Source organism: Citrobacter sp. Cpo090 (assembly GCF_030332665.1).
Taxonomy (GTDB): Bacteria; Pseudomonadota; Gammaproteobacteria; order Enterobacterales; family Enterobacteriaceae; genus Citrobacter; species Citrobacter portucalensis.
On sequence record NZ_JAOWHK010000025.1, the window covers coordinates 1,488,986 to 1,814,645 of the forward strand.

283 protein-coding genes, 1 tRNA gene, 1 other RNA gene, 2 pseudogenes and 1 other annotated feature are annotated in these 325,660 nt (G+C 52.2%); of the genes and pseudogenes, 131 read left to right on the forward strand and 156 right to left on the reverse strand.

Going from position 1 to position 325,660, the window contains the following annotated elements:
- Nucleotides 1–120: 120 nt before the first annotated feature.
- The 4 genes from dsbG (at nucleotide 121) to OGY83_RS09955 (ending at nucleotide 3,963) form a co-directional block, all read left to right on the forward strand.
- A complete protein-coding gene (gene dsbG, locus OGY83_RS09940; protein WP_123268376.1) occupies nucleotides 121–867 on the forward strand; it encodes a thiol:disulfide interchange protein DsbG in 747 nt (248 codons plus the stop codon).
- Between the two features lie 204 nt (nucleotides 868–1,071).
- On the forward strand, nucleotides 1,072–1,998 hold the full coding sequence (gene citR, locus OGY83_RS09945) for a DNA-binding transcriptional repressor CitR (RefSeq protein ID WP_286635779.1): 927 nt from the start codon (nucleotides 1,072–1,074) through the stop codon (nucleotides 1,996–1,998).
- A 139-nt stretch (nucleotides 1,999–2,137) separates the two neighbouring features.
- A complete protein-coding gene (locus OGY83_RS09950; RefSeq protein ID WP_286635780.1) occupies nucleotides 2,138–3,361 on the forward strand; it encodes a phosphoadenosine phosphosulfate reductase in 1,224 nt (407 codons plus the stop codon).
- Nucleotides 3,346–3,963, forward strand: a complete 618-nt coding sequence (locus tag OGY83_RS09955; RefSeq protein WP_286635781.1) for an IbrB-like domain-containing protein — start codon at nucleotides 3,346–3,348, stop codon at nucleotides 3,961–3,963. Before OGY83_RS09950 ends, OGY83_RS09955 begins: the two co-directional genes overlap by 16 nt.
- Here OGY83_RS09955 and OGY83_RS09960 read toward each other — a convergent pair whose 3' ends face one another.
- Nucleotides 3,964–5,124 (reverse strand): pyridoxal phosphate-dependent aminotransferase, encoded by a 1,161-nt coding sequence (locus OGY83_RS09960; RefSeq protein WP_286635782.1) that lies wholly within the window; start codon nucleotides 5,122–5,124, stop codon nucleotides 3,964–3,966.
- 132 nt (nucleotides 5,125–5,256) lie between these two features.
- Here OGY83_RS09960 and OGY83_RS09965 point away from each other — a divergent pair, with 132 nt between their 5' ends.
- Complete coding sequence (locus tag OGY83_RS09965) at nucleotides 5,257–6,345, forward strand: oxidoreductase (RefSeq protein WP_286635783.1); 1,089 nt, start codon at nucleotides 5,257–5,259, stop codon at nucleotides 6,343–6,345.
- 98 nt (nucleotides 6,346–6,443) lie between these two features.
- Here the strand turns inward: OGY83_RS09965 and OGY83_RS09970 are convergent, their stop codons facing one another.
- Both OGY83_RS09970 and cstA read right to left on the reverse strand, forming a co-directional pair.
- On the reverse strand, nucleotides 6,444–6,641 hold the full coding sequence (locus tag OGY83_RS09970) for a YbdD/YjiX family protein (protein ID WP_003022064.1): 198 nt from the start codon (nucleotides 6,639–6,641) through the stop codon (nucleotides 6,444–6,446).
- A gap of 63 nt (nucleotides 6,642–6,704) precedes the next feature.
- On the reverse strand, nucleotides 6,705–8,810 hold the full coding sequence (gene cstA, locus OGY83_RS09975; RefSeq protein ID WP_016152202.1) for a pyruvate/proton symporter CstA: 2,106 nt from the start codon (nucleotides 8,808–8,810) through the stop codon (nucleotides 6,705–6,707).
- A gap of 593 nt (nucleotides 8,811–9,403) precedes the next feature.
- On the opposite strand from cstA, the gene OGY83_RS09980 reads away from it, so the two are divergent.
- The gene (locus tag OGY83_RS09980) at nucleotides 9,404–13,780 is read left to right on the forward strand and encodes an autotransporter outer membrane beta-barrel domain-containing protein (RefSeq protein ID WP_286635784.1); all 4,377 of its coding nucleotides are present in this window, start codon (nucleotides 9,404–9,406) and stop codon (nucleotides 13,778–13,780) included.
- Nucleotides 13,781–13,824: 44 nt separating this feature from the next.
- Here OGY83_RS09980 and entH read toward each other — a convergent pair whose 3' ends face one another.
- Genes entH through entC form a run of 5 tightly spaced genes read right to left on the reverse strand, consistent with a single transcriptional unit; the run spans nucleotide 13,825 to nucleotide 18,684 of the window.
- A complete protein-coding gene (gene entH, locus OGY83_RS09985; RefSeq protein WP_003022055.1) occupies nucleotides 13,825–14,238 on the reverse strand; it encodes a proofreading thioesterase EntH in 414 nt (137 codons plus the stop codon).
- Nucleotides 14,239–14,240: 2 nt separating this feature from the next.
- Entirely contained in the window at nucleotides 14,241–14,996 is a 756-nt protein-coding gene (gene entA / locus OGY83_RS09990; RefSeq protein WP_286635785.1) for a 2,3-dihydro-2,3-dihydroxybenzoate dehydrogenase EntA, read from the reverse strand.
- Nucleotides 14,996–15,853 (reverse strand): isochorismatase, encoded by an 858-nt coding sequence (locus OGY83_RS09995; protein ID WP_044712739.1) that lies wholly within the window; start codon nucleotides 15,851–15,853, stop codon nucleotides 14,996–14,998. Before OGY83_RS09995 ends, entA begins: the two co-directional genes overlap by 1 nt.
- Nucleotides 15,854–15,866: 13 nt before the next feature.
- Nucleotides 15,867–17,477: a (2,3-dihydroxybenzoyl)adenylate synthase EntE gene (gene entE / locus OGY83_RS10000; protein WP_286635786.1), complete on the reverse strand. Its 1,611-nt coding sequence runs from the start codon at nucleotides 17,475–17,477 to the stop codon at nucleotides 15,867–15,869.
- A gap of 31 nt (nucleotides 17,478–17,508) precedes the next feature.
- Complete coding sequence (gene entC / locus OGY83_RS10005) at nucleotides 17,509–18,684, reverse strand: isochorismate synthase EntC (protein ID WP_048235908.1); 1,176 nt, start codon at nucleotides 18,682–18,684, stop codon at nucleotides 17,509–17,511.
- A gap of 187 nt (nucleotides 18,685–18,871) precedes the next feature.
- Between entC and fepB the strand changes: the two genes are divergently transcribed.
- A complete protein-coding gene (gene fepB, locus OGY83_RS10010; RefSeq protein ID WP_044699495.1) occupies nucleotides 18,872–19,828 on the forward strand; it encodes a Fe2+-enterobactin ABC transporter substrate-binding protein in 957 nt (318 codons plus the stop codon).
- A 61-nt stretch (nucleotides 19,829–19,889) separates the two neighbouring features.
- Here fepB and entS read toward each other — a convergent pair whose 3' ends face one another.
- On the reverse strand, nucleotides 19,890–21,125 hold the full coding sequence (gene entS, locus OGY83_RS10015) for an enterobactin transporter EntS (RefSeq protein ID WP_194211084.1): 1,236 nt from the start codon (nucleotides 21,123–21,125) through the stop codon (nucleotides 19,890–19,892).
- A gap of 109 nt (nucleotides 21,126–21,234) precedes the next feature.
- On the opposite strand from entS, the gene fepD reads away from it, so the two are divergent.
- Genes fepD through fepC form a run of 3 tightly spaced genes read left to right on the forward strand, consistent with a single transcriptional unit; the run spans nucleotide 21,235 to nucleotide 24,025 of the window.
- Nucleotides 21,235–22,242 (forward strand): Fe(3+)-siderophore ABC transporter permease, encoded by a 1,008-nt coding sequence (gene fepD, locus OGY83_RS10020; protein ID WP_220709020.1) that lies wholly within the window; start codon nucleotides 21,235–21,237, stop codon nucleotides 22,240–22,242.
- Entirely contained in the window at nucleotides 22,239–23,231 is a 993-nt protein-coding gene (fepG, locus tag OGY83_RS10025) for an iron-enterobactin ABC transporter permease (protein ID WP_191227615.1), read from the forward strand. Before fepD ends, fepG begins: the two co-directional genes overlap by 4 nt.
- Nucleotides 23,228–24,025, forward strand: a complete 798-nt coding sequence (fepC, locus tag OGY83_RS10030) for an iron-enterobactin ABC transporter ATP-binding protein (RefSeq protein WP_032941813.1) — start codon at nucleotides 23,228–23,230, stop codon at nucleotides 24,023–24,025. Before fepG ends, fepC begins: the two co-directional genes overlap by 4 nt.
- 46 nt (nucleotides 24,026–24,071) lie before the next feature.
- Here the strand turns inward: fepC and wzz(fepE) are convergent, their stop codons facing one another.
- From wzz(fepE) to fes, 4 genes are all read right to left on the reverse strand, one after another.
- Nucleotides 24,072–25,205, reverse strand: a complete 1,134-nt coding sequence (gene wzz(fepE), locus OGY83_RS10035; protein ID WP_286635787.1) for an LPS O-antigen length regulator Wzz(fepE) — start codon at nucleotides 25,203–25,205, stop codon at nucleotides 24,072–24,074.
- A 229-nt stretch (nucleotides 25,206–25,434) separates the two neighbouring features.
- Nucleotides 25,435–29,325, reverse strand: a complete 3,891-nt coding sequence (gene entF, locus OGY83_RS10040; protein WP_286635788.1) for an enterobactin non-ribosomal peptide synthetase EntF — start codon at nucleotides 29,323–29,325, stop codon at nucleotides 25,435–25,437.
- The gene (locus tag OGY83_RS10045) at nucleotides 29,322–29,540 is read right to left on the reverse strand and encodes an MbtH family protein (RefSeq protein ID WP_286635789.1); all 219 of its coding nucleotides are present in this window, start codon (nucleotides 29,538–29,540) and stop codon (nucleotides 29,322–29,324) included. Before OGY83_RS10045 ends, entF begins: the two co-directional genes overlap by 4 nt.
- Nucleotides 29,541–29,570: 30 nt before the next feature.
- Complete coding sequence (fes, locus tag OGY83_RS10050; RefSeq protein ID WP_286635790.1) at nucleotides 29,571–30,788, reverse strand: enterochelin esterase; 1,218 nt, start codon at nucleotides 30,786–30,788, stop codon at nucleotides 29,571–29,573.
- Between the two features lie 253 nt (nucleotides 30,789–31,041).
- Between fes and OGY83_RS10055 the strand changes: the two genes are divergently transcribed.
- Nucleotides 31,042–33,336, forward strand: a complete 2,295-nt coding sequence (locus OGY83_RS10055) for a TonB-dependent siderophore receptor (protein ID WP_003022009.1) — start codon at nucleotides 31,042–31,044, stop codon at nucleotides 33,334–33,336.
- Between the two features lie 48 nt (nucleotides 33,337–33,384).
- Nucleotides 33,385–34,038, forward strand: a complete 654-nt coding sequence (gene entD / locus OGY83_RS10060; RefSeq protein ID WP_286635917.1) for an enterobactin synthase subunit EntD — start codon at nucleotides 33,385–33,387, stop codon at nucleotides 34,036–34,038.
- Here the strand turns inward: entD and OGY83_RS10065 are convergent.
- Nucleotides 34,028–35,044, reverse strand: coding sequence for an alpha/beta hydrolase (locus tag OGY83_RS10065; RefSeq protein ID WP_353622045.1), 1,017 nt, complete (start codon nucleotides 35,042–35,044; stop codon nucleotides 34,028–34,030). The two genes, entD and OGY83_RS10065, sit on opposite strands and share 11 nt — an antisense overlap.
- A pseudogene (locus OGY83_RS10070) lies at nucleotides 35,036–35,725 on the reverse strand (GNAT family N-acetyltransferase); the annotation flags it as partial. The gene OGY83_RS10065 and the pseudogene OGY83_RS10070, both read right to left, overlap by 9 nt.
- A gap of 142 nt (nucleotides 35,726–35,867) precedes the next feature.
- Between OGY83_RS10070 and OGY83_RS10075 the strand changes: the two are divergent.
- Nucleotides 35,868–36,983: a YbdK family carboxylate-amine ligase gene (locus OGY83_RS10075; RefSeq protein ID WP_286635791.1), complete on the forward strand. Its 1,116-nt coding sequence runs from the start codon at nucleotides 35,868–35,870 to the stop codon at nucleotides 36,981–36,983.
- A gap of 69 nt (nucleotides 36,984–37,052) precedes the next feature.
- Nucleotides 37,053–37,301, forward strand: coding sequence for a DUF1158 domain-containing protein (locus OGY83_RS10080; protein WP_008784044.1), 249 nt, complete (start codon nucleotides 37,053–37,055; stop codon nucleotides 37,299–37,301).
- A 21-nt stretch (nucleotides 37,302–37,322) separates the two neighbouring features.
- Here OGY83_RS10080 and OGY83_RS10085 read toward each other — a convergent pair whose 3' ends face one another.
- Both OGY83_RS10085 and OGY83_RS10090 read right to left on the reverse strand, forming a co-directional pair.
- A complete protein-coding gene (locus OGY83_RS10085; protein ID WP_003021996.1) occupies nucleotides 37,323–37,664 on the reverse strand; it encodes a RamA family antibiotic efflux transcriptional regulator in 342 nt (113 codons plus the stop codon).
- Between the two features lie 17 nt (nucleotides 37,665–37,681).
- The gene (locus OGY83_RS10090) at nucleotides 37,682–38,794 is read right to left on the reverse strand and encodes an MBL fold metallo-hydrolase (protein ID WP_286635792.1); all 1,113 of its coding nucleotides are present in this window, start codon (nucleotides 38,792–38,794) and stop codon (nucleotides 37,682–37,684) included.
- A gap of 190 nt (nucleotides 38,795–38,984) precedes the next feature.
- Here OGY83_RS10090 and OGY83_RS10095 point away from each other — a divergent pair, with 190 nt between their 5' ends.
- The 4 genes from OGY83_RS10095 to OGY83_RS10110 all read left to right on the forward strand — a co-directional run bounded on the left by OGY83_RS10095 (nucleotide 38,985) and on the right by OGY83_RS10110 (nucleotide 42,017).
- A complete protein-coding gene (locus OGY83_RS10095; RefSeq protein WP_079936980.1) occupies nucleotides 38,985–39,566 on the forward strand; it encodes a TetR/AcrR family transcriptional regulator in 582 nt (193 codons plus the stop codon).
- Complete coding sequence (locus OGY83_RS10100; RefSeq protein WP_079936981.1) at nucleotides 39,566–39,934, forward strand: MmcQ/YjbR family DNA-binding protein; 369 nt, start codon at nucleotides 39,566–39,568, stop codon at nucleotides 39,932–39,934. The genes OGY83_RS10095 and OGY83_RS10100 overlap by 1 nt, the downstream gene beginning before the upstream one ends.
- 119 nt (nucleotides 39,935–40,053) lie before the next feature.
- The gene (gene nfsB, locus OGY83_RS10105; protein WP_286635793.1) at nucleotides 40,054–40,707 is read left to right on the forward strand and encodes an oxygen-insensitive NAD(P)H nitroreductase; all 654 of its coding nucleotides are present in this window, start codon (nucleotides 40,054–40,056) and stop codon (nucleotides 40,705–40,707) included.
- A 65-nt stretch (nucleotides 40,708–40,772) separates the two neighbouring features.
- Entirely contained in the window at nucleotides 40,773–42,017 is a 1,245-nt protein-coding gene (locus OGY83_RS10110; protein WP_079936982.1) for a mechanosensitive ion channel family protein, read from the forward strand.
- A 54-nt stretch (nucleotides 42,018–42,071) separates the two neighbouring features.
- Here OGY83_RS10110 and pheP read toward each other — a convergent pair whose 3' ends face one another.
- The 3 genes from pheP to OGY83_RS10125 form a co-directional block, all read right to left on the reverse strand.
- On the reverse strand, nucleotides 42,072–43,466 hold the full coding sequence (gene pheP, locus OGY83_RS10115) for a phenylalanine transporter (RefSeq protein ID WP_008784036.1): 1,395 nt from the start codon (nucleotides 43,464–43,466) through the stop codon (nucleotides 42,072–42,074).
- Nucleotides 43,467–43,591: 125 nt separating this feature from the next.
- On the reverse strand, nucleotides 43,592–45,760 hold the full coding sequence (locus tag OGY83_RS10120) for a TonB-dependent receptor (protein WP_502873088.1): 2,169 nt from the start codon (nucleotides 45,758–45,760) through the stop codon (nucleotides 43,592–43,594).
- Nucleotides 45,761–45,848: 88 nt separating this feature from the next.
- Entirely contained in the window at nucleotides 45,849–46,931 is a 1,083-nt protein-coding gene (locus OGY83_RS10125) for a YncE family protein (RefSeq protein WP_286635795.1), read from the reverse strand.
- A 299-nt stretch (nucleotides 46,932–47,230) separates the two neighbouring features.
- On the opposite strand from OGY83_RS10125, the gene OGY83_RS10130 reads away from it, so the two are divergent.
- The 3 genes from OGY83_RS10130 (at nucleotide 47,231) to OGY83_RS10140 (ending at nucleotide 59,138) form a co-directional block, all read left to right on the forward strand.
- The gene (locus tag OGY83_RS10130; RefSeq protein WP_286635796.1) at nucleotides 47,231–48,406 is read left to right on the forward strand and encodes a coiled-coil domain-containing protein; all 1,176 of its coding nucleotides are present in this window, start codon (nucleotides 47,231–47,233) and stop codon (nucleotides 48,404–48,406) included.
- Nucleotides 48,407–49,024: 618 nt separating this feature from the next.
- The gene (locus OGY83_RS10135; RefSeq protein WP_079936991.1) at nucleotides 49,025–49,603 is read left to right on the forward strand and encodes a helix-turn-helix transcriptional regulator; all 579 of its coding nucleotides are present in this window, start codon (nucleotides 49,025–49,027) and stop codon (nucleotides 49,601–49,603) included.
- Between the two features lie 196 nt (nucleotides 49,604–49,799).
- Entirely contained in the window at nucleotides 49,800–59,138 is a 9,339-nt protein-coding gene (locus tag OGY83_RS10140; protein ID WP_286635797.1) for an autotransporter outer membrane beta-barrel domain-containing protein, read from the forward strand.
- Nucleotides 59,139–59,283: 145 nt separating this feature from the next.
- Here the strand turns inward: OGY83_RS10140 and OGY83_RS10145 are convergent, their stop codons facing one another.
- The 6 genes from OGY83_RS10145 to rclA form a co-directional block, all read right to left on the reverse strand.
- Entirely contained in the window at nucleotides 59,284–60,051 is a 768-nt protein-coding gene (locus OGY83_RS10145; RefSeq protein WP_286635798.1) for a putative bifunctional diguanylate cyclase/phosphodiesterase, read from the reverse strand.
- A 100-nt stretch (nucleotides 60,052–60,151) separates the two neighbouring features.
- Nucleotides 60,152–60,733: a helix-turn-helix transcriptional regulator gene (locus tag OGY83_RS10150; RefSeq protein WP_172313039.1), complete on the reverse strand. Its 582-nt coding sequence runs from the start codon at nucleotides 60,731–60,733 to the stop codon at nucleotides 60,152–60,154.
- A 21-nt stretch (nucleotides 60,734–60,754) separates the two neighbouring features.
- On the reverse strand, nucleotides 60,755–61,450 hold the full coding sequence (locus OGY83_RS10155) for a flagellar brake protein (RefSeq protein WP_079936995.1): 696 nt from the start codon (nucleotides 61,448–61,450) through the stop codon (nucleotides 60,755–60,757).
- A 559-nt stretch (nucleotides 61,451–62,009) separates the two neighbouring features.
- Entirely contained in the window at nucleotides 62,010–62,570 is a 561-nt protein-coding gene (rclC, locus tag OGY83_RS10160) for a reactive chlorine resistance membrane protein RclC (RefSeq protein ID WP_286635799.1), read from the reverse strand.
- Nucleotides 62,571–62,581: 11 nt separating this feature from the next.
- Complete coding sequence (rclB, locus tag OGY83_RS10165) at nucleotides 62,582–62,812, reverse strand: reactive chlorine resistance periplasmic protein RclB (RefSeq protein ID WP_286635919.1); 231 nt, start codon at nucleotides 62,810–62,812, stop codon at nucleotides 62,582–62,584.
- A 173-nt stretch (nucleotides 62,813–62,985) separates the two neighbouring features.
- On the reverse strand, nucleotides 62,986–64,311 hold the full coding sequence (gene rclA, locus OGY83_RS10170; protein WP_286635800.1) for a reactive chlorine resistance oxidoreductase RclA: 1,326 nt from the start codon (nucleotides 64,309–64,311) through the stop codon (nucleotides 62,986–62,988).
- Between the two features lie 237 nt (nucleotides 64,312–64,548).
- Here rclA and rclR point away from each other — a divergent pair, with 237 nt between their 5' ends.
- Nucleotides 64,549–65,403 carry a reactive chlorine-specific transcriptional regulator RclR gene (rclR, locus tag OGY83_RS10175; protein WP_079936998.1) on the forward strand — a complete coding sequence of 285 codons (855 nt, stop codon included), beginning with the start codon at nucleotides 64,549–64,551 and terminating at the stop codon, nucleotides 65,401–65,403.
- A 51-nt stretch (nucleotides 65,404–65,454) separates the two neighbouring features.
- Here rclR and OGY83_RS10180 read toward each other — a convergent pair whose 3' ends face one another.
- The 4 genes from OGY83_RS10180 to OGY83_RS10195 all read right to left on the reverse strand — a co-directional run bounded on the left by OGY83_RS10180 (nucleotide 65,455) and on the right by OGY83_RS10195 (nucleotide 71,741).
- A complete protein-coding gene (locus tag OGY83_RS10180; protein WP_286635801.1) occupies nucleotides 65,455–68,598 on the reverse strand; it encodes a CusA/CzcA family heavy metal efflux RND transporter in 3,144 nt (1,047 codons plus the stop codon).
- Nucleotides 68,599–68,609: 11 nt separating this feature from the next.
- Nucleotides 68,610–69,902, reverse strand: a complete 1,293-nt coding sequence (locus OGY83_RS10185; RefSeq protein WP_286635802.1) for an efflux RND transporter periplasmic adaptor subunit — start codon at nucleotides 69,900–69,902, stop codon at nucleotides 68,610–68,612.
- A 76-nt stretch (nucleotides 69,903–69,978) separates the two neighbouring features.
- Nucleotides 69,979–70,326, reverse strand: coding sequence for a cation efflux system protein CusF (cusF, locus tag OGY83_RS10190; protein ID WP_079937001.1), 348 nt, complete (start codon nucleotides 70,324–70,326; stop codon nucleotides 69,979–69,981).
- Between the two features lie 32 nt (nucleotides 70,327–70,358).
- Nucleotides 70,359–71,741 carry an efflux transporter outer membrane subunit gene (locus OGY83_RS10195; protein WP_286635803.1) on the reverse strand — a complete coding sequence of 461 codons (1,383 nt, stop codon included), beginning with the start codon at nucleotides 71,739–71,741 and terminating at the stop codon, nucleotides 70,359–70,361.
- 195 nt (nucleotides 71,742–71,936) lie between these two features.
- Between OGY83_RS10195 and cusR the strand changes: the two genes are divergently transcribed.
- From cusR to OGY83_RS10220, 5 genes are all read left to right on the forward strand, one after another.
- Entirely contained in the window at nucleotides 71,937–72,620 is a 684-nt protein-coding gene (cusR, locus tag OGY83_RS10200; protein ID WP_048226190.1) for a copper response regulator transcription factor CusR, read from the forward strand.
- Complete coding sequence (locus OGY83_RS10205; protein WP_286635804.1) at nucleotides 72,610–74,061, forward strand: Cu(+)/Ag(+) sensor histidine kinase; 1,452 nt, start codon at nucleotides 72,610–72,612, stop codon at nucleotides 74,059–74,061. Before cusR ends, OGY83_RS10205 begins: the two co-directional genes overlap by 11 nt.
- A 125-nt stretch (nucleotides 74,062–74,186) precedes the next feature.
- The gene (locus OGY83_RS10210; RefSeq protein WP_286635920.1) at nucleotides 74,187–74,513 is read left to right on the forward strand and encodes a PcoE/SilE family metal-binding protein; all 327 of its coding nucleotides are present in this window, start codon (nucleotides 74,187–74,189) and stop codon (nucleotides 74,511–74,513) included.
- Between the two features lie 372 nt (nucleotides 74,514–74,885).
- Nucleotides 74,886–75,392, forward strand: coding sequence for a hypothetical protein (locus OGY83_RS10215; protein WP_286635805.1), 507 nt, complete (start codon nucleotides 74,886–74,888; stop codon nucleotides 75,390–75,392).
- Nucleotides 75,393–75,475: 83 nt separating this feature from the next.
- A complete protein-coding gene (locus tag OGY83_RS10220) occupies nucleotides 75,476–76,279 on the forward strand; it encodes an MBL fold metallo-hydrolase (RefSeq protein ID WP_286635806.1) in 804 nt (267 codons plus the stop codon).
- A gap of 68 nt (nucleotides 76,280–76,347) precedes the next feature.
- On the opposite strand, the gene OGY83_RS10225 is transcribed toward OGY83_RS10220, so the two are convergent.
- Entirely contained in the window at nucleotides 76,348–78,792 is a 2,445-nt protein-coding gene (locus tag OGY83_RS10225) for a trimethylamine-N-oxide reductase 2 (protein WP_286635807.1), read from the reverse strand.
- 20 nt (nucleotides 78,793–78,812) lie between these two features.
- On the reverse strand, nucleotides 78,813–79,907 hold the full coding sequence (locus OGY83_RS10230) for a NapC/NirT family cytochrome c (RefSeq protein ID WP_194211104.1): 1,095 nt from the start codon (nucleotides 79,905–79,907) through the stop codon (nucleotides 78,813–78,815).
- Nucleotides 79,908–80,435: 528 nt separating this feature from the next.
- On the opposite strand from OGY83_RS10230, the gene uspF reads away from it, so the two are divergent.
- The gene (gene uspF / locus OGY83_RS10235) at nucleotides 80,436–80,864 is read left to right on the forward strand and encodes a universal stress protein UspF (protein ID WP_079938314.1); all 429 of its coding nucleotides are present in this window, start codon (nucleotides 80,436–80,438) and stop codon (nucleotides 80,862–80,864) included.
- A gap of 43 nt (nucleotides 80,865–80,907) precedes the next feature.
- Here uspF and torD read toward each other — a convergent pair whose 3' ends face one another.
- The 3 genes from torD to torC are packed head-to-tail and all read right to left on the reverse strand — an operon-like array spanning nucleotide 80,908 to nucleotide 85,239.
- Nucleotides 80,908–81,534: a molecular chaperone TorD gene (gene torD, locus OGY83_RS10240; protein ID WP_286635808.1), complete on the reverse strand. Its 627-nt coding sequence runs from the start codon at nucleotides 81,532–81,534 to the stop codon at nucleotides 80,908–80,910.
- Nucleotides 81,531–84,071 carry a trimethylamine-N-oxide reductase TorA gene (gene torA / locus OGY83_RS10245; protein ID WP_286635809.1) on the reverse strand — a complete coding sequence of 847 codons (2,541 nt, stop codon included), beginning with the start codon at nucleotides 84,069–84,071 and terminating at the stop codon, nucleotides 81,531–81,533. Before torA ends, torD begins: the two co-directional genes overlap by 4 nt.
- Complete coding sequence (gene torC / locus OGY83_RS10250; protein WP_286635810.1) at nucleotides 84,061–85,239, reverse strand: pentaheme c-type cytochrome TorC; 1,179 nt, start codon at nucleotides 85,237–85,239, stop codon at nucleotides 84,061–84,063. Before torC ends, torA begins: the two co-directional genes overlap by 11 nt.
- Before the next feature lie 131 nt (nucleotides 85,240–85,370).
- Here torC and torR point away from each other — a divergent pair, with 131 nt between their 5' ends.
- Nucleotides 85,371–86,063 (forward strand): two-component system response regulator TorR, encoded by a 693-nt coding sequence (gene torR / locus OGY83_RS10255; protein WP_003021912.1) that lies wholly within the window; start codon nucleotides 85,371–85,373, stop codon nucleotides 86,061–86,063.
- On the opposite strand, the gene torT is transcribed toward torR, so the two are convergent.
- Nucleotides 86,036–87,067, reverse strand: a complete 1,032-nt coding sequence (torT, locus tag OGY83_RS10260; RefSeq protein WP_286635812.1) for a TMAO reductase system periplasmic protein TorT — start codon at nucleotides 87,065–87,067, stop codon at nucleotides 86,036–86,038. The genes torR and torT overlap by 28 nt on opposite strands.
- A gap of 82 nt (nucleotides 87,068–87,149) precedes the next feature.
- On the opposite strand from torT, the gene torS reads away from it, so the two are divergent.
- Complete coding sequence (torS, locus tag OGY83_RS10265) at nucleotides 87,150–89,915, forward strand: TMAO reductase system sensor histidine kinase/response regulator TorS (RefSeq protein WP_286635813.1); 2,766 nt, start codon at nucleotides 87,150–87,152, stop codon at nucleotides 89,913–89,915.
- 37 nt (nucleotides 89,916–89,952) lie between these two features.
- Here torS and OGY83_RS10270 read toward each other — a convergent pair.
- Together OGY83_RS10270 and OGY83_RS10275 are read right to left on the reverse strand one after the other, a co-directional pair.
- Nucleotides 89,953–90,029, reverse strand: a tRNA-Arg gene (locus OGY83_RS10270).
- 39 nt (nucleotides 90,030–90,068) lie between these two features.
- Nucleotides 90,069–90,248, reverse strand: a complete 180-nt coding sequence (locus OGY83_RS10275; RefSeq protein WP_123268416.1) for a hypothetical protein — start codon at nucleotides 90,246–90,248, stop codon at nucleotides 90,069–90,071.
- 34 nt (nucleotides 90,249–90,282) lie between these two features.
- Here OGY83_RS10275 and fimW point away from each other — a divergent pair, with 34 nt between their 5' ends.
- The 4 genes from fimW (at nucleotide 90,283) to fimZ (ending at nucleotide 93,204) form a co-directional block, all read left to right on the forward strand.
- Entirely contained in the window at nucleotides 90,283–90,876 is a 594-nt protein-coding gene (fimW, locus tag OGY83_RS10280; RefSeq protein WP_123268417.1) for a fimbria biosynthesis transcriptional regulator FimW, read from the forward strand.
- A 232-nt stretch (nucleotides 90,877–91,108) separates the two neighbouring features.
- Nucleotides 91,109–91,312: a hypothetical protein gene (locus tag OGY83_RS10285; protein ID WP_286635814.1), complete on the forward strand. Its 204-nt coding sequence runs from the start codon at nucleotides 91,109–91,111 to the stop codon at nucleotides 91,310–91,312.
- The gene (gene fimY / locus OGY83_RS10290) at nucleotides 91,263–91,985 is read left to right on the forward strand and encodes a fimbria biosynthesis regulator FimY (protein ID WP_286635815.1); all 723 of its coding nucleotides are present in this window, start codon (nucleotides 91,263–91,265) and stop codon (nucleotides 91,983–91,985) included. Before OGY83_RS10285 ends, fimY begins: the two co-directional genes overlap by 50 nt.
- A 586-nt stretch (nucleotides 91,986–92,571) precedes the next feature.
- Nucleotides 92,572–93,204, forward strand: coding sequence for a fimbria biosynthesis transcriptional regulator FimZ (gene fimZ / locus OGY83_RS10295; RefSeq protein WP_123268419.1), 633 nt, complete (start codon nucleotides 92,572–92,574; stop codon nucleotides 93,202–93,204).
- Between the two features lie 49 nt (nucleotides 93,205–93,253).
- Here fimZ and sfmF read toward each other — a convergent pair whose 3' ends face one another.
- The 6 genes from sfmF to fimA all read right to left on the reverse strand — a co-directional run bounded on the left by sfmF (nucleotide 93,254) and on the right by fimA (nucleotide 99,323).
- Nucleotides 93,254–93,748 (reverse strand): fimbria assembly protein, encoded by a 495-nt coding sequence (sfmF, locus tag OGY83_RS10300; protein WP_191235429.1) that lies wholly within the window; start codon nucleotides 93,746–93,748, stop codon nucleotides 93,254–93,256.
- A gap of 34 nt (nucleotides 93,749–93,782) precedes the next feature.
- Entirely contained in the window at nucleotides 93,783–94,790 is a 1,008-nt protein-coding gene (fimH, locus tag OGY83_RS10305) for a type 1 fimbria D-mannose specific adhesin FimH (protein WP_502873089.1), read from the reverse strand.
- Nucleotides 94,791–94,794: 4 nt separating this feature from the next.
- Nucleotides 94,795–97,416, reverse strand: coding sequence for a fimbrial biogenesis usher protein (locus OGY83_RS10310; RefSeq protein ID WP_286635816.1), 2,622 nt, complete (start codon nucleotides 97,414–97,416; stop codon nucleotides 94,795–94,797).
- A 7-nt stretch (nucleotides 97,417–97,423) separates the two neighbouring features.
- Nucleotides 97,424–98,116 (reverse strand): type 1 fimbria chaperone FimC, encoded by a 693-nt coding sequence (gene fimC, locus OGY83_RS10315; RefSeq protein ID WP_286635817.1) that lies wholly within the window; start codon nucleotides 98,114–98,116, stop codon nucleotides 97,424–97,426.
- A gap of 41 nt (nucleotides 98,117–98,157) precedes the next feature.
- A complete protein-coding gene (gene fimI, locus OGY83_RS10320; RefSeq protein ID WP_032942585.1) occupies nucleotides 98,158–98,691 on the reverse strand; it encodes a type 1 fimbrial protein subunit FimI in 534 nt (177 codons plus the stop codon).
- A 77-nt stretch (nucleotides 98,692–98,768) separates the two neighbouring features.
- Nucleotides 98,769–99,323: a type 1 fimbrial major subunit FimA gene (fimA, locus tag OGY83_RS10325; RefSeq protein WP_032934356.1), complete on the reverse strand. Its 555-nt coding sequence runs from the start codon at nucleotides 99,321–99,323 to the stop codon at nucleotides 98,769–98,771.
- 576 nt (nucleotides 99,324–99,899) lie between these two features.
- On the opposite strand from fimA, the gene folD reads away from it, so the two are divergent.
- The 3 genes from folD to OGY83_RS10340 all read left to right on the forward strand — a co-directional run bounded on the left by folD (nucleotide 99,900) and on the right by OGY83_RS10340 (nucleotide 101,630).
- Nucleotides 99,900–100,766: a bifunctional methylenetetrahydrofolate dehydrogenase/methenyltetrahydrofolate cyclohydrolase FolD gene (gene folD, locus OGY83_RS10330; protein WP_123268422.1), complete on the forward strand. Its 867-nt coding sequence runs from the start codon at nucleotides 99,900–99,902 to the stop codon at nucleotides 100,764–100,766.
- Nucleotide 100,767: 1 nt separating this feature from the next.
- On the forward strand, nucleotides 100,768–100,980 hold the full coding sequence (gene ybcJ / locus OGY83_RS10335) for a ribosome-associated protein YbcJ (RefSeq protein WP_003831111.1): 213 nt from the start codon (nucleotides 100,768–100,770) through the stop codon (nucleotides 100,978–100,980).
- A 125-nt stretch (nucleotides 100,981–101,105) separates the two neighbouring features.
- Nucleotides 101,106–101,630: a metal-dependent hydrolase gene (locus OGY83_RS10340; RefSeq protein ID WP_079938328.1), complete on the forward strand. Its 525-nt coding sequence runs from the start codon at nucleotides 101,106–101,108 to the stop codon at nucleotides 101,628–101,630.
- A 90-nt stretch (nucleotides 101,631–101,720) separates the two neighbouring features.
- On the opposite strand, the gene cysS is transcribed toward OGY83_RS10340, so the two are convergent.
- Entirely contained in the window at nucleotides 101,721–103,106 is a 1,386-nt protein-coding gene (gene cysS, locus OGY83_RS10345; protein ID WP_286635818.1) for a cysteine--tRNA ligase, read from the reverse strand.
- 173 nt (nucleotides 103,107–103,279) lie between these two features.
- On the opposite strand from cysS, the gene ppiB reads away from it, so the two are divergent.
- From ppiB to mnmH, 5 genes are all read left to right on the forward strand, one after another.
- On the forward strand, nucleotides 103,280–103,774 hold the full coding sequence (gene ppiB, locus OGY83_RS10350; RefSeq protein WP_003021875.1) for a peptidylprolyl isomerase B: 495 nt from the start codon (nucleotides 103,280–103,282) through the stop codon (nucleotides 103,772–103,774).
- A gap of 2 nt (nucleotides 103,775–103,776) precedes the next feature.
- Nucleotides 103,777–104,499, forward strand: a complete 723-nt coding sequence (gene lpxH, locus OGY83_RS10355) for a UDP-2,3-diacylglucosamine diphosphatase (protein WP_123268425.1) — start codon at nucleotides 103,777–103,779, stop codon at nucleotides 104,497–104,499.
- Between the two features lie 238 nt (nucleotides 104,500–104,737).
- On the forward strand, nucleotides 104,738–105,247 hold the full coding sequence (gene purE / locus OGY83_RS10360; RefSeq protein WP_198801679.1) for a 5-(carboxyamino)imidazole ribonucleotide mutase: 510 nt from the start codon (nucleotides 104,738–104,740) through the stop codon (nucleotides 105,245–105,247).
- Complete coding sequence (gene purK, locus OGY83_RS10365; protein ID WP_286635819.1) at nucleotides 105,244–106,311, forward strand: 5-(carboxyamino)imidazole ribonucleotide synthase; 1,068 nt, start codon at nucleotides 105,244–105,246, stop codon at nucleotides 106,309–106,311. The genes purE and purK overlap by 4 nt, the downstream gene beginning before the upstream one ends.
- Before the next feature lie 96 nt (nucleotides 106,312–106,407).
- Nucleotides 106,408–107,493, forward strand: coding sequence for a tRNA 2-selenouridine(34) synthase MnmH (mnmH, locus tag OGY83_RS10370; RefSeq protein WP_286635820.1), 1,086 nt, complete (start codon nucleotides 106,408–106,410; stop codon nucleotides 107,491–107,493).
- Here the strand turns inward: mnmH and OGY83_RS10375 are convergent, their stop codons facing one another.
- The 6 genes from OGY83_RS10375 to ybbA form a co-directional block, all read right to left on the reverse strand.
- Complete coding sequence (locus tag OGY83_RS10375; protein WP_003831085.1) at nucleotides 107,494–108,153, reverse strand: methionine ABC transporter permease; 660 nt, start codon at nucleotides 108,151–108,153, stop codon at nucleotides 107,494–107,496. It lies immediately after the preceding gene.
- Nucleotides 108,146–109,162, reverse strand: a complete 1,017-nt coding sequence (sfbB, locus tag OGY83_RS10380) for a virulence-associated ABC transporter ATP-binding protein SfbB (protein ID WP_043015452.1) — start codon at nucleotides 109,160–109,162, stop codon at nucleotides 108,146–108,148. Before sfbB ends, OGY83_RS10375 begins: the two co-directional genes overlap by 8 nt.
- A gap of 63 nt (nucleotides 109,163–109,225) precedes the next feature.
- Complete coding sequence (locus OGY83_RS10385) at nucleotides 109,226–110,056, reverse strand: MetQ/NlpA family ABC transporter substrate-binding protein (RefSeq protein ID WP_063941337.1); 831 nt, start codon at nucleotides 110,054–110,056, stop codon at nucleotides 109,226–109,228.
- A 261-nt stretch (nucleotides 110,057–110,317) separates the two neighbouring features.
- A complete protein-coding gene (locus OGY83_RS10390) occupies nucleotides 110,318–111,451 on the reverse strand; it encodes a porin (protein WP_194211115.1) in 1,134 nt (377 codons plus the stop codon).
- Nucleotides 111,452–111,638: 187 nt separating this feature from the next.
- Complete coding sequence (ybbP, locus tag OGY83_RS10395; protein WP_286635821.1) at nucleotides 111,639–114,053, reverse strand: putative ABC transporter permease subunit YbbP; 2,415 nt, start codon at nucleotides 114,051–114,053, stop codon at nucleotides 111,639–111,641.
- Nucleotides 114,050–114,736 carry a putative ABC transporter ATP-binding protein YbbA gene (gene ybbA, locus OGY83_RS10400; protein WP_079938336.1) on the reverse strand — a complete coding sequence of 229 codons (687 nt, stop codon included), beginning with the start codon at nucleotides 114,734–114,736 and terminating at the stop codon, nucleotides 114,050–114,052. Before ybbA ends, ybbP begins: the two co-directional genes overlap by 4 nt.
- Between ybbA and tesA the strand changes: the two genes are divergently transcribed.
- The 3 genes from tesA to OGY83_RS10415 all read left to right on the forward strand — a co-directional run bounded on the left by tesA (nucleotide 114,707) and on the right by OGY83_RS10415 (nucleotide 117,168).
- Complete coding sequence (gene tesA / locus OGY83_RS10405; protein ID WP_043015448.1) at nucleotides 114,707–115,321, forward strand: multifunctional acyl-CoA thioesterase I/protease I/lysophospholipase L1; 615 nt, start codon at nucleotides 114,707–114,709, stop codon at nucleotides 115,319–115,321. The genes ybbA and tesA overlap by 30 nt on opposite strands.
- A gap of 163 nt (nucleotides 115,322–115,484) precedes the next feature.
- Nucleotides 115,485–116,255 (forward strand): SDR family oxidoreductase, encoded by a 771-nt coding sequence (locus OGY83_RS10410; protein ID WP_286635822.1) that lies wholly within the window; start codon nucleotides 115,485–115,487, stop codon nucleotides 116,253–116,255.
- 58 nt (nucleotides 116,256–116,313) lie between these two features.
- Complete coding sequence (locus tag OGY83_RS10415) at nucleotides 116,314–117,168, forward strand: co-chaperone YbbN (protein ID WP_048226259.1); 855 nt, start codon at nucleotides 116,314–116,316, stop codon at nucleotides 117,166–117,168.
- A gap of 80 nt (nucleotides 117,169–117,248) precedes the next feature.
- Here the strand turns inward: OGY83_RS10415 and fetB are convergent, their stop codons facing one another.
- Together fetB and fetA are read right to left on the reverse strand one after the other, a co-directional pair.
- Nucleotides 117,249–118,028, reverse strand: a complete 780-nt coding sequence (gene fetB / locus OGY83_RS10420) for an iron efflux ABC transporter permease subunit FetB (protein WP_079938337.1) — start codon at nucleotides 118,026–118,028, stop codon at nucleotides 117,249–117,251.
- A complete protein-coding gene (gene fetA / locus OGY83_RS10425; RefSeq protein WP_123268432.1) occupies nucleotides 118,015–118,692 on the reverse strand; it encodes an iron efflux ABC transporter ATP-binding subunit FetA in 678 nt (225 codons plus the stop codon). Before fetA ends, fetB begins: the two co-directional genes overlap by 14 nt.
- Before the next feature lie 134 nt (nucleotides 118,693–118,826).
- Between fetA and OGY83_RS10430 the strand changes: the two genes are divergently transcribed.
- From OGY83_RS10430 to OGY83_RS10445, 4 genes are read left to right on the forward strand one after another with little or no spacing between them, the layout of a single operon-like run.
- Nucleotides 118,827–119,744: an SPFH domain-containing protein gene (locus OGY83_RS10430; RefSeq protein WP_003831073.1), complete on the forward strand. Its 918-nt coding sequence runs from the start codon at nucleotides 118,827–118,829 to the stop codon at nucleotides 119,742–119,744.
- Nucleotides 119,741–120,199 carry an NfeD family protein gene (locus OGY83_RS10435; RefSeq protein ID WP_286635823.1) on the forward strand — a complete coding sequence of 153 codons (459 nt, stop codon included), beginning with the start codon at nucleotides 119,741–119,743 and terminating at the stop codon, nucleotides 120,197–120,199. The genes OGY83_RS10430 and OGY83_RS10435 overlap by 4 nt, the downstream gene beginning before the upstream one ends.
- A gap of 19 nt (nucleotides 120,200–120,218) precedes the next feature.
- A complete protein-coding gene (locus OGY83_RS10440; RefSeq protein WP_286635824.1) occupies nucleotides 120,219–122,363 on the forward strand; it encodes a PA5441 family protein in 2,145 nt (714 codons plus the stop codon).
- On the forward strand, nucleotides 122,333–123,049 hold the full coding sequence (locus OGY83_RS10445; RefSeq protein WP_286635825.1) for a DUF3142 domain-containing protein: 717 nt from the start codon (nucleotides 122,333–122,335) through the stop codon (nucleotides 123,047–123,049). Before OGY83_RS10440 ends, OGY83_RS10445 begins: the two co-directional genes overlap by 31 nt.
- Here the strand turns inward: OGY83_RS10445 and cueR are convergent.
- The gene (cueR, locus tag OGY83_RS10450; RefSeq protein WP_079938421.1) at nucleotides 123,046–123,456 is read right to left on the reverse strand and encodes a Cu(I)-responsive transcriptional regulator; all 411 of its coding nucleotides are present in this window, start codon (nucleotides 123,454–123,456) and stop codon (nucleotides 123,046–123,048) included. The genes OGY83_RS10445 and cueR overlap by 4 nt on opposite strands.
- Before the next feature lie 290 nt (nucleotides 123,457–123,746).
- On the opposite strand from cueR, the gene OGY83_RS10455 reads away from it, so the two are divergent.
- The 10 genes from OGY83_RS10455 to ybaK all read left to right on the forward strand — a co-directional run bounded on the left by OGY83_RS10455 (nucleotide 123,747) and on the right by ybaK (nucleotide 135,507).
- The gene (locus tag OGY83_RS10455; RefSeq protein ID WP_286635826.1) at nucleotides 123,747–125,891 is read left to right on the forward strand and encodes a TonB-dependent receptor plug domain-containing protein; all 2,145 of its coding nucleotides are present in this window, start codon (nucleotides 123,747–123,749) and stop codon (nucleotides 125,889–125,891) included.
- Nucleotides 125,892–125,893: 2 nt separating this feature from the next.
- Nucleotides 125,894–126,718 (forward strand): heme/hemin ABC transporter substrate-binding protein, encoded by an 825-nt coding sequence (locus tag OGY83_RS10460; protein WP_079938342.1) that lies wholly within the window; start codon nucleotides 125,894–125,896, stop codon nucleotides 126,716–126,718.
- Between the two features lie 18 nt (nucleotides 126,719–126,736).
- Entirely contained in the window at nucleotides 126,737–128,074 is a 1,338-nt protein-coding gene (gene hutW / locus OGY83_RS10465; protein ID WP_286635827.1) for a heme anaerobic degradation radical SAM methyltransferase ChuW/HutW, read from the forward strand.
- 12 nt (nucleotides 128,075–128,086) lie between these two features.
- A complete protein-coding gene (hutX, locus tag OGY83_RS10470; RefSeq protein ID WP_286635828.1) occupies nucleotides 128,087–128,581 on the forward strand; it encodes a heme utilization cystosolic carrier protein HutX in 495 nt (164 codons plus the stop codon).
- Nucleotides 128,581–129,204, forward strand: a complete 624-nt coding sequence (gene chuY, locus OGY83_RS10475) for an anaerobilin reductase (RefSeq protein WP_286635829.1) — start codon at nucleotides 128,581–128,583, stop codon at nucleotides 129,202–129,204. The genes hutX and chuY overlap by 1 nt, the downstream gene beginning before the upstream one ends.
- Before the next feature lie 51 nt (nucleotides 129,205–129,255).
- Nucleotides 129,256–130,248 carry a FecCD family ABC transporter permease gene (locus OGY83_RS10480; RefSeq protein ID WP_286635830.1) on the forward strand — a complete coding sequence of 331 codons (993 nt, stop codon included), beginning with the start codon at nucleotides 129,256–129,258 and terminating at the stop codon, nucleotides 130,246–130,248.
- Complete coding sequence (locus OGY83_RS10485; RefSeq protein WP_286635831.1) at nucleotides 130,245–131,015, forward strand: heme ABC transporter ATP-binding protein; 771 nt, start codon at nucleotides 130,245–130,247, stop codon at nucleotides 131,013–131,015. The genes OGY83_RS10480 and OGY83_RS10485 overlap by 4 nt, the downstream gene beginning before the upstream one ends.
- A 361-nt stretch (nucleotides 131,016–131,376) precedes the next feature.
- Nucleotides 131,377–133,878, forward strand: a complete 2,502-nt coding sequence (gene copA / locus OGY83_RS10490) for a copper-exporting P-type ATPase CopA (RefSeq protein ID WP_032942557.1) — start codon at nucleotides 131,377–131,379, stop codon at nucleotides 133,876–133,878.
- A gap of 153 nt (nucleotides 133,879–134,031) precedes the next feature.
- Nucleotides 134,032–134,826, forward strand: coding sequence for a TraB/GumN family protein (locus tag OGY83_RS10495; protein WP_286635832.1), 795 nt, complete (start codon nucleotides 134,032–134,034; stop codon nucleotides 134,824–134,826).
- Between the two features lie 201 nt (nucleotides 134,827–135,027).
- Nucleotides 135,028–135,507 carry a Cys-tRNA(Pro)/Cys-tRNA(Cys) deacylase YbaK gene (ybaK, locus tag OGY83_RS10500; RefSeq protein WP_003831056.1) on the forward strand — a complete coding sequence of 160 codons (480 nt, stop codon included), beginning with the start codon at nucleotides 135,028–135,030 and terminating at the stop codon, nucleotides 135,505–135,507.
- Between the two features lie 241 nt (nucleotides 135,508–135,748).
- Here ybaK and ushA read toward each other — a convergent pair whose 3' ends face one another.
- Entirely contained in the window at nucleotides 135,749–137,401 is a 1,653-nt protein-coding gene (ushA, locus tag OGY83_RS10505; protein ID WP_286635833.1) for a bifunctional UDP-sugar hydrolase/5'-nucleotidase UshA, read from the reverse strand.
- Nucleotides 137,402–137,575: 174 nt separating this feature from the next.
- Between ushA and OGY83_RS10510 the strand changes: the two genes are divergently transcribed.
- Together OGY83_RS10510 and ybaL are read left to right on the forward strand one after the other, a co-directional pair.
- A complete protein-coding gene (locus tag OGY83_RS10510; RefSeq protein ID WP_286635834.1) occupies nucleotides 137,576–138,796 on the forward strand; it encodes an MFS transporter in 1,221 nt (406 codons plus the stop codon).
- A 225-nt stretch (nucleotides 138,797–139,021) separates the two neighbouring features.
- A complete protein-coding gene (gene ybaL, locus OGY83_RS10515; RefSeq protein WP_003021783.1) occupies nucleotides 139,022–140,701 on the forward strand; it encodes a YbaL family putative K(+) efflux transporter in 1,680 nt (559 codons plus the stop codon).
- A 45-nt stretch (nucleotides 140,702–140,746) separates the two neighbouring features.
- On the opposite strand, the gene gsk is transcribed toward ybaL, so the two are convergent.
- Nucleotides 140,747–142,051 carry an inosine/guanosine kinase gene (gene gsk / locus OGY83_RS10520; RefSeq protein ID WP_003021781.1) on the reverse strand — a complete coding sequence of 435 codons (1,305 nt, stop codon included), beginning with the start codon at nucleotides 142,049–142,051 and terminating at the stop codon, nucleotides 140,747–140,749.
- Nucleotides 142,052–142,203: 152 nt separating this feature from the next.
- On the opposite strand from gsk, the gene aes reads away from it, so the two are divergent.
- The gene (aes, locus tag OGY83_RS10525) at nucleotides 142,204–143,163 is read left to right on the forward strand and encodes an acetyl esterase (RefSeq protein ID WP_079938351.1); all 960 of its coding nucleotides are present in this window, start codon (nucleotides 142,204–142,206) and stop codon (nucleotides 143,161–143,163) included.
- Here the strand turns inward: aes and hemH are convergent.
- The 8 genes from hemH to OGY83_RS10565 all read right to left on the reverse strand — a co-directional run bounded on the left by hemH (nucleotide 143,160) and on the right by OGY83_RS10565 (nucleotide 151,399).
- Nucleotides 143,160–144,122, reverse strand: a complete 963-nt coding sequence (hemH, locus tag OGY83_RS10530) for a ferrochelatase (RefSeq protein ID WP_079938352.1) — start codon at nucleotides 144,120–144,122, stop codon at nucleotides 143,160–143,162. The genes aes and hemH overlap by 4 nt on opposite strands.
- Nucleotides 144,123–144,285: 163 nt before the next feature.
- On the reverse strand, nucleotides 144,286–144,930 hold the full coding sequence (gene adk, locus OGY83_RS10535) for an adenylate kinase (RefSeq protein ID WP_003021773.1): 645 nt from the start codon (nucleotides 144,928–144,930) through the stop codon (nucleotides 144,286–144,288).
- Nucleotides 144,931–145,160: 230 nt separating this feature from the next.
- Complete coding sequence (htpG, locus tag OGY83_RS10540; RefSeq protein ID WP_032942554.1) at nucleotides 145,161–147,035, reverse strand: molecular chaperone HtpG; 1,875 nt, start codon at nucleotides 147,033–147,035, stop codon at nucleotides 145,161–145,163.
- Nucleotides 147,036–147,145: 110 nt separating this feature from the next.
- Complete coding sequence (recR, locus tag OGY83_RS10545; RefSeq protein WP_032942553.1) at nucleotides 147,146–147,751, reverse strand: recombination mediator RecR; 606 nt, start codon at nucleotides 147,749–147,751, stop codon at nucleotides 147,146–147,148.
- Nucleotides 147,751–148,080 carry a YbaB/EbfC family nucleoid-associated protein gene (locus OGY83_RS10550; protein ID WP_003021764.1) on the reverse strand — a complete coding sequence of 110 codons (330 nt, stop codon included), beginning with the start codon at nucleotides 148,078–148,080 and terminating at the stop codon, nucleotides 147,751–147,753. Before OGY83_RS10550 ends, recR begins: the two co-directional genes overlap by 1 nt.
- A 57-nt stretch (nucleotides 148,081–148,137) precedes the next feature.
- Nucleotides 148,138–150,066, reverse strand: coding sequence for a DNA polymerase III subunit gamma/tau (gene dnaX, locus OGY83_RS10555; protein WP_286635835.1), 1,929 nt, complete (start codon nucleotides 150,064–150,066; stop codon nucleotides 148,138–148,140).
- Nucleotides 148,741–148,805 (reverse strand) — a sequence feature (DnaX frameshifting element). Its footprint overlaps the gene before it by 65 nt.
- Before the next feature lie 210 nt (nucleotides 150,067–150,276).
- The gene (gene apt, locus OGY83_RS10560) at nucleotides 150,277–150,828 is read right to left on the reverse strand and encodes an adenine phosphoribosyltransferase (RefSeq protein ID WP_286635836.1); all 552 of its coding nucleotides are present in this window, start codon (nucleotides 150,826–150,828) and stop codon (nucleotides 150,277–150,279) included.
- Between the two features lie 193 nt (nucleotides 150,829–151,021).
- A complete protein-coding gene (locus OGY83_RS10565; protein ID WP_008783969.1) occupies nucleotides 151,022–151,399 on the reverse strand; it encodes a DUF454 family protein in 378 nt (125 codons plus the stop codon).
- 69 nt (nucleotides 151,400–151,468) lie between these two features.
- On the opposite strand from OGY83_RS10565, the gene priC reads away from it, so the two are divergent.
- Nucleotides 151,469–151,996, forward strand: coding sequence for a primosomal replication protein N'' (gene priC / locus OGY83_RS10570; protein WP_286635837.1), 528 nt, complete (start codon nucleotides 151,469–151,471; stop codon nucleotides 151,994–151,996).
- Between the two features lie 14 nt (nucleotides 151,997–152,010).
- Nucleotides 152,011–152,172 carry a pleiotropic regulatory protein RsmS gene (gene rsmS / locus OGY83_RS10575; protein WP_003021750.1) on the forward strand — a complete coding sequence of 54 codons (162 nt, stop codon included), beginning with the start codon at nucleotides 152,011–152,013 and terminating at the stop codon, nucleotides 152,170–152,172.
- 75 nt (nucleotides 152,173–152,247) lie between these two features.
- Here rsmS and mscK read toward each other — a convergent pair whose 3' ends face one another.
- Both mscK and acrR read right to left on the reverse strand, forming a co-directional pair.
- Nucleotides 152,248–155,613: a mechanosensitive channel MscK gene (gene mscK / locus OGY83_RS10580; protein ID WP_286635838.1), complete on the reverse strand. Its 3,366-nt coding sequence runs from the start codon at nucleotides 155,611–155,613 to the stop codon at nucleotides 152,248–152,250.
- A 127-nt stretch (nucleotides 155,614–155,740) separates the two neighbouring features.
- Nucleotides 155,741–156,391 carry a multidrug efflux transporter transcriptional repressor AcrR gene (gene acrR, locus OGY83_RS10585; RefSeq protein ID WP_079938358.1) on the reverse strand — a complete coding sequence of 217 codons (651 nt, stop codon included), beginning with the start codon at nucleotides 156,389–156,391 and terminating at the stop codon, nucleotides 155,741–155,743.
- A gap of 141 nt (nucleotides 156,392–156,532) precedes the next feature.
- Between acrR and acrA the strand changes: the two genes are divergently transcribed.
- The 6 genes from acrA (at nucleotide 156,533) to OGY83_RS10615 (ending at nucleotide 163,326) form a co-directional block, all read left to right on the forward strand.
- Nucleotides 156,533–157,726: a multidrug efflux RND transporter periplasmic adaptor subunit AcrA gene (gene acrA / locus OGY83_RS10590; protein ID WP_048226274.1), complete on the forward strand. Its 1,194-nt coding sequence runs from the start codon at nucleotides 156,533–156,535 to the stop codon at nucleotides 157,724–157,726.
- A 22-nt stretch (nucleotides 157,727–157,748) separates the two neighbouring features.
- A complete protein-coding gene (gene acrB, locus OGY83_RS10595) occupies nucleotides 157,749–160,898 on the forward strand; it encodes an efflux RND transporter permease AcrB (RefSeq protein ID WP_063941319.1) in 3,150 nt (1,049 codons plus the stop codon).
- Between the two features lie 487 nt (nucleotides 160,899–161,385).
- Nucleotides 161,386–161,760, forward strand: coding sequence for an Hha toxicity modulator TomB (gene tomB, locus OGY83_RS10600; RefSeq protein WP_003021733.1), 375 nt, complete (start codon nucleotides 161,386–161,388; stop codon nucleotides 161,758–161,760).
- A gap of 27 nt (nucleotides 161,761–161,787) precedes the next feature.
- A complete protein-coding gene (gene hha, locus OGY83_RS10605; protein WP_002892050.1) occupies nucleotides 161,788–162,006 on the forward strand; it encodes a hemolysin expression-modulating protein Hha in 219 nt (72 codons plus the stop codon).
- Nucleotides 162,007–162,187: 181 nt separating this feature from the next.
- On the forward strand, nucleotides 162,188–162,739 hold the full coding sequence (gene maa / locus OGY83_RS10610) for a maltose O-acetyltransferase (protein ID WP_286635839.1): 552 nt from the start codon (nucleotides 162,188–162,190) through the stop codon (nucleotides 162,737–162,739).
- A 116-nt stretch (nucleotides 162,740–162,855) separates the two neighbouring features.
- Nucleotides 162,856–163,326, forward strand: a complete 471-nt coding sequence (locus OGY83_RS10615; protein ID WP_020996574.1) for a YlaC family protein — start codon at nucleotides 162,856–162,858, stop codon at nucleotides 163,324–163,326.
- Between the two features lie 78 nt (nucleotides 163,327–163,404).
- Here OGY83_RS10615 and ykgO read toward each other — a convergent pair whose 3' ends face one another.
- The gene (gene ykgO / locus OGY83_RS10620; RefSeq protein WP_005125190.1) at nucleotides 163,405–163,545 is read right to left on the reverse strand and encodes a type B 50S ribosomal protein L36; all 141 of its coding nucleotides are present in this window, start codon (nucleotides 163,543–163,545) and stop codon (nucleotides 163,405–163,407) included.
- 1 nt (nucleotide 163,546) lies between these two features.
- On the reverse strand, nucleotides 163,547–163,807 hold the full coding sequence (locus OGY83_RS10625) for a type B 50S ribosomal protein L31 (protein ID WP_079938360.1): 261 nt from the start codon (nucleotides 163,805–163,807) through the stop codon (nucleotides 163,547–163,549).
- Between the two features lie 188 nt (nucleotides 163,808–163,995).
- Here OGY83_RS10625 and pdeB point away from each other — a divergent pair, with 188 nt between their 5' ends.
- Nucleotides 163,996–165,549 carry a cyclic di-3',5'-guanosine monophosphate phosphodiesterase PdeB gene (gene pdeB / locus OGY83_RS10630; protein WP_079938361.1) on the forward strand — a complete coding sequence of 518 codons (1,554 nt, stop codon included), beginning with the start codon at nucleotides 163,996–163,998 and terminating at the stop codon, nucleotides 165,547–165,549.
- 51 nt (nucleotides 165,550–165,600) lie between these two features.
- On the opposite strand, the gene OGY83_RS10635 is transcribed toward pdeB, so the two are convergent.
- Nucleotides 165,601–165,954: a DUF1428 domain-containing protein gene (locus OGY83_RS10635; RefSeq protein WP_003831033.1), complete on the reverse strand. Its 354-nt coding sequence runs from the start codon at nucleotides 165,952–165,954 to the stop codon at nucleotides 165,601–165,603.
- Between the two features lie 64 nt (nucleotides 165,955–166,018).
- Nucleotides 166,019–166,648 (reverse strand): membrane protein YczE, encoded by a 630-nt coding sequence (gene yczE / locus OGY83_RS10640; RefSeq protein WP_286635840.1) that lies wholly within the window; start codon nucleotides 166,646–166,648, stop codon nucleotides 166,019–166,021.
- Between the two features lie 87 nt (nucleotides 166,649–166,735).
- Here yczE and yczR point away from each other — a divergent pair, with 87 nt between their 5' ends.
- Complete coding sequence (yczR, locus tag OGY83_RS10645; RefSeq protein ID WP_286635841.1) at nucleotides 166,736–168,163, forward strand: MocR-like transcription factor YczR; 1,428 nt, start codon at nucleotides 166,736–166,738, stop codon at nucleotides 168,161–168,163.
- 59 nt (nucleotides 168,164–168,222) lie between these two features.
- Here the strand turns inward: yczR and OGY83_RS10650 are convergent, their stop codons facing one another.
- The 3 genes from OGY83_RS10650 to ffs all read right to left on the reverse strand — a co-directional run bounded on the left by OGY83_RS10650 (nucleotide 168,223) and on the right by ffs (nucleotide 168,984).
- Complete coding sequence (locus OGY83_RS10650) at nucleotides 168,223–168,441, reverse strand: hypothetical protein (RefSeq protein ID WP_079938364.1); 219 nt, start codon at nucleotides 168,439–168,441, stop codon at nucleotides 168,223–168,225.
- On the reverse strand, nucleotides 168,438–168,689 hold the full coding sequence (locus OGY83_RS10655; protein WP_286635842.1) for a hypothetical protein: 252 nt from the start codon (nucleotides 168,687–168,689) through the stop codon (nucleotides 168,438–168,440). Before OGY83_RS10655 ends, OGY83_RS10650 begins: the two co-directional genes overlap by 4 nt.
- Before the next feature lie 198 nt (nucleotides 168,690–168,887).
- Nucleotides 168,888–168,984, reverse strand: an RNA gene (gene ffs, locus OGY83_RS10660) — signal recognition particle sRNA small type.
- 84 nt (nucleotides 168,985–169,068) lie between these two features.
- On the opposite strand from ffs, the pseudogene OGY83_RS10665 reads away from it, so the two are divergent.
- A pseudogene (locus tag OGY83_RS10665) lies at nucleotides 169,069–169,458 on the forward strand (MGMT family protein).
- A gap of 31 nt (nucleotides 169,459–169,489) precedes the next feature.
- Here the strand turns inward: OGY83_RS10665 and OGY83_RS10670 are convergent.
- Nucleotides 169,490–170,059, reverse strand: a complete 570-nt coding sequence (locus OGY83_RS10670; RefSeq protein ID WP_008783955.1) for a YbaY family lipoprotein — start codon at nucleotides 170,057–170,059, stop codon at nucleotides 169,490–169,492.
- A gap of 212 nt (nucleotides 170,060–170,271) precedes the next feature.
- On the opposite strand from OGY83_RS10670, the gene tesB reads away from it, so the two are divergent.
- Nucleotides 170,272–171,132, forward strand: a complete 861-nt coding sequence (gene tesB / locus OGY83_RS10675) for an acyl-CoA thioesterase II (RefSeq protein WP_079938367.1) — start codon at nucleotides 170,272–170,274, stop codon at nucleotides 171,130–171,132.
- Between the two features lie 50 nt (nucleotides 171,133–171,182).
- On the opposite strand, the gene amtB is transcribed toward tesB, so the two are convergent.
- From amtB to OGY83_RS10700, 5 genes are all read right to left on the reverse strand, one after another.
- Nucleotides 171,183–172,469 carry an ammonium transporter AmtB gene (amtB, locus tag OGY83_RS10680; RefSeq protein WP_286635843.1) on the reverse strand — a complete coding sequence of 429 codons (1,287 nt, stop codon included), beginning with the start codon at nucleotides 172,467–172,469 and terminating at the stop codon, nucleotides 171,183–171,185.
- Nucleotides 172,470–172,500: 31 nt separating this feature from the next.
- Nucleotides 172,501–172,839, reverse strand: a complete 339-nt coding sequence (glnK, locus tag OGY83_RS10685; RefSeq protein ID WP_003021657.1) for a P-II family nitrogen regulator — start codon at nucleotides 172,837–172,839, stop codon at nucleotides 172,501–172,503.
- 248 nt (nucleotides 172,840–173,087) lie between these two features.
- Nucleotides 173,088–174,866 carry a SmdB family multidrug efflux ABC transporter permease/ATP-binding protein gene (locus OGY83_RS10690; protein ID WP_286635844.1) on the reverse strand — a complete coding sequence of 593 codons (1,779 nt, stop codon included), beginning with the start codon at nucleotides 174,864–174,866 and terminating at the stop codon, nucleotides 173,088–173,090.
- A complete protein-coding gene (locus OGY83_RS10695; protein WP_286635845.1) occupies nucleotides 174,859–176,631 on the reverse strand; it encodes a SmdA family multidrug ABC transporter permease/ATP-binding protein in 1,773 nt (590 codons plus the stop codon). Before OGY83_RS10695 ends, OGY83_RS10690 begins: the two co-directional genes overlap by 8 nt.
- A gap of 44 nt (nucleotides 176,632–176,675) precedes the next feature.
- A complete protein-coding gene (locus tag OGY83_RS10700; protein ID WP_003021649.1) occupies nucleotides 176,676–177,134 on the reverse strand; it encodes an Lrp/AsnC family transcriptional regulator in 459 nt (152 codons plus the stop codon).
- Between the two features lie 116 nt (nucleotides 177,135–177,250).
- Between OGY83_RS10700 and OGY83_RS10705 the strand changes: the two genes are divergently transcribed.
- Nucleotides 177,251–178,306 (forward strand): PLP-dependent cysteine synthase family protein, encoded by a 1,056-nt coding sequence (locus tag OGY83_RS10705; protein ID WP_286635846.1) that lies wholly within the window; start codon nucleotides 177,251–177,253, stop codon nucleotides 178,304–178,306.
- Nucleotides 178,307–178,356: 50 nt separating this feature from the next.
- Here OGY83_RS10705 and cof read toward each other — a convergent pair whose 3' ends face one another.
- Nucleotides 178,357–179,175 (reverse strand): HMP-PP phosphatase, encoded by an 819-nt coding sequence (gene cof / locus OGY83_RS10710; RefSeq protein WP_079938372.1) that lies wholly within the window; start codon nucleotides 179,173–179,175, stop codon nucleotides 178,357–178,359.
- A 100-nt stretch (nucleotides 179,176–179,275) separates the two neighbouring features.
- Between cof and OGY83_RS10715 the strand changes: the two genes are divergently transcribed.
- Nucleotides 179,276–180,976 (forward strand): SgrR family transcriptional regulator, encoded by a 1,701-nt coding sequence (locus tag OGY83_RS10715; RefSeq protein WP_286635847.1) that lies wholly within the window; start codon nucleotides 179,276–179,278, stop codon nucleotides 180,974–180,976.
- Nucleotides 180,977–181,041: 65 nt separating this feature from the next.
- Nucleotides 181,042–181,737 carry a 7-cyano-7-deazaguanine synthase QueC gene (queC, locus tag OGY83_RS10720; protein ID WP_003021638.1) on the forward strand — a complete coding sequence of 232 codons (696 nt, stop codon included), beginning with the start codon at nucleotides 181,042–181,044 and terminating at the stop codon, nucleotides 181,735–181,737.
- A 105-nt stretch (nucleotides 181,738–181,842) separates the two neighbouring features.
- On the opposite strand, the gene fadM is transcribed toward queC, so the two are convergent.
- The 9 genes from fadM to bolA form a co-directional block, all read right to left on the reverse strand.
- The gene (gene fadM, locus OGY83_RS10725; RefSeq protein WP_003021636.1) at nucleotides 181,843–182,241 is read right to left on the reverse strand and encodes a long-chain acyl-CoA thioesterase FadM; all 399 of its coding nucleotides are present in this window, start codon (nucleotides 182,239–182,241) and stop codon (nucleotides 181,843–181,845) included.
- Nucleotides 182,242–182,347: 106 nt separating this feature from the next.
- Nucleotides 182,348–182,722, reverse strand: coding sequence for a helix-hairpin-helix domain-containing protein (locus OGY83_RS10730; RefSeq protein ID WP_286635848.1), 375 nt, complete (start codon nucleotides 182,720–182,722; stop codon nucleotides 182,348–182,350).
- Between the two features lie 146 nt (nucleotides 182,723–182,868).
- Nucleotides 182,869–184,743, reverse strand: a complete 1,875-nt coding sequence (gene ppiD, locus OGY83_RS10735) for a peptidylprolyl isomerase (protein WP_286635849.1) — start codon at nucleotides 184,741–184,743, stop codon at nucleotides 182,869–182,871.
- A gap of 268 nt (nucleotides 184,744–185,011) precedes the next feature.
- A complete protein-coding gene (hupB, locus tag OGY83_RS10740) occupies nucleotides 185,012–185,302 on the reverse strand; it encodes a nucleoid-associated protein HU-beta (RefSeq protein ID WP_219352570.1) in 291 nt (96 codons plus the stop codon).
- Between the two features lie 190 nt (nucleotides 185,303–185,492).
- A complete protein-coding gene (lon, locus tag OGY83_RS10745) occupies nucleotides 185,493–187,847 on the reverse strand; it encodes an endopeptidase La (RefSeq protein ID WP_003831014.1) in 2,355 nt (784 codons plus the stop codon).
- Nucleotides 187,848–188,031: 184 nt separating this feature from the next.
- Nucleotides 188,032–189,306: an ATP-dependent protease ATP-binding subunit ClpX gene (clpX, locus tag OGY83_RS10750; RefSeq protein WP_003831013.1), complete on the reverse strand. Its 1,275-nt coding sequence runs from the start codon at nucleotides 189,304–189,306 to the stop codon at nucleotides 188,032–188,034.
- Nucleotides 189,307–189,432: 126 nt separating this feature from the next.
- Complete coding sequence (gene clpP, locus OGY83_RS10755) at nucleotides 189,433–190,056, reverse strand: ATP-dependent Clp endopeptidase proteolytic subunit ClpP (protein WP_003021624.1); 624 nt, start codon at nucleotides 190,054–190,056, stop codon at nucleotides 189,433–189,435.
- A 247-nt stretch (nucleotides 190,057–190,303) separates the two neighbouring features.
- Nucleotides 190,304–191,602 carry a trigger factor gene (gene tig / locus OGY83_RS10760; protein ID WP_003021622.1) on the reverse strand — a complete coding sequence of 433 codons (1,299 nt, stop codon included), beginning with the start codon at nucleotides 191,600–191,602 and terminating at the stop codon, nucleotides 190,304–190,306.
- Between the two features lie 343 nt (nucleotides 191,603–191,945).
- Nucleotides 191,946–192,263 carry a transcriptional regulator BolA gene (gene bolA / locus OGY83_RS10765; RefSeq protein ID WP_003021619.1) on the reverse strand — a complete coding sequence of 106 codons (318 nt, stop codon included), beginning with the start codon at nucleotides 192,261–192,263 and terminating at the stop codon, nucleotides 191,946–191,948.
- A gap of 306 nt (nucleotides 192,264–192,569) precedes the next feature.
- On the opposite strand from bolA, the gene OGY83_RS10770 reads away from it, so the two are divergent.
- From OGY83_RS10770 to cyoE, 7 genes are all read left to right on the forward strand, one after another.
- Complete coding sequence (locus tag OGY83_RS10770; RefSeq protein ID WP_286635850.1) at nucleotides 192,570–193,148, forward strand: lipoprotein; 579 nt, start codon at nucleotides 192,570–192,572, stop codon at nucleotides 193,146–193,148.
- Nucleotides 193,149–193,192: 44 nt separating this feature from the next.
- The gene (ampG, locus tag OGY83_RS10775; RefSeq protein WP_063941308.1) at nucleotides 193,193–194,668 is read left to right on the forward strand and encodes a muropeptide MFS transporter AmpG; all 1,476 of its coding nucleotides are present in this window, start codon (nucleotides 193,193–193,195) and stop codon (nucleotides 194,666–194,668) included.
- A gap of 657 nt (nucleotides 194,669–195,325) precedes the next feature.
- Nucleotides 195,326–196,273 (forward strand): cytochrome o ubiquinol oxidase subunit II, encoded by a 948-nt coding sequence (gene cyoA, locus OGY83_RS10780; protein ID WP_286635851.1) that lies wholly within the window; start codon nucleotides 195,326–195,328, stop codon nucleotides 196,271–196,273.
- Nucleotides 196,274–196,292: 19 nt separating this feature from the next.
- Nucleotides 196,293–198,284 carry a cytochrome o ubiquinol oxidase subunit I gene (gene cyoB, locus OGY83_RS10785; protein WP_003831008.1) on the forward strand — a complete coding sequence of 664 codons (1,992 nt, stop codon included), beginning with the start codon at nucleotides 196,293–196,295 and terminating at the stop codon, nucleotides 198,282–198,284.
- Nucleotides 198,274–198,888, forward strand: a complete 615-nt coding sequence (locus OGY83_RS10790; RefSeq protein WP_003831007.1) for a cytochrome o ubiquinol oxidase subunit III — start codon at nucleotides 198,274–198,276, stop codon at nucleotides 198,886–198,888. Before cyoB ends, OGY83_RS10790 begins: the two co-directional genes overlap by 11 nt.
- Entirely contained in the window at nucleotides 198,888–199,217 is a 330-nt protein-coding gene (locus OGY83_RS10795) for a cytochrome o ubiquinol oxidase subunit IV (RefSeq protein WP_079938377.1), read from the forward strand. Before OGY83_RS10790 ends, OGY83_RS10795 begins: the two co-directional genes overlap by 1 nt.
- Nucleotides 199,218–199,228: 11 nt before the next feature.
- Nucleotides 199,229–200,119 carry a heme o synthase gene (gene cyoE, locus OGY83_RS10800; RefSeq protein ID WP_100194043.1) on the forward strand — a complete coding sequence of 297 codons (891 nt, stop codon included), beginning with the start codon at nucleotides 199,229–199,231 and terminating at the stop codon, nucleotides 200,117–200,119.
- Between the two features lie 57 nt (nucleotides 200,120–200,176).
- Here the strand turns inward: cyoE and OGY83_RS10805 are convergent, their stop codons facing one another.
- Nucleotides 200,177–200,500 carry a DUF1493 family protein gene (locus tag OGY83_RS10805; protein WP_071696878.1) on the reverse strand — a complete coding sequence of 108 codons (324 nt, stop codon included), beginning with the start codon at nucleotides 200,498–200,500 and terminating at the stop codon, nucleotides 200,177–200,179.
- A gap of 168 nt (nucleotides 200,501–200,668) precedes the next feature.
- Nucleotides 200,669–201,043 (reverse strand): DUF1493 family protein, encoded by a 375-nt coding sequence (locus tag OGY83_RS10810; protein ID WP_079938378.1) that lies wholly within the window; start codon nucleotides 201,041–201,043, stop codon nucleotides 200,669–200,671.
- 235 nt (nucleotides 201,044–201,278) lie between these two features.
- Here OGY83_RS10810 and OGY83_RS10815 point away from each other — a divergent pair, with 235 nt between their 5' ends.
- Nucleotides 201,279–202,643: an MFS transporter gene (locus tag OGY83_RS10815; RefSeq protein ID WP_079938379.1), complete on the forward strand. Its 1,365-nt coding sequence runs from the start codon at nucleotides 201,279–201,281 to the stop codon at nucleotides 202,641–202,643.
- A gap of 46 nt (nucleotides 202,644–202,689) precedes the next feature.
- On the opposite strand, the gene OGY83_RS10820 is transcribed toward OGY83_RS10815, so the two are convergent.
- Complete coding sequence (locus OGY83_RS10820) at nucleotides 202,690–203,181, reverse strand: YajQ family cyclic di-GMP-binding protein (RefSeq protein ID WP_003831002.1); 492 nt, start codon at nucleotides 203,179–203,181, stop codon at nucleotides 202,690–202,692.
- A gap of 174 nt (nucleotides 203,182–203,355) precedes the next feature.
- Between OGY83_RS10820 and panE the strand changes: the two genes are divergently transcribed.
- A complete protein-coding gene (gene panE, locus OGY83_RS10825; protein ID WP_286635852.1) occupies nucleotides 203,356–204,267 on the forward strand; it encodes a 2-dehydropantoate 2-reductase in 912 nt (303 codons plus the stop codon).
- The gene (gene yajL / locus OGY83_RS10830) at nucleotides 204,230–204,820 is read left to right on the forward strand and encodes a protein deglycase YajL (RefSeq protein ID WP_079938381.1); all 591 of its coding nucleotides are present in this window, start codon (nucleotides 204,230–204,232) and stop codon (nucleotides 204,818–204,820) included. The genes panE and yajL overlap by 38 nt, the downstream gene beginning before the upstream one ends.
- Nucleotides 204,821–204,859: 39 nt before the next feature.
- On the opposite strand, the gene OGY83_RS10835 is transcribed toward yajL, so the two are convergent.
- Genes OGY83_RS10835 through OGY83_RS10845 form a run of 3 tightly spaced genes read right to left on the reverse strand, consistent with a single transcriptional unit; the run spans nucleotide 204,860 to nucleotide 208,543 of the window.
- The gene (locus OGY83_RS10835; protein WP_286635853.1) at nucleotides 204,860–205,648 is read right to left on the reverse strand and encodes a dimethyl sulfoxide reductase anchor subunit family protein; all 789 of its coding nucleotides are present in this window, start codon (nucleotides 205,646–205,648) and stop codon (nucleotides 204,860–204,862) included.
- Between the two features lie 10 nt (nucleotides 205,649–205,658).
- The gene (locus tag OGY83_RS10840) at nucleotides 205,659–206,207 is read right to left on the reverse strand and encodes a 4Fe-4S dicluster domain-containing protein (RefSeq protein WP_286635854.1); all 549 of its coding nucleotides are present in this window, start codon (nucleotides 206,205–206,207) and stop codon (nucleotides 205,659–205,661) included.
- A gap of 2 nt (nucleotides 206,208–206,209) precedes the next feature.
- Nucleotides 206,210–208,543 carry a molybdopterin-containing oxidoreductase family protein gene (locus OGY83_RS10845; protein ID WP_286635855.1) on the reverse strand — a complete coding sequence of 778 codons (2,334 nt, stop codon included), beginning with the start codon at nucleotides 208,541–208,543 and terminating at the stop codon, nucleotides 206,210–206,212.
- Nucleotides 208,544–208,711: 168 nt separating this feature from the next.
- On the opposite strand from OGY83_RS10845, the gene OGY83_RS10850 reads away from it, so the two are divergent.
- Nucleotides 208,712–209,407, forward strand: coding sequence for an IclR family transcriptional regulator (locus OGY83_RS10850; protein WP_286635856.1), 696 nt, complete (start codon nucleotides 208,712–208,714; stop codon nucleotides 209,405–209,407).
- A 36-nt stretch (nucleotides 209,408–209,443) separates the two neighbouring features.
- On the opposite strand, the gene thiI is transcribed toward OGY83_RS10850, so the two are convergent.
- Entirely contained in the window at nucleotides 209,444–210,892 is a 1,449-nt protein-coding gene (gene thiI, locus OGY83_RS10855; protein WP_045440518.1) for a tRNA uracil 4-sulfurtransferase ThiI, read from the reverse strand.
- 196 nt (nucleotides 210,893–211,088) lie between these two features.
- Here thiI and xseB point away from each other — a divergent pair, with 196 nt between their 5' ends.
- From xseB to yajO, 4 genes are read left to right on the forward strand one after another with little or no spacing between them, the layout of a single operon-like run.
- Nucleotides 211,089–211,331 carry an exodeoxyribonuclease VII small subunit gene (gene xseB / locus OGY83_RS10860; RefSeq protein ID WP_003021586.1) on the forward strand — a complete coding sequence of 81 codons (243 nt, stop codon included), beginning with the start codon at nucleotides 211,089–211,091 and terminating at the stop codon, nucleotides 211,329–211,331.
- A complete protein-coding gene (ispA, locus tag OGY83_RS10865; RefSeq protein ID WP_286635857.1) occupies nucleotides 211,332–212,231 on the forward strand; it encodes a (2E,6E)-farnesyl diphosphate synthase in 900 nt (299 codons plus the stop codon).
- A gap of 24 nt (nucleotides 212,232–212,255) precedes the next feature.
- Nucleotides 212,256–214,118 (forward strand): 1-deoxy-D-xylulose-5-phosphate synthase, encoded by a 1,863-nt coding sequence (dxs, locus tag OGY83_RS10870; protein ID WP_193135105.1) that lies wholly within the window; start codon nucleotides 212,256–212,258, stop codon nucleotides 214,116–214,118.
- A gap of 56 nt (nucleotides 214,119–214,174) precedes the next feature.
- Nucleotides 214,175–215,149 (forward strand): 1-deoxyxylulose-5-phosphate synthase YajO, encoded by a 975-nt coding sequence (gene yajO / locus OGY83_RS10875; RefSeq protein WP_063941303.1) that lies wholly within the window; start codon nucleotides 214,175–214,177, stop codon nucleotides 215,147–215,149.
- Nucleotides 215,150–215,226: 77 nt separating this feature from the next.
- On the opposite strand, the gene pgpA is transcribed toward yajO, so the two are convergent.
- From pgpA to nrdR, 6 genes are all read right to left on the reverse strand, one after another.
- The gene (gene pgpA / locus OGY83_RS10880; RefSeq protein WP_003021578.1) at nucleotides 215,227–215,745 is read right to left on the reverse strand and encodes a phosphatidylglycerophosphatase A; all 519 of its coding nucleotides are present in this window, start codon (nucleotides 215,743–215,745) and stop codon (nucleotides 215,227–215,229) included.
- Nucleotides 215,723–216,700, reverse strand: coding sequence for a thiamine-phosphate kinase (thiL, locus tag OGY83_RS10885; RefSeq protein ID WP_191227656.1), 978 nt, complete (start codon nucleotides 216,698–216,700; stop codon nucleotides 215,723–215,725). Before thiL ends, pgpA begins: the two co-directional genes overlap by 23 nt.
- A gap of 77 nt (nucleotides 216,701–216,777) precedes the next feature.
- Complete coding sequence (gene nusB / locus OGY83_RS10890) at nucleotides 216,778–217,197, reverse strand: transcription antitermination factor NusB (protein ID WP_000801129.1); 420 nt, start codon at nucleotides 217,195–217,197, stop codon at nucleotides 216,778–216,780.
- Nucleotides 217,198–217,216: 19 nt separating this feature from the next.
- Entirely contained in the window at nucleotides 217,217–217,687 is a 471-nt protein-coding gene (ribH, locus tag OGY83_RS10895; RefSeq protein WP_003021575.1) for a 6,7-dimethyl-8-ribityllumazine synthase, read from the reverse strand.
- 90 nt (nucleotides 217,688–217,777) lie between these two features.
- The gene (gene ribD, locus OGY83_RS10900; protein WP_106901964.1) at nucleotides 217,778–218,881 is read right to left on the reverse strand and encodes a bifunctional diaminohydroxyphosphoribosylaminopyrimidine deaminase/5-amino-6-(5-phosphoribosylamino)uracil reductase RibD; all 1,104 of its coding nucleotides are present in this window, start codon (nucleotides 218,879–218,881) and stop codon (nucleotides 217,778–217,780) included.
- 3 nt (nucleotides 218,882–218,884) lie between these two features.
- A complete protein-coding gene (gene nrdR / locus OGY83_RS10905) occupies nucleotides 218,885–219,334 on the reverse strand; it encodes a transcriptional regulator NrdR (RefSeq protein ID WP_003021571.1) in 450 nt (149 codons plus the stop codon).
- Between the two features lie 153 nt (nucleotides 219,335–219,487).
- Between nrdR and OGY83_RS10910 the strand changes: the two genes are divergently transcribed.
- Both OGY83_RS10910 and OGY83_RS10915 read left to right on the forward strand, forming a co-directional pair.
- On the forward strand, nucleotides 219,488–220,027 hold the full coding sequence (locus OGY83_RS10910) for a SadB/YajI family lipoprotein (protein ID WP_079938425.1): 540 nt from the start codon (nucleotides 219,488–219,490) through the stop codon (nucleotides 220,025–220,027).
- Nucleotides 220,028–220,325: 298 nt separating this feature from the next.
- On the forward strand, nucleotides 220,326–221,189 hold the full coding sequence (locus OGY83_RS10915; protein WP_003021561.1) for a nucleoside-specific channel-forming protein Tsx: 864 nt from the start codon (nucleotides 220,326–220,328) through the stop codon (nucleotides 221,187–221,189).
- A 45-nt stretch (nucleotides 221,190–221,234) separates the two neighbouring features.
- On the opposite strand, the gene OGY83_RS10920 is transcribed toward OGY83_RS10915, so the two are convergent.
- The 7 genes from OGY83_RS10920 to queA all read right to left on the reverse strand — a co-directional run bounded on the left by OGY83_RS10920 (nucleotide 221,235) and on the right by queA (nucleotide 227,952).
- Nucleotides 221,235–221,927, reverse strand: coding sequence for a helix-turn-helix transcriptional regulator (locus OGY83_RS10920; RefSeq protein WP_286635858.1), 693 nt, complete (start codon nucleotides 221,925–221,927; stop codon nucleotides 221,235–221,237).
- Between the two features lie 23 nt (nucleotides 221,928–221,950).
- Nucleotides 221,951–222,316 carry a VOC family protein gene (locus tag OGY83_RS10925; RefSeq protein ID WP_003021554.1) on the reverse strand — a complete coding sequence of 122 codons (366 nt, stop codon included), beginning with the start codon at nucleotides 222,314–222,316 and terminating at the stop codon, nucleotides 221,951–221,953.
- Between the two features lie 170 nt (nucleotides 222,317–222,486).
- Nucleotides 222,487–223,458 (reverse strand): protein translocase subunit SecF, encoded by a 972-nt coding sequence (gene secF / locus OGY83_RS10930; protein ID WP_003021550.1) that lies wholly within the window; start codon nucleotides 223,456–223,458, stop codon nucleotides 222,487–222,489.
- 10 nt (nucleotides 223,459–223,468) lie between these two features.
- A complete protein-coding gene (gene secD / locus OGY83_RS10935; protein WP_003021547.1) occupies nucleotides 223,469–225,316 on the reverse strand; it encodes a protein translocase subunit SecD in 1,848 nt (615 codons plus the stop codon).
- Nucleotides 225,317–225,343: 27 nt separating this feature from the next.
- Nucleotides 225,344–225,676 (reverse strand): preprotein translocase subunit YajC, encoded by a 333-nt coding sequence (gene yajC / locus OGY83_RS10940; protein WP_043015381.1) that lies wholly within the window; start codon nucleotides 225,674–225,676, stop codon nucleotides 225,344–225,346.
- Between the two features lie 22 nt (nucleotides 225,677–225,698).
- Entirely contained in the window at nucleotides 225,699–226,826 is a 1,128-nt protein-coding gene (gene tgt, locus OGY83_RS10945; protein WP_003021535.1) for a tRNA guanosine(34) transglycosylase Tgt, read from the reverse strand.
- A gap of 55 nt (nucleotides 226,827–226,881) precedes the next feature.
- Complete coding sequence (gene queA / locus OGY83_RS10950) at nucleotides 226,882–227,952, reverse strand: tRNA preQ1(34) S-adenosylmethionine ribosyltransferase-isomerase QueA (protein ID WP_003021529.1); 1,071 nt, start codon at nucleotides 227,950–227,952, stop codon at nucleotides 226,882–226,884.
- A gap of 90 nt (nucleotides 227,953–228,042) precedes the next feature.
- Here queA and acpH point away from each other — a divergent pair, with 90 nt between their 5' ends.
- The 4 genes from acpH to OGY83_RS10970 all read left to right on the forward strand — a co-directional run bounded on the left by acpH (nucleotide 228,043) and on the right by OGY83_RS10970 (nucleotide 234,706).
- On the forward strand, nucleotides 228,043–228,624 hold the full coding sequence (gene acpH / locus OGY83_RS10955; RefSeq protein ID WP_123268473.1) for an ACP phosphodiesterase: 582 nt from the start codon (nucleotides 228,043–228,045) through the stop codon (nucleotides 228,622–228,624).
- Between the two features lie 168 nt (nucleotides 228,625–228,792).
- Nucleotides 228,793–229,395, forward strand: a complete 603-nt coding sequence (locus OGY83_RS10960) for a peroxiredoxin (RefSeq protein ID WP_003021524.1) — start codon at nucleotides 228,793–228,795, stop codon at nucleotides 229,393–229,395.
- Nucleotides 229,396–230,015: 620 nt separating this feature from the next.
- Nucleotides 230,016–230,741, forward strand: coding sequence for a helix-turn-helix domain-containing protein (locus OGY83_RS10965; RefSeq protein ID WP_286635859.1), 726 nt, complete (start codon nucleotides 230,016–230,018; stop codon nucleotides 230,739–230,741).
- 131 nt (nucleotides 230,742–230,872) lie between these two features.
- Nucleotides 230,873–234,706 (forward strand): autotransporter outer membrane beta-barrel domain-containing protein, encoded by a 3,834-nt coding sequence (locus tag OGY83_RS10970; RefSeq protein ID WP_286635860.1) that lies wholly within the window; start codon nucleotides 230,873–230,875, stop codon nucleotides 234,704–234,706.
- A 406-nt stretch (nucleotides 234,707–235,112) separates the two neighbouring features.
- On the opposite strand, the gene OGY83_RS10975 is transcribed toward OGY83_RS10970, so the two are convergent.
- From OGY83_RS10975 to OGY83_RS10985, 3 genes are all read right to left on the reverse strand, one after another.
- Complete coding sequence (locus OGY83_RS10975; protein WP_286635861.1) at nucleotides 235,113–236,981, reverse strand: amidohydrolase; 1,869 nt, start codon at nucleotides 236,979–236,981, stop codon at nucleotides 235,113–235,115.
- Nucleotides 236,982–237,002: 21 nt separating this feature from the next.
- Nucleotides 237,003–237,548, reverse strand: coding sequence for an antibiotic biosynthesis monooxygenase (locus tag OGY83_RS10980; protein ID WP_191234050.1), 546 nt, complete (start codon nucleotides 237,546–237,548; stop codon nucleotides 237,003–237,005).
- A 173-nt stretch (nucleotides 237,549–237,721) separates the two neighbouring features.
- A complete protein-coding gene (locus tag OGY83_RS10985) occupies nucleotides 237,722–238,363 on the reverse strand; it encodes a hydrolase (protein ID WP_003021513.1) in 642 nt (213 codons plus the stop codon).
- A gap of 273 nt (nucleotides 238,364–238,636) precedes the next feature.
- Here OGY83_RS10985 and OGY83_RS10990 point away from each other — a divergent pair, with 273 nt between their 5' ends.
- On the forward strand, nucleotides 238,637–239,539 hold the full coding sequence (locus tag OGY83_RS10990) for a LysR family transcriptional regulator (protein ID WP_286635862.1): 903 nt from the start codon (nucleotides 238,637–238,639) through the stop codon (nucleotides 239,537–239,539).
- Here the strand turns inward: OGY83_RS10990 and malZ are convergent.
- From malZ to phoB, 5 genes are all read right to left on the reverse strand, one after another.
- A complete protein-coding gene (gene malZ / locus OGY83_RS10995; protein ID WP_286635863.1) occupies nucleotides 239,533–241,350 on the reverse strand; it encodes a maltodextrin glucosidase in 1,818 nt (605 codons plus the stop codon). The genes OGY83_RS10990 and malZ overlap by 7 nt on opposite strands.
- 138 nt (nucleotides 241,351–241,488) lie before the next feature.
- The gene (gene proY, locus OGY83_RS11000; RefSeq protein ID WP_003021504.1) at nucleotides 241,489–242,862 is read right to left on the reverse strand and encodes a proline-specific permease ProY; all 1,374 of its coding nucleotides are present in this window, start codon (nucleotides 242,860–242,862) and stop codon (nucleotides 241,489–241,491) included.
- Nucleotides 242,863–242,943: 81 nt separating this feature from the next.
- Entirely contained in the window at nucleotides 242,944–244,263 is a 1,320-nt protein-coding gene (gene brnQ / locus OGY83_RS11005) for a branched-chain amino acid transporter carrier protein BrnQ (protein WP_003021501.1), read from the reverse strand.
- 405 nt (nucleotides 244,264–244,668) lie between these two features.
- Complete coding sequence (phoR, locus tag OGY83_RS11010) at nucleotides 244,669–245,964, reverse strand: phosphate regulon sensor histidine kinase PhoR (protein ID WP_194211153.1); 1,296 nt, start codon at nucleotides 245,962–245,964, stop codon at nucleotides 244,669–244,671.
- 50 nt (nucleotides 245,965–246,014) lie between these two features.
- Nucleotides 246,015–246,704: a phosphate response regulator transcription factor PhoB gene (gene phoB / locus OGY83_RS11015; protein WP_003830970.1), complete on the reverse strand. Its 690-nt coding sequence runs from the start codon at nucleotides 246,702–246,704 to the stop codon at nucleotides 246,015–246,017.
- A gap of 190 nt (nucleotides 246,705–246,894) precedes the next feature.
- On the opposite strand from phoB, the gene sbcD reads away from it, so the two are divergent.
- The 3 genes from sbcD to araJ all read left to right on the forward strand — a co-directional run bounded on the left by sbcD (nucleotide 246,895) and on the right by araJ (nucleotide 252,602).
- On the forward strand, nucleotides 246,895–248,097 hold the full coding sequence (gene sbcD / locus OGY83_RS11020) for an exonuclease subunit SbcD (protein WP_286635864.1): 1,203 nt from the start codon (nucleotides 246,895–246,897) through the stop codon (nucleotides 248,095–248,097).
- Nucleotides 248,094–251,237, forward strand: coding sequence for an exonuclease subunit SbcC (sbcC, locus tag OGY83_RS11025; RefSeq protein WP_286635865.1), 3,144 nt, complete (start codon nucleotides 248,094–248,096; stop codon nucleotides 251,235–251,237). Before sbcD ends, sbcC begins: the two co-directional genes overlap by 4 nt.
- 192 nt (nucleotides 251,238–251,429) lie before the next feature.
- Nucleotides 251,430–252,602, forward strand: coding sequence for an MFS transporter AraJ (gene araJ / locus OGY83_RS11030; protein WP_079938427.1), 1,173 nt, complete (start codon nucleotides 251,430–251,432; stop codon nucleotides 252,600–252,602).
- Between the two features lie 27 nt (nucleotides 252,603–252,629).
- Here araJ and mak read toward each other — a convergent pair whose 3' ends face one another.
- On the reverse strand, nucleotides 252,630–253,538 hold the full coding sequence (mak, locus tag OGY83_RS11035) for a fructokinase (protein WP_191227661.1): 909 nt from the start codon (nucleotides 253,536–253,538) through the stop codon (nucleotides 252,630–252,632).
- A gap of 91 nt (nucleotides 253,539–253,629) precedes the next feature.
- Between mak and rdgC the strand changes: the two genes are divergently transcribed.
- Nucleotides 253,630–254,541, forward strand: coding sequence for a recombination-associated protein RdgC (gene rdgC, locus OGY83_RS11040; protein ID WP_003021479.1), 912 nt, complete (start codon nucleotides 253,630–253,632; stop codon nucleotides 254,539–254,541).
- A gap of 49 nt (nucleotides 254,542–254,590) precedes the next feature.
- Here rdgC and ppnP read toward each other — a convergent pair whose 3' ends face one another.
- From ppnP to OGY83_RS11065, 5 genes are all read right to left on the reverse strand, one after another.
- A complete protein-coding gene (gene ppnP / locus OGY83_RS11045; protein ID WP_003021477.1) occupies nucleotides 254,591–254,875 on the reverse strand; it encodes a pyrimidine/purine nucleoside phosphorylase in 285 nt (94 codons plus the stop codon).
- A 71-nt stretch (nucleotides 254,876–254,946) separates the two neighbouring features.
- Complete coding sequence (locus OGY83_RS11050) at nucleotides 254,947–255,624, reverse strand: AroM family protein (RefSeq protein ID WP_191227662.1); 678 nt, start codon at nucleotides 255,622–255,624, stop codon at nucleotides 254,947–254,949.
- Nucleotides 255,625–255,870: 246 nt separating this feature from the next.
- Nucleotides 255,871–256,062, reverse strand: a complete 192-nt coding sequence (yaiA, locus tag OGY83_RS11055; RefSeq protein WP_003021472.1) for a protein YaiA — start codon at nucleotides 256,060–256,062, stop codon at nucleotides 255,871–255,873.
- A 26-nt stretch (nucleotides 256,063–256,088) separates the two neighbouring features.
- A complete protein-coding gene (aroL, locus tag OGY83_RS11060; RefSeq protein ID WP_079938401.1) occupies nucleotides 256,089–256,634 on the reverse strand; it encodes a shikimate kinase AroL in 546 nt (181 codons plus the stop codon).
- 186 nt (nucleotides 256,635–256,820) lie between these two features.
- Nucleotides 256,821–257,276 carry a YaiI/YqxD family protein gene (locus tag OGY83_RS11065; RefSeq protein ID WP_008783909.1) on the reverse strand — a complete coding sequence of 152 codons (456 nt, stop codon included), beginning with the start codon at nucleotides 257,274–257,276 and terminating at the stop codon, nucleotides 256,821–256,823.
- Between the two features lie 189 nt (nucleotides 257,277–257,465).
- On the opposite strand from OGY83_RS11065, the gene proC reads away from it, so the two are divergent.
- On the forward strand, nucleotides 257,466–258,275 hold the full coding sequence (gene proC / locus OGY83_RS11070) for a pyrroline-5-carboxylate reductase (RefSeq protein ID WP_079938403.1): 810 nt from the start codon (nucleotides 257,466–257,468) through the stop codon (nucleotides 258,273–258,275).
- A 17-nt stretch (nucleotides 258,276–258,292) separates the two neighbouring features.
- Here proC and adrA read toward each other — a convergent pair whose 3' ends face one another.
- The 5 genes from adrA to OGY83_RS11095 form a co-directional block, all read right to left on the reverse strand.
- Nucleotides 258,293–259,408 (reverse strand): diguanylate cyclase AdrA, encoded by a 1,116-nt coding sequence (adrA, locus tag OGY83_RS11075; RefSeq protein ID WP_139762607.1) that lies wholly within the window; start codon nucleotides 259,406–259,408, stop codon nucleotides 258,293–258,295.
- A gap of 91 nt (nucleotides 259,409–259,499) precedes the next feature.
- Nucleotides 259,500–259,820, reverse strand: a complete 321-nt coding sequence (gene psiF / locus OGY83_RS11080; protein WP_003830956.1) for a phosphate starvation-inducible protein PsiF — start codon at nucleotides 259,818–259,820, stop codon at nucleotides 259,500–259,502.
- Nucleotides 259,821–259,917: 97 nt separating this feature from the next.
- Nucleotides 259,918–261,333: an alkaline phosphatase gene (phoA, locus tag OGY83_RS11085; protein ID WP_286635866.1), complete on the reverse strand. Its 1,416-nt coding sequence runs from the start codon at nucleotides 261,331–261,333 to the stop codon at nucleotides 259,918–259,920.
- A 104-nt stretch (nucleotides 261,334–261,437) separates the two neighbouring features.
- Nucleotides 261,438–261,680: a sigma-S stabilization anti-adapter protein IraP gene (locus OGY83_RS11090; protein ID WP_079938406.1), complete on the reverse strand. Its 243-nt coding sequence runs from the start codon at nucleotides 261,678–261,680 to the stop codon at nucleotides 261,438–261,440.
- Between the two features lie 248 nt (nucleotides 261,681–261,928).
- Nucleotides 261,929–263,125, reverse strand: coding sequence for a multidrug efflux MFS transporter (locus OGY83_RS11095; RefSeq protein WP_286635867.1), 1,197 nt, complete (start codon nucleotides 263,123–263,125; stop codon nucleotides 261,929–261,931).
- A 301-nt stretch (nucleotides 263,126–263,426) separates the two neighbouring features.
- On the opposite strand from OGY83_RS11095, the gene ddlA reads away from it, so the two are divergent.
- Nucleotides 263,427–264,521: a D-alanine--D-alanine ligase gene (gene ddlA, locus OGY83_RS11100; RefSeq protein WP_079938428.1), complete on the forward strand. Its 1,095-nt coding sequence runs from the start codon at nucleotides 263,427–263,429 to the stop codon at nucleotides 264,519–264,521.
- A gap of 23 nt (nucleotides 264,522–264,544) precedes the next feature.
- Here the strand turns inward: ddlA and OGY83_RS11105 are convergent, their stop codons facing one another.
- Nucleotides 264,545–264,763, reverse strand: a complete 219-nt coding sequence (locus OGY83_RS11105; protein ID WP_003830949.1) for a DUF2754 domain-containing protein — start codon at nucleotides 264,761–264,763, stop codon at nucleotides 264,545–264,547.
- 264 nt (nucleotides 264,764–265,027) lie between these two features.
- Here OGY83_RS11105 and OGY83_RS11110 point away from each other — a divergent pair, with 264 nt between their 5' ends.
- Nucleotides 265,028–265,351: a DUF2755 family protein gene (locus OGY83_RS11110; RefSeq protein WP_123268487.1), complete on the forward strand. Its 324-nt coding sequence runs from the start codon at nucleotides 265,028–265,030 to the stop codon at nucleotides 265,349–265,351.
- Here the strand turns inward: OGY83_RS11110 and OGY83_RS11115 are convergent.
- Nucleotides 265,336–266,439, reverse strand: coding sequence for a DUF1615 domain-containing protein (locus OGY83_RS11115; protein WP_286635868.1), 1,104 nt, complete (start codon nucleotides 266,437–266,439; stop codon nucleotides 265,336–265,338). The two genes, OGY83_RS11110 and OGY83_RS11115, sit on opposite strands and share 16 nt — an antisense overlap.
- A gap of 15 nt (nucleotides 266,440–266,454) precedes the next feature.
- Complete coding sequence (gene sbmA / locus OGY83_RS11120) at nucleotides 266,455–267,675, reverse strand: peptide antibiotic transporter SbmA (protein ID WP_191227667.1); 1,221 nt, start codon at nucleotides 267,673–267,675, stop codon at nucleotides 266,455–266,457.
- Nucleotides 267,676–268,059: 384 nt separating this feature from the next.
- On the opposite strand from sbmA, the gene ampH reads away from it, so the two are divergent.
- Entirely contained in the window at nucleotides 268,060–269,217 is a 1,158-nt protein-coding gene (gene ampH, locus OGY83_RS11125; protein WP_286635869.1) for a D-alanyl-D-alanine-carboxypeptidase/endopeptidase AmpH, read from the forward strand.
- Between the two features lies 1 nt (nucleotide 269,218).
- Here ampH and iprA read toward each other — a convergent pair whose 3' ends face one another.
- On the reverse strand, nucleotides 269,219–269,842 hold the full coding sequence (gene iprA, locus OGY83_RS11130; protein WP_123268490.1) for a hydrogen peroxide resistance inhibitor IprA: 624 nt from the start codon (nucleotides 269,840–269,842) through the stop codon (nucleotides 269,219–269,221).
- 90 nt (nucleotides 269,843–269,932) lie between these two features.
- Nucleotides 269,933–272,857: an autotransporter adhesin EhaB gene (gene ehaB / locus OGY83_RS11135; RefSeq protein WP_286635870.1), complete on the reverse strand. Its 2,925-nt coding sequence runs from the start codon at nucleotides 272,855–272,857 to the stop codon at nucleotides 269,933–269,935.
- Nucleotides 272,858–273,358: 501 nt separating this feature from the next.
- On the opposite strand from ehaB, the gene hemB reads away from it, so the two are divergent.
- On the forward strand, nucleotides 273,359–274,333 hold the full coding sequence (gene hemB, locus OGY83_RS11140; protein ID WP_042310217.1) for a porphobilinogen synthase: 975 nt from the start codon (nucleotides 273,359–273,361) through the stop codon (nucleotides 274,331–274,333).
- Between the two features lie 77 nt (nucleotides 274,334–274,410).
- Here the strand turns inward: hemB and tauD are convergent, their stop codons facing one another.
- Genes tauD through tauA form a run of 4 tightly spaced genes read right to left on the reverse strand, consistent with a single transcriptional unit; the run spans nucleotide 274,411 to nucleotide 277,830 of the window.
- On the reverse strand, nucleotides 274,411–275,262 hold the full coding sequence (gene tauD, locus OGY83_RS11145; protein WP_079938413.1) for a taurine dioxygenase: 852 nt from the start codon (nucleotides 275,260–275,262) through the stop codon (nucleotides 274,411–274,413).
- Entirely contained in the window at nucleotides 275,259–276,089 is an 831-nt protein-coding gene (tauC, locus tag OGY83_RS11150; protein WP_286635871.1) for a taurine ABC transporter permease TauC, read from the reverse strand. The genes tauD and tauC overlap by 4 nt, the downstream gene beginning before the upstream one ends.
- Entirely contained in the window at nucleotides 276,086–276,853 is a 768-nt protein-coding gene (gene tauB, locus OGY83_RS11155; RefSeq protein WP_079938415.1) for a taurine ABC transporter ATP-binding subunit, read from the reverse strand. The genes tauC and tauB overlap by 4 nt, the downstream gene beginning before the upstream one ends.
- Nucleotides 276,854–276,867: 14 nt before the next feature.
- Entirely contained in the window at nucleotides 276,868–277,830 is a 963-nt protein-coding gene (tauA, locus tag OGY83_RS11160; protein ID WP_079938416.1) for a taurine ABC transporter substrate-binding protein, read from the reverse strand.
- A gap of 339 nt (nucleotides 277,831–278,169) precedes the next feature.
- On the opposite strand from tauA, the gene OGY83_RS11165 reads away from it, so the two are divergent.
- The 9 genes from OGY83_RS11165 (at nucleotide 278,170) to OGY83_RS11205 (ending at nucleotide 288,741) form a co-directional block, all read left to right on the forward strand.
- Nucleotides 278,170–278,799: a response regulator transcription factor gene (locus tag OGY83_RS11165; protein WP_008783889.1), complete on the forward strand. Its 630-nt coding sequence runs from the start codon at nucleotides 278,170–278,172 to the stop codon at nucleotides 278,797–278,799.
- On the forward strand, nucleotides 278,799–280,340 hold the full coding sequence (locus tag OGY83_RS11170) for an MASE1 domain-containing sensor histidine kinase (RefSeq protein WP_286635872.1): 1,542 nt from the start codon (nucleotides 278,799–278,801) through the stop codon (nucleotides 280,338–280,340). The genes OGY83_RS11165 and OGY83_RS11170 overlap by 1 nt, the downstream gene beginning before the upstream one ends.
- A gap of 85 nt (nucleotides 280,341–280,425) precedes the next feature.
- Nucleotides 280,426–281,730, forward strand: coding sequence for an MFS transporter family glucose-6-phosphate receptor UhpC (uhpC, locus tag OGY83_RS11175; RefSeq protein ID WP_286635873.1), 1,305 nt, complete (start codon nucleotides 280,426–280,428; stop codon nucleotides 281,728–281,730).
- Nucleotides 281,727–282,758 (forward strand): ABC transporter substrate-binding protein, encoded by a 1,032-nt coding sequence (locus tag OGY83_RS11180; protein ID WP_003830932.1) that lies wholly within the window; start codon nucleotides 281,727–281,729, stop codon nucleotides 282,756–282,758. Before uhpC ends, OGY83_RS11180 begins: the two co-directional genes overlap by 4 nt.
- Before the next feature lie 68 nt (nucleotides 282,759–282,826).
- Nucleotides 282,827–284,905, forward strand: a complete 2,079-nt coding sequence (locus OGY83_RS11185) for an ABC transporter permease (protein WP_286635874.1) — start codon at nucleotides 282,827–282,829, stop codon at nucleotides 284,903–284,905.
- An 11-nt stretch (nucleotides 284,906–284,916) separates the two neighbouring features.
- Complete coding sequence (gene fbpC, locus OGY83_RS11190; protein ID WP_003830930.1) at nucleotides 284,917–285,963, forward strand: ferric ABC transporter ATP-binding protein; 1,047 nt, start codon at nucleotides 284,917–284,919, stop codon at nucleotides 285,961–285,963.
- 232 nt (nucleotides 285,964–286,195) lie between these two features.
- Entirely contained in the window at nucleotides 286,196–286,798 is a 603-nt protein-coding gene (locus OGY83_RS11195) for a hypothetical protein (protein ID WP_286635875.1), read from the forward strand.
- A gap of 97 nt (nucleotides 286,799–286,895) precedes the next feature.
- A complete protein-coding gene (locus tag OGY83_RS11200; RefSeq protein ID WP_286635876.1) occupies nucleotides 286,896–288,362 on the forward strand; it encodes a PAAR domain-containing protein in 1,467 nt (488 codons plus the stop codon).
- Nucleotides 288,337–288,741 (forward strand): hypothetical protein, encoded by a 405-nt coding sequence (locus OGY83_RS11205; RefSeq protein ID WP_194211164.1) that lies wholly within the window; start codon nucleotides 288,337–288,339, stop codon nucleotides 288,739–288,741. Before OGY83_RS11200 ends, OGY83_RS11205 begins: the two co-directional genes overlap by 26 nt.
- 110 nt (nucleotides 288,742–288,851) lie before the next feature.
- Here the strand turns inward: OGY83_RS11205 and mmuM are convergent, their stop codons facing one another.
- From mmuM to OGY83_RS11250, 9 genes are all read right to left on the reverse strand, one after another.
- Nucleotides 288,852–289,784: a homocysteine S-methyltransferase gene (mmuM, locus tag OGY83_RS11210; RefSeq protein ID WP_286635877.1), complete on the reverse strand. Its 933-nt coding sequence runs from the start codon at nucleotides 289,782–289,784 to the stop codon at nucleotides 288,852–288,854.
- Nucleotides 289,771–291,174 (reverse strand): S-methylmethionine permease, encoded by a 1,404-nt coding sequence (gene mmuP / locus OGY83_RS11215; RefSeq protein WP_123268530.1) that lies wholly within the window; start codon nucleotides 291,172–291,174, stop codon nucleotides 289,771–289,773. Before mmuP ends, mmuM begins: the two co-directional genes overlap by 14 nt.
- Nucleotides 291,175–291,448: 274 nt before the next feature.
- Nucleotides 291,449–292,660 (reverse strand): 3-(3-hydroxy-phenyl)propionate transporter MhpT, encoded by a 1,212-nt coding sequence (mhpT, locus tag OGY83_RS11220; protein ID WP_286635878.1) that lies wholly within the window; start codon nucleotides 292,658–292,660, stop codon nucleotides 291,449–291,451.
- Nucleotides 292,661–292,729: 69 nt separating this feature from the next.
- Nucleotides 292,730–293,743: a 4-hydroxy-2-oxovalerate aldolase gene (gene mhpE / locus OGY83_RS11225; protein WP_079940050.1), complete on the reverse strand. Its 1,014-nt coding sequence runs from the start codon at nucleotides 293,741–293,743 to the stop codon at nucleotides 292,730–292,732.
- Nucleotides 293,740–294,690, reverse strand: coding sequence for an acetaldehyde dehydrogenase (gene mhpF, locus OGY83_RS11230; protein ID WP_286635879.1), 951 nt, complete (start codon nucleotides 294,688–294,690; stop codon nucleotides 293,740–293,742). The genes mhpE and mhpF overlap by 4 nt, the downstream gene beginning before the upstream one ends.
- Nucleotides 294,687–295,496: a 2-keto-4-pentenoate hydratase gene (gene mhpD, locus OGY83_RS11235; protein WP_286635880.1), complete on the reverse strand. Its 810-nt coding sequence runs from the start codon at nucleotides 295,494–295,496 to the stop codon at nucleotides 294,687–294,689. The genes mhpF and mhpD overlap by 4 nt, the downstream gene beginning before the upstream one ends.
- Before the next feature lie 9 nt (nucleotides 295,497–295,505).
- On the reverse strand, nucleotides 295,506–296,372 hold the full coding sequence (gene mhpC / locus OGY83_RS11240) for a 2-hydroxy-6-oxonona-2,4-dienedioate hydrolase (RefSeq protein ID WP_123268506.1): 867 nt from the start codon (nucleotides 296,370–296,372) through the stop codon (nucleotides 295,506–295,508).
- A 32-nt stretch (nucleotides 296,373–296,404) separates the two neighbouring features.
- Nucleotides 296,405–297,349, reverse strand: coding sequence for a 2,3-dihydroxyphenylpropionate/2,3-dihydroxicinnamic acid 1,2-dioxygenase (mhpB, locus tag OGY83_RS11245; protein ID WP_079940046.1), 945 nt, complete (start codon nucleotides 297,347–297,349; stop codon nucleotides 296,405–296,407).
- Between the two features lies 1 nt (nucleotide 297,350).
- Entirely contained in the window at nucleotides 297,351–299,015 is a 1,665-nt protein-coding gene (locus OGY83_RS11250) for a bifunctional 3-(3-hydroxy-phenyl)propionate/3-hydroxycinnamic acid hydroxylase (protein ID WP_286635881.1), read from the reverse strand.
- A 191-nt stretch (nucleotides 299,016–299,206) separates the two neighbouring features.
- Here OGY83_RS11250 and OGY83_RS11255 point away from each other — a divergent pair, with 191 nt between their 5' ends.
- Both OGY83_RS11255 and OGY83_RS11260 read left to right on the forward strand, forming a co-directional pair.
- Entirely contained in the window at nucleotides 299,207–300,019 is an 813-nt protein-coding gene (locus OGY83_RS11255; protein WP_003838640.1) for a DNA-binding transcriptional regulator, read from the forward strand.
- A gap of 135 nt (nucleotides 300,020–300,154) precedes the next feature.
- Nucleotides 300,155–300,457 (forward strand): putative quinol monooxygenase, encoded by a 303-nt coding sequence (locus OGY83_RS11260; protein ID WP_286635882.1) that lies wholly within the window; start codon nucleotides 300,155–300,157, stop codon nucleotides 300,455–300,457.
- Nucleotides 300,458–300,794: 337 nt separating this feature from the next.
- Here the strand turns inward: OGY83_RS11260 and OGY83_RS11265 are convergent, their stop codons facing one another.
- Both OGY83_RS11265 and OGY83_RS11270 read right to left on the reverse strand, forming a co-directional pair.
- Nucleotides 300,795–301,877, reverse strand: a complete 1,083-nt coding sequence (locus OGY83_RS11265) for a hypothetical protein (protein ID WP_286635883.1) — start codon at nucleotides 301,875–301,877, stop codon at nucleotides 300,795–300,797.
- 140 nt (nucleotides 301,878–302,017) lie between these two features.
- Complete coding sequence (locus OGY83_RS11270) at nucleotides 302,018–302,401, reverse strand: hypothetical protein (protein ID WP_286635884.1); 384 nt, start codon at nucleotides 302,399–302,401, stop codon at nucleotides 302,018–302,020.
- A gap of 619 nt (nucleotides 302,402–303,020) precedes the next feature.
- On the opposite strand from OGY83_RS11270, the gene OGY83_RS11275 reads away from it, so the two are divergent.
- Entirely contained in the window at nucleotides 303,021–303,362 is a 342-nt protein-coding gene (locus OGY83_RS11275) for a hypothetical protein (protein ID WP_286635885.1), read from the forward strand.
- 220 nt (nucleotides 303,363–303,582) lie between these two features.
- Here the strand turns inward: OGY83_RS11275 and OGY83_RS11280 are convergent, their stop codons facing one another.
- Both OGY83_RS11280 and OGY83_RS11285 read right to left on the reverse strand, forming a co-directional pair.
- The gene (locus OGY83_RS11280) at nucleotides 303,583–304,059 is read right to left on the reverse strand and encodes a cold-shock protein (protein WP_286635886.1); all 477 of its coding nucleotides are present in this window, start codon (nucleotides 304,057–304,059) and stop codon (nucleotides 303,583–303,585) included.
- Nucleotides 304,060–304,144: 85 nt separating this feature from the next.
- Nucleotides 304,145–304,390, reverse strand: a complete 246-nt coding sequence (locus tag OGY83_RS11285; RefSeq protein WP_003021350.1) for a YmjA family protein — start codon at nucleotides 304,388–304,390, stop codon at nucleotides 304,145–304,147.
- A gap of 376 nt (nucleotides 304,391–304,766) precedes the next feature.
- On the opposite strand from OGY83_RS11285, the gene OGY83_RS11290 reads away from it, so the two are divergent.
- Nucleotides 304,767–305,543, forward strand: a complete 777-nt coding sequence (locus OGY83_RS11290) for an MBL fold metallo-hydrolase (protein WP_079940041.1) — start codon at nucleotides 304,767–304,769, stop codon at nucleotides 305,541–305,543.
- Nucleotides 305,544–305,561: 18 nt separating this feature from the next.
- Nucleotides 305,562–306,512 (forward strand): GlxA family transcriptional regulator, encoded by a 951-nt coding sequence (locus OGY83_RS11295; protein WP_286635887.1) that lies wholly within the window; start codon nucleotides 305,562–305,564, stop codon nucleotides 306,510–306,512.
- On the opposite strand, the gene OGY83_RS11300 is transcribed toward OGY83_RS11295, so the two are convergent.
- Nucleotides 306,509–307,117: a class I SAM-dependent DNA methyltransferase gene (locus OGY83_RS11300; protein WP_286635888.1), complete on the reverse strand. Its 609-nt coding sequence runs from the start codon at nucleotides 307,115–307,117 to the stop codon at nucleotides 306,509–306,511. The genes OGY83_RS11295 and OGY83_RS11300 overlap by 4 nt on opposite strands.
- 158 nt (nucleotides 307,118–307,275) lie before the next feature.
- On the opposite strand from OGY83_RS11300, the gene OGY83_RS11305 reads away from it, so the two are divergent.
- From OGY83_RS11305 to OGY83_RS11320, 4 genes are all read left to right on the forward strand, one after another.
- Nucleotides 307,276–308,367: a LacI family DNA-binding transcriptional regulator gene (locus OGY83_RS11305; protein WP_286635922.1), complete on the forward strand. Its 1,092-nt coding sequence runs from the start codon at nucleotides 307,276–307,278 to the stop codon at nucleotides 308,365–308,367.
- 121 nt (nucleotides 308,368–308,488) lie between these two features.
- Nucleotides 308,489–311,566, forward strand: a complete 3,078-nt coding sequence (locus OGY83_RS11310) for a beta-galactosidase (protein ID WP_286635889.1) — start codon at nucleotides 308,489–308,491, stop codon at nucleotides 311,564–311,566.
- Between the two features lie 57 nt (nucleotides 311,567–311,623).
- The gene (locus OGY83_RS11315) at nucleotides 311,624–312,877 is read left to right on the forward strand and encodes an MFS transporter (RefSeq protein WP_048226366.1); all 1,254 of its coding nucleotides are present in this window, start codon (nucleotides 311,624–311,626) and stop codon (nucleotides 312,875–312,877) included.
- A 154-nt stretch (nucleotides 312,878–313,031) separates the two neighbouring features.
- Entirely contained in the window at nucleotides 313,032–313,304 is a 273-nt protein-coding gene (locus OGY83_RS11320; protein WP_123268907.1) for a YceK/YidQ family lipoprotein, read from the forward strand.
- Nucleotides 313,305–313,348: 44 nt separating this feature from the next.
- Here the strand turns inward: OGY83_RS11320 and prpE are convergent, their stop codons facing one another.
- The 4 genes from prpE to prpB all read right to left on the reverse strand — a co-directional run bounded on the left by prpE (nucleotide 313,349) and on the right by prpB (nucleotide 319,022).
- Nucleotides 313,349–315,235 carry a propionate--CoA ligase gene (gene prpE / locus OGY83_RS11325; RefSeq protein ID WP_286635890.1) on the reverse strand — a complete coding sequence of 629 codons (1,887 nt, stop codon included), beginning with the start codon at nucleotides 315,233–315,235 and terminating at the stop codon, nucleotides 313,349–313,351.
- A gap of 40 nt (nucleotides 315,236–315,275) precedes the next feature.
- Nucleotides 315,276–316,727, reverse strand: coding sequence for a bifunctional 2-methylcitrate dehydratase/aconitate hydratase (locus tag OGY83_RS11330; protein WP_286635891.1), 1,452 nt, complete (start codon nucleotides 316,725–316,727; stop codon nucleotides 315,276–315,278).
- Between the two features lie 163 nt (nucleotides 316,728–316,890).
- On the reverse strand, nucleotides 316,891–318,060 hold the full coding sequence (gene prpC, locus OGY83_RS11335) for a bifunctional 2-methylcitrate synthase/citrate synthase (protein ID WP_032942476.1): 1,170 nt from the start codon (nucleotides 318,058–318,060) through the stop codon (nucleotides 316,891–316,893).
- Nucleotides 318,061–318,140: 80 nt separating this feature from the next.
- Complete coding sequence (gene prpB, locus OGY83_RS11340; protein ID WP_003830903.1) at nucleotides 318,141–319,022, reverse strand: methylisocitrate lyase; 882 nt, start codon at nucleotides 319,020–319,022, stop codon at nucleotides 318,141–318,143.
- Nucleotides 319,023–319,275: 253 nt separating this feature from the next.
- On the opposite strand from prpB, the gene prpR reads away from it, so the two are divergent.
- A complete protein-coding gene (prpR, locus tag OGY83_RS11345) occupies nucleotides 319,276–320,886 on the forward strand; it encodes a propionate catabolism operon regulatory protein PrpR (protein ID WP_286635892.1) in 1,611 nt (536 codons plus the stop codon).
- Between the two features lie 32 nt (nucleotides 320,887–320,918).
- Here prpR and yahO read toward each other — a convergent pair whose 3' ends face one another.
- The gene (gene yahO / locus OGY83_RS11350; RefSeq protein WP_032942474.1) at nucleotides 320,919–321,194 is read right to left on the reverse strand and encodes a DUF1471 family periplasmic protein YahO; all 276 of its coding nucleotides are present in this window, start codon (nucleotides 321,192–321,194) and stop codon (nucleotides 320,919–320,921) included.
- A gap of 264 nt (nucleotides 321,195–321,458) precedes the next feature.
- On the opposite strand from yahO, the gene OGY83_RS11355 reads away from it, so the two are divergent.
- The 4 genes from OGY83_RS11355 to OGY83_RS11370 all read left to right on the forward strand — a co-directional run bounded on the left by OGY83_RS11355 (nucleotide 321,459) and on the right by OGY83_RS11370 (nucleotide 325,568).
- A complete protein-coding gene (locus tag OGY83_RS11355) occupies nucleotides 321,459–322,091 on the forward strand; it encodes a LysE family transporter (RefSeq protein ID WP_079940031.1) in 633 nt (210 codons plus the stop codon).
- Nucleotides 322,092–322,170: 79 nt separating this feature from the next.
- On the forward strand, nucleotides 322,171–323,559 hold the full coding sequence (locus tag OGY83_RS11360) for a diguanylate cyclase (RefSeq protein WP_286635893.1): 1,389 nt from the start codon (nucleotides 322,171–322,173) through the stop codon (nucleotides 323,557–323,559).
- 219 nt (nucleotides 323,560–323,778) lie between these two features.
- Nucleotides 323,779–324,876: a 4Fe-4S binding protein gene (locus OGY83_RS11365; protein ID WP_286635894.1), complete on the forward strand. Its 1,098-nt coding sequence runs from the start codon at nucleotides 323,779–323,781 to the stop codon at nucleotides 324,874–324,876.
- Nucleotides 324,877–325,058: 182 nt separating this feature from the next.
- The gene (locus OGY83_RS11370; protein ID WP_228100409.1) at nucleotides 325,059–325,568 is read left to right on the forward strand and encodes a hypothetical protein; all 510 of its coding nucleotides are present in this window, start codon (nucleotides 325,059–325,061) and stop codon (nucleotides 325,566–325,568) included.
- The last annotated feature ends 92 nt before the right edge of the window (nucleotides 325,569–325,660 follow it).

Below are 325,660 nucleotides of genomic sequence, written 5' to 3' on the forward strand. Positions count from 1 at the left end.
CGATTGGGATTACATCACCCAACTCAAGAAAGGGCAATCGACAGACCGTCGATCTTACCTATGGCTGCGATAGGTTTTGCAACTAAGTCCCCTTTCCTGCTGATTTTATAAGGAAAATCAATGTTTAAACGCACCTTACTCTTAACTCTTCTCCCCGCTATCGTGCACGCAGAGGAGCTCCCTGCCCCGGTTAAAGCCATTGAGAAACAGGGCATTACCATCCTGAAGCCCTTCGATGCACCGGGTGGAATGAAAGGCTATCTGGGGAAATACCAGGACATGGGGGTCACTATCTATGTCACGCCTGACGGTAAACATGCCATCTCCGGCTACATGTACAACGAGAAAGGCGAAAACCTCAGTAATGCGCTCATAGAAAAAGAGATCTATGCCCCTGCCGGACGTGAGATGTGGCAGCGAATGGAAAAAGCGTCGTGGATTCTGGACGGAAATAAAGAGGCCCCGGTCATCGTCTACGTGTTTGCCGATCCCTTCTGTCCCTATTGCAAACAGTTCTGGCAGCAGGCGCGTCCGTGGGTCGAAGCCGGTAAAGTTCAGTTGCGTACATTACTGGTTGGCGTCATAAAACCCGAAAGCCCGGCCACCGCCGCGGCAATTCTGGCAGCCAAAGATCCGGCCAAAACCTGGCATGACTATGAGGCGTCCGGCGGCAAAATAAAGCTGGAAATCCCGACGTCGGTCCATCCTGAACAGATGAAGGTACTGAATATCAATCAAAAATTGATGGATGATTTAGGGGCCAACGTAACGCCGGCTATCTATTACATGAGTAAAGACGATACGTTACAACAGGAAGTGGGATTACCAGATAAGGAGAAATTAAACATTATCATGGGAAATAAATAGAGGTAACAAAATGAGTGATTGTTATCGTTCTCATTTCAATCACTCATTTAAATTAACTTTTCTGGTGAAAATTACGCAATCTGTGCTATTTTAGCTAAAGTTAATTATTCATTAAGCACATAAACATAAATTCCAAGAATAACTAGCATTTAAACTATTCCGAAATTCAATTTTTCATTACATTACCATCACAGGAAGGTAGGCATGGCTAACCTCTATGATCTCAAAAAATTCGATCTCAACTTGTTAGTGATATTTGAATGCATATATCAACATTTGAGCATCAGTAAAGCTGCGACAACACTGTATATCACCCCTTCAGCCGTCAGCCAGTCATTACAGCGACTGCGTACACAGTTTAACGACCCCCTGTTTATTCGCTCCGGTAAAGGTATTACGCCAACCGTAACCGGAGTTAATCTTCATCACCACCTTGAGCAAAATCTTAATAATCTGGAACAAACCATTAATATTATGCATGGTTCCAGCCTGAAAAAGAAATTTATTATTTATAGCCCACAAATTACGACTAACTTAGGGGTGATTGAGTTAATCAATACGTTAAGAAAAAACTCAGATGTCGAAGTTGAACATCACGACATAATAATGACTGCCGATACTGCAGAGAACATCCTGGCCTACAGGAAAGCGGATTTAATCATCACCACCGCTCCTGTATATAACAGATCTATTGTATGTACGCTGTTTAAAACTATTGAATGTGTTTTAACATGTAGCCGTAATCACCCCAGAATGAATGAATCTGCGACTCTTGCACAAATATTGGAAGAACAATTTACTTTATATCTTACAGAGGAAGCGGGTATTAAAGAGTATCAATCACAAGCTAATGCCCTGCTAATCAATCGTAAAATTGGATTTAGTAGCGACTCTCTGATGTCAATTACTAATGTGATTGCTGGTACAGATATTATTGGTATAATCCCCAAGCTTAATTATGAATATCATGCTGACCGACTTAATTTAAAAGAAATCAATATAGATTTCAAGCTCCCATCAATCAAATTATACTTAATGTACAATCGCGCCTCACTTAGCAATAAAAATTTCGCAGAACATATCAATATAATAACCGCTGAAAACCAGCAACTCACATCATCAAAAGTATAAAAAATCAATTTCTGGAATGTAAAATAAAAATGCATTCATGTTGCGAATATTTCTTTAAGCGTTGCATATTTTAAAGATTGGCATATTTTATTATGGGTATTTATTTTAGTATAAAATAAAATCTTGATATGGACGTGATATGTCTGTTTATAAAATACCGTTAAGCCAGAATGTTCTTGAAGCCACTCAGGAACGCATTACCTGGACTCTTGAGACTCTGCCGCGTGTCTGCGTTTCTTTCTCTGGGGGTAAAGATTCAGGTCTGATGTTACATCTGACAGCCGCCATTGCTCGCAATTTACAGAAAAAAATAGACATTTTGTTTATCGATTGGGAGGCTCAATTTTCCTGCACCATCGACTATGTACAAGCACTACGGGAACTTTACTCTGATGTCATCGAAAATTTCTATTGGGTGGCATTACCGCTAACGACGCAGAATTCACTGTCACAATTTCAACCCGAATGGCAGTGTTGGGAGCCGGGTACGCAATGGGTTCGCCAGCCGCCCGCAGATGCCATAACCGATCCTGAATATTTCTCTTTCTACCAACCCGGCATGACTTTTGAACAATTTGTTCGCGAGTTCGCTGACTGGTTTTCGCAGAAACGGCCAGCCGCCATGATGGTCGGGATCCGCGCCGATGAGTCATATAATCGTTTCGTCGCCATTGCGAACTCGAAAAAACAGCGTTTTGCCGATGATAAACCCTGGACCACCAGCGCCCCCGGCGGGCATACCTGGTATATTTATCCGATTTATGACTGGAAAACTGCCGACATCTGGACGTGGTTTGCCAAGTCAACGCTCCCGTGTAATCCCCTGTACAACCTAATGTATCAGGCGGGGGTTCCTACACGATACATGCGTATATGCGAACCCTTTGGGCCAGAACAACGCCAGGGACTGTGGCTTTACCATGTTATTGAGCCTGAACGCTGGGCGGAGATGTGTGCGCGTGTCAGCGGCGTAAAAAGTGGCGGAATTTATGCGGGTCAGGACAACCATTTTTACGGTCACCGCAAAATATTAAAACCCGAACATTTAAGCTGGCAGGAATACGCCATGCTGTTATTGAAGAGTATGCCGGAAACGACCGCCGAACATTACCGCAATAAAATCGCCGTCTATTTACAGTGGTATAAGAAAAAGGGCATGGACAATATCCCACAAACCCAGGAAAGAGATATTGGTTCAGTGGATATTCCGTCGTGGCGGCGTATCTGCAAGGTTCTGCTGAATAACGACTACTGGTGTCGGGCGCTGTCATTCAGCCCAACAAAACCGAAAAACTACCAACGTTATAACGAACGCATGAAAACCAAACGCCAGGAATGGGGGATCTTATGCAACAACGATTAACTCAGGAACTCCTCGGCTTTCTTTCTGGTTTATCAGAACCAGAGAAAATTGAAGCCATCAATCAATTCAGACAGGCAATACATAGCGTCAGTCCCTTTCGCGAAGAACCCGTAGATTGTGTGCTGTGGGTTAAAAATGATCATATCTCACCCAACGACTACAATCCCAATAACGTCGCGCCGCCGGAGAAGAAGTTGCTGCTGAAGTCCATCGAAGCTGACGGATTCACGCAGCCCATTGTGGTCGTTCACTCAACGGCTGAAAAATACGAAATTGTCGATGGTTTCCACCGTCATGAATTAGGGAAAAGCAAAGCCTCGCTTCGTACAAGGCTGAAAGGATATTTGCCGGTTGCTTGTTTAGAGCGTGAACGCCATGAACGCATGGCAGCGACCATTCGCCACAACCGCGCTCGCGGGCGTCACCAAATCCACGCCATGTCCGAAATTGTCCGTGAATTATCAATGCTAGGCTGGAGTGAAGAAAAAATTGGCAAAGATCTCGGCATGGACAGCGACGAAGTATTGCGTCTGAAGCAAATCAACGGCCTGCAAGAGTTGTTTGCAGACCGTCGATTCTCTAAAGCCTGGACGGTGAAATAGCTACAGCAATGCCAGACGTTCGGCTGCCGCTAACAGCGTCGATTCCTGCTTGGCAAAACAGAGGCGAATCAGCTTATGTGGGAAAGGATCGGCGCAGAACACCGACAGCGGAATTGCCGCCACACCCACTTCAGTGGTCAGCCACTGACAAAACTCAACGTCGTTAAGTGTGGAAACGGCGCTGTAATCGACCAGCAGAAAGTACGTGCCTTCACACGGCAGAATTTCCAGTCGGCTGTCACGCAGTGCATTCACCAATACATCGCGTTTTTTCTGATAAAACGCGGGCAGCTCGCGATAGTGTGCGGGATCTTCTCGTAGCATATCCGCCAGCGCCAACTGTGCTGGCGTGTTGACGGAGAACGTCAGATACTGGTGTACCTTACGCAATTCAGCGCTAATAGCGGCAGGTGCGACACAGTAGCCGACTTTCCAACCAGTCATATGGTAGGTCTTACCAAACGATGAAACGGCAACGGCGCGTTCACGTAGCTCTGAATGTGCCAGCACGCTGGCGTGTCCCTGTTCGGTGAAGCAGATATGTTCATAAACTTCATCGCTGATGACAAAGATCTCGCGTTCTTTAATTGCCTGCCACAGCGCATCAAAATCAGCGTGATGCCACACGGTGGCAGAAGGATTATGTGGCGTGTTCAGGATAACTAATCGGGTGCGGTCGCTGAGCAAGGCACTAAACGCCTGCCAGTCGACGCGAAAAGACGGCGGTTGCAGCGCGATACGTTTAACTACGCCCCCGGATAATTCAACCGCAGGCGCATAGCTGTCGTAGCTTGGGTCGAAACAAATCACCTCATCACCAGGACGAACCAGCGCAGTGATCGCGGCATACAATGCTTCCGTTGCCCCCGCCGTGATGGTCACTTCACTACTCGCATCGGGTTTATAGCCGTACAGGTCTGCCGTTTTATCCGCGATGGCTTCGCGCAGCGGCTGCACGCCCGTCATCGGCGCATACTGGTTTGCGCCATGCGCGACGTGATACGCCAGACGCTCCTGCAAAAAGAGTGGACCGTCAAAATCAGGAAACCCCTGCGAGAGGTTAATGGCCTGATGCTGCTGCGCCAGCGCACTCATTTGCGTGAAGATAGTGGTGCCCAGATTAGGCAGTTTGCTTTGCGGAATCAGCGGGTTATTACTCATTATTGTTATCCCAGCGTGTGATGTTGTGGTTGAAGCCACTATAGCACGATGCTAGTATTTGGCAATCAAGACGTTCAGACGTCTATATAAAAATAACCTGCCTGGACAGGACAGCCAAAAGGACAACACAACATGAGTACTACCGAGATTCGCGTCGTCACCGGCCCAGCCAACTATTTTTCCCATCCCGGCAGCCTGTCGAGACTCAACGATTTTTTCACTACCGACCAACTTTCGCACGCCGTATGGGTTTATGGTGAGCGCGCCATCGATGCAGCCCGCCCTTACCTGCCAGAGGCTTTTCATCTTGCCGAGGCTAAACGGCTGCTGTTTACGGGACATTGCAGCGAAACCGATGTTGCTCAACTGGCAAAAGAGTCGGGAGAGGATCGCAGCGTGGTGATTGGCGTGGGTGGCGGAACATTGCTCGACACCGCTAAAGCGTTGGCCCGCCGTCTGGATCTGCCTTTTGTCGGTATTCCTACTATCGCGGCGACCTGCGCTGCCTGGACGCCGCTCTCCGTCTGGTATAACGATGCGGGCCAGGCGCTGCATTTCGAAATTTTCGCTGACGCGAACTTCCTCGTGCTGGTCGAACCCGAGATCGTTCTCAATGCACCAGAAGAATACTTACTGGCGGGGATCGGCGACACGCTGGCGAAGTGGTATGAAGCCGTCGTGCTCGCACCTCAGCCGGAAACTCTACCTTTGACAGTACGTCTGGGTATTCAAGCCGCCCAGACTATCCGCGACGTCCTGCTGGAAAGCAGCGAGCAGGCGCTGGCAGACAAACAACAAGGCACGCTAAGCCGCACGTTTTGCGATGTGGTTGATGCGATCATTGCCGGAGGCGGCATGGTTGGTGGTCTGGGCGAGCGCTACACCCGCGTGGCGGCGGCGCATTCTGTTCACAATGGCCTGACCGTCCTCCCACAAACCGAGAAGTTTTTACATGGCACCAAAGTGGCGTACGGCATCCTGGTACAAAGTGCGTTGTTGGGACAAGATGACGTGCTGGCGCAGTTAATTACCGCTTATCAGCGCTTCAACCTGCCAACCCGATTAGCTCAACTGGAAGTGGACATCAATAACCGCGCCGAAATCGACAAAGTAATTGCGCACACTCTGCGCCCGGTGGAGTCCATTCACGCCCTGCCGGTAACGTTAACGCCAGAGACCCTGCGCGCAGCATTCGAAAAGGTAGAGTCGTTTACGGTGTGATTAGGGTGCGGGTTGCCTGATGGCTGCTTCGCCTTATCAGGCCTACGGTCAAAGCATTGTTGTAGGCCGGATAAGCGTCAGCGCCATCCGGCAAAAAATCAACAGCACTTCGCGCCGCCTTTCCCCCCATAGCGCGCATCCTGGCGCTCGCGGAAAAATTCTTCGTAGGTCATTGGCGTTTGGTCCGGATGCGTGACGCGCATATGTTCAACATAGTTGTCGTAATCCGGCACACCTATCATTAATCGGGCGGTTTGACCTAAATACTTCCCGGCTTTGGCGAGTGTTTCAAACATAGTGTTTCCCTGTCGTACAAACGCCCTCCCCATTCAGGAGAGGGCTCGTTGGTTAAGAGAATATTAGTGCGCGCCTTTCGCCTGCGCCACGATCTCTTCGACATTCTCAGGCATCGGCTCGTACGGTGTCTCTTTCGAAGTTGGTTTGTCCTCTTTCAATGCTGCCAGCGCAGTTTTGATGGAGAACAGACCCAGCACCACAACGACGACCATGAAGAAGATAGTGAGACCCGCATCCAGACGGTTGTTAAACACCAGCTGCGTCAGCTGCGACTGGGTGTACTGCGCCGGAATGTTACCGCTGTCGATCATCGCCTGGAACTTGTTGGCGATAGCCAGGAAGCCGATTTTCGCATCCGGGCTAAACGCTTTCTGCCAGCCAGCGGTCAGGGTACAAATCAGCAGCCAGGCCGTTGGCACCAGCGCCACCCATGCGTAGCGCTGACGTTTCATCTTGAACAGCACCACCGCACAGAGCATCAACGCCATACCCGCCAGCATCTGGTTAGCGATACCAAACAGCGGCCACAGGGTATTGATACCGCCCAGAGGATCCACTACGCCCTGGTGCAAGAAGTAACCCCAGGCCAGCACGCACAGCGCTGTTGCCAGCAGGTTTGCAGGCAGGGAATCGGTACGTTTCAGACCCGGTGACACCACACCCAGCAGATCCTGCAGCATAAAGCGCGCGGCGCGTGTACCAGCATCGACCGCCGTCAGAATAAACAGCGCTTCAAACAGGATGGCGAAGTGATACCAGAACGCCACATCCATCATACCGCCCAGCGCGCCGTGCAGAATATACGCCATGCCTACCGCCAGCGTCGGCGCCCCGCCTGCGCGGGAGATAATAGATTGTTCGCCGACATCATTCGCGATCTGATGCAGCGTATCAGGCGTGATCACAAAGCCCCAACTGCTCACTACCTGTGCCGCTGATGCAACCACATCGGTAGTTCCTGCCGGTGCCAGTACTGCCATTGGGCTGTTCATCGCAAAGTACACGCCCGGGTCGATAACACAGGCAGCCACCAGTGCCATAATGGCGACAAAGGATTCCATCAGCATCCCGCCGTAGCCGATAAAGCAGGCCTGGCCTTCATTCGCCAGCATCTTCGGCGTGGTACCGGAGGCAATCAGCGCGTGGAAACCAGAGACTGCACCGCAGGCAATGGTAATAAACAGGAACGGGAACAGGTTGCCGCTCCAGACCGGACCCGTACCGTCAACAAACTTGGTCAGCGCTGGCATGGTCAGCGTCGGACGCATGATCAGGATCCCTACCGCCAGACCCACAATGGTGCCGATTTTCAGGAAGGTAGAGAGATAATCACGCGGCGCCAGCAGCAGCCAAACCGGCAACACGGCAGCGACAAAACCGTAGCCCACTAGCATCCACGTCAGCTGTACACCGGTAAAGTCAAAGTACGGTGCCCAGGTCGGGCTTTCCGCTACCCAACCACCGGAAATAATGGCAAACACCAGGAACACCAGACCGATGACCGACACTTCACCAATGCGGCCCGGGCGCAAATAGCGCAGGTAAATCCCCATGAAGATCGCCAGCGGGATGGTGAACGCCACGGTGTAGGTTCCCCACGGGCTGTGGGTCAGCGCTTTCACGACGATCATCGCCAGTACCGCGAGAATAATCACCATGATCATAAAACAGGCCACCAGCGCAATAACGCCCGCCGTTGGGCCCATCTCTTCTTTCACCAGTTCGCCAAGGGAACGACCATCGCGACGGGTAGAAACAAACAGCACCATGAAGTCCTGCACCGCCCCTGCCAGCACTACCCCGGCGAGCAGCCAGATCATCCCTGGCAGATAGCCCATTTGTGCCGCCAGCACCGGTCCAACTAACGGACCCGCGCCGGCAATCGCCGCAAAATGGTGACCAAACAGCACTTTTTTATCGGTGGGAACATAATCCAGACCATCGTTATGACGCACGGCTGGCGTCATACGCGTCGGGTCCAGCGCCAGTACATTTTTCGCGATGTACAGGCCGTAGAAACGGTAAGCGATAAGGTAGACACAGACCGACGCCACGACTATCCACAACGCGTTGATCTGTTCACCACGATTTAATGCGATATAGCCGAGGGCAAATGCTCCCATAACGGAGAGCACTGTCCAGACGAGGTACTTCCCTGATTTGTTCATAGTTGTTATCCGTTGTCCGATCCAGAGAGATGTTACATTTTGTTTCTATAACATCTTTTCTGAATTTAACAACCTGACAACTATACAAACCCGAAGTATCACTGAGTATTTACATTGCATTGTTAACTGGATCACCTTTGCTACAACTATAGCTGAAACAATTACGTTACTTATGCGGCTGGGCCAGCGTTTTGCTTGCCCAGGAGGCCAATTACAGAATCCATCATCAACATAGATACATTTATAGTAAATTATAATTATTTAGCCTTTCATCACTCTGCCGATGTGCCCTTATTTTAAAATCATAAGTAGCAACATCCTTAATTATAAAAACCATTAATAACCTTAGGATATTCTCATTTTTTATACATTGAGTGCCTTTATTAATCCTGATGAAAAATCAGACATTAAAAGCTACCTTTAGCGATAACGCCTACCTATAATCCAAAGCAATATTGATTAAGCAAAATTACATAAAATTATCACCACCACCTTCTGATATATATTTCAAAAGCACACATAGAAACATCCAAAATCATTTTACGCAGAATGTTGTTCATTAATAGCGGCATAATTTTATAAGGATATAAATAATGAATAAATGCTATCGCATTGTCTGGAATATCGCGCGAAACATGTTCATCGTCGTGTCAGAACGCTCTCGTGGCGATAACCGGGTACGAACCACCGTTGCCGGGGTACTTTTATCAACCGTCGGCATCATGACCAGCGGCGCCCTTGCCGCAGATAAAGGGCCACTGAGCGGAGAAACCATCATCCTGAACAATGGTGACACTATAACGTCATTATCAGGAGAGACGGGTATCGATAGCACCGTGACCGGTGGTCAAGGAGTGCAAATTGAGGGTAAGGCATCAATTAACGTTACGGGGGATAGCGGTTCAATCGGCGTTAAACTCGATAACGGTGTGATAAATGATTTAGGAAACGATACACAGATTAACGTAACCGATACTGGTTCAACCACCACAAGCTCAACAAATGGTGTTTACATTAGTAATGTAAATCCGGGTACTCGCATCGATACCAACAACCTATTAATTAACGTTGCTAGTAACAACACCGCCTATGGTGTTTATATTCACGGTAAGGATTCATCTCTCGACTTCGGGCAAGGAAGCAAAATCAACGTTGAATCCCATAACGGAAATAGTACCGGGGTCTTTTTCTATGATGGCGGTAATACATTCACCATGGATGGCGGCTCCATTCATGTCACCTCCAACTCCGCCGGTAAAGCGACGGGTATCGATACCTCCAGGGCAGAGAAAACCACGCTCAATCTGGGAGACAACACCCACATAGAAATCAACAGTGGTACCGAGAGAGGCAGTGGTCTCTATTTCGGCAAAGATACAACACTCAATGCGAACGGCCTGGTTATCGATGTCACAACGGTAGACTCGGCAAATACAGTGATGATTTATGGAATTCAGACAGGGTCAAACAACCATATTAATCTGGGTGAAGGCAGTAAGATAACGCTCTCCACTCCAGGTGGAACGGCCTATGGATTGACGTCAGGAATGGGAAGTCAGATCGCTGCTAATAACCTGACGATCGATGTATCCACTACCTCTACAGGACACACAAGTGGCCGCGGCGCAGACATCTCAGGCAACATCGACTTTGGCCACGACTCGACCATAACCGTGGCAGGCTTTTCCGAAGGATATGGTCTGTTTGTCGGAGATTATTCGGCGACAAAAAAAGAAGACGTCACTGCCGTAGCACATGCCGAAAACCTGACAATTGAAGTGACCGGCGGCAAAACCGAAGGTATCCGTATAGAGGGAGGTCTGGTAGATCTCGGTTCCGGCAGTTCCATCAGCGCCACCGGAACGGCGTCAACTATTTACCTCACTGGCCGAGGATACGGGGAACTTGACGCGGATAACCTGACGGTAAAAACAGCGCAAGGAACAGCGATAACAGCTCAAAGCAGCATGTATGCCACCGTCGTTAATATTGGTGAAGGCAGTACGATCGACGGACGAAGCGACACCGCCAAAACGTACGGGCTGGTAGCCAACACATCTTTTTCTGACCCATCAACGATCAATTTCAACGGTTCTCAAGATAATCGAAACACAATTTATGCCTCGGGAGGCTATGGCGCATCAGCACAATTTAGTGGTTCAACTATTAATATATCCAATACCGACATCATTATGAACGGAGGCAATTCCTACGGGCTTTCGGCTATAGGCGATAACAGTTTTACCCGCGCTGGCATTATTAATGCCAGCGACATGAACATCGACATGACAGGAGCCAGCAACGCTTCTGGCGTTATGGTTCAACAGGGCGGCATCGTCAATCTGAGTGGTGACACAACGATTAAAACCAACGACGATGGAATCGCTATCTGGGTACCTAAAGTGTCGTCCGGCAGCAATATATTGCCCGGTGGCACCATCAACGGTACGGGAAAAATGACGATTATCGGCGACATCGTTAACAGCGGCTGGGGATATATCAATCTGACAATGGATGCGGGATCTTATTTTGAGGGCGCAACATCCATCAATCACGACTTTAACACCCAGGGTCTGGACTCTGAGCTTAGCCTTACGCTCGCCGATCAAGGTAAATGGGTCGTTACTGACAGTTCAACCCTGACATCACTGGACAATGCGGGTACCGTAGAACTGGCAGCCGACAGCACATTACATGCTAATAGCCTGACGTTGCAGGAAAGTAGCATCCTGAATGTTGATCTTAGCGCAGCAGCCCTGGCCAGCGCCAATAGCGCACCATTGATTACCGGGGGTGAAATTGCGTTAGATGGTGATTTACATATCAGTAATAGCGGCAACGCACTGGATATCGGCACACTCACCTCCGACGCTCAATTACAAGACATTGAAACCATTACGTTGATTGATACAGACTCTGCAATCACCGGAGATTTTGCCAGCTTATCAACGGATACTGACTCAATGCCGGATTACCTGTCAGTATTCGGGCAAATCAGCGCCACAGATAACACCCAATACCAATTGGGTGTTGGCCTGAGCTGGTATGCCGGACACTCTGGCTCCGTCGCCACCCCTGCGCACGGCACATTCACCCTCGATGGCGGCAAACAGTTTACTGTCAATAGCCAACTGGAAGACGTCGCATCAGATACGCGCAGCGGTTGGGACGGTAAGAGCCTGACCAAAAAAGGAGAAGGCACACTCACTCTGACGTCGAATAACACTTATAGCGGTACCACCGCCGTGCAGGAGGGAACGTTATGGCTAATAGAGACAGGCATTATTGGTGCCGCAGGCAGTCAGCAGTATGTCACCGTCGGGCAAGGTTCAACCTTAGGTGGCAATGGCGTCGTTAACGGCAACGTGGACAACGCTGGAACATTACGCTTTGCCGACAATACTGCCGCCCAAAGCGGTTTTATCATAAACGGTAATGTCACCAACAAGGGCAGTATCGCAAGCTCCGGGACGACGCCGGGCAATACATTGACCATTAACGGCAACTATACCGGTATTAGCGACGACTACACCGGCACTGACGGTAGCCTGACACTCAATACCTATTTAGGGGATGATAGCTCCCCAACCGATCAGCTAATTGTAACGGGTGACGTGGACGGTAAAACCACGCTGTACATCAACCAGGCTGGAGGAGAAGGCGCATTCACCGACCAGGGTATTGAAATTGTGAATGTTGGCGGTACATCAACAGATGATGCTTTCTCGCTGGGCAATCGGGTCCTGATTGGGCCGTATGAATATCGCTTATACGAAGATAATGAAAATTGGTATTTGCGTTCACAGGCGGAGACACCCGATGACGGGGGAGATATTACTCCTGTCGATCCTGACGACGACGGCAGCGACGTAAGCCCTGTCGACCCCGATGACGGCGGCAGCGACGTAACCCCTGTCGACCCCGATGACGGCGGCAGCGACGTAACCCCTGTCGACCCCGACGACGGCGGCAGCGACGTAACCCCTGTCGACCCCGACGGCGGCGGCAGCGACGGGAAACCATCAAATCCACAATACCGTGCCGATATCGGTGCTTATCTGGGGAATCAGTGGCTGGCCCGCGAGCTACAAATGCAAACGCTGTTCGACCGTGAAGATAGCCAGTATCGTTCACATGAAGGCGACTTATGGCTACGTGTAAAAGGCGGAAACACGGACTCTACTGCTGCGGATGGAAATGTCGACATGGACAGCGATTACGTCCAGTTCCAACTTGGCGGGGATATCGCCACTTGGAACAACGGTCAGCAAAGTCTGACGCTGGGACTCATGGGAAGCTATATCAATGGCAGTACAGATAGCACAGGAAACCGCGGCGCAGATGGCAGCCAGTTTTCAGCCACTGGAGATATCGACGGCTACAATTTGGGCGTTTACGCAACCTGGTATGCTGATGCTATGCGTCATCGTGGCTGGTATGTCGACAGTTGGTATCAATATGGTTTCTACGATAATAGCGTTGAAAACGGTGATGCAGGAACAACACATTACGACTCAACCGCCAACGCTCTCTCTCTGGAAAGCGGCTATCGATATACGATGGACTTCGCCAGTAACCAATCGTTAAGTCTGATACCGCAATTACAGGTTGTCTGGCAAAGCTACAAAGCAGACAGCGTGCAAGCACACAATACGCGTATTGACGGTCAAAATAGCGAAAACTGGACCACTCGCCTCGGTCTTCGTGTCGAGGGTTCGTCACCGACAACCAATGCGGTTCTTCAGCCATTCGCCGAAGTCAACTGGCTACATATGACCGATGATATGGCGGTATCCTTTGATAACTCAACGGTAAACCTGGATCTTCCCGCCGATCGCGCTGAAATAAAACTCGGGATCCAGGCCGCTATCAACAATCAGTGGAGCATTAGCGCGCAGGCAACAGGGCAGAAAGGAAACAACGATTTCAGCGATCTCAGTGGCAGCGTTAACCTGCACTATAACTGGTAATCTACACAAAAACGCGTCTGGTATGCTCAGACGCGTTTTATCTTTTACCCCATCACCGCAGTGCCTAAACGGCAGGTGCAGCAGCGTCGTCCCTGCTCATCAAAGATGACGATTTCCCAGCTTTGATTTTGACGCCCAAGGTGCAACGGCTGACAAACACCGCGCACTTTCCCCTGCGATACCGCCCGATGATGCGTGGCGTTGAGTTCCGTCCCCACCACGCATTGCCCGTCGCGGGTCATCAGATAACCCGCCATCGAACCCAGCGTTTCCGCCAGAGCCGCCGACGCGCCACCGTGCAGCAGGCCAAACGGCTGATGCGTGCGGCTATCCACCGGCATTTCGGCTTCCAGCACATCATCCCCCAGCCGGGTGTAGACCATGCCTAAATGCGCCACCATCGTGTTCTGACTGGTGGCATTGAGTTCATCCAGCGTTAAATGACGTTTCCAGATCATCGTCATGCCCCCAGCGTGGAACCGCCGTCCACCACGATATCCTGTAACGTAATGTGGCTGGCCAGATCGGAGGCGAGGAATAAAATAGTGTTGCTAATCTCTTGTGGCCGGGCGATTTTCCCCAGCGGAATCCCGAGCTTAAACTGCTCGCCAAATCCACGAATGCGCTGTTGTTCCGCGTCATCGCTGACCCACAGCGTACGCTGCATGTCGGTATCGGTCGAGCCTGGCGACACCACATTACAACGCACACCGCTGCCCGCCAGTTCCAGTCCAACGGTCAACGCCAGGCTTTTCAGCGCGGCCTTTGACGCACCGTAAGCACTCATGCCGAGACGCGGCGTGTGTGCTGCATCCGACGCGACGGTCACGATCGCCCCGCCCTGCTGGCGACGAAACTGCGCCATCGTCTGCTGAAACAGATTGAACGCCCCGCCAACGTTAACCGCAAACGTCTGCTGCCACTCCTCAGTACTCAGCGCATCGGTGGCCCCCATACGCAAAATACCTGCGGCATTGACCAAAATATCCAAACGCTCGCACGCTTTGAGGACGCGCTGGCACACTTCAGCTACCTGTCCGACATTCGCCACATCCAGCACTTCAGTCGCAAACGGGTAGTTATCCTGAGGAAATTCGCGATCGAATCCTGTCACCTCAGCGCCTGCATTCGCAAATGCCAGCGCCGTGGTGTAGCCAATCCCTTTTCCCGCCCCGGTTACCCAGACGGTTTTCCCGGCAAAATCAAATCCAGCCATTACTTCACCTCGCGGGAGAGCAGCGCCCACCATGCGTCAATGGTCGGTTTTTTCGCCAGCATCACGAAATCAATGTCACCATGAACCTTACGCCAGCGCGCCGCCAGCGCCATCATGCGCACGGAATCCAGCCCGTAGTCGATCAGGTTTTCGTCATCCATCGGCTCTTCGGACTCATCCAGCAGCGGCAGAATAATGCTGCGCAACGCATCTTTACTGGCCGGGACCGGCGTCGGCAATAACTCCTGGGTCATTACCACTCGCCCGGAACGTCCCGCCACGTATTTCAGCGACATCAGGTGTTCGTCACGGCTAAAGTCCGCCAGCGCATCGGCAACCATAAACGGCTTGATATCACGCATAAATGCGTCCGTTGCGGTGGTCATACAACCAATATGCGCATACACGCCGGTAATGATCAGTTGATTACGCCCGGTTTCCTTGAGCATCTGTTCCAGCGGGGAGCGATGAAATGCGCTATAACGCCATTTCACCAGAATGGTATCCGCTTCATCCGGAGCCAGCGCCTCAACGATCTTTTGTTGTTCCGGCGAACGCGTCAGGCCCGGTCCCCACATATCATTGAGCAGAGCGCGGTCTTCATCACTTTGTTCTTTCGGCTGAGCGGTGTAATACACCGGAATGTTATGCTCTTTGCAGTACTGGCGCAGCGCGGCGATGTTCGCGACGACCTGCTCCATCATCGGGCAGTTATCACCCCAAAAGCCGATAAAATAATCCTGCATGTCGTGGATCAGCAGCGCGGCGCGTTCAGGGTCAAATGCCCAGTCGACTTTGTTCACCGGAACATCGAGCGCCGTTGGTAGCGCATAAGCCTGCAGTTTAGGAATTGCCATTTCTATTTCTCCTTCAGGCCAGTGAACGTGATGCCAGCCACTGACGTAATTGTTTTTTATCTACCTTCCCAACTGGAGTCAGCGGTAATGACTCAACGCACTCAACACGATCGGGTAATTTAAATTCCGCTATGCCCTGTTCGCGTAGAAAACGGCGCACCTGCACCGCGCGCAGCGGTTCTTTCACCACCAGCCAGGCACAGCTTTTCTCGCCCATCAGTTCGTCATCCATACTGACCAGCGCGGCATGGATAACCATTGGATGGCGCAGCAGCAGGTTTTCAATCTCTTCAGCGGCGATCTTCTCTCCGCCGCGGTTGATCTGATCCTTTTCACGCCCCTGAACGGTGATGTAACCATCCGGATCGATAGCGATCAGATCGCCGGAACAGTAAAAACCGTTGGCGTCAAAGGCGCTGGCATTATGCTCAGGGCTTTTGAAATAACCGCGGAAGGTGTACGGACCACGCGTCATCAGACGTCCGGTCTCTCCCTGGGCTAAGGGGTTGCCGTCAGCGTCTGCTACCCAGACTTCATCATCGGGACACATCGGGCGACCCTGGGTATTGATGATGCGCTCAGGACTGTCGTCCAGACGGGTGTAGTTCACCAGCCCTTCAGCCATGCCGAAGACCTGCTGCAACTGGCAGCCAATCTCGGCCGGAATACGCGCCGCAAGCGTGGCGGAAAGCCTCGCTCCACCAACCTGGAGCAGTTTCAGCGAAGCCAGTTGCGCATTGCTGCCCCACTCCGCAATCGCCTGCAACCACAGGCTCACCGCAGGTGGCACCAGCGCCGTGACGTTAACCTGATGCTGTTCAATCAGCGGGAAACACAGGGTTGCGCTCGGGTCAGCCGCCAGCACCACGGTACCACCGGCCAGGAATACACCCAGCGCGCCTGGCGAACTCATGGCGTAGTTATGCGCCGCCGGGATCGCGCATAAATAACGCGTTTCCCCGGTGAAGCGGCAAATCTCATTGCTGCGACGTACGCTGTAGTAGTAATCGTTATGAGTGCGAGGAATCAGCTTTGGCGTCCCGGTCGTCCCGCCAGAAAGCTGGAAGTACGCCACCTCATCAGCAGGCGATGGCGTGGCGCTAAAATCAGTCGCAGGCTGGTTTATCGCCGTTTGCAGATTGTGTTCACCTTCATCATTACGCAGTTGCACCACGCGCACTGAATTGTGTTCGGCCACAAAAGCGTTAAGAAAATCGTCCCCGCTAAACAGCGTATGCTGGCGATCGGCAATCAGCAGCGCCGGTTCAATCTGTTTGGCATAGGCGTTGAGCTCGTTACGCTGATGGCTGAACAGGGCCAACACCGGAGCTACGCCCAGCTTGAGTAACGCAAAGAAGGTGATATACAGCTCAGCCACATTGCCCAGTTGTACCAGCGCGGTTTCGCCGGGTTTGATCCCCTGGCGACGCAAGCTGCAGGCAAGATTGTCAGCGGCCTGATTCAGTTGGCGATAGCTCAGATGGCGTTCACCATCAATTACCGCCGTATGCTCGCTGTCGGCGTGACGGGTCAGAATGTCGGTCAGCGGCAAATCCTGCCAGTAACCTTTTTCACGATAGCGGCGGGCAAACTCATCCGGCCAGCGGGTGAAAGGAATACTCATTATTGCTCCTTAAAACCAGTCCACAAGGCTCTTAGTGCAGTCCAAAAACATTCAACATCGTGGAGAGCTTAGCCCCCGTTTCGCGCCATTCCGCAACCGGGGAAGAGGCTGGAACAATTCCTGCTCCGGCAAAGAAACGTACCTGATTGCGCAGCAGCTTCGCACAGCGGATCGTCACCACCCACTCGCCGTTACCTTCGGCATCACACCAGCCGACAATGCCGCCGAACAGTTCGCGATCGAACGGCTCCAGCTCGGCGATAAGCTTGCGCGCAACCTGGTGTGGGAAGCCGCTCAGCGCAGGCGTCGGATGCAGCAAGCACGCCAGCGTCAGGGCGTTTTCCTGCGGGTTGGCTTTACCTTCAAACGGCGTGCCGAGGTGCCAGAGCGTCGGCGTGGTAACCAGCTGCGGAGAAGAAGGCAGTTGCAGTTCACGGCTGCGATCGCGCAATACCGTTTTCATCGCTTGCGTCACCAGTTCGTGCTCATGGCGGTCCTTCTCAGATGCCAGCAGGCGGATCCCTGCTTCGCGATCCAGCACATCATCAGGCTGACGACGTGCAGAGCCCGCCAGCGGCAGAGAACTGAAACGATCGCCTTCTTTGCGCAGTAACAGTTCCGGGCTGGCACCAATCAATACGCCGCCGTCTTCAATCGGTACATGGAAGTTGTAGCTCGCCGGGTTTTGCGCCACCAGACGCTCCAGCAGCGCACCGCTGTCAATGTTGGCATCGGCGGTGATATCGATCAGGCGTGACAACACCACTTTGTCGACTTCCGGAGTGGACGTCAGCGCAGCCGCCCGGGCGACCATATCTTCAAAAAAGTCCTGTTCCGGGATCGATTTACGTTCAACGACGTTCAGCGACTGATGCGCGGTAAAGTAACGTGATGATTGCTGCTTCGCCGTACGAGAAAAGCTCTGCCACGATTGGGGAATAAACAGCGATGATGGCTGGCGGGTATCAAAGGGAATCGCCCCGACCATGACAGGGTTCGCGATGCCCTGCGATTTGGCATCAGCAAACAGTGCGTTCATTTTTTGTTGGAAAGGGCTGTCTGGCGAATCGCCATCAATTGCCGGTTCCGCATAGCGGGCGAAGCATCCTGACGTCGTAAAACTACGGTACGGCGACATAAAGAAAAAACTGTCGGGAGCGAGCGTCGGCATAGTCTGCGTTTTTTCCTCGGCCAGTGACGTATCCATATCATCCTCCAAAAATGATAAAGGCTCTAATAATGATTATCATTTATATTTTCGGTCGCTAACCTAAAAGTAAAGCGGCGGTATGTCAACTCTTGTGGTAGCACAATGTGCGACTTTGGCTTGCATCCTTGCTCGCTAACAATGAAAATGAGAAGCATTACTTATACTGATAACAGGAAGCTGATTCGTGAGTCTCCCCTCTTTTTGCCGCACCGTGCTCTTACTGGCAGGTTTATCTCTTTCAGGAATTTCTTCAGGTCACGCCGCCGACTGGCCGCGTCAGGTTACTGACAGCCGCGGCACGCATACGCTGGAACATAAACCGCAGCGAATTGTCTCCACCAGCGTGACCCTCACCGGCTCGCTGCTGGCGATTGATGCCCCGGTCATTGCCAGCGGCGCTACTACGCCGAACAATCGCATCGGCGATGCGCAGGGCTTTTTACGCCAATGGAGCGAAGTGGCAAAAGAACGCAAACTGAGCCGCCTGTATATCGGCGAACCGAGCGCCGAGGCTGTCGCAGCTCAAATGCCGGATCTGATTCTGGTCAGCGCCACCGGGGGAGATTCTGCCCTCGCGCTATACGATCAGCTGTCCACCATTGCGCCAACGCTCATCATTAATTACGACGATAAAAGCTGGCAGTCGCTGCTGACCCAGTTAGGTGAAATTACCGGTCAGGAGCAACAGGCAGCTGCGCGTATTGCCGAGTTTGATAAGCAACTGCAGGCGGTTAAGCAACGTATTACCCTGCCACCACAACCGGTCAGCGCGCTGGTATATACCGCCGCGGCGCACAGCGCCAACCTGTGGACGCCTGAGTCAGCGCAAGGCAAGCTGATGGAGCAGTTAGGTTTCACGCTGGCAACGCTGCCTGCCAACTTGCACACCAGTCAGAGTCAGGGCAAACGCCACGATATCATCCAGCTTGGCGGTGAGAACCTGGCGGCAGGCCTGAACGGCGAAGCGCTGTTCCTGTTTGCTGGCGACAGCAAAGATGCCGACGCTATTTACGCCAATCCGCTTCTGGCGCATCTGCCAGCCGTGCAAAACAAACGAGTTTACGCCCTGGGTACGGAAACCTTCCGTCTCGACTACTACAGCGCAACGCTGCTGCTGCAACGTCTGTCGGCTCTGTTTTAATGGCCAGCGCCGGATGCGGCTAACGCCTTATCCGGCCTACAAAACGTAGGGCACAACGCGATCAGACATTCACGGGGATTTGCCGGAATCGGCGTACCTCTCCCAACAACAGCAGCAGTAACAGACCGACAATCACCAGTCCAAACCCACTCACGCTTGCCGAAGCAACCGGCGTCATCATCGCGCCCAGACCACCTAACAGCGCCGCGCCAATCGCATCACCGGTGACGTTTTGCGCCGTCCACAAACCGTTAATTCGCCCGAGCATCGCTTCCGGCGTCTGCGTCTGTAACAGGGTGTACTGCAACAAAGAGCTGACCGCACTCAACCAACCGAACAGCGCCAGACAAACCACACCCAGCTGCCAGACGGGCATCAAGCCAAACAGACCGATAGCCAGGAACGAAGCCACGGTCGATACCAGCATAATCAGTCCCGGACGCACGCTGTGCGCCAGTTGGCCACTGGTCAATGCCCCCACCGCAGCGCCAAGAGGAATGGCTGCATACAGCAGGCCAATTTGCGCACTCGACATCTGCCAGTTAATCGCCAATGCCGGATACAGCACGCGCACGGCGCTCGCCATGGTCAACAGACCACCAAGCAACGCAATGCCGCCAATCAGGGGACTGGCAAGCAGAAAGCGAAATGCTGCCAGCAGCGATTTCAGCGGATGCTCGCGCGGCTGCGGCGGAGGTGGCAGTGCGGGAAGGCTCAGCAGAGGTAACAAAGTAATAAATGTGCCAGCCGCCGCCAGTCCGTAGTTCCAGGCCACGCCGCCGGTCGCGAGCAGCACCCCGCCAAGCATCGGTGAAATTACCGAGCCCAGGCGTACCGTCAACATGGTAATCGCCCCGGCCTGCATCAGATTCTCCCGCCCAACCAGCGCCGGCGTTGCCGCCAACAAAGCGGTTACACCCAGCGAGGCAAAGAAACCATCCCATAAGCCAAGCAGATAAATTGCCAGTAACGACGGTTCGGGCAGCAGCGCATTCAGACACAGACCAATAAAGCCAATACCGCAGGTTCCACGTGCCAGCAGGATCACTTTTTTACGCTCATAGCGGTCGGCCAGCACACCGCCCACCATCAGGCCAATAAACATTGCGCTACCGGTCAACGTCACCGACAAACCCACCTGCCAGGTCGACTGGGTCATCATCTGGATCTGTACCGGAACCGCCACGCCGAGTAGCCCCAGAGAGACAATGGAAATAAAACGGGCGAGGAAGACAGCGCGAAATGCAGGGTGGGTCTTTAACAGGCTGAGATTGAGCAGCCAGGATTGTCGATTCATTACAGAGCCTTACCAGGTACTTTTTCAATATCCATTCGATGGCTGCACATGCTAACATATCCAAATAAGATCGATAACGATAATTACTATCATTATCAGGGAAGTTGATATGTCATGCTCTGTTTCCGCGACACGCGCCTTCGCTGTGCCCGGACTATTGTTATTACTTGTTCTCACCACGGTATTAAGTCTGGTTATTGGCGCCAAGTCGCTACCTGCCTCCGTGGTGCTGGATGCGCTCACCGGCAGTTGTCAAAGTGCTGATTGCACCATCGTGCTGGACGCGCGCCTGCCGCGCACGCTGGCGGGGCTGCTCGCCGGTGGTGCGCTGGGCCTGGCTGGTGCACTAATGCAAACGCTCACGCGTAACCCTCTCGCCGATCCCGGCATTCTGGGTGTCAACTCCGGCGCCAGCTTCGCTATTGTGCTGGGGGCCGCGCTGTTCGGCTTTTCCTCTGCGCAAGAGCAGCTGCTGATGGCCTTTTGCGGTGCGCTGGCTGCGTCGCTGATCGTAGCTTTTACCGGCAGTCAGGGCGGCGGGCAGTTAAGTCCGGTACGTCTGACGCTGGCGGGCGTTGCGCTGGGCGCGGTGCTGGAAGGATTATCCACCGGCATCGCCCTGCTCAACCCGGACGTTTACGATCAGCTGCGTTTCTGGCAGGCCGGCTCACTGGATATCCGCAGCCTGCAAACGCTGAAGGTTGTGCTGGTACCGGTACTGATTGCCGCGGCTGTCGCCCTGTTCCTCAGTCGCGCCCTGAATAGCCTGAGCCTCGGCAGCGACACCGCTACCGCGCTTGGCAGTAAAGTCGCTCGAACGCAGTTTATTGGCCTGCTGGTTATTACCGTACTGTGCGGCAGTGCGACCGCGATTGTCGGTCCTATCGCCTTTATCGGCCTGATGATGCCGCACATAGCGCGCTGGCTGGTGGGGGCAGACCACCGCTGGTCACTGCCCGTAACCCTGTTGGCAACCCCTTCTCTGTTACTAATTGCCGATATCATCGGTCGCCTGATCGTTCCCGGCGAGCTGCGCGTGTCAGTGGTCAGCGCCTTCATCGGCGCACCGGTGCTTATCTTTCTGGTACGCCGTAAATCGCGCGGAGGTGGCGCATGATGCACCTCTCCCGCCGCCTGATAATCAGCAGCCTGCTGCTGGTTGCAGGTTGTCTCGTCATTGGTTTGTGGAGCCTGCGTAGCGGCGTTGTCACGCTGGAAACCGAGCAAATTATTGCCGCCCTGCTCGGTGATGCGCCGCGCAGTATTACGCTGGTGGTGACCGAATGGCGTTTGCCACGCGTGCTGATGGCGCTATTGATTGGCGCAGCGCTCGGCGTGAGCGGCGCAATATTTCAGTCGCTGATGCGTAACCCGTTGGGCAGCCCGGATGTGATGGGTTTCAATACTGGCGCCTGGAGCGGCGTGCTGGTGGCTATGGTGTTGTTCGGACAGCATCTCACCGCTATCGCGCTGGCGGCCATGCTGGGTGGGATCCTAACCTCTCTGGTGGTCTGGGCGCTCGCCTGGCGCAATGGTATCGACACCTTCCGGCTGATTATTATCGGTATCGGCATTCGCGCCATGCTGGTGGCGTTCAACACCTGGCTACTGCTGAAAGCATCATTAGAAACCGCGCTGACGGCCGGGCTGTGGAACGCCGGATCGCTCAATGGCCTGACCTGGGCCAAAACCTGGCCGTCTGCCCCGCTGATTATCATCATGCTGGTGTGCGCCACGCTGCTGGTGCGCCGGATGCGCTTACTGGAAATGGGTGATGACAGTGCTTGTGCGCTTGGCGTCAGCGTAGAGCGTTCACGCCTGATGATGATGCTAGTTGCGGTAGTACTGACCGCTGCCGCCACCGCGCTGGCAGGCCCTATCTCGTTTATTGCCCTTGTCGCGCCGCATATCGCGCGACGTATAAGCGGCACATCGCGCTGGGGATTAACCCTGTCAGCGCTGTGCGGCGCCTTGCTGCTGCTGATGGCGGATTTATGCGCCCAGCAGCTGTTTATGCCTTATCAGCTTCCGGTGGGCGTTGTCACCGTAAGCCTCGGCGGTATTTATCTTATCGTCTTGTTAATTCAGGAGTCCCGCAAAAAATGATCGAATCAGTAGCCCGTTTGCGTGGCGACCAGTTAACGCTGGGTTATGGCAAGTTTACCGTAGCGGAAAACCTCAATGTGTCGATTCCCGACGGCCATTTCACCGCGATTATCGGGCCAAACGGCTGCGGGAAATCAACGCTGCTGCGCACGCTGAGTCGTCTGATGACGCCCGCGCACGGCAAGGTCTGGCTCGACGGCGAGCATATTCAGCACTATGCCAGCAAAGAAGTCGCCCGCAGAATAGGTTTGCTGGCGCAAAACGCCACCACGCCGGGAGATATTACGGTACAGGAGCTGGTTGCTCGTGGGCGCTACCCGCACCAGCCGCTGTTTACCCGCTGGCGGCAAGAGGATGAAATTGCGGTTTCAAACGCCATGCAGGCGACGGGGATTACCCACCTGGCATCACAAAGCGTGGATACCCTTTCCGGCGGACAACGTCAGCGTGCATGGATTGCGATGGTGCTGGCGCAGGAAACGTCGATTATGCTGCTCGATGAACCCACCACCTGGCTGGATATCAGTCATCAGATCGATCTGCTGGAACTGCTGAGTGAGTTAAACCGGGAGAAAGGCTACACGCTGGCCGCCGTTTTGCACGACCTCAATCAGGCCTGTCGCTATGCGACGCATCTGATTGCGCTGCGGGACGGAAAAATTATTGCCGAGGGTGCGCCGAAGGAAATAGTCACCGCACAGCTTATTGAAAAAATCTATGGGTTGCGCTGTATGATTATCGACGATCCGGTTGCCGGAACGCCGTTAGTGGTACCGCTCGGACGTAACAAATAGCAAGTAATACCGTATGGCGGCCAACTTGCCGCCATACGACAATTCATCACACCAGTTGCTGATCAATAAACGTCATTTTTTGCTTACGCGATACCATAGCGTAGTTCAGCAGAACACCACCGCACGCCACCATTCCACCCAATAATGCGGCCAGAATAACGATCATTGATTTAGCCGGACCATCTTTTTTCACCGGCAGCGACGGCGTAAGTTGATATTTAAACGGTGTGAATTTTACGTCGCTCACATTCATCGCTAACAGCTGCTCAACGTGATACTGGCGATTACGTAATTCACCGTTAATTTCGGCAACATCCGTTACTGATTTTTCTATTTCTAATTTACGTTCGATGCCATCAGCACCCAGTGAAATAGAGAAATCAGGGTCATCTTTCACCGCCTGGCCATTACTGTAGACCGGTTTTTTAATCCCGGCGGCATTGGCGATCTCCAGCGAGTAGTTCAGTCGCTGGATATTTGCGTCCAGCTGATTCTTGAGCCTGACGCGATCCATCTCCAGTCTTTCTTTCTCATAGCTGGTTTTGATGGACAGTTTATTGCGAATATCTTCCAGCGTTTCTTTCACCACAATATCAGAAATATACTGGATATACCCCTTCAGCACAGTCTGGGCTTCTTCAGCCTGAGGTGCGGTAAAGCTCAACGTCCACGCGGTATACAGCGAGGTTTCGTTCTTCTTACCCTGGTTAGTATCAACCGCTTTCATTTTCTCACTGAGTCTGACAATTGCCCGATGCAGATCCATTTCGTCGATATCTGCACCTTTCAATTGCTCCATCACGTAAGGCGAAGAGCGTAGATACTCTTCTAACAATGAAGGTGACTGGAATTTTTTGATAAACAGATTAAACACATCACCACGACTCACGCTGATATCCATATCCAGCACGCGCAATTTGGTCAACGTATTCTCAAGATCCTGCCATTGAACCGGTTCTGCCGGTGTCACGATAGCCTCGCTGGTCCATTTTTGCGGCAGCAGGAAAGAGACCAGAATACCCACACAAGCAAAGGCGAAAACGGTCGCTATAATTTTTGTTCTGGCGCGCCATAAAATTTCGATGAGGTTAACTAAATCGATTTCATTTGCGTTTGCCGTTGTCTGAGGATACCCAGTAAATTCCGAAACGTTATCTTGCTTTATATTTAATGATGACATGTTGCGTGACCTGAAAACTTTCCTAAAAGAAAAACATTCCTGTGGGAGAAGTCTACCAGCTAGTCAGAATTATCCGAAACACTCTTTGTGCTTGTCGCCCTACCAAAAATTATATTCGGAATTTATCCACCCCTTTCATCACTTTGCATTACATGAAAAATAACAGCCTCATAACATATTATTTACATTATGAAGCTGTTCGATCACCGCGATAGCATTATTCGTCTTGTTACACAGATTTATTAATCAGTGTATTTATTACAGGCCCTATCGACTCAAACGCGGTAGGGGAAATAATATCAACATGCGCGCAGTCATGGCGGTATACATCCAGGCTGGATATCCATGGCGACCAACTGCTCTCAGGGCTCACACCCGGTACTAACGTGCGCTCAGCAACGAACAGCGTGGCGTGGCCTGCAAACGGCACGCTGTGCGCCGTGGTGAGCAGGCGAACCGCATCGGCGTAGTTGCCTTCGATAGCGTTAAATAAAGCCTCTGACGCATTCCCCTGCTGCGCCGCCAGAAACGCTTCGCGTTCACGCTCGATCTCCGCCAGTACCGCTGGATCCAAGCCATTAGCCTCTTTTTCTTGCCAGTTTTGCGTTTCTGGCGGCCAGGTATCCAACAGTCCGAGGAATGCAACCGTCTCCCCTCTGGCATGTAAGCGCGCGGCGATCCCCTGTGCCAGCGTGCCGCCCAGCGAATAACCTAATAAATAGTAAGGCCCGTGAGGTTGTTGACTGAGCAACGTTGCCAGGTGATGTTCGCATACTGCGTCGAGGTTTTCCGCCGTCTGCATAGGCCCATCCGGTCGTGGCGACTGAATACCTATAATCGACCACTGCGGGCTGAGATATCGTGACAGCACGCTAAACTGCCAGGCAAAACCCGACGCCGGATGGAAACAGAACAGCGTGGGGCCGTGACTTTCACGCAGTGGCAGCAGCGTCTCAAATCCCAGATGCTGCGACTGCTCATCATCAGTGCTCTCCAGCAGAGCGCTCAGTTGCTCAACGGTAGAGGCCACCATAATCTGCCCCGGCGTCACCTGACGCTCAAAAACCCGGCTCAACTGCGCTGCCAACTTCATCGCCAGCAGCGAATGCCCACCAAGCGCAAAGAAGTCTGCCGCCGCGTCATTCACCTCGCAATTCAGCAAAGCCGCAAAAGACTGTGCGATGGTGGTTTCAGTCCCTGCTCGCGGTGCGCGCCCGGAAACACACGACGTCAACTGCGGCATCGGCAGCGCTTTACGATCCAGTTTACCGTTCGCGCTAAGCGGCAGCTCCGCCAACTGCAACAACACCGTCGGCACCATATGCGCAGGCAATTTTTCACGCAGCTTTTCCCGCAACGCTGACGTATCCAGCGGTAAACCCGATTGCGACACCAGATACCCCACCAGTTGACGCGCATCGCCACCTGTCGCCGCCGCCTGGTTGAATACGCAAGCGTGGGCAACGGCATGCTCGACATCAGGCAACTGCTGCATCACCCGGTCAATCTCGCCGAGCTCAATGCGCTGTCCGCGAATTTTAAGCTGGTCATCGCTGCGCCCAAGGTATTCCACCGCGCCATTTTCCAGCCAGCGCGCCACATCTCCGGTACGGTACATACGTTCACCAGCGTTAAACGGATCGGCGATAAAGCGGCTTGCGGTCAGATCCGGACGGCCCAGATAACCTTGCGCCAGTTGGATCCCAGTCAGATATAAGTCACCAGCCACGCCGAAAGGCACCGGGCGCATCATGGCATCCAGGATACGTAAACCGGTATTCCATACCGGATAGCCAATCGGTACGCTGTTGCCGGTTATGGCTGCGAGATCTTCTCCCCAGGCCGGATACCAGCTCACATCAACCGCCGCTTCCGTTGGTCCATACAAATTGTGCAGTGGCGCATGAGTTAACTGTTCCCACTCTCGGCATAAATCTGCTGGCAAGGCTTCACCGCTGCAAAATACCCGTTTCAGCGAGGCACAACTCTCCCGCGCGGTTTCCGGAGTTAGTGAAGCGACAAAAGCGGCCAACATAGAGGGGACAAAGTGCGTGGTCGTCACCCCATAACGAGCAAAGAACTGCTGCATCGCCAGCGGATCGCGGTGCGCCTCAGGTTCTGCCATTACCAGTTTTGCCCCAGCAATAAACGGCCAGAAAAACTCCCATACCGAGACGTCAAAACTGCACGGTGTTTTTTGCGCCACCACATCATCCGCGGTCAGCGGATAGTGATTTTGCATCCACAGCAGACGGTTAACGATGGCGGTTTGCCCAACCATCACCCCTTTTGGTCTACCAGTAGAGCCGGAAGTAAAAATGATATAGGCCGTATGATTGGGTTGAGATAGCGCCAACGGAGCAGCATCTTCTGCTGGCAGCGGCGAGTCATAACACAGACTTTCCAGCCCTGGGATATCGCTAAAGCGCGCCAGTTGCTCATCGGTCGCGATCAACAATTTTGGCTTCGCGTCTTCGAGCATCATCCGCAGGCGATCGTCCGGATATCCGGTATCCAACGGCAGCCAGGCAGCTCCGGCCTCCACAATACCGTGCAGCGCCAGCGTCAGGAACACAGAACGTGGTAATGCCACAGCTACGCTATCGCCAGGGCGGACGCCGCGTGCGCGCAAAAGGCTCGCCAGCGCCACAACCTGCTGGCGCATTTCGCGATAGCTAAACTGATAACGGGCATCGGCCAGCGCCGGAGCATCCGGCGTTTTATCGGCCTGCTGCGCCACCAGCGCGCTCAGCGTAGTGGACGGGATCTCCACGGTGGTTTCATTAATCTTCGCCAGCCGCTCATGTTCTGTTGGCAACAGCATCCCGACGTCGCCGCAGCATAGCGCCGGATTGTCGGCAAACTGCTCGATAAGCCCGATTAAACGCGAGGCATGCTGCGCCAGCGTTTCTGCATCGTAGCGCTGTTTATTGGCCAGGATTTCAATACTCAGCCCACCGTTTTCATCCGGGAATAACGCCAGTTCAAGATCGTTCACCGGCCCTGTCGCCAGCGTGTGGGTTTGCGCCTGAACGCCGGGAATATTCAGCTGATAGTCGAATATTTTCACGTTCAGCACCGGGCCAAACAGCGGCTCAGCACCGGCTGCACGCCCGCTGTCACGAACGATTTGTTCGGCATCATAACGTTGATGCCGACGCATTTTCTTCAACTGTCCGGCCAGTCGTTGTGCTAACGCAGGCAAGCTTTCTGCCGCATCCAACCTCACACCAAATGGCAGTACGTTTAAAACCGGTCCAGTGGACGTCAACGCCGCCGACCCCATGCGCCGCATAAAGATAAACCCGGCGGCATAATCCATTCGGCTGCATAAACGTCCCAGCCACAATGCCACCAGCGCGAGGGCCAGATCCGCACGCTGAACGTCAGGCATACGTGCCGCAAGCCGGCGAAACGCCCCTTCAGGCGCGGTTAACTTCATACGAATAATATCCGCACTGGCCGACCGACCCGGCAACGGATTGTTCGACAGCGAAGCAGGAGGCGGAAGTTGCTTTCGCTGCTCGCTCCAGAAGGCACCGTCGCGTTGCCAGGCATCGCTTTGACGGTACTGTTGATACTCTTCCACCACCTCGGCGAACGGCGTAAAAGGCGAGTCTGGCGTAGGCTCGCCGTGTAGCCATGCGCGATAAATTGCGGCTATCTGGCGGGTAATGGCCGGAAAACTGAAGCCATCGACCAGCAAATGATGGTAACGCTGATACCAATACCAACGTTTTTCTCCCACCTGTATAAGCAGGTGAAAAACCAGCGGCTTATTGCCGTCAGCACGTATGTCCTGCTGCAGGTCTGCCTGCATCAACGCACGCGCCGCCTCATGTGGGTCGGATTTATCGCGCAGGTCGATAATTTCAGGTTGTGCAAAGGCGAGCGCAGAATCCACCCATTGCCAGACCTCACCGTTATCTTCGCTAAACCGCATCCGCAGGGTATCGGCCTGCTCCAGACCCGCCACAACCGCTTTCGCCAGCAACGACGCATCCAGTTCGCCGGTTAATTCTACGTAGTGCGCTACGCTCCACGCCGAGGGCAATGTGGAGAGTTTTTCCGCCATCCAGATCCCCGGCTGAGCCGCCACTAACGGTAAACGCTGAGTCATGGAGCCTCCTGTACATCAACGTAGTTCGCTGGCGTCAGCGTGGTCCAGTTTGCTTCCAGCCATTGCTGGCAGGCTTCCTGGGATTGAGGTTCGCAAGCAATTTGCCAGCCAGCAGGAAGTGAACACTGCTGCGGCCACAGGCTAAACTGATGTTGGGGATTTTGCAGAATGTAAAACTGGCCCTGCGGATTATCGAAGGGGTTACTGAATTCCATACTCAACTCCTGTCGTGGAACATCGTCCGGTTAAATCGTGTCGGTAAGCGGTTGCCAGAGCGTCATTAGCCCTTCCATCAGACCGCCGCGCCAGCAAAGCGCATCGTGTCCGCCATCAACCTGACGCCAGAAAATAGACTGTGGTGCAGAAGGTAACTGGGCATATAACGCCTGATTAGCGCGATAAATAATGGGCTCGCGGATCCCCGCTTCCAGGACAATACGCAACCCCTGAGCGCTGATGCTCCCGGTCTTCAGTTGCTCGACGATCGCCCCGTCCTGATGACCACCACGATGCGGCCACCAGTAAGAACCCGACTGGCTAAGTACACAGCCAAAGCGCGCGGGCCAGTTCAGCCCGGCATACAGCGATGACAACCCGCCAAAACTTTGCCCGGCGACGACGGTGCGCTGCGGATCGTCACTAAACGCGGTCGTCGTCTTCACCAGTGGTAATAGCTCCTCCTGCACCGCCAACCAAAAATCCGCATTACACGGTAGCTCATGGCTACGATGAGACGTATCAATGGCATCAATCAGGAGATAAACGGCAGGAGGAAGGTGTCCGCGATGGGTGAGCGAAGTCAGTGCAGGCCAGACCGGCATACTCTGTGCCCAAAACTGCCCGTCCAGCAGGATAGCCAACGGGCGCGTTTCGGGTTGAGCATCACCGGTGGTAAACACCCATACGCGACGCGTATTGCCGAGTCTGGCGCTACGCCATTGCAGGCAAACAGCGGGCGAGTCGGGATTTTCAGGGCGATCCCATCCAGGCTGTGCGGGCGCCTCCGGCATTTCCAGCGCAGACACCGCATGACCGCGACCGCCCTGCCAGCTCTGTGGATTGAGGGGATCGGCAATGGCCTGCGGCAGCAATTGCCGCCAGCCTTCACGCAGCACGCTTCGGTCAGGCGCTGCGCCCACCGCCAGCGAGGAAAAGATATCGTTTCGTGCTGTTGGGATAAAACAGTAGCTGCCGCGCCAGTTGGCGCTGAGAGAAACACTCCAGCACCAAACATTTGTTCCATCAATGCGTCGCATCGACTGAGGGGTGGCATTTTGATGGTGGTCGGTGACGCCGGTGATATAAACCCAAACGCGATGAATGGCTGACTCTTTTTCCGTTCCCTGTGGGTCACGCCACCAGAAGGTTACCCGATAATTTCCGTTGTCTTCACGCTCCCACTCCGGGCATTTTTTCGACTGCCACCACGCCTCGCTTCCCATCTTTAACGTCGTCACAGCCATAACCCCATGTTTATTGTGAAATTTTATGATCTAGCGTGAAATATATTGATAATATTATTGATAACTATTTGCATTTGCAATAGCGTATTGTCGCGCTGTGGGAAGCGCGTACAGTTTTTCACCACTTATAAACCGACCTGGCGCTGCGTACTTTTTCTGGAATGGATAGTTTACGCAGATGCGGGCGACATCAGACCAAATGCCGCACCACGGCACATTGGTACTCGTGGCTAAAAGAACAGCAGGACATACAATGAACAACAAGATTCATTCACTGGCCTTATTGGTCAATTTAGGGATTTACGGGGTAGCCCTGCCAGCAATGGCAGAAGATCAAACCGATAGCGTCGCTGTCTCTCATGAAGACACCATCGTCGTTACCGCCGCCCAGCAGAACCTGCAGGCGCCGGGCGTTTCAACCATTACCGCTGATGAAATTCGTAAGAACCCTCCCGCTCGCGACGTGTCGGAAATCATCCGTACCATGCCTGGCGTTAACCTGACCGGTAACTCAACCAGCGGTCAGCGCGGCAACAACCGCCAGATCGATATTCGCGGCATGGGGCCAGAAAACACCCTGATTTTGATCGACGGTAAACCGGTTACCAGCCGTAACTCCGTGCGCCAGGGCTGGCGTGGCGAGCGCGATACCCGCGGCGATACCGCATGGGTTGCTCCGGAAATGATTGAACGTATTGAAGTGCTGCGCGGTCCTGCCGCAGCACGCTATGGCAATGGCGCAGCTGGCGGTGTGGTGAATATCATCACCAAGAAAGGCGGCGATGAGTGGCATGGTTCCTGGAATACCTATTTCAACGCCCCAGAACACAAAGAAGAAGGTTCAACCAAGCGTACCAACTTTAGTCTGAATGGCCCGCTGGGCGGAGATTTCAGCTTCCGCCTGAACGGTAACCTCGACAAAACCCAGGCCGATGCCTGGGACATCAACGACGGTCACCAGTCAGCACGTACAGGGTCATATGCCGATACGATGCCTGCGGGTCGTGAAGGGGTAAAAAACAAAGATATCAACGGTCTGCTGCGTTGGGATTTTGCCCCAATGCAATCGCTGGAGTTTGAAGCCGGCTACAGCCGTCAGGGCAACCTGTATGCGGGTGACACTCAAAACACCAACAACGATAACAAAACTAACGGGCTGGTAAAAAAATACTACGGTAAAGAAACTAACCGTATGTACCGCCAGAACTATGCGCTGACGTGGAACGGCGGCTGGGACAACGGCATTACCACCAGCAACTGGGCGCAATACGAACACACCCGTAACTCCCGTTTGGGTGAAGGTCTGGCAGGTGGCCTTGAAGGGTTATTTAACAGTAATCAATTTACCGACACTGACCTGGCGGATGTCACCCTGCACAGCGAAATTAGCATTCCATTCGACCTGTTGGTTAACCAGAACCTGACGCTCGGTACCGAATGGAACCAGCAGCGTATGAAAGACATGAGTTCCAATACCCAGACCTTTATGGGCGGGAACATACCTGGTGCCAGCAGCACCGATCGTAGCCCGTATTCACAGGCTGAAATTTTCTCCCTGTTTGCAGAAAATAACATGGAGCTGACCGACAGCACCATGTTGACGCCGGGTCTGCGCTTCGACCACCACAGCGTCGTTGGTGACAACTGGAGCCCGTCCCTGAACCTGTCCCAAGGTCTGGGCGACGACTTTACGCTGAAAATGGGTATAGCACGGGCCTATAAAGCACCTAGCCTGTACCAGACTAACCCGAACTATATTCTGTACAGCAAAGGCCAGGGCTGCTATGCCACCGGTTCTGCGACGGGCATTGGTTGCTACATGATGGGCAATGATGACCTGAAGGCCGAAACCAGTATCAACAAAGAGATTGGTCTGGAGTTCAAACGTGACGGTTGGCTGGCCGGCGTAACCTGGTTCCGCAACGATTACCGTAACAAGATCGAAGCGGGGACTGTACCGCTAAGCAGAACGTCAATTACCCAGAAAAACCCGACTACGGGTAAAGAAACAACAACCTACACCGATATCTATCAGTGGGAAAACGTACCTAAAGCGGTGGTGGAAGGCTTGGAAGGGACGTTGAACGTACCGGTTAGCGAAACCGTTACCTGGACCAACAACATCACTTACATGCTGCAAAGTAAGAATAAAGAGACCGGCGAACGCTTGTCGATTATTCCTGAATACACTCTGAACTCAACGCTGAGCTGGCAGGCGCGTGAAGATTTGTCACTGCAATCCACCTTTACCTGGTACGGCAAACAACAGCCGAAGAAATATGATTACCAGGGTAAACCGGTGACCGGCAGTTCAGCCCAGGAAGTGAGCCCGTACAGCATCGTTGGCCTGAGCGCGACCTGGGATGTGACGAAAAACGTCAGCCTGACCGGCGGCGTGGATAACGTCTTCGACAAACGTCTGTGGCGTGAAGGTAATGCCCAAACAACCAGTGATATCAAAACTGGCGACTATATGGCGGGCGCTGGCGCGTACACCTATAACGAACCGGGCCGGACGTGGTTCATGAGCGTTAACACACACTTCTGATAACGCTTTCCCTCTCCTCGCTGCGGGGAGAGGGAAATCATAACTATGATGCACACAACGCACACACCACTCACTCTCGCAGAGCACACGCTGCACATTGTCGAGTTCGATCCCGACAGCTTCCATGAGCACGACCTGCTCTGGCTCCCCCACCACTCTCAGCTTCTGTCCAATGGACGTAAGCGTAAAGCTGAGCACTTAGCAGGGCGTATTGCCGCAGTACATGCATTACGTGAATACGGTATCAAAACCGTACCCGGCATCGGCGCGCAACGCCAACCGCTGTGGCCACAAAAGTTGTTTGGCAGCATCAGCCACAGTGCATCAACTGCGCTGGCGGTGGTATCGACGCATCCCGTCGGGCTGGATATAGAAGCTATTTTTACGCCACAAACCGCTGTTGAGCTGACTGACGGTATTATCGATAACCACGAACGACCAATTTTGCATCATTCTGAACTGCCCTTTCCGCTCGCCTTAACTCTGGCATTCAGCGCCAAGGAGAGCCTGTATAAGGCGTTTTCCACTCAGGCATCCGGATTACCAGGTTTCACCAGCGCAAAAATCACCGCACTCACGACTCAGCAATTAACATTGCAAATCATGCCATCATTTTCGCCTAACCTCGCCGGGCGAGAAGTCAACGTTCATTGGCGGCAACGCGACCGCCAGGTCATTACGCTGTGCGACGTTAATTTTTAACGAACTCACCAATCGCCAGATAGGTGGCTTTTGCTTCCTGCAGGACTTTGTCCTCCAGCATTAGATAAGCATGCGTCATCCCAGGAAAGTGAACATGCTGTACGGGTATCCCCTCAGCTTGCAGTCTGGCGACAAAAGCAAAATCTTCATCCCGCAACGGATCCAGCCCACCACTGAAGACCAGAGTGGATGGAAAATCCTGGTTCAGCGGCAGATAAAGCGGAGACGTCTGTTTGCGATCTTCTCCATTACGGAAATACTGCTGAAAATACCAACGTATTTTGCTTTCATCCAGTAGCTTTCCTGTGCCGTTCTCCTGCACCGACGGCCAGTTCAGCGTGTAGTCCAGGCTCGGATAAATCAGCACCAGGCGATGAATAAATCCTGGTTGTTCGCGGGAAAAGTAGGCCGCCAGCGTCGCGCTAAATGCACCGCCACCGCTGTCGCCAATAAGCGTGAGCTGGCGAGCGTAAGGAATATGCTGACTATCGAGCAGCGACCAGATGTTTTCTATTACGGCTTTAGCATCGGAAAGACCAGCCGGATACGGGTTTTCTGGTGCACGTCGATAATCAACCGAAACTACGATATTTCCTGTCGCCATCGCCAGATGGCGGGCAACCGGGTCGTACACCTCCACTGAACCACTCAGATGCCCACCGCCATGGATAAACACCACCACCTTCGGCTCTCCGGTCAGTGCCGGGCGATAAATCCGTACCGGGATGCGACGCTCTCCGGTATCCACGTCAGCATTAATAATCGCCGCCATCGGTTCTGAGGTGGACACATTTGCTTTTGTCAGCGCGGCTAACCCTGCTCTTGAGCTGAGCGTGTCGTAGCAGGGGTTGGGATTGCGAGATTGTGCAGCGAGAAAATCAGCCAGAAGCGCGGGCGGAGTTTGCGTCAGCGAGCCGTTTTCCTGTTGCCAGCGCTGTTGATAACCTTGCTGTTGCATCTGTACAGTCTCAGCGTTGGCAGTCTCACAGGAAAAGCACTCTGCCATCGACTGGCGTTGCCGCCCGTGTTCATCAAAGTTCTCCGCGGCCAGCCAGCGCTGTAAAACGGCGTCACACTGGGGCCATTCACTATCAATCATTGATAACCAGTCGCTGTCACGATTACGCCCCTTGCGCACAATCTTCTGGCGAAAGCGTCCTTCGAAGATAAACCCAAGGCGTTCCGCTGCCCGACGGGAAGCGGTGTTCAGGGAATCGCATTTCCACTCCACGCGACGATAGCCCAACGCAAACGCCTGGCGCAGCAGCAGCCAGATGCATTCGGTGCCGAGAACCGTATTTTTCATACGCGGTGACCAGGTCACATGACCAATTTCGACCGAACCGTGCTCCCGTTCAATCGCCATAAAGCACACCAGTCCGACGGCTCGGCCTGAACGCTGTTCAATGACGGCATAGGGAACCAGAGATGCATCCGTGGATTTTCCCTGTACCCAACAAGCTGCGGCCTCAACGCTTGTGGGGCGAGAGCTTGCAAGCCAGGTCCAGTCGCGATCGTCTGGCGCCTGCGCGTAGGCATCAAACAGATCGGCGGCATGGCTGTCGGCATCCAGGGGAACCAGTCGACAATATTGCCCTATAAGCGTTTCCCGTGGCAGTACGGCAGCGCCATTCCAGTCCGGCACAACATCGCCGACGGTCTGCCCATAAAGATTTATTTCCGGCACGATTCAACCCCAGTTGCGAAGTAAAAAATAGTTATAACACCGGCCATTACACCTTCAAAGCGTCGCCTGGGTGATTTTGACGACGAACAGAAAATCAACAGCCCTTCTATACTGATTAAAAATCAATGCTGAAGAGAACCCTATGCCACTACCCGATTTTCATGTTTCCGACCCTTTCACGTTAGGTATTGAACTGGAAATGCAGGTGGTCAATCCTCCGGGTTACGACCTGAGCCAGGATTCTTCCCGGCTGATTGACGCCGTAAAACCGCTGCTTACCGCCGGGGAAGTGAAGCACGATATCACGGAAAGTATGCTGGAGATGGCGACCGGGGTTTGTCGCAATATCGACCAGGCGAGTGCTGAATTATCCGCCATGCAGCAGATAATTACGCGAGTTGCTACAGAGCACCACCTCGCCATTTGTGGCGGAGGGACTCACCCGTTTCAAAAATGGCAACGTCAGGAAGTCTGCGATGACGAACGCTATCGACGCAACCTGGAAAATTTTGGCTATCTTATCCAGCAGGCGACGGTGTTTGGCCAGCATGTGCATATCGGCTGCGCAAACGGCGATGATGCCATTTACCTGCTACACGGCCTTTCGCGATTTGTTCCCCATTTTATTGCGCTCTCTGCCGCTTCACCTTATATGCAGACGTCCGACACGCGGTTTGCCTGCGCGCGGCTGAATATTTTCTCCGGATTTCCCGATAATGGCCCGATGCCATGGGTGAATAACTGGCAGGAATTCGAGGGGTTATTTCGTCGACTGGCTTACACCAGCATGATTGATAGTATTAAAGATTTACACTGGGATATCCGCCCCAGCCCACACTTTGGCACGGTAGAGGTTCGGGTAATGGATACGCCGCTGACCCTTGATCATGCGGTCAATATGGCAGGGCTTATTCAGGCTACCGCCCACTGGTTACTCACCAAACGTCCGTTCAAACACCAGGAGCGTGATTACCTGTTATATAAATTCAATCGCTTTCAGGCCTGTCGCTTTGGTATGGCGGGAATCGTCACCGACGTCAATACCGGTGACGGCTGCCGCCTGTCAGAAGACACATTGCGACTACTGGAGAATATCGCTACCTCAGCAGATAAAGTAGGCGCAATCAGCGCGATTGAAGCTATACATCTGCAGGTTAAAAATGGTCATGATGAAGCACAAAACATGCGTGACTTTGTCGCCGAAGGTGGGTCACTGAGTGGTCTGGTGAAAAAACATTGTGAGATTTGGGCGTGGTAGTAAGCGGGGAATTTGCGTTGCCCGCAGAGATCCCGGACAATGGCTTTTTAACTCAAGTTTAACAATGTCATGAAACACCCGCTTGAATCACTGATGACCGTCGCAGGGATCCTGCTACTGGCTTTTTTGTCTTGCCTGCTGCTGCCCGCCCCCTCGCTTGGCCTGGTGCTGGCGCAAAAACTCGTCGCCATTTTTCATCTGATGGATCTCAATCAGTTTTATACTTTGCTGTTTTGCCTGTGGTTTTTACTGCTGGGCGTGATTGAATATTTGGTGCTGCGCTTCATCTGGCGGCGCTGGTTCTCGCTGGCGGATTAGGCCCGCGAGAACCCTCTGCTGCTAATGCGTTCGGCTATGATTTTCTTTACGATAAGCGCCCGGCGGCTGGCTGAACGTACGGGTGAAAATACGCGTAAAGGTCTGCTGCGAATCGAATCCGTATTTTAAACAGATGTCGTACACTTTCTGGTCGGTATCGCGTAGATCGCGCGCCGCCAGCAGCAGCTTACGTTCGCGGATGTAACGCCCGAGACTTTCGCCTTTGTACTGCATAAAAAGACGCTGCAGGTGCCATTTTGAATATCCCGCATGGCGTGCAATATCATCAATGCGCAATGGTTGATTCAAATTATCATCAATCCATTCAACAATCGTATCAATTACCTGAGCAGAAATCGTCATCATGCTCTCCCCTGTATTCATTGAGTCACCTGTTGCCACCAGGCCGTAAACGGTTGGTCCGGTTCGGACAGTATTACCGGTTCGCCCAGCATTGGCGTCAGCAGTCGGTATTCCTGATGACGGCTGGCAAGCGCCAGTCGTTTGTAAGGATCATCCCAGGTATGTTTAGCCAGAACGAAACGGCCGGCATGCCCTGGCAACACGGCTTTCGCATGCAGATCTGCCGCAGCCTGTGCCGTCTCTTCCGGCATCATGTGAATAAACTTCCAGTCCTGGTCATACTGACCGTTCTCCATAATCGCCAGATCAACCGAGCCAAACTGCTCACCGATGGCTTTAAAATGCGGTCCATAGCCGGAATCGCCGCTGTAATAAACGTTCTGCTCCGGCGTTTCGAACATGAAGCTCGCCCATAGCGTTTGGTTGCGCTTGATACCGCGTCCAGAGAAATGACGGGCGGGCAGCACATGAACGATCAGCGAATCCGTCACTCTGACGGACTGATTCCAGTCCCGCTCTTCGATTATCTCGCTGCGCATTCCCCAGTAACGCAGATGTGACCCGACGCCAAGCGGCGTAATCACGCGCTTAATTTTTGGCATTAGCGCCTTGATAGTGGCGAGATCCAGATGGTCATAGTGATCATGCGAGATGATGAGCAGATCAATCTCCGGCATCGTCTGCGCAGTCCATGGATAATCACCGGCAAAGGCCTTGTTCAGGAACGAGAACGGTGCGGCATAATTGCTGAACACCGGATCAATCAGGATACGTTGACCCGCCAGCTGTAAATACCACGAAGAATGGCCCAGCCAGACCAGGGTATCCTGCTGCGACGAAAGCCCGGCGAGATCGGTCGCCACCATAGGTAGCGGTTGTGCTGGTCGTGCATTTTCACGCTTTGCGACCAAAAACTCCCACCAGGCCGCCAGCATACCTTTGTTGCCGGTATAGCCCGGTGTCGGCACCTGGTTATGAAACTGTCCATCACGATAGTGCGGTGACTGTTCAACCTGACTCAGTTGTGCCCCTTGCGGTGCCTGACCAAACCCGGCATTAAATACAAACGGTAAACTTGCAGCTGCGGCAATAAGCATAATAACAACCACACAAACTGTGAGACGCTTCATATCCTGACCTTAAACGCGCCCCCTTTCCGTTGGTTTGCGCGACTGACTCTTGATTATGAGTGAGTAAGCACTCATTATAGAAATCGAAAGTTCTCCGTCAAGATGATTTTCAATCTTTGACATTCGCCGTTGCGGCGCAGCAGAGGCCGTGATTCAATCATGTTTTTTACAGACTTAAGGGTAAAGTGTAGTGGCTCGTCCGAAGAGTGAAGACAAAAAACTGGCATTACTGGAAGCTGCAACCACAGCATTTGCACAGTCAGGAATTGCGGCGTCTACCGCCGTGATAGCCCGCAATGCAGGGGTTGCGGAGGGAACGTTGTTTCGCTATTTCGCAACCAAAGATGATTTGATCAACGAGCTTTACCTCTTTTTGAAGCAAGACCTTTGTCAGTCGATGATGGCAAATCTGGATCGCTCAGTGACCGATGCCAAAACTATGACTCACTACATCTGGAACAGCTACATTAGCTGGGGCCTGAACCATACCTGCGGGCATCGCACGATTCGTCAGTTGGCGGTCAGCGAGAAAATAAGCAAAGAAACCGAACAACAGGCTGACGATATGTTCCCGGAACTACGCGATCTTTGTCATCGTTCCGTACGACCCGAGTTTATGTCTGACGAATATCGCGCCTTTGGTGACGCGCTGTTTCTTTCTCTGGCAGAGACCACCATGGAGTTCGCCGCCCGCGACGTTGCCCGCGCAAATGACTATATTTCGATGGGGTTTGAAGCCATGTGGCGCGCACTGACCCGCGAGGAACAATAATGGACGGCCAGACTCTACCTGCCTGTGCGAAACGTCTTGCGCTTGAACTGCCTTTTACCGAACACTGCTGGCCATTCGGCCCGGAATACGATGTCTTCAAGGTTGGCGGTAAAATTTTTATGCTGGTCACGGAGCTTCGCGGATGTCCGCTTATTAACCTGAAATCCGATCCGCAAAAATCACTGTTAAACCAGCAGATCTACCCCAGCATTAAGCCCGGCTATCACATGAATAAAAAGCACTGGATTTCGGTCTATCCAGGCGACGACATTACCGAGTCATTACTGGCAGAGCTGGTGAATGATTCCTGGCACCGCGTCGTCGACGGCTTGCCGAAGCGGGATCAAAAACGCCTGCGTCCAGGTTGATTTATCGCTAACCCCGATAAGTGTTTTTGCATTTTCCTGTCTTATCTTTTTCCTGCTAACCCTGTACCCTGCTGAAACAAAACGCACCCGCAGGGTATGGAAAATCACCAGGAGTAGTTATGGATATTGTTTCTGTCGCCTTAAAACGTTACTCCACTAAGGCATTCGATCCGAATAAAAAACTGACCGCTGAACAGGCCGAAAAATTAAAAACGCTGCTGCAGTTTAGTCCGTCCAGCACCAACTCTCAGCCGTGGCACTTTATTGTCGCCAGCACTGACGAAGGTAAGGCGCGTGTGGCCAAATCCGCAGCCGGCGGTTTTGTATTCAACGAACGTAAAATGCTGGATGCTTCCCACGTCGTGGTGTTCTGCGCCAAAATGGCGATGGACGATGCGTGGCTGGAACGCGTGGTGGATCAAGAAGAGAGCGATGGTCGTTTCGCCACGCCTGAAGCTAAAGCCGCAAACCATAAAGGCCGCACCTTCTTTGCCGACATGCATCGCAAAGAACTGAAAGATGACAACCACTGGATGGCAAAACAGGTATACCTGAACGTCGGTAACTTCCTGCTGGGCGTTGCGGCGATGGGCCTGGATGCTGTGCCGATCGAAGGCTTTGATTCAGCGGTCATGGATGCAGAATTTGGCCTGAAAGAAAAAGGTTTCACCAGCGTAGTGGTGGTTCCGGTGGGTCATCATAGCGTAGAAGATTTCAACGCCGCGCTGCCGAAATCTCGTCTGCCGCTGGAAACGACGCTGACAGAAGTCTAATCCTCCGCATTTGCATAAGCTCCGCACAGCGGTCATCATAGACCGCTGTTTATTAAGGAGACGTTATGCAGGAATTGATATCTCAGGTAGAAGAACTCGGCATTGAAATAAATCACACCACCTCGCTGGTGATGATTTTTGGCATTATTTTTATCACCGCCATTATTGTTCACGTTATTTTGCACTGGGTGGTACTACGCGCATTTGAAAAGCGCGCCAACGCCAGCTCCCGCCTGTGGCTACAAATCATCACGCAGAACAAGTTATTTCACCGGCTGGCATTCACCCTGCAGGGTATCATTGTCAATATACAGGCCGCACTCTGGCTACAGAAAGGCAGCGAAGCCGCAGAAATATTAGTGACCTGCGCACAGCTGTGGATCATGATGTACGCCCTGCTGTCCCTGTTTTCCCTGCTGGATGTTATTCTCAATCTGTCGCAAAAACTCCCTGCTGCATCGCAACTGCCGCTAAAAGGCATATTCCAGGGCATCAAGCTAATCAGCGCAATTCTCGTCGGAATATTGATGATTTCCCTGCTGATTGGCCAGTCACCAGCAATACTGATAAGCGGCTTAGGTGCAATGGCCGCCGTGCTAATGCTGGTATTTAAAGACCCGATTCTCGGTCTGGTGGCCGGAATACAGCTCTCCGCCAACGATATGTTAAAGCTTGGCGACTGGCTGGAGATGCCGAAATACGGCGCAGATGGTGCTGTTATCGATATTGGCTTAACCACCGTCAAAGTGCGCAACTGGGATAACACCATCACCACGATCCCCACCTGGTCACTGGTATCAGACTCTTTTAAAAACTGGAGCGGAATGTCGGCTTCAGGCGGTCGGAGAATTAAACGCAGCATCAGCATTGATGCCACCAGCATCCATTTTCTTGATGAGGATGAGCGTCAGCGACTGCATAAAGCTCACCTGCTGAAACCGTATTTAACCACACGTCACCAGGAAATAGACGAGTGGAATCAGCAGTTAGATGCGCCTGAATCGGTATTGAATCACCGCCAGATGACCAATATTGGCACCTTCCGCGCTTATCTGAACGAATATTTGCGTCATCATCCGCGTATTCGCAAAGATATGACATTAATGGTGCGTCAGCTTGCGCCAGACGATCATGGTTTACCGATCGAAATTTATGCCTTTACCAATACGGTGGTCTGGCTGGAATATGAAAGTATTCAGGCTGATATCTTCGACCATATATTTGCCGTGATCGAAGAGTTTGGCTTGCGCATTCATCAGTCGCCAACCGGAAATGATATTCGCGCGCTGTCAGGCGCGTTTCAGCGTTAATCGGTAATATGAAGAAAGAACCGATCTCATCACCCGGATGAGATCGGTTAGGTATTAGCGGGACTTACGACGCAGCAGTTTGAAGGCCACAAACAGGAACAGGATCCACACTGGCAGCAGGATAGCTGACAGGCGCATCTCATCCATCGTACACATCAGCACCAGAATCATGCCAAGGAAAGCAATACACAGGTAGTTCCCTGCCGGATATAGCAGTGCTTTAAACTGCGTGTCACGTCCCTTACGACGCATCGCCGCCCGGAATCGCAGATGTGCCAGGCAGATCATAATCCAGTTCAGCAGCAGCGTCGCCACCACCAGCGCCATCAGCAGGCTAAAGGCCTTTTGCGGCAGTACATAGTTGATGAGTACCACCAGCGACGTAATAGCACCGGAAAGGATCAGTGAGTTCACCGGTACGCCGCGACGGCTAACGCGGGTTAAGAACTTCGGCGCGTTACCCTGAACCGAGAGACCAAATAGCATACGGCTGTTAGAGTAGACACCACTGTTATACACCGACAGCGAAGCCACCAGGATGACAAAGTTCAGCGCAGAAGCCACCACGTTACTGTCAAGATTATGGAAAATCATCACGAACGGACTGCTGTTGGATTTCACTTCCACCCACGGGTACAGCGCCAACAGCACCACCAGAGAACCGATGTAAAACAGCAGAATACGGTACACCACCTGGTTTACCGCCTTTGGAATACTTTTCTGCGGATCCTGCGCTTCTGCGGCAGTAATTCCGATAAGCTCCAGCCCGCCAAAGGAGAACATAATCACCGCCAGCGACAGGATTAATCCGTTCCAGCCGGTAGCAAAAAAGCCGTTGTAACGCCACAGGTTATCGATGCTTGCATGTTCCCCGCCGTTACCGGAAAACAGCATCCACACACCAAAACCAATCATGCCGATAATAGCCAGCACTTTAATCAGCGCGAACCAGAATTCCGTTTCGCCATACAGGCGTACGTTGACCAGATTGACGGCGTTGATGATCACAAAGAATGCCGCGGCCCAAATCCAGGTCGGGACATCAGGCAACCAGTACTGCATGTAGATCCCGGCAGCTGTCAGTTCCGCCATGCCGACCAGCACAAACATCACCCAGTAGTTCCAGCCGGAGAGAAAACCCGCGAACGGTCCCCAGTATTTATAGGCAAAATGGGCAAAGGATCCGGAAACGGGTTCTTCCACTACCATTTCGCCCAGTTGACGCATAATCAAAAAAGCGATGATCCCGGCAACGCCGTAACCCAGTAACACCGCAGGTCCCGCCATCTGAATAGCCGGGCCAATGCCCAAAAACAGGCCGGTACCAATTGCGCCGCCCAGCGCAATTAACTGAATATGGCGGTTTTGCAACCCTCGTTGAAGCGTCGGCTCGTTCGTCGACGCGGCATCAGACACGCTGGTGTCAGATGCAGTTGACGCGTTTTTCACGCCCTTCCCCTGTGTGGTTTTTATTGAAGGGGCTTCTTTTAACATTTCAACCTGGTTGTCGCAAGGCGCAATCGATTGGATGCGCCGGGCTTCCTTGCCCAACGCACCGAGGCTCGGGAGAAAAATCAGAAGTCGTAACTGACGGAAACCTTCAGCGTGCGTGGCTCACCCTGGAACAGATAAGTCCCGGTATCATCAATACCTGACCAATAATTCTCGTTGGTGACATTATCCACCCCTGCACGCAAAATCATCTGATTCTGGTTTTGATTGAGTGACATACGGTAACGCACACCTAAATCCAGTGTGGTAAAACTGTCGAGTTTCTTGGTATTTGCCGCGTTGGCATATTGAGCACCAGAATGGTTCAGCCGCGCCGTCGCGGTGAGTCCTTCAACAGGTTTAATATCATATTCAGCACCCAGCACGGCATAGAAGTCCGGTACGCCGATTGCCGTCTTACCGTCGTTGACACCGTTTTGATTTTTACTGAGCGTCGCATCCAGCCACGTTGCACTGGCGTTCAGCCGCAGTCCTAACATCGGCTCACCAAAAACATTCAGCTCTACGCCACGATTACGCTGCTCGCCGTTGATTGCGTAATAGCGGGTCTGGCTATCCAACTGTGCGACCGGCATTTTGATTTCAAACAGCGCCAGTGAACCGCCTACACGTCCAAAGTCTGTTTTAACCCCAATCTCATTCTGTTTTGCATGGATGATTCCGGTGCTTTGACCGTAGTTCACCGCACTGCTTGGCGCGGTGCTGCCTGGCTGTAGCGATTCGGTATGGTTCGCGTAAAGAGAAAGTTCCTGCCACGGCTTATATACAACTCCGTACGTCGGCATCCAGCGGCTGTCGTCAAAACTGTTCTTAACGTTTTCAGCGCCAGTTTCTTTGTTGTAATCACGCACCACGACCTTTTGGTGGCGCGCGCCGACGGTAAACAGAAGCTGATCATCAAGCACACCCAACGTATCGCTGAGCAACCACCCCTGACTACGCGTACGCCCACTGGTTAGCGGATCGCTATAGTTGCCCCCCGTCGCCGTCACCGCCGGTTTTGGTACACTCTGTGTATCGTAGATATTGACGTCCGGGCGCGCGGCTCGTGACCCCATGCGCCAGGCGATTTTGTCTTCTTTAGTGACGGCGGAATAACCTACGTTAACCTTATGCGACACAAAACCCGTATCAAAATTCCCGCGCAGTCCTGCCATCCCGCTGAACGCATCAATAATACGATTGGTATCAAGGCGTCCGGCTTTCGCATCACCGGCCTGGTTGTATATTTCCGGGGCACTGTACAAGCCAATCTCATGCGCGTGTTGCGCACCTAAACCGGCATAAGCGGTCCAGTTATCGGTCAGATCATATTCCGTACGCGCCATACCGAACTCATTCTCAATATCGCTATAACCCCATCTCTGGCTATAGTTGTGCGTATTTTTCGGTAGATCGGGGACAAATGGCACATAGTAAATATTGATCCCCATGTTGCCACCGTGAAACGTCTTTTTCTGATAACCAACGTCTAATGAACTGCGGAAACGGTCGCCACGGTAATCCAGTCCCAGCGATGCCAGCGTGGTACGACGTTTATCGTCGTCAACCGCCCCCTCCCCTTCACGATGCAACAGATTCACACGGGCACCGAACTGGTTATTGTCACCAAAACGGCGTCCGGCATCGAGCGACGTTCCCACCTGTGAGTCACTGGTGTAATCCATACCGAGGCGTGTGATCGGCGTATCGTCTGCATGCTTGGGTTCAAGATTAATCATTCCGCCAACGCCGCTACCGGCAGCGCCATTGAGTAATCCATTCGCGCCTTTAAAGATTTCAACGCGATCGATCATCTGCGTATCCACCACCTGACGCGGCAGCACACCGGATAGTCCACCAAAGGTCATATCATCGCCGTCAAGTTTCAGACCGCGAATCCGGTATGTCTCTGCATAGTTACCGTAGCCTTGTACCGCCTGCACGCTCGCGTCATTGGCGACAACATCGGCAACGGTCTTAGCTTGCTGATCTTCGACCAGTTTTGAGGTGTAGCTTATAACGTTAAATGGTACATCCATGGCATTTTGCTGACCAAGTATCCCCAGCCTGCCGCCATTAGCAACCTGGCCGTCGAGAAAAGCAGGCAGTAACGTATCGCCACCGGGTTTAAAATCACTTCTCTCGGCAGCCTGGACCACAATGGTCTCTTCCGCTTCTGTGGGAGTCTCAGCAGCATTCACGGTGCCGGAAAGCGCGCCAATAGTAGCGGCCAGCACAGTTTTTCTCATTAAGTGTGCGTATGTTTTAGTGTTGTCCATAGCCATGCCATTAAAAGTCTGACGACGTTGCCGGAGAGCCCCCGGCAACATGTTGTTATTATTTATTCAGATCGATACGCACCACGTTATCTGGCGCAGAGGTGGAGTGGTCTTTATTAAATTTTTGTTTCACGGTGACAAACAGGGTTTGCCCATCCGCCGAGAGCAGCAGGCTGTTAGGGTTAGGCGGTAAATCCCAGCTTTTCTTCACGCTGTAATCGGTCGCATTCAAGCTGAGCAATTTCCCTGAATCACGCTGGGTAATATAGATTTCGTTGCGTTTTGCGTTAAATTTCACCGCCAGCGAATCACCCACATCCAATTTTTTCAGCAGCTTACCGGTATGGATATCCAGCACCAGGGTGGTTTTCGCTTTTGAGTTGTCGGTGACAAACAAGCGACCCGTTTGTGCGTCCTCCGCCATATTCAGCAGCAGCGCAGGTTGTTCCCCCAGCGGTTTCCAGCGTTTTTCTACGCGCTGATTACGCGGGTTGATGACGAGGATTTCACCGCCGCCGTTAGCTGCATAAATTCGCTGCGTCAGGTCTGAATAATGCAGTCCGGTCATCCATTTACCCGTATTCTTAATGCGGGTTTTTAGCTTCAGGGTTTCAGCGTCAACTACCCAAATCACCGCCGGATCCGCCACGGCGCCAATATAGAGCAAGCCGTTATGCAGCAGCACCTGGCGCGCGCCATACGGGAAACCTTCTGGGTTACGTTCCGGGAACAGTACGCGATTTTTCACTTTGCCGTCAGCGGTATTCAGCGCGCTCAGGCCACCATCCAGTGAGTTGGTGACATACACCGTTTTACCGTCCGGCGAGATAGCCATACCAAAGTTTTTCATATCGGTATGACTCAAGCCGAGCGTTTTAAGCGTCTTCGGATCCAGCTTATAAACCACGCCGCCCTGCACATCTTTAAATCCTTCGGCGCTGGCAACGTACAACGCATCCCCTGCCGGGCTAAGCGCCATTTCATATAATCCATCCGCCAGCGCGCGTTGCTGCACATCACTGACGGCAGGTTGCGCTGTTTTTTCCGTAATGCTGGCGTTGCTGGCTGGCGTGGTATGCGCCGCACAACCGCTTAACGCCGCAGCAATCAGCAATGCCAGCGCGGATGTTGTTTTTTTCATTGTCGGGATCCTTACCAGAAGTAATACAGGGAGTTAATAACAAAAGAGAATGAGAACTATACGCATTATCTTTATTGAATCAAGAATAATTACCCGATAGTAAAAAACATGAAACAGAGGTTTAAAGATGCAGACAGGTGCGCGCGACTTCCGGTTTTTCATAATTACAGTGAATTATTCTGGACGAAAAGGCATCGCAGGCCACAGAATGCGCTTTACTGTTTTTCTAACATTTTCAAACGGGTGAACCTGTTGTACTTCAGCCACTCGTTTTTTAGCCAGGCCAGGCAACGACCGTCATGAATAAGATCATCAAACGACTGGAAATCGTCAAAAGCGCTATTGAACTGGAAGATGAGGAGATTATTTTCCAGCAGGTGGCACATCTTAAAAATGAGCCTTTGTCAGTCGTACCGGTCACCATTGTGCAGGCGATCGAAGAACGACGCTTTAGTGATGCCCTGCGTGAAATCTCGGCCTGGCTGCAATCTCAACGAGCAGTCTCTACGTGGCAGGATCCAGCCATTGCCGCCAGTAAGCTGGAACTCAAAGCGCTCGAAACACAGCTGCGTGACCTGATCGATAAGCGCAACACGCGCATTCAAATCCTCGATGATTTCAACGATCTGTATCACCTTCGTCTTGGACCGCTGATGAGCCGCATTCTCGAACTGCGTAAACAGCTCGCCGCAAGCGCCCAGCGCAAACAGGAAGCGGAGCGAAAACGCCGGGAAAAAGACTATCAATCCTGTCAGCACTATATTTCCCAGGCAGTTGATCAACTGGCCAGGCTCAAGCAGCACTGGATGAACCAGAATTCAGATTCGCGCGAATCGGTGGAAACACGCCAACGTATTCAGCAGCAAACGGAACTGATTACCGCCCTGCTGGCGGAGATTCGTGAGCTGGAAAACGACTTCTCTCGCCAGGACGACAGCGCAACCCGCCAGGCACAGGAAGAGGCCAGCCATGAATATGATGAATATCAGGAGCAGCAGCAGGATGCACGGCATCGTTTTAGCCGTGACCAGCGACTTTCCTCTGATGAACGTAATGAGTTAAAACGCCTGTGGCGTCAGGCCAGCCGTCTTTGCCACCCGGACGTGGTAGCCGATGATCTGAAAGAGAAAGCGCATCAGATGATGGTGCAGCTTAACCAGGCACGCCAAAATGCCGATCTTGCCGCCGTCCGGGCGCTACTGACTCAATTGCAAAGCGGCCTCGAACCGATGATGGCGAGCGATCGATTGAACGATTTGCAGCATTTACGTAGCAAAATACAACAGCTCAGAGAACAAATTAACGCGCTGCTCAAAGAGATTACCGAACTGGAAGCTGAGAACGCCTGGCGGCTTGCCACCTCCGTGACAGATAAAGAAGCCTACTTCTCCGATCAACAACGGGCGCTTACGGAAATCCGCAATACACTGGAACAGCAGGTTCATCAGGTTGAACAGGAACTGTTGGCGGGCTAAGTGCTATCAGCAATAGCAATCAGAAAAAATAACCTCTTCAAGTGAGTTTTTGAAATTAAGCACAAAAAGCTAAAAATAGGGTAATTCCCTAAAAATTCAACAATACTAAGAATTATCAACTTGAATACTCGAGTTTCAGGTCGATAACTGCAAATCTAGCGATATTTCTCTCTTCCCCCTGACACCCCTTCTCTTTGTCCTGGTCTTGATTAAGAATTCTCCTGGTCACCAGTCATCCCATTAAGAAAAACGGTTATCCTTCTGAAATATAAGAATTTCCATATAAACCCCCTCCCAACTGGATAGGAATATCCTGTCTTTATAGAAATCACTCAATCATTATTCACGTGATCCATAAGCGAAATCTATCAATCATTTACACAGAGCTGAAATAAACGATTTATCTTAAATTTTAACAAAGTGTAATATCTACTTTAAGAATAGTTAATGATTCTAATAAATACAGAGAATATCTGTTTAATCTGGAATTAATAAGGATACGTTCACAGCACAGAACGTTATACGAGATTTAATTAACATTTCACGTGTCGCAAGAAACTCTTTTTTGACCTAAAAAAAAGAGGCGGCCGCTTGCATCAAAATTTCAAGGAGATCGTTATGTCAAAGGCTATTTTTTTGGGTGACTCAATTTACCCTTGGCTAGGCATGCGAGAAATCCTACGTGGCTCATCATTATATATTGATATCTCGTATTACTCCTCCCAGACGCTTTCTGCTGTCAAAATGCTCCCTTGTGAAACGGATTGCATCATCATTAATCCTGACAAATCAGATTTTTTAAAATATGCCAGGATTATCCGCAACATGGCTTTACGACCTGTCACCAAAATTATTGTTTTGGCAGATGAAGCTACTTTTACTCTTTTTCAAACCGTTTGCGGGAAGAACATGTTGTTTCTTGATCAAGATGCCAGTCTTGATCGGCTACACCATGCCGTCACACGTATCATAAAGAACACAAAACAACAAAATATCAAAGAATTACACAACAAGATCACAGCGAACGAATTCAACGTAATGATGATGCTGGCCCGAGGATGGTCACTGACACAAATCGCCGGGGCATCACAAAAAAGTGAAAAAACCATCGGGGCGTACAAAAGCAATATTGCCAGAAAACTCGGCAAAAATAACACCCGGCTCAAGTACACCATTTCTCACTATAGCCAGCCGTAACTGACTTATTTAAGGACAATTATCACGGTTATTATTTAAAAAGGTTCTCTTTCGACTCGCTTTTTTAATTCCGCATCGCACGGAAGGGAACCCTATTTCCAAAATCTATTACCGGGTAGCACATCCGCGTGCCAACCATAGCCAACAACTCAACGTATTAACACATACATAACAGGAATGTAGACGAGGGTTATATATGAACAAAGTTTACAGCATTATTTGGAACGCGGCGCTCGGTATCTGGGTGGTCGTTTCTGAATTAACCAAAGGAAAGAAAAAAAGCAGCTCGCGTAAAACGGTTGCAGTATTGGCAGCAGGTGCATTAAGCGCTGCGTCAATGCAGGTTTCCGCTGATCCGATTATCGATATCGGTGATCACAATATTTTCACCGACTACCAGGCAGGTATTTTCGCTGGAGTTGATCCGGATGTGCATAATTACGGCTTCTTATATGAAGATAACACAGCGGGTCAGGCGCTCAATATAAGCGGGGCGATCCCAACGATCAGTCCGGGTCAAAGTGGTGTTGTCGATTCGACCACCATCAGAGAACTGCTGCAAAACGGTAAAATCACGCTTAAGGCCACCAGCCCTGACCAGAGCGTAAAAACGATTACTACCGCTGAAGAACTCGCGGAATACCTGACATACAACCGGTCGTTGACGCCTTCTCAGAGCACAGATTTTTCTATTAACGACCCGGCGTTTCCTGGTGAAGCAGCATCAATTAAAGTCTTTGATACCCAAGAGTTAAGTAGCTTTCTTACCGAATCACAGATCGGCGATTCGGTATTAAATACCTACGATGCAACGCGCACTGAAATCTATAAGCAATTTGGCATCGCGCTAGCGACGAATGGGGCCACGGCCAACCTGGATATTGGCAACGACGCGCTCAATGTACGAAACAAAGCCAATACCATTGAGTTACTGGCCAAAGACTCCTCGTTGTTGGAAGCGCAAGGCACTGACAGCCAGGTGAACTGGCAATCCGATAACTATATAAAATTTAACGCCGCTCCCGTTATCCCTGAAAAAACGTTTGCTGGTTCAGCGCAAACCTCCGTGTTTGGCGATGAATTTTCGCTCATGTCCTACGGCTATGATGCAGACGGCAATGTCGTCGAAAAGGGTGAGCGCACATTTACCATTACCAGTACGCAGGATCTGGCCGATTTTAACGACTGGCTGTTGGGTAAAAGCAGCGACGCAGCGGAAACCCCTGAAGGGCAAAAGGTCAGCCAACTGCAGCTATGGCTGGATGTTAAGAACGGTGATATCACAACCGTCGCCGCCGCGCAGGCAAAATACGCGGAGCTGATTGATGGCTTGATCAACTCTAGCAAATATTCAGACGTGCTCACCTGGGATTACGACGTCTGGACCGACGGCTTGTCACATAGCAATAACGCAACCGCTGGCCGCGGTGAGCTGCATGCTATTTACGCCAACGGTGCAGGCACCTCCGGCACCCTGAACAAAGATGCGATTATTGCCGTTGACGGCAGTATCAATGGCGTCATGAAAGCCCTTGATGGCGGGGTTATCACCAACCTCGGCGAACTGAACGCATTACGCACATCTACCGGACAGAGTCTGGCGATTGGCATGCTGGCAAAAGACGCGACGGCAACCAACAACGGGATCATCAACTCCGGGCTGTTTATCGACAAAGACGGCAACCAAAACGTCAACAGCTATGGCGCATTTGGCATGCAGGGGCAAGGCACCAGCCAGATGACTAACGATGGCACGATTAACCAGGCCATCACCACCGATAACTTCGGTACCGCGTCGGCAGCCGATCCCTGGAGCAAAGACGTACCCGACTCTTCGCTGACGCTGGCTATTGGGATGCAGCTGTCTGACGATTCGCAAGGCATCAACAACGGCGATATCAACATCGTAGATGGGCGCAAAAACGGTGCATCCTTTGCCAAAGGCACCGCTTATGGCGTAGAAGTCGCTGGGAATGCCACCTTTACCAACGCTCAGGATGCCTCAATTTATCTTGGTCGCGACGCAAGCGATCCGTCTAAAGATATCACCATGGCTGGCGGCTCTAGTCTGAGCGCCGGGATCATGACCAAGAGTGCCAAAGAGGTGATTAACAACGGTCTGATCACACTGGGAACTGGCATACGCAACGCCGCGGGGATTCTGGTCGGGAATGCCACGGGCAACGTACTCAATACCGGCAATATCGTGATCAATGGAGGTTCTGACGGGGGCAACAGTAAGAACTACGGCATTTCCGTACGCGACAGCGGCGCGGAAAATAATCAGGAAATCCGCAACGACGGCAAGATTAGCGTTAATGGCATCAATAATGTGGGGATCCACGTCAGCGCCAATAACAAAAATGCCGAAGTCACCACCAGCGCTGCAGGCTCTATCGTGGTGGACGGTGAAGGTGGCGTTGGTAGCCGTAACTACGCCATCTGGGCTGAAGGTGGCAACAACGGTAAGGCTGTGGTCAACGTCTACTCCAACATTGCGCTGGATAAGGCCGGTAACATCGGTGTGCACGTACGTGATAACGCCATCGCTAACGTTGACAGCCTGAGTAGCCCGTCATTTAACAGTACCGATCAAATTGGTTATTACCTGTATGGTAAAGGCGCTACCGCCAATATTGGTCAGGCGGTGATGAATGACAATGGTCAGGATCGCACCACTATTTTCCGTATTGCTAATGGCGCATTGCTGGCCGGTAACACGACTAACCCGAAAGATCAGTCCAGTTCCAACCTGAATCTGACTCTCAGCGGTAACAATTCTGTTGGCGTTCTCGCCACAGGTGCTGGCAGTAGCGTAGATACCGGTGAAGCAACGTTTACCGTTAAGGGTACCGACTCCGCGGCACTGGTTATCGAAGGCGGCGCGAAAGGGACTATCAGTGATAAAACCACTATCAATTTAACCGGCGAAAGAACCATTGCCGGGGTTGTGGATGGTCAGGCGCATCAGTTAAATGGTGACACGGAAGGTAATGCCACGAGCACTACCCTCACCTCGAACGCGAATATCACCTCTGAAACCAGCGGCAAAAAGGTTATCGCCTATGTGGCGAGGAATCTGGGTAACCTGATCCTCGATACCAAATCGATTATTGATCTGGCCAGTGTCGACAGCATCGGCGTTGATGTGCAAAAAGGCGGGAGCTTAACCAATAACTCTTCCAGCGCCCTGCATGTCAGCAACGGCATCGGTGTACGGGCTTCAGGCGCCAGCGCTCAGATTAAAAAACTGGGCCAGGTAGCCGTTGATGATGGAACCGCAGGTGTTCTGCTGACCAATGGTGCAAGCCTGAGTATTACCGGTAATACCGGCGATGCCATCACGACCAATGGTACGGCCGATGGTATTCGTCTCGATACGGGAGCCGGTAAGCTGTCTGCAAAAGGTGTGACTATCAGCGCGAAAGGGACTGGTGCTGGCATTCAAAACGATGCCAACAACACCGATATCACGCTCAACGACGTGACCATCAATGCCAACGATGGCCCAGGGATCCGCACCAGCGTGGCGCTGAATATGAAAGATGGGCTGAACAATATCCTCAACGTCAACGGGAAAGGTACCGGATTCGCTTTTGAGCAACGCGATGGCGGTTCGGTGACGGGCGATCTGACCATCGGCAAAGGCTATACCATTGAGGTACTAAACAGCGAAGGCAGCGGTATCCGCGCAAATACCAGCGGTCGTATCACCACCAATGCCGACATCAACGTGCATAGCAGCGCAGGCGGTTCGGCGATCATCGCGAAGAACGTCAGCGCGGTCACCAACACCGGCAAGATTATCTCTGCCAGCACCACCTCGCCGGTGATTGACGCCAGCGGCGACCGCAGTAAAACCGTTACCAACAGGGGAACCCTGCAGGCTACCAACGACACGGCCGTAGCCATTCAGTCCGGTAAAGGCAATGACACCATTGATATTAGCGGCGGTGTGACCAGCGGCGTAATCAATACCGGCGAAGGCCGGGACACCTTTATCTGGAGTAGCGGCACCTATGCTGGCGAAGTGAATTTCGCCGGTACTGGCGGTAACAATAAAGCTAACATCGGCAATGTGACGCTGGATAAAACACGCCACATCACTACTGAAGCAGGTAGCGGCAACGCCCTCACCTTCACAGATACGAATGGTGCGAAGATTGGTACGTTGGCTAGCGACAATCTGACCACTGGCACCAACATCGGCACCGGCTGGGATTCGCTGACCATCAGCGGCTCAAACGCAAATGTCCGCGTCGTAGAAAACCTGACGCTGTCAAGCAAAACCATCGCCGTGAACAATGGCGCAACCCTGAGCACCGGCGACCACGTCGAGCCGACCAGTACTGCGGCAAGCATTGGCGATTACGATGTCACCACCCAGGGCGTAGAAAGCAAGGTTATCTTCGATACCCAGGGTGATGCTTCAGCGGCGCAAATTTATCGCGGTATCATCAGCGGTGACGGGAAGTTCGAACGTGCGGCGGGCGGTACCACGGTCTTTACCGCCAACAATACCTACACAGGTTCTACCACTATCGCTCCAACCGGTACGCTGCAGTTGGGTGACGGTGGAAATACAGGCGAAGTCAGCGCCGTGTCTGACATTATCGACAACGGCATATTGACGATTAATCGCGCCAACACCGTGCTGCTCAACGGCGTGATCTCCGGTATCGGCGCGCTACAGCAAATCGGTGGCGGCATTACCCGTCTGAACGGCAACAACACCTATGCCGGCGACACCACCGTTACCAACGGCACGCTGCTGGTGAATGGCGATCAAAGCGCAGCGCGAGGTGCCACCACCGTTAGCGGCACGTCCACACTTGGCGGTAATGGCACTATCGGCGGCAACGTACTGATGAACGATGCCACGACCCTCAGCGCCGGTGACGGCGGTGCGGGTACGTTATCCATTAACGGTAATCTGCAGCTTGGCAGCAAAACGACCTCCGCTTTCGAACTGGGTCAGGCCTATACGCCAGGCGGCGCGCTAAACGATCTGATTAACGTCGCAGGCGATCTGCAACTGGACGGGACTCTGGATGTCACCACTTCACAGGGTGGTAACTTCGGACCGGGCGTGTACCGTATCTATAACTACGGCGGCACGCTGGATAACCAGACGCTGGAGTTAGGCGCGATACCGGATAGCCAGGATAAGAGCAATATTTTTGTCCAGACCTCCATCGACAAACAGGTCAACCTGGTGAACGCCAACGGCGTTACCCTGCAGTTCTGGGACGGCGCAACCGTCAATAAGAGCCACGGCGCGTCGGGCATTGAAGGCGACAGCAAAATTGACGGTGGCGATGGCAAATGGATGGCGATCGGCAGCCAGGGTGATAACAACTGGACCACCGCAACCGGTGAAGGTAACGCCCCTTGGGCACAGAAGTCCTTCGCCGTCTTCACCACCAAAGGCGGTACCGTTACCGTGGATAACGCCGCGGGAGAAGTTAACTTCTCCGGGGCACAGTTTGATGCCGATGGCTATGTCGTTAAAGGCGATGCGCTTAACGCGTATGCCACCACGGAAAACGCGACCCATGCAGGCCAGACGCCGGGAACCGGTGAACTGCTGCTGCGCGTTGGCGCCGGCGGCGCGGGGCAAAACTATACCGCGACCATTGAGTCCGTTATCCGCGAAGCCAGTACTGCTGACAAGTTGACGCTGGTAAAAACCGACCTTGGCCGTCTGATCCTCAGCGGTGACAACGAGTATCGCGGCGGTACGCGCATTGATGGCGGCACGTTGCAGATCTCCTCCGACAGCAATCTCGGCCAGAGCGGAACTGACCTGGCAATCAATAACGGTTCAACGCTGCAACTGGGCGCGGACCTGACCAGTAATCGCACCATTGAGCTGGGAGCGAATGAGAACGCAGCGGTGTTCGATCTCAATTCGCACCACTTCACGCCAACCGGCGAGATTACCGGCGACGGTAAACTGAAAGTCACCAGCAGCTCTAGCGATGCGGGCAGCACCTTGTCGCTCGACCGCGCCAACAGCTACAAAGGCGACACAGAAATTGCCGGTACCGGAAACGCCAACAATGTGACGGTCAACGTCAGCAAAACCGGAGCCTTTGGCAGTAATGAAAGCAGCACCGTGAATGTCAATAAGGGCGCGACGCTCAACGTCAGCGGGACAGATACCAGCCTGAAATCCCTGACCATGAACATTGCCGACAGCCTGTTAACGCTGGCAGATAACGTCACCGCAGCGAGCGCAATGCTGAACCTGACGGGCACGGCGAAAGCGGTGCTAACCAACAAAGCCACCGCGGGCAACGCGACGGTTAACGTGTCAAAAGACAGTACTCTGGCGCTGGAAGAAGACTCCAGCGGCGGCAATGCCACTGTGAACAACAGCGGATTGATGACCTTCGCTGACCAGGCGATGGCAGAAAATACCGTCGTTAAAAACCTGGCGGGCGGTAAGGTCGATATCAGCGCAGTCGACAGCGCAACGTCTATCGGCTCGTTGTCCGGTGCGGGTAATGTCGAACTGGGCAATAAAGAACTGTCGCTGGGTAATCTGCATCTTGATGACACCATCAGCGGCATTATCAGCGGCAACGACGGTAGCCTGGTGAAAATCGGTGACGGCACGTTAACGCTGACCGGCGACAACACGTACACCGGTACCACTGACGTCAATGAAGGTGTGCTGCTGGTCAACGGTAATCAGTCTGCGGCTACCGGCCAGGTGACGGTGAAAACCGGGGCAACGCTCGGCGGTAACGGTATTATTGGCGGCGCGGTTGATGTGCTGGACGACGCTCATATTACCGCAGGTGCGGCCATCAACAGCGTGGGTAAACTGACTACCGGTTCGTTGACGCTCAGTGATAACGCACAGCTGGATTATCAGTTTGGTCAGGCTTATACCCCGGGCGGCGCCTTCAACGACTTGATTGACGTAAACGGCGATCTGACGCTCGACGGTAAGCTCAACATTGAAACCTCACCGGGCGGAAGCTTTGATGTGGGCGTCTATCGTGTCATCAACTACACCGGCACATTGACCAACAATGTGATGGATATTGCTAACGCGCCTGAAGCGGCAGACAGCCTGTACGTGCAGACATCGGTGAAAAATCAGGTCAACCTGGTCAACCACGCCGGACTGACGCTGCGCTTCTGGGACGGCACCGGCGGTGAGAATGGCGAGCTGAAAAATAACGGGGTCATCAACGGCGGCGACGGTATCTGGCAATCCAGCCAGGGTAACGACAACTGGACAACCGATGAATCAACGCCGGAAGGCGCGCTGAACGCACCGTTTACTGATGCCGCGTTTGCCGTGTTCCAGGGTGAAGCAGGCAACGTGACCGTCGATAACAGCAAAGGCGACGTCATTATCAGCGGCGCGCAGTTCGCTACCGATGGTTATCGTGTGGGCGGCGAAGCCATTACCACCGATACGGCCAACACCCTGATTCGCGTTGGCGATGGCACAGTAGACGGCGCCAACTACACCGCGACTATCGACAGCGTTATCCGCGGTACAGGCGGCCTGAATAAAGGCGATCTCGGTACCCTGATCCTCACGGGCGACAACACCTACAGCGGTGGAACAACCATCACCTCCGGGACGCTGCAGGTAGCGGGCGATACCAACCTGGGTGCGGCAGATACGGGAATTACCTTTAATGGCGGTACGCTGAAGTATGGCGAAGCGTTTGATACTGCCCGTCAGGTGACGCTGGAATCCGGAGGCGGGACATTCGACACCAACGGGCATGACGTTTCTCTGCTGACGGAAGTCGAAGGTAACGGTCAACTGACCAAAACCGGTAAAGGCTCCCTCACCCTGACGCTGGATAACACCTACACCGGTGGCACCACCATCGAACAAGGCGTTTTACAGCTGGGTAACGGCGGTGATATTGGCAGCATTCAGGGGGATGTCGTTGATAACGGCGTACTCAACGTCAATCGTAGCGATACCCTGGCGCTAACCGGAAATATCAGTGGTAAAGGCCAGCTGCATCAGACCGGTAGCGGCATTACCGAGCTGCAAGGTGAAAACAGCTACAGCGGCGCGACGCTGATCGCCAACGGCGTGCTGCAAGCGGGTAATGCCAATACCCTGAGTGCCGCATCACACCACTATGTGGTTGCAGACACCACCTTGAACACTCAGGGTTACAACCAAACGGTAGCGGGCCTGAGCAACGGCGGTGATGTTTCACTCATCGGTCAGCAGACTGGCACAACCTTAACCGTCAAAGGGGATTACACCGGCGAAAAAGGGACTATCAACATGGCGGCTATCCAGAATGGTAGCGGCGCAGGCATTGCCGACCGTCTGATTATCGATGGCGGTAAAGCCAGCGGTAGCACGCTGCTGGATGTCGATGGTTCTGGTCTCGGCGCGCCGACCATTGGGGATGGTATCGAAGTGGTGACAGCGCTCAATGGCGCAACCACCACCGCGCAAACGTCGCGGGATGCCTTCCACCTTGCCGCCGATCGTATGGCTGCAGGTGCATTTGAGTACCAACTGCATGCGGGTAATGCTCAAGGCCAGGGTGAAAACTGGTATCTGAGAAGTGAATACCGTCCGGAAACCATGCTGTATTCTGGCCTCGCCAGCGTCGTACGCCAGGGTGATATTAGCCTGTTGGGTAACATGCACCAACGTATGGGTGACGAGGTTAAACCGGGCATTGATGAAGACAATCGCGCCTGGGCAAGAATGATTGGCTACTCCGGTAAAACCAAACTGGATGATGCGGCCGGTACGCAAACCAGCTCCCATACCATGGGCATTCAGGTCGGCGTTGATATGTATGCTAACGAAAGCTGGAAAGCCGGGATGTATACCAGCATTCTTGATATCGACAGCAACGTGAAAGGCACGAAGACAGGCAGCGATGGCAAAGGCGGTAACATCGATGACAACGCATTTTACGTTGGCGGTTATGCGACCTGGTTCTCGGGGGACGGTATGTATGTTGATAACGTCCTGCAGTACGGTAACCATAAATCCCGCCTGGAGGCGACCGGTAACAACGGCTCGTATACCGTCAGAGGCAACACGCTGACGGCGTCGACAGAGGTAGGTAAATCGTTCCGTTTAGGTGCCAGCGCATGGAGTCTGGAACCTCAGGCTCAGTTGATCTACCAGTACAGCGACTTTGATAACAGCACGCTGGATGGTGTGACCCCAACGAAAGTGAAAATGGATACCGCGGATTCCTTTACCGCGCGTCTGGGCGTGCGTCTGGTCGCTGACTATGACACCAACCATGGCAAATTCCAGCCGTACGGCAGGGTTAACGTCTGGCAGGGTCTGGGTTCAAAAGACAAAACGCACTTTAGCAATGCGGTAGCCACCACTACGCTGGAATCTTCACAGCAGTACTCCAGCACTGAAGTTGCTGCCGGCCTGTCATGGTCTATCGACAGAAACCTGCAGGTCTACGGTGAGCTGGGTACGCAATTCAGCAACGGCGGCAGTAAGTCGCAGGTAGAAGCGCCGGTCAATGCCTCTATCGGCTTTAAGAAATCGTTCTAAGCTGACATAAACTCGCCAGCCCCCTGTTCAGCAGGGGGCTTTTTTTTGCCGTTCAGGGCCGCCTGATGCGCTACGCTTATCAAGCCTACAGACTTAGCAGCAACGCGGAACAATCAAGGATTTGGGAAACGTAAATAAGGAGGGATTAACGATTATATTGTGCTAAGAGTGAAGGGATCTCTTCTGCCTGCACCGGGGGAGAAATGAAAAAGCCTTGAATTTTGTCACAACCAATCTGCATCAACCGCTCCAGTTGGGACTGGGTTTCCACCCCTTCGGCAAGAACTTCAATACCAAAATTATGCGCCAGGGAAATAATACCCTCAACAATCTTTGTCGATCGAGTGTCGGGCTCAATACCGGTGACAAATTCCTTATCAATTTTTAAGGTATCAAAAGGATATTTCAACAGGTAATTAAGATTAGCATGGCCGGTGCCAAAATCATCAAGCGCAAGCTTGACCCCTATCGCCTTTAATTCCGTCATATTTTTAGCCGCAATCTGACTGTCGCACAGAGGTGACGTTTCCGTCACCTCTATTTGGCATCGATGGACCGGCAATCCGGAAGAGGCAAGGTTTTGTCTGACACGTTGGGGTAACAGAGGATCGCAGAATTCAAGCGCGGAAATATTGACGGATAATACAATGGGGTCAGGCCAGGAAGCTGCAACATCCCACGGAGAGTGAGTAACCATATCTTCAATAGAAATAATATTGCCGCTATCTTCCAGTAAGGTAATAAAAACATCGGGAGAGATCATACCCATCTGAGGACTATTCCAACGCATTAATGCTTCAAATCCGCTTATACGCTGGACATGCAAATTGAAAATAGGCTGATAAACCATATAAAGTTGACTGGTATTCAAAGCTTTTTCAAGCGCAGTTAGCACCTCGTTGGAATTAAACATTCCCCTCTCCCTCTACAAATCATAAAATTAAAAACCAGTCAAAATCACTCCCGAATTGTATCTACTATTAGGTGTATTACATCAGAAAAGAATGGTCAGGTTAGGGTAAAAAAGACATACGATGGGTAAATCTGACAATTAACTTATTTAAATCAGAGGTATTGGTCAGGCCAAGTTTGGCAACGACTCTCATCTTATGTGCCTGAATCGTTTTATAGTTCAGGCTAACTAACTCAGAAATTTCTTTGGCTGTATAACCACTTACCAGTAAGTTCAGGATCTGCTGTTCTCTTTCGGTTAATCTCTTCTGCGAACGATACAGTCGGGGGTTCCATTTCCCGACTGATAATGTCGCCAATTGACCAAAATCACGCAGTGAAGATTTTTCAGTCAAAACTATTGTTTTCTCTACATATAATAACTCTACGCATAATTTCGCCACCAAACTATCAGCAACAATCACCACGATGTTATTATAAAATTTGAATCGGTTTTTATTCAAAAACTGAACAATGTCCGAACACGCTTGTTCATTATCAATGATATTAAAAACCATGGTTTGATGCTGGCATAATGATGACTGATGCAACATATCCTCAAACTGGAATGTTTTTATCGGCACATGTTTGCTGGTCAGGTAGGCAAACATACCATTGCCCACAAAATTATCACTGCCACACATCAACATCCTGTTCACCGTTCCTTATAAGCTTCTAATCTTGTTACTCATTAAAAATTTAATAATAATTTTCTCGACTTCAGTCTCTTCACGACGATTTTTAAAATCGAACTCACATGAGATCTGATGACAGGAATACAACTGGTTATCCTCATCAAACTCATTGATCGGGACAACATCGATCACTTTTAAATCCAGTTGTAAACTGCCAAATGTATCGAAATCCAGAGATGCATTTTTAATCACCGCATCTTTATAAAGAAAACGGGCGTTTACATCTTTAACAATTAACGCACAACCACCCTGCGAGATATTTTTAATCTTAAGAGAGTAGTTTTCTCCATTTTTGTAACGACCAAAACAGAAAAAGTCATAGCCCTTCAGGAATGAAAAACGCTGATTTTGTCTCTGCTGGGCAAAGAAAATCATATCCGGGATGAAGTAGGATAATCCTGCCTCCGCACCTGCTGCTGGGGTTTGTTCGAACCTGGCACTAAATTTTACAATCCCGCTTTCGCTGTGCAGGATAAAGTATTGGACCTTTTCAGGAACAATGTCTCCGTGTCCGGAGATAACAAACCGTTCGAAATCAACCTTCTCTAACTGCGTGATAACGCTACTGTCTCCACATAAGATTTCCAGTTTCGTTTTCTTATGCAGCTCTTCACGAAGGATAGCGATGATTTCAAACTTGTCTTCCTTTGCTAAGCCAAAGCTCATTCTAAAACCCTTATTTCCATATTTAAGATATGCCTCGCCTTTGGTTACTCACAAAACGCGAGATCAGCATCCACCCCTGGTGCTTAATTACCATAGTGGATTCCATGTCAAACAGTTGGTTAAAAGTTAAGTTTTTAACTATCTTTAGTCATTTATTGATACGTAAAAACATTTAATCAGGATTAATTCTAGCTTAAGACATGCCTAAAACCACGCGAACTTGTTGATTAACTATAACAAAAATGAATAACAAACTTTTTTGAGATAACAAATAGCAAGAATTGCACAGAAAAAAATAGAGAAAAATGGAGCTTTCGTGGCCGGAAGACTACGCAGTATGCGGGGTGATGCGCTTTCACAGGAAGGAGGAAAAATGCTTACAGCACTATATCATTAACCAGGAAGATAGCTCTGATTAGTTATTCTTATAAAGTGAATAATTGTATATTTATGATAAATTTACCTTAAGACAGAAAAAAGCCAGCATCCTGCTGGCCCGGTAAGTACCGAATCGAACTATAGTGGCTTACTATCTTACAGAGGGCACAACGTTAAAAATTCAATACTGCTGCTTAATTATTGATCGGGATGAATCTGCGATAATCATCACTGCTCCCGCCAACATTAACGTATCTTTTAACACCAACCGCCCGGCACCTGATAAGTACGGAAATCCGTGGTGTAAATCACCCAGCGGCATTACCCATGCCTCTGGCGTGGTTATTAAAAATGATAAGGTTACAATTGGTGTGGCAAAGGCCAGAACACCGCCAATTAATCCCAACCAACGGCTAACAGGATTAGCCAGCACCAGCAAAGCGATAAGAATTTCGACTACACCCAGACCATTTGAGAATGTATACGTGTTATTCGCCGTCTGCCATTCACGAGCCTGCGGTTTGAATTCACCTTCGTGGGTTAAATGTTGTTTGTATTCTTCTGGATGCTCATAAAAAAATGACATTACCGGACTATTGGCGACAAACGGTGTAATGCTGTCGGCTTCGTAAGGTACAAATTTTAATAAGCCAATCCAGATAAAAACAATCGCGATACTCAGGCGAATCAAGGTTAATCCAACCCTGTCACCGTTGCCCAATATACGAAGATATTTTTCCATTCCGGCGCTCCTCACTTGTACAAAATTGCCGTTGCGTGAGTGCTGCTATCAATGCGCATTGAGGTAATTTTCCAGGAAGTCGCATTCTTTTCCTGCGCCAGTTTCGCAATGGCATCTTCCACCATGGAAGGAGAACCAGACACGGCTGATACGCTAACGTGGGCAACCTCGGTTTGCGCTAACGCGGAAAATGTCACCGGAGCAGTCAGTAACGTAGTCATTAGTAACATAGTTTTAAGCATGTTCATTTCTATTTCCATTAACGAGTCATTTCAGTTGGAATATAATAAAACATGTCACTTCATTTTATTTCATCCGTAACGCCAAAATAACTGTCAATTAGTATCAGGAACATAAAAATACAAATAAAAAAAAGCCCCACACGGGTGGGGCAAATATGCAGACTACACTATTATCATTTAATGAGAGAAAAGAGATCGTTTAGTGATTCGCTCATGCTTGGATGGGTAAATATTTGGTCACGCAATATGGTATAAGGTAACCCTGCATCCATAACCGTCTTGATGATATTAATCATTTCATGAGAATCCACGCACAGCAGCGACACGCCTAATATTTGTTTCGTTTCGCTATCCACTACTGCTTTAAGAACACCACGCGTATCATTCATCACTCGCGCACGGGGGATAGCCGCTACCGGCAACGTCACGACTTGCACCGCCGCACCGCTGGCGCGAGCCTGTTCTTCAGTCATTCCGACGCGGGAAAGCGGCGGCGTCATAAAGACGGAATACGGTACGTTTTGGCGATCGCCCGTGTTACGTAATCCCTCTCCTAGCAGGTTGTCGCGCACAATACGGAAGTCATCCAGCGAGATATAGGTAAATTGCAATCCACCAGTGACATCGCCCATTGCCCAAATATTGTCTGCCGATGTACGCAAATATTTATTCACAACAATGGCACCACGATCGTTTACATCCACACCCGCTTTCTGCAATTGCAGGTTTTCTGTCGCCGGTTTGCGACCTGATGCTACCAACAGCGCATCCACTGTCTGGGCACCTTCCGGCATGTGCAGCTGTACTGCTCCATCATGAGAGGAGACCGACTGCACGTTGGCATTGAGGATCAGCTCAACACCTTTATCGCGTAAAATGTTGGCGATAGCGTCAGCAATATCCCGGTCTTCACGAGGCAAAAACTGTGGAGCTGCTTCATAAATGGTGACTTTGCTACCAAAGTTGGCAAACATCGATGCGAATTCAACGCCGATATACCCACCACCCAAAATGCCCAGACGCTCTGGACGTTGCGTCAAATTCAACAGCCCGGTGCTGTCAAACACGCCAGGTGTCGTGGTTAATCCCTCAACGTTTGGAATCGTTGACTGGGCGCCAGTATTAATAAAGATTTTCTCGCCACTCAGTTCAACCTCACCTGTTGACTGCACGACTCGCACAATATGGTTATCAACGAATTCAGCACGACCTTCAATCACATCCACGTTTTCCAGATCGGCAAGATTATGGAAATTTTTATCGCGCAGAAAACTGACAACGGAGGCCTTGCGTTGCATTGCCTCGGCAAAGTCATGCTGAAGTTCAGCATCATGTACCAGCGTTTTAGTTGGGATACAGCCGATGTTGATGCATGTCCCGCCATACATGGTGTTTGACTGTTCAATAATCGCTACCCGCCAACCCGTTTTGGCCAGCGTTGCCGCCAGCGTTTTACCCGCTTTGCCAAATCCAATAACGATCGCCTGATACTGATTCATGCTGTCTCTCCGCCAAGTCACTGTTCGTTTGATGAACTGAAGTATAGGTTGAACTCTGCGAGAACAATGTATCCACAACTCGCCAATAACTGTCAAATCGTCTAAATTAGCCTTAAAGATGATTAACATCTCGAGAACGAATGATCACCATAACACTTTGAAGGTATTAATATAATAATAAATTAAAGAGATAATACCGTTTCAATAAACGACATCAAAAAATGTTCAGGAGTCTCTATGGATGCCCTTAGCCGATTGCTTATGCTTAACGACCCACAAGGCTCGATCGATCAAAATTGCCTGCTGAGCAAAGACTGGCAACTACCGCATGCTGCGGGTGAGTTGTCCGTCATCCGCTGGCATACGGTCACACAAGGGGCAGCCCAACTGGACATGCCCGATGGGTCCTCTTTTACCCTGCGGGCCGGTACTATCGTGATCTTGCCGCAAAACTCTGCACATCGGCTGTGCCAGACTGGCGATGAACAAACGCACATTGTTTGCGGTAGCCTACGATTGCACGCTTCCTCGCGCTATTTTTTAACTGCGTTACCAGAAGTATTAGTTCTGGCACCTGATGAAAATAGCCCTGTCGGCCACTGGATTAAGGCTATGATTGCGTTGATGCAGCAGGAGTCCATGAGTACGCTGCCGGGCTCCAGTGTAGTCTGCAGTCAACAATGCGCCACACTGTTCACCTTGGCCGTTCGCGAGTGGCTAACCAAAGCGACGCCCGCAGAGAACGTGTTGAATCTACTGCTGCATCCCAAACTAGGGGCCGTCGTCTTCATGATGCTGGAGTCACCGGCGTTTGCCTGGACCGTCGAAGAACTGGCGAAACGTGCGCATATGTCGCGAGCCAGCTTCGCGCAGCTATTTCGTGAAGTCTCAAACTCCACGCCGCTCGCTGTATTAACCACTTTGCGCCTGCAATTCGCTGCCCAGATGCTGTCACGCGGGTCGCAGCCATTGGTTGTGGTGGCCGAGTCAGTGGGCTATGCCAGCGAATCGTCATTCCACAAAGTCTTTTTACGGGAATTTGGCTGCACGCCGGGCGAGTACCGCAAACGCGTAAAATCTTTAGCGGCATAACGCAACGCCTGCTTCGGCGACCAAACCGACGCAGGCGAGCGTTTCAAGGCATTACTTTTGGCTACGGTGCCTGTGAAGCCACATCAGCTTATAGGCTGCCGGGATAATGAACAGTGAGAGCAATGGTGCGGTGATCATGCCGCCAATCATCGGCGCGGCTATGCGGCTCATGACTTCTGAGCCTGCCCCCGTTCCCCACAAGATAGGTAGCAGACCCGCGATAATTACCGCCACGGTCATCGCTTTTGGCCGCACGCGCAGCACGGCACCGTGATACAACGCGTCATCCAGCTTATCCGCCGTAAAGGTTTGCGGATTTTCCAGCGCGGGTTCGGCTTCAATAGCGTGGCGCAAGTACATCAGCATCACCACGCCAAACTCCGCAGCAACACCTGCCAGGGCGATAAATCCGGTTCCGGTTGCAACCGACATATGGAACCCCATCCAGTAAAGGAACCAGATGCCTCCCACCAGCGCAAAAGGCACACTGGTGATAATCAGCAGCGCTTCGCCAAAGCGACGGAAAGCCAGATAAAGCAGAACGAAGATAATCATCAGCGTCATCGGCACCATCAACTTGAGCTTATGGCTGGCGCGCTCAAGCAGCTCGAACTGTCCGGAAAACGCCACGCTGGTACCCGGCTTTAACTGGACCTTTTCAGCAATAGCCTTTTTCAGATCGTTCACCACGGAGACCATGTCACGATCGCGGGCGTCGATGTAAATCCAACTGGTTGGTCGCGCATCTTCGGTTTTCAGCATTGAAGGACCCGAAACCACCGTCACATCGGCGACATCCGCCAGCGTGATTTGCTGTTTCATGGGCGTCAGAATAGGCAGATTACGCAATGCTTCCGGGCTATCACGATAGCTCTGCGCATAGCGCAGATTGATAGGGTAGCGTGCAATCCCTTCCACCGTTTCGCCCACCATTGCCCCTCCTACCGCAGAAGTGACAAACAGCTGCACAGCACCTACGGTCATGCCGTACCGGGCCGCTTTTTCACGATTAATATCTACGTTGAGATAGCGTCCACCCACCAGACGCTCAGCCAGCGCCGAAGAGACTCCCGGCACGGTTCTGGCCACCTCTTCAATTTGCTCCGCCGTGGCGTCGATATCTGCCAGAACGTTACCTGACACCTTAATGCCAATTGGACTTTTGATCCCCGTAGAGAGCATGTCGATACGGTTACGAATCGGCGGAACCCACAGATTCGCCAGCCCCGGCAAGCGTACGGTTTTGTCCAGCTCGGCAATGATTTTGTCCATCGTCATTCCCGGACGCCACTGGTCCTGTGGCTTCAGTTGGATCGTCGTTTCAACCATTTCCAGCGGCGCGGAGTCTGTTGCGGTTTCTGCCTTACCGGTTTTACCAAACACGCGCGCCACTTCCGGAACGGTCATGATCAGCTTGTCGGTTTTCTGCAGCATGTCCGCTGCCTGCGCCGCTGAGATCCCCGGCAATGTCGAAGGCATATACAGCAGATCGCCTTCGTTAATCTGCGGCAGGAATTCACCACCGACTTTATTCAGCGGGTAGATAACCGTCAGTATTGAAAGCACCGCCACCAGAATAGTGGTCTTGGGCCAGTGCAACACCTTCAGCAACAGCGGATGATAAATACGGATCAGGAAGCGGTTAAGCGGGTTGCTGCTTTCGGCCGGTATCTTGCCACGGATCCAGAATCCCATCAGGATCGGAATGACCACAATCGCCAGAAACGCCGCGCCTGCCATGGCATATGTTTTGGTGAACGCCAGCGGCCCAAACAGTCGCCCTTCTTGCCCCTCAAGTGTGAAAATGGGGATAAACGACAACGTGATGATCAACAGGCTGATGAACAATGCCGGGCCGACTTCTACCGAGGCATCAGTAATAACCTTCCAGCGCGTTGCGTTATCGAGCTTTTCATTCGGATGCTGATGCCCCCACTCTTCCAGCCGCTTATGGGCGTTTTCAATCATCACGATTGCGGCATCAACCATCGCCCCGACGGCAATGGCAATTCCCCCTAACGACATGATATTGGCGTTCAGCCCCTGGAAATGCATCACGATAAACGCGATACACAGCCCCAGCGGCAGGGAAATAATCGCCACCAGCGCCGAACGCAGATGCCACAGGAACAGCGCACACACCAGCGCCACGACGATAAACTCTTCCAGCAGCTTGTAGCTGAGGTTATCAATGGCGCGATCGATGAGCTGACTGCGATCGTATGTTGTAACTACCTCTACGCCTTCCGGCAGGCTGCTTTTCAGCGTGTCGAGTTTGGCTTTAACGGCGGAAATCACCTCACGCGCATTTTTACCGGAACGCAGGATAACCACCCCGCCCGCGACTTCGCCTTCGCCATTCAGTTCGGCGATCCCACGGCGCATTTCCGGCCCAATCTGTACGCGCGCCACATCGCGCAGGTAAACAGGGACACCGTCGGTCCCCGTTTTCAGGACGATGTTATTGAAATCATCAAGCGTTTGCAGATATCCACTGGCGCGGACCATATATTCCGCTTCAGCCATCTCAACAGATGAGCCGCCCGCTTCCTGATTTGATGTATCCAGCGCCGATTTCACATCCGCCAGGCTGATGCCATATTGCGTCAGCTTCATTGGATCGATAACGACCTGATACTGTTTAACCACGCCGCCTACCGAGGCGACTTCCGCCACGTTAGGAATCGTTTTTAACTCATACTTTAAAAACCAATCCTGAAGAGAACGTAATTCCGCCAGATCATGTTTCCCGCTGCGATCCACCAGCGCGTACTCAAATATCCAGCCGACGCCCGTGGCGTCCGGTCCCATTTCCGCGCTAACGCCAGCCGGCAATTTTCCCTGAACCTGGTTGAGGTACTCCAGTACGCGCGAGCGCGCCCAGTAAGGATCGGTGCCATCTTCGAAAATGACGTACACGTAGGAATCGCCAAACTGCGAGAAACCGCGCACGGTTTTTGCGCCCGGTACCGACAGCATGGTGGTGGTCAACGGGTAGGTCACCTGATTTTCAACAATTTGCGGCGCCTGACCCGGATAGCTGGTTTTGACGATCACCTGAACATCAGAGAGATCGGGTAGCGCATCAACCGGCGTATTGATGATGGTCCAGGTTCCCCAGACGCTGAGAAACAGCGCCCCCATCATCACCAGAAAACGGTTTGCCACCGAACGACGGATAATCCATTCAATCATTTATTATGTCCTCAGTGTGAATGGGTCGCCTGGGCTGGCATGGCGGCTGCGTCTTGCGTCTTACTGTTCTGGGCGCGCATACGGTCCAGTGCGCCAGAGATATTCGCTTCGGAATCAATCAGGAACAGGCCACTGGACACCACTTTTTCGCCTTCGGTCAGGCCGGAGCGGATAGCCGTCAGCCCCTGAGATTCATGGAATACCGCAACCTGTTTCGGTACAAATCGGCCTTCGTTATCAACGGTGATTACCCGCTGCTCGGTACCCGTATCAATCAGCGCTTTAGACGGGATCAGCAGCATTGGCTCGCTTTGTGTTTTCAGTTGCAGGTAAGCATTCATCCCAGGCTTGAGCGCCTCATCGGGATTATCAACCTGCAAACGGATTTGCAACGTCCGCGTAGTCGCATCAACGCTTGGTAAGATACTCCACTTGCTGATGGTGAAAGGCTTATCCGGCCAGGCGGGCACGGTGATGGTAAATTGTGAGGCGTCTTTAATCAGCCAGGCGATAGATTCCGGGACCGACGCGCTGACCCATACCGGGTCCATACCCTGAATTTTCGCGACCACATTGTCTTTAGAAATGTTCATACCGGTACGCAAATCGAATGCGGTGATCACCCCATCGATAGGCGCTTTCAGGGTAAAGCGAGTCTGAATTTTACGCGTCGATTTTAAGCGCTGAATATCCGCTTCAGGCATTCCAGCCAGACGTAATCTCTCCAGAATCCCTTCCACCTGCGTGGCGCTGCCGCCAGTTTCCCGCAGCAATAAATATTCGCTCTGCGCCTCAACCCAATCAGGAATAGTCAGATCGATCAGCGGCGAACCCTTCTTAATTTTGTCCCCCACGGTCAGCGGATAAACCTTCTCGATAAAGCCTGCAGAGCGTGCCTGGACAATAACAAACTGGTATTCGTTATAACTAACATTGGCCGGGAAAGTTTGCGCATAATGCAGCGGTCCACGACGAACTGGCTCTGTTTTCAACCCCAGGTTCTGGGTCTGGGTGGGATCGATGCGCACGCCTGGTGATGACGCGTTCGCGGTCTCTTCATCGGCATATTTCGGGATCAGATCCATATCCATAAACGGCGATTTACCCGGTTTATCAAAGCGCGTGTTCGGATACATGGGGTCATACCAGAACAACACTTTCCTGGCTTCTTTTGGCGAAGCCTGCCCGGTTTCAGCCGTTGCTTTTGCCGATGAATAATAAGTATAAATACCGACAGAAATAACCCCTCCGGCAATCATGCCAGCGAGAATAAGCGCGGTATTTTTAATATTTAAAGACGCCATAGTGATTTCCATTGCGCGATAGTCTCACCCGCGTTTACAAAAAACCGGGCAAGAATAAAAGAGACCTGCGAGAACGTTATTTACTGATGTGAATATCGCGTAACACAGAGAGATTTCCCTGCTGAACAAACGTAAACGCGACCTTATCGCCTGGCTTAATATCATCAGCCTTCGTATCAGCAACCAGCGTAAAACGCATTGTCATGGCCGGCCAGTTCACCGCAGGAATAGGGTCATGTTTGATCGTGATTTTTTTACTTTCCATATCAACAGCTTCAACCACCCCGGTAGCGCTAATGAGTTGTTCCTGTTGAGCCGCTGGCTGCATATTCATCATCTCGCCATGCTGATGCTCACTGGCCTGAGCGTTAAACATGACCACAGAGAAAAGGCTAAACAGCACGGCTTTGGCGGTAGTATTCATACATCATGCTCCTGAAAAGTTAATATTAAGGATTACTCCACCCAACCGCCGCCTAAGGCAGCAAACAGCTTAATTTCATTAACCTGTTGGGCGTAATTAAGATCGAGCAGCGATTGCCGCGTAGCGAATAAAGAACGTTCTGCGTCTAATACTTCGATATAGCTAACTGCACCATTCTGATAAAGCGCTCTGGCGCGTTGTAGTGTGATTTGCAACGAATCCAGGTAACGCTGTTGCCCGCTAATTTGATCGGCAATGCTTTGGCGCAACACCAGTGCATCCGCCACTTCTTTAAATGCGTTCTGAATTTTCTGTTCGTAATTCACTACCGACTGTTGTTGGCGAATTTCTGCCAGGTCGAGATTGGACTGATTACGTCCGGCGTTGAAGATTGGAATATCTATTTTGGGGACAAAATTCCACATGCCGCTGGCGGCATTAAATAAACTGGAAAGATCGCTGCTGCTACTGGACACGGAACTGGTCAACGTTATAGACGGAAAAAATGCCGCCCGCGCAGCACCGATATTGGCATTTGCCGCCAATAACCCGTGCTCAGCTTCCATAATATCCGGGCGCTGCAACAATATTTGCGATGAGAGCGATGGCGGTAGCGTTACCGGTTTAATATCCCCACGGCTGCGCGCCTGGTCATTGGGTAATTTCCCGTATGTACCCAGCAACAGTTGCAGCGCGTTATTGGCCTGTGCCAACTCACCTTTACGCTTGGCAATTTCGCTACGTGTACTTTCAATCACACCGCGCGCTTGTTCCAACGCCAGTACGTTGGTGCTACCGGTTACCAGTTGCTTCTCTACAAAAGCGTAAGAGCGCTGGTAGTTTTGCAGCGTTTCTTCGGCAACTTGCAGCTGCGCGTAAGCCAGACGCTGGTTAAAATAACTTTGCGACACGTTGGAAATTAATAAGATATGCACCGCCCGACGCGCCTCTTCGCTGGCAAAGAAGTTCTGCCGTTCGGCTTCACTCATATTTTTAAGCCGCCCAAAGAAATCCAGGTCGAAACTGAGAGTGAGTCCAGCTTCGAATTCACGATCGGTGCTGCTGTCACCTTTTAATTTACCGCTGTAGGTACCGCTGGAGCCTGCCGTGATTTGCGGATAACGGTCAGCGTCCGTGACACCATACTGCGCTCGCGCTTCCTGAACCTTCAGCGTCGCCATGCGTAAATCGCGGTTATTGATCAGCGCCTCGCCAATCAACGCCTTCACCTGGTCGTCAACAAAAAAGGTTCGCCACCCCGTGTCCTGATATTCACCAGAAGCTGGCACCAGGGAATTCTGGCTTAAAGAAAAATGCTGTGGCACCGGCAAGGCCGGGCGCTGATAGTCCGGTGCCAATGAACAACCAGCGAGCACGAATATAGCGCTGAGAGTAAGAAGCTTAAATTTGCTCATAGTTCTTCTCGTCCTGACCGGACTGATGTCCCTAAAATAAGTAGGAATTTATAGTCTTGTACTTTAACGAAGTGACTCTGTTTAACCGGTGACAGGAAAATGACAAAACTGTCATTTTCCCAATAACCGATTGCTATCCGATCCCGCTTCCCTAGAATTGAAAGTCCGCACAACCAGTGCGAGAAGGAGAATGCGATGAAGGTTTTGATAGTCGAAGATGAGAAAAAAACCGGTGAATACCTGACGAAAGGCCTGACGGAAGCGGGTTTTGTCGTGGATTTAGCGGATAACGGCCTGAACGGGTATCACCTGGCGATGACCGGCGATTACGACCTGCTCATACTCGACATCATGCTGCCGGATGTAAACGGCTGGGATATCGTGCGCATGCTGCGTTCCGCCAACAAAGGAATGCCCATTCTTCTCCTCACCGCACTGGGTACCATTGAACATCGGGTTAAAGGTCTGGAATTGGGTGCTGATGATTACCTGGTTAAACCGTTTGCCTTCGCCGAACTGCTGGCACGGGTCAGAACGTTGCTACGTCGAGGCGCTGCGGTGATTGTCGAAAGCCAGTTTCAGGTCGCCGATTTAATGGTCGATCTGGTCAGCAGAAAAGTCACCCGCAGCGGTACGCGCATCACCCTGACCAGCAAAGAATTTACGCTGCTTGAGTTTTTTCTGCGCCATCAGGGGGAAGTTTTACCCCGCTCGCTGATCGCCTCCCAGGTCTGGGATATGAATTTTGACAGCGATACAAATGCCATCGACGTCGCAGTTAAGCGTCTGCGCGCCAAAATTGATAACGACTTTGAGCCGAAACTGATTCAGACCGTACGCGGCGTGGGATATATGCTTGAGGTTCCTGATGGTCAGTAAACGATGGCGGCGCCCTTTTTCGCTGGCGACACGACTGACCTTTTTTATCAGCCTGGCGACAATTGCCTCATTTTTCGCCTTTGCATGGATAATGATCCACTCCGTAAAAGTCCATTTTGCCGAGCAGGACATCAATGATTTACAAGAGATTAGCGCCACGCTGGAGCGGATTATAAACCAACCCAACGAGCCAGAATCACGCCGCCTGGAAACGCTAAAAAATGTGGTGGCGGGTTACTCGAACGTCATTATTTCTCTGGAAGATAGCAACCAGAAGGCCATTTTTCATTCGCCCAATGCGCCGGATCTCCGGCAATTTATCGCCAGCGCAAGGCCGGATAAAAATGCCCATGCCAGTGACGTTTTTATTATCTCAGGCCCAACACTGCAAACCTCCAAACATATCCACGGACAGAAAACATCGTCTAACTGGCGAATGATTCGCCTGCCGGTAGGACAGCTTGCCGATGGAAAACCAGCGTATACCTTGTATCTGGCATTATCGATCGACTTTCATCTGCACTATATTAACGATCTGAAAAACAAGCTGATTATGACGGCATCGCTGATTAGCATGATGATTGTTTTTATCGTGCTTTTCGCCGTATACAAAGGCCATGAACCGATCCGTAATGTCAGTCGTCGCATCCAAAATATCACCTCGAAAGATCTCGATGTACGCCTCGATCCGCAAGCGGTTCCTATTGAACTGGAACAGCTGGTGAGTTCGTTTAATCACATGATCGAACGCATCGAGGACGTATTTAAACGCCAGTCGAACTTCTCGGCGGATATTGCTCATGAGATCCGCACGCCAATAACTAATCTCGTCACCCAAACGGAAATTGCGCTCAGCCAGACCCGCAGCCAAAAAGAACTCGAAGACGTACTGTATTCCAATCTCGAAGAGTTTGGCCGTATGTCGAAGATGGTGAGTGATATGCTGTTTCTGGCACAGGCGGACAACAATCAGCTGATTCCAGAAAAAAAAGCGCTCAATCTGGCTGATGAGGTCGGTAAAGTGTTCGACTTTTTCGAAGCCTGGGCAGAAGAGCGTGAGGTTGGTTTACGGTTTGAAGGACGCGCATGCTGGGTTTCAGGCGACCCATTAATGTTACGCCGGGCAATGAGTAACCTGCTGTCAAATGCCATGCGCTATACGCCAAAAGGCGAGTCGGTAACCGTGCGGGTGAAAGAGGCGGATGGCCAGGTCCAGATAGTCGTTGAGAACCCCGGAAACCCCATTCCCCCGCAACATCTTCCGCGACTCTTTGACCGATTTTATCGGGTAGACCCTTCACGACAGCGTAAAGGCGAAGGCAGCGGCATTGGTCTGGCGATTGTGAAATCGATTGTGATTGCTCATCAAGGAAAAGTCTCGGTGACTTCCGACCATCATGCCACTCGCTTTATTCTGACGCTGCCCAAGCACGCGATGTAATTTATGGTGATGACGCTTATATCTGTCATCACCTGTTGTCTGACACAACCGTCATAATCCTGTCACGCCACTGACAGCCCCTATTAATTATACTTTCTTCCGTAAACCCAAACAGGAGAAATATGATGAATAAGATGTCCTCTTTTTTAGCTATCGCGTTTTTTATTTCAGCAGGCGTTAATGCGGCAGAAACACCCAAAATGCATCAACAGGCCGCAATGGCTCATGAAATGATGAATAACAGTGATGCCCCTGCACATCAACAAATGGCACAAGCACACGCCGCGCAGGCAAATAATTCATCGTCAGCACCAGCCAATGCGCAATCATTTTCACAAATGAATGAACATGAAAAAGCGATGGTCGTTCACCAATCAGTCAACAACGGCCATTCGTTTGCCCATGAGGTACAGGTCGAGCAGCACCGCGCACAGATCTCCACTCAAGGGTAAAGACCAACTGTATTGACGACGATATCCATTAATACGCTAAGTTTGAATATTGTGGACTACTCTCCCCACGCGGGTCTGTTTATAGACAAGCCCGCGTCCTTGATCACTGTTAATGTCAATATTAATAATTCATTAAATCCTTCATATAAAAGTAATCACCTCTTAGTTCTCTATCTAAATTGTACAAAACAAGTAAATAAACTGCTTATTATGTTGCGTATTACAACATTCATCACCTAATACTAATTATAAATTAGGATTCCCCCTGGTATGCGTCGTTAATATTTAATGGGAGACTGCCGTCGTCGTAAACATGACAGCCAAAAAGTTCGTATTCCTATAAATAAACTTAATGATGATAGTGAGTGAAAAATGAATAAACGTCTGCTGACCCTCCTGGTCCTTGGCCTGACAACGGCCACAACGGCATGTGCAATTACCCCGGCAATGCAGAAAAAGTATGAACGTTCAGGTTGTACGCAAATGAGTGAACTCAATGGCTGTGATGTGAATAAATCCTATCAGTGGAACCGCGATCATGGCTTTATCGGGAACGATAACAGCCAGCAGAATCGTCATCATCGCCATGGTGAAGAGCAGCAAAATACCGCAGACCGGGATAACCACGATAATGCCGGTATTGATGGCAAATTCAGCGGAAATTACGTAGCCAAATTTGCCAATGGTCAACGCAGCGTTGATATTCACGTCGAAGATTCCGGCGTTTACGTCAATGGTAATGAAGTGCGTGACGTAAATACCTATAAGGATACGATGACCTTCCGCGTCGGCTATGCCACTTACACGATTAAAACAAATGGTCGCGGTAGCTGGAATGACAGCGATGCAGGAAACGCTGGCAAAATTGTGCGTGAATAACAGATACCGCTAAAGAGCGCTGCGATCACAGCACCCTCAACAGCCATGCATTACAGTATGCCGTTTTAATACTGGAGTCAGACATGGCTTTGACCCTCACGGTGCTGCTTGAAAACCGACATGCTGCAGGCGCTGGAAAAACATTACTGGCAAAGCCTGGATTAAGTCTGTTAGTTCAGGATGAGACAACCACAATATTGTTTGATACCGGTCCGGATGACAGCTTCATGCATAACGCTGCGCAAATGGGCGTGGACCTGACGCACTTAACCGCCGTAGTGCTGTCGCACGGCCATTACGATCACTGCGGCGGCGTGCCGTGGCTTGCGGATAACAGCCGTATCATTTGCCATCCCCAAATAGCCTGCGAACGATATGCCTCAGTTACGGTTGCGGGAACACCACGAAAAATTAAAAAACTCTCGCGTGATAACAACTACTCTCGATTCATCATGGAATACACCCGTGAGCCGCTGGCTATCAGCGATCGCTTTTTGTGGTCCGGGGAAATTAGCGTCCCCACGCCACGGTCCTATGGTGTAATTAGCGAGAAAACTCTGCAACCAGATTACATCAGTGACGAAGGCGTATTGATCTATAAATCTGAACGCGGGTTAGTCATCATTACCGGTTGCGGGCATCGGGGAATAGAGAACATCGTACGCCATTGCCAGAAAATCACCGGGGTTAACCAAATTTATGCCCTCGTCGGTGGGTTTCATTTACGTGCAGCCTCCCCCACTAAGCTATGGCGGACCCGACAATTTATTAAGCAACAACAACCCGAAAAACTGCTCGGCTGTCATTGTACCGGTTCGTGGGGGCGATTGTGGCTACCGGGAACTGACGCCCCGGCAACGGGAGATGTAATTGTGCTGGCAGAGTAACGACAGTCAACGTTGCCAATACAACAATAAAAAACGGGAACCTTGCGGCTCCCGTTTATCAGCCTTTATTACATAGTGACAATTGCTGGCTCATCAAAGACGGTGAGTTTTGGCGCTTCACCGGTGTATTTTTCTGCGTATACCAGGCTGGTATTCCCCGCACAACCATTCGCCAGCCGTGAAGTCGGGATATCCGCCGTCAGTACGTTCGCGCCGCCATTTTTACAGATACCGTTTTCAATATCCGGCCAGGCGCCTTCATGAATACAGATAATGCCCGGTTTGATGCCGTCGCTGACGTGCGCCCCCACCAGAACCTGTCCGCGAGCATTCCATACGCGGACCAGATCGCCCTCGACAATCCCTCTGGCTTTCGCGTCATCCGGATGAATCGTCACCGGTTCACGATTGGCAATCGCGTACTCTTTACGCAGAGACGCGTAGTTCAGCTGGCTGTGCAGACGATGTGCCGGGTGCGCCGTCAGTAGCTGCAGCTGATCTTTATCCGCCGTTCCTTTCCATTCATCCGGTTCAATCCAGGACGCATGCGGCGGACAGTCTTTATACTGATAGCCTTCAATCGTTTTCGAATAGATTTCTATCTTGCCGCTCGGCGTTCCGAGTGCGTTCATCACAGGATCGCTGCGGAAATCCGCGTAGCGCACGTATTTGTTATTCTTTTCATTCTCACGCATTTCGATCAGTTTATTCTGCTGCCAGAATGCGTTGAATTGCGGCATGGCGACACGCTGGGCACGGGCGGCTTTTTGCGCGGCATCGTAGAACTGCTTCAGCCACGCCATTTCGTCTTTGCCTTCGGTGTAGACCGCTTTCCCGCCCGGCTTGAGCATTTCAGCCAGATCGGCAAATACGTCAAAGTCACTACGCGCTTCAAACTGCGGCTCAATGACCTGCTTCATCGGCACCAGATGCTGGTTACTGTAATCACCGGTCATGGTCAGATCGTTACGCTCAAACGAGGTGGTGATTGGCAGAACGATATCGGCGTGTTTGGCCGCGGCGGTCCAGTAACACTCAGAGATGACAACCAGTTCAGGCTTCTGCCAGGCTTTGATTAAGCGGTTGGTATCCTGATGATGGGTAAAGTTAGCGCCGCCCGCCCACCAGATCATTTTGATATCCGGGAAGGTTTGCTCTTTACCGTTATGCTGATATTTGCCGCCTGGGTTTTCCAGCGCTTCGACAATTCGCGCTACCGGCAGGCTGGTCACCGCATCGGAAACCGCCCAGTCGTTACCTGCCGATGACCCACCCTCAATTTTGGCGGAGATCGCCGGTAAGACCCCACCAGTGCGCGTTGGGTTACCGCCGTTGGAATAGTGATAAGAGAACCCGAAACCGCCGCCTTCGGTACCTATTTGCCCCAGCATCGCCGCCAGAGTCACCAGCATCCAGTGTTTTTGCTCACCGTATTGCTGGCGCTGAATCCCCCAACCTGCCATGAGCATGGTTTTGTTGCCGGAGAAAATTTCCGCCAGCTTTTCCAGTTGCTCAGCAGGCACGCCACACACGCCAGATGCCCACTCGGCAGTTTTCTCTACTTTATCGCTCTTGCCAAGCAGGTACTCTTCAAACTGCGGATATCCGGTGGTGTATTTTTCCAGGAAGGCTTTGTCGTGAAGATTTTTCTTCACCAGCGTGTGGGCGATCCCTAACATCATTGCCACATCGGTCCCCATATGTGGCGCAATCCAGGTCGCATTATCACCAAAGAACTCGATGGTTTCAGAACGCATCGGATCGATGGCGATGACGCTTTTCCCTGATTTCTTCAGCAGATTAAAGTATTCGATCCCTTGTTCATCCGTGCTGCTCCAGGCAATCTTAAGGGTGTTGAGCGGGTTCATCCCCCACAGCACCACAACCTGACTGTGCTCAAGCACCATCGGCCAGGTGGTTTGCTGCTCGTAGACCTCAACCGATCCCACAACGTATGGCATGATCACCTGCGCGGCACCGGTTGAATAATCTCCGGTATGCCCGGCGTAGCCACCGGCCATGCTCATGTAGCGTTGCAGTAAGGTTTGCGCCTTATGCAGAACGCCGCTGGATCGCCAGCCATAAGAACCGGCAAATATCGAAGCCGGGCCATAGCTGCTGCGGATCCGGCTATGCTGTTCATGAATGAGCTTCAGCGCCTGTTCCCAGCTAACCCGCACGAAAGGATCGTTACCACGTTTACCATCCGCTTTACCCGGGTTTTCCAGATAGCTTTTACGCACCATCGGATACTTAACGCGGATATTGGTATGAACCTGATCCGGCGCGGTTTGCTGTAATGAGTTCGGCACCGTTTTCGGCAACGCACCTTTTGAGGAAACCACTTTGCCGTCTTTTACTTCCACATATACCGCGCCCCAACGTGCAGCCGTCAGAATCGCTCCGCCATTCTGGCCTTCGGCCCAGGCTGGCATTGGGATCACCGAAGAAATCGCCATTGTCCCGGTTGCCGCGCCAGCCGTCTTGATAAAGTCACGTCTTGTGAGTTTCATGATTTCTCCTGATTTATCGCTTATTTGTTCATGTCTTTAGCGTTGTACTGGAAGTAACGGCTCAGGATATCCAGTTCGGTTTCACTGATATTGGTGCGAGCGCCCATCCCTTTCGCTACTGAAGGCCAGGCGTTAAGCGTGAAATGATTCGCCGGAATTGGCGCATGACAGCCCGCGCAGTACACATTGTCGAGTTGGCGTGCGTAATCCCACATCGGCTCGCGACTGGCGAGAGCGGAACCGCTCCATTCGCCCTGCAGCACGACATCTCGCCACGCATTGCCGTAATCATCTTTTTTCCAGTCGGAAAGAATCTTCAGCGACTGTTGACCTTTTTCACTCAGACTGGCAAGAATCAAACGCTGCCCTGCTGCGTAGTAAATAACCTGTTCACTTCCTTGCATCTGGCTACCGCGGATCTCGACCAGTCGCGCGTTGTCCGTTGTTTTCAGAACCTGCATTTTTGTTGCCGGGTAAACGGTTCCCAGATCGCCAAGTGCGGTATTACTTACGGCATAAAGTTCAGTTGCCGAGGCCGGAGTGGAGGCTGACTGCGCTTCAAGCCCTTTAAGCGCGCTGTCATCCATTTTTATTTCAGGTGGGAAATGGGCGACGCCTTTATGGCAATCAATGCAGGTTTGCTTTTCCGCGATGCCCATTTTGTGCATCTTCTGGGCATCTGCGCTTTGTGCGGCAAGATCCATCGCGTCCATGCTGTGGCAGCTCCGGCAGGTCGCAGAATCATTAGCCTTGAGCTGCGCCCAGACGGTTTGCGCCATCTCCAGACGGTGTTCTTCAAATTTTTCCGGGGTATCGATTTTTTTGGTTATGAACTGATGGTAAACATCTTTTGAGGCCCGCAGCTTAGCCACCAGATAATCCAGGCCGCCCTCGGGGATATGACAGTCAGCGCACTCTGCGCGAATGCCTTTCTGATTCTGAAAGTGAACCGATCCGGTATATTCCTCGTAGGGCGCCTGCATCGTATGGCACGACAAACAAAATTCGGTGCTCGAGGTTTTGTGTAATGTCCATTGTCCTGCCAACACAATAATGGCCCCAAGCGCAATGCATAGCAGCATCGACCAGAGGATGGTTTTATTTATTTTTCTCATCTTTTATTCCCACAAGACGAATACCCTTTTAGAGGTAGACAATAAATATACTAAAGCAGCTACTTATTGATATTCATCAAGCGAAGATAGAAATTAGAATCAACCAACGGGTAAGTTTGAAGGGGCTCGCATAATTAGTGAGAACGAAATGCAAATATCAAATTTCGTTTAAAATTAGAGTTTTATCCCGCATATAAAGTTTGATTATCCATCAATAATAAAAACTTCAGAATAAAAATTTAATAAACGCTAAAAGCCGCTGAAATTAATCCCGTGGCAGCACTCGTTATATAATAAAATATACAATGAAAACATATGAAAAAGAACCTTTTTCTATTTTGTGATTACACGTATTAATGAAGATACCTGTCTTACAGTTTTCCACACATATACATATACGGCCAGACATGCGACACACACATTTCATTGACGCGCATTTATGCACGTAACCTTGATCTGGTCACTTATTATACAAAGACAACTTTCGCTACACTCAGGGTAGAGGTAAACAAACAGGAGGTAGTGAATATGTATCGCTCAATTCTGGTGCCCATTGATATCTCTGAAACCGATTTAACCCGTCATGTTGTTCCGCAGGTCCAGGCGCATGCCAAAACCGCGAAGGTTCACTTTTTAGCCGTTATTCCTACCGTTCCGTTCTATGCCTCGCTGGGGCTGGCCTACTCTACCGAATTCCCGGACAGAAGTGGTCTGCAGGCCAAAGCCAGCGAAAAACTCGAAGAGATTATTAAACAGTTCAATATTCCTGCCGGCAGGAGTCAGACCCACGTCGTTTACGGCCCACCAAAAGATCAGATCCTCAAGGTGGCGGAGGCGGTTGACGCCGAGCTTATTGTCATTGCCTCACATAAGCCGGGGTTTAGCACTTATCTACTGGGTTCAACGGCGGCAGCCGTAGTCCGCCACGCGAAATGCCCGGTGCTGGTTGTGCGGTGATAGGGTTAAAACGGGGGCGAATGTGCTCCCGTTTTTTTGTGGCTCAGGCCATCCCTTCGTTCTGAGTATCCAGTCTTACCAACGCCAGCAACAGCTGGCTCAATGCACCGTAAAAACCAAAGTCATCATACCGGCGGCATTGGGTGGTAAACTCCGGTAACCAGCGTAACAGCCCAGCCAGCGTTTCTCTGCGCAACGCATCAATACGCTGACGGCTAACCTCTGGCTCTCCAAGAGAAAAATGCAGATGGCTCAGCAGTTCGATAAAAATCGCCAGATGATCGGCTGACTCGCTAAACGTATCGCTTACCTGCATGCCCGCATCAGATAACAGTTGTTTAATGACCCCGTAGTTTGGTCCTTCTTCAAGATGAGCCGATGCGTAGGGTAACGCTGCGTGTTTATCCGACATCAGGAACAGGCTGCAAAAATCAGCAGCCAGTTCCAGGGTGGCATCCTCACGCACCTTAAGCGCGGCAATTTTCGCTTCCAACTGAAGGACCTGCGCCTCAAGCAGCGGCTCGCCTTTGAGTACGGTGAACCACTCAGCCATTTCGCTGGACTGCAATTGCGCTAATCCCTCACCGTCACGCTCCCGGGAAAACATTTGCGCCAACCATGCATAAACACAGGCCATCTGTTCTGTCGTCAGGGAGATGTGTTTCATCATGACTTCACCTGCTCAGCCGGGACATATTCACACTGCGCCACCATTTTTATCGGGCCACTGAACGCCGTCACGTTATCCACCTTACTGGTATATTTCTCAATTTCCACCAGCGTAGTATGGGCGCTGGTCGCCTGCGCCAGCTGAGACGTGCCGATATCTATGGTTAACACGTTCGGATTGCCGTATTTACACAGCGCTCCGATTTCTCCACCGTTATCAGGATCGTACCAGGCACCTTCATGGATACGCGCCACGCCCGGCGAGTAGAGATCGGAAACAACCGCTCCGGCCAGCACTTGTCCACGGGCGTTAAATACACGAACTATATCGCCGTTGCGGATCCCCCTGGCGCTGGCATCCTGCGGGTTAATAAACACCGGCTCTTTGCCACCAACCGCGTAATGCTTACGCAGCGCTTCGGACTCGCAGAGCTGTGAATGCAGACGGAAATCCGGGTGGACGGATTGCAGATGCAGCGGCCAACGTTGCGACCCAGGCCCACCGTGTGAACGTTCGATTTTCTCAAACCACATCGGATGCCCCTGGCAATCGTCATATTGCATATCGGCAATAGTTTTCGAATATATCTCGATCAAACCGCTCGGCGTCCCCAGCGGTTCAAGGTCGGGATCTTCGCGGAAGGCCTGATGGCGTACAAACATCTGCGGATGATCAAATTCAACGTACTCTTGCTGATCCCAGAAAACGTCGAAGGCCGGAAGATGAACACCGCGTCCCTTCCCTTGCTGACTTCCTTCCTGCCAGATGCGCTTCAACCAGCCCATCTCATCCAGCCCTTCAGTGAACGCTTCTTCACGGTTAAAGCGGCGGCAAAGGTCACGGAAAATATCGAAATCATTACGCGCTTCAAACTGCGGCTGCACCAACTGCTTCATGGCGATAATTCCGCGGTTGGAGTGGTTGCCATATTGGTCGAGATCGTTACGTTCAAACTGGGTCGTCGCCGGCAATACGATATCAGCGAACCGACAGGTCGATGTCCACTGATTGTCGATGGCGATAACGGTTTCCAGCTTACGCCAGCCCTCAATAATACGGTTGATCTGCTGGTGACGATGGAACGGATTGGTCCCGGCAAAAACGCACATCTTCAACGGCGGCAGCTTGACGGTTTTACCGTTCCAGTTAATGCTCTTGCCCGGCTCCAGAATCGCATCGATAAAACGCGCGATCGGGATGGTACTGCTGTAGCCCTTATAATCGGAGCTGTCATGTACCGGTGGAACGGTGGTGGAACCAGAAAATCCGCTCAGGATAACGCCTTTACGCCCCGGGGTGCCCGCGCCGTTGTAGTGCCAGCCAAAACCAAATCCCCCGCCGGGTAAGCCAATTTGCCCGAGCATTGAGGCCAGCACTACGATCATCCACGCCCACTGTTCCCCATGCTGCATACGCTGCACGCACCAGCCGGCAATAATTTGCGTTCTGCCGCCCGCCATCTGCCGCGCCAGTTCACGAATCGTATCCGCATCAATTCCGCAGATTTTTTCCGCCCACTGGGCATCTTTAGGCTGTCCGTCACTTTCTCCCAGCAGATAAGGCAGAAATTGCTCAAACCCAACGCAGTAGTTATCGAGGAAATGCTTATCGTAGAGCTTCTCTGTATACAGCGTGTGCGCCAGCGCCAGCTGTAGCGGCACATCCGCCTGCGGGTTCACGGCGATATGCTTAACCTTGTCGCGGCCCAGGTAGTCGTGAGTCGAGGTGATGACCGGGTCAACGCTGATGACCGAAATCTCGCCCCGCGCCACTTTATCCTTCAGTTGCTCGTAGTATTCGTAGACATCATGATCCGGGCACCACCAGTTCGCCTGCTGGTTTTTGATGAGGTCAGAACCCCACAACACAATGGTTTTGCTGTTTTCGAGTACCAGTGGCCAGGAGGTCTGCTGTTCATACACCTCCATTGACCCTACCACGCGCGGCAGAATGACCTGAGCGGCACCGGTGGAATAGTCGCCCCCCGTGCTCACGCTGTTGCCATGCAGCGCAATGGCGCGCGCCAGCATCCCGGAAGCATTGTGGAACATCCCGGTCGATTGCCAGCCGCTGGCCGTCAGCAGCGCGCTCGGACCATAGGTCTTCTGAATGCGCTCCAGCTCCTGATAGAAGAAATCCAGCGCTTCATCCCACGAAACGCGCACAAAGCGGTTATCTCCACGTTGCGAGGTATCGCTCTGATGGCGCTTACGCAACCAGTCCACGCGAACCATCGGGTAGCGAATACGCGCTCCACCGTGTACGTGATCCGGAAGTCCGGCGATCATTTTTGACGGGTATTTATCGCGCTCGAACGGCTTGGCCTCAATGAAACGACCGTCAACCACGGTGGCACGAATTGCCCCCCAGTGAGATCCGGTCAGAATTCCCTCTTTGACGCCAATGCCCTGGACTTCTGCAGCGTTGGCGCTACGGGGCGTGAGCAAAGAAGGTCCCAACATACCGGCTACGGTCAAGCCGCCCAACTGCAGTAGAAAACGTCGGCGAGATGCCTGAAAGAGATCGTTATTTTTCATTGCTTTCTCCCTTATCGCCATGCGGCTTATCCGTAGTGTCAGAGGCATTCATCTGCAAATATTTCAGCAAGGTACGTTCTTCACGCTTATCCAGACTGGTAAATCCAATCATGCCGTTCAACGTGCCAATCCAACCGTTAGCATCAAAGTGTTCTTTCTCTGGCGCGCCGTGGCATTGGTTACAGGTTCCGTTATAGAGCGAGTCGGCATAGGCCCAGATAGGTTTGATGTCGTTGACCATATCGCCCTTCTGCATCCAGGCAGTGGCCTGCAATTTACTCCATGGCGTATTCGTTTCCGCAACGGTGGTTTGCTCCAGCGTCTTCACGTGCTGCTGGATGTCGCCACGAATGGAGGCCACAAAAATGCGCTTGCCCGGCAGTTGCGCCAACACGCGCTGACGCCCATTGCTCTCAGTCCAACCCACAATTTCAATTTGCAGCCAGTCACCGTCACGCTTTAACACTTTCACTTCAGAGGCGGGCAGCAGTGAGCCTGCAGGTTCTTTATCACCTTTGGCGGCATAAATAGGTTTGATGTCCAGAGAGTAGAGCGTCTCGCCATCGTCATTCGCCCTGGCGCGTAACTCATCAAACTGCTTGCGGAAACCGCTGCTCATATCGGGAAGCTGGTGCGCAATACCTTTATGGCAGTCGATACAGGATTGGTTGTCCTTGGCTGCAATCTTCATCTGGCGCGCAGCTTCAGGATGTTGTTTAGCGTGATCCATCGCATCATAGTCATGACAAGAACGACAGGTCGCGGAGTTGTTCTCCTTCATTCGCGCCCATTCTCGTTCCGCCAGCTCAGCGCGTTTGGCTTCGAATTTCTCTGGAGTATCAATAGAGTGGGCAACAAAGGTTTGGTAAATATCGTTGCTGGCCTCCAGCTTACGTTTCACCATGCCTGGAATATCGGATGGAATGTGGCAGTCATGACATTCTGCGCGCACCCCGGAGGCATTCTGAAAATGCGCAGACTGTTTATATTCTTCGTAAACTGGCTGCATACTGTGGCAGCTCACGCAAAACTCGGTTGAGCTGGTTAATTTAATACCAACGTGCGGCAAGACGATCAGCGCAATACCGATCACAATCCCGATAACGACCAGCGCCAACACTGACCAACGTGCGCTCGGTCTGAGCAGCGCCCTCCATAGTTTCCGCATAATAGCCCCTGTATTCTTATGGTTTAGTTACAGAGGATCTTATTTCGCAAATGTGAACAGCAACACTGGTCAGGATGAATGGCTTACTGCACAATGTGAACAGATATGAACAGAAAGAGAACGCCATCAGGATGTCGCATCACATTGTCATTGTTGAAGATGAACCCGTCACCCAGGCGAGGTTGCAGGCATACTTTGAACAGGAGGGTTACCACGTCTCGGTCACCGCCAGCGCTACAGGCCTACGTGAGATCATGTCACAACATCCTGTCGATCTTATTCTGTTGGATATCAACCTCCCGGACGAAAATGGCTTAATGCTGACCCGCGCCCTGCGTGAACGCTCAACGGTGGGGATCATTCTGGTGACAGGCCGTAGCGATCAAATTGACCGGATCGTTGGCCTGGAAATGGGCGCTGATGATTATGTCACCAAGCCGCTGGAGCTACGTGAACTGGTGGTTCGGGTTAAAAATTTGCTCTGGCGTATCGATCTTGCCCGCCAGGCACAGCCGGAGACCAAAGATAACTGCTATCAGTTTGCCGGATACTGTCTGAATGTCTCCCGGCATACCCTGGAGCTGGGCGATGAGACGATCAAACTCACCCGCGCCGAGTATGAAATGCTGGTCGCCTTTGTCACCAATCCGGGGGAAATTCTCAGCCGCGAACGTTTACTGCGTATGCTTTCGGCACGACGGGTAGACAATCCAGACTTACGCACCGTGGATGTATTGATCCGCCGTTTGCGCCACAAGCTGCGGGCCGATTTGCTGGTTACACAGCACGGCGAAGGTTATTTCTTAGCGGCCGACGTGTACTGATACAAATAAACCGGACGGAACCCACCAGGAGACAGCGAGCGCTGAACATGCTGGCTGTCGACATTTTTCGGGGTGAGCACCAGAATCGGCGGACTGATATTTTCCGGAACCGGTTGCCCTTGTAACACCCTGATCGCCTGTTGAATCGCCAGTTCACCTTGCCAGACCATCTGATCGCTGGCAGCCATAATGATTCTTTCGCGTTTAAGTCCGCGATATACCTGATGCGACAGGTAAAATGAGACCACGGTGAGCGGCGTCCCCTGATTCCGCGTCTCTCCCATCGCCGCTTCCGCAGCAATTGCCGTACCGGCAACCACATCGACATCCGGGTGACGCTCAAGCATCTCCTGCAACAGGTTGCGCTGAACTTCAATATCATTATCCCCCAACGCCACATCCACGATGTGCACCTGGCTACCGGCAATCGCCTGACGGAATCCTGCCACCATTTCGCGACTGCCTCCGGCGTCATCAGGTCCTGGCAATAGCAGAACCTTTAACGGTTTGCCGCCGCTCCACTTGACCAGATAGCGTCCTGGCTGATACCCCATCTGGAACCACGGAACGCCGACCCGTGCTTTCACCGTCGGATCGTGTATCGCATTCACTACCTCAATGACCGGCAACGCGCCCACCTGCACGGAAAGATCCGGGAAGGTCGTCGTGCTGCTTCCCAGCAATATGGCATCCGCTCCCCATTGCTGACACTGGGCGATTTGTGTTTTTTGCGTGGAGAACTGACGATACCCTCCCGCCTCTAACACCTTCAGGCTTACTCCATATTTCCTCGCCGCCTCAAGCATGCCGTAATTAACGGAAAGCCAATAGGAGTCTTTCAGGCTGGGATACAGCGCGCACAGTTTCCAGACTTTGTTTGCAGTAACGTCCGTTTGCCGTTCCGGGACTGCCTGCTGCGTATCCTGCCAGCGCAGCAATGCGGACCCGGTCGCGTGACCCAGGCCGGGAATAAGCGTTATAAGCAGGAAAAGCAATACGCGCATGATAGCCTCAACATTGATAAGGCTTTATCCTAGTTGCTTTCCTCTTTTGGACTCAACCTTTTTAATCTGTGGCGACCAGACAGTGAATTTATCTCTGACCAAACGACTGTGGATAGGCTTTGCCCTGATGGCGGCACTGACTCTTATCAGTACGCTGACAGGCTGGTATAACCTGCGTTTTGTCAGCCAGGTTGAGCAGGCCAATACCCAGGCGCTAATTCCAACTATGGATATGGCGCGCCAGCTCAGCGAGGCCAGTGCCTGGGAACTGTTTTCCGCACAAAATCTGACCACCGCAGACAATGAAAACATGTGGCTGGCTCAGGGGAGAATGCTAACCGCCCAGAGCCTGAAAATAACCACATTACTCAAAACCCTTCGTGAACAGGGCTTTGATACTTCTGCCATTGAACAGCAGGAGAAAGAAATCGCCCGGTCGTTAAGCCATCAGGGGGAGATGGTTGGCGAACGCCTGAAATTACGCATTCAACAGCAACAACTCAGCCAGCAAATTATTGAGGCCACCGCTGACGTTGCCGAAATGGCACGCGGTCAGGCCAGTAATGCCGCCACGTCGGCGGGTGCGACACAGGCCAGCATTTACGATTTGATTGAGAGCCATCAGGGGCAGGCCGCTGAACGCGCGCTGGACAGGCTCATCGATATCGATCTGGAATATTATAACCAGATGAATGAACTGCGCCTGAGTGCGCTACGCGTGCAGCAAATGGTCATGAACCTGGGGAATAACCAGGCGCAGAATAACCTCGCGGCGCTGGAAAGCCAGCTAAATGCCGCCGTCAGAGTACTTCACCGCCGACAAATACGTATCGAAGATCCGGTGGTGTGCACTCAGGTTGCCGACGCCGTGAGTACGATTAGCCGTTATGTTGATCTGCTGGCCCTGTATCGCCAGGATAATGACATCACCACCCAATTGCAGATCTTATCGCAGAATAATATCGAGCAATTTACCCGTTTCAGTAGCGAAGTCAGCCAGTTGGTAGAAATCATCGGCCAACGCAATCAAAGCGGACTGGCGTATCTCAAACAGGCCAGCCAGCGCGGGCAACACTTGCTGCTGCTGTTAGGTGGCGTGTCCTTATGTTTGCTGATTCTTATACTTTGGCGTGTGGTTTATCGCTCAGTCACACGCCCACTGGCACAGCAAACCCAGGCGTTACAGCGTCTGCTTGAGGGAGATATTGACTCCCCATTCCCGGAAACCGCAGGCGTTCGTGAACTGGATACCATCGGGCGATTGATGGATGCCTTTCGCGGCAGCGTTCACGCCCTCAATAGCCATCGAGAACATCTGGCCGCCCAGGTTAAAGCTCGCACCGCCGAGCTGCGCTCTATGGTATCTGAACACCGACAGGCCCGTGCAGAAGCCGAAAAAGCTAACCAGGCAAAATCGGCTTTTCTTGCCGCCATGAGCCATGAAATACGCACCCCGCTGTATGGTATCCTCGGCACTGCGCAGTTGCTCTCAGACAATCCCGCCCTGGCACAGCATCAGGAAAATCTACGCGCCATCACCGACTCGGGTGAGTCTTTGCTGACCATCCTCAACGATATCCTCGACTATTCCGCTATCGAAGCCGGTGGAAAAAATGTGGCGATAGGCGATGAGCCTTTTGAACCCAAACCCTTGCTGGAAAGTACGCTTCAACTCATGAACAGCCGCGTTGCCGGTCGCCCGGTTGTGCTGGTTGCGGATTTTGCTGATGACGTTCCCGCTTCCCTACGTGGCGATCCGCGCCGCATCCGGCAAATCATTACTAATTTATTAAACAACGCACTACGCTTTACCGATCGGGGACACATCATCCTGCGTAGCCGATGTGAGGGCAAAAACTGGTACATCGAAGTTGAAGATACGGGATGTGGAATTGACCCTGCCCGCCAGCACGATATTTTTCAGCCGTTTGTTCAGGTAAGCGGTAAACGAGGTGGAACCGGACTCGGACTAACCATCAGTGCCAGTCTCGCCCAGGCAATGCAGGGAGAGCTGAGCGTCACCAGCACACCTGGCGTCGGGAGTTGTTTCCAGCTGCGTCTGCCATTGCGGGCAACCACGATGCCCATCATTAAACCCGCACAACGTTCCATATCGTTACAGGGCTTACGCTTATTGCTTATCGAGGATAATCCTCTTACACAACGTATCAGTGCTGAAATGCTCACCCTCAATGGCGCACAGGTTACCGCTGCCGGCAGTGCCGCTGAGGCGTTACGCCTGCTGCGGGAAGATGCCAGCTTTCATGCTGCTCTGGTTGATTTCGATCTTCCTGATATCGACGGGATCACGCTGGCGCAGCAGTTAGCCCACGACTATCCGGCACTTAGCCTGATCGGCTTTAGCGCACACGTCATCGATGAAACGCTAAGCCAAAGAACCAGCACCCTGTTCCTCGGCATTATTCAAAAACCGGTTCCTCAGGACGAACTCAGTCGACTTATTACGCATTATCTACACGGTAGTGCGCCTCTCCCGCTTGCATCAGAAAATGACAACAAACGGTTAGATTTTCAGCAATTGACTGGAGATATCCAGGTCATGGGATGGCAAAAGGTGTACGAATGGTTAGCGCTCTTTAAGCAACACGCCCTTCCTTTATTAGATGAAATTGAGGCAGCGCGCGATTTAAATGAGCACGAGCAGATAAAACGTCTGGCACATCAGCTCAAAAGCAGCTGCGCCAGCATGGGTATGCGCTCAGCCAGCACGATGTGTGCAGCACTTGAACAGCAGCCGTTGGCTGATTTTTCACTCAGAGAGGAAGTCCAACAAAGTCTTTATGAGGTAGAACGTTGGCTGGAAGCAGAAAAACCGTCCCGCGCGTAACGGTACGTTGAAGCTGAACATAGAGACTGACTTTGAATGGTACGCCCTGTAGGATTCGAACCTACGACCTACGGCTTAGAAGGCCGTTGCTCTATCCAACTGAGCTAAGGGCGCATTGCGAAGTGATTACTTCATGCAGATGAAACGCGTGAATTATACGGTCAGCGTCTGCTGAGTCAATGCCTTTTGTTTCAGTTGCTGGCGAAGTGAACGAATGTTGATTTTTTCTGCTTGTTCAAAGGTATCCAGGAAATCGCCTGGTAACAACTCAGCCCACGAAACGCCAGATTTAGGGATACATGTATTTAGAATATTTATGATTTTGCTTAACATTCCCTTACCCCTCCAGCGGTTCAGGAACTCTTTAATGTTAAGTATCGCCATCAAGGAAGAAAACAGTCACTTCGAACATGGACTGAAAATTATCATCTCCCATTTGGCAAATCAGTGGCATCAGGAGATTTGCTTTTTGCCAGTCGAGGATATCGATCGCGCTGACATCGCATTTATTTCCCTGGATGAAGATTGGCTCAGCGCCGATTGCTATCAGATTCCGGTCCATACCCGCCGCCAACACCGGGTTGTCATCTGCAACAGAAACGATAAAGATAAGCTGATGTTCCGGCCCTGCCTGTACATGTTACCGCTGATCTATCGGGAAGATGACGTTGAGGAAATGACTAAAAAATTAGTCCTCATCCTGCAAAAACGTGCGCTGCGCAACAACGTGCCCGCAACTATCTGCCATTACTGTACCACCCGCAATTTTTCCATCGCAGAACGCCAGTTCTTAATGTTTCTCGCCAGCGGCTATACCTTAGCCGAAACGGCTCACTTGCTCTCGGTAAGCGAAATTCAGGCCAAAGCCACCCGCCGCAGCATTATGAAAAAGCTGCATGTGAAAAACGATCAGCAATTCTTAAGATACATCCGGGCACATCTGAACTTTCTACAAAATTAGGTGGCATCTCTCTGCCTGATTTTTTATTGCGAAAAATCTCATCACCAATTAAGTATCGGCACCTACTGTACCTATCTTCATGCTGCCAGAATAATCCTGGCTTATTATTTCCGGGGTAACAAAAAGACACACCCGGTAATATTTTATCTAATCCCATAGAGAGGTTGAACTGGATAAAACGACTTTTTTGGCATTGAGTAAGACATCAGAAAACTTCCGGCAGATTATTCTGATGGGATACGCAATTGCCAGTCTGATGATTGCTGAAGCATTGAAACCCAACGGCACAAGGAAACTCGCCTTTACGCTGGAGAAAATTTGGGTCAGGGATGTTTATAGCCAGCAATTTATCCAGACCTGCCGCAACAGAAATGGAATGGAAAAGGATGCACAGCGCAAAACGCCGGGACCGACATCGCCGTATACGAAACACTAACTGTACCTGGCAATATCCTCACTATACATCACAGGTATTTGACCAACTTGAGTATCTGACGCAAAAACTCGAATACACATTACCGAGTGACACTATATCTCAGGCGATTATTACGACAGATAACTATCTTGCCTATGCGCTGGGTCGACATTTATTTTCAGGTGCACATACCGCGATCTTCCAGACCATTGAATCGGTCAAAGTCAGCCTGCGAGAGTCGGTAATTAGTCAGTTAGTGGTTGATATGGAAGGTTTAACAATCTCTTATTTTGATGTTCTGGAGTATTTGCGTCAACTAATTAAACCGCGGAATAACATCCAAATCTTCATATTACTTTCCCGCCATGATGAAGACCTAATCCCTTTTATTTCTTTGTCCGGTCCATTTTATATCTTGTCACGTAGCCTGCACCTTCCGGAGATGCGCCGCGCTTTATTATCGCCAGTCCTTAACTATATTCACACCAGGCACATAAACCAGCTCGATTGGGAGATGGTGGAATTACTTTTACAAGGTAACTCCTTAAAAGAGATTGCTTCGTTACAAGCTCGACCCTACCACCGTATCATCTATCGCCTGAACCAGCTGATTGCCCGTCTGGGGTTAGCAAAACGGCAGCATTTTTTGCATCTGATACATCGCCTCAGTGTTACCACTGCTCATTTAATTTAACACCCTAACCCTATGTGTCATAAGATTTTTTAGGAAATTACTTATTTTCACATGAGACAAAAGATCCAAATTTCACAACTATTTAATATTTACAACTATTCCTGGTATTATGTCAACTTCCACCATCCCAGTAAACCATACTGATTCTGCGCATATCAACACAAATAGCCTCATTCCCACCTTAACAAATCCTAAACAATTAGTTTATTGTATTGTTTTTACCATTTAAAAATTTTTTTCAGTCTGCCATAATTCAAACAGCAGTAAAATAATGCCAATAGTCATTAACACATCTGGATCTTTTAGAACATCCTAACTGACATTAACAACCTGAATGTTGTAAGCCTTTTCCGAAAGAACAGAGCAGGTATAATCCCCATAGTTTTCTGATTAATTGTTAGTTTTCCCAGTGTGAAATGGATTTTCCACAAATTCATTGTTCTGTAGAAGAGCAACCGAATAAACAAGGATGAAATAATATTTATTCGACTCTCCCTCAGAACAACCCTTGGCTATTTGACAATATTATAACGCCTGATGTTTTATAAAATTATCAAGATACGCATACAGTTTGAGGCATACAACAATGAAACCAGCATCCGTTATCATTATGGACGAACACCCTATTGTCAGAATGTCGATAGAAGTACTACTTGAAAAGAACAGTAATATCCAGGTTGTGTTGAAGACCGATGACAGCCGCACGGCAATAGAGCACCTGCGCACTTACCCTGTCGACCTTGTCATTCTGGATATTGAACTACCTGGTTCAGATGGATTTACATTACTCAAGAGAATAAAGTCCCTGCAGGAGAAAACTCGGGTACTGTTTCTCTCCTCCAAATCGGAGTCTTTTTATGCCGGGCGTGCTATCCGGGCCGGTGCAAATGGTTTTGTCAGTAAACGAAAGGATTTGAATGATATCTACAATGCGGTAAAAATGATTTTATCGGGCTATTCTTTTTTCCCTTCAGACACCCTTAACTTCATTAACAATATAAATATGAAAAAAGGTGTATTGAATGACATGCCGCTCTCTAACCGCGAAGTTACGGTTTTGCGTTATCTGGCAAATGGGCTCTCTAATAAGGAAATTGCTGAGCAGCTGTTACTCAGCAATAAAACGATTAGTGCTCACAAGGCTAATATCTACGCCAAACTCGGCTTGCACACTATCGTTGAGCTGATCGATTACGCAAAAATGCATGAATTAATGTAATAGCACTCCCGACGAGGTTTCGTTCGGGAGCGTTTTATCCGCGCATTGATTAGTTATAGTTAATCATAAATGTGGCATCGGCCCTGGCGAGGCCAGGCTGAACCCCGTCTGCTAACGCGATATAGTTGGCGAAAAAGGTCAGCGTGGCATTGCCGCTTTCATCAATCCCTACGGTTTGGCTGGCCTGCTCGAGCGGTAATCGCGTACGGTCGCTGTCATGCAGTTCGATCGCCACCTTTTGCGCCATCACCACATCGTCGAGCGCCAGCAACGTCGTGCCGGGGGCCGGAGTACCAGAAAACGTTATCGATGCGGAGCCCGGCGGGCAGCCTTCCAGCTTCAGCGTAAACGCGACTGGTTGGGTAGTATCCCCGCTGGTCTGTAACTGTTTTGTCGGCCAGGTGCCCAATTCAACCGACTTATTGCTGTCACTGGCAATCACCGCACAGGTAAAGTCCACCACGTTTCCGCGCAGTTCAATATTGATTTCACCCAGCGACGAGGACGCATGGCACAACGAGCTGAATGTCAGTATGGGCAGCATCACCAGAAGTGCCCATACAGTTGGCGTTTGCTTGTTAGTCATAATCTACTCGCAGATAGCCACGGGCAGTAAAAGGCCCTTCGGTAGGTTTATTCCCCGTCACGCTGACCGGCCATGACCGAATACCCACGCTTGCAGCGGCGTTATCATCCAATTGAAACGGGATAGTGCTGGACAGATTATTGGGCGTCAGCGGTCTACCGGTTTTGTCGGCGACAATAAATCCTAAGTCAGGATTGTCCGATACCATCATTTGCCCGCTGGCTTTCTCGGCCTCTACGCGCATGGTTAAGTAAGCCTGTGCGGCGACGTTGGTGCATTTTATCGCCACCGTTTTGGTCTGCGGATTAATGCCTTCGGGCCGGTTTCCTGCCCCCGCCTTGCTAAATAACGATGCGCCAATATCGCCAAAATCAAACTCGACAATCTGCCCGGCATTCACCTCGCAGTTTTGTGGAACCTCCACCTTGCCGCTGTAACTGATGGTGTAAACCGGTGTGCTTAACGCATCTCCGGTACTGGTGGTAACGTAGACTCTGAACATCGTCTGCCGAGGGATCGGCACCATGTTAATAAACGAGCGGATCACTTTGAGTTTAAACACCAGGTTTGAATCCTGTACGCCAAAAGGCTTCTGCTGCGAAACGTTCGAGTCAACGCCCATACGGATATAATTGCGCGGAGGATAAAACAACCCGGCGTAGCTGTCGGTGATGCTCATGGCTCCCAGCAGGTAGTCATTGAGTTTCAGGTACTGAAAACCATTTTCTGTACTTTGCACAGGGAGTTCCGTAACGTAGCTTCGATAGGTGTAATTCACCGTCGTCCCGGCCGGACAGGTAGCATTAACGCCAATCCATCCCGATTTTTCCGGTAACGTCACCACCTGTCCTGGCCGGTTGTTGCTGCTGTTAAAGACGTTAGACAGATCGTAAAAAACATCCGTTGGTGTACCATTCGAGTTTTGGCAGACCGTCGCCCAGGACGAATGGGCCATCAGCAGTAAAGCGCATCCCAGTAACAAACCCGTTTGTCGTTTCATCGTATTATTCCTGTCGTGCCGTTGGAGATTCGCACGTCACATTCGTGAGCGTCACCGCCTGTTTCAGACTCTCCTCAGGCAAGGCATAGTGCGCCACGCAGCGAGCGTTAGCGCTTTCCCCCCATTGGATCAGTAATTCGCCTTTTAGCGGCAAGCCGCTCAGGTAGATTTGCCCGTCTTCGCCCACCATACTGGTCACGCCGCTGTTGTTTTCACGCACAACGGAGCCAAATGGCACAGGTTTACCTGCATATTTCGCGGTTATCAGCGCCCGCACACCGATACGCGTATCAAACGCCGCTCGCACCAATGCCCCTTGCGTTGGCACGACGCTGCTAACGTTATTTTCCACATCGGTATTGTTGTTCATTGAATTGGTATCTAACGCGACGCGGTTATAGCGATAAACGGTGGCATACGGCATCACCGCATATCCACGCCAGTCGGTTTGCACGCCGGTCTGGTTTTCTATCCGCACGCCCTGCGCGCCAGGCGCTTTAACCAGCACGTTGGTGTCCCCCAGCGGCTGACTGAGCGTAATACCGTCCGCATGCCCCACCACGCCGCCGGAGAGCTGCCAGTTGTAGTCATGCTGATCGCGATCGTAGTTGTATCCCACGCCCAGCGTGCCATAAGCCGCCTGCCAGTTGGCGCTGGCGTTTCCGCTGTAGCCGTTGGTGCTGCTGTGGCCCTGATTCACGCTGTAGCTCAGGTTGCGCCCATCCAGTAACGTGCCGCCGATCCCGCTCTGCCAGCTGTTTTGTCCGTTGCTGTTGCGGTTGGCATTAAAGGTGGCATAGGTGCGATCGAGCGCGTTATCACGCGAGTAGCGCCGTCCGCTCAGCAGGCTGAACGGCACTGACATATTGAATGCCAGAATACGGTCGGTGTCGGAGATGCCTACCGATTCATTCCACGACCAGGAGAGTGAATAGCTAATCCCCTGCCAGCCGCTGGCATAGCCCACCTGATACCAGGTATTGGTGTCTGAGGTGTTCCAGTACGTTTGCTGACTGCCCGAGACATACAGCGATCCGTAGTCTCCCAGATTCTGCGAAATGTTAATCTGGAAGCGGCCCTTTTTGCTGTAACTCAGATTGTGATAACTCTTCACATCGGGCACGTCGTGGCGATTGCCTTCACTGTCGTATTCATACTCATAGCCTTCCATGCTGCGATACGCGACATCGTCGAGGGTATAGAAGCCGCGCGTTGAGTAGCGATATCCCAACAGCTGGAAGTTAGTGCCAAAGTTGTTCAGCGATTTTGCATACAGAAAACGCAGAGACTGCCCCTGATGCGTACTGTCATCCGCCAGTTGGCTGCGCGCATGGGTTAAATCCACAGAAACCGCCCCCCAGTCCCCCAGGTTTCGGCCTGTGCCTAAAACTACCGCGGTGTAACGCGAGGCCAGCTGCGTACCACCGTATGCGGTGTAGCCCTCAGGTAACCCGGCAATTAATGTTCCCTGGAAAAAGAACGGTGAAGATTGCTGGCTATTGCCGCTGCGAAAATCCCCGGCAACCACGTCGTATTTGAAACGCCCTTCTCGTTGTAACAGGGGAACCGTGGAGTACGGCACCTTATAACGCTGTTGGCTGCCGTCCTTTTCGTCCACCGTCACCTCAAGGTCACCGCTGGATGACGTCGGGTTGAGATCGGTTATCGAGAAAGCGCCCGGTGAAACATAGCTTTGATAAATCACATAGCCATTCTGACGGATGGTGAGTTTCGCTGCGGTGCGCGCAATACCGCGAACGGTAGGCGCGTAGCCCTGTAAGCTGTCGGGATACATACTGTCTGAGGAATAGAGCCGCGCCCCGCGAAATCCGACGCTGTCAAAAACGTCGTTGCCGGTGTTGCTGTCGCCCATCACCAGTTCACCCTTCAGCGGGATAATCGCGCGCTGAAGCCATGTGCCGATGTTTTTCCAGCTTTGTGAGTGGTATCCGTCACCTTTGGAATAGCTCCATGCGCCGTTATTTCTCAAGCGCCAGGGGCCATAGTTCAGGCCACTGAGCATACTTAAGAAATAGCTGTCAGTGTCACTGCCGCGGCTGCCGGTAAAGCTGTAGTTGACCAGCGCAGCCGGGATCCCTTCATCCCACTCCTCTGGCGGAATATAGCCACGCGCGCTGTTTAACATTGACGCCTGCGGCAGGCTGACGTTTAAGCGCAGGGTAGAAAAATCAAATGCAATCTCGCTGCCTGGAATCGCCTCAGGTAGATTGATACAGGTATCGTTCGGCTCCTTACTGAGTGCCGGAAACGCGGCAATATTAACGCCAAGGCGCTTCACCCAGTCGAGTCCAAAACACGGCATCAGCCCACCGGACTTCTCCCCGGCTTTTCCCGCGCTGGTCGTAAAACGTATATCCTGAGTGGCAACAAACTCATCGTTGCGCCAGATATCCACACGATAAACGCCTTCAGGCTGATGATTACCTTTTTCAAAACGTGATAAATCTGCCACGGTTGCCGTATCCGCAGATAAAAAGGCCGGATTAAAATAGCTTTCCCCATGGCTTAAAGAGGGAAAGAGCGCCGCCAGCGTGGACAACGCCACCCCCGCCAGCGGTGGCGTAACCCCCGGTAACAGGCCAAGAAAATACGTTGTCTTATTCATCGTTATCTCAACGCACGCTAACCGTTTTGGCCGGGGTCACGGCACCATAATCATTGACCGTCTGGAACGTGACGTTGCCCTGAACGCCCGTTGGTAGCAGGACCTGCGCATCACTTTTCGGTGCAACCATCGCGTTGTCGATCTTCGAGTCCCCCACGTTGAGATTGACCAGGGTGACGTAATACGCTGACGGATTATTGATTTTCAGGTGGTTGCCGGTTCGGGAGAATTTCAGCATCCCAGGCGCATCTTCCGGAATTTGCGGCAGATTATTCGGACGGACAAAAAGCTTGATGCGGGACAGAATCGCCAGTTGCAGAACGTTTTTACCCTCGAGGCTGTTTTTATTGACTGACGGAATGGCTTTCACGTTCATCCAGAACAGCGACTCACGATCTTTGGGCAGCGGTTCGCCGGCATAGATGATACGCAGCGTGTTTTCGCTTTTGGGTTCGCTGACAAACAACGGAGGCGTAACCACAAACGATTTTTCTTTAACGCCTGCGCTATTCTCAATCCATGAATTGACCAGGTAACGTTCTTTGGTATCACTATTGCTAATAGACAGTGATGTTTGTTTGGCATCCGCTGGATAAATAACGCGGGTAGCGCCTAATGCAATGCCTCCGGCAGCCTGAACACTGGCAACAGGAAATAAGACCAGTAAAAGGATAAAACCTGATTTTAGATAATTAAACATAGCTACAAATACCTTTGGTGTGATTATCGTTGGGAAATAAATCAGGGATAAACCAACGTAAACCACACGTCTGAACGAAGCGTTCCCGGCGTTATATTTTCCGAGACAGCCCGATAACGAGCAGTGAAATGAAACGTCATCTCTTGCGTTATAATCGGCGCATAATGAAGCGGCAGTGCATTCGGAATAATTTGCCGTTGGCGCTCATCAAATAACGCCAGACCGATCCCCGAAGCCGCAGACGCATCGCCACTGGCAAGAAAAACCTGCGGATCTTCCGCTGGCGTCACACCTGCAAACGCAATCCCAACGTGGTCATAAACATCGGAGCTGCATGAGGTTAAGCGCAGTGAAAACGGCACGCTGGTAGAGGCAAAGCTTCCCGTCCCGGAGAAAGCATTGGTGCGATACTGCCCCATTTGCACCCGCAAATTTTGGCTGTCGGTAGCGACCGTACAGGCACCATTGACGAGCTGCCCCCGTAAGTGAAGGCGGCCACTTTCCAGTATTACCGTATGTGCAAACACAGGCAGTACGCACAGCATTCCCGCCAGCGCCACGCCTTTCCCTATCATCTGCCGCATCCTTCATCATCCCCGGAAATTGCCTCATCCAGTGAGGCGTACTGCATCCTTGCGCAAATCAAAACGGCTTATTCGTACTTCATGATGAACGTTGCGTCGGCATTTGCCTGACCCGGCGTAGCGCTGGTGGCTGTGGCTTTATAACGCGCAGAGAAACGCAGGGTGTTGGTCCCTTCTACCAGTGCCTGAGCGGTAGAGAAGGTGGCTCCATCCGGCTTCAGCGCGGTGGACGTATTGTCCAGAATTTCAATCCCGACACCGCTGGCAGTGGTACCGTTGTCTGCAGAAGTGACAGCCAGCAGGTTGTTGTTGGTAATATCGGATTGACCAGAGAAAGCCACGGCTGCGGTTGCGGCAACTTTCGGATCACAGTCGTTCAGCACGATTGAGAACGGAATTTGCGCCGTTGTATCGCCAACTGCGGTAAAACTGGCGGTACGATACTGGCCTAAGGTGACAACCTGATCGGATGACTGAGTACTGACTGCACAGGCTGCATTGACCAGTTCACCTTCAAAATGCACAGTACCGCCGCTAACGCTTACCGGATCGGCTGCAACCGCTGCACCTGCAACTAACATCAGGCTGGCAATAACAGAAGAGGTCATTAATTTACGTTTCATGGATTTCCCTTGAATTACACACATCCGGCTCCGGCATCCTGCGGGATCCGTTTGAATCATTATCGACATTAAATGTCAGGCTAATTATCTCTGCATCCTGTAAAGATATATATCGCAAGAGAATTAGCTAATCTTTTACCCCAACTCTCCTGAGTATTTGATTCACTAATTAATCTTCGCGAATATGACTATTCGTCACAGGGTTAAATTAAACATTTCAATTAATTAAAAATACCTGCAAATCCTTTTATTGGCCCTGGCTAATTCTTATTGGGACCTAGGAAAAATCTGGGTGAATATTACTTAAATCCTTCCATAAAGGTACGTAACAGACTGGTTTATGGCGCATTACCCCTGAAAACATCAGGGTGATGAATTGTTTCATTCACGTTAATTTTAATTCGCATGCTCATTAATTATCCGGGGGGACTTCAGCCCCTGTGCTGATCCCATTCTCTGACCATGACGCCCGTTATCGCACGTAAAAACGCAAACGAAAACTGACAGCGCGCCCCGCTTCTGACAAAATAGTGGCATCCCCTTCGGTTTAACGTAACAGACGGAATTCTCTCTCTGATGGCAGCAAAGATTATTGACGGTAAAACGATTGCGCAGCAGGTGCGCTCTGAGGTTGCTCAAAAAGTTCAGGCGCGTTTAGCGGCTGGATTACGCGCCCCAGGCCTGGCTGTTGTGCTGGTAGGTAGCAACCCGGCTTCGCAGATTTATGTTGCGAGTAAACGCAAAGCCTGTGACGAAGTGGGGTTTGTCTCCCGCTCCTATGACCTGCCTGAAACCACCAGCGAGGCGGAGCTTCTTGAGCTGATCGATACGCTCAATGCAGATACCACCATCGACGGTATCCTGGTACAGCTGCCGTTGCCGGCGGGTATCGACAACGTGAAAGTCCTGGAACGTATTGCGCCAGATAAAGACGTTGACGGTTTCCACCCGTATAACGTCGGTCGTCTGTGCCAGCGCGCGCCGCGCCTGCGCCCATGTACTCCGCGCGGTATTGTTACCCTGCTTGAGCGTTACAACATCGATACCTACGGTCTGAATGCCGTGGTCATTGGCGCCTCGAATATTGTCGGTCGCCCAATGAGTATGGAGCTACTGCTGGCTGGCTGCACCACCACCGTCACCCACCGATTCACCAAAGATCTGCGCCGCCACGTAGAACATGCTGACCTGCTGATTGTTGCCGTCGGTAAACCAGGCTTTATTCCTGGTGAGTGGATCAAAGAAGGCGCGATTGTGATTGATGTCGGCATCAACCGTCTGGAGAATGGTAAGGTTGTTGGCGATGTGGTCTTTGACGATGCAGCCGCACGTGCGTCATATATCACGCCGGTCCCCGGCGGCGTAGGCCCAATGACGGTCGCCACACTTATCGAAAACACGCTGCAGGCGTGTGTTGAATATCATGATGTAAAGGACGTTTAAGATGGCCACATTTTCACTGGGTAAACACCCACACGTTGAACTCTGCGATTTGCTGAAGCTGGAAGGCTGGAGCGAAAGCGGCGCCCAGGCAAAAATTGCTATTGGCGAAGGGTTAGTGAAGGTCGATGGCGTTGTTGAAACGCGTAAACGCTGCAAAATCGTTGCCGGACAGACCGTCAGCTTTGAAGGCCACAGCATTAACGTCGTAGCGTGACCCTAAGTGCCGGATGAGGTTAACACCGTATCCGGCCACTTTCCCCTCTCGTTTTCAGATAATGACTTCATCCCCGCTTCACAGTGAACTGTTAGCATGTTGTTTTTCCACACGAAGCGATCATCATGCCCACTATCGTTACGCACGCGGCCGTTCCGCTCTGTTTAGGCTTAGGTCTCGGACTTAAAGTCATCCCCCCACGATTACTGTTTGCTGGCGTCGTTCTGGCCATGCTGCCAGATGCCGACGTGTTGTCATTTAAACTCGGTGTCGCCTACGGCAACGTGTTTGGTCACCGGGGATTTACCCACTCCCTGCTGTTCGCCTTCGTGGTACCGCTGCTCTGCGTGTTGATTGGCCGACGATGGTTTAAGGCGGGATTGATTCGCTGCTGGCTATTCCTGACGGTTTCACTGCTGTCACACAGTCTGCTGGATTCCGTTACGACCGGCGGTAAAGGCGTCGGCTGGCTGTGGCCGTGGTCGGATGAGCGCTTCTTCGCGCCATGGCAGGTGATTAAAGTCGCCCCGTTTGCGTTATCACGCTACGCCACGCCGTACGGGCACCAGGTGATCATGTCGGAGTTGATGTGGGTATGGCTGCCGGGAATCGTAATGATGGGTGTGCTGTGGTGGTATCGGAAATATTAATCTGCCGGATGCGACGCGCTGCGTCTTATCCGGCCTACACTCACTCTTTTGTAGGCCCGGTAAGCGTAGGTGCCACCGGGCATTACAGAGTTACTTACGACGCCAGGTGGTACCCTGCGGGCCGTCTTCCAGCACGATGCCCATCTCGTTGAGACGGTCACGCGCGGCGTCAGCTGCCGCCCAGTCTTTCGCCTTACGTGCATCCAGACGTTGTTGGATTAACGCTTCAATTTCAGCAACTTCACCGTCATCCGCCTGCGCACCGCTTTGCAGGAACGCTTCTGGATCCTGTTCCAGCAGGCCCAGTACGCTGGAAAGCTTACGCAGATGCGCAGCCATGCCGTTAGCCGCCGCCATATCTTCACCCTTCAGACGGTTAACTTCACGCGCCATATCAAACAGCACCGAGTAGGCTTCCGGGGTGTTGAAGTCATCGTCCATCGCTTCAATAAAGCGCGCTTCAAAGGCTTCGCCACCCGCTGGAGCAACGGATTTGTCAGTGCCGCGCAGCGCGGTATACAGACGCTCCAGCGCAGAACGCGCCTGCTTGAGGTTCTCTTCGCTGTAGTTTAACTGGCTACGGTAATGACCAGACATCAGGAAGTAGCGAATGGTTTCGGCGTCGTAGTATTTCAGCACGTCGCGAACGGTAAAGAAGTTGCCCAGCGATTTGGACATTTTCTCGCGGTCAACCATCACCATCCCGGAGTGCATCCAGTAATTAACGTACTCACCGTCATGCGCACAGGTGGACTGAGCGATTTCGTTTTCATGGTGCGGGAACATCAGGTCCGAACCGCCGCCGTGAATATCGAAATGGTTGCCCAACTGTTTGCAGTTCATCGCAGAACATTCGATGTGCCAGCCCGGACGGCCCGCGCCCCACGGAGACGGCCAGCTCGGCTCGCCTTCTTTGGACATTTTCCACAGCACGAAGTCCATCGGGTTGCGCTTCACATCAACCACGTCAACGCGCGCGCCTGCCTGCAGCTGATCCAGTTCCTGGCGCGACAGCTGGCCGTAGTTCGGGTCAGTCGGCACGTCGAACATCACGTCGCCGTTATCAGCAACGTAAGCGTGACCTTTGGCAATCAGCTGTTCAGTGATTTCGATAATTTCAGCGATATGATGCGTAGCACGCGGCTCCAGGTCCGGGCGCAGAATATTCAGCGCATCGAAATCGCTGTGCATTTCCGCGATCATTCTGTCGACCAACGCCACAAAGCTTTCGCCGTTTTCATTCGCGCGCTTGATGATTTTGTCATCGATATCGGTAATGTTGCGCACATACTTCAGCTTATAGCCGAGGAAGCGCAGATAACGCGCGACGACGTCGAAAGAAACAAAGGTACGTCCGTGGCCAATATGACAGAGATCGTAAACGGTAATACCACACACGTACATGCCGACTTCCCCGGCATGAATAGGTTTGAATTCCTCTTTTTGGCGCGTCAGTGTATTAAAGATTTTTAACATCGAAGATTCCGTGTAGACGTGTGTGGATAGTAAAGTCTGTATAATACCCATAATTTAGACCGGAAGCAGCACACTTTGCGAGGTGATCGCAGCTTGCGGTTATGCTATAACACACCCCTAACTCTGACCCTTGACGGGGTCGAAGCACCAATCTATCGGAACAGGATGCAAAAATGGTTACTTTCCACACTAATCACGGCGATATCGTAATCAAAACGTTTGATGATAAAGCGCCTGAAACAGTTAAAAACTTCCTGGACTACTGCCGCGAAGGTTTTTACAACAACACCATTTTCCACCGTGTTATTAACGGTTTCATGATCCAGGGCGGCGGTTTCGAGCCAGGCATGAAGCAAAAAGCCACGAAAGAAGCGATCAAAAACGAAGCGAACAACGGTCTGAAAAACACCCGTGGTACGCTGGCGATGGCGCGTACTCAGGCTCCGCACTCCGCAACCGCACAGTTCTTCATCAACGTTGCAGACAACGACTTCCTGAACTTCTCCGGCGAAAGCATGCAGGGTTGGGGTTACTGCGTGTTTGCTGAAGTTGTTGAAGGCATGGACGTGGTTGATAAAATCAAAGGCGTTTCCACTGGTCGCAGCGGTATGCATCAGGACGTGCCAAAAGAAGACGTTATCATCGAAAACGTGACCGTCAGCGAGTAATCGTGGCGACACTGTTTATTGCAGATCTTCACCTCTGCACAGAAGAACCGGCGATCACCGCCGGTTTTCTGCGTTTTTTAGCCGGTGATGCGCGAAAGGCCGATGCGCTATACATTCTTGGCGACCTGTTTGAAGCCTGGATTGGCGACGACGATCCTAATCCGCTGCATCGTGAAATGGCCGCGGCGATAAAATCACTGGCTGACTCCGGCGTTCCCTGCTTTTTTATTCACGGCAACCGTGATTTTCTGATCGGCAAACGTTTTGCCCGTGACAGCGGCATGACCTTGCTTCCCGAAGAAAAAGTGCTCGACCTGTATGGCCGTAAAGTACTGATCATGCATGGCGACACCTTATGCACCGACGACGCAGGCTATCAGGCGTTTCGCGCCAAAGTGCATCAACCCTGGTTACAGAAGCTGTTCCTCGCCCTGCCGCTGTTCGTTCGCCAGCGAATCGCTGCAAAAATGCGCGCCAACAGCAAAGCGGCTAACAGTAGCAAGTCACTGGAGATCATGGATGTGAATCCGCAGGCCGTGATTAGCGAGATGGAAAAACATCAGGTTCAGTGGTTAATTCACGGCCATACCCACCGCCCGGCCGTCCACGAGCTTACGGCCAATGAGCAACCCGCTTTCCGCGTGGTATTAGGCGCATGGCACACCGAAGGTTCGATGATCAAAGTCACACCAGACGACGTTGAACTGATCGCATTTCCGTTTTAATTCTGCAGATACCCAGTTCCTCTTTACACAAAACTATTCGAGTTGCATCGAGACGGCAAATCTGTGAGTCCCCTGGAGCTTACAAAAGTAAGTGACTGGGGTGAGCAGATGCAGCCAACAAAGAGGCAGCTTGAAGAGTGACGTGCAAAGCGCGCAATCGTTTTCCTTGGCGGTGAATTATGCTATTCTCTGTGGCCTCAAAAGTCGAGTGTAGTGCACCACAGGAGTTTTCAGACGCATGTCTTCCCGCAATAATCCGGCGCGTGTCGCCATCGTGATGGGGTCCAAAAGCGACTGGGCTACCATGCAGTTCGCCGCCGAAATCTTCGAAATCCTGGACGTTCCACATCATGTTGAAGTCGTCTCCGCCCACCGCACCCCAGACAAACTGTTTAGCTTCGCCGAAAGCGCTGAAGAGAACGGTTATCAGGTGATTATTGCCGGGGCCGGTGGCGCAGCGCATTTGCCTGGCATGATTGCGGCGAAAACGCTGGTGCCTGTTCTCGGTGTTCCGGTGCAAAGCGCAGCGCTGAGCGGCGTAGATAGCCTCTACTCCATCGTTCAAATGCCACGCGGTATTCCGGTCGGCACGCTGGCGATCGGCAAAGCGGGCGCGGCAAATGCGGCCCTGCTGGCAGCACAAATTCTGGCTACACACGATAAAGAATTGCATCAGCGTCTGAACGACTGGCGCAAAGCGCAAACCGATGAGGTGCTGGAGAACCCGGACCCACGAGGTGTCGCATGAAGCAGGTCTGCGTACTTGGCAACGGACAGCTAGGGCGCATGCTGCGCCAGGCCGGTGAGCCACTGGGCATAGCAGTCTGGCCCGTCGGGCTGGACGCTGAACCGGCTGCGGTCCCTTTTCAGCAAAGCGTGATCACCGCTGAGATTGAGCGTTGGCCGGAAACGGCACTCACCCGCGAACTGGCGTGCCACCCGGCGTTTGTTAACCGCGACGTCTTCCCGATTATTGCCGACCGTCTGACGCAAAAGCAGCTTTTTGACAAGCTCGGTCTGGCGACTGCACCGTGGCAGTTGCTGGCAGATAAAAGCGAATGGTCTGCGGTATTCGACAAACTCGGTGAGCTGGCGATTGTGAAACGTCGTGTCGGCGGCTACGACGGACGTGGACAGTGGCGCTTGCGCGCAAATGAAACCGAGCAACTGCCGGACGACTGTTACGGCGAGTGTATCGTCGAACGGGGAATCAACTTCTCCGGTGAAGTCTCCCTGGTTGGCGCTCGTGCGCACGACGGCAGCACCGTTTTCTATCCGCTGACCCATAACCTGCATCAGGACGGTATTCTGCGCACCAGCGTGGTATTCCCGCAGGCTAACGCCAGACAGCAGGAACAGGCTGAAGCAATGCTCTCTGCCATCATGCAGGAGCTGGGCTATGTCGGCGTGATGGCGATGGAGTGTTTCATCACCCCGGAAGGTTTGCTGATTAACGAACTGGCTCCACGCGTGCACAACAGCGGGCACTGGACGCAAAACGGCGCCAGCATCAGCCAGTTTGAGCTGCACCTGCGCGCCATTACCAACCTGCCATTACCGACGCCGGTGGTGAACCATCCTTCGGTGATGGTAAACCTGATTGGTAGCGACCTGAACTACGACTGGCTGAAGCTGCCGCTGGTGCATCTGCACTGGTATGACAAAGAGGTGCGTGAAGGGCGTAAGGTGGGCCACCTGAACCTGAGCGACAGCGATACCGCACGCCTTAGCGCGACGCTGGAAGCGCTTATCCCCCTGCTGCCGCCGGAATATGCCAGCGGTATTATCTGGGCGCAGTCAAAGCTGAAATAAGCCATTAATGCCGGGGAGTTGATTTTATCCTTCCCCGGTCCCTCCTCTGGCGCGTAAAATCCCCTCCATTGCTGTTTTGTATTTTCAGGATCAAACATGAACGATGGAACGGACTACCGCGCAATTTTGCTCGCCGGTACGCCTATAATCGATGTACGCGCCCCCGTCGAATTTCAACAGGGCGCAATGCCGGGCGCAATCAACCTTCCCTTAATGAACGATGACGAACGTGCCGCCGTGGGTAGCTGTTACAAGCGCCAGGGACCTGAAGCTGCCCTCGCGCTTGGTCATCAACTGGTTTCGGGTGAAACCCGTCAACAGCGCATGAGCGCCTGGCTGGATGCCTGCCGTCAAAATCCTGCGGGTTATTTATGCTGCGCGCGCGGCGGTCAGCGTTCGCATATTGTGCAGCAGTGGCTGCATGAGTCCGGCATTGACTATCCGCTGATACAAGGCGGTTACAAAGCCCTGCGCCAGGCAGTTATACAGTTGACTGAAGAATTAGTGCAAAAGCCGATCGTCTTAATTGGCGGCTGTACCGGGAACGGTAAAACCCAGTTGGTGCAACAGCAGCCAAACGGTGTGGATCTCGAAGGTCTGGCGCACCATCGCGGCTCCTCGTTTGGTCGTACCGTTGAACCTCAATTGAGTCAGGCAAGTTTTGAAAACCTGCTGGCGGTTGAAATGCTCAAAACCGATAGCCATCAGGATTTACGTCTGTGGGTACTGGAAGATGAAGGCCGCATGATCGGGGCTAATCATCTGCCCGAATGCCTGCGCGAGCGCATGGCCCATGCATCAATTGCGGTGGTGGACGATCCTTTTGAGCGTCGTCTGGAGCGACTGCGCGAAGAGTATTTCGTGAAGATGCACCACGATTTTACCCACGCTTATGGCGAGAGCCAGGGCTGGCAGGAGTACAGCGAGTATCTGCACCACGGACTGTTTGCTATCCGCCGTCGTCTGGGTTTACAACGTTTTGCCGAGCTGACCACCCTGCTCGACGTGGCTCTGCGCGAACAGCAGGCAACGGGCAGCACCGACGCCCATATGGGCTGGCTGGTGCCGTTGCTCAACGAGTATTACGACCCGATGTATCGCTATCAGCTGGAAAAGAAAGCCGCGAAAATCGTCTTTCGCGGCACATGGCAGGACGTTGCCGACTGGCTTAACGCACGGTGATCAGTGTCTGTCGCGCTTATCTGCGCGTTTTGCCAGCCAGTCACCCAGCACCTGAACGACCTGCACCAGAATAATCAGCGCCACCACGGTGACAATCATGACCTGGGTTTCGTAGCGGTAATAACCAAAGCGAATCGCCAGGTCGCCGACTCCACCGCCGCCAACGATCCCGGCCATAGCGGAGTAACCGATCAGACTCACCAGCGTAATCGTCAACCCACGCAGCAGACCCGCGCTCGCCTCTGGTAACAGGACGGTGCAGATGATGCGCATCGGGCTGGCGCCAAACGCTTCCGCCGCTTCAATAATGCCTTTATCAACTTCACGTAGCGCACTGTCGACCAGACGGGCATAGAAGGCGATTGCCGCCACTGAGAGCGGGACCGACGCCGCAATAGGGCCAATGGTATTCCCGAGCAAAAACTGGGTTAGCGGCAGCAGCAGAACCAGCAGGATCACAAACGGCACCGAACGAATGATATTCACCAGCACGGAGCTGAGCAGATACACAAAACGGTTTTGCCAGAATAAATGCCGGTCGGTGACGAAAATCAGAAAACCAAGCGGCAGACCGCCAATAATCGCCAGCACCGTAGAGATGCTCAGCATCTGGAAAGTTTCATTAAACGCCAGCGTTAAATCAGGCAATAAATCATCCACGAATCACCTCCACCTGTGCAGTACGTTGACGAATATGTTCCACGGCGACTTCCACCGCTGAAGGGTTGTGCGGCGCGGTCAGTTGCACCACCAGAATCCCCAGCGCACGTTCGCCAATATATTCAATTTTGCCGTGCAGAATGTTCACCGCCACGCCAAATTTAACCGCCACTTCTGACAACACCGGCTGTTCCGCCGAATCGCCGATGAACAGAATTTTTAGCAGCTGGCCAGGCAGATGCTGGCGCAGACGCTCGGGTAGCGTCAGATTGAGGGTATGCGACACCAGCTGCTGCGTGAACGCGTGCTGCGGGTGAGCAAAAACGTCAAACACCTCACCGGATTCCACCACCTTGCCGCCGGACATCACCGCCACGCGATCGCAAATCGATTTGATCACGTTCATCTCGTGAGTGATCAGCACGATCGTGATCCCCAACTGTTGGTTGATCTGCTTAAGCAACGCCAGAATCGTGGCTGAGGTTTCGAGGTCCAGCGCCGAAGTAGGTTCATCACACAGCAGCACATCCGGGTGATTGGCAATCGCGCGGGCAATACCCACACGCTGCTTTTGTCCGCCGCTGAGCTGAACCGGAAAGCGGTTCGCCTTGTCTGACAGCCCCACCAGCGCCAGGATTTCGCTCACGCGCGGGCCAATTTTACTGCGCTCCCATCCGGCAGCCTTCAGGCTAAAGGCGACATTTTGCGCCACGGTACGGGTATGCATCAGGTTAAAATGTTGAAAAATCATCCCGATACGCTGACGGGCTTTACGGAGATGCGCGCCTTCCAGCGCAGAGATTTCTACGCCATTCACCTTCACGCTTCCCTGGCTCGGACGCGTTAAGGCGTTCAGGGTGCGCAGCAGCGTACTTTTCCCTGCGCCGCTGGTCCCGACAATGCCAAATATCTCACCTGCGCCGATGCGCAAGCTGACGTCATCAACCGCCCGGGTTGATGGTCCACGGCCTGCGCTAAAATCCACGCAAACTTTCTCTATCTCAATCATAGCCACCTCAGAAATGCGAAAAGGGCAGTCGTCGCTGCCCCTGTTAACCCTTGTGCGCAGCGATTATTGGGCTGCCGACATCCATTCCGGTTTCTGGAAGGCGCTGTAGATATTTTGCGGATCGTCGATCACCGCGCGATATGCCGGAGATTTCACCGCCTCAACAATATCTTTGGCGAACGGTTTATCTGCATCTTCAGTGCGTACCGCGATGATATTTTTCAGATTTTCGTCCAGGTGTTCCTGCTTAATGGCGCTGGCGAGATCCATTTTTGCCGCCACGGCAAAGTTACCGTTGACCAGCGCACCGGTCACACCGTCCAGCGTACGTGGCAGCTGTGCCGCTTCCAGCGGTTTAAACACCAGCCCTTTCGGGTTGCTGGCGATATCGCGCTCGGAGGCTTTAGTTGGATCAATATTGTCTTTGATGGTGATAAGGCCAATAGACTGCAGAAAACGCAGACCGCGAGCCAGGTTGGTGGGATCGTTGGAGAGCGTGATCACATCCCCTTTTTTCAACTCATCCAGGCTTTTGATTTTATGTGAGTAAAACCCCATTCCGGCCGTCGGGACCACAATCAGCTTACTCAGCTTAAGTCCTTTATCGGCGGTGAATTTGTCAAAGTAGAGCGAATGCTGGAACAGGTTGGCATCAATGCTACCGTTGGAGAGCGCCATGTTCGGCTGCACGTAGTCGCTGAATTCGCGCACCACTACCTTATAGCCTTTCTCTTTCAGCGTCGGAGCAATGGCCTGTTTCACCATATCTCCGTATGGCCCAGGCGCGACGCCAAACACGATTGTATGCGGGTCACTGTTCGCATGAGCAAACTGTAATCCACAGGCCAGTAACAGCGCCCCGGTCGCGACGCGTAAACTCTGACGCAATCCCATATTCTCTCCATTTTAACGTTGTGGTGTCATGTCTCACGCCGTTCTTGCGGCGTTGTTCTTGTTGGCCCGTTAACAGGCTGATTGTTAACATGACACAGATCACAACCTGCTGTCCTTGAAATTATTTCATGATGTTGCAGAGTATGTTTTTAAATGTGAGAAGGCATGAAAAAGCCGGATGTCGGCACAAGTGCCTTATCCGGCCTACAACAACTATCTTAGGCCCGATAAACGCAAGCGTATCGGGCGGCAGGCGTTCGATTAGAAGTCGTAACGCAGACGAACCAGGTTCATATCACCCAGATTGTCGGTGCTGGAAGTGAATACGTGTTCGTAATCAACACGGAAACCGTAATCCAGCTGGAAGCTGATACCCACGCCGTTGTCGGTACGCAGGTAGTTACGGCCATTCACGTACTCAATACGGTCGCCCATAAAGTAAGGCTGAACGGATTGCAGCGCATACTGACCCACCGGGAAGGTGTAACCCGCGAAGTATTCCAGACCCCACGCATCACCGGCAAAGTAATCGTTAACAGACACTTTTTTGGTGGTCATGAAGTTTTGATACCAACCGCCGCCCAGCGAGAAGGTCCAGTTGTCCGGTTTCCAGCTCAGCGCAGTACCGACGATGTTTTGATCGTAGGTTTTGCTGGTGTTACCACGCATTTCCGCGCGGGTGTAGTTCCACGCCGTACCCCAGGTCAGATCATCGGTGATGTGATAATCCACACCCAGCGAGCCGCCGCCTTTACGTTTGTAGCGCAGACCGTTGTTCGGGTTGTAATCATCGCTAAACAGGTAAGACGCGTAGAGATCAACATCACCAACGGTATTCTTATACTTCAGAGATTTGCGCGTACGATAGGAACCGTCATAGTCGCCATTGATACCGTTACCCGGAGCCTGACCGATCATGTCATAGTCCCAGATATCCGTTTTCGCACCGACTACATCATAGTAAATGCTGTTCTGTTGACCGAAGGTCAGCGTACCCCAGGTCGCACTCTTCAGACCGGTGTACAACATACGACGCGTGGTATCGTTGGCACCGTCAGCGTAGTGGTTATCCCAGTTGAACATCGCCGGGAAGTTAACGCCCAACTCGTAGTAGCTCACCCAACTGATATCATCAAACAGATAGTAGTCAGCGGCGAAGCGGAAACGTGTACCGCCATCGAAGCCATTACGTTTGTAGCCATTCTTACCATCGTCACCGGCCATATTCTGGAACTGCGGACGAATACTCCCGCCGACGGTGAAGTTAAGACGGCTCAGCGGGTTGCCCGCCTGCGGATCTTGTTTCAGGACCGTGATTTCCGCCTGAGAAGCGAAAGTCGTTAATGCCACTGCTGCGCCGATCGATACCGCCAGCGCCGTTTTTTTTATAGTCATTATTTGTACCTTGATAGATAGCCTGCCAATTATTCAGCGTACAAATATTAACGTTTATTAATACACTCGTGTTGTCGGGTTTTTATTGTTCTGTGCTGTTAAATATCAACGAGTTATCAATTTGTGCTGCATAGATAAAAAAACGCACCGATTTAAAAAACCGGTGCGTAATTATCACTAATATGAATTAACTACTGAACTGACGGAACAGCGCTTTGCCTTTTAGCAGACGTGAACCGAGCCATCCGCCGCATAAAGAGAGCAGCAATGCTCCGCAAACCGGCAACACGACCCACAGTCGCCAGTCTGGCTCCCACGGGAAATCAAACACTTTGGTTTGCAGCACCGCCAATGCGGTTTCCGCGCCGATGGCCGCTACCAGTCCGGCGACCATCCCGAGCATGGCGAACTCGCACCACAGCGTGGTACGCAGTAGTTTCTTGCCCGCGCCCAGCGTGCGCCAGACTACCAACTCCTGGTGACGCTGGCGCATACCGACCTGAACCTGCGCCAATAGCAGCAACATACCGCAGGCGGTGACCAGTACCACCATCACCTCCAACGCCCGGCTCACCTGCTCCAGCACCTGGCTCACCTGTTTGAGGATGGCGCCAATATCCAGCAGGCTGATGGTCGGGAATTCGCGGTTAAGCTGCGTCAGCATGCCGTTGCCGTTCTCCCAACGAAAGCTGGTTAACCAGCTTTGCGGCTGAGCGTCCAGTGCGCCGGATGGGAAGATAAAGAAGAAGTTGGGCCGCAGGCTTTCCCAGTCCACTTTGCGCAGACTGCTGACCGTGGCGCTGAAATCCTGGGTATCGCCCATGAAGGTCACCCGATCGCCAAGTCTGACGTTCAGCCGTTTCGCCAGCCCCTCTTCCATCGACACTTCGCCCGCTTTTGGTGGCCAGCTTCCGGCGGTTATCGGGTTATGATCCGGTCGGGTATCCTGCCAGGTCAGATTAAGCTCGCGGTTCAACGCCTCATCCTGATTGCCTTCGGTCGGCTTATCATTGATTGCCGTCAGACGCGCCCGCACAATCGGATAGAACGATTCCGGGATCACCTGATGCTCAGACAGGAAAGTCTTCAGCGGAACCACCTGTTCGGTGGCAATGTTGATCAGAAAATAGTTCGGACTTTCCGGCGGCATTTGCTGCTGCCAGCGGTCGAGCAAATCGCCGCGCAACACCAGTAACAACGCCAGCAGCATAAAGGAAAGCGAAAATGCCGATAGCTGGCTGAGCGTTGACCACGGCTGGCGTAACAGTCGACTGACCGCCAAACGCAGCGGCAGTGAGGAGAGCGTCAGACCACGCAGCACGTTGAGCAGCATCCAGCCGAGCACCCCGCACAACAGCGCCAGTACCACCGCGCCAGCCAGTACCGCCCACAGCAGCGGACTTCCGCCCATCAGTCCGGCGAGCAGTGCAATCACGACTATCACTACCACCGGCAAATAAAACTTCAGCGGCCAGACGTTTGCCACCACGTCACGGCGCAGCACCCGCAGCGGCTGCGTTGCCAGCAGCAGGCGATAAGGACGTAACCCCACCAAGAGCGAAATCACCGTCATGGTGCCTAATGCCCATAGCCACGGCCAGGGGCTGGCAGGCGGCAGTTCGCCGGGCAGAACCGGCTTGAGCAGCAGCACCAGCACGCGCTCAAATAACAGCCCGAACAGTCCGCCGGTCACGCCAGACAGCGCCAGCACCATCAGCCATTGACCAACAATCAGCCTGCGCAGTTGCGCCCTGCCCGCGCCGAGGGTTTTCAGAATAGCTACCAGATCGTAACGGCTGCGGCAATAATGGCTCATCGCCACGGCAACCGCGGCGACCGCTAACAGCAGCGTTAACAGCGCCGACAGCAGCAGGAACTGTTGCGAACGTTCCAGTGATTTCCCTAGCGCCCCTTCATCCTGCTCCAGCCCATACCAGCGCTGTTCAGGTTTTAACTGCGGTAGCAGCCACTTTTCATAGGCTTCCAGTTGCGACGGCGTGCCGCCAAATTTATAGCGCCAGGTCACGCGGCTTCCCGGCTGGACCGCCGCCGTTTTTTCGACATCCGCCATGTTCATCATCAGGCGCGGTGCTATCTGGAACGGATTAAAACCAGAGTCCGGTTCCTGCACCACCTCCCCGGCAATGTGCAGCGTGGCATCGCCAACGTCGATGGAATCACCGACTTTTAAGTTGAGCAGCGCCATCAGTCGCGGGGCCAGCAGCACCGAGCCAGGCTGTGGTTTCAGCCCCGGCGGATTGGTCTGCAGCGTGCCGTACATTGGATACACATCATCCACCGCTTTGACGTTCGCCAGCTGCGGCGTATCGCGGGCAAAAGTCATGGTGGCAAAGGTGAGCTGTTCCCCCACCTTCAGGCCACGCTGTCGCGCCTCGTCAATCCACGCTTTCGGCACGGTACGCGAACTTTGTAGCGACCGATCGCCCGCCATAAACTCACGGCTTTGCTGGCTCAGCCCTTTTTCCATACGATCGCTGATATTGCCCAGCGCCAGCACACAAGCTACCGCCAGGCTCAGCGCCAGCCAGACAATCAGTAATGAAGGCGAGCGCCATTCGCGCCAGAACCAGCGCGCAATCATGCCTCCTCCTGCAACTGTCCGTTCACCAGGCGTAAACGCCGATCGCAACGCGCCGCCAGCTGCGGGTCATGGGTTACCAGAATCAGGGTAGTACCGTGTTCCCGGTTCAGAGAAAACAGCAGGTCGGCGATTTTGTCTCCGGTCTGGCGGTCCAGATTGCCCGTTGGTTCATCGGCAAACAGCACGTCAGGGCGACCGTTAAAGGCCCGCGCCAACGCCACGCGCTGCTGCTCCCCGCCGGAAAGCTGGGCCGGAAGATGATCAAGACGTTTTCCCAACCCCAGTTGCTCCAGCAGCGTTTTTGCCCCGTCACGACTTTTTCCGCTGTTTTCGCCGCGCAACAACGCGGGTAGTTCGACGTTTTCCAGCGCGTTGAGGGTCGGAATTAACATGAATGACTGGAAGACAAAACCCACGTGCCGCGCTCGCAGCTGCGCCCGTGCTTCTTCGTCCATGGTGTGCAGCGCCTGCCCCACCAGGCTGACTTCACCGCTGGAGCCATCGTCCAGCCCAGCAAGGATCGCCAGCAGCGTGGATTTCCCCGATCCCGACTCGCCAATCAACGCAATGGTCTCGGCGCGTTTGACAACCAGTTCAACTCCGGTAAGGATGGATAGCTCATGATCACCCTGACCGACGGATTTCTTAAGATGATGAACTTCAACAATGTTTTCCGCTGGCATTGGCCTTTCCTGTTCCTGGTCCTGTTAACTTTCCGCGCCGCCGCTGCGGACACGTTATTAATTCTGGGTGACAGCCTGAGCGCCGGATACCGTATGTCCGCCAGCGCTGCGTGGCCTGCGCTACTTAATGATAAATGGCAAACCAAAACACCGGTGGTGAATGCCAGCATTAGCGGCGACACCTCGCAACAAGGTCTGGCCCGTCTGCCTGCACTACTCAAGCAGCACCAGCCGCGTTGGGTACTGGTCGAACTTGGCGGCAACGACGGCCTGCGCGGCTTTGCGCCTGCGCAAACCGAACAAACTCTGCGAACAATTTTGCAGGACGTGAAAGCGGCAAATGCCGAACCGCTGCTAATGCAAATTCGTCTGCCGGCAAACTACGGTCGCCGTTATAATGAAACCTTTAGCGCGATTTATCCAAAGCTCGCCAAAGAGTTTGATATTCCTCTGCTGCCATTTTTCATGGAAGAGGTTTATCTAAAACCCCAGTGGATGCAGGATGATGGTATTCATCCTAACCGTGACGCCCAGCCGTTTATCGCCGACTGGATGGCGCAACATCTCACCCCTTTTCTATCCTAAATAATTCGAGTTGTATGAAGGCGGCAAGTGAGAGAGTTCCCAGGAGCATAGATAACTATGTGACTGGGGTGAGCGAGCGTAGCCAACGCACAGACAACTTGAAGTATGACGGATATAGTAAATCACGACTCGTAATTCAACGGAGATCCTGACAGGTAAAGTTATGCAAAAATCGGTCTTAATAACAGGATGTTCCAGCGGAATCGGCCTGGAAAGTGCGCTTGAGCTAAAGCGCCAGGGTTTTCAAATTCTGGCAGGCTGTCGCAAACCTGACGATGTCGCGCGTATGAACAGCATGGGATTCACCGGCGTATTGCTGGATCTGGACTCACCCGAAAGTGTGGATCGCGCCGCCGACGAGGTGAACGCCCTGACCGATAATCGTTTATATGGGATCTTTAACAACGCCGGATACGGCGTTTATGGCCCCCTGCCCACCATCAGCCGCGAACAGATGGAGCAGCAGTTTTCCGCCAACTTCTTTGGCGCACATCAGCTTACCATGCGCCTGTTGCCCGCCATGTTACCCCACGGTGAAGGGCGCATTGTGATGACCTCATCGGTGATGGGATTGATCTCAACGCCGGGACGTGGGGCCTATGCCGCCAGCAAATATGCGCTGGAAGCCTGGTCCGACGCGCTGCGTATGGAACTGCGCCACAGCGGGATTAAGGTCAGCCTGATTGAACCCGGCCCCATTCGCACCCGCTTTACCGAAAACGTCAACCAGACCCAGAGCGATGCTCCTGTGGAAAACCCCGGCATTGCCGCGCGTTTTACGCTGGGACCAGAAGCGGTTGTCGCCAAAGTGCGTCATGCGTTTGAGAGCGATAAACCGAAGCTACGTTATCCGGTTACGTTGGTGACCTGGGCAGTGATGCTGCTTAAACGCCTGTTGCCAGGCCGCATAATGGACAAAATTTTACAGGGTTGAGTTGAAGCTCGCGCGTCAGCCCCCATGTAACAAGAAATCGACAAAAGAGAGTAACTCCATGTCCACACAGAATATTGTTAACATTAACGAATCGAACCTACAGCAGACCCTTGAACAGTCGATGACCACGCCGGTCCTGTTCTATTTTTGGTCTGAGCGCAGCCAGCATTGTCTGCAATTAACGCCAGTACTGGAGAGCCTTGCCGCCCAGTATAACGGTCAGTTTATTCTCGCTAAGCTGGACTGCGACGCCGAGCAGATGATCGCCTCCCAGTTTGGTCTGCGCGCGATCCCTACAGTTTATCTGTTCCAGAACGGCCAGCCGGTCGATGGATTCCAGGGCCCGCAACCGGAAGAAGTTATTCGCGCGCTGCTGGAGAAAGTGCTGCCGAGCGAAGAAGAGCTGAAAGCACGCCAGGCTATCGAATTCATCGAAGCCGGTAATCACGCGGATGCACTGCCGTTGCTGAAAGAAGCCTGGCAGATCTCCAACCAGAGCAGCGAAATTGGTCTGCTGCTGGCGGAAACACAAATCGCCCTGAACCGTTCTGATGAAGCCGAAGCGGTACTGAAAACCATTCCGTTGCAGGATCAGGACACCCGCTATCAGGGGCTGATCGCACAGATTGAACTGCTGAAGCAGGCAGCTGATACGCCGGAAATCCAACAGTTGCAGCAGCAGGTCGCCAGCAATCCGCAGGATGCGGCACTGGCAACACAGTTGGCTATTCAGTTACACCAGGTCGGACGTAATGAAGAATCACTGGAATTACTGTTCAGCCACCTGAAGAAAGATCTTACGGCTGCCGATGGTCAGGCACGTAAGACCTTCCAGGAGATCCTCGCCGCACTGGGTACGGGCGATGCGCTGGCCTCGAAGTACCGCCGCCAGCTGTACGCGCTGCTGTACTAATCCATTTGATTTTGCCCGATGGCGCCTGCGCGCTTATCGGGCCTGTAAATTCGACAAATACCGATCAATCCGGCATCACATCACGTCTTTTTCAAATGCGTTACAACTAATTGGTGGCGCGAATTATAGAATTTTCGATAAGTTAAGTAGCAGGCAATAATGGTCGACAGGCTGGCGGTTGATAGCAGCATAAACGTCACCATAATCTGATACTTAATCGCTTTTACCGGGTCAATACCTGCAAAGATCAATCCTGACATCATCCCCGGTAAACTCACCAGCCCCACGGTCTTCGCTGAATCAATCGTCGGGATCAGCGAGGCGCGAATGCTGTCGCGAATAAGCGGCGCAGAGGCCACTTTCGGCGTTGCGCCGAGGCTGAGTTTTTCCTGAATTTGCTGCTGTTCGCTGTTAAATCGCTGGCCCAAATTGTTGTAACACAGCCCCACCGCAACCATCGCATTACCTGCAATCATGCCGGAGATCGGGATGACCTGCATCGGTGTGAACTCGATAGAGCCAGAAAGAACCAACACCGAAAGCGTTAACCCCGCCCCCGCCGTGATGGCAATAAACGACGAGAGAAAAGCGTTATCAATATATTTACTGCGTTTTTGCGCGTTATAGGCCGCGTTAAAGCAGATAAACAGCACCATCAATAAGGTCAGAATGCTATGGTTGACGCCGAAAATATATTTCAGCACGTAGCCTACGATAATAAGCTGAACCACTGCCCGGCAAACGCTCCAGAGAATATCTTTTTCCAGCGCCAGCTTTTCTTTGTTGCTGATCAGTATCGCGACCACCACCAGCATCATCGCTAATGCCAGGGATTCATTGGTAATATTATGCTCGTTCATTGCTTACTTCCTGCATTTCACCTGCGTGCGGTTGAAGGGTTATGACGTTATCTGCATGATCAATTTCATCTTTGTCATGCGTCACCCACAGCACAGCAATATTCTTATCGCGAACATAGTGGTGAATTAATTCGTTCACATTACGCTTGTTGGCTTCATCCAGCGCGCTGGTGATTTCATCAAGCAGCAGAATTTTAGGCAGAAACTGCAAATTACGAATTAACGAGACGCGCTGCTTTTCGCCGCCGGACAGTTCATTGATGTTTTTTTTGAGGATCGTCTCGGGTAACTCAAAGCGGGCCAGATCGGTCAGAAACACATCTGGATCCGGACTTTTATTGCGGATTTGCCAGGGGAAAATGAGATTGTCGTAAACGGTGTCACCAAACAAAGCGGGCGTTTGCGCGCAATAAGAGACCTGCTGGCGATACGTTTCCGGCTTGAGGGTATTTATCTCTTTGCCCTCAAAGAGAATCTCACCACCAGTCGGACTTATTAACGACGCCACAATCTTGAGTAACGTACTTTTACCGCAGCCGGACTGACCGGTAATCAGCTTAAATTCTCCGGCGCGGAGATCAAAACAGATGTTATTAAGAACCTGCGTCGCCCCTGCCTGCCATGCGACATTTTTTAACTGAAGCAGAATGCTGCTTTCTTCCATTACCAATCCCTTTTTTACCTCTTTCGTGCTGACAGTGTATCCCTGTAATTTATTATAGGGGAGCTCACCTTGATAAATCGGGTATAATTTGACTAATGAGGCAGTAAAGGACAGCACAACAGGAGGTTTCATCAATGCTCATTTTTATTCCTATTCTTATTTTTGTCGCGCTGGTGATCGTCGGCGCAGGCGTCAAAATCGTCCCGCAGGGATATCAGTGGACGGTAGAACGTTTTGGCCGTTACACCAAAACCCTGCAACCGGGTTTAAGCCTTGTTGTACCGTTCATGGACCGCATTGGTCGTAAGATCAACATGATGGAACAGGTGCTTGATATCCCCTCTCAGGAAGTCATCTCCAAAGATAACGCCAACGTCTCGATTGATGCTGTGTGCTTTATTCAGGTGATCGACGCGCCGAAAGCCGCGTATGAAGTCAGCAACCTGGAACTGGCGATCATCAACCTGACCATGACCAACATTCGTACGGTTCTCGGCTCGATGGAGCTCGATGAAATGCTCTCCCAGCGCGACAACATCAACACGCGCCTGCTGCATATCGTTGATGAGGCCACGAATCCCTGGGGCATCAAAATCACCCGTATTGAGATCCGTGACGTGCGTCCTCCTGCGGAACTTATCGACGCCATGAACGCGCAAATGAAAGCCGAACGAACCAAGCGCGCCTACATTCTTGAAGCAGAAGGGATCCGTCAGGCAGAAATCGTCAAAGCCGAAGGTGAGAAGCAGTCGAAAATCCTCATCGCGGAAGGTGAACGCCAGTCCGCGTTTTTACAGGCTGAAGCGCGTGAACGTTCCGCAGAAGCAGAGGCCCGCGCAACGCAGATGGTGTCTGAGGCCATTGCCGCCGGAGATATTCAGGCCGTGAACTACTTCGTGGCGCAGAAATACACCGAAGCGCTGCAGCATATCGGTTCGTCGAATAACAGCAAAGTGGTGATGATGCCGCTGGATGCCAGTAGCCTGATGGGCTCCATTGCCGGGATCGCCGAACTGGTTAAGGACAGCGCCAGCGAGCGGAAAAAATCATGATAGCGATGATTCTGGTGCACCCGCACATCTTCTGGCTCAGCCTCGGCGGTTTGCTACTCGCCGCCGAGATGCTGGGCGGCAACGGCTATCTGCTGTGGAGCGGCGTGGCTGCGGTGATTACCGGTCTTGTCGTCTGGCTCGTTCCGCTGGACTGGGCGTGGCAGGGGGCAATGTTCGCTGCCCTCACTCTGCTGGCGGCCTGGCTGTGGTGGAAGTGGCTGGCAAAGCGCGTTCAGGAACAGAAACCCGCCGACAGCCATCTGAACCAGCGCGGACAACAGCTGGTTGGCCGTCGATTTATTCTGGAAACCGCCCTGGTCAATGGCCGGGGACATATGCGCGTCGGCGACAGCTCCTGGCCCGTTAGCGCCCGCGATGATTTGAGCGCCGGAATGCAGGTTGAAGTCATTGCCGTTGAGGGAATCACCCTGATTATAAAAGCGGTATCACACTAAAGAGACAGGAAATAAGACTATGGTCAGGAAGACACCCCTTGCCTTTGCCCTTTGCACATTACTGACCGCCGCTCCGCAGGCATTCGCTTCGTTCGATATGGAAGACTGCAAATGGAGCGACGACAGCTGTCTACTAAAGGGAACGCCGACCTTTAACCCTGAAAACGACAGCCGTGACAACCTGCTGCGGCTGCTGAGCCAGGAAAAATCATTTGCTCTGCCGGTGCAATCAATGCCCGCAGACATCACCCGCTCCCGTGATTTCTATTTTGCCTATCACCCGCAGTGGGATGAGGCCGCCCCGCAGCCAGCCGCTGCTCCGGCATCCGCCGCAGACAGCCCTCTCTCCCGACAGATGGCCGAGCTGAACATTAGCGCCGACGAAATAAACATCAACGACGCTGAGCTTGAGAACCGCCATGTTTCGAATAACACCGAGAGCGTCAGCGCGTTTTTTGCCGCGCTGTTGGCCGATTCCACGTTAACGGCGGAGCAGCGTCAGGCCTTAGCCCAGGCGCGTACAGGATTGCTTTCCGGAGCAACCCGCGAGCAAATTGAGTCTGCTCTTGCCACTTTCCCGGCAGATTCTCCTGCTCTGCCCTATAAAAGCTATCTGGCAGCAGCCGCCAGTTTCTATGCCGGTGATTATGCCAGCGCCGAACGGGATTTCACTCAGCTTGCCAAAAGCGATCGTCCGTGGCTGGCAGAGACCGCGCAATACATGCTGATGCGCACGGCGTTGAACAAGAGCAGTCAGAACAGCGTAGGCGAGTACGGCGATTTTGATATCGCGAAAATTAACCGCGAGGACGCTACTCAGGCTCAGACGCTGGCGCAGGCCTATTTGCAGCGTTTTCCTCAAGGACTCTACGCCGACTCAGCGCGCAGCATGTTGCGCCGGATTAACTGGTATTTACAGTCATGGCCGCAGTTAGCCGGGTTGTATGAGCAGACGCTTCAGCAGTCGGCTGACGCACATCAACTGCGCGAAAATGTCATCGAATACGATAATGTCTATGGCATGGCGTTCTACGACCAGTCCGTCGTTGAGGCCTTCCCCGACGCGCCGCGAGTCAGCTATATCGAACTGCTACGCGCGTTGCGCCTGGATAACAACAGCAAACCGACGCTGACGCAGGCACAGCTCGATGCCAGCAAACCGGTGTTTGAACAGAGCCAAAAACTGGCGCTGTGGCGCGATCTGCAACTGAATCTGTGGCTGGCGACGAGCAACTACGCCGCGATTATTCAGGCAGTTACGCCAGCGCAGAAGCTTGCCGCTCACGATACTCTCGCCTTCAGCGAACAGGTACTTTACGGCGAAGCACTAATGGGTCAGAAGAAATGGGCCGAGGCGCGCGATTTCTGGCAGCAGTTGTTAAAACTCAGCCAGGATAACGAACAGCAGCAATATGTACAGGCCAAACTGGCCGCCACGCTGGTGTATAGCGGCGACGTGGCAGCAATCTTCGCACCGAATAGCGCTGTGACCAACCTGCGCTTTCGCTCGCAGGTGCTGAAAACACAGGCCACACCAGAACTGCTGCGCCAGCAGACCGTCCACGGTCCTAATAACGAAGAGCGTACCATTGCGCTGCATACGCTGCTGGTGCGGGATCTTACTGAAAACCGCTTTAGCGACTGGCTGAATGACAGAAAACTGGCCAGCGCAATTACGCCTCCGGTCATTGGCGAAGCGTTTGCTGACGTTAACCTGAGCATATTCGACTGGAATGGCGACACGGCGCAGGCGGGCTATACGTGTCGCAGCCTCAATGAAACGGTAACGGTATTGAGCAAAAAAGCGGATGATGCTCACGCGCTGAACTGCCTGGGCGAATTCTTCCGCACCACGCAAACACATGTTGATCTGTGGAAAAACAGCGCTGGCAACGACGTGCTTGAATCAGCTATCTCGCGCAAGAAACCGTTGGGCCAGTTCGACAGACAGAGTTACTACCAGCAGGTAATCACCTCGCCCACCGCGGAAGTCGAAGATAAGAGCTTCGCGCTGTATCGCGCCATCATGTGTTATGCGCCGTCAGGCGCTAACGAATGTGGCGGTGAGGAAGTGGATAAACTGCAGCGTAAGGGCTGGTTCACCCAACTGAAAACGCAGTATCCGGGAAGCCCGTGGGCGCAAAAACTCAAATACTACTGGTAACCGCACTGCTGCTGGGCCAGGCACAGGCGGCGGATATCGTCGCCGCCCGTGAGCATCCAGCCTTCTGGCTGTGGTCCGGAGTGAAGGCCAGTGACGAGCTGAAAAACGCGCAAACGGTCTATCTACATCAGGGCGAAGTTCTGATTCGCTCCGGTAACGTGGTTTTCCAGCGTCTCGGTTTGCCGGTCAGTCGTCTGTCTTTTCCCTCAATCTGGCTGACCGTACGCTTTACCACCCTCGACGTACCGGAAGAGATCCCGGCGCGTATCATACGGTTGATGCAGCGCTGGCAGACCGCCGGGAATCACGTCGTCGGCCTGCAGGTTGATTTTGACGCAGCGACCCATCAGCTTGCCGACTACGCGCACTTTCTACAACAGTTGCGCCAACGGCTACCAACCGAATTTGCACTTGGCGTAACCGGACTACTGGATTGGGCAAAAACGGGCGACGTCGCCACGCTGAACGAGCTGGCGGTCGATGAACTGGTGGTGCAAAGCTATCAGGGGCGTCACACGGTGACGAATTATCAGGCGTATTTGCCCGCGCTCAGCCACCTGCGCATTCCATTCAAGCTGGGACTGGTGCAAAACGGTAACCGTGATCCACAGGCTGAAGCGCAGCTTGAGAAATCCCCGTGGTATCGCGGCACGGTGGTGTTTATGCTCAATCCCTCTCGCCGTTAAGCCTTGGCTTTGTGATGGCAGCAGCCTGAGAGATTATCAATGATTGGGCATTCGGCGCTATCGTCGCCGGGGCAACTGTCTGCCAGCGCCAGCAAATGCAAGCGCATGGCCTGCAATTCTCTGATATGCCGCTCAATGTCCGCCACTTTTTCTAACGTGCGCTTTTTCACATCCGCGCTGTGACGCGCCGGATCGTTAAACAGGTTTACCAGCTCGCCGCACTCTTCCAGGTTAAAACCAACCTGGCGCGCCTGGCGCAGCAGAGTCAGTTCATTCAGATGCTGTTGGTTGTAAGTGCGATAGCCATTGTCACTACGCAGCGGCGGCGTCACCAGTCCTTTCTCTTCATAAAAGCGAATGGCTTTGCTGGTTAAACCGGTTTTTTTCGCAACATCACTAATATTCACATTTCCCCCGCGGTGCTTGTTGGTGCTGAGCCACATTATAGCCCAGATTGCCGTAATCGTTTACCCGAGAACCCGGCACATTTCCCACCAACACCGCAATGCACAAGTCCTTTTAATTCACATTGTTATATCCGGTTCAGATCACATTTCTGCATTTATTGACCGCACAAAATTGACTCAAATCAAAAGGTGTATTGGTTCTGCACCTTTCGTCTTGAACAAAAGGAAACAATTTTATATATAAACGCGAATGATAATGATGATCATTTACATTCAATAAAGGTTCTCTTATGTTGCCACGGATTAACCAAAGGCCATTTATTCTTTCAGCCCTGACATTATGCATGTCCGGCGCTGCTTCTGCAGCTACCTCTACAACACACGCTTCAACGCCCGACGATGATACGGTGATCGTCACGGCTAACCGCTCTGAAAGTAGTCTCTGGGATAGCCCGGCAACTATTCAGGTTATCGATCGCCAGACGCTGCAAAACTCCACCAGCGTTTCTATTGCTGATGATTTACAAGATATTCCCGGCGTCGAAGTCACCGATAACGCCCTTGCTGGTCGGAAACAAATTCGTATCCGTGGCGAAGCCTCTTCGCGGGTGCTGATTTTGATAGACGGTCAGGTCGTCAGCTACCAGCGCGCCGGACAAAACTACGGAGCCGGTTTGCTGATTGACGAATCCGCACTGGAACGAATTGAAGTGGTCAAAGGCCCCTACTCTGTCCTCTACGGTTCGCAGGCGATTGGCGGCGTCGTGAACTTTATTACCAAAAAAGGCGGCGATAAGCCTCTCGGCGGCAGCGTTAAGGCCGTTTATAACTCCGCAACGGCAGGATGGGAAGAATCAGCAGCGGCCTGGGGCAGCATCGGAAACTTTGACTACCGCATCAATGGCAGCTATTCCGACCAGGGGGACCGCGATACGCCTGACGGAAGATTGCCCGACACCAACTTCCGTAATAACGGCCAGGGCGTATGGCTTGGCTACAACTTCGATCGCCATAAAATCGGACTCTCCCTCGATCGGTACAAACTGTCTACTCAAACCTGGTTTGACGATCCAGAGGGCCAGTTCGACGACTTTAGCGTCAAAATACCTAAGCTGGAACGCGAGAAAATCGGTCTTTTCTACGACTATGCGGCCGACGGAGATTACCTGAAGAAAATCCATGTTGACGCATACACCCAGACAATAGAGCGCAAATTTGAAAACCGGGTCAAAACGACCCAGGTAATCCCCAGCCCGGCGATTAAAGCGCTGACGATAAACAATCAAACCAATACCAACGACAAACAGTATACCCAGGGAGTAACGCTGCAGGGCAATTTCTCCCTTCCCGCTAACAACGAACTGGTGATTGGCACTCAATATCAGCATGACAAAATCAAACAGGACACGGACGGCAGTACGCGCCAGACCGCAGCTACTGGCTTCTTCGATACGCAAACCCGTACCCTGTCATACAACGAAGCGGAGCAAAGCAACACCTCATTGTTCGCGCAAAACGACTGGCGCTTTGCCGATAACTGGACGTGGACCGTTGGCGCACGTCAGTACTGGCTGTCTTCGAAGCTCAATCGCAACGATACGCAAACCCTGCAAAGCAGCGGCAGCACCTGGCAATCCACCGGGGGAAATTCAGTACACGATGATGAACTGGTGACCTCAACCAACCTACGCTATTCCGGTTTTAAAGATCTTGAACTCCGGGCAGCATATGCCCAAGGCTACGTCTTCCCCACGCTGACTCAGCTGTTTATGCAGACGTCCGCAGGCGGAAGCGTGACCTACGGCAACCCAAACCTGAAGGCGGAACACTCGAATAACTATGAGCTGGGCGCACGGTATAAAGGGAATATGTGGCTGATTGACGGCGCCATTTATTACTCCGAAGCCAAAGACTATATCGCCAGCCTGGCCTGTTCAGGCCAACCCGTTTGCAGCGGTAATACCACCTCTTCACGGGGCGGCTATTACTACTACGAAAACATCGATCGGGCCAAAACCTGGGGCATGGAACTCACCGCAGAATACAACGGCTGGGCGGTTTCACCCTACCTGAGCGGTAATCTCATTCGCCGTCAGTACGAAGGCAATACCCTAAAAACCTGGGATACCGGCGAACCCACGCTGACCGGGCGCGTCGGCCTGAAACATACCTGGTTGATGAATGTCGCTAACGTGACGTCCGATGCCTTTATCCGCGCGGCGTCCAGCGCTAAAGATAATACCGGCGCCACGGAAATTAACTACCCAGGCTGGGCCACACTTAACCTCGCATTCAACACCGAGTTCGGTCCGCAGGACCAGTATCAGGTCAACCTCGCGCTCAACAACCTGACCGACAAGCGTTACAGAACCGCACATGAATCTATCCCAGACGCTGGTTTCAATGCCGCCGTTGGCTTTGCGTGGAATTTCTGACGATGAAAAAACTCATGATTGGCTTACTGAGCCTCGCCTGCGTTTTCAGTGCCCAGTCCGCCGACCGCCTGGTGGTGGCGGGCGGCTCGCTTAGCGAACTGATATACGCCATGGGCGTCGGCAACCGGGTGGTCGGCGTTGATGAAACCACCTCGTATCCGCCCGAAACTGCCGCACTCCCGCATATCGGCTACTGGAAGCAGTTAAGCAGCGAGGGCATTTTATCGCTGCATCCGGACAGCTTTATCACCTGGCAGGATGCAGGTCCCCAAATCGTGTTGGATCAGCTGCGGGCGCAAAAGGTTAACGTCGTGACGTTGCCGCGCGTACCGGCCACCGTCGAACAGATGTACGCCAACATTCGGGAACTGGCTACAACACTGCACATTTCTGACCAAGGCGAGGCGTTAGTCAATCGCCTGCAGCAACGTCTGGAGCGTGTTCAGCACAGCGTGGCGGCGAAAAACGCGCCGGTAAAAGCGATGTTCATTCTCTCTGCTGGCGGCAGTGCGCCGCAGGTCGCCGGAAAAGGCAGCGTTGCCGATGCCATTATGACCCTCGCAGGCGCACAAAATGTCGCCACCCACGCGCAGTATAAAAGCTACAGCGCGGAGTCACTGATCGCTGCCAACCCGGAAGTGATCGTGGTGACGTCGCAAATGGTGGATGGCGATCTGGCTCGTCTGAGCGCAATTGCCGGTATTACCCATACTGCGGCCTGGAAAAACCAGCGCATTGTGGCGGTAGACCAGGCGCTGATTCTGGGGATGGGACCTCGCGTCGCCGATGCGGTTGAAGCCCTACACCAGCAATTCTGGCCTCACTAACTGGATTTATTAAGAAGAATGAAAACTGAACACTCGCTGGATCTCACCGCGCATTTTGCGCTCGAGGGAAGTCAGCCATTTAAGGATCGCCGCGCCACGATGCCCTGGCGTGGGGCGATCCCGGTTGCCAAAGAGCTATTGTCACAAACCTGGCAGGAGGTCATCAGCCAGCCAACCCCGCCGCGTAAACGGCTGGTGTACTTGCATATCCCTTTTTGTGCAACACATTGTACTTTCTGCGGTTTTTATCAAAACCGGTTTGAAGAAGACAACTGCGCCCGCTACACCAAAGCGCTGTTGCGCGAAATAGAGATGGAAGCTGATAGCGCATTACATCAGTCGGCCCCCATTCACGCCGTCTATTTTGGCGGCGGTACGCCTTCTGCGCTGTCTGCACAGGACCTGGCCAGAATCATCACCGCGCTGCGTGACAAGCTACCGCTGGCGCCGGACTGCGAAATCACCATTGAGGGGCGAGTGCTCAATTTTGACGATGCGCGAATCGATGCCTGCCTTGACGCTGGCGCCAATCGATTTTCAATCGGTATTCAGTCTTTTAACAGCCGAATTCGCAAGAAAATGGCGCGTACTTCGGACGGCCCGACTGCGACGGCCTTTATGCAGGGACTGGTAAAACGGGATCGTGCCGCCGTGGTGTGCGATCTGCTGTTTGGTCTGCCAGGACAAGACGCAAAACTGTGGGGCGAGGATCTGGCGATTGCTCGCGACATCGGCCTCGATGGCGTAGATCTTTATGCGCTGAATCTGATCCCTAATACACCGCTTGGCAAAGCGGTTGAAACCGGGCGCACAACCGTTCCCTCTCCCGCCGAACGCCGCGATCTCTATCTTCAGGGCTGCGATTTCATGGACAGCGCGGGCTGGCGCTGCATCAGCAACAGCCACTGGGCGCGTACCACACGGGAACGCAATCTGTATAACCTGCTGATTAAACAGGGTGCAGACTGTCTGGCATTCGGCTCTGGCGCAGGAGGGTCAGTCAATGGCTATTCCTGGATGGTCGAGCGCAACCTGAATACATGGCATGAATCTATCGCCGCCGGAAAAAAACCGCTAATGATGATGATGCGCACCGCCGAGCGTGGTTTCCAGTGGCGACACACTCTCCAGGCCGGTATTGAGACGGCCCGCGTTCCGCTGGATGAACTGACGCCTCATGCACAAAAACTGGCCCCGCTACTGACCCAATGGCATCACGCAGGACTGACGCGAGATGCCAGCACCTGTGTACGCCTGACTAATGAAGGGCGTTTTTGGGCGAGCAATATTTTGCAGTCTCTTGATGAACTGATTCAGGCACTTAACGCGCCGCGCATTGCGGTAGAGCAACCATAAAAGGAGTGAATTATGAGCCATGTCTCTTTACAGGATTTTTTGAAAACTGAGCCGGACGGTACGCTGGAAGCTATCGCAGCCCAGTACAACACTACATTGCTGGAGGTGGTGAAAAACCTCCCTTCCCCGACGCTGGTTTCCGGCAGTCAATTTGATACCGTCTGGGAAACCGTCTGCGAATGGGGCAAAGTCACCACCCTGGTCCATACTGCTGATGTCATTCTGGAATTCACCGGTGAATTACCTTCCGGATTCCACCGCCACGGTTACTTCAACCTGCGCGGAAAAAAAGGCATGACCGGGCATATCAAGGCAGAAAACTGCACGCATATTGCTCTGATTGAACGCAAATTTATGGGAATGGACACCGCGTCCATTCTCTTCTTCAACCAGGCGGGTAGCACTATGTTCAAAATCTTCCTCGGTCGCGATGAGCATCGACAGCTACTGGCCGAACAGGTCAGCGCCTTTCACGCGTTGTCTTCATCTTTAAAGGAACATGCCTGATGGCTCCATGGCTCATTTTTGGTGCAGGTGGTAGCGGCGTCGGCGCGAAAACGCTGGAACTCGCGTTGGCGGAGCATCGTCCAGTGATTGCCGTCGTTCGCAATCCCCAGGTCGCTGCCGGGCTGCAGGAAAAAGGTGTGCAGGTCTTTATTGGCGATGCTTGCGACAGCCAGGTCACCGCCTGTGCCTGTCGCGCAGCGGGTCAGCATGCCACGGTGATCTCCTCCATGGGTGGTGCCCAGGATTATCTGGCGCACAGAACCGTCATTGATGAAGCAGAAAAAGCTGAGATCAAACGCATGATTCTGGTCACCTCCCTGGGCTGTGGCGACAGTTGGCCCTTTTTGTCCCCGCGCGCCAGGGCCGCATTTGGCCAGGCCGTACGGGAAAAATCGTTGGCTGAAAGCTGGCTACAAACCAGTCAACTGGACTACGCCATTCTCCGCCCCGGCGGTTTGCTGAACGGTGAAGCCACAGGCCTGGCGCAACGAATACAGGCCGAGGAGTGTCATGGCTTTGTGATGCGCGCAGATGTTGCCAGGCACATTCACGAACTGGCCACGGCGCCGGCACTCAATAACCAGATTTACAGTTTAGTTGAGCCGGGACTGAAACCCGCGTAAACCCCTCGCGGCGCGGAAATTTCGCGCCGCAAAGACGTTATGGAGCGTTGCGTGCTTAAGGACTCGCTTTCTTCCGTCAGCATTCTGACGGGCCTTTCTCTCTTGCTGGTCGCTCTGATGCTGTTCGGTGCCAGCCAGGGGGCGTTGAACATTAGCTTCAACGCCCTGTTCAACGACGAATACCGTGATATCTGGTTGAACATCCGCCTGCCCCGCGTGCTGCTGGCCGTTTTGGTCGGTGCTGCGCTGGCTACGGCAGGGGTCATTATGCAGGGGCTTTTTCGCAATCCAATGGCCGATCCTGGCCTGCTTGGCGTCAGCAGCGGCTCCGCGCTGATGGTCGGCATCGCGATAATTATCCCCTTTTCATTCCCCGTAGTGCTGGTGTTGTATGAGCAGATGATTTTTGCCGTCGCGGGCAGCATGGTGGTCTGCACGATTATTTTCCTGATAAGCCAGCGTCATAACCACGGCGGAATGATGCAACTGCTGTTAGCCGGTATCGCTATCAATGCTCTGTGCGGTTCGGCTATTGGTGTGCTGAGCTATGTGGGCGACGAACAGCAGCTACGTCAACTTACGCTGTGGATGATGGGGAGTCTCGGCCAGGCCCAGTGGCCAACGCTGCTGGTTGCCAGCACGTTTATTCTTCCAGCCATTGCTGTCACTGTCTGTCTGGCGGGAACGCTTAATTTGCTGCAATTGGGTGATGAAGAGGCGCATTACCTCGGCGTAAACGTCAAACGTAAGCGCCAGCAGCTACTGTTGCTCAGCTCGCTCCTTGTCGGTGCTGCCGTTTCCGTCAGCGGCGTGATTGGCTTTATTGGCCTAGTGATCCCGCATCTGATCAGAATGACTACCGGCGCCGATCATCGCTGGTTGATTCCCTGCTCTACGCTGGCCGGCGCCTGTTTACTGCTGATTGCCGACACGCTGGCCCGCACACTTGTTCAGCCTGCCGAAATGCCCGTTGGCCTGTTAACCAGCCTGATCGGCGGACCGTATTTCCTGTGGTTAATACTGCGTAGCCGGAGGATGTCATGATCGTCGCTGAAAATCTGGTCTACCACATTCAGGGCAGACGACTGACCGATGACGTTTCTCTGACGCTACCTGATGGAGAAATCATCGCGATTCTTGGTCCGAATGGGGCCGGAAAATCGACGCTGCTTCGCCAGCTTACGGGCTATCTGCAGCCCCACAGCGGGCGTTGTAGCTTGTTTGGCAAGCCGCTGAACGAGTGGTCAATCACCGAGCTGGCAAAAACCCGCGCCGTGATGCGCCAGAACAGTCATATGGCCTTCCCGTTTAGCGTGCAGGAGGTCATCCGCATGGGCAGGCATCCGTATCGTACGCGCAACACGGGAGATGAAACGGAGCACATCATGACATTGTGTGACTGTCAGGCGCTGGCCACGCGCGATTACCGACATCTGTCGGGAGGAGAACAACAGCGGGTACAGCTGGCGCGCCTGCTGGTTCAGCTTTGGGAGCCCGAACCCAGGCCAAAATGGCTGTTTCTCGATGAACCCACCTCCGCCCTGGATATTCACCACCAACAGCATCTTTTTCGTCTGCTGCGTCATCTGGTAGGTGAACGACAGTTCAGCGTCTGCTGCGTCCTGCACGATCTCAACCTTGCGGCGCGCTATGCTGACCGCGTGGTATTGATGGAACGCGGCAGGATAGTTGATAACGGTCGTCCGCAGGATGTTCTGCAGCAATCGTCGCTAAATGCACTGTACGGTGCCGATCTCACGGTGATGAATGAACCGGAGCATCAAACGCCGCTTATTGTTCTCAATCAATAACAGTACGTGTACTCCCCTCAGCAAGGCTGAGGGGGAACACAAGAGCGATAATGCACGTTGCTGTTAGTAAAAGTATTGCTTCATATTTCCACCCTTTATTTTTATATTTTTATCCTATATTTTCATATAGTTATAAAACAAACATTTATAATTCCTTTATCTAAAATTAGTCAACTGATGCAACAAAAAAAGCCCTGCAGATTTCGCAAGGCTTTATCTTTGTTTTGTGGACACTTTTTCGAAGTGTGAACGCTGATTTAAAAATCGATTCTCAATCAGCGATCTAAATGCTTGACCTTCCCCTAGATGGAAGGTTTAACCTTTATCACAGTCAGTTAATCCTGCAATAAAGGAGTTGGTTATGTCTCAAACAATCGATCTAACCCTGGACGGCTTGTCCTGTGGTCACTGCGTAAAACGCGTTAAAGAGAGTCTGGAACAACGTCCGGACGTTGAGCAAGCGGATGTCACTGTGACTGAAGCGCACATCACCGGGAGCGCCAGTGCTGAAGCGCTGATTGAAACCATCAAACAAGCCGGTTACGGCGCGGAGTTAAGCCACCCAAAGGCTAAACCGCTGACGGAGTCATCAATCCCGTCGGAAGCACTGGCAGCGGTCCCTTCCGAGCTTCCGGCAGCTACGGCTGATGATGACAGCCAACAGTTGCTGTTAAACGGCATGAGCTGCGCCAGCTGTGTTATCCGCGTACAAGATGCTCTGCAAAGCGTACCGGGTGTCACGCAGGCACGGGTAAACCTGGCGGAACGAACTGCGCTGGTAATGGGCAGTGCGTCCGCCGACCAATTAGTGAAAGCGGTGGAGAAAGCGGGCTACGGCGCAGAAGCTATTGAAGATGATGTTAAGCGCCGCGAGCGTCAGCAAGAAACCGCCGTGGCAACCATGAAACGTTTTCGCTGGCAGGCGGCCGTCGCGCTGCTGTTGGGTATCCCTGTCATGGTATGGGGAATGATTGGTGAAAACATGATGGTCACTGCCGACAACCGCAGCCTGTGGCTGACGATTGGTCTGGCAACGCTTGCCGTGATGGTTTTCGCGGGCGGTCATTTTTACCGCAATGCGTGGAAAAGCCTGATGAACGGCACCGCGACCATGGATACACTGGTGGCGCTGGGTACGGGGGTGGCATGGCTTTATTCCATGAGCGTCAACCTCTGGCCGCAATGGTTCCCGATGGAAGCAAGACACCTCTATTATGAAGCCAGTGCGATGATTATCGGTCTGATTAACCTCGGGCACATGCTGGAAGCGCGGGCTCGTCAGCGCTCGTCCAAAGCACTGGAAAAATTACTCGATCTGACACCACCGACCGCGCGTGTTGTTACCGACGAAGGTGAAAAGAACGTGCCGCTGGCAGACGTTCAGGCGGGAATGTTGCTGCGCCTGACCACCGGTGACCGCGTTCCGGTAGATGGCGAAATCACTCAGGGCGAAGCCTGGCTGGATGAAGCCATGCTGACCGGAGAGCCTATTCCGCAACAAAAAGGCGAAGGCGATAGCGTCCACGCCGGTACGGTCGTACAGGACGGCAGCGTGCTGTTCCGCGCCAGTGCCGTTGGCAGCCACACCACACTGTCACGCATTATTCGTATGGTGCGCCAGGCGCAAAGCAGTAAACCGGAGATTGGTAAACTGGCTGACCGTATCTCCTCAGTGTTCGTTCCGGTCGTCGTCGTCATTGCGCTGGTGAGTGCGGCAATCTGGTATTTCTTCGGGCCGGCACCACAAATTGTTTATACGCTGGTGATAGCCACCACCGTACTGATTATTGCTTGCCCTTGTGCGCTGGGCCTGGCAACGCCAATGTCGATTATTTCCGGTGTGGGTCGTGCCGCTGAGTTTGGGGTTCTGGTACGTGATGCCGATGCGCTGCAGCGCGCCAGCACGCTCGATACCGTCGTGTTTGATAAGACCGGGACATTGACAGAAGGTAAACCGCAGGTTGTCGCCATCAAAACGTTTGGCAACACCGATGAAGCGCTGGCAATTCGTCTGGCAGCAGCCCTTGAACAGGGCTCCAGCCACCCGCTGGCCAGAGCGATACTGGACAAAGCCGGTGATGTTACGCTGCCACAGGTCAATGGTTTCCGTACGCTGCGTGGTTTAGGCGTCAGTGGCGAAACAGAGGGTCATACGCTGCTGCTGGGTAACCAGGCGCTGCTTAATGAACAGCAGGTAGATACCACTGAAATGGAAGCTGAAATCACCGCTCAGGCATCCCAGGGGTCAACCCCGGTCCTGTTGGCGATTGATGGCAAAGCGGCGGCGCTGTTAGCGGTGCGTGATCCACTGCGTAGCGACAGCGTGGCAGCACTTCAGCGCCTGCACCGCAACGGGTATCGTCTGGTGATGCTTACCGGTGACAACCCAACCACGGCTAACGCTATTGCCAAAGAAGCCGGTATTGATGAGGTGATTGCCGGTGTTCTGCCGGATGGTAAAGCCGAGGCGATTAAACGTCTGCAAAGCCAGGGGCGTCAGGTTGCCATGGTGGGTGACGGTATCAACGATGCACCTGCGCTGGCTCAGGCCGATGTCGGAATTGCCATGGGTGGCGGCAGCGATGTGGCGATTGAAACCGCCGCGATTACGCTGATGCGTCATAGCCTGATGGGCGTTGCGGATGCGCTGTCTATCTCCCGGGCAACGCTGCGTAATATGAAGCAGAACCTGGTCGGCGCGTTTATTTATAACAGCATCGGTATCCCCGTTGCCGCTGGGATCCTGTGGCCGTTCACCGGAACACTGCTGAATCCGGTCGTTGCAGGGGCGGCGATGGCGCTCTCCTCCATTACTGTGGTGAGCAACGCTAACCGACTGCTGCGCTTCAAACCGAAAGAGTAACCCTCTGCCGCATGGCGCTCACGCTTATCCGGCCTACAAAGTGCAGGTAACATTGTAGGCCGGATAAGACGATTTCGCGTCGCCATCCGGCGATTCTCGCATTGCACCTTCCTGGACCACGCGCTAGCATGAAAGTCTACTTAGGGAGGTCGTATGGATCTGTTATACCGGGTAAAAACATTTTTCACCGCGCTACGCGGCAACCACTATACCTGGCCTGCCATCGACATTTCATTGCCCGGCAACCGCCATTTTCATCTGATTGGCAGTATTCACATGGGCAGTCGCGATATGGCACCTCTGCCTGCCAAATTACTCAAAAAACTCAACCATGCCGACGCGCTGATTGTCGAAGCAGATGTTTCCGGTGACGACGCGCCGTTTGCTAACCTTCCTACATTTGCCGCACTCGAAGAACGTATCAGCCCGGAGCAGTTAGAAAACCTGCGTAAAGTCACCAGCGAACTGGGGATTTCCCCTTCTCTGCTGTCTACCCAGCCGTTGTGGCAAATCGCCATGATATTACAGGCGACACAGGCACAGCAGTTGGGGCTACGGGCGGAATACGGAATTGATTACCAATTGCTGAAAGCGGCAAAACAAGCGCATAAACCCGTCATCGAACTGGAAGGCGCATCCAGCCAAATCGAGCTGTTATGTCAGTTACCTGATAACGGGCTGGCCCTGTTGGACGATACTCTGACGCACTGGCATACCAATGCCAGATTGTTGCAACAGATGATGGGTTGGTGGCTTAAAACACCACCACGCAATAGCGAACTGACGCTTCCCAATACCTTTAGCCAGTCGTTGTATGACGTATTGATGCATCAACGCAACACCGCCTGGCGCGATCGGCTCAGAGCGATGCCTGCTGGTCATTACGTCGTGGCCGTTGGCGCGTTGCATCTGTACGGAGAAGGAAATTTGCCGGAGATGTTACGGTAAAAAAAATGGCCAATATTTCTATTGGCCCGTCAAAGAGGAATTTCATCATTATTATGATCCCAATGCTTAAAGCATCGGTGTAGTTCGATTGTCGCTCAAAGTCATCATCCTGCCAATACTATTGCGCAAGATGGTACTATTTTTTAGACAGACATCAGGCGTATGCTTGAGTCGTATTTTGTCTGGTCCAGGAAAATTGCTATGACACCCGCCGTTAAATTACTCGAAAAAAACAAAATCTCTTTCCAGATCCACACCTACGATCACGATCCGTCCGAGACGAACTTTGGTGATGAAGTGGTGCGCAAGTTAGGTCTGAATGCGGACCAGGTCTACAAAACGCTGCTGGTTGCCGTGAATGGCGATATGAAGCATCTGGCGGTTGCGGTCACGCCTGTAGCCGGTCAATTGGATCTCAAAAAGGTCGCTAAGGCGTTGGGGGCTAAAAAGGTCGATATGGCCGATCCAATGGTTGCGCAACGAACCACCGGTTATCTGGTGGGGGGGATCAGCCCATTAGGACAGAAAAAGAGATTGCCAACGCTCATTGATGCTCCTGCCCAGACGTTTGACACCATTTATGTTTCCGGCGGCAAACGCGGGCTGGATATCGAACTGGCAGCGGGCGATCTGGCGAAAATTCTGGATGCGAAATTCGCCGACATCGCCCGCCGTGATTAAGCGATTTTAGAATGATTGCCTGATGGCGCCCAGCTTTAAGGCCTACAAATCGAATACTCAACAGGGCGTTATTGGTGAAGGCAGTTTGGACGCGGCCAGCGCGCAGGAACCGGAGCGTACATGTAGTACGTGAGGATTATTCGCTACGCTCCCCCTCCGGGCCGCCCTGATGGGCGTTCAAAACTCTGTGAGTTTTGTCCGAGCACTGCCCGCGTTCAAAATGGCGAACAAAATAGCCCTGTTACTGCCAGGTAACTTCACCCTTCGGCTCATACATACTGGCATCCAGCGGTGAGTTCTTCTGCACGTACTCTTTCAGCACTTCCGCATCAATAAACCCGGTATTCACATAGCCTGGTTTGTTATCAATTCGCGGATAGCCATCGCCGCCGGTCGCGTTGAAGCTCAGGGTCGCCATACGATAGGTTTTGGCTGGGTCAACGGGTTCGCCTTTGATTTTCAAATCGTTAAGCTTGCCATCTTTCGCCACAAAGCTGACGTTAGCAAACTGCGGATAGGCCCCGGAGTCCGGCTTCATTTGCGCCACCGCGGCCAGATAGTCAATCACCTCTTTCCCACTCATGTCTGCATACACCACGATGTTTCCGAACGGCTGTACTTTCAGCACGCTCTTATAAGTGATATCGCCACCTTCGATGGAATCACGGATACCGCCGCCGCTCATCACGCCAAAATCAGCGCTGGTTCGCGCCATTTGCGCAGCCAGCAGCAAATGTCCCATGTTGGTCTGCACGAAACGGACTTTGCTTCGGTCGCCTTCGAGGCGCGCATTAACACTACCGATTTTCACGTCGAGCTGCGCTTTACCTTTATTCTGGAACGGCGTCAGCAACGAAAGCATTTGCTGATTTTCAGCTATTTCCGGGGTGTAGAGTACGCGCTCACTTTTACCGTTGTCCCAGGTCACTTTTTTCTTCAGGTTGACGGGAATGAGCTGGTAGTTAACCATTTTCATTTCGCCGTTACGGAACTCAAAGTCCGCCCGGCCCACGTATTTCCCCCACTCATGCGCCTGCACAATCCAGATCCCATTTTGCTTGTCTGGCGCACACGGCGTACCCGGTACGTAATCAACCTGCTTCTTGTTCTCTGAAGCCATACACACCGGATCCTGCGAGTGACCACCGACAATCATCGCCAGCGATCCCGCCGGCAGGCTACGCGCCATTTCGACATCGCCGGGGGCGTTCGAACCGTGGTTGCCGTTGTCATAATGTCCCATATGGGTGGTCGCGATAATGATGTCTGGCTTTTCACCCATATTCAGTTCCTGGATAACCAGTTTGGCTTCATCAGCAGGTTTACGGAACTCAATATCGGTAAAGAACTCGGGGTTGCCTATTTTAGCGGTATCGTCAGTGGTTAAACCGAGTACGGCAATTTTTAAATCCTGGCGCTTGAAGATGGCCCACGGCTTAAATAAACGCTCGCCGGTGCTTTTCTGATAGATATTGGCCGAGAGAAAAGGGAATTTGGACCATTTTTCCTGCTGGCGCAATACGGTCATAGGATTATCAAACTCGTGGTTTCCGACTGCCATTGCGTCATAGCCAATCAGGTTCATCCCACGAAAATCAGGTTCCGCATCCTGCAGATCGGACTCCGGTACGCCGGTATTAATGTCGCCACCGGAAAGCAACAGTACGCTGCCCCCTTCCTCTGCCACCTCTTTACGAATACCGTCCACCAGCGTTTTTTGCGCCGCCAGCCCGTACTCTCCGTATTCGCTGCGCCAGAAGTGACCGTGATGATCGTTGGTATGCAGAATGGTAATTTTGTAGGTTTTATCTTTTTCGTACGCCTGTGCAGGCTGACCTGCCAGCGTAAATGCGGCGAATAACGCCAGCGCCACGCCCCGTTTTAAAAACTTCATATTTCTCTCCCTGAGCCAAAATCAACAACTGAAATTACAATGATATGAAATAATAGTCGAAAATGTTTTCAGAAATGAGACTTCCTTCAAACACCTTCCGCAGGTATGTTAGTCAGGTAATAATAACAAAATAGATTACCCTCATAATCGCAACCCAAACAGAAGTGACTTTCTATGGCAATAAGTGAACCAACCCCGCCTGTGGCTGGCGCGTCAGCGTCGGTTGCTAAAGCACGCACCTCATTTGGCATTTTAGGAGCGATCAGCCTCTCCCATTTGCTAAACGATATGATTCAGTCGCTGATCCTGGCGATTTATCCGCTATTGCAGTCAGAGTTCTCGCTGACGTTTATGCAGATCGGGATGATCACCCTAACCTTCCAGCTTGCTTCTTCGCTGCTGCAACCGGTGGTGGGTTACTGGACGGACAAATACCCGATGCCGTGGTCGCTGCCCATTGGGATGTGCTTCACGCTGAGCGGGCTTGTTTTGCTGGCCATGGCCGGCAGTTTCCATATGGTGCTGCTCGCCGCGGCGCTGGTTGGCACCGGCTCTTCGGTATTTCATCCTGAATCGTCCCGCGTGGCACGCATGGCCTCCGGCGGTCGTCATGGCCTGGCACAGTCAATTTTCCAGGTTGGCGGTAACTTCGGTAGCTCTTTGGGACCCTTGCTGGCAGCTGTCATCATCGCGCCATATGGTAAGGGTAATGTGGCCTGGTTTGTTCTGGCTGCGTTATTAGCGATTGTCGTCCTGGCACAAATCAGCCGTTGGTACGCTGCGCAGCATCGGATGAGTAAAGGAAAACCGAAAGTCGCCATCGTAAATCCGTTACCGCGCAATAAAGTGGTGCTGGCAGTAAGCATCCTGCTGGTACTGATTTTCTCCAAATACTTCTATATGGCGAGCATCAGCAGCTATTACACCTTTTATCTGATGCAAAAATTCGGATTATCGGTACAAAACGCCCAGTTTCACCTGTTTGCTTTCCTGTTTGCCGTCGCGGCCGGGACGGTGATTGGCGGACCATTAGGCGATAAAATTGGCAGAAAATATGTTATTTGGGGCTCTATCCTCGGCGTTGCGCCATTTACCCTCGTTTTATCCTACGCAACGCTGGAATGGACCGGGATTTTAACCGTGATCATTGGTTTTATCCTCGCATCGGCGTTTTCTGCCATTTTGGTCTACGCGCAGGAGCTGCTTCCTGGGCGTATCGGCATGGTTTCTGGGCTATTTTTCGGTTTTGCCTTCGGCATGGGCGGCTTGGGAGCCGCGGTGCTAGGGCTGATAGCCGACCATACCAGCATCGATTTGGTCTACAAAATATGTGCTTTCCTGCCACTTCTGGGGATACTGACCATATTCTTACCTGATAACCGACACAAAGCCTGATTTTCTGACGGCCAAAAGTAAACTTTGGCCGTCATTACTTACAGTAGCCATCAGCCTTTACCTCTCATATATCGCTGTACTTTTCCGATCCGTGCTTTTTTGCGCGTAAAATCCCGTTTTCTTCAAAATTCAATAATTATTCATAAACATAAACATTAAAATTGTCATAAACTATTACTCGTAGTTTGGGTTTTTAGGATCATCACAGCAACCAAAGGAGACGGAATGCATCACGCCACCCCGCTTATCACCACCATTGTCGGCGGCCTTGTGCTCGCTTTTATATTAGGCATGATTGCCAATAAACTACGTATTTCTCCTCTGGTGGGATATCTGTTAGCGGGCGTTCTGGCCGGTCCATTTACACCTGGTTTTGTTGCTGATACTAAGCTCGCGCCTGAGCTGGCCGAGCTTGGCGTTATTCTGCTGATGTTCGGCGTGGGACTGCACTTTTCGTTGAAGGATTTGATGGCGGTAAAGTCTATCGCCATTCCCGGTGCGATTGCCCAGATAGCAGTGGCAACGCTGCTGGGTATGGCGCTTTCAGCCGTATTAGGCTGGTCGCTGATGGTAGGGATCGTGTTTGGTCTGTGTCTTTCAACCGCCAGTACCGTGGTGCTACTGCGTGCGCTTGAGGAACGACAGCTCATTGACAGCCAGCGCGGGCAAATTGCCATTGGCTGGCTGATTGTCGAAGATCTGATGATGGTACTGACGCTGGTTCTCCTGCCAGCCGTCGCCGGGATGCTGGAAAAAGAAGATGTTGGCTTCGCCTCGTTGGCCGTCGATATGGGCATTACCATCGGTAAGGTGGTGGCGTTTATCGCGATTATGATGCTGGTGGGTCGTCGCCTGGTACCGTGGATTATGGCCCGCAGCGCCGCAACCGGTTCGCGCGAACTGTTTACCCTCTCAGTCCTCGCTCTCGCCTTAGGTATCGCCTTTGGCGCAGTAGAGCTGTTCGATGTCTCCTTTGCGCTGGGCGCGTTCTTCGCCGGTATGGTGCTGAATGAATCTGAACTGAGCCACCGTGCGGCCCATGATACCCTGCCGTTGCGCGATGCGTTCGCCGTGCTGTTCTTTGTTTCCGTCGGGATGCTGTTCGATCCGTTAGTTCTGATCCAGCAGCCGTTGGCGGTACTGGGCACGCTGGCGATTATTATCTTTGGTAAATCCCTTGCCGCCTATTTCCTGGTGCGTCTGTTTGGTCACTCCCAACGTACGGCGCTCACCATTGCCACCAGCCTGGCGCAGATTGGTGAATTTGCCTTTATCCTGGCGGGTCTGGGAATGGCGCTAAACCTGCTGCCGCAGGCCGGACAGAATCTGGTGCTGGCTGGGGCAATCCTGTCCATCATGCTCAACCCGGTGCTGTTCGCGGTGTTAGAAAAATACCTCGCCAAAACAGAAACGTTGGAAGAGCAGACGCTGGAAGAGGCTATCGAAGAAGAGAAGCAAATTCCGGTGGATATCTGCAATCACGCCTTGCTGGTTGGCTTTGGCCGCGTCGGCAGCCTGCTGGGTGAGAAATTGATGGCTGCGGGGATCCCGCTGGTGGTTATTGAAACCTCACGTACCCGGGTGGATGAACTGCGCGAGCGTGGGATCCGCGCTGTGCTGGGAAATGCCGCCAACGAAGAGATTATGAATCTGGCGCATCTGGACTGCGCGCGCTGGCTGCTGCTGACCATTCCCAATGGTTATGAAGCGGGTGAAATTGTCGCTTCTGCACGTGAGAAATGCCCGTCGATTGAGATTATCGCCCGTGCGCATTATGACGATGAGGTGGAATATATTACCGAACGCGGCGCCAACCAGGTCGTCATGGGTGAGCGTGAAATCGCCCGCACCATGCTGGAGCTAATTGAAACGCCGCCTGCAGGTGAAGTTGCTACGGCCAGTTAATGTCCGTGCCGGATAGCGCTATTGCTTATCCGGCCTATGCAAGATTTAACGGTCCCAGTACGACTCTTCGAGACTGTCTTCACGTTCCGGCAAACCGCGCGTCAGGCGCGGTGAATGCTGGTTCAGCACCTGATAACTCACGCGATTAGCATACTTACACACCTGGGCTAACGACGAATAGGTCAGCCAGGTGAACTTGTGCTTGCTGGAGTTAGGCACGTTGCTGCGGTGATAGCTGTTGGCGGTAATATCATGCAGCAATGCCGCCAGCGCGCCATCACCCGCGCCGTTGGTATTCATTATCTTTTCAGGCCCGCCCATATACGGTGCGATGTGCGAATACACGCGCAGCGGATTGGTACAGTCTTTATGGCGCATGGCGCGGCTGAATTCGTACTGGTTAAATTCGGCAATAGCACCGGGCAGCAGCGGATGCTGGGTTTTACGTTTGACTTCTTCTTCCGTAAAGCCCGCCATATACAGACCCGCCGGCCCCGCAGTGCACAGCACCAGATCCACCCAATCCAGCGCCTTGTCAGACGCCAGCAGCGGATCGTTTTCGCCGGTCAGCGCTTCGGCCTCTTCTTCATTCATCGCCAGAATAGAGACATGCTCTTTCAGGAATGCCTGCCACCACTGTGGGTTATCGGCAATGACGAATTTGGTGCCCAGGGTCAGAACCACCGGCACATTGTGTTTTTTGGCATATTCAATCGCCTTCATGGTCGCTTCCGGCATCGGCTCACCCGGTTCGCAGCGCACCAGATAGGACGTCAGCACCAGCGCGGACGCGCCGGCAATCACCGATTCAGGGATGCTATCCGCCCGTAGTTTATTCATATGCCCAGGGCTGATTGCGAAGGTACGCTCACCTGACTCGCCAATCAGCGTAAAGCAGCGGCCAATCGGTCCGTTAACGCCTTGCAGGTAGTTCAGGTCGGTACGGCTGGAGGTATTGCATAAATAGCGGTACGCATAGCTGCCAATCTCGATATTGCTGCACATCACGCCCAGCAGCACCGAGCGGTCATCCGCCAGTACGGAGTAGTTGTGCATCGTGTTACCGATAGTACCGCCCGCAAACTGATGGGTGATCAAATTTTCACGCACCAGTTCCTGGTAGAGCGCTTCAGCAACATCATCGGCAATCACCAGAGAGTGCCCGGCGCTTAATCCATAACGTTTTACAAAATCATCATCCACTTTGGCTTCAATATCCACCAGCGTCTGGTCGATGCCCACCACCCAGGCTGCGCTGGTTTCATTTTCTGGCTGAATTTGTTGCAGCAACGGATCGCGCGCGCTGACGGGAAAATAGTGTTTGGATTTGCGTTTACCGGGAAATTTCATGGTCGATTTTACGGGTGGTTAACTGAGCGATGCATGGTAGCACATTCCCTGCCACGCATGCGATGCAGCGCTAAGTTTCAATATCAGACGGTGAGATCGCAGTTTATACGGGAGTAATTTCTACAATAACTCACCTTCACAAGGAGCGTTTTATGAAGCCGGAAAACAAGATCCCCGTACTCGACAGAATTTCGGATGAAATGAAAAGCGTGGTGAATTTTCATCGCGACGATCTGCCGCCGTGGCCCGCTGCCGATGACTTCGTGGCCCAGCGCCAACACTACATTCATGAACGGCAGTTGTGGAATGCCGATGCCCCAGAAATGGATACCCGCGAATGCGTTATTTCTACCGCATGCGGCCCCGTGGCCACACGCATCTACGCTCCGCAACCCCATAGCCAGGCAACGCTATATTACCTGCACGGCGGCGGTTTTATTCTCGGTAATCTGGATACCCACGACCGTATTATGCGCTTGCTGGCGCGCTATACGCAGTGCACTGTAATTGGTATCGACTATTCGCTTGCGCCGGAAGCCCGTTTCCCGCAAGCCATCGAAGAGATTGCCGCCGTCTGCCAGTATTTTCATCAGCACGCTGGCGACTATTCTCTTAATGTGAATCATATTGGTTTTGCGGGTGATTCCGCCGGGGCCATGCTGGCGCTTGCCAGCGCGCTGTGGCTGCGGGATAAACGCATTGTCTGCGGCAAGGTGGCTGGAGTGCTGTTGTGGTATGGGCTTTACGGCCTGCAGGATTCACTGAGCCGACGGCTGATGGGCGGAGCGTGGGATGGGTTAACCCGCGAGGACTTGCAGATGTACGAAAACGCGTACCTGCGTAGCGCTGACGATCGCGAGTCACCGTATTATTGCCTGTTTAATAACGACCTGACGCGTGACGTGCCGCCGTGTTTTATCGCCGGCGCTGAATTTGATCCGCTGATTGACGATAGCCGCTTACTATTCCAGACGTTGCAGGCGCATCAGCAGCCCTGTCAGTACAAAATGTACCCCGGCACGCTGCACGCCTTCCTGCACTATTCGCGAATGATGAAAACCGCCGACGATGCGTTGCGGGAAGGCGCTCGTTACTTCAGAGCCCAGCTTTAACGGTAAGCGTCGGTCAGTTTAACCATCATTTCAATATGTTCCGGTGCGGCATTAAGCGCCGGAATATACTCATATTGCTTACCGCCCGCCTCGAGGAAAATTTCCCGGTTTTGTACCGCTATCTCTTCCAGCGTTTCGAGGCAATCTGCCGAGAAGCCCGGACACATAACCTGGATATGTTGTGTCCCTTTCTCCGCCAGCATTTTTAACGTTTCGTCGGTATACGGCGTCAGCCACGGTTCGCGGCCAAAGCGAGACTGGAAGGTCATCATTACTTTTTCTGGCGGCAGACCAAGCGCTGAAACCAGCTCACGGGTGGTATCGCGACAGCGCTGCGGGTAGTCATCGCCTTCATCGGCGTAACGCTGCGGAATGCCGTGGTAAGAGAGCAGCAGCAAATCAGGTTCACCGTGTTGAGCAAATGAATCCCGGGCACTCTTCGCCAGCGCATCGATGTAGCTGCTGTCATCGGCGTAATCACGAATAAATGAAACGCCAGGAATACCGCGTTTACGCGCTAAGATACGCGCCAGTTCATCCCAGACGGCTGCAACAGTTGAACAGGAATATTGCGGATACAGCGGTAACACCACCATGTGTTCAACCCCGCTTGCCAACAGTTCATCGACCGCGCTTTCGAGCGATGGCGAACCGTAGCTCATTCCCAGCGCGACAGGGGTATTTGGTAGGCGTTCTGCCAGCGCCTGCTGTTGTGCCTTGCTGTAGACCATCAGCGGGGAACCGTCTTCCATCCAGATTGACTGGTATAGCTTGGCTACGCGTGGCGCACGCAACGGTAAAATCACCCCGCGCAGCAGCGGCCACCACAGTGCAGGTGACGTATCAACTACGCGTGGATCGCTTAAAAACTGGCGCAGGTAGCGCTTAACGGCTTCGGGGGTTGGGGCATCGGGAGTGCCGAGGTTTGCCAGCAGGATACCGGTTTTCGTCTGACGCATTACCGCCTCTTATCGATTCAAATTGTTGATAATTGTAGCGGAAAAGCGATCAAGAATAACTAATTGCTGTGAGAGGTAAGACGAGAATTTGCCTGATGGCGCTGCGCTTATCAGGCCTACGAGATAATGGCAGGCCTGATAAGAGGTTTATTACGCGAAAAAATTAGCCGAGGATTTTTTCCAGGGCTGCGCGCACGTCAGCCACGGCCTGAGTACCGTCAACTTTCGCGTATTTGGTGTTACCCGCCTGCGCTTCTTTAGAGTAGTAGCCGATCAGCGGAGCGGTCATCTGATGGTATTCCACCAGGCGCTTACGTACGGTCTCTTCCTGATCGTCTTTACGGGTGGTCAGCTCTTCGCCGGTCACGTCGTCTTTACCTTCAACCTTAGGCGGGTTGAATTTGATGTGGTAAACGCGGCCAGAAGCAGCGTGTACGCGACGACCCACGATACGGTCAACGATCAGTTCGTCAGGTACGTCAAACTCCAGAACGTAGTCCACGTTGATGCCCGCTTCTTTCATGGCGTCTGCCTGCGGAATAGTACGCGGGAAGCCATCAAGCAGGAAACCATTACGGCAGTCTTCCTGAGCAATACGCTCTTTTACCAGCGCGATCACCAGTTCATCAGTCACCAGCTTACCGGCGTCCATGATGTCTTTCGCTTGTTTGCCCAGCTCGGAGCCAGATTTCACGGCGGCACGCAGCATATCACCGGTGGAGATTTGCGGAATACCATACTTCTCCATGATGAACTGAGCCTGAGTTCCTTTACCCGCGCCCGGAGCGCCAAGCAGAATGATACGCATTACGAAAATCCCCTTAAAGGTTGTCGATATTTTTTAAAAAGCGCTAAACGATACCACCATCACGCAATTGGCTCAAGAAAGACGCCCGGCGCTGAAACGGTTAACGGTGGGAAAATTAAAAATAAGGCGAGAAAATGCCGGATCGCGGTGTAAACCGCGTATCCGGCATGAGATTGACGAGAGTGTAGGCCGGATAAGCGTTAGCGCCATCCGGCATCACATTACGGGTATCAGGACACCAGCAACTGGTTCATACGACGGATGAACTGGTTCGGATCTTCCAGCGTGCCGCGCTCAGCAAACAGCGCCTGATCCAGCAGCAGTTCGACCCACTCTTTAAACTGCGCTTCATCCTGGGTATCCGCCGTGCGTTTTACCAGCACGTGGTCCGGGTTCAGTTCAAAGATATATTTCACTTCCGGTACGGCCTGGCCCGCAGCGGCAAACAGTTTCGCCATCTGGGTGCTCATTTCGTCTGCATCGGTGGTGACGATGGCTGGCGTGTCGGTCAGACGGTGTGTCAGACGCACTTCTTTTACGCGGTCGCCCAGCAGGGTCTTCACGCGCTCAACGAACGGCGTCAGCGCTTTTTCCGCTTCTTTTGCCGATTCGTCAACTTCATCCGCCAGCTTGTCGATGGACTCGTCAGCTTTGGCAACGGACTGGAATGCCTTACCGTCGAACTCGGTCAGGTAGTTCATCATCCACTCATCGATGCGGTCAGAAAGCAGCAGCACTTCGATGCCTTTCTTACGCAGCAGTTCCAAGTGCGGGCTGCTCTTCGCCGCCGCATAGCTGTCTGCGGTGATGTAGTAGATTTTCTCCTGCCCTTCTTTCATACGCGACACGTAGTCTTCCAGCGACACGGTCTGTGCGGAGGAGTCAGTATGCGTAGACGCGAAGCGCATCAGCTTAGCGATAGTTTCCTGGTTGGCGTGATCTTCAGCCGGGCCTTCTTTCAGCACCAGGCCGAACTGCTTCCAGAAGGTCTGGTATTTTTCCGCATCGTCTTTCGCCAGTTTTTCCAGCATCTGCAGTACGCGTTTGGTCAGCGCGCTGCGCAGGTTACGGGTGACGGTGCTGTCCTGCAGGATCTCACGAGAAACGTTCAGCGGCAGATCGTTGGAATCTATCAGACCGCGGACAAAGCGCAGATAGTTCGGCATGAACTGCTCGGCGTCGTCCATGATGAACACACGCTGGACGTACAGTTTCAGACCATGCTTGTGATCGCGGTTCCACATATCCCACGGAGCCTGGGACGGGATGTACAGCAGGCTGGTGTACTCCTGCTTACCTTCCACACGGTTGTGGCTCCAGGTCAGCGGGTCAGTGAAGTCGTGGGCGATGTGCTTGTAGAATTCGTTGTACTCGTCGTCTTTGATTTCCGACTTGTTACGGGTCCACAGCGCCTGCGCCTTGTTGATCTTTTCCCAGGAAACCACGGTCTCGCCGTCTTTCTCTTCGGATTTTTCGATCTCTACCGGCAGAGCGATATGGTCGGAATATTTGCTGATGATGGAACGTACGCGCCAGTCATCAAGGAACTCATCTTCGCCTTCGCGCAGGTGCAGAGTGATTTCGGTGCCGCGATCGTCTTTGGTGATGTCGGCAACTGTGTACTCGCCTTCGCCCGCAGATTCCCAGAAAACGCCGTTTTCCGGTTTATCGCCCGCAGCGCGGGTACGCACGGTGACTTTGTCCGCCACGATGAACGCAGAGTAGAAACCTACCCCGAACTGGCCGATCAACTGGCTGTCTTTCGCCTGATCGGAACCCATGGATTCGAGGAAAGATTTAGTACCGGATTTCGCAATAGTCCCCAGATGATCGATAACGTCATCACGGTTCATCCCCACGCCATTATCGGCAATGGTCAACGTACGCTTATCTTTATCGAAGGAAACACGTACACGCAGCTCACCGTCCCCTTCATACAGGTCCGGGTTAGACAGGGCGCGGAAACGCAGCTTGTCTGCCGCATCCGAGGCGTTAGAGATAAGCTCACGCAGGAAGATTTCTTTATTGGAATACAGAGAATGGATCATCAGGTGCAGAAGCTGTTTTACTTCTGACTGAAAACCACGAGTTTCTTGTCCTTTCATGTAGATCTACCTCAACAATGCCATTTTCAATGGTAAAAACACGTTGAGGGTGAAATGGGGACAAGCGGGAAGGATTTCAAGCGGAAGCCGCCGTCGCGGCCTCCGTTTGTTCAGAATTTAATCTTGTGTCGTCCTGCCAGAGAGTGCGACAGCGTAGTGCCATCGACCATTTCCAGCTCGCCGCCTACCGGAACGCCATGGGCGATACGGCTGGCTTCAACGCCATATTGCATACAAAGCTCAGCAATATAGTTGGCGGTCGCCTCTCCTTCGACCGTGGGATTGGTCGCCAGGATCAGTTCGTTGATGTGCTCAGACTCCAGTCGCTGTTCGAGACGATCCAGCCCGATATCATCAGGGCCAATACCGTCCAGCGGCGACAGGTGTCCCATCAGCACGAAGTAACGTCCAGAAAATTGCCCGGTTTGCTCAATGGCGTAGATGTCCGCCGGACTTTCCACCACGCAAATCTGACCGTTTTCCTGGCGACGCGGGTTCGAGCAGATGTTGCAGACGTCTTGCTCAGTGAAGGTGCGGCAATCGGCACAGTGGCCGATTTCCGACATTGCCTTCGTTAACGCCTGCGCCAGACGCATCCCGCCGCTGCGATCGCGCTGAAGTAGCGTGAACGCCATGCGCTGCGCCGACTTCGGGCCAACGCCCGGCAGACAGCGCAGTGCTTCCATAAGCTGAGTTAACAGCGGGCTGGTTTGCATCAGAACGGCATCTTAAAGCCAGGCGGCAGCTGCATTCCGGAGGAAACAGAGGCCATCTTCTCTTTCTGCGTCTCTTCAATGCGACGTGCAGCGTCGTTGAATGCCGCAGCAACCAGGTCTTCCAGCATCTCTTTGTCGTCTTCCAGCAGGCTTGGATCGATCTCCACACGACGGCAGTTGTGCGCGCCGTTGATGGTCACTTTTACCAGACCCGCGCCAGATTCGCCGGTCACTTCCAGCTTGGCGACTTCTTCCTGCATCTGCTGCATTTTTTCTTGCATCTGCTGGGCCTGTTTCATCAGGTTACCCAGACCGCCTTTACCAAACATAGGCTTCTCTCTCAATCACGTTAAGGGATGACGACCGCCAAACCATTAGGTTCACGATCAAATGGGGCGAATACTCTCTTCGTCCAGCTCCGCATCGAAAAAACGACGCAGCGTCTGGATGTTATTATCCGCAATAATCGACTCACGCGCCTGCGCGAGCTTCTCTTCATAAATGGCCTGACGCCACTCCAGCGGCGTACGCACCGCTGGATTATCATCTTCAACGATGGTCAATTCAACCGTTGACCCCGTTAAGGAACTCAGTGCTTCAGCCAGTTTTTGCTGCGCGCCGCTGGAATTAAGGTGTCGCTGCGTGGAACGCAGGTGCAGGCAAACCACGTTGCCATTCTCTTCTTTCCAGGCATTAAGCGCCACCTGCTCCACCAGTTTAGGCAGCGAGAGCTGGCTCACCTGGGCGGCCCACGGGTCGCGTTCAATAGCTTCAGCCGCAAGCTTTGCCGCCAGTTCCGGCGTTTTTTCATGCTCAAGCGCTTTTTTCAGCGCTTTCGGCGTGGCGACGACTTCTTTGACTTCTGCAACAGGATTGGTCGCTTTCCAGCGATACGCTTCTTTCTTCGCCGGTGCTTTTTCCAGCGCAGAGACTGCCGGACGCGCCTGAACACGTTCCGACACCGAAGCCAGTCTTTCCAGCGCAGCATTATTCACCGGCCGCGCGCGGGAAGCGGCTGCCGGTTCACTCTTTTTTGCTTTGGTTGCTCCCTGAGCGCGTTGCAGCTGACTGCGCGCCGCCAGCACCTGGCTGGTGGCATCGGAGAGAGGCACATTCTGTTGCTGCTGAGCAGGCGCAGGCTGCTGCTGCACCTGAGTCGGAGTCATCACCGCAGTGGGTGCGACCGGGGCAAACGACTGTCGCGGGACTTCAGGTTCCGGGAGCGGCATGCGCGGATGAAAAGCCAGCGCACGCAGCAGCGTCATTTCGACGCCCATTCGCCTGTCCGGCGCATACGGCAGTTCTTTGCGCCCGATTAACAAAGTCTGGTAGTAAAGCTGCACATCGGTTGGCGGAACAATTCGCGCCAGTTCACGCATACGCTGTTCAATGGCGGCCATATCGCTGCCGAGCGCGGCAGGCGAAAGCTGAACCATGGCAATACGATGCAGCAAAGCCGACATCTCAACCAACAGCGCTTCCCATTCGATACCGCGCGCGGCGGCGTCGTTCACCAGCGCCATAACGCGTTCGCCGTCCGCAGCCACAACCGCTTCAATGAGCGAGAGCGCCTGGTCGTCGTCCAGCGTGCCGAGCATGGTGCTCACCGCGTCGGTCGAGACCTGACCATCGCCGCTGGCGATCGCCTGATCGGTCAGGCTCAGCGCATCACGCAGGCTGCCGTCCGCGGCGCGAGCCAGCAGTTGCAGTGCACGTGGTTCATGGGCGATATGCTCTTCTTTGAGGATATGCTCAAGCTGATGGCGAATCTGTTCGACATCCAACGCTTTAAGATGGAATTGCAGACAGCGCGACAGGATAGTCACCGGCAGCTTCTGCGGATCGGTAGTCGCCAGCAGGAACTTAACGTGCGCGGGCGGCTCTTCGAGCGTTTTCAGCAAGGCGTTAAAACTGTGGCGCGACAGCATGTGCACTTCATCGATCAAGTAGACCTTAAAGCGACCACGCGCAGGCGCATACTGGACGTTATCCAGCAGGTCACGGGTGTCTTCGACTTTGGTGCGTGAGGCGGCGTCGATTTCAATCAGATCGACAAAACGCCCCTGCTCGATTTCCCGGCAATTATCGCACACGCCGCACGGCGTGGCGGTGATGCCGGTTTCACAGTTTAATCCCTTCGCCAGCAAACGGGCGATAGAGGTTTTCCCGACGCCACGGGTGCCGGAAAACAAATAAGCATGATGAATACGCCCTAGCGACAAGCCGTTCGCCAGTGCCGTCAGCACATGTTCCTGGCCGACGACGTCAGCAAAGGTTTGTGGGCGCCATTTTCGGGCTAAGACCTGATAACTCATTGGCAGGCTCTGAAAGGCTGGAGGGTGGATTCACAGGGGGATAATGCTAACACAACCTCGCAGCGACGGCGAGGTTGACACGTTATATTCGGGCGTTATCGTTGCAGTCAGTTTGGTTTCGGGCAGCGCACAGAAACCGGAGCGTACACGCAGTACGTGAGGATTTCGAGCACTGACCGGGGCCAAAATGGCAAAAAAGATAGCCCTAAATTAGTGGCCCGGGAATGGAACCAGGCTATAACAGGTCAGCCCCTGTTTTTCCAGACGCTGTTCGCCGCCCAGATCATACAGGTTAATGATAAAAGCGGCATCGGTCACTTCACCACCCAGACGGCGGATCAGCTTCACGGTCGCTTCAATCGTGCCGCCGGTTGCCAGCAGATCGTCCACAACCAGCACTTTATCGCCCGGTTTGATGGCATCAACGTGGATTTCCAGCTGATCGGTGCCGTATTCCAGCTCATAGGTCTCAGCAATAACTTCACGCGGAAGCTTACGGGGTTTGCGTACCGGAACAAAGCCGACGCCCAGACCCAACGCTACCGGCGCGCCAAACAGGAAGCCACGCGCTTCGGTGCCAACCACTTTAGTGATACCCGCATTTTTGTAGCGCTCAACCAGCAATTCAATGCTGAGAGCGTAGGCTTTCGGGTCTTCCAGTAAACTGGTGACATCACGAAAGAGAATGCCCGGTTTTGGGTAGTCGTGGATGCTTTTGATGCTATTTTTGAGAAACTCAAGCTGCTGTGCTGTCGCGGTCATAAGTTTGTGCCTGATTAATACAGTATTACTTCACGGCGCACTATACACTTCATCCTCGACGTATCTTGAATGATTTTGTGTCTATATAAGAGTCAAGGTTACACTTGCTTAACCTTTGACCACCTGCGCCTGTGCTCGAAAACGGTCGAATTTACTGGCTGTGAGAGACAATTGCAACAGCGATTATTGCGCTTTACTGCTTTTGTTGTTTTTCATCAATCACCGGGATCCGCCACATAAAAATCAGTAAACAGGCGAGAATAACCAGCAGCAGGCCGCGCACCCACATCATATTAACCAGCCAGAGCGAAATGCCAAACGTCACCAGGATCAACAAAATAGCGCGCGGTTTTGCCCCCGGCGGCATCGCACGGTGTTTTTGCCAGTGGCGCAAATACCCGCCGAACCACGAACGGTATAGCAACCAGTCGTGAAAACGCGGCGATGAGCGGGCAAAACACCAGGCGGCCAGCAGGATGAATGGCGTAGTAGGCAACAGAGGCAATACAACGCCCAGCGTTCCTAACACTACCGCTATCCAGCCAATGATGATTAGAATAATACGTTGCATAATATGAGTACTTAACACAGAGAATCGCTACTTTAGCATAACGGTTCTCATTTTCATCGGAGTGTTGTTGTGAAAACCGCCATGCTGTTACAGACGCTCGAAAGCCAGCTTAACCGCCTGCGACAGTGTTGTGCTCCGCTGGCGCATCACACAACGCTTAGCGCCCGCTTTGACAGGCATCTGTTCCACACGCGCAGCACGTTGCTACAGGCCTGCCTGGATGAAGCTGACGATAATCTTACTGCCCTACGTCGCGCCGTTGAGCAGCAACAACTCCCACAAATCACATGGCTTGCGGAACACCTTGCCTCACAGTTAGAGGCGATTTCACGTGAAACTACCAGTTGGCCTCTTCGAGAGTGGGACAGCGCTTCTCCAGGTCTGGCGCGCTGGCAGCGCAAGCGGGTCCAACATCAGGAATTTGAACGCCGTCTGGTTGAAATGACGCGTGTACGCAAAGAACGGCTGGCTCAGGCTACCGGCTTTGAAGAACAGCAAAAACTGCATCGTGAAGTAGAAGCATTCGAGGCGCGACTGGCGCGCTGTCGCCATGCCCTGGCAAGAATAGAAAACGTGCTGGCGCGTTTAACCCGTTAATCCCCGGAGAATTTATGTCATTAGAGAACGCCCCGGACGAGGTCAAACTGGCCGTCGATTTGATTGTTTTACTTGAGGAAAATCAGGTTGCGCCTGAAACCGTACTGAAGGCGCTGGAGATTGTTAAACGGGATTACGAAAAGAAACAGCTCTCTTCTTCAAAAAACGCGCTATAGCTGAAATGCCTGAAAGCGTTACACTCATCAGGCCTACGAATGAATCGAAGCTCGCAGGCCTGATGAGTTTTTCTATTAGCCTACCGAAGGCGTCGGATCATCACCTTTAATGATGTCACGCTTAACCTCGGTTACGGTATCACCTTTCGCGTTATGCAGGTGCACTTCGAGCTGGTTAAAGGCGATATCAATGTCGTTTTCACGGCACAAACGATCGACCGCACGGTTCAGTTCATCAACCGTGTGGCTACGATCGCGCAGTTCACGCACGTATAATCGCAGTTCATGATCCAGCGTGCTGGCGCCGAAGGCGGTAAAGAACACCGCAGGCTCCGGATCGTGCATCACTTTCGGATGTTCCATCGCCGCCTGCAACAGCACTTTCTTCACTTTATCAAGATCCGAACCGTAGGCCACGCCGATGCGGATCACCAGACGCGTGGTGGTATCGGAAAGCGACCAGTTGATCAAGCGCTCCGTCACAAATGCTTTGTTCGGGATGATCACCTCTTTGCGATCGAAGTCGGTAATGGTGGTGGCACGGATACGGATCTTGCTGACCGTTCCTGAGAACGTACCGATAGTCACGGTATCGCCGATGCGGACCGGGCGTTCAAACAGGATAATCAGACCGGAAACAAAGTTACCGAAGATTTCCTGCAAGCCAAAACCAAGACCAACCGACAGGGCTGCTGCCAGCCACTGTAGCTTATCCCACGAAACACCGAGCGATCCAAAGACCGTCATCGCGCCGATGGCGATGATCGCATAGTTAAGGATCGTGGTGATCGCATACGAAGCGCCCTGACGCATCTTCAGTCGCGACAGCACCAGCACTTCCAGCAGGCCGGGTAAGTTGCGGATCAACGCCCACGCGACCATTGAGGCAATAATCGCAAATAGCAGGCTGCCCATGGTGACGTCTTTCACCACCGCAGCCCCCGCTTCGGTGCCGTTGTAATGCCAGAGCGTAATGCTATCGAGGTAGCTGAATACGGTTATCAAATCAGACCAAATAGCCCAGAACAGAACACCAAACAGGGCAACCATTACCAGCATGGTAATGCGCAGCGTTTGCTGGTTAACCTGCTCAAGCGCGATGGTCGGTTCTTCCTGCGGCTCGGCACCTTCCGCCCCTTCTTTCACCAGGTTCTGACGACGCGCCAGAGCACGACGCCAGGCAATACGGCGTGCCGCCACGCTCAATCCACGCAGTACCGTCTGATACAGCAGGTTCCAGAGGATAACCAGATAGACCGTTTCAATCCAACGACCGGCCAGACGCAGCGTGGTGTAGAAATACCCTGTCGCCGTCAGCACCATTAGTGCAATTGGAATAATAGACAGCACGGTAATAGTGACTAAACGCAAGCCATGCGACTCTTTGTCGCGCCAGCTTTCGCGGCACATTGGCCATACCAGGAAGGCGATCAGCAACAGGTTGAGGAAAATAACCACCTGACCCAGCACATCGTCCATCAAATTAAGTGGCGACAGCTCAGCAATAACTGACCAGAAGTTAAGCGGCAACAGCGCCAGGCTAATACGCACGATCTGGCGGCGCCAGTGGCTGGTCTGTTTCGCTGGCATACCAAAATGACGAATTGCCACGCCATCTTTTTCCAGCACCTTCCAGCACAGACCAAACACCAACCAGAAGACCGTCATCTTCTTACTGAACGCCCACAGCAGGTCGCTGATATTCAACTGCATGGTAAGCAGAATCAGGCCCACGGCGAGGATAATCAGACACGCCGGCAACGCTCTGATCAGATCGATCAGTATCGCTTTTGGCGTATTAAGCTGACTGTCGTTACGCAAGTTCCCCACTGCGGCGGCTAATTTCTCCTGATACTCTTTCAGCCATTTCAAACGCCAGCGGATTAACCCGGCAATAAGCAGCAGCGGTAGCCCCGCAAGGAATGCAATAAAGACGGCGGGCCAGGCTTTTTCCCAGTTCACCGTGATTTTCATCGACTTAAACTGGTCTTTTAGCGTTTGTGGGAAGGCTTTGATCCAGTCCCAGTCCATCGGACGGTTACTATTAACCCAGAAGATTTGCTGCGTGAGGATCCCTTTCAGGTTCTTCGACACGCTCATTAGCTGCTGTTGATTGATTTGCAGGTTAATCGCCATCATCAACTGGTTGCCCAACTGCTTGTTCAACTGATCCAACAGTTCACGGCGCATATCCACAACCTGCAGCAGGGCATCATGGACTTCACCATTCACTTCGTTGCTGTGCCCTTCTTCCAGTTTGGCGACAAACGCATCGTTCTGGAATAGCGCATCGCGCTGCTGGTTAATCTCAAACTGTTCCAGACGCAAATCGGCGATTCGGTTAGTCATATCGGCAAGTTCATCCGCCGACGGCAGAGTTTGTTGTTGCTGATACAGAATACGCGACAGCAGCAGACTGCCTTTCAGGACGGCGATCTGTTCTTTAATATTGCGTTCGGATTGCAGCGCGCGGTCAAGCCAGTTTTTGACTTTGATATTCTGCTGCATCAGGTTGTTGCCGTTTTCGGTCGCGGCAATCAGACGCTGACTTAGCTGATGGTTAACGTCCAGTTCCTGCTTCACTAACGGATTTGACTGAATACGCTCGGCTTCATCCGGTGTTACCGCTTCCTGAGCCGTCTTTTCGGTTAGCGTCAATCGTTTGCTGTTCACCGCTTCTTGCAGGAGCTGGAGCTGATGTTCAAGCCGGTTACTGTTAGCTGTTACGTAATCACGTTGTTTTTGCAAGGTATCCTGCAAAACAGTATTGCCTTCCAGGCTCTTACGCTGTTGGTCGATCTGCGCATTCAGCAGCGCCTGCTGCGCCTGCAGCAACACCTGCTGACTGGGGCGTAACGCCGCCTCTCCCACATTGGTACCATCAAGTCGATTGCGGATTTGCTGCATTTGCTGCGACGCGGTGTACATCGCATTCTGCACACGCTCTGGCTGCGTCTGGAGCGACACCAGTTGGCTGTTGTAGGCAGCAAGATCGTTTTGCGAGCTTTGCAGGTCATCCAAAACTTGTGCCACGCGCGACTCAAGCTGTCGCAAGGAGAGTGTACTCAGCGTTTTTCGCGTTTCATCGTCGTTATCGACATCGCTGAGCGAATTTAACGCATCCGTCGCCTGACGCATTTTCTCCGGTGCCTGGGCAACTTTCTGGCGAAGCTGTACGGTCTCATCTTTCACGCGTTCGATTTTATCCAGCGTGGCGATGGTATCGATGAGATCCTGTTGAACCAGCTTATCCTGCGCGGAGAGATCTTTTTGTTTACTCAGTGCATCCAGTTGGCTCTGAATATCCGCTTTCGTCGGCAGTTCACCACTCTGTTGCGCCCGCGCAAAAGCAGACGACTGGCAAGAAAGCAAGAGAATGAAGAAAAAAATGGTAATAGCAATAAGATGCTGTGAACGTTTATAGAGCTGCAACATAGTCATGAGAGTGAACGTTTCTGAACCGGAAAAGTGACCGAAAATAGTCAAGCGGCAAGAATATCACGGCTGTGACCGGCAGAATAGCAGCAGGCAAAACGACCAGGAGAATTCCTGGTACAGGCCAAAACGTTTAGTGGATTTCCGCCACGCCAACCCGCAGAGTTGGGCACATAAGGCACATCTCCAGCAGCACAGCGACGTATTCCCGAGCTTCTTTTTTCAGATCAAACGATTCGGGGGCAAATAACCAGTTTTCTATGATTCCGGTAATATAGCTACGCAACAGGACCGCCACGCGACGGGTGTTCAGGTTTTCCGGCAGCATATTGGCATCCATACAGTGCCGCAATGTTTGTTCGATACGATCGTAATTTTCAATACAAAGATGGCGTTGAGCTAACTGAACAGAGGCCATTTCCCCGACAAATTCGCATTTGTGGAATATAATTTCCAGCAACAAACGTCGGCGTTCTTCTGTCACGGTAGCTTCAAGAACGTAAATTAAAATTTCTCTTAATACTGATAGTGGATCGTCGGGGAATTTTGCCTGATACTCAGTCTCTAACTCATCAATGTTAGGTTTTGCTAGCTCCCAGATTTCACTGAATAAATCCGACTTGTTTTTGAAATGCCAATAGATTGCGCCGCGCGTGACACCAGCGGCTTTTGCGATCTCCGCAAGCGAGGTGGATGATACCCCTTGTTGCGAAAACAAATGCAGAGCAACATCGAGAATATGCTGTCGTGTTTCCTGTGCTTGTTGTTTGGTTTTTCGTGCCATATGTCAGTGAATTTACAGGCGTTAGATTTACATACATTTGTGAATGTATGTACCATAGCACGACGATAATATAAACGCAGCAATGGGTTTATGGGCTTTAAGCCATTGATCAATTTGAAATCGGACACTCGAGGTTTACATATGAACAAAAACAGAGGGTTAACGCCTCTGGCAGTCGTTCTGATGCTCTCAGGCAGCTTAGCGCTAACAGGATGTGACGACAAACAGGCCCAACAAGGGGGCCAGCAGATGCCAGAGGTTGGAGTTGTTACACTCAAAACTGAACCTCTACAGATAACAACCGAGCTTCCGGGTCGCACCAGTGCGTTTCGCATTGCAGAAGTTCGCCCTCAGGTTAGCGGTATTATCCTGAAGCGTAATTTCACTGAAGGTGGTGACATCGAAGCAGGTGTATCTCTCTATCAGATTGATCCTGCGACTTACCAGGCCGCTTATGAAAGCGCAAAAGGCGATCTGGCCAAAGCACAAGCCGCAGCAAATATCGCTCAACTGACAGTTAAACGTTATCAGAAACTGTTGGGTACTAAGTACATCAGTCAACAGGATTACGATAGCGCGCTGGCAGACGCACAGCAGGCAAATGCCGCCGTTGTCGCCGCGAAAGCCGCAGTAGAAACTGCACGCATCAATCTGGCCTATACCAAAGTGACGTCGCCTATCAGCGGCCGCATTGGTAAATCATCCGTTACGGAAGGTGCTCTGGTGCAAAACGGTCAAGCGACCGCACTGGCGACCGTTCAGCAGCTGGACCCGATCTACGTGGACGTGACGCAGTCAAGCAACGACTTCCTGCGCCTGAAACAAGAGCTGGCCAACGGCACGCTGAAGCAAGAGAACGGCAAAGCGAAAGTCGAACTGGTAACCAATGACGGCATTAAATTCCCGCAGTCCGGTACGCTGGAGTTTTCTGATGTGACGGTTGATCAAACCACCGGGTCGATTACGTTACGCGCGATCTTCCCTAACCCGGATCACACCTTACTGCCGGGTATGTTCGTCCGTGCACGTCTGGAAGAAGGGATTAACCCAACTGCATTACTGGTCCCGCAGCAAGGCGTTACCCGTACACCGCGTGGCGATGCCAGTGCATTGGTTATCGGCGCAGACAACAAAGTTGAAACTCGTCAAATTGTCGCCGCACAAGCGATTGGTGACAAATGGTTAGTCACCGATGGACTTAAGCCGGGCGACCGCGTGATTGTTACTGGGCTGCAGAAAGTACGTCCTGGCGCGCAGGTAAAAGCGCAGGAAATCACCGCTGATAACAACCAGCAAGGCGAAAGCGGTAGCCAGCCTGAACAGTCCAAGTCTTAACTTAAACAGGAGCCGTTAAGACATGCCTAATTTCTTTATCGATCGCCCAATATTTGCGTGGGTGATCGCCATTATCATCATGTTGGCAGGGGGGCTCGCGATCCTCAAATTGCCGGTAGCGCAATATCCGACTATTGCACCGCCAGCAGTGACGATCTCCGCGACCTACCCTGGCGCTGATGCCAAAACAGTACAGGATACTGTTACGCAGGTTATCGAACAGAATATGAACGGTATCGATAACCTGATGTACATGTCCTCTAACAGTGACTCCACGGGTACCGTGCAGATCACTCTAACCTTCCAGTCTGGTACTGATGCGGATATCGCGCAGGTACAGGTGCAGAACAAACTGCAGCTGGCCATGCCGTTGCTGCCTCAGGAAGTACAGCAGCAAGGGGTTAGCGTTGAGAAGTCATCCAGCAGCTTCCTGATGGTTGTAGGTGTTATCAACACCAACGGCACCATGACGCAGGAGGATATTTCCGACTACGTTGGCGCCAACATGAAGGATGCCATTAGCCGTACTTCAGGTGTGGGTGATGTTCAGCTGTTCGGTTCTCAGTACGCGATGCGTATCTGGATGGATCCGAACAAACTGAACAACTTCCAGCTGACGCCGGTTGATGTAATCAGCGCCATCAAAGCGCAGAACGCCCAGGTTGCAGCCGGTCAGTTAGGTGGTACGCCGCCGGTGAAAGGCCAGCAGCTTAACGCGTCAATCATCGCGCAAACCCGTCTGACCTCCGCTGATGAATTCAGTAAAATTCTGCTGAAAGTGAATCAGGATGGTTCCCAGGTTCGTCTGCGTGACGTGGCGAAAGTGGAACTGGGCGGTGAGAACTACGACATCATTGCGAAGTTCAACGGTAAACCGGCATCCGGTCTGGGTATCAAGCTGGCGACAGGTGCTAACGCCCTGGATACAGCAAACGCTATCCGCGAAGAACTGAAGAAGATGGAGCCGTTCTTCCCGTCAGGTCTGAAGATCGTTTACCCGTATGACACCACGCCGTTCGTGAAAATCTCTATTCACGAAGTAGTGAAAACGCTGGCGGAAGCAATCATCCTCGTGTTCCTGGTAATGTATCTGTTCCTGCAGAACTTCCGCGCGACGCTGATTCCGACTATCGCCGTGCCGGTGGTGCTCTTGGGTACGTTTGCCGTCCTGGCGATTTTCGGCTTCTCGATAAACACGCTGACGATGTTCGGGATGGTGCTCGCCATCGGCCTGTTGGTGGATGACGCCATCGTTGTGGTCGAGAACGTTGAACGTGTAATGGCTGAGGAAGGGCTACCGCCGAAGGAAGCAACGCGTAAATCGATGGGCCAGATTCAGGGCGCACTGGTGGGTATCGCGATGGTACTGTCAGCGGTATTTATCCCAATGGCGTTCTTCGGGGGTTCTACCGGTGCAATTTACCGTCAGTTCTCCATCACCATTGTTTCCGCGATGGCACTGTCTGTACTGGTGGCATTGATTCTGACCCCGGCCCTGTGTGCGACCATGCTCAAACCGATTGCTAAAGGCGATCACGGAGAAGGCAAAAAAGGCTTCTTCGGCTGGTTTAACCGCATGTTCGATAAGAGCACGCACCATTACACCGATAGCGTGGGCGGTATTCTGCGCAGCACCGGTCGTTATCTGGCGCTGTATCTGATCATCGTCGTGGGCATGGCCTATCTGTTCGTTCGTCTGCCAAGTTCGTTCCTGCCAGATGAAGACCAGGGGGTATTCCTGTCTATGGCTCAGTTGCCAGCGGGTGCAACGCAAGAGCGTACCCAGAAGGTGCTGGATGAAATGACGGATTACTACCTGACCAAGGAAAAAGCGAACGTTGAATCGGTGTTTGCCGTTAACGGTTTCGGTTTTGCAGGTCGTGGTCAGAACACCGGTATCGCGTTCGTTTCTCTGAAAGACTGGAGTGAACGTCCAGGCGAAGAGAACAAGGTTGAGGCGATTACTCAACGTGCGATGGGCGCATTCTCGCAGATTAAAGACGCGATGGTCTTTGCCTTTAACCTGCCAGCTATTGTGGAGTTAGGGACCGCGACCGGTTTCGACTTCCAGTTGATTGACCAGGCAGGTTTGGGTCATGAGAAGTTGACTCAGGCGCGTAACCAGCTGTTTGGTGAAGTTGCGAAGCATCCTGATCTGTTGGTCGGCGTACGTCCTAACGGTCTGGAAGATACCCCGCAGTTCAAGATCGATATCGATCAGGAAAAAGCGCAGGCTCTGGGTGTTTCCATTAGTGACATTAATACAACGCTGGGTGCAGCATGGGGCGGAAGCTACGTGAATGACTTCATCGACCGTGGTCGTGTGAAGAAAGTTTACGTCATGTCTGAAGCGAAATACCGTATGTTGCCGGAAGATATTGGAAACTGGTACGTCCGCGGTAGCGATGGACAGATGGTACCGTTCTCCGCCTTCTCTACTTCGCGTTGGGAATACGGCTCACCGCGTCTGGAACGCTATAACGGTCTGCCTTCCATGGAAATCTTAGGCCAGGCCGCTCCGGGTAAAAGTACCGGTGAAGCCATGGCAATGATGGAGCAACTGGCCAGCAAACTGCCTTCCGGTATCGGTTATGACTGGACCGGTATGTCCTACCAGGAACGACTGTCCGGCAACCAGGCCCCTGCCCTGTATGCCATTTCACTGATCGTCGTGTTCTTGTGTCTGGCAGCGTTGTACGAGAGTTGGTCAATTCCGTTCTCCGTAATGCTGGTTGTACCGCTGGGTGTTATCGGTGCATTGCTGGCAGCAACGTTCCGCGGCCTGACCAACGACGTTTACTTCCAGGTAGGCCTGCTCACAACCATTGGGTTGTCGGCGAAGAACGCGATACTTATCGTCGAATTCGCCAAAGACTTGATGGATAAAGAGGGTAAAGGTCTGATAGAGGCGACGCTGGACGCAGTACGCATGCGTTTACGTCCAATCCTGATGACGTCACTGGCCTTTATTCTGGGCGTAATGCCGCTGGTCATCAGCTCCGGCGCAGGTTCCGGTGCGCAGAACGCCGTTGGTACTGGCGTAATGGGTGGGATGGTGACGGCAACCGTGTTGGCGATCTTCTTTGTTCCGGTGTTCTTTGTGGTGGTACGCCGCCGCTTTAGCCGCAAAAATGAAGATATTGAGCATAGCCACTCAGTAGAGCATCATTGATACATCTCTAAAGATAAGGCCGCGCAAGCGGCCTTTTTTCTGGAAAAATCATAAAAATCACTTATTGCCATTCCGTTTATTTTCTCTCGGGTAAATAAGCGATATAATCCTTGTAGCCTTAAAGGCTATTCTTAAAAAAACAGCGAGAGTTCTTATTTACTTTAATAAATATTAAGATTAATCCTATCCACTGGTTCACATTGTCGGTTGTTGCCTTTCGTTGCTAAACCTAAACAAGATAACCCGATGATTGCCCGAAGAATAAAGAATTTGTCCCATTTCGAATAGCGGCATTTATCTGTTAAAATGTAAAAATGACGTAGCATCATAATTTTACATAATTGTAATTTTTCGTGATATGACGATGAAATCTTTTTTAGAGTAGATTATAGTTAAATCATCAGGAGTCGCGGGCAAGTTCCAGGTAGTTGTTGTATCCATCCCGAAGGTGTTCGGTTAGTTTAAGCCACTAAGAAGGGGATGCGTTATGGATGAATACTCACCCAAAAGACATGATATCGCGCAGCTTAAATTTCTCTGCGAAACTCTGTATCATGACTGTCTTGCAAACCTTGAACAAAGTAACCATGGCTGGGTTAATGACCCTACCTCTGCAACCAGCTTGCAGCTCAATGAACTGATAGAGCATATTGCAACCTTCGCACTTAATTATAAAATTAAGTACAATGAGGACAATAAGCTGATCGCGCAGATAGATGAATACCTGGATGACACTTTTATGTTGTTCAGCAGTTATGGTATTAATACGCAGGATCTGCAGAAATGGCGGAAGTCAGGTAATCGACTGTTTCGCTGTTTTGTCAATGCCACCAGGGCTAATCCTGTTAGTTTGTCTTGTTAAAAATTATTACAATCATAGGTAAGAGTTATGTCCGATAAACCATTAACTAAAACAGATTATTTGATGCGCCTGCGACGTTGCCAGACAATTGATACGTTAGAGCGCGTTATTGAAAAAAATAAATATGAATTGTCCGACAACGAACTGGCTGTATTTTACTCAGCAGCAGATCATCGCCTTGCTGAATTGACCATGAATAAGCTTTACGACAAGATTCCAACTTCTGTTTGGAAATTCATTCGCTAATTGCACTCAAGGGTAAGTCAGGTATAGCGGTACAGTTGTCTGGCTAACCATTTTCGTATTTACAATGGTTATTTAATTCAAATCGCGTGACTATGATCACAGCAAAGAAGCGGGAACGTTCCCCTTTTTTGCATTACGTTTTACTGTGCTGAAATAACCATCAGTACACAGGGAATTCGTAATGCGTAATGAAAAGCAAAAAATGATCGCCGGCGAATACTATCGCCCGGCAGATGAAACGCTGCGCAGTGAACGGCTACGCGCTCGTCAGTTGATCCATCGCTACAATCTCACCGCTCCCGATGAAAAAAATGAGCGTCAGGCAATCCTGCGTGATCTGTTAGGTCAGAGTGAGGGGGCCTATATTGAACCTTCTTTCCGTTGTGATTACGGTTATAACATCTATCTTGGTAAAGATTTTTACGCTAATTTCGACTGCGTTATGCTAGACGTCTGTCCAATTCATATTGGCGACAACTGCATGCTGGCACCTGGCGTTCATATCTATACCGCGACCCATCCGCTGGATGCTACCGAGCGCAACAGTGGCCTGGAGTTCGGAAAGCCCGTGACTATCGGCAACAATGTCTGGATAGGTGGCCGTGCAGTGATCAATCCCGGCGTCACGCTGGGCGATAACGTGGTTGTGGCATCAGGCGCAGTAGTCACTAAAAGCGTTCTGGCCAACACCGTGGTTGGGGGCAATCCCGCAAGGATCATCAAAACGCTGTGATCTTAAATGTAACTGTTATGCTAAATTGCGGTTAATCTGTTACTTTCTTCAAAGGGTATCCCCTTTTAAAATAGGGCGATCCCTCCTGAATTTTGCAGATATCACGAAGGCAAGAGATGACAGAAATACAGCGCCTGCTTACTGAAACAATCGACGATTTAAATATTCGCGAGAAGCGCGACAACAAACCGCGCTTTAGCATCAGCTTTATTCGCAAACACCCAGGGCTGTTTATCGGCATGTATGTTGCGTGGTTTGCCACGCTGGCGGTGATGCTACAATCAGAAACGTTAGTCGATTCAGTATGGCTGCTGGTGGTACTGTTCGTTGTACTCAACGGCTTTTTCTTTTTCGACGTTGCGCCACGATACCGCTTTGAAGACATCGACGTTCTGGATTTTAGAGTTTGCTATAACGGAGAATGGTACAACACGCGCTTTGTCCCCTCCTCACTCATCGATACTATCCTGCACTCACCGTCCGTGGATAGCGAACATAAAGCGCAACTGCAAAAGATGATATCGCGCAAAGGCGAACTCTCGTTTTACGATGTCTTTACGCTTACCCGCGCCCAGACCAGCCAGTAACGACATCTCAGCATAAATAAAAAAAGTGCGTTCCTGCGAAGGCAACGCACTTTAATCCCTGAAATGCTGGCAAAGAAACTAACGTCTTTTTTTACGCCCCTGTACTGCTTTAAAGCGCGGATTCGTTTTGCAGATAACGTACAAACGCCCTTTGCGTTTTACTATCTGGCAGTCAGGATGGCGCTGTTTTGCGCTGCGAAGTGAATTGAGTACCTGCATTTTAACCCCGCTTAGCGCCAATAAAATGACCAAAACGTTTTTGGAAACGTGCTGCACTACCTTCATTATCAAAGGTTTTTTGTTTCCCGGTATAGTACGGATGCGATTTAGAAGAGATATCGAGGGTCACGTACGGGTACATTTCCCCCTCAAACTCAATTTCACGCTCAGTCTTGATGGTCGAACCGACCTTAAAGAATTCATTGGCACTGGTATCGTGAAACACCACGGTACGGTAAAAAGGATGAATATCCGGTTTCATGACAACCTCAATTTGTTACGTTATAACATAACCAATAAAATACACCACTCTTGTACAAACCACAACCTGATTTACGCTACTGGGAGTTAAACGGGATGATAAGTGGCCGTAAATATATGATGCCAATCGAATAGCTTTTTGGGGTTTCGGATATACTTTCCCTACGCTGTGTAAATAAGGATATCACTGTGACAACACGACATCTGATAAGCCTGGTGACTGGGGTACTGTTCCTTTCTATCCTCGCGCCTGTAGGTTTAAGCCTGTGGCTGGCGCATCGTCAGGTCGAAACGAAATTTATCGATGAACTCGATATGTTCTCAACGCGAGTCGCATTACGTACGGAACGCGTAGGCGAGCAGGCGAAAAAAGCATTGCGCCATATTGAAGCATTTCAGGGGGTGCCTTGTAGTGAAGAGCATCTACTGGAAATGCGTCGTTTGTCATATAGCTACCGCTATATTCAGGAAGTGCTGTACCTCAAGGATAACGTTCCGCAATGCTCATCTCTGGAAAAAAGAAGCCAGGCTGACGCATTTCCACCCGCAATGAAAGTCACGCCTGATGGATATCGCGCATGGCTTACCACGCAAAATGATTTGGGCATCAAGCGCTTTATGGCAGCATTAGGGAGCGAACATTATATTGTGATGGTCGATCCGGGTTCTTTTATTGACGTCATCCCGTTTGGCTCATGGCCGATTGAAGTGACTATCATTGGCACCGTGCGCAACGTCGTGGTTGCCAGTAGCGCCGATCTGCCATCGGACGTTTTGCAGCATGTACAGCAAGAACGATCGATTACTCATTTTAAAAAAGATGGCAGCATTTATAACGCCCGCCCCTTTCCTGAGTTAGGCATCACGATCGTAACCTGGGCTTCCACCCTGCCATTGCAAAAAACCTGGCACCGGCAGGCACTGATCTGGCTCCCGGCAGGCATTCTTATCGGCTTGCTCACCGCCGCCTTTGTTTTGCGTATTTTGCGCCGCTTGCAGTCGCCCCATCACCAGTTGCAGGATGCTATCCAGCATCGGGACATCAAAGTCCACTACCAACCAATTATCTCGCTCAAAACGGGGAAAGTTGTTGGGGCAGAGGCACTGGCTCGCTGGCAGCAGGCCGACGGAAGCTATCTGTCGCCGGAAATCTTTGTCGCGCTGGCGCATGAAACCGGGATGACAGAGTCCCTCACCCGGTTGATCATTGAAAGCGTATTTGAAGATTTAGGCAAATGGCTGCGTCAGCACCCGGAGCAGCATATATCCATCAACCTTGAGTCAGCCGATCTGTCCTCCGAAACGCTTCCTGCCCTGTTAAGCCAGAAGGTGAACCACTGGCAACTTAAGCCTGCGCAAATCGCGCTGGAGCTCACTGAACGCGAATTTGCCGACCCGAAAAACAGCGCGCCGTTTATTGCCAAATACCGTCAGGCTGGTCATTCAATCTATATTGATGACTTTGGTACCGGCTATTCCAGCCTGAGTTATTTGCAGGATCTGGATGTAGACATCCTGAAGATAGACAAATCGTTCGTCGATGCGCTGGAGTACAATAACGTCACGCCGCATATCATCGAGATAGCGAAAACGCTGAAACTTGAAATGGTGGCGGAAGGTATCGAAACCGAGAATCAGGAAGCCTGGTTACGCAAGCACGGCGTGCAGTACGGTCAGGGCTGGCTTTACAGCAAAGCGCTGCCGAAAGCGGAATTTATTCTGTGGGCAGAAAAACGGCTTTAACATGGCTGTTGATGTTGAGATGGCTGGCGGCACGCCGCACAGCCAGTCACATCACTCTTCCATAATGGGCGCAAATCCACCGTAGATCATTCGCTTGCCATCAAATGGCATAGATTCACCGAATTCCTTCATACGGGGATCGGACATCATCTTCTGATTCGCCGCGTCGCGGACCTCTTTGGAAGGGTATTCAATCCAGCTGAATACCACTTCTTCATGATCCTGCGCTTTCACCGCCATGCGAAAATCGGTCAATTTGCCGTCAGGGACATCATCTGCCCAGCACTCCACCACGCGCAATGCACCGAACTCCTTGAACAGCGGAGCTGCTTTTGCCGCCATCGCAATGTACGCCTCCTTGTTTTCAGCGGGTACGGCAACCACAAAGCCATCAACATACTTCATGAGAAAAACCTCCGAAGTGTACTGCGCGGCAAGCCGATTCCGGCCGCGTCAGTCGAGGTTAAGTTTAGTCTCCAGCAGTCGATCGCGCCCCAGGCGTATTCTTGATGCGAATACGAGCCTGCGGCTGATGCCGAAACCACGGCAGGCAAAGCTGAATGAGCGGCCCGATAGCCAGGGCATACAGCACCGTACCAACCCCCACGGTTCCTCCCAGCAACCAACCGATAAGCAGTACCGACACTTCGATTGCGGTTCGAATCCGCCGTACCGGCCAGCCGGTACGTGCGTGGATACCAGTCATCAGACCGTCACGCGGACCGGCGCCAAAACCGGCGCCAATGTACAGGCTGGTTGCTAACGCATTCAGGATCACCGCTGACACCAACAGCCCGCTGCGCGCCAGCAGGGATTCAAATCCCGGAATCACCAGCAGCGCGACATCTGCCGCTAGCCCGATCATAATCACATTGCTAAACGTGCCAAACCCTGGACGCTGGCGCAGCGGTATCCACGCCAGCAGCACCAACACACCCACGGCAATAATCACCACGCCGATATTCATCGACAATAAATTGGCTACACCCAGGTGAAACACGTTCCACGGATCGGCCCCTAAATCGGCACGGACAAACATCGCCGTCGACACACCGTACAGCGTCAGCCCGATAAACAGCTGAAGTAAACGACGCAGCATGCTTTTCCCCTCTCACTCTCAGATAACTTTCATCTTCACCGCAATTGGCACTATGATTAATGTCCAGTTTTCAAAAAGTGGACTGCTATGTCATCTCGCCGTTACGGAAGCCAGTCTTTGCAGCGCCTGCTCGGACACTGGCAGGAAAGCCCCTCGCGAACGCCCATCTGGCGACAGCTGGCAGAAGGGTTACGTCTGCTTATCCTCGATGGTCGGCTGGCGCTGGATAGCCGCTTACCGGGTGAACGCGAGCTCGCCGTCGTCCTGCAAGTAAGTCGAACTACCGTCGCCAGCGCTATGGCGCAACTGCGTGAAGAGGGATATCTGGAAAGCCGTCATGGTAGCGGCTCACGGGTGATCCTGCCGGAACATATTCGCCATGTGCCAACCCGGACCAGCACCGGCACAGCGCTTGATTTGTCCACGGCAGCGCTAAGTGCCGGACCCGAAATTCATCAGGCTTACCAGCAGGCGCTGTTCGCGATGCCGCAGCATTTGCTGAGCTCCGGGTATTTGCCACAGGGACTGTCGGTTTTGCGTGAATCTATCGCCCGGCATTATTGTGAACGCGGACTCCCGACGCAGCCCGATGAAATCATGGTTGTAAACGGCGCTGTCAGCGGTCTGGCGTTGATCCTGCGTTTACTCACCGGCCCCGGCGATCGCGTAGTGGTCGATCACCCCACTTATCCGCTGGCGATTGCCGCGATTCAAGGCGCATCCTGTCGCCCCGTCGGCGTGTCACTGCCCGAACACGGTTGGGATACTGCAGGTCTTGTCGCTACCCTTGCGCAAACTGCACCGAGAATGGCCTATCTGATGCCGGACTTTCACAACCCGACCGGGCGTTGCATGGACGCTGCAACTCGCCAGGTCGTGGCAGATATTGCTGAAAGGACCCGCACCACGTTGGTGATTGATGAGACGATGGTGAACCTGTGGTATGACGCCCCACCGCCGCCGCCGCTTGCCGCATATAACCGCAATGCGCCGATCATCCTGCTGGGATCTGCCGGGAAAAGTTTTTGGGGGGGATTGCGTCTGGGCTGGATCCGGACGTCGGCGCGAACCATTGCGGCGCTGGTACAAACCCGCGACACCTTCGATTTAGGCTCCCCGGTGCTTGAACAACTCGCCACCAGCTGGCTGCTGGATAACGCCGACGACTTTCTTCCTGACAGAAGACGGCTACTCACATCGCAGCGAGATCTGTGCTCGGACCTGATGAACGCACATTTCCCGGAATGGCAGTTTACCCAGCCGCAGGGAGGACTCTCTTTCTGGGTTGAACTGCCCGATACGCTGGCAACGCTATTCGCTACGCGCGCCGAAAGCGCAGGCATTCAGTTGGGAACCGGTACGCGTTTCGGTCTTGATGGTGCATTTGACCGCTTTTTGCGTATGCCCTTCGCGTTACCGGATGACACAGCGCGTGCAGCCTTCCGGGTGTTGCAACCCATTTGGGATAACCTGCGTTTGCAGGCCAGCAGCGGGAAAATACGTAAAATAATCTAAACGACGAGTCAAAGGACTCGTCTTTGAATGCCGTGATGGACGAGGATGTCCCGGCAATATTACCGCTGAGGAGGAACCGGAAACCCCTTCAGAGAAATCACGAAATCCTCACCGTCTTTCTTAATTTTTGCCCCGGCATCACACCAGTCGGAGGCAATACGGAAGAACTCATCGCTGCCGACGTTCCAGCTCAGACGAACATGTTTCACATAACCGGAGCGCAGCATTTCACAGGCTTCGCCATAATTACAGGCGGTTGAGAGCGGTTGTTGTTTCATTTTTTCTTCTTCAGTAGTCTTCGCAATGCTTTGATTTCTTTAGGAGTCAGTGCTTCAACCACGGATTCTTCCGTATGCTGGCTATCGATATCCTCAGCGGAGACTCCCGCCTCTTCAACGGCGGAAAACGCGATCAGCATTAGTTTTTCCGTCGCGATACTTAAATTTTCGTTATGCACTTCAGCGTAATGGCGAAGCTTTTCTTTTAGCGCCTCATCAATTTTGACATTCAATACAGCGGTCGACATCGTAGAAAATCCTTGTGGTCAGCCAAAACACACCGAATGTAAGACCCCGTCGTTACAGTGCGATGGCGGCGGCAAAAGCATCAAATAACATCCCCGAAACACATTGACAGCATTTGATGACAATAAAATGACAATACGATGACAAAGAAAAGAAGATAAGCAGAGGGGAAATTGCCGGGCGGCAGAATTGGGTGGGGGCCCTGCCAGCTACATCCCGGCACACACGTCATCTGCCTTGGCTGCTTCCTTCCGGACCTGACCTGGTAAACAGAGTAGTGTTGCGGGAGAACCAACAGAGCCCCCATTGAGAGCGTTGTTAACCAACGCGCAGGCGCATTATCACTGCTGCACCCTGTAATTGCAACCCATCCAGCATCGGATGCTGTTTTCTTGTGCAATGCGGCTTCACTCCCTCACCATTCGGCATTATGCTGGAGGATTAGCGCAGGAATAAATAATGGATATACAAGACACTTTCCCCCAACGCGTCTGGCAAATCGTCGCGTCAATCCCCGAAGATTTCGTCACCACGTATGGCGATGTTGCCAGACTTGCCGGTTCGCCGCGTGCTGCACGCCAGGTAGGCGGCGTGCTTAAGCGTCTCCCCGAAGGCAGCACTTTGCCCTGGCATCGGGTGGTTAATCGTCATGGTGCCATTTCGCTGACCGGCCCCGACCTGCAACGACAGCGTCAGGCGTTGCTGGCAGAAGGAATAGTTGTTTCAGGGAGCGGGCAGATAGATTTACAGCGTTATCGCTGGGTGTACTAACCCTCTCCAGGCGGAGAGGGTTACGACTGCCTTAATACTGCGTGGGAGCAGGAACGGCAGAAGAGGGATTTACCTGGGTTGGTGACGTTGACGGCACCGTGGTGGTTGCCCCACCGCTCGCCTGAACCGGTACTGCCGTTTGCTGTACAGGGACCAGCGTCAGATCGGCTTTCGTACCACCCTGATTAATGACCGTCTGAACGGTATCAGTAATAAAGACCAGTTTGTCATTAACCGTAATTGCCGCACTCAGCAGAATACGGGCGTTAGGCTGAATATCTGCCGGGTTAAACGGTAATACGAAGCTGAATGGCGCCTGTTTACCCTCAGTACGGACCGCTTTTTGCGACAGTACTTTTGACGGCGCATCGGCCAGCGACGCATCCGACAGCGTAACGGTCAGCACCGCATCGGGTGGCAAGGCCACTTTTTGGCGGATCCATACTGTACCGGAAACATTGGGCTGCTGAATTTTAGACTGTGTGTCAGCAATTGACGTATTAGGGCTTGGCGCAGGTGTCTGAATATCCGCGCTTTTATCAGCACAAGCCGCAAGAGCGACCGCAACCGCTAAACCACTTACCATGTGCACGAGTTTCATTAAATTCTCCTTATCATCTATGCACCAGCGAGAACTTTCCTCGCCAGAAGAGTGGTTAACAAAAACATAACGTGACTAAGTGTGGCACAAGACAGCTGTTTTTGCCTGTAATAGGCCTTTAATTCAGACAATTGCACCCATCGGACCACTTTCAAAATTGCGTTATACTCTGCCTACCTCGCTGCGAGAACGATATAACCTGGAGAGCACGTATGAGTCTGGCGCTGAAAAATTTGCTGACATTGTTAAATCTGGAAAAAATTGAAGAAGGACTCTTTCGGGGCCAAAGTGAAGACTTAGGGTTGCGTCAGGTTTTTGGGGGACAGGTTGTCGGTCAGGCGCTGTATGCCGCCAAAGAAACAGTACCGGAAGAGCGTCTGGTCCACTCGTTTCACAGCTACTTTTTACGCCCCGGCGATAGCCAAAAGCCCATCATCTATGATGTGGAAGTCCTGCGTGATGGTAACAGCTTCAGCGCGCGCCGCGTTGCCGCAATCCAGAATGGTAAACCCATTTTTTACATGACCGCCTCTTTCCAGGCGCCGGAAGACGGATTTGAACATCAGAAAACCATGCCGGATGCACCGGGTCCCGATGAGCTGAAATCAGAAACAGAAATTGCCCGCTCAGTGGCGCATTTACTGCCGCCGCTGTTGAAAGAAAAATTTATCAACGATCGTCCATTGGAAGTGCGCCCGGTTGAGTTTCACAACCCCTTAAAAGGTCACGTCGCACCTCCGTCGCGCCAGGTATGGATCCGCGCTAACGGTGAACTGCAGGACGATCTGCGCGTCCATCAATATCTGCTGGGTTATGCCTCAGACCTGAACTTCCTGCCTGTTGCGCTGCAGCCGTACGGGATTGGTTTTTTGGAAAAAGGGATTCAGATCGCCACCATTGACCATTCAATGTGGTTCCACCGTCCGTTCAATATTAATGAGTGGCTGTTGTATAACGTCGAGAGCACTTCGGCCTCCGGTGCCCGGGGTTTTGTACGCGGAGAGTTTTATACCCAGGACGGCGTACTGGTCGCCTCTACCGTGCAGGAAGGGGTGATGCGTAATCGCAATTGAGAATTACCGGATGGTGGCGCAAAAGCGTTGCCATCCGGCAGATTGAAACATCAAGCGTTGTAGGCGTTCTCGCCGTGACTGTTCACATCCAGACCTTCACGCTCCTGCTCTTCCGGTACGCGCAGACCCACTGTCATATCCGCCAGCTTATAGCCAATGAAGGCCACTACGCCGGACCAGACAATGGTGATCGCCACGCTTTCCAGTTGCACCAGCAGCTGATGCCCCATGGTCACGCCCTCAGCAAAGCCCACGCCGCCCAGAGAGCTGGCAGCGAAAACGCCGGTCAGGATGCAGCCAACAATACCGCACACGCCGTGCACGCCAAACACGTCACACGGATCGTCCACACGCAGAAAACGCTTCAGCATAGTCACACCCCACAGGCCAGCCAGCCCCGCAACCACACCGATAATCAGCGCTCCGCCGACACCAATGTAACCACATGCCGGTGTTACGCCCACCAGACCCGCAATAGCACCGGAACAGGCGCCCAGCAGAGACGGTTTACCACGCAGCGCCCATTCACCGAAGATCCATCCGAGGATGGCAGCAGCAGTTGCGACCACGGTATTGACGAAGGCCAGTGCGGCAATCTCATTCGCCGTTCCCGCTGAACCGGCGTTGAAGCCAAACCAACCAATGTACAGAATAGCGGTACCAGTGAAGACCATCGGCAGGTTATGCGGTTTAAAAGCCTCTTTGCCAAAACCAACGCGTTTGCCAATCAGATACGCACCAACCAGACCGGCAATCGCTGCGTTGATGTGCACGACCGTCCCGCCGGCAAAATCCAGTGCGCCATGAGAAGCCAGCAATCCGCCGCCCCAGACCATATGGGCAATGGGGATGTACGACAGCGTTAACCATACCACCACAAAAATCAGCACCGCAGAGAAGCGAATACGTTCAGCCAGCGCCCCAACAATCAGCCCAACGGTGATGCAGGCAAAAGATCCCTGAAAAGCAACGTGAATGTACTGGTAGAAACTCCCCGTGACCGCCGTCAGCGCGATGTTCTTCAGCAATACCCAGTTGAAGTTGCCGAAGAAATTATTCCCTTCGCCAAAGGCCAGTGAGTAGCCATAAACCACCCATAGAATACAAACCAGAGCGAATGTCACCGTAACCTGAGTCAGCATCGACAGCACGTTCTTACCGCGAATCAAACCGCCGTAGAACAGCGCAATGCCAGGGATAGTCATAAACAGCACCAGCGCGGTACAGATCATCATAAAAGCGTTATCTGCTTTATCCGCAACCGCCGGTGCCGACATCGCCAGTCCCGGCAGCAGCGCCAGTGAGGCAATACCCGTTTTCATCGTTGCTATCTTCATTTTTTGGTTTCCTATCACTGTGTGCCAGAAGTTACAGTGCGGCTTCGTCGGCTTCGCCGGTACGAATACGAATCACACGTTGCAGCTCGGCGACGAAGATTTTGCCGTCGCCAATTTTTCCGGTGTATGCCGCCTTACTGATGACATCAATCACGCCATCCAGTTGGTCGTCGGCAATCGCCACATCAATCTTCACCTTTGGCAGAAAATTGACGCTATATTCAGCCCCACGGTACAGCTCAGCATGACCTTTCTGTCGGCCAAACCCCTTCACTTCGGTGACGGTCAGCCCCTGAATACCAATAGACGACAGTGCTTCACGGACGTCTTCCAGTTTGAACGGTTTGATTACCACGGTAACCAGCTTCATAGATCCCCTCCAGTCAGAATTCAGTAGTGGCTGCAGATACACGAGAGGAATATTGCAAGGGATGTGCCAGGAATGAAAAACGCGGAATGATTCAGGTTCGCCGGGTACTGCCGGGAGAGAAAAAGAAAAAACGCACTATAACGGTGCATAGTGCGTTACATTTTTGCACCAGATTGTTGATTGCCGGATGGCGGCATAAACGCCTTACCCGGCCTGCGATACCGCGTGGCCGGATAAGCGCTGTGCCGTCAGGCGATAACAGAATCCTCTTGCGTGCTGGCGGCTAACTCTTCGCCCGCCAGCTGCAGCTGATACATCTGCCAGTAACGACCTTGCGCCGCCAGTAATTGCTGGTGCGTACCACGCTCAACCGCCTGACCGCGATGCAGTACCAGAATGGTATCCGCATCGACAATCGTCGATAACCGATGCGCAATCACCACCAGCGTAGTGTGTTCACGGACCGCCGCCAGCGCATGCTGAATGGCCTGTTCAGTACCGGAATCAATACTGGCCGTGGCTTCATCGAGGATCAGCACCTGCGGCGTTTCAACCAATACCCGCGCCAGCGCCAGCAGTTGTTTCTGCCCAACGGAGAGATTATTGCCCTGCTCACCCAGCCGGGTATGAATCCCCTCGCTCAAGCCCCGAGCCAGTTCAGCCAGTTGCACGGTCTCCAGCGCCTGCCAGACCCGCTCTTCTGAGATATCGCGACCCAGCGTGACGTTTGCCAGGAAGGTATCCGCCATCACCACCGGATCCTGCTGCACCATCGCGACGCCCTGACGTAACGCACCGTGGCTCAGAGAAGACAACGGACGTCCGTCAAGGCGGATTTCCCCCTGCGTCAGCGGGTAGTAACCCATCAGCAGGCTGGCCAGCGTACTTTTGCCGCTACCGGTGTGTCCGACCAAAGCCACAAAGCTGCGCGAAGGCACGGACAGACTGATGTTTTGCAGCACCAGATTGTCGTCGCGATAGGCAAATGAAACGTTATCCACCTCAATGTCTCCGCTTTTGAGCGGGCGATCGTCTTCACCATAGCGCTGACGAGGCCCGTCCATCAGTTCGAACACTCGCTCACCGGCGACAACCGCCTGCTGCAGCATTGATTGCTGGGTGGTCAGCTCGATCAGCGGTTCATTCAAACGACCAAGGTAGCTGATGAACGCGTACAGCACGCCAACCTCGATGGAGGTGCCAGAGGTAAAACTGAACAGCATCAGCAAACCGCAGAGGATTAGCGCCGAGAAAAGGCTTAGCAGCGGACGCAGCAAAAAGCCATCCAGTCGCAGGGTCTGCATTCGCGCCATATAGTGCGAGCGGCTGGCCTCCCCCATTCTTTCGCCAAATCGCGCCTGCTGGCGGAACTGCTGGATAACGCTCATGCCGTTGATGACTTCGTTAAAGCCATCGTTAATATCCGCCAGATAAGCGCGCACCCGACGCACAATCGGGGTGCTGTAGCGTTGGTAAATCACCATCACCACCAGCACCGCCGGGAAAATGGCCATTGCCACCAGCGCCATGCGCCATTCCAGGCTGAACATTGCCACCAGCATCGCGCCGATTAAGGCCGCACTGCGCAGGACCGTTGCGACCACCGTCACGTACAGGTCGCGAATCACTTCGGTGTCATTGGTCACGCGTGAGATAAGCTGCCCGACGGGCTGAGTATCAAAGGCGCTGAGCGGTTGGCGCAGCGCAGCGTCCATTACGTCGGTGCGTAACTGTTGTACTACGCCAACCGCCACCTGGTTAAACAGCAATGACTGCGCGTAATGCAACCCTGCAGCCAGCAGTTGCAGACCGACATAGGCGGCAACCAGCCCGGCAACCATCGCCAATGGCAGATTGTTCTTCGCCACCATGTTATCGATAAAATAGCTAATCAGCAGCGGACCGCTGACTTCCGCCGCCGCAGCCACCCACAGCATGACTACTGCAATCGCTAACTGTTTTCGCCATGGTGAACCATACGCCAGTAATCTTTTCAGAGTTGGCCATAATTGCCCGAAACTACGCATTAGCCACCTCCTCGTTTATCTCTGGTGCATCAGACAGCGCCGCTTCCAGTTGCTGATAGCGGTACATATCGCGATACCAGCCGGGCTGTTGCACTAAAGATTCATGCTCACCGCGCTGGGCAATATGCCCATGCTGCATCACGATAATCTCGCTGGCTTCCGTCAGGGCCGATAAACGGTGAGCGCTAATAATCACGGTTCGGCCTTCGCCCCACTGGCGCAGGTTATGCAGGATCTGATGTTCGGTACGACCATCCACCGCCGACAGCGCATCATCCAGAATCAGAATTTCAGCGTTCAGCAGTAGCGCTCGAGCGATAGAAATACGCTGTTTTTGCCCGCCAGACAGCATCACACCGCGTTCGCCCACTTCGGTGTCATAGCCCTGCGGAAGACGTAAAATATCCTCATGAACGCTGGCAAGGCGCGCCACATGCTCGATCTCTTCCTGCGTGGCCTGCGGACGTCCTAAAGCGATGTTATTACCGACGGTATCTGAAAAAAGGAATGGCGTCTGGCTGACAACCGCCAGCCGGCTGCGCCAGCTATCCAGCTGTAAGCGCGTTAATGGGATATCATGAAAGCGCACATCGCCCTGGGTGATATCAAAATGACGCTGGATCAGCGACAGCACCGTACTTTTCCCCGCGCCGGTCGGACCACAGATGCCCAGCATCTGCCCTGGTTTAAGCTGAAAACTCACATTTTCCAGCGCCGGGTGGGTGGTTTGTGGGTAGCAAAATTCGCGAATCGCCACCGCCAGCTCGCCGCGTCCTTCCGGCACAGGTTCAGTACCGTCATCCACTACCGGCGCTTCTGCCAGCATGGCGCGAATTCGGCTATATGCGGCGCTGCCACGCTCGACGATATTAAACATCCAGGCCAGCGCCAGCATCGGCCAAATCATCAGACCGAGATACATCATAAAGCTGGTGAGCTGCCCGAGCGTCAGCGAGCCGTGAACCACCATCCAGCTTCCCCCGGCAATCGCCAGCAGGTTAGCCATACCAATGGCGATATAAATCGTGGGATCAAAGCGGGCATCAATGCGCGCCACGCGCAGGTTTTTCTTACCGGTATCTTCAGCATCAGCGGCAAATAATGCCGACTGCCGATCCTCCAGACCAAAAGCCTTGATCATACGAATACTGGTCAGGCTTTCCTGTGTACGGTCGTTGAGACTGGAAAACGCCGCCTGCGCCAGCTTAAAACGGTTATGGAGTCGATCACCGTAACGTTTGATCATTATCGCCATCACCGGCATCGGCAGCAGCGCAATCAACGTCAGTTGCCAGCTTATCTGCGTTGACATCACGATCAGTACTGCACATCCCATGACCAGCGAATCCACCAGCGTCAGCACGCCTTCTCCGGCAGCAAATACGACGCGATCGACATCGTTGGTTGCCCGCGCCATCAGATCGCCCGTACGGTGACGCAGATAAAATTCTGGATGCTGGCGACTCAACTGACGGTAATAATCTTCCCGCAGCTCAACCGCCAGCTGGTAGGATGCGCCAAACAGCAGCACGCGCCAGACATAGCGCAGCAAATAAACCACCACGGCAATCAGGGCAATTGTCCCCACCCACATCAGCAGGCGCTCGGTAGTGAAGCGTTGAGTCGTCACGCCATCGACAATGATCCCGACCACTTTCGGCGGAATAAGCTGAAGGATAGCGATGATGATAAGCAGGGCCACTGCCCCGAGGTAGCGACGCCACTCCCGGCGGAAGTACCAGCTTAATTGAGCAAATAATCGCACGCGTTATGTCCTGACAAGATTTCCGGCAAGAAGCGCCGGGAGAATTATTCAATAGGTAGAGCAGTTGTGTATTTGATCTGTTCCATCGCAAAGCTGGAGGTGACGTCAGACAGGCCCGGTACGCTGTTCACCAGGCGCTTATAGAATTCATCATAGCTTTTCATATCAGCGACCTGCACTCGCATTAGGTAGTCATACTCCCCTGCCATACGCCAGAACCCCAGAACCTCCGGCATTCCTGTCACTTCAGTGACAAAGCGGCAATACCATTCGCTGCTGTGATGCTGAGTTTTGATCAGCACAAATGCGGTAAGTCCCAGCCCCAGCTTTTCTGGATCCAGCAGAGCAACTCTGCCCAGCAGAACACCGTCATCCTCAAGCCGTTTGAGACGTTTCCAGCAGGGGGTGGTAGTCAGATTAACGGCATCTGCTAACGCCTGCAAAGAAAGGGTGCAGTCCTGTTGCAGTAAGCCGAGTAGCTTGCGGTCAATTTTGTCTAACATAACCACTCCACAGAGAAGAATTTTCTCCTTACATTCTATTTTAAAGGCTAAATGGCAACAATTTTTTCCGTGCTTTTCGCTATTCTGGGCACAAAATGACAAACGGATATCTTTTAATGATGAATAGCTCCTGGGTTAAAAACGCCATCAATGAAATCAACGCAGATTATCAGCGTTCTGCGGATACGCATCTCATTCGTCTGTCGCTACCGGCGTTCCCGGGCATTCAGATCTATTTAAAAGATGAGAGCACGCATCCGACCGGGAGCCTGAAGCATCGTCTGGCGCGCTCACTGTTTCTGTACGGATTGTGCAATGGATGGATCAAAGAAGGCACCACCATCATTGAATCATCATCCGGTTCAACGGCGGTCTCTGAGGCTTATTTCGCTCGACTGTTAGGGCTGCCGTTTATTGCCGTCATGCCTTCCTGTACGGCGAAACGTAAAATTGAACAGATCGAATTTTACGGTGGTCGCTGCCATTTCGTGGAAAGCGCCTGCGAAATCTATGCGGCCTCTGAGCAGCTGGCGCATGAGCTCAACGGTCATTACATGGACCAGTTCACTTACGCTGAGCGCGCCACCGACTGGCGCGGCAATAATAATATCGCCGACAGCATCTTTCGTCAGATGCAGTGCGAGCCCAACCCCGTTCCCCGCCATATCGTGATGAGCGCCGGAACCGGCGGCACCTCCGCAACCATTGGCCGCTATATCCGCTGTCAGGGCTACGACACTGAACTGATGGTAGTGGACCCGGAAAACTCGGTCTTTCTGCCCTTCTGGCAGGACCGCGATGCTACGTTACGCAGCCCGGTAGGAAGTAAAATTGAAGGTATCGGGCGTCCGCGCGTAGAACCGTCTTTCATTCCTGACGTGGTCGATGAAATGCTGCGCGTGCCGGATGCCGCAAGCGTGGCCACCGCACACTGGCTGGAAACGCAGTTGGGCCGCAAAGTCGGCGCCTCTACCGGTACCAACATGTGGGGGACGCTGCAGCTTGCCACTCGTATGCGCGATGCAGGCGTTACCGGTTCGCTGGTGACACTGTTGTGTGACAGCGGCGAACGCTATCTGGAAACCTACTACAACCCAGAGTGGGTCGACGCGCACATCGGTGATTTAACGCCGTGGAAAGCGGAGCTCGCCCGACTACTGAACACCCATTAATGGGATAAAAAAAAGCCAGACGCGAAGTCTGGCTTGCTGGAAGGGATCTCTCATTCGGGGGAATAAGGTAGATGTGGATTGTCCAGCCAATGCGTCAAAAAGTGTGACACTGCCTGATTACGGCAATGCCCAATCACCGGTAAATGAGGCAGTTCAGCAATCAGTTGCGGCATCGCGTTGCCCATAATCAGGCCGCGCCCAACGCTGCCTAACATTTCGCGATCGTTCATGGCATCGCCAAACGCCATACACTCAGCCATTGAATACCCTAAGTGGTCGCTCAATACCGCCAACGCAGATCCTTTGTTACAGCCCAGCGGCAGCACCTCAAGGCAATCAAACGCGGAAAAACAGAGATTCGCCTGTTCACCCAGCGCTTCATTCAGTTGAATGCGCAATTGGATCAGAGAGTCATGATCGCCGCAGAAACAGACTTTCGTGACCTGATGCGCCGGAATACGTTTCACATCGACGATCTGGTAGCTAAATCCGCTATACACATGCGCCTGCAGCAGCGAGGGGATCTCTTGTCCGGTGAACCAACCATTGTCATTAAAGACATGCATGCTGGCCGTAGTATCCCACTTCTGATGTAACACAATATCCGCGACATTCGGATCCAGATCCTGACGGTGTAATACATCCCCCTCAAGAGAGTGAATGCGCGTGCCATTCCCCGTGATCAAAAAGGCGTCCAGTGAGATAGAGCCTAAAATATGGCGCATCTCAAGCACATGGCGACCGGTAGCAAATGTCAGAGTAATATCGCGTTCACGCAGGCGCGACAGCGTTGAAAGCGTTTCGTCACCTAAATGGTGATTCGGCATCAAAAGGGTGCCATCCATATCAAATGCAGCCAGACGAGCCATTTCTTTCTCCACACTGTGACGCGGTTAACTTGTGCTCCAGTATCACCTGAGATATACGGAAGTAATAGTGAATAGATAAAATGAATTGTTCCGGGTTTATATGCGATTATTGAATCGACTGAATCAGTACCAGCGCCTGTGGCAACCGTCGAACGGCGAACCACAGTCAGTGACCGTGGGCGAACTGGCCGAACGCTGTTTTTGTAGCGAACGCCATGTGCGTACCCTGCTAAAGCAAGCGCAGGATGCGGGCTGGCTGGAGTGGCACGCCCAGTCGGGGCGCGGGAAACGCGGACAGCTGCGCTTTTTAGTCACCCCAGATTCACTGCGCAACACCATGATGGAACAGGCGCTGCAAAAGGGAGAACAGCTCAGCGTGCTGGAACTGGCTCAGTTGGCGCCGGGCGAATTAAGAACGCTGCTACAGCCGTTTATGGGCGGCCAGTGGCAAAACGACACGCCAACACTGCGTATCCCCTATTACCGTCCACTCGACCCTTTGCACCCTGGATTTCTCCCCGGTCGCGCAGAGCAACACCTCGCCGGACAAATATTTTCTGGCCTGACCCGGTTCGACAGTAAGACGCAACGCCCCTGTGGAGATTTAGCTCATCACTGGAATATCTCCGCCGATGGCCTGCGCTGGGATTTCTATATTCGTTCCACCCTGTACTGGCATAACGGCGATGCGGTCAGCAGCACGCAGCTACATCAGCAGTTGCTGAAGCTGTTAGAACTCCCCGCGCTGAATAAGCTATTTATCAGCGTAAAGCGCATTGAGGTGACGCATCCCCAGTGTCTGACCTTTATTCTGCATCGTCCCGACTTCTGGCTGGCGCACCGTCTGGCAAGCTACAGCAGTCACCTGGCGCATCCTGAGCACCCGTTTGTGGGTACCGGCCCGTTCCGGTTGACGCTGTTTACTCCGGAGCTGGTGCGTATCGAGAGCCACGATCACTACCATCTGAGTCATCCGCTACTGAAAGCCATTGAATACTGGATAACCCCGCAGCTCTTCTCCCAGGATTTGGGCACCAGCTGTCGCCATCCGGTGCAAATTGCGATTGGTAAACCCGAAGAGTTGCCTATGCTAAGCCAGGTAAGCAGTGGGATCAGCCTCGGTTTTTGCTATCTCACGCTACGAAAAAGCACGCGCCTGAATACGCAGCAGGCCCGTCGACTGATCAACATCATCCACCGTTCTTCCCTGCTACAAACGCTTGAAGTGGATGAAAATCTGATCACGCCAAGCAATGCACTGCTGCCCGGATGGACTATCCCGCAATGGGATGAACTCGACGAGGTGGCATTACCGGAAAAGCTGACGCTGGCTTATCACCTGCCGGTAGAACTCCACGCTATGGCTGAACAGCTTCGCCAGGCGCTGGCGCTGATCGGCTGTGAATTAACGCTCATTTTTCATAATGCTAAAAACTGGGATGGCGATCATCCCCTAGCCCAGGCCGACCTGATGATGGGCGACAGGCTGATTGGTGAGGCACCTGAATATACTCTCGAACAGTGGTTGCGCTGCGATCAGCTGTGGTCACATGTATTGAACGCGCCAGCATATACACATTTGCAAACGACCCTGGATGCCCTGCAAATCCAGGCTGATGAGGACGATCGCCACGCGGCTTTACAACAAGTTTTCGCCACGCTAATGCATGACGCCATCCTGACGCCGCTGTTCAATTATCACTATCGCATCAGCGCGCCACCGGGGGTGAACGGCGTACGCCTGAATCCTCGTGGCTGGTTCGAGTTTACCGAAGCCTGGCTGCCACCTCCTTCAGCGTGAAGAAGCTGGTCGGCGACACGCCCAGGCGCTACCATAAGCGCTTTCGTTATTTGTCAGGAAAAGCCATGAAACGTGCCGTTGTTGTATTCAGTGGGGGTCAGGACTCCACGACTTGTCTGGCGCAAGCGCTGCATCAGTATGATGAAGTGCATTGCGTGACCTTTGATTATGGTCAGCGCCATCGCGCTGAGATTGATGTCGCACGTGACCTGGCCTTAAAACTTGGCGCACGCGCGCACAAAGTGCTTGATGTCACGCTGCTCAGTGAACTGGCTGTCAGCAGCCTGACCCGCGATAACATTCCGGTACCTGATTACGAACCGGATGCGAACGGTATTCCCAACACCTTTGTGCCCGGACGCAATATTCTGTTCTTAACGCTGGCAGCAATTTACGCGTACCAGGTGCAGGCAGAGGCGGTCATTACTGGCGTTTGCGAAACAGATTTCTCTGGATACCCGGACTGTCGCGATGAGTTCGTTAAAGCCCTGAACCATGCCGTGAGCCTGGGGATGGCAAAAGATATTCGCTTTGAAACCCCACTGATGTGGATTGATAAAGCCGAAACCTGGGCACTGGCCGATTACTGGGGCAAGCTGGACCTGGTACGCGAAGAAACGCTGACCTGCTATAACGGCATCAAAGGTGACGGTTGCGGTCACTGTGCGGCGTGTAATCTGCGTGCCAACGGCCTGAACCATTATCTGGCGGATAAACCGGCAGTGATGGCGGCAATGAAGCAGAAAACCGGGTTAAAGTGATTGTATTGCCGGATGGCGCTTTGCTTATCCGGCCTACCGGCAGTTGCAGTAACTCATGTAGGCCGGATAAGACGCTTGAGCGTCGCCTTCCGGCAGCCGCAGCCACTACTGCACCATCTGCTCCAGTTTTTCGCGCAACTCCCCTTCCAGCGGCAGCGCTTTTTGCGTCTTCAAATCAATACAGACGAACGTAATCAACGCATCAGCCACCACCTGTCCTTCCGGCTCCAGGGTAATGGTCTGGTTTAACACGCCACTTTTGCCATTTAGCTGTTGGACCTGGCTGGTAATGGTCAGCAGGTCGCTCAGCACCGCAGGGCGGCGGTAGTTGATATTAATATTCACGACCACAAAAGCGATGTTGTGAGCAGTCATCCACTGAAAGCTGTCGCTGTTTTCCAGACCATCCCAGCGGGCTTCTTCCAGAAACTCCAGATAGCGGGCATTGTTAACGTGCTGATAGACATCGAGATGGAAACCACGAACTTTGATTTGTGTTTGCATAGCGCAGGAGCCTTACGTTGTTTTTATAGGAATAGATTTCAGGGTAAAGAGGTCATAACTGGTATGACCTCTACAGTCTGGCAAACTTTCAGCGCTCTGCAAGTTATTAGAGTGTTAAAACTGCCAGGTTACGCTCAACCAGTGAACTGCCCATGCCCGGCACCTGCTTTAAATCGTCCACCGTTTTAAACGGCCCGTACTCCTCACGATAGCTCACAATCGCCTGCGCTTTCTTTAGACCCACGCCATTCATGACCCGCGCTAAATCCTCCGCAGAAGCGCTGTTGATGCTTACCCTGGTGCCTTCATTGTCGCTTGTTTTAGCGGGCAGTGTGGCTTTGCTTTGTGCCGCCCCTGAGTTTTCCGCTTTGGTTTGAGTCGCCAGGCTTTTGGCGACAGGCTCAGCCGCCAATGCGGTTTGGGCCATACCAGCGCAGGTCAATGAGAGAGTGATAAGCAGAGCTTTGATTCCATGTTTCATACTGTTTTCTCCTTGTTTGTTAACAGTGGAATCACGATAGCGAGGTGCAGAACGGCAGACAAACGGCAAATATCAGAAATGGAAAAGGCCGCGAAAGCGGCCTTTGGTAGATACAACTTTTTGCAATTTTTTGCGAACTGCCTCGGTTATTGCTGCTGTTCCAGCGCATCACCGATTTTAATTTTTGCAGCTTTACGCAGGTTGCTCATCAGCGCTTCGAAGACAATCTGCGCGTTGTTCTGAGTGATCCCCTGAACCATCGCTTTCTTCTGCGCTTCAGGCATAGAACCGGCTTTCACCTCGTCCAACGCCAACAGAACAACGTTACCCTGCATATCGTTCGCTACGCCGTAGCTCGGTTTGTCTTTCGCCGGCAGGCTCAGACCAAAGGCGGCCTGGCTCAGCGGATCCTGACCCGTACGGCTCAGCGTTTTCGCCTCGCCAAAGCTCAGACCCGCCGCTTTCATCGCTTCATCGCCTTTACCGGCTTTCAGATCCGCCAGTAGTTTTTCGGCATCAAGCTTCGCCTGCTGCTCTGCTTTATTGTGCTTAACGAGCGCAGTTACCTGCTCTTTCACTTCAGCCAGTGGCTTCACGGCTTCGGCTTTGTGCTCTGCAATACGCAGCACGAACGCGCGATCGCCATCCACTGTGATGATATCGGAGTTACTGCCAGGCGTACCGTTCTCGCCAACCAGACCACCATTGAAAATGATGTCAGCGACTGGTTTGAAATTCAGTTCTTCCGGCAGGCTGTCACGGCTAAACCAGCCCGTTTCAACCGCTTTCATACCCGCAGCCTGCTCTGCGCCCGCCAGAGATTCGTTATCATTGCTGGCCGCGTCGCTGACTTTCTGCTGCAGTGCATAGTACGCATCCAGCGCTTTTTCCTGCTTCACTTTTGCCGCAATCTCGTCACGGGCTTCGCTCAGCGGTTTAACCTGCGCAGGCTGTACGTCGTCAAGACGCGCAACGAGGAAACCAACGGAAGACTTAATTACGCCAGACAGCTGGCCTTTTTCTTTCAGACCCGCATTTTTCAGCTCATCCGGGGTAGTGGAATCTTCCAGCCATCCCATATCGCCGCCTTTACGGGCAGAGATGATATCGGCAGATTTTTCTTTCGCCAGCGCAGCGAAGTCACCGCCTTTGTTCAGTTCGTCCAGTACCGCTTTGGCTTCATCTTCCGTTTTGGTCTGAATGATGCTGTAGCGGTTACGCTGCGGCTGAGTGAACTGATCCTGATGCTGGTCATAGTAAGACTGAATATCAGCATCGCTGGCTGTCTCCTGCATAGCAGCAGCATCCAGCTTGATGTAGCTCACGCGGAACTGTTCCGGCGTCATAAAGTTGTTTTTATTCTGCTCGTAGTAGCTGGCAACTTCCTGCTCGGTAACAGACTGCTTCGCGGCCAGTGCGTTAACGTCAATCGTCGCCTCGCGCACGATACGCTGCTGTGCGACCAGTGCCGCCAGTTCATCCGTTTCGCCTTTCAGCATGAAGTCCGTACCGGCAACGCCGTTAATCAGCTGCTGTGTCGTGAGCTGATTACGTAATGCCTGAGCGTACTGGTCTGCAGTCATTCCCATTTGATTGACAATCGCGTTGTAGCGGTTGTTATCAAACTTGCCGTCCACCTGGAACGCAGGCGTGGCGAAAATAGCCTGTTTAACCTGATCGTCGCTGATGTTGAGCTTAAGCTCGTGGGAGTACTGATCCAGCAGCGCTTCGTCAATAAGACGATTCAGCACCTGCTGACGCAGCGTTTTCATATAACCTTCGTTCGCGGCCAGCTCAGAGTATTGATCGCCCAGCTGTTGCTGCATGCGGTTACGTTCGCTGTTGAACGCATTCTCGAACTGCCCGCGGCTGATCTCCTGGCCATTCACTTTGGCGGCGAAGTTATTGCCCCCGCCAATCAGGTAACCACTCACGCCGGTCAAAATGAACGACACGATAATGATACCGAAAATAATCTTGAGCACGAGACTGTTAGCAGCCGTGCGTAAGCTGTCCATCATGGTGTAACCACACTCCGCTGTAGATGACTATACGCGTTATCCTCTATGCTGCCCCCGCGTTGACGACAACAACGGCGACAAGGATTTTGAGTATATATGCTTCACGCAGCATAGCGTTTCCTGAACGCTGCGCACAAAGGTCTATTGTGACAAGAAACAGGGGCAATTGTCAGCCCACAACGCGTAGAAAGTACCGGAATTACAAATAAAAAAGGCACATCAGTCGATGCGCCCTTGTACTTCGTCACATCCCCAAAGGGGAAATCACTTAGTTTACCGCGTCTTTCAGTGCTTTACCTGCACGGAAGCCCGGTACTTTAGCCGCGGCGATGGTGATCTCTTTACCTGTTTGCGGGTTGCGACCAGTACGGGCAGCACGCTCTTTAACGGCAAAAGTACCAAAACCTACCAGCGCTACGTCATCACCTTCTTTCAGAGATTCGGTAACAGAAGCAATAATTGCATCTAACGCACGTCCAGCCGCAGCTTTAGAGATATCAGCCCCTGCAGCAATTTTGTCGATCAGTTGAGATTTATTCACTCTTCTCTTCCTCTTTATAATTTATATCGCACCTGAATCCTTCAAAGTGCGAACGCGCAGCAGTTATATCAGGCCTGCCATGCCCTTACAACACCCGTTAATGATGGCAAGCCCAATCCGTTATCTAAATTAGCTATACAAAAAAAGGCTGGCAAGCCCGAAATGGCCTGCCAGCCCTGTTTTTATTAGTGCTCTTTGCGCGAGGTCACTATTTTGCCGTCACAACCTGCATTCCAGAGGGTTCATTTTGCAACGCAAGAGTCAGAACTTCCTCAATACGTTTCACCGGGTGAATATTAAGATCGGCAATTACGTTGTCCGGAATCTCTTCCAGGTCACGTTTGTTCTCATCAGGAATTAAGACCGTCTTAATGCCGCCACGGTGTGCCGCCAGCAGTTTTTCTTTCAAACCACCAATTGGCAGAACCTGACCACGCAGAGTGATCTCACCCGTCATCGCCACGTCGGCGCGAACTGGGTTACCGGTAAGACAAGAAACCAGCGCAGTACACATAGCAATACCCGCACTTGGACCGTCTTTCGGCGTCGCCCCTTCAGGTACGTGAACGTGGATGTCGCGTTTTTCGTAAAAGTCCGGGTTAATACCCAGTTTTTCCGCACGCGCACGCACCACGGTCAGTGCAGCCTGAATCGACTCCTGCATGACTTCACCCAGAGAACCGGTGTAGGTCAACTTACCTTTACCCGGTACGCAGGCGGTTTCGATGGTCAGCAGATCGCCGCCCACTTCCGTCCACGCCAGACCGGTCACCTGACCAACGCGGTTTTCGTTGTCCGCGCGGCCATAGTCAAAGCGCTGTACGCCCAGATAGTCGTGCAGGTTGTCGCCATTGATCTCAATATGTTTCAGCGATTTATCCAGCAGCAGCTGTTTCACCGCTTTACGGCACAGTTTAGAGATTTCACGTTCCAGACTACGCACGCCTGCTTCACGGGTGTAGTAACGAATAATGCCCACAATGGCGCTATCGTCGACCGTCAGCTCACCTTTTTTCAGCGCATTACGCTCAATCTGTTTCGGCAACAGGTGACGTTTGGCAATGTTCAGCTTTTCGTCTTCGGTATAACCGGACAGACGGATCACTTCCATACGATCCAGCAACGGTGCCGGAATATTCATGGAGTTCGAGGTCGCAACAAACATCACGTCACTGAGATCGTAGTCCACTTCCAGGTAGTGATCGCTGAACGCCACGTTCTGCTCAGGATCCAGCACTTCAAGCAGTGCGGAAGCCGGATCGCCACGCATGTCGGAAGACATTTTGTCGATCTCATCAAGCAGGAACAGCGGGTTTTTAACGCCCACTTTAGCCATTTTCTGGATCAGTTTACCCGGCATAGAACCGATATAGGTCCGGCGGTGACCGCGAATTTCGGCTTCATCACGTACGCCGCCCAGCGCCATACGGATGTATTTACGTCCAGTTGCCTTAGCGATGGACTGCCCCAGAGAGGTTTTACCTACCCCCGGCGGTCCAACCAGGCACAGGATCGGCCCCTTGATTTTATTTACACGGCTTTGAACCGCGAGATATTCAAGGATACGGTCTTTAACGCGCTCCAGACCATAATGGTCGGTATCGAGGATTTCCTGCGCCTGACGCAGGTCTTTTTTGACCTTGCTACGCGCATTCCACGGCACCTGTACCATCCAGTCGATGTAGCCACGAACCACGGTCGCTTCCGCCGACATAGGAGACATCATTTTCAGCTTCTGCAGTTCTGCTTCCGCTTTCTCTTTTGCCTCTTTCGGCATTTTCGCCGCGTCGATTTTACGCTTCAGCGCTTCGTTTTCGTCCGGCGCATCGTCCATCTCGCCGAGTTCTTTCTGAATAGCTTTCATCTGCTCGTTCAGATAGTACTCGCGCTGGGATTTTTCCATCTGCTTTTTCACGCGGTTGCGAATGCGTTTCTCAACCTGCAGCAGATCGATTTCAGACTCCATCATCGCCATCAGATATTCCAGACGTTCGTTAACGTCGGACATCTCCAGCACGGACTGCTTGTCAGCCAGCTTCAGCGGCATGTGCGCAGCGATGGTGTCCGCCAGACGTGCAGGATCGTCAATGCTGTTCAGCGACGTCAGCACTTCTGGTGGGATTTTCTTGTTCAGCTTGATATAGCCTTCGAACTGGCTGATAGCGGTACGCACCAGCACTTCCTGTTCGCGCTCATCAATAGCTGGCGAGTCAAGGTACTCTGCTTTCGCAGAGAAATGCTCGCCGTTGTCAGACAGCGCAGAAATACGCGCGCGCTGTAACCCCTCGACCAGCACTTTTACGGTGCCGTCAGGCAGTTTCAGCATCTGCAAAATAGAGGCCACGGTCCCGACGGTGAAAAGATCGTTTACACCCGGCTCATCCGTTGACGCTTCTTTCTGTGCGACCAGCATGATTTTTTTATCATGGTCCATAGCCGCTTCCAGACAACGGATAGATTTTTCCCGCCCTACAAATAAGGGTATGACCATGTGCGGATAAACCACCACATCGCGCAACGGCAATACGGGGATTTCAATGCGTTCAGAACGCTCAGGATTCATAGAGCTCTCTCTTAGTTTAGTTTCCGCCAGGTAATCAGGTGGTACGACTGTGCTTCACACCACCTTTAACATGTATGTCAGTATATGGGGATGTTTCCCACACATTCAACGCCATGTTTACGGAAAAATAAAAGGGGAGATAAAATCCCCCCTTTTTAATTAAATGTCTGTATGAATTGATGAATTATTCGCCAGATGCCTGCTGCGCTTCCGGCTTACCGTAAATCAGCAATGGCTTGCTCTGACCGCCAATTACCGACTCATCGATCACCACTTTTTCGACGTCTTCCATAGAAGGCAGATCGTACATGGTGTCGAGCAGCGCGGCTTCGACGATAGAACGCAGACCACGAGCACCGGTTTTACGCGCCATCGCTTTCTTAGCGATCGCATCCAGCGCTTCCTCACGGAATTCCAGATCGACACCTTCAAGATTGAACAACGCCTGGTACTGCTTAGTCAGGGCATTTTTCGGCTCTTTGAGGATCTGGATCAGCGCTTCTTCACTCAGTTCGCTCAGCGTTGCCACAACCGGCAGACGACCGATGAACTCAGGGATCAGACCAAATTTGATCAGATCTTCCGGTTCGACCTGCGACAGCAGTTCACCTTCGCTGGCTTTATCAGACTGTGCTTTTACCGTTGCGCCAAAACCAATGCCGGAGCCGGTTTCAACACGGTTAGCAATCACTTTATCCAGACCAGCAAATGCACCGCCGCAGATAAACAGGATCTTGGAGGTATCAACCTGCAGGAATTCCTGCTGAGGATGTTTACGACCACCCTGCGGCGGAACGGCAGCAACCGTACCCTCGATCAGTTTCAACAGCGCCTGCTGTACGCCTTCGCCGGAAACGTCACGGGTAATAGATGGGTTATCAGACTTACGAGAAATCTTGTCGATTTCATCGATATAGACGATCCCACGCTGTGCTTTCTGCACGTCGTAATCGCACTTCTGCAACAGTTTCTGAATAATATTTTCAACATCTTCACCCACATAACCGGCTTCGGTCAGCGTGGTGGCATCAGCCATGGTGAACGGAACGTCCAGCAGGCGCGCCAGCGTTTCAGCCAGCAGCGTTTTACCGGAACCCGTCGGGCCAATCAGCAGGATGTTACTTTTGCCCAACTCAACGCCATTGCTGGTGTCGCCGTTGCGCAGACGTTTGTAATGGTTGTATACCGCGACCGCCAGCACTTTCTTCGCCTGCTCCTGACCGATAACGTAATCGTCCAGGTGGTTGCGAATTTCATGTGGCGTCGGCAGCGCACTGCGTTCACGGTGCGGTGCTACTTCCTTAATCTCTTCGCGAATGATGTCGTTGCATAAATCAACACATTCGTCGCAGATATACACGGATGGACCGGCAATCAGCTTACGCACTTCATGCTGGCTTTTGCCGCAAAAAGAGCAGTACAACAATTTGCCCGAGCCATCTTTGCGTTTATCTGTCATGGGTCAAAACCTCTTCTTTGTTCTTTGTGCCGCACACGACGACGCAAATGCCATTCTCAGGCGCAAGACGCTAGTCAGCGTTGTGCCGCTCCAGGTAATTATAGCGGCACACCTGCGCACTGGGCATTAATTACGATGGGTCAAAATCGAGTCGACCAGACCGTACTCTACCGCTTCAGAAGCGGAGAGGAAGCGATCGCGCTCGGTATCACGTTCAATCTGCTCAAGAGATTGACCCGTATGATGCGCCATAAGTTCGTTCATGCGCCCTTTTACCTTCAGGATTTCACGGGCATGAATTTCAATATCCGTTGCCTGGCCCTGGTAACCGCCCAGAGGCTGGTGGATCATGACGCGAGAGTTAGGCAGGCAAAAACGTTTGCCTTTCGCCCCGGCAGTCAGCAGGAACGCACCCATTGAGGCCGCCTGGCCCATACAAATGGTGCTGACGTCCGGCTTAATAAACTGCATGGTGTCATAGATAGACATCCCGGCAGTGATCACTCCACCAGGGGAGTTGATGTACAGGTAGATATCTTTTTCTGGGTTTTCTGCTTCCAGGAACAGCATCTGCGCCACGATCAGGTTAGCCATATGGTCTTCGACCTGGCCGGTCAGAAAAATGACGCGTTCCTTAAGTAGACGAGAATAGATATCAAAAGAGCGCTCACCACGTGAGGTCTGTTCAATGACCATCGGCACCAGCGCCATATGGGGTGCAAAGTTATCTCGTTCGCCGCTGTATGACATTTCCGTCTCCTGGATAAAATTTGAAAAAACCTGCTGTGCTGATTGTAACCTTATGGACGGATTATCAGCTAGTCCCTCAGTAATGGGTACGACATCGCCATAATTCAAGCATAACAATCTTTTGTTGTAACGCTAACACTGAAACGCTGTTTTCGCACTCTTCCCATGCAAAATGCGTGACAAAAAAAAACCCGCCACCAAAAGGTGACGGGCTTGCGTACGAAATTCGAGCTAAAAAAGCGACGAATTACGCCTGCTGGTTCATCAGTTCGTTGAAGGAAGTGGCTTTTTCAGTCACTTTCGCTTTCGCCAGAACGGCTTCAACAGCCTGCTCTTCCAGAGCGACGTTACGCATGTTGTCCATCAGCTCTTTGTTTTTGCTGTAGAACTCAACAACTTCTTTCGGATCTTCGTAAGCAGAAGCCATCTCTTCGATCAGGCCTTTAACGCGATCTTCGTCAGCTTTCAGTTCGTTGGTGCGAATCACTTCGCCCAGCAGCAGACCAACAACTACGCGACGCTTAGCCTGTTCTTCGAACAGTTCACGCGGCAGTTCCAGAGCTTGTTTCTCGTTGCCACCGAAACGCTGTGCAGCCTGACGACGCAGAACGTCGATTTCGCTGTCGATCAGAGCAGCCGGAACGTCGATGTCGTTAGCTTTTACCAGACCTTCGATCGCCTGAGACTTAACACGGTTACGCACAGCGCCTTTCAGCTCGCGTTCCATGTTTTTACGGACTTCAGCGCGCAGACCTGCTACGGAACCATCTTCAACGCCGAAACGTTTGATGAATTCTTCAGTCAGTTCCGGCAGTTCGCGTTCTTCAACTTTCTTCAGGTTGATAACGAACTTCGCAGCTTTACCTTTCAGGTTTTCAGCGTGGTACTCTTCCGGGAAGGTCACGTCGATCGTGAACTCTTCGCCAGCTTTGTGGCCTTTAACGCCTTCTTCAAAGCCTGGGATCATACGACCCTGGCCCATCGCCAGTACGAAGTCAGACGCTTTGCCGCCTTCGAACTCTTCGCCGTCTACAGAACCGGTGAAGTCGATGGTTACACGGTCTTCTGCATCAGCAGCGCCGTCTTTGTCTTTCCAGGTAGCCTGCTGCTTGCGCAGGGTATCCAGCATCACGTCAACATCAGCGTCGGTAACTTCAACAACCGGTTTTTCAACTTCGATTGCTTCCAGGCCAGTCAGCTCAACTTCCGGGTAAACTTCAAACTCTACCGCGTAAGTAAAATCTTCACCCAGTTTGTATTCGCCCGGAACGTAGTTCGGTGCGCCAGCCGGATTGATTTTTTCTTTGATGATCGCGTCAACGAAGTTGCGGCTCATCAGGTCGCCCAGAACGTCCTGGCGAACAGACGCGCCATAACGCTGAGCAACAACATTCATCGGTACTTTTCCTTTGCGGAAACCGTCAATACGCACTTTCTTCGCTACGTTGACCAGCTCGCTTTTCACAGCGGTCTCGATGCTGTCAGCAGCGATAGTAATCGTTACACGGCGGCCAAGGCCTTGAGTGGTTTCAACTGAAACTTGCATCTTGTTACCTCAAAAAATCACAGTGCTCGGTCAACTCTTCTCCGCAAGCACAGGTTGTTGGCTTCGCGGAACTGGGATGTTCTCATAAGCAATCACATTCCCTGTCGTCAGAATCATCCCGAAGACATTCCGAAAAATAAGACGCGCATTATAGCGGCATCACTTTTATGAGTCGAGAACGGTTATCGCGCGTTGCTGCGGCTTTTTTCACAATTCCCGGCTAATTTTTGTCTGAATACTGTACGACTGCCCCAGAATTCAGACAAAACAAAACGGCCCGCAGGCCGTTTTCACATAATCTGTAGCAACATACTGGAAAAGCGTCGGTTGTTGCAAATCCGTTTTACGCGATGCTTCCCGCCCCGCGACACGGAGGCGATGCAAAAATCGTATCCTGCAACGCTTCCCACTCCTTAATAGTGTAGGTATGCAGGGCAAGCGCATGAACGGTTGTGGAAAGCTCCGCCGTTAACGTGCTGTAAATCATCCGATGACGATTAAGAAAACGTTCACCTGTAAAGCGATCGCTAACCAGTACAACCTTAAAGTGGCTTTCAGAACCAGCCGGGACATTGTGACGATAGCTTTCATCCACAACTTCGAGGAACACGGGTTCGAACGCTGCCCTTAATTTTTCTTCTATTTGCTCACGAATCATCATGAAATTTTTCCTCCGACAACGCTGAGATGTCACCCATCCCTTTAAATACTAGCCGCTTTTACCGTTTTCATTACACCTTAGCAACAAAAAATTAGCGCTTGTCTGATTTTCTCATTCAAACGGATGAAGTTCACTGATTCCTCACTTCAATTTATTGCAAAAAGTCCGTTTATAGTCTCCACAAAGTCATAAAACGGACAACACAATGAATTTACATGCGTTACCCACTTCCCCTCATCGTTGGCGATGTTATGATGGCGGGAATTTTCTCTAACCATACAATTTAGATTCGCTGAGAGCCCTGGCATGTTTAAAAAAATCCTCGTCCCGTTTGTCGCACTGTTTATGTTAGCTGGATGCGCAACACCGCCGACCACTATTGAAGTCTCCCCGAAAATTACCCTGCCGCAGCAGGACCCGAGCCTGATGGGCGTGACCGTTAGCATCAACGGTGCCGACCAGCGTCAGGATCAAGCACTGGCAAAAGTCACCCGTGACAACCAACTGGTGACCCTGACCGCGTCCCGCGATCTGCGTTTCCTGCTGCAAGAAGTTCTGGAAAAACAGATGACCGCACGCGGTTATATGATTGGACCGAACGGTGCAGTCAATCTGCAAATCATCGTTAGCCAACTGTATGCTGACGTGTCTCAGGGTAGCGTACGCTATAACATCGCCACCAAAGCAGACATCGCTATCATCGCGACCGCCGCTAACGGCAACAAGATGACCAAAAACTACCGCGCAAGCTATTCTGTTGAAGGTGCCCTGCAGGCCTCTAACAAAAATATCGCTAATGCCGTTAACAGCGTACTGACCGATACCATCGCTGATATGTCTCAGGACACCAGCATTCACGATTTCATCAAGCAGAACGCTCGTTAATTTCTGCCCATATGGCCCGGCGTTCGTCGGGCCTATAGAAGCCCATGTCCAGTCATTACTTACGTATTTTTCAGCAGCCACGCTCAGCTATCCTGCTCATTCTGGGGTTCGCCTCCGGTTTACCGCTCGCACTCACCTCCGGTACGCTTCAGGCATGGATGACGGTCGAGAATATCGATCTTAAAACCATCGGTTTCTTTTCCCTGGTCGGTCAGGCCTACGTATTTAAGTTTCTCTGGTCCCCGTTGATGGACCGTTACACGCCACCGTTTTTAGGTCGACGTCGCGGCTGGCTGCTGGCGACCCAGGTGCTGTTGTTAATTTCTATCGCCGCGATGGGCTTTCTGGAGCCTGGCACACAGTTACGCTGGATGGCTGCACTCGCAGTAGTGATCGCATTTTGCTCTGCATCGCAGGATATCGTCTTTGATGCCTGGAAAACCGACGTATTGCCCGCAGAAGACCGCGGCACCGGCGCGGCTATCAGCGTGCTGGGCTATCGATTAGGGATGCTGGTTTCAGGCGGACTGGCCCTGTGGATGGCCGATCGCTGGCTGGGCTGGCAAGGGATGTACTGGCTGATGGCTGCGCTGTTGATTCCTTGTATCATCGCCACCCTGTTAGCACCCGAACCGACTGACACCATTCCGGTGCCTAAAACGCTGGAACAGGCGGTTGCGGCTCCGCTGCGCGACTTCTTTGGTCGTAACAACGCCTGGCTGATCTTACTGCTTATTGTGCTATATAAGCTCGGGGATGCCTTCGCCATGAGCCTGACCACCACCTTTTTAATCCGCGGCGTTGGGTTTGATGCCGGTGAAGTTGGCGTGGTGAATAAAACACTGGGGCTACTGGCCACCATTGTTGGCGCGCTGTACGGCGGGATCCTGATGCAGCGCCTTTCGCTGTTCCGCGCATTGCTTATTTTCGGCATCCTGCAAGGGGCGTCGAATGCGGGCTACTGGCTACTGTCCATCACGGACAAACACATGTTCAGCATGGCGGCCGCCGTCTTCTTTGAAAACCTGTGCGGTGGAATGGGCACGGCAGCATTTGTCGCCTTATTAATGACGCTGTGCAATAAGTCCTTCTCAGCGACCCAGTTCGCCCTCCTCTCCGCGCTTTCTGCCGTTGGCCGCGTTTATGTTGGCCCGGTAGCGGGTTGGTTTGTCGAAGCACACGGCTGGCCGACGTTTTATCTGTTCTCGGTGTTTGCCGCGATTCCCGGTCTGATACTGCTGCTGGTATGCCGCCAGACTCTGGAACATAGCTGGCAAAATGAGAGCTTTATTCCACGCACGGAATTTCGTGGGGCGTACAGTCTGGCATTAATGACGCTGGTTGCGGGCTGCTGCCTGCTGCTGGTTTGGCTGCTGCTGTTAACCATGAACGCGCTGGATTACACCAACTTCTCCTTCCTGCCGGAACTGCTTGAAGTCTCAGTAGTGGTCGCGGTCTGCGGGGTCGTTTTTGGTGGATTGCTGGATTATCTGGCACTGCGTAAAACCCGTCTGGCGTGATGTTGCGTATTTATGCTCTAAATAATTCGAGTTACGGGAAGGCGGCGACGCAGCAAATCCCCAGGAGCTTACATAAGTAAGTGACTGGGGTGAGCGAGGACAAATTCGTCGGGAACGAATTTGAACGCTGTTTACAGCGCCCGTAAGGGTGAGGCCCAGGATGGGCCGAGTTATTGCCAACACACCCGTAGCTTGAAGTATGACGAGCATATTTGGTCGTTGTAATCACCCTGCGTAATTATAACGGCGAAATAAGCAACAACTGCTAAAAATAATATTTGTTATTTTGTGCGCCAAAGAATTTGGAAATTATTGACGCCTTTTATATATACTATTTTCCTTACTCGATTCAGCCACGATAGTTTTATTTTTTGTTCTTCAATTGTCCGTTTATTGATAATCAATTGTTAAGCAATTGTTTTATTTTCGTATTGGTTATACCAATTGCCCTCAGTACGCCCTCCACCTGCCCGCTTTCGTTATAACGTGATGTTGCAACAGGTTCTTAAAGCCAAAGCGACATATATTGCAACATATGTGACATGCACGGCAGAACCAAGTAACACAGATCTAGAGATGTTTACAGTAATGTAACCTTCCCGTAAAATGCCCTCACACTTTAAACGCCACCCGGTCCCGTGGAATTGAGGTCGTTAAATGAGACTCAGGAAATACAATAAAAGTTTGGGATGGTTGTCATTAATTGCAGGCACTGCATTACTCAGTGGCTGTAATTCTGCGCTGCTTGACCCTAAAGGACAGATTGGACTGGAACAACGGTCATTGATACTGACGGCATTTGGCCTGATGTTGATTGTCGTTATTCCCGCCATCTTGATGGCTGTTGGTTTTGCCTGGAAGTATCGTGCAAGCAATAAAGATGCGAAGTACAGCCCGAACTGGTCACACTCCAATAAAGTGGAAGCTGTGGTCTGGACGGTGCCGATCTTAATCATCATTTTCCTTGCAGTGCTGACATGGAAAACCACTCACGCTCTTGAGCCAAGCAAACCGCTGGCGCATGACGAGAAGCCCATTACCATCGAAGTGGTTTCCATGGACTGGAAATGGTTCTTCATCTATCCGGAACAGGGTATCGCTACCGTGAATGAAATCGCCTTCCCGGCGAATACTCCGGTTGAATTCAAAGTGACTTCCAACTCCGTGATGAACTCCTTCTTTATCCCGCGTCTGGGTAGCCAGATTTATGCCATGGCCGGTATGCAGACTCGACTGCATCTGATCGCCAACGAAGTCGGTACTTATGATGGTATCTCCGCAAGTTATAGCGGACCAGGCTTCTCCGGTATGAAGTTCAAGGCTATCGCAACAAAGGACCGCGCCGAATTCGACCAATGGGTTGCTAAAGCTAAACAGTCCGCGAACACCATGAGCGACATGGCTGCGTTCGAGAAAGTGGCTGCGCCAAGCGAATACAACCAGGTGGAATATTTCTCCAACGTGAAACCGGATTTGTTTAAAGACGTTATTAACAAATTTATGGCTCACGGTAAGAGCATGGACATGACCCAACCCGAAGGTGAGCACAGTGCACACGAAGGCATGGAAGGCATGGACATGAGCCACGCGGAATCCGCTCACTAAGGGGCCGAGGAAGAATACGATGTTCGGAAAATTGACGCTGGATGCAGTGCCGTTCCATGAACCTATTGTCATGGTTACGATTGCTGCCATTATCATCGGTGGTGCGGCCTTACTGGGCCTTATCACTTACTTCGGTAAGTGGACCTACCTGTGGAAAGAGTGGCTAACTTCGGTTGACCACAAACGCCTTGGCATCATGTATGTCATCGTCGCAATCGTCATGTTGATTCGTGGCTTTGCCGACGCCATCATGATGCGTAGTCAGCAAGCGCTGGCTTCTGCAGGTGAAGCAGGCTTCCTGCCTCCTCACCACTACGACCAGATCTTCACGGCTCACGGCGTGATTATGATCTTCTTCGTGGCAATGCCATTTGTTATCGGTCTGATGAACCTGGTGGTTCCTCTGCAGATCGGCGCTCGTGACGTTGCATTCCCGTTCCTGAACAACCTGAGCTTCTGGTTCACCGTTGTCGGCGTAATCCTGGTTAACCTTTCTCTGGGCGTGGGTGAATTCGCGCAGACCGGTTGGCTGGCGTATCCGCCACTTTCGGGAATAGAGTACAGTCCAAGCGTCGGGGTCGACTATTGGATATGGGCAGTCCAGTTGTCCGGTATTGGTACAACCCTGACCGGTATCAACTTCTTTGTGACCATCATTAAGATGCGTGCACCAGGAATGACCATGTTCAAGATGCCAGTGTTTAGTTGGGCATCTCTGTGCGCGAACATCCTGATTATCGCCTCTTTCCCAATCCTGACGGTTACCGTCGCGTTGCTAACCCTGGATCGCTATCTGGGCACCCATTTCTTTACCAACGATATGGGCGGCAACATGATGATGTACATCAACCTGATTTGGGCCTGGGGCCATCCGGAAGTGTACATTCTGGTTCTGCCAGTCTTCGGTGTGTTCTCCGAAATCGCGGCAACCTTCTCGCGTAAACGTCTGTTTGGTTACACCTCGCTGGTGTGGGCAACCGTGTGTATCACCGTTCTGTCGTTCGTTGTTTGGCTGCACCACTTCTTCACCATGGGTGCAGGCGCTAACGTAAACGCCTTCTTCGGTATCACCACTATGATTATCGCCATCCCGACCGGGGTGAAGATCTTCAACTGGCTGTTCACCATGTATCAGGGCCGTATCGTATTCCACTCAGCAATGCTGTGGACGATTGGCTTTATCGTCACCTTCTCAGTCGGCGGCATGACCGGTGTACTGCTGGCGGTGCCGGGTGCGGACTTCGTTCTGCACAACAGTCTGTTCCTGATTGCGCACTTCCATAACGTTATCATCGGCGGCGTCGTATTTGGATGCTTCGCAGGTATGACCTACTGGTGGCCAAAAGCGTTTGGCTTCACGCTGAACGAAACCTGGGGTAAACGCGCATTCTGGTTCTGGATCATCGGCTTCTTCGTAGCATTTATGCCGCTGTACGTGCTGGGCTTCATGGGTATGACCCGTCGCCTCAGCCAGCAGATTGATCCGCAGTTCCATCCGATGCTGGTCGTTGCCGCCTGCGGTGCCGCGCTGATTGCACTGGGTATCCTGTGCCAGCTGATTCAGATCTTCGTTTCTATTCGCGACCGCGAGCAGAACCGTGACCTGACCGGTGACCCATGGGGTGGTCGTACGCTGGAGTGGGCAACCTCTTCCCCGCCTCCGTTCTATAACTTTGCCGTTGTGCCGCACGTTCACGAGCGTGATGCCTTCTGGGAAATGAAAGAAAAAGGTGAAGCGTACAAGCAGCCTGCGCACTATGAAGAAATTCATATGCCGAAGAACAGCGGTGCCGGTATCGTCATTACCGCCTTTGCAACACTGTTTGGTTTCGCCATGATCTGGCATATCTGGTGGCTGGCGATTGCAAGCTTCGCAGGCATGATCATCAGCTGGATTGTGAAAAGCTTTGATGAAGACGTGGATTACTACGTGCCGGTCCCGGAAGTCGAAAAACTGGAAAACCAGCATTTCGATGAGATTACTAAGGCAGGGCTGAAAAATGGCAACTGATACTTTAACGCACGCGACTGCCCACGCGCACGAACACGGGCACCACGATGCAGGCCAGACCAAGATCTTCGGATTCTGGGTCTACCTGATGAGCGACTGCATTCTGTTCTCTATTCTGTTTGCAACCTATGCCGTTCTGGTGAACGGCACCGCAGGTGGCCCGACAGGTAAGGACATTTTTGAACTGCCGTTCGTTCTGGTTGAAACATTCCTGCTGTTATTCAGCTCCATTACTTACGGCATGGCAGCGATTGCCATGTACAAGAACAACAAGAGCCAGGTTATCTCCTGGCTGGCGTTGACCTTCTTGTTCGGTGCCGGATTCATCGGGATGGAACTCTATGAATTCCATCACCTGATTGTTAACGGTATGGGCCCGGATCGCAGTGGCTTCCTGTCTGCGTTCTTCGCGCTGGTCGGCACGCACGGTCTGCACGTCACCTCCGGTCTTATCTGGATGGCAGTGCTGATGGTGCAAGTTGCTCGTCGCGGCCTGACCAGTACTAACCGTACCCGCATCATGTGCCTGAGCCTGTTCTGGCACTTCCTTGATGTGGTGTGGATCTGTGTGTTCACTGTTGTTTATCTGATGGGGGCGATGTAATGAGTCATTCTAACGAGAGCGGCGGCGCATCCCATGGCAGCGTAAAAACCTACATGACAGGTTTTATCCTGTCGATCATCCTGACGGTCATTCCGTTCTGGATGGTGATGACAGGTTCTGCCTCTCCGGCCGTCATTCTGGGAACTATTCTGGTAATGGCAGTGGTACAGATTCTGGTGCACCTGGTGTGCTTCCTGCACATGAATAGCAAATCTGATGAAGGTTGGAACATGACGGCCTTCGTCTTTACTGTGCTAATCATCGCCATCCTGGTTGTGGGCTCCATCTGGATTATGTGGAACCTTAACTACAACATGATGATGCACTAAGAGCGGCGATTATGATGTTTAAGCAATACCTGCAAGTAACGAAACCAGGCATCATCTTTGGCAACCTGATCTCGGTGATTGGGGGATTCCTGCTGGCCTCAAAAGGCAGCATTGATTATCCCCTGTTTATCTACACGCTGGTTGGGGTGTCACTGGTTGTGGCGTCGGGTTGTGTATTTAACAACTACATCGACAGGGATATCGACAGGAAGATGGAGAGGACCAAAAACCGCGTGCTGGTTAAAGGTCTGATTTCCCCTGCGGTCTCGCTGGTATACGCCACCCTGTTGGGTATTGCTGGCTTTATGCTGCTGTGGTTTGGCGCGAACCCTCTGGCCTGCTGGCTGGGGGTAATGGGCTTCGTGGTCTATGTGGGCGTTTATAGCCTGTACATGAAGCGCCATTCCGTTTACGGTACGCTGATTGGCTCACTCTCCGGCGCTGCGCCGCCGGTGATTGGCTACTGTGCCGTAACCGGTGTGTTCGATAGCGGTGCGTTGATTCTGCTGGCTATTTTCAGCCTGTGGCAGATGCCGCACTCTTACGCGATTGCGATTTTCCGCTTCAAGGATTATCAGGCTGCCAACATCCCGGTGCTGCCGGTGGTGAAAGGTATTTCGGTCGCGAAGAACCATATCACGCTGTACATCGTGGCGTTTGCTATCGCCACGCTGATGCTAACCCTGGGCGGCTATGCAGGTTATAAATACCTGATTGTTGCAGCGGCGGTGAGCGTCTGGTGGTTGGGCATGGCGCTGCGCGGTTATAAAGTGGAAGATGACAGAGTCTGGGCGCGCAAGCTGTTCGGTTTCTCCATCATCGCCATTACCGCGCTTTCCGTGATGATGTCCGTCGACTTTATGGTGCCAAACTCGCAGAACCTGCTGACTTACGTCTGGTAAGAATCTGCAGATACGAAAAGGGTGCTCCGGCACCCTTTTTATTGGCAGGAATATTATTCAGTCATAGAGCCATTTCCCAGCCTTTGCTGACTCGATAATCATACCTACTGTCAAAGGCTTTAACTCAATTTCAGGAGGATCTTTTCGCCAGAAAGGGTATTCTTGTTCAATATAATTCCTTCCATCAAACTTCGAGTATTCAATATCAAAATGCTCAAATAAATCAGCTAAAAAATCATACGCATCTTCCGGAACAAACTGAAAATCATCCTCAAGGGTCCATTCTTTAGTGACCTGCTTAAGACCAGGTCTGAACCAACGTTCCCTGATTGGGTAATTCTTCATGATGTACTCAATAACTTCAGCTTCATAATTTCTCATCAGAAGGATGTCCACTGTATGCGATCTTTGGGTCGTACTAATATGATGATATCATTAGACTTTATGATGCATAATTCACACAACCTGTTGACCTGGGTTGGGTAAATTCAGCGAATGCTAAAAGGGTACTTCGGCACCCTTTTTACTTACTACGTGATTTTGAGAGCGTCAGGTCTCGTCTTTTTGCTCATCAGGCCAGATCTCAAACAACCATTTCCCCTCCTCTGCTGACTCCGCAAACATCCTTACGGTTAAAGGTAAACGTGTTGCTTCAACCTCCTCCCGTTTAACCTTGAACCATCGTGCCAAAAGTGGCGTGTTTTCCCAGGGGAAATAGCGGGTCCAGTCTACTTCCGATAAATCAACGTTGAATACTTTCCGGAACTCTTCAATTGCATCTGAGAGATCGTCTCGTGGCTCATCGAATAAATCTGTGTCGAGTTCTAAAGGAACCTCCTTCCAGTTTTCATCCAAATACCCAGGTATTTCTTCCCTGAAAATTTTTAACACATCGTCTTGAATACTCACTAGAATGATGTCCATTGAATACAAACATCAGCTTGAAGCAATGGGTTATATTTATCGCGAAATACCATTTTCCTTTTCCCTCTTTCCATTAGAAACAACCACAAAAAGACTACGCCCGTAATTATCACAAGTAAATTAGTTGCATAGGTAATTATTTCAATTATCCCACAACACAATTCCACATATCGTAGAGGTTTACCGCACTCCTTCCCCGCTTTACACTAGGCGCGAAATTAATACAGAGGTGGGAATGAACGATTACAAAATGACGCCCGGTGAGTTGCGCGCCACCTGGGGTTTAGGGACCGTATTCTCTTTGCGCATGCTTGGCATGTTTATGGTCCTGCCGGTTCTGACCACATACGGTATGGCGCTACAGGGTGCCAGCGAAGCGCTGATAGGCCTTGCCATCGGCATATATGGTCTGGCGCAAGCCGTTTTCCAAATCCCCTTTGGCCTGCTCTCTGACCGCATTGGTCGTAAGCCACTTATCGTCGGCGGGCTGGCGGTATTCGTTCTCGGCAGCATAATTGCCGCCCTCTCCGATTCAATCTGGGGCATTATTCTTGGTCGTGCCCTACAAGGTTCTGGCGCGATTGCTGCTGCCGTAATGGCGCTACTTTCCGACTTAACCCGTGAGCAAAACCGTACCAAAGCGATGGCGTTTATCGGCGTCAGCTTTGGTATCACCTTCGCCATTGCGATGGTGCTAGGACCAATCGTTACCCATGCGCTGGGACTACACGCGCTGTTCTGGATGATCGCAGCTCTTGCTACCACGGGTATTGTGCTAACCATTTGGGTCGTTCCCAATAGCACTACCCACGTGTTGAACCGCGAGTCGGGCATGGTAAAAGGCAGCTTCAGCAAAGTGCTGGCGGAGCCAAAGCTGCTGAAGCTCAATTTTGGCATCATGTGCCTGCACATTTTGCTGATGTCCACATTTGTCGCCTTACCAGGCCAACTGGCGAAAGCGGGCTTCCCCGCCGCAGAGCACTGGAAAATTTATCTGGTGACGATGCTGCTGTCCTTTGTTTCCGTAGTGCCGTTCATCATTTACGCCGAAGTGAAGCGCAAGATGAAACGCGTGTTCCTCGCCTGCGTGTTACTGATACTTATTGCAGAGATTGTATTGTGGAGCGCAAACATTCATTTCTGGGGGCTGATTGCCGGCGTACAGATATTCTTCCTCGCCTTCAACTTGATGGAAGCCCTCCTCCCCTCACTTATCAGTAAAGAGTCTCCGGCTGGCTATAAAGGCACGGCGATGGGCGTTTACTCCACCAGCCAGTTTCTTGGCGTGGCGATTGGCGGTTCGCTCGGCGGTTGGGTGGTTGAAATGTTTGATGGTCAGGCCGTATTCCTGGCCGGTGCGCTTCTGGCGGCAGTTTGGTTAGTTGTGGCAAGTACAATGAAAGAGCCGCCGTATGTCAGCAGCCTGCGTGTGGAAATTCCACCGGAGATTGCCGCCGATGACACGTTAAAGCAGCGCCTGCTGGCAAAAGAAGGGATAAGCGAAGTCTTAATTGTGGCGAAAGAGCATTCGGCCTACGTGAAAATCGACAGCAAAGTCACCAATCGATTTGAGGTTGAGCAGGCCATCAGCCAGGCGTAAAGATGAGATTTGTCAGATGGCGGATCACGCCATCTGACATAACGACTTAATCGCGGAAGTTCTTGAACTGGAACGGTTGACCGAGATCGCCGCCGCGAACCAGTGCCATGACGGATTGCAGGTCATCACGCGCCTTGCCGGTTACACGGATTTCTTCGCCCTGAATCTGCGCCTGCACCTTCAGTTTGCTGTCTTTGATCAGCTTAACGATTTTCTTTTGCACTGCGCTTTCAATGCCTTGTTTCAGCTTAGCTTCAACAAACCAGGTTTTACCGCTGTGCACAAAGGTTTCTGGTACGTCCAGCGACGTGCCTTCAATGCCGCGTTTCAGCAGCTTGGCACGTAAAATATCCAGCAGCTGATTGACCTGGAAATCAGACTCGCTCAACACCTTAATCGTCTTATTTGACTCATTCAGCTCAAAAGTCGCTTCAACGCCACGAAAATCAAAGCGTGACTCCACTTCGCGGCTGGCGTTATCTACCGCGTTACGGGCTTCCTGAAGATCAACTTCAGAAACAATATCGAAAGATGGCATCTTTTCCTCTCCCTTCATTTTTGATGCGAAGCATAATACCTGCAAAGTTACACAACAGACAGCGCTATACTAGGCTGTATCCTTTAATTGTACGTGGTACTGATACCTGCGAACAATAATGGGGTACGGCCGATATGGATTAACACCTGGTGCTGTTGCAGGTGAGGAGGAAGAATGAAAATTACCGTACTGGGATGTGGAGCGCTAGGACAGCTTTGGCTTACCGCGCTATGCAAATATGGACATGAGGTGCAGGGGTGGCTACGCGTACCGCAACCCTATTGCAGCGTAAACCTGATCGACACGGACGGGTCAGTTTTTAATGAATCCCTGACGGCAAACGACCCTGACTTTTTGGCAAAAAGCGACCTGCTGCTGGTTACCCTGAAAGCCTGGCAGGTTTCTGATGCGGTAAAAAGCCTGGCTGCAATCCTGCCTGAAACCACACCCATTCTCTTGATTCACAACGGCATGGGGACAATTGAGGAACTGCATAGCATTAAGCAACCTCTGCTGATGGGCACCACCACCCACGCGGCACGCCGTGACGGGAACGTCATCATTCATGTCGCTCAGGGAACCACAAGGATTGGTCCCGCGCGTGAGCAAGACGGTGATTTCAGTTATCTGGCTGAAGTCCTGCAAGAAGTGCTACCGGATGTCGCCTGGCACGACACTATTCGTGCCGAGCTGTGGCGCAAGCTGGCCGTCAACTGCGTCATTAACCCGCTGACCGCATTATGGGATTGCCCAAACGGCGAGTTACGTCATCATCCTGAAAAAATAGCACTCATCTGCGAGGAAGTGGCCGCGGTTATTGAACGCGAAGGCCACCATACATCAGCGGATGATTTACGCAATTATGTCGAGCAAGTGATTGACAGTACGGCGGAAAATATCTCATCGATGCTGCAAGACATTCGTGCCCTGCGCCATACTGAGATCGACTACATTACCGGTTATTTGTTAAAACGCGCCCGCGCGCACGGCATCGCCGTTCCGGAAAATGCCCACCTGTTTGAAATGGTTAAGAGAAAGGAAAGTGAGTATGAGCGCTCAAGCACTGGTATGTCTCGCCCCTGGTAGTGAAGAGACCGAAGCGGTCACCACTATCGATCTGCTGGTTCGCGGCGGAATTAAGGTCACAACCGCCAGCGTCGCCAGCGATGGTGGCCTGACTATTGTGTGCTCACGCGGAGTGAAGCTGCTGGCGGATGCACCATTAGTCGAAGTTGCTGACGGCGATTTCGACATTATCGTGCTGCCGGGCGGTATTAAAGGCGCCGAGTGTTTTCGCGATAGCCCTCTGCTGGTCGAAACCGTGAAACAGTTTCATCGCTCCGGGCGCATTGTCGCGGCAATCTGTGCCGCTGCCGCCACCGTACTCGTTCCGCACGATATTTTCCCCATCGGTAACATGACCGGTTTTCCGGCGCTGAAAGACAAAATCCCTGCCGATCAGTGGCAGGACAAACGAGTGGTATGGGATCCACGTGTCAACCTGTTAACCAGCCAGGGACCGGGGACTTCCATCGATTTCGGTTTGAAAATCATTGATCTGCTGGTGAGTCGCGAAAAAGCTTACGAGGTGGCATCACAACTGGTGATGGCCGCGGGAATCTATAACTATTACGAATAAACATGCTTACCGGATGGTTGAAACCATCCGGTAAAAGATTTAAAACCAAGGTGCTCCGCTCATAACGTTGCTATAAAACAACATTCTTCCCGCCAGTTCACCCGTCGCCATTAATACGACCCATACCCAACTCTGCTGGCTATATTTCAGACGCGATATTCCCCACACAGCAACACAGATGCTGGAAAATAGCTGCCACCATAGCAGAGGACTTGACGCATCAGCACCAGGCACATGATAGCGAAACCACAACCCGCTCGCCGTCAACACGATTCCAATTATGATCCCTGCATTACACACCGGTGAAGAGGATTTATGCCAATAGCCACCTGCCACCGCCACACTCATAAAACCCAGCAACACCGCCGTTGCCAGAAAGCCAAGCGGCGTGGCCAGAGTATGCCAAAGCGGGTGTAGTGCCATTTGATAATAGACCTGAGACGTCACAAAAATTGACACAAGACCAACAAGCGCCGTTACGCCACCCAGAAGATTCACTCCAGGGTGCTCAGGCTTGAGCCAGCATAGCGCTAGCCAACAAAATATTACGGCATTCAATACGATAAATGCCACCACTTCCCGGCTCAACCAGGATATTCCCAACCCAGCTATTGAGCGGTATGCGCCAGTAGGTGTTCCCAAGTGAACAAGGGATGCCAAAGAACCCAGCACAGTGATGACCCAAAATAACAGCGCCAGCCTACGATATTGTTCAGCATTGAATTTCAGCGTACCAAAATTCTGACACAACGTTAGTGCCAGGACACCACCAATCCCCCATTGAGCAAAGACCGTAAAAAAGACTAATGGCAATTCATAGTGTTCCATTTCTCTCTCCTCAGTCCCGTGGCGCAATAATCACAATATTGGGCTTACTGATATTGTGATCGGGTAAGTTGTAGCGCTTCTCTAGTACCGTCCATTGGGTGGTATGCTCTTTGCGAAGATCTTCTATCTCGCCAAATCGTAAAACCCCCGCGGGACACGATTCAACACAGCGTGGTTGCAAACCTTCATCCAGGCGTTCCGCACACAAATTACATTTACTGGTTTTCCCCTCTTCCGCATCGTAAACCGGTGCACTCCAGGGGCAGGCCATAATACACATCCGGCAACCGATACAACGTTCGTGGTCCTGTACAACAATTCCGTCAGCTCGTTTGGTATAAGTCCCGGCAGGGCACACTTTCATGCACTGAGGGTCATCGCAATGGTTACACGACATGCTGATAAAAGCTTGAGTATTAGGTTCATCCGTATTGCGCTCACGCACCCGCCGCCACAACACACCAAGCGGCGTCATATTTTCTGATTTGCAGGACATGCTGCAGGTTTTACAGCCATAGCAGTTTTGCATATCAATAAGAAATCCATACTGTTTCGTCATGATTAAGCCTCCCTTCTCACGTCAACTAACGTACTGTTACAACAGTGTCCATTGCCCAACAACTCGACCTGATCGTTGGTGACGTGGCTGCTACTTCCCCCCTGTTGCTCCCACCAGCCGTTATCCAGGCTCACAACTCCCCGTTTTATATGCGTTGTAACATCGGCAATTGCTCTATGCTCTCCACGATGATTAAACACAACAACCCACTCTCCGGCCTGGATCTGACGATTATGGGCATCTTCTGGGTGAATCATAACGTTTGGACGATTACGCTGAACCTCGAGGATCCATTCATTCATACCGTGGCTCGAATGTACGCTACGTGCCAGTTTGCGCTGTACCGCCATTAACGGATAGTGGCTTGCCAGCTCAGGTGAACCTTTCACTGACTCTTTCACCTGTTTCCAGGTCACTACCGGCAGGAAGTCTTTTTTGGCCCACTCCTCAATATAAAAATGCGCCTTTCCGGTTGAGGTACAAAACTGCCCATCCTTAAAGGGGATCCAGTCTTCTTTAACGGGGCATACCGGCCCTTTTTTTAACATTTCGCGGGTGATACCCGACCCTTTGAGGCAAGTATCAATGTAATGTTCAATGGGCTGATTAAAGACGTCTCCAAATCCAAAACGTTCGGCCAGGCGTGCAAATATCCAGTAATCCGGTTTAGCTTCTCCCGGTGGTTCCACCGCTTTCTCCATCAGTTGTACATAGTGGCTGCGTACCCCCGCCATTAAACTGACATCTTCAAAAATGGTCGTCACGGGCAGCACCAAATCGGCATACAGTGCAGACGAACTCATCAAATTGTCTGCCACTACGACAAATGGCACTTTTTTAAAGGCTTCTCTGACCTGATTTGTATTCGGCAACTGCGTCATTGCCCCCAGTGTCATGTTCCACCAGAATTTTATTGGATGAGGTTTTTCGTTAACGATCCAGTCCCCAATTTTAGAAATGGGGATCGATGGAACTTTGGCAGCATTTGGCGCGGGGGGGATAATGGGCGAAAATTTCGCCATTTGCCTGACCCCGCCCGCATCACAGACCCCAGCACCAGGCTTACCGATATTGCCGGTTATCAGCGCCAGATAAAATTGGCTGGCAGCTACGTAAGTACCAAATTCGGTTCTCTGCGCTCCAGACATATTCTGAACAATCATCGCAGGTTGCGTGGAAGCATAGTCTCGCGCCAGACGTAACACCGTTTGCGCTGGCACATCCGTTTCCTGCTCGACTTTCTGTGTTGTCCAGGGCTTAGCCTGCGTCCAAACGTTATCCAGTACGGTCGTAAAATCACTCTCGTGGGGCAGTTCATCATTCAGCAATGCAGGAATAACGCCCGGCGCATCATGTCGCTTCACGCTTTGTGTCAGGGTATCAAACACCAGATAACTGTCCGTATCCTGCGGGTCGGCTCGCATTAATTTCTGTTGTCCATCCACCAGATAAACCGCACCGGTGTGCGCTCGCAGAAAATCCGCGTCATAGCGTTTTTCCTGCATAATAATGTTGATCATCCCCAGCGCCAGCGCGATATCCGTCCCCGGCACAATAGGCACCCACTCATCCGCTTTAGCTGCGGTTTCGTTAAAACGAGGATCGATAACGACCATGCGCGCCCCGTTACGTTGCGCGTGTGAATAATCCTTGAAGTAAGCATGCATCGTAACGGCAGGGTTATTTCCCCAGCAGAGGATATAGCGGCTTGCTGGTATCGTGTCTCGGGTATCCGCATAGCGTAAACCCACCATTGGTATCATCGCGGCGGTGACGGCAGCACAACATAGTGAACCAGCATGTTTTGTCGATCCGCCAAGATAATCAAAAAATGCTTTCCCCATATCATTCTTGATAGAGTCCATGTTCCCTGAGGCGGCAGTTAACAATAAGCCTTTATTGCCATCACTCGCGATTGTGTCTCTGATTTTCTTTTCAATGAGATCCAGTGCGGCATCCCAGGAAATTGGCTTAAATTTCCCCTCACCTTTCTCCCCCGTACGCAGCAGCGGTTGCGTCAAACGTAGAGGGTGGTACACCCACTTCGTTCGGCTAATTCCTCGTAAGCAACATTTCACGTTAAAACCTTTCGTTGCTTCAATTTTCATCAAGCGATCTTTCCAGACATAAGCAGTCAGATTGCAATGCAGACATTCCATTGCGCAGGTCGAACGAAATGTCATGTAATCCGATTGCTGAAGACGAAACCGGGGCAACGGCGCACCGTTGGCCTGGCGTAATCCGAGAAAGGTTGGCCCTAATGTAGCTAAACCCACTACACCTAGCCCTTTTAACAGGGTTCTTCTTTTTAAACGTATATTGCTCAAAGCATCCATGGTTTCCCCTCCATAAAGTTAATCATTAGTGAATCAAGGTTCACTAATGATTAACTTGAGGTGAATCATGATCTAATCACTTAGAGGTAGTGATCTTTTTGAATTGCGAAAGCAGTCCTGTTTCTGACTCGATGATATAATCGCTAGGTATCTAAAAAGAGAACGCATATGACTGAAACATCACAAGGGGTAAATTCGGTTGATATAGCCGTCAGCATTTTGACATTTGTTGCCAGTCAAAATGGTCAAGCGAGGGCAATCGATATCGCTACTGGATGTGGTTTGTCGAAAAGCAGGTTACACAAATATCTGGTTTCACTTTGCCGAACAGGCATGCTATGTCAAAACGAAAAGGGGCTTTACAGCCTGGGTGCAACTGCACTGCAGCTGGCTGGGACGCCAACGGGTACACGCAATGCGATTAACGAGCTCAACGCTATGCTGGTTGCTTTTCGCGATACCTTTAACCACTCTACTGGAGTCGTCGTTGTCTCTGATAACGGATTAATACTCAAACATTACAATCGCAGTTTTCGAAACGTCGATATCGATTTTCTGCCCAATACGCAGGTTCCACTTCATGCCAGTGCAGCAGGGCAAATTTTTATGAGTTTTTCTGGTTATCAGGCACAAAATCCGGCGCAGAAACAGTTAATTAAACAAATAATATCGCAGGGATATGCCGTGCGTTACAACCCAACTCAGGGGATCCCTGGAGCGCAATCTATCGCTTGTCCGCTTCAGAATAGTAAAGGTGAGCTCATTGCAATTGCTGTAACGATGGGTTTTTTTAGTGCCGAAGCTATTCCGCAGATTGCTAATCAATTGGTCAACAGCATTGCATCACTTCAGCTGCAAGATTAGCGTTGCCCCGGCGCGTAAAGCCGGGGCAAACCACAATTACGGACGATATACCTTCACGTTTTCAAAGCCCTGCTCGCGCAGATAAAGCGCCTGCAGGCGGCTCATCACTCCGCGTTCACACCACAGCAGCCAGGTTTTATTCTGGTCCAGATCGCCGAATTTAGTGCTCAGCTTGTAGAATGGCAGAGAAACGACGTCCACGCCTTCAACCTTCAGCGGTTTATCATCCTGTTCATCCACAGAACGGATATCCAGAATGACATCGTTAGGGCCGAAGCCGCTCACGGTTTCCACTTCTACCACGGTCTGCTGCGTCTGCTGGGCGATATCGCGAATATCGATATTGTTCGCTTCTTCAACCACTTTATCGAGGATAGAGAAATCGAAGTTTTCTTCTTCGGCCTCAATCTTCGCTTTGATCGCTTTCACCGTCGGACTTTTTGAAATCACACCGCAGTATTCCGGCATGGTACGGGCAAAGTCCTCGGTACCAATTTCACGCGCCAGATTGATGATGTGTTCTTTATCATGGGAGATAAGCGGACGCAGGATCAGGGTGTCTGATACGTTATCGATCAGGCGCAGGTTGGTCAGCGTCTGGCTGGACACCTGGCCCAGTGCTTCACCGGTTACCAGCGCCTGTACGCCGTAGCGCTCAGCGACTTTCGACGCCGCGCGTACCATCATACGTTTGAGGACCACGCCCATCTGGCCGTCATCAACTTTCTCCAGGATCTCACCGACCACCGGTTCAAAGTTGATCGCAACAAAACGCACGCGATGCGAACTACCGAAGCGGTTCCACAGGTAATGTGCCACCTGACGAACGCCGATTTCATGCGCTGCGCCGCCAAGGTTAAAGAAGCAATAGTGTACACGGCAGCCGCGACGCATCAGCATATAGCTGGACACGCCGGAGTCGAAACCGCCGGAAATCAGCGACAGCACGTCTTCCTGCGTCCCAATCGGGAAACCACCAATACCTTCATAGCGGCCTTTAACCAGCAGCAGACGGTCGTTTTCGATTTCAAGATTAACGGTCACATCCGGCTTCGTCAGCTTCACGCGTGCAGATTCAATATGTTGGTTCAGTCCACCGCCAACATAACGTTCCACCTCAATGGAGCTAAACTCATGCTTACCGCGACGCTTAACGCGTACACAGAAGGTTTTACCTTCCAGTTGATCGCGATACTGCACCAGTGCCTTCTCGAAAATATCGTGCATATCGGTAAACGGCACGTCTTCTACTTCGAGAATGTGGTGGATACCCGGAATACGGGTCAGCGCGTCGCGAATATCCAGGCGCTGGCTTTCATCTTTAGCGCGAACCTCAACGTGATCCCAGTGGCGGACAACGGCAAGGTCTTCATCATAGTGCTTTAAAACGTTACGAATGTTCCCTGTCAGAATTTTTATAAAGCGCAAACGCACAGATTGGCTTTTGATGGTGATTTCTGGGAACAATTTAATGATAAACTTCATGGCGGCAATGGTTCTTAGGCAAGTCTGAATGACTTGTAATGGAAAAAAATACAGCAGCCCATACCCGCGACTGCATCCAGGCGCGCAAGTATATCACCATCACGCGGCTACTGTGCACATTGCGCGTTATTTGCTTATCAGTGCGAGTCCGTTACCATAGTCTTGTGCTGCCAATACAGAGAGTCAGACATTCATTATGCCGAAGAAAAATGAAGCGCCAGCCAGTTTTGAAACCGCGCTGAGCGAGCTGGAACAAATTGTTACCCGTCTGGAAGGCGGCGACCTGCCGTTAGAAGAAGCGTTGAACGAATTCGAACGTGGCGTACAGTTGGCGCGTCAGGGACAGGTCAAATTGCAACAGGCTGAACAGCGCGTACAAATCCTGCTGTCAGATACTGAAGACGCCGCCCTTACGCCTTTTACACCGGATAATGAGTAAATGGATTTTACGCAGCAGCTACAGGCTTGCGTTGAGCAGGCCAATCAGGCACTGAGCCGTTTTATCGCGCCACTGCCCTTTCAGAACACTCCCGTGGTCGAGACCATGCAATATGGCGCATTATTAGGCGGTAAACGCCTGCGCCCGTTCCTGGTGTATGCGACCGGTCAGATGTTTGGTGTCAGCCTGAGTACGCTTGATGCTCCCGCTGCCGCCGTCGAATGCATTCATGCCTATTCGCTGATGCACGATGATTTGCCCGCGATGGATGACGACGACCTGCGCCGCGGTCTGCCGACCTGCCACGTAAAATTTGGTGAGGCAAACGCGATCCTGGCCGGAGATGCGCTGCAAACGCTGGCGTTCTCTATTATCAGCGACGCCCCAATGCCGGAAGTATCTGACCGTGACCGCATTGCGATGATCTCTGAACTGGCTCAGGCCAGCGGTATCGCCGGTATGTGCGGCGGTCAGGCGCTGGATCTGGAAGCTGAAGGTCATCAGGTTGCGCTGGATGCGCTGGAGCGGATTCACCGCCATAAAACCGGGGCATTGATTCGCGCCGCCGTGCGTCTGGGGGCGTTAAGTGCTGGCGATAAAGGGCGAGAATGCCTGCCAATACTCGACAAATACGCAGAAAGCATCGGTCTGGCTTTCCAGGTTCAGGATGACATCCTGGATGTGGTAGGCGATACTGCAACATTGGGTAAACGTCAGGGTGCTGACCAGCAGCTTGGCAAAAGTACCTATCCTGCACTTCTGGGTCTTGAGCAAGCCCAGAATAAAGCCCGGGATTTAATCGAGGATGCCCGCCAGTCGCTAAGTCTGCTGGCCGCACAGTCACTCGATACCTCGGCACTGGAAGCGCTAGCGGACTACATAATCCAGCGTGATAAATAAACCAACATATCCCATGAGCTTGCGATGAGTTTTGATATAGCCAAATACCCGACCCTGGCGCTGGTCGACTCCACCCAGGAGTTACGCCTGCTGCCAAAAGAGAGCCTGCCAAAGCTTTGCGACGAACTGCGCCGCTATTTGCTCGACAGCGTAAGCCGTTCCAGCGGGCACTTCGCCTCTGGTCTGGGCACGGTGGAACTCACCGTCGCGCTGCACTATGTCTACAACACCCCGTTTGACCAGTTAATCTGGGATGTGGGACATCAGGCTTACCCGCACAAAATTCTGACTGGCCGCCGCGATAAAATCGGCACCATTCGTCAGAAAGGCGGCCTGCATCCGTTCCCATGGCGCGGTGAGAGCGAGTATGACGTACTGAGCGTTGGGCACTCCTCAACCTCCATCAGCGCAGGTATTGGTATTGCCGTTGCCGCCGAGAAAGAAGGTAAAGAGCGCCGTACCGTATGTGTGATCGGTGATGGTGCCATCACCGCAGGGATGGCGTTTGAAGCGATGAACCACGCGGGCGATATTAGGCCCGACATGCTGGTTATCCTCAACGACAACGAAATGTCGATTTCAGAGAACGTCGGCGCGCTGAACAATCATCTGGCACAGCTGCTCTCTGGCAAACTCTACTCCTCGCTGCGCGAAGGCGGGAAGAAAGTCTTCTCCGGCGTGCCGCCGATTAAAGAGCTGCTCAAACGTACCGAAGAACACATCAAAGGCATGGTTGTGCCGGGTACGCTGTTTGAAGAGCTGGGCTTTAACTATATTGGTCCGGTAGACGGTCACGACGTGCTGGGGCTTATCACTACGCTTAAAAACATGCGCGATCTGAAAGGCCCGCAGTTCCTGCACATCATGACCAAAAAGGGTCGTGGCTACGAGCCTGCGGAAAAAGATCCGATTACCTTCCACGCGGTACCAAAATTCGATCCGTCCAGCGGATGTCTGCCGAAAAGCAGCGGCGGCCTGCCGAGCTATTCAAAAATCTTCGGTGACTGGCTGTGCGAAACCGCGGCGAAAGACAATAAGCTGATGGCGATCACCCCGGCGATGCGCGAAGGCTCCGGTATGGTGGAGTTTTCACGTAAGTTCCCGGACCGCTATTTCGATGTGGCGATTGCCGAGCAGCACGCAGTGACGTTTGCTGCCGGTCTGGCGATTGGCGGCTACAAGCCGGTGGTAGCCATTTACTCAACCTTCCTGCAACGCGCCTACGATCAGGTGCTGCACGATGTTGCCATCCAGAAACTGCCGGTCCTGTTCGCCGTTGACCGGGCAGGGATTGTTGGCGCAGATGGACAAACCCATCAGGGGGCATTCGATCTCTCCTTCCTGCGCTGCATCCCGGAAATGGTCATTATGACCCCGAGCGATGAAAACGAATGCCGCCAGATGCTGTTCACCGGCTATCACTACAACGACGGCCCAACGGTCGTGCGCTATCCACGCGGCAACGCGGTGGGCGTTGAGCTGACCCCGCTGGAACAACTGCCAATTGGTAAAGGCATCGTGAAACGTCGCGGGGAAAAAGTGGCGATTCTTAACTTCGGCACCCTGATGCCGGAAGCTGCTCAGGTCGCAGAGTCGCTGAACGCCACGCTGGTCGATATGCGTTTTGTGAAACCACTGGATGAAACGTTGATCCTTGAAATGGCTGCCCAACACGAGGTGCTGGTTACCATTGAAGAGAACGCCATTATGGGTGGTGCTGGCAGCGGCGTAAACGAAGTACTGATGGCCCATCGTAAGCCCGTCCCGGTGCTGAATATTGGCCTGCCTGACTTCTTCATTCCGCAGGGAACTCAGGATGAAGCTCGTGCCGATCTGGGTCTGAATGCCGCCGGAATTGAGACCAAAATCAAGGCCTGGCTGGCATAATCCCCTCCCCGCTCCTGCTATGCTTAATTCATCACGAGCTAAGCAGGAGTGGATTGATGAAATACAACATCTTAGGAAAAACCGACCTACGGGTCTCCCGCCTTTGCCTGGGTTGCATGACGTTTGGCGAACCCAATCGCGGCAATCACGCCTGGACGCTACCTGAAGAAAGCAGCCGCCCGATAATCAAACACGCCCTTGAGGGCGGCATTAACTTTTTCGATACCGCCAACAGCTACTCCGCTGGCAGTAGCGAAGAGATTGTCGGTCGCGCGCTGCGTGATTTCGCCCGCCGCGAAGATGTCGTGGTCGCTACCAAGGTTTTTCATCAGGTTGATGATTTAGCGGAAGGATTATCCCGCGCACAAATCCTGCGCTCGATTGATGACAGTCTCCGACGCCTGGGTATGGACTATGTGGACATCCTGCAAATTCACCGCTGGGATTACAACACGCCTATTGAAGAAACCCTGGAAGCGCTCAACGACGTCGTGAAAGCCGGTAAAGCTCGTTATATTGGCGCCTCATCCATGCACGCTTCGCAGTTTGCCCAGGCACTGGCCTTACAAAAGCAACACGGCTGGGCACAGTTCGTCAGCATGCAGGATCACTACAACCTGATCTACCGCGAAGAAGAACGCGAAATGCTGCCGCTTTGCTATCAGGAGGGTGTGGCAGTGATCCCATGGAGTCCGCTGGCGCGTGGTCGCCTGACGCGCCCCTGGGGAGAAACAACCGCACGCCTGGTTTCCGATGAAGTCGGTAAAAATTTGTACAACGAGAGCGATGACAACGACGCGCAAATTGCCGCACGACTGACCGGTGTCAGTGAGGAGTTGGGTGTAACGCGGGCACAGGTTGCGCTGGCCTGGCTGCTGAGCAAACCCGGCGTGGCAGCGCCAATTATTGGCTCTTCACGTGAGGAACAGCTGGATGAGTTGCTCAACGCTGTAGATTTAACGTTGAAACCGGAGCAGATTGCCGAGCTGGAAACGCCGTACAAACAGCATCCGGTGGTGGGATTTAAATAAGCGAGGTTGTAGATTGTAGGCCGGATAAGCATAGCGCATCCGGCGCTTATCGGGCCTACAATAGCCCCTGAAGAGGGTTAAATGATACCTACCGGCCAGTGATGGCCGATAAAATACAAAATTCCGGCAGAGAGTATTCCGGCCACAATATCGTCGATCATAATCCCCGTGCCGCCATGCACGTTGCGATCGAACCAACGAATCGGCCACGGCTTCCACATATCCAGAATACGGAAAATCACAAATCCGGCGGCAACCCACTGCCAGTCGTTGGTCGGCAGCGCCATCAGGGTAATCCACATCCCGACAAACTCATCCCAGACTATGCTACCGTGATCGTGCACGCCCATATCTTTCGCCGTTTGATGGCACAGATAAACGCCGATACAGATAGATAACATCACCACCAGCGAATACAGCTGCCACGGCAGAAAGGTCATTAAATACCAAAAAGGGATCGCCGCCAGCGATCCCATCGTGCCAGGAACAATTGGGCTCAGCCCGCTGCCAAAACCGGTGGCTAACAGGTGCCACGGATTGCGCATGCTCAGGCGGCTTTTGGCGACATCTTTTTTAAGGCGCGGCAAAATGGTCATATCCTTTCCAGTCAAACGTGACGGGTTTTCCATCGCGCGTAAAGTGAATGCCTTCCACGTCCGCGCTCATCTGCCCAATGCAGGTAAACGCTGCGCCGAGATTTCCCAGCGCCACGTCCAGCGCACCACGATTAATTTCCGGTACGGTAAAGCATAACTCATAATCTTCACCGCCCGAGAGCGCCCAGCGCAGGGCCTGTTCCGGCTCAACGTGCTGTGACAATGCCGTGGAGTATGGCAGCACATCAACGTTAACCCGTGCGCCACAGCCGCTGGCATTAACGATGTGCCCCAAATCGGAAATCAAACCGTCGGAAATATCGATAGCCGCACTGGCCAGATCGCGCAGGGCTTGTCCCTGCAAAATACGCGGCGTGGGACGCAGATGGCGTTTCAGTAGATAGTCCGCGTCTGTTGCATCTGTAACCTGCAATCGGTTCTGCAAAATCGCCAGCCCGGCCGCGCTGTCTCCCGGCGTACCGGTAACATAAATCCAGTCACCCGGTTTCGCGCCAGAGCGTTTTAAGGCCCGCCCAACGGGGACGTAGCCATGGATACCCAGCGTCATCGACAGTGGCCCACGCGTGGTGTCACCGCCAATCAGCTGCATATCATAGTAATTGAGGAGTTCAAACAGGCCATCGCTGAAGGCTTCAAGCCAGGCTTCATCGACGTCAGGTAACGTGAGTGCCAGCGTCAGCCACGCAGGATCCGCTCCCATCGCCGCCAGATCGCTCAAATTCACCGCCAGCGCTTTCCAGGCGAGATCGGTGGGATCAATGTCGGGGAGAAAGTGGTTGCCTGCCACCAGCGTATCGGTACTGATCGCCAGCGTTTGTTTTTCAGGGATGTTCAGAAGTGCGCAGTCGTCACCAATACCGGTTTCGACATCAAGACGAGACGTTCTTACGCGGTCAAAATAACGGGCAATCAGGGAAAACTCGCCGCATGCCATACGTTATGCCTCAGCAGAAAAAAAAGAAAAAGCCGGGGACAGCGGAAACAGGTTCCACCATCCAGCCGGCCTCGGGATTACTTTTTGTTGGGGCGAATCACAGGTGCTGCTTTATCCAGTACGCCGTTCACGAATTTGTGGCTATCTTCAGCGCCGAAGGTTTTTGCCAGTTCAATCGCTTCGTTGATGGCCACTTTGTACGGCACATCACTACGTTTAGACAGTTCAAACAGCGCAATACGCAGCACGGCTTTTTCTACCTGACCCAGCTCTTCCAACAGACGAGACAGGTAAGGCTTCATCAATCCATCCAGGTACGCGCTGTTAGTCGCCACCCCGGACAGCAGTTCACGGAAATACAGAACGTCGACATCTTTAACGTCCTGTTCCGCCAGGAACTGGTATTCAACATCAGCGATGTCGTTCTGGGACAACTGCCAGGAGTAGAGCGCCTGGACGGCACACTCACGGGCGCGGCGACGAGCAGCAGGTTTCACGGATTTCCCCTTACAAAAATCAGGCCTTAATGGCTTTCAATACATTAATCATTTCAAGCGCAGTCAGTGCAGCTTCTGCGCCTTTGTTACCGGCTTTAGTGCCAGCACGTTCGATGGCTTGTTCAATACTTTCGGTGGTCAGAACACCGAAGGCTACCGGAATGCCACTGTCCTGAGCGACATGCGCCAGGCCATTGCTTGCACCGCCAGCCACATATTCGAAGTGCGCGGTACCGCCACGGATCACCGTACCGAGCGCAATCACCGCGTCGTATTTACCGGTTTTTGCCAGTGCGTCAGCCGCCAGCGGCAGCTCATATGCACCTGGAACCCAAACAACGGTAATGTTTTCATCTTTAACCTGGCCAATACGTTTCAGGGCGTCGATAGCACCTTCCAGCAGGCTGTCATTGATAAAGTTGTTGAAACGCGCAATGGTGATGGCGACGCGAGCGTCCGGGGTAGCAACGTTAGCTTCAATAATGTTCATATTCTTCCTTCGGGTTCGATTTATGGCCCCGTAAGGGGGGCGGATTTTATCATAATATTCTGTGCGCTGCTTCCTCTAAATCAGAAAGCCTCACGCAGTCGTTAAATGCAGGCAAACGTCCGGGCCCACCTGGCGTATCTCATTGAATTTGAAATGGGGTGCATCAGCCAGTTTCTCAAGGCCTGGAAGCACACATAATCCTCGCGCATCGCTGCCTAACAGTTTAGGCGCAACATACACGATTAGCTCATCGACCAAACCGGCCTGCAACAATGCACCCGCGAGCGTTGGGCCTGCTTCAACCCAAATGCTGTTAATTTGCTGTTTGCCAAGCTGCATCATTAGCACCACCAGATCCAGATGCCCGTTATGTTCCGGCACCTTCAGACTGCGCACCGTCTCCGGCCAGCTACGAGGGTCGTCTTCAGTTCGGACAATCCAGGTTTCTCCTGGCTGTTGCACAATTCGGTGCTCCGGTGTGACCTGATTCTGGCTATCAAGAACAATGCGGATTGGCTGGCGCAGCTCTTCCTGCGGGTAACTCGCCTGAGTTAACTCCCCAAGCTCCGACCAACGCACGGTAAGCTGCGGGTCGTCTGCCAGCACCGTAGCACTGCTGGTTAAAATGGCATGGCTTTGCGCGCGCAAGCGTTGCACATCTCGGCGCGCCTGTGGTGAGGTAATCCACTGGCTTTCACCGCTGGCCATCGCCGTACGGCCATCAAGCGACGCGCCAAGCTTAAGCTGCAGATACGGGAACCCCGTACGCATGCGCTTGAGGAAGCCTTTATTCAGTTGCTCAACTTCGCTCATCATCAGCCCGTGGCTGACGTCAATGCCCGCCTGCTGCAAACGGTAGAGCCCGCGTCCTGCGACCTGTGGATTGGGATCCTGCATCGCCGCAACAACACGCGACACACCCGCCGCAATCAGCGCATCGCAACACGGCGGCGTGCGGCCATGATGACTACAGGGTTCAAGCGTCACATAGGCCGTTGCCCCTTGCGCTTTTTCTCCAGCCATCCGCAGAGCATGAACTTCGGCATGCGGTTCGCCCGCACGGTGATGATACCCTTCACCGACGATCTCCCCATCTTTCACAATCACGCAGCCCACGTTGGGGTTGGGGTGAGTGGTAAAACGTCCGCGCGCAGCAAGCTTCAGCGCGCGCGCCATGTACAATTCATCCTGCATGGCTTAGTCCTGTAGGCGAGCAATCTCTTCGCCAAATTCTTTGATATCTTCGAAACTCCGGTAGACAGAGGCAAAGCGGATGTAGGCGACTTTATCGAGCTTTTTCAGCTGCTCCATCACCAGGTTGCCAATCATCTTGCTCGGCACCTCACGCTCACCAGTCGCACGCAGCTGTGATTTGATATGGTTTAACGCCATTTCGACGTCATCTGCGCTAACAGGCCGTTTTTCAAGCGCTCTGAGCATGCCACTGCGCAGCTTTTCTTCATTAAAGGGTTCACGCACGTCGTTGCTTTTCACAACGCGCGGCATGACAAGTTCAGCCACTTCAAAAGTGGTGAAACGTTCGTTACAGACCAGACACTGCCGACGGCGGCGTACCGAGGAGCCCTCGCCTACAAGACGAGAGTCAATTACCTTAGTGTCTACGGCGAAACAGAATGGGCAATGCATACGGCGTCCTGTACCTCAGTGGTTAACAGAATCTATTTTACCCTGAACTGCCGTGACAACAAAGGCGATGCGCTTTTGAGACAAAGGATCGATGCCTTCGTGCTCAGTGCACACTACCATTATGCTATCGCGACAATGAAGGAAGTAATCACAATGACAAGACGTTACCTAAGAATTCTCCTGGTGGGAAGTCTCTTTAGTCTTAGTGCCTGCGCACAGCAAAGCGAAGTACGCCAGATGCATCAAAGTGTTAGCACGTTGAATAAAGAGATGACGCAGCTTAATCAGGAAACAGTAAAAATTACACAACAAAATATGTTGAATGCAAAATCAACCAGCGGCGTCTATCTGCTACCGGGTTCCAAAACCCCGGCACGACTGGACAGCCAGATTGGCACCTTACGCATGTCGCTGGTGAACATTGCACCGAATGCCGAGGGTACGCGCCTGACGCTACGGATTCAGGGTGAATCCAACACGCCTTTACCCGCCTTTAGCGCCACCGTCGAGTACGGGCAAATTCAGGGCACTACGGACAACTATCAGGAAATGAACGTTCACAACCAGTTGGTCAACGCTCCGGCGAGTATTCTTGCTCCCAGCGACGTAGACATTCCGTTGCAGATAAATGGCCTCACTCCAGATCAGTTAGGATTTGTTCGCATCCACGACGTCCAGCCTGTTAACCAATAAACTTTTTTGCGGAACGTTTTGTGCGTTCCGCAACATCACTCCGCTCCATTTTGTTACTCCCCTGACATAACCGATATTTCTGGTAAAACTTGGCAACATTCATGGGAGCCAGTACAATTCGCCGCCTAAAGTACGCAAACGTGAACGCAATCGATTACGTAAATGATAGAACTGTGAAACAAGACATATTTTTGTGAACAATGATTTTTATAATAGGCTCCGAAGAATTACGAAATATTTAGAAACGCAAATTGCGCATTTTTCACTCCCGAAAGGGATTTCAAACAGTGGCATACATATGAAAAAAACATTACTTGCAGCCGGTGCAGTGCTGGCGCTCTCCTCGTCTTTTACTGCCAACGCAGCAGAAAATGACAAACCGCAATATCTGTCCGACTGGTGGCACCAGAGCGTTAACGTGGTGGGTAGCTACCACACCCGTTTCTCCCCGAAACTGAACAACGACGTGTATCTGGAATACGAAGCATTTGCCAAAAAAGACTGGTTCGACTTCTATGGCTACATCGATATTCCGAAAACCTTCGACTGGGGTAACGGCAACGATAAAGGTATCTGGTCTGACGGTTCCCCGCTGTTTATGGAAATCGAACCGCGTTTCTCCATCGACAAACTGACCGGTGCTGACCTGAGCTTTGGTCCGTTCAAAGAATGGTATTTCGCCAACAACTACATCTACGATATGGGTGATAACAAAGCCAGCCGCCAGAGCACCTGGTATATGGGTCTGGGTACCGATATCGATACCGGTCTGCCGATGGGGCTGTCCCTGAACGTGTATGCTAAATACCAGTGGCAGAACTATGGTGCATCCAACGAAAACGAGTGGGATGGCTACCGTTTCAAAGTGAAATACTTTGTGCCGATCACCCAGGTTTGGGGCGGCCAGTTGACCTACATCGGCTTCACCAACTTCGACTGGGGCTCTGATTTGGGTGATGATCCGAACCGCACCAGCAACTCTATCGCTTCCAGCCACGTTCTGGCGCTGAACTACGATCACTGGCACTACTCTGTCGTAGCGCGTTACTTCCATAACGGCGGCCAGTGGAAAGGTGGAGACACCTTGAACTGGGGCGAAGGCGACTTCAGCGCGAAATCTACCGGTTGGGGTGGTTACCTGGTCGTGGGTTACAACTTCTAATCCAGACATTTTATCGCAGACAAGCCAGCTTAACCGCTGGCTTTTTTATGGCTGGTCTTCGCAGCGTACTTTACGCAAAAAGTCACTTAGCGAACGATCCGCCGATTCGCGAAAGCGCCTGTCGAGCGGCGTGATCTTCAGACATCGATCAACGCGAAAGCAGCGATAATCGTCCCGCTTCTCGCACCAGCCAACCAGCAGCCAGTGTTCGCCCCAGAAAAATAATCCCAGCGGCTGAACGTCGCGCCAGGAGAGGTTCCCGGACTCATCGCGATAATGCAGCGCCAGTACCTGCTGCGCTGAAACCGCGCGATGTATGAGATCGAAGGCACTGCGTGAATGCGGCTGATTACCAAAATCTGGAGCGAAAATCCGAGTTTGCTCAGCCCTGCGCCGACTCTCTGGCGGCAATATCGCCAGCACTTTTTCCTGCGCGGATTCCAGTGCCTGTGAAAGTGAATCTCCGCCCCATGTTTTCAATAATCGAATCGCTACCATCAATGCTTCTGATTCGTGATGGGTTAACATCAACGGCGGCAGATCAAACCCGGCCATTAAGCGGTATCCGCTGCCCACTTCGCCTTCAATGGGCACGCCGGATAAAGAGAGATCGCGGATATCGCGATAAATCGTCCGTTCAGAAACCTCAAGACGTTCTGCCAGCAGCGCCGCCGTTGTCACTCGCCTGCCACGCAGGATTTGTACAATCTGAAACAAGCGGTCGGCGCGTCTGCTCATTTTAATCCTCAGTCCTGAAAATATTACGCGGGTTGATGTAAACCAACACGATTGCCTTCGCTGTCAGTAAATAGCGCAATCGTACCAATGTCCTGCCCCAGTTCGAGTGGGCCAAACACACACTGACCGCCAGCAGTGGCGACGCGTTCAAGCGTTGCTGCCAAATCGTCCGTATGCAGATAAATAATAGCGCCCTGCGCTGAAGGCGTAATACCGTCAAATTTAGCCAGCGCCCCGCCGGGAGCGGGATCCTGATGCGGAAATACGGCGAGCTCAGCGCAGTCCATGTTCTCTCGACGCAAAGAAACCTGCATCACTGGCTCATAAAAAGCGATGGCGCGATCCATTTGTGCCACGGGGATTTCAAACCAATTAATTACGTTGCTCATACTTCCTCCTGCCTGTGTGGGTAATCTCAGGAGGACTATAAGACAGGGCTACTGACAGCATACTGTCAGTAGTGTGGCGACAGGGAAAGATAATGGCCTGTCGCTAATTCACAGACAAAAAAAATCCCGACCTTGCGATCGGGATTCCAGTGTCTTCACTCCAGGGTGGGTTAAGGCAGAATCGACGGTTGATCCGCCCCTTCTTTCTCGACCTTCTGCTGCAGCATGTGCTCACGCTTCATACCCAGCTTCAGCGCCAGCGCCGATGCCACGTAGATAGAAGATGCAGTACCGATGGAAACACCGATCAACATCGTCAGCGAGAAGCCTTCCAGTACCGGACCACCGAACAGGAACAGCATCAGAATAACCATCAACGTCGTACCAGACGTAATCAACGTACGGTGCAGCGTTTGAGTCAGTGACACGTTAAAGATTTCGTAAGGCGTACCGCGACGAATTTTGCGGAAGTTTTCACGAATACGGTCAGATACAACGATACTGTCGTTCAGCGAGTAACCGATTACCGACATCAGCGATGCAACGATAGTCAGGTCAATCTCGATATGGAACAACGACAGGATCCCAAGTGTGATAATCACGTCGTGCGCCAGCGCGATAACTACCCCAGCCGCCAGTCGCCACTCAAAGCGGAAACCAACGTACACCAGGATGGAGATCAGCGCCGCCATCAGCGCCATCGCACCGGTTTGCGCCAGGTCTGCACCCACACTCGGACCCACGAATTCAATTCGCTTCACCGCGGCGTTTTGGTTGGTGGATTCGTTAATCACACTCAACACTTTGCTGCCCAGCACCTGACCACCGTCTGCGCCTTCAGTTGGCGGCATACGTACCATAATGTCGTGGCTGCTGCCGAAGTTCTGCAGAAGCGGATCAACGAAGCCCGCTTTCTCCAGCGCATCGCGCATCACGTCCATATCGGCCGGTTTTTCCAGCGTGATTTCAATAACCGTACCACCGGTGAAATCGAGACCCCAGTTAAACCCGCGTACGCCCATCACCACGATGGCCGCAATCAGCAGGAAACCTGAAATGCCGAAAGCCCAGTAGTCCCAGCGCATAAAGTCCCAGACTTTACGGCCGTGGTTCAATTGTTCAACAGTATATTCCTGTGCCACTTCGCACTCCTCAGATTGACAGCTTTTTGACGCGCTTGCCGCCATACAGCAGGTTTACGATGGCACGTGTACCGACAATCGCGGTAAACATCGACGTCGCCACACCAATACCGGTAGTAATCGCGAACCCTTTAATTGCCCCGGTGCCCACTGCGTACAGGATGATGACCTTGATCAGCGTCGTAATGTTCGCATCAAAGATGGAGCTAAATGCGCCCGCATAACCTTCATTGATGGCCTGCTGCACCGAACGCCCGTTACTCAACTCTTCTTTGATACGTTCGTTGATCAGTACGTTCGCATCGACCGCGACGGCAAGGGTTAAGACGATCCCCGCAATCCCCGGCATACTTAGCGTAGCACCCGGCAGCAACGACATAATACCGACAATCAGCACCAGGTTAGCAATCAGCGCACTGGTCGCAATCAGACCGAACTTCTTATAGAAGAAGATCATGAACAGGATAGACACCACCAGACCAGCCAGACACGCTTCCAGACCCTGTTTAATGTTCTGCATACCCAGGGTTGGGCCGATGGTACGTTCTTCAACAATCTGAATTGGCGCAATCAACGCACCGGCACGTAACAGCAGGGAAAGCTGGCGCGCTTCGTTCGGGTTGTTGATACCGGTGATACGGAAGCTGTTACCCAGGCGAGACTGGATATTGGCGATGTTAATCACCTCTTCCTGTTTCACCAGTACTGCACGACCGTTGGCATCTTTCTTACCGCTGTCTTTGTACTCCACAAACAGGGTCGCCATCGGCTTACCGATGTTGTCCTTGGTGAAGTTGGACATGATGTTACCACCCGCGCTATCCAGCGAGATGTTAACCTGCGGCTGATTGTATTCGTCCTGGCTGGAAGTGGAGTCGGTGATATGGTCACCGGTCAGGATCACGCGCTTGTACAGCACAACCGGCTGACCTTCACGAGACTGTTTCACTTCCGAGTCACCCGGTACACGCCCGGATGCCGCAGCGGACTGGTCAACGTTGGTATTTACCAGACGGAATTCCAGCGTCGCGGTTGCGCCCAGAATTTCTTTCGCACGCGCGGTATCCTGAATACCCGGCAGTTCGACCACAATGCGGTCAGCACCCTGACGTTGTACCACCGGTTCAGCAACACCCAGTTGGTTAACACGATTACGCAGAATGTTGATGTTCTGCTGTACCGCGTATTCACGGGCTTCGCTCAGGCGTGCATCGGTCATTACCGCACGCAGTGCATTGCTGCCCTGGCTGGAAATAACCAGATCCTGGTGACGCTTGCTCAGGTAAGAGATAGCTTCATCACGGGCGCTGCTATCACGGAAAGTGATGCTCAGACCGTAGTTATCTTCTTTGCGAACGGTAGTATAAGGAATGCCCTTTTCACGCAGATCGCTGCGCAGGCTATCGATATTTTGTTCCTGCAACTTACTCAGCGCGGTGTCCATATCCACTTCCATCAGGAAGTGAACGCCGCCACGCAGGTCAAGACCGAGTTTCATCGGTTCTGCGTGAATGGCAGCCAGCCAGCGCGGGGTTGCCGGAGCAAGGTTAAGCGCCACGACGTACTGATCGCCCAGTACGCCCATTAACACTTCACGTGCGCGCAGTTGGGTATCAGTGGAGTCGAAGCGCGCGAGAATAGCACCCTCTTCCAGAGCCACAGACTTAGGTGTGATTTTATCTTCTTGTAACGTTTTCTGGACCTGGATCAGCGTTTGCTCACTGGCGGCGGCACCGCGCACGCCAGTGATTTGAACAGCCGGATCCTCACCATACAGGTTGGGAAGCGCATAGAGCAGACCGACGACAATAACGACGATCAGCATGACATACTTCCACAAAGGATAACGGTTTAACACGGCAGTTCCCTTTGGGAAAACAATAAATTACAGCGCCTTCATGGTGCCTTTCGGCAGAACGGCAGCTACGAAATCACGTTTGATAACCACTTCGGTGGTGTCGTTAAGCGCGATAGCGATGTAGCCAGATTCTGCTACTTTAGTCACGCGACCCACCAGACCACCGTTAGTCAGTACTTCATCGCCTTTCGCAATGGAGCTCATCAGATTTTTGTGTTCTTTGGTACGCTTTTGCTGCGGGCGCAGGATCATGAAGTAGAAAATCAGACCAAACACCACCAGCATCAGAATCAGAGACATCGGGCTGCCCTGCGCCGGAGCACCTGTTGCCGCTACCGCATCAGAAATAAAAAAGCTCATTCAAATTCCCTCATTATTAAAATTAATCAACGTTCACAGGTGGAACTGGTCTACCCTGACGTTGGTAAAAATCGGTCACGAAGCTCTCTAATTTACCCTCTTCAATAGCCTTGCGTAAACCCGCCATCAAACGCTGGTAGTAGCGAAGGTTATGAATCGTGTTGAGTCGCGCGCCCAATATTTCGTTGCAACGGTCGAGATGATGCAAGTAAGCGCGCGAATAATTGCGACAGGTGTAGCAATCACACTCAGCATCGAGCGGACTGGTGTCGCTTTTATGTTTCGCGTTACGAATTTTTACCACGCCGTCAGTCACAAACAAATGACCATTACGGGCATTTCGCGTTGGCATCACGCAGTCAAACATATCGATACCGCGACGTACGCCTTCAACCAGATCTTCTGGTTTACCAACGCCCATCAGGTAACGCGGTTTATCTGCCGGAATCTGCGGGCAAACATGCTCCAGAATGCGGTGCATATCTTCCTTCGGCTCACCGACAGCCAAACCGCCGACAGCGTAGCCATCAAAGCCGATATCTACCAGACCTTTGACGGAGATATCACGTAAATCTTCGTAAACACTGCCCTGAATGATGCCAAAAAGCGCATTTTTGTTGCCGAGACTATCAAAACGGTCACGGCTGCGCTTCGCCCAACGCAAAGACATCTCCATTGAGCGTTTAGCATAGTCCCAGTCGGCCGGATACGGTGTACATTCGTCGAAGATCATCACGATATCGGAACCGAGATCGTATTGAATCTCCATCGACTTCTCGGGATCGAGGAAAATCGGATCGCCGTTGATCGGGTTACGGAAATGCACGCCCTGCTCGGTTATCTTACGGATATCGCCCAGGCTGAACACCTGGAAGCCGCCGGAGTCGGTGAGGATCGGCCCTTTCCACTGCATGAAATCGTGCAGATCGCCGTGCAGTTTCATGATTTCCTGACCCGGGCGCAGCCACAGGTGGAAGGTATTGCCGAGGATGATCTGCGCACCGGTTGCTTCAACTTCTTCCGGCGTCATGCCTTTTACTGTGCCGTAAGTACCAACCGGCATAAAAGCAGGCGTTTCTACTACGCCACGATCAAAAACCAGGCGGCCGCGGCGAGCGCGACCGTCTGTGGTATCCAGTTCAAATTTCATCTTCACTCCTGCGTCAGAAAAACAGTCCGACGTTTTAAACACTCATGCCGGAGACTTACTCCCCGACACGCTCAGAAATAGCCTGCGGATTGTACGTGATAAACATGGCATCCCCGTAACTAAAAAAGCGATATTCCGCTTTTACCGCTTCATGATAGGCGTGCATGGTGTTTTTATAACCAGCAAATGCGGAAACCAGCATAATCAGCGTCGATTCCGGCAGGTGGAAGTTGGTGACCAGAGCATCAATCACCTGATATTTATAGCCTGGATAAATAAAGATTTGTGTATCGCCGAAGAACGGCTCGATGAGATCGTTTTTGGCCGCCTGCGCCGCACTTTCCAGCGAACGTACGGAGGTGGTACCTACCGCAATCACGCGGTTGCCGCGCGCTTTCGCCGCCAGCACCGCGTCCACCACATCCTGCGGCACTTCCGCATATTCGGAATGCATAATGTGGTCTTCGATGGTGTCTACGCGCACCGGCTGGAAAGTACCCGCGCCAACGTGCAGGGTGACGAACGCCATTTCAATGCCTTTATCGCGCAGTTTAGCCAGCAGCGGATCGTCAAAATGCAGACCCGCGGTCGGCGCAGCGACGGCGCCCGGCTTTTCGCTGTACACGGTCTGGTACAGCTCGCGGTCGGCGTCTTCATCTGGACGATCGATATACGGCGGCAACGGCATATGGCCGATGGCGTTGAGGATATCCAGCACGCTGCGTTCGTCGTTAAACTCAACTTCAAACAACGCGTCATGGCGGGCGACCATCGTCGCTTTAATACTTTCGTCGTCGCCCAGCAGCAGCTCGGCGCCCGGCTTCGGCGCTTTCGAGGCACGAATATGCGCCAGAATACGTTTGTCATCCAGCATACGCTCAACCAGTACTTCAATCTTGCCACCGCTGGCTTTACGACCAAACAGACGCGCAGGAATGACGCGGGTGTTGTTAAAGACCAGCAAGTCTCCAGGGTTGAGCTTATCGAGCAAATCGGTGAAAGTACCGTGCGTCAGCGCGCCCGTCGGCCCGTCCAAAGACAGCAAGCGGCAGCTACTGCGCTCAGCTTGCGGATAGTGGGCAATCAGGGATTCGGGTAGTTCAAAGGTGAAATCGGTAACGCGCATGACACTGACTCAGACTAAAATAAGAGGCGGGTAGTCTAGTGCCGGGGCGTTCTCCCTGCAACCTTTACCCCTCTGGATAAACGTTTAACTATGAATTTTCTTGCACACCTGCACTTAGCACATTTAGCGGATAGCTCGCTTTCCGGTAATCTGCTGGCCGATTTTGTCCGGGGCAATCCGGAAACGCACTACTCGCCTGAGGTGGTGGAAGGCATCTTTATGCATCGTCGTATCGACGTGATGACCGATAACTTACCGCAGGTGCGTGAAGCCAAAGAATGGTTTCGTAGTGAAACGCGCCGCGTCGCGCCGATTACGCTGGACGTCATGTGGGATCATTTTCTGTCGCGCCACTGGTCGGAAATCTCCCCTGACTTCCCGCTGGTGGACTTTGTGCGCTATGCCCGCACCCAGGTAACCACTATTTTGCCGGAATCGCCGCCGCGCTTTATCAATCTGAACAACTATATATGGTCAGAGAAATGGCTTGAGCGCTACCGGGATATGGATTTTATCCAGAACGTCCTGAACGGCATGGCCAGCCGCCGCCCACGACTCGATGCCCTGCGCGACTCATGGTACGACCTCGATACGCATTACGATGCGTTAGAAGAACGATTCTGGCAGTTTTATCCACAAATGATGGAACAGGCGCGGCGTAAAACCCTTTGATCGCAGCCCGCATTCCCCGCCGGATAAGCAGTAGCCGCCGTCCGGCAAAAGATTGATAGACAAAACCTGTCTCATTGATTGCCAGCGCCTCTTTGTCTTATTCCCGAACACTCTCTATACTGGCCCGCGTTGCGTTCCAAAAACCCCTTAACATTGCAGGAGAATTATATGGTACTGGTAACTCGTCAGGCTCCGGATTTCACAGCAGCTGCGGTACTGGGTAGCGGTGAGATCGTTGAAAACTTCAACTTCAAACAGCATACCAACGGTAAAACTACCGTTCTGTTCTTCTGGCCGATGGACTTCACCTTCGTTTGCCCGTCAGAACTGATCGCATTCGACAAACGTTACGAAGAATTCCAGAAGCGCGGCGTTGAAGTTGTTGGTGTTTCCTTCGACTCTGAATTTGTCCACAACGCATGGCGTAACACCCCTGTCGACAAAGGCGGCATCGGTGCAGTGAAATACGCAATGGTTGCTGACATCAAACGCGAAATTCAGAAAGCCTACGGCATCGAGCACCCGGAAGCGGGCGTTGCTCTGCGCGGTTCTTTCCTGATCGACGCTAACGGCGTTGTTCGCCACCAGGTGGTTAACGATCTGCCGCTGGGTCGTAACATCGACGAAATGCTGCGCATGGTTGACGCGCTGCAGTTCCACGAAGAGCACGGCGACGTTTGCCCGGCACAGTGGGAAAAAGGTAAAGAAGGTATGAACGCGTCTCCGGACGGCGTGGCGAAATACCTGACCGAGAACGTTTCCAGCCTGTAATTGGCAAGAATCTTAAGAGGCCCGCAAATGCGGGCCTTTTTTACATCTGGTTTTTGGTCCCCAGGCATCCCTTTCTCCTTATACCTCTCCGCTCATTTTGAAGTAAGTAAATGACGTCAAGACCGTTGTTTTGTCCTATCTCTGGATAAACATCCTTAGCGCATCAACATATTTCCACCTAAGAATTTTCCTGACAATTTTAAGATGATATCTGAATTTTCAAGACAAAAAGCAATAAAGGAAGAGTGAATTCGCTAAATTTAATCAACATGAAATAAATATATTTAATGTCTTCACATCTGAATAATGCCGCCGCACATCTTGTATTTTAATCCGCAACCCATTGTTATATAAGGCATTCCTGTTTCCTTTCAAAATAGAATACTTTAAAAAAACCATGCTAATCATAGTGATTATGAATAAGTTATAAATTTATTAACCGTGCTAATTATCCCAGCAAACATTAACACTTTTTACTTATCATTCTACAAATTCAATTAAAAAAACAGATCTTATCGATCGATTTTAATCATTACACATCAATTTATCAGCAGATTAGGATTTCGACAGGAAACCACATTGTTAACATTGTTTTTCTTGCAGATTAGGGAGAGATATGCATGGGCGGTAAAGATAAATGCATGCGGTTTTTTATTTATTCCGCAGACTGGACGCATGCGGCTGCATTGCAAAATTTAATCAGAGGTAAAAAAACTCCTGATAACTATATTTCATTGCCACAACTCACCATCAGTGAGCTGTGCGAATACACCGGACCGCCACCACATATAATCATCCTGGATGTCCCACCAGGAAGATATGTGGCATTAATCTTGGCTCTCCGTAAAAGTTTTCCTCAAGCACAAATGATTTGTACTCAGCATTATTTTCTCTACTCAGATCGTATGGTTGCTGAGTATTTTGGTGGGATATTACTAAAGGAATATGATGCTTTAATATCTGGATATCCCAATATAGGCATTGCTGAGCATCTTACGTCACCAATATTCTCAGCTGCATATCCTCGGCTCAGATTTTTTTGTGCAAGCGTTCCTCCGCAGGTGGTATTAGGTTCACTTGAAAAGTGGATCAGAAGAAGGCTATCAGAAGTGATACCTTCATCACGCACACGAACAATTACGCTGGATTGGTTAGCCAGAGGCATTTCACTTCGGGAAACTGCAAAACAATTGAAAAGAAGTGAAAAAGTGATGTACCACTATCGCTGGCTGATGATGCAAGCTTTAGGTGTACGCCATTACAGCAGAGATTTCATTCACTCACTGACGGTAAATGCAGGACCAACAAACTGGAAAAAACCCGAAAAGAAAACCGCGCATGAATAATAGTATGACGCGTATGTAGAGCTCAATTAAATTCCAAAATAAAAAAATCGCTATCAATGACGATGCGGTTTCTATTGTTTCATCCCTATTTTACAGAAGGGCCATGTGTTAGCAAACATAAGGATTTATTTATGTCGCAAAAAAGCGTTTCTTTCTCAAAAAAGATATTAGTCGTCTCTATACTACTCGCAATATCAGGTACTGCTACAGCTTCTGATGAAGGTTCTGACATGGTGAGTGGGCTTAACTGGAGTTTGTTGGAACCTAACTCTGGCGCCGGCGATACTGCCGTTCCTGGAATTTATGCCTGGAACTTTAATAACACCCAGAAGGTCGCCTCTCTCGATTCCGCCAGTAATAAAGGTAATATCTATTTTAACCCTCCACATGACAGCTTTCTAAATCGAACAGTAAATGTTGCTGATCTTGACCTGAGCGGATACTACATTAATTTTAGCAAAACCACTCTTGATGGTAATCAGTCCACCCTGAATCTGACCAATGCCACCGTTGATTTTATCGAATCAGGAGGGTCTGGCACCGACACTAATATAGCCATCAATTTAAAGGACGCTCAGCTTAACGGCGCTCAGATAGATACCAACTATGATAATGCCCTTAAAAATGGGGTGGCAAAGAATAAAAACTGGGTTGCAAATCAAAATGGTGATGGCGGATATAGTATTTATGTCGATCCCCTTGATAAAGGCGATGTAACTGTCGATATTGATAACAGTCAGTTAGGCTCAGAAACCTGGAAAGCTGGTATTTTTACCGGCAGTTCTGACTCCGTTAACATTGCTGCTTCTGAAAGTAACATTTTCGGTTCTGTACAAGCCGGATATTCTAAAGATGTCAATGTTGAATTGACAAAGCAAACAACACTCACCGGTAATATTGTCGCCGGTAATGGGGAAAGTATTGTCAGTATTAATGACAACTCGAAAGTACTCGGTGACATCAATGTCAGCAAGAGCAATCAAGCCAACGTGTCTCTGGGCGATAATGTCGCAACCAGCAATGTTAGTAAAATCACCGGCAACAAAACTAATTCAACTCTTGAGTTAGGTAAAGAAGTCACTGAATTAGACGGCAGTAAATTTGTCAACTTTACGGTGTTAAACGTGCTGGGTAAAAGTACCATCCTCAATGGTCTGAATGACACAAACGTAGGATCAGCACTCAAGCTGACGGGGAATCACATCATTGCTGATGTTAATATAACGGGCAATGGCGAACTCACCGTTGCAGGTAATTCCACGCTACAGGCAGAGACTCTCATCTTGAGTGACAGTGCCTCGTTAAACATCGAAAAAGGAACTTTGCAAACCAGTTCTGCTCAACTCTTTATTGATGGTCTGGGTAATAACGGTCTTAATACTTCTGCCACCAACCTGAACACAACTGGCCAGCGGGTATTTTTCGAAAATGGCACATTAGCACTCTCTGATGCGCTATTTAACCTCGATTATGTGAAATCTGTTAATGGTCTGGTGGGCGATGCCGAACTTATTATGCTGGGCAACGTGGTGTCTGCTGATGGTACTGGTCCTGCTGGTAGTGTAGATTTTGACACGGCCGGTGCTGTGGGTGAAAACACCGTGCTTGCCGGTGTTACCGTTAAATCTGATAAAAGTGACGTTGTTATTGGCGATGACGGCGTTGACGGCAGCAAAAACAGTATTGCAGTGAAAAATCTTGAATTAACTACTACTGAAAGCAATAAAGCAAGCGTACGCGTAACAGGCCAAAAAACGCTCACCTTAACTGGCGATGCCACAGGCAAAGAGAACACCAGCCTTGTTTCCGCAGGGGAAGACGCCAGTGTCAGTGTTGATGTCGACAATGGTACATTGCAATTGGGTCATGCATCTCTGTCCGGAGCCACAGGTTCGTTGAATGCCGCCGTAAACCTGGACAATGGGAATTTACAGATCGCTGGTGGCAAATACAGCGTTTCCGGAGATATTTCAGCAAAAAATAACAGCGCCATTACCATTGCAGACAGCGCGGCGTTACAAGCGTCTAAAATTGATATGGCGGGCGCCAATATGCAGGTCAATGGCGTATTGCAAACCGCTGCACTCAACGCCGACGCAGGTACGACTATCAATGTGGGCACTACCGCAGATCAGGGCGCTGCGGGACATCTGCTCGCACAGAACGTAAGCCTGAACGGGGCATCTCTGTTTCTTGATCCGCAATGGCAAGCCAATAGCACCATCGGTCAGGCTTCCAAAGCTGCGCTACAATTTATCGATGACAAAATTGACGGCAAGCTCACTGCCGGGCAAAACGCCTTACTGGTCCTGGGTGAGGCAACGACCGACTGGGCTGAAACACAGTTTTCCAAAACGGGTCTGCAATGGTCTGCTGACGGGATTACCGCCGCATTAGCCATTAATGCCCCGCAATTGCTGGATGCAACCCAAGGTAATCTGGTTGTGGATGGTTCACAGACCTCAGCCCCCAGCGCAAATGCCAATACGGCTACTTTTGCCGATAATTCACTGTTAATGGTGAATGGTAAAACCATTGCCGGCGGGCAGTATGCGCTCACAGCTGAAAATGGAACGCTCAACGTCAGCGACAGCGCCAGCCTTTACATTGCCGACGCCAAAACCAGTCAGACCTATTATATTGTTGACGGTTTTAACGGTGTTTCACCAAGTCGTATCGATGATTCCACTCAAACAGGTGTATCAGAAAAGGGATGGAATGGTGAAAATTTACTGACCAACCGACTGCTATCTGCAACGCGTCACTGGGATGTAGAAAACGGACAATTGCAGGTCACCACGGAGGTTAAATCCTCTGCTGACGCGTTACCTGGCGTCGCACTGACGCAAACGCTGGATACTATGATGGGCCAGGGAATCAATGACACGCAAAGTCAGTTTGCCGGCGTTCGTTTTCTGTCACGTGCGATAGATAATCCTTACGTCTCTACGCAGGATATCGTGAAAACCATTAACAGTGCAGCACAGTTGGCTGTGGCCGGAGGTGTACAGAACACCACCCTGTCCACAGGGTTGTCTGCCACCAAAGCGATCAACGATCGTAACTCAGTGCTTAACAGCAAACTCCAACCTAACGCAGGAACTGAAGGTCTGAATTTCTGGGCCAGCACACTGTATGGCCACGACAGTAACAGTGGTTTTAAAACTGGCGCACTGGAAACCGGCAATAATGTTAACTACTTTGGTTTAATGGTTGGCGCAGATATCACTCATCAAACCTCTCTGGGTAATTTGCGCAGTGGCTTAGCATTCCATTCCGGAACCGGTAAATCATCGTCCAAAGGTGATCTGCAATATACCAAAAATGATGTTGATTTTTGGGGTGCAACGTTTTATGAGAACTGGACTAATAATAATTTCAGCATGACCGTTGATTTAGGATTATCCAGGAACAGTAATGAAGTTGAGCAGAATCTTCCGGCTTGGGTGGATATGGGCAGTAAGTTAAAAGCGGATATTGATTCCGAAATGCTGACCGCGGGAATTACGGGTGAATACCTGTACAACTTATCCACTATCGATATCGTTCCACACGCCGGTGTACGCTATGTACAACTTAAAACTGAACGTTTTGATACTACGACCCAGTCCGGAGAGAAGCTGTTTGATACCGCTGAGCAGAAGCAGAACCTCTGGCAATTCCCGGTTGGCGTGCGTTTAAGCTCCACCTACTCGCTTGATTCTGGCTGGGCAGTTAGCCCACAAGCCGATCTGTCGGTCATTCCGGTTACTGGCGACACCAACGCGAAAACGCATATTCGTACCTACGGTATTAACGCATCCGATACACTGTCTTCAACGATTGTTGATGATACTTCGTTCTCAGGACAACTCGGTGTGAAGGCGCAGAAAGGAAATGTAAGTTTCGGTATCAACTACAATCTCGACGCATCTGAACACCAGACAGGTCAGGGGGCAATGGCCGTATTTAATTATAACTTCTGATGTAATTTAAAAAATACTCGTCCTCCTCAAATCGGGAGGCGAGTATTTCTTTTCAAGAATGACATACAGGAGAAAATATTTATGCTTAGATATCACAAATTGCTACAACCCATTTTCTTCATACTGACACTTGCCACAATAAGTTGCACTATCATTTCACTTTGTTTAGGCGATGGAAACTGGGCTTTTTATTACGGTATTGTTTCTGTAGGCTCGATGATAATTTATATGATTCACTGCTGATTATTAATTATTACGGATTGTTTAATTTATCCCCGCATCTCCCTTCAGGATAACACGTTTAATCGGTTAGCACTTCTACAGCCGTTGTCACGACGGCATTAGCCTGAGTCACAGACGATTGCACCACAATGTACAGCCCCTGGGCAGGGGCTGCAATGAGTGATTAAAACGCGAAGCAGGAACAGCCCAGCGCGCCCCAGAAAGCCCGGTCATCAGACACCGCAATCCCCGACTTACGCGCGATATCATGCTGATGACCGTGTACGCCGCAGCTGCCGCAGCACTGGTGCATCTGCACCATTGCGCCAATTTTTGCGGCTGCAGGTGGCGCTGAGCGATAATGCCCTGGCACCTTCACCACCGGCGACCAGTCCGGCACTATCGGAATAGCAGGTGGAGCCAGCGGGGTGAAATGCCCGGCCGCGTACACCACTTTGCCATCGACAATGGTCATCACTGACTCGATGCCTTTGATCTCTTCTTCCGCCACGCTGAAGTAATCTTTAGACAGCACCACTAGGTCGGCCAGTTGATCTTTCTCGATGCGCCCTTTCTTACCCTGCTCGCTGGAAAACCAGGCGCTCCCGGCCGTCCACAGTTCCAGGGCAACATCACGCGGCAGGCGATTGTTATCATCGTACATAGCCATACCGCCAACGGTGCGTCCTGATACCAGCCAGTACAACGCTGTCCACGGGTTGTAACTTGCCACGCGCGTAGCATCGGTACCCAGGCCAACTGGCACATCAGCCGCCAGCATTTTCGCCACCGGCGGCGTATGTTTAACCGCGTCTTTGCCGTAGCGATCGACAAAATACTCTCCCTGGAACGCCATACGGTGCTGGACCGCAATCCCGCCACCCAACGCTTTTACGCGTTCGATATTCCGTTCGGTAATCGTTTCGGCGTGATCGAAGAACCAGTGCAGGCCATTGAACGGGATATCACGATTAACTTTCTCAAACACGTCCAACATTCGGCTGATGGATTCATCGTAGGTGGCGTGCAGGCGGAACGGCCAGCGATGCTCCACCAGGTGTCGCACCACGCGCTCCAGCTCATCTTCCATCCCCTCCGGCAGATCCGGGCGCGGCTGAAGGAAGTCTTCAAAATCCGCTGCCGAAAAGACCAGCATTTCCCCTGCCCCGTTGGCACGATAGAAGTCGGTTCCCTGCCCTGGCTTAAGCATATCGGTCCAGCGTTCAAAGTCTTCCAGTTCCTGCTTCGGACGCTGGGTAAACAGGTTGTAGGCAATACGCACCGTCATCTGTTTGTTGGCGTGCAACTGCTCAATGATCTCGTAATCTTCCGGGTAATTCTGGAAGCCGCCGCCCGCATCGATGGCACTGGTCAGTCCCAAACGGTTCAGTTCACGCATAAACTGGCGGGTCGAGTTAACCTGCATTTCCAGCGGCAGTTTTGGTCCTTTTGCCAGCGTCGAGTAAAGGATCATGGCGTTCGGTTTAGCGATCAACATCCCGGTCGGGTTGCCGTTGCTATCACGCACAATCTCACCGCCCGCCGGATCCGGCGTCGCTTTGGTATAGCCAACCGCTTTCAGCGCAGCGCGGTTGAGCAAAGCCCTGTCGTAAAGATGCAGAACAAATACCGGGGTATCCGGGGCGGCCTCATTCAGTTCTTCAAGGGTTGGCATACGACGTTCGGCAAACTGGAATTCGCTCCAGCCCCCCACCACGCGTACCCATTGTGGCGACGGCGTTCTGTCAGCCTGGTCTTTGAGCATACGTAGCGCGTCCGCAAGCGACGGCACGCCTTCCCAACGCAATTCCAGGTTGTAATTCAGTCCACCGCGAATAAGGTGCAGGTGCGAATCGTTCAGGCCCGGGATCACCGTATGTCCTTGCAGATCGATAACCTGCGTCCCTTCGGCGGCAAAGCTCATTACCCGTTCGTGGCTACCGGTCGCCAGGATCTTTCCGTTGGCGATCGCCACCGCCTCGACCTGCGGGCTTTGCCTGTCGAGAGTATGAATTTTTCCGTGAGTCAGAATCAGTGTGGCAGTTTGAGACATAACAATCTCCTGAGATACCGGTCAGGCTTTTTTCAGCCATCCGGCAAACAGACGGGTTACGATGGGCATCCAGAACCAGACCACCAACGCAACCACACAGGCATCATTGATGAGATGCAGGAGTAACGAGCCCTTCATTGCAGGCAGCACAATGCCGGTCAACCACGGCACCAGATTGGTGCTGGGAAATATAACCAGCAGGGTTATCAAAAACTGTTTCCAGCGTTTGGGCTGGCGTACATGGGGCGCGGGCGGCGTAAACCAGAATGCCGCTTCGGTGCGAATTTCGGTTTTGTCACCTTCCGCCAGCAGTGGAGCAATCTCTTCGACCAACACGCGGCGCGTATCGGACTGGGTCCAGTTATACAGATGCTCAAGCGTGTCGAAGCGGATAATGATGTTCCACAGGTTGTTGCCATCTGCCGGGCGAATCACGTTCGCCCCGAGATGACCGGGGAATTCAGCCGCTACCGGCATGATTTTCCCCAGCCACTGCTCATACCGCTGCGCCTGCTCAGGTAGCAGAGTGTGAGTAATCACCAACGTCACATGTGTGTTCTGCGCCATGAAGGGTTCCTTGTTGACAGGAAACAGGCCGCTTAGGCCAGGAAAGCAATACACAAAATCATTCATGGTGCATCGAGGCGGCAAGGTTGTGGATCCCCGGGAGCTTACATAAGTAAGTGACCGGGGTACGCAAGCGAAGCCAACAAAGATGCAACATGAAGGATGACGTGTATTTAAGCTTTACGTTCCGGCGCGCCATGCACCATGGTATAGGCGTAATCCACACCCATACCGTAAGCGCCGCTGTGCTCGCGGACCAGATCCATGACGGCGTCGTAGGTTTCTTTGCGGGACCAGTCGCGCTGGTACTCGAGAAGAACCTGTTGCCAGGTTACGGGTACGGCACCCGCCTGCACCATACGGTCGATAGAACGCTCATGAGCATCCACGGACGTGCCGCCGGAGGTATCAGTTACCACATAAACTTCATAGCCTGCTTCCAGTGCCATCAGCGCCGGAAAAGTCAGGCATACTTCGGTCCACAGCGCGGAGATAATCAGTTTTTTACGCCCGGTCGCTTCCACCGCTTTCACAAACGCCGCATCTTCCCAGGAGTTCATTGAGGTGCGTTCAATGGGTTTGACATCAGGATGAACCGCTAACAATTCCGGCCAGATATATCCGCTAAAACTTTTGGTTTCTACAGAAGTATAAATCACCGGAACATTGAATATTTTCCCGGCTTTCGCTAATGCTACGGTATTATTTTTTAAAGTCTGGCGATCAATATTCGCCACACCGAATGACATTTGCGGCTGATGATCAATAAAAATAAGCGTAGAGTTTTGAGGGTCAATCAGTTCCCGAATAGACATAGCACACCTTCTTAATCAATAAGTTAAAAGGCAACGGTCTGTATCTGCCGTCAGCAGCAGGATCCTGAATCAGAAAGCTTGTTGAGTATAGCGGGAAATTTCTAACGAGTTATTAAAGAAAACTTACCATCCTGTGAAACTATTAATTTTGTATTGCGATATATCCTAAACAACATCAAAAAAATGCGCATGACTCATCTAATTTATTCACTGGCATTGTTTTTCTTCATTCGGTACAACAGAAGGGTTTAATTTTCAGGATATTTTCTGCTTATGCGCATTAATCTGGATGTTTTGCTTATTCTCGACGCACTCGACAAACAGGGTTCATTTGCCGCGGCAGCCGAGTCGCTGTTTAAAACCCCTGCCGCACTCAGCTATATGATTCAGAAGCTGGAAAGCGATTTGAATATCGAGCTGCTTGACCGTTCCGGGCACCGGGCAAAATTTACCGATACCGGACAGATGATGCTGGAAAAAGGGCGTTTGCTGCTGAATGCGGCAAAAGATCTCGAAAAGCAGGCGGTGCAACTGAGTTCAGGCTGGGAAAAAGAGCTGGCGATTGCGCTGGACGACTCTTTTCCTTTCGCCGCGCTGTTACCCATTATCGATGAATTTCACGCGCTGAATAAGCAAACTCGCCTCAGTTTTACCCACCATACGCTGGCGGGTTCCTGGGAGGAACTGACCCATAACGGAGCAGATATCATCCTGGGAGCGATCAATGAACCGCCAACGTCAGCGGCCTGGTCCTACAAAATGCTCGGCACGTTGGACAATGTATTTGTCGTTGCGCCTGAGCATCCGCTGGCCGCAGCACCAGATGGCCTGACTAACGAGCAGCTGTGCCTGCATCGGGCGATTGTTATCAGCGACAGCGCTCGCTTCTGCCATCCGTTACAAACCAATCTGATGGAGGAACAGGCGCAAATCCGCGTCGATGACTTCCACAGCAAAGTGATGCTACTGCGGGCCGGTATGGGCTGCGGATTTCTCCCCCGCCATATTGCCAGCCCGTGGCTTACCACGGGCGAGCTGGTGGAAAAAACGGTTATCTCATTTCGCCAAAAAGACGTGGCTTATATGGCATGGCGCAATAACCGCGATGGGCTGGCACAGCGCTGGTGGCGGGAAACGCTGCTGGCAAGCTCGGAGATTGCACGCTTGTATCAATGACCTACCCATACCGAGGCAGAAATCGCCGGCAGCGTCAGGATATCGTCGGCAAGCATGCCGTTGCCCTCTTTGTGCTGCCATTGACTGACGCTCAGTAATGGCGAGGCTGGCAGGACCACTTCACAAGCGTGGCCACGGTTAATTGCCACCAGTACGCGCTGGCGGTTTAGCACGCGAACAAACACTACCACGTTATCCTCGGCGTAAATCACCTGGCAACCACCGTGGCGAAGCGCCAGATTCTGGTGGCGTAATTTTGCCAACCGCTGATACAACGCCAGCAGATTAGCGTCCTGCTTTTCAGGTTGCCACGGGAACGGTTTGCGACAAAACGGATCGTTGTTCCCGTCCAGCCCTACTTCGTCGCCGTAGTAAATACAGGGCACGCCAGGCCAGGTGAACAGCCACACCACCGCTAGCGGTAACCGTGCGACGTCTTTACCGAGCAGAGATTTAAAGCGGGCAGTATCGTGGCTGTCGAGCTGATTAAACATCCGCAGCTGTTGCTGATGAGACAAACCCGCGCGGTAGTTATCCATCCACGCCATACAGGTCTGGGCATCAATGGATTGCGGATCGTATGAAATATCGGTATTGGCAAGGAATCCCCAGAGGGGGAAAGTAAAGCCGCGATAATTCATGGCGGCATCTTCTGCATCGGCCTGCAACCACTGGCGCGCATCGCCAAAATGCTCGCCCACCACATACGCCTCTGACTGCGTTTCTTTTGCCGCCTGCGTAATTCCGGCCACATGCTGTAGGTTGTTACGTGCGCCTCCGGCCTCTCCCAGCATGTGCACTACATCAAGACGCCAGCCGTCCATACTCCACGGCGCTTTCAGCCAGTGGCGGACGATACTGTCTTCACCACGATAAATTTCATTCACCAGACTTTCCGAGGAAAAGTCCAGCTTAGGTAAGCTGGAATACCCCAGCCAGTCGAGCGCAACGCCATCAGCTGAGAAATGATACCAGTCGCGCCAGGGGGATTCTGGGTTATGGCACGCCCCGTCCGTCCCCCGATTATGTCGGTCAAACCAGGCGTGCGAATCGCCGCTATGGTTAAAGACGCCGTCCAGAATCAGACGCATACCCTGCTGTTGGGTGTTGTGCCGCAGGCGCAGCAGCGCCCTGTCGCCACCAAATTGCGGATCAACATGACGGTAATCTTCGGTATCGTATTTATGCACGCTCGGGGCGGTAAATACAGGATTCAGGTACAGCGCCGTGACCCCTAACGTTTTCAGGTACGGTAGCTTTTCGCTGATGCCGTCCAAATCGCCACCATAAAACGTGGAGCCACCGGCCTGGGCCGTAAGCGGTTCGTCCCATTCACGCCGTAAGATGTCGTGTCCGGCCGCGTGGTGGTAATAGACGTTATCCTGGCCCGCTTCACGTGACTGGCTACGGGCAAAACGGTCCGGGAAAATTTGGTAAAAAACCTGCTCAGCGACCCACTGCGGACCGTTATCCGGCACATCAACCGCAAACTGCTCCAGACGCGCAGGCGGAAAACGGCTGAATCCCTGCGGGGTGAACCACAGCTGACGATCGAGCCAAAGTAATTTAAAGCTATAGCGTCGACGAGGCTGCCCGCTGGAGAGATCGATCGCCGCTCGCCACGCGGTCACACCCGGCTGCGGCTGGCTGCGCTGCTTATGCATAGCCAGCGAAATCTCTTCGTTATCGTTTTCTGCGCGTAGCGTCACCCGCTGGGGTGGATTTTCCCCCGCCAGCCATAATGTAATCGTCAGTTGTTCTTTGTTTTGCTTAACAAATGGGGCAACCGGAAGGTGCCAGGCGTTCAACATCACGTATCCCCTTTGATGATAATGACGTCACCTTGCCATAGCGAAGTACAGGATCACTCATCATCTTAACGTTTATTGGGGTAGGAGTTCGGGGGAGGAGAAAATTACCGGGTAACATCAGGCTACCCGGCAAAAATATTACTGTGCTTCAGCCAGTTGGCGCTCGCGACGGCGCTTGAATCCCCAGCCGACCAGCAGCAGGACAATCCACGCAAAGCCGACGTACAGCGAAATGCGGGTGTCCGGATGATAGCCGATGAGCGCGATGATAAAGACCAGGAAAATCAGGCCAACAACGGTCGTCGTTACCCCACCCGGCACTTTAAATTTCAGCGCTTTGACCTCTTCTGGCGGCAGACGACGACGGAAAGCAATCTGCGACAGCAGGATCATAATCCACACCCATACCGTGGCGAAGGTCGCCAAAGAGGCGATCACCAGGAAGACGTTTTCCGGCATGATGTAGTTAAGATACACCGCAAACAGCAGCGCGATGGTCATCACCATCACCGTAACCCACGGCACGCCACGACGCGACGTCTTGGCGAACATTTTCGGGGCACTGCCCTGCTCCGCCATGCCGTGCAGCATACGCCCCACACCGAAGACGTCAGAGTTAATAGCCGACAGCGACGCAGTCAGAACCACAAAGTTGAGGATCCCGGCAGCAAAGGTAATGCCCATATGCTGGAACGTCATCACGAACGGGCTACCGTCGGTACCCACCTGGTTCCACGGGTAGATAGACATAATGACGAACAGGGTCCCCACATAAAACACCAGGATACGCATTGGTACGGAATTGATGGCACGCGGAATAGATTTTTCCGGGTCTTTGGCTTCGCCTGCGGTAATCCCGATAATCTCAATCCCGCCATAGGCAAACATCACCATTTGCAGCGACATCACCATGCCGAGCCAGCCGTTGCTGAAGAAGCCACCGTTGCTCCATAAGTTATGGATACCGGTCGGTTGCCCGCCGTTGCCAATCCCCCAAATGATGATACCGAAACCAGCGACAATCATGATGATAATGGTGGCGACTTTGAAGAACGAGAACCAGAACTCCAGCTCACCAAACACCTTCACGCTCATCAGGTTAATGGCGCAGATAATCAGCACCACGCTGAGTACCCAAATCCAGTGCGGTACCGCCGGGAACCAGACGCCCATGTATATGCCGAAGGCAGTCACGTCGGCAATGGCGACAATCAGGATTTCAAAACAGTAGGTCCAGCCGGTAATGTAGCCTGCCAGCGGTCCGAGGTTTTCCTGCGCATAGCGCGAGAAGGAGCTGGCTGCCGGGTTATGAACAGACATTTCGCCCAGCGCACGCATAATAATGTACGCCGCTACACCGCCGATAATATAGGCCAGCAACACGCTTGGGCCCGCCATTTTGATGGCGTCGGCCGAGCCGTAAAACAGCCCGGTACCAATTGCTGAACCTAATGCCATAAAGCGGATGTGCCGGGTGCTCAGCCCACGCTTTAGCTTGTTATTACTTTCCATCGATTCCTAACCTGTTAACACAATAAAAAAACCACGGGGCCATGTTAATAGCCCCGTGGTTAAAACTTATTGTCAGTGATATTAGTGTGCGCTGGAGGTCACTTGTCGACCCGCGGCGCGATCCCAGATAACTGCCAGGACCACCATCACGACTGTTGGCATCAACCACGCCAGCCCTTGCTCCGCCAGCGGTAAACGCTGGGTCCAGGCCGGTAACACGTCGCCAATTGCAGAAGCTTTAATGCCATCAAGGATACCAAAAATCAGGCTGATAAACATCGCAGGTGCAATGACGCGGGAAGAATTATGCCACCATGAGCGGGTAAAGCTTAATACAACCAGTGCGATACATGGCGGATAGATAGCCGTCAGTACCGGAATAGAGATCTGAATCAGATGGCTCAGACCCAGGTTAGAAACCACCATCGAGAAACCGCCGAGGATAAATACCAGCGTACGATAAGACAGTGGAACGTACTGGGCAAAGAACTCTGCGCACGCACAGGTCAGGCCAACCGCGGTGACCAGACAAGCGATGAAAATCAGCGCCGCCAGCAGGAAGCTTCCTGCACCGCCAAAGGTGTGCTGAACATACGCATGCAGAATTGCCGCGCCGTTAGCAGACTGATCGACCAGAATCGCGCTATCTGAACCCAGACGGAACAGCGCGAGATACAGCAGCGTTAAGCCCACACCCGCCATTAAACCCGCCCAAACGGTGTAACGGGTCAGCAGACGCGCTTCAGTAACACCACGCGAGCGAGCGGCGTTAACGATAACAATACCAAACACCATCGCGCCCAGCGTATCCATGGTCAGATACCCGTTCACGAAGCCATTAGAAAACGCCGCAGTTTGATAGGCTTCCATCGCATTACTGATCGGGCCTGCTGGCCAGACGATTGCAGCGACAGACAGGACCACCAGCGCCAGGATTTTCAGCGGTGCCAGGAAATTACCCACCGTATCCAACAGTTTGCCCGGATACAGCGAAACCAGAATGACAATCGCGAAATAGATAACGCTATAGATAAACAGCGGCAGCGCAGAATCACCGGTCAGCGGTGCAATCCCGACTTCGAAAGAGACCGTAGCGGTACGCGGAGTAGCAAATAACGGCCCAACGGCCAGATAACAAACGGTCGCCAGCAGCAGACCAGCAACTTTACCGATAGGTGTGCTCAGTCGGTCCACACCACCACCGACTTTCGCCAGCGCGACAACGGTAAGTACCGGCAGGCCAACGGCGGTAATCAAAAAGCCAAAAGCCGCAGTCCAGACGTGTTCACCTGCCTGCAAACCAACCATGGGGGGGAAGATGATGTTACCTGCACCAACGAACAGTGCAAATGTCATAAATCCCAAAGCGATAATATCGCGCGATTTTAACTGATGGGTCATAAAGTCTTACTGCCTGTGGATGTGGTGTTGAAAATAGTAAATTTTTGCCTTTCCCTGGGGGACAATACAGCGGCATTTTTGCTCAATTTCAGCGGGAAATACTCCCGACCTGACGCGGCGAAGAATAGTTTTTCGATTTACCGCGTAAATGCAGTCGGTATGACAGCACCTGGAGCGCAATTTAAACGCTTATAACGTTTTAAAGCAAGGTGGGATCCAAAAACCAGAACAATATAGCGATATGAAAAATAGGGTTAGCACAAAACACCATTTCATGGAAAAAGGTATGGGTAATAGTTCGAACAAAAAACAATCAAACGTCGTAAAATTCAGGAGGCATATATTGACCACATAAAAAAAACCAGCTTGCGCTGGCTTTTGGAAAGATTATCTTACGAATACGTCTTAGCCGTTACTTTTGGCAATGAAACGTTCCGGGATCATGAAACTAAATCGCGTCCCTTTGCCTGGTTCGCTTTCGATATTCAAACGGCTGTCGTGATGATGCAGCGCATGTTTCACGATGGCAAGGCCCAGCCCGCTACCGCCCGTTTGCCGCGATCGCGCCTTATCCACACGATAAAAACGTTCGGTCAAACGTGGAATATGCTCGGGGGCAATGCCCGGACCGTTGTCTTCCACGCAAAACTCCGCCCCCGACGCCACATGCTGCCAGCGTACGGTAATGTGCGTTCCCGCTGGTGTGTGGTTCACCGCGTTGTACACGAGATTCGAGATAGCGCTACGCAACTGCTCCTCGTTGCCTCGCACGTTCAGGCTGTTATCGACATCAAAGGTAAACGTATGCTTATGCTGGCTCAGGGTTTGCGCTTCGTGCTCGATCACGCGCAGCATCATGGGCACATCGACTTTCTCATTCAGTTGCAACGTCGGCGCAGCTTCAATTTTTGACAGCGTCAGCAGCTGTTTCACCAGGCCTTCCATACGGTACGTTTGTTCGCGCATGGTATGCAGCGCTTTTTCGCGCGTTGACCCTTCCAGCGGATGCTCCTGCATCATTTCCAGGTAACCTTGCAGCACCGTCAGCGGTGTGCGCAGCTCATGGCTGGCGTTGGCGAAAAAGTTACGCCGTGAACCTTCCAGTTGGTGCATCTGGGTAACGTCGCGCGCCACCATCAGCAATTGCTTATCGGTATAGGGCATCACGCGAATTTCCAAATGCCGTCCGGTATTAAGCACCAGATTGATTGGCCGGCTAAAATCGCGCGTTTTCAGATATTGTGTGAATTCCGGATAACGCAGCAGGTTAAGAATATTTTGCCCGCTATCGTCCGGCCAGCGCAGTCCCAGAACCTGCTGAGCCAGTCCGTTACACCAGAAGATACCGCCTTCTTCGGTGGTCAGCACCACCGCATCGGGCAGCGATTCCGCCCCGCTGCGAAAACGCTTAATCAAATTACCCAGTTCACGACGGCGTTTTTTGTTGCGGAGCTGCATTTGGTGCAGCCCGTATAACAACGGCTCCCAACTGCCTCGCCCCGGCGGCGGCGTCATACTTCTGTCGACCCATAACCACCAGGACAAACGTAATAAATTCCAGAAATGCCAGACAAGCAGGCCCGTTACCGACGCCAGTAAAAACCAGGGCAGGTAACCAAAAAAAGCGCTAAGGATAAATGCCGGTATGCAGCACAGGATCAGCTCCAGTACCAACCTTTTCCATGACAATCGTTCTAGCAAACGTCTTACTCCATAAACGGCCTAATCCATCAGGCCCTGATTCTTGTCAGTCAGAAGCGGGTCGAAAAACGATATCCCGTCCCGCGAACTGTCTGCACCATTCGATCGTGTCCGCTGTGCTCCAGCGCTTTACGTAAGCGGCGGATATGCACATCCACTGTCCGGTCTTCCACGTAGACATTGGTTCCCCAGACATGATTGAGGAGTTGTTCACGGCTGTAGACGCGCTCGGGGTGAGTCATAAAGAAGTGCAACAGTTTGAATTCGGTCGGCCCCATATCCAGCGGTTCTTCGCCGGTCATCACGCGATGCGAAGTGGGATCAAGACTCAGCCCCTGCATCTCAATAACCTCTTCCACCGCCATGGGGGAAATACGACGCAGCACAGCTTTAATACGCGCCACCAGCTCCTTGGGAGAAAACGGCTTGGTAATATAATCATCCGCACCGGTTTCCAGACCCCGGACGCGATCTTCCTCTTCTCCCCTCGCCGTCAGCATCATCACGGGGATGTCCCGGGTCATGGCTTCGCGCTTGAGATGCTTAATAAACTGCAGACCCGAGCCGCCGGGAAGCATCCAGTCAAGCAGGACGAGATCCGGCCAGGGTTCATTGAGTTGGTTCACAGCACTGTCATAGTCTTCGGCTTCTACGGGTTGAAAACCGTTTTGCTCGAGCACGAAGCAGACCATTTCACGAATTGGAGCTTCATCTTCTACGACCAGAATACGTCTCGCCATGATTTGCCCTGTTAATAATTAAATCGTTTGCCATCAATACGGTGCCATTATGCGTCAGTTTTATGACAGATTTATGAAAAGATAGCCCAGGTTTAACGCAGCCCGACGAATTATGACAGCCCGGAGACAAGATATTACCGTCCTTGAAAGGTTATAATCCCCGCCATTGTTTTATCGTCATGGAACTCTTATGCGCATCCTTCACACGTCTGACTGGCATCTGGGCCAAAATTTCTACAGCAAGAGCCGCGCCGCTGAACATCAGGCCTTTCTCGACTGGCTGCTGGAGACGGCACAATCCCAGCAGGTGGATGCCATTATTGTGGCAGGTGATATTTTTGATACCGGCTCTCCGCCAAGCTACGCCCGTGAGCTGTATAACCGTTTTGTCGTTAATTTACAGCAAACCGGCTGTCATCTGGTGGTGCTGGCAGGCAACCACGACTCCGTCGCCACGCTCAATGAATCCCGCGATATTCTGGCGTTTCTCAACACCACGGTCGTTGCCAGCGCCGGCCATGCGCCGCAGGTACTGCCGCAACGTGATGGCACGCCGGGGGCGATCCTGTGCCCGGTTCCTTTCTTACGTCCGCGTGACATCATTACCAGCCAGGCCGGGCTGACCGGACAAGAAAAACAGCAGCATCTGCTGGGCGCCATCACCGACTATTACCAGCAGCAGTATCAGGACGCCTGCACGCTGCGTGGCGATCGGAACCTGCCCATCATTGCGACCGGGCATTTGACCACCGTCGGCGCCAGTAAAAGTGACGCCGTACGTGACATTTATATCGGTACGCTGGACGCCTTTCCGGCGCAAAATTTCCCACCAGCGGATTACATCGCGCTGGGGCATATTCACCGGGCGCAGATTATCGGCGGCACGGAACATATTCGCTACTGCGGTTCGCCGATCGCACTCAGTTTTGACGAATGCGGCAAAAGCAAATGTGTACATCTGGTGAGCTTTGAAGCGGGGAAACTCAGCGCCGTTGAAAACCTCACCGTACCGGTCACCCAGCCGCTTGCAGTACTGAAAGGCGATTTAGCCGCCATTACCGCCCAGCTTGAGCAGTGGCGCGACGTACAGCAAGAGCCGCCGGTATGGCTGGATATTGAAATCACCACCGACGACTATCTGCATGACATGCAACGTAAGATTCAGGCCTTAACCGAAGATTTACCGGTAGAGGTGTTACTGGTGCGCCGCAGTCGGGAACAGCGCGAACGAATTATGGCCAATGAACGACGCGAAACGTTAAGCGAGCTGAGCGTAACAGAGGTTTTTGACCGCCGCCTGGCGCTGGAAGAGCTCGAGGAGCCTCAGCGCGACCGGCTGAATCAGCTGTTTAGCGCAACCTTACACACGCTTGCCGGGGAGAGTGAAGCATGAAAATTCTCAGCCTGCGTCTGAAGAACCTCAACTCCCTGAAGGGAGAATGGAAAGTCGATTTTACCGCAGAACCTTTTGCCAGCAATGGACTGTTCGCCATCACCGGGCCAACGGGGGCGGGGAAAACCACCCTGCTGGACGCGATTTGCCTTGCGCTGTACCACGAAACGCCGCGCCTGAATACCGTGTCACAGTCGCAAAACGACCTGATGACCCGTGACACCGCAGAGTGTCTGGCCGAGGTCGAGTTTGAGGTACGGGGCGAAGCCTACCGCGCATTCTGGAGCCAGAACCGGGCACGCAACCAGCCTGAGGGCAATCTGCAGGTCCCACGCGTAGAGCTGGCCCGCTGCGCCGACGGTAAAATCCTCGCTGATAAAGTCAAAGACAAGCTGGAGATGACCGCCGAGCTTACCGGGCTGGATTACGGACGTTTTACCCGTTCAATGCTGCTGTCTCAGGGGCAGTTTGCCGCCTTTCTTAATGCCAAACCGAAAGAGCGCGCCGAGCTGCTGGAAGAGTTAACCGGTACTGAGATCTACGGCCAAATCTCCGCTATGGTGTTTGAAAAGCACAAATCAGCGCGTACAGAGCTGGAAAAATTGCAGGCCCAGGCCAGCGGCGTGGCGCTGTTAGCACCAGAGCAGGTGCAATCCCTGACAGAAAGTTTGCAGGTACTTACTGACGAAGAAAAACAATACCTTACCAGCCAACAAACCCAGCAGCAGCACCTCAACTGGCTTATTCGGCAAAATGAGCTTCAGACGGACATTAACCGCCACCAGCAGGCATTACAGGCAGCACTTCAGGCGCAAGAGGACGCGCAGCCACAGCTGGCAGCGCTGAGCCTGGCGCAACCGGCCAGAGCGTTACGCCCGCACTGGGAGCGAATCCAGGAACAAACGGCTACTATCGAGCGTACGCGCCAGAAGATTCAGGAAGTGAATGCTCGCTTACAAAGCAGCTTAGCGCTGCGCGGACGTATTCGTCAGCAGGCGCAAATGCAGTCAACCTCGATGCTCGCCGAACAACAGACGTTAACCGACTGGCTGAACGAACATGACCGCTTCCGCTTATGGAGTAGCGAACTAGCGGGATGGAAAGCGCTGCTGGCGCAACAGTCCGACGCCAGCGCCCAGCTACGCCAGTGGCAGCAGCTGCGGGAGAACGACACACGTAAGCTCGATGCACTGGCGCTTCCTGCGCTGACCCTTTCGCCACAGGAAGTGACAGAAGCGCTGGCGCAACATGTGCAGCTTCGTCCGCTACGCCAGCGCCTCAGTAATCTGCACGGACAAATCGCCCCGAAGCAAAAGCAGCTGGCACAGTTACACGCCACGCTTGTACAGCGTCAGCAAGAGTTGACCCAGCGCAACGCGGTACTTGCCGAGAAACGCCAGCGCTATAAAGATAAAAACCAGCAGCTTGCCGATGTAAGAGTCATTTGCGAGCAGGAAGCCCGCATCAAAGATCTGGAAAGCCAGCGGACATTGCTGGAATCCGGCAAACCTTGTCCGCTTTGTGGCTCTACCACACATCCGGCTATTGAGCGTTACCAGACGCTCGAGTTGAGCGTGAATCAGACGCGGCGTGAAGCACTGGAAAAAGAGGTCAAAACACTGGCCGATGAGGGTTCAACGTTACGTGGCCAGCTTGAAGCCATAACCCAGCAACTTCAGCGCGATGAACGCGAAGTACAGACGCTTTCTCAGGAGGAGCAAGCACTTACTCAAGAGTGGCAAACCGTCACCACCAGCCTCAACGTCCCCCTGCAACCGCAGGATGACATCGCCCCGTGGCTGGCCGCTCAGGAAGAGCACGAACAACAGCTTCACCAGTTGAGCCTGCGTCATACCCTGCAGGCGCAAATCGCAGCCCATACCGAGCAGATTACTCAACTCCAGCAGCATATTGACCAGCGCCAGGCGACGCTAACCGCCGAGCTGGCCCGCCATGGTCTGGCCCTTCCGCCCGAGGATGAAGTCACCTCATGGCTAAGCGAACGGGCGAACGAAGCGCAAATGTGGCAACAGCGCCAGAATGAACTGGCCGAGTTACAGGTCCGGATTGCCCAGCTTGCGCCGCTACTGGAAACGCTGCCAGAAACTGAGGCGCATTCTGAGAACATTCAGGATTTGTCGCTGGAAAACTGGCGGCAGGTGCACGACGATTGCCTCTCCTTACAGGGACAGTGGCAAACCTTGCAGCAGCAGGAGGCGCAGGACGCTCAGCGCGCCGCAGAAATTCAGGCGCAGTTTGATGCCGCGTTGCAGGCCAGCATTTTTGATAATCGTGATGCATTTATTGCCGCCCTGCTGGATGAAGAGACATTTAACCGCCTTGAGCAGTTGAAACAATCGCTGGAAAACCAGCAACAACAGGCACAAACGCTGCTTAATCAGGCTCAGCAGGCGCTGGCGACTCATCAACAACAGCAACTAACCGGAGTGGATCTCACGCTCACGGCACAACATCTTCGCGACACGCTGGCGCAGCTCACCCAGCAGCTACGCGATAACACGACTCGTCAGGGCGAAATTCGCCAGCAGCTTAAGCAAGATGCTGAAAACCGCCAGCAGCAGCAGGCGCTGATGCAGGAGATTGAAAAAGTCGCGCAGCAGGTTGAAGACTGGGGGTATTTAAATACGCTGATCGGCTCGAAAGAGGGAGATAAGTTCCGCAAATTTGCCCAGGGGCTGACGCTGGATAACCTGGTCTGGCTTGCCAACAACCAGTTGACTCGTCTGCATGGTCGCTATTTGTTGCAGCGCAAGGCCAGCGAAGCGCTGGAGCTGGAAGTGGTTGATACCTGGCAGGCCGATGCCGTACGTGACACACGTACGCTTTCCGGCGGCGAGAGCTTCCTGGTGAGTCTGGCGCTGGCGCTGGCGTTATCCGATCTGGTCAGCCACAAAACACGAATTGACTCCCTGTTCCTCGACGAAGGCTTCGGCACGCTGGACAGCGAAACGCTGGATACCGCTCTGGACGCGCTGGATGCGCTCAACGCTACCGGAAAAACCATTGGCGTGATCAGCCACGTCGAAGCAATGAAAGAACGCATTCCGGTGCAGATCAAAGTGAAAAAAATCAACGGTCTGGGCTACAGCAAACTCGACAAAATGTTTGCAGTGGAGTAATCGGCCAGCGGATGTGGTGTCACAAGCCGGATAAGCGCCATCGCTATCCGTCACGGTATGTAGCACAATAATGCATACTCAGGGACGGATATGAAATGGCATTCCACTTCGCTTATCCGCAAGCTATCGCTATTGGCGGCGAACGTTCGCCGCTATGACGCACATCCTGCGTCTTTCTTGTTGGCAGGTGGTATGAAAAAAGTCATTTTCTCTTTAGCGCTGGGAACATTTGGGCTGGGCATGGCCGAGTTTGGCATTATGGGCGTTCTCACCGAGCTGGCGCGGGACGTGGGAATTTCTATTCCTGCCGCTGGCCATATGATTTCGTTTTACGCTTTTGGCGTGGTGCTGGGCGCCCCCATTATTGCGCTCTTTTCCAGCCGCTTTTCACTCAAGCATATTCTGCTGTTTCTGGTCACACTGTGCGTGATTGGCAACGCCATCTTCACCCTCTCCTCCTCCTATTTTATGCTGGCGGTAGGCAGGCTGGTTTCCGGTTTCCCACACGGCGCATTTTTTGGCGTTGGCGCAATTATCCTGTCGAAGCTCGCCCGTCCGGGAAAAGTCACTGCCGCCGTCGCGGGTATGATTTCGGGGATGACCGTTGCTAATCTGGTTGGCATTCCTTTCGGCACCTGGCTGAGCCAGGAATTTAGCTGGCGCTACACGTTTCTGCTGATTGCCGTCTTTAATATCGCCGTAATGGTCTCGGTCGCTTTTTGGATACCCAACATCAGCGATGAGGCAAAAGGGAAACTGCGCGAACAATTTCACTTTTTGAAAAGCCCCGCCCCATGGCTCATCTTTTCCGCCACCATGTTCGGTAACGCCGGGGTTTTCGCCTGGTTCAGCTACGTCAAACCGTACATGATGTATATCTCCGGCTTCTCCGAAGCGCTGATGACCTTCATCATGATGCTGGTAGGATTAGGAATGGTGTTGGGAAATCTGCTGAGCGGTCGGCTGTCTGGTCGCTATACGCCGCTGCGCATTGCGGTGATAACCGACTTCGTGATTGTGCTGGCTCTGCTGTTGCTCTTTGCCTTTGGCGGGATCAAAGCCGCGTCTCTGACCTTCGCCTTTATTTGCTGCGCGGGCCTGTTTGCCCTGTCGGCACCGCTGCAAATTTTGCTGCTGCAAAATGCTAAAGGAGGGGAGCTGCTGGGTGCGGCTGGCGGGCAAATTGCCTTTAATCTCGGTAGCGCGATTGGCGCTTACTGCGGTGGCATGATGCTGACGCTGGGCTTTGCCTACAATTACGTGACGCTACCGGCGGCACTGCTGTCGTTTTCTGCGATGTCGTCACTGTTGCTGTACGGTCGCCTGAAGCGTGCTGCACCCCAGATGACACACGCTGCCGGATAGCATCTGCGCTACCCGGCTACGCGAACATTACTCCTGCGGCCACAGCCAGGCCGCGCCACGTACGCCGCTGGAGTCACCGTGTAGCGCTCTGCGTAAAGGCGTTTCGCATTCGCCGCCAAAGACAAACTGTTTAATCAACGTCGGAACGTTTTGATACAGTCGGTCGACATTGCTCATTCCACCGCCCAGCACAATGACGTCCGGATCGAGAATATTCACCACATGTGCCAGTGATTTCGCCAGACGACGCTCATAGCGGCTCAACGCCTGCTCCGCAAGAGCATCCTGCGCATTAACAAGGCTGATAATTTCACTGCCTTTGAGCTGCTTACCGCTCAGACGCTGATAGTCGGTGGCAAAGCCGGTCCCGGAAATGAAAGTTTCAATGCAGCCTTGTTTGCCACAATAACAGGGGACTTCCTGTCGAAAACGCAGCTCATCTTCGTCCATCCATGGCAGCGGATTATGCCCCCACTCGCCCGCGGTACCGTTACCGCCCGTGTGCGCCCGACCATTCAGTGCCACGCCTGCGCCACATCCGGTGCCGATAATCACCGCAAACACGGTTTGCGCCCCCGCCGCCGCACCATCCACTGCTTCGGAAACCGCCAGACAGTTGGCATCATTTGCCAACCGCACTTCACGATTCAGACGCGAACTCAGGTCTTTGTCAAAAGGTTGCCCGTTAAGCCAGGTCGAGTTGGCATTCTTCACCACCCCAGTGTAGGGCGAGATTGAACCTGGAATGCCCATTCCTACGGTTCCCGTCTGCCCGGTGGCGTTTTCCGCCATCTCCACCAGCGTGGCGATGGTTTCTATCGTTTGCCGATAATCATCACGCGGCGTGGGCAGGCGGTGGCGAAAAAGCTGTTCGCCCGCATCGCCAAGCGCAATAACTTCCGTTTTCGTACCGCCTAAATCGATACCTATACGCACTGTTTGCTCCTCTTCCCGATTAACAATGCAAGCATAGCGACAATTCGCTATCATGCCCGCTGGATTTAACGACAAGGCCGTGGAAATTATCATGCTGTGGTTCAAAAATTTAATGGTTTACCGTCTTAGCCGCGATGTTTCTTTGCGTGCCGAAGAGATGGAAAAACAGCTGGCATCAATGACGTTCACCCCTTGCGGTAGCCAGGATATGGCAAAAATGGGCTGGGTTCCGCCGATGGGATCGCACAGCGATGCATTAACGCATACCGCCAATGGCCAAATTATTATCTGCGCCCGCAAAGAAGAAAAAATTCTGCCGTCGCCGGTTATCAAACAGGCGCTGGAAGCCAAAATATTCAAACTGGAAGCTGAGCAAGGTCGCAAACTTAAGAAGACCGAAAAAGACTCGCTGAAAGATGAAGTTCTGCACTCATTGCTGCCGCGCGCCTTTAGCCGCTTCAGCCAGACAATGATGTGGATCGACACCGTCAACGATCTGATCATGGTTGACTGCGCGAGCGCGAAGAAAGCCGAAGATACGCTGGCGCTGCTGCGTAAGAGTCTCGGTTCGCTGCCGGTCGTTCCGCTGACGATGGAAAACCCTATTGAGCTGACGCTGACCGAATGGGTTCGCTCCGGCACAACGGCACAAGGATTCCAGTTGCTGGATGAAGCTGAACTGAAAGCGATCCTTGAAGACGGCGGTGTGATCCGCGCGAAAAAACAGGATCTGGTCTGCGACGAAATCGCCGTGCATATCGAAGCAGGCAAACTGGTCACCAAGCTGGCCCTCGACTGGCAGCAGCGCATTCAGTTTGTTATGTGTGACGACGGCTCTATTAAGCGCCTGAAGTTCAGCGACGAGCTGCGCGATCAGAACGAAGATATCGACCGCGAAGATTATGCTCAGCGTTTTGATGCCGATTTCATCCTGATGACGGGTGAACTGGCGGCGCTGATTAAAAGTCTGGTGGAAGGATTAGGCGGCGAAGCGCAACGTTAGCCGTGTTTAGCGAATGGCGGCTCAATGTCGCCATTCGTCATTTTTACGCTTACAGATAGCGGCAAAGATAGGATGTTGGCTCTGCCACCTGCAGATGAAACTCGCTGTTGCCCGGTACGTTAAACACGTCTCCTGCGGCATACACTTTCCACTCGGTTTCCCCCGGCAGCAGCACGTTCAGTGCGCCACTAACCACCGTCATCTCTTCAGGCGCCGCAGTACCAAAGGTATATTCACCTTCAGCCATCACGCCTACACTGGCGCGGCCAGTACTGCTGCTGGTAAAACCGATCGATTTTACTTTGCCGGAAAAGTATTCATTACTTTGAAGCATACAACTGGCCCTATCTCGTGATTAAGTTAGGAACCAATATAGGGGGCTGATGTTCCACCTGTCACGCAAAATTACGCCAGCAATTCCGAAGCCAGTCGGGCAATCAACACATTGGACAGTAGAACCGGGACATCCAGCGACTTTTGCAGTAAATCACGATGACGTTGATGAAAACCCAGGCAGTCCAGCATGAGAACATCAGCGCCTTGCTCAAGGAGATACTTCCCGGCATCAATCAGCTGTTGTTCAGAACCTTCTACTGGGTTCGCTACGGCGTACACTGGCGGAGTTTGTAACACCTGCCATTTTTGTGCCTGAGCGTTGAGCAATTCAGCGACGGGCACAATGACCCCAACCTGATGCCCTTCGACAATCGAAGCCACTAACGGGGGGATAATGCGTATGGGTTCCAACAAGATGCTATTGCGGGCGGTCAGACGGGTGATTGAAGCGGTACTCATCAGCAGGATCACATCAAATCCCTGATTATCAAGAACCTCCACGATGCTTTGCAGCGAGCGTTCCACTTTCTGGCGTGAGACATGAGCTAGTTGATGGTCGCTAAGCAGCGTTAATAACAGCTCATCACCGGGTGAAGCCCCGTACTCGGCCATCACATCTTCTCGCTGCATCTGCCCCAGCAGACTGTGGTGAGTAATGTGCTGTTCATCAATATATTCCGTCAGGAGCGGTAACATCTCACACATCGGCACAACGCCGATCGTGAGGATAGCCAACGACGTACTCATTTGTTGCTCCACCGTCTTCTTACTTTGCTGTGAAATCCCGGATAAGTGCCGGGCGCTGACCTGTGCTACAAATGCTCAAAAGCGTAGCAGTAGATCGGCGGTGTATTGTGTAAAGATTCCAGATCATTCCAGTACTGGATTGTTATTGTTTAATTTTCAATTTTTACTGTATACGGCGAAATTTAAAAAAATGTGATGCACGCCCGGACTGGCACTTTTAAGACTCGTGCCCGGGCGGTCTTCATATCAGGTTTTATCGGGGTCTTCGTAGCGTTTTTTCGCATCCATCGCTTCCTGAGCCGAAGGATGCTCACTGATCAACGAATTCGGTTTAGGGTGATCGGCACGAAGTTGATACCAGGTTACCGTCTGGCCTGGCGTCCCTTTTTCAACCGTAACAATGGTCGCTTGACGTGGGTAAGGTGGTTGTGTCGGCATAGTTCTTCCTTTTCACTGGATGAACATTAAGTATAGACACCACCCTGCAACCGTGGCGCTGCCTGCGCCAGTATCCCAAGAATGTCTTCCACCACCTGCGCAGGCGGATTGGTGGCATCAACGATATAGTGCGCGGATTCACGATACAGAACATCGCGCTGGGCGAGCACTTCCTGCACCTCTTCAGTCAACGGCTTACCGGTTAATGTTGGGCGCAACCCCTCTTCAGGCGTGGCCTCCAGACGATCAACCAGTACCGATACCGGTGCGCTTAAATAGATAACCACGCCGTGGCTACGCATGTAGTGGCGATTGAATTCAGTAAGAATGATACCGCCGCCGGTCGCAACAACCGTTGCTGGTGCTGTGACAGCCTGCAGAGCGGTCGTTTCCTGGGCACGAAACCCTTCCCATCCTTCTCTTTCGACGATTTCCGCCACGGTCATTTGCACGTGCGATTGCAACCAGCGATCGGTATCAACGAACTGGAAATCAATAGCCTTTGCCAGCGCCATACCGGTTGTCGTCTTACCACACCCCCGGGGGCCAACAAGAAAAAGAGGTTGCGTCATCACAGAATTTCCCCAGAGAGCCGCCAACAAGCGGGATCTGATGCGGTTAAAAATATAATCATATCATCAAACTAGTACATCGCCAAAATTGTAAAGAAAAAATTACAGAAAGAATGGCGAGATGAGTTAATCCCTACTATAACAAGAATTCACAACGAATAAAGTGTAAATAATAAATTACACATTCTATTTTCTACGCTGAACTTCCAGCCACCACTTATCCAGTTCAGCCGCAAAATGCTGTCTGTCGCGGGGCGAAAGGCTGTCCGGCCCCCCGGTCTGAATACCGCTGGCGCGTAGCGTATCCATAAAATCACGCATCATCAGACGCTCGCGGATCGTGGCTTCGGTATAACGTTCGCCGCGCGGGTTAAGCGCCGCCGCACCTTTTTCAATCACTTCAGCCGCCAGCGGAATATCTGCCGTTATCACTAAATCACCGGCGCTGCACTGACGCACAATCTCGTTATCAGCGACGTCAAAGCCCGCAGGCACACGTAATGTGCTGATGAAACGCGAAGGCGGGACGCGCAGGCTTTGGTTGGCCACCAAAACAAGCGGCATTTGCATGCGCTCAGAAGCGCGGTACAAAATGTCTTTAATCACATTCGGACACGCATCGGCATCCACCCATATTGTCATAACTTCTCCCCACTGGTGTGCTGTCGCACATTGTCGCGTGCTTTTACTTTCAGGCAAAGTGCTGTTTCTCCTTCTGAACATATTCATTCCGCGCTAAGCTTAGCTTTCCCAGATTTACCCTAAATACTTCAAGTAACTTAAAGTATTTAGGGTATAAAACAATGAATATCATCCATAGGGAGTGACAAGATGGACAAGAAAATTGGTTTTATCGGCTGCGGTAATATGGGCAAAGCCATTCTTGGCGGCATGATCGCCAGCGGTCAGGTTCTCCCCGGACAAATCTGGGTCTATACCCCTTCCCCCGATAAGGTCGCCGCGCTACACGACCAGTACGGCATTAATGCGGCACAGTCAGCACAAGAAGTCGCGCAGATCGCTGATATTGTTTTTGGGGCCGTAAAGCCTGGCATTATGATTAAGGTGCTGAGCGAAATTACCTCCAGCCTGAACAAAGACTCTCTTGTCGTCTCGATTGCGGCGGGCGTCACCCTCGATCAACTCGCCCGCGCACTAGGCCATGACCGTAAAATCATTCGCGCGATGCCAAACACGCCGTCACTGGTGAACGCCGGAATGACCTCCGTCACGCCAAACGCCTTAGTCACGCCAGAAGATACGGCCGACGTGCTGAATATCTTCCGCTGCTTTGGCGAAGCTGAAGTTATTGCGGAGGCAATGATTCATCCGGTCGTTGGCGTCAGCGGTTCAGCACCGGCCTATGTATTTATGTTTATCGAAGCGATGGCAGATGCCGCCGTTCAGGGGGGGATGCCCCGCGTGCAGGCTTATAAATTTGCGGCACAAGCGGTAATGGGTTCAGCGAAGATGGTGCTGGAAACGGGTAAACATCCAGGCGAATTAAAGGATATGGTGTGCTCGCCAGGAGGAACCACCATTGAGGCAGTACGCGTCCTGGAAGAACGCGGTTTCCGTTCATCAGTGATTGAAGCGATGATTAAGTGCATGGAGCAGTCGGAAAAACTCAGCCGCTCCTGAGTTAACACCGCCGGACGTCAGGCCGCCGCTTCAGTGCGGTTACGTCCGGAATTCTTTGCTTTATAGAGCGCCATATCTGCTGATTTTAACCATTCTCTATAGTGTTCAGTTTCAGATGTCAGCGGCGCAACGCCCACGCTAATGCGCAGGTCAACCTGCGGCGCGCAAGATAAACGCAGTTGGGTAAGCCGTTCGTGAACACGAGACATCGCTGCAATCGCGCTGCTCGCTGACGTGCCACACATGATTACCGCAAACTCATCACCGCCAAAGCGACCAATCACATCGCTACCACGTAAGGTCATCTGTAACTGGCGGGTCAGTGCCACAATAGCCTGATCCCCGACGTCATGACCCCAGGTATCATTGATACTCTTAAAATGGTCGATATCGATGATAAGGAGCGTGGCATCACGCTGATGGCGGCGGCAATTATCAAATTCATTTCGCAGCAACAGTTCCCAATGGCGTCGGTTATACACCCCGGTCATGCCATCTCGCGTACTCATAACCTGTAAGCGACGTTTATGTTCTGCCAGCCTGATAAGCGTCTTATAACTCACCCAGGCAAACAGCAACGGGTAAACCACTAACACCGGCAGCGACAGCAGCACGCCCAGTTGCGTACTGCTAAAAGCTACGGGGATATCAGTTAACTGTAACGTCACCAGGCAGGAAACCACCATCAACACGGCGCCCGCGATGAAGACACGCATCCCCCCTGCGCCCATCAGGTTGATACAGATAATCATCAACAGCGCCGTGGATGGCAGCAAGTTTATCCCCATAATCCCCATCCACATCCCGGCGAGGATGGCATCGGCTTTTAAGTTGGTATATTCGCTATGCAGTGGATCGACCGCTTTACTTGCCAATTGCCATGCCAGATGTGGCCAGACAAACGCCCATCCCACCAGCAAAAGCCACCAGCCTCCGGTTATTGGCTGAGAAACTAATACCGACGCGATAGGGAAAAACATTCCCCCCAATCCCACCGCTCGCGGCAGCCTGATTCGTCGGGCAAATCGCAGACCGGAACGTTGGTGGTCATTTTGATGAAGCAATATAAATGCTTCATTCGGGACGACCTTCTTTTGATAAAAGTTTTCATCATTCATCGTATTTGGGAATATTCTGAAACAAATTTCCCAAATTATAGGAAGGGGTCTGGTGGCGGAAGTATGATATTTCGGGTGAGCGATTTTACCTGCTCACCCGGAAGTGCTAAGCAGATTTTTTCAGGCAAGCGCTCATAAACTTATTACGATCATCGCCTTTCAGAGACTGCTCCGTCGCCTTGACGTTGCATTCACGCATTTTCTGCTGCTGCGGCGTCAGGCTCTTTTCCTCAGGCGCAGATTTACTGTTTTTCAGGCAATCACTCATATAGGTCTTACGCGCATCCCCTTTTAAGGTCTGCGCCGTTGCCTGCTGATTGCAGGTGGTCATACGCTGTTGTTGCGGGGTTAACGTCTTCTCGGCAGCACCGACGGTAGTTAAAAAAATCAGACCAAAAAGTAACGTCATTAATAATGTAATTTTCATAGCACCATCCTTTTCTGAACGACGACACACAGGTAAGTTTGGCTGCTAACGATAAAAATACCACCCGACGGCATAAGTATTGCCGCCGGGTAACCGCTTATTTCAGTCCTAACGCAGCTTTCATCGTGTAAAAAAGGTCGGTTTGATCGGTCAGGCCAACCACATTTGCCGCATGAGGGCCATAGGCTGCAATACGCAGTTGGCTGCCAGTGTGCTCCTGGGACTCTTCTTCTGAGTTGCCATAGCTGATGACCATCACCGCTCCATCTTTGGTGTTCAGCGCTTGCGTCAAACCGGGTGCTTTAGTATCCGGCGCGACTATCTGGCTGGCATGCGCGTGGTCAGCGGTTACCACGACCAGGGTGTTGCCATCTTTTTTCGCAAAGGCAAGTGCACGCTGCACCGCTTCATCCAGATCGACCGTTTCACCAATTTGTCCACACGGGTTAGCAGCGTGATCCTGTTTGTCGATAGACGCGCCTTCTACCTGCAGGAAGAAGCCTTTCTCATTTTTGCTTAACAGCTCAATCGCTTTATCCGTCATCTGCGCCAGAGTCGGCACGCTGTCGTTACGTTTTGGATTTGGCGTACAGGTCACTACCGGCTTATCCAGATTCCCATGATAAGACGCTTTCGGCCCTTCCCAACGCACTGGCATATTACCGTCTGAGAACAGACCCAACAGCGGTTTATCCTGATTCGCTTCGGTAATCGCCGCCAGCGTCGCGGCATCGCTCACCATCTGGTAACCACGGGCCTGTGCTTGTTCACGCAGCGTTTTACCCTGCCACTCACCTGCCGCAGCGGTTTCAGTAAAAGTCTTTGCCCCGCCGCCTAACGTAACATCCGCACGGGCATTCAATAATTGTTCGGTAATTGACCCTTTACCACCTTTCTCCAGCGCGTTCGTCGGGCATTTTTCAGCCGTCACGCTCGGGCCATAGCATTTACGCGAAGTGACATGGGCAACCAGTGCGGCCGGCGTGGCATCCTGTAGTTCAGCCGTGGAAACGTTGCCTGTCGCCAGACCTGCCGCTTTGGCCATTTCCAGAATCGTGGTGTGATCTTTTTCATGAATATCCACACCCAACGCCCCGTTATAGGTCTTCACACCGGTTGTCCACGCTGTCGCGGATGCTGCTGAATCTGTCACATAATCGGGCTTGCCCGTTTTCTTATCCAACGCATAATGTGTGTATTGTCCGGTCAACGGTAAAGCATCAATACCTTTAAAAAAGCCACCCGCACCTTCAGCATAATTTCGCGCTGCCGTTATTTCGGAATCGCCCATCCCATCGCCAATCAGTAAAATTATATTTTTGGCCGGTTTATCGTTCAGGGATTCGCGCAGAGCCGCCGTTTGGTCGGCAGATAATCGGCGAGCGCCACCCGGCGTGGTGATATCACCTTGAGCGGCACGATTATCCATAACCGCTACAGTAGATGTTTCTGCATTAATAATCGGGGTAAACAACAAAGGTAACAGGGCAATAGCGAGTGCGCTTTGTTTCACTTTATATTCTCCATGTATAAATACGGTAAAATTAAAACAAAGCGACTATAAGTATTTGATGTGACACTTTTATGATAATTTGTGGGTGCCCCGCCACAGATGGTTCAAAACGCTTTAGGTACGCTCTCGCAAGCGTTATGTATGTTCGTCAGAAACGCGGGCATGCGGTTTACGTCAGCCAGCGCCCCCTCAATTTGACGAATAAATATTTGTCGATCGTTCCACGCCATATGGCGCAGCATTTCGATGATTACCCGCTCTAACGTTTCGACCTGTGCCGCCAGATCTTGCGACTCTTCTTCTTTTTGCGCGAGCTTAAGTAACAACTCAGTGACGAGGTTTTTCATTTGCCTATTCCCTTAACAAAATATAGGCCACGTTATCATTAAGATTCACAACTGCCTAGAGGATGAAAGTTGTATTTTTAGACGTAATAAAACGTTTTGCGAAAACAATCACAACACAAAATAAGGGTAAATGCGTCTGGATGCAGAATGATTCAATATAAAAAGGTAAGAAAATTAATAATCACACAAATATATAATACGCAATTATGGATTAACAACGCTGACAAGCAGCGTTGTTAATCAGGAACTCAACGAACCCCGCGCCGACGTCGTAACGCGATAGCTAGTTGCCAGATATTGATAAGCACAATGCTCGCGGTGGCAATAAACACCCAGCGAAAGCCTGCCATTGCTGAAACCGTCGCCCCCATTAATGGCCCGGCGACATTGCCAAGGTACATAAATGATTGGTTATAGCCAAAGATGCGCCCGGTTATCTGGTCGCTGGAGTATTTCACCAACAGCGTCTGGACCGCGGGCAGCATCGCGCCGTCAGCAAAGCCGAGCAGAAAACGTAGGATACCCAACTGCAACGGCGTGGTGACCCACGACATGGCGAAAAACAGCACTACCGCAAAGATTAACGTCGCCATTAAAATCCGCTCAGTACCAATACGGTCGCCTAATTTGCCAAGTCGGGGCGCGGAAATCAGAGCAGAAATACCCGGTACTGAGGCTATCAGCCCGCTGAGAAAAGCAATATTCGAACTGTCCGGGACCATCGATTTAATAAACAGCGCCAGAATTGGCCCAATTGAGCCGTTACACAGTTGGATCACCATCGTAGTAAAAAACAGACTGATCACCAGCGCCGGATAAGGCAGCGAAGCGAACACGGCCTTCCCGCTCAGACGTTCGCTTTTTTTGATTGTTGGACGTACGCCCTCTTTGATCAAAAACAGCGTGACCATGAAACTCACCACCAGCAAGGCGGCGGTAATACAGAAAACTGCCCGTAGGCCAACGTGGTCGGCAATAAAGCCCCCCATCAGCGGCCCGCCAATGACGCCGCTAATTTGTGCAGTCGAGAGCGTACTCAGCGCCCAGCCGCTGCGCTCGCGTGGGACCTGTGACGCGACCAGCGCCATCGCATTAGGAATATAGCCGGAGGTTAACCCCATCACCCCACGCAGCAGAAAAAGCTGCCAGACGTTAGTGGCAAAGGCCTGGAGCAAAATCGCAATGGCCATACCCAGTGAGGCCCGCAGCAGCATCAGCTTGCGTCCTTTCCGGTCGGCTAAACTGCCCCACATCGGAGAGACAATGGCTGAGATTAGGAAGGTGACGCTGAACGTTAACCCGGACCACATTGAAAGCGCTTCGTGCGAGGTCACGCCCAGTTGGGAGATATAGAGTGGTAAAAAAGGCAGGATTTGACTAATCGCCAGTCCGGTAAAAAAGCACCCGAACCAAACGGAAATAAGATTAACTCTCCAGGATTCCATAAGGACTCATAACGATAAGTAGCTGAAAACTGCGAGCAGCTTAACAAATTACTTAGCTGAATAAGGGTCCACAGGTGCGATAAATCACAGTTTAGGATTTTATCTTCCCGCTCATCATATTTGTGATACAGCTCACATCAAACCCATAATATAAGCAGGGGATTATGCTTCACGTACGAGCCGCGTGTTTGTTCTGTTCTATTCCCCTGTCGTCCGCCAAAACAATCTGCCAGAAGCCGAGGAAACCTGCGTTTTGTCGTGGTAATGTATGTGCTTTGCATTCATGGAATGGGTTTTTAAGATGGCAAAGTTGCGGGTAGGAATCGTATTTGGTGGTAAATCAGCGGAACATGAAGTGTCATTGCAATCGGCAAAAAATATTGTCGATGCCATCGACAAGACTCGCTTTGACGTTGTGCTGTTAGGTATTGATAAACAAGGGCAATGGCACGTCAGCGATGCCAGTAACTATCTGCTCAATTCAGACGATCCGGCGCATATTGCGTTGCGACCTTCTGAGACCAGCCTGGCGCAGGTACCGGGTAAACAAGCGCACCAGTTGATCGATGCACAAAACGGTCAACCACTGCCAACGGTCGATGTTATTTTCCCGATCGTACACGGTACTCTGGGTGAAGATGGCTCTCTGCAGGGCATGCTGCGCGTGGCAAACCTGCCGTTTGTCGGTTCTGATGTGCTGGGTTCTGCGGCCTGTATGGATAAAGACGTGACCAAACGTCTGCTGCGCGATGCCGGGTTAAACATCGCGCCATTTATTACGCTCACTCGCGCGAATCGCAACAGCGTTAGCTTTAGCGAAGTGGAATCCCGCCTGGGTCTGCCGCTGTTTGTAAAACCGGCCAACCAGGGCTCGTCCGTTGGCGTCAGCAAAGTAACCAGCGAAGCCCAATACGATCAGGCCGTCGCGCTGGCATTTGAATTCGATCATAAAGTCGTGGTGGAGCAAGGGATCAAAGGCCGCGAGATCGAATGTGCGGTACTGGGCAACGATCATCCGCAGGCCAGTACCTGTGGCGAGATCGTGCTGAACAGCGATTTTTACGCTTACGATACTAAATACATTGACGATAACGGTGCCACAGTTGTCGTTCCGGCAGCAATTGCACCAGAGATTAACGATAAGATCCGCGAAATCGCCATTCAGGCCTACCAGACACTGGGCTGTGCCGGCATGGCGCGCGTGGACGTTTTCTTAACTGCTGAAAACGACGTTGTGATCAATGAGATCAACACGCTGCCAGGCTTTACCAACATCAGTATGTATCCGAAGCTGTGGCAGGCGAGCGGTTTAGGCTATACCGATTTGATCACTCGCCTGATCGAACTGGCGCTGGAACGCCATGCTGCGGATAGCGCGCTAAAAACCAGTATGTAAACCCGCCAGGATGCCTGATATAGCTATTGGGCATCCTTTGCTTCATCATCTTCAACGCGGCGACGGATGATTAATCCGGCCAGCCAAAAGCTAATCACCCAGGTCACCAGCCCCACCGCATAAGTTTGCCATCCCTGCGCTTCAAATCCTAACAATCCCACCACGCCATTCAGAATAAAGATAAGCCCAATAGCGAAGGCATAATAGTGCCAGTCTCGGCGGATTTTTACAGGCAGGTTCATAACAGCTCCGGTGGAAATACAACACAGGGAGGCATCCTCGCACATTTCCCTGTGGGCGTCTGTGGCCTGTGCGGAATTTCTTAAATGTAACTAAATTTCACTTAAAGTTACATAATTGTGACCACCAACAAAAAACCGAAATCCAGGAATAATCTCTACCTGAAATTACCATCATTCTGATATTGACATTGCCAATCACCTGTCAGACTCACTCTCAGTTCCAGGCATTACGTCAAAAAAAGCAGGTTATTTTCGGAGGTCTTTATGGCTGATTTTACGCTCTCAAAATCCCTGTTTAAGGGCAAGCATCGGGATCCCTCCTCCCTGCCCGGCAACATTGCGTATGCCGTATTTGTGCTGTTTTGCTTCTGGGCGGGTGCACAGATTTTAAATCTGTTGGCCCACGCGCCCGGCATCTACGAAGAACTGATGCAGTTGCAAATGCAGGAGACAGGACGCCCGCGGGTTGAAATCGGTTTAGGCGTCGGTACCCTCTTTGGACTGATCCCCTTCCTGGCCGGAAGCCTGATTCTTGGCGCCATCGCGGCGGTCATGCGCTGGCGCCACCGTCATCATAAAGATGACTGACTCATACACTTCGCCCGACGGTCATCCACCCGTTTAGCAAACCATGCGGTAGTCAGATTACGCGTGATCTTCGGGCTTTCCAGTTGAATGCCCGGCAGCATTTCACGAGGTAACGTTTTCCCGGTCTTCGCTTCCGCCAGCTTATAAACCTTCTCGTACAGCGCGGTCTCTTCAAAGGCCAGGCTGTCACCTTTTTGCAGTTGACGGCGAATCTCACTCTCGCTCATGTCCAGCTTCCCGGCAAGTTTACGTACTGCAAGCTCCGTTTTGCCAGGCTCGCTGCTGCCGTAGAGAATCAAGTCACCGTCCATCGCCAGCTTCACCCCACTGGCTTTACTGACCGCATTCTGGAAAGCTGCATTGCGGCTGGCATACCATCCGGCATTAAAATCGGCGAAGCGGAAGATTGGCGCACTGTAATTCACCGGGTAGTTGAGCAGATGATATGTACCAAACCACAACCCACCACGACGGCTAAACACTTCCTGACGTACCGTCCCCGCCATTTTCCACGGATACCCGCTGGCGTGCTGCTCAGCAAACGCGATACTGACCTGCATCGGCCCACCGGTATGTACCGGATTAAGCGAGCCGAACAATGTCTGCCCCATCGGTACCATATTGATGAAATCATCAAAGATAGCGCTAAGCTGTTTTTCCGTTTTCACCGTATCCAGACGCTCGCTGTAGCTTTTCCCCGTTGGCGAGTTAATCTTTAGCGCGGTATGCACGACAAACAGCGGGATATGCATGCGTTCTGCGCGACGGTCAATCTCTTTCCAGGCGATTTTGCTTAAGCCAGGAACAGCCGGATCGGCCTGGAAGTTTGACTCCTGCTGCGCTACCGCCAGCACCGAACAGATGTTTTCAACCGTCGGTGCCAGCTTCTGGCTTTCAAAGGTCTTTGCCAAATCTTGCGCCCATGCGTCCCGGTCTTTCACGCTGGCGGGCATTTTCTGGCGCACCACGCTCGCCACATCGACGGCTTTCTCCCCCTTTTTTAGCGGCTGCGCGGGTTGGCTACTACATCCCACCAGCACCAGTGCTGCCAGACCAGTCAAGGGGTAAAGACGGGAAACCGTCGACATAACATCTCCTTATTATTAACTCAGCGTATGGGTAACTTCCTGAATATCCTGACCATCAAGCTCTCGTTCAAAGCTGCGCAGACGCTTATAAATAGACATCAGTTCCACTAACGTTGTCCAGGAGTTAATCAGATACTGGAACGAGCCGCGCACCTGGCCAAACACGTTGGTGATTTGCGTCATCAGGCCGAGCGTAATCGTACCGGCAACAATCGACGGAAACAGCAGGAACAAGCCGAAAACGTTATCAACCTGCAGGTAAAGAATACGGGCGATATTGAAGTACATATAGTGAAAATAGAGACGGAAGTAGTTTTGCCGTACCGCATGGAACAGTTCGCGCACCGTCGGTGGCGTCGCACGGTTGCCATCATCTTCGCCATAGACCAGTTCTTTACGATAGGCCGCTTCCACGCGTTGGTTTTTAAACTCCAGCCCGGGAAGTTTTATCCCGACCACGGCCAGCAAACCGGTTCCCATCAGCGACCAGACTATCGCGGCAATCACCAGGCCGTAAGGCACATGTCCAATAATCGGCAGGTCAGGAACATGGGCAGAGAGCGTAACCAGTACAGGCAGGAAAGCAATCAGCGTCATAATCGCGTTGATAAAGCTAACGCCCATATCTTCCAGCGTAGAAGCAAAACGCATGGTGTCTTCCTGCACACGCTGCGCTGCGCCTTCGATGTGACGCAAATGCTGCCAGTGCGCCATATAGTGTTCGTTCATCGCGGTACGCCAGCGGAACACATAGTGGCTAACGAAGAAGTTGTTCATCACGCCAATGACCACGGCTATCAGCGCAATGCCAAGAAAGATGCCCACTTCATGGTAGAACTGCTCAATCTTCACCTTATGCGGTGCGCTGAGCGCAGTTTGAATCAGGTCATAGAATGGCGCATACCAGGCGTTGACGGCGACTCCGACTTCCACCAGAAACCAGGTCACAAAAATAATCAGCGATGTGCCCAGAATAGACCAGTACTGCCAGCGGTGTGGGCTATAGAGAAACCAGAACAGCGCGAACACCCCGACACAAAGAATGTAGTACGCATAAAAAATCAGGTAATCCAGCGACCAGAAACGCGCCGCGCTAATTGGTACGTCTCCCGACGCGCCGGTAATGTGTGCAACCCAGGCTCCCCCACCTGCTTGCCAGAATACAACGGCGACGAGTGCCCAAATAAATGCCGAAATAAAGAATGGTCCCGGCTTTGGGAAAAAAGACTTAAACATAGTGCTCTCCTGCTAACTTCTTATCGTTATGACGACTGCTGTGCATTTGCCACCGTGGAGTGCAGTGGCCAGACGGCTTACGCCCAAAAACACAAGCTGAAACCGACAATTGTGACCAAAACCAAGGCACTTAGTTCGCACCTCGGTTATGAAGAATTGTTTCTGTGGTTTTCACACTCGACAACGTTCCTGTACGTGCAGATTATCACAGCGTGAGATCACAAAAGCGAACATCCGCAATCCAGGAAACTCCTGTGTTTACTCATCGTTACGTTTTTCCCACTATCATTGGTTGATAAGCGCTTTGCAATACGCCGATGAGTAGTATAAATACGCATACGCACGACATCCTTTTTCACTTTCTCTAACTCATGGACACCACCGTTGAAACGTAGTCTGCTTTTTTCTGCCGCGCTGTGTGCGGCGTCATTGACATCTGTCCAGGCGGCACAGCCTATAACCGATCCGGTCTTCGCCTCTGATATCGTTGATCGTTATGCCGATCATATATTTTACGGCAGTGGTGCTACGGGGATGGCGCTCGTGGTGATTGATGGTAATCAGCGTGTATTTCGCAGTTTTGGTGAAACACGCCCCGGCAATAATGTTCATCCGCAACTGGATTCCGTAATCCGTATTGCCTCAATTACCAAATTAATGACCAGCGAAATGCTGGTGAAATTACTCGATCAGGGCACGGTCAAACTCAACGATCCTTTGAGTAAATATGCACCACCAGGCGCTCGCGTACCTACTTATCAGGGAACACCAATTACGCTGGTGAATCTGGCGACACATACCAGCGCGCTGCCGCGCGAACAGCCTGGCGGCGCGGCCAAGCGCCCGGTGTTTGTCTGGCCAACCCGCGAGCAGCGCTGGAGCTATCTCTCAACGGCTACGCTTAAAGCCGCACCAGGGTCGCAGGCTTCTTATTCCAACCTGGCTTTTGACCTACTGGCCGATGCGCTGGGTACCGCGTCCGGTAAGCCTTATCCGCAGCTGTTTGAAGAAAAAATCACCCGCCCACTGGGGATGAAAGACACCACCTTTACGCCGTCCCCCGATCAGTGTCGACGCCTGATGGTCGCGGAAAAAGGTGCCAGCCCTTGTAACAATACGCTGGCAGCGATGGGCAGCGGCGGCGTCTATTCAACGCCTGGCGATATGATGCGCTGGATGCAGCAGTATCTCTCTTCTGACTTTTATCATCGTAGCCAGCAGGCTGACCGGATGCAGACGCTGATTTACCAGCGTACGCAGTTAACTAAAGTAGTGGGAATGGACGTTCCAGGCAGAGCCGATGCGCTTGGTTTGGGCTGGGTCTACATGGCGCCGAAGAATGGCAGACCGGGAATTATTCAAAAAACCGGTGGCGGCGGTGGCTTCATTACCTATATGGCGATGATCCCACAACAAAACGTTGGGGCATTTGTCGTAGTGACGCGCTCTCCGCTGACCCGTTTTACCAATATGAGCGACGGTATCAACGATCTGGTTGCAGAGTTGAGTGGGAACAAACCACAGGTCGTTCCCGCATCCTGATTCAATACTCAAAAGGCAAACGGTTAATGCACACCAGTTTGCCTTTATTCATTTCAATGTAACCACCTTTACGCAGTGCCGCGAGAACCTCAGCGACAACCGAGCGTGAAATTCGTGTACGTTGGTGAATATAGTTCATGACGCCAATACGCGAACGAAGAACCTCGTCCCATTTCGTCATGGATATCAGCGTGGCGCGAATCTGATCGTAGGAGTTATTGCCGATCAACTGCAGATCGCGCAATTCAAGCATAGAGTTTTGCCATGCTAGCCAACAAAAAGCTTCACGCCAAAGCTGGCACTCTTCAATTATATTAATTGTTTGTGAGGCGGGAAGATGATATCCAGTACAATCACTTTCGGTTATTAATCTGTATGGTACATCTGTTTTCATCACGCCATCGGAAAGGCCCATAATGAATGGCGCCTGTGCCATCCCAACCAGCACGTTTTCCCCTCTACGCAGGGAAACAACACCACTTAAAATAATGAAAGTATCGTCACTATTTACATCACTTGAATATATTATTTCTTTATCGTTATCACATTCAAAGTGTTTGCCATACTTCGACAAACATTTATCAAGCTTACCAAATTCCACAAGCGGTTTATTTGAAGCTAGCATTTGCGCATTCCTTGCAATAAATGCCCGTCAAATCCGTGACGGGCATTATTTCTGAATTAAATTACCTTATATTTCACTGTAAGACAGTTCTTACCAGGTATATTTAACACCAACGTTTGCAGACCAGTCTTGATCAACATCACCACCACCGAGGTAGTTAGCATCGGTGTACGCGCTGAAGTTTTTGGTAAAGCTGAACTGAGTACCCAGTCCAACACGTACCGCAGAACCTTCTACGCCGTTGTCGATAGAGTCGCCGTTTACGTCAGAATCGTTGTTAGAATCGTCGTAAACGTAGGCCAGTTTGAAGTACGGAGTCAGCGCCTGGTCGTCGCTGTAGGCGAAGGTATAACCTGCATCTACACCCAGTTCATAACGCATGCTGTCATAAGACTGACCGTCAACTTTCATGTCGTTGCTCAGCTTATAGTCATCACCAGACTGGAACAGACCTGATACGCTGCCGTATGGCGTTACGTAACCTGCGTCACCCAGTTTCAGGTCATAACCCAGCTTCAGGCCAAAGCCCCAGGCATCAGAAGAGGTGCTGCCATCAACATACTGACCGTTGCTCATGTTGGCAGACAAGTCGTTGTTGAAGTGAGAGTAGCTTACGTTACCGTCAACGAAGATGTTGTTGGCAAAGTGAGCAGAAGAGTAGATGTAGGCAGTCTGGCTATCCTGATCCACCTGACCGGTACGGTCGCTCATATCACCTTTCGCGAAGCCTGCTGCAGCACCGACAATCCACTTAGCGTTGTTACCATCAATTTTGGAATCAACACCAACCATGATGCCGTTAACATCCTGATCGTAGTTAATGGTGCCGTTATCTGCATCGAAGCTACCACCGAAGTAACTTACCCATGCACCACCGTTATCAACCAGACCATGACGTGCGTTAGTCAGACGAGTACCAACGGTGTCTTGTTCCAGGTTCCAGATATTGGTGTTAGCAGACGGGATGCTCAGCGCCATGTTCGCGTAGTCTGTCAGTTCCATCTGCTGCAGAACAACGGTGTTACCCTGCTGCTGTGCCTGATAGGTGTAAGCACCCAGGTCAGCTTTATTGGCTGCAGAGAAGGTCGCAGTGCTGTTCGCGTCGTTAACGTAGATCAGCTCGTTACCTTTATAATCCGCAACAGAACCTGCGCCAGTAGCATTGTCGATACGGACTTTATAGTTACCGGTTGCCGCCGCTACGTGGTCACCGTAGTTATCAACTTCAGACTGATCGCCTGAGGTATCGGAATCGCCGTTACCGTTGATAGTCAGATGACCATCAGAGTTCATCGCGATCACGCCATAACCGTAGTTAGACTGAGATTTATCGTTAGTGCGATCGTTGGTCAGATCTGCATTCAGCACATAGTCAGTGCTGTTAATGTCGAAAACACCCGCGTTAACATGGTTATAAGCGTCGGTGTAGCTGGTCAGGTTCAGGGTATCAACCTGCAGTGCATTACCGGTACTGTTACCCACATCCAGAACGCCGTTGTTAGTGACGTTAATGGTGTTTGCATAGAGAGCTGCATTACCCACGCTCCAGCCAGCGGATACGTCGTCAGCAATCGTTACAGTACTGTTGTCGATAGACAGAGTATCTGTTGCAACATGGCCATCTTCGTTGATGTTCAGTGCAGAACCACCGGTCAGGCCAATAGTGTCGGAGATCAGGGTAGAATCACCCACGTTAACGACTGAACCACTGTTGATGCTCAGGGTGTCGATAAGAGACGTTTTGGTGGTATCCCACTGTGAAGCGCCGTTCAGCGTGACGTTGAACAGGCCACTCTGGTAGACAGCGTTGCCAACTACATGACCATTTTCGTCATAAGAAGTTGTGTCGCTATCAATACCGTAGGTTGAATCCGGCCACAGGCTGTTAGCGGCGATGTCGATCAGCGTAGCAGTGGCTTCAGTACCCGCATCGTAGCGGTCATAAACACCGTCGCCATCGGAATCAACCTGGTGCACAGACATTGCCGCACCCACCCACTTACTGCCGTTGTTCAGGGTCAGATCCAGACGGTCAGTACCGTCCCAACCATTGGTATCCAGGTCAGCATCGGTATCACGATAAGTGTCAGCACCGTTCGGGAAGAAGTTCTCATCAAAATTGCTGGAGAACAGCACGTCACCCATCAGTGTGGAATTGTTAAACGTTGCGGTGGTCTGCATCGCGTTATCCGCATCCGGATGTGCAATCACAGCTAATGCAATATCGTCAGCATCCTTGTAATTACCGCTGTAGTCGCTTGCATTGCTGGTGTTACCAAACCAACCAGAGGTACCTTCATCAGACCATGAGCCAGAGGTCACGGTAGAATCAGTAACAGCAATGGTGTTGTTAAACACTTCGCCGCTGTTTACACCGGTACTAACGGTATTGTCGTCAATATCTGCCCACTCATAACCCTGAGTCAGCGTAATACCTGCAACGTGAGAGTTGGCGGAGATAGACAGATCAACTTCTTGATCCAGAGTAATAGCCGTACCCAGGTTATAAACGTCGACAACGTGTGTGTCAGTTGCGTCATTATACGTACCGTTGTAGGTATAATGTTCGTAGTTGTCATCAATCGTTGAGTTGATAACGTTCATCGCCAGGCGATCGTAGTAGTAGTCGGTACCCGTACGGTTAGTACAATCCGTGGTCATACATTCGGATGTCACCATACCGTGAATGGTGCTGTTTTTAATCGTCAGGCTGTTGTTATTGGTGTTAGTAGACAGCCCATCATCCAGATAATAAGTAGAAATAACGCCGTTGACAGTGGCGTTATTAATTACCGGATAAATATCACCGTTATAAATACTATCGGTGTCGTAATTGTTCCAACCAACATATCCATCGTAATAGACGCCATCAGCATAAGAGGCGTCATTATAATGGGCAAACGTTGTGTAGGTGGTGCCAGAGATATCAGTTGAAGCATTCGCCTGAGAAGTGATTGCCAAAGTGCAGGCTAATGCTAATTGTGAGACTACAAGTTTCTTTTTCCAAGTGTGCATTTGTCATCCCTCCTCAGGGACGTAATATAGTTGATCCATCAATTATCAATGCAAAGAAAACATTTTATGTTTCGCAGGGCGGATTATGCGGTGTCACAATGGAAAGGTTCAATTATTCTTTGGATTAAGTCCGATTACGGACAATAGGCAAACAAATCATTTGAAACAGTAAGATCGCGTAAAAATCATTTTTATTTTAGACAGTTACACGCAAGAAAAATGACAAAATAATACATTGAAACTATGATTAACTTAAAAATAAAACGTCAGCTAATAAATTCCATTAAATCCCCATCGCTTAATTATAGATTAAATTAAACTAAATTCACCATAAAACTAATCACCATTTAAAATAATGATAATTGCAAAAATAGAAATTACACATAATACGAAGTATAGGCACCATCACCATAACCCCGGCATAACGCCAACTTTCGTAAACCCCTCGCCCTCAGGTTCGGGTATACTACGGCCTTCGATTCCACAAACATCAGGCATACCATGACAGACCTAATCCAACGCCCTCGCCGCCTGCGCAAATCTCCTGCGCTGCGCGCTATGTTTGAAGAGACAACACTCAGCTTAAATGACCTGGTGTTGCCGATCTTTGTTGAAGAAGAACTCGACGATTACAAAGCTATCGACGCCATGCCCGGCGTGATGCGCATTCCAGAGAAACACCTTGCGCGCGAAATCGAACGCATTGCTAATGCGGGCATCCGTTCGGTCATGACTTTCGGGATTTCCCACCATACTGATGACACCGGCAGCGATGCCTGGAAAGAAGACGGCCTGGTGGCGCGCATGTCGCGTATCTGTAAGCAGACCGTACCGGAAATGATTGTCATGTCCGACACCTGTTTCTGTGAATACACCTCGCACGGTCACTGTGGCGTATTATGCGATCACGGTGTTGATAACGACTTAACCCTTGCTAACCTTGGCAAACAGGCAGTTGTTGCCGCCGCGGCGGGCGCGGATTTCATCGCCCCTTCCGCCGCAATGGATGGCCAGGTACAGGCGATTCGCCAGGCGCTGGACGCCGCGGGCTTCACCGATACCGCGATCATGTCCTACTCCACCAAGTTTGCCTCTTCTTTCTACGGTCCATTCCGTGAAGCCGCAGGCACGGCGCTGAAAGGCGATCGTAAAACGTATCAGATGAACCCGATGAATCGCCGTGAAGCAATTCGCGAATCGCTACTGGATGAAGCCCAGGGTGCAGACTGCCTGATGGTGAAACCGGCTGGCGCGTATCTCGATATTCTGCGTGATATCCGCGAACGTACCGAGCTGCCGATTGGCGCTTATCAGGTCAGCGGTGAATACGCGATGATTAAGTTCGCTGCGATGGCGGGTGCTATAGATGAAGAGAAGGTGGTGCTGGAAAGCTTAGGTTCAATCAAACGCGCTGGCGCGGATCTGATCTTCAGCTACTTCGCACTGGATCTGGCTGAGAAAAAAATCCTGCGCTAATCACTTTGTTGTCGAATGGCGACTTCGCCTTATCGGGCCTACAGATTCAGGCCCGATAAGTCAATCGCCGCCGGCAATCACCCCGCCCGATAAAACGGCTTATCTCCCAAAATTGTCGCCCGGTGCATAATACGCCGCTGCGGCAGATAATCCGCATTCGCATAATGCTGCGTCACGCGATTATCCCAAATCGCCACATCGTTGGGCTGCCAGCGCCAGCGCACCTGAAACTCCGGTTTGGTGATATGCGCGAACAAAAAGCCCAATAATGCCTCGCTCTCTTTTTCCGTGACATCCACAATTCGCGTGGTAAATCCTTCATTCACGAACAGCGCCTGCTTCCCGCTCACCGGATGCGTGCGCACCACCGGATGCAGCAACGGTGGATGTTTAGCGACAGCCTCCAGCCAGCGCAGATGCTCCTCCGGGGTCTTGCGGTATTTATATTCCTGGAATGATTTACGAAAATCATGCTCTGCCCGCAGGCCGCTCAGCAACTGACGGAACGGCTCAGAGAGCGCTTCATAAGCGGCAATCCCACTGGTCCACAGGGTGTCTCCTCCGGTTGATGGTAGCTCTTTTGCTGCCAGAATCGCCCCGGCAGGCGGCGTGTCGATAAAGGTCACATCGGTATGCCAGTTATCGTTATCCGGCGGATTATTGTTATGGGTATCCAGTACGATAATCTCTTCTACCCCTTCAGCATGCGGATAGACCGGATGAATATGCAGATCGCCGAAACGCAGCGCCAGCGTCCGCTGCTGTTGCGGCGTAATCACCTGCTCACGCAGAAACACCACCTGGTGGCGCAGTACCGCGTGATAAAGCTGTTCAAACTGATTATCGCTCAGCGGACGCGTTAAATCCGCGCCGATGATTTGTGCGCCAATATACGGCCCCAGCGGGGTAATGCTCAGACGTTCACTCATTGTACTTCTCCATGCCAGGGCGTCAGGCGGCGCTGAAGCGCGCGCAGACCCAGTTCTAAAATAAACGCGATAACTGCAATCACCGCGATCCCCGCCAGCACCACATCCGTTGCCAGAAACTCTCCGGCTGACTGCACCATAAATCCTAAACCTCGCGTGGCAGCAATCAGTTCAGCTGCCACCAGCGTCGACCAGCCCACGCCAAGCCCGATGCGTAACCCGGTGAGGATCTCCGGTAATGCCCCCGGCAAAATAACAAACCACAGAACCTGCACACGGCTAGCCCCCAGCGACTGCGCGGCGCGCACCCTCACCAGTTGTGCGCTTTTCACCCCCGCCAGCGCCGACATCGCCACAGGGGCGAAAATCGCCAGATAGATCAGCAGGATCTTGGAGGTTTCACCGATGCCAAACCAAATAACCATTAGCGGTAAATAGGCCAGAGGCGGAACCGGACGATACAGTTCAATGATCGGATCGAGAATGCCACGCATCGTCGGACTCAGCCCCATCGCGATCCCAACCGGAACGCCCAACAGCACCGCCGCCAGCAGCGCGATAACAATACGCGTCAGACTCGCCGTCAGATGCTGCCACAGCGTGGCATCCATAAATCCCTGCGGACCGGCAATAACGATCAGCTTTTGCAAAACCTGACCCGGCGGTGGTAAAAACAGCGGACTGATTAACTGCAGCGCCGCCACCGTCCACCACACCGCCAGAATGACGGCCAGCGTACCGAGGCTTAAGGTAATCTGTCGCGACAACGGCCAACGCCAGTTCAGCACCCGCTGGCGACGGGGTTTATCATTAAGCACCACGCTCATGAGAATGCCTCCCGTTGTTCAAAGACCCGACCTAACACATACTCGCGCATGGCGATAAACTGCGGATCGGACTTAATGCTGCGACTCGGCTCTCCGGCCACAAAGCGACGGGCGAAATTCAGCGGCAGACGCTCCAGTACCCGGCCTGGGCCTGGCGACAGCAATACCAGCTCTGTTGCCATAAACACTGCTTCTTCGATATCGTGGGTAATCAGCAACACCTGTTTGCCGGTCTCATGCCACAACTTCAGCAGCAGGGTTTGCATCTGCTCGCGGGTAAAGGCGTCGAGCGCGCCAAAGGGTTCATCCAGCAACAACAGCTGCGGGTTGGCCGCCAGCGCCCGCGCAATGCCGACGCGCTGACGCTGCCCACCGGATAGCTGCCAGATAAAGCGTTTGCCCGCATCCTCCAGCCCGACTTTCTGCAACATCTCAAGGGCAATACGCTGACGCTGTGTTTTTTCCACCCCCGCCAGCTGCAGACCAAAAGCCACGTTCTCCTGCACGTTCCGCCAGGGCAGCAGACCTTCATTCTGGAACACGACCCCGCGATCTGCCCCCGGGCCATCAACCCTGTTACCCGCCAGCGTGATGCTGCCATGCTGATATGGCACAAATCCGGCAATCAGATTTAACAATGTGGTTTTCCCACAACCGGAAGGGCCGAGTACCACCAACAGTTCACCGCTATCGAGCGTCAGGTTGATATCCTCCAGCGCCGGTTTTCCACCGTAGCTGGCGGCAAGATGAGAGATTTGCAGCATCAGCGCCTCCTTATTTATTGCACGAAGCGATCGGTCACGTACTGGCTGTAATCTGTCGCGACAGCGGGAACTTTGCCCTGCTCTTTAAGGAACTGTGCGGTGTCGATAATCGCTTTATTCACCGGACCGGTTAGCTCAGCGGTTTGCTGTTGCGCTGTCAGGTAAGTGTTGCCTTTCACCAGCCCCGGCACATCCGTCTCCGGTACACCGCTCAAACGCGACAATTTGCTGATATTCTCCGGCTGCTTCAGCCATTCATCAGGATTAGAGATATAAGGCTGCTGGGCATCGATAGCGCTTTTGGCAAAGGCTTTCACCACCTCAGGATGCTTCTCGGCAAAATCTTTGCGCACCACCCACACGTCCAGCGTCGGCGCGCCCCACTCGCCAACCTGCGAGGAGTCGGTTAACACCTTGCCGTCTTTTTCCAGCGCGTTGACCGCAGGCGCCCAAACATACGCGCCATCAATGTCTCCGCGCTGCCAGGCGGCAATAATCGCCGGTGGCTGTAGGTTCACAATCTCTACCTGGCCGGGTTTAATCCCCCAATGTTTCAGCGCCGCCAGCAGGCTATAATGGGTGGTGGAGATAAACGGCACGGCAATACGCTTACCAATCAAATCTTCCGGTTTACTGATGTTTTTCTTCACCACCAGCGCTTCAGAATTGCCGAGCTTTGACGCCAGCAGGAAAACTTCAATGGGCACCTGCTGACTGGCAGCGACCGCCAGCGGGCTGGAGCCAAGATTACCGATCTGCACATCACCGGATGCCAGCGCACGAACGATGCTCGCGCCGCTGTCAAATTTGCGCCAGTCAACGGTCGCCCCGCTCTCTTTGGCAAAAGTGTTATCCGCCTGCGCCACTTTGGCAGGTTCGGCGGAGGTCTGATAAGCAACGGTGACGTTCACCGCTTGCGCCTGAAATGCGATGAATGCCAGTGCGGCAAGAAGTGCGTTACGCGATGAAATAGCCATGATTGTCTGCTCCCCTGTCTTGTTATGGAGGCAGTATTTCGTTGCGGCACTATTTGATAAAGGAATTAAAAATTCTGGTTAATAGCGATCTGTTTTTAGAAAAAAAGCGGCAATAGTTAGCTATTTCGCTCATTACAGAACGTAGGCCGGATAAGGCGCTTGCGCCGCCATCCGGTAATCATATGCCTGATGCGCTGCGCTTATCAGGCCTACACTCGCTATAACACCCGGCAAATTATTGCGATTTTGTTACATTCGTTACATATCCGTGCCACGGTGATTGCCAGCACAGCGCTGGCAGGCATCATAGAGGCCATTGTCAGGCAAGAGAGCAATATCATGATTCATGTTGTGCTGGTGGATGACCATGTGGTGGTGCGTTCCGGCTTTGCGCAATTACTCAGTCTCGAAGACGATCTTAACGTTACCGGTCAGTACAGCAGCGCGGCGGAGGCCTGGCCTGCACTTCTGCATGATGACGTCAGCGTCGCGGTAATGGATATCGCCATGCCGGATGAAAATGGTCTGAGCCTGTTAAAACGACTGCGGGCGCAAAAGCCCGGTTTTCGCGCCATAATTCTCAGCATTTATGACTCGCCGACATTTGTGCAAAGCGCGCTGGACGCTGGCGCCAGCGGTTACCTGACCAAACGCTGCGGCCCGGAAGAACTGGTGCAGGCGGTACGCTCGGTGGGCATGGGCGGACATTACCTGTGCGCCGATGCGCTGCGGGCATTACGCGGCGGCGAGCAGCCCGCGCAGGTCCTGGAAGTTCTGACCCCGCGCGAGCGTGAAGTGTTTGATCTGTTGGTCAAAGGCGACAGCGTGAAAGAGATCGCCTTCAAACTCGACCTCAGCCACAAGACGGTGCACGTTCATCGAGCGAACGTGCTGGGCAAACTGCAATGCCACAGCACCATCGATCTGGTGCATTTTGCCCTCGACCACCAGCTATTGACGGGGCATTAATGTCGCGTAGCCTTCGGCATTGGGTTATTTCTCTGTTTATTCTGCTGGCCTGGGGATCGGGCTGGCTGATGTTGTGGACGCTGGGATTTTACCTGACCCACAACGGCCAGCAGGCGGCGCTATTCCTGCCGCACGGCGTCTATCTCGCCCTGTTAATTCTGCTTTCTCGCCGTTACTGGCCCGCGCTGATACTGCCACCCCTACTGATGTTGTTCTGGCTGCACAGCGAGCAATTATTGAATGGCTATATCCTGCTGGCTGCGCCGTTAATTAGCCTGGTTCCGGCGAGCATCGGCCAGTCATACTGGCACCGCTTTCCCCTGTACTGGCAACGCTTAACGCTGCTGCTGGCCGCGGTGACGATCACTTCATTACTCAATACCGCCCTGCTTTCACCATTTATTCAAAGCCCGGCAACATTAATTGGCCTGGCGTCGTTTACCGGCGGCGTTTTGCTGACGCCGTTTGTCTATCTGATCTATGAATTTCTGCGCCAACAGCACCGCTATCATCTGCTCGGGCTGGATACCACCAATCCCCCGCTGCGCACTTCGCTTATCATCTGGTGCAGCCTGTTTTTTATTATTGGCATCGGCACCCAGATGGTGCTGTCGCCGGAGATCGAGCGCCTGTTGCTGATCGTGGTGTTCTTACCGAACGTGGTGATGGCGTGGAAATTTGGCTGGCAGGGCGGTGTGTTGTCCGGATTGCTCGGCAGTATGATGATCACCATCGCCCGGCAAATCGGCGTCGGGTTCAGTAACCTACTGGAGCTGGAGATTTTCCTCGCTACCCAGGCGCTGCTCGGCATAGGGTTGGGGATCGCCATTAGCCGCCAGCAGCATCTGGCGCAAAACCTGCACCATTATCGCCAGCGTCTGGAAACCGAACTGGCAGCGCGTCGCGCGCTGACCGAACAGTTGATCCGCACCGAAGAAAATACGCGCAAAAGCCTGGCGCGGGAACTACACGACGAAATTGGTCAGAACATCACCGCCATTCAAATTCAGTCGCAGCTGGTCAAACGCGCGCCGGGTCGCGAGCAAACGCTTGAGGCTGCGAATCAAATCAACGACCTTGCCCGGCGTATTCACCACTCCACTCGCCAGTTGCTTCGCCAGTTGCGGCCCCCCGCGCTCGATGAACTGTCTTTTAAAGATGCACTACATCATCTGGTGAATGAATTTGCTTTTTCTGAACGGGGTATTCGCTGTCGCTTTGATTATCAGCTAGAGAATACGCCAGAAAACGAAACGGTGCGCTTCACGCTGTATCGCCTGTTGCAGGAGTTACTCAATAACGTCTGTAAACATGCCGATGCCAGCGATGTGTCGATTACGCTGCGCCAGCGGGAACATTGCTTGTTTCTGGACGTCGCTGACAACGGCGTTGGTATTCTGCCAGAAAAAATTCCCGGTTTCGGTATCCAGGGGATGCGTGAGCGGGTGAGCGCCCTTGGCGGTGAACTGACGCTCGAATCAAACAACGGCACGCGAGTAATTGTTAACCTGCCCACAAATTTGCAACAAACCAGCCGCTAACCAGGAAAAAGTCTTAGTCACTGCGGACTTTCTCTCATCCCCTTTTGCTTTCACTTTCCTATAGTCAGCACAAACGGAGACTGCCATGCCTACACGCTCAGCCAGCGAAACAGACCAACAATACCGGGCGCTACGCCCCCGGCTGCTGATGTGTATGGTAATTGGTTACGCCGCGTTTTATCTGACGCGCAAAAGCGTTAACTACGTCCTTCCGGCGCTGCAAACGGATCTGGGTCTGGATAAAGGCGATATCGGCCTGCTCGGATCACTGTTTTATCTGACCTATGGTCTGTCGAAATTTACCGCCGGGCTGTGGCACGACAGCCACGGACAACGCGCATTTATGGGCATTGGCCTGTTTGCTACCGGCGTTTTAAACGTGCTGTTCGCCTTTGGTGAATCGCTGACGCTGCTGCTGGTGGTCTGGACGCTGAACGGATTTTTTCAGGGCTGGGGCTGGCCGCCCTGTGCCCGACTACTGACCCACTGGTACTCGCGCAACGAACGTGGCTTCTGGTGGGGCTGCTGGAATATGTCGATCAATATCGGTGGCGCCATTATCCCGCTGATTAGCGCTTTTGCCGCCCACTGGTGGGGCTGGCAGGCAGCCATGCTGGCACCGGGGATAATCAGCATGGCATTGGGAATCTGGCTCACCCTGCAATTGAAAGGCACGCCCCAGGAAGAAGGATTACCCACGGTTGGGGAATGGCGGCATGACCCGCTGGAGCTGCGTCAGGAACAGCAAAGCCCGCCGATGGGGCTGTGGCAAATGTTGCGCATCACCATGCTGAAAAACCCGATGATCTGGTTGCTCGGCGTGTCGTATGTATTGGTCTATTTGATCCGCATTGCGCTCAACGACTGGGGCAACATCTGGCTGACGGAAAGCCACGGCGTGAATCTGCTCAGCGCCAATGCCACGGTGATGCTGTTTGAAGTTGGCGGCTTGCTTGGGGCGCTGTTTGCCGGATGGGGATCGGACCTGCTGTTCAGCGGTCAGCGTGCGCCGATGATTTTGCTGTTCACGCTGGGGCTTATGGTTTCCGTCGCCGCACTGTGGCTGGCACCAGTGCACCACTACGCGCTACTGGCAGTGTGTTTCTTTACCGTGGGCTTTTTTGTGTTTGGCCCACAAATGCTAATTGGCCTCGCAGCCGTTGAATGCGGACACAAAGCGGCGGCAGGTTCAATTACTGGTTTTCTCGGGCTGTTCGCCTATCTGGGGGCCGCGCTGGCGGGTTGGCCGCTGTCGCTGGTCATAGAACATTACGGCTGGTCGGGAATGTTCAGTTTGCTCTCGGTTGCCGCTGTCTTTATGGGTTTATTGCTGATGCCGTTGCTCATTGCGGGCATTACCCCTTCTCTCAGTCAAAGGATAAAACAATGAAACTGACGCTTACCTCTACCCTGATTGCTTCCGCTCTGACGCTGGCGGCCTTCAGCAACGCAGCCCAGGCGCAGGGCCGTCTGGTGGTGTACTGCAGCGCCACCAACGAGATGTGCGAAACCGAAACCAAAGCCTTCGGTGAAAAATATGATGTGAAAACCTCATTCATTCGCAATGGCTCGGGCAGTACGCTGGCAAAAGTGGATGCCGAGAAGAAAAACCCGCAGGCAGATGTGTGGTACGGCGGTACGCTGGATCCGCAATCTCAGGCCGGTGAAATGGGTCTGCTGCAGCCGTATAAATCACCAAACCTCGAGCAGATCATGGAGAAATTCCGCGATCCCGCGAAGGTCAAAGGTAACCTCTCTTCGGCGGTTTACGTCGGTATTCTGGGCTTTGGCGTCAACACCCAGCGCCTGAAAGAGAAAAACCTGCCGGTGCCAAAATGCTGGAAGGATCTGACCAAACCGGAATACAAGGGCGAAATCCAGATTGCTGACCCGCAAAGCTCCGGTACCGCCTACACCGCGCTGGCGACCTTTGCTCAACTGTGGGGTGAAGATCAGGCCTTTGATTACCTGAAACAGCTCAACGCCAACGTCTCTCAATACACCAAATCCGGTATTGCCCCGGCGCGTAACGCCGCCCGTGGCGAAACGGCTATCGGCATTGGCTTCCTGCACGACTACTCGCTGGAAAAAGAACAGGGCGCCCCGCTGGAGCTTATCTCTCCGTGCGAAGGCACCGGGTATGAAATCGGCGGCGTCAGCATCCTGAAAGGCGCGCGCAACGTCGACAACGCCAAACTGTTCGTTGACTGGGTGCTGTCGAAAGACGCACAGGAGCTGGCGTGGAAGAAAGGGAAATCCTATCAGATCCTGACCAACACCACCGCCGAGACGTCCCCTAATTCGCTGAAGCTCGACGACCTGAAGCTTATCAATTACGACATGGATAAGTACGGCTCGACCGACGTACGTAAGGCGTTGATCAATAAGTGGGTTAGCGAAGTTAAGATGGGTAAATAAGCCCACGTTACGTTCATTTGCCGGGTGCGGCGTAAACGCCTTACCCGGCCTGGATTACCGGAAACGCTATGTCACACACACTTGCACTCCATCCCGTGAAAAAACGGGATGCGATATTCCTTTGGGTTTTGCTCGGCTGGCTGGCATTTGCCCTGCTGCCGAGCTGGAGCCTGGACTACGGTCTGCTGGAGTCAACGCGGGAGGAAATACTCGCCGCCTACGGCTGGTCACAGTTCAATATCAGCTGGCTGTGGTATCTGCTGCCAAGCCTGCTGCTGGTGCGCCCATTCCATGAAGCCAGGCGCGAACAGCGCAGCCGCCACTATCTTGACGCGGGCTGGGCATTCTTCTGTATGGCCTTTATCGTCGCCAGCGCTACCCTTGAAGGGCGCGGTTTAGGCTATGCCACCATCGTGCTGTTTGTCGCGCTTGGCGCAATCATGACCCTGGCGCTCACCCGCCTCGAATGGCTGGGCGGTGACCGCTTCGTCATCGGCTCGCTTACCGCGATTGTCGCTCTGATCGGTATTTTTATCGTCTGGCCGAGCATCGCCATTTTCATTCCGATGTTCACCAACGACGCCGGGGAATTTGCCCCGCTGGCATTTATGAATGTGCTGTCGCAGGCACATATCATTCAGGTGATCCTCAACTCGATTATGCTGTCGATTGCCGTCGGCGTCGGCTGTACCTTCTTTGGTCTGGTGCTGGCTATCTACACCACCCGTATCGCCAAGCGCAGCGCCATAATTGGACGTATCTTCTCGATTTTGCCGATCGTCACTCCGCCGTTTGTCGTCGGTTTAGGCGTCACGCTGATGATGGGACGCTCCGGTTACATCACCGAGTTTATGGTCGAATGGTTTGGTTTAACCAACACCAACTGGCTGTATGGCTTTACCGGAATCTGGCTGGCGCAGGTTCTGGCCTTTACGCCGATGGCGTTTATGATCCTCGACGGGGCAATCAAAACCATTCATCCATCGCTGGAAGAAGCGTCATACACCCTGCGTGCCAGCCGCTGGCAGACCTTTAACGGCGTGTTTGTCCCGCTGCTGAAACCCGCGCTGGCGAACGCCTTTTTAATTGTGGTGGTGCAGTCGCTGGCCGACTTTAGTAACCCGCTGGTGCTCGGCGGTAACTTCGACGTACTGGCAACGCAAATCTACTTCTACATCACCGGTTCGCAGCTCGACTACCAGGCCGCCAGTACGCTGGGTGCCTTCCTGCTGCTGTTCTCGCTGCTGGTGTTCTGCGTGCAGTATATGTGGATTGGTAAACGCTCATACGTCACCGTTTCCGGTAAATCCTACCGGGGCGACGTACAGCCATTACCGGTGACGCTGGTGTGGAGCGTGGTCGCGCTGCTGGCGGTGTGGATTGCCTTTAACGCCCTGCTCTACGGCAGCATTTTCTACGGCAGTTTCACCGTCAACTGGGGCGTTGACTACACTCTGACGCTGGCGAACTTTACCAAACTGTTCGGTCAGGGGATGAGCGACGGCGCGTGGCCTTCACTGCTCGACACCCTGCTCTACGCCGGGATTGCCGCGCCGATCACCGCAATCTTCGGCCTGCTGATCGCATGGATCGTGGTGCGCCAGCAGTTTAAAGGCAAGAAGACCATCGAGTTCACCACCATGCTGTGCTTTGCCGTTCCGGGCACCGTCGCGGGCGTGTCGTACATTCTGGCCTTTAACAACGCCCCGGTGTACCTCACTGGTACGGCGGCGATTGTCATTATCTCGATGGTAATGCGTAACGTCCCGGTCGGCATTCGCGCGGGTATAGCAGGACTCGGCCAGATCGATAAATCACTGGATGAAGCCTCGCTCAGCCTGCGCGCCGGTTCCCTGCGTACCATTACGCATATCCTGCTGCCGCTGCTGCGCCCGGCGATCCTCTCGGCGCTGATTTATAGCTTTGTGCGCGCCATCACCACCGTCAGCGCCATCGTGTTCCTCGTCACGCCGGATACCCGCGTAGCGACGGCCTACATCCTCAACCGCGTGGAAGATGGCGAATACGGTGTGGCGATTGCCTACGGTTCCATTCTGATCGTGGTGATGCTGGCGATTATTTTCATCTTTGACTGGCTGATCGGTGAATCACGTACCTCCCGTTCAAAAGCCAAAAACCAGGCGTAATGGAGCGCACTATGACTCAGAAAAATTTCGTTGAACTGCGCAACGTCACCAAACGATTTGGCAGTAATACGGTAATCGACAATATCAACCTCACCATCCCGCAAGGGCAAATGGTGACGCTGCTCGGCCCGTCCGGCTGCGGCAAAACCACCATTTTGCGCCTGGTTGCCGGGCTGGAAAAACCGAGCGAAGGGCAAATTTTCATTGATGGCGAAGACGTCACCCATCGCTCTATTCAACAGCGCGATATCTGCATGGTGTTTCAGTCCTATGCCCTGTTCCCGCATATGTCGCTGGGAGAGAACGTCGGTTATGGCCTGAAAATGCTCGGCGTACCGCGCGCAGAGCTGAAAGCCCGTGTCAAAGAGGCGCTGGCGATGGTGGATCTGGAAGGATTCGAAGACCGCTTTGTCGATCAGATCTCCGGCGGTCAGCAGCAGCGCGTGGCGCTGGCCCGCGCGCTGATCCTCAAGCCGAAAGTACTGCTGTTTGATGAGCCATTGAGTAACCTCGACGCCAACCTGCGTCGCAGCATGCGCGACAAGATCCGTGAACTGCAAAAGCAGTTTGATATCACCTCGCTGTACGTCACCCACGATCAGAGCGAAGCCTTTGCGGTTTCCGATACCGTGCTGGTGATGAACAAAGGACACATCATGCAGATCGGCTCACCGCAGGATCTCTATCGCCAGCCCGCCTCCCGCTTTATGGCGAGCTTTATGGGCGATGCCAACCTGTTCCCGGCGACCTTCAGCGACAGATACGTTGATATCTACGGCTATCATCTGCCGCGCCCGCTGCACTTTGGCACGCAGGGCGAAGGGATGGTCGGTGTGCGCCCGGAAGCGATCACGCTCAGCGATCGCGGCGAGGAGAGTCAACGCTGCGTGATCCGCCATGTCGCCTATATGGGGCCGCAGTATGAAGTGACGGTAGAATGGCACGGGCAGGAGATTTTATTGCAGGTCAACGCTACGCGTCTGCAACCAGACGTCGGCGAGCAGTATTATCTCGAAATCCATCCGTACGGTATGTTTGTTCTGGCAGATGCGGCATGATTTGTGCCGGGCTACGATCAAACAACGGACCAGATAAAATTAATTTGATTATAGAGAAGGAAAAATCCTTATAAAATATTTATTAAGTAAATACATATAAACTTAATTATTCCAAGCCTGAATCATCCTTAATTGGATTCAGGCTTTTTTATTACTTATGCGATCAGCCGCACAACTTTTACAGAGAAAATAGTATGTCATCACGTTTTCAACGGATGAGAGAGATTCAAAAATGTATTTTTACCAGGAAGAAAACCAAATCACTCAATATATAAGTGAGCACGAATTATGGGTATTGGGTCGTGTCAGCGGGATATACAACAAAACAACACATAAAAACGAAAAAATGTTAGAACCGTTGTGGAGGAGATACGATCGAAGTATCGAGGGGATTTTAATCTTTTATTCAAAGATGGAAGCATCAATTTACTCTGTTTACCTAGAGAAAAAATTTAATGAAAAGTGGAGCGTATATGCACTGAATGATTTTAACATTGGGAAAATGGTAAAAAACAATAAAACCATCAAAAATAGCGATGATTATTATCTGCTGTTGAGTGCAGGATTATGGGCTGATAAACAATGCAATATTATATATCATGGTTATCATTTAGCTCAAGTTGTAATCCCCGTCAAATATACCTTTAGCAGTTTCAGTGAAAATGAAAAATTTCCTACCCTAAAAATACCTGAAAAAGTTACAGATAGATTTCATCAAATGTGGAAGAAAAGATTCCCTGATTTTCTAAGTCATACTCAATCGCAATGTAATTATCATAATGACTATTTAAAAGAACAAAGTCTAATCGCTTATAATAATATGCAATTCAAATAATCGAATAAAATCGAAGATTGTGTTTATATGGCAACATGGAAAAATGACTGGATTTTTTGTAATCCGGAAAGTTTAAGTTTATTAAAATGAGAATTGTATGGGAATTGCATATTTTTTAAGGGTCGGTGATAAAACAACCTGTGGCGGTACTATTTTAACAGGCTGTACTAATCATATACTCGACGGACAGCCAACGGCACGACATGGCGATAGATATATATGCGGTAAAGATAAAAAACTCTACCATATAGTAGGAGGACAACCGGGTTATTTTATACATGGTGTTCAAGCTGCCGGAACAGCACATAGCGTTGGCACATGCCCCTGCAAATGCAGATTTATTAACTCAATTTCAAATGTCACTTATTTCTATGAGAGTGAAGTTCTCTCCGCACCTAAGCCAGTCACAAACAGAGTGGTCTCTGTAGCGCCGCAGAACGCGCCAAAACCGCTCACGATGGCACCTGGACCATATTGTCCGGGTGAAGAGGATAAACCGCCTCGTGAGCCTGTCGATGGGGGATTTTGTGTATTGCCCTATGAGTCAAAACCATCAACATATGAGCCGTATATTTTCGTTAACCCCCCCGAGGGTACGAGAGAGCTGTATCACAAACTGAACCCTGATATGAAAAAACAACCTGGTTCAATTCTGATTGTTGTTGATCCTGAAAAGCAAGATCAGCAACAGATTGAAACATTGCAAAAAGCGCGTGATCGAATTGATAAAGCTCTGGCCCCACTTACCTTGCAGGATGCAAAGTTATTGCATGATAACAGAGGAGCCGTGGATGCATTTTCATATCAACTTTTCGGTGATTATTTAGGAAATGCTGGAGATGGTTTTGGATATATTAGTGAGATAGGTAAAAGCTATTACGAAGAAATAAAACAAATATTAATTGAAATTCAGGAGTTGTATAAAGATACGTATAGCCACAACAAAGGAATTATATCGGGGGAAGAATTCTTTGGTCAACGAGCAAGACTGTTTAAAAGGCTAGATGCTGTTTTAAACAAACTTTCAAAAACTCAGCTTAATTTAGAAGAATATAATAATATTAAAAAAGCATTAGGTTTATCTACAAGTTCAATTATGTATAAATGGGATAAAACGGGAATAGATAATATTGAAGGTTATGCTACATATATTGAGCGTTCGGCAAAATTAATGAAGTTGATGAAAACAGTTGGTTTTGTTGGCATAGGTTTAGATTTTGCCGGATATACATCAAATATTTATGATGCCTGTGCAAAAGGCCGTGAAAGTGCATGCAAAAAAGCGGCGATAACAGAGTATAGTAAGTTTGGATTAAAACAGGGGAGTAGTTTACTGGTAGGAGGTACTGCCGGGCGTGCAGCAAATGTGGTTTGTACATGGGTATTAGGGATTTCTACTATAGAAGCAGGCGGAATCGGTGCTACTCTGTGTTTTGTTACAGGGGTTGGTGTTACTATTGCGGCAGGTAAGATTGCAGAAAAATATGGCGAGGACGCTGGTGAAAAATTAGGTAATTATGTAGGAGATCATATTATCTATGAAAACTTTTTTCATTCAAAATGAAGATAATATAAAAATTATTATTAGCTTTGCTTTAATGCTTAATGAATTATTAATAATGATCTTTTATTTTTACAACAAGATAGCATATAAAAAAATTGTTGACATATATGAAAAGGAAATCGGACCATTGCCTGTTACAGCAATAATATGTAAAAATGCAAGTCTATTTACCACACCAGGATTATATCTCACTAAAGTCGCGTTTATTATGGAGACTTTAATTTTTAAATATAATAAAATTTCTAATTATGGTATGAGCATAGAGGGTTATAATTTAATAAGAGGCTTGCCTTGCAAATTAACACTAGGATTTAAAATTGAAGCAATGCTATGGATTTTATCTATTCCTGTGTTGCTAAGTATGTTTATTGCATTTTGAATAAAGGGACTCCATTGGAGTCCCTTCTTTAATTTTATATCAATGCACCCTATATCTGGTCAACAATCCAGCCGTATCGCCACATCATTCACTGTAGGCCCGATAAACTCTCAGCTTCGCGCTTTTAGCGCGGCAATATCCGCAGGCGTGGTGCGACAGCACCCGCCAATCAACCGGGCGCCAGCGGCCTGCCACTGCGGCAGATAATCCGCCAACTGCGCACAATGCTCACCGTGATGATGCCAGGTTTTGCTCACGGCATCGTATTGTTCACCCGAATTCGGATACACCACCAGCGGCAGCGTCGTTAAGCCGTGTAAATGCTGCAACGCAGCGGTGGTGTTTTCCAGCGCAATGCAGTTAATGCCTAGCGCCACCACCTGCGGATAACCCGCCAGCAACGCAACCACGTCACGCAGCGGCGTACCGTCGCTCAGGTGATCGCTGTCGCACAGGGTAAATGAGAACCACGCCCGTGCACGCGGATATGCGGTCAGCAGCTCAGCCAGCGCCTCAATCTCGACAAAATTCGGCAGGGTTTCGCAGGCCAGCAGATCGGCCCCGGCATCCAGTAACGCTTCCACTCGCGGGCGATGAAACGCCTGGAACGCCTCGACGCTACAATGATAATCGCCACGGTATTCAGAGCCATCCGCCAGATACGCGCCGTAAGGCCCAACGGACCCTGCCACCAGCAGCGTGCCCGCCTGCGGGTTCTCTGCCAGATACGCTTCACGGGCTTTACGCGCCAGCTCCACGCTTTTGCCAATCAGCGCTTTCGACTGCACTTCATCCAGACCTCGCGCGGCAAAGCCCGCCGGCGTCGCCTGATAGCTGGCGGTGATCGCGCATTGCGCCCCCGCCCGGTAGTAATCAAGATGAACTTCGCGGATAAGCTCCGGGTTTTCTACCAGCACTTTGGCTGACCACAGGCTGTCGGCTAAGTTACACCCTCGCGCTTCCAGCTCCGTCGCCATCGCGCCATCCAGCAACAGGATGTCCTGTTTTTCAAGGAGAGCGCGTAACGGATTATTCTGCGACATGTTCTGGCTCCTGTTTTGCGTTACGGGGTTGAGTAAGGAAATAAGCACCATAGCACAACGCGACAAACGGTAACCCGCACCACAACGCAATTCTCTGCGCGGGATCGAATGCCAGCCCTACACAGGCCACCAGGCACAGCACAAAGCCCAATACCGGCACCAGCGGATACCACGGCGCACGATAATGCAATTCACTCAATGCCTTACCTTGTTGCAGATGACGGCGACGAAAAACAAAATGCGAGGCGCAAATGCTCAACCACACCGCCACCACCGCAAACCCGGAGATTGCCGACAGCGCAACAAATACCGTATCCGGGGCCACCACGCTGGAAAACAGCGCCAGCACACCACCGAGCATACTGACCGACAGCGCCGTCAGCGGCACGCCGTTTTTCGTTACTCGCGCAAAACAGGCCGGTAGCGTACGTTCATTCGACAGCGACCACAGCATGCGCCCGGAAGCATATAATCCGGAGTTCGCCGCAGAAAGAATAGCCGTCAGGATCACGAAGTTAAAAATATCAGCGGCGTACGGGATCCCAACTTTCTCAAACACCAGCACAAACGGGCTTTTCTCCACGCCCGCCTGCTGCATCGGGATCAGCGCCGCCAGCACAAACACGGTGCCAATAAAGAAAATAATCAGTCGCGCGATGGTAGTACGAATCGCTACCGGGATAACTTTGCGCGGGTTTTCCGTTTCACCTGCGGCAATGCCGATAAGCTCGGTCCCCGAAAAAGCAAAGTTCACTGCCACCATAGTCATCAGGATCGGTAAGCCGCCGTGCGGGAACCAGCCTTCCGCCGTGATATTACTCAGCCCCGGCGCGGGGGAACCATCCTGCATCGGGAGAAAGCCGAAAATCGCCGCCCCGCCGAGGATGATAAAAGCGATGATAGTGACCACTTTAACCAGCGAGAACCAGAACTCTCCTTCGGCAAAAAAGCGCGTGGAGATCACATTCAGGCCAAAAATAATCACGCAGAACACCACGCACCAGATCCATACTGGCACCTGTGGAAACCAGTATTGCATACAGAACCCGGCGGCGGTAAAACTCGAACCCAGCGCCACGGTCCAGGTCAGCCAGTAGAGCCAGGCCACGGTATACCCCGTTGCCGGACCAAGATAGCGCGCGGCATAAACGTGAAACGCCCCGGTCTCCGGCATCGCGACCGATAGCTCGCCCAGACACTGCATAACCAGCCAGACCACCAGCGCACCAATCAGATAGGCCAGCAGCGTTCCCGCCGCTCCGGTGGTGGAGATGATGTACCCGGTATTGAAGAATAATCCTGTGCCAATCACGCCGCCCAGGGAAAGCATAATCAGGTGACGCGTTTTCATTGTGCGCTTCAGTGGCGCATTTTGTTGTGTTGTTTGCATATAACCTTCTAAACGTATGGACATCTAAACATCCAAAGAAGGTTTGTTATACCGCGTTTGTTAACAGAATGCAAAGTCAACCCTGCACCAGACGCAGATGACCGCGCCGGGCGCTTAATAGCGGGTGGGGATTAATAATCAAATACAAAAAGGGCCGCCAGCTCATAACGCCTCCGTTGCCATGTTTTATCTAAACTTTGGCAACACAGTTGACTGACGGCGTTCACCCGGAAGTGGGAACCGAATCTCCCCACTCACACAAGCGGATGAATGCTTAAGCACCGCTGGCCGGGATCGGCATCTGCGATTTGCGGCTCATCAGAATAAATACCGCCAGGCCTGCCAGCAAAATGCCCGGCGCAGAAGCCGCCATCACTCCTACCGTTCCGGTGCCGAGCGCTAACATTTTCCCTGCCAGTAGCGGACCGCTCATCGCGCCCAGACGCCCGACTGCGACGGCGGTGCCCACGCCTGTGGCGCGGATCTGCGTGCTGTAAAACAGCGGCGCCAACGCATACAGCACGCTTTGCCCGCCGGTGGCAAACATCCCCGCCACAAATCCCGCCATTAACATGCCGCTCAATGACGACACCGTACCCAGCGCCAGCAGTGAAGCCAACATCCCGGTGTAGATCAAAAGTGACATCACCACCGGGCGCAGTTTATCCATTAACGCCCCGAGAATTAACGTGCCGCTGGCCGCGCCAATTTGCAGAGCAAACATCACACCCGCCGCCTGCGACGGCTGAAAGCCCTGCTCCACCAGCAGCATCGGCAGCCAGTTGATCAGCATATACACCACCAGCAGGGTGAAGAAATAGCACAGCCACAGCAGCAGCGTGGCGCTCGCCGTCGCTGGCGCAAACAAGGCCCGCAACGGTGCGGCGACCACCTGCGTTTGTTGGGTATAAACCTGCGATTCCGGCAGCCAGCGCATCAACAGCGGCACCAGCAGCAGCGGGATCACCCCGGCTACCCAGAACACCGTTTGCCAGGCGGTGGCCAGACCGCTAAACCCGAGCGCTGCCGCCAGCGCCGCGCCAATCGGCACACCGCAGTACATCAGACTCACCGCCGTACCGCGAAAACGCGGGCCCGCCGCCTCGGAGGTCAGCGCGATCAGGTTCGGCAACGCTGCGCCCAGCCCAACGCCGGTCATCAGACGGGCAAACACCAACGATGAGAAATCCCAGGAAATCGCCGTCGCCAGCGAGAACAGGCCGAACAGCCCCACGGAGGCAATCAGAATGCGCTTGCGGCCATAACGGTCGGCCAACATGCCGCCCACCAGCGCGCCGGGCAGCAGCCCGAGAATACCCGCGCTGAAGATCCAGCCCATCTGCATTTTATCCAGCGCAAACGCGTGGGCGATACCGACGGCAGCGATACCGGCGGCCTGTAAATCCAGCCCTTCCATCAGGGCAACTAAAAAGCAAAGCCCAACGGTCAACGTCAGGCGGTAAGATGCGGGGGTACGGGTCGTCATAAGATGTCCCTCTGAGGTCACGATGCAGGTGAATCGCGGCTGATACGTTGCCAGCCGCGTAATCATTTTTTATTTGCGGTTGCGCAGGTCCAGCGCCACGTCGACGATCATATCTTCCTGACCACCCACCATCCGGCGTTTGCCCAGTTCCACCAGAATATCTACTGCGCTCAGGCCATAGCGTGCTGCCGCCACTTCGCAATGACGCAGGAAGCTGGAGTACACCCCGGCATAGCCCAGCGCCAGCGTTTCACGATCCACCCGCACCGGGCGGTCTTGTAGTGGACGCACCAGGTCATCGGCGGCGTCCATCAGCGCATACAGATCGGTGCCGTGCTGCCAGCCGAGTTTATCCGCAGCGGCGATAAACACTTCCAGTGGCGCGTTGCCCGCGCCTGCGCCCATCCCCGCCAGACTGGCGTCGATACGGTCACACCCCTCCTCCACCGCGGCAATCGAGTTCGCCACGCCGAGGCTCAGGTTGTGATGCGCATGCATTCCGGTTTCTGTTTCCGGCTTCAGCACCGCTTTCAGCGCGCGGAAGCGGGCGCGAATATCGCTCATGTTCATTGCGCCGCCGGAATCGACCACGTAGATACAGGTCGCGCCGTAGTTTTCCATCAGCTTCGCCTGCTGCGCCAGGTTCTCCGGTGTGGTCATATGGCTCATCATCAGAAAACCGACGGTATCCATGCCAAGCTCACGCGCATACTGAATATGCTGGGCCGACACGTCCGCTTCGGTGCAGTGGGTCGCCACGCGCACTACCCGTGCGCCAGCCTGATACGCATTTTTCAGGTCATGAATAGTGCCGATCCCCGGCAGCAACAGCGTGGCGATTTTGGCATGTTTCACCACGTCCGCCGCCGCTTCAATCCACTCCAGGTCGCTATGCGCACCAAAGCCGTAGTTAAAGCTGGAACCTTGTAAACCGTCGCCGTGGGCCACTTCAATAGAATCAACCCGTGCGTCGTCCAACGCTTTGGCTATCTGGCGCACATTCTCCAGCGAATACTGATGACGAATGGCGTGCATACCGTCGCGCAGGGTCACGTCAGAGATATAGAGTTTTTTACCATTCATGCTGCTTCTCCTGCCTGACGAGCGAGGGACTGCGCCATCTTCTCAGCGGTCGCCAGCGCGCTGGAGGTCATAATGTCGAGGTTGCCCGCATAGGCAGGTAAATAGTGCGCCGCGCCTTCCACTTCCAGATACACCGCGGTTTTCAGCCCAGAGAACTGGCCGATACCCGGCAGATTCACCGGTTTATCCTCCGGGATGACTTCAAACTGGACACGCTGTTTCAGGCGATAGCCCGGCACGTAAGCCTGCACCGCCGCCGCCATCTCATTAATCGACGCTTCAATTTCAACTTCATAGGCCGCTTCGCTCAACACATACACCGTGTCACGCATCATCAGCGGCGGCTCGGCCGGATTAAGGACAATAATGGCTTTGCCTTTTGCCGCGCCGCCGACCACTTCAATCGCCTTCGAAGTCGTTTCGGTAAACTCGTCGATATTGGCGCGGGTGCCCGGTCCCGCCGATTTACTGGCGATCGAGGCGATAATCTCGGCGTAATGGACTTTTGCCACACGAGAAACCGCCGCCACCATCGGAATGGTCGCCTGCCCGCCGCAGGTCACCATATTGACGTTCTGCTGATCAACGTTGGCTGCCAGATTCACCACCGGCACGCAGTACGGGCCGATTGCCGCGGGCGTCAGGTCGATCAGGCGGATGCCTGGTTTAACAGAGCGTAACGCAGCGTCGTTCTTCACATGCGCGCCTGCGCTGGTGGCATCAAACACGATGTCGATGTCGGCGAATTCCGGCATGGCGATAAGCCCTGTCACCCCTTCATGGGTGGTGGCAACGCCCATGCGCCGGGCACGCGCCAGACCATCTGATTCCGGATCGATACCGACCATCACCGCCATTTCCAGATGCACGCCGTGACGCAGAATTTTTATCATCAAATCGGTACCGATGTTGCCGGAGCCGATAATGGCGACTTTACGCTTACTCATGACTGACTTCCTTTTGTAACCGCCGCTGAAAAGGTGGCGGCGACTGAACCAATACCGTCGATATGGGCTTCGAAACGATCGCCCGCATTCACCGCCACCATCGGGCCTAACGCTCCGGTGAGGATAATGTCTCCGGCACGCAGCGGCTCGCCGAGGCTGGCCATTTTGCGCGCCAGCCAGACGGCAGCGTTGATCGGATGTCCCAGGCATTCGCTGCCGCGCCCGCTGGAGACCTCTTCGTTGTTGCGCGTCATTTTCATCGCGCAGTTTTTCAGATCTAATCCTGCCGGACGCTGTGCCGGACTGCCGACCACATACACGCCACAGGAGGCGTTATCCGCCACGGTATCAACAAATTTGATCGACCAGTCGCGGATACGGCTGCCGACCACTTCCAGTGCGGGAAGTACCCACTCGATGGCGTTGTAAAGCTCATCAAACGTGGTGTCGGTATTGGGCAGATCGCGGTTCAGCACCAGCGCAATCTCCGCTTCAATCCGCGGTTGCAGCACGCGGGAAAACGGGATGGTTTCGTTATCGCCATAACACATATCAGCAAACAGCGTGCCGAAGTCCGGTTGATCGACGCCCAGCTGTTGTTGCACTTTTGGGTGCGTCAGCCCCACTTTGCGCCCAACCACACGACGCCCGCGTGCCACGTCGTACTGCACGTTGATGCGCTGAATGGCGTAGGCCGCTTCGGCGTTATCCACACCAATCACTTCACGCAGCGGGGCGATGGCTTCCCCTTTTTCTTCAGCCTGACGTAAATCAGCGGCCAGCTGCTCAAGATTACGATTCGTCATGTCCGTTCCTTAAGGGCGAGCGAGGAAGTTCAGCACCAGTTGGTTAAAGGCATCCGCATGCTCCCACTGCGCCCAGTGCCCGCAGTCGCGGTAGATGTGCAGCTCAGACCCGGAAATCCCGGAAAGCAGGCGCAGACCGGCATCCATCGGCACAAAGCGGTCATTGCGTCCCCAAACAATCAGGGTCTGGGCTTTGATTTCCCCCAGACGCGGGCTGAAATCCGGGAACTGTTTCGGGTTGGCTTCCAGACTCAGGACAAAGTTTTCCAGGTGATCGCGACGCGACAGCATGTTGTTCAAACGCGCTTCGAACAGCGCCTCGGTCAGGTCGCTGGTGTCGAAGACAAAGATATCCATCATCAGCTTCAGGTTCTCGATGGTCGGCTCGCGATACAGCTGATTCAGGCGCTTGATTCCTTCGGTCGGCATCGGGGTAAACAGGCTCATGCCGCCCGTCCCGCCGCCCATCAGTACCAGCTTGCCCACGCGCTCCGGCCAGCTCAAAGTAAACGCCACGGCACTGTGACCGCCCATCGAGTTACCCAGCAGGTGGACTGTTTGAATATCTAACTGATCGACCACGCTTTTCAGGATGCGGGCGTTGAGATCGGATCGCGAACCGCGGTTAACGATCCCATCGCTTTTGCCCCAGCCAGGACAATCCAGCAGGATCACCCGGTATCCAGCTTCCACTAGCGGATCGATATTGCGGCTGAAGTTTGCCCAGCCCGTTGCACCCGGACCAGAGCCATGCAGCAGCACGACGGTCTCATCGCCCTGCCCACAGTCATTGAAATGCACGCGTAGGGTTTCGCCTGCTTCCTGCACCTCCAGAAAACGACTGGTTGCGGCTTCGGTTTGCGGTTGGTAAGTCATGATGTTCTCCTGCATATTCAGTTCTGTTCAGTTCAGTTCTGTGTAGTGGCACTCAGGGAGCCGAATCCGGCGATCCACTCCGGGATCGGACGGTAATAACGGCCTTCGCTGCGCCAACTGCCAAAGGCAGAAATGGCGGCAAAGGCGGCAACCCAGGTTTTAACTTCGTGCGTTGATTTGCCCGCCATCGCGGACAGCTCTTCGTTACTGACCGCGTCCAGTTCCTGCAAACGCCCCTGCTCAAGCAGAGTCATAAAACGGTTATCCCAGACGGGGTTAAGCGGGTGCAGCGTGTTTTGATCGACCACAAACTTCTCGGCGGCGCTAATCACCCGCTGCTGGCGCAGCTCGCGCTCGTTTTCAGGCAACTGTTTTCCGCTGCCGAGCAGGCGGTCACGCATATGGGCATCAGCCTTCGCCAGCTCCGGTACCGGCGGCTGATGCGACAGACCACCGGAGCCTAAAAACAGCACGCGCTTATTCAGCGAGCTGGCGAAACGGCCAATCGCTTCACCGAGCATGCGGGTGCGCTGAAAGCCCGGCAGCGGCGTGGCGACGCCGTTAATAAACACCGGCAGCACCGGCACCTTATCCAGACCGCCGAGCAAAAACTCCAGCGGCTGCGCAAAGCCATGATCGACCTGCATGTTGTAGGACACGGCGAGATCGATACCGCTTTTCATCACCGCGTGAGCGCAGGCTTCAGCGAGATCTGTCGGCACCGGCAGTTCCCCCGCCGCGCTGCCGAAATCACCGATCGCCGTAGCGCCAACGCCTAAACAGAACGGCGGCATCACGTCGTAGAAAAATCCGTTGTAGTGATCGGGGGCAAACAGCACTACCAGTTCTGGCTCGAACGCCGCAATACGCGCCCTGGCGCTGGCGATCACGCCGTTAACCTCGTCGAGCACGGCCTGTGCCGGGTCGACATAGCCCACCAGAGGCGAATGGGAAAGACAGTGAAGATAAGCGTGCATATCAGGCAACCTTTTCAACAGGAATGTCGGCAGTAGCGCGAGTGAGCGTCATCACCGACGCCAGTTTATTCAGGGTGCTGCCCAGGGTTTGCGGAATGGCGATGGCGGCGACAAAGCGGTCCGGGCGCATGACTACCAGCGCGGCGTTGTGTTGGGCAAACCACGCGCGCAGGCGGTTTTGCGTATCGCCAATGCGGGTAACGCCATCGTGGTTATCCTGATCGGTATGTATCTGCGTATCCGGCACGACCTGGATAAAACGCGTCCCCAGCGCCTGCCACTGTTGGATCTGCGCCTCGCTCATGCCCCACAGCGGGTTACAACCCCAGCCAATCACCGCGAAATTCGGTCCGATGACGTTGTCGAGCAGCGTCACTTCGCCTGATTCCAGCGTCACCTTCGGCTGGATAAACATCTTGCCGACCGGTGACGTTTTCACGTCGCCTTCACGCAACAGCGCCCCGGCGTGGTACTGCGGCATGGGTTTAAAGCGCATTTCAAGGAAGTAGCGTTTGACCGGCGGAATATAGTTCAGCAGCCAGGAAACCCCGTCGCGCACCGCACCATGCCAGCGTTTGGGCGGTGCAAGTACGTTGCCTGCGGTCACGGAGAGGTCGATCATCGCTTTGGCGTGGTCGCGGCGTTCCTGCTGGTAGGTATCCAACAGCGCATCGCCGGCTTTACCGTTAATCACCAGCGCCAGTTTCCACGCCAGGTTAAAGGCATCGCGCATGCCGCTGTTGTACCCCTGCCCCTGCCAGACCGGCATAATGTGCGCCGCATCGCCCGCCAGCAGCACGCGGTCAATGCGAAAACGTTCGGCCAGACGGGCGTTATGGGTATACACGCGCTGGCGGATCAGCTCGACGTTGTCCGGGTTCGGCAGCACTTTGCTCAAGAGCTGGCGCATATTATGCGGCTCGCTAAGCTGCGCTTCGGTTTCCCCCGGCATCACCATAAATTCGAAACGGCGCACCGCATGCGGCAGCGCGGCGGAGACGTACGGGCGCACCGGATCGCAGCACAGATACACATGCGGTGTGCTGAGCGGATCGTTGGCGATATCTACCACAATCCACTGATTCGGCGCGGTTTTACCTTCAAACGGCACGTTCAGCGAGCGTCTGACGTTGCTGCCGCCGCCGTCACAGGCCACCAGCCACTGGGCCTTCACCGTTTCACGTTGACCGTCCGGCGCTTTCAGATTCAGCGTCACTTCGCCGTTTTGCTGGCTGAAGGCCTCAAGCTCGCGGGAGAACAGGCAGCGCACGTTGGGAAAACGCGACAACCCTTCCAGCATCACCGCGTCCACCTGCGGCTGAATAAACGCATTGCGGCGCGACCAGCCAAACTCGTCAGTCATCGGCTGGATATCAGCAAAACAGCGGCCTTTTGGGGTGAGAAAGCGCATCGCATGCCACGGCGTGGTGTGCGGCAAAACGTTCTCGACCAGACCCACAGACTGCATGGTGCGTAACGCTTCATCGTCAATGCCGATGGCGCGAGGATAGTCGATCAGCGTGTCGAGCTTCTCCACTACCAACACCTCAATGCCCATCTGGCCAAGATAATTGGCCATCATTAGCCCTACCGGACCGGCACCAGCAATCGCCACCTGTGCGGTATGCTGCACAGCGGGTTGGATATCCGGGTTTTTTGTTGTCATTTCAGAACCTCACGACTCGGACAAAACGCAATTGCGGACCCTGGTGAGGCGCAATTTGTTTTGTTAAAAATATGTGAATAATTTTTTGTTGTGCGGTCAGTATAGGAGTGAGTTTTTGCGCTACAATCAAAACATGCCTGGATGTGCACTAAGTGCACAACGTTGTTTTACCTGTAGATTTGTCAATAAATATGAAAAATGACGAGAGCACTGAGTACAAAACCGTACGCGGATTAACGCGCGGATTAATGTTATTAAATATGTTAAACCGCCTTGATGGTGGGGCCAGTGTTGGCTTACTTGCTGAGTTAAGCGGCCTGCATCGCACCACGGTCAGACGACTGCTGGAAACCCTGCAGGATGAGGGTTACGTCCGGCGCAGCCTGTCCGATGACAGCTTTCGCTTAACCATTAAAGTCCGCCAGCTCAGCGAGGGGTTTCGTGACGAGCAGTGGATTTCTGCACTCGCCGCCCCGCTGCTGGGGGATTTGCTGCGCGAGGTCATCTGGCCGACCGACGTTTCCACGCTGGATGTGGACGCGATGGTGGTACGTGAAACCACCCACCGCTTCAGCCGACTGTCATTTCACCGGGCGATGGTAGGGCGTCGTTTGCCACTGCTGAAAACCGCATCCGGCCTGACCTGGCTGGCATTTTGCCCAGAGAATGAACGTCAGGAACTGATTGAAATGCTGGCCTCGCGACCGGGAGAAGAGTTCCAGCTTGCGCGCGAACCGCTGAAGCTCAATGCCATTTTGACCCGCGCGCGAAAAGACGGTTTTGGCCAGAACTTTCGCGGTTGGGATCAGGAAGAGAAAATCGCTTCTATCGCCGTCCCCATCCGCAGCGAACAGAGGGTGATCGGCTGCCTGAATCTGGTGTATATGGCCAGCGCCATGACCATCGAACAGGCCGCGGAAAAGCATCTTCCGGCCTTACAAAAGGTGGCGAAACAGATAGAGGACGGCGTCGAGTCACAGGAGATTTTGGTTGCCGGGAGGTGAGATGGATCACAGTTATGCGGATCATCTGATTGATAGCTGGCATAATTCACTAACCGGCCGATATAACTCTGTGACGTCTTGCCCAAAAAATATCTTCATTACATAGTGTGCATTCGTTTTCTGCCAGGAGGCTGCATGTTAAAGGTCATTGCTGAGGATTTCATCAAACCTGAGTATATTGAAACCGTTCTCCCGTTGTATCGTGAGCTAATATCAGCAACGAAGAAAGAACCGCACTGCATTGCTTACGACCTCTATATTGATGAAAAAGATCCGGGCCATTTTATTTTTATCGAAGAATGGCCAAACCACGCCGCTCTCGATGAACATTGTGCCAGCGAGCATTTCCGACGACTTGTACCACTAATCGATCAATACACGCGCCAGGAAGCTCGTTACATACTGATGGATGACATGGTAAATCCGGCAGTCACATAAAAACAGGGGAATGTGGACAGGTGGGTTATGACGAAAGCAAGAGGATAACTTTTTGGCAGGATGCTCTACACCAAGGAAACCAGCCGGTTAGAAAATGAAAATCAACGATCCCAAAAACATGTTCTAAATTTGGAATTCATTCACTTGCCTAAAAACGAAATGAATAAAAAAACAAGATTCGTATATTGGCTGGATATATTTTATATCAAAATACAATCTGACAGAAACCAGCATTGATGACCGATAACTGTCAGATCGGACCTAAGTAGATAAGTATTAGCATTACACTTGAAGTGATACATGCTAAAAAGTCAATAAAAGGATTATAGTTTCGCAGTTAAAATCCAAACCACTTATTAGATAAGTTTGGGTCGAGAGCAATTACGAACATAGCGCCAGAATGACCACTATTTCCTGTATTTCCTGAAAGACCATCTCCACCCGAAGCACCAGGGGAGCCATTCCTTCCTGCAGAATTACAGAAATTTGCCAATTGACCTTCCGCTCCACCGGCTCCACCTCCTCCACCTAATCCACCTTCTCCCCCCTTACCACCAGCCCCCCCCTCGACAACAACATTGATCGCTTGAGTGAGTATTTGGTGATTGTTTGGGTCTGCACAAAGTGTAACTGTCCCCCCATTCCCTCCTATACCACCAACCCCTCCCGGCCCCCCAGCTCCACCTGCCCCTCCAGTCCCTCCTGTCCCAGGACCAGATGCGCAATAAGGCAACCATGCTTTTCCTCCAAATAGAATATCTTGAGATGCTTGCCTTGCTGAACTACCTCGAGAACCTGTACCGCCGTCTCCACCTTTTTGTCCCCGTCCACCGTTACCACCTGAACCACCTTTGACATTAATTTCTAAATTCCCATTACCTGCAAGAGTAGAGACAAACAAGGTTATATTTGGGGCATTTTGTCCGTCGATTCCTGCAACCCCATCCAATCCACCTGCCCCTGCGGATCCATGAGCACCTTCTCCAAGACCAGGAGCCCCCGATGCAGCCTGACCTCTATCAACTTGGTCAGAAGGAGACAAAACCTGACAAGTTATCGTTCCAACACCATCCTCAATAATAATAGTCTGAGCAGCGATAAACAGCTCAGATCTTTTCGTAAGGGCATTTGCACTAAATATAAGTCTAGCCCCCTTCTTAAAAAGTATCTCTTTTGCCCCAAAAAACCATGAATCAATAAACACATCTCCAGATATCACCCTTTGGGATTTTGATAATTCAATCGTCGTTCTAAGTCTCGGTACCGCGTCTCCAATAACTTCTTCTTTTCCATCAAATGTTCCTGCTAACCAAGCCATAACTCCTCCAGAATCCAATAAAATCAAGAAGCTAAAATAATTACTTCTCATGAGGTTTAGTAATGAAACTAAAATCCTATAGAGAAGACCGCTGACACTCATATACTCCGGTTCATTGTATCACCCAATATATTACCGCAATAATTTCAATATCAGCACACCAGGAGTATTACTCCTGCAAAGCAGTGTTTCATTTACAAAACTGGTTTTGATGATTATTTCGCAAACTAACATTCTATTCTTTATTTCTCACTGATTTGTTTTTCGACATCCATCTTTGCCTTGTCCGCCTCTACCCGCTTAATGTCCTTGACATTACTCATATAAGTCAAGATTGCATTCCAGAATGCAGAACCACCACTCGCAAGTAATCCCAACGTAATTAATCCCATATTTGTTGTTAAAAACACTATGTCAGTAGGCATAATGTTTTTTGATAGATATGCAGTAATTATTCCAGATAATACTGCTAGTACTTGTAAAATAGACCTTCGTTTATGTTCGCTGGCTTGATCACTCAGAGGTTCCCGAAGCATGGGGATAAAACCTTTAGTGATTTCAACTAAACGCTCTGAAGCGATGCTTAATGAAATCAGCACTCCAATAATAGAAATCAATTTTTCCATAACATCACCTTAGCGGTTATCATATACAAAACATAAGCATTAACAAACATTCCATTAGACTAATAGAAAAACACCTCATCACAGTAAAAACAACTTGTTGCAATCTTCCGTATAGAACTGATGAAACATCCTCTGATAGTGTTTATTTTTATAATTTATAACTCTTTTGTTTTGTATACGAATAAAGTATGATTATTATGCGTAAAAACCAAGATAGCGATTATACTTTTTTTTTAAAACTATGCTTTCTCGAAACAACTTTTCGACTATTTTTGTTGGAATTCAGTGTTAAATGGTAGAAAACTGAATTTATTATACTACTATTAGAAAATCGACTTCCGACTCAAGCCTACAAAGAGATTGTTCCAAGGAGGAGAGATACTTCAGGATAAAATACCAGTCCAGAAGGTTGACTGTCTATATTTTGTCATTTATAAAATAGTTTAGGTGATAGTGAAATCAAAGATTAAGATGGTTATATTTAAATGACTACATGGGGTTATAAAAATCTCACTTTTGCATTTATATTCAAACTATCAATATCTTTATATGTAAGTTATTAAAGACTAGGTGCCATATATATTTCTTTATTCATTACATACTTCGAGAGGTATAAACCATGGTTGTGATATTAGATGAGAAAATAGCTCGTTATGAAGATAGTCATCAGATTCACAGTGTAAGTATCATTGATTTTTATTTAAAGACGACTATGAAAAAACTTGAGCATAATCTTTATATAACCATAAACGGACCTGATGAAGATAAAGCTAAGAGTTGTTTTTATCAAGCGCTTCAAGCGGGGTTAATTACCGGAGTAGCGGCAGCATTTATTGGTGCTGGTGTAGGTGCAGCTGAATTAGGTTTCACTGTTGCTAAAAAAACTATGCTTGATTGCATGGGCAATGAGTTTGAAATTCGTCTGCGAGACGAGAGTCATTGGGTATACTGGGAAGTTTGAATCTATAATCAGGTTTAATTGGTTACTGGATTGATAATACCCCCTTGTAAACTAATATAAAAGGCATCCAGTCCCAACACTAACGAAGCTTTAGTCTGTTGCTCGTTAATTAATTTTATACAATTTCGGATCTCGCATCCTGACGCAAAACACAAATAAAAAAACCGAAACCCGCTCCTGAAAAGAGCAGCGTTCCGGTTTTTATTTAGTCTGAAGGGTTTCAGACTTTAAGCAGTTTCACCGTCGCGTCGATGTCGATTTCATCTTCCGAGAAGATCAGCGTCGTGCCCTGGAAGGTGGTGATGGCCAGCTTTTTCAGCGTGCGCATGTCGCCAGGCTTCACGTCTGACTTCGGCTTGATGCTATTCATCAGCGCGCCGACAGACAGCACTGCATTTTCTTTGTCGATACGGGTCTCAACAGGGACTTCTTCGCTGTACACCAGGAATGACTTGATCGCCGTGAGCTTCAGACGCTCGCCCGCGATATAGATGTATTTGCTGTCTGGTATGACTTTTACCGCGTAGGCAGACAAGCCTTTGTTGTTGGTGGTGGGCTCAAAAGTCACCGCCGCGTCTTTCTTGATCAGCTCAGGATTAGCAACCTTAATCACATGAAAATAGCGGTTGTCGCCGTTTTCATCTTTGATAAATCCAAAGCCTTTATCTTTAAACCACGTTGTGATTGTTCCGTTCATTGCTGTTTCCGCCTGATTAACCTATTACTCGTAGAGTATACCTACTCAATTTGCGCGCAGTGTAAAACACAGGCCATGTCTTTGGCTACTCGTTACCCCAACGATTGAGGAACTCTGCGATATCATCGATACGCTGAGCGTCGACACCAGCCACGGTTGCCATCTCCTGCTGCGCTTCTTCGCTGATCTCTTCGTTGTTCATCAAACGGGTGATCAACTGCTGGAAGTAGTGCGCCAGCGCGTCACGTTCTGTGTCGCTCACCGGCTTTGCGGCCTCGGTCGCGTACTCGTCGGCGATATCATAATATTTAAGCGGAATGTCGTTGTTCATCAGTTGCTCCGGGGTAAATGCGTGTGCCAGCAGTTGCCTGCCGCGTCTGATGTGAATGATAGCATTCTTATTTCATGGTTCGCGATCTGTTTTATTGGCCACTATGTATTACATATATCAATAATGTTTTCTGGCACCACTTCGTATTTAATAAACTTTTCCGTATTTAAATAACAGTATTCTTATTCAGTTCGATATAATGGCTACGAATTAAATAATAAGTCTGGAAGGAAATATTAATTTACTTTAATTACATAATTGATATCTGTCATCTGCAGTTGGCCCAATCCCATCGCTAGTCGCCCATTTGCCCACATTCATCTTCTGGACAACACTCTACGATGACACCACTGACCCAACACGTGGAGCAAACACCATGAACATCACGCAAATCCGTAACGCCACGCAGCACATCACCTTTGGTGGCAAAACCTTTCTGATCGACCCTATGCTGGCGGCAAAAGGCACTTATCCGGGCTTTGCTGGAACGGCACGCGCCGAGATCCGCAACCCGACCGTTGATCTGCCCGTCGATATCGACACCCTGCTCAACGTTGATGCGCTGATCGTGACCCATCTGCATGAAGACCACTGGGATGAAGCCGCGGCTCGTGTCGTGCCGAAAGACAAACCGATTTATGTGCAAAACGATCGCGATGCGCAGGTACTGCGGGAACAAGGTTTCACGCAACTGACCGTACTGACGCAAAACACCGCGCTCGGAGATATCACCCTGCGTAAAACAGGCGGCCAGCACGGTTCGGATCGCGCTTACGCCATCCCGCAAATGGCAGAGCGTCTGGGTGATGCCTGCGGGGTTATCTTCCAGCATCCGGCGGAAAAAACGCTGTATCTGGTCGGGGACACCATCTGGCGCGACGAGGTGGAAACCAACATGCGGACGTTCCAACCAGGCGTAGTCATTCTGAACGCAGGCTTTGCCCACGTTATCGGTTTTGGCCCAATTATCATGGGCGCGGAAGATGTGCTAAAAACCCACTTCACGCTGCCCGAAGCACAAATTGTGGCGACCCACATGGAGGCGATTAACCACTGTCTGCTGACTCGCTCAGCCTTGAAAGAGTACGCCCGCGACAACCAGATTGCGCAATTCGTTAACGTGCCGGAAGATGGCGAAACCCTGACGTTTTAAACTCCACAGAGGAATCGTATGCAACCGCTTAACGTCGCCATTGTTGCCGTGGAAGATTTCAGCCCGTTTCACTTCTCGGTGCCGTGCATTATTTTTAGCGACAAAGTAGCGGCGAAAAAGCGCTTTGAGGTGCAACTGTGCGCTGAACAGCCGGGCATCGTTTCCTCGCAGGATGGCTTCTCCATTACCGCAGCCTACGGCTATGAAGCGGTGGAGACCGCCGATATTGTGGTGATCCCCTGGTGGGGCACCACCGCGCATCGGCCACCACAAAGCCTGCTTGATGCGCTCAACCGCGCCCGACAAAACGGCGCGCAGATTGTCGGGCTATGTCTGGGCGCGTTTGTTCTCGGCTATGCCGGTCTGCTGGATGGCAAACGGGCGGCTACGCACTGGGAGTTCGAACAGGATTTTCAGGCGCGCTTTCCGGCCGCTCGTCTGGATATCAACGCGCTATACGTGGATGACGACGGTATTATTACTTCGGCAGGCACCGCCGCCGCGCTGGATTGCTGTCTGTATGTCATCCGTCAGCACTTTGGCAGCACGGTAGCGAATCAGATTGCCCGACGGATGATTGTGCCGCCACATCGCGAGGGCGGCCAGGCGCAGTTTATTGAGCAGCCGGTGGCGAAAAATACCAATGATCAGCGCATCAACGTCCTGCTCGACTATTTGCGCCAGCATCTCCATGAACCACATAACCTCGACGAGCTGGCGCAACGGGTGATGATGAGTCGTCGCACCCTCACCCGTCATTTTATGAAAGCCACCGGATCAAGCGTGGCTGAATGGTTGATTGCCGAGCGCCTGCGCCGTAGCCAGACGTTGCTGGAGTCCAGCCAGTTACCCGTTGAACGCATCGCCGAACAGGTTGGTTTTCAGTCGCCCGTCACCTGGCGCCAGCATTTTAAATCCCACTTTGGCGTTAGCCCGGCTGAATGGCGTAAAACCTTTCGCGGCGATTAGCCTCTTTTTTGCGCCAGCCAGACGGTGTGCCCGGTGCAGTGCGGATCGTCCATCACCATCTCGATCACCGCAAAGCCATGCGCTGACAGCAATGCGCGGTATTCGTCCGGCGCGAGGCTGGCGTGAAACAGCGGCTCGCCCTCAAATTGCCCCATCGCGATGCCGTTGTCCGTGCCGCTGGTAAACATCAGGGCGCTGCCGGGATGGCTTAGGCGGTCAAAAATCGGGAACATCTTTTGCTGGTCCTGCTGAGTTAAATGGAAAAAGCTGTCCCAGGCGATCAGACCATCGAAAGTCTCATTGAGTGTCAGCTCGCGCATATCCTGCTCCAGCCAGCGCTGTGCGGGAAAAGTGTTCCGGGCCCGCGCCAGCATCGCCGGGGAACCATCAACGCCGGTAAGCTGAAAACCTTGCTGGATAAAATAACCGGCGATCGGCTGACCGTTGCCGCAGCCAATATCCACAATGCTGCCCTGCCCGCCGATCACGGAAATAAATTTATCGAGCCAGCTTTTCTCGAACAAGGTGCGCGAGCGCTGGCTGGCAAAGGCATCCGCATAACGTCGGTAGATGGACAGAATATTATTTGCCGCAGAATCGCTCACAATGTCCTCACTTTTTTCTTCTGTTAGGTATATAACGACGATAAATCCTCCAGCACACTATCCTCAAACCCTGGAATGTGCCTCGCAGAACCCATGCGCAAATACCCCAAAACCGTCCCGCTGTGGCATCATAGCGCACAGATAACGTCATGACAGGGGTGATAAACGTGAAACCGGTAACGCTATACGATGTTGCAGACCATGCAGGCGTCTCTTACCAGACTGTCTCGCGCGTCGTGAACCAGGCCAGCCACGTTTCCGCAAAAACCCGACAGAAAGTTGAGGCCGCGATGGCGGAACTCAATTACATCCCTAACCGCGTCGCACAGCAGCTGGCTGGCAAACAGACGCCGCTGATTGGCGTTGTGACGGCAAACCTTGCCCTGCATGCCCCCTCACAAATCGTTGCCGCCATAAAATCCCGCGCCGACCAGTCTGGTGCCAGCGTGGTGATCGCCATGGTCGAGCGCAGCGGCGTGGAGTCCTGTAAAGCTGCGGTCCACAATCTGCTTGCTCAACGTGTAACCGGGCTTATCATCAACTATCCGCTGGATGAAGAAGACGCTATTGCCGTGGCCGCCGCCTGCGGTACGGTGCCGGTGCTGTTTCTCGATGTCTCTGACCTGACGCCAATTAACAGCGTGATTTTCTCTCATGACGATGGCGCGCGCCTCGGCGTTGAACACCTGGTGCAGTACGGACATCAGCGTATCGCCCTGCTGAGCGGGCCGCACACTTCCGTTTCGGCAAGGCTTCGACATGCGGGCTGGCACAAGTATCTGGCACATTACCAGCTACAACCCGCTGTGGAGCTGGAAGGCGACTGGAGCGCGATGTCTGGTTTTCAGCAAACGATGCACATGCTAAATAACGGTAACCCCCCTACCGCCATGCTGGTCGCTAACGATCAAATGGCGCTGGGCGCAATGCGGGCAATCAGCGAGTTCGGTCTGCGGGTCGCCGTAGATATATCGGTAATAGGCTACGATGACACAGAAGACAGCGCCTGTTACATCCCACCGCTGACCACCATCAGGCAGGATTTCCCGTTGCTGGGTGAAACCAGCGTCGACAGGCTGCTGCAACTCCCCCGTGGCGAATCAACCGCGGGCAACCAACTGCTGCCAGTCACCCTGGTCAAGCGCAAAACGGTTCTGCCTCCCGATACGCAAACCACCACTCCCCAGGCGCTGGCGGATTCACTGATCCAGCTGGCACGGCAAGTTTCTCAGCTCACCCCTAAAATGTGAACGCATAACAATTGTGTGAGTCAGTTCACTTATTGAACGCCCCATCCTTTACAGCAAGGAGCGCTTGTTCGTATTTTGATTGAAATTGTGAGCGAGTAACAAATTCAAACAGGATACCGTTATGAACCTGAACACAGATTCACTCTCCGCTGTTCTGGCCCGCCGCGACTGGGAGAATCCCGGCGTCACGCAGCTCAACCGGCTGGAAGCGCATCCGCCTTTTTGTAGCTGGCGCTCAGCGGATGATGCACGTACCAATCAGCGCTCGACTCAGTTACGCTCGCTGAATGGCCAGTGGCAATTTGCCTGGTTTGCCGCACCGGAGGCTGTGCCGGAAAGCTGGCTGACAAGCGATCTGCCACAGGCAGACATCATCAACGTCCCCTCTAACTGGCAGATGGACGGTTATGATGCGCCAATTTATACCAACGTCACCTACCCAATCCCGGTTAATCCTCCGTACGTTCCGGCACAGAATCCGACAGGATGTTACTCGCTCACATTTAATATCGAAGACGCGTGGTTAGATGAAGGTCAGACGCGCGTTATTTTTGACGGGGTCAATTCCGCATTTCATTTGTGGTGCAATGGTCGCTGGGTCGGTTACGGTCAGGACAGCCGTCTACCGTCTGAGTTTGATCTTAGCGATTATCTGCTGCGCGGCGAAAACCGCCTGGCTGTGATGGTGCTGCGCTGGAGCGACGGCAGCTATCTGGAAGACCAGGACATGTGGCGCATGAGCGGCATTTTTCGCGATGTCTCCCTGCTGCATAAGCCCACTACGCAAATCCGCGACCTGCGCATTAATACCCGATTTAATGACGACTTCAGCCGCGCCACGCTGGAAGCGGAAGTCAGAGTTGCGGGCAGCGAGAGCGAAGATTTACGCGTCACCCTACAATTGTGGGAAGGTGAAACGCTCAGCCACGAAACGACCTCACCGCTCGGCAGCGAGATCATTGATGAACGCGGCGCTTATCATGACCGGGTGACTCTACGTCTGAACGTCGAAAAACCGGCGCTGTGGAGTGCCGAAACGCCCAATCTGTACCGCGCCGTTGTGCAGTTACGTACCGCGGACGGAGTGCTGATTGAAGCGGAAGCCTGTGACGTTGGCTTTCGCCAGGTTTGTATCGAAAACGGTCTGCTGCTGTTAAACGGCAAGCCGCTGTTGATTCGCGGTACCAACCGCCATGAGCACCATCCGGTCAACGGCCAGGTGATGGATGAGGCGACGATGGTGCAGGACATCATCCTGATGAAGCAGAATAACTTCAACGCCGTGCGCTGTTCCCATTACCCGAACCATCCGCTGTGGTACACCCTGTGCGATCGCTACGGCCTGTATGTGGTCGACGAAGCCAACATTGAAACCCACGGCATGGTGCCGATGAATCGCCTCACCGACGATCCCGCCTGGCTGCCAGCCATGAGCCAGCGCGTCACGCGCATGGTGCAGCGCGATCGCAACCATCCGAGCATTATCATCTGGTCACTGGGCAATGAATCCGGCCATGGCGTCAATCACGACGCGCTCTACCGCTGGATAAAATCAGAAGATCCGTCACGTCCGGTACAATATGAAGGCGGCGGCGCAAATACCGCGGCGACCGACATTATTTGCCCGATGTACGCCCGCGTCGATCAGGATCAGCCCTTCCCGGCTGTTCCCAAATGGTCGATTAAAAAGTGGCTGTCGATGCCAGGCGAACAACGCCCGCTGATCCTTTGTGAATACGCCCACGCTATGGGCAACAGCTTTGGCGGCTTCGCCAAATACTGGCAAGCGTTCCGTCAGTATCCGCGCCTGCAGGGCGGATTTGTCTGGGACTGGGTGGATCAGTCGCTGACCAAATATGATGAGAACGGCAAATCGTGGTCAGCCTACGGTGGCGATTTTGGCGACACGCCTAACGATCGTCAGTTTTGCATGAACGGGCTGGTGTTCGCCGATCGCACCCCGCATCCGGCGTTATATGAGGCCAAGCATGAACAGCAGTTTTTCCAGTTCACGCTACTGCCGGGCGCTGAACGCCAGATTGAAGTGACCAGCGAATATCTGTTCCGCCGCAGCGATAACGAAGTTCTGCACTGGTCGATTGCCCTGGATGGCAACCCGCTGGCCGCCGGAGAAATCGTTCTGGATATCGCCCCACAGGGCCGCCAGGTGATTACCCTGCCGAACGTTCCGATGCCGGACACCGCAGGCGAGCTGTGGCTGACGGTGCGCGTAGAGCAGCCTCAGGCGACCGCATGGTCAGAAGCCGGGCACATCAGCGCCTGGCAGCAGTGGGAGCTGGAAGAGAAGCTCAGCCTGGTACGTCCATCACGCGCCAGCAGCGCACCACAACTGGATGTTAGCGAAAGCAATTTTACCGTGGTGGCCAACAACACACGCTGGCAATTCGATCGTCAGTCCGGCCTGCTGACACAATACTGGATTGATGATGCAGCCCAGCTGTTAACCCCGCTGACCGACCAGTTCACCCGTGCGCCGCTGGACAACGACATCGGCGTGAGCGAGTCAACCCGCATCGACCCTAACGCCTGGGTCGAGCGTTGGAAGGCTGCCGGTCATTATCAGGTCGAAGCAACGTTACTGCACTGTGCTGCCGATACTCTCAGCAATGCGGTACTGATCACCACCGAACATGCGTGGCAGTATCAGGGCAAAACGCTGTTCATCAGCCGAAAAAACTACCGCATTGACGGCAGTGGTGAAATGCAAATAACGGTGGATGTCTACGTTGCCAGCGGTACGCCGCATCCGGCCCGCATCGGCCTGAGCTGCCAGCTGGCGCAGGTCGCAGAGCGAGTGAACTGGTTAGGTCTCGGCCCACATGAGAACTACCCGGACCGCCTGGGCGCCGCCTGTTTTGATCGCTGGGATCTGTCGCTTGATGAGATGTACACCCCGTATGTTTTCCCAAGTGAAAACGGTCTGCGCTGCGGCACGCGCGAACTGCACTACGGCGCGCATCAGTGGCGCGGAGACTTCCAGTTCAACATCAGCCGCTTTAGCCAGCAGCAACTGATGGAAACCAGCCACCGCCATTTGCTGCAACCTGAAGCGGGCACCTGGCTCAATATTGATGGCTTCCATATGGGCGTCGGCGGCGATGATTCGTGGAGTCCATCCGTGTCGCCGGAATTTCTGCTGAGCGCCGGACGTTATCACTACCAGGTTATCTGGGGTTAAACATAATAATAATGGGCAGGTTATGACCTGCCCTTATTTTGCCTGAGGAAGTCAGTTATGTATTATTTAAAAAACACTAACTTTTGGATGTTCGGCTTTTTCTTCTTCTTTTACTTTTTTATTATGGGTGCGTATTTCCCCTTCTTCCCTATCTGGTTACACGATGTAAACCATATCAGCAAAGGCGATACCGGTATCATCTTCGCCTGTATCTCACTGTTTTCTTTGTTATTCCAGCCAATTTTTGGACTGCTATCCGATAAGCTTGGCCTGCGTAAACATCTGCTGTGGGTAATTACCGGCATGCTGGTAATGTTTGCCCCGTTCTTTATTTACGTTTTTGGTCCGTTATTACAGGTTAATATTTTACTGGGTTCAATTGTCGGCGGAATTTATCTTGGCTTTATTTACAATGCCGGCGCTCCGGCGATTGAAGCCTATATTGAAAAAGCCAGCCGCCGAAGCAACTTTGAATTTGGTCGCGCGCGCATGTTTGGCTGCGTGGGCTGGGCGCTGTGCGCCTCGATTGCCGGCATTATGTTCACCATCAATAACCAATTTGTCTTTTGGTTAGGCTCCGGCTGTGCAGTCATTCTGGCATTGCTGCTGTTATTTTCAAAAACAGATGCCCCCTCTTCTGCAAAAGTCGCAGATGCGGTAGGCGCCAATAACTCGGCATTCAGCCTGAAACTGGCGCTGGAGTTATTCAAACAACCGAAACTTTGGTTTCTCTCCCTGTACGTGGTTGGCGTTTCCTGTACTTACGATGTGTTTGACCAGCAGTTCGCCAACTTCTTTACCTCGTTCTTTGCCACCGGCGAACAGGGCACCCGCGTGTTTGGCTACGTCACGACCATGGGTGAATTACTCAATGCCTCGATCATGTTCTTTGCGCCGCTGATTGTGAATCGCATTGGCGGGAAGAACGCCCTGCTGCTGGCCGGTACGATCATGTCGGTGCGAATCATAGGCTCGTCATTCGCTACCACTGCATTGGAGGTCGTGATCCTCAAAACGCTGCATATGTTTGAGATACCGTTCCTGATCGTCGGCTGCTTCAAGTACATCACCAGTCAGTTTGAAGTACGTTTCTCGGCCACGATTTACCTGGTATGTTTCTGTTTCTTCAAACAGTTAGCAATGATTTTCATGTCAGTTCTGGCCGGGAAAATGTATGAGAGTATTGGTTTCCAGGGAGCGTATCTGGTGCTGGGGATTATTGCGCTGAGCTTCACGCTGATTTCCGTATTTACCCTTAGCGGGCCGGGGCCGTTTTCCCTGCGGCGGCGTCGCGAAAGCGTCGCGCTGTAAAAGCCTCTTTGCCGGATGCACCACTCACGTGGTTTATCCGGCCTACAACGCGCCATCTTCACACGACCATCCTGACCTGGAGGTTTAAGTTCTGCGGGCAACAAACCGCTTTTTTACCATTATGGTAAAACGGGGCGAGAAGCCAGGTCATAGCATGAGCAGAAAGACAATTGCGGTAACGGCGCTCTTTATCAGCGCATTACTTTCAGGATGTGGCAGCATTGATGCACGCACGGCAGGCGAGAATTCAGATACCTATTACGTGGGTATGCATCATGATATTGATAAACTAAAAAACCCAGGCGCTTACGATTATAACTATTTCGATTTAGCGCTGTTATTTGTTGATGTACCGTTATCGATCGTGGCCGATACGGTTTATGCGCCGTTTGATTACTATCACGGGCCGTATAAGAAAGTTGATTAGGACGTAGGCCCGGTAAGCATTGCGCCACCGGGCATCACACGATGTTACTCTTCAATCGCCTGACGAATTTGCTGCAACGACGCGGGATCGTCAATGGTCGTTAGATCGCCAGGATCGCGGCCTTCACAGATCGCCTGGATCGTCCGTCTGAGCATTTTGCCGGAGCGCGTTTTCGGCAACTGCGACACAAACCAGACGTGCGCCGGACGACCAAAGTTACCAATCTGACTGTCCACCAGCGCCATAATCGCCTTCTCTTCCGAATGCGCGATGTCGCGATCTTCAAGGCTGTCGCTCTGTTTCGGAATAACAAACGCGACTGCTACCTGCCCCTTCAGCGCGTCCTTCACGCCGACCACCGCCACTTCGGCAACGTTCGGATAGCTGGAAATACTCTCCTCTATCTCACGCGTCCCCAACCGGTGCCCGGCCACGTTAATGACATCATCCGTACGGCCAAGGATGAAGTAATAGCCGTCAGCGTCACGAATGCCCCAGTCAAAGGTGGCGTACACCTGGCGAGAAAACAGCGACCAGTAGGTATTCACAAACCGCGCGTCATCCCCCCAGATGGTCTGAATACAGCCCGGCGGCAGCGGCCCTTCAATCACCAGCATGCCCTTCTCATTCGCTTCGCATGGCTCACCGCTTACCTCATTGAGCAACTGCACGTTATAGCCGTACATCGGCACGCCAGGACTGCCCAGCCGCGCCGGGCGGTCGTCCAGCCCGCGGGCGATCGCCATAATCGGCCAACCGGATTCGGTCTGCCAGTAGTTGTCGATAACCGGGACGCCCAGCGTTTCCGTTACCCAACTGGCGGTCGGTTCGTCCAGCGGCTCCCCCGCCAGATACAGCACCTCCAGCGAGGAGAGATCGTGATTACGGATTTGCGCGGTCGGGAATTTCTTCAGTACACGTATCGCCGTTGGCGCGGAGAACATCCGGCTGACCTGATACTTCTCAACAATTTTCCACCATACGCCACAGTCCGGATACGTTGGCAGCCCTTCGTACACCACCGTCGCCATTCCCGCCAGCAGTGGGGCATACACGATATAGGAATGCCCAACCACCCAGCCGATATCCGATGCGCAGAAGAACACGCCGCCCGATTTACCGCCGAAAATGGTGTCCATCGAGGTCGCCAGCGCGACCGCGTAGCCGCCAACGTCGCGCTGCACGCCTTTCGGTTTACCGGTTGTCCCGGAGGTGTAGAGAATGCAGGACGTTTCGTTCGACTCCAGCCAGGCAACCGGCACCCGCGCGCCGAGATGCTGTTGGCGCAGCGCGGCAAAGTCGAGGTCTCGCCCCTCTACTCGCGCCATTTTCGCCAGACCGCGATCGACCAATACCACATGACGCGGCTGGTGCTGCGCCTGATCGATCGCATCATCGAGCAGCTTTTTATACGGCAGGATTTTGCCGCCGCGCGCCCCGGCATCCGCCGACACGATAACCACCGGTCGGGCGTCGTCGATACGCGCCGCTACGCTGTGCGAGGCGAAACCACCGAACACCACCGAGTGGATCGCCCCAATGCGCGCGCAGGCCAGCAGCGTAATGTGCGCCTCGGCGATCATCGGCATATAAACCAGTACCCGATCGCCGCGCTGTACGCCCAGTGACAACAACATCGCCGCCGCGACGTTCACTTCGTCATACAGCTGACGAAAGGTAAACGTGCGTTCTTCTTCAGTTTCTGATGACACAGCAATCAGCGCCAGCGCGTCAGGCTGTTTCTCCAGCCAGCGGTCGATGGCGTTGTGGCACAGATTGGTCGTGCCGCCGCAAAACCAGCGGGCAAACGGCGGATTACTGTGGTCCAGCACCTGCGTATACGGCTGCTGCCAGTCAATACGCTGGGCCTGCTCGGCCCAGAACGACTCCGGCTGCGTAATAGAACGTTGATAAAACTCGCTATAAGACATAATGCTCTCTTGTTGAACTTACGCCTTGCCGCACGCAGGTTTAGATTACATAAAGGTCCATATACTCATTGACCGGCATCTGCTCCAGGCGAGTTCTGTCCAGGGAGACATCCAGGATGCGCTGCTGCTGACGGGTCGGGAACTGACGCGCTAGGTTAATTTTGAACTTCTCGACCAGTTTCGGCATACCGTCATTACGACGGCGCGCGTGGCCGATTGGGTATTCCACTACCACTTCTTCAAAGCGTGAGCCGTCGGTGAATTCCAGCGTGATGGCATTCGCGATGGCGCGTTTTTCCGGGTCGTGGTAATCGGCAGTAAAGGCCGGATCTTCGAAGCAGCTAATCTTTTCACGCAGGGCGTCAATGCGTTTATCCTGCGCCACGCCGTCTTCGTAATCTGCCGCCGTTAAGCGTCCGAACAGCAACGGGATAGCCACCATGTACTGGATGCAGTGATCACGATCCGCCGGGTTATTCAGCGGGCCTTTTTTATCGATGATGCGGATACAGGCTTCGTGCGTACGAATGGTCACTTTTTCGATATCGGCAGCGGTCTTACCGGCGGCCTGTAACTGCTCGTACAGCGTCATCGCCGCTTCTACCGCGGTCTGCGAGTGGAACTCTGCCGGGAAGGAAATTTTAAACAGCACGTTTTCCATCACGTATGAACCGTACGGACGCTGGAAGCGGAAAGATTCGCCTTTGAAAGAGACATCGTAAAAGCCCCAGGTTTTCGCCGTCAGCGCGGACGGGTACCCCATTTCACCGGTTTTCGCCATCAGCGCCAGACGTACCGCGCGCGATGTCGCATCGCCTGCCGCCCAGGATTTACGCGTGCCGGTATTCGGCGCATGACGATAGGTACGCAGCGACTGACCGTCGACCCACGCCAGCGAGACGGCGTTGAGAATTTCATCCCGGTTCAGGCCGAGCATCTCGGCAACTACCGCCGTTGAGGCGACTTTGACCAGCAGGACGTGATCCAGTCCTACGCGGTTGAAGGAGTTTTCCAGCGCGATACAGCCCTGAATTTCATGGGCTTTAATCATTCCGGTTAACACTTTTTTCATGGTTAACGGCGCTTTCCCCACCGCAACTGCATTGCGCGACAGCCAGTCAGCCGTCGCCAGAATACCGCCGAGGTTATCGGAAGGATGGCCCCATTCCGCGGCCAGCCAGGTATCGTTAAAGTCCAGCCAGCGGATCATCGCGCCGATGTTAAACGCCGCCTGCACTGGATCAAGCTGGAACTGGGTGCCCGGAACGCGCACACCGTTCGGGACGACAGTACCCGGTACGATCGGCCCCAGCAATTTTTTACAGGCCGGATATTCCAGCGCTTCCAGGCCACAGCCAAGGGTATCAAGCAGGCAATAATGCGCGGTGTCATACGCCACCTTCGAGGTGATCTCATAGTTCATGACGTAATCAACGATATCAACGATTTCGCGGTCAAATTCAGGGCGGACGTTCGAAATATTTGCGGACATAGGGTACAACTCCTGTTTTTATCTTTATACCCGTCATACTTCAATCTGCATGCGCGTTGGCTACGCTCGCTCACCCCAGTCACATAGTTCGCTATGCTCCTGGGGGTTCACTCACTTGCCGCCTTCATGCAACTCGAATTATTTAGGGTATAGAGGTTTTGAATTAACAACGTTTTTCAATCGGGACAAATTCGCGATCTTCCGGGCCGGTATAGTTGGCGGAAGGACGGATGATTTTGTTGTCCTGGCGCTGTTCGATGATGTGCGCCGCCCAGCCGGTGACGCGGGCGATAACGAACAGTGGTGTGAACATTTCAGTGGGGACGCCCATCATGTTGTAGGAAACCGCCGAGAACCAGTCGAGGTTGGGGAACATCTTTTTCGTTTCCCACATCACCTCTTCCAGACGATCGGCAATGTTGTACATTTTCAGCGAACCGCCTTCCTGAGAAAGCTGTTTCGCCACGCGCTTGATCACCTGATGGCGCGGGTCGGCGATGGTGTAAACCGGGTGACCAAAGCCAATCACCACTTCTTTGTTTTCAACGCGTTTACGGATATCCGCTTCGGCTTCGTCCGGCGTTTCGTAGCGCTGTTGGATCTCCAGCGAGACTTCATTCGCGCCGCCGTGTTTCGGCCCACGAAGTGCGCCAATTGCGCCGATAATCGCGGAGTACATATCAGAGCCCGTTCCCGCAATCACACGCCCCGTGAAGGTAGAAGCGTTAAACTCGTGCTCGGCATACAGCACCAGCGAAATGTGCATCGCCTTTTCCCAGCTTTGCGACGGCTTTTCACCATGCAGCAAATGCAAGAAGTGACCGCCAATAGAATCATCGTCGGTTTCCGGCTGAATGCGCTCGCCGTTATGGCTGTAGTGATACCAGTACAGGAGGATAGAACTGAGCGAAGCCAGTAGTTTGTCGGCAATATCACGTGCGCCGGATACGGTATGTCCTTCTTTTTCCGGCAGCGTACAGCCCAGCGCGGAAACACCAGTACGCATCACATCCATCGGATGTGAGGCAGCAGGAAGCGCTTCCAGTACGGTACGCACGTTAGCGGGCAATCCGCGCAGCGCTTTCAGTTTGCTTTTATAGGCGGTGAGCTCATCACGGGTGGGTAATTTCCCGTGAATCAGCAGATGCGCAACTTCTTCAAATTCGCACTGTTGCGCCAGATCTAGAATATCGTAGCCACGATAGTGCAGATCGTTACCGCTTTTACCCACGGTACATAAGGCAGTATTTCCGGCAGCGACACCTGACAGCGCAACCGATTTTTTAGGTTTAATGACATGGGTACTGTTTTGCAGGATCGTTGTGTCGCTCATGTTGTCCTCGTCATTTTTATAATATGTAGGGTACAAATTTATTGCCGGATGGCGGCTACGCCTTATCCGGCCTACAACGGCTACTTTTTGGTGTACAACGCGTCGAGCTTCTCTTCGAACTGGTAGTAATTGATGCTTTCGTACAGCTCGTTGCGCGTCTGCATAATGTCGATAACGTTCTTTTGCGTACCTTCCTGACGCAGCACGTTGTAAACCTTCTCCGCCGCGCGGTTCATGGCGCGGAAAGCTGACAGCGGGTACAGCGCCATCGCGACGTTCGCGCTGCGCAGTTCATCGGTGGTAAACAGCGGCGTAGCGCCAAACTCAGTAATGTTGGCGAGGATTGGTACCTGTACCGCATCAGCAAACTGGCGGTACATCGCAAGTTCGGTAATGGCTTCCGGGAACAGCATGTCAGCGCCCGCTTCGACATACGCCTGGGCACGATCGATGGCTGCCTCTAACCCTTCCACCGCCAGCGCATCGGTCCGCGCCATAATCACAAAGTTGGGATCGGTGCGCGCATCAACGGCGGCGCGGATCCTGTCGACCATCTCTTCTTTCGAGACGATCGCCTTGTTCGGACGATGACCGCAGCGCTTGGCGCCAATTTGATCTTCAATATGCAGCGCAGCAGCACCCGCTTTGGAAATCGACTTGACGGTACGCGCCACGTTGAATGCAGACGATCCAAAACCGATATCCGCATCCACCAGCAATGGCAGCGGGCAAACATCCGTAATGCGACGAATATCAGTCAGCACATCATCAAGGGTTGAAATACCGAGATCCGGCAGCCCCAGCGATCCCGCCGCGACGCCGCCGCCGGAGAGATAAATCGCCTGATAGCCGGCGCGTTGAGCCAGCAGAGCGTGGTTGGCGTTGATGGTGCCAACGATTTGTAATGGGTTTTCTTTGGTGAGCGCAGCGCGAAACGCCAGCCCTGGGGAGTGTAGAGACATATCCCGTCCTCTTGTTATCAACTTGTTATCGTTCGTTGATATTTCTAAAGCAAGGGGTATGCCAAAGACCTTAACTTCTGCTCAAATTCTATTTTTTATTTTTAAAACAATGAATTATATTTATTACCTGCATTTTTTATATACAAAAGCGTGTCAGCTATCGTTTCATGAAACGTTCCTTCACGTTTCATTGCAACATTTATGAAACACAACTAAACCCTACTACTCGGTTCCTTACTTTTTGGGGTTGGTTATGGCAGATACGCATCTACCGCCGCGAGTGAACGACGATAAACCGGTTATCTGGACAGTCTCAGTCACCCGCCTGTTTGAACTTTTTCGCGACATCAGTCTGGAGTTCGACCACCTGGCGACCATCACCCCCATTCAGCTTGGTTTTGAAAAAGCGGTGGCCTATATCCGTAAGAAGCTGGCCACCGAGCGTTGCGACGCCATCATTGCGGCGGGCTCCAACGGAGCGTATCTGAAAAGCCGTTTATCGATTCCGGTGATCCTGATTAAACCCAGCGGATTCGACGTGCTGCAGGCGCTGGCAAAAGCCGGGAAGCTCACCTCGTCGATTGGCGTCATTACCTATCAGGAAACCATCCCTGCGCTTCTCGCCTTTCAAAAAACCTTCAATTTGCAGCTTGAACAGCGCAGCTATATCACCGAAGAAGATGCCCGTGGGCAAATCAACGAGCTGAAGGCCGGCGGCACACAAGCGGTGGTTGGTGCGGGATTAATTACCGATCTGGCAGAAGAAGCAGGTATGACCGGCATCTTTATCTATTCGGCGGCCACCGTGCGCCAGGCTTTTGTCGATGCGCTGGATATGACCCGCCTGACGTTGCGCAGAAACGGTCAGTACGCTTCTGGCGATACGTTACGCACCCGTTATGCGCTGGGAGATATGCGCGGTCACTCTGCGCAGATGGAACAGGTGCGGCACACCATTATGCTCTACGCCCGTTCGCGTGCGCCGGTCCTCATTCAGGGCGAAACAGGAACGGGTAAAGAGCTGGCCGCACAGGCCATTCACCGTGAGTTTTTCACCCGTCAGGAGAATCGGCGCGGTAAACCCTCGCCGCCGTTTGTTGCCGTCAACTGCGGGGCAATCACCGAGTCATTGCTGGAAGCGGAGCTGTTCGGCTATGAGGATGGCGCCTTTACCGGCTCTCGCCGGGGAGGGCGCGCGGGCCTGTTTGAAATCGCTCACGGCGGAACCCTGTTTCTTGATGAGATAGGCGAGATGCCGCTGCCGTTACAAACCCGACTGCTACGCGTGCTGGAAGAAAAAGAGGTTACCCGGGTCGGGGGACATCAGCCGATTCCGGTCGATGTCCGGGTGATTAGCGCCACGCACTGTAATCTGGAGCAGGAGATGAAACAGGGAGAGTTTCGTACCGATCTGTTTTATCGCCTGAGCATTTTACGCCTCAAGCTGCCGCCGCTGCGCGAGCGGTTGCCCGATATCCTGCCACTGGCGGAGGGCTTTTTAAAACAGTCGCTGGCGGAACTGGACGTACCTTTTTCTGAGCCAGTGCGCAAGGGGCTGGGATTAAGTCAGCCGACGCTGCTGAATTATGGCTGGCCGGGGAATATCCGCGAACTGCGTAATATGATGGAACGCCTGGCGCTGTTTTTAAGCGTCGAGCCGCAGCCAGAGCTGAATGTGGATTTTTTACAACAGCTATTACCGGAACTGGCCATTGCTGCTGACTCCCCGCAGCTATCCACATCGTTGACGCCGCAGCAGGTGTTGGCGCAATTCAATGGTGATAAAACCGCAGCTGCACGCTATCTCGGAATTAGCAGAACCACGTTCTGGCGCAGATTAAAAGAAAACCCGCCGGTACAATGACCGACGGGTGTCGTATTTTTTACAGCTGCACGTTATTTTTTCTTGTAAATATTCGCTGTGCCATGGATTTTGTTATCCGTTTGGCCGGAGGTTAATACCACCACGTCAGCGCCTTTCTCTTCAGCTTTCTTCAGAAGGTCTTCTTTCGCATCCGAAGTAGAGACTTCATTACTCGTTGAAATATCACCGATTTTTGTATACTGAGACTCAACCTTTTCAAACTCAACCTTCGTCATAAATTCCGCGGCATACGCGTTGGTAACAACAAAAGCTAACGCACCAATAAGTACTTTAATTCCAGTTTTCATATAAAAGCTCCAGATTTTGTTATATATGCCATCATCGCCCCCTGAACATTCGACATGCGAGTCAAGGATGATTAATAAGTAGTTCAGGCTGACAAAAAGATCCAGAGCAGGCGGAAATATAAAGAGATTTTGCGAATCGTTAATTACGAAAAACGCAGTGGCGCTGCGTTTAACGCGCAGTGTGAGTGAATGCGCAGAATGACGTGCGCACTAAAATTATAGTGTTAGCTGTCTTTCCCGTGTTTACTAATGGAAACGTTGTCTATGGAACCTTTGCACGCCGTTGTACTCACCGTCAGCCTCTTTGTTTTAACCTTTTTTAACCCCGGCGCAAATCTGTTCGTGGTGGTACAAACTAGCCTGGCATCCGGACGACGCGCAGGCGTGATGACCGGTCTTGGCGTGGCCTTAGGCGATGCGTTCTATTCCGGTCTTGGGCTCTTTGGTATGGCAACGCTAATCACCCAGTGTGAAGAGATATTTTCATTGATTAAAATTGTCGGCGGCGCCTATCTGCTGTGGTTCGCCTGGAACAGCATCCGCCATCAGGCTACACCGCAAATGCCCACGCTACAGCAGCCGCTTTCGGCTCCATGGTATGTGTTTTTCCGCCGTGGATTATTAACGGATTTATCTAATCCGCAAACCGTGCTGTTTTTTATTAGTATCTTCTCGGTCACTTTGAGCGTAGACACACCTACGTGGGCCAGACTGATGGCCTGGGCAGGCATTGTGTTGTCTTCCGTTATCTGGCGTATTTTTCTCAGCCAGGCATTTTCTTTGCCCGCTGTGCGCCGTGCTTATGGCCGCATCCAACGCGTTGCCAGCCGAGTCATTGGCGCAATAATAGGTGTCTTCGCGCTAAGGCTTATTTATGAAGGTATTAGCCATCGTTAAGAGAGTTTAACTTGACCATCGTGACGTAATTGTCCGTAATACCGCCTGAATTTTTAATCGCAGGTTGAGTGGCAGTGAGATGGAACAGGTTGAACCGGTAAACGACACATTACTCCTTACGGAATGGCAGGCGCTGATACGACAAACATCGCCTGAAGTTCACACGCTCCTCACATCGTTAAGCGATGAAGAGATCCGCCATTTAGTGACCGTTTTTTATGACTATATGCTCTCCCATGCCCAGAGCGCATTGTTCCTCAATACAGAACAGGTCAGTACCCGTCTCAGCGGCAGTATGTTTGACTGGTTACGCAGCGTGCTTGGCAGCGCGCATGAAGATCTCTCACAACTGCTGGACAAACAGCGCAAAATTGGCGTGGTGCATGCCCGCATCGGTCTGCCCATCGATCTGGTGAATCGCGGTGCACGCAAGCTCAAAGATGAGCTGTATCGGGTGTTGAAAACCAAAGCTGACGACTCATCTTCCCTGCTGAGCAATGCTATCTGTTTCAGCAGTCTGGCAATGGATACAGCGCTGGAGGCCATGACCGTCTCCTATTCGCCAAGCCATCAAAACTCCCTGCATACGCAGGAGCAGTATCGTCTGCAGACTATTTACGATGACGTTAACGTCGAGCGCGAACGGCAAATCCGTTCGTTTACCGACTGGGAAAACCAGTTTATCTATAACATTGCCACCGGAATGCCTTTCGGTGAAATGGTGTTTCTGGCGAACTCTGATTTTGGTATGTGGTTCTCGCATAAGGGAAAACATATTCTTGGCAACAGCAATTTGCTCAAAGAAATGGAATCACTGATTGCAGAGATCGACGCCCGTCTGATGACCACCCTGTCACCTCATCATCAGCCGACAGAACCCGAGCGGATGAGCTTATTACAGGATGTTCGCCAGTTGTCGGCAAAAATCCATTTCCTGCTCGCTTCAATGTTTGAGGCGCTGGTTAAGCAGGAAAATGGTAAAGATTCGCTGACCCAGTTGCTTAATCGCCGCTTTATTCCGACCATCATGCGACGCGAAATCTCGCTGGCGTTACATGCGCGTAAGCCTTTTAGCCTGGCGATGCTGGATATCGACTACTTCAAGCAAATTAACGATAACTTCGGGCATAATACCGGCGATCTGACGCTCAAAAATGTCGCAGCGGTCATTTATGATCATATCCGTAGCAGCGATTACGTGTTCCGCTACGGTGGTGAAGAATTTATGATTCTGCTTGTCGAGTCAGATAAATCGCAGGCCAGTATTATTCTGGAAACGCTGCGTATGAAAATTGCCGGGATGCGCATGGCAGCCTCTGCGACAGAAACGTTTTCTATTACCGTCAGTATCGGTATTGCCGAATATGATTATCATCCCGACTACAAACAGCTGGTTGATAAAGCCGATCGCGCACTTTATCAGGCAAAAAGTAATGGTCGCGACCGCGTTGAGGTTTATCAGGAATAATCATTGTCCTGTAGAGAAATAAATACCCCGTTCAGGGTATTTATCTGACTTGCGATAAATATCAAGCTGTTATTTTTATTCAGGCGTATTGGCATGATGAAAATAACAGCCACGTAATAAGATGCAAATCAAATACACCAAATCTGAATAGCGCTAGCATATCCCGGTGATGACGCCTTCTGAATGCAGAAGGGGAAATATGAGGGATAGTATAAAATCATGAACGGGAAGAAGAGAACGCGCTGGCAGCGCCGTCCTGGCACGATCGGAGGCAAACTGCCGTGGAACGACTGGCGCAACGCCAGCAGCTGGCGAAAAGCCACACAGTTTCTCCTGCTGGCTATTAATATTTATATTGGCGTAACGTTCTATTACTGGGTCCGCTATTTCGAAACCGCCGGTACCAGCGTCTATATTCCAAGGCCAGGTGGTATTGAAGGATGGCTACCAATCGCGGGTTTGATGAATATCCGCTATACGCTGGAGACTGGTTTTCTTCCGCCTATCCATGCCGCCTCTATGCTGCTGTTAGTTGCGTTTATCCTGATTAGTTTGTTGTTAAAAAAAGCCTTCTGTTCGTGGTTATGCCCGGTGGGCACGCTGTCCGAACTGCTCGGCAATCTGGGGAAAAAAGTATTTGGTCGCAACTTCACGCTGCCGCGCTGGCTGGATATCCCGCTGCTCAGCCTGAAGTATCTGTTGCTGAGTTTCTTTTTGTATATCGCCCTGTCGATGCCTGCGCAGGGGATTCAGTATTTTCTAATGTCGGCCTATGGCATGATTATCGACGTGAAGATGCTCGATTTCTTTCGCCATATTGGCTCCGCTACGCTCATCTTTGTAGTCGTTGTCAGCGTACTGAGCCTGTTTATTCGCAATGTCTGGTGCCGCTATCTGTGCCCTTATGGTGCGCTGCTCGGCCTGTTCTCGCTATTCTCGCCGTTTAAAATCCGCCGTAACGCAGACAGCTGCATCGACTGCGGAAAATGCGCGAAAAACTGCCCATCGAATATCCCGGTCGACAGACTGATTCAGGTGCGTACCGTGGAATGCACTGGCTGCATGACCTGCGTTGAATCCTGCCCGGTAGCCTCAACGCTGAGCTTTTCACTGCAGACTCCGCCTGGAGCACAAGGCAACGATGGTAAATCGTTATGGCGTCAGAGGACGATGTCAGGTGTTGCCATGACGCTACTGGTGCTTGGCATTCTGTTTGCCACCATTGGTTATGCCGTTTATGCCAATGTCTGGGATACGCCAGTACCCGATCATATGTATTTCCAGCTGATCCCGAAGGCAAACATGATCGGCCATTAATTTTTTATCCGTATGTTCAAAACCCTGCCAATTCTGGCAGGGTTTCACGCCTGCCCTGCCATTTTAAGACAATTGAACTTGTGCCACCGCGCTCTCGTTTATACAACCTTAAATATCATCCGTAATAATTTTTCTATTTTGTTATGGGCGACTGGGATCAAAATAATGAACGGGATAACATCATGACTAAAATAAAACTGGCACTGCTATTACCTCTGTTTCTGGCAGGTTGTACGATGAGTGACGGGGAATTAAGAAACGCTTACGCTCAGCATTATCAGCAACCTGGTGCCTATGTAGATGCTTATAAACAGAAAATAGCCAGTATGGATATTCATGCGCTGGCCCAATATGCCGCCGCAGAAGATAAGAAAAAAATGCGTGGGCAGCCAAGACTGAAAATCGACGAATTTATTACCATTGAGAACGTGCAGGCGAAAGAAAATCGGGTGGTCTACGATTACTCACTGTCCGAAAGCTGGCTGGCGCTGTCCGCAGATAAACAGCGCGAGAAGCAGACCAATATGAATAAAGACCTGATCTACCGTACCTGCTCGCTGGAAACGGTACGTCTGGCACAGGCAAAAGGGCTGGAAGAAGAGCATAACTATTACAGCCAGTACCCAGACAAAGTCGCCTTTACTTTGAGAACCAGCGCGCAGATTTGTATGCAAAACGGTTTTACACAATAACCGCAATCCACAATGCCTGATGCGCTGCGCTTATCAGGCCTACGATTTGCACGCTGCCGTAGGCCGGATAAAGCGCCCGCGCGCAGATTTGT

Coding starts and splice junctions, on each gene's coding strand:
- OGY83_RS10215 (WP_286635805.1), top strand. CDS start 74,886: ATGAATAAACGTCTGCTGACCCTCCTGGTCCTTGGCCTGACAACGGCC.
- OGY83_RS10840 (WP_286635854.1), bottom strand. CDS start 206,207: ATGACGAAACAGTATGGATTTCTTATTGATATGCAAAACTGCTATGGC.
- OGY83_RS10090 (WP_286635792.1), bottom strand. CDS start 38,794: ATGAAGCGTCTCACAGTTTGTGTGGTTGTTATTATGCTTATTGCCGCA.
- torC (WP_286635810.1), bottom strand. CDS start 85,239: ATGCGGAAACTATGGAGGGCGCTGCTCAGACCGAGCGCACGTTGGTCA.
- OGY83_RS11255 (WP_003838640.1), top strand. CDS start 299,207: ATGAAAAATGACGAGAGCACTGAGTACAAAACCGTACGCGGATTAACG.
- ddlA (WP_079938428.1), top strand. CDS start 263,427: ATGGCAAAGTTGCGGGTAGGAATCGTATTTGGTGGTAAATCAGCGGAA.
- OGY83_RS10210 (WP_286635920.1), top strand. CDS start 74,187: ATGAATAAGATGTCCTCTTTTTTAGCTATCGCGTTTTTTATTTCAGCA.
- amtB (WP_286635843.1), bottom strand. CDS start 172,469: ATGAAGATAGCAACGATGAAAACGGGTATTGCCTCACTGGCGCTGCTG.
- OGY83_RS10805 (WP_071696878.1), bottom strand. CDS start 200,500: ATGAGAAATTATGAAGCTGAAGTTATTGAGTACATCATGAAGAATTAC.
- OGY83_RS10180 (WP_286635801.1), bottom strand. CDS start 68,598: ATGATTGAATGGATTATCCGTCGTTCGGTGGCAAACCGTTTTCTGGTG.
- mhpT (WP_286635878.1), bottom strand. CDS start 292,660: ATGACGACCCGTACCCCCGCATCTTACCGCCTGACGTTGACCGTTGGG.
- rclC (WP_286635799.1), bottom strand. CDS start 62,570: ATGGAAAAATATCTTCGTATATTGGGCAACGGTGACAGGGTTGGATTA.
- ybaK (WP_003831056.1), top strand. CDS start 135,028: ATGACACCCGCCGTTAAATTACTCGAAAAAAACAAAATCTCTTTCCAG.
- OGY83_RS09970 (WP_003022064.1), bottom strand. CDS start 6,641: ATGTTTGAAACACTCGCCAAAGCCGGGAAGTATTTAGGTCAAACCGCC.
- mhpD (WP_286635880.1), bottom strand. CDS start 295,496: ATGACGAATCGTAATCTTGAGCAGCTGGCCGCTGATTTACGTCAGGCT.
- hha (WP_002892050.1), top strand. CDS start 161,788: ATGTCCGATAAACCATTAACTAAAACAGATTATTTGATGCGCCTGCGA.
- OGY83_RS10910 (WP_079938425.1), top strand. CDS start 219,488: ATGACAAGACGTTACCTAAGAATTCTCCTGGTGGGAAGTCTCTTTAGT.
- OGY83_RS10960 (WP_003021524.1), top strand. CDS start 228,793: ATGGTACTGGTAACTCGTCAGGCTCCGGATTTCACAGCAGCTGCGGTA.
- OGY83_RS11115 (WP_286635868.1), bottom strand. CDS start 266,439: ATGTCGACGGTTTCCCGTCTTTACCCCTTGACTGGTCTGGCAGCACTG.
- yaiA (WP_003021472.1), bottom strand. CDS start 256,062: ATGCCGACACAACCACCTTACCCACGTCAAGCGACCATTGTTACGGTT.
- ybbP (WP_286635821.1), bottom strand. CDS start 114,053: ATGATTGCGCGCTGGTTCTGGCGCGAATGGCGCTCGCCTTCATTACTG.
- OGY83_RS10850 (WP_286635856.1), top strand. CDS start 208,712: ATGACTGAAACATCACAAGGGGTAAATTCGGTTGATATAGCCGTCAGC.
- prpC (WP_032942476.1), bottom strand. CDS start 318,060: ATGAGCGACACAACGATCCTGCAAAACAGTACCCATGTCATTAAACCT.
- OGY83_RS11285 (WP_003021350.1), bottom strand. CDS start 304,390: ATGAACAACGACATTCCGCTTAAATATTATGATATCGCCGACGAGTAC.
- torT (WP_286635812.1), bottom strand. CDS start 87,067: ATGCGCGTATTGCTTTTCCTGCTTATAACGCTTATTCCCGGCCTGGGT.
- citR (WP_286635779.1), top strand. CDS start 1,072: ATGGCTAACCTCTATGATCTCAAAAAATTCGATCTCAACTTGTTAGTG.
- OGY83_RS10285 (WP_286635814.1), top strand. CDS start 91,109: ATGGGATACGCAATTGCCAGTCTGATGATTGCTGAAGCATTGAAACCC.
- OGY83_RS10730 (WP_286635848.1), bottom strand. CDS start 182,722: ATGAAACATGGAATCAAAGCTCTGCTTATCACTCTCTCATTGACCTGC.
- fimZ (WP_123268419.1), top strand. CDS start 92,572: ATGAAACCAGCATCCGTTATCATTATGGACGAACACCCTATTGTCAGA.
- sfbB (WP_043015452.1), bottom strand. CDS start 109,162: ATGATTGAGATAGAGAAAGTTTGCGTGGATTTTAGCGCAGGCCGTGGA.
- OGY83_RS10690 (WP_286635844.1), bottom strand. CDS start 174,866: ATGCGTAGTTTCGGGCAATTATGGCCAACTCTGAAAAGATTACTGGCG.
- OGY83_RS09950 (WP_286635780.1), top strand. CDS start 2,138: ATGTCTGTTTATAAAATACCGTTAAGCCAGAATGTTCTTGAAGCCACT.
- OGY83_RS11365 (WP_286635894.1), top strand. CDS start 323,779: ATGAACGGGAAGAAGAGAACGCGCTGGCAGCGCCGTCCTGGCACGATC.
- OGY83_RS10655 (WP_286635842.1), bottom strand. CDS start 168,689: ATGTCGACCGCTGTATTGAATGTCAAAATTGATGAGGCGCTAAAAGAA.
- clpX (WP_003831013.1), bottom strand. CDS start 189,306: ATGACAGATAAACGCAAAGATGGCTCGGGCAAATTGTTGTACTGCTCT.
- OGY83_RS10925 (WP_003021554.1), bottom strand. CDS start 222,316: ATGAGCAACGTAATTAATTGGTTTGAAATCCCCGTGGCACAAATGGAT.
- rdgC (WP_003021479.1), top strand. CDS start 253,630: ATGCTGTGGTTCAAAAATTTAATGGTTTACCGTCTTAGCCGCGATGTT.
- ybaL (WP_003021783.1), top strand. CDS start 139,022: ATGCATCACGCCACCCCGCTTATCACCACCATTGTCGGCGGCCTTGTG.
- ybcJ (WP_003831111.1), top strand. CDS start 100,768: ATGGCCACATTTTCACTGGGTAAACACCCACACGTTGAACTCTGCGAT.
- hutW (WP_286635827.1), top strand. CDS start 126,737: ATGAAAACTGAACACTCGCTGGATCTCACCGCGCATTTTGCGCTCGAG.
- OGY83_RS10510 (WP_286635834.1), top strand. CDS start 137,576: ATGGCAATAAGTGAACCAACCCCGCCTGTGGCTGGCGCGTCAGCGTCG.
- OGY83_RS10915 (WP_003021561.1), top strand. CDS start 220,326: ATGAAAAAAACATTACTTGCAGCCGGTGCAGTGCTGGCGCTCTCCTCG.
- uhpC (WP_286635873.1), top strand. CDS start 280,426: ATGCCTACACGCTCAGCCAGCGAAACAGACCAACAATACCGGGCGCTA.
- cyoE (WP_100194043.1), top strand. CDS start 199,229: ATGATGTTTAAGCAATACCTGCAAGTAACGAAACCAGGCATCATCTTT.
- thiI (WP_045440518.1), bottom strand. CDS start 210,892: ATGAAGTTTATCATTAAATTGTTCCCAGAAATCACCATCAAAAGCCAA.
- fimC (WP_286635817.1), bottom strand. CDS start 98,116: ATGTTTAATTATCTAAAATCAGGTTTTATCCTTTTACTGGTCTTATTT.
- OGY83_RS09995 (WP_044712739.1), bottom strand. CDS start 15,853: ATGGCAATTCCTAAACTGCAGGCTTATGCGCTACCAACGGCGCTCGAT.
- OGY83_RS09955 (WP_286635781.1), top strand. CDS start 3,346: ATGCAACAACGATTAACTCAGGAACTCCTCGGCTTTCTTTCTGGTTTA.
- fepD (WP_220709020.1), top strand. CDS start 21,235: ATGTCATGCTCTGTTTCCGCGACACGCGCCTTCGCTGTGCCCGGACTA.
- entA (WP_286635785.1), bottom strand. CDS start 14,996: ATGGCTGGATTTGATTTTGCCGGGAAAACCGTCTGGGTAACCGGGGCG.
- OGY83_RS11185 (WP_286635874.1), top strand. CDS start 282,827: ATGTCACACACACTTGCACTCCATCCCGTGAAAAAACGGGATGCGATA.
- OGY83_RS10650 (WP_079938364.1), bottom strand. CDS start 168,441: ATGAAACAACAACCGCTCTCAACCGCCTGTAATTATGGCGAAGCCTGT.
- tomB (WP_003021733.1), top strand. CDS start 161,386: ATGGATGAATACTCACCCAAAAGACATGATATCGCGCAGCTTAAATTT.
- yajL (WP_079938381.1), top strand. CDS start 204,230: ATGAGCGCTCAAGCACTGGTATGTCTCGCCCCTGGTAGTGAAGAGACC.
- clpP (WP_003021624.1), bottom strand. CDS start 190,056: ATGTCATACAGCGGCGAACGAGATAACTTTGCACCCCATATGGCGCTG.
- mhpC (WP_123268506.1), bottom strand. CDS start 296,372: ATGACTTACCAACCGCAAACCGAAGCCGCAACCAGTCGTTTTCTGGAG.
- OGY83_RS10230 (WP_194211104.1), bottom strand. CDS start 79,907: ATGAGAAAAATAAATAAAACCATCCTCTGGTCGATGCTGCTATGCATT.
- OGY83_RS10055 (WP_003022009.1), top strand. CDS start 31,042: ATGAACAACAAGATTCATTCACTGGCCTTATTGGTCAATTTAGGGATT.
- ehaB (WP_286635870.1), bottom strand. CDS start 272,857: ATGCACACTTGGAAAAAGAAACTTGTAGTCTCACAATTAGCATTAGCC.
- yczR (WP_286635841.1), top strand. CDS start 166,736: ATGTCATCTCGCCGTTACGGAAGCCAGTCTTTGCAGCGCCTGCTCGGA.
- OGY83_RS10920 (WP_286635858.1), bottom strand. CDS start 221,927: ATGAGCAGACGCGCCGACCGCTTGTTTCAGATTGTACAAATCCTGCGT.
- cysS (WP_286635818.1), bottom strand. CDS start 103,106: ATGTTAAAAATCTTTAATACACTGACGCGCCAAAAAGAGGAATTCAAA.
- torD (WP_286635808.1), bottom strand. CDS start 81,534: ATGATGAAACACATCTCCCTGACGACAGAACAGATGGCCTGTGTTTAT.
- adk (WP_003021773.1), bottom strand. CDS start 144,930: ATGCGTATCATTCTGCTTGGCGCTCCGGGCGCGGGTAAAGGAACTCAG.
- queA (WP_003021529.1), bottom strand. CDS start 227,952: ATGCGCGTTACCGATTTCACCTTTGAACTACCCGAATCCCTGATTGCC.
- OGY83_RS10135 (WP_079936991.1), top strand. CDS start 49,025: ATGTCAAAGGCTATTTTTTTGGGTGACTCAATTTACCCTTGGCTAGGC.
- glnK (WP_003021657.1), bottom strand. CDS start 172,839: ATGAAGCTGGTTACCGTGGTAATCAAACCGTTCAAACTGGAAGACGTC.
- OGY83_RS10275 (WP_123268416.1), bottom strand. CDS start 90,248: ATGTTAAGCAAAATCATAAATATTCTAAATACATGTATCCCTAAATCT.
- OGY83_RS11065 (WP_008783909.1), bottom strand. CDS start 257,276: ATGACAATATGGGTGGATGCCGATGCGTGTCCGAATGTGATTAAAGAC.
- OGY83_RS11110 (WP_123268487.1), top strand. CDS start 265,028: ATGGCTGATTTTACGCTCTCAAAATCCCTGTTTAAGGGCAAGCATCGG.
- OGY83_RS10100 (WP_079936981.1), top strand. CDS start 39,566: ATGGACGGCCAGACTCTACCTGCCTGTGCGAAACGTCTTGCGCTTGAA.
- iprA (WP_123268490.1), bottom strand. CDS start 269,842: ATGCTAGCTTCAAATAAACCGCTTGTGGAATTTGGTAAGCTTGATAAA.
- OGY83_RS10980 (WP_191234050.1), bottom strand. CDS start 237,548: ATGGCGCAGAACACACATGTGACGTTGGTGATTACTCACACTCTGCTA.
- OGY83_RS10815 (WP_079938379.1), top strand. CDS start 201,279: ATGAACGATTACAAAATGACGCCCGGTGAGTTGCGCGCCACCTGGGGT.
- OGY83_RS11050 (WP_191227662.1), bottom strand. CDS start 255,624: ATGAGTACGTCGTTGGCTATCCTCACGATCGGCGTTGTGCCGATGTGT.
- OGY83_RS10145 (WP_286635798.1), bottom strand. CDS start 60,051: ATGTTTAATTCCAACGAGGTGCTAACTGCGCTTGAAAAAGCTTTGAAT.
- OGY83_RS09960 (WP_286635782.1), bottom strand. CDS start 5,124: ATGAGTAATAACCCGCTGATTCCGCAAAGCAAACTGCCTAATCTGGGC.
- OGY83_RS10835 (WP_286635853.1), bottom strand. CDS start 205,648: ATGGAACACTATGAATTGCCATTAGTCTTTTTTACGGTCTTTGCTCAA.
- tauD (WP_079938413.1), bottom strand. CDS start 275,262: ATGAGTGAACGTCTGAGCATTACCCCGCTGGGGCCGTATATTGGCGCA.
- fetB (WP_079938337.1), bottom strand. CDS start 118,028: ATGAACGAGCATAATATTACCAATGAATCCCTGGCATTAGCGATGATG.
- tgt (WP_003021535.1), bottom strand. CDS start 226,826: ATGAAATTTGAACTGGATACCACAGACGGTCGCGCTCGCCGCGGCCGC.
- OGY83_RS10795 (WP_079938377.1), top strand. CDS start 198,888: ATGAGTCATTCTAACGAGAGCGGCGGCGCATCCCATGGCAGCGTAAAA.
- tauB (WP_079938415.1), bottom strand. CDS start 276,853: ATGCTGCAAATCTCTCATCTTGCCGCCAGCTACGGTGGAAAACCGGCG.
- apt (WP_286635836.1), bottom strand. CDS start 150,828: ATGACCGCGACAGCACAGCAGCTTGAGTTTCTCAAAAATAGCATCAAA.
- OGY83_RS10155 (WP_079936995.1), bottom strand. CDS start 61,450: ATGAGCTTTGGCTTAGCAAAGGAAGACAAGTTTGAAATCATCGCTATC.
- bolA (WP_003021619.1), bottom strand. CDS start 192,263: ATGATGATTCGTGAGCAAATAGAAGAAAAATTAAGGGCAGCGTTCGAA.
- OGY83_RS11290 (WP_079940041.1), top strand. CDS start 304,767: ATGAACATCACGCAAATCCGTAACGCCACGCAGCACATCACCTTTGGT.
- ppiB (WP_003021875.1), top strand. CDS start 103,280: ATGGTTACTTTCCACACTAATCACGGCGATATCGTAATCAAAACGTTT.
- OGY83_RS10225 (WP_286635807.1), bottom strand. CDS start 78,792: ATGAAACTCACAAGACGTGACTTTATCAAGACGGCTGGCGCGGCAACC.
- OGY83_RS10340 (WP_079938328.1), top strand. CDS start 101,106: ATGCCCACTATCGTTACGCACGCGGCCGTTCCGCTCTGTTTAGGCTTA.
- xseB (WP_003021586.1), top strand. CDS start 211,089: ATGCCGAAGAAAAATGAAGCGCCAGCCAGTTTTGAAACCGCGCTGAGC.
- cyoA (WP_286635851.1), top strand. CDS start 195,326: ATGAGACTCAGGAAATACAATAAAAGTTTGGGATGGTTGTCATTAATT.
- thiL (WP_191227656.1), bottom strand. CDS start 216,700: ATGGCATGCGGCGAGTTTTCCCTGATTGCCCGTTATTTTGACCGCGTA.
- fimA (WP_032934356.1), bottom strand. CDS start 99,323: ATGAAACGTAAATTAATGACCTCTTCTGTTATTGCCAGCCTGATGTTA.
- OGY83_RS11360 (WP_286635893.1), top strand. CDS start 322,171: ATGGAACAGGTTGAACCGGTAAACGACACATTACTCCTTACGGAATGG.
- OGY83_RS10120 (WP_502873088.1), bottom strand. CDS start 45,760: ATGAGAAAAACTGTGCTGGCCGCTACTATTGGCGCGCTTTCCGGCACC.
- OGY83_RS10635 (WP_003831033.1), bottom strand. CDS start 165,954: ATGAAGTATGTTGATGGCTTTGTGGTTGCCGTACCCGCTGAAAACAAG.
- nrdR (WP_003021571.1), bottom strand. CDS start 219,334: ATGCATTGCCCATTCTGTTTCGCCGTAGACACTAAGGTAATTGACTCT.
- sfmF (WP_191235429.1), bottom strand. CDS start 93,748: ATGCTGCCCATACTGACATTCAGCTCGTTGTGCCATGCGTCCTCGTCG.
- OGY83_RS11320 (WP_123268907.1), top strand. CDS start 313,032: ATGAGCAGAAAGACAATTGCGGTAACGGCGCTCTTTATCAGCGCATTA.
- torA (WP_286635809.1), bottom strand. CDS start 84,071: ATGAAAAATAACGATCTCTTTCAGGCATCTCGCCGACGTTTTCTACTG.
- araJ (WP_079938427.1), top strand. CDS start 251,430: ATGAAAAAAGTCATTTTCTCTTTAGCGCTGGGAACATTTGGGCTGGGC.
- OGY83_RS11165 (WP_008783889.1), top strand. CDS start 278,170: ATGATTCATGTTGTGCTGGTGGATGACCATGTGGTGGTGCGTTCCGGC.
- OGY83_RS10455 (WP_286635826.1), top strand. CDS start 123,747: ATGTTGCCACGGATTAACCAAAGGCCATTTATTCTTTCAGCCCTGACA.
- ybbA (WP_079938336.1), bottom strand. CDS start 114,736: ATGCCAGCGGAAAACATTGTTGAAGTTCATCATCTTAAGAAATCCGTC.
- OGY83_RS10415 (WP_048226259.1), top strand. CDS start 116,314: ATGTCCACACAGAATATTGTTAACATTAACGAATCGAACCTACAGCAG.
- OGY83_RS10085 (WP_003021996.1), bottom strand. CDS start 37,664: ATGACGATTTCTGCTCAGGTAATTGATACGATTGTTGAATGGATTGAT.
- fadM (WP_003021636.1), bottom strand. CDS start 182,241: ATGCAAACACAAATCAAAGTTCGTGGTTTCCATCTCGATGTCTATCAG.
- OGY83_RS10770 (WP_286635850.1), top strand. CDS start 192,570: ATGTTTAAAAAAATCCTCGTCCCGTTTGTCGCACTGTTTATGTTAGCT.
- prpR (WP_286635892.1), top strand. CDS start 319,276: ATGGCAGATACGCATCTACCGCCGCGAGTGAACGACGATAAACCGGTT.
- entD (WP_286635917.1), top strand. CDS start 33,385: ATGCACACAACGCACACACCACTCACTCTCGCAGAGCACACGCTGCAC.
- ribH (WP_003021575.1), bottom strand. CDS start 217,687: ATGAACATTATTGAAGCTAACGTTGCTACCCCGGACGCTCGCGTCGCC.
- OGY83_RS11315 (WP_048226366.1), top strand. CDS start 311,624: ATGTATTATTTAAAAAACACTAACTTTTGGATGTTCGGCTTTTTCTTC.
- OGY83_RS10220 (WP_286635806.1), top strand. CDS start 75,476: ATGGCTTTGACCCTCACGGTGCTGCTTGAAAACCGACATGCTGCAGGC.
- OGY83_RS10705 (WP_286635846.1), top strand. CDS start 177,251: ATGATGAATAGCTCCTGGGTTAAAAACGCCATCAATGAAATCAACGCA.
- tig (WP_003021622.1), bottom strand. CDS start 191,602: ATGCAAGTTTCAGTTGAAACCACTCAAGGCCTTGGCCGCCGTGTAACG.
- ampG (WP_063941308.1), top strand. CDS start 193,193: ATGTCCAGTCATTACTTACGTATTTTTCAGCAGCCACGCTCAGCTATC.
- OGY83_RS10075 (WP_286635791.1), top strand. CDS start 35,868: ATGCCACTACCCGATTTTCATGTTTCCGACCCTTTCACGTTAGGTATT.
- OGY83_RS10440 (WP_286635824.1), top strand. CDS start 120,219: ATGGTCAGGAAGACACCCCTTGCCTTTGCCCTTTGCACATTACTGACC.
- fimH (WP_502873089.1), bottom strand. CDS start 94,790: ATGAAACGACAAACGGGTTTGTTACTGGGATGCGCTTTACTGCTGATG.
- fimW (WP_123268417.1), top strand. CDS start 90,283: ATGTTAAGTATCGCCATCAAGGAAGAAAACAGTCACTTCGAACATGGA.
- OGY83_RS10205 (WP_286635804.1), top strand. CDS start 72,610: ATGGTCAGTAAACGATGGCGGCGCCCTTTTTCGCTGGCGACACGACTG.
- proC (WP_079938403.1), top strand. CDS start 257,466: ATGGACAAGAAAATTGGTTTTATCGGCTGCGGTAATATGGGCAAAGCC.
- OGY83_RS11095 (WP_286635867.1), bottom strand. CDS start 263,125: ATGGAATCCTGGAGAGTTAATCTTATTTCCGTTTGGTTCGGGTGCTTT.
- psiF (WP_003830956.1), bottom strand. CDS start 259,820: ATGAAAATTACATTATTAATGACGTTACTTTTTGGTCTGATTTTTTTA.
- chuY (WP_286635829.1), top strand. CDS start 128,581: ATGGCTCCATGGCTCATTTTTGGTGCAGGTGGTAGCGGCGTCGGCGCG.
- OGY83_RS10820 (WP_003831002.1), bottom strand. CDS start 203,181: ATGCCATCTTTCGATATTGTTTCTGAAGTTGATCTTCAGGAAGCCCGT.
- ppiD (WP_286635849.1), bottom strand. CDS start 184,743: ATGATGGACAGCTTACGCACGGCTGCTAACAGTCTCGTGCTCAAGATT.
- OGY83_RS10845 (WP_286635855.1), bottom strand. CDS start 208,543: ATGGATGCTTTGAGCAATATACGTTTAAAAAGAAGAACCCTGTTAAAA.
- mmuP (WP_123268530.1), bottom strand. CDS start 291,174: ATGCAAACAACACAACAAAATGCGCCACTGAAGCGCACAATGAAAACG.
- OGY83_RS10810 (WP_079938378.1), bottom strand. CDS start 201,043: ATGGACATCATTCTAGTGAGTATTCAAGACGATGTGTTAAAAATTTTC.
- torR (WP_003021912.1), top strand. CDS start 85,371: ATGTCGCATCACATTGTCATTGTTGAAGATGAACCCGTCACCCAGGCG.
- cyoB (WP_003831008.1), top strand. CDS start 196,293: ATGTTCGGAAAATTGACGCTGGATGCAGTGCCGTTCCATGAACCTATT.
- phoB (WP_003830970.1), bottom strand. CDS start 246,704: ATGGCGAGACGTATTCTGGTCGTAGAAGATGAAGCTCCAATTCGTGAA.
- sbmA (WP_191227667.1), bottom strand. CDS start 267,675: ATGTTTAAGTCTTTTTTCCCAAAGCCGGGACCATTCTTTATTTCGGCA.
- sbcD (WP_286635864.1), top strand. CDS start 246,895: ATGCGCATCCTTCACACGTCTGACTGGCATCTGGGCCAAAATTTCTAC.
- OGY83_RS09980 (WP_286635784.1), top strand. CDS start 9,404: ATGAATAAATGCTATCGCATTGTCTGGAATATCGCGCGAAACATGTTC.
- OGY83_RS10125 (WP_286635795.1), bottom strand. CDS start 46,931: ATGAAAAAAACAACATCCGCGCTGGCATTGCTGATTGCTGCGGCGTTA.
- panE (WP_286635852.1), top strand. CDS start 203,356: ATGAAAATTACCGTACTGGGATGTGGAGCGCTAGGACAGCTTTGGCTT.
- malZ (WP_286635863.1), bottom strand. CDS start 241,350: ATGTTGAACGCCTGGCACCTTCCGGTTGCCCCATTTGTTAAGCAAAAC.
- fetA (WP_123268432.1), bottom strand. CDS start 118,692: ATGGAAGAAAGCAGCATTCTGCTTCAGTTAAAAAATGTCGCATGGCAG.
- OGY83_RS09965 (WP_286635783.1), top strand. CDS start 5,257: ATGAGTACTACCGAGATTCGCGTCGTCACCGGCCCAGCCAACTATTTT.
- OGY83_RS11105 (WP_003830949.1), bottom strand. CDS start 264,763: ATGAACCTGCCTGTAAAAATCCGCCGAGACTGGCACTATTATGCCTTC.
- OGY83_RS11310 (WP_286635889.1), top strand. CDS start 308,489: ATGAACCTGAACACAGATTCACTCTCCGCTGTTCTGGCCCGCCGCGAC.
- OGY83_RS10495 (WP_286635832.1), top strand. CDS start 134,032: ATGGATCTGTTATACCGGGTAAAAACATTTTTCACCGCGCTACGCGGC.
- rclR (WP_079936998.1), top strand. CDS start 64,549: ATGGATGCCCTTAGCCGATTGCTTATGCTTAACGACCCACAAGGCTCG.
- mhpB (WP_079940046.1), bottom strand. CDS start 297,349: ATGCACGCTTATCTTCACTGTCTTTCCCATTCGCCTCTGGTGGGCTAT.
- OGY83_RS11280 (WP_286635886.1), bottom strand. CDS start 304,059: ATGAACGGAACAATCACAACGTGGTTTAAAGATAAAGGCTTTGGATTT.
- cusR (WP_048226190.1), top strand. CDS start 71,937: ATGAAGGTTTTGATAGTCGAAGATGAGAAAAAAACCGGTGAATACCTG.
- OGY83_RS10485 (WP_286635831.1), top strand. CDS start 130,245: ATGATCGTCGCTGAAAATCTGGTCTACCACATTCAGGGCAGACGACTG.
- copA (WP_032942557.1), top strand. CDS start 131,377: ATGTCTCAAACAATCGATCTAACCCTGGACGGCTTGTCCTGTGGTCAC.
- OGY83_RS11370 (WP_228100409.1), top strand. CDS start 325,059: ATGACTAAAATAAAACTGGCACTGCTATTACCTCTGTTTCTGGCAGGT.
- entE (WP_286635786.1), bottom strand. CDS start 17,477: ATGAGTATTCCTTTCACCCGCTGGCCGGATGAGTTTGCCCGCCGCTAT.
- OGY83_RS10990 (WP_286635862.1), top strand. CDS start 238,637: ATGCGCATTAATCTGGATGTTTTGCTTATTCTCGACGCACTCGACAAA.
- cstA (WP_016152202.1), bottom strand. CDS start 8,810: ATGAACAAATCAGGGAAGTACCTCGTCTGGACAGTGCTCTCCGTTATG.
- mhpF (WP_286635879.1), bottom strand. CDS start 294,690: ATGAGTAAGCGTAAAGTCGCCATTATCGGCTCCGGCAACATCGGTACC.
- yajO (WP_063941303.1), top strand. CDS start 214,175: ATGAAATACAACATCTTAGGAAAAACCGACCTACGGGTCTCCCGCCTT.
- purK (WP_286635819.1), top strand. CDS start 105,244: ATGAAGCAGGTCTGCGTACTTGGCAACGGACAGCTAGGGCGCATGCTG.
- sbcC (WP_286635865.1), top strand. CDS start 248,094: ATGAAAATTCTCAGCCTGCGTCTGAAGAACCTCAACTCCCTGAAGGGA.
- proY (WP_003021504.1), bottom strand. CDS start 242,862: ATGGAAAGTAATAACAAGCTAAAGCGTGGGCTGAGCACCCGGCACATC.
- cof (WP_079938372.1), bottom strand. CDS start 179,175: ATGGCTCGTCTGGCTGCATTTGATATGGATGGCACCCTTTTGATGCCG.
- entF (WP_286635788.1), bottom strand. CDS start 29,325: ATGACTCAGCGTTTACCGTTAGTGGCGGCTCAGCCGGGGATCTGGATG.
- mnmH (WP_286635820.1), top strand. CDS start 106,408: ATGAACGATGGAACGGACTACCGCGCAATTTTGCTCGCCGGTACGCCT.
- tauA (WP_079938416.1), bottom strand. CDS start 277,830: ATGGCTATTTCATCGCGTAACGCACTTCTTGCCGCACTGGCATTCATC.
- hemB (WP_042310217.1), top strand. CDS start 273,359: ATGACAGACCTAATCCAACGCCCTCGCCGCCTGCGCAAATCTCCTGCG.
- ribD (WP_106901964.1), bottom strand. CDS start 218,881: ATGCAGGATGAATTGTACATGGCGCGCGCGCTGAAGCTTGCTGCGCGC.
- nfsB (WP_286635793.1), top strand. CDS start 40,054: ATGGATATTGTTTCTGTCGCCTTAAAACGTTACTCCACTAAGGCATTC.
- OGY83_RS10110 (WP_079936982.1), top strand. CDS start 40,773: ATGCAGGAATTGATATCTCAGGTAGAAGAACTCGGCATTGAAATAAAT.
- OGY83_RS10150 (WP_172313039.1), bottom strand. CDS start 60,733: ATGTGTGGCAGTGATAATTTTGTGGGCAATGGTATGTTTGCCTACCTG.
- OGY83_RS10185 (WP_286635802.1), bottom strand. CDS start 69,902: ATGGCGTCTTTAAATATTAAAAATACCGCGCTTATTCTCGCTGGCATG.
- dsbG (WP_123268376.1), top strand. CDS start 121: ATGTTTAAACGCACCTTACTCTTAACTCTTCTCCCCGCTATCGTGCAC.
- ispA (WP_286635857.1), top strand. CDS start 211,332: ATGGATTTTACGCAGCAGCTACAGGCTTGCGTTGAGCAGGCCAATCAG.
- OGY83_RS11265 (WP_286635883.1), bottom strand. CDS start 301,877: ATGAGTGTCAGCGGTCTTCTCTATAGGATTTTAGTTTCATTACTAAAC.
- fbpC (WP_003830930.1), top strand. CDS start 284,917: ATGACTCAGAAAAATTTCGTTGAACTGCGCAACGTCACCAAACGATTT.
- dnaX (WP_286635835.1), bottom strand. CDS start 150,066: ATGAGTTATCAGGTCTTAGCCCGAAAATGGCGCCCACAAACCTTTGCT.
- acrA (WP_048226274.1), top strand. CDS start 156,533: ATGAACAAAAACAGAGGGTTAACGCCTCTGGCAGTCGTTCTGATGCTC.
- ushA (WP_286635833.1), bottom strand. CDS start 137,401: ATGAAGTTTTTAAAACGGGGCGTGGCGCTGGCGTTATTCGCCGCATTT.
- acpH (WP_123268473.1), top strand. CDS start 228,043: ATGAATTTTCTTGCACACCTGCACTTAGCACATTTAGCGGATAGCTCG.
- ykgO (WP_005125190.1), bottom strand. CDS start 163,545: ATGCAGGTACTCAATTCACTTCGCAGCGCAAAACAGCGCCATCCTGAC.
- OGY83_RS10195 (WP_286635803.1), bottom strand. CDS start 71,741: ATGAGCAAATTTAAGCTTCTTACTCTCAGCGCTATATTCGTGCTCGCT.
- dxs (WP_193135105.1), top strand. CDS start 212,256: ATGAGTTTTGATATAGCCAAATACCCGACCCTGGCGCTGGTCGACTCC.
- hutX (WP_286635828.1), top strand. CDS start 128,087: ATGAGCCATGTCTCTTTACAGGATTTTTTGAAAACTGAGCCGGACGGT.
- rclB (WP_286635919.1), bottom strand. CDS start 62,812: ATGCTTAAAACTATGTTACTAATGACTACGTTACTGACTGCTCCGGTG.
- prpE (WP_286635890.1), bottom strand. CDS start 315,235: ATGTCTTATAGCGAGTTTTATCAACGTTCTATTACGCAGCCGGAGTCG.
- OGY83_RS11200 (WP_286635876.1), top strand. CDS start 286,896: ATGGGAATTGCATATTTTTTAAGGGTCGGTGATAAAACAACCTGTGGC.
- OGY83_RS11295 (WP_286635887.1), top strand. CDS start 305,562: ATGCAACCGCTTAACGTCGCCATTGTTGCCGTGGAAGATTTCAGCCCG.
- acrB (WP_063941319.1), top strand. CDS start 157,749: ATGCCTAATTTCTTTATCGATCGCCCAATATTTGCGTGGGTGATCGCC.
- aroL (WP_079938401.1), bottom strand. CDS start 256,634: ATGACGCAACCTCTTTTTCTTGTTGGCCCCCGGGGGTGTGGTAAGACG.
- OGY83_RS10670 (WP_008783955.1), bottom strand. CDS start 170,059: ATGAAACTCGTGCACATGGTAAGTGGTTTAGCGGTTGCGGTCGCTCTT.
- purE (WP_198801679.1), top strand. CDS start 104,738: ATGTCTTCCCGCAATAATCCGGCGCGTGTCGCCATCGTGATGGGGTCC.
- OGY83_RS11250 (WP_286635881.1), bottom strand. CDS start 299,015: ATGACAACAAAAAACCCGGATATCCAACCCGCTGTGCAGCATACCGCA.
- OGY83_RS11170 (WP_286635872.1), top strand. CDS start 278,799: ATGTCGCGTAGCCTTCGGCATTGGGTTATTTCTCTGTTTATTCTGCTG.
- OGY83_RS10615 (WP_020996574.1), top strand. CDS start 162,856: ATGACAGAAATACAGCGCCTGCTTACTGAAACAATCGACGATTTAAAT.
- aes (WP_079938351.1), top strand. CDS start 142,204: ATGAAGCCGGAAAACAAGATCCCCGTACTCGACAGAATTTCGGATGAA.
- ppnP (WP_003021477.1), bottom strand. CDS start 254,875: ATGCTTCAAAGTAATGAATACTTTTCCGGCAAAGTAAAATCGATCGGT.
- fes (WP_286635790.1), bottom strand. CDS start 30,788: ATGGCTGTGACGACGTTAAAGATGGGAAGCGAGGCGTGGTGGCAGTCG.
- mhpE (WP_079940050.1), bottom strand. CDS start 293,743: ATGAATGGTAAAAAACTCTATATCTCTGACGTGACCCTGCGCGACGGT.
- tesA (WP_043015448.1), top strand. CDS start 114,707: ATGAACTTCAACAATGTTTTCCGCTGGCATTGGCCTTTCCTGTTCCTG.
- OGY83_RS10080 (WP_008784044.1), top strand. CDS start 37,053: ATGAAACACCCGCTTGAATCACTGATGACCGTCGCAGGGATCCTGCTA.
- prpB (WP_003830903.1), bottom strand. CDS start 319,022: ATGTCTCTACACTCCCCAGGGCTGGCGTTTCGCGCTGCGCTCACCAAA.
- OGY83_RS10385 (WP_063941337.1), bottom strand. CDS start 110,056: ATGGGATTGCGTCAGAGTTTACGCGTCGCGACCGGGGCGCTGTTACTG.
- OGY83_RS10715 (WP_286635847.1), top strand. CDS start 179,276: ATGCGATTATTGAATCGACTGAATCAGTACCAGCGCCTGTGGCAACCG.
- mscK (WP_286635838.1), bottom strand. CDS start 155,613: ATGACTATGTTGCAGCTCTATAAACGTTCACAGCATCTTATTGCTATT.
- OGY83_RS10790 (WP_003831007.1), top strand. CDS start 198,274: ATGGCAACTGATACTTTAACGCACGCGACTGCCCACGCGCACGAACAC.
- fepC (WP_032941813.1), top strand. CDS start 23,228: ATGATCGAATCAGTAGCCCGTTTGCGTGGCGACCAGTTAACGCTGGGT.
- OGY83_RS10985 (WP_003021513.1), bottom strand. CDS start 238,363: ATGTCTATTCGGGAACTGATTGACCCTCAAAACTCTACGCTTATTTTT.
- cusF (WP_079937001.1), bottom strand. CDS start 70,326: ATGAATACTACCGCCAAAGCCGTGCTGTTTAGCCTTTTCTCTGTGGTC.
- OGY83_RS10625 (WP_079938360.1), bottom strand. CDS start 163,807: ATGAAACCGGATATTCATCCTTTTTACCGTACCGTGGTGTTTCACGAT.
- OGY83_RS10390 (WP_194211115.1), bottom strand. CDS start 111,451: ATGACTATAAAAAAAACGGCGCTGGCGGTATCGATCGGCGCAGCAGTG.
- OGY83_RS10435 (WP_286635823.1), top strand. CDS start 119,741: ATGATAGCGATGATTCTGGTGCACCCGCACATCTTCTGGCTCAGCCTC.
- OGY83_RS10045 (WP_286635789.1), bottom strand. CDS start 29,540: ATGGAATTCAGTAACCCCTTCGATAATCCGCAGGGCCAGTTTTACATT.
- OGY83_RS10565 (WP_008783969.1), bottom strand. CDS start 151,399: ATGCAACGTATTATTCTAATCATCATTGGCTGGATAGCGGTAGTGTTA.
- OGY83_RS11330 (WP_286635891.1), bottom strand. CDS start 316,727: ATGTCCGCAAATATTTCGAACGTCCGCCCTGAATTTGACCGCGAAATC.
- hemH (WP_079938352.1), bottom strand. CDS start 144,122: ATGCGTCAGACGAAAACCGGTATCCTGCTGGCAAACCTCGGCACTCCC.
- entH (WP_003022055.1), bottom strand. CDS start 14,238: ATGATCTGGAAACGTCATTTAACGCTGGATGAACTCAATGCCACCAGT.
- rclA (WP_286635800.1), bottom strand. CDS start 64,311: ATGAATCAGTATCAGGCGATCGTTATTGGATTTGGCAAAGCGGGTAAA.
- OGY83_RS11270 (WP_286635884.1), bottom strand. CDS start 302,401: ATGGAAAAATTGATTTCTATTATTGGAGTGCTGATTTCATTAAGCATC.
- yczE (WP_286635840.1), bottom strand. CDS start 166,648: ATGCTGCGTCGTTTACTTCAGCTGTTTATCGGGCTGACGCTGTACGGT.
- OGY83_RS10310 (WP_286635816.1), bottom strand. CDS start 97,416: ATGAATAAGACAACGTATTTTCTTGGCCTGTTACCGGGGGTTACGCCA.
- fepG (WP_191227615.1), top strand. CDS start 22,239: ATGATGCACCTCTCCCGCCGCCTGATAATCAGCAGCCTGCTGCTGGTT.
- queC (WP_003021638.1), top strand. CDS start 181,042: ATGAAACGTGCCGTTGTTGTATTCAGTGGGGGTCAGGACTCCACGACT.
- OGY83_RS10970 (WP_286635860.1), top strand. CDS start 230,873: ATGTCGCAAAAAAGCGTTTCTTTCTCAAAAAAGATATTAGTCGTCTCT.
- yahO (WP_032942474.1), bottom strand. CDS start 321,194: ATGAAAACTGGAATTAAAGTACTTATTGGTGCGTTAGCTTTTGTTGTT.
- recR (WP_032942553.1), bottom strand. CDS start 147,751: ATGCAAACCAGCCCGCTGTTAACTCAGCTTATGGAAGCACTGCGCTGT.
- OGY83_RS11275 (WP_286635885.1), top strand. CDS start 303,021: ATGGTTGTGATATTAGATGAGAAAATAGCTCGTTATGAAGATAGTCAT.
- OGY83_RS10460 (WP_079938342.1), top strand. CDS start 125,894: ATGAAAAAACTCATGATTGGCTTACTGAGCCTCGCCTGCGTTTTCAGT.
- OGY83_RS11090 (WP_079938406.1), bottom strand. CDS start 261,680: ATGAAAAACCTCGTCACTGAGTTGTTACTTAAGCTCGCGCAAAAAGAA.
- tesB (WP_079938367.1), top strand. CDS start 170,272: ATGAGTCTGGCGCTGAAAAATTTGCTGACATTGTTAAATCTGGAAAAA.
- OGY83_RS10130 (WP_286635796.1), top strand. CDS start 47,231: ATGAATAAGATCATCAAACGACTGGAAATCGTCAAAAGCGCTATTGAA.
- lon (WP_003831014.1), bottom strand. CDS start 187,847: ATGAATCCTGAGCGTTCTGAACGCATTGAAATCCCCGTATTGCCGTTG.
- yajC (WP_043015381.1), bottom strand. CDS start 225,676: ATGAGCTTTTTTATTTCTGATGCGGTAGCGGCAACAGGTGCTCCGGCG.
- fimI (WP_032942585.1), bottom strand. CDS start 98,691: ATGATAGGGAAAGGCGTGGCGCTGGCGGGAATGCTGTGCGTACTGCCT.
- brnQ (WP_003021501.1), bottom strand. CDS start 244,263: ATGACCCATCAGTTAAAATCGCGCGATATTATCGCTTTGGGATTTATG.
- folD (WP_123268422.1), top strand. CDS start 99,900: ATGGCAGCAAAGATTATTGACGGTAAAACGATTGCGCAGCAGGTGCGC.
- OGY83_RS11180 (WP_003830932.1), top strand. CDS start 281,727: ATGAAACTGACGCTTACCTCTACCCTGATTGCTTCCGCTCTGACGCTG.
- OGY83_RS10140 (WP_286635797.1), top strand. CDS start 49,800: ATGAACAAAGTTTACAGCATTATTTGGAACGCGGCGCTCGGTATCTGG.
- mmuM (WP_286635877.1), bottom strand. CDS start 289,784: ATGTCGCAGAATAATCCGTTACGCGCTCTCCTTGAAAAACAGGACATC.
- OGY83_RS11260 (WP_286635882.1), top strand. CDS start 300,155: ATGTTAAAGGTCATTGCTGAGGATTTCATCAAACCTGAGTATATTGAA.
- gsk (WP_003021781.1), bottom strand. CDS start 142,051: ATGAAATTTCCCGGTAAACGCAAATCCAAACACTATTTTCCCGTCAGC.
- fimY (WP_286635815.1), top strand. CDS start 91,263: ATGCACAGCGCAAAACGCCGGGACCGACATCGCCGTATACGAAACACT.
- entS (WP_194211084.1), bottom strand. CDS start 21,125: ATGAATCGACAATCCTGGCTGCTCAATCTCAGCCTGTTAAAGACCCAC.
- OGY83_RS10550 (WP_003021764.1), bottom strand. CDS start 148,080: ATGTTTGGTAAAGGCGGTCTGGGTAACCTGATGAAACAGGCCCAGCAG.
- OGY83_RS10065 (WP_353622045.1), bottom strand. CDS start 35,044: ATGGCAGAGTGCTTTTCCTGTGAGACTGCCAACGCTGAGACTGTACAG.
- rsmS (WP_003021750.1), top strand. CDS start 152,011: ATGTCATTAGAGAACGCCCCGGACGAGGTCAAACTGGCCGTCGATTTG.
- htpG (WP_032942554.1), bottom strand. CDS start 147,035: ATGAAAGGACAAGAAACTCGTGGTTTTCAGTCAGAAGTAAAACAGCTT.
- OGY83_RS10700 (WP_003021649.1), bottom strand. CDS start 177,134: ATGTTAGACAAAATTGACCGCAAGCTACTCGGCTTACTGCAACAGGAC.
- OGY83_RS11205 (WP_194211164.1), top strand. CDS start 288,337: ATGAAAACTTTTTTCATTCAAAATGAAGATAATATAAAAATTATTATT.
- OGY83_RS10975 (WP_286635861.1), bottom strand. CDS start 236,981: ATGTCTCAAACTGCCACACTGATTCTGACTCACGGAAAAATTCATACT.
- OGY83_RS10410 (WP_286635822.1), top strand. CDS start 115,485: ATGCAAAAATCGGTCTTAATAACAGGATGTTCCAGCGGAATCGGCCTG.
- maa (WP_286635839.1), top strand. CDS start 162,188: ATGCGTAATGAAAAGCAAAAAATGATCGCCGGCGAATACTATCGCCCG.
- tauC (WP_286635871.1), bottom strand. CDS start 276,089: ATGAGCGTGGTGCTTAATGATAAACCCCGTCGCCAGCGGGTGCTGAAC.
- pgpA (WP_003021578.1), bottom strand. CDS start 215,745: ATGACCATTTTGCCGCGCCTTAAAAAAGATGTCGCCAAAAGCCGCCTG.
- acrR (WP_079938358.1), bottom strand. CDS start 156,391: ATGGCACGAAAAACCAAACAACAAGCACAGGAAACACGACAGCATATT.
- entC (WP_048235908.1), bottom strand. CDS start 18,684: ATGGATACGTCACTGGCCGAGGAAAAAACGCAGACTATGCCGACGCTC.
- uspF (WP_079938314.1), top strand. CDS start 80,436: ATGTATCGCTCAATTCTGGTGCCCATTGATATCTCTGAAACCGATTTA.
- OGY83_RS10965 (WP_286635859.1), top strand. CDS start 230,016: ATGGGCGGTAAAGATAAATGCATGCGGTTTTTTATTTATTCCGCAGAC.
- OGY83_RS11195 (WP_286635875.1), top strand. CDS start 286,196: ATGTATTTTTACCAGGAAGAAAACCAAATCACTCAATATATAAGTGAG.
- OGY83_RS10430 (WP_003831073.1), top strand. CDS start 118,827: ATGCTCATTTTTATTCCTATTCTTATTTTTGTCGCGCTGGTGATCGTC.
- OGY83_RS11355 (WP_079940031.1), top strand. CDS start 321,459: ATGGAACCTTTGCACGCCGTTGTACTCACCGTCAGCCTCTTTGTTTTA.